The sequence below is a fragment of the Stenotrophomonas sp. a6 genome (assembly GCF_030913325.1).
Classification (GTDB): domain Bacteria; phylum Pseudomonadota; class Gammaproteobacteria; order Xanthomonadales; family Xanthomonadaceae; genus Stenotrophomonas; species Stenotrophomonas maltophilia.
The window spans coordinates 2,724,123-3,175,246 of sequence record NZ_CP133161.1 but is presented as its reverse complement, the minus strand read 5'-3'; the positions used below and the strand labels follow the sequence as shown (position 1 = coordinate 3,175,246).

The window sequence follows — 451,124 nt, the reverse complement described above, 5'->3', positions numbered from 1 at the left end:
TCCAGCACGACTGGCCGCTGATGCGCCAGGTCGACGCCGATATCGCCTTCATCGGCCCCGGCTTCGACATGCATGGGCGCGGGGACCTGGCCGGTGTAGCGGTGCAGAAATTCGAGGCGGGCATCCAGGACTTCGGGCAGCAGCCGCTGTACGTGCGTGCCGATGCGCAGAGCGAGGCCGGCAGACTGCTGGCAATGCTGCGGCAGAGCCCATTGCACAAGGACTATGGCGACACCCTGGACAACCTCACGGCTGCGGGCCCGGCGCATGTGACCTTCGACCTGCTGCAGCCGCTGCACCACGATGAAGGCGGCGGTCACCTGCAGGGCACGGTCGACCTCAATGGTGTGAAGCTGGTGGACAAGCGCTTCCAGCTGGCCTTCGACAACATGCATGGGCAGGCGCGCTACAGCAATGGTGGCTTCGGTGCCGAGGAACTGGCGGTGCGCCACCTCGGTCAGGACGGCCGCTTGAGCCTGCGTGCCGGCGGCTACGTGCACGACAGCAGGCTGGCGTTCGAGTCCCAGCTGACGGCCAACCTCGACGCCGGTGTGCTGATTGACCGCGCCCCGGAAATGGCGTGGCTCAAGCCCTATATCGCGGGTAACTCGCCCTGGACCATCGCGGTCAACCTGCCCAAAGTCGCACCGGGAGCGCCCGCACCGCCCAGCGAACTGCGCCTGAGTTCGGATCTGGTGGGAACCCGCCTGGACTTGCCGGCACCGCTGGACAAGCCGGCCACCGAGCCGCTGGCGACCACGGTGGCCGCGCAGCTGCCGATGGGCGCTGGTCGCATCGATGTGGCCTTTGGCCAGCGTCTGGCCCTGGCCGCGCGCAGCCACAACAACCGCACCGGTGTGCAGGTCACCCTGGGCAGCGACCATGCCGATCGCGAGCCGCCGCCCAGCGGACTGTCCGTCAATGGCCGCAGCCCGACTCTGGATGCGCTGGAGTGGATCAGTCTGGCCCGTGGTGGCAACGACGATGACGGCATGCCGCTGCGTGCAGTGGACGTGCAGGTCGGCAAGCTGATGCTGATCGGCGGCGTCTTCGAGCAGACCCGGTTGCAGCTGCAGCCGGGACCGCAGGCGCTGGACGTGCGCCTGGATGGACCTTCGCTGGCCGGTCGCCTGACCGTACCCAACGCCGAAGGAGGCACCATCAGTGGCCGACTCGACCGTGTGCACTGGCAGTCGCTGCCGCCGGCGCCGGGCGCGGCCGCGCCAGCCCGGGTGCAGGCCGGCGCCAACGACATGGACCCGGCCAAGCTGCCGCCGTTCGCGCTGGACATTGCCGACCTGAAGTTCGGCAAGGTGGTGCTGGGCCAGGCGGTGCTGCGTACGCGGCCGCTGGCCAATGGCCTGAACGTGGACGAGCTGCGCTTCCGCGCGCCCGATCAGGAGATCGACATCAGCGGTCGCTGGCTGGGTCGCACCGGTGGTGCCCGCACCGAGCTGACCGCGCAGGTGCGCAGCGAGGACCTGGGCGCCCTGATGCAGAACCTCGACTACGGCGGCCAGCTGCGTGGCGGCTCTGGCCAGGCGCAGCTGCAGGCCTCCTGGAGCGGGGGGCCGTCGGACTTCCAGCTGGCCAATCTGCAGGGCAGCCTTGATCTGCACGCGCGTAATGGCCAGCTGCTGGAGCTGGAGCCGGGCGCTGGCCGTGTGCTGGGCCTGCTCAGCGTGACCCAGCTGCCGCGGCGCCTGATGTTCGACTTCCGCGACTTCTTCTCCAAGGGCTTCGCGTTCAACCAGGTCGACGGCAGCGTGCAGTTCGGGCAGGGCATGGCCCGCACCGACAAGGTACTGATCGAGGGCCCGGCGGCGAACATCACCATCCGCGGCCAGGCCGACCTGCGCAACCAGCGGTTCGACCAGACCATCGATGTCAACCCGCGCGCCGGCAACCTGCTGACGGTGGTCGGCGCGGTGGCCGGTGGCCCGGTGGGCGCGGCGCTCGGCGCGGCCACCAATGCGGTACTGTCCAAACCGCTCGGCGAGATCGGCGCCCGCACCTACAAGGTGACCGGTCCATGGAAGGAGCCGAAGGTGGAAGTGATCGAACGCAGCCGCGACAAGACCCCGCCAGCGCCCGCGCCGCGCCCGGCCCCGGCCGTTCCGCCGCCCGTTACCGACCTGCCACGCTCACGCTGAGCGTGGACCTCCTGTTCACGGGGCTTGCCTGAGCGCCCCAGCACCCCCAGATCGAGAACCATGACTGATATCGCCCTGACGCTTGCCCAAGATCGCCTGCTGCGCCCCGGCGGGCTGGATACCGCTGGCCTGGAGCGCACCTTCGGCCAGCTGCTCGGCCCCGGTGTGGACTTCGGCGACCTCTATTTCCAGCACGCCCGCCGCGAGAGCTGGAGCGTGGAAGACGGCATCGTCAAGGACGGCGCCCATTCCATCGAGCAAGGCGTGGGCGTACGGGCGATGTCCGGCGAGAAGACCGGATTCGCCTACTCCGACGACATCCATGCCGACGCGCTGCTGGCCGCGGCGCAGTCGGCGCGTGCGATTTCGCGCGAGGGTGGCGCGCAGTCCGGGCGCTCGCTGCTGCGCGGTAATTCACGCGCGCTGTATCCGGCGCTGGATCCCATCGATGGCGTCGGCAACGAGGCAAAGGTCGAGGTGCTGAAGCGCCTGGACGGCTACCTGCGTGCCGCCGACCCGCGCGTGAAGCAGGTGATGGTGAGCCTGTCCGGCGGCGTGGACACGGTGCTCATCGCGCGCAGCGACGGCGTGCTGGGCGCTGACGTGCGCCCGCTGGTGCGCCTGAACGTGCAGGTGATCGTCGAACACAACGGCCGCCGCGAGTCCGGCTATGCCGGTGGCGGTGGCCGCTATGGCTACGGGGAACTGTTCGCTGATGGCCGCCCGGAAGCGTTTGCGCGCGAGGCCCTGCGCCAGGCGCTGGTGAACCTGGACGCCGTGCCGGCGCCGGCCGGCGTGATGCCGGTGGTACTGGGACCTGGCTGGCCCGGCGTGCTGCTGCATGAAGCGGTCGGCCACGGCCTGGAAGGCGACTTCAACCGCAAAGGCACCAGCGTGTACGCCGGCCGCATCGGCGAACGCGTGGCGGCACCGGGCGTGACCATCGTCGACGATGGAACCCTGGACGGGCGTCGCGGTTCGCTCAACATCGACGACGAAGGCCACCCGAGCCAGTGCACCACGCTGATCGAGGACGGCATCCTGGTCGGCTACATGCAGGACAGCCTCAACGCACGCCTGATGGGCATGGCACCGACCGGCAACGGGCGTCGCGAATCGTTCGCGCACCTGACCATGCCGCGCATGACCAATACCTACATGCGCGCCGGCCAGCACGACCCGCAGGAAATGATCCGCTCGGTGAAGAAGGGCCTGTATGCAGTGAACTTCGGCGGCGGCCAGGTCGACATCACCAGCGGCAAGTACGTGTTCTCGGCCACCGAGGCCTACCTGATAGAGGATGGCCGCATCACCGCGCCGGTGAAGGGGGCGACCCTGATCGGCAACGGTCCGGAAACCATGCAGAAGGTGCGGATGGTCGGCAACGACCTGGCCCTGGACGAGGGCGTGGGTATCTGTGGCAAGGACGGGCAGAGCGTGCCGGTGGGTGTCGGCCAGCCGTCGCTGTTGATCGAGGGCATCACCGTCGGCGGTACCCAGGCCTGAGCCGGGCGATGGCCAGCGCCACCGCCCCGGCCGGCGTGGACTCAGTCCTCGTCGGCTTCGTCGCTCTCGACGGGGTCGGCGTCTTCGGCGCTGGCCTTCAGGCCCAGCGCGGCCGGCAGCATCAGGGCACGCAGCACCTGGAAGATCTCGCGGTAGGCGCGCGGCGGCTTGTTCTTGGCCTTCTCGGCCTGCGCATTGCGCACCAGCGTGCGCAGCTGCTGGCGGTCGGCCTGCGGGTAGTCGTCCAGCAGTGCAGCCAGCGCCTTGTCACCCTCGGCCAGCAGACGCTCGCGCCAGTCTTCCACGCGGTGCATCATCGCCACTTCGCGGCGGCCGGTTTCGCTGTTGGCATCCAGCGCATCGCGGATCGCATCCAGCGTGGCTTCTTCTTCGCGGCGCATGTGCTTGGCCAGGAACGCCAGCTGGCGCTTGTGGGCGATGTGCGCGGTGATGCGCTTGCACTCGGCGATGTGCGGCAGCAGGTCTTCCGGGATCGGCAGGCGCGCCAGCTGGGCCGGTGTCAGCGACACCAGTTTTTCGCCCAGGGCCAGGACGTCGAGCGCGTCGCGCCGGTTCTGGCTGCGGCTCTTGTCGTGGAATTCACCGGTTTCTTCGTCGCGTCCGCGCATCGTCCATACCTGATTTCAAAAAAAGTCGCCCGGCGTGATGCCGGGCCCAACCCGTACAGGATAAAGCATTGAACGTGATCGCCCCTGAAGCCGCCGTCGGCGACGACAGCCCGGCCCGGCTGGAACGGCTGGCCGACCTCTCCCAGCAGCTGCTCGACCGCGCCCGCGCGCTGGGCGCCAGCCAGGCTGAAGTCAGCTGCAGCGAAGACCGTGGACTGGAGGTGAATGTCCGCCTCGGCGAGGTCGAAACCGTGCAGTCCACCCGCGACCGCGGCATCGCCGTCACTGTGTATTTCGGCCAACGCAAGGGCAGCGCCAGCACCGGCGACCTGAACGAGGCCAGCCTGGCGGCCACGGTCGAGCAGGCCTGTGCCATCGCCCGGCATACCGAAGATGACGCGGCCGCCGGCCTGGCCGAAGCGGCCCTGATGGCCACCCACTTCCCGGACCTGGACGGCTGGCACCCGTGGGCGCTGCAGGCCGACGAGGCGGTGGACCTGGCCCTGGCTTGCGAAGCCGCAGGCCGTGAGGCCGATGCGCAGATCCGCAATTCCGACGGCGCCTCGGTGTCGAGCATGCAGAGCCTGTCGGTCTATGCCAATTCGCATGGTTTCATCGGCCGTGAGCGCGGCACCCACCATTCGGTCGGTTGTGCGCTGATCGCCGGGCAGGGCGATGGCATGCAGCGTGACGGCTGGTACACCAGTGCGCTGGCTCGCGAGGACCTGGAGGACGTCGGCCTGGTCGGACGTCGTGCCGCCGAGCGCACTGTCGCCCGCCTGCAGCCACGATCGCTGGCCACCGGCAGCATGCCGGTGCTGTTCGCCCCGGAAGTGGCGCGCAGCCTGGTCGGGCACCTGCTGTCGGCGGTGTCCGGCGGTGCTCTGTATCGCCAGGCCAGCTTCCTGCTGGACAGCGTTGGCCAACGCCTGTTCCCGGAATGGATGCAGATCGAGGAGCTGCCGCACCTGCGCCGTGGCCTGCGCTCGGCCGCCTTCGATGGCGACGGCGTGGCCACCCGGGCCTCGGCTCTGGTCCGCGACGGCGTGCTGCAGCGCTATGTGCTGGGCAGCTACTCGGCACGCAAGCTGGGCCTTCAGACCACCGCCAACGCCGGTGGCGTGCACAACCTGCAGTTGGCGGCCAATGCCGGCCCGCTGCAGGACATCGCGCGGCAGATGGGCGATGGCCTGCTGGTGACCGAGCTGATGGGGCAGGGCGTGAACGGCGTGACCGGCGACTATTCGCGTGGCGCGGGTGGCTTCCGGGTCGAGAACGGCGAGATCCAGTACCCGGTGGACGGCATCACCATCGCCGGCAACCTGCGCGAGATGTTCAGCAGCATCGAGGCGGTCGGCAGCGACGTCGATCCCCGCTCGCACATCCGGACCGGTTCGATCCTGTTGGGGCGGATGACCATCGCAGGTAATGATTGATGCCGTCGATGGCGTAAGCTATGCCCGCCTGACGCAATCAGCTGGGTGCTGGTTGGTCAAGACCACCCAATGAAAAGGAGTTTTGTCGTGAGTGAATTCGATAACGTCCCGCCGCCGCCACCGGCCACCGCCGACGTTCCGGCCGACCAGCGCACCATGGCCCTGGCCGCGCACCTGCTGGGCATCTTCACCGGCTTCATCGGCGCGCTGATCATCTGGCTGATCAACAAGGACGATGCTGGCAAGGCCTTCGTGACCGACCAGGCCAAGGAAGCCCTGAACTTCCAGATCACCGTGACCATCGCCATGGTCATCAGCATGATCCTCACCATCGTGATCATCGGCGTGTTCCTGGCCCCGATCGTCGGCATCATCAGCCTGGTGTTCAGCATCATCGCTGCGGTCAAGGCCAACAACGGCGAAGCCTATCGCTACCCGTTCGCGCTGCGCCTGATCAAGTAGGATCGTCCGCACGCGGAACTGAAAACGCCCGGCACTGCCGGGCGTTTTCGTGTGCGGGGAATGCCGGGCCGCGTGCAGCGATCAGTGATCGCGTTCCACCGCCAGCGTCGCCAGCGCGCGCAGCGCGTCGGCTTCCTCGCCATACCCGGCCAGGATCGACTGCATGCGCGCTGCGAGCTCGTGCAGCTGGGCCTTTGCGCCGTCCATGCCAAGCAGGGCGGGGAAGGTGCTCTTGTCCTGCGCCTGGTCCTTGCCGGCAGTCTTGCCCAGCTGTTCGGAACTGGCTTCGACATCGAGGATGTCATCGCGGACCTGGAAGGCCAGGCCGAGTGCATCGGCGAAACTGTCGAGCTGGGCCAGCTGCGGTTCGTGGGCCTGGCCGCACAGCGCGCCCATGCGCACTGCCGCGCGGATCAGCGCGCCGGTCTTCAGCGCGTGCATGCGGGTCAGCGCCGCCAGCGTCTGCTGCTGGCCGGTGGCATCGATGTCCAGCGCCTGGCCGCCACACATGCCAGACGCGCCGGAGGCGTGGGCCAGAGTCTGCAGGCAGGCCACGCGCAACGTGGCCGGCAGCGGCGCATCGGCCAGCAGGCCGAAGGCACGGGTCTGCAGGGCGTCGCCAGCAAGGATCGCGGTGGCTTCGTCGAAGGCGACGTGGGTGGTGGGCTTGCCGCGACGCAGGGCGTCGTCATCCATCGCCGGAAGGTCGTCATGCACCAGCGAATAGGCATGGATCAGCTCGACGGACATGGCCGCCGCATCCAGGCTTTCCGGCTGCGCACCGAACAGGTGACCACTGGCGTAGACCAGCAGGGGCCGCATGCGCTTGCCGCCACCAAGCACCGAATAGCGCATGGCCTGATGCAGGCGCTGCGGCGCCTCGGCAGGCGAGGGCAGGGCGGCATCGAGCTGGCTTTCGATACGGTCGCGCCAGCGCGCGAACAGAACCTCAGCCGTCATGGCTGGGCGGGTCGAAGGGCTCGGAGGCTTCCGGCTGCGCCGGATCACTGAGCAGGCGCACGCGCAGTTCGGCCTGCTCCAGCGCCTGCTGGCACTGGCGGTACAGACCGACACCACGCTCGTAAGCACTGAGCGAAGCTTCCAGGCTCAGCTCGCCGGTTTCCATCTGCTCCACCAGCTGCTCCAGCGATTCGAGCGACTGCTCGAATTGGGCGACGGGGGAGGCGTTTTCGGGGGACTTCTTGGCCATGCGGCAAGTGTGGACGGGCCGCGCGCGGGGGTCAATTCACCAGCCGCCGGGACGCCACCGCAGCTGTGCCTCGTTGGCCTGCAACCAGGCCTGCAAGGGCGCGGCGATGACCACGTCGGCGGCGGCCAGCAACTGCGGGCCATCGAAGATCAACGGCAGCTGCGCGCGTCGCCAGGGGGCGAGGTGCTCGCGCTGCAGGCAGTCCTTCAGCGCGTGCGAATGCTGGCGACCCGGCAGCAGGATGCGCTCGCCGCCCACGCGTGCACGGACCTGCAGTGGCTGTTCGAAAGCGCCGGCGCCCAGCAGGCTCAGCTGGCCACCGTCGGGCAATGGCAGCGGTGCACGGCCATCCCACTCGGCCTGCCAGTCGAGGGGCAGCGAGGGCAGCCGGGCCGGCAGCAGATAGGCGTGGTCGCGCCATTGCTGGATCACGTGCTGCTGCCAGCGCACACGCGCCTGGCGGTCGGTGTCGGCCGGCAACAGCTCCTCCAGCGCCTGCTGCAACACCGAGGCCGGCAACGGTGCCGCATCATGGCCCAGCACCCACGCGCGCAGCACGCGTGCTGCGCGGCGCGGCGACATCTGGCGCAGCAGTTCCAGTGACAGCACGCGCGGTGCCACTTCCAGATGCGCGATCAGCTCGGCGTCTTCCTCGTCCAGCAGTTCGCGGGTCTGCCGGCAATGCGTCGCGCTGCCCGCCAATGCTGCAGCCGCATGCGGCCAGCGCTGGCGCAGCAACGGCAACACCTGCAGGCGCAGGAAGTTGCGATCGGCGTGGTCTTCCGCGTTGCTGGGGTCTTCGATCCAGCGCAGCGCGTGCTGGCGCGCGTAGTCGAGCAGTGCACTGCGTGGTACCGCCAGCAGCGGGCGCCACAAGGGATGTTCGCCAAGGCGGCTGTGCGTGGACATCGCCGCCAGGCCATCGACGCCGGAAGCGCGCAGGGCGCGCAACAGGAAGGTCTCGGCCTGGTCGTCCTGGTGCTGCGCCAGTGCCAGCGTTTCGCCTTCGCGCAGCTCAGCCGCGAACGCGGCACGTCGTGCCTGTCGCGCGGCACCTTCGGTGCCCAGGCCTGTGCCGTTCTCGACCTGCACGCGGTGCACGGCCAGCTCAATGCCCCAGGCGTCGCATTGCTGCTGGCAGTGCAGCACCCAGTCATCCGCATCGGGTTGCAGGCCGTGATGCACGTGCACCGCGCGCAGGGCGGTGCCGGAAGTCTGTGCGCAGCGCCACAGCCAGTGCAGCAGCACGGTGGAGTCGACGCCACCGCTGTAGCCCACCAGCAGCGGCGCATCCAGCGGAACGAGGGCAGGGAAGGCAGTCACGGTGGCAAGTATAGGGTGGGGTTTACTTGGCAGGGCTGCGCCCTGCACCCGCTACGAGCCAGAGCAACAGCAACAGCAACGGCAGAAGCTGGTTTCCTGAAGGTTGGCGGGGTGGGTCCGGTGGTGGGGGACGCCGTAAACCCGTCCCTGGGGGCTTGGCCGCGGCATCCATGCCGCGGACACCCCCGCCACCGGACCCACCCCGCCTTCGACAGTTTCCTGCGAACTGTCGGAATTGCTCTTGGGGTCAGATCCGTTTTCCTGCGGAAAACGGATCTGACCCCGATTTATTTCGATATTTGACAGATTTCATCCACGCAGGGCGTGGATGGTCCAACCGTCATCGGAAATCTGTCGGGGGTGGGGCGGTGTGGGTGGGCAGGACCGTTGGCGCCATGGATGGCGCCATCGAGCCCCCATGGACGGGTTTACGGCGTGTCCTGACCACCCACACCGCCCCGCCCAACTCACAGAAAACCAGAGCCGCTTTTGATCTTGATTTGGCTTCGGCTTCGGCAGGTGCAGGGCGCAGCCCTGCCGAAAACCCTACTTCACCCGACGACCCGAACGGTCGATGCGGAACCACTCTCCGCCTTCCATCGGCGTGTGGCCATCGGCATCCGGCGTACCACGACGGCAACCATTGCAGACCTCGGCCACGCCGTCCTGGAACGGCCATGCGAAATCGAAGGTGCCGGGCACCACCTGGCGGAACGTCAGGTCGAAGTAGCCCACGCGGTTGCCGACGCGGGCGCGCAGCAGGCCTTCCTGCGGCGTTTCCGGGCCGTTGTCCCAGGTCAGCACCGGCAGGCTGCGGCCCTTGCGGTCGACGTAGTGGAAACCCTGGTCGGCGTACACCACTGCCAGGCCGTGGTCGTCGTAATTCAGGTCCTTCAGCGTGTCGGCGCTGATCTTCGGCCGGTGATCGATCACCTCGCAGTTGGGCAGTGGCCACAACCCGTGTTCGTCGGTCAGCAGCTTGCATGCCGGTGCCTGTGCCGCTGCAGTGGCGCTGACCAGCACGCCAAGCAGGGCCAGCGACCGCGCGAAGCGGCCGCTGGCAGCGTCAGGGCCGGCCTGCCGTGCGATCACTTGGCCTCGGCCTTGCGCTCGAACGCGGTCGGTGCCGGCAGCTGCACCGGCACGCCCTTGTCATCGCAGGTGCCGGCCTGGCACAGGCGCTCGCGCAGGGCCGGGGTGGCCTGCACGATCATGTGATAGATCGCGTTCTGTTCCAGCGTGCCGCGGATCGCCTTGCTGCCCGGGCCGCGTGCCCAGATGCCGACGTCCTCGCCACCGTGCGATTCGGACTTCATCGGCACCAGCGCTTCCTGCATGTAGTCCGGATGCTCGGTGTCGACCTCGCGCAGGTTCGGGCGGCCGTTGGCCGGTTCGAAGCTGCTCGGGTTGTGCGGGTAACGCTTCGGGCCGGCCGGCTGCTGGTTGCTGCTGCCGGTATGGCCCGGGCCGTTGGCGTAGCTCAGCGTGGTGTACGGCTGGCCGGTGCCGTCCAGGGCGTAGTCCAGCTTGCCGGCGCCGTCTTCGCCGCCCTTGTCCTTGACCTTGCCCAGGATCGGGTTGCCACGTGCCGGGTAGCCGACGAAATTCAGCGTGTGCGAGTGGTCGGCGGTGACGATGATCAGGGTGTCGTCGGCGGAGGTCAGTTCGTTGGCCACGCGCACTGCGTCGGACAGGGCCACGGTCTCGGTCAGTGCACGGTAGGCATTGCCGCTGTGGTTGGCGTGATCGATGCGCGCGCCTTCGATCATCAGCACGTAGCCTTCCTGGTGCTTCGACAGATTCTTGATCGCTGCGGCAGTCAGTTCGGCCAGGCTCGGCTCGCCGCCCGGATCCTGCGGGCGCTCGTACTCGTAGCGCATGTGGTCCGGCTCGAACAGGCCGAGGATGGCCGGTGCGTTGGCGGCGGCGGCCAGCTGCTTGCTGTTCCACACGTAGGCACCCTGCGGGTGCGCCTGCTGCCATTCCTGCACCAGGCTGCGGCCATCCAGGCGCTGGCCGACCTTGTCGTCGTATTCCGGATCGCGCTCTTCCACGGTGGTGAATTCACCGCGGCCGCCACCGAGGGCGACCAGGGGGCCGCGACCATAGCGTGAGGTCGACAGCAGCTGCTGGGCGATGTCCTTGCAGCCGGCCGCCTTGGCCGCTTCGGTCAGGTCGGTGTCGTTTTCCCAGTTGCGCTCGGGCGAGTGCGCGTAGGTGGCGGCCGGGGTGGCATGGGTCAGGCGCGCGGTGGAGACCACGCCGGTAGCCAGACCGGCGCTGTCGGCCAGCTGCAGCCAGGTCAGCAGGCCCTTGGACAGGCTGTCGGCACAGTCGGTCCGGCTGCCGGCGCTGACGCCGATCGCACCCATGTGGGTCTTCACGCCGGTGGTGATGGCGGTCATGGTGCCGGCCGAATCGGGCGTCTGCGAATCGGTGTTGTAGGTCTTGCTGAATGCCGTGGCCGGGAAGCGCTCCCAGGACAGCAGGTTCTCTTCACCGGAGCCACCTTTGCGCTGGCCCTCGTAGATGCGCGAGGCGGCCACGGTGGTCAGGCTCATGCCGTCGCCGAGGAACAGGATGACGTTCTTGGCCTTGCCGGACATCGCACCGTTGGCGGCGGCCTGGGCGGCGCCACTGCGGTACCACCACTGCGGGGTCTCGCCGGCCGGGTGGGCGACGGGGTCGACGGCGACCTTGAGGCTGGCCGGGGCAGTGGCGGGGGTGGTGCTGGCGCAGGCGCCCAGCAGCAGGGTGGTGGCGCAGGCGGCCAACAGGGAGACGGAACGGCGCATGGACGCTGGGATCTCACAAACTGTAACGGGACGTTCATTATGCCCGCCCTCGCAAGGCACGCCGATGACACACTGATTTGCCGGTCGGGCGGTCGTTCCCCAGCCGTTGATGGGCTATCGTGCCAACATCCCTTCCTTCCCTCTGGATTGCCTATGAAGCTGGTCTCTGCCTGGCTGCGGATTCCATTCTGGCAGCGCGTGGTCGGTGGCTTCGTGCTCGGCGCGCTGGCCGGCTGGGCGCTCGGCCCGGCCGCGGAAACGTGGTTCGGCCCGCTTGGCGAGCTGTACGTCACCCTGATCAAGATGATCGCGGTGCCGCTGGTGTTCTTCGCGGTGATCAATGCGATCTCGTCGCTGCACGGCCAGAAGTCGGTTGCCGCGCTCAGTGGCCGCACCTTCCTGTGGTTCGTGATCACCGCTGCGTTGGCGGTGTGCGTCGGACTGGGCGTGGGCACCGTGCTGCAGCCCGGCGCCGGTGGCCTGCAGCTGACGATGGCCAGCAATTACGTGCCGCGCGAAGTGCCCAGCGTGGTGCAGGTGCTGCTGGACGTGGTACCGGCCAATGTCTTCTATGCGCTGTCTGGTATCGGCACCAAGGTCAACGCGGCCGGCGAAACCGTGCTGGCCGCCGGCCGTGGCTCGATCCTGCCGGTCATCTTCTTCGCTGGCCTGGTCGGCTTCGCCATCGTCAAGCTCGGCGAGAAGGTGACCGAGGCGCGCAAGCTGGTCGGCCAGATGAGCGACATCATGATCCAGGTGACCCGCTTCGTGCTGGAAGTCACCCCGATCGGCACCTTTGGCCTGATCGCCGGCCTGGTCGGCAGCTACGGGTTCGAGAAGCTGCTGCCGCTGGGGCATTTCGTGCTGGCCCTGTACGTGGCCTGCGCCCTGCACATCGTGGTGGTCTACAGCGCACTGTTGTTGGCGCACGGACTGAACCCGCTGAAGTTCTTCCGTGGTGCGGCGCCGGGCATGCAGGTTGCGTTCGTCAGCTCTTCCAGCTTCGCGGCGATGCCGGTGGCACTGCGTTCGATCACCCACAACCTGGGCGTGAACAAGGATTACGGTTCGTTTGCGGTGCCGCTGGGCGCCAGCATCAAGATGGACGGCTGCGGTGCCATCTACCCGGCGCTGTGCGCGGTGTTCATCGCGCAGTACAGCGGTGTGCCGCTGACCCCTGAACAGTACGTGGTGGTGCTGATTGCTTCGGTGCTGGGCAGCTTCGGTACGGCCGGTGTTCCGGGTACCGCGGTGATCATGGCTACGGTGGTGCTGAGCGCGGCCAACCTGCCGTTGGAGACGATCGGCTACCTGTATGCCATCGACCGCATCCTCGACATGATGCGCACGATGACGAACGTGACCGGCCAGATGCTGGTGCCGGTGATCGTGGCCAAGGAAACCGGGCTGCTCGACCAGGCGGTGTATGACAATCCGTCCAGCAATGTGGGTGTGGACGACCCCGATCCGACGCCGCCACGCGGCTGAGGGTGTGTGGAGACGAAAGGCCCGCCCTGAACGGCGGGCTTTTTGTTTGGGAGCTGGCTGGCGCGGTGGCGGTCATGCCGGGTCTGGTAGATCCACGCCATGCGTGGATGGAGGCGGTGCCGACCAACGGTCGGCCCCCACCAAAGGTCAGTACCCACCGAAGGTCAGTACCCACCAAAGGTCAGTACCCACCAAAGGTCAGTACCCACCAAAGGTCAGTACCCACCAGAGGTCAGTACCCACCAGAGGTCAGTACCCACCAGAGGTCGGTACCCACCAGAGGTCGGTAGATCCAAGCCCTGCGTGGATGAAGGCGATGCCGACCAAGATCGGCAGCTACCCACCATTGCGCGGGCCTAACAAAAAAGCCGCTGCAGGGCAGCGGCTTTCTCGTGTCAGGCGGCGTGGTAGCGCCAACCGGCCAGATCAGAGATCGACCCGGCGGGCCTGCATGAACTTGTTGCCCCAGTAGCCGCTGAGCAGGGTGTCCACGCGCACGTCCTTGCCCGAGCTCGGTGCGTGCAGGAAGCGGCCATCACCCACATAGATGCCGACGTGATCGACGCGGCCCTTGCGGCCGAAGAACACCAGGTCACCGGCGGCCAGCGCGGTGCGGTCGTTGATCAGTTCGGCGTTGTCGTCATGTGCCATTTCGCGCGAGACGCGCGGCAGCTCAATGCCCAGGGCCGAGCGGAACACGTAGCCGACCAGACCACTGCAGTCGAAGCCGCTGTCCGGGTTGCTGCCGCCCCAACGGTATGGGGTGCCCAGCAGGGTCATCGCGCGACGCAGCAGCGACTGCACCTTGCCATTGTCGGCCGCGGTGCCGACAACGCTGCCATTGGCAGCGCTGCTGGTGTCGTAGTTGGCGAGGAGGCGGCTGAGGTCACCGGCCACCACGGCCGAGCGGTCCATCAGCGGAATGGTGTCGTTGGCGGCAAGGTGAGGCAGCAGGGCGGCCAGGGTAGCGCTGGCGGCGGCGTCGACGCGGCTGCGTTGCGGAGCGGCAGCCTCGGCCTTGGCGGCCGGTCGGGCGGTGCTCTCGGCCACCGGGCCCGGGGTCACATCGGAACGGTTCGGAGCAGTCTGCGACCAGGCCGGAAGGCTGGTCAGACACAGTGCCAGGCCAAGCAACAGCGGGCGGGCACTACGTGAAGATACGGAAGTCTGGCCTTCGCTTTTCAGGTCGTCAGTCGTCACGCGTCGGTCACAGGAAAAAAACGATGGGGCATCATGCCCTGTAAAAGCGCGGATAAGTTAAAAATTCCGTTAGTAATTCGTTAGTTGCACGGTGATGTTCGTCACAGTTTTGAACATATCGCCTGTTCATTTTAGCGAAGGACGCGTTTCGCCCCTGTGTAGTGGTCCTTCCAGTAGGGACCGCTGAGCGAGTCGAGGCGCACGGTGCCGCCGGTGCTCGGCGCATGCACGAAACGCCCTTCACCGACATAGATACCGACATGGGTGACGCTGCCGCGGCTGCCGAAGAACACCAGGTCGCCGGTGGCCAGGCGCTGCGGATCGATCTTCGGACCCTGTACCGCCGCCAGGTCGCGCGAGGTGCGCGGCAGTTTCAGGTCCAGCATCTCGCGATAGACATAGGCCACCAGGCCGCTGCAGTCGAAGCCGGAATCCGGGGTGTTGCCGCCATAGCGGTAGGGGGTGCCGACCAGGCTGATGGCACGCATCAGCACCGAGTTGGCCGCCTCGGGGTTGTCCGGCACGGTCTTCGGCCAGTTCGCGGTCGGCGGGGGCGGAGCGGGGCGGGTGGCCTTGCCGCCGCCGCAGGCGGTCATCAGCACGGGCAGGGCCAGCAGCAGGGCCGGGGCGAGGAGCCGGCGCAGGCCGGACGAAACTGGCGTGATGTGCATGTTCTCCGGATAATGCGCCACCTTGGGATTGGCCGTCATGATGGCGGCGTCCCCGCCGGGCGACAACCCGCCCCAACCCGCCTGCCTCCGGCAGATCCAGACAGAGTTGCGCATGAAGATCGAAAAAGACCGCGTTGTCCGCTTCCACTACACCGTTTCCGAAGTCGGCCAGGAGCCGATCGAATCGTCCAAGGACCGCGGCGAGCCGCTGGCGATCCTGATCGGCCACGGCAACATCATCCCGGGCCTGGAAAACGCCATGATGGACAAGGAAGCCGGCGCGACCTTCAGCGTTGACGTCAACGCAGCCGATGCCTACGGCGAGCGCCGCGAGGGCCTGTCCCAGCGCGTGCCGAAGAAGCATTTCGGCAACACCAAGCTGGCTCCGGGCCAGCAGGTCGTGCTGCAGACCAACTTCGGCCCGCGTGCGGTGACCGTGCAGAAGGTCGGCATGAGCGTCGTCGACGTCGACCTGAACCATCCGATGGCCGGCAAGGACCTGCACTTCGACGTGGAAATCGTCGATGTGCGCGAAGCCGGCAAGGAAGAGATCGACCACGGCCACGTCCACGGCGACGGCGGTCACCACCACTGATCGCAGCGCGATCATGATGGCAGCAACGGCCCGCTTCGGCGGGCCATTGCGTTTCTGGAACACGGCGCGGCCATCCATGGCACGCGGGCCGGCGGCATAATGGCGGACCTGCCCGACGGACGCCCCGTGAACGCCGCTTCTCCTTCCCTGCAGCCGGTGGCTTCCGGCGAACGCATCGCCGTGCTGGACGTGCTGCGCGGTGCTGCGCTGCTGGGCATCCTGCTGATGAACATCGAGGCCTTCAGCGGACCGCTGGACCTGGCCTTCACCGGCATCGACGTGCATTGGCAGGGTATTGACTACTGGGCCGATGCCTTTGTCTACGTGTTCGTGCAGGGCAAGTTCTTCACCCTGTTCTCGTTGCTGTTCGGCGCCGGCTTCGCGGTGATGGCGCAGCGTGCCGAGGCGGCCGGGCGTGACTTCACCCCGTTCTACCTGCGCCGCAGCGCTGGCCTGCTGCTGATCGGTCTGTGCCACGCGCTGCTGGTCTGGTCCGGCGACATCCTGGTGATGTACGCGTTGGTCTCGTTGCCGTTGCTGGCCTGCCGCGAGGCGCCGCGCAGCTGGCTGCCGTGGATGGGTGTAACGGTCTATCTCGGCGGTGTGGCGATGATGCTGCTGGTCGGCGCGATGGTGTCGATGGCTTCGGCGGAGGACGTGCGGAAGATGCTCACCGACGCGCAGCAGAGCATCGATCTGCAGCGCCTGGTGTACGGGCAGGGCAGCTGGATGCAGGCCAATGCGCAGCGGCTGAGCGAGTTCGGCACGTCGATGGGGGCGATGCTGATCACCGGCCCGGAAGTGCTGGGCATGTTCCTGATCGGCAGCTGGTTTGCCGGCAGCGGCGCGCTGGCCACGCCGGATCGCTTCCCGCGGCTGTATGCGGTGTTGCGTTGGGGGGCGCTGCCCTTCGGCCTGCTGGTCACGCTGCTGGGTGTTGCCTGGAAGCCGTATCTGGCGCCGGGCGCTTACGATCTGCCGGTTACGGCGGCGATGGCGTTGGTGACGATCGGCGGCCTGCCGATGTGCCTGGGTTACCTGGCCTGGATCGTACACTGCCGCGCGCGGCTGGGCTGGCTGGCACCGGTCGGGCGCATGGCGTTGACCCATTACCTCGGCCAGTCGCTGCTGTGCACCTGGCTGTTCTACCACTACGGCCTGGGCGCGTTCGAAACGATGCCACGCAGCGTGCAGTTGATGTTCGCGCTGCTGCTGTTCACCGTGCAGGTGGGCATCTCGCACGTATGGCTGCGCCGCTTCCGCTTTGGGCCGATGGAATGGCTGTGGCGCGCGATGACCTATCGGCAGTGGCCGCCGATGCGGCGCGAGGCCGGCCAGGGCTGATCGATGCAGGGCGCGCGCGAGGATGTGATCGTGGTCGGCGCCGGTGCCATTGGACTGGCTGCCGCACTCGCGCTGCGTGCACAGGGCCGGCAGGTACGCGTGATCGACCGTGGGCGTGTCGGCGGCGCGACTTCGCATGGCAACTGCGGCACCATCACCCCCAGCCACGCGCCACCGCTGGCAGCGCCCGGCGTGCCGTTGCGCGCGCTGCGCTGGATGCTCGATCCGCGTGCGCCGCTGTACGTGCGTACACGCCTGGACCCAGCATTGTGGCGCTGGCTGCTGCAGTTCGGGGCGCGCTGCAACGCACGCGACTGGCTGCACGCCACGCGGGCACGCGGCGCATTGTTGAATGATTCACGGCTGCGCCTGGCGCAGTGGGTGCAGACGCATGCGCTGGACTGCGAGTTCGAGGCGCGCGGTCTGGACTATGTGTTCGGTGACGCCCGCAATTTCGATCACCACGCTGCCGAGTGTGAGGCGCTGAACGCACAGGGCATTGCCTCGGCGCGCATCGATGGCACCGACTACGCGCGCGACAATCCGGCGTTCCATGATCGCCTTGCCGGTGCGATCCACTTCCCCGGCGATGCCCAGCTGCGTCCGGACCGCTACACCGCCGAACTGGCGCGCGTGCTGCGCGCACAGGGCGTGGTGATCGAAGAACAGTCGGACGTGGAGGTTTTCAGCGCCGACGCGCAGGGTGTGCGCGTGCGTGCCGGTGAACGCATGCTGCAGGCGCGCGAGCTGGTGCTGGCGACCGGGCCGTGGTCACCGCGCTGGGCGCGGCAACTGGATCTGCGCGTGCCGATCCAACCCGGCAAGGGCTACTCGCTGACCTGGTCACGACCGGCGCAGGTGCCGCAGCGTCCAGTCGTGCTGAAGGACCATTCCGTGTTCGTGATCGCCTGGCGCGAAGCGCTGCGGCTGGGCGGCACCATGGAATTCGCCGGTGCCGATCCGCAGCTGCGCACGACCCGCCTGCAGGCCTTGCAGCAGGCCGCCGACCACTACCTGCGCGCGCCACGTGGTGCGCGGCTGCAGGAGCAGTGGTGCGGGTGGCGCCCCATGAGCGTGGACGACGTGCCGTTGATCGGCCGCGCGCCCGCGCATCCTCACGTCTGGCTTGCAGCGGGGCATGGCATGCTCGGCATCAGCATGAGCGCCGGCACCGGCCAGCTGATCGCCGATCTCGTCTGCGGCCGCACGCCGGCGATCGATCCTGCCCCTTACCGACCCGAGCGATTCCGATGAGCACTGCACCCTATGATTACGACCTGATCGTCCTTGGCGGTGGTTCCGCCGGCCTGGCTGGCGCGATCCGCGCCGCGCAGCACGGCAAGCGCGTGGCGCTGCTGGAGCCTGGTGAACTGGGCGGGACCTGCGTCAACGTCGGCTGCGTGCCGAAGAAGGCCATGTGGCTGGCGGCCGACCTGCACGAGCGCATCGGCCTGGCCAGTGCGATGGGTTTCGATGTCAAGGCACGCCCGGCATTGTCGTGGAAGGAGCTGGTGATCCATCGCCAGGCCTACATCAGCAACATCCACACCAGCTACCACAAGCGCCTGGACGAAACCGGCGTGGTGCGCGTTCCGGCGCGCGGTCATCTGCTCGATGCGCATACCGTGGCCTGCAGCGATGGCGTGCGTTACAGCGCTGAACATATCCTGATCGCCACCGGCGCGCACCCGCTGCGGCCTGACATCCCCGGTGCCGAACTGGGCCTGGTCTCCGATGATTTCTTCGATCTGCGCGCCGCACCGGCCGAGGTGGCGATCATCGGTGGCGGTTACATCGCGGTGGAGCTGGCCGGCCTGCTGCAGGCACTGGGCAGCAAGGTGAGCCTGCTGGTGCGTGGCCAGCGGCTGCTGGATCGCTTCGATTACGAGCTGACCGATCAGCTGGCCGAGAACCTGAAGCAGCAGGGCGTGCGCATCCATTTCGGCTATCGCCTGCGCGAACTGCAGCGCGATGGCGAACGCGTACGTGCATTCGGCCATGATGGCCCGCTCGACAGCGTGTTCGACGCGGTGTTCTTTGCCACCGGCCGCCGTGGCAACAGCCGCGATCTGGGCCTGGAAGCGCTCGGCATCGGTATCGGCGAACACCAGCAGGTGCAGGTGGACGAATGGCAGACCACGTGTGTGCCGAGCGTGCACGCGGTGGGCGACATCGCTGGCAAGGTCGGCCTGACCCCGGTGGCGGTGGCCGCTTCGCGGCGGCTGATGGACCGCCTGTTCGGTGGCCGCCCGCAGTCGAAGATGGATTACGAGAACGTGGCCAGCGTGGTGTTCTCGCATCCACCGCTGGGCGCGGTGGGCATGAGCGAAGAAGAGGCGCGCGCGCGGTTCGATCAGGTGAGCGTCTACCACAGCCGTTTCCGTCCGATGCTGCAGGGGCTGGCCAATGGCACCCAGCGCAGCCTGTTCAAGATGGTCTGTGCTGGTCCGGAAGAACGGGTGGTGGGCATCCACCTGCTGGGCGAAGCGGCCGACGAGATCCTGCAGGGGTTTGCGGTGGCGGTGAAGATGGGCGCGACCAAGGCCCAGTTCGACGACACCGTGGCGATCCACCCGACCTCGGCCGAGGAAGTGGTGCTGATGCGCTGAGCTGGACGGTTCTAGAGCCGAGCCTATGCTCGGCTCTCCAGGTCACCAGGCGCACCCATGCGACAATGGACGCCCTTGCGCCTTCCCTGGCCGCCCCGTGCGGCCCGCCGTCGTCCTGATGTCCAGCCCCGCTTCCCGTATCGCCACCGCTTCCCCACGCATCGCGCTGGGAGGCATCGGCCTGGCCGCGATCGGCGCCATCGCCGCCTCCGGCAAGGCCATCATCGTCAAGCTCGGCCTGCGTCACGGCGTGGATGCCACCACGCTGCTCGCCCTGCGCATGCTGATGGCGCTACCGCTGTTCGTGCTGATGGCACTGTGGGCCGCGCGCCGGGCCGAGCCGCTGTCCTGGGCCGACCGTGCCCGCGTGTTGTGGCTGGGCTTCACCGGCTACTACCTGTCCAGTCTGCTCGACTTCCAGGGCCTGCAGTACATCAGCGTGACCCTTGAGCGCCTGATTCTTTACTTGAACCCGACCCTGGTGCTGCTGATCAACGTGCTGCTGACGCGCCAGCGGCCGGGTCGGTGGCAGATCGGCGCGCTGGTGCTGAGTTACCTCGGCGTGCTGCTCGCCTTCGGCCACGATCTGCAGCGCGAGGGCGGGCAGATCATCGTCGGCAGCCTGCTGGTACTGGGCAGTGCGCTCAGCTACGCGCTGTACCTGTTCGGCAGTGGGCAGGTGGTCGCACGCATCGGCGCGGTGCGGTTGACCGCCTATGCCAGCTGCGTGGCCAGCGTGCTGGTGCTGCTGCATTTCGCGGTGACCCATCCGCTGCCGTTGCTGTGGCAGGCACCGGCGCCAGTGCAATGGCTGTCGCTGGTCAATGCCACCGCGTGCACGGTGCTGCCGGTGCTGGCGATCATGCTGGCGGTGCAGCGCGTGGGTTCGTCGCTGGCCGCGCAGGTCGGTATGCTGGGCCCTGTTTCCACCATCGTGATGAGCCTATGGCTGCTCGACGAACCGATGGGACCGGCGCAGATCGCCGGCACCGTGCTGGTACTGATCGGCGTACTGCTGGTGACCCGCCTGCGGCGCTGACACCGGAGCAGGCGCGTGCGCGCATCCTGGCGGTGATCCGCGCGATCCCCGTGGGCCAGGTGATGGGCTACGGCCAGGTGGCGATGCGCGCGGGCCTGCCCGGGCGTGCACGCCTGACCGCGCGCATCCTGGGCCAGAACGACGACCCGGACCTGCCCTGGCACCGCGTGCTGCGCTCGGATGGGCGAATTGCCATGGAAGAAGGGTCGGCCGGATGGCGCGAGCAGTCACAGCGGTTGCGCGCGGAGGGCGTAGTGGTGGAGAACGGCCGGGTGCGGATGCCGGCGGCTGATCCGGCAGCGGCACTGGATGCCGCTGTGTGGGGCCCGGGATGAGCACCGCTGGCGACTGAACAGGCCGGACCTGAGGGCCGCCAACAAGACACGGTGCTGCGGCTATGATGGAGGCCGTTCCATGCCGGTACTCCCATGTTCCCGCGACTGCCAACCGTCACCAAGGCCCTGCTGATCGCCAATGCGATCCTGTTCCTGCTGCAGCAGCCGTTCCTGCTCGGCATGCAGACCTTCGAGCCGTTCATGCTGCAACCGCTGCAGCAGGGCTTCGATGCGTTCTCGCCGGGCGGCAACTTCCAGCCGTGGCAGCTGCTGACCTATGGCTTCCTGCATGGCAGCTTCGGCCACCTGTTCTTCAACATGCTGGCGGTCTTCATGTTCGGCGCGCCGCTGGAGCAGACCTGGGGCGAGAAGCGCTTCCTGCTGTATTACCTGGTGTGCGTGGCTGGTGCAGGCGTCTGCCAGCTGCTGGTGGGCACGCTGCTGGAAAACCCGGCGACGGTGCTGGGCGCCTCCGGTGGCGTGTTTGGCCTGCTGCTGGCCTACGGCATGCTGTTCCCCAACCAGCGGGTGATGCTGCTGTTCCCGCCGATCCCGATGAAGGCGCGGACCTTCGTGATCCTGTTCGGCGTGGGCGAACTGGTGCTGGGCATGACCGGCTGGCAGCCGGGCGTGGCCCATTTCGCGCACCTGGGCGGCATGCTGTTCGGCTGGTTGCTGATCCGTTACTGGCGCGGGCAGCCGCCGTTCAACAAGCGCCGCCCGCCCGGCCCACCGAAGCGCCCGAACCATCTGCGCAGCGTCAAATGATCCGAAGGATCATTTGAGGCTGTGGGTGCCGACCGTTGGTCGGCACACCGCTACAGGTCCCGCAGCACCACCTGCGCCGCATTGTGCCCCGGTGCACCGGTAACACCACCGCCGGGATGGGTACCCGACCCACACAGATACAGGCCGGGAAGGGCGCCGCGATAGCCGGCCTGGCCGACCATCGGCCGCGCCGAGAACAACTGGTTGGCGCTCAGTGCGCCGTGGAAGATGTCGCCGCCGACCAGGCCGAAGGTGCGTTCCAGATCGAGCGGGGACAGCACCTGACGACCGAGCACGCTGTCAGCGAAGCCGGGCGCATAGCGTTCAACGGTAGCGATCATCAGGTCGGCTACCGTCTCGCGGTGGTCATCCCAGTGACGCCCATCAGGAAGTACCGGCGCCACATGCTGGCAGAACAGGCTGGCCACATGCTGCCCGGGCGGTGCCAGTGAATCGTCCAGCGTACTGGGTATCAGCATTTCCACGATCGGTTCGCGCGACCAACCGTCGCGGCGCGCATCCAGCCAGGCGCGATCCATGTAGTCCAGGCTGGGTGCCATGATGATGCCGGCACTGAGGTGATCGCCCGGACCGGGCAGGGCGCGGAACTCCGGCAGCCGCGACAGCGCCACGTTCATCCGGAAGGTGCCGGAACCGCAGCGCCAGTTCGTCATGCGTTCGCGTGTGGCAGCCGGTACCTGCGCCGGCTCCAGCAGCTGTTCGTACAGCAGCTTCGGATTGACGTTGGCGACCACCGCGCGTGCACGCAGGGTTTCGCCGTTGGCCAGTTCCACCCCCACGGTGCGGCCCTGTTCGGTCAGTACCCGTCGCACGCCGGCATCCACGCGCAGCTCGGCCCCGGCCTCGCGCGCCGCGCTGGCGATGGCCTGGCTGATCGCGCCCATGCCACCCATCGCATGGCCCCATGCACCCTTCACGCCATTGCACTGGCCGAACACGTGATGCAGCAACACGTAGGCGCTGCCCGGTGTGTATGGACTGGCATAGTTGCCGACGATGCCATCGAAGCCGAACAGCGCCTTGATCGGCTCGCTCTCGAACCAGCGGTCCAGGTATTCCGCCGCCGACAGCGTGAACAGGTCCAGCAGCTCCTGCCGCAGCGGTGCATCCAGCGCCGCCAGTTCGCGGCCGAGCTTCCCCATCTGCCAAAGTGCGGGCAGGCCGCGCCAGCCGCCGGCGACGCCGATGTCCGGTGGCGCGCGGAGAGCCCACGCGCGCAGTACATCGGCGAAGATCTCCAGGCGTGCTTCGTACGCTGGCAGGCGCTGTGCATCCCGAGCGGAGAATCCAGCGACTTCGGCCTGGGTGCGGCCAGGTGCCGACAACAGGTAGCGGTCGTCGGGCAATGGCAGGAAGTTGTTGGCCGGGCGCGTGACAATGCGCAGCCCATGCGCATGCAGTTGCAGGTCTTCGATCACCTTCGGTTGCAACAGCGACACCGTGTACGACGCCACCGAGTTGCGGAAGCCGGGATGGAACTCCTCGGTGACCGCCGCTCCGCCGAGCACGCCGCGCCGTTCAAGGACCAGCACGTTCTTTCCGGCCTTCGCCAGATAGGCCGCACAGACCAGACCGTTGTGGCCACCCCCGATGATGATTGCATCCCAGGACATCAGCACCTCTGAAAAAAGGGACGGAGGGGATTAAGTCGCAATTGGCACGGGACCAGCGGCGATGGGAAGAAACGACTTAATCCCCTCCGTCCCCTTCTTTTATTGCCGCTTCGATGGTGGCGATGTCGATCTTCTTCATCGGCATCATCGCGTTGAAGGCGCGCTTGGCCAGTGCCTTGTCCTTGCTGGTCACCGCTTCGATGAGCATGCGCGGGCTGATCTGCCAGGAGATGCCCCAGCGATCCTTGCACCAGCCGCATTGGCTCTCCTGGCCACCGTTGCCGACGATCGCATTCCACAGGCGGTCGGTCTCGGCCTGGTCCTCGGTCTGGATCTGGAAGGAGAACGCTTCGCTGTGCTTGAACGCGCTGCCGCCGTTGAGGCCGACGCAGGGAATGCCGCAGACGGTGAATTCGACGGTCAGCACGTTGCCTTCCTTGCCATCCGGGTAGTCGCCCGGCGCGTGATGCACGGCGGTGACCGCGCTGTCGGGCAGGAGGCTGGCATAGAAGGTGGCGGCCTCGAGCGCGCCGTTGTCGTACCAGACACAGATGGTGTTCTTGTGTGCCATGTCGGGGCTCCGCGATGGACGAAGCCGCAGCGATAGCACGCCGGGTGTTAAGCCGGGATGGGTATCACGGTGAGCGGAGACTGGGGGGGCGGTAACGGGTGGAGCGGGCTGCAAGCGGCTGATTAATAAACAAAACTTGAACAAAGTTCATGTTTGTATCAAAACTTTTCTTTCAATTTCAATTGGTTATTTTTGTTCAGCTGCCATTGCAAATTAAGAATTGATGAAATTAATATTTGGTTCAGCTACATGGGGCTGTCGCTTCCGTGCAGCAATTCTGCAACTGCAGCCTGATCTTCACCGAATCAAGGAAACTCCATGACCAGCAGCAAGCACGTCGCAAGGTTGAAGCGCACCGCCTTGGCGGTCGTCCTGACTTCTTTCATCGGCGCCGCAGCCGCGCAGAGCACGACCGGTTCGTTGTACGGCAGTGCGCCTGCCGGCACGACCATCGTCGTGCAGAGCGATACGGGCCTGAAACGCTCGGCGACCGTCGACAGCAATGGCCGCTACAACCTCGGCTCGTTGCCGGTGGGCAAGTACACCATCATCCAGCAGCGTGACGGCCGGACCGTCGATCAGCGCGAGAATGTTCTGCTGAAGGTCGGCGTTGGCACCGAGGTATCGTTTGCCGGTGGCAGCAGTGCCGCCACCACGCTGGAGGCCGTGAACGTCGTCGCGGCGAATGTGCCGAAGATCGATGTCACCAATACGGTGTCCAAGTCGGTCATTACGTCCGAGCAACTGGATGTGTTGCCACTGGGGCGCAGCGCCGAAGCCATCGCATTGCTCGCGCCAGGTGTTGTCGCAGGCAGTGGCGCGTTCAGCAATGGCTCGCGTTCGGTGCTGTCTTTCGGTGGTTCCAGTGTTACTGAGAATGCCTACTATCTGAATGGCTTCCTGGCCAACAATCCGCTCAGCAACCTGGGTGGTATCAGCCTGCCCTATGGGTCGATCGACCAGCAGGAAACGTTCATGGGCGGCTACGGAGCGGGATACGGGCGCTCCACCGGTGGTGTGATCAACCAGCTCGGCAAGCGCGGCACCAATGAATGGCATTTCGGCGTGCAGGCCACCTGGGCCCCGGACTCGCTGTCGGCTTCTGCGGCCACTGTCATCTATCCCAATCGCCAGCTGCCAGATGGATACAGCTACACCGATGACTCGTTGCCTGGTTCGCTCTATCGCTATCGCAAGGACGATGTCGCCACGCGTACCACCTACAGTGGCTATGCCAGTGGCCCGCTGATCGAGGATCGTCTGTTCATTCACTTGGCTGCGGAAAAGGACCGCACCGAAGGTGTGTCCACGAACAGCTCTGCAGCAACGCAGCAGGTGCGCAACCACTACACCATTGATGCGCCGAAGTTCTATGGAAAGATCGACTGGAACATCAACGATAGCAACACGCTGGAATACACCCGCGTGCAGAACACCGATCGCAACGGTGGCTACTACCGATCGTTCGACTACGAGGACCTGGCCGAAGGTGATCGCACCGGCACGTTCCCGAACACCACGAAGCTCAAGGACGACTTTGACATCTTCAAGTACACCGGCTACCTGAACGATGACCTGACCCTGAGTGCGGTATGGGGTCGCAGCAAGGAGAGCAATCTGGAGTCGAATCCGCTGGATACGGCCAACCCCTATCTCAGCAGCCCGGGCAATCAGGATCCGTCCATTACCGGTGGCCGCCCCATCCGCAACGACCAGTCGGCGCTCTATACCAAGTCGTCAGATGCGGGCAGCAAGACCCGAGGCCTGCGTGTAGACCTGCAGTACCGCATCGGCAACCACGAGCTGACCGGTGGTATCGATAACATGTACTTCCAGGGGCATAACGAAGGTCAGGCGATGACCGGGCCGGGGTATGCCTGGATCTATGGTCGTGTTGATCCGGCCTCGTCGCCGAATCCGGGCTTTGATATCACCCCGCCGGGCGGCAATGGCTACTTCGTGCAGAAGTACATCTTCTCCACGACCACCAGCATGTCGGTCAAGCAGAAGGCCTACTATCTGGAGGACCGCTGGCAGGTCACGCCGAACTGGTTGGTGACCCTCGGCATCCGCAATGACAAGTTCACCAACTACAACAGTGCGGCCAAGCCTTACGTCGACAGCGGTGACCAGTGGGCGCCGCGCCTGGGCGCGAGCTGGGATGTGTTTGGCGATTCGTCGCTGAAGGTGTTCGCCAACCTGGGCCGCTACTACCTGGCGTTGCCCAACAGCGTTGCCATTCGTGGTGCTTCCGCCTCGACGTTCACCCGCGAGTACTTCACCTATAGCGGAATTGATGCCAACGGCAACCCGACCGGGTTGACCGCTCTGGGCCCGGGCCCGGTGTCAGCCAACAATGAATATGGCCAGACCCCTGATCCGTTGTCGATTGCGCCGACCGACCTGAAGTCGCAGTACCAGGACGAGCTGATCCTTGGCTTCGAGAAGACGCTGGGCGAGCGCTGGAGCTCCGGTGCCAAGTTCACCTATCGTCGCCTGCAGACGGCCATCGACGATACCTGTGACTCCGATCGCATCCACGACAAGCTTGCCGCGATGGGCGTCGACGACAGCAATCTCGATGTCCCGGGCTGTGTGATCTTCAATCCGGGCAAGACCAACACCTTCATGATCCGACACGCGGATGGCTCGGGTTACACGCCGGTGCAGATGAGCTCCGCCGACTGGGGTTACGGCAACAAGAAGGCCAAGCGTGACTACATCGCCGTCGATCTGTTCATCGAGCACCCGCTGAGCGACAAGTGGTACGGACGTCTGGATTACACCTGGTCGCGCAGCTTCGGCAATACCGAAGGCCAGGTGAAGTCGGATATCGGCCAGGATGACGTCTCCAAGACCCAGGACTGGGATGCCGCGGCACTGATGGAATACGCCGGTGGCTATCTGGCGAACGACCGCCGTCACCAGCTGAAGGGCTATGGCGCCTATATGTTCAACGACGAGTGGTCGGCGTCGGCCACCCTGCGGATCATGTCGGGGGCGCCGAAGAGCTGCCTGGGCTACTACGGCACCGATGAGAGTGATCCGCTGGGCTACGACGCGGCCTATCACTATTGCGGTGGCAAGCCGTCGCGTCCGGGTGACGCCGGCCGGCAGCCCTGGACGACCCGCCTGGATCTGGGCGTGATGTATCGCCCTTCGTTTGCCGATCACAAGCTGGCTTTCAGCCTGGATGTTTTCAATGTGCTGAACCAGCGTCGCGCCGTGCAGTCTGACGCGGTCTATGAAGATGGCCCCTACACGGTGTCCAACACCTACGGCATGGGTACCTACTTCAGCGCGCCTCGTTCGGTTCGTGTCAGTGCGTCCTACGACTTCTGATCGCAGCACCTGATCGATCTCTCCAGAAAACGACCTGGACCCCGGCCATGCCGGGGTCCCTTTTTTGGGTCGCCAAGCGAAAAAAGGGCGCCCGAAGGCGCCCTCTGCATTACCAGTTGCAGCAGTTAGCTCAGCGCCAGACCTTGATCTGCTCGGCTTCGCTGCGCTGCATCGGCTGGCCGGCCTTGCAGCTGAAGGTGGCACCGAACGCCGGCAGGTTGGCCAGCGTGCCGTTGCTGCGCCACAGGCCCGGTGCACGGATGTCGGCGGTCAGGCGACGCACGGCCTCGTTCGGCGACAGCTGCTGCGCCCACAGTGCCGACCAGGCGCGGAAGAAGCCCTGTTGCTGTGCCTGCTTGGCCTTCGGCTCCTGCGCGGTGTACGCGGCCCAGGCCAGTTCCAGACCGGCGATGTCGGCCAGGTTCTCTTCCTGGGTGAGCGTGCCGTTGACCTTGGCACCCTTCACGCCCGGGAAATCGTAGGCGCCGTACTGCGCGGCCACGCGGTTGCCGAGCAGGGTCCAGGCGGTCTTGTCGGCCGGCGTCCACCAGCTGCGCAGTTCGCCCTTGGCATCGACCAGTGCGCCCTTGGCATCGATCGCACGGGTCAGCTCGTGGCCGACCAGGCCACCGAAGCTGCCGAACTTGTCGGCAGCGTCGGCCTTGGCGTTGAACACCGGCCCCTGCAGGATCGCAGCGGTGACGATCAGGCGGTTCTGCGCCAGGTCATAGGCCAGCGACGGCTGCTGCGGCAGCACGTCCCAGCGGCGGTCGGCGTTGCCCTTGCCGATGCGCTTCATTTCCTCACGGTGGCGCCAGGTCGACGCGATCAGCATGTTGCCGCCAAACGAACCACGGCCCATCGGCTGCACGCTGTAGTCGAGATCACGCAGCGGGGTACCGATCTCGATCTTCAGCGCGGCCAGCTTGGCCTGCGCTTCGGTCTTGGCTTCGGCACTCATCCAGCTGCTGTTCTTGACCGCTTCGATCTGCACTTCGCGCACCTTGTCGACGATCCATGCGGCCTGGCGACGGTCTTCGGCCGACAGGTAACGGGCGGCGTATTCGCGACCGAGCATCGGGCCGGCGGCCACGTTGATCGCCTCCAGCACGTCTTCCCAGCGCTGCGGCGGCAGGGTTTCGCCACGCAGCACGCGGCCGCGGAATTCGAATTCGGCGTCGCGGTAGGCCTTGGACAGGTAGGGCGCCATCGAGTCGCCCACGCGCCAGCGCAGGTAGGCCTTCCACTGGTCCGGCTTGAGCTTGGTGACCATGCCATCGAGCTGCTTGAACAGGCCCGGGTCGGCCAGCGAGACCAGATCGTCGTCCACGCCCTGGGCCTTCAGGAAGGCATCCAGCTGCAGGTTGCGGTAGCGGCTGTTGAGCTCCTTGGTGGAGATCGGCGCGTAGTTGTTGAACGGGTTGTTGATGCCGGCCAGCGACTGCGCGTTGCGCGCCAGTTCGGTTTCCAGTGCGATCACCGATTGCGACTCGGCATCCAGCTTGGCGGCCGGAGTGCCGGTCAGTGCCAGGATCTGCTTGACGTAATTGCGGTAGCGGCCCATCAGCGCAACGGTGTCGGCGTCGGTGCGGGTATAGAACGCCGGGTCCGGCAGGCCCATGCCGCCCTGCATGAAGTAACCGATGTGGCGGTCCAGCGCCTTCAGGTCCACGTCCGGGCCGAAGTTGAAGGCCACCGGGATGCCGACCTGGTGCAACGCGGCGATCGAGGCCGGCACATCCTTGGCCTTCTTGATGGCGTTGATGCGGGTCAGCAGCGGGGCGATCGGATTGGATCCGTCGGCTTCCACGGCGGCTTCGTCCAGGCCGCTGGCCCAGAAGTCGCCCAGCAGTTTCTGCACGTTGCCCTGCGGCGCCTTCATGGCTGCGTCGAGCAGTTCACGCTGCTGCTGACGGCTGCGGTCGACCAGCTGGCCCAGCGCGGTGGTGGCACCGGTCTGTGGCACCGGGTTGGCCTTCAGCCAGCCTGCGTTGGTGGCGTCATAGAAGTCGCTGCACTGGGCGCTGACGGCCGGGGCGCGCGCGGCCTTCTTCTTGGCGGCGGCGAACGCATCATGGGTCGGGACCAGGGTCGCCAGGCTGATGCCCAGGGCGATGGCAAGCGGACGGAAATTGGGCATGTGGAACGAATCCGTGATGGATTGAGGGCGCGCGCACTATAGCAAGCCGTGCATCGACGCGGCATGCACGCATCACGCTGCTTTCGCCGGCCAGGGTCGGCCGCTAACGGGGAGCGCCGAGATCATTGGATCCACACCATGCGTGGATGAAAAACACCCCGGAAAAACAAAGGCCCGGGAATTCCCGGGCCTCTGCAGGTCTGCCGCGGCGTCAGCCGTGGCTTACCAGATCACCACCTGCTGGTCGCCGCTGCGGGCCATCGGCGAACCGGCCTTGCACTGGAACGCGGCCGCGAAGGTCGGCAGGTTCGACGGCGCACCCATGGCGCGGAACTGCGCCGGGGCGTGCGGGTCGGTCGCCAGGCGGACCTTGGCGTTCTCCGGGGTGTACTTGGTGCGCCACACGGTGGCCCAGTTGAAGAAGAAGCGCTGGTCGCGGGTGAAGCCGTCCACCTTCGGGTCTTCCTTGCCGGCGCTGGCCTTCTGCAGGGCATCGTAGGCGGTAGCCAGGCCGCCCAGGTCGGCGATGTTCTCACCCAGGGTCAGGTGGCCGTTCACCGCCTGGCCGTCGACCTTGTACTGGTCGAACTGCTTGACCAGCTTGCCGGTCAGGCCTTCGAAGTTCTTCTTGTCAGCGGCGGTCCACCAGTCTTCCATGTTGCCGGTCGGCCCGAAACGTGCGCCCTGGTCGTCGTAACCGTGGGTCATTTCGTGGCCGATCACCGCGCCGATGCCGCCGTAGTTCAGTGCGTCGTCGGCCTTCGGATCGAAGAACGGCGGCTGCAGGATGGCGGCCGGGAACACGATCTCGTTCTGCAGCGGGTTGTAGTAGGCGTTGACCGTCTGCGGGGTCATGCCCCACTCGGTCTTGTCCACCGGCTTGCCGATCTTGGACAGGTTGAACTTGTAGTTGAATTCGTTGGCCGCGCGCACGTTGCCCAGGAAGCTGTCGCGCTGGGTCTGCAGGCCCGACCAGTCACGCCACTTGTCCGGGTAGCCGATCTTCGGGGTGAAGGTTTCCCACTTGGCGATGGCCTTGGCCTTGGTTTCATCGCTCATCCAGCTCAGGCCCTGGATGCGGTCCTTCAGCGAGGCGGCCAGGTTCTTCACCAGTTCTTCCATCTTCGCCTTGGCTTCCGGCGAGAAGGCCACCTTCACGTACAGCTGGCCGAACGCTTCACCGGCGTCATTCTCGATGGTGCCCAGCACACGCTTCCAGCGCGGCTTCTGCTCCTTCTGGCCGTTGAGGGTCTTGCCGTAGAACTCGTAGTTCTCCTGCACGAAGGCGTCGGCCAGGTACGGCGAGGCGCTGTCCACGGTGTGGAAGCGCAGGTAGGCACGCCACACCGACGGATCGGTGTCGCCCAGCGCCTTGCTCACTTCCTCATGGAAGGCCGGCATGGCCAGCGAGAACTTCTCCGGTGCGGCCACGCCCTGCGACTTGAAGAACTCGGTCCAGCTGAAGTTCGGGGTCAGCTTGTCCGCGTCGGCCACGGTGACCGGGTTGTAGTACAGCTCGACGTTGCGCGACAGTTCGACGCGCGACTTGGACGCCTTGGCCAGGCGGGTCTCGAACTTGACCACGTCCTCGGCCTGCTTGGCAGCGTCGGCAGCAGCGACGCCGGACAGCTCCAGCACCTTGGCGACGTGCGCCTGGTAGGCCTTCAGTTTGTCGGCGTTCTTGGCATCGGTGTAGTAGGTGCTGTCCGGCAGGCCCAGGCCGCCCTGGCTGGCGTAGGCCATGTTCACGGCCGAGTTCTTGAAGTCGGCTTCGGCGCCGAAGCCGAACAGAACGTTGTCACCCTTGGCGGCGCTGGAGCGCAGGTAATTGGCGATGGCCGCCTTGTCCTGCAGGCCATCGATCGCGGTCAGGTCGGCCTTCAGCGGCTCGATGCCCTGGGCGTTGATCTTGGCCTCGTCCATGCCGGTGGCCCACAGGTCACCGACGATCTTCTCGATGTGGTTCGGGGTCTTCACCTGCGCGACCTGTTCGGCCAGCTGGTGCTGCACGGCCACCGAACGCTCGTCGAGGATGGTGAACGCGCCCCAGCTGGTGCGGTCGCCCGGGATTTCATTGGCGGCCAGCCACTTGCTGTTCACGTAGTCGCCGAAAGCGCCGCAGGCGTCCTTGCTGGTATCGAGGTCGCTGGGCTGGAAGGCGTTGTAGGCCGGCAGCTTGCTCTCGTCCAGGGTGTACTGGGTGGCTTCGGCGGCAGCCGGCGTGGAGGCGATGGCGTCCTTGGCCGGGGTTTCGTTCTTGCCGCAGCCAACCAGCGCGGCCGAAACGGCCAGGGTCAGCAGCACGATCTTGGGAGTACGGGTCACTTTGATGGCCTCCAGGCCGAGTGAGTCAGGGAAGGGCCGCAGGGACGGCCGTGGGCCGAACGATACGCCGCCGGCCTGCCCTGCAAGGGTGTCGAAGGTCATGGCCGGGCGCAAGGGGCCGACGGCGACGCGCCACGAAAGGAAAAAAGAAGGGCCCGTGCGGATCGCACGGGCCCTCCGGGTCAACGATGCTGCCGGATGATCAGAAATCGTATCGGGCAGTGAAGCGGAAGTAGCGCGGGGTCGAGTAGTTCAGGTCACGACCGTACTCCGGGTTGTAGTCCGCTGCGCCGCGGTACGGCGAGGCGGCGTAACGCGAGTACGTGCTGCCAGCCACCTGGCGATTCAGCAGGTTGATCACATCGGCCTGCAGGGTCAGGCCCTTCGCCCAATCCGGCGTGTACGCGACATTCAGCCCCAGGTTGAACTGCCACGGCGCCTTGCCGTGCGAACCGCGCGGCGAGGAACCGTAGTCCGCCGACGGCGGCACGTAACCGGCCGTGCCCGGTGTGGTGCCGCTGCCCGGCAGGCCGCAGTACCAATAGTAGGAGCCATCGTAGAGGCCCTTGTCTGGGGTCGGGTACATGCTGGTGCAGTTGTTCGGACGACCTTCGGCAACGGTCAGGCTGCCACCCACGCGCCACTCGGGGGTCAGCTTCATGTAGCCGAACGCCTTGAGCACATGGCCACGGTGGTTCGGCAGCAGCCCATTGGCGCCCTGCATCAGCTGCGGCAGATCCCAGTCCTGGGTGACCGACACATCTTCCTGGCCACCGGTACCGGTATCCAGGTCGGAGTTCAGCTGGCCTTCGGTATTGCCGTAGTTGCGGCTGAAGGTGTACATGACCTTGCCGTACCAGTTGTCCGTACGCTTCTCCAGGAACAGGTCCAGCGCGTAGTACTTGCGCTTGAGCTTGGGCAGGCCAAGGTCAGCTGCCGAATAGTGCACCTTCTCGTAGCTGCCATCGGCCTGTTCTTCCCAGAAGGTGTTGCCCACGCCGGGGTTGAACAGGAAGCATGCGCCGCCCAGCGCGGGGGTGCAGGTGTCGTCGATCGCGCTCTTCAGTTCGCGGTAGGTGAACTTCGCGCCCCAGACGGTATCAGCCGCAAGCTGCTGCTCCATGCCAATGATGTACTCGTCCTGGTAGTGCGACTTCATGTCCACTGCGGCCAAGGTGCGCGGATTCGGCGCACTGCCGCATTCCAGGTTGCTGGCGACAGCGTTGGTGCCCGGGCACAGGTACCCCTTCGAGGCATCGACCGGAATGGAATTGAGCCCCGTCGGTGCACCGGTGGTCGGATCGACGCCGGTGTAGGTGAAGTACTCGTTGGTGTTGAGCGAGCCGGAGGCTGCACGCACTGCCACGTTGTTCGGCATGGCCAGGTGGTAGCGACCGGCATTGGCGAACAACTTCAGCGACGAGTCGCCATGAACGTCCCAGGCCACGCCCAGACGCGGTGCCAGCTGCGTCTTCTGGCTCGCATACTTCTCGCCCGTGCCGGTGTAGTTGGTGAACTGTTCGTTGCGCAGCCCCAGCGATAGCAAAACGTTGTCCGAAACCTGCCAGCGGTCTTCGATGTACTGCGAGGCCTGCTCGGTCTTCGGCTGTGCCAGCTTGGTGCTGTACAGGCGATAGACGTAGTAGCCCTGTGCGCCCAGGCCGCCACCGGAAGCTGCCGAGCTCACGCCGTGCGATGCATCGATCGGGGTGTTCGGGTTGGTGGAGCGACGATAGATCCAGCCGTAGCCGCCGGGATACTCGGTGCCGGTCAGCGACTCTGCATCCTGGCGGTCGAAGCCGAAGCGGAGTTCATGGTTGCCCAGACGCCAGGTCAGGTCGATACGCCCGCCCTTGGTCTCGTCGAAGGCGCCGTCGGCGTTGACCAGCGAGGTCGTGCTCTGGCAGCCGCTGTAGTTCAGGCCCGGCACGCGTGCAGTGGTTCCGGCACTGATGTACGGGCAGCTTGCGTCGTAGTTGTACAGGCCCTGCGAGTGTTCGATCTTCTGGCGACCGTACAGCGCCGACAGGGTCAGGTTGTCGGTCAGGTAGCCGGTGTACTTGCCGATGTAGAGTTTGGAGTCTTCCTTGGTGCTGATGCCGCCGGTCTGCACGTCGCCATGTGTGAACTTGTTGTAGTCGAACGAGTAGTACTCGGCGTCGTACTTGGTAACGTCAGACACACCTGTCAGCTCGATGACGTGGTTGTCGGTGATGTTCCAGTCGATCTTCGCCGTCCAGCGCGGATATTCATAGGTGTACTCGTTCCAACCGCGGGTCAGGTTGGCCGGGCTGGTGTTGGTCGCGTAGCGGGCGCTGGTGCCGTCAGTCTTGGTGAACTCGCCGTTGACGAAGAAGAACAGCTTGTCCTGGACGATCGGGCCGCCGACATAGGCACCGGTGGTGTTCTGCCAGGAGTTGTTCTTGTTGCGGTACTGATACAGCTTGCCATCGGTCTGGTAAGCCGCGCCGCGCGGATCATTGGCGGTGAAGTGGCCGGTGTTGGCGTAATACATGTTGCGCGGAGATGCGCGCAGCGATTCCGGGCTCCAGATCTCGTACGCACCGGCCTTCCATTCGTTGGTGCCGCGACGGGTCACGATGTTGACCACGCCACCGGTGGAGCGCCCAAAGTCCGCGCCATAGCCGCCGGTGAGGACCTGTTCCTGGGCGATGGCCTCAAAGGGCAGTGTGGTCGAGCCGATGCTGGTCAGCGGGTTGGTTACCGCAAAGCCGTTGATGTAATAGGCATTCTCCGACGCAGCAGAACCGCCGAAGCTGGGTACGCCGCTGTAGCTGTTGCTGGCGATCGCACCGGGTGCCAGCAGGGCAACAGCAGTGATGTCGCGCGGCAGCGGAAGGCTGCGCAGGTCTTCGTAGCTGAAGACGGTCCGGGTATCGACCTGCGAAACGTCGATCGATGCCATCGACGCGGCGCGCACCACGATGCCGTCCAGATCAGTCGCCTTGCCGCCGGCGAAGGAAACCTCGGTGCCGGAGGCGATGTTGACCGCCACGTCATTCTGTGTCGTGACCGTGGCGCCGTCACGGCGCAGTTCCACCGAGTAGCGGCCGTTGGGCAGGTCGGACACGCGGTAACGACCATTGGCATCAACCGGCAGGGTGCGCGTGGCGCCGGTCCCCAGGTTGCGGACAACCACGCTCGAACCCGTGCCGGCCGGCGCCTGGCCGTAGATGTAACCGGTCACGGACTGAGCGTGAGCGATCGAGAAAAGGCAACCAGACAGGGCGGTAGCCAGCGCCGCGCGGCGCCAGAACTTCGTTTGCATCAGGACTCTCTCCGGGGTGTAGTGGGTGCGCCTCGTGGCCAAACAGGAACGCGGTCACAAACGGCGTGCCTCATTTATAAATGCCTCGTGAACAAAAATGCAATGAATCCTGAATGAAATTTTTCAGGTGAAAAGACTTGGAAAAGCCCTGGGTTGGTAAAATTCGCCATACTGGAGCTAAGTTCTGGGAAAATGCATCTAAAATAATTGTCGTGTGATGGGCGACGCGATCGCCGCATGAGGTGGAATTGTCATATTTTTCTGACATTCATGAATCCAGCCGCGAACGATCGGGGATGGTCACCGACGCGCAGCATCCGGAGAGATGCGGTGGAAGACCCACGCAGGCAAAAAAAAGCCCCGCCGGAGCGGGGCTTCTGCTTCCATGTGCGCTTGGCTGCGCTTACTTCCCGCCGAAGTCGTACTGGGCCTGGACGTAGATCGCCCGTCCGTAGGCGTTGTACAGGGAGTTGTTGTACGGCACGTCGATGTTGCCCGCGTAGGAGTGCTGCTGGTTGTCCGGCACCTTGTTGAACAGGTTGTTGACCATCAGCGAGAACGTCAGGTTGTCCATCGCGCGGTAGTTCACGCTCAGGTTGTACGTCGTGTAAGAGCCCCACTTGCCAGCCTTGTAGCCGGACGTCGGATCGACATAGTCATAGCCACGGCCCAGGTAGGACAGGTAGTTCGGCGTGCGGCCGATGTAATTGAAGTACAGCGTGGTGGTGAACTTGTCGATCGCCCAGCCGATCGAGCCGTCAGCCCGGACCTTGGCGTAGGAGTCGTACACCCACATTGCGTACGGGTTGCCCAGCAGATCCAGGAACGGGTCGTTGAGCTGCGGCTGCAGTTCACGCTTGAGCATGTTGGTGTAGTTGCTGGAGAACTGCAGCGAACCGAAGCGACCGATGTCCTGTACGTACTTGAAGCTGGCAGTGACCGCCTCGAGGTTCTGCCGTGCCACGTTCAGCTTCGGCGTGTAGATCTCCTCCAGCGCGCCGGTGGCATCACGGGTGACCCAGTTGGCCACTTCCTCGCAGGTGGCGCCGGCGGTGTTGGTCAGGCCGTTGCGGCAGTAGTACTCGGCCAGCAGCAACTGGTCGGAGCTGAGGGTGTTGACCTCGTTCTTGATCTTCCAGTTGTAGTAGTCCAGGGACACCGACAGGTTGTTGATCGGCGCCCACACCAGGCCCGCGTTCCACACATCGGCGGTAATCGGCTTCAGCTCCGGATTGCCCGACTGGGTGCCGAACACCGACACGCTGCCGTAGCGGCAGTCGACCGTGTTGGACGGATCGAACCCGAGCTGGCCACAGCGGTAGTAATCCTTGGACCCATTGGCGTAGTAGCCGCTCTTGCCCTGGAAGGCATCGGGCAGGGACGGGGCGCGGAACGCCGTGCCGTACTTGCCGCGGACCAGCAGGCTTTCGAAGGGGCGGAACTCGAGGCCGATGCTGTAGGTGGGCTTGTCTACGGTATGGCCGGCGATCTTGAAGTTGTCGTAGCGGCCGGAAGCGGTGACCGTCAGCATGTCATGCAACGGCAGACGCAGTTCGCTGGTGACAGCGTAGTTGCTGCGATGGCCGTTGCCCGCCACCGAGGTGGTACCGAACACCGTGCCGTCGGTCAGGCGCACGTCCGGCGTGTAGTTCCACCCTTCGCTGCCGCCTTCAACCACGGCGGCAAAGCCGGCGTCGCCACCGGGCAGCTTGAACAGCGAGCTGTTGGTGATCTGCGCGCGGGTCTGGGTCTGCCAGGTGCGGCTGCGGCTGGTGGTGAAGCCGGTGAAGCTCTGGAAGGCCCCTTGCGGCAGCTGGGAATAGAAAGCGCCCCAGTTCGGGTTGTAGATGTTGTAGCCGTCGTCGGTCTGGCCCAGCACCGGTCCCAGCACGTTGTCGGCAAACCAGTTGTTGATCGGGTCGTTCCAGCGTGCATAGCCACGCTCGTTGAGCTTGTACTCGCCGCGGGTGACGCTGGCCTCGTAGTCCCAGTTGCTGCCGATCGCGCCGCGTGCACCGAGCGTGACCTGATAGGACTTGCTGCGGTCGGTATTCATGATGTCGCGGTAGCCAATGCCGCCGATGTCTTCGGGTGCGAACACGCGTTGCAGCCCCAGATAGCGACCACTGGACTGATCGAAGAACGGACCCATGCTGATATCCGTGCCCCAGTAGTTGTAGCCGGCACCGGTGTTGTACTTGACGGTTTCGTAGCTGTAGAGGACATCGCCGAACAGCTGCAGGTTGTCATTCACATCGTAGGTCAGCGACGAATAGAACTGGCTGCTTTCCTTGCTGTTCTTGATCGTCTTGTAACCCGCACCGAACGCGGAGCCGCAGGATTGTCCAGCGCGGCGCGTACCGAGGATGGTGGTGCCGCCGAACTGGCCGGAAACGCCGGCGCAGTTGTTCGGATCCATCATCAGGAAATCATTGGTATCCGCGTCGAAGACCAGGAAGTCGTTCGAGGGCAGCTGGCGCGTGTAGCCATGCGGATTGTTCTGCTTGGTGATGTCGCGCTGGTAACCCCAGATCGGGTTGGTCTTTTCATACTGCACATTGACCAAGGCGCGGAAGCGATCGTCCTTGCTGTTGAAGCCATTGGCGCCGCTCACGCGGAAGCTGGCGCCACCGCCATCGGAATAGGCGCCGCCGCGCACGTTCAGCGTGCCGCCGTCCATGCGTTCCTTGAGGATGATGTTGACCACGCCGGCGATCGCGTCCGAACCGTACAGGGATGACTGGCCACCGGGCAGCACCTCGATGCGGTCGACGATGTCGATGGGGATGCCGCTGATGTTGTTGAACGCGTCGCTGCCGTTGTACAGCGCCGGATACGAGAGCATCGGGCGGCCGTTGATCAGGTACTTGGTGTAGCCCGGGTTCAAGCCGAACATGCCAGCCGCTTCAGCACCCTGGGTGAAGGATGCCGAGGTCTGGCCGCCTTGCAGGCCGCCGGTGGTCAACGAGGACTGCTGCAACACTTCGGCAACGCTGGAGAAACCGCGCGCCTGAATCGCCTCGGCGCTGATGGTCAGCACCGGCGTCTGGTTTTCGATCTGCGTCTGCGGGATCAGCGAGCCGGTGACCGTGACCCGGTCGAGGTTGGTCGCGGCCTTGCTGCTGTCCTGGGCGAGTACGGTGGCGCTGCTGCCGGCCAGCAACAAGCCGCAGGCGACGGCGTGGGTGAGCGGGTGGTGCGAGAATGCGAAGCGACGACGAGACATGCGATTACTCCGTGTGATCGTGATGACGCGTGTATCCCTTTCCTGGGATTTCGATTCTGTTCAGCTGCTTTGCCTATGCGGTTTAGCGGCGTAGCGTCAACGTAACACACGCTTAACGTGCCTTGCGCAGTTCTGTAACGGTCGGTGACGGACGGTTGCGCGCTTGGTGAAAAGCCCCTTCTCCACAGGCATTTCTGCCGTTTTCCGGATTATCGGAAAGCAGGGAAAATGAATATTTGATAAATTCAACTGACATTAACAATCGATACGTCGCGGGCTTTCCCCATGCCGCATAGAAGGAAAAAAAAGGCCCCGCCGAAGCGGGGCCTGGTCCAGACACGAAGTCCGGAAAACGACGGGATCAGAAGTTGTACTTGACCTGGGCCGAGATCTGGCGGCCGTAGACGCTGTAGAAGCCGTCATTGAACGGGGTCGATTCGTTGCCCGGGTAGTTGTAGCGCTGGCCTTCCGGCAGCTTGTTGAACACGTTGTTGACCATCAGCGACAGGACCAGATCGTCCTGTGCCTGGTAGTTCATGCTCAGGTTGTACGTGGTGTACGAACCCCACTTGCCGGCCTTGGCGCCGGAAGAGTGGACATAGCCGTAGCTGCGGCCGGTGTAGGCCAGGTAGTTCGGGGTGCTGCCAACGTAGTTGGCGTACACGGTGGTGGTGAACTTGGCGATGTTCCAGGCCACCGACAGATCGCCACGGACCTTGGCGAAGTTGTCGTAGTACCACATGTTGTACGGATCGCTCAGCAGGTCGAGCTTGGCGGCGCCCGGCATCGGCTGCACTTCACGCTTCAGCATGTTCGTGTAGTTGCCGGAGAACATCAGCGAGCCGAAGCGGCCGATATCCTGCTGGTACTTGGCCGCCACCGTCACCGCTTCCAGGTTCTGGCTGGCGACGTTGAGCTTCGGCGTGTACACCCGGGTCAGGTTGCCGCCGGCATCGCGCGACACCCAGTCGGTGACGTTCTGGCAGCTGGCCGAGGTGTTGTTCGGCAGCCCGTTGTGGCACTGGTACTCGGCCAGCAGCAGCTGGTCGGTGCTGAGGGTCTTGACCTCGTTCTTGATCTTCCAGTTGTAGTAGTCGGCCGACAGCGAGAAGTTGCTCACCGGGGCCCACACCACGCCTGCGCTCCACACGTCGGCGGTGATCGGCTTCAGGTCCGGGTTGCCGGACTTTTCGCTGTACACCGAGGTGTTCTTGTAGAACGAGCAGGCCTCGTCACGCAGGCCGTAGCCCAGCTGGCTGCAGCGGTAGTAGTCATTCTGGCCGGACGAGTACGAGCCGCTCATGCCCTGGAAGGCATCGGACAGGGTCGGTGCACGGAAGGCGGTGCCGTACTTGCCGCGCAGCAGCAGGCTCTCGATCGGACGGAATTCCAGGCCGATGCTGTAAGTGGCCTTGTCGACGGTCTTGTCGGCGATCTTGAAAGCGTCATAACGGCCCGAGGCGCTGACGGTCAGCTTCTCCAGCAGCGGCATGCGCAGTTCGCTGGTGACCGCGTAGTTGCTGCGGTGGCCGGCGCCCGCGACGGCGGTGGTGCCCCACACGTTGCCGTCGACGAAGGCCTGGTCCGGCGAGTAGTCCCAACCTTCGCTGCCACCTTCCAGCACGACGGCCAGGCCGGCGTCACCGCCCGGCAGGCTGAACAGCGAGCCGTTGGTCACCTGCACGCGACCCAGGTTCTGCCAGGTCTTGCTGCGGTGGGTGCCGTAGCCGGTGAAGCTGGCGAACTGGTCCGGGGTGATCGGCGAGTAGAAGGCAGCGTAGTTCGGGTTGTAGATGCCGAACGTGGCGGTCGGGTCCTTCGGGTCGGTGTAGGTGCCCAGGCGCGGGCCCAGCACGGTCTGGCCGAAGAAGTCCTCGATCTTGTCCTTCCAGCGCACGAAGCGGTTCTGGTCCAGGCGGTACTCGCCACGGGTGAAGCTGGCGCTGTAATCCCAGTCGCCGACCATGCCCTTGCCGCCCAAGGTGACCTGGTAGGCGCGGCTCTCATCGGAGTTCAGGATGTTGTTGTAGTCGCCCTCGCCGATCTCCTCCGGCGCGAAGGCGCGCTGCAGGTTCACGACCTTGCCTGCGCCCTGGTCGTAGAAGCCACCCATGACCGACTTCGTGCCCCACCACAGGGCGCTGGAGCCGGAGGTGAACTCGGTCTTTTCCTTGCTGTACAGCACGTCGGCGAACAGCTGGAAGTTGTCGTTCACGTCGAAGGTCATCGACGAGTAGAACTGGCCGCTGTTCTTGCCGTTCTTCAGGGTCTTGTAGCCGGCGCTGTACACCGAACCGCAGGACTCGCCCGACGCGCGCTTGCCGACGACGGTGGTGCCGTCGTACAGGCCTGCCACGTTGGCGCAGCGACTCGGGTCCATCATCAGCAGCTTGTTGTCTGCATTGGTGATGACGGCGAAGTCGTTCGACGGCACCTGCGCGGTGTAGCCGACCGGGTTGTTCTGCTTGGTGATGTCACGCTGGTAGCCCCAGATCGGGCTGCCGTTCTCGATCTGCACGTTGACCAGCGCGTGGAAGCGGTCGTCGAACGCGTTGAAGCCCTTGGCTGCGCTGAAGCGGATATTGCTGCCGCCGCCTTCGGTGTAGGTGCCGCCACGGACGGTCATCGTACCGCCGTCCATGCGCTCCTTCAGGATGATGTTGACCACACCGGCGATCGCGTCCGAGCCGTACAGCGAGGACTGGCCACCGGGCAGCACTTCGATGCGCTCGACGATGTCGATCGGAATGCCGCTGATGTTGTTGAAGGTGTCGCTACCGTTGTACAGCGCCGGATACGAGAGCATCGGGCGGCCGTTGATCAGGTACTTGGTGTAACCCGGGTTCAGGCCGAACATGCCGGCTGCTTCAGCGCCCTGGGTGAACGAACCCGAGGTCTGGCCACCCTGCAGGCCGCCGGTGGTCAGCGAGGACTGCTGCAGCACTTCAGCAACGCTGCTGAAGCCGCGGGTCTGGATGTCTTCGGCGGTGATGGACATCACCGGGGTCTGGGTTTCAACCTGGGTCTGCGGGATCAGCGAACCGGTGACGGTGATCTTGTCCAGGTTGGTCGCCTTGTCCTGGGCCATTGCCGGGGCGGCGGCCATCAGGGCGGAAATCAGGGCGACGGCGAGCGTGTTGCGACGTGCGGTGTTGCTTGCGTATTTCATGTAGTTCCAATAGAGAGCAAAAACAAAAATCGGCACTGCGCATGCGCCATCGTGCGCGCTGGAAACCAGCTCCGCAGCCCAAAACAGTGCTTCAGGAACGTAACATGAACTTAACAATCTGTGCACGAATCTGTAGCAATCCTGAATTTCAGTCAGGCTACGTCCAGCTTGTATGATGTTGGGTTATTCCCCCTGATACAGCTGGTGCCCGTTGTGAACAGTTCCCCCCGCCGCCCCCATGCCAGCCAGGTCCAGAAGGGACTGACGCCACATGCCCGCATCCGCAATGTCATCGCGGTCGGCTCCGGCAAGGGCGGCGTGGGCAAGTCGACCACCGCGGTCAATCTGGCCGTGGCGCTGCAGCAGCTGGGCGCACGTGTCGGCGTGCTGGACGCGGACATCTACGGCCCCAGCGTGCCCGCCATGCTGGGCTTGTCCGGGCGGCCGGAAAGTCCCGACAACAAGAGCATCGAGCCCCTGCGCGCGTTCGGCGTGGACACGATGTCGATCGGTTACCTGATCGAAGAGGACACGCCGATGATCTGGCGCGGTCCGATGGCCACCTCGGCAATGACCCAGCTGTTCAACGACACGCTGTGGGATGACCTGGATTTCCTGCTGATCGACCTGCCGCCGGGCACCGGCGACATCCAGCTGACTCTGACCCAGAAGATCCCGCTGGCCGGTGCGGTGATCGTCACCACGCCGCAGGACATCGCCACGCTGGATGCGAAGAAGGCGCTGAAGATGTTCGAGAAGGTCGAGGTGCCGGTGCTGGGCATTGTCGAGAACATGGCCGTGCACACCTGCAGCCACTGCGGGCATGTCGAGCATCTGTTCGGCGAGGGCGGTGGCGAGCGCATGGCCGCGCAGTACGGCGTGCCGCTGCTGGGATCGCTGCCGCTGCAGATCGGCATCCGCGAGCAGGGCGATAGCGGTACCCCGATCACCGTGGCGCAGCCCGATTCGGTGCCGGCGCAGGCCTACCGCCATGCCGCGCAGCGCCTGATCGAGGAAGTGGGCAAGCGCCCGCGGGCGTCGATTCCGATCCTGTCGTCGCTGCTGTAAGCACCTCGGCCGGTGCCGTCGGCGATGCCCGGCCCCCTGCTAGAATCCTCGCGCCCCTCGTATCCCCCAGGACAAAGCATGAGCATCAAGAGTGACCGTTGGATCCGCCGCATGTCCGAGCAGCACGGCATGATCGAGCCGTTCGAGGCCGGGCAGGTCAAGCAGGCCAACGGCGAGCGCATCGTCAGCTACGGCACGTCCAGCTATGGCTACGACGTGCGCTGCTCGCGCGAGTTCAAGGTGTTCACCAACATCAACTCGACCATCGTCGATCCCAAGCATTTCGACTCGGGCAGCTTCGTCGACATTACCGCCGACGAGTGCATCATTCCGCCGAACAGCTTCGCGCTGGCGCGTACCGTCGAGTACTTCCGCATCCCCCGCGACACCCTGGTGGTGTGCCTGGGCAAGAGCACCTATGCGCGCTGCGGCATCATCGTCAACGTGACGCCGCTGGAGCCGGAATGGGAAGGCCACGTCACCCTGGAATTCAGCAACACCACGCCGCTGCCGGCGCGCATCTACGCCAACGAAGGCGTTGCACAGATGCTGTTCTTCCAGGCCGCGGCCGATGACATCTGCGAGACGTCGTACCGCGATCGTGGCGGCAAGTACCAGGGCCAGACCGGTGTGACCCTGCCGCGGACCTGAAGATTGCAGGCGGTTTGTGGAGCCGAGCCATGCTCGGCTTCAAGGCGGGGCAGCCGAGCATGGCTCGGCTCTGCATGAACGAGGGCGGCGCAATGCGCCGCCTTCGTTATTTTCCGCGCCCGAACAGCATCGCGATCCCGACACCCACCAGCGCCACCGGCCACCAGGTCAGCAGCAGCTTGGACAGGTTCAGGTGCGTCCAGCCGAGGTTGCTGGCGAGCATGAACAGGCCGATCAGGATCAGCAGGATGGCGGCAACGAGGTTGAATCGCATCGGGTCGGCGAAGGCTCAGGTGTGGGCCGGATATCCTAGCCGTTCCTTCCAGTAGGCGACATGCTGGTCCAGTGCGGCCGCTTCGTAGCGGTGCGCGGGACCGCTGCCCCAGACCGGGCCCGGCCAGGCCGGATCACCGTCATGGCGGCCGATCACGTGGAAGTGCAGCTGGCGCACGATGTTGCCCAACGCGCCGATGTTGATCTTCTCCACCCCGTCGGCGCCCTTCAGGGCCTTGCAGGCGCGGTTGAGCTCGGTGCGCAGCTTGTCCTGCTGCTCGCCGTCCAGCTCGATCCACTCGGTGACCCCGGCCAGGCGCGGTACCAGTACCAGCCACGGGAATCGTTCGTCGTTCATCAGCCGCACTTGCGACAACGGTCCTTCGGCCACCAGCACGCTATCGGTGGCCAGGCGTGAATCGAGTTCGAATTCGCTCATCCAAGATGCTCCGAGAAGAAGTCCAGGGTGCGTTGCAGCGCCAGGGCGGCGCTGTCTGGATCATACGCATGTCCGACCTCCCGGTTGAAGGCGTGGTCGGCCGGATAGACGAAGGTGGCCATCTGCGGCAGCTTCTCGCGATGGGCCTGGACCGCTTCCGGCGGGATGCTGCGGTCCTGGGCGCCGAAGTGGAAGATCACCGGCGCCTTCGGCGTCTCATCGAGGAACTGGACGTTGCGCGCGCCGTAGTAGCTGACGGAGGGCAGGCCCAGGCGCACTGCGGACAGCATCGCTACCGTACCGCCCCAGCAGTAGCCGACGGTGCCGACCTTGCCGTAGGGGGCAAGCCGGGTGGCTGCCGCGCGGACCACTTCCAGCGCCTTCTCCATGCCCAGCGCGCTGACCCGTTCCAGGCCCTGCTTCACGCCGTCGGCGTCGTAGGGCAGGGCGTCCGGGTCGGCATCGGGGCCATCGACCAGGTCGAAGAACGACGGTGCCAGCACCGCATAGCCCTCGGCGGCGAAGCGCTCGGCCACGCCGCGGATGTGCGGGTTGGCGCCGAAGATTTCCTGCACCACCACCAGCCCGCCTCGCGCGGTGCCCTCGGGGAGTGCCTGCCAGGCCCGGACGGGGCCGTGGTGCGTATCCAGGGTGATCCACTCGGCCATCTTCATCTACTCTCGTTGCAGGGACAGGACTGCATTGTCGGTGCTGCGAGGGTTAGCGCGGTGTCAGCGGCTGTGCGCGATCGGGCGGCTGGCCGTTCAGAGCCCGGCCGCCAACCCCGGTATACTGGCGCCCTTTCAGGCCCCGGCCCCCAGGAACCCCTGCCATGCCGGCAGGGGCCCAGGCCTCCAGAGTCCCGCGATTCCATGTCCCAGCTGAACCCCAAAGTCGGCTTCGTCAGCCTTGGCTGCCCGAAGGCCCTTGTCGATTCCGAGCGCATCCTTACCCAGCTCCGCTCGGAGGGCTACGACATCGTCCCGTCCTACGATTCGGCCGACGTGGTGGTGGTCAACACCTGCGGCTTCATCGATTCGGCGGTGACCGAGTCGCTGGACGCGATTGGCGAGGCGATGAACCAGAACGGCAAGGTCATCGTCACCGGCTGCCTGGGCAAGCGCCCGGAGCAGATCCGCGAGGCCTACCCGAACGTGCTGGCGGTGTCCGGCCCGCAGGACTACCAGAGCGTGATGGAAGCGGTGCATGAAGCACTGCCGCCCAAGCACGATCCGTTCGTGGACCTGGTGCCGGACTACGGCATCAAGCTGACCCCGCGCCACTATGCCTACCTGAAGATTTCCGAAGGCTGCAACCACAAGTGCAGCTTCTGCATCATCCCGTCGATGCGCGGCAAGCTGGTTTCGCGCCCGGTCGACGAGGTGCTGCGTGAGGCCGAGCGCCTGGTGCGTGGTGGCGTGCGCGAGCTGCTGGTGGTGTCGCAGGACACCTCGGCCTATGGCGTGGACGTGAAGTACGCCGAGAAGATGTGGCGCAACAAGGCCTACCAGACCCGCCTGAAGGCACTGTGCGAAGGTCTGTCCGAGCTGGATGCGTGGGTGCGCATGCACTACGTCTACCCGTACCCGCACGTGGACGAGGTGGTGCCACTGATGGCCGAGAACCGCATCCTGCCGTACCTGGACATCCCGTTCCAGCACGCCAGCCCGCGCATCCTGCGCCTGATGAAGCGCCCCGGTGCGGTCGAAAAGACCCTGGAGCGCGTGCAGAACTGGCGCCGCATCGCCCCGGACATCACTGTGCGTTCCACCTTCATCGTTGGCTTCCCGGGCGAGACCGAGGCCGAGTTCGAAGAGTTGCTGTCGTTCCTCGACGAAGCGCAGCTGGACCGCGTGGGCGCGTTCGCCTATTCGCCGGTCGAGGGTGCCACCGCCAACGATCTGCCCGATGCGGTGCCGGAAGAAGTGAAGCAGGAGCGCCTGGCCCGTTTCATGGAGAAGCAGGCGCAGATTTCAGCTGCGCGCCTGGAGGCCAAGATCGGCACCGTGCAGCCGTGCCTGGTCGACGCCATCGAAGGCGATATCGCCGTGGCCCGTTCCAAGGCCGATGCGCCGGAGATCGACGGCCTGGTGCACATCCAGAATGCCGACCAGGTGCCGCTGCGCGTGGGTGAGTTCGTCGACGTGGAAATCACCGAGAGCGACGAGCACGACCTGTACGGCGATGCGCTGCCGGCCGCTACCCGCCCGGCATTCGATCTCAAGATGCTGTGACCGCAGCGACGACCGCCGCCGGTGACGGCAGCGGTGTCCGCCGCTTCGTGCCGCCGCCGCGTGCGGCGGTCGATCCGCAGGTGTTCGCGCACCCGGTGTTTGCCGGGTTGCGCGACGTCCATGACCTGCTGGCCAGCCCCGAGTGGCCGTCCATTGCAGCGCTCGAGGCACGCCTCGCGCTGCCCGGCAAGCATCTGGTCGAGCAGGATGCCGCGCTGCTGGCCGACGGCCTGCACTACGAAGCCCGCATCGCACAGGGGCGCATCGCCACCCGCGTCGACAACTGGCATGACCTGTTCAATGCACTGGTGTGGGCCCGTTACCCGCAGCTCAAGCAGGCGCTCAATGTGCAGCAGTGCAGGCATATCGCATCCATGCCGCCGGGCCAGCGCAATCGCGCGCAGGCCGCGCTGACCCAGTTCGACGAAACCGGTGTGATCGTGCGTGTGCGCGATGAGGACGTGTTGGCCGCATGGGACGTGCATGATTGGCCGGCGTTGTTCGAGCCTGCGCGCTGGCAGAGTGGTGACATCGCTATCGCTGCGATATTCGGGCACGCGCTGATGGAGCACGCGCTGCTACCGGGGCGCCTGCTGGTCGGCAAGTGCGTGGTGGTGCACGGCGAAGTCGATGATGCCTGCGTTGACGCAGTGGCTTCGGCCATCGTCGAGGGCAGGGCAGTGACCGATCCCCTGCAGTTGCGTCCGCTGCCGCTGGCGGGAATCCCGGGCTGGCACCAGGGACAGGATGCCGCCTTCTATGCAGATGCCGCGTACTTCCGCCCGCTGCGTGCCGGCCGCCAGTACCCGCCGCCGTTGCACGGGGCTATGTAGAGTCGGCTGTCAGTCGACTGCTCTTCGTTCCGAGGCCGTGAACGCCCGACAGAAGGCTTCGGCGAGTCATCAACCGCGATGAGGAGCACGGTGCGCTTACCGTCCGGCTGCGGAGGTTTGTGCCGCGCTTCGCGCGGTGGTCGACTGACAGTCGACGCTACAGCGGTTCGTATTCCACGCTGATCACCGCGAAGGTGAACTGGCCGCCGGGCAGTTCCACCGAAAATTCATCATCCAGCCGCTTCTTCAGCAGCGCACGCGCCAGGGGGGAATCGATGCTGATCCAACCCAGCCCAGCATCGGTCTCATCCGGCCCGACAATGCGATAGCGGCTGGTCTCACCGCTGTCCACGTTCTCCAGTTCCACCCATGCGCCGAAGAACACCGCCAGCGGATCGGTCGGCGTGGTATCAACCACGCGTAGCGATTCCAACCGCTTGGTCAGGTAGCGCACACGACGGTCGATCTCGCCCAGCTGCTTCTTGCGATAGGTGTACTCGGCGTTTTCCGAACGGTCGCCTTCCGCAGCGGCCGCGGCCAGTGCCTTCACCACCTCGGGGCGGCGCACACGCCATAGGTCATCCAGCTCGGCCTTCAGCCGGGCATGGCCGGAGGCGGTGATCAGGGCGGTACTCTTTTCTGCAGGGGGACGCCAACGCGACATGTGGTGCGACTTCTTTTCAGGGGAACGATGGGGTCGGATCCTTTCCGCAGGAAAGGGATCCGACCCCAGTAGTGGCGGATCAGCGCTTGCCGCCGAAGATGCCACCCAGGATGCCACGCACGATCTGGTTGCCCAGCTTGGTGCCGACGGTGCGCGTGGTCTGCTTGGCCATGGTTTCGATCATGCCCTGGCGGCGCTTGGTGCCGAAGATCGCGTCCTTGATCGCCTGGCCGAAACCGCCTTCCTGCGCTTCGTCCTGCTCGCGGCTGCGCGCGGCCGGTGCCTGCGCCTGTTCGACGGTCTTCTGCGCACGCTGGGCCAGCAGTTCGGCGGCCGATTCGCGGTTGATCGCGGTGTCGTAGCGGCTGCCGACCGGGCTGCCGGCACGCACCTGGGCACGCTCGGCGTCGGTGATCGGCCCCATCCGGCAGCGCGGCGGCGCGATCATCGTCTGCTGCACCGGCATCGGCACACCCTTGTCCTGCAGCGTGGACACCAGCGCTTCGCCGGTACCGAGCTGGCTGAGCACCTTGGCCACGTCCAGCTTCGGGTTCGGCACGAAGGTCTCGGCAGCAGTCTTCACTGCCTTCTGGTCGCGCGGGGTGAATGCACGCAGCGCATGCTGCACGCGGTTGCCGAGCTGGCCGAGGATGTTGCCCGGCACGTCATCAGGGAACTGCGAGCAGAAGTACACGCCCACGCCCTTGGAGCGGATCAGGCGCACCACCTGCTCGATGCGCTGCACCAGCGACGGCGGTGCATCGTCGAACAGCAGGTGCGCTTCGTCGAAGATGAAGACCAGCTTCGGCTTGTCCAGGTCGCCCACCTCCGGCAGCTGCTCGAACAGCTCCGACAGCAGCCACAACAGGAAGGTGGAATACAGCTTCGGCTTGAGCACCAGCTGGTCGGCGGCAAGGATGCCGATCATGCCGCGGCCGTCGTGATTGACCCGCATGATGTCGGCCAGTTCCAGGGCCGGCTCACCGAAGAAGTTCTCGCCGCCATCCTGCGCCAGGCGCAGCACCGACCGCTGGATCGCAGCGATGGACTGCGCGCTGACCAGGCCGTACTCGGTGGAGATGTCCTTGCGCTCCTCGGCCACCAGGCCGAGCAGCGCGCGCAGGTCATCCATGTCCAGCAGCAGCAGGCCACGGTCGTCGGCCAGCTTGAACACGATGTCGAGCACGCCGGACTGGGTGTCGTTCAACTCGAGGATGCGCGCCAGCAGGGTCGGGCCCATCTCGCTGACCGTGGTGCGCACCGGGTGACCCAGCTTGCCGTACAGGTCCCAGAAAATGGTCGGGCTGGCGGCCGGTGCGTAGTCGGCCACGCCGATCTCGGCGGCGCGCTTGAGCAGGTTCTCGGCGCCGGTGCCGGGCACCGCCAGGCCGGACACATCGCCCTTCACATCGGCCAGGAACACCGGCACGCCCAGCCGCGAGAAGCCCTCGGCCAGGGTCATCAGGGTCACCGTCTTGCCGGTACCGGTGGCGCCGGCCACCAGGCCGTGGCGGTTGCCGAGTTTCGGCAGCAGGGTGACGGCCACATCGTCGGTGATGCCTTTGCCGAGCAGAATCGGATCCATGGTCCAGCCCTTGTGGTGAATAGCCCAATGTTAACCGCCGGCGGTGACGGTCCGAAGGTCGGCTTGCCCGGACCTTGGCGGCGCCGCTACTCTGCCTGCCTGTTTCGCACACAGTGCCATCAATGCCCGTTCCTGTCCTGATTTCCCGCGGTTGGCCGCTGCTGGCCCTGGCCGGCCTGGTTTCCCTGGCGCCCGACGCCCATGCGCAGCGGGTTTCGGCCCGGGACAAGGTGAAGGTGGATGCGCTGCAGCAGCGCATGACCGTCGCCGAGAAGCGTTACAGCGATGCGCTGCTGCTGGTCGCCAATGCCGACCCCAAGGGCAGCAACGAAGCCGACGCCGCGCTGGAGGACATGGAAGATGTCCTCAACGACTGCGTGAAGCAGAAGGGCTGCCAGATGGGCACCCTGCTGGCCAGCTACAAGCGCCTGCTCAAGCACGACGCCGACGCGGCCGCCAGCGATGACGTGGCCGACGAGGGCGGTGATCGCCTGGAAGCCGACCCCGACCACATCGGCCCGCTTACCGCCGACGTACCGGAGGCCGCGCGCGCTGCCGCGCTGCTGAACGACAAGCGGCACGCCTTCGACAGCATGGTCGAATACAACCCGGCGGTGCAGGCCGGCATCCGCCGCTGGCTGACCGACATGCGCCCGGCGTTGCTGACCAGCTACGAGAACTACCAGAACCTGCGTGCGGTGATGTGGCCGGAGTGGGAGAAGCGTGGCCTGCCCGAAGCGCTGCTGTTCGGCATCATGGCCAAGGAATCCAACGGCCGCGTGCATGCCTCCTCGCGCGCCGGCGCGGCGGGCCTGATGCAGTTCATGCCGGCCACCGGCCGCCGCTTCGGCCTCGGCCCGGACGGCACCGGCTTCGACACCCGCTTTGACGCGCGCAGCGCCGCCGAAGCCAGCGCCAGCTACCTCAACGAACGCCTGCGCGAACTGAACAACAACGTGGAAATGTCGGTGGCCGCCTATAATGGTGGCGAAGGCCGCGCCGCGCGCGTGTTCAAGCAGAGCGCCGGGCAGAGCTTCTGGACCGACAGCGTCTACAACCAGTTCCCCGGCGAGACCAAGGACTACGTGCCGATGGTGATCGCCGCGGCCTGGATCTTCCTGCACCCGCAGCAATACGGCGTGGAGTTCCCGAAGATCAGCGCGCAACCGGCCACGCTGCGCCTGGCCAAGTCGACCACCATCTACGAACTGACCATCTGCCTGGGCAGCCACGGCACCCGCGATGGCTACATGCGCGCGCTGCGCAACCTCAACCCGCGCTATGAGGCCGATGGCTGGATCCCGGCCGGCACGCTGATCAATGCCACCACCCGCATCGCCGGCCTGTACCAGCGCAACTGCGTCAGTGGCCCGCGTGCCGACCTGGCCCGGACGCTGATCACCGCCGATCTGAACGCAGCAATCAAGCGCCCGACCGCGACCAGCTACACCGGGAGCGTGGCCGTGGGCGGCGTGGTGCCGGTGGCCGATGCGGCCGCGTCCACCAGCGTGCCGACCACGCCGGTCGCTCCGGTGGCCACGCCGCGCCCGGCGGCGCGCCCGAAGCCGGTGCGCAGCCACAAGGTGGGCCGGGGTGAAACCCTGGGCGCCATCGCGGCCAAGTTCCAGTGCGACGTGCCCACCCTGGCCCGTGCCAACGGCCTGAAGGCCCCGGCCTACAGCCTGCGCCACGGCCAGACGCTGAAGCTGCAGGGCTGCGACAAGTAATCCCCTACCCTGGAATCCGCATGGACCTCGAAGACACCCGCAACCTGTTCGCCAACCTCCGCGAAAACACCGACTGGGACATCACCGGCCCGTTGCTGTGGGGGTACTTCTTCGTGCACTCCACTGCCGAGCCGTTGCAGGCACTGGCGCAGCACCTGCAGGCGCAGGGTTACACCTTCGTGGAATTGTTCGAACAGGATCCGGAAGAGGGCGACGCGCCGTTCCACGTGCTGCATGTGGAGCGCGTCGAGATCCACGACGAAGCCTCGCTTGACCGCCGCAACCAGGAATTCGCAGCGCTGGCCGCGGAGAAGGGCGTGGAAGACTACGACGGCATGGACGTCGGTCCGGCCCCGTCCCTGCAGTAACGCGCGTACCGGTAGTGCCGGCCGCTGGCCGGCAATGCTCGACGCGTTGGATCAGCGGAGATGCCGGCCAGCGGCCGGCACTACCGAAGCCTCAGCGCAGCTTCGCCAGCGCCTGGCCCAGCTGCACCGGGCTTTCAGCGCCCAACTGCGGGGCGAAGTCAGCCACGCCTGGCGGCAGCAGCACGATCACGGTGGAGCCGTAGTTGAAGCGCGCCATCTCGGCAAAGCGCTCCAGCCTGATGCCCTGGCCGCGGTAGTCCTTGCGGGTGATGCGGTCGCCATAGTGCGGAATCTCCTCGCCGCTCCACACGGTTTCCACCCCGGACACCAGCAGCGCACCGACCATCACGCTGACCATCGGGCCGAAGCTGGTGTCGAAGTGGCAGACCAGGCGCTCGTTGCGGGCGAACAGGCGCGGTACGCCGTTCACTGCCGCCGGACCAACGCTGAACAGGCGCCCCGGCACGTGCACGGTCTCACGCAGGGTGCCGGTCCACGGCATGTGCACGCGGTGGTAATCGCGCGGCGACAGGTACACCGTGGCGTAGAGGCCATCGTTGTATGGCTTGGCGTCCTCGTCACTGCCCAGCAGTTCGGCAGCGGTGAATGACTGGCCCTTGGCCTGGAAGATGCGGCCGGCCTCGATCTTCCCCAGCTGGCTGATGCGGCCGTCGGCCGGCATCACCAGGCTGCGCGGATCGGCGTCAGCCACGCGCGCGCCCGGCTTCAGCGCACGGGTGAAGAACTGGTTGAAGGTCGCATAGCTGCGCGGGTCCGGGTTGGCCGCTTCGTCCAGGTTGACGTTGAACTTGCGGGTGACCGTGTCGATCAGCCAGCGCGATACGCGCGGATCGTCCGAGTACGCCAGCGAACGCGCCATCGAGGACAGCAGGCGGTGTGGCAGGGCGTACGTCAGGGCGGTGGTGAGGCTCATGGGGCGGTTTTCTCGGTCAGCTTCTGCAGGTCGCGGGCAATGGCCGGCGCGTTGAACGGGGGGCGTACCAGGCCGGCAAGGCGGCCCTGCGGGTCGAGCACGGCCAGGCTGGCCGAATGCTCGACGGTGTAATCCTCGGGGTTCTCGTCGAAATGCTTGCCCGGTACCTTCTGGAACACGAAGCCCAACGAGGTGGCGAAGCGCTCCAGCGAGGGAACGTCAGCGGTGGCGGCCAGGGTGTCCTTGTGGAAGCCGTGCACGTACTCGCCGAGGCGGGTGGCGCTGTCGCGGTCGGGGTCGACCGAGATGAACAACACGCGTGGGCGCAGGCTGTCGGGCAGGGCTTCCCACTGGTTCTGCGCGCCGGCCAGCTCGGCCAGGGTGGTCGGGCAGACGTCCGGGCAGAAGGTGAAGCCCAGGAATACCAGGGTCCAGTGGCCCTTCAGTTCGCCCGGGATCAGGCGGGTGCCGTCGGACTGGGCCAGGTTGAAGTCGGGCAGTTCGCGCGGCTGCGGGTACAGCGTGATCGCTTCGGTGGCCGGGGCATTGGCCGGCGGCTTCGGCGCGAACAGCTGCTGGGCGGCCAGCAGACCGAGACCCGCCGCCAGGGCGATCAGCAGGATGATGCCGGCGTTGCGATTGAACATGGGGGCTCCCGCGCGAAGTGGGCCCCATCATACCGGCTGTGGCCCGAATCGTTTCCGCCGCAACGGATGCCGCCACGGGCGCCAGCCCCTATAATCGGGGGCCACTTTGCCCGCAGTACCGCCATGACCGCTGAAACGGCCGCCGAACTCCACACGATCATCGATCTGATCCGCTACGGCACCAGCCGTTTCAACGAAGCCGGACTGACCTTCGGGCACAGCTACGACAACGCGCTGGACGAGGCCACCCAGCTGGTGCTGCACAGCCTGCACCTGCCGCATGACCTCGGCCCGGCCTATGGCCAGGCGCGCCTGCTGCAGGCCGAGAAGCTGCGCGTGCTGGAGCTGTTCCAGCGTCGCATCGACGAACGCATCCCGGCCGCCTACCTGACCGGTGAGGCCTGGTTCGCCGGCCTGAGCTTCAAGAGCGACAAGCGCGCCCTGGTGCCGCGCTCGCCGATCGCCGAACTGATCGAATGCGGCTTCGAGCCGTGGCTGGCCGGCCGCGATGTCAGCCGTGCGCTGGACCTGTGCACCGGCTCGGGCTGCATCGCCATTGCGATGGGTCACTACTATCCGAACTGGGAAGTGGACGGCGTCGACCTGAGCGACGATGCACTGTCGCTGGCCGAAGAAAACAAGGAGCGCCTGCAGGCGCACAACGTCACTCTGCTCAAGTCGGACCTGTTCAACGGCCTGACCGGCCGCCACTACGACCTGATCGTCACCAATCCGCCGTACGTCACCAACGACGAAACCGATGCCCTGCCGCAGGAATACTCCTACGAGCCGGAAATGGGCCTGCGTGCCGGCGACGACGGCCTGGACCTGGTGCTGAAGATCCTGCGTGACGCCCCGCTGCACCTGAGCGAGGACGGCCTGCTGATCTGCGAAGTGGGCGAATCCGAGCAGCACCTGATCAAGCTGCTGCCGGAAGTCGACTTCGCCTGGATCGAGTTCAAGGTCGGCCAGATGGGCATCTTCGCGGTCGAGTGCCGCGAGCTGATCGCCCACAGCGCGCGCATCACCGAACTGGCGGCGCAGCGCCCGTGAGCTCCAATTCGTTCGGCAAGCTGTTCACGGTCACCACGTTCGGTGAGTCGCACGGGCCGGCCATCGGCTGCGTGATCGATGGCTGCCCTCCGGGGCTGGCGCTGGACGCGGCCGAATTCGGCCATGACCTGCAGCGTCGCGCGACCGGCAAGAGCCGGCACACCTCGGCCCGCCGCGAGGCCGATGAGGTCGAGATCCTGTCCGGCGTGTACGAGGGCCTGACCACCGGCACGCCGATCGCGCTGCTGATCCGCAACACCGACCAGCGCAGCAAGGATTACGCGAACATCGGCCAGCAGTTCCGGCCGGGTCATGCCGACTACAGCTACTGGCACAAGTACGGCATCCGCGACCCGCGCGGTGGCGGCCGTTCCTCGGCGCGCGAGACCACCATGCGCGTGGCCGCCGGCGTGGTCGCCAAGAAGTGGCTGGCCGAACGCTTCGGCGTGACCGTGCGCGGCTACCTGTCGCAGCTGGGCGACATCACCCCGGCTGGTTTCGACTGGTCGGCGGTGGAAGACAATCCGTTCTTCTGGCCGCATGCCGCACAGGTGCCCGAGCTGGAGGCGTACATGGATGCGCTGCGCAAGTCCGGTGATTCGGTCGGCGCGCGCGTGGACGTGGTCGCCGACAACGTGCCGCCGGGCTGGGGCGAGCCGATCTACGGCAAGCTCGATGGCGAACTGGCCGCCGCGCTGATGAGCATCAACGCGGTGAAGGGCGTTGAGATCGGCGACGGTTTCGCCAGCGCCGCACAGAAGGGCACCGAACACCGTGACCTGCTGACCCCGCAGGGCTTCGCCAGCAATCACGCCGGCGGCATCCTCGGTGGCATCTCCACCGGCCAGCCGGTGGTCGCCTCGATCGCCCTGAAGCCGACCTCCAGCCTGCGCCTGCCGGGCCCGTCGCTGGACACCGCCGGCAACGTGGTCGAGGTGGTCACCACCGGTCGCCACGATCCCTGCGTCGGCATCCGCGCCACCCCGATCGCCGAGGCGATGGTGGCGATGGTGCTGATGGACCAGGCGCTGCGCCATCGCGCGCAGTGCGGCGATGTCGGCACGATCACCCCGCGCATTCCCGGGCAGATCGATGGCTGACACGCGGCCGACCGTGTGGGTGAGCCAGCCGCTGATCGACGCGGCCATCGCGCCGCTGCGCGATCGCGTGCAGCTGCGCAGCACCGATGCGGTCACCGCCTGGTCGCCCGAGCAGGTCGCCGAACAGCTGGACGGCGTCGACGGCGCGATCATCACCCTCAACGAGCGCATCGGTGCGGCCCAGGTGGCCGACGCCGCGCAGCTGCAGGTGATCGCCAATGTCGGCGTCGGCTACAACAACCTGGATGTCGATGCGCTCAGCGCAGCCGGCATCCTCGCCAGCAACACGCCGGACGTCCTGACCGAAACCACCGCCGATCTCGGTTTCGCCCTGTTGATGGCGACCGCGCGCCGGATCACCGAATCCGAGCGCTGGCTGCGCGAAGGCCAGTGGCAGCAATGGTCGTTCCAGACCATGCTTGGCGCAGACATCCATGGCAGCACGCTGGGCATCCTCGGCATGGGCCGCATCGGCCAGGGCATCGCCCGCCGCGGCGCGCATGGTTTCGGCATGAAGGTGCTGTACCACAACCGTTCGCGCCTTCCGGCCGAGACCGAGGCTGCGCTCGGCGCGACCTACGTCGACCTGGACACGCTGCTGGCGCAGTCCGACCACCTGGTCACCGTGCTGCCCTACACGCCGGCCTCGCATCACATCATCGATGCGGCTGCGCTGGCGAAGATGAGGCCCTCAGCCACCCTGGTGAACATCGCCCGCGGCGGCATCGTCGACGAACTGGCGTTGGCCGACGCGCTTGCCCGAGGCCGTCTGGCCGCTGCCGGCCTGGATGTCTACGAGGGTGAGCCGGCGGTGCGCCCCGAACTGCTGGCGCTGCGCAATGTCGTGCTCACGCCGCACATCGGCAGCGCCTCGCTGGCCACGCGCACGGCGATGGTACAGCTGGCCGTGGATAATCTGGTTGCCGGGCTCGGCCTGGACGGCGGCCCGTCGCGCATGCCGAGCGCGATCAACGCTGATGCGGCGATGGCCGCGCGCGTGACGCTGGGCAAAAAAACCGGGAAACGATAGGGAACCTCCGCGCGCCCCGCTTGAGGAGGTTCCCCGAACCCAGCTGTTGTGCGTGTTTCTTCCCCATTCCCGTTTTCGTGAGAGTTCCCCCATGAGCAATGCACAGCGCAGTTTCCACGTCGCCGTCGTCGGTGCCACCGGTGCGGTCGGCGAGACCATGTTGTCGATCCTGGCCGAGCGTGGTTTCCCGGTCGGTACCCTGAGCGTCCTGGCTTCCGAGCGTTCGGCCGGCGGCGAGATCGAATTCAACGGCCAGAAGGTCACGGTCCAGGACCTGGCCACCTTCGATCCGAGCGGCGTCGAGATCGCGCTGTTCTCGGCCGGTGGCAGTGTGTCCAAGGAATACGCACCGAAGTTCGCCGCTGCCGGTGCGGTGGTGATCGACAACTCTTCGGCCTTCCGTTACGACGATGACGTGCCGCTGGTGGTGTCCGAGGTCAATCCGGAACAGGTGGCCAACCGTCCGCGCGGCATCATCGCCAACCCGAACTGCTCGACCATGCAGATGCTGGTGGCGCTGGCGCCACTGCACCGCAAGTACGGCATCGAGCGTATCAACGTCTCCACCTACCAGTCGGTGTCCGGCGGCGGCCGTTCGGCTACCGAGGAACTGGGCAAGCAGACCGGCCAGCTGCTGAGCTTCCAGGAAATCGATCCGCAGCGCTTCCCGGTGCAGATCGCCTTCAACCTGATCCCGCACATCGACGACTTCCAGGACAATGGCTTCACCAAGGAAGAAATGAAGCTGATCTGGGAAACCCGCAAGATCCTCGGCGACGACAGCATCCTGGTGAACCCGACTGCGGTGCGCGTGCCGGTGTTCTACGGCCACTCCGAGTCGGTGGCGATCGAGACCCGCGACAAGGTCACCGTCGCCGAAGCGCGCGCGCTGCTGGAGCAGTCGCCGGGCATCGAAGTGGTGGATCGTCACGAAGCCGGTGGTTACCCAACCCCGGTCACCCACGCCTCGGGCACGGACGCGGTGTACGTCGGCCGCATCCGCGAGGACTTCTCGCACCCGCGCGGCCTGAACCTGTGGATCGTGTCGGACAACGTGCGCAAGGGCGCGGCGTTGAATGCCGTGCAGCTGGCCGAGCTGGTCGCCGCCGAGCAGCGCTGATCACAGCGGTTGCCTCACCGGTAGTGCCGGCCGCTGGCCGGCATTGCCGTGATCCATGTGCCGGAGTGCATGCCGGCCAGCGGCCGGCACTACCTCAAGGGTCTTTCCGGTGGGTGCGGACCCCGGTCCGCACGCTTTATAGTGTCGCCCATGAATAAACGGGCCAGGGGCGCAAAGCGCCCGCTCCTCTATCTTTCCACCGCGCTGCTGGCCCTGGCCAGCAGTTCGGCACTCGCATTGGGCCTGGGAGACATCCGTGTCCTGTCCAAGCCGGGGCAGCCATTGCTGGCCGAAATCCCGGTGGTGTCGGCGGACCCGTCCGAACTGGAAAACCTGCGCGTGGCGCTGGCCTCGCCGGTCACCTTCGAACGCGTCGGCCTGCAACGGCCGACCGGGCTGGTCAGCGAGCTGCAGTTCGAGCTGACCCGCAATGCGCAGGGCAGGGCGGTGGTGCGCGTCACCTCGCAGGCCCCGGTGGAGACGCCATCGCTGAGCTTCCTGATCGAAGCTGACTGGGGCCAGGGCCGCCTGGTGCGCGAGTACTCCGCGCTGGTCGACGCGCCGTCCAGCGCGCTGGCCGTGGCCGAGCCGGAGATCGTCGCGCCGGCAGGCACGCTCTCCAATACCATCGTGCGCGAACCTGCACCGGCTTCGGCAACGGTGCCAGCGGCAGAGGCGCCCACTACGCCGCCACCTGCGGTGGCGCCTGCACCGGCACGCCCGCGTGCGGCCTCCGCGCCGGTCGCTGCACCGGCGGCCGATGGCAGCGTCACCGTACAGCGCGGTCAGACCCTGTCGCAGATCGCCAGCGCGGTGGCGCGTGGCAACCAGGTCAGCCGCGACCGCGCGATGATCGCCCTGCTGCGCGCCAATCCCGAAGCCTTCATCCGTGGCAACGTCAATCTGCTCAAGCAGGGCGCGGTGCTGCGCGTGCCGGGCAGCACCGCGCTTGCCGCTGTCGATGCCGCCGAGGCCACCGCGCTGGTGCGCGAGCACGCCGCGCAATGGCGGCAGGCGCGTACCGTGCCGCAACCGGCGGGTGCGGTCGCGCCGGCCGCCAAGGCGGCAACCGCGAACGCTTCTTCCCCGGCTGCCGCCAACGGGGCACGACTTGAGATCGCTCCGGCGCTGGCGTCCGACGCCGCGCATGCGGGCACAACCACCGGCACCGCTGCCGGCAGCGAGGGTGACATGCTGGGCAATGAACAACTGCGCCAGGCGCGTGAGGACATCGCCACCCGCGATGCCGAGATCGGTGAACTGAAGCAGCGCGTGGCCGATCTGGAGAAGCTGAAGGAGCAGCAGCAGTCGTTGATCGCGATGAAGGACAACGACCTGGCTGCCGCGCAGCAGCGCCTGGCACAGGCGCCGGGTTCCCGTGATGCGGCAACGCCGTGGTACTGGCTGGGGCTGCCGGTGCTGCTGTTGGCGGCGGGCGCGGCCTGGCTGCTGCGTCGTCGCAAGCCGTCGCCGCTGCCGCCGCTGCGTGAGGAAGACGATGCCGCCGGCCTGGCCGCTGCGGTGCCGGCAGGTGCGGCGCTGGATACGCTGGCCGAGCAGTCCTCGTGGTCGTCGGCTGTTGCCGACAATGGTCGCCAGGAACCGGCGATGCCTGCCTGGGCGACCGAAACCGAAGTACACGAAGTGGTGGTCGCCGAACCCGTCGCCGAGCACGCGGTGCGGGCCGAATGGCAGGCCGAGACACTGCGCGACGAGGACGCGGTGGCATTGCCCGAAGCGGTGACCGATCTGCCGCGCTGGGACGATTCCGCAACCACCGGCGACGAGGTTGTCGTCGCCGAGCCGCTGCAGGACGAACGCGTTGTACCGCAGGCGCCGGCCGAAGTGGCGGTGCCGGACTACGCACTGCATGCCGAACAGCAGCCTCAGTTCCGCGGAGTGTTCGATCTGCCGGCTGACGCGCATGAGAACGAGGCTCCGGCGGATACCGTACATCCCGAGGCCATCGACAGCATCGACCACGGCAGCGTCGACGCTTCTCATTCCGACGATATCGCGCCGAGCGCGGCCGCGCCCGCCGGCGACGCGGGCTGGTCGCCGCGTGCCGGCCAGGAGCGCCTGGAACTGGCCATTGCCTACCTCGATCTGGGCGACGCGCAGACTGCGCGCACCCTGTTGCTGGAAGTCGCCGAAGGCGGTGACCTGCACAGCCAGGCCCAGGCCCGCGAACTGCTGGCCCGCCTGCCGTGACCGAACCTGCCGACAAGGGCCCTGCCATGAGCCGCGAGCGTCGCATCGACTACGTTGAATTCGCTTCCAGCGACCCGGCCGCAAGCCGCGCCTTCTTCGAGAAGGTGTTCGGCTGGTCGTTCGTCGATTACGGCAGCGACTACACGGCGTTCGACGATGGCCGCCTGCAGGGCGGCTTCTTCCGCGGCCAGCCGCAGCGGGCCAGCGACAGCGGTGCACCGCTGCTGGTGCTGTATGCCGACGCACTGGCACCGGTCGAGGCCGCCGTGCGCGACGCCGGCGGCGAGATCGTGCGCCCGGTGTTTTCCTTCCCCGGTGGCAGCCGCTTCCAGTTCGTCGAGCCCGGTGGCAACGAACTGGCGGTCTGGTCCGAACGCGATCCGGCCTGAGCGCCGTCCCATACGCAATATCGAGGTAGCACATGCGTTACGCGCTTGGCGTCGAATACGACGGCAGCGATTTCAGGGGCTGGCAGAACCTGGGCGAGGGCGGTCCCAGCGTGCAGGCCAGCCTTGAGCAGGCCCTGTCGTCGGTGGCCGATACGCCGCTGCAGGTGGTCTGCGCCGGCCGCACCGATGCCGGCGTGCATGGCCAGTGCCAGGTCGTCCATTTCGATACCGACGTGGTGCGCGACCCGCGCGCCTGGATGCTAGGCACCACCACCCGCCTGCCGCGCTCGATCGCGGTGCGCTGGTGCGTGCCGGTGGCCGACGATTTCCACGCCCGCTTCTCGGCACGCGCGCGCCGCTACCGTTACCGCCTGCTCAACCGCGAGGTGCGGCCGGCGCTGGACCGGCAGACCCTCAGCTGGGAGCGCCGGGCGCTGGACGAGACGCTGATGCACGCCGCCGGCCAGGCCCTGATCGGCGAAAATGACTTCAGCGCGTTCCGCTCCGTGCAGTGCCAGGCGCTGCATGCGCGGCGTGAGCTGCAATCACTGCAGGTCAGCCGCCAGGGCGAAGTGATTGAAGTGGCCGTGCAGGGCAATGCATTCCTTCATCACATGGTCCGCAATATCGTCGGTTCGTTGATCCTGGTGGGCAGCGGTGAAAAACCGGTGGAATGGATCGCCGAACTGCTGGCCGGGCGCGATCGCACCGTAGCCGGTCCCACCGCACCGCCGCAGGGCCTGGTGTTCCTTGGGCCCCTGTACCCCGACAACTGGCATCTGCCCGCCGAGGTCACGCTATGAGCCGCTCCTACTACCGCACGCGCATCAAGTTCTGTGGCATGACCCGTGCCGGCGATGTCCGCCTGGCCGGTGAGCTGGGCGTGGACGCAGTGGGTTTCATCTTTGCCCGCGAGAGCAGCCGCCGGGTTGCGCCTGCCGAAGCACGCGCGATGCGCCAGGCGATCGCGCCGATGGTCGATGTGGTGGCCCTGTTCCGCAACAACAGCAAGGAAGAGGTGCGCGAGGTGCTGCGCACGGTGCGGCCAACCCTGCTGCAGTTCCACGGCGAGGAAGACGAGAGCTTCTGCCGCAGCTTCAACATGCCCTACCTGAAGGCGATTGCCATGGGGGGCCGGGAAGAGGTCAATGCGCGCACGTTGCAGCTGCGTTACCCGAGCGCGGCGGGGTTCCTGTTCGACAGCCACGCTCCCGGCGGCGGCGGCGGTACCGGCGTGGCCTTCGACTGGGGCCGTATCCCGACCGGCCTGCACCGGCCGTTCCTGCTGGCCGGTGGCCTGAACCCGGAAAACGTCTACGACGCTGTGCTGGCCACGCTTCCCTGGGGCGTGGACGTGTCCAGCGGCATCGAACTGGAGCCGGGCATCAAGGACGGCTACAGGATGCGCACCTTCGTCGAGGAAGTGCGCCGCGCGGACTGCACGGTCCTGGAGTGATCCGCGCCCCCTGAGGGCGCACCCGGAACGTCATCGCCGACGGTGCATTCCGCCGGGTCTGTGTTCTGCCTGTCGCGTGCCGTGCCATGAAGGCGGACGTCTACTGAATGCGGTGAGCATCCCACTTTCGGGTAATTCAGGATCCAGCGCCAGGAAGTCGACACTCCCGAGCATCTGATCGGACACAATGGGCCCGGCCTGACCTGGCTGGGTGCGATGCGGTGTGCGTGTCGCTGGCCGCACCCCTGAGATACGCCTTGGCTTTCGAACGAGGACGCAATGGATATGCGCCATCTCTCTTCCCACCGTATCCGCCTGGCCCGCCTGACGATCATGCCCGGCCTGCTGCTTGCATTGGGCGCGTGTGCGGGCGGTGACTCGTCCGCCCCGACTGCATCGGCACCGGCCGCTGCCACACCGGCAGGCGCAGCCGCCACAGCACCGGCGACGGTTCCGGCGGCAGCACCGGCTGCCGACGGCCTGGCGGCGCTGATCCAGGCCAGTGGCGTGAAATGCAGCAACGCCAATACGGGCAGCGGCTGCACGGCCGGCGATGTGGACAGCGGTGATTTCTACGATGTCGAACTGTCGCCGGACTGTGGTGACCAGGGCTTCTTCGCGGACGTAGCCGACGCCAAGGGCGTGGAGACGTTGAATGCGGTGCGATCCACCGGCAGCAAGGCCAGCGTGACCGCAAAGCTGTCGAAGGGGCAGCTGGTCTGCGTGCAGGGCATCGGGCGTACCGGACAGAATCCGCTGTTCTATTACGTCGTGGCGGTTCCCGCAGCAACGGTCGGCAAGTGCAAGGGCAACACGTTGTGTGACACCTATGGCGACAGGCCGATCACTGGCCTGGCGAACACGGGGGGCGAGGCCTGCCATGTGGCGGCGCCGGGACGTTACGCCGGGAACTGCGCGCAGGGCTGGGTCAGTGCGGACGTGCTCGACGTGTTTTCCAACGGAACGTAATCACGGTATCGATGCGGCCGACAAGCTGCAGAGCATCACGGTGCAGGATGGCAAGGCGTTCGTGATCGGCGCGACGCCGGGCTTCCGCACCGCCGTCGATCTGGCTCAGGCGCCACCGCCGCTGGAGCAGACCAGTGCCAAGCTGCTGGCAGATCCGCCGCATCAGCAGCAGGTGCATGAGGAGCAGCAGCGGGTCGCGATGGGCGGTCGCTGAGGCTTGTGTTGCCGGCTTCGGGAGCGAACGCCACCCGGAGCCTTGTCTCATCGCAGCTGTGCTGCTGCCCAGTCGGCCAGGGCGTCCACCCGTGCATCGGCCGGGCCATCCGGCCGCGCCAGCACCCAGAAGCCGCCGGTGGCGGTAAATCCCCACGGTGCGACCAGCCGGCCTGCGGCCAGGTCTTCGGCCACCAGCGGTTCCGGTGCGATTGCCGGGCCCAGCCCGGCCACCGCGGCTTCCAGCAGGTAGTACAGGTGCTCGAAGGCGGTGCCCAGCTGCAGCTTCGACACGTCCAGATCGTGCGCCTGTGCCCATGCCGGCCATGCCTGCGGCCGTGAGCTGGTGTGCAGCAGCGTCTCCTGCAGCAGCGCCGACGGCGGTGCATGCCGCAGGCGCTGCGCGGCCGGATGCGATGGCGCCACCACCACGCCGACCCGTTCCGGCGCCAGCTCGCGTACCTGCCAGCCTCGTGGCCACGGGCCCTGCGCCAGCAGCAGCACCGCGTCCAGCGCCGCCTGCGCTTCGGTGAAACTGCCATCCAGTGCCGACCACTGCAGGCGCACGCCGGGCAGGGCAGCCTGCAATGCTGGCAGTCGTGGAATCATCCAGCGCGCCAGCACGCTGCCACTGCAGCCCAGTACCAGCGCCGGGGCTGCCGTCGGCCGCCGCAGTTCGCGCACGCAGTCTTCGATGCCGCTGAAGGCCTCGCTGCATGCTGCCTGCAGCCGCGTGCCCGCAGCGGTCAGGCGCAGGCCACGGCCGGCCCGCTGGAACAACGCCAGGCCAAGGTGATCCTCCAGCAGCTTCAACTGCCGGCTGACCGCGCCGTGGGTGACGTGCAGGTCCTGCGCGGCGCGCCCAACGCCGCCAAGGCGGGCCGTCGCTTCGAACGCGCGCAGCGCATTGAGGGGAGGCAGCAGGGAACGGCTCATGTGAGATTTCCTGACGATATGCGCCAGATAATATCCATTTTCCGGTCATGACCCGTGCGCTAGAGTATCCACCTGTCTGAACCACCGGTCGTATCCATGTCTGCCTCCCGCATTGCCGACTATCACGCCTTCCCGGATGCCCAGGGCCACTTCGGCCGCTATGGCGGCAGTTTCGTTGCCGAAACCCTGGTCGGCCCGCTGCAGGAACTGGCCCAGGCCTATGACCAGGCGCGCCAGGATCCCGCATTCCAGCTGGCCTATGACCGCGACCTGGCGCACTACGTGGGCCGGCCGAGCCCGATCTATCACGCCCAGCGCCTGAGCGATCACGTCGGTGGCGCGCAGATCCTGCTCAAGCGCGAGGACCTGAACCACACCGGCGCGCACAAGATCAACAACACCATCGGCCAGGCCTTGCTGGCCGCGCGGATGGGCAAGAAGCGCATCATTGCCGAGACCGGTGCCGGCCAGCATGGCGTGGCCAGTGCCACGGTTGCCGCGCGGCTGGGCCTCGAATGCGTGGTGTACATGGGCGCCACCGACATCGAGCGGCAGAAGATCAATGTTTACCGCATGAAGCTGCTGGGCGCGACGGTGGTGCCGGTCACTTCCGGCTCGGCCACCCTGAAGGACGCACTCAACGAAGCGATGCGCGACTGGGTGACCAACGTGCAGGACACCTTCTACATCATCGGTACGGTCGCCGGTCCGGATCCGTATCCGCGCATGGTCCGTGACTTCAACGCCATCGTTGGCCGCGAAGCGCGTGAGCAGATGCTGGCCGAATACGGCCGCCTGCCGGATGCGATCACCGCCTGCGTGGGCGGCGGCAGCAATGCCATCGGCCTGTTCCATGCCTTCCTCAACGACCGCCAGGTCGAGATCGTCGGCGCCGAAGCCGCCGGTGATGGCATCAGCACCGGCCGTCACGCCGCGTCGATCGCTGCCGGTCGCCCGGGTGTGCTGCACGGCAACCGCACCTATGTGCTGTGCGACGACGACGGCCAGATCATCGAGACCCACTCGGTATCAGCCGGCCTGGATTATCCGGGCGTCGGCCCGGAGCACGCGTTCCTGGCCGATACCGGTCGCGCACGCTATCTGGGCATCACCGACGAGGAAGCGCTGCAGGCCTTCCACCTGCTGGCGCATACCGAGGGCATCCTGCCGGCACTGGAGTCCAGCCATGCGTTGGCACAGGCGATCAAGCTGGCGCGTGAGCGACCGCGTGACCAGATCGTGCTGTGCAATCTATCCGGCCGTGGCGACAAGGACGTGCACACCATCGCTGCGCGCGAAGGGCTGGTCCTGTGAGCGCGCGGCTGCGGAACAGCGGCGTGCTGCTGCTGGCGCTTGGGCTGGCCGCGTGCCAGCCGCCGGAGCCACCGGTACTGGCGCCGGCCGCCAAGGCCACCACGCAGCCGGCCCAGCAGCCGGCCGCCAACGATGACCTCGACCCGATGGCGCGTACGCCGATCGTCGATCCACCGTCTGCGCAAGGCGCGGACAGCGACGACGTGCCTGCAGTGGCCTCGGTGGCGCTGGATCATGCCGGCGAGGTGCTGGTCGGCCAGCACATGAGTGACCTGAAGGCCCTGGGTCCCTGGAAAGCGCAGGGCGCGAAGGAGTTCTTCGAAGGCGACTGCGAGTACTACGATGGCAAGGCGCTGCCGGCCGGCGTGTCGATGATGACCGATGACGAGCGCGTGGTGCGTTTCGATCTGAAGCCGGGTGACGACCCGGAGCTGCCGGTTGAGCAGCCCGGTCCGTTTGGCCTGCGCGTCGGCATGACCCGCGCACAGGCCATGGCGCAGTTTCCGAATCCGCCGGTGTCCAGTCCGCATGCCTATGACGGCGACCAGGGCGAGTACCTCACCTGGCAGGACCCGGGCTCGGACCTGGGCATCCGCCTGGAACTCTATGAAGGGAAGGTCACCCGGATGTACTGGGGGACCAGCGATGCGATTGAACTGATTGAAGGATGTGCCTGAGATGCCCGTATCCCGACTCGATGCCTGTTTCCAGCGCCTGCGCGAGCAGCAGCGCAAGGCACTTATCCCCTTCGTCACCGCCGGTGATCCCTCGCTGGAGGCCACGGTGCCGGTCATGCACGCGCTGGTCGATGCCGGTGCCGATGTGATCGAGCTGGGCGTGCCGTTCTCCGACCCGATGGCCGATGGCCCGACCATCCAGCGCAGCTCCGAGCGCGCGCTGGCACGGGGGGCTGGCAGCCGCTACGTCCTGCAGGCCGTGGCGCAGTTCCGCGAGCGCGACGCGCAGACCCCGGTGGTGCTGATGGGCTACCTCAACCCGGTGGAGATCCATGGCTACGCGGCCTTCGCCAAGGCCGCCGTCGACGCAGGCGTGGACGGCGTACTGCTGGTCGACCTGCCGCCGGAAGAAGCGGGTGAAGCGCAGCAGGCCTTCGATGCAGCCGGCCTGGCACTGGTCCTGCTGGCGTCGCCGACCACCAGCGAAGCGCGGGCCGACAAGCTGCTGGCGCTGGCCCGTGGCTATCTCTACTACGTCAGCTTTGCCGGTGTCACCGGCGCGTCCGAGCGCCTGGACAGCGATGCCGCCAGTGCCCGCCTGCAGGCCCTGCGCGCGCGCGCTTCGGTGCCGGTGGTTGCTGGCTTCGGCATCAAGGACGCCGCCAGTGCGGCGGCGATGGCGCGCCAGGCCGACGGCGTGGTGGTCGGCAGTGCACTGGTGGCGGTGCTGGCCGAAGCGGGCTCGGCTGAAGAGGCCGCGCAGCGCGCTGGAGCTTTCCTGGCCCCGCTGCGGCAGGCGCTGGACGCGTAACGGTCGTGCCGGCCGCTGGCCGGCATCTTCCTGACGGCCACATGCAAGGGCTGCCGGCCAGCGGCCGGCACTACCCATGGGTCTGTACGTAGGGGCTGCCGGCCAGCGGCCGGCACTACCCATGGGTCTGCACGTAAGGGGCTGCCGGGCAGCGGCCGGCACTACCCATGGGTCTGCACGTAGGGGGCTGCCGGCCAGCGGCCGGCATGACCCATGGGTCTGCACGTAGGGGCTGCCGGCCAGCGGCCGGCACTACCCATGGGTCTGCACGTAGGGGGCTGCCGGCCAGCGGCCGGCATGACCCAGCACCTAAACGTACGTCCCAGCATGGTTTTTTCCGGCGGCTCCGTGGCCGGCAAGGGGGTGCACGGGCGGGGAAAGCGGAGCTAGACTGTCCGCCTTTGCGGCCCTCGGGCCGCCCTGAACGGAAGTGTCCTCCCGCATGAGTTGGCTCAGCAAGTTGATGCCGTCCGGCATCCGCACCGACAACACCCCCAGCAAGAAGCGCAGTGTCCCCGAGGGCCTGTGGGAAAAGTGCAGCAACTGCGGCAGCGCGTTGTACCGTCCGGAACTGGAAGAGAACCTGGAGGTCTGCCCGAAGTGCGGCCACCACATGGCGATCCGCGCGCGTGCGCGCCTGGCCGCCCTGTTCGACGCCGACAGCACCACCGAGATCGGTGCGCGCCTGGGGCCGACCGACCTGCTCAAGTTCAAGGACCAGAAGAAGTACAGCGAGCGCATCAAGATCGCGCAGAAGAACACGGGTGAGTACGACGCGCTGATCGCCATGCGCGGTCTGCTCAAGGGCCGTGCACTGGTGGCCTCGTCGTTCGACTTCGCCTTCATGGGCGGCTCGATGGGCTCGGTGGTGGGTGAGCGTTTCGCGCTGGCCGCCGAAACCGCAGTGGAGATCGGTGCCCCCTACGTGTGCTTCTCGCAGAGTGGCGGCGCGCGCATGCAGGAAGGCCTGTTCTCGCTGATGCAGATGGCCAAGACCTCGGCCGCACTGGGCAAGCTGCGTGAAGCGGGCCTGCCGTACATCTCGGTGCTGACCCACCCGACCACCGGTGGCGTGTCGGCCTCGTTCGCGATGCTGGGCGACATCAACATCGCCGAGCCGCAGGCGCTGATCGGCTTCGCGGGTCCGCGCGTGATCGAGCAGACCGTGCGCGAGAAGCTGCCGGAAGGCTTCCAGCGTTCGGAGTTCCTGCTGGAACACGGTGCCATCGACCAGATCTGTGACCGTCGCGAGATGCGCGACCGCCTGTCCGATCTGCTGGCAATGCTGGGCCGTCAGCCGGCGCCGGAGGTGGCTTGATGGGAGGCCGCAAGTACTTCGGTACTGACGGCATCCGTGGGCGGGTCGGCCAAGGCGTGATCTCGGCCGACTTCGTGCTGCGCCTGGGCAACGCCCTGGGCCGTGTCCTGGTCGCCCAGCGCGGCCAGGACGGGCGCCGGCCGATCGTGGTGATCGGCAAGGACACCCGCATTTCCGGCTACATGTTCGAAGCGGCGCTGGAGGCCGGCCTGGTCGCTGCCGGCGCCGACGTACAGCTGCTGGGGCCGATGCCGACCCCGGCGGTGGCGTTCCTGACCCGCACGCTGGGCGTGGACGCCGGCATCGTCATCAGCGCTTCGCACAACCCGCATTACGACAACGGCATCAAGTTCTTCTCCGCCCAGGGCGAGAAGCTCGACGACGCCACCGAACTGGCCCTGGAAGCGGCGCTGGACGTTCCGTTCACCACCGCCGAATCGGAGAAGCTGGGCAAGGCGTCGCGCGCGCGCGAAGCGGTCGGCCGCTACATCGAGTTCTGCAAGGCCAGCGTGCCGCGCGCGTTCGACCTGCGTGGCGTGCGCCTGGTGCTGGATTGCGCGCACGGTGCCACCTACCAGATCGCACCGCTGCTGTTCCGCGAACTGGGCGCCGAGGTGATCGGCATCGGTGCCGAGCCCAATGGCGTCAACATCAACGCAGGCGTGGGTTCCACCCATATCGACAACCTGGCGGCCAAAGTCCGCGAGACCCGTGCCGATCTCGGCATCGCCTTCGATGGTGATGGCGACCGTGTGCTGATGGCCGACGACCAGGGCAACCCGGTCGACGGCGATGACCTGCTGTACATCCTGGCCCGCGCCTGGAAGGACGAAGGCCGCCTGCGCGGCCCGGTGGTCGGCACGCTGATGAGCAACTATGGCGTGGAGAAAGCTTTCGCCGATCTGCAGATCCCGTTCGTGCGCAGCAACGTTGGTGATCGATACGTGCACCAGGCGCTGGTCGAAGGCGGGGGCGTGCTTGGCGGTGAGGCCTCGGGCCACCTGCTGTGCCTGGACCGGGCGACCACCGGCGACGGTATTGTCAGTGCCCTGCAGGTACTGGTGGCACTGCGCAACGGCGGCCAGACCCTGCGCCAGGCGCTGAAGGGTTTGGAGCGGGTGCCGCAGAAAACGGTCAACGTGCGGTTGGGCAATGTCTCGGCCAAGGCCACGGTGCAGGCCGCCAGTGTGCAGGCCGCGCTGGCGGCCGCGCAGCAGTCGGTGGCCGGCCGCGGTCGCGCGTTCCTGCGCCCGTCGGGTACCGAGCCGGTGGTGCGGGTTACCGTCGAAGCCGATGACGCCACGCTGATGCAGGAGACACTCGATCGCTTGTCCGCTGCGGTGCGCGAAGCCGCTGCCTGAGCAGCGTGGCAATACCGCGTGTTGCACCCGACATGGCCGCGTTTGCGGCCATGTTTTTTTCTGGTAGGGGGGGGACTCAACCGTGCGCGACCCGCGATCGCGTTCAGCTGCGGCTGCGCACCTTGTGACGCGTCGTGTACGGGCGTTTCCGACCGCTGGGTCCTGCCCGCATCAGCGCGCGGGCAGGTGCTCTGGCATTGCACCTTGTGCGGTGCGTGACATCGCCCGCTGCCACTTCCAGGTGTCCCGGCACATGTCGGTGAGATCGTGACGCGCCTTCCAGCCCAGCTCGCGCAGCGCCAGCGAGGCATCGGCGAAGCTGACCGCGATGTCGCCATCGCGCCGCGGTACGATGCGGAACGGAACCCGCACGCCGGTGGTGAGTTCGAAGGCCTGGATCAGTTCCAGCACGCTGTGGCCCTGGCCGGTGCCAAGGTTGAGGGTGATGCTGCGCCGCTGGTCGCGAAGGAACTGCAGGGCCAGTACGTGGGCGCTGGCGACGTCCTGCACATGGATGTAGTCGCGCACGCCGGTACCATCATGGGTCGGATAGTCGTCCCCGAAGACCTGGACCTCCGGCAGCAGCCCGGCGGCGACCTGCGCGATGTAGGGCATCAGGTTGCTCGGCGTGCCATGCGGAAGCTCGCCGATCAGCGCGCTGGCGTGGGCGCCGACCGGGTTGAAGTAGCGCAGCGTCGCAATATGCAGGTCCTGGCCCGTTGCCGCCAGGTCGGCAAGCAGCTGCTCGACCACCAGCTTGGTGCGCCCATAGGGCGTCATCGCACAGGTTGAAGCGGTCTCGGCCACCGGGCAGTGGTCCTGGTTGCCGTACACCGTTGCCGAAGAGCTGAAGACCAGCAACTGCACGCCTGCATCCTGCATGGCACCGAGCAGGGCAATCGAACCGCTGATGTTGCTGTCGAAATACTGCAGTGGAATCTTCTGGGATTCGCCCACGGACTTGAGCGCTGCGAAGTGCAGTACGGCATCGATCGCGTGCTCCTGCATCAAGGCGGCCATGCGCGGCCGGTCCCGGATGTCAGCCTGCACGAACACCGGTGCCGTGCCGGTGATCCGTCCGATGCGCTCGACCACGCTGGCGTCGCTGTTGCACAGCGAGTCCACGATGACCACGCCGTGCCCCTGCTGCTGCAGCTCCACGCATGCATGCGAGCCGATGTAGCCAGCACCGCCGGTCACCAGTACGTTCATTGCCTTCACTGTTCCTTTGAGTCCATTCGAAAAACGGGTGCTGCCGCGATCAAGATGAACGTGGCCTCCTAAGGGCCAGGCACCATCTTCTTCTGCCGCGCCTTGAAGCCGTTGAAGATCGGCGCGATCAACGGGTTGTAGCTCCATGCGATGCGCTTGCGCAGCCAGCTGGCCGGCCGGTTGCGGATCGCGAAGCGATAGATCCGCTCCGGATCGCCGCCAATCACGTTGCGGCCGAAGGGATGGGTGGTGTGCAGGTAGCGGAAGCCCTGTTCGCGTGCCACTTCGATGTAGTCATCGTCGAAGTCACCATAGGGCCAGCACAGCGTATCGGAGACTTCGCCGAGCTTCTCCAGCAGCGTCTGCTTCGCCATGGCCAGGTCGCCGCTGATGCCTTCGCGGCGCTGCGCACGGTCCAGGTCATCGCGCTTGAGCCAACGGGTGTGGCTGTGGGTATGGCAGTGGACCTCGAACGTGCCGGCTTCGATTGCCGCACGCGCTTCGCTCCAGCGCATCATCACTTCGTCGCTGCGGCCCTGCTTGTAGATCAGGTCCTCGCAGGCGCGATGTTCCGGCGTGGCCGGCAGCTCGGCGCCTTCGATGCCTGCATGCGGGCGGATCGGACCTTCGTGCATCCAGCCGGTGACCACGAATACCACCGCATGCATGCCGTATTTCTGCAGGATCGGATGGGCGTAGACCCAGTTGTCCAGGTAGCCGTCGTCGAACGTGATCACGATCGATTTGCGCGGCACCGGCTTCCCGGCGAGAAAGCCGGCGTACTGGTCCAGCGTCAGCGAGGTCCAGCCGGTCCGTGCGAGCCAGGCGATCTGGCTCTCGAAGTTCTCCGGGGATACGGTGATCATTCCCGGCGAGTTGCTGACATGGTGGTGCATCAGCACCGGTACGGTTCTGGCGTTAGCCATGACCCAGCTCCTTCAACCATTGGAGGTAGTAGTTTTCAGTGGCCTCTCCGTGGCCGGCCGCGCTGAACTGCTTGGCGCTGCGGATCCAGTCCCAACCGGCGCGGCCCATCTGCCGGCGACGTTCCTGATCATCCACCAGCAGCCGCAACGCACCAGTGAGGGCGGCGTCATCACCCAGCCGGGTGAGGATGGCATTGCTGCCTTCCACCAGCATTTCAGGCACGCCGCCAACGCGATGCGAGACGATCGGCAGTGCCGCCTGCGCCGCCTCGAGGAACACGGTCCCGGAGGCTTCCTTGTGGGTGGCCAGGGCGAAGATGTCGAAACCGGCCATCAGCCGGTGTGCGTCGCTGCGGAAGCCGAGCAGGTGCACCTGGCGCTCCAGCCCGAGTTCGCTGCGCAGGGCCTGCAGGCGGCCCATGACCGGCTCGCCGTCGCCGACCACGGCCAGGTGCAGGTCGGGATTGGTCTTGCATAGTGGCGCCATGGCGCGCAGCAGCTCGGCATGGCCCTTGGGCTCGCGCAGCACGGCCACGCAGCCGACCACGATGTCGCGCTCGGCGAAACCGAGTTCGGCGCGGACCTGTGCGCGGGTGGCCTGCAGGTTCTCCCAGGGATCGCCCTGCTCGGTCATGCCCCAGCGCGGCGGCGTCGCCATGGGGGGCACGATGCCGATGTGCTCGGCGGCAATGCCGCGGTCGACCAGCAGCCGCTTGACGAAATCGCTGACGGTGATGATCCGGTGCGGAAGACCGGTATAGGTCAGCAACGAATTGACCGGACTCATCAGGTGGCGCGAGCGCACCACCAGTGGCGTGCCGCCCAGGCGTGCGCCAGCCGCGGCGATCAGTGCGTCGCGGCGGCTGGTGGTGTTGACCACGTCGTAGCGCTCGCGGCGTACCAGGCGTGACACCGACCAGATGCCGCGCAGCAGCCGTGCCAGGCCGCCCATGCGCAGGGTATGCACGGTGAAGCCATCGTCGCGCGCGAGCTGGGCCAGGCGGGCATCGGGCTGGCACAGCAGGGACACCTGGTGCCCACGCGCACGCATCACCTGCATGTGGCGGAAGATGTAGATCTCCTGGCCGCCCATTCCCCGGGCAGCTTCGGTATGCAGGATCCGCAGCGAGCGTTTCATGGAATCCATCCTCTGTGGTCAGCGGTTGCGGAAGCGGGTCAGCGCTTCCCATGCGGTACGGACGGCGCCGGCATCCGGGGCCTGGCGCGGGAGCGGGCGGTAATGCAGGTCAAGCGCCGTCGCATTGCCGAACTTGTCGAACACGTAGATGCCATTGCCATGGCGGACGGCGCGTTGTGACCAGCTTTCCACCACCAGTGCGCGCTCGCCTGCGGGTTCGGCCAGCAGATCCTGGCCGGTGCTGAAGTCGCTCAGTGCGTTCTCGCAGCCCAGGGCGTGGCGCATCAACGTCGGCACCCAGTCCTCATGTGAACTGGTGCGTGTCTCATGGCCGCTGGCCTGGCCGGGCCAGTGCAGCACGAACGGTACCTGCAGCTGGTAGTCGGAGAAGTTGCCGTTGTGGCCCCAGTAGTTCAGCTTCAGGTCGTTGAACTCCTCGGCGTGGTCGCCGGTGACCAGAACGATGGTGTTCTGATCCAGGCCCTGCGCGCGCAGATCGTCCAGCAGGGTGCCGACGAGGCTGTCGGCGTAATGCACGGCGGTCCGGTAACGGTTCAGTTCCGGGGCCGGGTCGTGGTCCGGACCGAACCTGAGGAAGTCGATTTCCTGCGCCATCGGGGTCGCCAGCGGCGGGTAGCCTGCGGGCATGTGGTAGGGCGCATGGGTGGAATCGAGGAAGACGAAGCCGAACCACGGCGTGTGCGCTGCCTGGCTTGCACGGATGTCCTTCTGAAGCGAGGCTACGATGCTGCTGTCACGGCCTTCCGAACCCAGGCCGGGCGGGCCCTGGTGCAGCTGGTCGCGGACGTCCGCAAATGCAGTGCGGTCGAATTCCGGGCTGTACATCGGCGCGCTGCCGTACAGATGCAGGTCGTACCCCTGCTGGCCCAGCACCTTGAACAGCTGTGAGCCGCGCTGTTCGTCAAGCATGCTTTGCCAGTAGCCGCCCGGCAGGCCGTAGAGCAGGCCGAACAGGCCATAGCGGGTGGCGTTGCCCGTGCTGAAATGGCGGTCGTAGACACGAGCGGAGGCCGCCAGTGCCGAGGTGTTCGGCATGATCTGCGGAGTAAGCGCATCGTGGCGCAGCGATTCCAGCACGACCATCAGTACATTGGGCCGCTGTGGGCTCTGGCAGCGCAGTGGCTGCAGCGGATACAGCAGCTGCGCATGGCGAGGATCGGGCAGGCCGACCTGCTGTTCACTGACCACGCCCAGCCTGCGCATGAAGCTCTTGGCGGTGATCGGCTGGGCCCAGGGCAGGTAGTTCCACTGGGCAATCACGTCACGGTCGCCGCGTGCGTCGTAGTAGGCGGTGGCCACCTGGCCGCTCGCCATCAGCAGGGCGACCACCGCCCAGGCCTGCAGCACCCTGCGCCGGCGGGGCGCGGCCGGCAGCAGCTTCCAGCACGCCCAGGCCAGGATGCCCTCGGCGGTGAAAATGGCCGCCACCAGCAGGCCGACCTGTACCCAGGTCTTCCACGACAACGCAACCTGGTCCTGCAGGGCGCCGCCGAACACCATGTTCAGGACCATGGCATTGAGGTGGAAGCGGTACAGGGTGAACACCTTGGCGTCGACCAGCAGCAGGCACAACCACAAGCCCTGCAGCAGTACCGCACTGATGCTCAGCGTGCGCGCGCTGCGCGGCCACAGGCCCAGCAGCAGTGGCAGCGCGCCGGCCAGCGCGCCGAAGGCGAGCAGGTGCCCGGGCAGGGCAATCGCGAGATAGGCCAGGCCCTGGCGGCCGCCCGGGTTGTCGTACAGCGGCACGTTGCCGAGGGTGATCACCGTCGCCAGCAGCGCATTGCCCAGGACGAACAGGGACCACCACGCAAGCCGGCGCCAGCGAAGGGCAGGGCCCGCAGAGGGAAGGGCGATGGCGGCTGGGGCGTCGGGCATGGTGCGTCGGGTCGGGGAGGCGCGGTCGGGGCTTGCGCTGCCAACGTGATGGATTCGTTAAATTGTGCGCAGGTCGCGCATTGTATCGATTTGTTTCCGAGGATCGAGTAGCGTCCGCCGGGTGATCTGTCACAATGTTCAGGCGGGCCATGAATGCGCAGGCCCCCCAGACCCAATGACAAGCCAGGAATTGCTGTGAGCCAGATCCCCACCCTCGACATCACCCGTTTCGACAGCGACCGCGAGGCCTTCGTGGCCGAGCTGGGCGCGGCCTACCGCCAATGGGGATTCGCGGGCATCCGCAACCATGGCATTCCGCAGGCCGACATCGACGCGGCCTACGATGCCTTCAAGGCCTTCTTCGCCCTGCCGGAAGAGGTCAAGCGCAAGTACCACGTGGCCGGCAGCGGCGGCGCCCGCGGCTATACCCCGTTCGGCGTGGAAACCGCCAAGGGCTCAAAGCACTTCGACCTGAAGGAGTTCTGGCACATCGGTCGTGAAATCGCCGACGACTCCAAGTACCGCGATGTGATGGCACCGAACCTGTGGCCGACCGAGGTCGAGGGCTTCCGTGAGCGCGGCTACGGCCTGTACCAGGCGCTGGACAACCTGGGTTCGCGCGTGCTGTCCGCGCTGGCCCTGCACATCGGCCTGCCGGAAGACTTCTTCGCCGACAAGACCAACTTCGGCAACTCGATCCTGCGCCCGATCCACTACCCGCCGATCACCACCGACGACATCCCGAACGTGCGTGCCGGCGCGCATGGCGACATCAACTTCATCACCCTGCTGGTCGGCGCCAGCGCCGCGGGCCTGGAGGTGCAGTCGCATGAGGGCGAGTGGGTGCCGTTCACCTCGGACGCGGACACCATCGTGGTCAACATCGGCGACATGCTGCAGCGCCTGACCAACCATGTGTACCCGTCGACGATCCATCGCGTGGTCAACCCCCCGGGCGAGCTGGCCCGCCAGCCGCGCTACTCGGTGCCGTTCTTCCTGCACCCGAACCCGGATTTCCTGATCGACGTGCTGCCCTCGTGCATCACCCCGGAGAACCCGAGCCGGTACCCGGAGCCGATCACCGCCCACGGCTTCCTCGAGGAGCGCCTGCGCGAGATCAAGCTGAAGTAAAGAAAAGTGAGGCCGCCGAAAGGCGGCCTTTGTCTTTGCAGGGTTGCACCCTGCACCCGCGGCAGTGCCGGCCGCTGGCCGGCAAGTCCAAAGCCAAAGCGGCTCTGGGTTTCTGCGTGTTGGGCGGGGCGGTGTGGGTTGGCAGGACACGCCGCGAACCCCCAGGCCGGCCCAGCCGCTGGCGGCTGGGCGTTCGGGCGCTTGCGAAGCGGTGCTTCGCAAGCAAAGCGCCCTCACCCCTGGGGGCTCGATGGCGCCATCCATGGCGCCAACGGTCCTGCCAACCCACACCTCCCCGCCTTCGACAGTTTCCCGGTGACGGTTGGTGGGTGTCGACCTTGGTCGACACGGTAGATCCACGCCTTGCGTGGATGAGATCTGTCGGATCGAAGTGGGGTAGGGGTTGGTCCAGCCGGCAGCAACCCGGAATGCAGCTTTTGCCTTTGCTCTTGCTCTTCTTTTTTCTTTCCGTGGCGGGCGGAACCGCCGGACTGTGTCAGAGGCCGGGCGGGTGGGGATGGCGGGGGTGTCCGCGGCATGGATGCCGCGGCCAAGCCCCCAGGGACGGGTTTACGGCGTCCCCCGGCATCCTCACCCGCCCGGCCAATCTCACCAATCCAACCGGTGATACGCGACCAACCCGCCCCCCGCCACGAGGGGCTGCGCCGTTGGCTGAAAATCCATGTAACCGCTTACAAGGAAACGGATTTTTGCCGCAGCGGGTATCATGACCGGCTGACTTCACACAGGAGCCACCCGCTCATGCGCCGCAAGATCGTCGCCGGAAACTGGAAGCTGCATGGCAGCCGTCAATTCGCCAATGAACTGCTGGGGCAGGTGGCTGCCGGGCTGCCGCTGGAGGGGGTGGACGTGGTGATCCTGCCGCCGCTGCCGTACCTGGGCGAGCTGGTCGAGGACTTCGGCGAGACCGGCCTGGCCTTTGGCGCGCAGGACGTGAGCAGCAACGAGAAGGGCGCCTACACCGGCGAGGTCTGCGCGGCCATGCTGGTCGAGGTCGGGGCCCGCTATGGCCTGGTCGGCCATTCCGAGCGCCGCCAGTACCACCACGAGAGCAGCGAGCTGGTCGCGCGCAAGTTCGCCGCCGCCCAGCACGCCGGCCTGGTGCCGGTGCTGTGCGTGGGCGAGACCCTGGAACAGCGCGAGGCCGGGCAGACCGAAGCGGTCATCGCCAGCCAGCTGGCACCGGTGCTGGAGCTGGTTGGCGCGGCCGGTTTCGCCCAGGCTGTGGTCGCCTATGAGCCGGTCTGGGCCATCGGTACCGGCCGTACCGCCACCAAGGAGCAGGCACAGCAGGTGCACGCGTTCATCCGTGGCGAAGTCGCGCGTATCGATGCTAGAATCGCTGATTCACTGCCCATTGTTTACGGCGGTAGCGTGAAGCCCGACAATGCCGGGGAACTGTTCGCGCAGCCGGATGTCGATGGTGGGCTGGTCGGCGGCGCCTCCCTGGTGGCTGCGGACTTCCTGGCCATCGCAAGGGCGGCGGCCGCGAACTAATCCTAGAAGTATTGTCCGAGGGCGGTTTCCAATGCTGATGTTGATCCTCAATGTCGTCTACGTGCTGGTCGCTGTGGCCATGATCGCGCTGATCCTGATGCAGCGTGGCTCGGGTGCGGCGGCGGGTTCGGGCTTTGGTGCCGGCGCCTCGGGTACGGTGTTCGGTGCGCGTGGCGCCTCGAACTTCCTGTCCAAGTCGACCAAGTGGCTGGCCGTCGTGTTCTTCGGCATCAGCCTCTTCATGGCCTGGTATGCCGGTCATGGCAGTCGTCCGGCGGCCGACCAGGATCTGGGCTTGATGTCCGCCCCGGCGGCGGTCGCTCCGGCGGCTCCGGCAGGCGAATTGCCGGCCGTTCCGAAGGCTGATGCGGTCCCGGCCGCCCCGGTTCCGGCCGCGAATGTGCCGGCTCAGGCGGAATCTTCGGTTTCTGGTGAAGAAAAGCCTTCGGAAGGCTCCCAGAAACACTGAAGCCGGTTACAATACGCGGCGCATCGGGAAGATAGTCTGATGTGATCGTTTGCCCAGGTGGCGGAATTGGTAGACGCACTACCTTGAGGTGGTAGCGACTTAGGTCGTAGGGGTTCGAGTCCCCTCTTGGGCACCATTTGTAAGTAAAGCGGGTTCGCCTGGCGCGCAAGGCGCCAGGTAGATTCCCGTCCACTCCCCCATGCCAAAGCGCCTGCAGGCGCAGCGGCAGAGGCAAGAGAGAATCGCTGTGCTGGCCGAATATTTGCCGTCTCTGCTGTTTCTGATCGTTGCCACCGGTATCGGCATTACGCTGATGCTGGTTGGTCGATTCCTCGGTCCCCGCCGCCCCGATCTGGAAAAGCTGTCGCCGTACGAGTGCGGCTTCGAGGCCTTCGAAGACGCGCGCATGAAGTTCGACGTGCGCTACTACCTGATCGCGATCCAGTTCATCGTCTTCGACCTGGAAATCATCTTCATCGTGCCGTGGACCCAGGTCTTCATGGAGCTGGGCGCGCGTTCGCTCGTCACCATGGGCCTGTTCGTCGGCATGCTGTTCCTCGGTTTCATTTACGTCTGGAAGAAGGGAGCGCTGGAATGGGAGTGATTCAGACTCTCGATGGCCTCATGAACAACCCCACGCCGGAAGGCCGGGTTGATGACATCCTGCGGCCGGAAGGCGACAACCCGCTGCTGGAAAAGGGCTTCGTCACCACCAGCGTCGATGCACTGCTGAACTGGGCGCGCACCGGCTCGATGTGGCCGATGACCTTTGGTCTGGCCTGCTGCGCGGTCGAGATGATGCACGCCGGCGCCGCGCGCCTGGACCTTGACCGCTACGGCGTGGTGTTCCGCCCGTCGCCGCGCCAGTCCGACGTGATGATCGTGGCCGGTACCCTGGTCAACAAGATGGCCCCGGCGCTGCGCAAGGTCTACGACCAGATGCCGGACCCGAAGTGGGTCATCTCGATGGGTAGCTGCGCCAATGGTGGCGGCTATTACCACTACTCCTATTCTGTCGTGCGCGGCTGTGATCGCGTGGTGCCGGTGGACGTCTACGTCCCGGGTTGCCCGCCGACCGCCGAGGCGCTGGTGTACGGGATCCTGCAGCTGCAGAAGAAGATCTGGCGTACACAGACCATCGCCCGCTGACCCCTTCACCTGACAAGAGCGCGCCAAGCCCCCATGGCAGAGCAAGCATCCTTCATCGACCGACTCTCCGCACGTTTCGCTGGTGCGAAGGTCATCGTGGTCGAACCCCGCGGCGAAGTGACGCTGGAAGTGCCTGCCGCCGAGTGGCACGCCACCGCCCTGGCGCTGCGTGACGAGTTTGGTTTCGAGCAGGCCGTGGATCTCTGCGGCGTCGATTACCTGGGTTATGGCTCCGACGAATGGGACACCGCCGACGTGTCCTCGCAGGGCTTCAGCCGTGGCGTCGAAGGCAAGGCCCAGGGCCGTTTCGCGTGGGGTGAGTTCCCCACCGAGGAAAACGGTGCCGACGGTGCCCGCCCGCAGCACATGCCGACCCAGCGTTTCGCCGTGGTCGCCCAGCTGCGCTCGTACCAGCACAACCTGATGATGCACCTGCGCTGCTTCGCCCCTGACGAAGCACTGCCGGTGGTGTCCTCGCTGACCGGCATCTGGCCGGGCCTGAACTGGTTCGAGCGCGAAGCGTTCGACCTGTACGGCGTGATCTTCGAAGGCCACCCGGACCTGCGCCGGATCCTGACCGACTACGGTTTCGTCGGCCATCCGTTCCGCAAGGACTTCCCGCTGATCGGCAATGTCGAAGTCCGCTACGACGAAGAAAAGAAGCGCGTGATCTACGAACCGGTCACCTCGGTGGAGCCGCGTGTCGGCGTGCCGCGCGTGATCCGCGACGACGCCCGTCTGCAGACCGCAGAAGGTGAGCGCGCGCAGGAGGCAGTGAAGTGAGCCACGTACACCAGGCCGGCGAAGCATTCGCCAGCAACGCCGCCGAAAGTCGGCAGGAAATCCGCAACTACACCATGAACTTCGGCCCGCAGCATCCGGCCGCTCACGGTGTGCTGCGCCTGATCCTGGAAATGGACGGTGAAACCATCATGCGCGCCGACCCGCACGTGGGTCTGCTGCACCGTGGTACCGAAAAGCTGGCCGAGTCCAAGCCGTTCAACCAGTCGATCGGTTACATGGATCGACTGGATTACGTGTCGATGATGTGCAACGAGCACGCCTACGTGCGCGCGATCGAGACCCTGATGGGCATCGAGGCGCCGGAGCGTGCGCAGTACATCCGCACCATGTACGACGAGATCACCCGCATCCTCAACCACCTGATGTGGCTGGGCTCCAACGCGCTCGACCTGGGTGCGATGGCGGTGATGCTGTACGCCTTCCGCGAGCGCGAAGAGCTGATGGACTGCTATGAAGCAGTCTCCGGCGCACGCATGCACGCGGCGTACTACCGTCCGGGCGGTGTCTACCGCGACCTGCCGGACCACATGCCGAAGTACAAGGAGTCGCGCTGGCACAAGGGCAAGGCGCTGAAGCAGCTCAATGCTTCGCGCGAGGGCTCGCTGCTGGACTTCCTGGAGAACTTCACCGTCGAGTTCCCCAAGCGCATCGACGAATACGAAACCCTGCTGACCGACAACCGTATCTGGAAGCAGCGTACCGTCGGCATCGGCGTGGTGACGCCGGAACTGGCGCACCAGTGGGGCATGACCGGCGTGATGCTGCGTGGCTCGGGCGTGGCCTGGGACCTGCGCAAGAAGCGCCCGTACGCCAAGTACGATGCCGTCGATTTCGACATCCCGCTGGGCAAGGAAGGCGACTGCTACGACCGCTACCTGGTCCGCGTTGCCGAAATGCGCGAGTCCAACCGCATCATCAAGCAGTGCGTGGCGTGGCTGAAGGCCAACCCGGGCCCGGTGATGGTGAAGAACTTCAAGGTCGCTCCGCCCAAGCGCGAGGACATGAAGGACGACATGGAAGCGCTGATCCACCACTTCAAGCTGTTCAGCGAAGGCTACTGCGTGCCGGCCGGCGAGACCTACTCGGCGGTGGAAGCCCCGAAGGGCGAATTCGGCTGCTACCTGGTCTCCGATGGCGCCAACAAGCCGTTCCGCGTGCACCTGCGTGCGCCGGGCTTCGCCCACCTGTCCTCGATCGATTCGATCGTGCGCGGCCACATGCTGGCCGACGTGGTGGCGATGATCGGCACCTACGACCTGGTGTTCGGCGAGGTTGACCGGTAATGCCGTCCGCCACGCCAACGCCCGCTGCAGGCAGCCGGCGCAAGCCGGCGCCGCAGTTTCTGGAATTTCACGTTATGCATTTCGCTGAGGTCGGCCGATGAAGGCGACAGGTAATTTCGAGGCGGCGCGCGACGTCGACCCGATGGTGGTGCTGAGCGACAAGACCCGCGCTCACATCGATCACTGGCTGTCCAAGTTCCCGCCGGACCGCAAGCGCTCTGCCGTGCTGCAGGGCCTGCATGCGGCCCAGGAGCAGAACCAGGGCTGGCTGACCGACGAGCTGATCGCCGGCGTGGCCAAGTACCTTGATCTGCCGCCGGTGTGGGCCTACGAGGTCGCCAGCTTCTACTCGATGTTCGAGACCGAGAAGGTCGGCCGCAACAACGTGGCCATCTGCACCAACATCAGCTGCTGGCTCAATGGCGCCGAGGACATCGTGCGCCATTGCGAGAAGAAGCTGGGCATCAAGCACGGTGAATCGACCCCGGACGGCCGCGTCTACCTCAAGCGCGAGGAAGAGTGCCTGGCTGGCTGCGGTGGCGCGCCGATGATGGTCATCAACGGTCACTACCATGAGCGTCTGACCCTGGAAAAGGTCGACGAGCTGCTGGACGGGCTGGAGTAAGGGCATGGCACATCACCACGAATCCAAGGGTCCGGTCGGCCCCGCGCCGCTGCCGCACCAGGTGGTCTATACCACCCTGCATTACGACACCCCGTGGTCGTACGAAAGCTACCTGAAGACCGGTGGCTACGCCGCCCTGCGCAAGATCCTCGAAGAGAAGATCCCGCCGGAGCAGGTCATCGAGATGGTCAAGGCCTCGGGCCTGCGCGGCCGCGGTGGCGCAGGCTTCCCGACCGGCCTGAAGTGGTCCTTCATGCCCAAGGGCAACATGCAGAAGTACATCCTCTGCAACTCGGACGAATCCGAGCCGGGCACCTGCAAGGACCGCGACATCCTGCGCTACAACCCGCATTCGGTGGTGGAAGGCATGGCGATCGCCTGCTACGCCACCGGTTCGACCGTGGGTTACAACTACCTGCGCGGTGAGTTCCACCACGAGCCGTTCGAGCACTTCGAGCAGGCCCTGGCCGACGCCTATGCGAACGGCTGGCTGGGCAAGAACATCCTCGGCAGCGGCGTGGACATCGACATCTACGGCGCGCTGGGCGCCGGCGCGTACATCTGCGGCGAAGAAACCGCGCTGATGGAATCGCTGGAGGGCAAGAAGGGCCAGCCGCGCTACAAGCCGCCGTTCCCGGCCAATTTCGGCCTGTATGGCAAGCCGTCGACGATCAACAACACCGAAACCTATGGTTCGGTGCCGGCGATCATCCGCAACGGTCCGGAGTGGTTCAAGGGCCTGAGCCTGACCGCCAACGGCGGTCCGAAGTGCTTCTCGGTGTCCGGCTGCGTGCAGAATGGCGGCAACTTCGAAGTGCCGCTCGGCACCAAATTCCACGACCTGCTGGAAATGGCCGGTGGCCTGCGTCCGGGCCGCACGCTGAAGGGCGCGATCCCGGGCGGCGTGTCGATGCCGGTGCTGACCGCGGCCGAGCTGAAGGACCTGCCGATGGACTACGACACCATCCGCGCGCTGGGCTCCGGCCTGGGTTCGGGCGCGATCGTGGTGCTCGACGACAGCGTCTGCTGCGTCAAGTTCGCCTGCCGCATCAGCCAGTTCTTCCACAAGGAATCCTGTGGCCAGTGCACCCCGTGCCGTGAGGGCACCGGCTGGATGCACCGCGTGCTGGAGCGCATCGTCGCCGGCAAGGCCACGATGGAAGACCTGCACCAGCTGAAGGCGGTGGCCGGCCAGATCGAAGGCCACACCATCTGTGCGTTCGGTGAAGCGGCTGCATGGCCCATCCAGGGCTTCCTGCGCCAGTTCTGGGACGAATTCGAGTACTACATCGTCAACGGTCATTCGATGGTTGACGGCAAGAAGGTGGAGGCAGCCGCCGCATGAGCGCGCAACCCGTAAACCCGAACGTGCCACCGGATCACGTGACCATCGAAATCGATGGCAAGTCCCTGGTCGTGCCCAAGGGTTCGATGATCATCCAGGCGGCCGACAAGGCCGGCATTTCGATTCCGCGCTTCTGCTACCACGAGAAGCTGCCGATCGCCGCCAACTGCCGCATGTGCCTGGTGGACGTGGAAAAGTCGCCGAAGCCGGCGCCGGCCTGCGCCACTCCGGTGATGGATGGCATGAAGGTCGCCACCCGCAGCGAGAAGGCACTGAAGTTCCAGCGCTCGGTGATGGAGTTCCTGCTCATCAACCACCCCCTCGACTGCCCGATCTGCGATCAGGGCGGCGAGTGCGAGCTGCAGGACGTGTCGCTGGGCTATGGCCGTTCGGTCAGCCGCTTCAACGAGCGCAAGCGCGTGGTGCCGGATGAGGACATGGGCCCGCTGGTCGCCACCGAGATGACCCGCTGCATCCAGTGCACCCGCTGCGTCCGCTTCACCGCCGACGTCGCCGGTACCTACGAACTGGGTGGCATGTACCGCGGTGAGAACCTGCAGATCGGTACCTTCGACGGCAAGCCGCTGACCACCGAACTGTCCGGCAACGTCGTCGACGTCTGCCCGGTCGGCGCACTGACCAACAAGGTGTTCCAGTTCCGCGCCCGCCCGTGGGAACTGACCGCGCGCGAGTCGCTGGGTTACCACGACGCGATGGGTTCGAACCTGTTCCTGCACGTGCGTCGCGGCGAAGTGCTGCGCACCGTGCCGCGCGACAACGAAGCGGTGAACGAGTGCTGGCTGTCCGACCGTGACCGCTACTCGCACCAGGGCCTGTACAGCGAAGACCGTGCGGTCAAGCCGCTGCGCAAGGTCAATGGCGAGTGGAAGGAAGTGAGCTGGACCGAAGGCCTGGCTGCTGCCGCCGAGATCCTCAAGGCCAACCAGGGCGACAACCTGGGCGTGCTGGTGCACCCGTCCACCTCGAACGAGGAGGGCGCGCTGCTGGCCCGCCTGGCCAAGGGCCTGGGCTCGAGCAACATCGACCACCGCATCAACAACCGCGATTTCTCCGACGCCGCAACCGCCGAAGTGTTCGGCCTGCCGCTGGCCGAGATCGAAGGCGCCGACCGCATCGTCGTTCTGGGCAGCAACATCCGCCACGAACTGCCGCTGCTGCACGCCCGCCTGCGCAAGGCGCAGACCACCAAGGGCGCGAAGATCCACGTCGTCAATCCGGTGGACTTCGACTTCGCTTTCAGCATCGCCGGCAAGCAGATCGTCGCGCCGTCGAAGTTCGTCGACGCGCTGGCCAGCGCCGAGCTGCGTTCGGCCGTGCAGGGCGGCAACAACACCGTGCTGATCGTTGGTGGCATCGCCGAGAACCACCCGCAGGCTGCCGCCATCCGCGCCGCCGCGCGTGACTTCGCCGCCGCCACCGGTGCCAAGCTGTGCCGCATCCCGCAGGGCGCCAACGCCGTGGGCCTGACCCGCGCTGGCGTGCTGCCGGCCGGCAAGGACGTCGCCGCGATGCTGGCGCAGCCGCGCCAGGCCTACGTGGTGTACGGCCTGGAGCCGGGCCTGGATTTCGCCGATGCACCTGCCGCGCGCAAGGCGCTGGCCGGTGCCCAGGTGGTGGCCTTCAGCCAGTTCGCCTGTGCCTCGACCCGCGACGTCGCCGACGTGATCCTGCCGATCGGTGCGCTGCCGGAAATCGACGCCACCCTGACCAACCTCGATGGTCGCGAGCAGTCGGCCCGTGCCGGCGGCAAGCTGCCGGGCGAGGCCCGTGAAGGGTGGCGCGTGCTGCGCGCACTGGGCGGCGACATGGCGCTGGCCGGTTTCGACTTCACCGACCTGGCCGGCCTGCGTGCCAGCCTGGCCCCAGTGTCGGTCACCGTTGCCGCTTCGGCGCAGCCGGTGGTTGCCGGCGAAGGCCTGGAAGTGGCTTCGACCGCCGCGATCTACCGCACCGATGCGGTGGTCCGTCGCGCCCCGGCGCTGCAGTCGCATCCGCTCAACAACGCCCCGCGCATCGTGCTGAACGCTGAAGATGCCGCTCGCCTGCAGCTGCAGGAAGGGCAGATGGCCAAGGTCGGCACCGATGCCGGCAAGGCCACCCTGCCGGTGGTGGTCGACGCCCGCGTCGCTGCGGGTTCGGTCTGGATTGAATCGGGCCACGGCGCGACCGCGCCGCTGGGTGCCGCTCGCGTAACGGTGGTGGCTGCATGAACGAATTGCTGTTGAACGCGGTCGACCCGCTGCACCAGTGGCTGCTGGGCCTCGGTGACATCGGCGCGCTGATCTGGATCATCCTGAAGATCCTGGTGATCACCGTTCCGGTGATCATCTCGGTGGCCTTCTACGTGGTCTGGGAACGCAAGCTGATCGGCTGGATGCACGTCCGCCACGGCCCGATGTACGTGGGCATGGGCATCTTCCAGGCCTTCGCCGACGTCTTCAAGCTGCTGTTCAAGGAAGTGGTCCAGCCGAGCAGCGCCAACAAGGCGATCTACCTGCTGGCACCGCTGATCACCCTGGCCCCGGCCTTCGCGGCCTGGTCGGTGGTCCCCTTCGATTCGCAGATCGTGCTGTCCAATGCCAACGCCGGCCTGCTGTACCTGCTGGCGATGACCTCGCTGGGCATCTACGGCATCATCCTGGCCGGTTGGGCGTCCAACTCGAAGTACGCGTTCCTGGGTGCCATGCGCGCCTCGGCGCAGATGATCAGCTACGAAATCGCCATGGGCTTCGCCCTGGTCGGCGTGATGATCGCCGCTGGCAGCCTGAACCTGAGCAATATCGTGATGGCGCAGGCCGGCAGCTCCGGCTTCTTCGACTGGTTCCTGCTGCCGCTGTTCCCGCTGTTCGTCATCTACTGGGTGTCGGGCGTGGCTGAAACCAACCGCGCGCCGTTCGACGTGGTGGAAGGCGAATCGGAAATCGTCGCCGGCCACATGGTCGAATACTCCGGCGGTGCCTTCGCGCTGTTCTTCCTGGCCGAATACGCGAACATGATCCTGATCAGCTTCCTGATCTCGATCTTCTTCCTCGGCGGCTGGCTGAGCCCGGTCCAGGGCTGGGTCAACTTCGGCGATGTCTCGCCGCTGGTCGACTGGATCTGGAAGGGCGGTGCACCGTGGCTGTTCGTCAAGGTGTTCTTCTTCGCCAGTGCCTACATCTGGTTCCGTGCCAGCTTCCCGCGCTTCCGCTACGACCAGATCATGCGCCTGGGCTGGAAGGTCTTCATCCCGCTGGCCATTCTGTGGATCGCGGTTACCGCCGTCATGGTGTTCTTCGGCGTGATTCAAAAGGGCGTCTAAAGTGATGAACAGGATTACCCATTACTTCAAGAGCCTGCTGCTGCTCGAACTGCTGGCGGGCCTCTGGCTGACGCTGAAGTACAGCTTCAAGCCGAAGTACACGATGATGTACCCGATGGAGAAGTTCCCGCAGTCGCCGCGCTTCCGTGGCCTGCACGCGCTGCGCCGTTACCCCAACGGCGAAGAGCGCTGCATTGCCTGCAAGCTGTGCGAAGCGGTGTGCCCGGCCCTGGCCATCACCATCGACTCGGCCAAGCGCGAGGACGGCACCCGCCGCACCACCCGCTACGACATCGACCTGTTCAAGTGCATCTTCTGCGGCTTCTGCGAAGAAAGCTGCCCGGTGGACTCGATCGTCGAAACCCACATCCTCGAGTACCACTTCGAGAACCGTGGCGAAAACATCGTTACCAAGCCGCAGCTGCTGGCCCTTGGCGATCGTCTCGAAAACGAGATCGCCGAGCGTCGTGCCGCCGATGCCGCTTACCGCTGAGGTCGAGAGATGGATTGGGTAAATATCGCTTTCTGGGTGTTCGCCATCGCGGCAACGGTTTCGGCCGGTGCGGTGATCAGCGTGCGCAACCCGGTGCATGCAGTGCTGTGCCTGGTGCTGACCTTCTTCTCCATTGCCTGCGTGTGGCTGCTGGTGGGCGCCGAGTTCCTCGGCGTGGCGCTGGTGCTGGTCTACGTCGGCGCGGTGATGGTGCTGTTCCTGTTCGTGGTGATGATGCTGGACATCGATCCCACCAAGATGCGTGAGGGCTGGGTGCGCTACCTGCCGGTCGGCCTGATCGTGGCAGTGGCGATGCTGGTGCAGATGCTGATCCTGATCGGCGTGAAGGGCAGGGCGGTCACTCCGTTCCCGGCCGACAACGCCGCTGCGGTCGCTGCCGACAGCTCCAACGTCACCTGGCTGGCGCGCACGCTGTTCACCGAATACCTGCTGCCGTTCGAGTTCGCCGCCGTCATCCTGACAGTGGCCGTGGTCGCCGCCGTGATGCTGACCCTGCGTCGCCGTACCGGCGTGAAGAGCCAGAACCCGGGTGAGCAGACCATGGTCAAGGCCGGCCAGCGCCTGCGCATGGTCAAGATGGGCGCCGAAGTACCGGTCGTGCACAGCAACAGCAAGCCGGCCACCGGCGAGGAGACCCAGCCGTGATTACCCTTGGCCACATGCTTGCGCTTGGCGCGGTGCTGTTCGCCATCAGCCTGGCCGGCATCTTCCTCAACCGGAAGAACGTCATTGTCCTGCTGATGTCGATCGAGCTGATGCTGCTGTCGGTGAACATCAATTTCGTCGGCTTCTCGCGTCAGCTGGGCGATCCGTCCGGCCAGCTGTTCGTGTTCTTCATCCTGACCGTCGCCGCCGCGGAAGCCGCCATCGGCCTGGCGATCCTGGTGACCCTGTTCCGTACCCGCCGCACGATCAATGTCGGCGAAGTCGATTCGTTGAAGGGCTGATCCACAGATGGAAATCACTCTCTCCAAGAGTCTGTTGATCGCAGTGGTGCTTGCACCGCTGTTCGGCAGCATCATCGCCGGCCTGTTCGGTCGCCAGGTCAAGCGCTTCGGCGCGCAGACCATCACCATCCTCGGCGTCGCGGTAGCCTGCGGCCTGTCGATGTACACGTTCTACCAGCTGATGTGGGGCGGCGCGCAGCCGTTCAACCAGAACATCTACACGTTCTTCGAAGTCGGCCAGTATTCGGCGCACGTCGGCTTCATGGTCGACAAGCTGACCGCAATGATGATGGTGGTGGTGACCTTCGTGTCGCTGCTGGTCCACATCTACACGATCGGCTACATGCAGGACGACCCGGGCTACCAGCGGTTCTTCAGCTACATCTCGCTGTTCACCTTCTCGATGCTCACCCTGGTGATGAGCAACAACTTCCTGCAGCTGTTCTTCGGCTGGGAAGCGGTGGGCCTGGTGTCGTACCTGCTGATCGGCTTCTGGTTCAAGCGCCCGACCGCGATCTTCGCCAACATGAAGGCGTTCCTGGTCAACCGCGTCGGTGACTTCGGCTTCCTGCTGGGTATCGCCGGCGTGCTGTGGGTGTTCGGCACCCTGGACTATTCGCAGGTGTTCTCGCAGGCCGGCATGCTGGCTGACCCGCGCGCCCAGCTGCAGATCTGGGACGGCACGCTCCTGGGCATGCAGCTGCTGAACGAGCCGGTGATCTGGTCGATCGCCACCGTCATCTGCGTCTGCCTGTTCATCGGCGCCATGGGCAAGTCGGCCCAGGTCCCGCTGCACGTGTGGCTGCCGGACTCGATGGAAGGCCCGACCCCGATCTCGGCACTGATCCACGCCGCGACGATGGTGACCGCCGGTATCTTCATGGTCACCCGCATGTCGCCGCTGTTCGAGCTGTCGCAGACGGCGCTGAACTTCGTGCTGTTCATCGGTGCCACCACCGCGTTCTTCACCGGCCTGATCGGCATCGTGCAGAACGACATCAAGCGCGTCGTCGCGTACTCCACGCTGTCGCAGCTGGGCTACATGACCGTCGCCCTGGGCGTGTCGGCCTACTCGGCCGCCGTGTTCCACCTGATGACCCACGCCTTCTTCAAGGCCCTGCTGTTCCTGGGCGCCGGCTCGGTCATCATCGCGATGCACCACGAGCAGGACATGCGCAAGATGGGCGGCCTGCGCAAGTACATGCCGATCACCTTCATCACCATGTGGATCGGTACGCTGGCCCTGGTTGGTACGCCGTTCTTCTCCGGCTTCTACTCGAAGGACACCATCATCGAGGCGGCCGAGATCCACGCCCACATGCAGAACAGCTGGGTGGCCACCTATGGCTACTGGGCGGTGCTGGGTGGCGTGCTGGTGACCAGCTTCTACAGCTTCCGCCTGCTGTTCATGACCTTCCACGGCAAGGAGCGTTTCCGCGACGCGCACGACGATCATGGCCACGGCCATGACGATCACCACGCCGCCGATGCCCACCATGGCGATGCCCATGACGACCACGGCCATGGCCACGGTCCGCATGAACCGCATGAAACCCCGTGGGTGGTGACCCTGCCGCTGATCCTGCTGGCCATCCCGTCGATCGCCATCGGTTTCTTCAGCATCGGTCCGATGCTGCACGGCACCGACTGGGCCGGCAACCATGCGCACGAGGCGATCAAGGGCCAGGCGCAGACGTTCTTCACCGGAATCGTCGACTTCTACGATCCGGCCAAGAACACCGTCGCGTTCCTGGGTGAAGAGTTCCATGGCCCGGTCGCGTTCGCGCTGCACGGCATGATGCTGCCGCCGTTCTGGCTGACCCTGGCGGGCTTCCTGCTGGCTGCGCTGTTCTACCTGTGGAAGCCGGACCTCTCGGGCAAGGCACGCAAGACCTTCGCCCCGATCGTTTCGGTGCTGGAAAACAAGTACGGCTTCGACAAGCTGTGGATCGATGGCTTTGCCGGTGGCAGCGTCAAGCTGGGCAAGGTCTCGCGCTGGATCGACAGCAACATCGTCGACGGCGTGGTCAATCTCTCGGCACGTGTTGTGGACGTTGCAGCCGGCGTGCTGCGTCGTACCCAATCCGGTTTCCTCTATCACTACGCCTTCGCGATGATCATCGGCCTGATTGCCCTGCTGGGCGTGCTGATGCATTACCTGCGTTGATGACCTGTACGGAATAAGAAGACGTGTCGAACTGGCCTCTACTCAGTGTCCTCATCTGGCTGCCGATCATCGGTGGCGCCCTGATCCTTGCGATCCGTGATGCACAGACTGCCCGCTGGGCGTCGCTGGGCGTCGCGGTGCTCACCTTCGTTGCAAGCCTCTCGCTGCTGAGCGGCTACAACGCGGGCATCGACGGCCTGCAGTTCGTCGAGACCCATGCCTGGATCCCGGCGTACAAGATCGGCTACAACCTGGGCGTGGACGGCATTGCCGTGGCGCTGATCCTGCTGACCACCCTGGTCAGCGTGCTTGCCCTGATCGGCGCCTGGAGCGCCATCGACAAGCGCGTCAACCAGTACGTGGCGGCCTTCCTGATCCTGGAAGGCGTCACCGTCGGCATCTTCGCCGCGACGGACGCGATGCTGTTCTACGTGTTCTTCGAAGCCATGCTGATCCCGATGTTCCTGATCATCGGTGTCTGGGGTGGCCCGCGCCGCATCTACGCAGCACTGAAGTTCTTCCTGTACACCTTCCTCGGCTCGGTGCTGATGCTGGTGGCGCTGATCTACCTGTACATGAAGGGCGGCAGCTTCCAGCTGGCCGACCTGTACGCGCTGCCGCTGTCGGCCAAGGAACAGACCTGGATCTTCTTCGCCTTCCTGATCGCCTTCGCGGTCAAGGTGCCGATGTTCCCGGTCCACACCTGGCTGCCGGACGCCCACGTGGAAGCGCCGACCGCCGGTTCGGTGATCCTGGCCGCCATCGCCCTGAAGATCGGTGGCTACGGCTTCCTGCGCTTCAACCTGCCGATCGTCCCGGACGCGTCGCAGGAATGGGCCTGGCTGGTGATCGCGCTGTCGCTGATCGCGGTGATCTACGTCGGCCTGGTCGCCCTGGTGCAGGACGACATGAAGAAGCTGATCGCCTATTCGTCGATCGCGCACATGGGCTTCGTCACCCTGGGCACCTTCATCGCCCTGTGGCTGGTGCGTGAAGCCGGCAACGCCGATGCTGCCCGCCTGGGCCTGCAGGGCGCCATGGTGCAGATGATCTCGCACGGCTTCGTGTCCGGTGCGATGTTCTCCTGTGTCGGCGTGCTGTACGACCGCATGCACAGCCGCCGCATCGCCGACTACGGCGGCGTGGTCAACGTGATGCCGTGGTTCGCCACCTTCGCCATGCTGTTCTTCATGGCCAATGCGGGCCTGCCGGGCACCAGCGGTTTCGTCGGCGAGTTCATGGTCATCCTGTCGGCCTTCCAGCGTAATCCGTGGATCGCACTGGGCGCGGCCACCACCCTGATCATCGGCGCCGCCTACACCCTGTGGCTGTACAAGCGCATCTTCTTCGGCGAAGTGGCCAACAGCCACGTGGCCGAACTGAAGGACATCAACGGCCGCGAATGGCTGGTGCTGGGCGTGTTCGCCATCGGCGTGCTGGCCCTGGGCATCTACCCCAAGCCGCTGACCGACCTGATGGAGCCCTCGATCGCGAAGCTGGCGATGCAGATCGCATCCAGCAAGCTGCTGTAATTCCAGGATTTGATGATGACCACCTCGCCGCTGCTGCCATTGACCGCCGCTGACCTGCCACCGCTCGCTCCCGAGCTGGTGCTGATCGGCAGCGCCTTCGCCCTGATGATCCTCGACCTGTTCGTCAGCAACCGGAACAAGATCGTCACCCACCTGTTCTCGCTCGCTGCGCTGGCCGTGGTGCTGTTCATGCTGGCCACCGGCGTGGGCGGGCAGGGCGAGGTCTTCCATGGCATGTTCGTGCGCGATACCGCCGCGGACGTGATGAAGACCGGGATCGTGCTGCTCAGCGGCCTGACCCTGGTCTACGGCTGGCGCTACCTGCGTGACCGCAACCTGTTCCAGGGCGAGATCCCGGTGCTGATCCTGTTCGGCACCGCCGGCATGATGATTCTGGTCTCGGCCGGCAGCCTGCTGATGGTCTACCTGGGCCTGGAACTGCTGGCGCTGTGCTCCTACGCACTGGTTGCCAGCAACCGTGAGAACGGTCTGGCCTCGGAAGCGGCGATGAAGTACATCGTGCTGGGTTCGCTGGCCTCGGGCCTGCTGCTGTACGGCATGTCGCTGATCTACGGCGCCACCGGCGGCCTGCACCTGGACGTCATCCGTGACGCCATCCCGCACTCGGAAGAGCGCGTGCTGCTGATCACCGGTGCGGTGTTCATGATCGCCGGCGTCGCCTTCAAGCTGGGCGCCGCACCGTTCCACATGTGGCTGCCGGACGTGTACCAGGGTGCCCCGGCACCGATCGCACTGTTCATCAGCTCGGCGCCGAAGCTGGCCGCCTTCGGCATGGCCTACCGCCTGCTGGAAATGGGCGTGGGTCCGCTGTCGACTGAACTGCAGCTGCTGATCGCCGGCCTGGCCGCGGTTTCGCTGGTCATCGGCAACCTGATGGCCATCGCGCAGAGCAACCTCAAGCGCATGCTGGCGTTCTCCACCGTCTCGCATATCGGCTTCCTGCTGATGGGCGTCGCCGGTGGTGGCGCGCAGGGCTATGCCGCCGCGCTGTTCTACGCACTGGCCTACGCCATCATGTCCACCGCCGCCTTCGGCGCGATCATCGCGCTGTCGCGTGCCGGTTTCGAAGCCGAGAACATCGAGGACTTCAAGGGCCTCAATGCCCGCAACCCGTGGATGGCCGGCCTGGTGCTGTGCATCATGGCGTCGCTGGCCGGCATTCCGCCGTTCCTGGGCTTCTGGACCAAGCTGGCGGTGCTGGGCGCGGCCGTCAACGGGGGCCTGCTGTGGCTGGCCATCCTCGGCGTGCTGTGTGCCGTGGTCGGCTGCTTCTACTACCTGCGCGTCATCAAGGTCATGTACTTCGATGAGCCGGTGGGCGAGGCCATGCCGCGCAGCAACGACCGCGTGCTGGGCCTGGTGCTGGGCGTGAACGCGCTGGCGCTGCTGGCGCTGGGCCTGGCCTGGAACCCGATCATGGTCTGGTGCCAGCAGGCATTTGCGCATCTTGCATAAAAGTTGACACAAAGCTGCGCGATTCGTGTAATATGCGCAGCCTGAGTTGTTACTGCAGCGGTTCAGCCAGAACATCGTTGCGGTAGCCCTCCTCGAAAGAGAGCAGGGCAGCAGTTCAAACACTTCCGGTGCGGGGTGGAGCAGTCTGGCAGCTCGTCGGGCTCATAACCCGAAGGTCGCAGGTTCAAATCCTGCCCCCGCTACCAACTTCAGATCGGCGCCAACCGGTTTGATGAACGAGGGAAAGCTTGCATTTTTTGGAGCCAACGCTCATAATTCCGCTTCTGATGCGGGGTGGAGCAGTCTGGCAGCTCGTCGGGCTCATAACCCGAAGGTCGCAGGTTCAAATCCTGCCCCCGCTACCAAGTAAAGAGATCGCCTTCGAAGTCCTGCTTCGAAGGCGTTTTTCTTTGGGTGGCTGCGTCGTTTCTGCGTGATCGGGGTCAGATCCCTTTTCCGCGGGAAAGGGATCTGACCCCAGGTCCGCACCTTGCACCAGCGCGGTGCAGCCGCTATCATCAGCGGCCTAGCAGTACCCCTGAAGGCGGCCTCCCGGCGGGAGTGCGGACCCGGAAGGAGGGCCGCAACCGGCAGGCACTGCAGGTTGCAACCGGAATCCAGTCACCGGAGTCTTTCCGGAAAAGGGGCCCAGCGGGCCCTTTGTCGTTTCCGGGGCGTCATGTTTTCACGCCGGCCAAGGCCGGCACCCAACCAAGAGATCAAGGCAGGCTGTGAGCGACAAGGCAACCGACATCGCGAATCTGCTCGCCCCGACCGTTGTGTCGCTGGGCCTGGAGCTGCTGGGCGTTGAGTATCTGCCGGCCCCCGGCGGTGCGACCCTGCGCCTTTACATCGACGTGCCGCTGGCTGAACAGCCCGAGCGCATCATCAATGTCGACGACTGCGAGCGGGTCAGCCGCGAAGTGTCGGCGCAGCTGGACGTCGAGGACCCGATCAGCGGCAATTACACGCTGGAAGTGTCCTCGCCGGGCGTGGATCGCCCGCTGTTCAACCTGGAGCAGTTCGCTCGCCACCAGGGTGAATCGGCCAAGGTCACGCTGAAGCTGCCGCAGGACAATCGCCGTCGCCTGCAGGGCCGTATCGAAGCGACCGACGAGGCCGCAGGCACCATCACCTTCATCGTCGACAAGACCGAAGTGGTGGTGTCGGCCGACAACATCGACAAGGCACGGATCATGCCCGACTGGGTGGCGCTGGGGCTGGCCCCGAGCAAGCCGACCGGTCCGGCGCCGAAGCGTCCGAAGCCGAACACGAATTCTTCTTCCAACGAGCCGGCGGCAAAGAAGCCGCGCGCGGAGTGAGCCAATGAGCAAGGAACTGTTGCTGGTAGTCGACGCGGTCGCCAACGAGAAGGGCGTGCCGCGTGAAGTGATCTTCGATGCCATCGAGGCCGCCCTGGCCTCGGCAGCGAAGAAGCGCTATCCCGACGAGGAAGTGCTGACCCGCGTGGTCATCGACCACAAGGATGGCAGCTACGAAACCTTCCGCCGCTGGGAAGTGGTGGCCGACGACGTGGTCATGGAATCGCCGGACCGCCAGATCCGCCTGATGGACGCCGTCGACGAGGCCGAAGGCGTGGACGTCGGCGACTACATCGAAGAGCAGATCGAGAACCCGGACTTCGGCCGCATCGCCGCCCAGGCCGCCAAGCAGGTCATCGTCCAGCGCGTGCGCGAAGCCGAGCGCCAGCAGGTCGTGGATGCGTGGAAGGATCGCGTCGGCGAACTGATCACCGGTGTGGTCAAGCGCGCCGAGCGCGGCAACATCTATGTCGACCTCGGTGGCAATGCCGAAGGCTTCATTCCGAAGGACAAGGGCATTCCGCGCGACGTGCTGCGCGCCGGTGACCGCGTGCGCGGCTACCTGGCCGAAGTCCGTTCGGAACCCCGTGGCCCGCAGCTGTTCATCAGCCGCGCCGCCCCGGAATTCATGATCGAGCTGTTCAAGCTGGAAGTGCCGGAAGTCGGCCAGGGCCTGGTGGAAATCAAGGCCTGCGCCCGTGATCCGGGCGACCGCGCCAAGATCGCCGTGCTCGCCCACGACCAGCGTACCGATCCGATCGGTGCCTGCATCGGCATGCGCGGTTCGCGCGTGCAGGCCGTGTCCAACGAGCTCAATGGCGAGCGCGTGGACATCGTGCTGTGGAACGACAACCCGGCCAACTTCGTCATCAACGCGATGGCGCCGGCCGAAGTGCAGTCGATCATCGTCGATGAAGACAAGCACTCGATGGACCTGGCCGTTGCCGAAGACCGCCTGGCCCAGGCGATCGGCAAGGGCGGCCAGAACGTGCGCCTGGCCAGCCGCCTGACCGGCTGGCAGCTCAACGTGATGACCCAGGACCAGGTCACCGCCAAGTCGGAGGCCGAGCAGGCTTCGGCCCGCCAGCTGTTCATGGACAAGCTGGAAGTGGACGAGGAAATCGCCGGCATCCTGGTCAGCGAAGGCTTCGGCACCGTCGAGGAAATCGCATATGTCCCGGTCGGCGAACTGCTGGCCGTGGAAGGTTTCGACGAAGACATCGTCGAAGAGCTGCGCGCTCGTGCCCGCGATGCGCTGCTCAATGAGGCCCTGGCAGTCGAAGAAGGCCTTGAAGACGGCCAGCCGGCGCAGGACCTGCTGTCCCTGAAGGGCATGGACGAAGCCACCGCATATGCGCTGGCCGGCCACGGCGTGCGTACCAGCGAGGACCTGTCCGACCTGGCCGCCGACGAGGTCATGGACTTTGGCATCGAAGGACTGGATCAGGCGCGCGCCGCTGCGCTGATCCTGGCCGCCCGTGCCGAAGAGATCGCCCGACTGGAACGCGGCGAATGAGCCGGCAATGAACAGGGCCCTGAGCCGCTCAGGGCGTAGAATCCGCGCCACCTCCAGATGCGGGGGGGCGCCCACAAGATCATAGGATCCGAATGTCGCAGCAAACCACCATCCGCAAGCTTGCCGAACTGGTCAACACGCCGGTCGAAAAACTGCTGGAACAGCTGGCCGGTGCCGGCATGAAGTTCAGCGGTCCCGACCAGGTCGTGACCAGCTCCGAGAAGGTGAAGCTCCTGGGCTTCCTTCGTCGTTCGCACGGCAAGCCCGAGCAGGCCCCGGAAGAGAGCGATCAGTCTGCAAAGAAGATCACGCTCAACCGCCGGAAGCAGCAGGAAGTGACGGTCAATTCCGGTCGCAGCAAGACGACCGTGAATGTCGAGGTGCGCCAGAAGCGCACCTACGTCAAGGATGGTGCGCGCGCCATGACGCCGGACGAAGAGCGCGCCGACATCCTGCGCAAGCTGGAAGAGTCGCGCGCCCGCAACCTCGCCGAACAGCAGGCCCTGGCCGAGAAGGATCGTCTGCGCGACGAAGCCATCGTCCGTGCCCGTGAGGAAGAGATTGCGGCCAAGGAACGCGCAGAGGCCGAGAAGAAGGCTGCCGAGGAAGCTGCGGCCGCCGCCAAGGCTGCCGAGGCACTGGCGGCCGCCAAGCCCAAGCGCGCTCCGATCGATGAAACCGCGCCGCGTCCGCCGCGCACGCCGGCCGCCGCTCCGGCTGCGCCGCGCAGTGCGCCGCCGCCGCCGCGCAACGACGACCGCAACAACCGCAGCGCGCCGCGCAACGAGCGTGGCCCGGGCGACCGTTTCGCCGGCCAGATGCACCTGTCGGCTGCCGACCGTGCGCGTCGTGGCAACAGCAACAACAGCAACACCCGTGGTCGGCCGGGCGGCCGTAACCAGGCCGGTGGCCGTCGCGACATGTCGCGCGGTGGCAACAATGCCGGCCCGCACGCCTTCGAGCGTCCGACCGCACCGGTGGTGCGTGAAGTGGCGATCGGCGACACGATCACCGTGGCCGACCTGGCGCAGAAGCTCGCGCTGAAGGGCGGCGAGGTGGTCAAGGCGCTGTTCAAGATGGGCGTGATGGCCACCATCACCCAGTCCATCGACCACGACACCGCCGCGCTGGTGACCGAAGAACTCGGCCACAAGGCGATCCGTGCCAACGACAACGACGCCGAGGACGCACTGCTGGCCTCGACCGGTGAAAACCAGGGCGAAGCCACCCAGCGTCCGCCGGTGGTCACCATCATGGGCCACGTCGACCACGGCAAGACCTCGCTGCTGGATTACATCCGCCGCACCAAGGTCGCCACCGGCGAAGCCGGCGGCATCACCCAGCACATCGGTGCCTACCACGTGGATACGCCGAAGGGCGTGATCAGCTTCCTGGATACCCCGGGCCATGCTGCCTTCACCTCGATGCGTGCCCGCGGCGCCAAGCTGACCGATATCGTGGTGCTGGTCGTGGCCGCCGATGACGGCGTCATGCCGCAGACCAAGGAAGCGATCCAGCACGCCCGTTCGGCGGGTGTGCCGCTGATCGTGGCGATCAACAAGATCGACAAGTCCGACGCCGACCCGATGCGGGTCAAGAACGAACTGCTGTCCGAGCAGGTCGTGGCCGAAGATTTCGGTGGTGACACCCAGATGGTGGAGATCTCGGCCAAGACCGGCCTGGGCATCGACGACCTGCTGGACGCCATCTCGATCCAGGCCGAACTGCTGGAACTGAAGGCCGTCGACGAAGGCCGCGCCTCGGGCGTGGTGATCGAATCGTCGCTGGACAAGGGCCGCGGCCCGGTCGCTACCGTGCTGGTGCAGCAGGGCCGCCTGAAGAAGGGCGACTACCTGGTGTGCGGCATCCAGTACGGCCGCGTGCGTGCGCTGTTCGACGAAACCGGCAAGCAGCCGGAATTCGCCGGCCCGTCCATCCCGGTGCAGGTCCTGGGCCTGTCCGGCGTGCCGGAAGCCGGTGACGACTTCGTGGTGGTCGAGGACGAGCGCCTGGCCAAGGACGTTGCCCAGCAGCGTGAGACCAAGCGCCGTGAATCGCGCCTGGTCGCCACCGCCGGCAGCCGCATGGAAGACATCATGGCGACCCTGGGCAAGGGCGAGGGCCAGCAGGTCCTCAACCTGGTCATCAAGGCCGACGTGCAGGGTTCGGTGCAGGCCCTCAGCCAGGCGCTGGTGGCACTGTCCAACGAAGACATCCGCATCAACGTGATCCACTCCGGCGTGGGCGGCATCACCGAATCGGACGCCAACTCGGCGGCCGCTTCGAAGGCCACCGTCATCGGCTTCAACGTGCGTGCGGATGCTTCGGCCCGTCGCATCATCGAATCCAACGGCGTGGACCTGCGCTACTTCTCGATCATCTATGACGTGATCGATCAGGTGAAGCAGGTGGCCTCCGGTCTGCTGGGCGTGGAGATCCGCGAAGAGATCATCGGTATCGCCGAGGTCCGCGACGTGTTCCGCAGCTCCAAGCTGGGCGCCGTTGCCGGCTCGATGGTCATCGAGGGCGTGGTCAGGCGCAACAAGCCGATCCGCGTGCTGCGCGACAGCGTGGTGATCTTCGAGGGCGAGCTGGAATCGCTGCGTCGCTTCAAGGAGAACGTCGAGGAAGTCCGCAACGGTACCGAGTGCGGTATCGCGGTGAAGGCCTACAACGACGTCAAGCCGGGTGACCAGATCGAGTGCTTCGAGCGTATCGAAGTGCCGCGCACCCTGTAATGCTGCAAGGTGGCCCGACCAACGGTCGGGCCCCACCATGGACCTGTAGCGCCCGACGGTTGGTCGGGCGACAATCGAATCAAAGGTAGCGCCCGACCGTTGGTCGGGCGACAACTGAACGAAGAGCTCCTCGTGCCCAAGACTTTCCATCGAACCGACCGTGTCTCCGCCCAGCTGCGCCGTGAACTCGGCACCCTGGTGCACAACGCCGTGCGCGAGCACGGGTTGCCCTCGGTGAGCGTGTCCGACGTGGAAATCACCCGCGACATGGCCCATGCCAAGGTGTTCGTCACCGCGCTGATGCCGGAACGTTCGGCCGAAGCCGTGGCCGGCCTGAAGGAGCTGGGCTACCGCCTGCGCATGGACCTGGCACGCGCGATGAAGCTGCGCCACGTGCCGGAGCTGCATTTCCACTACGACGACTCGGTCGACCGTGGTGAGCACATCGACAACATCCTGCGCGACCTGCCCGATACGCTGGCCGCGGAGAAGCGTCGCGAGAGCGACGAAGAATAACCGCGTGGCGCCGGGCATGCCCGGCGTTGTTGCATTCCGGCTGCGCGATGTCTGATGCAGACCGCGCTGCGGCAGTCGAGCATGGCTCGACCCTACAAAATTCTGCCATGACCCGAATTCAGTTCCGCCGCCTGGATGGCATCCTGCTGCTCGACAAGTCGACCGGCATGAGTTCCAACGCCGCCCTGCAGGTAGCCCGCCGCCTGTTCCGCGCCGAGAAAGGGGGGCACACCGGCAGCCTTGACCCGCTGGCCACCGGCCTGCTGCCGCTGTGCTTCGGCGAGGCAACCAAGATCGCCGGCCTGCTGCTCGGCTCGGCCAAGGCCTACGACGCCGAGATCGTGCTGGGCCAGACCACCGATACCGACGATGCCGAAGGCCAGGTGCTGCTGCAGCGCCCGGTGCCGGCCATCAGTGCCGAAGCGCTGCAGGCCGCACTGGCGGCGCTGACCGGCAACATCCGCCAGCGTGCCCCGATCTATTCGGCGCTGAAGCAGGGCGGTGAGCCGCTGTATGTGAAGGCCCGCCGCGGCGATGTCATCGAAGCGCCCGAACGCGAGGTGCAGGTACACGCCATCGAGGTGCTGGAGCAGCAGCCGGAACGGTTGCGGCTGCGCGTGACCTGCGGCTCCGGCACCTACATCCGCAGCCTGGCCCGCGACCTGGGCGAGGCGCTGGGCTGTGGTGCCCACATCAGCGCACTGCGTCGGCTCTGGGTCGAGCCGTTCCGTGAGCCGGTGATGGTCACCCTGGACCAGTTGCGGGCGATGGTCGAGGCGGGTGACGAGGCGGGCATGGACGCGCTGCTGCTGCCGCTGGCGGCCGGCCTGGCCGAGTACCCGCGGGTCGACCTGGATGCCGACCAGGCCCACCGCTTCTGCGTCGGCCAGCGCCAGCGCGATCTGTCCTGGCCGCGTGGCCTGGTGGCGGTGTTTGGTCCGGACGACGCTGTCCAGGGCCTGGGCCAGGTCGACGAAAGCGGCCTGCTGGCCCCGCAGCGTCGTTTCAACCTCTGACCGGGCCCGGGCGGTTCAGCCCCGGTCCTTGTCCCGGAAGCCCCCGACCGTTACAATTTCGCGGCCGTTTTCCGGCAGCCTGCCTGGCGCAGGTTTCATCCTCGTAGTCCACGGCGAGCCTGGCGGTGCGCGAAGCGCGTTCCTGCCGGCCACGCATCACAGAGAAAAAGAAATGTCGATCGACACCCAGAAGGTCATTGAAGACAACAAGCGCAGCTCGGCTGACACCGGCTCCCCGGAAGTCCAGGTTGCGCTGCTGACCGCCCGCATCGAACTGCTGACCGGCCACTTCAAGACCCACAAGAAGGACCACCACAGCCGCCGCGGCCTGCTGCAGATGGTCAACCGCCGTCGCAGCCTGCTCGACTACCTGAAGAAGAAGGACGTCGAGCGCTACAAGGCCCTGATCGAGAAGCTTGGCCTGCGTCGCTAAGCAACGAATCCCCCGCGGCGCAGCGATGCGCCGCGGTTTTGTTTTGTAGTACCGCAATCCCCGATTCAGGCCGGAACGATCCGGCCACCCGCTGGCGGCAAGGGTCGCCGACGGTCCAAATTCGCAGACAGCATCCCCAAGGACACCCTCCGTGGCAAAAATCACCAAAACCTTCCAGTACGGCAAGCACACCGTCACGCTTGAGACCGGCGAAGTCGCCCGTCAGGCCAGCGGCGCCGTCATCGTCAAGATGGACGACACCGTACTGCTGGTCACCGCCGTCGCCGCCAAGAGCGCGCGCGAAGGCCAGGACTTCTTCCCGCTGACCGTCGATTATCAGGAAAAGTTCTACGCCGGCGGCCGTATCCCGGGTGGTTTCTTCAAGCGTGAAGGCCGTGCGACCGAGAAGGAAACCCTGATCTCGCGTCTGATCGACCGTCCGATCCGTCCGCTGTTCCCGGAAGACTACAAGAACGAAGTGCAGATCATCGCCACGGTCATGTCGTTGAACCCGGACGTGGACGGCGACATCCCGGCCCTGATCGGTGCCTCGGCTGCCCTGGCCCTGGCCGGCACCCCGTTCATGGGTCCGATCGGCGCTGCCAAGGTCGGTTACAAGAACGGCGAGTACATCCTGAACCCGACCGTCAGCGAACTGGCTGACTCGCAGCTGGAACTGGTCGTCGCCGGTACCTCCAACGCCGTGCTGATGGTTGAATCCGAAGCCGCGCTGCTGTCCGAAGAAGTGATGCTGGGCGCTGTGACCTTCGGTCACCGCGAAATGCAGAAGGTCATCAACGCGATCAACGAGCTGACCGTCGAAGCCGGCACCAAGCCGTCGACCTGGGAAGCCCCGGCCAAGAACGACGCGCTGATCTCCGCCCTGAAGGAAGCCATCGGCCCGCGCCTGGGCGAAGCCTTCCAGGTGCGTGACAAGCTGCAGCGCCGCGACGCCATCTCGGCAATCAAGAAGGACGTGTTCGAAACCCTGGCTGGCCGCGTGGCCGCCGAAGGCTGGAACCCGGCCGAGCTGTCGAAGGAATTCGGCGAGCTGGAATACCGCACCATGCGTGACTCGGTGCTGGACACCAAGGTCCGTATCGACGGCCGTGCGCTGGACACCGTCCGCCCGATCGCCGTGAAGACCGGCGTGCTGCCGCGTACCCACGGTTCCTCGCTGTTCACCCGTGGCGAAACCCAGGCCATCGTGACCATCACCCTGGGCACCGCCCGTGACGGTCAGGTCATCGACGCCGTTGCCGGTGAGTACAAGGAAAACTTCCTGTTCCACTACAACTTCCCCCCGTTCTCGGTGGGTGAGTGCGGCCGCATGATGGGCCCGAAGCGCCGCGAAATCGGCCACGGTCGCCTGGCCAAGCGCGGCGTGCTGGCTGTCATGCCGTCGCTGGAAGCCTTCCCGTACACCATCCGCGTCGTCTCGGAAATCACCGAGTCGAACGGTTCCTCGTCGATGGCCTCGGTCTGCGGCTCGTCGCTGGCCCTGATGGACGCCGGCGTGCCGGTGAAGGCTCCGGTGGCCGGTATCGCCATGGGCCTGGTCAAGGAAGGCGAGCGCTTCGTCGTCCTGTCCGACATCCTGGGTGACGAAGATCACCTGGGCGACATGGACTTCAAGGTCGCCGGTACCGCTGAGGGCATTTCCGCCCTGCAGATGGACATCAAGATCGAAGGCATCACCGAAGAGATCATGAAGCAGGCCCTGCAGCAGGCGAAGGCTGGCCGTCTGCACATCCTGGGCGAAATGGCCCACGGCCTGACCGCTCCGCGTGAAGAGCTGTCGGACTACGCGCCGCGCCTGCTGACCATCAAGATCCACCCGGACAAGATCCGCGAAGTGATCGGCAAGGGTGGTTCGACCATCCAGGCCATCACCAAGGAAACCGGCACCCAGATCGACATCCAGGACGACGGCACCATCGTCATCGCTTCGGTCAACGCCATCGCTGCGCAGGCCGCCAAGGCCCGCATCGAGCAGATCACCTCGGACGTCGAACCGGGCCGCATCTATGAAGGCAAGGTCGCCAAGATCATGGACTTCGGTGCGTTCGTCACCATCCTGCCGGGCAAGGACGGTCTGGTCCACGTGTCGCAGATCTCCAGCGATCGCGTCGAGAAGGTCGGCGACGTGCTGAAGGAAGGCGATGTGGTCAAGGTCAAGGTGCTGGAAGTCGACAAGCAGGGCCGTATCCGCCTGTCGATGAAGGCCGTGGAAGAAGGCGACGCCGCCAGCGCCGAATAATCGGTATTGCTGATTGTGCGGTGGGTGAGGACCGTTGGTCCTCACGCTTTCGCAAATGAAAAAGCGGGCTTCGGCCCGCTTTTTCTTTGCCTGGAATCCTGTGGATGAGGACCGTTGGTCCTTGCACTTACGCGCCTTCTTCGTCCTCCCCCAGCCACCAGACCTGGCCTGGCTCCGGGGCGCTCATCGGGTGCTCGCGCTGTTCGATGGCCTCCAGCACCCGGCTGGGGGCTGCAGCGCCCCACACCGCCATGAGCTTTTCCACCGCAGCCCGGCCCTGTGCGGCCACGCCGAGGTCACGTTCGCGTCTCCATTGGTCTTCATCTGGCGCCTCATCACCATGCTGGTGCGGCGTGCCGTAGCTGCAGCGGCGGCACAGCCGGCGCACGGTGGCCGTCCAGTCCTCGACCATGCCGATGCCTGGCAGCGTGATGGCCTCCAGGGCAGCGATGTCATCGGCCGAATCACACTGCACGAACACGGTGAAGGTCGTCATGTCCGATGCCTGCAGGCGCTGTATCGCGTTGAACACCGGCACCTGGCGCTCGCCGTAGGTGCGATGGCCGGTTGATGCGCCGTCGTGCAGCACGATGTCGCCGAAGCGGAAGCCGCTTTCGGGCAGCGGTACGTTGTCGATGCGTGCACGCACCGGATCAATGCGGCTCATATACACCACTTCGGCATCGGACCACGGTGCCAAGCGCACACAGGCCACGCCGAAGTTGCCCTCGATCGGACCTTCGCCCTCGGGCAGGGTGATGCCACAGCGGGCCCATTGGCGGCGCGCTTCGGCCCAGTCACCGGCGCCGGTGGCGGCGATACCGGCATTCCACGCGGTGGCTTCATCGAACTCGCCGCGCAGCTGTTCTGATTGCCGGTTGTCCTGCAGCGAGGCAGCCCAGTCGCGCAGGTATTTGTGCGCCAATCCGCGCATGTAATGCAGATACGGCACTTCGGGAGCGAGTGCGATCAGCTCGCCGAACAGAGCCACTGCCTGCTGCAGGTCGCCCTCGCGGAAAACGGCGTAGGCGCGTGCCTCCAGTGCCTGGTGTTCGTCGAGGATTTCGTCGTCCAGCAGGTCGCCGTCGTCAATGTCGTTGTGGTCGGTGCTCATGTCCATGCACGGTTGGAGGTCCGCGGCTACCTTAGCCGATGCATGGGAGACCGGCGTCGGTGTGTGTCCTGCTGCAGTGCATGACGGCAATCGCATGTCTGCCCCGATGTCGTCAAGGGATGCGGCGTGCCTGTCCACTGGACGACATGCCGCGACAACCGTCCCACAGCCCCATCCGTTTGCTAACGTGGCTGCGCCTTCGAACCGGGAGATCCCATGTTCCGCCAGACCGTGGCTGTCCTTGCCGTGCTGATTGCCGGTGCCTTGCCCATTGCCGTGCATGCGGCGCCCGCGCAGCCACCGATCTTCGGTGCCTACTACCCCGGTGGTTCGGCCGAGCGCTACCCGGTGTCGAGCATTCCGGCCGAGCGCCTCACCCATCTGTTCTACGCGTTCTCCACCATCGAGGACGGGCGCTGCACGATCGGTGCCGAAGCGCCGAAGAATTTCGCGGCGCTGGCCGAGCTGAAGAAGGCGCACCCGCATCTGCGCACGCTGATCTCAATTGGCGGATGGGGCGCAGGTGGGTTCTCCGATGCAGCGCTGACCGAGGCCAGCCGCAAGCGCCTGGTCGACTCGTGCATGGCACTGTTCTTCGATCGCCATGCCGGCAGCTTCGATGGCGTGGATATCGACTGGGAATTTCCTGTCAGTGGCGGCCCGAAGGAGCTGGCGCACCGCCCGCAGGATCGCGCCAATCTGACCAGGCTCGCGCAGGCGTTCCGCGTGGCACTCGACGCGCACGGGCGCAAGGAGCGACAGCCGATGCTGCTGACCGCCGCACTGGCCGCCGGTCGCCTGCAGACCGATGGCCCCTACGATCCGGCCGCCAGCTACGACCTGCCGGCGTTGGCCAAGGTGTTCGATTTCATCAACCTGATGAGCTACGACATGGGCACCGGTTTCTCTGCGGTGTCGACCTTCAATGCGCCGCTGCATGAAGTGCCGGCCGATCCGCTGGCCCCGGAGCTGCGGCGCTGGAACAACGTGGCCGGCGCGGTGCAGTACTACCGCGAGCACGGCGTGCCGGCCGAGAAGCTGGTGCTGGGCGTACCGTTCTACGGGCGCGGCTTCAAGGTCACCGGCGATGCAGCGGATGGTCTGTACCAGTCCTACAGTGCGCCGGCCGATGCCGGCGACTGGCGGGTGATCAAGGCGCGCTATCTCGATCAGCCGGGTTGGACGAAACACTGGCAGCCGCAGGCGCAGAGCCCGTGGCTGTACAACGCCGGGCAGAAGATCTTCATCAGCTATGAAGACCCGCGCTCGATCGGCCTGCGTGCGCAGTTCGCCCGCGAGCAGGGCCTGGCCGGGGTGTTCATGTGGGAGCTGACCGGCGACGACGAACAGGCCAGCCTGCTCAACGCCATGCTGGGCCCCTGGCAGAAGGCGCGCATCGGCGATTGAGCTGCATCAGGCGATGCCCGGCGCAATGCCGCAACGCCATCGGCCCAACCCCGCACAGCATGGCCACGCCCGCAGCGTTACGCTGCGGGCATGATCCATCTCGAACGCCTGGACCATCTGGTCCTCACCGTCGCCGACATCGACCGCAGCTGTGATTTCTACCAGCGCGTGCTCGGCATGCAGGTCGTGCGCTTCGGCGCGGGTCGTACCGCGTTGCAGTTCGGCCAGCAGAAGATCAATCTGCATGCGGCCAGTGCCCCGCTGCAGCCGCATGCGCTGCGGCCCACGCCGGGCAGTGCCGACCTGTGCCTGGTCACGCGCATGGCGACAGTCGATGTGCTGTCCCACCTGCAGGCGCAGTCCGTTGCAGTGGAGGAGGGGCCGGTTGCGCGCACCGGTGCGCTGGGGCCGATCGAATCGGTGTATTTCCGCGACCCGGATGGCAACCTGATCGAAGTGAGTCGTTACCCCGGCGAGGCATGATCCTGCTCGGGTAGCGTCGAGCTTGCTCGACGGTGCTTGGCGCGAAATCAACAGCTGTCGAGCAAGCTCGACGCTACAGGGGGCGTTGCGCGCAATGGCAGGTAGCGCCGGGCCATGCCCGGCGAAGGCTCAGTTGGCCCAGACGCTGTTCGGATCGCCGTTGCGGGCGCGGCGTTGACTGGCCACTGCCAGGCGGGCGAAGCCGAAGGCCATGGCCAGCGCGATGGCATCGACCCAGAACAGCGGCCAGTGGCCACGCGCGGCCGCACGCCACAGCCAGTCACCATTGAGTGCGCCGTGCAGCACCGGTACCAGCGCGGTACTGATCGCCGCCGCCCACAGCAACTCGCGTGCGGCCTGCGCCGGGCGTCGCAGCGCGGCCCACAGCGCACAGGCCGCCCAACTGCCGAAGCAGGCCCAGCGGATGCCGCGATCGACCGCCGTCGGCGCCAGCCGCTCCAGCACCAGCGCGGTGACGAACGCGACCGAGATCGCCACGCACAGGCCGATGCACACGCCGACCGTCGCCCGCGCCATGTTCACCCCGGCGCGCGGCTGCTGCGGCTGGCGACGCTTGCGCCGCGACTCGATCCACAGCAGGTTGCCCGAATAGAACAGGAACGCACCGCCAAGGCCGAGCAGGAAGTACAGCCAGACCACCACGCCGTTGCCGAATTCGCCGAAGTGCAGCGCGTAGGCGGCGCTGAGCGTGGCGTGGTTGGCGTCGCGCTGGCCCGGCAGCTGCGAGGCCAGAACGTCGCCGGTGGCCACGTCCAGCGCCACCGCGCCAAGCGGGCCGAGCGTACCGGTGGATTCGCCGGTGATCTCGATGGTGGCGTTGGTGTCGCCCGCGTTGGCCAGCTTCAGGTAGGCCGGCTCGAAGCTGGTCACGCCCTGTGCGCGGGCGACTTCAAGCGCGCGCGCCTGCAGCACGCGCAGGCTGCCCGGCGGCGAGGGGATGCCGGTCGCTTCACGCACCGGTGCGGTGTCCATCGCTGTTGGCACGGCCTGCAGGGCCTTGCCGTCGAAGATCAGGGGGTTGAGCAGGGCCATCTGCACGAACACCAGGCAGAGCAGGGCGCCGGTCACCGCGAACATCAGGTGGAAGGGCAGGCTCAGTACGCCGATCACGTTGTGCGCGTCCTGCCACAGCTGTTTCAGGTTGCGCCCCGGACGCAGCGCGAACAGGTCGCCGAGCAGCTTCGGCAGATGGATCACCAGGCCGCTGAGCAGCGCCATGCCGTACAGCAGGCTGACAATGCCCATCACGTAGATGCCGGCCACGGGCAGGCCCAGGCTGTAGTGCAGCTCGTTGACCAGCTCGGCCAGCCCGGTCTGCGGCGGCGTCGGGCTGCCGCCAATCTGCCCCGGCCAGGCATAACGCCAGCTGCCATCATCGGCCTGCCAGTACGCAAGTGGCTGCGGGTGGTCGGCGCCGGGGAAGGTCATGCCGACGTGGCGGCGGGCTTCCGGGTGTGTCGCCAGTACGTCTTCCAGCAGGTACTGCGCATCGTCCAGCCCGGCTGGCAGTGCGGTGGCCGCGCCCGGGGTCTGCCACAGCGGCAGGTCGTGATGGAACAGGGTCAGCGCACCGGCGTAGAAGGCCACGAACAGGCCGAACCCGGCGACCAGGCCGACCCAGGTGTGCAGGGTGGTGAACGTGCGCAGCGTCTGCGAACTGAACTTCATGGGAGAGGTCTCATTGCACCGCGCCGGTCAGGCGCAGCAGCCCGAGCACGGCGAAGCCGGCGGCGGCGCTGCCGCCCAGCACGAGCCAGGCACGCAGCGCGCTGCGGAAACTGAACGCCCACAGGGCGGCCAGCATCCACAGCGGGATGAAAGCGATCAGGGTCGGCACCAGCGCCCGCTGCCAGGGGCCGGGCGGCAGCCATGCCAGCAGGCCGGTCGCGGCCGCGGCCAGGAAGAAGCCGGCGACGATGCCGGCGAAGGCGCGCGGCCACATCAGGGCGACTCCGTGCCCGGGCGATGCCAGGCGGCCAGTGCCGGCAGCAGCATCGCCGCCAGCATCCAGGTGCACAGCATGGCCACCAGGCCGGCGGCAAAGCCGAGCTCGGCCATCCACAGCCACAGCGCGGCGGCGGCCGCGACCAGGCCGATCTGGCGGCCCAGGCGGCCGGCGCGGCGCAGGCGCGGCCAGCGGCAATGCGGCGAAGCGGCATAGAAGGCCAGCGCGGAGAACATCGCCGCCAGCATGCCCAGGCTGCAGAAGCCCAGGGTGGAAAGGCCGACGGTGATCATTGCGGGCGGCCGCCGTGGCAGCGGGCCAGCGAACGCGGGGCACGGGCGGGGCCGGCGGGAGCCGGTCGGAGCGGGTGGCGCATCACGAGGTCCTGGGGGGAAGCGGGCAGGCTGGCACGGGGCGGGCTGCGCGGACATGGTAATCATTGCGTTTTCACGCCGCCAGCGAGGGCCATTCAGCGTACCGTACGGTAGCCCTTGGGCTTTCCGGTGCGCTGGTTTAAGATCATCACACTCCCTGACTGGAACAAGGTGGCCCGCGCCCAGCGCCGGCCGAGCGTGCGACATGAGCACTACCACCGCCCACTGTTGACCTGCCCCCGAAGGCCCTGTGTCCCTGGCGCCCTCGTGGCGCTTTTTTATTGCCCGGGCGCCGCCCCGGGAGCGCTTTCCAGCCCGCCCAGCGGGCCCCGCACGAAGCCACTCCGATGATCAACATTACCCTCCCCGACGGCAGCCGCCGCGAGTTTGAAAACCCCGTCAGCGTCATGGACGTCGCCCAGTCGATCGGTGCCGGCCTGGCCAAGGCCACCATCGCCGGTGCCGTGGATGGCGTGCTGGTCGATGCCAGCGACGTCATCGACCACGATGCCAGCCTGCGCATCATCACCGCCAAGGACGAGGAGGGCGTGGAGATCATCCGCCACTCCTGCGCCCACCTGGTCGGCCACGCGGTCAAGCAGCTGTACCCGGATGTGAAGATGGTGATCGGTCCGGTGATCGCCGAAGGCTTCTACTACGACATCTACTCCGAGCGCCCGTTCACCCCGGACGACATGGCCGCGATCGAGAAGCGCATGGGCGAGCTGATCGCCCAGGACTACGACGTCATCAAGAAGATGACCCCGCGCGCCGAAGTGATCGAGATCTTCAAGGCCCGTGGTGAGGACTACAAGCTGCGCCTGATCGAGGACATGTCCGACGACATCCAGGCGATGGGCATGTACTACCATCAGGAATACGTGGACATGTGCCGTGGCCCGCACGTGCCGAACACGCGCTTCCTGAAGGCCTTCAAGCTGACCCGCATCTCCGGCGCCTACTGGCGCGGCGACGCGCAGAACGAGCAGCTGCAGCGCATCTACGGCACCGCCTGGGCCGACAAGAAGCAGCTCGAGGCGTACATCAAGCGCATCGAAGAAGCTGAAATGCGCGACCACCGCCGCATCGGCAAGCAGCAGGACCTGTTCCACCTGCAGGAAGAAGCACCGGGCCTGGTGTTCTGGCACCCGAAGGGCTGGGCGCTGTGGCAGGTGGTCGAGCAGTACATGCGCAAGGTCTACCGCAACAGCGGCTATGGCGAAGTGCGCTGCCCGCAGATCCTGGACGTGAGCCTGTGGAAGAAGTCCGGTCACTGGGACAACTACCAGGACAACATGTTCTTCACCGAATCGGAGAAGCGCACGTACGCGGTCAAGCCGATGAACTGCCCGGGCCACATCCAGGTGTTCAACCAGGGCCTGCACAGTTACCGCGACCTGCCGATCCGCTACGGTGAGTTCGGTTCCTGCCACCGCAACGAGCCGTCCGGCGCGCTGCACGGGATCCTGCGCGTGCGTGGCTTCACCCAGGACGACGGCCACGTGTTCTGCACGGAAAACCAGATCGAGTCGGAAGTGACGGCCTTCCACCAGCAGGCGCTGGCGGTCTACCAGCACTTCGGTTTCGACGAGATCCAGATCAAGATCGCGCTGCGCCCGGAATCGCGCCTGGGTGACGACGCCACTTGGGACAAGGCCGAAGGCGCGCTGCGCTCGGCGCTGACCGCCTGTGGCGTGGAATGGCAGGAGCTGCCGGGCGAGGGTGCCTTCTATGGCCCGAAGATCGAGTACCACCTGAAGGACGCCATCGGCCGTACCTGGCAGCTGGGCACCATGCAGGTCGACTTCATGATGCCGGGCCGCCTGGGCGCCGAGTACGTGGACGAGAACAGCCAGAAGAAGCACCCGGTCATGCTGCACCGGGCCATCGTCGGCTCGATGGAGCGCTTCCTGGGCATCCTGATCGAGCACCATGCCGGCCAGTTCCCGGCCTGGCTGGCCCCGACCCAGGTGGTGGTGGCCAACATCACCGACGCCCAGGCCGACTACGTCTCGGGCGTGACCAAAACCCTTGCGGAGCAAGGCTTCCGCGTCAGCTCGGATTTGCGTAACGAGAAGATCGGCTATAAAATCCGCGAGCATACGTTGCAGCGCGTGCCCTACCTGCTGGTCATTGGTGACCGCGAGAAGGAAAATGGGGCTGTGGCGGTGCGTACGCGTTCTGGCGAAGATCTGGGCAGCATGAGCCTGCAGGCCTTCATCGAGCGGCTCCACGCCGAGGGCGCGTAAGCAAAGGTCCGGTCCGGGCGCACAGGCACCCGGACCGGTTCGATACCCTTGGGAGAACGTAATATCAGCACCCCTGACAACAAACAGAACCGCAAGAATCAGGAAATCCGTGTGCCGCGCGTCCGCGTGATCGGCAGTGACGGAGAAATGATCGGCGTGTTGTCGCGCGACGAAGCGCTGTCCATGGCCGAAGATGAAGGCCTGGACCTGGTCGAGATCCAGCCGCAGGCCGATCCGCCGGTCTGCAAGATCATGGACTTCGGCAAGTTCAAGTTCGAAGCGCAGAAGAAGGCCAGCGAGGCCAAGAAGAAGACCAAGCAGGTCGAGATCAAGGAAGTGAAGTTCCGTCCGGTCACGGACGAGGGCGACTACCAGATCAAGCTGCGCAAGATGCGCGGGTTCCTCGAAGATGGTGACAAGATCAAGGTCAACATCCGTTTCCGTGGCCGTGAAATGAGCCACCAGGAACTGGGCCGCGAAATGGCCAACCGGATCGAGACCGATCTGGGCGAGGACATCGTCATTGAATCCCGTCCGCGCCTGGAAGGGCGTCAGATGGTCATGATGATCGCGCCGAAGAAGAAGACCTGAGGCCTGACGGGCCGCCTTCCGGGGCGCCTGGCTGAAGGGTTCAGGGTAAGGGGACGCCGCTGGCGTCCCTTTGCTTTTGCAGGACGCCGGTGAATCGCCGGTAAAGGGTTGCAGGGGCTGGTGGCAGGGCGGTTTTGCCTGTATCATGCCCGGCTCGACCCACCCAGGACGGGTCGTACGCCGATCATGGCAGGACGGAAAGAGCGGCCCAGGCCGCCGCCAGATCAGTCAGAAACCAGGGTCATATCCCATCAAGGACATTGCAATGCCCAAGATCAAGACCAACCGGGCAGCGGCCAAGCGTTTCCGCAAGACCGCCTCGGGCAAGTACAAGTGCGGCCACGCCAACCGTAGCCACATCCTCACGAAGAAAGCGACCAAGCGTAAGCGTAATCTGCGTCAGACGGGCCATGTCCGTGCAGAAGACGCAGGCCGTCTGGACCGCATGCTCCCTTACCTCTGAGGAACTGAAAAATGGCACGAGTTAAGCGTGGCGTACAGGCGCGTCGCCGCCACAAGAAAATCCTGGATCTCGCCAAGGGCTATTACAACGCCCGCCGTAAGGTCTTCCGCGTCGCCAAGCAGGCGGTCATCAAGGCACAGCAGTACGCCTACATCGGCCGTAAGCAGAAGAAGCGCAACTTCCGTTCGCTGTGGATCACCCGTATCAATGCGGCTGCCCGCATCAACGGCCTGAGCTACAGCCGCTTCATGAACGGTCTGCTGAAGGCCGGCATCACCCTGGATCGCAAGGTCCTGGCTGACATCGCCGTGCACGACGCAGCCGGTTTTGCTGCGCTGGCCGAAAAGGCCAAGGGCGCGCTGGCGGCATAAGTCCTTCCCGATGCCGTAACCGTTCACTCGGACGGTGTCAGGTCAAGGCAATGCATGGGGAAGGGCGCAAGTCCTTCCCCATTCTTTTTTGGGTCCCGGCGAGGCCACGACGGCAGCGCGGGGACGGCGGTGGCGACAGGGGTCGGCCCTTCGCGCATCGCGATGGCAGATCGACTGGAGTTCCAGCCCCCCATGAGCGACATCCAATCCCTCACCACTCAGGCGCTGGCCGATGTGGCCGCCGCACAGAGCCCCGACGTGCTGGAGCAGCTGCGCGTGGCCCTGCTTGGCAAGAGCGGCAGCATCACCTCGCAGCTCAAGCAGCTCGGTGCCCTGCCGGCCGACGAGCGCAAGGCCGCCGGTGAAGCGATCAACCAGGCCCGCGACGTGCTGACCCGCGCGCTGGGCGAGCGCAAGGCGCTGCTGGAAGACGCGGCACTGGATGCGCGCCTGGCCGCCGAAGCCATCGACATCACCCTGCCGGGCCGCAATGGCGACCGTGCCGGCCTGCACCCGATCACCCGCACACTGGAGCGCATCACCGGCATCTTCGGCCGGCTGGGCTACGAGCTGTCGGAAGGGCCGGAGATCGAGGACGACTGGCACAACTTCGAGGCGCTGAACTTCCCGCCGCACCACCCGGCGCGCGCCATGCACGACACCTTCTACTTCGGCGACGGCCGCCTCCTGCGTACGCATACCTCCGGTGTGCAGGTGCGCTACATGGGCGACCACGCGCCGCCGCTGCGCATGATCGCCGCCGGCAAGGTGTACCGCAGCGACAGCGACCAGACCCACTCGCCGATGTTCCACCAGGTGGAAGGCCTGCTGGTCGACGAGCATTCGACCTTCGCCGACCTGAAGGGCACGCTGGCCGAGTTCGTGCGTGCGTTCTTCGAGCGCGATTTCGAGATGCGTTTCCGTCCCAGCTACTTCCCGTTCGTTGAACCGGGCGCGGAAGTGGACATCGCCTGGCAGCAGCCCGATGGCAGCACCCGCTGGCTGGAAGTGCTCGGCTGCGGCATGGTGCATCCGAACGTGCTGCGCAATGTCGGCATCGATCCGGAGCGCTACACCGGCTTTGCCTTCGGCATGGGCGTGGAGCGTTTCGCGATGCTGCGCTACGGCGTCAACGACCTGCGCGCGTTCTTCGAGAACGATGTGCGGTTCCTGAAGCAGTTCGCGTAAGCCGCAACCGTGTAGAGCCGAGCCCTGCTCGGCTGCTTTCTGGATGGACGCCTGCTTGCGCATGCGCTGGGCGACCCCAAAAACCGCAACGGGAGGCACGCCTCCCACCAGGGTGACACCATGAAATTCTCCGAAAACTGGCTGCGCAGCCACGTCCCGACCTCCGCCTCGCGCGATGAGCTGAGCGCGGTGCTGACCGCCATCGGCCTGGAAGTGGAAGAAGTAACCGCGCTTGGCGAAGGCCTCGATCACGTGGTCGTGGCACGCATCGTTGAAGCCGTGCGCCATCCGGAAGCCGACCGCCTGCAGGTGTGCAGGGTCGATGCCGGGCAGGGCGAACTGCTGCAGATCGTGTGCGGCGCACCGAACGCACGCCCGGGCCTGGTCGCGCCGCTGGCGATGGTTGGTGCGCAGATCGGCGAGCTGAAGATCAAGCCGGCCAAGCTGCGTGGCGTCGAGTCCAACGGCATGCTGTGCTCGGCCAAGGAGCTGGGCCTGGACAGCGATGCGTCCGGCCTGCTGGAACTGCCGGACGATGCCCCGATCGGCCAGACCCTGGTCGAGTACCTGGGCCTGCCGGACGCCAGCATCGAGATCAAGCTGACTCCGAACCGCGCCGACTGCTTCAGCCTGCGCGGCATCGCCTACGACGTCGCTGCGGCCACCCGCAGTGAAGTGCTGGATTTCGCCGCCGATGCCATCGTGCCGGTTGGCAACCGCGAACTGTCGATCCAGCTCGACGCCGGCGCCGAAGCGCCGCGTTACCTGGGCCGTGTCATCGAAGGTGTCAATGCTGCCGCCAGGACCCCGCTGTGGATGGCCGAGCGCCTGCGCCGCAGCGGCGTGCGTCCGGTCTCGCTGCTGGTCGACATCACCCAGTACGTGATGCTGGAGCTGGGCCAGCCGATGCACGCCTACGACCTGGGCACCCTGCAGGGCAGCATCGCCGTGCGCCGTTCGCGCGCGGGCGAGACGCTGAAGCTGCTGGACGGCCGCGATGCTGCGCTGGACGACAGCTTCCTGGTGGTCACCGATGCTGACCGTGCGGTCGGCCTGGCCGGCCTGATGGGTGGCTTCGACACCCGCGTCACCGACGCGACCACCGCCGTGTTCCTGGAAGCCGCGCACTTCGCGCCGGCCGCGATCATGGGCCGTGGCCGCAAGCTGGGCCTGCACACCGATGCCGGCCATCGCTTCGAGCGCGGCGTCGATCCGGCGCTGCCGCGCACCGCGATCGAGTACGCCACCCGCCTGGTGCTGGACCTGGCCGGCGGTACCCCGGCACCGGTCACCGAGGCCGTGCGTGAAGCCGATCTGCCGCAGCCGGCGACCATCGTGCTGCGCCGCGCCCGCATCACCCGCGTGCTCGGCATCAGCATCGACGATGCCGAAGTCGAGCGCATCCTGCGCGCGCTTGGCATGGACGTGGTTGCCACCGCCAAGGGCTGGCAGGTCACGGCGCCGAGCCGCCGCTTCGACATCGCCATCGAAGAAGACCTGATCGAAGAGCTGGCCCGCATCCACGGTTACGAGCAGATCCCGACCACGCTGCCGGGCGGTGCCTCGCGCGTGGCGATGCCGAGCGAGACGCAGCTGGACGCGCTGAGCGTGCGCCGCCAGCTGATCGCCCGTGACCAGCAGGAAACCGTCAACTTCGCCTTCGTCGACGACGCGCTGCTGACCCAGTGGCAGCTGCGCGACGGTCTGGTGCCGCTGGCCAACCCGCTGTCGGCGGAACTGGCGGTGATGCGTCCGTCGCTGCTGCCGGGCCTGGTCGCCACGCTTGGCCGCAATGCCGCGCGCCAGCTGGGCCGCGTGCGCCTGTTCGAGATCGGCCGTGTGTTTGCCCAGCAGGGCGGAGACGGCCAACCGGCGCCGCTGGAAACCCCGCGCGTGGCCGCTGCGGTCTGCGGTGAGGCGCAGGCGGTGCAGTGGGGCCTGCCGACCCGCAAGGTCGATTTCCATGACCTGAAGGGCGACCTGGAATCGCTGGCGGCTGCCAGTGGCGCGCAGCTGGAGTTCCGTCCGTCGGCCCGCGCTTACGGCCACCCGGCGCGTTCGGCCGAGGTGTTCCGCGATGGCGTGGCCATCGGCTGGATCGGCCAGATCCATCCGCGCCTGGCGCGGGCGATGGAGATCGAGGCCGACGTGTACGCCTTCGAGCTGGACCTGGAGCCGCTGACCGCCCGTCGCCTGCCGCGTGCCGGCGAGCTGTCGCGCTTCCCGGCGGTGCGCCGCGACCTGGCGTTCCTGGTGCCTGAGCAGGTGGCCTGGGCCGACCTGGCGGCGACCGTCCGCCAGGCCGCCGGCCCGCTGCTGCGCGACCTGAACCTGTTCGACCGCTATGTTGGCCAGGGCGTCGAGCCGGGCTTCAAGAGTCTCGCTATGGGCTTGATTTTGCAGGACAAGTCGCGCACTCTGACGGACCGCGACGTGGATGCGGTGGTGGCCGAGGCGGTCACTGCCATCGAGCGTGAACACCACGCCCGGATCCGCGGCTGAGCGGGCAGCACTCGGGGGTAGCAGGCAATGGCATTGACCAAGGCGGAGATGGCGGAAAAGCTGTTCGACGAAGTCGGTCTGAACAAGCGTGAAGCCAAGGAATTCGTCGACGCGTTTTTCGATGTGCTGCGTGAAGCATTGGAACAGGGACGTCAGGTGAAGCTGTCGGGCTTCGGTAATTTCGATCTGCGGCGCAAGAACCAGCGCCCGGGTCGCAACCCCAAGACCGGCGAGGAAATTCCGATTTCCGCCCGTACGGTGGTCACCTTCCGTCCGGGCCAGAAGCTCAAGGAGAGGGTGGAGGCTTATGCTGGATCCGGGCAGTAACCGCGAACTACCGCCGATCCCGGCCAAGCGCTACTTCACCATTGGTGAGGTCAGCGAGCTGTGCGACGTCAAGCCGCACGTCCTGCGCTACTGGGAAACCGAGTTTCCCAGCCTTGAGCCGGCCAAGCGCCGAGGCAACCGCCGCTACTACCAGCGCCATGACGTGCTGATGGTGCGGCAGATCCGCAGCCTGCTGTACGAACAGGGCTACACCATCGGTGGTGCACGCCTGCGTCTGGATGGTCCCGATGCCCGCGAGGAATCGGCGCTGAGCAACCAGATCATCAAGCAGGTGCGCATGGAGCTGGAAGAAGTGCTGCAGTTGTTGCGCCGCTGATCCCATTTCCATCGTAATCCGCTATACTTCACGGCCCGCCGCACTGGCGGGCACATCGCAGCATCAGTCGGGGCGTAGCGCAGCCTGGTAGCGCATCTGCCTGGGGGGCAGAGGGTCGTCGGTTCGAATCCGGCCGTCCCGACCACTGTGATGAATCAAGGAGCCTGCGCAGCAATGCGTGGGCTTTTTTGTGCGTTCTGCAGATGCTGATCAGTCTTCCGCGAAGCGGTAGATGAGTTCCGGATCGCCTTCATCCAGGCCATGCACGATGCCGCTGCCCACGAAGCCCGCGGCAGCGAGCAGGCGTTGCATGCCCGTGTTGGAGGCATTGGTCGAGGTGAACAGCTTGCCGCCACCGCGCCACGTGATCGCGTGCCGCAGCAGGATGGCGCCGATGCCCTGGCTGCGCTGTTCGCGCGCCACCATCAACATTTCAATGAAGGCTTCGCCAAAGAAGTGGTGATGGATGACCAGGTAGCCGACGATCTTGCCGTCCTGCTCGGCGACCTGCACGACGCCGTGCGCCAGCCAGTCGGCAATCTGCATGATCCGCCGTGGATCAGTGGCTGCCACGCTGTCGAGCGCGATCAAGGCATCTGCGTCCTGCGGAATGCCGTCGCGCAGGTGCGGAGAAGAGGACGTCCGGTTCATCGCGGGCGCAGCTTCAGCAACAGGCCGCCACCCGACACAAAGCAGGCGAGCAGGACCGCAATCGACAGCGGCAGGTGGAATTCACTGCGACCGAACAGGGCAAAGGCCAGATGGATCAGTGCCGTGCCAATGCCGAGCCCCCCGCAAGCCAGTGCATAGCTGCGCGCCGTGGATGTGCCCAGCACGATCTGGCGATAACCCCAAAGCACGGCGCCGACTGCGAACAGGTTGAACAGCAGGAAGCCCTGGATGCCACCGGGGACATGGAACATGGCCCATTCCTGCCAGAACGCAGCGTCGATCTGATGCAGGATCAACGCCAGCAGCGTCGCCAGATACCATCGTTCCATGTCGTGCTCCCTGCCGTGCAGGCCATAGTCTATCGACTCCGCCTGGCACGCACGCCTGCTCGATGCAGCCAGCGCGCGGCCGGCAGTCAATACACACGAAACTCGGCACGGCAGCCGTCGCTGACCCACACCCCACGGCGGTCCCAGCCCCAGTTGCGGTCCTCGATGCAGGCTGTCACCGATTTCTGCCTGACCAGCCGTACCTCATGGCGCACGCGAATCCGGCACTCCTTGTCCTTGTTCTCGTAGGACTCGCAGACCAGGCGTTCGCCCTCGTTGTCGCGATCACGGCTGCGGCCACGTCCCGGCCAGCGGCCGTGTTCGTCGGCAACGAACTCGGCGCGGCAGCCGTCGGTCACCCACAGCATGCGCCGGCTCTGGCCCCAGTTCTGGTCTTCCACGCAATGGGTCACCGACAGCTGCCTGGCCAGGCGCATCGGTCCCTCGATGGGGCATTGCTCGGTCTTGTTGAACTGGGATTCGCAGCGCAGCGCTGGAATGTGATCAGTGTCGTAGTCCTGGGCGGCCACGGCGGTGGCGGCCAGCAGCAGGGCAAGGGCGGCGCCGGTGATCGGCAGCAGCGGGCGAAGGGTCATGGGGGAGCCTCGGGCGGGGATTCGGGCGGCAAGAATGACCCAGCACGGGGCCGTCGGAACGCATCGTTCCGGAAGCGGCTCAGGAGGGATTTAGTAGTGCGCACCAGCCCATGCAGAGGCTTACATCCCGTATCATCGCTGCACATCCGATCGCATCGGTTTACACCTTCTTACATGTCTTCCATGCCTGTCGGCGCAGCCTGTGGCTGCCGTCACTGGTGTGCGGGCGGCCTGCGGGGGAGGATGCGCGGACCACGACGACCACAGGGGGTTGCGTTGATCAGCAGTACCGTCATTCATCGCTCGGCCGACGCAGGTGGCGCCGAGGTGCGGGTCCTGGACACTACGTTCAAGGGCAAGCATGTGTTCGTTGCCTGGGGGCTGCGCGGGCCGGAACTGACCCGCAGCGCGGACCCGGCTGCCACTGTGGCTGCGCGCAAGGCATTGCATGCCGTTGCCGGGCATAGTGAAGGGCCGCGCAGCCCGGAAGTGTTCATCGCCAACCAGTCGGCGGTGGCGATCACGGTCTATCGGCTGCTTACCGAAGCACGCTCCGGTGACGCCATCTTCTTCCTGTGCGATTCATCGGCGGTGGTCGAGTGGCTGATCACCGCGCTGGAAGTGCAGGGCGCGGACTGATTCCGCGCTCCGGCGCGCATTGATTCAAGCCAGGGCCGTGTCCACGGCGGCCCGCGCATGCAGGGCGGTGGTATCGAACAGCGGCACTGCACTGTCCTCCGGGCGTACCAGCAGCATGATCTCGGTGCAGCCAAGAATGATTGCTTCGGCACCGCGCGCCACCAGTCGCGCGATCACGCCGGCATAGACCTGCCGTGAGTGCTCGCTGACCACACCAGCGATCAACTCCTGGTAGATGATGTCGTGCACGCTGCGACGATCATCGGCTTCGGGTACCAGCACCTCCAGTCCGAAGCGATCCTGCAGCCGGCCGCGGTAGAAGTCCTGTTCCATGGTGAAGGCGGTGCCGAGCAGGCCCACCTTGCGTGCGCCTGCCTGCACGATGGCCTGGGCGGTGGGGTCGGCGATATGCAGCAGCGGCAGCGTGCAGGCCGCCTCGATGCGATCGGTCAGCTTGTGCATGGTATTGGTGCAGATCAGCAGCAGGTCGGCGCCGCCCGCCTGCAGGCGCCGCACGCCATCGACCATGTGGTCACCCAGGGTGTCCCAGTCGCCTTCGTGCTGCAGCTGCTTGATGCCGGCGAAATCCACCGACCACAGCAGCAGCTGTGCCGAGTGCGCACCGCCGAGCCGCCGCCGTACCTCCTCGTTGATGAGCCGGTAGTACTGGGCCGAGCTTTCCCAGCTCATGCCACCAATCAGGCCAAGGGTCTTCATGCGCCGCTCCGTGCCAGGAGCCCTCATTGCAGCACAGATGGTGCCCGGTTGCCGATGGCGGCGATCTGTAACCACCACATCCATGCTGCGCTGTGTGTGCCGCGGCAGGCCCGGCGCACTCTATGCTGGTTGGATCTTCTGAAGTGGATGTGCGCTATGGCCCTGCATACCTGGTGGTGGTTCCTCGCCACGGTGTTCGTTCTGTGTGGTACGCCGGGGCCGAACATGCTGCATATCCTCGGTCGCAGCGTCGGGCTGGGGTTCCGTGGCAGTGTGCCGGCGATGGCCGGCTGCCTGCTGGCGATGCTGCTGGTGCTGGCGGCCTCCGCAGCAGGCCTGAGTGCGCTGCTGCATTCGTCGCCGATGCTGTTCGAGGTGCTGCGTTATCTGGGCGTGGCCTATCTGGCCTGGCTGGGCCTGAAGGCATGGCGTGACAGTTGCCGGCCGGCGCCGCCGGTGACGGTCGATGCTACGCCGCCGGTTGCGGCCTCGCTGGGCGCGTGGAAGGTGTTCCGTGGTGGCCTTCTGGTGGGCCTGAGCAATCCCAAGCTGCTGCTGTTCGCGGCGGCGTTCCTGCCGCAGTTCGTCGACCCGTCACGCGGCCAGGCGCTGCAGTACAGCGTGCTGGTGGCCACCTTTGCCGCGTGCGAACTGTTCTGGTACGTGATGTATGCGGCCGGTGGCCATGGCCTTCGCCGCTGGTTGGCCAAGCCGTTTGCGCGACGCTGGTTCGAGCGCCTGGTGGGCAGCGTGTTCCTGGCGTTTGCCGTCGCGCTGCTGCGCTTCCGTCCGCGCTGATTCACGCCGCGCACGCGGCCTGTTCACGATTGCCGCATCGGCCACGGCCTAGCCTGATCATCCAGTACGCAGTCCCCGCAGGGAAAGGTTTGACATGATCAAGTGGGCCATCATCTTCGCCGTCATCGGTGTGATCGCAGGCGTGCTCGGGTTCGGTGGCATTGCCGGTGCCGCGGTCGGTATCGCCAAGTTCCTGTTCTGGGCCGGCATCATCATCGCCGTGGTGCTGTTCCTGCTCGGCATGACCGTAGCGAAGAAGGTCAGCTAGCGTTGATCGCGCAGCAGCGTGCTCAGTGCGCGCTGCTGCGCGAGAACAGGTTGATCACCAGTACGCCGGCGCAGATCAGGCCGATGCCGATCAACGCCGGTGCATCCAGGCGCTGCTTGAACACCGCCAGCCCGATCAGTGAGATCAGCACGATGCCGACGCCGGACCAGATTGCGTAGGCGATGCCGGTCGGGATCGACTTCATGGTCATCGACAGCAGGTAGAAGCACAGCCCGTAGCCGACCAGTGCGCCCAGTGTCGGCGCCAGCCGGCTCATGCCGTCGGATGCCTTCAGCAGTGATGTGGCAATCACTTCCAGCACGATGGCAGCGGCAAGGTAGAGGTAGGGATTCATCGAGCGCTCCAGCTCACTGCGGGTCGCACAGTTTCAGGGCCTGTTCGGCCATGGCCAATGCATTGGCACGTTCTTCCTCGTCCAGCGGACGCCCATAGGCCGTGGCCCAGTAGCCATCGGCAGCGCAGCGCGCCGCGTACAGCCGTGGGTCGCCGGCTTCGCCAGGGAACTCGGCCAGCATCGCGCGCTTCCAGTTGCGCCAGTGCGCAAGCAGGCCCGGTTCCATCAGGTTGCCCAAGGTCAGGCCGATGTCGTTGTCCTGCTCCTGCTGCAGCAGATGCTCGAAGTTGGCCTGCACATAGGCGCGGCTGAAACGACCATGGCCTTCGGGGTCTTCCTGCAGCAGGGCGCGCACGCGCGTTTCGAATTCTCCAATCAGCGCTCCGATGGCTTCATCCACCAGCACCTGCTTGCTGCTGAAGTGATGGAACAACGCACCCTTGCTGACACCGGCGGCCTGCGCGACGTCCTGCACGGTCAGCGCGGCCAGGCCGTTACGGCCGATCACTTCAATGGTGGCCTGCAGCAGTGACTGGCGCACGCTGTCGGGCGCCTTGCGGCGCGAACGGGAGGGGGATGCGGACATGGCGGGAAGAAACCGACTGGACGGTACGATTGTAACGCAGGCCCGCCGCGTTACCGCGCGCTGCCGGCCATGGCCGGCAGCGGAACCCTCATGCGTCGACGCGGGCGAAACGCGGTTGCGGTCCGTGCTCGCCGGGCACCTGCTCGACGAACATGGCGTACGGGCGTACCCACAGGCCACCTTCGCCATACAGCGCGCGGTACAGCACCATCGGCTGCAGGGTCTCGCTGCTGCGGACGATGTCGAGCACTTCGTACTCGCCGCCCTTGAAGTGGCGGTAGCGGCCTGGGGCCAGGGTGGGGAGCGGACTCAGCTCAGCCATGGGCGGCGCGACTCACTTGCGCCCCGGGCTGGCCGGCTTCGCGCAGTAGGCATCGATGGCTTCGGCGGTGTTGGCCAGGCCCTGTGCCTGCGCCAGTTCCCACGGACGTTCGCAACGCTGGCTGTGCTCGCACCACTGGTAGCCGGCCGAACCGATGCAACCGTGGGCATCGCGGTCGCCACCGACCTTCGGCGTGGCAGGCGAAGTGGCCGCCGTATCGGCACGCGCAGCGGCCTGATGCTGGTTGGCACAGGCGGACAGCACCAGCAGGGCTGGAATCAGAAGAAGCGCTTTCATCGGGCGGGCTCCGTGCCTAAAGCGACAGTGTCTGTCGCAAATAGCCCTGCAGCAAGCGCTCAGTGCATGGCGGCGCGGATCAGTTCCTCGATCAGCACGAGGTAGCTGGCCACGAAATAGAACTTCAGCAGCGTCCAACGCTGCTGCGAGAAGAAGGTGCGCATGTGGAAGGGGCCCCTGTTGATGACGGTAGTGTGAAGCCCGGCTGACTCCGTGACAAGAATCACGGAATGAACAGGCTAAATGGACTCAGGGATGTGAGGGCAGGCAAAGGGCTGACCGGAGGGCGCGGCATTTTCGTACAAATCTGATGGGCCACCCCTGAGGTGATCGCTAGCCTGAAGGTGTACCGGCACGTGGACCGTCCGCCTGCCGTCGCATCCTTCCATCCGCAGGAGCCCCTCATGGTCATTACCGTTCAACGCAACGCCCGGCACTGGTCCGTGCTGGATCCGCAGGTGCATGACGCAACCCGATATGCGCGGGGCGCCGAGGCTTTCGATGTCGCCGCGGCGCGGGCCCTCGAGCACCACCGTCGCACCGGCCAGCGCAGCACGGTGCGGGTCGAGGCGCTCGGCAGCGCGGTGGATGCCCTGCACGTAGGAGACTGACGCCGGTCGTTGCGGTGCAGTCAGCTACGGTTGCGTTGTTTGAATGGGGAAAAACCGGCGTCACGCGCCCCCCTGTGCGCCGTGCCGCGAATCCCGGATGCTTGCGCCATCGTATTCATCTGGAGATCTCGATGGGCAAGGCACTCACCTGGCGTACCCTGGCCTGCACCCTGCTGCCGATGCTGGCGGCGGCGGGGGGCGCCCAGGCGCAGAGCTATGGCTACGGCTATGACGATGACCGCTACGGTGGCCGCGAAGGCAGCGGCATCGTGCGCTGCGAGTCGATCAAGAACCGTAGCAACGAGTGCCGTCTGGAGGGCCGCGCGCGGATGATCCGCCAGTTGTCCGGCTCGCCGTGCGTGGAAGGTGAGACCTGGGGCCAGTCGCGCTATGGCGTCTGGGTGACCCAGGGCTGCCGCGCCGAGTTCGTCGGCGAGTACCGTCGTGGCGGTGGCTGGGGCAATGGGGGTGGCTGGGGCAACGGCAACGGCAACGGTTGGGGCGGCGGCGAGGTGATCACCTGTCATTCCAATGGGCATCGCCAGGAGTACTGCGACGCCCGCATCCGCCGCGGCGTGCGCCTGGTTCGCCAGGATTCGCGCAGTGCCTGCATCGAGGGCCAGACCTGGGGCTGGGATCGTCGTGGCATCTGGGTCAGCGACGGCTGCCGGGCACAGTTCCAGGTGAACTGAGCGTGCCCCTCTAAAATCAGAAAAATCTGATACAGCTCACATTTTGAATTGCCGTATCTTCTGCGATCAGGGCATCTCTGTGTGTCCCTGATCTGTTGCGACGATGCCTGCCGTGATCGGCAGGAATGTCCCGCTACCGTCGATACGCTGCCTCAAGGAGTGAGCCGCATGTTGATCCGCCTGCAATGCGAACAGCGCCAATGGCGCGTGCTGCATCCGGACCGGCCGGAGCCGATCGATTTCCGCGACGGTGCCCGCGCCTTCGACTTCGCTGAAACCCTGGCGCGCCTGCACTTTGTCGATACCGGGCAGCGCGCTGCCGTGCGCGTGGAAGCCAGCGGCGCCTTCGTGGAAGCGGTCAGCTACGGCTGAGGGCGGGGGTTTCCGGCCAGGTCCTGTTTCCTGGCCCCGCTATCCACGCCATGCGCGGATCCACTGGGTGGCAATCGGTCTCAGCCCGCCGCGCTCAGCGGCGGGGTACCTGTGGCCAGCTGCGGCCAACGCTTGAGCACGGCCGCACGGATGCCCGCGGCGTCGATACCTGCTTCGGCCAGCAGGTCCTCGCGGCTGGCATGGTGCTGGTAGCTGTCGGGCAGGCCCAGGTGCAGGATCGGGCGCAGCACGCCTTCGGCATTGAGCAGCTCGCCGACGCCTGAACCGGCGCCACCGGCCACCACGTTGTCTTCGATCGTCACCAGGCCCTCGTGCTGGGCGGCGACAGCCAGCACCAGCTCGCGGTCCAGCGGCTTGATGAAACGCATGTTGACCACGCTCAGGCCGAGTTCGCGGCCGACCTGCTCGGCGGCGGCCACGGTGCTGCCGAAGGCGAGCAGGGCAATGCGGCTGCCCTGCAGGCGCAGTTCGCCCTTGCCGATCGGCAGGGTGGACAGGTCGGTGCCGGCTGCAACGCCGGTGCCGGTGCCGCGCGGGTAGCGCACGGCGGCCGGGCCCGGGTGCTGCAGGCCGGTGCTGAGCATCTGCCGGCACTCGGCTTCGTTGGACGGTGCCATCACCACCAGGTTGGGCACGCAGCGCAGGAAGCTCAGGTCGAGGTTGCCGGCATGGGTCGCACCGTCCGGGCCGACCACGCCGGCGCGATCGATCGCGAACAGCACGTCCAGGTCCTGGATCGCCACGTCATGTACCAGCTGGTCGTACGCGCGCTGCAGGAAGGTCGAGTAGATCGCCACCACCGGCTTGCCACCCTGGGTGGCCATGCCGGCGGCGAGGGTGACCGCATGCTGTTCGGCAATCGCCACGTCGAAATAGCGCTGCGGGTATTCCTTGCTGAAACGCACCAGGCCGGAGCCTTCGCGCATCGCCGGGGTGATGCCGTACAGGCGGGGCTCGGCGGCGGCGGCATCGCACAGCCAGTCGCTGAACACATCGGTATAGGTCGGCTTCTTGGCACCGGCCTTGGCCACCAGGCCCTTGTCCGGATCGAACGGGCCCACGGCGTGGTAACCGATCTGGTCGCCTTCGGCCGGCTCGTAGCCCTTGCCCTTGGTGGTCATCACGTGCAGCAGCTTCGGGCCCTTGGAGGCGCGCAGCGTCTTCAGCGTGGACAGCAGGGCGGGCATGTCGTGGCCGTCGATCGGGCCGGTGTAGTGGAAGCCCATCTCCTCGAACATCGTGGACGGCACGAACATGCCCTTCCAGTGTTCTTCCCAGCGCTTCACGAAACGCGCCGGGTTGTTCTTCTTGTCACCGAGGATCTTCTTGCCGCCTTCGCGCAGCGCATTGAGCGTGCGGCTGCCGGTGGCACGGCCTAGCATCTTGGTCAGGCCGCCGACCGCCTCGGAGATCGACATGTTGTTGTCGTTGAGGATCACCAGCAGGTTCGGTTCCGGGTCCATGCCGCCGGCGTGCATCAGCGCTTCGAAGGCCATGCCGGCGGTCATCGCACCGTCACCGATCACCGCCACGATCTTGCGGTCGTCGCCTTCGGACTGGCGGGCAATGGCCATGCCGAGTGCCGCCGAGATCGAGGTGGAGGAGTGGCCGACGCCAAAGGTGTCGTATTCGCTCTCCTCGCGCTTCGGGAATGGCGCGACGCCGTCCTTCTGCTTGACGGTGTGGATCTGGTCGCGGCGCCCGGTCAGGATCTTGTGCGGGTAGGTCTGGTGACCGACGTCCCAGACCAGCTGGTCGACCGGAGTCTGGTACAGGTAGTGCAGGGCTACGGTGAGTTCGATCACGCCCAGGCCGGCGGCGAAGTGGCCACCGCTCTTGCCCACCGATTCGATGAGGTAGGCGCGCAGTTCGTCGGCAACCGCCCTCAGTTCGGATTCGTCGAACGTGCGCAGGTCATCCGGCGTCTGGATGCGCGCGAGGCGGGGATAGCGGGCAGAGTCGATCATCATGTTCGCACTTTTTCTGAATGCCCATTTTCGCCCTCAAACGGGGGTGGGGCAAGCAAACGCCGCCGTCCGTGACAGGACGGTGAGGGTTGCATTTTCAGGCGTTCAGGTGCTCAGTTTCGACCGCTTGGGCAATTGCGCCTTCAGGAAGGCCATCTGGTCGGCCAGGATGTTGCGGTTGGACAGGATCAGGTGCTCGATCCAGCTGGGCCGGTAGGGCACGGCCAGCAGCGGCATTCCGGCCTGCTGCGGGGTGCGGTCGCTCTTGCGCGAGTTGCAGTGGAAACAGGCGGTGACCACGTTTTCCCAGCAGTCCAGGCCGCCCTTGGACAGTGGCACGACGTGGTCGCGGGTGAGCGTGGGGCGGTTGAACTGCTGGCCGCAGTACATGCACAGGTGGGCGTCGCGGGCGAACAGGGCCGGGTTGGTCAGGTTCGGCGTGGGGTCGATCGCGCGGGAGCGGGCATGGCCGCGCGCGGCGATGATCGGGTGCAGGTCCATGCCGCTCTGCAGGCCGCTGAAGCGATTGGTGCCGCCGTGGATGTGCAGGCAGGGATCGCCCAGCGTCCAGGCCACCGCTTCGCGGGCGTAGAGGCACGCCGCATCCTGCCAGGTGATCCAGTCCAGTACGCGTCCGTGGGCATCAAGCGAGAGCAGCCGGACCGAACCGGGGCGATGCAGCGTCGTGGCGTTGGGCGATGCTTCGGCGCCCGGAGCAGAAAACGGAGCTCCGGCTTCGATCAGACCCAAGCGTGTAGTGTCTGTCTCCATCGGGAGAACAGCTTATACCTGAATGTTGACGATTTGTGTATCGCCTGTCGGCGATACGCAAATCGCAACGATTCAGGTCCGCGCATTCCTCCTATCCCCCGCACCTGTCGGTGCGCCCCCTTTAGCAACCCAGCCCGCCGTTGGCGCGCTGGGTTGCCCGCGCATTCTTCCTAATCCCCGCGCCTGTCGGCGCGCCCCCTTTAACAAAAAGGGGCTCTTCTCCAGAGGGATTTAGGGGGTTCTCATCCACGCGTGGCGTGGATCTACGCAGATCGCGGGGAACTGTCAGAGGCGGGGCGGTGTGGGTTGGCAGGACCGTTGGCGCCATGGATGGCGCCATCGAGCCCCCAAGGGTGAGGGCGCTTTGCTTGCGAAGCACTGCTTCGCAAGCGCCCGAACGCACAGTCGCCAGCGGCTGGGCCGGACCGCGGAGCGGGGTTTACGGCGTGTCCTGCCAGCCCACACCGCCCCGCCATCCACCGGGATCCAGCTGTTGCTATTGCGGTTGCCGGCCAGCGGCCGGCACTACCGCGGGTGCCGGGCGGCAGCCCGGCTCAGGCGCCGAAGCGCTCGTCGTCCATCGCCATCAGCGGGGCGGCGCCGGCCTGGATCGCGGCGGCGTGGCTGAGGGTGCGCGGCAGCACACGGGCGAAGTAGAAGCGAGCGGTTTCGCGCTTGCCCTTGGCGAAGGCGGCGCCGTGCGCGCTGGCGTCGGCGGCGGCCACGCTGCGGGCCCACCAGTAGGCCAGTACCACGTAGCCCGAATAGAACAGGTAGTCGTAGCTGGCTGCGCCCAGTTCGTCCGGATTGCCGGCCGCGCGCTGCAGCACGTCCAGGGTCAGCTTGCCCCATTCGGCGGACTTGGCGCGCAGCGGGCCGATGAACTCGGCCAGCGCTTCGTTGCCCTCGTGTTCCTTGGCGAAGGCTTCGATCTCGGCCAGCATCAGCTTCAGGCCGGCGCCCTGGCTGGACGCGGTCTTGCGGCCGATCAGGTCCAGCGCCTGGATGCCGGTGGTGCCTTCATACAGGGTGGTGATGCGAGCGTCGCGGGCCAGCTGTTCCATGCCGTGTTCGCGGATGTAGCCGTGGCCACCGAAGCACTGCAGGGCGTTGTAGGTGTTCTCGATGCCCCATTCGGTCTGGCAGGCCTTGGAGATCGGGGTCAGGAAGCTCACCAGGGTGTCGGCGCGCTCGCGCTCGGCGGCATCCTCGGCATGGTGGGCGATGTCGATCAGGGTGGCGGCGTGCAGGGCCAGCAGGCGGCTGCCCTCGACCAGCGACTTCACCGTCAGCAGCATGCGGCGCACATCCGGGTGCACCAGGATCGGGTCGGCCGGCTTGTCCGGGAATTTCGCACCGCTCAGGGCGCGCGACTGCAGGCGTTCACGGCTGTACTTCAGTGCGTTCTGGTAAGCGCGCTCGGACAGGCCGATGCCCTGAAGGCCGACGCCCAGGCGCGCGGTGTTCATCATGGTGAACATGGCCTGCAGGCCCTTGTGCGGCTGGCCGACCAGGTAACCCTGCGCACCGTCGAAGTTCATCACGCAGGTGACCGAACCCTTGATACCCATCTTGTGCTCGATCGAGCCGCAGCGCAGTGCGTTGCGCTCGCCGACATTGCCATCGCGGTCGACCTTGAACTTGGGCGTGACGAACAGCGAGATGCCCTTGGCGCCCGGAGGGGCGTCGGGCAGCTTGGCCAGCACCAGGTGCACGATGTTTTCGGTCAGGTCGTGCTCGCCGGCGGTGATGAAGATCTTGGTGCCGGTGATCGAGTAGCTGCCATCGGCGTTCGGCTCGGCCTTGGTCTTCAGCAGGCCCAGGTCGGTACCGCAGTGCGGCTCGGTCAGGCACATGGTGCCGGTCCAGCGGCCCTCGATCAGCGGCTTGAGGAAGGCCTCGTGCTGCCAGGCCTCGCCGTGCTGCTTCAGCGCTTCGATGGCGCCGTGCGAGAGCAGCGGGAAGTTGCCCCACGCCAGGTTGGCGGCGTTGATCATTTCGTTGAGCGGCACGCCAAGGGTGTGCGGCAGGCCCTGGCCCCCCAGTTCCGGCGAGGCGGTCAGGCCGGTCCAGCCGCCATTGACGAACTGGTCGTAGGCCTGCTTGAAGCCGGGCGGGGTGGTCACTTCACCGGTTGCCTGGTCGAGCACGCAACCGATCTCGTCGCCAACGCTGTTGAGCGGGGCCAGCACGGTTGCGCTGAAGCGGCCAGCTTCTTCCAGCACGGCATCGACCACGTCGGCGGTGGCGTCGGTGAAGCCCAGGCGGGCGAACAGGGGTTCGACCTTGAGCACGTCGTGCAGGGCGAAACGGAGGTCGGAAAGCGGGGCGGTGTAGCTGCTCATCGGTACGTCTCGATTTGATCAGGGCAGGGGAGAGCGGCGCCAGGCGCCGCGACGGAGGTGGAAATCAGCGCAGCACGCCCGGCAGGCCCGGGGCCTGGTTGAGGGTGCTGCGGCTGCTGATATCGAAGCTGCGCTGCTTCTTTTCCTGCGGCGTGGCCGCGACCGTTCCCTTCAGGCCATAGGCCAGGGTGCGGTTGCCGGCCAGTGCATCGGCCACCACCAGGCGTGCGGCCGAACTGGGCACCAGGTCGACATTGATGACATCCGCGGAGGTGCCGCCGATGGAGATACCGGGCTTGGCCTGCAGGGTGCCGGCGTCGCTGTCGCCGACGGTCAGTGCCAGCGAGACGTCATCGAAGGTCATCGGCATGGAGCTGTAGTTCTGCAGGCGCAGGGCCACGGTCCAGTTGCCGTCGGCGCGTACGGTCAGCTGCTGCAGGCTGGCCGCCGGTTCCGAAACACGCTTGACGATGCCGTTGCCGCAGGCGGCAAGGGCGAGGGTGCTCAGGACGATCAAGGCGATACGGAAACGGTGGAGCATGGGCGCAGGTCCTCTGGAGGCGGTGCGTTGGAATAAGCATACTACGGCGTATGGTCGTTTGGATCGCCTGTGGCGAGCCGTCGCAGAGGGTAGCGCGTGAAGATGGCGGCGGGGCGTGCGCGGCGCTGGATCTTCGGGCGCACGGTGCGCGTACGGATTGAACTGCGGCTCAATCGGCGGGCGTATCGCGAAGCGGGGCCATCAGGCGCAGCGGGCGCAGGTCGTAGCCCATGGCTTCGGCTTTTTCCTTCAACTGCTCGAACCGGGCGCGATCCATTTCCGGCAGGCGCGAGAGGATCCACAGGTACTTACGGTCCGGTTCACCGACCAGGGCCCACTGGTAGTCCGGGTCCAGCGCCAACACCCAGTAGTCGGCCCAGACCAGTGGCACCCAGCTCAGCCAGTCCGGCACGAAGCGGACCTGCAGTTGGCCGGGATGGCCGGCAACCGGGCGTGCCACGCCTTCAGCAACCACACGTTCCCCGTCGCCGTTGCGGCAGGCATTGGTGACACTGATGCGGCCATCGCGGCGCAGCCCGTAGTTGGCGGTGATCTCGCCGACGCACTGCTTCTGGAACGACACCGGAAGATGCGCGATCTCGTGCCACTGGCCGGCATAGCGATCGATGTCCAGCGTATCGACTGCACGCACCGGTTCGGCGGCGATCACAGGGGCGGCCAGCAGCAGGCAGGCGAGCAGGGTGGGGCGCAATTGCATCGGCAGGCTCCGGCAGGAATCTGCAGCGTAGGTGCCGCGGCGGGTACCGGTGTAAATGTTTCGTCAACCAGACGGCAGTGGCCCGGCATGGATCGAGGCCATGGAAGGGGCCAGCGCCAGGTAGATCCACGCCATGCGTGGATCGCAGGCCGCACGCAAAAAAAAGACCTGCATTTCTGCAGGTCTCTGAAGATGGTGGCCGAAGACGGAATCGAACCGCCGACACGGGGATTTTCAATCCCCTGCTCTACCAACTGAGCTACTCGGCCAAATTGTGTGGCAACCGTGATCAAACCCGGTTTCCGGAAAAAAAAGACCCGCATTTCTGCAGGCCTTCGAAAGTGGTGGCCGAAGACGGAATCGAACCGCCGACACGGGGATTTTCAATCCCCTGCTCTACCAACTGAGCTACTCGGCCACATGTTTCGTTGCAGCGAGGTCGCTGCCAAGGACGCGTATATTACGGAGGTCGGCTGCCTTCGGCAAGCGTTTTGCCAAGATTTCTTCACATTGCCGTCTGCGGGCTCGCAAGTGCTTGATCCTCCGTTGTGGGACGGGGGCGTGGTCAGTCGATCATCGTCTGCGGTGGAAATCAGCAGATCGCCGCGATCGCCAAAGCTGCAAGGCCAAGGGCTGCGCCGGACCCGCGCCGCGCTGGTCCATGGAACGCTGTTTTCATGGCCGTTGCCGGCGATCGTTGCAGCGTAGTGTCGGCATTCCTTTCCTGATGCTGGCAACAGCAGAGCCGGTCACCATGTCCGATTCCCTCGCTACCTCCCGTATCGTGCTGGCCTCGCGTCCGCAGGGCGCACCAAGCGCGGCCAACTTCCGCCTGGAACAGGCTGCGCTGCCGGCATTGGGGGATGGCGAAGTGCTGCTGCGCAACCGCTACCTGTCGCTGGACCCGTACATGCGTGGACGCATGGACGAGGGCCCGTCGTACGCCGCGCCGGTGGCGGTGGGCGCGGTGATGGAAGGGCAGACCGTGGCCGAGGTGCTGCAGTCGAACGCCGAGGGCGTAACCACAGGTGAGTTGGTGCTGGCGCCGGGTGGCTGGCAGACCCATGCGGTGCTGCCGGCCAAGGCGCTGGGGCGTCGGCTGGATCCGGCCGGCCTGCCGTTGAGTACCGCGCTGGGGGTATATGGCATGCCCGGCTTCACCGCCTATTCCAGCCTGCACGAAATCGCCCGTTTGAAGCCGGGTGAGACGCTGGTGGTGGCTGCCGCGACCGGGCCGGTGGGCGCGACCGTCGCCCAGCTGGCCAAGCTGCAGGGCGCGCGCGTGGTCGCCATCGCCGGTGGCGAAGCCAAGCGTGCCTACCTGCAGACGCTGGGCGTGGACGTGGCGCTGGATCATCGTGCGGCCGACTTTGCCGAACAGCTGCGCGCGGCGGTGCCCGCGGGCATCGACGTGTATTTCGAGAACGTGGGCGGGCACGTGCTGGATGCGGTGCTGCCGCTGCTCAACGACTTCGCCCGCATTCCAGTGTGCGGCACCATCGCCACCTACAACGAGCGGGGCATCGAGCAGCCCGGCCCGGACCGGTTGCCCGCACTGTTCAGCCAGATCCTGCGCCAGCGCCTGACCGTGCGTGGTTTCATCGTGCACGACTTCAACCACCTGTGGCCGGACTTCGAACGCGAGATGCGGCAGTGGCTGCGCGAAGGTCGCATCCAGTACCGCGAGGATGTGGTGGAAGGGCTGGAGAATGCGCCGGAGGCGTTTTTTGGGCTGTTGCAGGGGCGCAACTTCGGCAAGCTGGTGGTGAAGCTGGATTGAGGGCTTGGCGGCGTGCCGACCAAGGTCGGCACCTACCGGAAGCTGAGCGTGCCGATCAAGGTCGGCACCTGCTTCAGGCAGTCGAGGCCTTTTCCCGGCGCAGCAGTTCGCGCTTGCGCGCTACGCCCCACGCATAGCCGGACAGGTCGCCGTCGCGGCGCACCACGCGGTGGCAGGGCACCGCCACCGCCAGCGGGTTGCTCGCGCATGCGCGGGCCACCGCACGGCTCGAGCGCGGGGCGCCGATGCGCGCGGCGACATCCGCATATGAGGCGGTCTGCCCGCGCGGAATCTGCTGCAGTGCCTGCCACACCCGTTGCTGGAACGCGGTGCCGCGGATATCCAGCGGCAGCGTGGCGCCGCGCGAAGGATCCTCGACCAGGCCTACCACCTGTGCCACCAGTTGCTCATAGCCCTGGTCGGCACCGACCAGTTCGGCCTGGCGGAAGCGTTGCTGCAATGACTGCAGCAGTGTCTCCGGATCGTCGCCGAGCAGGATCGCAACCACGCCGGTGGCACTGCTGGCCACCAGCACGCTGCCCAGTGAGCTTTCGGCAAGCGCGAAGTGGATGACTTCGCCGCGACCACCTGCGCGCCATTGCTTGGGCGTCATGCCCAGCAACTTCGGTGCGTTCTCGTAGAAGCGCCCACTGGAACCGAAGCCGGCATCGTGGAAGGCATCGGTGATGCGCTCCTGTTGTTCCAGTCCGGTGCGCAGGCGGTCGGCGCGCAGCGCGGCGGCGTATTGCTTGGGGGTCAGCCCGGTGGCCTGCTTGAACATACGATGCAGGCGCGTCGGGCTGCAGCCGGCGATGTCGGCCAGCTCCTGCAGCGAAGGTTCGTCGAGGCTCGCCTGAAGGTGGCGGCAGACCCGTTCGACGCGGGCATCGAAGGCGGTGGTGGCGGTACTGTCCATGGCCGGATTCTGGCACGTGCCGGTTCTGCGGAAACTCCGTTTCCTGCACCGACGGGCCAGGCCCGGAAACGGAGTGTCGGCAGGGGAGAGGCGCGGCATCGTGGCGGCCACTTCACAACCGGTACTGCCACCATGCGCCTGAACAACAAGATCGCCCTCATCACCGGAGCCAGCGCCGGCATCGGCCGCGCCAGCGCGCTGCGCTTCGCCGCCGAAGGGGCGAAGCTGGTGCTCAACGCACGGCGGCCGGAGCCGCTGCAGGCGCTGGCCGAGCAGATCCGTGCCGCCGGCGGCGAGGTGGTGGTGCATGCCGCCGACGTGGCGGATCCGGCCACGGCCCCGGCACTGGTCGATCTGGCCCGGCAGTCATTTGGTGGCCTGGACATCGCGCTCAACAATGCCGGCATGCTCGGGCCGGGCGTGCCGGCAGCGGAGTTCCCGGTGGACGCCTGGCGCGAGGTGATGGCGACCAATCTGGATGCCGCGTTCCATGCCGCACGTGCGCAGTTGCCGGCACTGCTGGCGCGCGGCGGCGGCTCGCTGGTGTTTGTTGGCACTTTTGTCGGCCACACCGTGGGCTTCCCCGGCATGGCGGCCTATGCGTCGAGCAAGGCCGGGTTGATCGGCCTGAGCCAGGTGATCGCCGCCGAATACGGTGCGCGCGGCGTGCGCAGCAACGTGCTGCTGCCCGGTGGCACCGATACCGAGATGGGCCGGCAGGCGGCACCGACCGGCGATGCGCGCGACTTCGTGCGCTCGCTGCACGCACTGAAGCGCATGGCCGAGCCGGAGGAGATCGCCAACGCGGCGCTGTTCCTGGCCAGCGATGAAAGCAGTTTCGTTACCGGTACCGCGATGCGCGTGGAGGGTGGGGTGTCGATCACGCGGACCTGAGTGCGCGGCTGCACGCGGCGTTGGCGGCAGGTTGACCTGCGGCTTACCCGGCAGTCTCTAGCGTGGAGGCCAGCGCGGGCTTTCCGCCGGCGAGGGAGTGTTCGATGAACGTGCGCAGCAACCGCCAGAACGATCCGAAGCAGGGCGTGCAGGAAAGCCGCCAGGACAGGAAGCAGGACGATGTGGCCAGGCAGCGGCCGGGGCAGCGCGATCAACAGGTGCGCGATACGCATTCGCGCAGCCCGCAGCGCAAGGATGGCGGCCAGGAGCCTGCCTGAGCCAGCACCCGGAAAAGAAAAAACCCGCAGATCGCGAGGATCTGCGGGTTCTTCTGAAAAGTGGTGGAGCCAAGGAGGATCGAACTCCTGACCTCGTCATTGCGAACGACGCGCTCTCCCAGCTGAGCTATGGCCCCACGGCAGGGTTTCAGTGTAGCGCTGCCTGCCGGGCTTGCCAAGCTCCGGGCCGGGACGGTGGTCGCGCCGCGTCGGCTACCGCCCCTGACCGGTTCAGGACAGGGCCCGGCGCAGCAGCGCGCCGGCACAATGTGCCGCCACGTCGGTGCTGGCACTGACCGCGTGCAGGTGGATGCAGGCATGGATCATCCCCGGCAGCCGCTCGAGCGTGCAGTCGACACCTGCCGCCTGCAGCCGCCGTGCGTACTGTTCGGCCTCATCACGCAGCGGGTCGTGCTCGCAGCTGAGTACCGAGGCTGGTGCCAGTCCATGCAGATCCGTTGCATGGGCAGGCGAGGCCAGTGCCGGCGGTGTGGCAGGATCACCGAGATAGGCCTGCCAGCAACGCTGCATCAGTTCGGCGCTGAGGTAGTAGCCACTGGCGTACTCGCGATAGGAGTCGCTGCCCATGCCGGCATCCAGTGCCGGGTACAGCAGCAACTGGTGGCGTGGCTGCGGCAGGCCGAGATCGCGCAGCCGCAGGCAGCAGGCGGCTGCCAGATTGCCGCCGGCACTGTCGCCACCGATTGCCAGCCGTTGCGGGTCCAGTCCGAGGCTGACCGCGTTGGCCAGCAGCCACGACCAGGCATCGGCAACGTCGTGCAGCGGCAGCGGGAACGGATGCTCCGGCGCCAGCCGGTAGCCCACGGCGACAATCACGCAGCCGCTGGCATTGGCCAGCGCGCGGCAGGGGCCGTCATAGACCGCCAGCGAACACTGGAACCATCCGCCGCCATGCGCGAACAACAACGCCGGTGCCGGTCCATCGGGCAGCCCTTCCGGTGTGTAAAGGCGCACTTCCAACGCGTGGCCGTCGCGTGCGATCACCGCATGCTCGATCACATGCGCAACCGGCTGCGGCGCGCCCTGCAGCTGAGGCAGCGCGCTCTCGCTGATCGCACGCAGCTCGCGCAGGTCGTCCGGCAGTGGATGGGCCGCGACGGCATCGACGAACTGCTGCAGCGCGGGTTCAAGCTGCATGGCGCGCCTCCTGCAGGAACGGCAGCAGCTGCGCCAGGAACGCCTGCGGCGCTTCTTCCATGATGAAGTGGCCGCAGCCCGGCACGATGCTGCCGCGCACGTTGTCGGCATGCGGTTGCAGGGTCAGCATCGGCGCATCGGCGGTGGCGTGCTCGGCGCCGATGGCCAGCACCGGCATCGCCAGCCGGCGCTGCGCACGTTCCTTGTTCTGGCGGATGGTTTCCGGAATCGCGCGGTACCAGGCGAAGCCGGCCCGCAGTGCGCCGGGGCGGCTGTAGGCGGCGATGTAGGTATCGGCGGCCACCGCATCGCGGCGGTACGACCAGCGGTCGAACATGAATTCCAGGTAGGCGCGCTCGCGACCGCTGATGAGCGCCTCGGGCAGATCGGCCACCTGGTTGAACATGAAGTGCCAGAGGAAGATGTTGTCGGCCGGTGCGGCGAAGATGCCCGGTTCCGGCGCCAGGCCGGGAATCACCGCTTCGGTGACCGCCAGTTGGCGCACCGCCTGCGGCTGGTCGCTGGCCAGTGCATAGGCGATCCACATGCCGATGTCATGGCCGACCACCTGGTAGCGCTCGTGGCCCAGCGCCCGCATGGTCTGGTGCAGGACGGCGGCGGCACTGCCGGTGTCGTAGCCGTGGGCAGGGCGGTCAGATTCGCCGATGCCCGGCGGATCAACCGCGATGGCTTCGAAACCGGCCTGGGCCAGGGCGTGCAGCACATGGCGCCAGGCATACCAGGTCTGCGGCCAGCCGGGAATCAACAGCACCGGTTCGCCGTGGCCGGCGGAGACGCAATGCACGCGCTGGCCATCGATGCGCAGGTAGTGGTGGCGCAGGGCGTCGTCGCCGGCAGCGCCAGCGGGAAGGGAAGGGGTCATGGGGGAGTGCTCCGTGGGGGCTCAGGCGATGCCGAGCATGTGCTGCATCTGCGCGGTGCTGATCGGAGCACCGGCGAAGTCGTCGAAGATCTTGTCGGTGACCGGAATGATGTGGTCGCGGATGAATGCAGCGCCTTCGCGTGCACCGGCTTCCTGGTCCTTCAGGCAGCACTCCCACTCCAGCGTCGCCCACCCCTGGTAGTCGTACTGGGCCAGCTTGGAGAAGATCGACTTGAAGTCGACCTGGCCATCGCCCAGCGAGCGGAAGCGACCGGCCCGTTCGGTCCAGTCGGCGTAGCCGCCATAGATGCCCTGGCGGCCGCTGGGACGGAACTCCGCATCCTTGACATGGAACATGCGGATCAGCGGGTGATAGATGTCCAGGTACTCCAGGTAGTCCAGCTGCTGCAGCACGAAGTGGCTGGGATCGAACAGGATGCGGCAGCGCTGGTGCTGGCCGACTCGCTCGAAGAATCGCTCGAAGCTGGTGCCGTCATGCAGGTCTTCGCTGGGATGGATCTCGTAACAGAGGTTGATGCCGTTGTCCTCGCAGGTATCGAGGATCGGCCGCCAGCGGCGCGCGAGTTCGTCGAAGGCGGCATCGATCAGGCCCGGCGGGCGCTGCGGGAACGGGAACAGATACGGCCAGGCGAAGGAGCCGGAGAAGGTGCCCATGTCCTGCAGGCCCAGCCGGCGGGAGGCACGGGCGGCCAGGTGCAGTTGCTGCTGCGCCCATTCGCTGCGCGCCTTCGGGTTGCCGCGCAGTGCTTCCGGCGCGAAGCCATCGCAGAGTTCATCGTAGGCCGGATGCACGGCCACCAGCTGGCCGAGGATGTGGGTGGTGAGCTCGCTGACCTGCAGGCCGTGCTCAGCCAGGGTGCCGCGGATGTCGTCGCAGTAGTCCTGGCTGTCGGCAGCGGTGGCCAGGTCGAACAGGCGTGCATCCCAGGCCGGGATCTGCAGTGCCTTGAAACCGTGGCCAGCGGCCCACTCGGCAATGCTGGCAAGTGAGTTGAACGGGGCCTGGTCGCCGGCGAACTGCGCCAGGTGCAGGCTGGGGCCCTTGAGGGTCTGCATGTGTTGCTCCAATTATTTGTCGGTCGACAAAGAATAGGCGCGACCCTCGCGATGGTCAACACCCGCGTTACACTGCGCGCCTCACTGGAGCAGGCAGGCAGATGGCAGGGCGACCGCGCGAATTCGACAGGGACCAGGCGTTGCGCAAGGCGATGCTGCTGTTCTGGCAGCACGGCTACGAAGGCACGTCGATGTCGGCACTGGTCGAAACGCTGGGCATTGCCTCTGCACGCATCTACGCCGCGTTCGGCAGCAAGGAGCAGCTGTTCCGCGAAGCCGTTGCGCTGTACGAAGAGGGCGAGGGTGGTTTCGCGCCGCGCGCGCTGGAGCAGGCCACGCTGCGCGAGGCGATCGGGTCCATGCTGCGCGAGGCGGTGCTGACCTACACCCGCCGTGGGCGTCCGCATGGCTGCCTGGTGGTGTCCTCGGCCAGCAGCGTTTCGCCTGATGGCGAGGGCGTGCGGGACTGGCTGGCCAGCCATCGTCGCCAGCGCACGGCGGCGATCATCGCGCGGCTGCAGCAGGCGCAGGCCGAGGGTGAGCTGGCCGACGACGCGGCGGTGCAGGCGCTGGGTGACCACTTCGCCACGGTGCTGCATGGCATCTCGGTGCAGGCGCGTGACGGCATCAGCCGCGAGCGCCTGCTGGCGATGGTCGATGTCGCGTTGACCCCGTTGCCCTGAGATCCGGGGTCAGATCCGTTCTCCCTTGGGAAACGGATCTGACCCCAGGCGGTGCTGGCTGACTGTGCCGAAACCGCTGGTTTCGCCGGGCTTGGAGGTCGCGCAACGAAATCGTAACAATTTGGGGGATAATGGCGGCTTGCGCAGTTCTCCTCCCTTTTGCCGCCCGGCTCGCGCAGGCCGCACGGACGCCTCCTCAGAGCATTTCATGCCCTCCCATTCCGATTCCCGCCGCCTGTCGGGTATGTCGTCTTCCTTCGTTTCCTTCCGCCGCCATCCGCTGGCCCTGGCCTGTGCCGGCCTGGCTCTGGTCGGCAGCTTCGGTGCCGCCGCGCAGGACAGCGCGCCGACCCCGACCGGGCTGGACACGATCACCGTGACCGCCGAACACCGCGAGCAGAACCTGCAGGAAGTGCCGGTCTCGGTGGGCGTGGTGCAGGGCGAGCGCATGCGCGACTTCACCGCCGGCGGCGATGACACCCTGCTGGCGCTGTCCGGCCGCGTGCCGAGCCTGTATGCGGAAACCACCACCGGCCGCATCTTCCCGCGCTTCTACATCCGTGGCCTGGGCAACATCGACTTCTACCTGGGTGCCTCGCAGCCGGTGTCGATCATCCAGGACGACGTGGTGCTGGAGCACGTGGTGCTGAAGTCCAACCCGGTCTATGACGTCGACCAGGTGGAAGTGCTGCGCGGCCCGCAGGGTTCGCTGTTCGGCCGCAACACCACCGCCGGCATCGTCAAGTTCGACACCCTGAAGCCGACCCAGGATTACACCGGCCGCGTCAGTGCCAGCTATGCGACCTATAACAGCGTGTCGATCGACGGCGGCTTCGGCGGCCCGATCAACGACATCGCCTCGTTCCGCGTGTCGGCCCTGTACCAGCACCGCGACGACTACGTCGACAACACCTACCGCGGCCCGAGCGCCGACGGCACGGTCAGCCCAAAGAAGAACGCCATGGGCGGCTTCGATGACCGCAACGTACGCGCGCAGCTGCTGCTGACCCCGAGCGACCAGTTCTCGATCCTGGCCTCGGCCCACGCCCGTGATTACGAGGGCACCTCGACCCTGTTCCTGCGCGGTGCGCTGACCAAGGGCTCGAACAAGACCGACGTGCCGCGTGACAAGGTCGCCTACGACGAAGCCGACAACAACCCGCAGGCCTACAAGACCTACGGCGGTTCGGTGAAGGCGCGTTATGACTTCGGCGCGATCGACTTCACCTCGATCACCGCCTACGAAACCACCTCCGGCTACAGCCGCGGCGACACCGACGGCGGCGCCGCGGTGAACTTCCCGGTCAACGGCGTGCCGAACGGCTACGGCCAGTCGATGGGCCGCATCCGTGACCTGGACCAGTGGACCCAGGAATTCCGCCTGGCCAGCCATGATGACAGCGCCCTGCAGTGGCAGGCCGGTGCGTTCTACTTCAACGGCAGCGACACCACCGACTTCTACCAGCGCGCGTGGTTCCTGCAGGGCGCGGCCCGCAATCCGAACAACTGGGTGCGCCTGCGCAACAAGAACACCTCGTGGGCCGGTTTCGGCCAGCTGAGCTACGCCTTCACCGACAAGTTCACTGTCACCGCCGGCCTGCGCCAGACCAAGGACGAAAAGCACACCCGCCTGCTGAAGACCGCTGACACTGCCGCTGGCGTGGTCACCTACAAGGGCCGCACCGACGTCAGGATGTCCGACACCACCCCGAGCTGGGATCTGAGCGCGATGTATCAGATCACGCCGGACGTGAGCGTCTACGCCAAGGTCGCGCGTGGCTTCCGCGGCCCGACCATCCAGGGGCGTTCGGCGGTGTTCAACGCCGATTTCACCACCGCCGATTCCGAGACCATCCTGTCCTGGGAAGCGGGTGTGAAGAGCAGCCTGTGGGACAACCGCCTGCGCCTGAACGCTACCGCGTTCACCTACACCGTCAACGACATCCAGCTCAACGGCAACGATTCGGACGGCAATGGCGTGCTGTTCAATGCCGACAAGGCCAAGGCCTACGGTTTCGAAGCGGACATGGAGCTGCGCCCGATCCCGAACCTGACCCTGAGCGCCGGCCTGAGCCTGCTGCACAGCGAGATCAAGGACAAGCGCGTGTATGCGCAGGTCTGCGGCCTCAACGGCCAGGTGGTCTGCACCGTCGGTGACCCGACCATCAAGGTCGGTGCCAACACCTTCGCCCAGATCGACGGCAACCCGCTGCCGAACGCGCCGAAGTACAACGTCAACCTAGCCGCCCGCTACGACTTCCCGGTCAGCGACGCGGGCACCATGTTCGTGTCCACCGACTGGAACAAGCAGGGTTACACCAGCTTCGTGCTGTACGACAGCAAGGAGTTCAACTCCAAGGGTGACTTCGAGGGTGGCCTGAAGATCGGCTACTCGGGCAACTACGGTGCCTACGAAGTGGCGCTGTTCGCGCGCAACATCACCAATGAGAAGAACCTCAAGGGCGTGATCGAGAACTACATGGCCGCGGTCTACAACGAACCGCGTACCGTCGGTGTCTCGCTGAACATGAACTGGTAATGCGCTGTCGCGATGGCGGGGCATCCCGCCATCGCACTGCTGGAATGCAAAGGGCGGCCCGGTGATCCGGGCCGCCCTTTTCGTTGCTTCAGACTGCAGTGAGGTTGCTGTCCTGGCTGCGCTGGCCGAAGGTCAGGGCCCAAGTGGCGCTGTCCACCTGCTGCCGGTCCTGTTCCTGCTGCTTGCGTGCGCGGCTGGCACCGAACCAGCGGCCTTCGCCGTTGATCAGCGGTGCCATGCGTACCACGTCCACATACTCCGGATCGATCTCGCTGGCACGCTGCAGCCAGGTCAGAGCGAGGAATGCATTGGCCGGGACGCCGTTACCGAAGTGGTAGATGTCGGCCAGATAGCCGGCAGCCCACAGCTTGTCGTCGTCGTCGCCGCGCCACCACAGTGGAATCAAGGCGCGTTCGACCGCTTCGCGCTTGTGCGCGTCGTTCCGGCCATCGAATGCCAGGCAGGCCAGGTTGCGGCAGGTTGGGCCCCACACGCGCTCGCCGGCCTCGGCCTCATCCAGGCAGCGCAGGTACAGCTCGCGCGCACGCGCTTCATTCTCCGCGCCGCCTGCGGCGACGAGGCGTACGGCCAGGTTGTAGGTGGCGATCAGGTCGCCGCCTTCCACCGCACGCTCCTGCCAGTAGGCGGCCTTTTCCACATCGGCGAACTGCGGTTGGTCGCGGCCACCGAGGCGGCCCTTGTACAGGTCGCACAGCGCCGACATCGCGCCGGCGTCGCCATCGTCCGCCATGCGCTGCAGCAGCGACAGGCCTGCGGCTTGCGAAACATCACAGAACAGATTGGCGGCGAACGTCACCGCCGAGGTGTCGTCCTGCTGCGCAAGCTTCAACGCGCGCTGCAGCAGGACACTGGCGCGTGTCGGGTCGCTGGCCTGGCCGAGCAGGCCATGCTCGATGGCGGTGGCGGCCCAGAGCAGGCCGATCGCCGAATCGCCTTCGCGCGCGGCATAGTCCACCACCTGTGCGAACAGTGCTTCGGCACCGTCGACATGGGCGAACCAGGTGCAGGCCTCCAGGTTGCTGAGCCCCTCATGCAGGACCACATCGCGGTCCAAGGTCCATGCCTGCTGCAGATCTTCAAGCACCGCCTGCATGTGGTCCGGATCCCACTGCACGACGCCTTCGCTGTCTTCAACGCGGCCAAGCCGGTAGCGCAGCCCGGCGCGCTGGGCCAGCACCTGCGCGCGCAGGTGGCGGTCCAGGTGCCAGTCGAGGATCTGCGTGTAGGCGCGCTCGTGCGCGGCCACGGCCTCAGCATCCTCACGGTGGGGCAGATCGCCCATCCAGTCCTGCTCCTTGTGCCACCGCAGCGCGTTGCTCTGCGCCAGTTCCAGGCCACGGCACCAGCCACCCTCGATGAAGTTCTCCATCGTCTCATGGCTGCCGCCCCAGCGCGGGTACAGGAAGTACAGGGTGTCTTCCAGCGTGGCCAGATCGTCCGGGCGCTGCTCCAGCACCAGGCGCATCCAGTACGCCAGTGGTGCGTCGAAATCGTCCTGGCTGCGCTCGCGCAGCAACGGGGGCAGCGTATCCGGCAGCGTCTGCAACGGCGTGCCGAAGCGCGACAGCAGCTGCAATGCCTTTGGCCAGGCTTGAGGGTAGTGCTCGGCCAGCGTGGCGTCATCGGATGCGGCGGGCTGCCCGGCCTGCAGCGCACGCAGCCAGTTCGGTTCGCGCAGGTAGCTGGTGATGCGCTTGATGCCATCCAGCGCCAACGCAGGTCGTGGCGACAGCGGCATCGCCTGCAGGTAGGCGTGCACGGCATGGTCGCGGGCCAGCTGCGCCGCCAGCCACTGGCTGTCTTCGACCAGTGCGGCAACATCGGCGCTGCGCAGTTCGCCGGCAGCGTCCTGCCAGCAGGCGCCCAGGCAAAGCCAGGCGTAGTAGCTGCCGGGGGCGGCCGAGGCCCACTGCTGGGCCTGTTGCAGGCGGGCTTCCAGCGTCACCGTAGCGTCGTGCAGGTTGCGCAGCCGCCAGCGGATGCCGGGCAGCGCATTCTCTCCCTGCAGCCAGGCCAGCTCATGTGGAGCAAGCAACGCATCCAGTTCGGCATAGCGCCGTTCCTGCAGCGCAGTGCGCGCCTGCACGCGCCAGGCAAGGTCTTCGGGGGAAAGCCCGTCTTTTGCAAATCCGTTTGTCATTGCTGCAATCCGGCGAGTACGAGGCTGGACATTAGAAGCGCGGTCGTTAGAGGCGGCAAGCAGGACATGCGGCTGCCGTGCCGGTGGCATTCAGCAGGAGGCTTGAAGGTGAATCCCGTCACCCGGAACAGGCGTTCGCGTTGGGATCGTCCATGTGCAGCGGAAAGGCAAGCAGCAGCTCGGGCCGGTAGGCGAGTGTGCCCTGGCCCTGTCTCTACGCCTCGATTCCGGGAAATAGCCGTGCATCAGGCGTGCGGATGCAGCCAGGGTTCGAGCTTGTCCTGCTCGCTGGCAGCGGGGGCCTGTTCGATCAGGCGTGCCGAAAGCGCGAGGTAGTGAACCGAACGGGCCAGATCCAGCCCGCCCGTCAATGCCGCGTAGGCGTTGAGCTGGCTGCTGCGATCCATGCAGGGGTGCTGCTGGCCAGCAGCAGCGAGCCGATCATCCATCGTGACATGCAGGAAGAGGGCCATGCAGGCACGCAGCAATGTCCTTGTCGAGCATTGGCAGGGCCGCCCCGTGAGGCGGCCGATGCGGGTTGCTAGTTCCCCGGCAGCAGCGCCTGCAGGCGCGACTCCAGTTCCTGCTGGCGCCAGCCGGCCAGTGCGGCGGGCCACTGGCGACGTTCCAGATAGCTTTCCAGGTGCTTGCGCGAGGCAAGGATGCCATCTGGCAGTCCCAGTTCGCGGCTGCGTTCGGCCACGGCATCCTGCAGTTTCTTCAGCGCCTGCTTGTTGCTGTCGTTGGCCGGCAGCGCCAGCGGCGCGTCGGCTTCGTCGGCCAGCGGCGTGGACAGCGCCTGCCACACGGCGCCGGCCAGTTTGCGCGGTGCCTTTGGGAACTGCTCGAACAGCTTGCCCAGCGCTGCCTCGTCGGCCGGAGGCGTGCGCGCCAGAGTGGCGGCCAGTTCGTTGTCCAGGATCCAGCTTCGCGGGCGGTCGCTGCTGCGTGCCTGCACATCACGCCAGCGCAGCAGGCGCAACAGGCGGTGCTGCGCGGAGGCATCGAGGAACTGTGCCGAGCGCATCGCCAGGTGCGGCCAGCGATCTTCATCGTTGGCGACGCTGGCCAGCAGGCGCTCGCCATCGTCGTGCAACCACTGCTGGCGGCCCAGCGCCTGCAGCCTGGCATCAATGGCGTCGTGCAGTGCGAACAGGTGCTCGACATCGTCGGCGGCGTACTGCAGCTGCGACTCGGACAGCGGGCGGCGCATCCAGTCCGAGCGGGTCTCGCCCTTGGCCAGCGCCACTCCGGTGATCTCCGCCACCAGCTTCTGGTAGCCCATGCCGCCGCCGATGCCGGCCAGCGACGCCCCGATCTGGGTGTCGAACAGCGGTCGCGGCAGCACGCCGCAGGCCCACTTGAAGGCAACCAGGTCTTCGCTGGCGCTGTGCATTACCTTGGTGATGGATTCATCGGCCAGCCAATGCGCAAGCGCCTCGGTCATGCCGGGAATCAGCGGGTCGATGAGCAGGATGTCCTGCCCGACCGCCATCTGCACCAGGGCCAGCTGCGGCCAGAAGGTGCGTTCACGGATGAATTCGGTGTCCAGGCCGATGCGGGTCGGGCGCTGCTGGAAGTACGCATCCAGCTCGGCGGGGGTGGTGATCCAGGTTGCCACGGGTCAGGGCCTACTACTCGGGTTTGCTCAGGCAGGGGAGAATAGCCTAACGTCGGTCCGCGTCTGTGCCGAAGGAGGCTCTGCTTGCGTTTTCCGTTGTCGCCCGTGTTGTGCACCGCCCTGGCCGTGGCCCTGGCCGGCTGCACGCCGTCGCCGTCCGCGCCGGCGGAACGGGCCGCCAGCGAAGAGGCGCGCGCGGCCGAGGGCGCCGACACCGGCGCCAATGCCAGTTCGCAGGCCGGGCAGGGCAGCGTGACCATCGCCGGTGAAGATGCCGCTGAGGACGTACAGCAGTGGACGCCGCCACGGGTGGACCGCCAGGGCCGCAGCCTTGCCCAGTTGCGGCGCGCCGCCGAGCAGGCGTTCGCTGAAGGCCGGCTCTATGAAGATGCGGATGCCGCCATTCCGCTGTGGCTGGCGGTGCAGGAAGAAGACCCGGATGACCGCCAGGCCCGGCTGGGCCTGCAGCGTGCCCGCCAGCGACTGCAGCAGCTGGTCGATGCCCTGCTGGTGCGGCCGCTGAAGCAGCGCGAGGCGCTGGCCGAGGCCAGCCGCCAGGCACTGGTGTTGCTGACCCTGTCGCCGAAGGACGAGCAGGTGCGTGCGCTGCAGGCGCGGGCGGAGCTGGCGCAACGGGTGGTGGCCTACAACCGTGCTGGCGAGGAGGACCTGCGCTCGGACCGTATCGGTGAGGATGGCGACGGTGCCATCGGCAACTTCCGTGAAGCGCTGGCGCTGGATGAAGACAACAGCCGCGCACGGCAGGGCCTGGCCGCAGCCGAGAGCGGGTTGATCCGCCGTGCCGAACAGGCTGCTCGGGCGCGCGATTTTGCCAGTGCGGGTACCTGGCTGGCCGAAGCCAGCAAAGTGCGCGATTCGTCACCGACGATCGCCGATGCCTTCGAACGCATCGAGCAGATCCGCGCCGCCACGCTGCTGCAGCTGCGTGATGACGGACTGCGTGACCTTGCCACGCCACAAGGCCTGAAGCCGGCGCGCGAGAAGCTGGCCGAGGCGCTTCGCATCGCTCTGCCGGGTGATGCAGTGGTGGGACAGCTTCGCGAGCGCATCGACCTGGCCACCCATTACGGGAGCTTCCGGCCGGGACAGGTGTTCAGTGATGCGATGCGCGATGGGGGGCGCGGACCGCAGATGGTGGTGGTGCCCCACGGTGGCTTCCAGATGGGTGCAGGCGATGCCGAGCCGGGCTCGAGTGATGCCGAGCGTCCGTCGCACTACGTGCGCTTCGATCGCGGCTTTGCCATGGCGATCACCGAGATCACCGTCAGCGATTTCGAGCGCTACGTGAAAGCCTCCAATGCGCGCCCGCGCGCGACCCGGCGTGGCCATTCGGTGGTCTACGACGAACGCAGCGGCAATTTCATCCGCCGCAGCGGCGTGGACTGGCGTTCCGACTACGACGGCGGTCGCGCGCTGGGCAACTCGCCGGTGATGCACGTCAGTGTGCGTGATGCCGAGAATTATGCAGCGTGGCTGTCCGAGCAGACTGGCCGCAGCTACCGGCTGCCCAGCGAAGCCGAGTTCGAGTACGCGCTGCGCGCTGGCAGCAGTGGCCGCTATCCGTGGGGCGATGCCGGCGTGCCGCCGCCAGGCAGCGGCAACTTCACCGGCAGCAAGGACGTTTCGCCTTCGGGACGGCACTGGCACAACGCGTTTATCGGGTACGGCGATGGCTGGTGGGGGCCGGCGCCGGTGGCCAGCTTCCAGGCCAATGCCTTCGGTCTGCACGACATGGGCGGCAACCTCAGCGAATGGGTGGCCGACTGCTGGCATGCCAGCTACCGCCGCGCACCGTCCGATGGCGTCGCCTGGTTCAACCCGGGCTGCCGGTCGCGGGTGATCCGCGGTGGCAACTGGGCCAATGCCCCCGAGCAGACCCGCGCGGCCTGGCGGCAATCCCAGGATTCGGATACCACCAACGCCCGCATCGGCTTCCGCCTGGTGCGCGGCATCTGAGCGGCACCCGGCTTCACCCGCTGCGGGCAGCGGCGCACTAAGATTGCGCCGTGCCCGCCAGCCGGCGGGGCCAGCAGGAAGTCCCCCGATGCGCAACGATCCCTTCTCCCGCTCGTCGCAAGGCCCACAGCGGCGTGGCCTGTTCGGCAACATCCGCTGGTGGGTGCTGCTGCTGGCCGCCGGCTATGCGCTGTTCTACTGGTTCTCCAACCGCACGGTCGATCCGTACACCGGCGAGAAGGTGATGATCGACAGCAGCCTGGACGCGCGCCAGGAAACCGCGCTGGGGCTGCAGGCCTACCAGCAGATCCTGTCGCAGGAACGGCCGATGGACCCCAATGCACCGATCGCGCGCGACGTGCGCGATATCGCCCAGCGCCTGATTGCCAAGGTCGATGTGGTGGAGACCGCGCTGGCCCAGGAGCACGGCGTGCAGCCGGCGCATTTCGCGCGGGATTTCCAGTGGGAAGTGAATGTGATTCCGTCCGACCAGGCCAATGCGTTCTGCCTGCCGGGCGGCAAGATGGCGGTCTACACCGGGTTGGTGCCGGTAGCACGCACCCGCGATGCGATGGCGGTGGTGATGGGGCATGAGATCGCCCATGCGCTGCTGCGCCATGGTGCACAGCGCATGGCCCAGCAGAAGCTGACCCAGATCGGGCAGGTGGCCGGCGCCGCCAGCGGCATGGATGCGCATCAGCAACAGATGATGATGTCGGCGATGGGCTATGGGTATCTGCTGCCGTATGCGCGCAGCCACGAGACACAGGCGGATGAAGTGGGGCTGATGCTGGCCGCAGCGGCGTGCTTCGATCCCCGCGAGGCGGTGCCGCTGTGGCAGCGCATGGGCCAGGCCAGCGGCGGCCAGTCGCCACCGGAGTTTGCCTCCACCCACCCGAACCCGGGCACCCGCATCCAGAACCTGCAGGCGCTGATGCCGAAGGCGCTCGAGTACCGGCAGAAATTCTGCGAGCAGGCAAAGTAAGGGGGGCGGCAGGGCTTGCAGCCCTGCACCCGCGGTAGTGCCGGCCGCTGGCCGGCAGCAGCAACAGCAACAGCGTGCATTCCGTGGGATGGCGGGGTGGGTCCGGTTGCGGGAGGCGCCGCAAGTACGTCCGTGTAGGCTTGGCCGCGGCATCCATGCCGCGGACACTCCCGCAACCGGACCCACCCCGCCTTCGACAGATTCTCGCGATCTGTCGGAATGGCGTGGGGTCAGATCCGTTTTCCTACGGAAAACGGATCTGACCCCGAATTGATTCGATATCTGACAGAGATTCATCCACGCATGGCGTGGATCTACCGACCGTCATCGGGAAACTGTCGAGGGTGGGGCGGTGTGGCTGTGCAGGACCGTTGGCGCCATGGATGGCGCCATCGAGCCCCCAGGGATGGGTTTACGGCGTGTCCTGCACAGCCACACCGCCCCGCCAAACCATCAGCAATCCAGAGCCGCTTTGGCTGTTGCTTCGGCCGTTGCTTGAAGCCTCTGCAGGTGCAGGGCGCAGCCCTGCCGCCCCCCCCTTTACTTGACCTGCACGTCGATCACGCCGTCGCCAACGCGGGCCTGCAGCGCGTCACCTGGCTGCACCTGGTCGACCTTTCGTACCAGCGTGCCATCGTCAGTGCGGGTCAGGATGCTGTAGCCACGGGCCACGGTGGCCAACGGGCTGACCGCTTCCAGTGAACGCGCCAGTCCGCGCAGTCGCAGTGCATCGCGCTCCAGCAGACGCTGCATCGCTGCCTGCGGCCGCCCGCGCAGGGCGGCGAGGCGGCGCTGCATCGCGTCGAGCTGGCGTTGCGGATGGTGCCCGCGCAGTACCGCGGCCGCATGGCGCAGGCGTGCGGCACGGCGCTCCTGCTGCTGGTTGAAGACCGCATGCAGGCGCCGGCCCAGATCGAGCTGGCGGCGGCGCAACAGGTCCAGCCGCGCCTGAGGGCTCTGTGCGTTCAGGCGCAGCAGGGCGCGGTCGGCACGCTGCATCGCCTGCTGCATCGCATGCCGTTGCAGCTGCACCATGCGCGCGGCCGTACGGCGCAGGCGCAGCGCCAGTTCGCGCTGGTCCGGGACCAGCAGTTCGGCCGCCACCGATGGCGTCGGTGCGCGCAGGTCGGCGGCGAAGTCGCTGAGGCTGAAGTCGGTTTCATGGCCCACCGCCGATACCACCGGCGTGCGGCTGGCGGCGATCGCACGGGCCAGGGCTTCGTCATTGAACGCCCACAGGTCTTCCAGCGAGCCGCCGCCGCGGGTCAACAGGATCACGTCATAGCGGCCACTGGCGTCGGCAGCCTGCAACAGCCGGGTGATCTGTGCAGCGGCGCTGCTGCCCTGCACCAGGGTCGGCAGCAGGTCGACCTCCAGCAGCGGGAAGCGGCGGCCGAGCACGCTCAGCACGTCGCGCACGGCGGCGCCGGTGGGCGAGGTGATCACCGCCAGGCGCTGCACGTGCGCCGGCAGCGGCCGTTTGCGTGCCGGGTCGAACAGGCCTTCGGCCTCCAGGCGTGCCTTCAGCTCTTCGAACGCGCGGCGCAGCGCGCCTTCGCCGGCTTCCTCCATGTGGTCCAGCACCATCTGGTACTCGCCACGGGCGTCGTACAGGGTCACCTTGCCGCGCACCAGCACGCGCATGCCTTCGCGCGGCACGAACTTCAGGTACTGCGCCTTCATCCGGAACATTGCCGCGCGCAGCTGCGCACGCGCATCCTTCAGGGTGAAATACAGATGCCCGGAGGCGGGACGCGCCACGCTGCCCAGTTCGGCCTCGACCCAGATCGCCGGGAAGCTGCCTTCCAGCAGGTCGCGGGCCAGGGTGTTGAGCTGGCTGGGGGTGAGGATGTCGTTGTTGCGTGGCTGCATGGGAACGGCGTGCTGCGGGCGGAACGGGGGCTCAGGATCGCACGTCAGCGCACCGTGTGCTGGCCCAGCGCCCACTGCACGTGTTCACGCACCAGCGGCGAGGGATCATCGACGCGGGTATGCAACGCGGCCAACGCTTCGGCCGAGGACGGTGCATTGCCCAGTGCCACGGCGATGTTGCGCAGCCAGCGTTCATGGCCGCTGCGCCGGATCGGGCTGCCTTCGGTACGGCGCAGGAATTCAGCTTCGTCCCAGGCAAACAGCTGGTCCAGACGGGCAGTGTCGAGGTTGTTGCGCGCGCGGAAATCGGCTTCGTCGGTACGCTTGGCGAACTTGTTCCAGGGGCAGACCAGCTGGCAGTCGTCACAGCCGTAGATGCGGTTGCCGATCAACGGCCGCATGTCTTCGGGGATGGCACCGTCGTGCTCGATGGTCAGGTAGGAAATACAGCGCCGCGCGTCCAGCCGCTGCGGGCCGGTAATGGCCTGGGTCGGGCAGACATCGATGCAGCGCGTGCAGGTGCCGCAGTGTGCCGTGGCCGGTGCATCGATCGGCAGCGGGATATCGATGTAGATCTCGCCGATGAAGAACCAGGAGCCGCCATGGCGGTCGATCAGGCAGGTGTGCTTGCCGATCCAGCCCAGGCCGGCATTGCGCGCCAGTGCGCGTTCCAGCACGGGCGCCGAATCGACGAACACGCGGTAGCCCAGCGGTGCCACTTCATCGTTGATCTGCGTGGCCAGCTTCTGCAGGCGGTTGCGCATCAGCTTGTGGTAGTCGCGGCCCAAGGCGTAACGGGCCACGTAGGCGCGGCCCGGGTCGGCCAGGGTTGCCCAGGCTTCGGTGTCGTCCTTGTGGCTGTAGTCCATGCCCACCGAGATCACCCGTACGGTGCCGGGCAGCAGCTCGGCCGGGCGCGCACGCAGGGTGCCGTGGCGCGCCATCCAGTCCATCGTGCCGTACAGGCCCTGGCCCAGCCAGTCGGCCAGGTGCGCCTCGTCCTCGCCCAGTTCGATGCCGGCGATGCCGCAGCGCTGGAAACCATGCGCGCGGGCCAGTGCGCGGATGCGCTGCACGGCCTGGGCCGGATCGACGGGGGCGGGGGCGGGGGCGGGGGCGGGGGCGGGGGCGGGGGACATGTGCACCAGTATAAAATCCCTGCATGGCCAACCTTGCCGATCTGTTCGATTCCGCTGCCGCGCGTGCGCTTGATGCGCAGGCCTCGGCGCTGGCCGCCGAGGGCGGTTGGGGCCTGATGGCGCAGGCCGGCCAGGCCGCCTGGCAGTGCCTGCTGCAGCATTGGCCGCAGGCGCAGCGTATCGGCGTGGTGGTCGGAGCAGGCAACAACGGCGGCGACGGCCTGGTGCTGGCCCGCCACGCACGGAAGGCCGGGCGCGCGGTGGCGGTGATCGCCTTGCCGGGCAAGCCACCGGCGACGTCGCTGGCACAGCGTGCAGCATCGGAATTCACGTCCGACGGCGGCACCATCACTGATTTCGACGGCGCGCTGCCCGAGGCCGATATCTGGGTTGATGCCCTGTTCGGTCTGGGCTTCGATCGCGCGCCGGAAGGCGCGGCGCAGGCGCTGATCGCCGCCCTCAACGCGCAGACGGCACCGGTTCTGGCGCTGGACGTCCCCAGTGGCGTCGATGCCGACCAGGGCGCCGTACCGGGCGAGGCGGTGAAGGCTGCTTTGACCCTGCAGTTCATCGTGCCGCATCGCGGGCTGTATACCGGCGATGCGCTGGATCATTGCGGGCGGAAGGCGTTGGCGCCGCTGCAGCTACCCACGGCCGCATGGCAGGGCGTGTCACCCGCCGCAGAGCACTGGACCCAGGCTCGCTTGCCGGCACTGCTGCCGCCGCGTCGTGCTAATACCCACAAGGGCGAATCCGGGCATGTGCTGTGCGTCGGCGGCAACCATGGCAGCGGCGGGGCCATCGCGATGGCGGCCGAAGCGGCACTGCGTGCCGGCGCGGGACTGTTGAGCCTGGCCACCCGGCGCGATCACGTCGGCCCGTTGCTGGCTCGGCTTCCCGAGGCGATGACCCATGCGCTTGAAGATGGCGATGTGCTGCCGGCGTTGCTGGACAAGGCCAGGGTGGTGGCGATCGGCCCCGGCCTGGGCCAGGACGAATGGGCACGCGCAATGTTTGCGCAGGTGCTGGACAGCGACAAACCGCTGGTGGTTGATGCCGATGCACTGAATCTGCTGGCGCAGGATCCGCGCGCGCTGCCGGAGGCGATCCTTACGCCACATCCGGGCGAGGCCGCGCGTCTGCTCGACTGCAGTACCACTGACATCCAGGCCGATCGCTACCGCTGTGCGCAGGCGTTGGCCGAGCGATTCCACGCCGTGGTGGTGCTGAAGGGCGCGGGCAGCGTCGTGACGGCGCCCGGGCAGGTGCCACGGCTGATTGCTGCAGGCAACCCCGGCATGGCCGTGGGGGGCATGGGCGACCTGCTCACCGGCATCATTGCCAGCCTGCGCGCGCAGGGCCTGGCCGCCTTCGACGCTGCCGCCGCTGGCGCACTGCTGCACGCGCTCGCCGGCGACGCTGCGGCCGCCGACGGCGCGCGCGGCATGCTTCCCACTGATCTGCTGGTGCCGCTCCGGCAACTGGCCAACCCGGAACGCTCTTCATGACTGAATTCTTCCTTGCCGACAGCGATGCCACCGAACTGCTCGGGCAATGGCTGGCGGCGACCCGACCGCCGCAGGCGCTGATCGAACTGCGCGGCGACCTGGGCGCCGGCAAATCCACCACCGCACGCGCACTGCTGCGCGCGCTGGGCGTGCAGGGCGCGATCCGCAGCCCCACTTACACCCTGGTCGAGCGCTATCCGCTGGCCAGCGGTGGCGAGGCCTGGCACCTGGACCTGTACCGGATCGGCCAGGCCGGCGAACTCGATTTCCTGGGCCTGGACGAGGGCAGCGCGGTGTTGTGGCTGGTGGAATGGCCGGAACGCGGCGCTGGCGCGCTGCCGCCGACCGACCTGGTGGTGGCGTTGGAGATCGAGGGGCAGGGGCGTCGCGCCCGTCTCACCGGAGCCAGCGACGTCGGACATGAGTGGCTGAAGCGGCTTCCGCAAGGGGGCGACTTGCAGGCCATTTCTGTCGGCTGACGAGAACAAAGACCGGCAGGTTACGGATTATTAAGGAAAAAGGTGTTGCATTCCGTTCAGCGCGGTGATTGAATCCTGAGCCATGCGCCTGGGGAACCGTCTCATCGCTATCTGTGCCGCCGTCGGACTGGGTCTGGCGAGCGTCAGCGCGTGGGCCGGTGAAGTCCGCCAGGTCCTGCTGAATACCGGCGCCACCGGCACCCGTGCCGAGATCTCGCTGGTCGGCAGTGGCGGCTACAAGACGCTTTCTCTGGCCGGTCCGAACCGTCTGGTGGTCGACTTCCCTGACTCCAGCGCCATACGCAACCTGAAGATGCCGGCTGCGCAGGGCGTGGTCACGGCGGTGCGTACCGGACAGCCGGTGCCGGGCACCTTCCGTGTCGTTTTCGACCTCGCTGAATCGGTGGCGCCGTTCCGCCCGCAGATGCAGCGCGAGGGCAATGAATCAAAGCTGGTGATCGAATGGCCGGGCGATGGCCCGGCCGTGGCCGCCAGCCGTCCTGCAGTAACGCCGGCGGTGCAGCCGCAGGCACCGGTGGCCACGCCCGCGCCGACCCCGGCTGAAAGCGCACAGTCGCGTTCCGATGCCGCACGTGCGACCGCGCTGCTGACCGCGCAGGTGCGGCAGCAGGCCAGTGCCACTGCCGCCACACCGGCCACGCCGACCCCGGCGCCGTCCACCGCGCCGGCCCAGGTTGCGGCGGCCGGTACCGTGGCCAGCAGCTCACCTTCTTCCTCGCCGGCCGCGATCCTGGCCGGCCAGCGCACCGCCGCCGTGGTGACCACGCCGCCGGCTACCGTGCCGGCGCCGACGCCGGTGGAACCGCCGCGCCCGGCCATGCCCAGCGATGCCTCGCGCATCCGCATGCAGGCCGGCATGCGTCATCTGGTGGTCGCCATCGATCCCGGCCACGGTGGCCAGGATCCCGGCGCGATCGGCCCGACCGGCAAGCGCGAAAAGGATGTCACCCTGGCGGTGGCGCGTGAGCTGGCCCGCCAGGTCAATGCGACGCCGGGCCTGAAGGCCTATCTGACCCGCGACAGCGACGTGTTCATCCCGCTGCCGATGCGTGCGCAGAAGGCACGTGCAAACAAGGCCGACATCTTCATTTCGATCCATGCCGACGCGGCCGAAAACCGTTCGGCCACTGGTTCGTCGGTATACGTGCTGTCGACCAAGGGCGCCTCTTCGCAGCGCGCCCGCTGGCTGGCGGACAAGGAAAACGCGGCCGACCTGGTGGGTGGCGTGCGCCTGCAGCAGACCGAAGGCACGCTTGCCAACGTGCTGCTGGACCTTGCCCAGAGCGGTTACATGAAGGCGTCTGAAGATGCCGCCGGCCACGTGCTGGGCGGCCTGAAGCGGATCGGCAACAACCACAAGCCGAACATCGAACGTGCGAACTTCGCCGTGCTGCGCACCTCGGACATGCCGGCGATGCTGGTGGAAACCGCGTTCATCTCCAACCCGGACGAAGAGCGCCGCCTGATCGACCCGGCCTACCAGCGCAAGATCGCCGGCGCCGTGCTCGATGGCGTGCACACCTTCTTCAGCCGCCAGCCACCGCCGGGCACGCTGTACGCAGCCCGTGCCCAGGCCGAGATCGACGCTGCCGGGACCATGGCCGGCGGCAGCAAGTAACCCCGCCGAAGGCAGGTTGCTGCTTTCTGTAGCGTCGACTGTCAGTCGACTACGCGCGCAGCGCGGGGTTTTCGCCGCCCGGCGGAGGGCAGTCGACTGACAGTCGACTCTACACGGGGCGGCTCCGCTATCATCAACCCATGAAGTCTGCTGCCCATCCTCTCCCATGAGCGCGCCCGGACCGCGCCCGATCCGGCCGTTGCCGGAAATCCTGATCAACCAGATCGCCGCCGGCGAAGTGGTCGAACGTCCTGCGTCAGTGGTCAAGGAGCTGGTCGAGAACGCGATCGATGCCGGTGCCAGCCGCGTTGATATCGATCTTGAAGAGGGTGGTGTCCGCCTGATCCGCATCCGCGACAATGGCAGTGGCATCGCGCCGGAACAGCTGCCGCTGGCGGTCTCGCGCCACGCCACCAGCAAGATCGCCGATCTGGACGACCTCGAATCGGTGGCCACGCTCGGGTTCCGTGGCGAAGCGCTGCCGTCGATCGCCTCGGTCAGCCGCTTTACCCTGTCCTCGCGTCGCGCGCATGACGAACACGGTTCGGCACTGCAGATCGAAGGCGGCAAGATCGGCGAAGTGACGCCACGTGCGCATGCACCGGGCACCACGGTGGAAGTGCGCGAGCTGTTCTACAACGTACCGGCGCGGCGCAAGTTCCTGCGCGCCGAGCGTACCGAACTGGGCCATATCGAAGAGTGGTTGCGTTCGCTGGCGCTTGCGCGACCGGATGTCGAGCTGCGCGTGTCGCACAACGGCAAGGCCTCGCGCCGCTACAAGCCGGGCGATCTGTATTCCGATGCGCGCCTGGCCGAAACGCTGGGCGAGGATTTCGCCAACCAGGCCGTGCGCGTTGACCACAGTGGTGCCGGCCTGCGCCTGCACGGCTGGATCGCGCAGCCGCATTATTCGCGCGCCAGCGCCGACCAGCAGTACCTGTACGTCAACGGCCGTTCGGTGCGCGACCGCAGCGTCGCCCATGCGGTGAAGATGGCTTACGGCGATGTGCTGTACCACGGCCGCCAGCCAGCCTATGTGCTGTTCCTCGAGCTCGACCCGACCCGCGTTGACGTCAACGTGCACCCGGCCAAGCACGAGGTTCGCTTCCGTGATTCGCGGCTGGTGCACGATTTCGTCTACCGCACGCTGAAGGACGCGCTGGCTGATACCCGCGCCGGCATGTCGGCGCAGGAGATCGGTGCGGGTCCGGTGCATCCGGTGGACGCCGCTGCTGCACCGATGACATCGAGCGCGGGCGCATCGGGTTTCGGGCTGGCGCGTGGACCTGCGCCCGGTGCCGGCTCGGGTGGCGGTGGTGGTGGTTTTTCCGGCTGGCGCCCGCAGCAGCCCCTTGGACTGCAGGTGGCCGATGCACCGGCGGCCTATGCCGCGCTGTATGCCGCGCCGGCCGGTGCCGAACGCGGTGCTGCGCTGCCGCCGATGCCGACCGAGAACGGACTGCCGGTGACCAGTGCCGACGCCGGCGTACCGCCGCTGGGCTACGCGATCGCGCAGCTGCACGGCATCTACATCCTGGCCGAGAACGCAGAAGGCCTGATCGTGGTCGACATGCATGCCGCGCACGAGCGCATCGGCTACGAGCGCCTGAAGAACGCGCACGATGGTATCGGCCTGCAGTCGCAGCCGCTGCTGGTGCCGATCACACTCGCCGTGGGCGAGCGCGAAGCCGACACCGCCGAAAGTGAAGCCGAAACGTTGGCGGCGCTCGGCTTCGAGGTGACCCGTGCCGGTCCCGGATCGCTGCACGTGCGCAGTATTCCAGCGCTGTTGGCGCATGCCGAACCGGAGGGGCTGCTGCGCGATGTGCTGACCGACCTGCGCGAGCACGGCCAGAGCCGCCGCGTGGCCAGCGCACGTGACGAACTGCTGTCGACAATGGCCTGTCACGGTGCGGTGCGTGCCAACCGGCGCCTGACCGTGCCGGAAATGAACGCGCTGCTGCGCGACATGGAAATCACCGAACGGTCTGGCCAGTGCAACCACGGCCGGCCGACCTGGGCCCGTTTTTCGCTGGCGGAGATCGACCGCTGGTTCCTGCGCGGACGTTGAGGGGAGCATCGATGCGTTATCGGGGAATGGGCGGCCTGCTGGCCGCCTTGCTATTGGCCGCGTGCAGTCCGGCAACACCGCCGGCGCCGAAGGTTACCGAAGATCCGGCCTATGCGGCCGCGCAGCAGCAATGGCGGGTGGCCCGCTACCAGGACCTGACCCGGCCCGATGGCTGGACGGCCCTGGTCGGCCTGCACTGGCTGCAGAACAAATCACACTTCGTCGGCAGTGGTGCCACCAACGGCATCCGCCTGACGGTTGGCCCGGACAAGCTGGGCCTGCTGCGTCGCGAGGGCAGCCAGTGGTGGTTCACGCCCGAAGCCGGTGTGGATGTCAGCCATGATGGCCAGCCGGTGCGCGGCCGTATCCGCATCGACACCGACAAGGATCCGCAGCCAACCCTGTTGGCCTTCGACGGTGGCAAGGGCCAGCTCAGCATCATCCGGCGCGGGCCGCGCGATGCGCTGCGGGTCAAGCATGCCGATGCGCCGGCGCGCCGTGATTTCGCCGGGCTGGAGTACTGGCCGGGTGGCCCGGACTGGCAGGTGCAGGCACGCTTCATCCCGCATCCGGCGGGCAAGACCCTGCCCATTGTCGACATCACCGGCCTGACCACCGAGATGCCCAATGCGGGGGCGGTCGAATTCGAACGCGACGGCCGCACATGGCGGCTGGAGGCGATCGGAGCCACCGGGCAGCCGCTGTTCCTGATCTTTGCCGACCGCACCAGTGGCCGCGGCAGTTATCCGGCCGGGCGCTACCTGGATACCGATGCGCCGGCAGCCGACGGCACGCTACGCATCGATTTCAATCATGCCTACAACCCGCCGTGTGCATTCACCGCCTATGCCACGTGCCCGCTGGCGCCGCCGGAAAACAGGCTGGACCTGCGCATGGAAGCGGGCGAGAAGGCCTACCACCTGTCTGAAGGAGAGGGCTGAGATGCCGTTGAAGGGACTGTTCCGTGCAACGCTGCTGATGGCAGCGTTTGCAATCGCACCGCTGGCACCGGCGCGCAATGCACCGGCCACCGACGCCGCGGCCACGGCGGCGGCCAAGCCGCCGGTGCCGCTGCTGTGGAAGGTGACCGGCCCGGGTGATTCACGCGTATACCTGCTTGGATCATTCCACCTGTTGAAACCGCAGGACTACCCGCTGTCGCCCGATGTCGAGCAGGCCTTCGAGGCCTCGCAGCGGGTCGTGTTCGAACTGTCGCCGGAGGACATGCAGTCGCCGCAGCTGGCCAGCCGCATGGTGCAGGCTGCCGTGCGCACCGATGGCAGCGAGCTCAAGCGCGATCTTGACGCGGCCACCTGGCAGAAGCTGCAGGCGTTCGCATCCGAGAACAAGCTTCCGTTGGCACAGATGCAGGGCATGAAGCCCTGGTTCGTCGGCCTGAGCATTTCGGTCGGGCAGATGCAGAAGATGGGCCTGGACCCGGCGCTGGGCCTGGACCGTCATTTCATGGAGCGCGCACAGAAGACCGGCCGCAGGACCGCTGGGTTGGAAGACATCGATACCCAGATCGGCATGCTCGACGGCATGACCGTGCAGGAGCAGCGACAGATGCTGTCCGAGGCGCTGGATCAGGCGGGCAAGGGCGATGAGCAGGCGCGCCAGCTGCATGATGCCTGGCGGCGAGGCGATGAGCGCGTGTTGTGGACGAAGATGGCCGCGGAAATGCGCCAGCAGTATCCGCAGCTTTACCAGCGCATCAACACCGGGCGCAACGATGCGTGGGTACCGAAGCTGCTGCCGTACCTGCAGGCCGGGCAGGGTGGCACGCTGGTGGTGGTCGGTACGCTGCACCTTCTGGGCGGTGACGGCGTGGTCGAGAAGCTGAAGGCGAAGGGCTACAAGGTCGAACGCGTATGCACGGGGTGCAAAGCGAAACGTTGATGCTCCCCCGGGGCACAAAACAAAGCGGCGCGCCATTGGGCGCGCCGTTTTCGTATCCGCCGGTACATCGGCTCAGCGGCGGGTCTTGCCGCCGGTGCCGGTACCGGGTTCGTTGGGCTTGTTGCCGGTGCCGGTACCGGTGCCACCCGGTCGCGGACCACCGAAACCGGTGCCCATGCTGCGCTGGAATTCCTGCCACAGCTCCAGGTTGCGCTCGGTCAGCTGGTTCATCATCGCCCACGGGGTCTGGCCCAGCAGGTTGCCCATCTGCTGGCGGAACTGCTGCTGCTGGTCGAGGAAGACCTGCATGCTGCGCTCCAGGTAGTTGCCCATGAAGCCCTGCAGGGAATCGCCGTAGAAGCGGATCAGCTGGCTCAGCAGCTGGGTGGACAGCATCGGTTCGCCGTCCTGTTCCTGGTCGGCGATGATCTGCAGCAGGACCGAACGGGTGAGGTCGTCGCCGCTCTTGGCGTCACGGACTTCGAAGTCTTCACCGTCCAGGATCAGCTGGCGCACGTCCTCGATGGTGATGTAGCTGGAGATCTCGGTGTCGTAGAGACGGCGGTTCGGATACTTCTTGATGATGCGGGTCGCAGCCATTGAAGCGGTCACTCGTCACAGTAGATGCGAAGCATGGCGCAGTGCAGCAGCCGTTGCAACCGCCTCAGCCCCCGCCAGGCTTGGCTTTCACAGGGGATCATGTTGCGCAACAAGGGTTTGCGTGCTGCGCAGCATGACCATCGGCAGGGGCGGCGGGTGTGCGCCGCCGAGGCCGCCGCGGCCGCCGGCGCGGCTTACCAGCCCATATGGTGGCCGCCATTGATGTCCAGGTTGCTGCCGGTGATCCACGAGGCTTCCTCCGCCACCAGGAAGGACACCCCGTAAGCGATTTCCTCCGGCTTGCCGAGGCGCCCGGTGGGAATGTCGGCGACGATCTTGGCGCGCACTTCTTCCGGCACCGCCATCACCATGTCGGTCGCGACGTAGCCGGGCGAAATGGTGTTGACGGTAATGCCGAAGCCGGCGTTCTCGCGCGCCAGCGAGATGGTGAAGCCGTGCATGCCGGCCTTGGCCGCCGCGTAGTTGGCCTGGCCGTACTGGCCCTTCAGGCCGTTGATCGAGCTGATCTGGATGACCCGGCCCCAGCCGCGGCGGCGCATGCCCTCGATGACCGGGCGGGTGACGTTGAACACCGAATTGAGGTTGGTGTTGATCACATCGTGCCACTGGTCCGCGCGCATGCGATGGAACGTGGTGTCGCGGGTGATGCCCGCGTTGTTGACCAGGATCTCGACCGGGCCCAGCTCGGCCTCGACGGCGCGCACCAGCGCTTCGGCGCTGCCTGGATCGGAGACATCGCCCGGGAAGATCGACACGCTGTAGCCGCGTTCGGTCATTGCCTGCTGCCAGGCGCGGGCCTTGGCCTCGTCGCGGTAGTTGGTGGCGACCCGGTGGCCCTGGTCGGCCAGGCGTTGGCAGATGGCGGTGCCGATGCCGCCGGTTCCGCCGGTGACCAGTGCGACGCGAGATGTCATGGAGTGTTGTCCGGGTGTCGGGTGGGGGAAGGGGGATTCTGCAACATCGGCGCGGAAAGTGCGCCGGCTGGCAACAGGATGTCGGTCCGCGGCAGTCGTGCCGGGTCGAAGGCCTGCCGAGCGGTGGCCAGCAGCGTATCCAGGTCGTGCGCAGGTTCCAGCGCCCCGGGTGCCTGGCCGAGCAGCTTCCAGAGCTGGCGCAGCACGGGCAGCGGGTGCGAACTGTCCACCGGCAGCGCCGCCAGCGACTTGGACAGTTTGTGGCCCGGCGCATCCAGCAGCAGCGGCAGGTGCCAGTAGCGCGGCACCGCCAGCCCCAATGCCTGCTGCAGCAGGATCTGCCGCGCGGTGGAGTCGAGCAGGTCGGCGCCGCGCACCACTTCGGTCACTCCTTGTGCGGCGTCATCGACCACCACGGCCAACTGGTAGGCCCAGCAGCCATCGGCGCGGCGCAGCACGAAGTCGCCGACTTCGGCGTGCACGTCCTGCTGCTGCGGGCCGCGCAGGCCATCGTCGAAGTGCACGATGCTGCCCGGTGGCACGCGGAAGCGGACGGCAGGGTCCGGTCGAGGTTGCCGGGCGACGCAACGATGGTGGATGCCGCCGTTGGCGGCCAGGTCGCTGCGGCTGCAGTGGCAGACAAAGGCCTGGTCGCTGGCCAGCAGCACGTCCAGCGCGGCCTGGTAGGCCTCGCCGCGGGTGCTCTGCCAGAGGATCGGGCCATCGTGGACCAGGCCGAACGCGGCCAGCGCCCGCAGCTGTGACTCGGCGGCGCCGGGCACGGTGCGTGGTGGATCGACGTCTTCGATGCGCAGCCGCCACAAGCCGCCGTTATGTCGCGCGAGCAGCCAGCTGCCGAAGGCGGCGAGCAGGGATCCGGGATGGAGCAGGCCGGTCGGCGAGGGCGCGAAACGACCGCAGGGAATGGGGGAGGTCATGCTGGCTGAATCGTCGGTCAGGTTGGCGCTTGAATTCAAGCTGACCACACCGCAAATTGACCGGTATCGACCCCTTCCGAGCCGGATTTTCCCATGTTTACCCGCATTGCCCTGTTCCTGGCGACCAACTTCGCGGTCCTGATTCTCGCCAGCATCGTGATGTCGTTGCTCGGGGTCAATCCAAGCCAGATGAGCGGCCTGCTGGTCATGGCCGCGATCTTCGGCTTCGGTGGCTCCTTCATCTCGCTGCTGCTCTCCAAGTGGATGGCCAAGCGCTCCACCGGTGCGGTGGTGATCACCGAGCCGCGCAACCAGACCGAGCGCTGGCTGCTGGCCACCGTCGAGCGCCAGGCCAAGGCGGCCGGTATCGGCATGCCCGAAGTAGCGGTGTACGAAGGCCCGGAGATCAACGCCTTCGCCACTGGCGCCAACCGCAACAACGCGCTGGTGGCGGTGTCCACCGGCCTGCTGCACAACATGAGCGAAGACGAGGCCGAAGCGGTGCTGGGCCACGAGATCGCCCACGTCGCCAACGGTGACATGATCACCATGGCGCTGCTGCAGGGCGTGCTGAACACCTTCGTGATCGTGCTGGCCCGCGTGGTCGGCGGCATCATCGACAGCGCGCTGTCGGGTAACCGCGAAGGCGGCGGCCGTGGCTTCGCCTATTACATCATCGTGTTCGTGCTGGAGATGGTGTTCGGCCTGTTCGCCACCATGATCTCGATGTGGTTCTCGCGCCACCGCGAGTTCCGCGCCGACGCCGGCGGTGCCTCGCTGGCCGGCCGCCAGAAGATGATCGCCGCGTTGGAGCGGCTGCAGCTGAACCACGGCCAGAGCACGCTGCCGACCCAGATTGCCGCTTTCGGTATTGCTGGTTCGACGGCGAAGAAGCTGTTCATGAGCCATCCGCCGCTGGAAGAGCGCATCGCCGCGCTGCGGGCGTCGACGGTGGCGTAAGTCTCCGTACTTCTACGGTAGTGCAGGAACGCCTGGCCCCGCGCCGGGCGTTTTTGTTTGCGCGGTGCATTGCTGATGCCGGATCGTGCCCGGCGGATCGTTTCCGCGCCTGCGGGGAGGTGTCACTTTCTTTGCACGAGCAAAGAAAGTGACAAGCACGATCACCGCACAAGCGAAAACGGCACCCTCGCAGGTGCCGTCTCCATGAACCGCTTCAGGCGAAACCTCAGAACTTCGCGTCGAACTCCGCCGCGTAGCCCGTGTTCACCAGCACCTTCTGCAGCGACTCGGCCACCTTCAGGTTGCCGGCAACGATCTGGTGGGTCTCCGGGCCACGGTTGTCCATCCGGCCCAGGGTCGCGCCCTTGAAGTCGCAGACCTTGCCACCCGCCTCGCGGACCAGCAGCAGCCCGGCAGCGATGTCCCACGCCTTCACGCCGGCTTCGAAATAGGCGTCGGCGCGGCCGCAGGCCACGTAGGCCAGGTCCAGCGCGGCCGAACCGGTGCGGCGGATGTCCTCAGCCTGGACCAGCAGGGTGTCGACCGACTTCAGCTGCGCGCTGGCGCGGCTGCGTTCGCGCGGGGCGAAGCCGGTGTGGATCATCGTGCCTTCCAGATCCTTGCGGTCGGCCACGCGGATGCGGCGGTCGTTCAGCACGGCGCCGGCGCCACGGCTGGCGGTGAACAGTTCATTGCGCAGCGGATCGAAGATGACGGCATCGGTCGGCTCGCCGTTCTCGACCAGGGCGATCGACACGCAGTAGTGCGGCACGCCGCGCAGGTAGTTGCTGGTGCCATCCAGCGGGTCGATGACCCACATCTGGCGGCGCTCGCCCTGCACGCCACCTTCTTCACCGAAGATGCCGTAATCCGGGTAGGCGCGCTTGAGTTCCTTGACGATGACCTTTTCCGCGTCCGCATCCACTTCGCTGGCGTAGTCCATCCGGCCCTTCTGCACCACGTTCAGTGCCTCGAGCTTGTTGATGTTGCGCAACAGGACGTTGCCGGCGAGGCGGGCGGCCTTGACCATGACGGTGACGGCGGGTTTCTGCATGGCGTGGGCTCCCGGAAAGGCAGAAGAGATGGACTGGCGGGGGAAAAGAGCGGGTCCGGCGCAGTGGCCGGCCGCACAGTTTACCATTGGTCATCGTCCAGCTCGACCTTTTCCCTGTTCATGTCCCAGTTTCCCGCCGCCACCCGCCTCCGATTCGTCCTGGTCGGTACCCAGCACCCCGGCAACATGGGGGCTGCCGCCCGCGCCCTGAAGACCATGGGCCTGGCCCGCCTGGTGCTGGTCGCCCCCGAAAAGCCGCTGGACGAGGAGGCCTTCCGCCGCTCGGCCGGTGCCGAAGACGTGCTGGGGGACGCTCCGGTGGTGGCTACCCTGGCCGAGGCCGTGGCGGATTGCCGCCTGGTACTGGGTTGCACGGCCCGTGCCCGCCGCGTCCAGCTGGAGGAGTACCTGCCGGCCGATGCCGCTGCCCGTGCGGTGGCCAAGGCGGGCGAAGGTGCCGAGGTCGCACTGGTATTCGGCCGCGAGCGCACCGGCCTGACCAACGAGGAGCTGCAGCTCTGCCACGCCGCAGTGCACATCCCGTCAGACCCGGAGTTCAGCTCGCTCAACCTGGCCGCCGCCGTGCAGGTGCTGGCGTACGAAACGCGCATGCAGCTGCTGGGCGCGCAGCCGGCCGCCGACGCCGAGCCGGGCTTCCGCGAACAGGCCGCCAGCCATGAGCAGATGGAGAGCTTCTTCGCCCAGCTCGGCGACACCCTGGACGAGATCGATTTCCACAAGGGCCGCGCGCCGGAATCGGCGATGCGCAAGCTGCGCCGCCTGTTCCTGCGCAGCGAGCCGAGCGAGCAGGAAGTGCGCCTGTTGCGTGGCATCCTCGCCGACACCCAGCGCATGGCGCGTCTGGCCCAGGCCGGCAGCAAGGACAGCTGACGACGTTCTCATTTTTTCGGGTAGTCTGTCTGGATACCCAGGGGGGGATGACGTCTGTGTCGGGTCTGCGAAAGGCAATGCAGGGGGGACTGCTGAGCCTGGCCATGGTCCTGCTGGCCGGAGCCGTGCATGCAGCACCGGATCCGGTGCTGGTGCTGGGCCGGATCAGCGATGACCCCCAGGCTCACTACGAGCAGCTGCAACCCCTGCTGGACTACGTGGTGGCGCGCATGCATGACGTCGGCATCCAGGAGGGGCGGGTACTGATGGCCCGCGACCCGCAGCAGATGGCCAGCTATCTGCGGCGGGGACGGGTCGACTGGGTCACGGAAACCTCCGGTACGGCGGTGGCACTGGGCCAGCGCAGTGGTGCGCGGCCGCTGCTGTTGACCGAGCGCAACGGGGTGCGCGAATACCAGACGGTGTTCTTCGTGCGCAGCGACAGTCCCATCCAGCGGGTGCAGGATCTGCGCGGCCATCGCCTGGCCCTGCAGAACACGGCATCCACCAGCGCCTACCTGGTGCCGGTGATGACTCTGCTGAACCATGGCCTGTCGCCGCAGATCCTGGCCGGGGTCTGGGACGTGCCCGGGCGTGACAGCGTGGGGTATGTGTTCGCGCGCAGCGAGTTGAACATCGCGACGTACGTGCACAAGGGGATGGCGGATGTGGGGGCGGTGAGCAGCGTGGACTGGAACGACGAGCGGCGGGTGCCGGCTGCATTCCGGCGCGATTTCCGCGAACTGCTGCGCACCGAACCCTACCCGCGTGCGGTGGAGATGGTCCGCGCCGACCTCGATGCCCGGGTGCGCGACCGCCTGCAGGAAGTCCTGCTGCAGGCAGCCAGCGACCCGCAGGCACAGGGCGCGTTGCATCGGTTTTTTGGCACTTCCGGTTTCCACCGTGTCGATGCGCATGCGCAGCAGCGGTTGGATGAATTGAAACAAGGATTGACGCGCGTGCGGATGGAAGTGGAATGAAGTGGCTCGGCTCGGGGATGCAGGCCCGGTTCCTGCTGGCGATGGGCGGAGCGATGGTCGTGGTGGTCGCCATTCTGGCGGTGCTGCTGGGGCGCCAGACGGCGATGCAGAGCGAGGTGCGCACCCTCAGCGGTGGCGTCATCCATGAATTGTTCGACCGCAGCGTGCGCAGCCGCGGCGAGGCGATGGCGCGCGAGTTGTCCGATGCGCTGGCCAACCCGCTGTATTACCGCGACCTGGACCAGGTCGGCGTGCTGGTGCGCAGCACGGCGCGACAGCCGGTGGTGCGCTATGTACTGGTGTTCGACGAGCGCGGCCGGCTGGTGCACGACGGCTCGGTCGAGGTCCCGGGATTCGGCCAGCCGATGGGCGATCCCCTGGCACCCAAGGCTGCGGCGGCGCAGGCCTTGCTGGTGCAGGAATCGCCGAAGGTGCTGGACAACACGATGCCGATCATGGTCGGCAACCAGCGCATCGGCGGCGTCCGCGTCGGCATGGCGCTGGACGAAGTACAGCAACGCGAGCAGGCGGCCAACGCCACCCTTGGCGAGCGCCTGCAACTGGTCGGCAGCCGCCACCTGGGTTGGTTGCTGCTGATGCTGGGGTTGCTGGTGGTGATCGGCGTGGTGGTGATCCTGTACGTGCAGCGCACGCTGGTCGCGCCGATCCGCGATCTGGCCGCGGCCGCGCGCCGCATCGAGGCCGGTGACTACCAGACGCCCCTGGCCGAGAACACCCGTGACGACGAAGTGGGTGAGCTGGTGCGCGGCTTCGCCCGCATGCGCGATGCGATCGCCCGCCATGACCGTGAAGTGCGGCGCATGGCCTATACCGACGCGCTGACCGGGCTGACCAACCGGCTGGCATTCCGCGAAGCGCTGGACCATCGGCTGATGGCCGCGCGTGCCGCCAATCACCGGTTGGGCCTGCTGTTCGCCGACATCGACGATTTCAAGCGGGTCAACGACACGCTTGGCCATGAGGCCGGTGACGAGGCGTTGCTGCAGTTCGCACAGCGCATCGGCCGCGCCGTTGCGGAGGCAGGCGGCGACGAGGCCCTGCTGGCCCGCTTCGGCGGTGACGAGTTCGTGATCCTGGTGGGCGACGGTGATGTGGCCGCCAACGCGCGGCTGCTGGCCGAAGTGCTGGTGCGCGAGCTGGGCAGGCCGCTGGTGGTGCAGGGCAGGGAGCTGTTCCTGGGCACCTCGATCGGCGTGACCCTGTTTCCCGACGATGCGGCCGATGCGACCACCCTGTTGAAAAACGGCGACATCGCCATGTACCAGGCGAAGATGGCCGGCAAGAACTGCTATCGCTACTACAGCCGGGCGATGGACCACGCGGTCGAACGTCGCGTGCATATGGAACAGGAGCTGCGCGGGGCCTGGGAGCGCGGCGAACTGCGCCTGGCCTACCAGCCGATCTTCCGCATGCGCGACCGCCGCATGGTCGGCGTCGAAGTGCTGCTGCGCTGGCAGCATCCGACCCTGGGCACGATTCCGCCATCGGTGTTCATCGAGGTGGCCGAGCAGAGTGGTCTGATCGAGATCATCGGCCCGAAAGTACTGCGTGCGGCCTGCATGGAGGCCTCGCAGTGGCCGCGCGGGGCGGCCGGCGACGACCTGTTCGTGTCGGTGAACGTGTCACCGCGGCAGCTGCGCGGCGGCGAACTGCCGGCGCTGGTCGCGCAATGCCTGCATGAGTCCGGGCTGCCAGCGTCGCGCCTGCATCTGGAGCTGACCGAGACCGCGGTGATCGGTGACGAGATGGTCGCCGCGCAGCTGCTGGACAAGCTGCACCGCACCGGCGTGAAGGTATGGCTGGACGACTTCGGCACCGGCTTCTCCGGGCTCAGTCATCTGCGCCAGGTGCCGGTGGACGGCGTGAAGATCGACAAGAGCTTCGTGGCCGACATGCAGCGTGATCCCGACGACCTCGCATTGACCACGGCGATCATCGCCATGGCCCACGCGCTGGGCATCACGGTGGTGGCCGAGGGCATCGAGCAGCAGGCGCAGTTCGAACTGCTGGCGCAGCGCGGCTGCGATCTGGGGCAGGGCTACTGGCTGAGCCACCCGGTCACCGCCACCGAAGTGGTGCGGATGATCGAATCGGGCGTTTGACCGATTGACGTTGTGCCGTGGGTCATCCCTTTTCCGCAGTAAAAGGGATGACCCACGCTACGGAATTACACCGGGCGCTTGCTCGGGTCGCCGGGCAGTTCGCGCACCAGCTTCGGGACCAGATAGCCGGACAGGCGCGCGGTCAACCCGGCAATCAATGCCTTGGCCCGGGTGTCGTCCACTTCGAAGTGGGCCACGCCCTCGACCCGGTCCAGCTGGTGCAGGTAATAGGGCAGCACGCCGGCGGCGAAGCTGCGCTCGCTCAGGTCCTGCAGGGCCTGCACGCTGTCGTTGACCCCGCGCAGCAGCACCGCCTGGTTCAGCAGCTGGGCGCCGATGCCGCGCAGGCGGGCCATCGCCGCGTCCACGCTGGCGTCGAATTCGTTGGCGTGGTTGGCGTGGACCACGATGGCCAGCGGCCACGGCAGGCCACCCAGCCAGGCCAGCAGTTCCTCGTCCACGCGCTCGGGCAGCACGATCGGCAGCCGGGTATGGATGCGCAGGCGGCGGATATGCGGGATCGCGCGCAGGGCGTCGGTCAGCTCGACCAGCTTGTGCGTGGCCAGCGACAGCGGGTCACCGCCGGACAGGATCACCTCGTCGATGTCCGGGTCGGCGGCGATGGCGGCTACGGCCTCCTGCCAGCCGCCCTTGGCAGCGTTTTCCGCGCCATAGTCGAAGTGGCGGCGGAAGCAGTAGCGGCAGTTGATCGCACAGCTGCCCGTCGCCACCAGCAGGGCGCGGCCACGGTACTTCTGGATGACGCCGGTGGCCTTCTTGGCCGCACCATCACCCACCGCATCGAAGCTGAACCCGGGCGCCGGGCGCATTTCCTCGTCGATCGGCAGCACCTGCCGCAGCAGCGGATCGGCCGGATCGCCCTTGCGCATGCGGGCCACGAACCCCTCCGGCACGCGCAGCGCGAACTGGGCCATGGCCGCTTCGGAGACGCCCAGTGCCGCCGGGTCCAGCTGCAGCCGGGCCAGCAGCGCCTGCGGGTCGCGCAGTGCCTGGCGCCAGAGCTGCTGCCAGCGCGCGGGCGCGCCTGGCGACTGGGGCCGGGGGAAGGCGGAAAGCTGCATGGAGAGGGGGCCTGCGGTTATCATGGGGGCAGAAAAACAGTCGCCCACCGGCATCCGGTGGGCTTTCCATTCTAACGGCTCGCCGCACCCGCGGCGTTTTTGCCACTCAGGAGTTTACGCATGGCCAGCTACGGCATGAACGACGTCAAGAACGGGATGAAGATCCTGGTCAACAACCAACCGGCCGTCATCATCGACACCGAATACGTCAAGCCGGGCAAGGGCCAGGCCTTCACCCGCGTGAAGTACCGCCTGATCAAGGACGGCCGTACCCAGGAAGTGACCATGAAGTCGACCGACTCGCTGGATGCAGCCGACGTCGTCGATACCGACATGAACTTCATGTACAGCGACGGCGAGTACTGGCACTTCATGGACCCGGAATCCTTCGAGCAGGTCCAGGCCACCAAGGCCGGCATGGGCGGCGCCGAGAAGTGGCTGAAGGGCGAGGAGTCCTGCGTGGTCACCCTGTGGAACGGTGAGCCGATCTTCGTGCAGCCGCCGAACTTCGTCGAGCTGAAGATCACCGAAACCGATCCGGGCGTCCGTGGCGACACCTCGGGCGGCGGCGGCAAGCCGGCCACGCTGGAAACCGGCGCCGTGGTCCGCGTGCCGCTGTTCGTGAACCAGGACGAAGTGATCCGCGTCGACACCCGTTCGGGCGAATACTCCGCACGCGTCAAGTAATCCGGCGCAGCCGGATTACGATAGTGCCGGCCGCTGGCCGGATACGCGCCATCGCGTTCGCGCTGGCGCTCCCATGATCTGCTTCGGCAGATCATGGGCCCCGCTTCACGGGTCTCCAGACCCCGCCGCTTCGCGGCAGCCCCTGACTCAGGGGCGTGTCCCCCAGAAGTATCTCGCCGCCCCCCAGCCAGTGAGTCCGCATGAGCGATAGCCCGCACCTCCCCGAAGCCTGCGACCTGCTCATCGAAGCCGGTTACGTCGTTCCGATCGAGCCGCATGCGGTGGTGCTGGAAGACCATGCCGTTGCCGTGCGTGGCAGCGAGATCGTGGCCATCCTGCCGCGTGCCGAGGCGCGCGCGCGCTTCCGTGCCACCCAGGTGGTCAGCCGCCCTGAGGCCGCGCTGATGCCGGGCCTGGTCAACGCGCACACGCACAACCCGATGACCCTGCTGCGCGGCGTCGCCGACGACCTGCCGCTGATGACCTGGCTGCAGCAGCACATCTGGCCGGTGGAAGCGGCGGTGATCGGCCCCGAATTCGTCGCCGACGGCACCACCCTGGCCATCGCCGAGATGCTGCGCGGCGGCACCACCTGCGCCAACGAGAACTACTTCTTCGGCGATGTGCAGGCCGCCGTCTACAAGAAGCATGGTTTCCGCGCGCTGGTCGGCGCGGTCATCATCGATTTCCCCACCGCCTGGGCCAAGACCGACGACGAGTACTTCGCCAAGGCCGGTGAACTGCATGACCAGTGGCGCACCGATCCGCTGATCGGCACCGCGTTCGCGCCGCATGCGCCGTATACGGTCAACGATGCCAACTTCGAGCGGGTGCGGATGCTGTCCGACCAGCTCGACATGCAGGTGCACCTGCACACCCACGAGACCGCGCAGGAGATCAACGATTCGATCAAGCTGCACGGCCAGCGCCCGCTGGCGCGGCTGGATCGCCTCGGCCTGGTCAACGACCGCCTGATCGCGGTGCACATGACCCAGCTGACCGATGCGGAAATCCACCTGTGCGCCGAGCGTGGCGTCAGCGTGGTGCATTGCCCGGAATCGAACCTGAAGCTCGCCTCCGGTTTCTGCCCGGCCTGCGCCCTGCAGCGCGCCGGCGTGAACCTGGCGATCGGCACCGACGGCTGCGCCAGCAACAACGACCTGGACATGTTCAGCGAGAACCGCACCGCGGCGATTCTGGCCAAGGCCGTGGCCGATGACGCCACCGCGCTGGACGCGGCAACCACGCTGCGCGCGTCCACCCTGGGCGGTGCCCGCGCGCTGGGCTTCGGCGAGCGCATCGGTTCGATCGAAGTCGGCAAGCAGGCCGACCTGGTCTGCGTCGACCTGTCCGCACTGGAAACCCAGCCGCTGCACAACGTGCTGTCGCAACTGGTGTACGCCACCGGCCGCCAGCAGGTCAGCGACGTCTGGATCGCCGGCAAGCCGAAGCTGGTGCAGCGCGAGCTGGTCGGCATGGACCTGCCGGGCATCATCGCCAACGCGCGCCAGTGGCGCGAGCGCATCCGTCATATCCGCGCCTGAACCCCGGCGCCGCAAGGACTCCCTCATGACTGCCCCCCACGCTTCCTCCAATTTCGATCAGGCCGAGCTGGACAAGTTCGCCGCGCTGGCCAACCGCTGGTGGGACGCTGACGGCCCGCAGAAGCCGCTGCATGCGCTGAACCCGGTGCGCCTGAAATACGTGGCCGACCGCGTTCCGCTGCGCGGCGCACGCGTACTCGACATCGGTTGCGGTGGCGGCCTGTTGAGCGAAGCGCTGGCCCAGGCCGGCGCCGACGTCACCGCCATCGACCTGGCCCCGGAGCTGGTCAAGGTCGCGCGCCTGCATGCGCTGGAAAGCGGCGCCAAGGTCGATTACCGGGTGCAGGCCGCCGAGGACCTGGCCGCCGAGCAGCCGGGCAGCTTCGATGTGGTGACCTGCATGGAAATGCTGGAGCACGTGCCGGACCCGGGCGCGATCATCGAGGCCTGCAAGCGCCTGCTGAAGCCGGGCGGCCACCTGTTCCTGTCGACCATCAACCGCACCGCTGCCGCCTTCGCAGTGGCGATTGTCGGTGCCGAGTACGTGGCGCGGCTGCTGCCCAAGGGCACGCACCACTACCAGGAATTCATCAAGCCGGCCGAGCTGGCGCGCTGGCTGCGCGAGGCCGACATGCAGCTGGTGGACGTCAGCGGCATGGCCTACGAGCCGTGGCGCAACCACGCCCGCCTGAGCAGCCGCACCGACATCAACTACCTGGCCTACGCGGTCAAGCCGGCATGACCTCCGCCCGCTTCCCGCGTGCGGTGCTGTTCGACCTGGATGGCACGTTGCTGGACAGCGCGCCGGACTTCGTCGCCACCTGCAACGCGATGCTGGCCGAACGTGGTCGTGCACCCATCGATCCGGCCGCACTGCGCCCGGTGGTGTCGAAGGGCTCGCGGGCGATGGTCTCGGCCGCGTTCCCGGACCTGGATGCCGCTGCGCGCGATGCACTGATCCCGGAATTCCTGCAGCGCTATGAAGCGTTGATCGGCCAGCACGCAGTGCTGTTCGACGGCGTGGCCGGCATGCTTGCCGCGCTGGATGAGGCCGGTACGGTGTGGGGCATCGTCACCAACAAACCCGAGTACCTGGCGCGCCTGATCCTGCCGCAGCATGGCTGGCAGCAGCGCTGCGCGGTGCTGGTCGGCGGTGACAGCCTGGCCGAACGCAAGCCGCACCCGCTGCCGCTGCTGTACGCTGCGCAGGCCATTGGCATTGCCGCCGAAGACTGCGTGTACGTGGGTGACGACGAGCGCGACATCATCGCCGCACGCGCTGCCGCCATGCCGTCGGTGGCGGCGCTGTGGGGCTACCGCCTGCACAGCGACGACCCGCTGGCCTGGCAGGCCGACGTGCTGGTCGAGAACGCCGAACTTCTGCAACTGGCCAGTCTCTGGCCGACCCGGCCGGCAGCCCCGGCCCAGCCGTAAGGAATCACGTAGTGAGCAGTACCGCGCTGGACAGTTTCCTCGACAAGTGGCGCAGCCGTTGGCCGGAATGGTCGGTGGCCGCCCCGTTCGTGGCCGAATCACAACGCGAGCTTGCCGTGGCGTGGTTCGCGCTGCTGCAGGAGTTCGACGACATGCTCAATACCGGCGGCGATCCGCTGCCGGCCGATGCCAAGCTGGCATGGTGGGGCGAGGAGCTGCGCAGCTGGGCCGGGCATCGTTCGCGCCATCCACTGGGCCGTCTGCTGGAGCCCGTGCGCGCGCCATGGGCGCAGCTGGCCGAGGCGCTGCCGGATCTGGTTGAAGCGCGCACCGTCGCACTGGATGCGGCCGGTGCCGAGCGTGCGCTGGCCAACTACGCCGAGGCCGTAGCTGCGGTGGAGGCGGCCTTGTTCGCGGACAAGCCGCGCACCGGTGCCGGCCGTGCGGTGCAGCTGCAGACCCTGGCCCAGCGCCTGCAGGATGCCGGCGTGGCCGGTGTGCCGCGCAGCTTGCTGGACGGTGATGCCAGTACGGCTGCACAGCGCTGGGCGCAGCATCTGTTGAAGGGCTGGGGCACGCGCGTGCCCGGCCCGCGCCCGCGCCGTGTGTGGTCCAGCCTGGCGCGCGCCCGCGTTGCCGCGCAGGCCGCAGGCAAGCCGATTGAAGCGACCCCAGTGCGCACCTTGTTGCGCGTGTGGTGGGCCGCGCGCGGTTGATCGATCGGCGCTGTTGACTGCTTCTGGTGGCTGCGGACCTTGGTCCGCACGCTCTGTGAGGTTGTGCCGACCAAGGTTGGCACCCACCAAAGCGCATTGCGCGCCTTACTTGCGTTCCAGCACCAGCAGCGGATCGATACGGGTATCGAACCAGTTCATGCCCCAATGCAGGTGCGGGCCGGTGGCACGGCCGGTGGCGCCGACCGCGGCGATCACCTGGCCTTGTTCCACACGGTCGCCAACTTTTACGTCGATGCGCGACAGGTGCAGGAAGTTGGAGCTGACCCCGAAACCGTGGTCGAGCAGCAGCGTACCGCCGGTCAGGTACAGGTCCGGCCCGGCGAAGGTGACGATGCCGGCGGCCGGTGCCTTCACCGGGGTGCCGGTCGGTACCGCGATGTCCATGCCGGAATGACCGGCACCGGGCTGCCCGTTGTACACGCGCGCATTGCCGAAGCGACCGCTGATGCGGCCCTGCACCGGCCAGATGAAGGTCTGGGTGAAGTCGGTGCGGTCGTCATCGCGAGCACGCGCGGCGGTCACCTGCGCCTGTTCGCGCTTGATCCGCTCGGCAATCGCCGGCGGCGGATTGACCGTCTTCGGCGGCACGCCGTTGACCCGCTCGGTGGGCCAGTCGCGCGGCGTCACCGCAATGGTCGCGGTCTCGCTGCCACCATCGGGGCGCTGCACCTGCACGCGCAATGGTCCCTTCTCGTCGCGGCCGATGCCGAACACCACGCTGCCGTAGCCGCTCACCCGCAGCTGGCGACCGGCGTACTGCACGCGGCTGCCGGCGGGCACCTTGCCGATCACCAGTGCGCCCTGCGACGCACTGGCCGGGAACACCACGCGGCTGTCGATCAGGCTGCCGATGGCATCCTGCGCGTGAGCCGACGGTACGCTGAGCAGGGGTGCCGCCAGCAGCAGCGCCCCGGTAAATAGAGCCGCGCGCATCAGCGGTCGTAGGTCATGCGCTGGCCGGCGGGCTCGCCCACCAGTTTGCTGCCGTCCCACACCAGCTGGCCGTTCACCCAGGTGGAGGCCACGCGCGAACGGAAGGTCGTGCCTTCGAACGGCGACCAGCCGCACTTGGACAGCACGTCCTCGCGCTTGACGGTGAACGGCACGTCTTCCACAAGCACCAGGTCGGCGAAGTAGCCTTCGCGCAGGAAGCCGCGTTCTTCCACGTCGAACAACTGTGCCGGCGCGTGGGCGAATTTCTGCACCACCTGTTCGCGGGTCAGCTTGCCTTCGTGCACGCGCTCCAGCGCGGCCACCAGCGCGTACTGCACCAGCGGCAGGCCCGACGGTGCCTGCGCGTACGGCTTCTGCTTCTCTTCCCAGGTGTGCGGCGCGTGGTCGGTGGCCAGCACGTCCAGCACGTCGTCGGCCAGCGCAGCGGTGATCGCCTCGCGGTCGGACACTTCCTTGATGGCCGGGTTGCACTTGATCAGGTTGCCCTTGGTCGCATAGTCCGGGCGCGCGAAGTGCAGGAAGTGCACGCAGGTCTCGGCGGTGATCTGCTTGCGGCTGCCGTCGGCGCGGATCAGCGGGCCCTTCTCGAACAGCGCCAGCTCGTCGGCGGTGGAGATGTGCAGCACATGCAGGCGGGTGCCGTGCTTGCGCGCCAGCGACATCGCCAGGCGGGTCGACTTGATGCAGGCCTCGCGCGAACGGATGTCCGGATGCATGTCAGGGGTCAGCGCATCGCCGTACTTTTCCTGGAAGGCCTTCAGGTTGGCATCGATCATCGGCGTGTCTTCGCAGTGCGTGATGATCGGGGTCGGGCATTCGCGGAAGATCGCATCCAGCGTTTCCGGGTTGTCCACCAGCATGTTGCCGGTCGAAGCACCCATGAACACCTTCACGCCCGGGGCCTTCTTCGGATCCAGGGCACGGATCGCGTCGAGGTTGTCATTGCTGGCGCCGTGGTAGAAGCCATAGTTGGCCCAGGCGCGGCCGCGCGCGAGCTCGTACTTGGCTTCCAGGATGGTCGAATCCAGCGTCGGCGGGTTGGTGTTGGGCATGTCCATGAAGCTGGTCAGGCCACCGGCCACGGCCGCGGCCGATTCGCTGGCGATGTCGCCCTTGTGGGTCAGGCCCGGTTCGCGGAAGTGCACCTGGTCATCGATCATGCCGGGCAGCAGCCAGCGTCCGGCCGCATCCACCACCTGTTCGCCGTCGCGCGGCGCCAGCCCGCTGCCGATCTGCGCGATGCGGCCGTTCTCGATGCGCAGGTCGCCGTCGAAGGTGCGGCCTTCGTTGACCATCCGGGCGTTGGTGATGAGGGTGGAGGACATGTCAGTGTTTTCCTGTGCAACGGCAAGAGGGGGCGTTGGGAGACTCGGGCACGGGGTCGAAGCCGCCGGGATGGAACGGGTGGCAGCGACCGAGCCGGCGTGCAGCCAGCCAGCTGCCGCGCAGCGGGCCGTGCCGCGAGATGGCTTCCATCGCGTATTCAGAACAGCTCGGCACGAAACGGCAGCGTGGCCCCAGCAAGGGGCTGATGAAGCGCTTGTAGAAGCGCAGCAGGGCAATGAGCAGGCGCGAGATCACCCAGTCATCTTATGCCAGTTGGCATGAAGGCCGCATTTGTGCAGGATGGGCCGTTGGTCGCATGTCGCCGATGGCCTGCGACCGGTACCAGCACCTGCGGGTGCTGGCCAGGTTCCGTACCGCGCAAGGCGGTCCGTGTTCGTCGGACTGCCTCCAAGGGCGCCTTGACTCCAGGACTGAATGGAGCAGGGTGCCGAGGTTGCTGCTGCGGGTCGGGTAGGCTATAAAGGCCCGCTTTCCCGGGCCCCGGGGAATCCAAGGAAGAGCGTTTCGTGGCTGCTAAAAAAACTGCAAAGAAGGCCGCAACGGCCGCCAAGAAAACCGCCAAGCCTGTTGTGAAGAAGTTGGCGGCAAAGCCCGTTGCCAGGAAACCGGCCAGCAAGCCGGCGACCAAGGCAGCGTCCTCGCAACCGGCGGCCAGGAAGGCCACCGCAAAGAAAACGCCGGTCAAGGCAACCAAGCCGGTGGCGAAGAAGGCTGCTGCGCCCGCCAAGGCCAAGCCTGCCGCTGCCAGCAAGAAGGCGCCGGTGGTGAAGAAGGCCGCCAGCAAGGCCGCGCCGGTGAAGAAGGCTGCCGCCAAGCCAGTGGCGAAGAAGGCAGCAACCAAGCCGGCGCCGAAGGCGGTGGTGAAGAAGGCTGCAGCCAAGCCGGTCGCCAAGCCCGCAGTAAAGAAGGTCGCTGCGGCCAAGCCGGTCGCCACGCCTGCCGCTGTAAAGAAGGTTGCCAAGAATGTTGCCGCGCCGGCCGTAAAGCCGACCCCGGCCCCAGTAGTGAAGTCCGCACCGAAGCCTGCTGCCAAGCCGGCTCCGGCCAAGCCTGTCCCGGCCAAGACCGTGGCAGTGGCAGCAGCCCAACCGGCCTCCAAGCCGGCCCCGGCCGCCGCTCCTGCCGCCTCGAAGGCCCCGCAATCCAAGAATCCCGTGCCCGTTTCGAAATCGCCTGCCAAAACCGCCGTGAAATCCGATTCCGCCCCGAAGACCGTGTCGCGCCCTGTCGGCAAGGTTGCCGTGGCCGTCGCCGCCCGCTCGGCGGCACCGGCCCCGCGCAGCAAGTACAAGGTGGTCGAGTACAAGACCGACGAGGCCACCGGCCGCCCGATCCTGCCGGCTGGCTACAAGCCGTCCTCGGAAGAGGAATACATGAGCCCGCTGCAGCAGGAGTACTTCCGCCAGCGCCTGCAGAACTGGCGCGCGGACCTGGTGGAAGAGTCCAAGCAGACCATCGAGAACCTGCGCGAGGAAGTGCGTGACATCGGCGACGAAGCCGAGCGTGCGACCCGCGAGACCGAGAACTCGCTGGAACTGCGTACCCGCGACCGCTATCGCAAGCTGATCGGCAAGATCGACAGCACCCTGAAGCGCCTGGAAGCGGGCGACTACGGTTACTGCGTCGACACCGGCGAGGAAATCGGCCTGGAGCGCCTGGAAGCGCGCCTCACCGCCGAACGCACCATCGACGCCCAAGAGCGTTGGGAGCACCTGCAGAAGCAGCAGGGCGACTGATTCCAGATCGTTGTCTGGTCATGCGAAAAACCCGGCCTTGGCCGGGTTTTTTGTTGGGGGATCGTTGGTAAGCGACCGTGGCTGGCACGGGCAGTTGTGGCCGTTGACTTGGGTCCGCCTTGTAGCGAGCCGAGCACCGCAGGGGAATCGGGGGCGAAGAGGCGCCGCTGTTTGAGCGCAGCGAGTTCGGCGCCGTCCCCTGATTCACCGAGGAGCGCAGGGCACCGGTGCGCAGCACCGGCTCGCGGATGGCGGCGCGTTTCTTTGGTTACTTTCTTTGCGCGCGCAAAGAAAGTGACAAACCCATTCATCGAGGGAAAGTGACGTGGCCAGTCAAACGCCCGGCGCCGCCGAACGCGCTCTCCGCAGGGTCACTGCAGATCACGCAAATTCAGTTTCCGCAGCGTCGGGTTCTTCCACGCGGTGATCCCGGCCACGCTCAGCACCGCAAACCCACCCAGCACCACTGCAGGCACCAGCCCCAGCAGACGGGCCATCGTGCCGGCATAGAACGCGCCCAGCTCGTTGGACGAACTGATGAAGATGCCGTTGATCGACGACACCCGTCCGCGCATTTCTTCCGGCGTGGCCAACTGCAGGATGGTCGAGCGGATCACCACCGAAACGCCATCGAAGGCCCCATAGAACAGCAGGATCAGCGCCGACAGCCAGAAGTGCTGCGACAGGCCGAAGCCGATCACGCACAGGCCGAACCCCGCCACCGCGAACAGCAACACGCGGCCGGCATTGCGGTGCAGCGGGTGGCGGGCCAGCCACAGGCCCACGCACACCGAACCGAGCGCCGGCATCGCGCGCAGGATGCCGAGGCCCTCCGGACCGTGGTGCAGGATTTCGTGCAGGAAGGCCGGCAGCATCGCCACCACGCCGCCCAGCAGCACCGAGAACATGTCCAGCGCCATCGCGCCGACCATGATCCGGTTGCCGACCACGAATCGCGCGCCTTCGGCGATGCTCTTGAAGATCGGCGCGGCCGGACCGGTGTGCACCGGCTCCTCCACTTTCAGCGTGGCCAGGCAGGCCATCGCCACCAGGGCAAAGGCCGTAGCCACCGCGTAGGACAGGCCCTTGCCGCCGAAGCCGACCAGCACTCCGCCCAGCGCCGGGCCGGCCACCATGCCGGCCTGGAACACCACGGCACCCAGTCCGGCGCCACGCGCGAACTGGTCGCGGGCCAGCACGCGGGCGAACAGTGCGTTGTAGATTGGCGACAGGAAGGCGCGGACCATGCCGGTCAGGGCGATGGCCGCATAGATGGGCCACACGCCCTCGAACGGCAGCCAACCCGTCGCAACGCCGGTCAGCACCAGCGCCGTGGCGATCAGCCCGGAACAGGCGACCATGCCCAGCCGGCGGCGCGGCAGGTGGTCGACCAGATAGCCGGCGAACGGTGCCACGCAGAAGAACGGCAGCACCTCGGCCAGGCCGACCAGGCCCAGCGAGAACGGATTGCGGGTGACTTCGTAGATGTGCCAGCCGACGGTGACCGCCACCACCTGGTAGGACAGCATCGCGAAGATGCGGTAGGCCAGCAGCTTGGCGAAACCGGGCCGGGACAGCAGGCCCAGCGCGGTGTCTTCGGCTGTGGCAGGCTCGCTCACGACGGGTCGCGCTGCAGCTGGGCCTGCGCGGTCTCGCGGATGAAGGCCAGCATCGCCGCCACGCCGTTGCTGCGGGTGGGGGAGAGGTGACGGGCCAGGCCGATGTCCTGGATGTAGCTGGGCTCGGTGTCCAGGATTTCCTGTGCCGAGCGCCCGGAGTACACGCGCAGGGCCAGGAAGATCAGGCCGGAAACGATGGCCGAATCACTGATGGCATGGAAGCGCAGCGACTGCGCGTTGCCTTCCGGCACGATCCAGACCATCGACTGGCAGCCGAGCAGGCGGTGCTCTTCGGTCTTCCATTCGTCCGGGAAGGCGGGCAGCTTGCGGCCGAGGTCGATCAGGTACTGGTAGCGCTCGGACCAGTCGCCGAAGAAGCCGAATTCCTCGGCGATGGCGGTCTGGGCCTCGGCGGCGGTAGGTTCAAGCGGGAACGGGGAGTCGGTCACAACAGTCTCTACAGTGGGGGCGTGGCCGGCGGGCCGGCACGGGGCAGGGCAGGTCAGCCGCGCTTGCGCGACCAGCGCACGCCCTGCGGGGTGTCTTCCAGCACGATGCCTTCGGCGGCCAGCTGGTCGCGGATGGCATCGGAACGGGCGAAATCACGCGCTTTCTTGGCCGCTGCACGCTCGTCGATCAGGCCCTGGATGCGGGCATCGTCGCCGTCATCGCCCGCAGCGGTACCAAACCACTGCGCCGGATCGGCCTGCAGCAGGCCCAGCGCCAGGCCGGCGCCGAGCAGCTCGCCCTTCAGCCGTGCCTGTTCGGCCGGGTCGGTGGCGCGGCGTGCATCGGCGGCGATGCGGGCCACTTCGGCCAGCGCCTGCGGGGTGTTCAGGTCGTCATCCAGGGTCGCCTCGACGCTGGCCGGGATCACCGCGCTGGCTTCGATCGACGCCAGCTCGCGCAGCGTGCCGTACAGGCGGTCCAGGGTGCGCACCGACTGCTCGATCAGGCCATCGGACCAGTCCAGCGGCTGCCGGTAATGGGCCGACAGCAGGGCCAGACGCAGCGCTTCCGGCGGATGCTGGCGCACCAGGTCGTGTACGCGCTCGATGTTGCCCAGCGACTTGCTCATCTTGGCGCCGCCGAAGTTGAGCATGCCGTTGTGCAGCCAGTAGCGGGCAAAGATCCTGCCGCCATGCGCGCATTCGCTCTGCGCGATCTCGTTCTCGTGGTGCGGGAACTGCAGGTCGACACCGCCGGCATGGATGTCGATGGTCTCGCCCAGATGGGCGGCCGCCATCGCCGAGCATTCGATGTGCCAGCCCGGGCGGCCGCGGCCCCAGGGCGATTCCCAGCCGGGCAGGTCGTCGCTGGACGGCTTCCACAGCACGAAATCGCCCGGATCACGCTTGTAGGGGGCGACATCGACGCGGGCGCCGGCCAGCATCTCTTCCGGATCGCGTCGCGAGAGCTTGCCGTAGCCGTCGAAGCTGGCCACCGCGAACAGCACATGGCCTTCGGCGGCATAGGCATGACCATTGGCGATCAGCTGCTCGATCATGGTGATGATCTGCGGCATGTGCGCAGTCACTTCCGGCTCGATGTCCGGTGGCACCACGCCCAGCGCGGCCATGTCTTCACGGTAGGCGGCGGCGAACCTGTCGGTGATGGTGCTGATCGGCACCCCCTGCTCGCGCGCAGCGGTGTTGATCTTGTCGTCCACGTCGGTGATGTTGCGCGCGTAGCGCAGGCCACCGAAACGGCGCCGCAGCAGATCGGCCAGCACCCCGAACACCACCGGGCCACGGGCGTTGCCGATGTGCACGTAGTTGTAGACCGTGGGGCCGCACACATACAGGGTCGGACAGGCCGGATCGAGCGGGGTGAACGGTTCGAGCTGGCGAGTCAGGTTGTTGTGCAGGCGCAGGGTCATGGGGCTGTGGCTGGGGGACAAGCCTGTGATTTTAGAACGTGTCGGCCCGCTTTGGGGCGCCGATTGCCACCGGTGGACGCCGGCTCCACCCAAGGTGGGGTGGGCAGGAGCGGCGTGGACGGGTAATGTTCAGCCCCTTGCGCTCGTCACTGCCTACACTATTGCCGTGTCCTTGCTCCCGTCGCCACTGAAATCCACCGCGTTGCTGACCCTGGCCTGCCTGTCGGCGACGGCCGCCGTGGCCCAGGCGCAGGAGGCCGAGCCGCGCAACCGGGTGGTGATCGTCGAGAACGTGAAGTTCGACTATGCGCAGGTGCTGAACGTCGAGCCGGTGTTCCAGACCCTGCGCGCGACCCGCACCGAGGAGCATTGCGAGCCGATCTCGACCCGCACCCTGGCCCCGGTCAACGTTACCGGTGAAGAGCCGGTCGAGGACAAGGGCCGGATCAGCCGCTTCTGGGACTCGGTGCGCTCGATGTTCAAGCGCAGCGATGAAGAGGTCTCCGAGGAGACCGCCGCCGAGACGCCTGCCCCGGCACCGGCCAACAACGGCCCGATGCTGACCCGCGACTGCCGCATCGTGCCGGTCGGGCGTGAATTCCGCCGGCCGATCGCCTATGACGTGGATTACGTCTACAAGGGCACCAAGTACCGGTCGCGCCTGCCGGAAGACCCCGGCAACCGGCTGAAGATCCGGGTTTCGATCACCCCCTGGGTCGGCCCCGAGCAGGGCGCCGCCGGTAATCCCTGATTCTGCGACCCCGGCCCCTTGCGTCGGCCCCGGCCGCATGCAAAGATTGGCGGCCATGAAGCTCACCGACTTCCAGCACGACAGCAGCGCAGCCCGACAGGCGTCGGGCATGACCTCGCGTGCGCGTCGACCGGAACCCCACATCCTCGCTGGGTAACCGGAGCTTTCTGCTGTTCGTCCGAAAAAAACCCAGCCCGCCGGCTGGGTTTTTTCGTTTCCGCGCTTCAAAAATGCATGTGCTGAAAGCTGCAACTGCAACCTTTTCGATCCACCTTTGCTTCCTGCTTTTCCCTTCCACCGCGTCGAACCCGGCGCCGCCACGCAAGGAAAGATGATGTCCCCCAAGCACTTCCTGAACACCCAGGACTGGAGCCGCAGCGATCTTGACGCGCTGCTGACCCAGGCCGCGCTGTTCAAGCGCAACAAGCTCGGCGACCAGCTCAAGGGCAAGTCGATCGCGCTGGTGTTCTTCAACCCCTCCATGCGCACCCGCACCAGCTTCGAACTGGGCGCGTTCCAGCTCGGCGCCCACGCGGTGGTGCTGCAGCCGGGCAAGGATGCGTGGCCGATCGAGTTCAACCTCGGCACGGTGATGGACGGCGATACCGAAGAACACATTGCGGAAGTGGCCAAGGTGCTGGGCCGTTACTGCGACATCATCGCCGTGCGTGCGTTCCCCAAGTTCATCGACTGGGCCTACGACCGCCAGGACATCGTCCTCAACAGCTTCGCCAAGTATTCGCCGGTGCCGGTCATCAACATGGAGACCATCACCCACCCGTGCCAGGAACTGGCCCACGTCATGGCCCTGCAGGAGTACTTCGGCACCCAGGACCTGCGTGGCAAGAAGTACGTGCTGACCTGGACCTACCACCCCAAGCCGCTGAACACCGCCGTGGCCAACTCGGCACTGACCATCGCCACCCGCATGGGCATGGACGTGACCCTGCTGTGCCCGACCGCAGACTACATCCTCGACGATCGCTACATGGGCTGGGCCGAGCAGAACGTGGCCGATAGCGGCGGTTCGCTGAAGATCAGCCATGACATCGACAGCGCCTACGCCGGCGCCGACGTGGTCTACGCCAAGAGCTGGGGCGCGCTGCCGTTCTTCGGCAACTGGGAGCCGGAGAAGCCGATCCGCGACCAGTTCAAGCACTTCATCGTGGACGAGCGGAAGATGGCACTGACCAACAACGGTGTGTTCAGCCACTGCCTGCCGCTGCGCCGGAACGTGAAGGCCACCGACGCGGTGATGGATTCGCCGCAGTGCATCGCCATCAACGAAGCCGAGAACCGCCTGCACGTGCAGAAGGCGATCATGGCGGCGGTTGCCGGGCGCTAGATCGAACAAGGGGTAGAGCCGACCGTTGGTCGGCTGCTCCCGCAGCGGCGCATCCATCATTCCAGCCGACCAACGGTCGGCTCTACCGAATTCCCATCCCCCAAGTGGACCTGACTCCCATGAGCAACAAAGACGTCGTTCTCGCCTTCTCCGGCGGCCTGGATACCAGCTTCTGCGTGCCGTACCTGCAGGAGCGCGGCTACAACGTGCACACCGTGTTCGCCGACACCGGCGGCGTGGATGATGAAGAGCGCGATTTTATCGAAAAGCGCGCCGCCGAACTGGGCGTGACCAGCCACGTCACCGTCAACGGTGGCCCGGCGATCTGGGAAGGCTTCGTCAAGCCGTTCGTGTGGGCCGGCGAAGGCTACCAGGGCCAGTACCCGCTGCTGGTCTCGGACCGCTACCTGATCGTCGATGCCGCGCTGAAGCGTGCCGCCGAACTGGGCACCAACATCATCGCCCACGGCTGCACCGGCATGGGCAACGACCAGGTCCGCTTCGACCTGGCCGTGAAGGCGCTGGGTGACTACCAGATCATCGCGCCGATCCGCGAGATCCAGAAGGAACACACCCAGACCCGCGCCTACGAGCAGAAGTACCTGGAAGAGCGCGGCTTCGGCGTGCGCGCCAAGCAGCAGGCCTACACCATCAACGAGAACCTGCTGGGCCTGACCATGTCCGGCGGCGAGATCGACCGTTGGGAAGCCCCGGGCGAGGGCGCCCGTGGCTGGTGCGCACCGCGCAGCGAGTGGCCGGAACAGGCGCTGACCGTCACCCTGAAGTTCGTTGAAGGCGAAGCCGTTGAACTGAACGGCAAGGCGCTGCCGGGCGACCAGATCCTGGCCCAGCTCAACAAGCTGTTCGCCCCGTATGGTGTCGGTCGCGGCGTGTACACCGGCGACACCGTGATCGGCCTGAAGGGCCGCATCGTGTTCGAGGCCCCGGGCCTGGTTTCGCTGCTGGCCGCACACCGCGCGCTGGAAGATGCGGTGCTGACCAAGCAGCAGAACCGCTTCAAGCCGGACGTGGCGCGCAAGTGGGTGGAGCTGGTGTACGAAGGCTTCTACCACGACCCGCTGAAGACCGACATCGAAGCCTTCCTGAAGTCCTCGCAGGCCAAGGTGAACGGTGAAGTGGTGCTGGAAACCCGCGGTGGCCGCGTCGATGCAGTGGCGGTGAAGTCGCCGCACCTGCTCAACACCAAGGGTGCCACCTACGCGCAGTCGGCCGACTGGGGCGTGGAGGAGGCCGAAGGCTTCATCAAGCTGTTCGGGATGAGCTCCACTGTCTATGCGCAGGTCAATCGTGGTTGACCTGTGACGGGGTGCCGGCCGCTGGCCGGCGCCTCGCAACATCGATGGAGGGTAGTGCCGGCCGCTGGCCGGCTCGTGGCACGGCTGGATCATTGCGGAGCCGGCCAGCGGCCGGCACTACCGATTTCGAACCCTACGGATATTCAGACACATGCTTGAACAGACGCTCGATCACCTGCAGGCCCTGGTGTCTTTCGACACCCGCAACCCGCCGCGTGCGATCACCACCGGTGGCATCTTCGATTACCTGCGCGCGAACCTGCCCGGCTTCAACGTCGAGGTGATCGACCATGGCGCGGGCGCGGTCAGCCTGTACGCCGTGCGTGGTACGCCGAAGTACCTGTTCAACGTGCACCTGGATACGGTGCCGGACTCGCCGCACTGGAGTGCCGACCCGCATGTGATGCGGCGCCTGGACGACCGCGTGGTCGGCCTGGGCGTGTGTGACATCAAGGGCGCGGCCGCTGCACTGGTGGCTGCGGCCAATGCCAGCGATGGTGATGCCGCGTTCCTGTTCTCCAGCGATGAAGAAGCCAACGATCCGCGCTGCATCGCCGCGTTCCTGGCCCGCGGCATTCCGTACGACGCGGTGCTGGTGGCCGAGCCGACCATGAGCGAAGCGGTGCTGGCGCATCGCGGCATCAGCTCGGTGCTGATGCAGTTCGCCGGTCGTGCAGGGCACGCCTCGGGCAAGCAGGATGCGGCTGCCAGCGCGCTGCACCAGGCGATGCGCTGGGGCAACCGCGCGCTGGACCATGTGGAATCGCTGGCTTCGGCGCGCTTCGGTGGGCTGACGGGCCTGCGCTTCAACATCGGCCGCGTCGAAGGCGGGATCAAGGCCAACATGATCGCGCCCGCTGCTGAAGTGCGCTTCGGCTTCCGGCCGCTGCCGTCGATGAACATCGACGCGTTGCTGGCCACCTTCGCCGGTTTCGCCGAGCCGGAAGCGGCGGTATTCACCGAAACCTTCCGTGGCCCCAGCCTGCCGGCCGGCGACATCGCCGAAGCCGAGAACCGCCGCCTGCTGGCACGTGACGTGGCCGATGCGCTGGAACTGCCGATCGGCAACGCGGTGGACTTCTGGACCGAGGCCTCGCTGTTCTCGGCCGGTGGTTACACCACGCTGGTGTTCGGCCCGGGTGACATCGCCCAGGCCCACACCGCCGATGAGTTCGTGACGCTGGAGCAGTTGCAGCGCTACACCGACGCCGTGCACCGCATCATCGCCGCCGGCGCCTGATTCTTCCCTTTCCGACGAAACCGAAATGTCTCCTGCCCTCCAGCCCCATCGCCAGACCCGCCAGACCATCGTGCGCCTGCTTTCCAGCATGGCCAGCGCGAAGGAGATCAGCCAGTACCTCAAGCGCTTCTCGCAGCTGGATGCCAAGCGCTTCGCCGTGGTCAAGGTCGGCGGCGCGGTGCTGCGCGACGACCTCGACGCGCTGACCTCTTCGCTGTCGTTCCTGCAGGAAGTCGGGCTGACCCCGATCGTGCTGCACGGCGCCGGCCCGCAGCTGGATGCCGAACTGTCGGCCGCCGGCATCGAGAAGCAGACCGTGAACGGCCTGCGCGTGACCTCGCCGGAAGCGCTGGCGATCGTGCGCCGGGTGTTCCAGCAGTCCAACCTGCGGCTGGTCGAGGCGCTGCAGCAGAACGGCGCGCGCGCCACCTCGATCACCGGCGGCGTGTTCGAAGCCGAGTACCTGGATGTGGATACCTACGGCCTGGTCGGCGAAGTGAAGAAGGTCAACCTGGCACCGATCGAGGCCAGCCTGCGCGCCGGCTCGATCCCGGTCATCACCAGCCTGGGCGAGACCGCCGGCGGCCAGATCCTCAACGTCAACGCCGACTTCGCCGCCAACGAGCTGGTACAGGAACTGCAGCCGTACAAGATCATCTTCCTGACCGGCACGGGCGGCCTGCTGGACGAGGCGGGCAACGTGATCGATTCGATCAACCTGTCCACCGAGTACGACCACCTGATCGCGCAGCCGTGGATCCACGGCGGCATGAAGGTGAAGATCGAACAGATCAAGGATCTGCTCGACCGCCTGCCGCTCGAATCGTCGGTGTCGATCACGCGCCCGGCCGACCTGGCCAAGGAACTGTTCACCCACAAGGGTTCGGGCACGCTGGTGCGCAAGGGTGAAAAGGTGCTGCGCGCCACCGCCTGGAACGAACTGGACCTGCCGCGCCTGAAGGGCCTGATCGAATCCAGCTTCGGCCGCGCGCTGGTGCCGGACTATTTCGAGAAGACCAAGCTGTTGCGTGCCTACGTCAGCGAGAACTACCGCACCGCGGTCATCCTCACCGACGAGGCAGAGGGCGTGTACCTGGACAAGTTCGCCGTGCTCGACGACGCGCAGGGCGAGGGTCTGGGCCGTGCGGTCTGGAACGTGATGCTGGAGGAGACGCCGCAGCTGTTCTGGCGCTCGCGCCATGGCAACCCGATCAATCACTTCTACTACGCCGAATCCGACGGCTGCTACAAGCAGGACCACTGGAAGGTATTCTGGTTCGGTGCCGATGGCATCGACCGGATCAAGACCTATGTCGATCATTGCGCGCAGCGCACCCCGAGCCTGCAGGGCTGAGCAATGAGCAACCTCGATGCCTGGAACACGGTTCCCACCCTGCGCGGCCAGCACGTAACCCTGCAGCCGCTGCAGATGGAACACGTGCCCGGCCTGCGCGATGCGCTTGAAGGCAGCGGCCTGGACCAGCTCTGGTACACCCAGGTGCCGTCGCCGGAACAGGCCGAGACCTATGTGCGGGCCGCGCTGCAGGCGCAGAGCGAAGGCAAGGTGCTGCCGTTCGTGATCCGTGATGCGGCTGGCGGAATCGTTGGCAGTACCCGTTTCTATGACATGGATGCCGGTGTGCCGAAACTCAGCCTCGGCTACACCTGGTATGCGCCGCGCGTGCAGCGCACCGGTGCCAACACCGAAGCCAAGCTGTTGCTGCTGCAGCACGCCTTCGAAACGCTGGGCTGCATCAGCGTGGTGCTGGAAACCAGCTGGTTCAACGCCACCTCGCGCACTGCCATCGCCCGCCTCGGCGCCAAGCAGGATGGCGTGCTGCGCAACCACAAGCGGCATGCCGACGGCACGCCGCGCGACACCGTCATCTTCTCCATCATCGACGCGGAATGGCAGGGCGTGAAGCGCCACCTGCAGTACCGCCTGGACAGCCACGCATGAACGATTCGACCTTTACCCTTGGCATCGTCGGTGCCCGCGGCCATACCGGCGCCGAGCTGATCAAGCTGGTGGCCGCCCATCCGCGGCTGGAACTGGCTTTCGTCTCCTCGCGCGAGCGCGCCGGGCAGCGCCTGTCCGACCATCACCCGGAATTCCAGGGCGATCTGCAGTACGAGAACCTGGACGCCGACGCGGTGGCGGCCAAGGGTGTGGACGCAGTGATCCTGGCCCTGCCCAATGGCCTGGCCGCACCGTTCGTGGCTGCGCTGGAAGCGGCGAAGCCGGACACCGTCATCGTCGATCTCTCGGCCGACCATCGCTTCGACAACAGCTGGTACTACGGCCTGCCGGAGCTGACCCGCGGCCGCTACAACGGCCAGAAGCACATCAGCAACCCGGGCTGCTATGCCACGGCGATGCAGCTGGCGGTGCATCCGCTGCTGGACCTGCTGGCCGGTCCGCCGCAGTGCTTCGGTGTCTCCGGCTACTCCGGCGCCGGTACCACGCCGTCGGACAAGAACAACGTCGAACTGCTGGCCGACAACCTGATGCCCTACGCGCTGACCAACCACGTGCACGAGCGGGAGGTGTCGGTGCAGCTGGGCGTGGCTGTTGAATTCATGCCACATGTCGCGCCGCATTTCCGGGGCATCACGCTTACCGCCAACTTGTGGCTGAACCGCGTGCAGACCCGCGAACAGATCGTCGAGCGCTTCCAGCAGGCCTATGCCGGCGAACCCCTGATCGACGTGGTGGATGAAGCGCCGTGGGTCAGCCGCATCGCCGGCCGCCACGGTGCCCAGGTCGGTGGCTTCACCCTGGCCCCGGGCGGCAAGCGGGTCGTCGTGGTGGCGACCCTGGACAACCTGCTCAAGGGCGCGGCCACCCAGGCCATGCAGAACCTCAACCTCGCGCTGGGCATCGACGAACTGATGTCCATCCCGCACTGAACACGCCTTCCGGAGCCCCCATGGCAGACCTTCTTTGGCAGAAGCCCGGCGTCGCTGTCGACGCCCAGATCCAGACCTTCCTCGCCGGTGACGACGTGATCCTCGACCGCGAGTTCTTCCTGCATGACATCGCCGCCAGCGCCGCACATGCACAAGGCCTGCAGCACATCGGCATCCTCAGTGCCGACGAGCTGGACGGCCTGCTGCGCGAACTGGAGGTGCTGGCGCAGGACTTCCGCGAAGGCCGCTTCGTGCTCGATACCCAGTATGAGGATGGCCACTCGGCGATCGAAGCCCGCCTGACCGAACGCCTCGGCGATGCCGGCCGCAAGATCCACACCGGCCGCAGCCGCAACGACCAGATCCTGGTCGCCACCCGCCTGTGGCTGAAGGAGAAGCTGCAGCGCGTGGCACAGCTCAGCGCCGAAGTGGCCAAGGTCGCGCTGGACCGCGCACAGGCCGAGAAGGACCTGCCGATTCCCGGCTACACCCACATCCAGCGCGCCGTAGTGTCCTCGGCCGGCATGTGGTGGGCGGGCTGGGCCGAGGCCTTCATCGACAATGCCATCCGCGCGCGTGACACCCATGCGCTGGTCGATGCCAATCCACTGGGCACGGCTGCCGGCTACGGCGTGAACCTGCCGCTGGACCGCGAGCACACCACGGCTGCGCTCGGTTTTGCGCGCATGCAGATCTCGCCGATCTACGCACAGCTGTCGCGCGGCAAGTTCGAGCTGGCCGCGCTGGAAGCGCTCGGTGGTGCCACGCTGGACCTGCGCCGCATCGCCTGGGACCTGTCGCTGTTCACCAGCGCCGAGTTCGGCTTCGTCGCGCTGCCGGCGCAGTACACCACCGGCAGTTCGATCATGCCCAACAAGCGCAACCCGGACGTGATCGAGCTGATGCGTGCGACCCACGCCAGCGTCGCCGCCGCGCGCACCGAGATCGAGCAGCTGCTGTCGCTGCCGTCGGGCTACCACCGCGACCTGCAGTCGTCCAAGGGTGCCATCTTCCACGGCTTCGGCCGTGGCCTGGCCGCGCTGGAGCTGCTGCCGGCGCTGCTGGCCAACCTGGAATGGCGTGACGACAAGCTGCGTGCGGCCATCGATTCGGGCATGTATGCCACCGACGTGGCGGTGGAAGCGGCCGTGGCCGGCGTGCCGTTCCGTGAGGCCTACAAGGCCGCTGCGGCCGGTGCCGACAGTGCAGGGCAGGGGCGTACCCCGGAAGGCAGCCTCGCCGCGCGCGTGTCGCCGGGTTCGGCCGCCGACCTGCGCCTGGACGAACTGCGCGCGCGCTGGCAGGCGCTGTCCTGATGGCGGGCACTGTCTACCTGGTGATGGCGATGCGCCGGCCGGACTTCAACGATGCAGCGGTGCAGCTGCACCGCGATTTCCTCGATGCGTTGCAGGCGCAGGGCAAGCTGCAGCTGACTGGTGGTTTCGCCGACGGCAGTGGTGGCGCTTATGTGCTGTGCAACGTGGACAGCCTGGCGCAGGCGCAGGCCATCGTCGCCACCGATCCGCTGGTGACGATGCAGGCCTCCGAGCTGACCGTGCACGAATGGAACACCCGCTGAGACACTGACCGATGATCCCGCACGCTGCCAACGTCGCCTCGCCGTTCCCCGAACAAGCGCTGCCGCCATGGCGGCGTGCGGTGCTGAAGGTCGGCAGCAGCCTGCTGGCAGCCGATGGCGGCGGCCTGTCACCACGCCACGCGCTGGGCCTGGCGCAGTTCGTCTCGGCCAATGTCCTGGCCGGGCGCGAGGTGGTGATCGTGTCTTCCGGCGCGGTCGCTGCCGGGCGCGCGATCCTGCCGCGGGCCGATGAACCTGGCGCGGCGATGGCGGCGCGGCAGGCGCTGGCTGCGCTCGGCCAGGCCCAGCTGATCGGGCTCTGGCAGCGCTTCTTCGAGCGCCCGGTGGCGCAGGTGCTGCTGACCCATGACGACCTGCGCAACCGCCGCCGCTACCTCAACGCCCGCGCCACGCTCAACGAACTGCTGCGGCTGGGCGCGTTGCCGGTGGTCAACGAGAACGACACCGTGTCGGTGGACGAGCTCAAGCTTGGCGACAACGACAACCTGGCGGCGACGGTGGCGGCGCTGGTCGATGCCGATGCGCTGTTCATCGCCACCGATATCGATGGCCTGTACAGCGCCGACCCGCGCACCGTGGCCGACGCGCGGCCGCTGCACGACGTGCCGGAACTGAGTGACGAGGTGCTGGCGATGGCCGGCGGCGCCGGCTCGCGCGCCGGTACCGGCGGCATGCGGACCAAGCTGGAAGCGGCAGCGAAGGCGGGTCGTCTCGGCATCGAAACCTATCTGTTCAATGGCCGTAGCGGTGACGTGGTACGCGCGCTGGCCCAGGACCGCCTGTTCGGTACCCGTATCCACGCCGCGCGCAGCCGTGAGGCGGCCCGCAAGCACTGGCTGCGGCACGCGCCGCTGGTCGAGGGAGCGATCGTGATCGATGCCGGCGCGGCGCAGGCGATGCGCGAGAAGGGCGCCTCGCTGCTGCCCGGCGGCATCACCGGCGCGGAGGGCATGTTCCGCCGTGGCGACATGGTGCAGGTGTGCTGGAACGCGCCACAGGGCCGCGTCTGCGTGGCGCGCGGCGTCAGCCAGTACGCGGCCGATGATGTGCGCCGGATCGCCGGCCGCCATTCGCGCGACATCGAGGCCGTGCTGGGCTACAACTACGGTGGCAGTGTCGTCCATCGCGACGATCTGGTGCTGCCATGACCGGTTTGAAGGACTCCCCGATGAGCGAAATCGAAGCGCAGGCGCGTGCCTGCCGTGACGCGGCCCAGATCGTTGCCGGCCTCGACAGTGCGGCGCGCCGCACGCTGCTGCTGGCAATGGCCCAGGCACTGGAAGTGAATGCCGGGCTGATCCTGGCCGGTAATGCGCGCGACCTTGCCGCTGCGCGCGAGAAAGGCATTGGCAGTGCCATGCTCGACCGCCTGGCGCTGGACCCGGCACGCCTGTTCGCGATGGCCGAAGCCGTGCGTGAGGTCGCCGCGCTGCCCGATCCCGTCGGCCAGATCACCCGCGACGATGTGCGTCCAAACGGCATCCGCGTGCAGAAGGTGCGCGTGCCGCTGGGCGTGATCGCGATGATCTACGAGGCGCGCCCGAACGTGACCGCCGAAGCGGCTGCGCTGTGCCTGAAGGCCGGCAATGGCGTGATCCTGCGCGGTGGTTCCGAAGCGATCCACTCCAACACCGCCATCGCCCGGGCGCTGGCCGGCGCCCTGCAGGCCAATGGCGTACCGGCGGCGGCAGTGACCGTGCTGACCGACCTGCGCCGCGAAGCAATGCTGGAGCTGCTGCAGCTGCATGAACTGATCGATCTGGCGATTCCGCGCGGCGGCGAAGGCCTGATCCGCTTCGTTGCCGAGCATGCGCGGGTGCCGGTGATCAAGCACTACAAGGGTGTCTGCCACCTGTTCGTGGATGCCAGCGCCGACCTCGGCAAAGCCATCGACCTTCTGGTGGACGGCAAGTGCAGCCGTCCGTCGGCCTGCAACTCGCTGGAAACCCTGCTGGTGCATCGTGATGTGGCCGAAGCCTTCCTGCCGCGCGTGGCGCAGGCGCTAGGTGAGCGTGGCGTGGAGCTGCGCGCCGACACGAACGCGCAGCCGCTGCTGCCGGGCAGCACCGCCGCCAGCGAAGACGACTACGCTGCCGAGTTCCTCGACCTGGTGCTGGCCGTGCGCGTGGTTGATGACCTCGAGGCGGCCATCGCGCACATCCGTGCCTATACCTCCGACCATACCGAAGTGATCGCCACCGAAGACGCCGGCCATGCCGAGCGCTTCGTCAACGCACTGCGCTCGGCGGTGGTGATGGTCAATGCCTCGTCGCGCTTCTCCGACGGTGGACAGCTGGGCCTGGGCAGCGAGATCGGCATTTCCACCACGCGCCTGCATGCGTACGGCCCAATGGGCCTGGAAGCACTCACCGTCGAACGATTCGTCGTGCGCGGTGAAGGGCAGACGCGCAAGTAGATCCACGCGATGCGCGGATGCCCTTCGCGGTAGACCCCGGTGCCGACCAAGGTCGGCGCCCACCAGGCCCAAGCGCCGACCAGGGTCGGCAGCTACCCAAGCAAGCGCCGACCCGGGTCGGCGACTACCGGGGCGTCACACCACCTCGCGGCGGATACCGATCGGCCGCGCGTGATCGTCCATGTGCAGCGTGGCGGCCTTGCAGCCCAGCAGGCGCTCGGCAAGGCCGGTGCTGGCACCCAGATCGGCCGCGACTTCATTGAGGCTGGCCAGCGGTCGCGGCAGGCGTCGCTCGTGGCCACGGAAGCGCGCGCGGTTGTACTCGGCCCAGCCGATCAGCAGCACGCTGGCACACAGCAGCATCAGCGGCAGTGCCACCAGCACATAGGGGTCGAACTGGCTTTGCCGTTCGTACAGCTGCTGCCAGGCCAGCTGGCCGCCGATCAGCCACGAGAACAGGGTCACCAACGGTGCCCACAGGTAGAAGTAGAACCCCCAGAACGCGAGGGTGACGAAGCCCCAGGCGGTGCGCTGGAAGCGTGGTTGGCGATGCGGCTTGCGGATCATCCGCGAGTCGAAGCGGTTGGACGGGCGTTGTGCGTTCATCGGATCCCCCGATCGGGACTGGTCCAGGTGGCGCGCTTGCTGCGACGGCGCAGCAGGGTCTTCGGCAACGCCACCAGGGTGGTGGAAAGACTGATCAGCCAGTACGCCATCGGGTACCAGATGACCCAGAAGTAGTTGCGTCCAATCTGTGTTTCGTAACGACGGTCGATGATCAGGCTGCTGGCGAACTGCATCAGGCAGACCAGGGCCAGGATCACGCCATGCCATTGCGGCAGCAGGCTGGCGATGTACAGCTGCGGCGGCAGGTCGATGAGCTTGCCCAGCACCCACAGCACCACGATGAACAACATGGTGTAGGCCCAGATCACGCTCAGCACGTACTCCAGCAGTACGCCCCACATGCGCCGTTCCTTCCAGTGCAGCAGTGAACGCGCATGCCGCAGCATCACTTCCACGCCACCCTGCGCCCAGCGGAGCCGTTGCCGCCACAGGCCCTTCAGCGTTTCCGGCATCAGGATGAAGCACAGCGCGTTGGGTTCGTAGCGGATGTCCCAATGCGCACGCTGCAGGCGCCAGCTGATGTCGATGTCCTCGGTCACCATGTCGTCCGACCACCAGCCGACCTGGTGCAGGGCGGTGCGGCGAAAGCCGGCGATCACTCCGGAGATGGTGAAGATGCGCCCGTACACGCGCTGCGCGCGCTTGATCATGCCGATGATCGAGGAGAATTCGGCCACCTGCAGGCGTCCAAGCAGGGTGGAACGGTTGCGGATGCGCGGGTTGCCGGTGACCGCACCGACGCGGTTGCCGCTGACCAGGTGCCAGACCATCCAGTGCAGGGCGTGTTCCTCCAGCATGGCATCGCCATCGATGCACACCAGGTACTCCGAGCGGGCCGCCAGCGCACCCATGCGCAGCGCGTTGGCCTTGCCGAGGTTGCGGTCCAGGTGCAGCACGCGCAGCCGCGGATGCTTCGCCGCCAGCACGTCGAGCCGGGCGCCGGTGTCATCACTGCTGCCATCGTCGATGGCGATCACCTCGTAGTCGGCCGGATAGCGCTGTGCCAGCGCCGCGCCGAGTGTGTCGTCGAGGTTCGCGGACTCGTTGTGGCAGGGAATCAACAGGCTCGCGAACGGTGGATCGACCATCAGCGGCGGGTCGTTGCGTGGGCGCGAATGGCGTTCGCGCCGGAAGTAGTAATACAGGCCGCCCGACATCCAGAAGAACGCCATCACCATCGGGTAGTAGAAGGCGAACTGGAACAGGACCTGCAGCAGCGGGTGCATGTCCATGTCACTTCTCCGGGTACGGGAAGTTGCCGGCGGACATCGCCGCGCGGGCATCATGGGTGGAAGGCTGGCCGGCGATGAAGTCGTCCGGGTACCAGGCGAAGTGGTGCACGCCCTGCGCCTGCAGCTGGCGGATCTGCGAGCGCAGGCGCTCGGCGGGAATCGGTTGCCCGCTGCGCCAATCGACGGTCTGCAGTTCGAACAGGGTGTGCTGCAACTGGGGATCGTGCGCACGCACCGCGGCCAGCAGCTGGTCAAGCCAGCGTTCCGGATGCCTGCTGCCTTCCATCCACGGCATCGCCATCAGTGCGGTCTGGTCGTAGGCCTTGTTGAACAGGTCCAGGCGCTGCGCGAACCAGGCTTCGCTCTGCGGACGCAGCACCGGCTCCGCGTACAGGTTGCGCACCGTGGCCAGCTTCGGCCGCCAACGCTGCGCACTGTCGCGCAGGGCCAGGGTGAAGTCGATCAGCGCCCGGGTGCGAGCGCTGCCATCGTCGCCGGCCGCCAGCGTCGGCAGTTCTGTGTCGCGCAGGTAGCCATCATCATGGAAGAGCAGGCCTTCGAAGTACGAGTTGACGGCCAGATCCTCGTAGATGTCGAGCATGATCTGGCGTGCCTTCGGATTGGTGAAGTCCAGCCGGTACATGCCGTCGGCATCGCCGTTGTGGATCGCCAGTGCCTTGCGCTGCACGGGGTCGGGCAGCTCGAAGCCGAGCACCGGCAGCCATGCGTAGACCTTCACCCCCGCGCGCGACTTCAGCTGCCAGGCGACCCGGCTGAACAGGTCCGCGCGCATCGGCATGTGCCGGTTGGGGAAGTACAGTGCTTCGGCGGTGTTGTTGCCGTCCGGATCGGCGAACGCCTGCAGGTAGACGTGGGTGGGCGAGATGCGTTTGACCCGCTCGATCAGCGCATCGAGGTTGCGCCCCTGCTGCGCCGGGTCCGGGTCGTACACATCATCCAGGTCGACCTGCAACGCGCGGATGCCGTCGAGCGCAACGTCGCGCCGCAGCTCGTAGGCCAGGCCCTCCACGGTCGGGTTGTCGCTGACCAGGAAGCGCGCCAGCCCATGCAGGTCGCTGGCCACTGGTGTGCTGCGGCCTTCCAGATCGAAGGACACCGGCATGCCCAGCTGTTCGGCGATGTCGTTGCTCAACTGGTTGTAGGCCGCGTACGGCCAGACGATGGCGCGCGGGCGCACGCCCAGATGCTGCTGGATGCGCTGCACGCTGCGGCCGAGATCGGCGCGCAGGCGCTGCTCGTACTGCGCCTCGCTCTCGTAGCTGCGCGTGGCCGGCCGGTAGATGCGGGTGACCACCGCTGGCGTCGAATTGCCCTGCGGATTGGCAAGCACTCCGTGGTGCAGGTCGTCTGTATGGCTGGCCACTTCGATCAGGCCGCTGTCGTGCATCTGCTTCAGCTGCGCCCAGGTAACGAAGTCATCGTGGCCGAACGGCCGGTAGCCATAGTCGATCGTGCGCCCGGGCGCCATGTCCACGTAATCGGTGATCACTGCCACCAGCGCCGGGTAGCGGTACGCCTGCAGCAGCGGGAACGCCTTGTCGTAGACGCTGCGCAGGCCATCATCGAAGGTCAGCAGTACCGGTTTCGGTGGCAGCGTGGCGCGTCCCTGGGAGGCGTCGATCACCTGCGACAGCGACACCGGGTGGTAGCCGTGTGCCCCCAGCCAATCCAGGTGCGCGGCGAAGTTCTGCGTGCTCACCGCGTAGGTATCGGCGTCGCCCTTGGCCGCGACCCGGTCGCGGATGTCGTGGTAGCTGAGGATCAGCAGGCCGTTGTCAGTGGCATCGAGATGCAGGGCCTGCTGCGCGAACGCCGGCGGCGTGGCGGCCAGCAGCAGGAGCACGATCAGTCGCAGGATGCGGGCCATGTCACTCTCCCCAGCGCAGTGCGGCTTCGAAGCCGATATGACGCTCGCGGTGGCCGTCGTAGACCGGCCGCGACCAGCGCACGCCGTACTCGAACACGCGGCCCTGGCCCAGCTGCCATTCGTGCATGTAGGACACCGAAGGGACCAGAGCGCTGCCGAAGCCGTCCTGCCAGTAGTCACCGAGCGAGACCGTCAGGCGGTGCCGGAAGTGGCGCTCGTAGTGCCGCCACAGCTGCTGGTCGATGCGCAGCCCGATCTCGACCATGCGGTCGCGCTTCGGGCTGAAGTAGGGCGCGTCGTCGCGGCTGCCCCGGCTGGTGTAGGCACTGGCCAGGCCGTCGATCAACCAGCGCGGGCGGGTCAGCAGGCGCTGTTCGAGGCTGGTGCTGAACAGCTCGCGGTGGTTGCCGTCGTCGTAGCGGAAGCGGCTGGCGCCGAACATCCAGTGGGTCAGCTCGCTGCGCCGGTAGTCGACCTGCGCGCTCACGCTGTCAGCGCTGATGCCCGCCACGCGCGCCTGCATCGAGGCTTCCGGGTCATTGCGTGCGGCCACCAGCCCGGCATGCCAGTAATCGTTGAACTGCCAACCCACGCCGATGCGCAGGCCGGTATCGCCAATGTGGTCGTTGGCGCGCAGTACCGCCGCTTCCGCATCCAGCTGGCCAAAGCGGTAGCGTACGCCCGCGCCCAGCCACAGCGGGTCGATGCGCTGGTCCTGGAAGTCGACCGAGCGCCTGTCGGCGAAGGCGAACAACCGCCAGCGGTCGTCGAGCACCGGTGTCTGCACTTCCATGCCGTAGTGACGGTCGTTGTTGCCCAGCGGCGAGGTGCCGCCACCGCCGGAGCTGCGACCAATGTCGGTCCATGCCTTCAGCTGCCAACCGCGATGCGCGCGCCAGGCCTGGTCCATGCGTTCGACGGCGGGTTGGGTCGGGTAGCGTGCGACAAGATCGTCGTGCAGTGGCCTTGCCAGGTCATCGCGCTGCAGGGCGACGTAGGCCTCCTCCATGCCCAGCCGCGGCTCGATGTCGCGAGGGTCCAGCGCATGTGCCATCTGCTGGCGCTGCAGTGCCATGCGTGGCCATCCGCGCATCATGTACACGCTGCCCAGCGCGCTCTGCAGGCCGCCGTTGCCCGGTGCGATGTCGACCATCGATTCCAGGTCGTGCTGTGCGGTGCGCAGGTCGCCGCTATAGGCGCGTACCATCGCCAGATTCAGGTCGGCCTCGTAACGTGACCAGTTCGCGTACGGTGACTTGCCGTTGCTCCAGCGCCACGCCGGCTCCTTGTCACGCCAGGCCTGCAGCAGGTCGATCGCCTTTTCCTGCTGCTCGCTCTCCAGGTAGGCATAGGCCAGTTCCGAATGCGAGGCATCGCGTGTCGGGTCGCCGGCCACTGCCGCCTGCAGCACCGGTATGGCTTCTTCCGGATGCAGGGTGCCCATCAGCGAATCGCCGACCGCAGGCAGCACATAGTCGGGCAGGGCATGGCCTTCGGCCTGCAGTGCGCGGGCTTCCTCGCGCACCTGCGCATGGCGGCCCAGCCGGTTGAGCAGGATCAGCCGGTCCATGCGGACGCGAAGCGGCGCCTGCGCGGGCGGGGTGCCTTCGCTGCCCAGGTAGCGCTGCATGCGCGCCAGGGTCGATTCGGCTTCTTCCAGGCGGCTGTCTTCGCTGCTGCTGTAGGCCAGGCTCCAGACCACCAGCTTGGCCAGGTAGTCGCCTTCGATGCGTTGCTTCTGTGCAGCGTCGAACAGCTGCGGGCGCTGCTGGTACAGCTCCCAGGCGCGCCAGGCGTTGCCGATGTCGCCCAGGGTCAGTACGCGCAGCTTGAACAGCAGGTCGTCGTTGGGTTGCTCTTGGCTGGCGCGCTCGATCGCGCCGAGGGCATCCAGCCAGCGGGCCTGGTCGCGGTAGCGGCCGATCTCGGCCAGGGCCGCCTCGCGGTCAGGCGAGGCAGCGCTGCTGGCCCAGGCCAGGGCGGTACAGGCAAGGCCGACGCAGAGCGCCAGCCGGCGGTGGACAACCATTGGGGACCCCCTTGGCTTCCGAACCAGACAACCTGAGAAATGTGACGCACATCACATGCCAGCTTTTGGCGTGGCCGTGGCCCGCGTCACTCCCTTCGTGCATTCCCGTCCAGCAAGGACGGATACAAACCCGGACAGCGACCTGCAATGTCTTGTCTGAAACGAGAGTCCCCCGCACACCGAATGGCGGCCTGGGCGGCGCTGCCGCCCCCATGCCCGATGCCGGCACGCGGCAAGGATGGGCATTCGTGGGCACTATCCGCCCGGAATTGTCAGCCCGGTGTCAAAATGCGCAGACGGGCTGACGAGCGGTAGGTAGGGCCGGTTGCGAGGCCCTGCGCGGCTTACCAGAGGTCTTCCAGCTTGCGCGGCTTGCAGGCCACCCAGGAGGCGCACAGCATCAGGGTGGCGCAGCCGAACAGGAAGCTGAACGGGAGCGTCCAGCCGTTGCTGACCGTATGCAGCCAGCCGACCAGGAACGGCCCCAGACAGCTGAAGCTGTAACCCACGCCCTGCATGAAGCCGGACAGTGCCGCCGAGCCGGTGGGGGTGCGCGTGCGCAGGTTGATCAGGGTCAGCGCCAGCGGGAAGGTGGATGGACCGACGCCGAGCAGGCACGCCCATAGCAGGGGGGCCGTCATCGGTGCCAGCAGCAGGCCGGTGAAGGCGATCACGAACGAGAAGAAGCCGATCAGCACCAGCGGGAACGGGTTCTGCATGCGAACTGCCATGGATGGAATGACCAGCGACGGCAGCAGCCCCAGCGCCGAGAACACCGCCACCATCACGCCACCGAAGGCCGGTGTGCCGCCGGCCTCGACCACGATGCGTGGCAGCCAGGTGAACATCGAATAGGTCATCAGCGAAGTCATGCCGAACATCAGCGTCATGCTCCAGCCCAGTGAGGTGCGCCAGACTTTCCCATGCGGCTGTGCGGCCGGGTCGGTGGCATCTGCCTGCGGCTTCGGTGCGCGCCTGGCCAGAACCAGCCACGGCAATGCTGCGGCCAGTGCCAGCAGTGCCCACATGCCCAGCGACACGCGCCAGCCAGCGGCGTTGGCCATCGGCACCGCGAACAATGCGGGCAGCATGGTGCCCAGCTGCAGCACGCTGATGTAGAGCGTGCTCATGGTGCCGACCTTGTTGGCGAAGTAGCGCTTCACCAGCGGCGGCACCACCACGTTGCCGATGCCCATGCCGGCCAGTGCCAGCACCGAACCGAGCAGCAGCGTGCCGACGTTGCCGGCACTGGAGCGCAGCAGCAGGCCGGCCATCGCCATCACCATCGCCAGCAGCGTGGTGCGCTCCAGCCCGAGGCGCCGCGCCAGCGCCGGCGTGGCCACGCCGAACAGCGCGAACGAGGCGGTCGGCAGCATGCCCAGCACGCCGGTCATGGTGGTACCGAAACCGAACTGCTGGCCGAGCACGTCCAGCAGCGGGGTGATCGAGGTGACCGCGGTGCGCAGGTTGACCGCTGCCAGCAGGATCGCGGCGAATGCGAGGACGCGACCGTGCAGCAGCGACGGCGAATCGGAAGTGGAGGAACTCATCGGTGGTCCTTGCAGGTGTCGCACGTCGGGGCAATGGCATGCAGCGCCGGCATCGGTCTACGCCGAAGCGGCAGGTGGGGGAGGGGCTGCTGGCGGGCCGGCAGCGCGGCCATTGTACGTGCGGGCTCCGGCAAGGTCCCGTCATGCGGGAGGCCAGGTGCCTGATACAAAAAAAACCCGGAGGACAGTGATGTCTTCCAGGCTTCTTGGTGACCACCGAAGTGGTCGGGGAGACAGGATTCGAACCTGCGACCTCTACGTCCCGAACGTAGCGCTCTACCAGACTGAGCTACACCCCGAAGGGAGCCGCCTATTCTAGCGATTCACCCCGATGGCGGCAAGGGGTGAATGCTGTTTTCTTCACACTGCCGAAGCAGTGCCACTTCAGGGAACAAAAAAGCCTGGACGACTTCACCAGGCTTCAATGCGACCACCGAAGTGGTCGGGGAGACAGGATTCGAACCTGCGACCTCTACGTCCCGAACGTAGCGCTCTACCAGACTGAGCTACACCCCGAAGGAGCCGCCTAAGATACCGTGTGAAGGCCAAGGCGGCAAGGCTTTTTTACAGCTCAGCGACGATTTTCCTTCTCGATGCGGTTCTGCTCGCGGGCTTCGAACCACATGCCGTTGAGGATGGCCACCGTCGAGGCGAGGCCGGCACCGAGAATCCAGGCGAAATACCACATGATCAGTCTCCTTCATTCCGGGTAGGTGCCGACCGTTGGTCGGCACACGTGCAAGCAATCAATACGCGTTCGGGTTGTTGCCCATCTCTTCGGTGGTGGTCTTGCCCTTCAGCACGCGGTACACCCAGGTGGTGTAGGCGAGGATGATCGGCAGGAACACCGCCGTGGCCAGCAGCATGATCCACAGGGTCAGGTGGCTGGACGAGGCGTCCCACACGGTCAGGCTGGAGGTGGGCTGGCTCGAGGACGGCAGCAGGAACGGGAAGATCGCAAAGCCGACGGTCAGGATGATGCCGGCGATGGCGGCCCCCGAGGCGATGAAGGCCAGGCCGCCGCGACGGGCCCGCAGCAGTACCGCACTGGCCAGCAGTCCGGCCAGGCCCAGCAGCGGCGCCAGGATCGTGGCCGGCATGGCGCTGTAGTTGCGCATCCAGCCACCGGCGGCGCCGAGTTCGGCGGTCTTCAGCAGCGGATTGGTGGCGCCGTCGGTGACCACCTGCGAGGTGATCTGGTAACCCGGCAGGCCGAAGGCCACCCAGGCACCGCCCACCGCGAACAGCACGAAGGCGATGATCGCGGCGATGCTGCCGAAACGGGCCGCACGTTCGGCCACCGGGCCGTCGGTCTTCAGCACCAGCATGGCGGCACCGTGGGCGACCAGCATCGACACGCTGAGCAGGCCGGCCAGCAGCGCGAAGGGCATCAGCAGGCCGAAGAACGAGCCGGTGTAGAAGATGCGCATGCTGTCATCGAAGTGGAACGGCACGCCCAGCACCACGTTGCCCACCGCCACGCCCATGATCAGCGCCGGGATGAAGCCACCGATGAACAGCGCCCAGTCCCAGGTGTTGCGCCAGCGCTCGCTGGGCATCTTGCTGCGGAACTTGAAGCCGACCGGTCGCAGGATCAGCGCGAACAGGATCACGAACATCGCCAGGTAGAACCCGGAGAAGCTGACCGCGTAGAGCGGCGGCCATGCGGCGAAGATCGCGCCGCCGCCCAGGATCAGCCACACCTGGTTGCCTTCCCATACCGGACCGATGGTATTGATCACCAGCCGGCGCTCAGCGTCGTTGCGGGCGACGAAGGGCAGCAGGGTGCCCACGCCCAGGTCGAAACCATCCATCACGGCGAAACCGATCAGCAGGATGCCGAGTAGCAGCCACCAGATCACGCGCAGCGTGGTGTAGTCCAGAAGAATGAAATCCATCTTGGTTCTCCTGCCTCAGGCCTGGCCGGCGGCCGGCGCCGAGGCATTGTGGGAAGCATGCGGCTGGGGCGACTGCAGTGACGGCAGCACCTCGTCCGGACCCTTGCGGATCGCCTTGAGCATCAGCTTGATCTCGACCACGATCAGCGCGGTGTAGATGGCAGTGAAGCCGGCCAGGGTCAGCACGATTTCATGCAGGGCCAGCCCCGATGCTGCATAGAAGGTCGGCAGCACGCCATCGACCGCCCACGGCTGGCGACCATACTCGGCCACGAACCAGCCGCACTCGATCGCGATCCACGGTGCCGGCAGCGTCCACAGGGCCAGCTTGAGGAACCAGCGCTTGTCCTGGAAATTGTTGCGGCAGGAGTAGTAGAAGGCCAGGGCGAAGAAAGCGATGAGGTAGAAGCCGAGGCCGGCCATCACGCGGAAGGTCCAGAACAACGGCATCACGCGCGGCACCGTGTCCATCGCCGCCTGCGAGATTTCCTGCGGGGTGGCGTTGAGGATGTCATCACGATAGCGCTTGAGCAGCAGGCCGTGGCCCAGGTCCTGCCAGTGACGGTCGAACATCTCGCGCGCTTCAACGTCGTTCTTGTTGGCGCGCAGGCGTTCCAATGCACCGTAGGCCAGCTGGCCGCCACGCACGCGGTGTTCGGCGCGCTCGACCAGTTCCAGGATGCCGGGAATCGGCTGGTTCAACGAGCGGGTGGCGATCAGGCCCATCAGGTAGGGGATCTTCACCGCGTAGTCGTTCTGGTGGGTCGCCTGGTTGGGGATGCCGAAGGCGGTGAAGTCGGCCGGCGCACGCTCGGTCTCCCACATCGCTTCGATCGCGGCCAGCTTCATCTTCTGGTGTTCGCTGGCGGCGTAACCGCTCTCGTCACCCAGCACGACCACCGACAGCGATGACAGCAGGCCGAACGCCGCGGCCACCGCAAACGAACGACGGGCCAGGTCCTTGTGCTTGTTGCGCAGCAGGAACAGCGCGCTGATCGCCATCACGAACACCGCACCGGTCACGTAGCCAGCGCTGACGGTGTGCACGAACTTGGCCTGCGCCACCGGGTTGAACACCACCGCCATGAAGTCGACCACTTCCATGCGCATGGTTTCCGGGTTGAACACCGCACCGGTCGGGTTCTGCATCCAGCCATTGGCCACCAGGATCCAGATCGCCGACAGGTTGGTCCCCAGCGCCATCAGCCAGGTCACCATCAGGTGCTTGACCTTGCTCAGGCGGTTCCAGCCGAAGAAGAACAGGCCGACGAAGGTCGCTTCCAGGAAGAACGCCATCAGGCCTTCGATGGCCAGTGGCGCACCGAAGATGTCACCCACGTAGTGGCTGTAGTAGGACCAGTTCATGCCGAACTGGAATTCCATGACGATGCCGGTGGCAACGCCCATGGCGAAGTTGATGCCGAACAGGACGCCCCAGAACAGGGTCATCCTGCGCCAGATCTCCTTGCCGGTCATCACATACACGCTCTCCATGATGGCCACCATGAAGGACAGGCCGAGGGTGAGCGGTACGAATAGGAAGTGGTACATCGCGGTCAGCGCGAATTGCAGCCGCGACAGTTCTACGACTGTCTGATCAATCATGGCCTGGCTACCTCGTTGGATAGTGCCGTTGCAGGTGGCGGGAAGGGTGGTCTACGACGTGAATGATGTGACCGACTACTTCAAACAGCCTTGATCCAGATCAATGTATGAACAGGTGCCCCGGTTGATCGTATGCCAACCTGATGAAGACTGCGACCGCCGGCCGCAGGGGCGGGCTATTGCCTGCGCCTACAATGCCGTGTCTCCCCCGTTGCCCGTGAAGACCTCTTGAGCGCTGCCGAAACGACCCCTGACGGCCTGTCCCCGGAAGCTGAAACCGCCCGCCAGCGGCGTGTGCGCACGGCCTGGCTGGCCGACCTGGCACGCTCCGCCCGGGGCCGCCAGCGCCTGGCCGCGCTTTGCATCAGCCTGTCCGGCGCACTGTTGATCGGCCAGGCTGCCGCCATCGCCTGGCTGGTGCAGCAGGTGCTGGTGGAGCGCGTGCCGCTGGCCTCTGGCCTGCCGGTGCTGGCGGGATTGGCGGTGATCCTGGTGCTGCGCACCCTGCTGGGCAGCGCCACCCAGGCCGCCGCCGGTGACGTGGCCGACGCCGCACGCCTGGCATTGCGCGAACGCGTGTTCGCACGCCTGCTGGGCCACGGCCCACTGTGGCTGCGGCAGCGCCGCACCGGCGAACTGGGCGAACTGATGCTGCATCACGGTGATGCGATCGAGAGCTATTACAGCGGCTTCCTGCCGGTGCGCACTGAAGTGGTGGTGGTGCCGCTGCTGATCCTGGCCGCTGTCGCCTGGGTCGACTGGGTGGTGGCGCTGATCCTGCTGTTCACTGCGCCGCTGGTGCCATTTTTCATGATGCTGGTGGGCTGGGGCGCCGAAGCGGCCGGCCGTGCGCAGCTGGGTGAGCTGGCACGCATGAGCGGCCATTTCGCCGACCGGATCAAGGGCCTGGGCCTGCTACGCCTGTATGGCCGCAGTGACGCCGAGCTGGAGGGTATCGAGGCCGCCGCGGAAGGCGTGCGCGTGCGCACGCTGAAGGTGCTGCGGATTGCCTTCCTGTCGTCCACGGTGCTGGAATTCTTCGCCTCGGTGAGCGTGGCGATGGTGGCGCTGTACCTGGGCCTGAGCTATCTGGGCATGATGTCGCTGCATGCAGCGGTGCCGACGCTGGGTGCGGGGCTGTTCTGCCTGCTGCTGGCACCGGAATTCTATGCGCCGCTGCGACGGCTGGCCGCGCACTACCATGATCGCGCCAATGCACTGGCCGCCGCCGCCGAAGTGGAGCGCCTGCTGCAGTCGCTGCCCGATGAGCAGGGCCTGATCGAGAACGAGGTTGCACCGCTGGCGGTGGAGCCGGCCGAGGCCGCGTTGCCGCCGCTGCAGGCACAAGGGCTGGTGCTGCGTCCGCTGGGCGCGCCGCAGGATGTGCTGCAGGATCTGGACCTGCGGCTGGAGCCGGGCCAGCGCCTGGCCCTGGTTGGTCCCAGCGGCTCCGGTAAAAGCACCCTGCTGGAAGCGCTGGCCGGCTGGCTGCCGCCGCGCGCCGGCAAGCTGCAGCTGCGGCCTGGCGTGCAGGTGGCTTATGCCAGCCAGCGTCCGTACCTGTTCCACGGCAGCATCGCCGACAACCTGCGCCTGGCTGATCCCGGTGCCAGCGATGCGCGGCTACGCGCGGTGGCCGAGGCCGCGCAGGTGCTGCAGTTCGCACAGCGCCTGCCACTGGGCCTGGACACGGTGATCGGCGAACGTGGCTTCGGCCTCTCCGGCGGCGAAGCCCGTCGTATCGGCCTTGCCCGGTTGTTGCTGCGCGACCCGCAGGTCCTGTTGCTGGACGAACCCACTGCGTTTCTCGACGCCGATACCGAGGCCGCACTGCTGCGCAGCCTGGCTGCCTATGCGCGGGGTCGCAGTGTGGTGGTCGCCACCCACAGCCCGGCGGTGATCGCCTGGGCCGACCGCTGCCTGCTGCTGCCGGAAGGGCGCCTGGTCGAACCGGCACAGGCGGTGCGCGCATGAGCCGTTCGCCTGATTCGCTGCGCGCGGTGTTCCTGCGCCATCGGCCGCGCCTGCTGCTGACCGTGCTGCTGCTGTGGACCACCATGCTGGCCGGCACCGCATTGCTCGGCCTGTCCGGTGGCTTCCTCACCGCCGCCGCGTTGGCTGGTGCGGCCGGCCTCGGCCAAGGCTTCAACTTCTTCTCACCGTCCGCGGGCATACGCGGGCTGACGATGGCGCGCATCGTGTCGCGCTATTTCGAGAAGCTGGTCGGCCACGACGCCACGCTGCGCATCGCCCGCGACCTGCGCGTGTGGTTCTTCCGCCGCGCGTTGCCGCTGGCACCCGCACGGTTGGGGGCTACGCGCACCGGCGACCTTCTGGCGCGCCTGCTCGGCGACATCGGTGAAGTGGACGGCCTGCTGGTGCGTGCGATCGGGCCGCTGGTGGCGTTGGGCGGATTGTCGCTGGTCGCGATCGTTTCGGCGGCACTGATCCTGCCGTCGGCTGCGGTGCTGCTGGCGGTGCTGGCGCTGCTGATCGCCTTCGGCGTGCCGTGGCTGGGCGTGCGTGGCCACGATGATGAAGAGGCCGACCGCGCGGCGCATCGCGCCGCATTGCGCACCGCGGCCTTTGAAGGGTTGGAAGGTGCGGGTGACCTGGCCGCGCTGCATGCCGATGCAGCGTGGCAGCTGAAGGTACGCGTAGCTGCCAAGCAGCTGGCCTCGCGGGATCGTCGTCGGCGCTGGCGCCTGATCGCGGCCTCGACCCTGCATGGCCTGGTGGCCGGGCTGGGCCTGGTGGCGATGCTGGCGTTGGCCCTGCACGCGGCCGAGCAGCGGCGCATCGCACCGGAAATGGCCGCAGGTTTGGTGTTCCTCACCGTGGCGTTGATCGAGCTGTGGGCCGGCATGGGCCTGGCCTGGCAGTCGCTGCAGTCCGGGCGCATTGCCGCCGATCGCCTGCAGGCGATCGTCGAGCAACCGCCGACAGTGGACGATCCGCAGGCGCCACAGGTGGTGCCGCCGGCTGCGCGCGTGCATTGGGATGACGTGCATTTCCAGTGGCCAAGCGGCGCGCGGCCGGTGTTGTCCGGCCTGCAGCTGACCCTGGCGCCAGGCGAACGCATCGCCATCCGTGGAGACAGCGGCAGCGGCAAGACCACGCTGTCGAGCCTGCTGCTGCGGTTGTGGGATCCGCAGCAGGGACGGCTGACCTACGGTGGCCGCGACCTGCGTGATTTCGCCCAGACCGACTGGCACCGGCAACTGGCGTGGCTGCCGCAGAACGCGCCGGTGTTTGCCGGCAGCGTGGCCGAGAACCTGCGGTTGGGTGATCCCGATGCCAGCGACGCCGCCTTGTGGGCGGTGCTGCGCCGCGTGCGCCTGGGCGAATGGGCCGAGCGCAACGGCGGCCTGCAGGCCTGGGTGGGCGAGAACGGCGCGACGATGTCGGCCGGCCAGGCGCGGCGGTTGGCACTGGCGCGTGCGCTGCTGCGCAATGCGCCGATCCTGCTGCTGGACGAACCGACCGAAGGCCTGGACGTGGATACCGCACGTGCGCTGTTGCAGGACCTTTCCGGATTGCTGGACGGGCGCAGCCTGCTGATGATCACCCACGACGACCTGCCCGAAGGCGTGGTCGATGCGCAGTACCGGTTGCGCGACGGGACTCTGGTCCGCGAAGCGTAAACCGGTAGTGCCGGCCGCTGGCCGGCAACCTCATGGCGCCTGATACGGACACGGAATTGCCGGCCAGCGGCCGGCACCACCGATTGCGAGGGTTACCGCGAGAACTCGCGCAGCATCACCGCGATCGAGGCCACGTTGGCCAGCACGCACAGCCAGAACACCCACTGGAATGCGGCCTTGCGGTGCTTGTGGCGGAACAGCGCCTGGCCCAGCAGCGCGCCGGGCCAGCCTCCGGCGAAGGCCAGCAGCTGCAGGGTGCGCTCGGGAATGCGCCATCGCTTTCGCTGCGCCGCGCGCTTGTCATGGCCATAGAGGCCGAACGACACCGCACTGGCCAGCAGGCACCAGCCACCCAGCCACAGCGGCAGCACACCGCTGATCATCAAGGCGGTCAGCGCGCCGAAGGCGGCCAGCGCGAGGTTACGCCGCCACGCCACTTACAGCGCGTCGAGGAAGCCGCGCACGGCCGGGCCGAAACGCTCGAAATCGACGAGGAAGGCATCATGGCCCTGTGGCGATTCCAGGCCGATGAAGCGCGCATCGGCACCGCCGGCACGCAGGCCATCGGCGACCTGTTGCTGCTGCTGCACCGGGAACAGGATGTCGGTGTTGGCGCCGATGGCCAGCGCCTTCTCCACCCGGATCTTCGCCAGCCCGGCCAGCACATCGCCATCGGCATACTCGGCCAGGTCGAACCAGTCCATCGAGCGGCTCAGGTACAGATAGCAGTTGGGGTCGAAGAAACGCACGAAGCGCCGTGCGTGGCCTTCCAGGTAACTTTCCACCTGGAATTCGAGGCCGAACGGATCGTCGTCGGTCTGGTCCGAATCCAGCCGCACGCGGCCGAAGCGGCCATCCCATTCCAGTGCCGAGCGGTAGGTGATCACGCCCAGCTTGCGCGCCATGCGCATGCCGGACTCGGGATACGCGTCGTCGTCGTAGTGGCCACCATTCCAGCGTGGATCAAGGCGGATCGATTCGCGCTGCAGCGAGCGGATCGCGATGGAGAACGGCAGTGCCTGCGCGCTGCCGGAAATGTTGACGTGGCTGCGCGCAATGCCCGGGTGCAGCATCAGCACGGCCAGCGCGGTCATGCCGCCCATCGAATTGCCGACCACGCAGGCCAGCTGTTCGATGCCCAGCGCGCGCACGACTTCGATCGCGGCGCGCGCGCCGTCTTCGATCGACAGCTCGGGGAAGTCGAGACGATACGGTTGGCCGGTGGCCGGGTTGAGCGAGGCCGGACCGGTTGAGCCCTTGCAGCTGCCCAGCGAGTTCACGCAGACCACGAACCAGCGGTCGGTATCGATCGCCTTGCCGGGTCCGACCATGCCTTCCCACCAGCCCGCTGCCGGGTTGGCGTCGTTGGCTGCCGCGTGTGCATCCGGCGAGAGGCCGGTCACGATCAGGATCGCGTTGCTGGCGTCGGCCGCCAGTGTTCCCCAGGTCTCATAGGCCACGCGCGCGCCGTGCAGGGCGCCGCCGCGCTTGAACGGGAAGGGCGAGGGCAGGGCGTGGAAGCGGGTGCCGGGCGGGATGAATTCGGTCATGCAGGCATTCTAGCGGGGCCGCATGTGGAGCTGGCGACACGCTGGTTTCCATCGGCGATGCAGGTAGTGCCGGCCGCTGGCCGGCAACCTCATGAATCGTGATGCGGCTGTGGGGTTGCCGGCCAGCGGCCGGCACTACCGCGGCGCGTTACGGGAAGCGCAGCTCCAGAACACCGTCGTGGGGCAGGCTCACCTTCACCGGCACGCTCTGCAGGTCATCCTCGCTGCGGTTGGCGCTGCCGGTGCGCGAGATGCGTGCCAGCACTTCCACTTCGCGATGGGCCGACAGCGGTGCGGTTGGCATCGGGCTGTCAGCGTCACCCAGCCCGACCGTGGCCGGGAATCCGGCCAAGGGCAGCTTGCGTGCGGCCACCGGCATCGGCGGTCCACCCACGGCGCGGGCCAGCACGAATACCTGGGTGCTGGCCGGCCACTCGGTGCCCTTCAACGCGGGCAACTGCACGCGCACCTGCAACAGCGCCGGTGGCGCCGCAACGGCTGCATCGGACGGCTGACCGGCGGCTTCACGGGCGATGGCGATCTGCGCCTGCAGCGCCTGCGCGGCGCCGGGCTCAAGCCGTGGCAGCAGGCCGCTCCACACATCTGCGGCCTCGGCATTCTTTCCGCGCTGGCGCAGGGCGATACCCAGCAGCCAGCTGGCACGCTCGGCATCGGGCGCCAGCGCACGCGCCTGCTGCAACCAGGCCATCGCGGTGTCATCGAACTGCTTGCCGGCATCGGCCTGCGCACGTGCCTGCGCCGCTTCCACCAGCACGCCGGGGTCTTCGGGGGCGAGAGCGGCGGCACGTGCGAAGGCGTCCGCCGCGGCCGCGGCGTTGCCCAGTTCGGCTTGCGACCGGCCCAGCAGCGCCCAGCCATCGGCCCGCTGTGGGTCACGCTTCAGTGCATCCTGCAGGGCCTGCACGCCATCGCGCAGGGTGGCTACCGAAGGCGTCGGTTGCATCTGTGCGGCACGTGGATCACCGACCAGCAGGTACAGGCAGGCACCGGCCACGCCCAGTGCGAATACGCCGACCATGAAACCGCGGCGGCCAGAGTGGCGCAGCGGCCACAGCACCAGCGCTGCCATCAACGCAGCAACCAGACCGGCCAGCATCGGCAGCCAATGGCTCACCATCCGTCTCCTTCATCGGCCTTGCCGGCCGCTGCGGCGCCAACCGTACGGCCACGGCGGCGGACGATGCCCAGCACCACCAGAGCACCCGCACCGAGCATCAGCAGGGGACCGCCCCACAGCAGCCAGGTGCCCGGCTGCAACGGTGGCTGATAGAGCACGAACTCACCGTAGCGCGCGACCAGGAACTGCTTGATCTGCGCGTCGTCGTGGCCCTGCTGCATCAGCTGCAGCACCTCGCGGCGCAGGTCCTGCGCGATCTGCGCGTTGGAATCGGCCAGCGACTGGTTCTGGCACTGCACGCAGCGCAGCTGCGCGGCCAGGTCGTGGAAGCGGCGTTCTTCGGCGCCATCGCGGAACTGCAGCGGCTGCGGATCATGCAGCGGCTGCTGTGCCAGCGCGGCCAGCGGCAGCATCAGGAGCAGCAGCGCCAGCAGCCAGCGCATGGGCTCAGGGCGCCGTGTGCAACGTGCTGCCGGCATTGCCCTGGGCCTTCTCGATCTTCTCCAGCGCCGGGATCAGCTTCTCGTCGACCACGCGCTGGGTCATCGCACCGCTGTACTTCCAGCGCACGATGCCGCTGCCGTCGACAAGGAAGGTTTCCGGTGCGGCGGTCACGCCCCAGTCGATCGCGGTGCGGCCTTCCACGTCGCTGAGCACGACCATGAACGGGTTGCCCAGCTGTTCCAGCCAATGCAGGGCATCGGTCGGTTCATCCTTCCAGTTGTAGCCGATCACGCGCACGCGCTTGCTCTCGGCGAAACGGGTCAGCACCGGGTGTTCCTCGCGGCAGGCCGCGCACCAGCTGCCCCACACGTTCAACAGGTACGGCGCGCCACGCAGTTCGTCGCTGTGCACGATCATTTCCGGGTCGTGCAGCACCGGCAGCGCGAACGCTGGCGCCGGCTTGTCGATCAGCGCCGATGGCAGCACGTCGCGCTGCGGATCACCCGATTTCATAACCCCGTAGATCATCAGCCCGAGCAGGCCGAAGAAAAACAGCACGCCGATCACGATGGCTACCGGCGGCAGCGGGCGGGAGGGGCGCGGGGCGGGGGACTCGGACATGGAAACTCCTACGGACGACGGAAACGGCGGTCGGCGGCGGCGATGAATCCGCCCAGGGCCATCAGCAGCGCGCCCAGCCAGATCCAGCGCACGAACGGCTTGATGTGCACCCGTACCGCCCATGCATTGTTGCCCAGCGGCTCGCCCAATGCCACGTAGACATCGCCGTCGAAGCGTGCATCGATGCCGGCCTCGGTCATCACCTGGCCGCCGCTGGCGTACTGGCGCTTCTCCGGGTGCAGCAGGGCCAGTTCGCGGCCGTCGCGGAACACCCGCAGGTGACCGCGGTCGGCGATGAAATTGGGGCCTTCGCGATGGTCCACGCCCTCGAAGCGCACTTCGTAGCGACCGACCACCAGCTGCTGACCCGGGGCCAGCGCCACTTCGCGCTGCACGTTCAAGGCTTCCACCAGCAGCGCGCCGGCCAGGAACACGGCGATGCCGGCGTGGGCAACGATCATGCCGAGCATTTCGGCGGTGAAGCGGCCGTTGCCGCGCAGTCGCTGCCAGACGAAGCGTGCGGTACCGAGTGCGACCCAGGCCGCAGCGGCCACGCCGATGCCGGCCTTCCAGCCGTTCTGCGGCGCCTGCCACCAGGCCATCGCGCCCAGCAGCAGCGCCAGGCCCAGCCACGGTGCCAGCAGCGCGAAGGCGCGCGAGGGCTGGTCATGCTGCCATTTCACCAGTGGGCCGAACGGCAGCAGCAGGATCATTGGCGCCATCAGCAGCAGGAACAGGCTGCCGAAGTAGGGCGGGCCGACCGAGATCTTGCCCAGCGACAGCGCATCGGCCAGCAACGGATACAGCGTGCCGAGCAGCACCATCGCGCAGGCCGTGGCCAGCAGCAGGTTGTTGGCCAGCAGCAGGGTCTCGCGCGAGGTGGCGGTGAAACCACGGCGCGGGTCGTCGGCATCCACGCTCAGCTGGCTGGCGCGCAGCGCGTACAGCAGCAGGCTGCCGCCGACCAGCACCGACAGGAACACCAGGATGAACAGGCCGCGCGAGGGATCGGCAGCGAACGAATGCACGCTGGTCAGCACACCGGAGCGCACCAGGAAGGTGCCCAGCAGCGACAGCGCGAAGGCGGCGATCGCCAGCAGCAGGGTCCAGCTGCCGAAGGTGCCGCGCTTCTCAGTGACCGCCTGCGAATGGATCAGTGCCGCGCCGACCAGCCAGGGCATGAAGCTGGCATTTTCCACCGGGTCCCAGAACCACCAGCCACCCCAGCCCAGCTCGTAGTAGGCCCACCAGCTGCCCAGCGCGATGCCCAGGGTCAGGAAGCCCCACGCGACGTTCGTCCACGGCCGCGTCCAGCGCAGCCAGCGCGCATCCACGCGACCTTCCAGCAGCGCCGCCACCGCGAATGCGAACGGAACGGCGAAACCCACGTAACCGATGTACAGCATCGGTGGATGGATGATCAGCCCCGGGTCCTGCAGCAGTGGGTTGAGATCGCGTCCTTCCAGCGGCGCCGGGTTCAGGCGCAGGAACGGGTTGGAAGTGAAGATCAGGAAGGCGAGGAAGCCGACGCTGACGACGCCCATCACCGCCAGTACACGCGCCTGCACCGGTGCCGGCAGGTGCCGGGAGAACAGCGCCACCGCGCCGGTCCACAATGCCAGCACCAGCGCCCACATCAGCAGTGAGCCTTCATGCGCGCCCCAGACCGCCGAATAGCGGTAGATCATCGGCAGCAGCGAATTGGAGTTCTCGGCCACGTAGCGCACTGAGAAATCCTGCTGCACGAACGCGGCGGTCAGCACCGCGAACGCGCCGGCGAGCAGCAGCAGCTGCGCGAGCGCGGCTGGCCGTGCGACCGCCATCCATGCCGTGTTGTTGCGATGTGCGCCGAGCAGCGGCAGGCCGGCCTGCAGCAGCGAGGCCAGCAATGCGCACATCAGCAGGATCTGACCCAGTTCGGGCAGCACTCAGCGCACCTCGGGGGCCGTCACCGGCACATCGTGCTTGCGGTGGGCATCGCCCATCTTGTCGGCCACTTCCTTCGGCACGTACTTCTCATCGTGCTTGGCCAGCACTTCGTCGGCGACGAAGGTGCCGTCCTGCAGGCGGCCGCTGGCGACCACCGCCGTGCCTTCGGCGAACATGTCCGGCAGGATCCGCGAGGTGGTCACTGCCAGCTGCGCGTCGCCGTCGGTCACTTCGAAACGTGCTTCCAGCGAGCCGACCGGCCGATTGAAAGAGCCCTTCACCACCATGCCGCCCAAGCGGAAGCGCGACTGCGCATCGACATCACCGCGCAGCACTTCCGAAGGCGTGTACAGGTAGGCAATGTTGCGCTCCAGTGCCATCGCCACCAGCGCAGTGGCCAGGCCGGAGGCGAGCAGGGCCAGCAGCACCCATGCCAAGCGGCGACGCTGTACCGGGGTCATCGTTCCAGCTCCGTCGACAGCGGCACAGCTGCGTCCTGCCTGCCGGCGCGGGTCTGCTGACGCTGCTGGCGGGCCAGTGCCAGCCGGCGTGCCACGCGCAGGCGCAGCCACGAACCGATGGCGTCGGCGCCGAGCACCAGCACGAACACGGCGTAGGCGCCGATCACATAGGGAAGGTGGGTCATGGCTGGGCCTCCCGGACCGGGCGTTCGGCACCGACGCGTCCACCGACCCAGGCCTTGCCGGCCTCGCGGTCGAGATTGTCGGCGCGCGCCTTGGCCAGCACCGAACCGGCGAACCAGAACTTGGTGCCGATCACCATCCACCACAGCGGCGCGATCATCGCGCTGCTGATCGCCGATTCACCGAACACGTTGATCGACTGGCGCTGATGCAGGCCGCCCCACCAGTCCACCGAATAGCGGATCACCGGCAGCAGGCTGACGCCGACGATGGCCAGCAGTCCCGCCGCACGTGCGGCGCTGCGGCGGTCCTCGATGGCGTGGTAGAGGCCGATCACGCCCAGGTACAGGAACAGCAGCACCAGCTCGCTGGTCATGCGCGGGTCCCAGTCCCACCAGGTGCCCCAGGTGCCCTTGCCCCAGATGCTGCCGGTCAGCAGGGTGATCAGGGTGAAACCGGCGCCCATCGGCGCGCAGGCCATGGCCAGGATCTCGCAGACCTTGATCCGCCAGATCAGCGCGATGGCGGCATACAGCGCCATCAGCGCGAATACGAACAGGCTCATCCAGGCACTGGGCACGTGGATGTAAAGGATGCGGAAGCTGTCCAGCTGCTTGGCTTCCGGCGGCACCACCAGCAGCGCCTGCCACATGCCGACCAGCAGTACCGGCACCGCCGCGAGGTAGAACACCCGCGACCAGCGGGCAGCGAAACGGTCGAACGTGGGAGGCGAACCGAGTTGGTGGAACCAGCGGACAATCGGATTCATGCGTGGCGGCTATCCAGCAGGGGTGGATTGGCTCTCAGCTCGGTCAACTCAGAGAAATACGTATTGCAGCGGCAGTGGCCAGCGGAGCCAGCACCAGCGCGAGCAGCAGGCCAGCGCCCAGCATCAGCAGCGCACCGACCGGATCCTGCCCGCGTCCGGCTGCCGCCAGGCTGCCGGCGCCGAACACAAGCACCGGCACGTACAGCGGCAGCGACAGCAGCGCCACGAGAATACCAGAGCGTCGGATGCCAACGGTCAGTGCGGCGACCACGCCACCGATCAGGCTCAGCAACGGCGTTCCCAGCAGCAACGATGCCAGCAACATCGGCAGCTGGTCATGCGGCAGATGCAGCATTTCGGCCAACAGCGGGCTGACCACGATCAGCGGCAGCGCAGTGGTCGCCCAGTGCAGCAGCACGCGCACCAGCACCAGCCAGGCCAGCGGCACCGGCGCCAGCAGCCACTGTTCCAGCGAGCCATCTTCGGCGTCGGAACGGAACAGTGAATCCAGCGACAGCTGTCCCGCCAGCAGCACGGCCAGCCACAGCACCGCGCCCGCGGTGGCGGCCAGCAGCTGTGGTTCGCGGCCTTGGGCCAGCGCGAACAGCACCACTACCAGCACCGCGAACAGCAGGGGTTGCAGCGCATCGCCGCGGCGGCGCCAGAGCAGGCGCAGGTCGCGCTTGAGCAGGGCGCCTGCGGTCTGCCACAGGCCTGGCTCGGTACCCGGCGCGATCATGCGGCACCGCCGAGGTCGAGCTGGCGGGTACGCACCGGCGGTGCGGCATAGGCGCCATGGGTGGTGACCAGCGCAGCGCCGCCGGCACGCAGGTGCGCCGAGATCATCCGGTTGACCAGGGTGATGCCCTCCAGGTCGAGGTTGGCATAGGGCTCGTCCAGCAGCCACAGCGGCGCCGGCGACAGCCAGATGCGTGCCAGTGCCAGCCGCCGCTTCTGCCCGGCGGACAGATGCCGAACGAGGGTGTCCTCATAACCGGCCAGGCCCACGATGGCCAGCGCGTTGCCGGGCATCTGCCGCGCACGCCGTCCATGCAGGCCGCACAGGAAGTGCAGGTTCTCCAGCGTGTCCAGGTCTGGCTTCAGGGCCGGCAGATGGCTGAGGTAGGCCACGTAGCGTGCACGTTCGGCATTGCTCGCCGGCTTGCCGTCGATCCGCACCTGGCCGGCGCCGGGCCGGGCCAGGCCGGCCAGCACGCGCAGCAGGGTGGTCTTGCCGGCGCCATTGCCGCCCTGCACCAGCAGGGCTTCGCCGGCGTCCACATGGAAGTCCAGCGGGCCGAACACCGGCTCGTCATTGCGGGAGAAGCTCAGGCCGCTGGCGGCCAGCAATGCAGGGGTGTTCAAGGGGCAGGGGTCTTCATGCCGGAGTGCGATGGCAATTGTAGCGGTGAATGCCGATGGTAGTGCCGGCCGCTGGCCGGCAGATGCGACCCGGCGCCGCAGATCGTCCCAGGAGTGCCGGCCAGCGGCCGGCACTACCGACGCGCGGATTGCGTAAACTCGCAGGCCTGTTCCCCCACAGCCCAGGCCGATGCAACCGAACACCAAGCTGCCCAAGGTCGGTACCACGATCTTCACCGTGATGTCCCAGCTCGCCGCCGAACACGGCGCAGTCAACCTGGGCCAGGGTTTCCCGGACTTTTCGGCGCCGCAGCGCCTGATCGACGAGACCGCCAGGGCGATGGCCGCCGGGCTGAACCAGTACCCGCCGATGACCGGCGTGGCGCCGCTGCGCCAGGCCATCGCGCAGAAGGCACTGGACTGCTACGGCGCGCAGGTCGATGCGGACAGCGAGATCACCGTCACCAGTGGCGGTACCGAGGCCATCTTCAACGCCATCCACGCCGTGGTGCGTGCCGGCGAGGAAGTGATCGTGCTCGACCCGGCGTATGACTGCTATGAACCGGCGATCGACCTGGCCGGTGCCAAGGCCGTGCATGTGTCGCTGGATCCGCAGACCTTCGCGGTCGACTGGGACCGCGTGCGTGCGGCGATCACCCCGCGCACCCGCATGCTGATCGTCAACACCCCGCACAACCCGTCCGGCGCGATGCTGTCGGCGCAGGACATGCAGGCACTGGCCGAGCTGCTGCGTGGCACGCAGATCTACCTGATCTCCGATGAGGTGTACGAACACATCATCTACGACGGCCGCCGCCATGAATCGGCGCTGCGCTACCCGGAACTGCGCGAGCGCGCGTTCGTCATCTCCAGCTTCGGCAAGGCCTATCACTGCACCGGCTGGAAGATCGGCTATGCGATCGCACCGCCGGCACTGACCGCCGAGTTCCGCAAGGTGCACCAGTACAACACCTTCACCAGCTTCGGCCCGGCGCAGTACGGCTTCGCCGCGATGATCCGCGACGAACCCGAACACCACCTGGAGCTGGGCGCGTTCTACCAGGCCAAGCGCGACCGTTTCCGCGAGCAGCTGGCCGGCACCCGCCTGAAGGCGCTGCCGGTCCCCGGCGGCTACTTCCAGCTGGTCGACTACTCGGCCATCAGCGACCTGCCGGACCATGAGTTCGTGAAGTGGCTGACCATCGAGAAGGGCGTGACCGCGATCCCGCTGTCGCCGTTCTACGAAAACCCGCCGGCCGGCCAGCGCCTGGTGCGCCTGTGCTTTGCCAAGAATGAAGCAACGATGGACGCGGCGATCGAACGCCTGCGCCTGCTCTGAGCGAGGCTTGAACATGCAGGACCTGCGCATTTCCCTCGTCCAGGGCGACACCCGCTGGCACGATCCGGCCGGCAACCGCGCCTACTACGGCGCGCTGCTCGCACCGCTGGCCGGCACCACTGACCTGGTGATCCTGCCGGAGACCTTCACCAGTGGTTTCTCCAACGACGCCATTGCCCAGGCCGAAGGCATGGACGGCCCGACCGTGGCCTGGGTGCGCGAACAGGCCAGGACCTTGAACGCGGCGGTGATCGGCAGCGTGCAGCTGCGCGACGGCGAGGGCGTCTACAACCGCCTGCTGTTCGCCACGCCCGATGGCGACCTGCAGTACTACGACAAGCGCCACCTGTTCCGTTACGGCGGCGAGCACGAGCGCTATGCCGCCGGTCGCGACCGCCTGAGCGTGGAATGGAAGGGCTGGCGGATCAATCCGCAGGTCTGCTACGACCTGCGTTTCCCGGTGTTCTGCCGCAACCGCTACAACGTGGAGCGTCCGCAGCAGCTGGATTTCGACCTGCAGATCTTCGTCGCCAACTGGCCGTCGGCACGCGCCTATGCGTGGAAGACGCTGCTGCGTGCGCGGGCGATCGAGAACCTGTGCTTCGTGGCAGCGGTGAACCGCGTCGGTGTCGATGGCAACGGGCTGCACTACGCAGGCGACAGCGCGGTGCTGGATTTCCTCGGCCAGCCGCAGGTGGAGATCCGCGAGCGCGAACAGGTGGTCACCACCACCATCTCGGCCGAGGCGCTGGCCGCACACCGCGCGCGTTTCCCGGCGATGCTCGATGCCGATGCCTTCCACCTGGACGAACAGGCCTGAGCACCGGCCTGAACACTGCTGCACCAGCGCGTGCGCCTGCATCCAGCGTGCACGCGCGCGCTGCTAGATTCGCCGGCAGTCCGACCGAACTGGAAGTCCTGCCATGAACAAGCCCTTCGCCCTGCTGCTTGCCCTGTCTGCCGCATCGCTGGCCCCGGCCGCGCACGCCGCTGGCAACCTCGACTGTGAGCTGCGCTACAACCTCTCTGGCTGGTCGCTGATCTACAAGACTGCATCCGGCAATGGCACGGTCACCTGCAGCAATGGCGCCAGCATGCCGGTGCGCATCCAGATGAAGGGCGGCGGCCTGACCGTGGGCAAGTCGAAGATCACCAACGGACGTGGCAGCTTCACCGGCGCAGTCAGCGTCAACGAGCTGCTGGGTACTTACGCCTCGGTGGGCGCGCATGCCGGTGCGGTGAAGTCCAGCAACGCGCAGGTGATGACCAAGGGCGACATCTCGCTGGCCCTGTCCGGTACCGGCAAGGGCTGGGATCTGGGCGTGGACGGCACCGCGTTCACCCTCAGCCGGCGCTGAGGCGCGACGGCGCGGCAGTTCCCCAGCTGATGCGGATGTAGTGCTGTTCGGAATCGCTCAACAACCGTTCGACACCGAAACCATTCTTCAGCAGCTGTGCGACCACGTCTTCGACGAGCTGCTCGCTGGCCATCACCTGGCTGAAGCCGAACACGATGTAGCGGCGGCCATTTTCCGAGCCGATCTGGATGGCGTTGTCGAGATCGCGGTAGAACAGTTCGATCGGGCGCTTGGCGGCATCGACGTTGGCGCGGGCCTGTTCGGCGGTGATGGTGATCATGGGCATCTGCCTTGTGTGGGAGCGCGCGCACGATAGCCGGGGAATCAAAGCCGTTCCCGGAAGGCCAGCACAGTGCGCTGCTTTTGCAGCAATTCCTAGGCTGCAGCGGGACGCCGCCGTTGCAGCCACAAGGCCAGCAGGCCACACGCGATAACGGTCGGTGCCAGCATCTGCACTGCACCGACCAGCGCCATTGCCGCACCGATCAACAGGTAGTAGAGCAGGCCGAACAGCGCGCCTGCGCTGCCGAGACAGTGTGGATAGCCGCGCAGGGCCTGGCCGAGCACATTGGGAATGGCAAGGCCGAAGCCCGTCACCACCGGCACCATCGCCGCGATCAGGGCAGGGTGATCATGCAGCAGCGCGGCCAGCAGGCCTCCCGTCAGAACCAGTACTGCGGCGATGCGGATACGCGTGGTTGCGGCAACGCCTGCACGCAGCAGGCGGCCATTGCCCCACGCGCCCAGTGCCGAGCCCAGTGCCAGCACCGCGCCGCTGGCGCCGAACCAGGTGGCTGGCCAGTGCAGGCGCGCAAACACGAAGGGGCCGAGCACATACCAGCTGTACATCGCCACGTTGAAGGCCATCACCAGCAACGCGTGTGACCAGATCCAGCGATCGCGCAGCAGTTCCCGCAGCAGCGGCAGCATGGGCGCGTGCGGGATCTGTGCAGGGCGGCTTTCGCGCAGGCCCGCCAGGCATGCGACTGCCAGCAGGGCAGCGATCAGCAGCAGGCCGGACTGTACGCCGACATAGCCATGGGCGGCGACCAGCAGCGTGCCCAGTGCAAGGCCGATGGCCGGGCTCAGGGCCAGGGCCATGCCGATCCAGGAGAATGCCTGCGCCAACGCGGGTCCCTGCAGGTGGTCGCGTAGTACGGTCTGGGTTACCACCGAGGCCGCCGCCGCACCCAGCGCGGCCAGTGCCTGTGCCAGCAGGACCTGGCCGAAGGTGCTGGCCAGCAGGCCGCCGCAGGCGGCCAGTGCGAACACGGCCAGGCCGCATAGCAGGGCAGGGCGACGACCGATACGATCGGCCAGGCGCCCCCACAGCAGCACGCCTGCAGCGAAGCCGAACAGGTACAGGCTCATGGCCTGGCTGGCGGCACTCGGCGGCAGGGCGAAGCGTTCGGCCAGATCGGCCAGGGCCGGGCTGTACAGGGTCTGTGCCAACTGCGGGAACATCAGCAGTGCAATGGTGAGCAACAACAGGCGGCGCGACATGCGGGCGCTCCAGGAACAGGGCCCCGCATTGTGGTCGCGTCCGCAATGGCGCACTCTGTCTATCTTGTCATCGAATGTATGAAATCAGACATGGCCTGGTTGCAGCCGCACGCGCACTTCGACGCCGATGCCTGGAGCGCTCCGGTGCTGGGGATTGCAGCCTCACTGGCGGATCACGACTCGGGTTGGCACCAGCATGCACGCGCGCAGCTGCTGTACACCCGGCAGGGCTGCACGCGCCTGACCTACGGTGATCGCATCAGCCTGCTGCCGCCCGCGCGCGCCGCGTGGATTCCGGGTGGGCTGCGCCATCGCGCGCAGATGCGCCAGGCGGTCGACTACCGTTCGTTGTACTTCGACGCCACGCTGTCGGCCCAACTGCCCCGGCAGCCGGCGATCATCGGCGTGGGGCCGCTGCTGCAGGCCTTGCTGGAGCCGATCGCGCAGGCGCCGTTCGACCATGACTGGCAGTCGCCGCGCGCACGCCATCAACTGGCGTTGTGCGTGCTGGAGATCGCTGCTGCACCGGTGGCACCGATGGACCTGCCTCTGCCTCGTGATCCGCGGATCGCACGGTGCCTCCCGGTGGCCGAGCAGCTGCCGCCCGAACTGGGGGAGCTGGCCGCGCGCACGGGCCTGAGCGCGCGTACCGTCGGCCGGTTGATGCAGCGTGATACCGGCATGAGCTACCAGGCCTGGCGCCAGCAATGGCGACTGATGCGGGCCATGGAGTTGCTGCTGCTTGGCCAACGCGTGGCGCACGTGGCGCAGGACACCGGCTTCTCCGCCGAGAGCCCGTTCATCGCCTTCTTCCGCGGCATGACCGGCACCACACCCGCCGCGTTCCAGCGCCACGCAAAAGGGGACGGAGGGGATTAAGTCGCTTTCGCCCCTTTGATACAGGCCGTGGCAAAAACGACTTAATCCCCTCCGTCCCCTTTTCAACGAAAAACCCCGGCCTGCGCCGGGGTTTTTCATTTCAGGCGTGCCGGTGATCAGCCGCCGCGCGGGCCGCTGCGGCGCGGGCCGCCCGGACCGCGGTTGCCGCCGGGGCCACCCGGGCCACGGTTGCCACCCGGACCGCCGGGGCCGCGATTGCCGCCCGGACCACGGTTGCCACCACCCGGCCCGCGACCGCCCGGACGGGCGCCCTGCGCCGGCTTCGGGCTGCCATACGGGTTGAAGCCCGGCGTGGCGTGGTCGGACGGGAAGCTCGGGGCATTGCCCGGATGACCATACGGGTGCTTGTTGCCCTGGCCCTGCGAGCGGTTGCCGGCACCGGCCGGACGACCCTGGCCGCCTGCGCCGCCACGGCCTTCACCGCCGAAACCGCCACGGCCCTGTCCGCCACCGGCGCCCGGACCCTTCGGCTTGCCGTACGGACGGCCCTGGCCGCCTGCGCCCGGACCACGGGCACCCGGGCCGCGCGCGCCCGGACCGGCATTGCGATGGCCGCTCGGGCCCGTGCTCACGCCATCCGGCACGTACCAGGTGCGGAACGCGGCCGGGTTGCCTTCCGGCAGCGAACGGTCATTCTTCTGGGTGCGCTGCTTGAACGGCTTCTGCGACTGCTTGGCTGCTGCTTCACCGCTGACCGTCAGGCCACCCTTGAAACCGCCGCCCTTGCCGCCGCGGCCACGGCCGCGGTCTTCGCGGACGTTGTCGAAGCGACGCAGCTCGCGGCCTTCGTCTGCGGTGTTATGGCCGTTGACGTAGGCATTGCCACGGCCACCTTCGCGCACGCGCACGGTGGTCTTGGCGGCGCGGCGCTGGCCGATCACCGGCTGCAGGGTCAGAGCCGACGGCGCGCCTTCTTCCAGCTTCAGCTGCGCACGCAGGGCTTCAACCTGGGCGGTGCCCAGTTCCACCGAATGGCCACGGGCCAGTTCGCGCGGCAGGCTCACCTTGCCGTAGCGGGTGCGCTTCAGGCGGCTGACCTGGCAGCCCTGCGACTCCCACAGGCGGCGCACTTCGCGGTTGCGGCCTTCCTTCACCACGACGCGGAACCAGTCGTGCGAGTCGGTGCCGCCGATGCGTTCGATCTCGTCGAACTTGGCCGGGCCGTCTTCCAGTGCCACGCCGCGTGCGAGGCGGTCGACGATGGCGTCGGAGACCTTCTCCTCGCCTTCCGGGGCGCGCACGCGCACCACGTACTCGCGCTCGACCTCGAACGACGGGTGCATCATGGCGTTGGCCAGTTCACCGTCGGTGGTGGCCAGCAGCAGGCCGGTGGTGTTGATGTCCAGGCGGCCGATGGCGATCCAGCGCGCGCCCTTCAGCGGCGGCAGCGATTCGAACACGGTCGGGCGGCCTTCGGGGTCTTCGCGGGTGGTCACTTCGCCTTCCGGCTTGTTGTAGACCAGCACGCGCGACGGTTCGGCCAGGGCGGTGGCGACGAAGCCGCGGCCATCCAGCTCGATCTTGTCGCCGCTCTTGACCGACATGCCGGTCTGCGCGACTTCACCGTTGACCTTGACCAGGCCTTCGGCGATGCGCTGTTCCAGCGCGCGGCGCGAACCCAGGCCGGCCTGGGCCAGCACCTTGTGCAGGCGCTCTTCCAGCTTGAACTGTTCGGAGGTGGCTTCGCGCTTGAGCGAGAGCTTGTTACGGGGGGTGTCACTCATCAGTTTTGCTCCGGCCGACGGTTTCGGGGTCGGCCTCTGGTTCGGAATCGGCTTGGTCAACAGCCACGGTCGTCATCGCGACGGCGTTGTCTTCGCGTTCGTTCAGGGGCACCGCGCGCTCGCCCGGCGCGGAATCGGGGTGCCCATCATCAAGGGGCGAAGGTGCTTGCTCATCGGAAGCCGACGCAGACGCTGCGTCGGCGGAATCGGGGGTGTCGCTGCCGGCCAGGCCGGCGTCATCGTTGGCAGCAGCGCCATCGGCGCCAGCTGAAATGTCCGGACCCTCGGCACTGGCGGCGGCCGGTGCGTCGCGGTCCAGGGCCAGCTGGGGTTCCAGCTCGCCCAGGTCCTTCAGTTCCGACAGCGGCGGCAACTCGTCCAGGCGCTTCAGGCCGAAGTAGTCCAGGAAGCCCTTGGTGGTGCCGAACAGGGCAGGCTTGCCGGGCACGTCGCGGTGGCCGACCACGCGGATCCACTCGCGTTCCTCCAGCGCCTGGATGATGTTGCTGCTGACCGCCACGCCGCGCACCTGCTCGATCTCGCCACGGGTGATCGGCTGCCGGTAGGCGATCAGCGCCAGGGTTTCCAGGGTGGCACGGGTATAGCGGGTCTTGCGTTCGGTCCACAGCCGGCTGATCCAGCCATGCACTTCGCCGGTCACCTGGTAGCGGAAGCCGGAGGCGACCTCGACCAGTTCCACGCCACGGCCTTCGCAGGCTTCGCGCAGGCGCTCAAGCGCACGTTCGATGCTGCCCGGCGGTGCCGGCTCCTCTTCCGGGAACAGGTCTTTCAGCTGGGCCAGGGTGAGCGGCTGGCTGGAGGCCAGCAGGGCACCCTCGACAATGCGGTTGATCAGCGTTTGGTCCATCGGCAGTCAGCGCTCACTCGTTCTCGTTGGCGGCGTCGTTGTCGTCGAACTCGCTGCTGAACTGCAGCGGGGCATTGGTGTTGCCGGCGGCCAGGGACTTCACGTAGATCGGCGCCAGCGGCTCTTCCTGGACGATGTCCAGCAGCTGTTCCTTGGCCAGTTCCAGCACCGCCAGGAACGTGACCAGCACGCCCAGCTTGCCTTCTTCTGCAGTGAACAGCCCTTCAAAACGGTAGAACTTGCCATCTTCAAGCCGGCCCAGCACTTCGCCCATGCGTTGCCGCACGCTCAGCGCCTCGCGCTTGATGGCGTGGCCACTGAACAGCTCGGCGCGCTTGAGCACGTCGTGCAGGGCCAGCAGCATTTCCTTCAGGTCCACCGGCGGCGGCAGCTTCACCGCAGCACGTTCGGGCATGAAGGCGTGTGCCACCGTGGTGTCGCGGTCCTGGCGGGGCAGGGCGTCGATGTCCTCGGCGGCCTGCTTGAAGCGTTCGTACTCCTGCAGGCGGCGCACCAGTTCGGCGCGCGGGTCGGCCTCATCGCCTTCCTCGCTGACCGGGCGCGGCAGCAGCATGCGCGACTTCACCTCGGCCAGGATCGCGGCCATGACCAGGTACTCGGCGGCCAGCTCGAAGCGCAGCTCGCGCATCACGGTGATGTATTCCACGTACTGCCGGGTGATCTCGGCCACGGGAATGTCCAGTACGTCCAGGTTCTGGCGGCGGATCAGGTACAACAGCAGGTCCAGCGGGCCTTCGAAGGCATCCAGGATGACTTCCAGCGCGTCCGGCGGGATGTACAGGTCCTGCGGAATCTGCAGGACCGGTTGCCCATGCACCACGGCCAGCGGCATTTCCTGCTGCTGGGGGGCGGGCGGCCGGGTTGGCGGGTTCGCGTCGAGCGCGAGTTCGGAAGTCATCTAATGGACATCAGGATTGCATCGGACCAGTCGCGGCAGCGGGTTCACCGGGCCAACGCCACGGCGCCCCACGGCACCAGACACGCCGGGATCGGCGCGATTCCACACATATCAAACAGCAGGACGCGCCGCAGTAAACGGCAGCGACGGAACTACGGGGAGGTCGTCTACGTGGCCCGGCCAGGTGGTCCGGTTCGAAGCAGCGGGACGGTCGTCGGGGGCTGCGTTGGCCGCAGAAACCGACGGGCTGCTGCATCCAGCCACGTGCAATGGTGTCTAGGGTAAGCCTTTGTCGCGCCAGTGTCCAGCCGGGCTGGGGCCAGGGCGGCATTGGCTAGAATCTGCGTACCCGACAACGCAAGCGAGGAAATGCCGTGTGGTATGTGATTGAAGGCTATGACGGCCAGGACGTGCTGGCACAGCGACTGCAGGCACGTCCGGAACACCTGGCGCGCCTGCACGCGCTGCGCGACGAAGGCCGCCTGCTGCTGGCCGGACCGTGCCCGGCAGTAGACAGCGAGGACCCGGGCCCGGCCGGCTTCAGTGGTTCGGTGGTGATCGCGCAGTTCGAGTCGCTCGTGCAGGCCAAGGCCTGGGCTGATGCCGACCCTTACGTAGCCGCGGGCGTCTACACCCATGTACAGGTGCGTCCGTTCCGCAAGGTCCTGCCGTGAACGCGGAGCGGATCGAGCGGATGCGTGACGCACTGCAGCAGGCGCTGGCCCCGAGCGTGCTGGAAATCGAAGACGACAGTCATCGTCATGCCGGCCACGCCGGTGCGCGCGATGGTCGCGGCCATTTCAACGTGCATGTGGTCAGTGAACGCTTCGCCGGACTGGGTCCACTGGCCCGGCATCGCGCGGTCTATGCCGCGCTGGGCGCGATGATGGAGACCGACATCCACGCGCTGTCCATTCGCGCATTGACCCCGTCAGAACAGGGCTGAGCCCTTGTCCCACACTGTCCTGGCGGGTCCGTCAGCGGGCTCGCCACAGACAGATTTCCATGTCCATTTCAGGACATTCGCCTAACGGACTGTTTACAAGCCCAGATGGAAACGCTTACATTCCGCGCCAATGCTGGTAGGTCCAAGCCGTGGAGGGCGGCTTCGTGAACAAGGCAGCTATCACAATCAAAGACGTCGCTCGCGAAGCCCGGGTCTCCGTGGCCACGGTTTCCCGCGCGCTCAACGGGCATGAAAATGTCGCCGAACCGGTCCGCCAGCTTGTGCTGGAGGTGGCCGCACGGCTGCGTTACACCCCGCACGCCGCCGCCCGCAGCCTCAGCAGCCGTCGCACCAATACGGTGGGCGTGGTACTGCCTGACCTGTACGGCGAATTCTTCTCCGAGCTGATGCGCGGCATCGACAACGTCGCCCGCAACCGCCGCCAGCACCTGCTGGTGTCCAGTTACCACGGTGACCAGGAGCAGCAGGGCGCGGCCCTGCGCGCCATGCGCGGCCGCGTCGACGGCCTGCTGGTGCTTTCGCCCTATGCGGAGAGCCCGGGATTCCTGACCGACAACCTGCCGCAGTCATTGCCAACGGTGTTGATCAACACCTATCTGCCCGGGCAGGACCACCCGGTGCTGAGCATCGATGACCATGCCGGTGCGATGGCGATGACCCGCCATCTGCTTGACGCGGGTCACCGCCGTATCGCTTTCATTTCTGGCCCGGACCTCAACTTCGACGCGCGCGAGCGCCTGCGTGGCTTCCGTGACGCGTTGGCGGCTTTCGGCAGTGACGCCGAAGGCATCGAGCTGCCCGGTGATTTCGACGAAGCTTCCGGCCATCGCGCCGGTCAGGAGTTGTTGGCAGCCGGAGCGCTGCCTGATGCCGTGTTCGCCGCCAACGACATGATGGCGCTGGGTTGCCTGTATGCGTTCACGCAGGCAGGTGTCCACGTTCCGTCCGACGTCGCCCTGGCCGGTTTCGATGACATTCCACTGGCGCGTTTCGTCCACCCGTCGCTGACCACCATGCAGGTCAGCATCGCCGAACTCGGCGATCGGGCCATGACGCGCCTGATGCAGTTGATGGACGGCACCTCCACGGATGGGACAGGGGACAAGCAGACCCTGGTTCCCCGCTTGATAGTTCGCGATTCCACCACTCCGCCATCCGGCCGTTGAAGCCGGAGGCGTTCCTTCTTTTTTGATTGATCGCAGGGACCGCGCAAGCGGTTACCGCCACCCGGAGATTGAGTTGATGATGCACACCACCTTCCGCACGCCGGCGCGCCGGCTGCTGAGCACCGCACTGGTCAGCTGCCTGATGCTGGCTGCTGCTCCGAACGTCATGGCGCAGTCGGCCAATGCCAGCCTGCGCGGCCAGGTTTCCGGCGCGCAGGCCGGCGCCGAGGTGACCGCCACCAACGTGGCCACCGGCACCGTCCGTCGCGGTACCGTCCGTGCCGATGGAAGCTACTCGCTGATGGGCCTGGACCCGGGCACCTATGACGTGGTCGCCAACGGCCAGTCGCAGAAGGTCACCGTCACCGTGGCCTCGACCGCTACCCTGAACTTTGCCGGCGCTGCCAGCAGCACCCCGGGTACGACCGCAGCCACCAACCTGGACACTGTCAACGTCGTCGCGCCGACCCTGCTGCAGGAAGTGCGCACGTCCGAAGTCGGCAAGACCGTCAGCCTGCAGCAGATCCAGACCACCCCGCAGGTCTCGCGCAACTTCCTGGAGTTCGCCGACGCGGTGCCGGGCATGATCTTCACCCGCGACGCCAAGGGCAACACCTCGCTGCGCGGCGGTGCCACCAACTCCGACGGTACCAACGTCTACATCGACGGTGTGGGCCAGAAGAGCTACGTCAAGGGCGGCGGCGTGGCCGGTCAGTCCGGCAGTGCCGGTAACCCGTTCCCGCAGCTGGCCATCGGCGAGTACAAGGTCATCACCGGCAACTACAAGGCCGAGTACGGCCAGGTGTCCAGTGCAGCGGTCACGGCCGCGACCAAGTCGGGTACCAACGAGTTCAAGGGTGAAACCTTCTACCGTTATACCAACGACAGCATGCGCGCGATGACCCCGGCCGAGCGTCAGCCGGGCAAGGGCAAGGAGGATTCGGCCGAGAAGGAATACGGCTTCGCCCTGGGCGGCCCGATCGTCAAGGACAAGGCCCACTTCTTCGTGACCTATGAAGCGAAGCGCTTCGATCTGCCGGTGACCATCGCACCGCATGGTTCGGTGACCAACAAGGCCAACCGCGTCCCGGCTGATGCCCAGGCCGGCCTGGGCCCGGCCAGCCAGCCGTTCCAGCAGGACCTGATCTTCGCCAAGGTCGACTTCGAGCCGACCGACAACGATCGCCTGGAACTGACCTTCCAGGACCGTGATGAAACCCAGCAGCAGTTCTCGGACCAGACCGCGCCGATGCACGGCAAGGAAACCAAGAACACTGACCGCCGTTACGCGCTGCGCTGGAACCACAGCGGTGAGCGTTACTACAACGAGCTGATGGTTACCCACGAGGATTCGTTCAACAATCCCAAGCCGCTGAGCATGGGCAACGGTTTCAACTACACCGCGCCGGACGGCAAGAGCGAGGAGCGCGCCATCGTCTCGATCGGTGGTTCCTCGGCAATGTCGTCGCAGGTGAAGGGCCAGAAGGGCTGGTCGATCGAAGACAACCTGACCCTGGATGGCATCCAGTGGGCGGGCGACCACACCATCAAGATGGGTGCCAAGTACAAGCAGATCGACCTGTACGCCTCCGATGCGGCGCAGATCAATCCGCAGTTCTACTACACCATCGACAACCCGACCTTCCCGGACAGCATCCCGTACAAGGCCCAGTTCGTGAAGCCGGTCACCGGCGTGTCCGGCGTGTCCGGCGAAGTGCGCTCGAAGGTGAAGCAGATCGGTCTGTTCATCCAGGATGACTGGCAGGTCAACGACCACCTGCAGCTGAACCTCGGCCTGCGCTGGGACTACGAGAAGAACCCGTCCTATCTGGACTTCGTGACCCCGCCGGAAGTGGTCAATGCGCTGTTCGCGCAGGATCCGCGTGCCGCCGCTGGCCAGAGCTACGCCGACACGCTGGCGCTGAGCGGCCTGAACATCAACGATTACATCAGCAACGGCCACAACCGCAAGGCATTCAAGAATGCCTGGCAGCCGCGTCTGGGTTTCTCGTATGACATCAATGCCGACGAGCAGCACGTGATCCACGGTGGTGCCGGTCGTTCCTACGACCGCGACCTGTTCGACTACCTGCAGCTGGAAACCACCAAGCTGGCCCTGCCGCAGCCGACGATCTACTTCCGCAATCCGGCAACCGGTCAGTGCTTCCAGGGCAACGCCGCGTGCTATGACTGGAACCCGAACCTGCTCAACGGTATCGGCAACCTCCAGAGCCTGGTCGGTTCGACCAGCAATGCCGGCCTGGAAGTCGACCTGCTGAACAACAATCTGAAGGTGCCCTACGCTGACCAGTTCAGCCTGGGCATGAGCAACCAGATCGGCGACTGGCTGACCGACGCCACCATCTCGCGCACGCTCACCTATGACGGCTTCGCCTTCACCCTGGGCAATCGCTACCCGACCGGCAACTTCTTCGACGATCCGCGTCTGTGCGGTGGCACCGAAGCCGGTCTGGGCCAGGCGTGGAGCTGCAACGTACCGGGCTTCGGCAGCCTGATCATCGGCCAGCAGGGCATCAAGACCCGTGCTACCCAGATCCTGTTGTCGGCGCAGAAGCCGTTCACCCAGGAAAGCGGTTGGGGCACCTCCATCGCCTATACCTGGACCACCGCCCGCCACAACCGTGACATCAACGAGCACTACGCGTTCGACCGTGGCGTGATCGGTGACTACCCGACCATCCGCTCCAACGGCGCGCCGCGTCACCGCCTGGTGGTGACCGGTTCGTATGCGGGCTTCTGGGGCATCACCTTCGGTGGCAAGATCACCCTGGCCACCCCGACCGCGATCAACGACTGGTACGGCGTGCCGCAGGCCAATGGCTTCGACCTGCCGACCCCGATGGCGGCGGTTCCGGGTGGCAACGGCAAGTTCCTGCTGGGTGGCAAGATCTTCGGTTATCGCTCGGTCGACCTGCAGGCGACGAAGACGTTCAAGATGCCGGGCGATACCGAGCTGTATGCGCGTATCGACATCATCAACGTGTTCAACTTCGACAATTTCTCGAACTACAACTACTACAAGAATGGCAAGTTGACCGCGAGCTACAACGAGACCGGCGACATCGTCGGTACGCCGCGCCAGGTCAAGGCCGAAGTGGGCTTCCGCTTCTAAGCCCGGATGGATGCATGACCCCGATGCCGCCGCTCCGCCGGCGGCATCGGGCGCGTGAAAACAGCAATGGCCGGCCCTGTGCCGGTCCATTGCCCATGCCGCTGCCGGTCAGGGGGCATCGGCATGGGCAATGATCGCGGTGTCAAACCACGTTTTTCGTGGTTTTTTAAGAACGCACCTTGTAAACGATTTCAGATCATTGGACGGTATGCTTTCCCATCGATCAGACCACCGGAGAAATCGCGCCATGCAGGCACGTCATCTGTTGTCCGCCGCAGCGTTGAGCCTGGCCGTGGCCGCCTGCCAGCCGGCCCAGCAGGAGCCTGCCAAGCCGCGCCCGCCGGTGATCCTGATCGAGGCCGATGCACCGCCGCGGCCGATGAAACCTGAGCTGCCGCCGCTGTTCGATGACATCGAGCGCCGCACCTTCCAGTTCTTCTGGGATACCACCAACGAGATCAATGGCCTGACCCCGGACCGCTATCCGTCGCGGCCGTTCGCCAGCATCGCCTCGGTCGGCTTCGCACTGACCGCGTATCCGATCGGCATCGAGAACGGCTGGGTCAGCCGCAACCAGGCGATCGACCGCACCCTGACTACCCTGAAATTCTTCCGCGATGTGCCGATGGGCCCGCAGCGTACCGGCAAGGCGGGTTACAAGGGCTTCTATTACCACTTCCTGGACATGCAGGAAGGCCGTCGCTACGACAGCTGGGTCGAACTGTCCTCGGTGGATACCGCGCTGCTGATGATGGGGGTGCTGTTCGCGCAGTCGTACTACGACGGTGACGATCCGCGTGAGAAGGAAATCCGCCAGATCGCCGACACGTTGTACAAGAAGGTCGACTGGCCCTGGCTGCAGCAGCGTGCGCCGCTGATCTCGATGGGCTGGTTCCCCGAGAGCGGTTTCATCGACCACGACTGGATGGGCTACAACGAGGCCATGATGGTCTACATCCTTGCCCTGGGTTCGCCGACGCACCCGGTCAGCCCGGATGCGTGGACGGTGTGGACGCGCACCTATGACAACGACTGGGGGGTCTACCAGGGCCAGGAATACCTGTCCTTCGGCCCGCTGTTCGGCCACCAGTACAGCCACGTCTGGATCGACTTCCGCGACATCCAGGACGCCTACATGCGCGAGCGCGGCAGTACCTACTTCCTCAACAGCCGCTCGGCTGCACTTGCCCAGCGTGAGTACGCCATCGCCAACCCGATGCAGTGGAAGGATTACGGCGAGAACGTCTGGGGCCTGACCGCCAGCGATGGCCCGCAGAACACCACGCAGGAATACCGTGGCGAGCAGCGCCAGTTCCGCCATTACTCTTCGCGCGGCGCTGGCCTGCGCGAGAACTTCGATGACGGCACCATCGCTCCGACCGCCGCGATCGCGTCGGTGGTGTTCGCGCCGGAACAGGTGATCCCGGCCACGCTGGAAATGCACAAGCGCTACGGCGATTACATCTATTCCAGCTACGGCTTCCTGGATTCGTTCAATCCCAGCTTCAACTACGACATCCCGATCAAGACCGGCCGCGTGGTGCCGGATCGTGGCTGGGTCGCCAGCGACTACATCGCCATCGACCAGGGGCCGATCCTGACCATGATCGCCAACTATCGCAATGATTTCGTCTGGGAAGTGATGAAGAAGAACCCGTACATCCGCAAGGGCCTGGAGCGGGCGGGGTTCAGTGGTGGCTGGCTGGCGCCGGAAGGTTCGTTCCAGCCGCTGGAACTGCAGAAAGACGAAAAGGCCGCGGCGGCACGCGCGGTGGGTATCGCCGAATCACGCGCGGCTGCCGCGCAGGAACAGAAGAACAATGCCAACCGCAACACAGGCCAGGGCAAGTAACCCGATGCCGAACTGGATCGACCGTCTGCGCCGCTGGACACTGCCAGCCCTGGCCGCACTGGCCGCACTGGCCGTGGCCGGCTGCGCCCGCACCGAACCGGACACGACCACTGTGCGCTTCTGGGCAATGGGCCGGGAAGCCGAGGTGGTCAGCGAACTGATCCATGAGTTCGAAGCCGAGAACCCGGGCATCAAGGTGGACGTGCAGAACATCCCGTGGACCGCTGCGCACGAAAAGCTGCTGACCGCGTTCGCCGCCGACGGCCTGCCGGACGTGTGCCAGCTCGGCAACACCTGGGTGCCGGAGTTCGCCGAGCTCGATGCGCTGACCCCGTTGCAGCCGTTCGTCGATCGCTCTGCCGTGGTCGATGAGAAGGATTATTTCCAGGGCATCTGGGACACCAACGTGATCCACGGCAAGCTGGTCGGCGTGCCGTGGTATGTCGATACGCGCCTGATCTACTACCGCAAGGACCTGCTGGCCAAGGCCGGCTACGACCACCCGCCGCGCACGTGGCAGGAGTGGGATGAGCAGATGGCAGCGATCAAGCGCATGCAGGGCCCGAACCGCTATGCGGTGCTGATGCCGATCAACGAGTTCGAGCAGCAGCTGTCGCTGGCACTGCAGCAGCCCGATCCGCTGCTGCGCGATGATGACACCCGCGGCAACTTCAGCAGCCCCGGCTTCCGCCGCACGCTGGCGTTCTACGCCAACATGTTCGAGCAGGGCTGGGCGCCGAAGATGTCCGAGACGCAGATCTCAAACGTCTGGGATGAGTTCTTCCGCGGCTTCAACGTCTTCTACATTTCCGGCCCATGGAACATCCGCGAGTTCAAGAAGCTGCAGCCGAAGGAACTGGAAGGGCAGTGGGGCACCGCAGCGCTGCCGGGGCCGGAAGGTCCGGGCGCGGGCATCGCCGGTGGCACCAGCCTGGTGATCTTCCGCAAGTCGCAGCAGAAGGAGGCGTCGTGGAAGCTGATCGAGTTCCTGTCGCGCCCGCAGATCCAGGCACGTTTCCATTCGATCATCGGCGACCTGCCGCCACGCCGCAGCACGTGGAGTGCGCCGTCGCTGGCCAACGATCCGCTGGCCGCAGCGTTCCGTGACCAGCTGGAGCGGGTCAAGCCGACGCCGAAGGTGCTCGAATGGGAGCGCATCGTGCAGGAAATGCGCATCGTCACCGAGAAGGTGGTGCGCGGTGGCCTGCCGCAGGACAAGGCCGTCGAAGAACTCGACCAGCGCGTGGACAAGGTGCTGGCAAAGCGCCGCTGGATGCATGAACAACAACGCCTGCAGCAGCGCGTTCCGTCGCCGCAATCGAGCAGTGCCGTGGCCGCCGGGAGCGCGCAATGAAACGTACTTCGCTTGCCGGCTGGATTTTCGCCGGTCCCTCGCTGATCGTGCTGGGCGTGTTCTTCGGCCTGCCGGTGGCTTCGGCGCTGGCGCTGAGCGTGACCGACTTCGACCTGTATGCCCTGGCTGACAGCAGCAACCTGCGCTTTGTCGGCCTCGGCAACTACATCGATCTGCTGCAGACACCGATGTTCTGGAAGTCGCTGTGGAATACCACTTACTTCGTGTTGATCGGCGTGCCCTTGTCGATCGGCGTATCGCTGGGCGCGGCAATGCTGCTGAATGCGCCGGCTGCGCGCTTCAAGGCGCTGTTCCGCACTGCGTTGTTCGCGCCGGTGGTGACCACGCTGGTGGCGGTGGCGGTGATCTGGCGCTACCTGTTCCATACCAGCTACGGCCTGGTGAACTACGGCCTGGGCCATCTGGGCATCAGCCCGATCGACTGGCTGGGCGATCCCAACTGGGCGATGCCGACCATCATGCTGTTCGCGGTGTGGAAGAACTTCGGCTACAACATGGTGATCTTCCTGGCCGGCCTGCAGGCGATCCCGCATGACCTGTACGAGGCCGCGCGCATCGACGGTGCCTCGCGCTGGAAGCAGTTCCTGCACATCACCCTGCCGATGCTCGGCCCGGTGCTGCTGGTGGTCGGCGTGATTACCGTGTCCGGCTACTTCCAGCTGTTCGCCGAACCCTACGTGATGACCCGCGGCGACCCACTGCAGAGCACCGTCAGCGTGCTGTATTTCATGTTCGAGGAAGGCTTCAAGTGGTGGAACCTGGGACGCGCCTCCGCCGTGGCGTTCCTGCTGTTCCTGATCATCCTGGCGGTGACCACCGTGATGCTGCGTTTCGGCCGCAAGAGGCAGTTGGTATGAGTCGTGAAATCGGCCAGTCGCGCTGGTACCCGTGGTTGATCAATGGTGCGTTGCTGGTGCTGGCCCTGGTCAGCCTGGCACCGCTGTTGTGGATGCTCTCGGTCTCGTTCATGCCGCAGGGCGAGGCCAGCCATTTCCCGCCGCCGCTGCTGCCTTCCAGCATCACCACGCACAACTACCATGAGCTGTTCGCGCGCACTGGCATGGGCGGCAACTTCGCCAACAGCCTGCTGGTGTCGCTTGGCATCACGGTCGGTTCGCTGCTGCTCAACACCATGGCCGGCTACGCCTTCGCCAAGCTCAACTTCGTCGGCCGCGAGCGCCTGTTCCAGGTACTGATGGCGGCGCTGGTGATTCCGGCGCAGGTGGCGATGCTGCCGCTGTTCCTGCTGATGAAGCAGCTGGGCCTGGTCAACAGCTTCGGTGGCGTGATCGTGCCAGCGCTGGCCAGTGTGTTCGGCATCTTCCTGGTACGCCAGTACGCGCGTTCCATCCCGGACGAACTGCTGGAAGCGGCGCGCATCGACGGGGCAGGGGAGCTGCGCATCTTCTTCCAGATTGTGCTGCCGATGCTCAAGCCGGTGCTGGTGACCCTGGCGATCTTCACCTTCATGGGCGCATGGAACGATTTCATGTGGCCATTGATCGTGCTGACCGACCAGGAGCACTACACTTTGCCGGTGGCACTGGCCACCCTCTCGCGCGAGCACATCATGGACGTGGAAATGATGATGGCTGGCGCGGTGGTCACCGTGGTCCCGGTGCTGGCGCTGTTCCTGGTGCTGCAGCGGTACTACATCCAAGGTCTGTTGCTGGGGAGCGTCAAGGGATGAAGCGAGCGATCGCCGTTGGACTGGGCCTGTTGTGGACTTCCCTGGCGATCGCCGCACCTCCGGCGCTGCCGGCACCGAAGGTGCTGGACGACTTCGACGACATCGCAGCCTGGACGCTGGTGCTGTCCGACCAGGTCAGCGGTTCGCTGCGCCCGGTCAGTGGTGCCGGTGGTGGCCGCGCGCTGTGCCTGGACTATGACTTCCACGATGTCTCCGGCTACGTCGGCATCCGCCGCGCGCTGAACATCGAATACCCGGTCAATTACCGCTTCGGATTCCAGCTGCGTGGCGAATCGCCGGGCAACGACCTGCAGTTCAAGTTGATCGATGCCAGCGGCGACAACGTCTGGTGGGTCAACCGGCCCGGCTACAGCTTCCCCAAGGCGTGGACGCCGGTCGAGTACCGCCGCCGCCAGATCGACAAGGCGTGGGGTCCCTCGCCCGAGAAGGAGATGGCACGAAGCGCCGCCGTCGAGTTCACGATCTACAGCAAGGTCGGTGGCCGCGGCACGGTGTGCTTCGACAAGCTGACCCTGCAGGGCCTGCCGCCGCAGGATGATTCGGCGTTGGTGCCATCGGTGATTGCCGATACGGCCACCGCGCTGCAGGACCGCATGATCGACGGCAAGAGCGACACGTTCTGGATCAGCGGTGGCGTCAAGCAGCAGACCATCAGCCTGGACCTGCACAAGAGTCGCGAGATCGGCGGTGTAGTGATCGATTGGCTGCCGAACCTGGAAGCCAATCGCTACACCGTGCGGACGTCCGAGGATGGCCGGGACTGGCGCACTGTGCGCGAGGTGACCGGCGGTGCGGGGGGACGCGATTGGCTGGCGCTGCCGGATACCGACGCGCGCTACGTGCGTTTCGATCTGCGCGATGGCCCGAACTGGCGCTACGGCATCCGTGACATCGCGCTCAAGCCGCTGGCGTTCGCCGCAACGCCCAATGCCTTCCTGTCCTCGGTGGCCGCCGATCTGCCGCGTGGCTCGTTGCCGCGTGCCTATGTGGGCGAACAGCCGTACTGGACCCTGCTCGGCCTTGATGGTGGCCAGGAGCAGGCGCTGATCAGCGAAGATGGCGCGCTGGAGCCGGCCAAGGGCAGCTTCAGCATCGAGCCGTTCATCCGCCTGGATGGCAAGCTGCTGGACTGGTCGAAGGTCGCCATCACCCAGTCGCTGCAGGATCACTACCTGCCGATCGCCACCGTCGACTGGGTGCATGAGAAGGCCGGGCTTTCGGTGACCAGTTTCGTGCAGGGCACGCCCGAGCGCGCGCAGCTGATCGGCCGCTACCGGCTGAGCAATCCGGACAAGGTCGCCCACGAGTACACCCTGGCGTTGGCAATCCGTCCGTGGCAGGTCAACCCGCCCACCCAGTTCCTCAACACCGTCGGTGGCTTCAGCCGCATCGATGCACTGGATGTGGGCGAACAGCTGGTTCGGGTCAACGGTGAGCCGCGCATCTATCCGCTGCAGGTGCCGGATGCGCGCTTTGCCAGTACGTTCGATGGCAAGCTCGATGCGATGCATCTGGAAAGCGGCAAGTACCCGGCCACGACCGCAGTGAAGGACAGCACCGGCATGGCGTCGGGTGCGCTGATGTACACGATCAAGCTCGAGCCCGGGCAGAGCCGCGAAGTGGCGGTGGTGCTGCCGCAGACCGGTGGCTGGGCGCCGCAGGCGCTGGACGTGGCCAAGGCGCAGGCGCAGGTGGCCGATCAATGGCGGCAGAAGCTGGGCGTGGTCTCGCTGCAGGTGCCGGCTGCGGGCCAGGCACTGGTCGATACCCTGCGCACGGCCGTCGCGCACATGCTGATCTCGCGGGTTGGCCCACGCCTGCAGCCGGGCACGCGCTCGTACGCGCGCAGCTGGATCCGCGATGGCGCGATGATTTCCGAGGGCCTGCTGCGCATGGGGCGCAGCGATGCCGTGCGTGACTACATCAACTGGTATGCGCCGTACCAGTTCGAGAACGGCAAGGTGCCGTGCTGCGTCGACGCGCGCGGCAGCGACCCGGTACCGGAGAACGACAGCCATGGCGAACTGATCTACAGCATTGCCGAGTATGGACGCTACACCGGCGACAGCACGTTCACCGAGCTGATGTGGCCGCACGTGCAGGGCGCCTACAACTACATGGAGCAGCTGCGCGCCAGCGAGCGCACCGAGGAGAACCGCGCACGCAATCCGGCCTTCTACGGGATGATGCCGGCCTCGATCAGCCACGAAGGCTATTCGGCCAAGCCGATGCATTCGTACTGGGATAATTTCTGGGCGTTGCGCGGCTACAAGGACGCGGCATCGCTGGCGGCCCAGCTGGGCAAGGTCGAGGCGATGCAGATCGCCGGATCGCGTGACCAGTTCCGTGATGACCTGCAGGCCTCGCTGCTGTCGGCGATGCAGCAGCACGACATCGACTACCTGCCGGGCTCGGCCGAGCTGGGCGATTTCGATGCGACCTCGACCACCATCGCGCTGGCGCCGGGCGGCGAGCAGGGCCGACTGCCGCAGCAGGCACTGGAGGCGACCTTCGAGCGCTATTGGAAGGAGTTCGTGGCCCGCCGCGACGGCAAGCGTGAGTGGAAGGACTACACCCCGTACGAGTGGCGCAACGTGGCGGCGTTCGTACGCCTGGGCTGGCGTGACCGCGCCTGGCAGGCCACCGAGTTCTTTTTCAAGGACCGTGCGCCGCAGGCCTGGAACCAGTGGGCCGAGGTGGTCTCGCGCACGCCGCGCAAGCCGTTCTTCGTCGGTGACCTGCCGCACGCCTGGGTAGCCTCGGACTTCGTGCGCTCGGCCTTGGACATGTTCGCGTACAGTCGTGACATGGACGATGCGCTGGTGCTGGCCGCCGGCATTCCGAGCGCCTGGCTGCAGGGCGAGGGCATCGCCGTGCAGGGCCTGCGCACGCCGCAGGGCCAGCTCAACTACCGCCTGCAGCGCAGCGACAAGCAGCTGGTGCTGGAGGTGCAGCCGGGCCTGGTGCCACCGGTCGGTGGCGTGGTGTTGCCATGGCCGTACGCCGGTGATCCGGGTGAGGCGACCATCAACGGCGAAGCGGCCGAATGGGTCAACAAGGAACTGCACGTGCACCAGCTGCCGGCGCGGGTCGAGATCGATGTACCGAGCGCGGTGCGCCGCGCCGAGCGCAAGGGGCAGTAACGATGAAGCAGCAGGGGGCAAGAGTGCGCACGATCGTGCGCGCCCTGGGGCTGGCCATTGCATTGGCACTGCCGGGCGCCGCGATGGCGGCCGATCCAGCCGCCGGGGCAGCGGCTGATGTCGCCACCGCGCCAGGCATGAGCATGGTCACCTTCAATCTGCATCATGACCGCGAGGACTGGCCACGCCGGCGCCGCACCATCCTGGCCGAACTCAAGCGCCTGCAGCCGGATGCGGTTGCCCTGCAGGAGGTGATCCAACGCCGCAACGTGCGAAACCAGGCGCAATGGCTGGCCAGCCAACTTGGTTACAAGTACGTGTTCGTGTCCACCGATGCGGTCGGCGCGCCCAAGCGCTACGGCAATGCGCTTCTGACCCGGCGGCCGATCCTTGCCCAGGGGGATCATCTGCTGCAGCCCTTGGACGACTACCGCACCGTGGCCCACCTGCGCATCGACGTCGATGGCACGCCGGTAAACGTCTACGCCACGCATCTGAACGAGCGCAGTGATGAGAGCGGACAACGCATCCGTCGCAGTCAGGTCGAGGACCTGCTGCGCTTCATCAGCGCGACGTCGGCGGGCGCGCCGGTGGTGATCGCAGGTGACTTCAATGCACTGGTGGATGCCGGCGATCTGAGCGAGCTGCGCAGCCACTACGGCGACAGTTACGGCAGCGTGCACGTCAACACCGATCTGTCCGGGGTCAGTACGCTCAACCGCCACTATTACCAGGCGCCGTCGCGGATCGACCACATCTTCTTCCAGCAGGACGAGATGGTCGCGCGCGAGGCGAAGATCCTGTTCGACCAGCCCGACGACAGCGGTCGCTGGGCCTCGGACCACTACGGCGTGTGGGCCCGCCTGCAGTTCGCGCCGAAACCCTGACGGGACACGCTTAGGTAGGTGCCAACCTTGGTTGGCACGGGCGTGTCCGCGTGCACTCAATCAACGGCGCCAACCAAGGTTGGCCTCTACCAAAGCGGTGACCGTGCGCGGGTTGTGCCCTGGTGGGTGCCAACCTTGGTTGGCACGGTTCGGCCCGAAGCACAAACAAAAACGGCGGGGATCATTGATCCCCGCCGGTTCGTTTTCACGCTATCAAGGAGCGATCAGTTCGCCGGCGGCGTGCGCTTGGCGGCCTCTTCGTCTTCTTCATCAGCCTTGGCTTCTGCAGCCTGGGCTGCAGCGTCGGCATGGCCATCGGCGACCGGATCGATCGACGGCGTCACCACCGCATCAGCGCTCGGGGCGGCGGCTTCGATCGGTGCGGCTTCGACCGCCACCGGAGCGACCGGCTGTTCCACGATCGGCGCAGTCTCGACGACCGGCGTGGCTTCAACGGCCGGGGCGGCCTCCACCACCGGGGCACTCTCACTGGCCACCGGCTTGGTTTCAACCACCGGGGTTGCTTCAACCACCTGCGGCTTCGATTCCACGACCGGCGCGGCCTCGACTGCGACCGGCTTCGCTTCGATCACCGGAGCGGCTTCAACCACCGCGGCCGTTTCAGCCACAACCGGCTTTGCTTCGATGGCCGGCGCAGCAGCGTCCACCACCGGAGTGGCGTTGGCGACCGGTGCGGCAGCGGCGACCGGCTGGACCGGGGTCGCGGCGTCGATGGCATCGAGCATGCTGGTCTGCACCGGCGAGGACACCGCTTCGGTCTTCGCAGCTTCGACCGGTGCCTGCACTTCAGCCACGACCGGGGTGGCGGCTTCGACCACAGCGCTGCTCACCACGGCAACCGGCGCGGCGACAACAGCGGCTGCAGCACGGGCTGGCTTCTCGGCTTCGACAGCGACCGGCTCGGCTTCGTCATCGAAGTCGAACTCCGGCTGCGAACGCGTGGGCTGCACAGCCGCGACCGGCGCAGTGCCGGCAGTGCTGTCGATGTTCGGCTCGGCGCCGTCGGCGTCATCACCGTCATCACCCTCGTCCTGGTCATCACCCAGGGCGTCGCTGCCGGCGGCGTTTTCGGCGCCACCGCGGCGACGACGACGGCCACCACGACGGCCACGGCGACGGCGGGTTGCGCCTTCGCCAGCCTGCTCGCCATTGGCGTCGGTTGCAGCCTCTTCACCGGCAACTGCAACCACGTCGGTCGCACTGGCCGCATTGGCAGCGGTGTCGACCGGTGCGGCCGCTTCCACCGGGGCGACTGGGGCGACAGGCGCGGTGGCTTCCTGCGCGTTCACCCCATTGGCGGCGACGGCCGTAGCGGCTACGGCTGCAGCTGCGGTCACGGCTTCGGCAGGTGCTTCGGCGGCATTGCGCTGCGGCTTCTCGGCCGGCTTGTCACCGTCCTGCTGCTGCGGGCGCGGCTGCTTGGGCTGCTTCAGCTTCGGTTGCTGGTTCTGGTTCTGGCCCTGCTGCTCGTTGCGCGGCTTGTTCTGCTGCTGCGGCGGCTGCTGGCCATCCTTGTGCTGCGGCTCCTTCTGCTTGCCCTGCTGCGGCTGCTGCTGCTGCGCATTGCCGTTATTGCCGTTGCGGCCGTCCTTGCGCTGCTCGCCGCGGTCCTTGCGGTTGCCGCCATCCTTCTGCTGCTGCGCGTTGCCATTGCCACGATTGTCGTCGCGACGGTCCTTGCGGTCCTTGTTGCGATCCTTGTTGCGGTCCTTGCGACCGCCGTCCTGCTGCTGGCGTGCAGCCGGGGCGGCCGGTGCCGGCGCGGGCGCCGGTTCGCCACCGAACACGCGCTTGAGCCAACCGATCACGCCGCCCGCCGGGGCCGGCGCAACAGGGGCTGCAGCGACCGGGGCCGGAGCGGCCGCGGCCGGCTCCACTTCCTCGCGCACCGGGGCCGGGGAGGTGTGCTTGACCTGGGTCACCGCCGGCGGCGGGATGTTCAGCTGGCCCTTGGTCAGCGCGTGCACCGGCAGCTTGCGCGGGGTGCCGCGCTGGTAGCTGGGCTTGCTGCTTTCTTCACCCAGCTCGTTCTCGCGCAGGCGGGTCACGGTGTAGTGCGGGGTGTGCAGCTGCTCGTCGGCGACGATCACGATCGGCGCCTCGTGGCGCTGTTCGATCTCGCGCAGGGCGCTGCGCTTCTCGTTCAGCAGGTAATTGGCGATCTCCACCGGGGCCTGCACCAGCACCTGCCCGGTGTTCTCCTTCATCGCATGCTCTTCAGCCACGCGGATGATCGACAGCGACAGCGACTCGACGCTGCGCATGCGGCCGTGGCCGTCACAACGCGGGCAGACGATCTGGCTGGACTCGCCCAGGCTCGGGCGCAGGCGCTGGCGGCTCATTTCCAGCAGGCCGAAGCGCGAGATGCGGCCGACCTGCACGCGCGCGCGGTCGTACTTCAGCGCGTTGGCGAGGCGGTTCTCGACTTCGCGCTGGTGCTTGTTGGACGCCATGTCGATGAAGTCGATCACCACCAGGCCGCCCAGGTCACGCAGGCGCAGCTGGCGGGCCACTTCCTCGGCCGCTTCCAGGTTGGTCTGGAACGCGGTGTCCTCGATGTCGCTGCCCTTGGTGGCGCGCGAGGAGTTGACGTCGACGGCGGTCAGCGCTTCAGTCTGGTCGACCACGATCGAGCCGCCCGACGGCAGGCGCACGTTGCGCTCGTAGGCGCCTTCGATCTGCGATTCGATCTGGAAGCGGTTGAACAGCGGGATGTCGTCCTTGTAGTGCTTGAGCTTGCGCAGGGTCTGCGGCATCACCTGCTGCATGAATTCGCGGGCGTGCTCGTACATTTCCTCGGTGTCCACCAGGATCTCGCCGATGTCGGCGCGCAGGTAGTCACGCAGGGCGCGCACGATCAGGCGCGATTCCTGGTAGATCAGGAACGGGGCGGGCTTGCTCAGTGCCGCTTCGGCAATGGCGCGCCAGACATTGAGCAGGTAGTCCAGATCCCACTGCAGTTCTTCCGCATCGCGGCCGACGCCGGCGGTACGGATGATCACGCCCATGTCGTCGGGGATGTTCAGCTTGTCCAGGGCGTCCTTCAGTGCGGCCCGGTCTTCGCCCTCGATGCGGCGCGACACGCCGCCGGCGCTGGGTGAGTTCGGCATCAGCACCATGTAGCGGCCGGCCAGCGAAATGAACGTGGTCAGGGCGGCGCCCTTGTTGCCACGCTCTTCCTTGTCGACCTGGACGACTATCTCCTGGCCTTCTTTCAGCAGCTCGCGGATGCCGGCCTTGTTGTGGTCGACACCGGCCTGGAAGTAGTCGCGGGAGATTTCCTTCAGCGGCAGGAAGCCATGGCGGCCACCGCCGTACTCGACGAAGGCCGCTTCCAGCGAGGGCTCGATGCGGAAGATCCGGCCCTTGTAGATGTTGGACTTCTTCTGTTCCTTCGACGGCTGTTCGATGTCGATGTCATACAACGACTGGCCATCCACGATGGCAACACGCAGCTCTTCAGCCTGCGTGGCGTTGATCAGCATTCGCTTCATTGTTGCGTTCCTCGCAAGCGGCTACCGCGCGGAACGCCATGGGGTTTCGCCTCTGGACACGGCTCGCCGCCCATTCGCGCAAGCGCGGGGAGGGCGGCTTGGGTTTCCAGCGCTACGACACCACGGCAGGCCGCGGGAGCGCTTCACTCTTATGGTTTTTGGGTGTTGCAGGGCCGCAGGCAGCTGTCAGCCAGGCTGGAGCGCCACGCGGGACATGTTCAGCACGGTTGCGTGTCAGGCATCCGGCGATGGCCGGGAAGGCCGGTGAGCCGCTAACATGGCCGCCCCGCGGGCGGTGGTCGCGCACTGTGCCGGATTCGTCGGAAGCTGGGCTTCTGGCCCTGAGTAACTTCCAACGAAATCAATCCCTTATCTCGCCCCCCGAGTGTAACAGAATAAACAGCCTGATGACCGCCCAAGACCCCACCAAGCCCGCTGGCGACAAGCCTTCCGTGCGCATGATCACCGTTCCCGCCGACCGCGCCGGCCAGCGCCTGGACAACTTCCTGCTCGGCCAGCTGAAGGGCGCCCCGCGCAGCCTGGTCTACAAGCTGGTGCGCAGTGGCCAGGTACGGGTGAACGGCGGCCGCGCCAAGGCCGAGCGCAAGCTGGAGGCGGGCGACGAAGTGCGCGTGCCGCCGGTTCGTCTCACCGAAGAGGGAGACAAGGTGGGTCCCCCGGAGGCATTCATGCGCCGGCTGGAGCAGGCCATCGTCTTCGAGGACGCGCGCCTGCTGGCCCTGAACAAGCCCACCGGCGTGGCCAGCCACGGCGGCAGCGGCATCAGCTTCGGCGCCATCGAGACCCTGCGCGCGCTGCGCCCGGGGCAGACCCTGGAGCTGGTCCACCGGCTGGATCGCGACACCTCGGGCCTGCTGATCGTGGCCAAGAAGCGCTCGGCGCTGAGCGAACTGCAGGCGCTGCTGCGTGAAGACCACGGCGCCGGCATCCGCAAGCGCTACCTGACCCTGCTGTCCGGGCGCATGCCCGACGGGGTGATGACGGTCGATGCGCCGCTGCATGTCGGCCTGCGCCAGGGCGGCGAGCGCCATGTGCAGGTCAACGCGATCGGCAAGGAATCGATCAGCCACTTCCGGGTGCTGGAGCGCCGCGGCGGCCATTCCTATTGCGAGGTGCGCATCGAGACCGGCCGTACCCACCAGATCCGCGTGCATGCCCAGCACCTGGGGCATCCGGTGGCCGGCGACGACAAATACGGCGATCCGGCGGTCAACAAGCGGCTTCGTGAGCAGATCGGGCTGAAGCGTCTGTTCCTGCACGCGGCCTCGCTGGAGTTCGCGCTGGACGACGGCAAGAGCCCGTATGTGCTGAACGCGCCGCTGGCCGATGAGCTGGTCGAGGCGTTGGACCGCCTGCGCTGACGGCAGTTCGGCGGCGCCGGGCGCTTGGTCGGCGCCATTCGCAGCGCTCAGACACCCGCGCCTCTTCGCCCTCGCCGGACCTGCGGTGCTCGGCTCGCTACAAGGCGGACCCGGACATCCGCAGCGTAGGCCCATACCCGCACGCAGCCTTTGTAGACTCGAGTCGTACTCGACTCACGCGCGCAGCGCGCGCTTCGCTCTTCAATCTTTTCATCGCGCGGCTGGCGTGCACGGAAGAATGACGGGGCACGGGCGGGGCCGGCTTGCAGGGGTGTCTGCGGCATGGATGCCGCGGACAAGCCCCCATGGACGGGTTCACGGCGTCCCCTGCAAGCCGACCCCGCCCGTGACCTCTCGATACTGCGGAACGTGCCAGCCGCGAGGGGGCTCAGCCCGTTGGCCGGGAACCCCTCACCACTTGAACAGCACCAGGCTGATCGCCAGGGTGCCCATGCCGGCCACCAGGCCATATACCGTCTCGTGGCCCTTGGCATAGCGCTTGGCTGCCGGCAGCAGCTCGTCCAGCGCCAGGAATACCATCACGCCAGCGATCAGTCCGAACACCCAGCCGAAGGTGGCGTGCGACAGTGATCCGGACAGCAGCCAGTAGCCAAGTGCCGCGCCGACCGGTTCGGCCAGTCCCGACAGCAGGCTGGCGCTGAACGCATAGAACTTGTTCTGGGTGGCGAAGTACACCGGCACCGCGATCGCGATGCCCTCGGGAATGTTGTGGATGGCGATGGCGAAGGCCAGCGGCATGCCCACCGACGGGCTTTCCAGCGTAGCGAAGAAGGTCGCCAGGCCTTCCGGGAAATTGTGCGCGGTGATCGCCACCGAGGTCAGCAGCGCGACCCGCTTCAGGTACTCGCGACTGTTTTCGCGGAACGCAGGGTCCTGTTTGTCCAGGCTGTCATGCGGGTTGGGAATGAAGTGGTCGATCAGCACGATCACGATCACGCCGGCCAGGAAGGCCAAGGTGCCGTAGGTGAAGCCGGTGCGCTCGCCATAGGCCAGGGCGAACGATGCGATGGACTTGTTGAGGATCTCCGATAGCGACACGTAGACCATCGCGCCGCCGGCGAAGGCCAGGCCGAACGCCAGCAGGCGCGGATTGGGGCGGCGCGAGAACAGCACCAGCAGGCTGCCGATGGCAGTGGCCAGACCGGCCGCGAGGGTGACCGCCAGTGCGATCCAGACATTTTCGGGGGGAATCTGCAGCATGTACCGACGCGGTCCTGGTCAACAGACAGCCGCCCCGGATGAGCCCGGGGCGGGGAGGGCGAGGCGGGCGTCGGCTGGCCTCGTCGGGGCGCGCGCGATCAGCCGCCGCGGCGCAGGCGTTCTTCGATGGCGAAGCACTGATCGGGCTTCGGCTGCGGCGGGTTGAAGCTGACCGGCACCTGGATGGTGGCCGGCACGGCAGCGCCATTGCGGGTGGCGGCCTTGAACTGCCAGCCCTGAACGGCCGTTTTGGCCAGTTCGTCCAGCTGCGGGTTGCCGGCGCCGGTCAGCAGGGCGACCTCGCTTGGCTTGCCGTCGGTGCCGATGGTCACCTTGAAGGTGCTGGTGCCGCCTACGCCCATGCAGGCCAGTTCAAGCGGGTACTGCGGTGGCGGCGTCTTCACCGCGGCCACTTCGGTCGGCGGCGGCGGCGGTGGTGCCGGCGGTTCCGACGGGCCACAACCGGCCAGGCCGGTCGCAGCAATCAGGGACAGGCTCAGCAAGCGTACGTTCATGGCAGTTGCTCCGTCAGGGCCGAAGTCTTCGCAGCGCAGATGAAGTCGTTCTCGCTCAGGCCGCCCACGTCGTGGGTGGAAAAGCGCACCACGGCGCGGTCGTAGTGCACGCCCAGGTCCGGATGGTGGTCCTCGCGGTGGGCAATCCAGGCCAGCGCGTTCACGAAGGCCATGGTGGCGTAGTAATCCTTGAAGCGGAAGGTGCGCGTCAGGGCCTGTCCGCCCTCGCTCAGCTCCCAGCCGGGAATCTGCGGCAGCAGTTCGGCCAGGCGGGCTTCGCCGAGCTTGTGGTCGCTGCCTTTGCGCGGCACGCAACGGGCCTGGGCCAGTGGAATCAGGTCGGCCATGGGAATCTCCACCTCGTGTTGACTGAACAATGCGCCGGACGGTGTATAAATCGAATGAGCGGCTGACGCTTACTTGGCTAGAATAGCCTGATGATCCAGATCTCCGACACTGCCCAGACCCATTTCCGCAAGCTGATCGAACGCGAGGGCGTGCCCGGCATGGGTGTGCGCTTGAGCGCGGTCGATCCCGGCACCCCGCGCGCCGACGCCCGGCTGGAGTTCGCCGAACCGACCGACCTGCTCGGCGACGAGTGGGCGGTGGACTGCGATGGTTTCACGCTTTACGTTGATGCCGGCAGCGTCGGTTGGCTCGATGGCGCCGAGATCGACATCGTCGCCGGCAGTGCCGGTACCCAGCAGCTGACCATCAAGGCGCCGCGCATCAAGGGCGAAGCGCCCGGCGATGCCGCTTCGCTGGTCGAGCGCGTGCACTGGGTGGTGGAAAACGAAATCAATCCGCAGCTGGCCTCGCATGGCGGCAAGGTGGCCGTGCAGGAAGTTTCGGCCGAAGGCGTGGTGCTGCTGCGCTTCGGTGGCGGTTGCCAGGGCTGCGGCATGGCCGACGTGACCCTCAAGCAGGGCATTGAAAAGACCCTGATGGGCCGCGTGCCGGGCGTGACCGCCGTGCGCGACGCGACCGACCACGACAGTGGCCACGCGCCGTATATCCCTCGCGGCAACGCCGCCTGATCGCTGACGCGTGCCTCTGACCCGGGCCGAGCAGTTCATCGACCTGCTGCTGGCCCGCCAGCAGCCCAGGGCCGTCCTCGAGAAAACCACGCGCCTGCCGTATGGCTGGGCGCTGTGGCTGCGCTCGCTCGGTCCGTTGCCGCGGCCGCTGCACGCCAGCGAGTTGATCTCGGTGCTGCTGCCGCGTCCGCTGCCAGGGCCACCCGGGCAGTTGCCCCGGTTGTCACCCTGGCAAGCGATGCGCCGTCTGTTCTGGCAGGACTGGGATGCTGCGCCGCGCGACCAGCGCTGGATGCGTTGGGTCTCGGCCTTGGCCAGTGCGCTGCTGCATCTGCTGTTCTTCATGCTGCTGCTATGGGTGGCAGTGATCCGCACCTCGGCACCGGAAGAACAAGGCGCCGAGGGCGAGCGCGTGCAGGTGGAGTTCGTCGGTCGCGCTACCCGGGAGGGCGGCGGCGATCAGCCAGGTGCGGAAGCGGCGGCCGCTGCACCGCCGGGCCAGGTTGCAGCTGGCCAGAACGCAGGGGCCGCAACGGCACCTGAGCCGCGTCCGGCGTCCGCGTCGGCAGCTGCGTCCGCACCCGCTCCGGCTGCAGTGGCCAGCGTGCCGCCGCCGCCCGCCGAATCCGAGCCGGCGCCGGTCGCGGCACCGCCGCCGTCTCCGGTGCAGGCCACCGAAGTAGCCGAGGCCAGTACGGATTTCGTGGTGCCACCTGTCAGCGTGCCGCGCACGGAGATCAGCATCGTGCCGCGCGACACGGTACCGACGGTGCGCGAGCGCAGCGTGCAGCCGGTGCAGGCGCCGCCGGCCCCGGCCGCACTGCGTGCGCCGGAGATCGCGGTGCGGACGCCGCAGCTGCGTGACATCCCGGTGCAGGAGCGTGAAATCAGTACGGTCGATGCACCGGCGATATCGCAGCCGCTGCGCACAGCCGATGTACAGGTCCGTGTGCCGCAGCGCGATGTGCAGGTGCGCGAGCGCGAAGTGCAGGCCGTGGTCGATCCGCAGGTACGGATGGCTGCTGTGGCCGGGCGCGAGCCGACCGTGCGTGCGCCGGCAGGCCGTGACCTGCAGGTGCGCGAGCGCGAAGTTGCGTCGGCACCCGCGGCGGCGCCTTCAACGTCCAGTGGCAGCGCGCCAGCGGCAACGCCCGCGCCTGCGGCCAGGAGCACTGCAACCCAGGCCAACAGCAGCACGCCACGGCCATCCGCCTCCAGCACGACACCGGCCCAGGCCGGCGCGCGTCCGGCTCCCAACCCGGGCAACTGGGCTACGCCTGCCAAGGGCGACGACTGGGGCGCGTCGAGCCGCAACCACGACGGCGCCAGCAGGGGCGCAAGCCAGGCCAGTGCCGCCGGCAAGGGCAATGGCCTGTTCAATGCCGACGGCAGCGTGCGCGTGCCGGGGCAGGAAGGCGGCGGTCACGCCGAACGTGGTGCCCCAGGTGGCGCCAACGATGGCTGGAGCAAGGAGCGCATCGCGCAGTCTGGCACCTGGTTGAAGCGACCGCCGTACGATTACACGCCGACTTCGTTCGACAAGTATTGGGTGCCGCAGGAATCACTGCTGGCCGAATGGGTGCGCAAGGGCATCAAGTCGATGGAGATTCCGTTGCCGGGCACCGGTACGAAGATCTCCTGCGTGATCTCGATCCTGCAGGCGGGTGGCGGCTGCGGCCTCACCAATCCGAACATGCAGGACCAGCCGGCGGTGGCACGGCCGCCGCCGGACATTCCGTTCAAGAAAGAGCTGCAGGAAGATAACGGGAGCCGCTAGGCAAGGCGCGCGCGCCACACGCTGGCCGGCTCGCGCTTGGGTAGGTGCCAACCTTGGTTGGCACAGGAACGCCGACCAAGGTCGGCCTCTACCAGGGCATTGCCCTACGCGCTCTGCGACAGGAACACCCAGAACGGCACGTCGCGGCCGACCCAGTCGCGGCTGGCTTCGTCCATCACGTCCAGCAACGTGTCGAAATCCTTCTGTGTGGAGGCGCGCAACGTATCCACGTCGGCCAGGAACAGCGCGTAACCGTCGGCCGGCAGCCATTGCAGATCACGAAGGTTGTCCGACAGTGCATCCCAGTTGCCGCCGAAGCCAGCCGGGAAATCCAGCTGCGCCGCCAGCCGGGCGAGCAGGGTGCGTTTGTCGGCGACGCCTTCCAGGTCGATGCGGATCACCTTCAGGCCGGCATCGCGCATCGCTGCGGCCAGTGCGCCGATGTCGTCGCTGTCGATGGCGTAGACGCCGGCATTGTTGATGTCATGCAGGCCGAGGCCGAAATCATCGTGGCTCATCACTGCGCTCCCTGGGCCGGTACGGTGAAGCTGCGGAACGATTCGTAGTGGTCGTCGGTGTAGTACCACGCCTCCGGCGGATCGCCGCCGGTGACGATGCGGCGCGTGCCACGGGTGCGCGCGCCGGGGGTGTCCACGGTGTATTCGCGGTAGTAACCGCGCGGACGCTGCGGCAGCTGCTGTTCGCGGTTACCGAAGGTGCTGCCATCCTGGCGGTGCGGGAACGGCCCGCCGCGCTGGATCAGCGCGATCGTCTGCAGGGCTTCGGCGGGCAGGAAGGCGGGCAGACCGTTGCCCTTGCCGGGCGTGGCCGTGGCCGGTGCGCGCGCGGCAGTCGCACCCTGCAGGTCCGGCGCGAACTGCGGCGCCGGCGGGCGCTGCATGAAATGGTTGACGACCAGGCCGAGCAGCAGCAGGGCGATGGCGGTGATCAGCAGCCGGGGGTTGCGCATGGGCAAGGAAGCGGGCGAGGGTGGTGCTCGCACTGTAGCGCCTGCGCGCTGCACGGTGCATGAGGACGGCGCCGCGTCACCGCTGCGTAACAATTGCCGTCGTGCTCACCGGCAGGACGCAATTTCCTTTACATCCCCCTTGGTAATCTGGCGGTCTGTCCCCATCATTCACCGCGCAACGCCCGACACCGTCGGGTGCCCTCGCAATCAGGAGATGCATCATGGCCTATACCCTGCCCAAGCTGTCCTACGCCTACGACGCGCTGGAACCGCATATCGATGCGGCGACGATGGAAATCCATCACACCAAGCATCACCAGACCTACATCAACAACGTCAACGCGGCGCTGGAAGGCACCGAGTACGCTGACCTGCCGGTCGAAGAACTGGTGAAGAAGCTCAAGTCGCTGCCGGAGAACCTGCAGGGTCCGGTGCGCAACAACGGTGGCGGCCATGCCAACCACTCGCTGTTCTGGACCGTGATGGCACCGAACGCGGGCGGTAACCCGGTGGGCGACGTGGCCAAGGCCATCGACAAGGACCTGGGCGGCTTCGACAAGTTCAAGGACGCCTTCACCAAGGCAGCGCTGACCCGTTTCGGCAGCGGCTGGGCCTGGCTGAGCGTGACTCCGGACAAGAAGGTGGTGGTCGAGAGCACCGGCAACCAGGACAGCCCGCTGATGGAAGGCAACACCCCCATCCTCGGCCTGGACGTGTGGGAACACGCGTACTACCTGAAGTACCAGAACCGCCGCCCGGAATACATCGGCGCGTTCTTCAACGTCATCGACTGGAACGAAGTCGAGCGCCGTTACCAGGAAGCGATTGCCTGATCGTGGTAACAGGATGAACAGAAAAGGCCGGGGGAAACCCCGGCCTTTTTGTTTTCCGCATTGGTAGTGCCGGCCGCTGGCCGGCAGCCCTGGAATGCCGGCCAGCGGCCGGCACTACCTATTCGGCCGTGGCCGCATCGCCCTGCAGGCGCAGGGTGGCCATTACGCCCAGACGCAGGCCCGGCAGGTCGCCGTCGGCCGGCAGCAGGATCGGCTGCTGGCGGATGCCGCCGAAGTGCTTGACCTGGAACAGCACGTCCAGGCCATGACCACTGGCGCCACCGCCGCTGGCCGCCGGCGGCTCGGGGCGGCCACCCGGATTGCGCCGGGCCGGCTGGAACCCCGGGGTACTGCGCACGAGCTCGACGGTGGTTGCCGAGAAATCACCGGCGATCAGGCTGGGCATGCCCTCGGCGGTGGCGCCGATCCAGGTCATCAGGTCGCTGGTCTGGTGCTGGCGGGCAGTGGCCTCGTCCGGGTCCGGGCGCAGCCGTGCCACATAGATGTTTACCAGCGCCTGGCCCAGCTTCAGCCGCATCATGCCGGCGGCGCTGAAGGTGCCGGGTGGGTGCAGCAGGGTCACGCCATCCTCGCTGACCGGCAGCCGGGTCAGCATCGCGTTGCCGTGCCGCAACGGCTGGCTGGGCGGATCGGCGGTAACGAAGTCGCAGCTGTAGCGCAGCCGGCTGGCCAGCCAGCAGGCCGGATTGCGGCCCTGCTGCTGCAGCACCTGCTGTACGGAGATCACGTCCGGCTGCAGCTCGGTGAGCAGGTGCGCCACCTGTTCGCGGCGCTGCTTCCACTGCGCATCATCGCGGCTGGGCAATTCCAGCGCGGCCACGGTCAGCTGCCGGGGCTCGGCCTCACCGCTGGCGGCGGCCGGTGCCTGCGGCCGCGCCTGTGCCTGCAACGCCAGCAGCAGCACGAGACAGCTGAGCAGGAGACGGGCGTGGGCGAGGGGGCGCATAACGATAAGTTTACGCTTTTGTCGTGCAGGTGCCGTGACTTCCGGCATGTAGTGACGTTGCCTGCCACGGATTGGCACCGTTGTCATGCAGCCCTGCAGCGTGCTTCGCAAGCCCCGCTTCCGGTAACCTTGCGCCTTTCGCTTTGCAGGATTGCCTTACAGGATGAGCCACGACGCAGTTGCCCCCATCGCCGGCCAGGGAAAGATGCCGCGCCAGATCCCGTACATCATCGGCAATGAGGCCTGCGAGCGGTTCAGTTTCTACGGGATGCGCAACATCCTGGTGCAGTTCCTGATCACCTCGCTGCTGCTGCAGGAAATCACTGCGGAAGGCCGTGCCGGTGAAGCCAAGGACATCATGCACAGCTTCATGATCGGCGTGTATTTCTTCCCGCTGCTCGGAGGCTGGCTGGCCGACAGGTTCTTCGGCAAGTACCACACCATTCTCTGGTTCAGCCTGGTCTACTGTGCCGGCCATCTGTGCCTGGCGCTATTCGAGAACAGCCGCGAGGGCTTCTTCCTCGGCCTGGGCCTGATCGCGCTGGGTGCCGGTGGCATCAAGCCGCTGGTGGCCTCGTTCATGGGCGACCAGTTCGACCAGAGCAACAAGCACCTGGCCAAGATCGTTTTCGACGCCTTCTACTGGATCATCAACTTCGGCTCGCTGTTCGCCTCGCTGCTGATCCCGCTGGTGCTGAAGAACTGGGGCCCGCAGTGGGCGTTCGGCATCCCGGGCATCCTGATGTTCATCGCGACCTTCGTGTTCTGGCTGGGCCGCAAGCGCTACGTGCTGGTGCCGCTGCCGCCGAAGGACCCGCATTCGTTCGCCAACGTGGTGCGTACCGCGCTGACCACGCGCGTGGCCGGCCAGGGCCGTCCGGGCCTGGTGATCGCCGTACTCGGCCTGGTGCTGGCAGTGGCCTCGTTCGGCCTGGTTGGGTCGCTGGGCATCGTCATCTGCCTGTGCCTGGCGCTGGTGTCGATCCTGGCCGGTATTGGCGGTGGCACCTGGCTGCAGCTCGATCGCGCCCGTGGCCTGCACCCGACCGAAGCCGTGGAAGGTGTGCGCTCCGTGCTGCGCGTGCTGGTGATCTTCGCGCTGACCACGCCGTTCTTCTCGCTGTTCGACCAGAAGGCCTCGACCTGGGTCCTGCAGGGCCAGCAGATGCAGATGCCGAGCTGGTTCACCGCCTCGCAGATGCAGGCGCTGAACCCGCTGCTGGTGATGATCCTGATTCCGTTCAACAACCTGGTGCTGTACCCGGCCCTGCGCCGCTTCGGCTTCGAGCCGACCGCGCTGCGCCGCATGACCGCCGGCATCGCCTTCAGCGGCCTGGCCTGGATCGTGGTCGGCGGCATCCAGGTGGTGATGGACGGTGGCAATGCCATGTCGATCTTCTGGCAGATGCTGCCGTATGCGCTGCTGACCTTCGGTGAGGTGCTGGTCTCGGCCACCGGCCTGGAGTTCGCCTACAGCCAGGCGCCGCAGGCGATGAAGGGCGTGGTGATGAGCTTCTGGAACCTGACCACCACCATCGGCAACCTGTGGGTGCTGCTGTCCAACGCTGCTGTGCGCAACGATGCGGTGACCCACAAGATCGCCAGTACGGGCCTGAGCGAGGCGGCATTCCTGATGTTCTTCTTCGCCGGTTTCGCCTTCGTCGCGGCGTTGGCCTTCGGTTGGTACGCGAAACGCTATCGTATGGTCGACAACTACCGTAGCGCCTGAGCCTGACATGACCCCCGTCAATCTGCTGTTGATCGCCATCACCGCCCTCCTGTCGTGGATGGCGTTCAACAACCGCAAGCTGGCCGACCGCCTGATCCTGTGGCCGCCGGCCATCGACCGTCACCGCCAGTACGACCGGCTGGTGACCTATGGCTTCATCCACGCCGACTGGTCGCACCTGATCTTCAACATGATCACCCTGTTCTTCTTCGGGGGATTCATCGAGAGCGTGATGGTGCAGCTGACCGGCAGCTACCTGACCTACCCGGCGTTCTACATCGGTGCGCTGCTGGTCTCGATCCTGCCCAGCTACCTGAAGAACCAGAAGAACCCGAACTACCTCAGCCTGGGCGCGTCCGGAGCGGTGTCGGCGGTGTTGTTCGCCTTCATCCTGATCAAGCCGTGGTCGATCATCCTGGTGTTCTTCATCCCGGCACCGGCCATTGTCTATGCCGCGTTCTACGTGGGCTACAGCATCTGGATGGACAAGCGCGGTGGTGATCGCATCAACCACAGCGCCCACCTGGCGGGCGCGGCGTTCGGTGTGATCTTCATGCTGGCCATGCAGCCGAGCATCTTCACCCACTTCCTGCGCGAGCTTTCCAACCCGACCTTCCGTCTCGGCGGCGGTTGAGGGGCTGGGGTCGGATCCACTGGATCCGACCCCGGGGGCAGGGACCCGCTCCTGGTCAGGCGCGGGTCTGCTGGCCGTAGGTGTCCAGCAGGCGGGCGAATACCTCTTCGCCGATGCGCTGGAAATCCTGATCTTCGGTCTGCCCTTCCACCGCCAGCTGCAGCAGGCCCTCCAGCAGGGCGCGGTCGGTGTCGGAATGGGAATCGCTGGGGTGCATCGGAGCCTCCGCGGTGGTGCGCATGATCAACGGTCGCAAGGGCCGTGCCAGCATGGCCGTACCCCTCCACAGGCGATAGCGGCCGTCCTCGCTCCAGCTTGAGGGTCGAAAACTGACGTGAATGGATTGGACTTGCCCCTGTTCAGGCTTCACGCGATCATGGCGCCCGGCTGCGCACCATCCACGCAGTCGCCGCAGGAGACAGTTCCATGGCTTCGGTCACGCCCCCCGGTCTGGCCTACGAGGTCGAACACGACCTGGCCAACCATCGCTTCACCGCCCGTGTGCGCGGACAGCTGGCGGTGCTCGATTACCAGATCAAACGCAGGCGCATGGTCATCACCCACACCGAGGTACCCGAGCCGATTGCCGGCCGTGGCATCGCAGGTGAGCTGACACGCGTGGCACTGCGCTTTGCCCGCGAGCAGAAGTACAAGGTGGTGCCGGCATGTTCCTACGCCGAAGCCTTCCTGCAGCGGCACGAGGAGTACCACGACCTGCTCGCTGGCTGAATGCCAGCGGGCCACGCTTCAGCCATGGCAGGCGATGATGTACAAACATGAACAGGGGATCCCGATGAAGATTGGAAACAACCGGCCATTGCACGGCAGCGTGCTGGCCGGCGTGGTGGGCGTGCTGTTGCTGGCCGGTTGCCAGCGTGAAAGCGAGCCGGCACCGGCGACCGACGCGGCCCCCGCCGCCGAGGCCACTGCCGCAGGTGAAACGCCGGCCACGGAAGCGCCGCTGGACCTGCGCGACGTGATCGAGAACAACGAGCGCGAAGTGGTGGGCATCAGCTACCCGGCCGGCATCGATCGCTACCCGGGCCTGGCGCGCGCGCTGCAGAACTACGCAACCAGCGCACGCAGCGACCTGCAGCAGGCACTGGACGGGCTCGGCAATGACAAGCCGACCATGCCCTACGAACTGTCGCTGAGCTTCGAGAAGCTGCTGGAAACGCCGCAGCTGGTGGTGGTCAGTGCCGATGGCAGCCGCTATACCGGTGGCGCCCACGGCGAGCCGCTGGTGGCGCGTTTCGTGTGGCTGCCGGCGCAGCAGCAGATGCTCAGTGCCGACAAGCTGGTGGCCGATGCCAAGGGCTGGAAGGCGATCAGTGATTTCGTCGCCGACCAGCTGCGCGAACGCGTGGCCACCCGCCTCAGTGGCGAGGACATGGACCCGGCCCAGCTGCAGGAATCGCTGCGTAACGCATCGCGCATGATCGCCGACGGTACCGGCCCCCAGGCCGACAATTTCAGCCAGTTCCAGCCGCTGACCAACGACAAGGGGCAGATCACCGCGCTGCGCTTTGTTTTCCCGCCGTACCAGGTGGGTCCATACTCGGACGGCACCCAGACCGCCGACGTACCGGCGGCGGTGCTGTTGCCGCACGTGGCCAAGGACTACGTGGAGCTGTTCGCACGCGGTTGACCGCAGTCGAGGAGGTGGCGTGGATACAGGGTTGCAGGAGCGGGTCGCCGGCCTGCTGCAGGAAGCCGGGGTCCGCATCGGCGGCACCCAGCCACAGGACATCCAGGTGCATGACCCGCGCTTTTTCGCGCGGGTCATGGCGCACGGCTCGCTTGGCCTCGGCGAGAGCTACATGGACGGTTGGTGGGATGCCAACGTCCTCGATGAATTCCTCGTCCACCTGATGCAGGCACACCTGGATGAACGGGTGCACGGTTGGCGCGAAGTGGCCGATGCGCTGAAGGCGCGCCTGTTCAACCTGCAGGTCGGGCAGGGCAGCTACGAAGTGGGCCGCCGCCACTACGATCTTGGCAACGACCTCTACCAGGCCATGCTCGGCCAACGCCTGGTGTACAGCTGCGGCTACTGGCGCAATGCCGGTGATCTCGATGCCGCGCAGGAGGCCAAGCTGGACCTGGTCTGCCGCAAGCTGGGGCTGCGCCCCGGGCAGCGTGTGCTGGACATCGGCTGTGGCTGGGGTGAAGCCCTGAAGTTCGCAGCAGAGCGCTACGGCGTCACCGGCGTCGGCGTGACCATTTCGCAGGAACAGGCCGGGTTCGCACGCGAACTGTGCGCCGGCCTGCCGATCGAGATCCGCCTGCAGGACTATCGCGAACTGGATGAGCCGTTCGATGCGATCTTCTCGATCGGCATGTTCGAGCATGTCGGCGACAAGAACTACGCCAGTTTCTTCGAGGTGGCCAGGCGCTGCCTGTCTTCGCGCGGGTTGCTGCTGCTGCACACCATCGGCACCAACATCTCGCGGCATCGCACCGATCCGTGGATCGCGCGCTACATCTTCCCCAATTCAATGCTGCCGTCGGCGGTGCAGATCAGCAAGGCGTTCGAAGGGCGCTTCGTGCTGGAGGACTGGCACAACTTCGGCACCGACTACGACCTCACCCTGCAGGCTTGGCGACGCAACGTGGAAGCGGCGTGGCCGCAGCTGGACGCGCGCTACGACGAGCATTTCCGCCGCATGTGGCGGTTCTACCTGGCCGGATCGATGGCCACCTTCCGCTGCCGGCACGCGCAGCTGTGGCAGCTGGTGCTGTCGCCGGAAGGCGTACCGGGTGGGTACGTGGCGCCACGCTGAGGGTGCGCAGGGGTAGATCAGGCCGGATGCGATACTTACTGACGCCAAATCCGTGTGTTGCACGGTCAGCTCCGCGCGTGGGCGTCGTCGACGCTACGCTGTTGGGTCGGCGGGGTTACCGCATTCCTGAAGGCGTTGCAGCATGGGTTGGGACATCACCTACCATCCAGTCGCGGATTCGGAGATCCGTGACATCTATTTCCGTGCTCTGGAGGACGTGACGCTGGTCGAGGCGCTGCAACAGCGGTTCCGGATCGAGCCGTTCTACATGGAGCAGTTGCAGGAACGCATCGACGAGGCTCGCTCGATCAGCGCCGACGTGCCTTTCGAGAAGGGGCACGCTTTGTACCTGGCGATCGTGGCCGGCCACCTTCGGCGGTATCACTATCTCCGCGGGAGCGCCCTTTCGTTTTTCATCGACGATCCGGTGGTCGCCCGGTATTTCGCGGACTGGCGGCAACTGGTGCCGTTGCAGTGGGCGGATGCTGCCGCCGGCAACCATCTACGTGAAAACTATGGTGGTGGCGTGTTCATCACGCATGCCCGGCTGAAGCAATTACGCGCTGATTATGCAGTGGACAGCGCACTTGCTGCGCGCCTGGAGGAGCTGTTCTCCGATGGACGCCTGGTCGTTTTCTGGCGTGTTGTCGATGAAGCGATCGCCAGCGGATGCGGATTGCTGGAGGCCAGCGAGGTGGTCGAGCCGAACCCGATGGATCTCAATGCATCGACCAGCTTGAGCAATCTGCTGAACTGCGCGCCGGATGGCGCGATCCTTTATGCGGAAGCCGCGGCGGCCCAGCTGGCGGAGTTCGTGGCAGCGCACCCGGATATCGCATCGACTGCCGCTGCCGCGCCCGGTGCGCCGAAACGACGGTGGTGGGAGCGACTGTTTCGGCGCTGATCTGGAAGCGCATCCACGCATGGCGCGGATCTACTGGAGTGCGTCATGTGTGGATCGATGATGCCGGGGTTCGTGGCGCGAATGGATCGTGCCGACCAACGGTCGGCACCCACCAGTAGATCCACGCCATGCGTGGATGTCCCAACAAAAAAACCGCCCGGTTTCCCGGGCGGTTTTTCGTTTCAGGCTACTGCGCGGGCGATCAGTTGCCGGCGCCGGTCAGGCCACGCTTTTCCAGCAGCGGTTCGATCTGCGGCTCGTGGCCGGCGAAATCGCGGAACAGCTGCATCGCGTCGACGCTGCCGCCCTTGGACAGCAGGGTGGCGCGGAAGTGGTCGCCGTTCTTGCGGCTCAGGCCGCCGTTGTCCTTGAACCACTTCTGGGTGTTGGCGTCGAGCACTTCCGACCAGATGTAGGCGTAGTAACCGGCCGAATAGCCGCCCATGATGTGGCTGAAGTACGGGGTCTTGTAGCGCGGCGGCACCGGCGCGTAGTAGATGCCGTCCTTCTCCAGCGCGGCGCGCTCGAAGGCCATCACGTCCTTGGCGGCCGGCACCTGGTCGGCGCCGATCTGGTGCCAGCGCTGGTCCAGCATGGCCGCACCCAGGTACTCGGTGGTAGCGAAGCCCTGGTTGAACTTGGCTGCCGCCAGCACCTTGTCCAGCAGTGCCTGCGGCATCGCCGAACCATTCTGGTAGTGCTTGGCGTAGTTCTTCAGGATGACCGGGTTGTCGGCCCACATCTCGTTGACCTGCGAGGGGAACTCGACGAAGTCACGCGGCACCGAGGTGCCCGAGAAGTACGGGTACTTCACGTTGGAGAACATGCCGTGCAGGGCGTGGCCGAACTCGTGGAACGTGGTGTTCACCTCGTCCCAGGTCAGCAGGGTCGGCTGGCCGGCCGGCGGCTTCGGAATGTTCAGGTGATTGGCGACCACCGGCTTGAAGCCGGTCAGCTTGGACTGCGAGACGTAGGAGTTCATCCACGCGCCACCGCGCTTGGAGGCGCGTGCATACGGGTCGAAGATGAAGATCGCCAGCTGGCTGCCGTCGGCGTCGAACACGTCGTAGACGGTGACGTCATCGTGGTAGACCGGCAGGTCGGTGCGCTGCTTGAAGGTCAGGCCGAATTCCTGGCCCGCGGCGTAGAACACGCCGTTCTCCAGCACGTTCTTCATTTCGAAGTACGGCTTCAGCTGCGACTCGTCGAAGTTGTACTTGGCCTGGCGCACCTTCTCGCTGTAGAAGGCCCAGTCCCACGGTTCCAGCTTGAACGTCGGCTTGCCAGCGGCCTTCTGTTCCTGGTCGATCATCGCCTGCAGGTCGGCGGCTTCACGCTTGGCGTTGGCCACCGCGGCCGGGGCCAGCTTGCCCAGCATCGCGTTGACCGCTTCGGGGGTCTTGGCGGTCTGGTTGGTCAGGTTGTAGGCGGCGAAGTTCGGGAAGCCCATCAGCTTGGCCTTGTCGGCGCGCAGCTGCATGATGCGCGAGACCAGAGCGGTGTTGTCGAACTCACCGCCGCGGCTGCCGCGGCTCACCGATGCTTCGTAGATCTTCTGGCGCAGGGCGCGGTTGGCCAGGTTGGTCAGCGGCGGCTGGCCGGTGGTGTTGAGCAGGGTGATCACGTACTTGCCGTCCTGGCCGCGGGCCTTGGCGGCTTCGGCGGCGGCGGCGATCTGCTCCTTGGACAGGCCGTCCAGTTCCTTGACGTCGTCGACGGTGATCGCCGAAGCGTTCACCTCCGACTGCACGTTCTGGCTGAACTTGGTACCCAGGTTGGCCAGCTCGGCGTTCATCTCCTTCAGCTTGGCCTTGTCGGCGTCGGACAGCTTGGCGCCTGCGCGCACGTAGTTGTCGTAGTACTTCTCGACCAGGCGCACGCCTTCGGCGTCCAGGCCCAGCTGGCTGCGGGTGTCATACAGCGCCTGGATGCGGGCGAACAGCTTGCCGTTCAGCGCGATCGCATCGCTGTGCGCGGCGAACTTCGCCGAGTAGTCGGCCTGCAGCTTCTTGCGGGTGTCGTTGGTGTCGGCACCGACCAGGCTGAAGAACACGGTGGTCGCGCGGTCGAGGATGTCACCGCTCTTTTCCAGGGCGATGATGGTGTTGTCGAAGGTCGGCTTGGCCTTGTTGTTGGCGATGGCCTCCACTTCCTTCAGCTGCTGCGCCATGCCGGCGTCGAAGGCCGGGGCGAAGTCGCTGTCCTTGATCTTGTCGAACTGCGGGAAGTGCAGCGGCAGCGGGCTTTCGGCGAAGAACGGATTGGCCTGCTGGGCGGTGCTGCTGGCGGCCGGGGTGGCGGCGCCGGCCGAGAAGGCGGGCAGGGCAAGGCCGAGGGACATGGCCACGGCAAGGGCAAGGCGGGTGGTCAAGGCAGGAACTCCGGTAAGGCAAACAAGGGCCCGAGGGTAACCCGGCCGGCGGCGCCCGCACTTGTGTCAAAAGGCATGTTGCCGCGGCCGGGCGCGGGTACCATGCATTCACCGCCCACGGTTCACCGCCATGACGACTGCCTACGATTTCAGCTTCCGCGACCTCGACGGCCAGCCACAGGCCCTCGCCGGGTACCGGGGTCACCCGCTGTTGCTGGTCAATGTCGCCAGCCGCTGTGGCTTCACCCCGCAGTACACCGGGCTGGAACAGCTGTGGCAGGAGTATCGCGAGCGTGGCCTGGTGGTGATCGGCTTCCCATGCAACCAGTTCGGCGCGCAGGAGCCGGGGGACGCCGCGCAGATCCGCCAGTTCTGTTCGCTGGATTATCCGGTCAGCTTCCCGCTTTCGGAGAAGATCGAGGTCAACGGCGAGGGGGCTGATCCGTTGTGGGCATGGCTGTCACGCGAGAAGCGCGGCCTGCTGGGTAGCGCCCGCATCAAGTGGAATTTCAGCAAGTTCCTGGTCGATCGCCAGGGGCGGGTGGCTGCGCGCTTTGCGCCAACCACCAGGCCGGAACAGCTGCGCAGCGCGATCGAAGCGCTGCTGTGAGGTAGTGCCGGTCGCTGGCCGGAAACCCCGTGGTGCCAGGAAGAGCCGGCCAGCGGCCGGCACTACCGTTACAGCATCATTTCTCGACGAACGCGCGCTCGAACACGTAGTGACCCGGCTGGCCGATGCGCGGCGAGACCTGGAAGCCGCGGGCATCGAGCACGCTGCGCAGATCAGCCAGCATCTGCGGGCTGCCGCAGATCATCGCGCGGTCGTTTTCCGGGCTCAGCTCCGGCAGGCCGAGGGTGCGCTGCATCTGGCCGCTTTCCATCAGCTGGGTCAGGCGGCCCTGGTTGGCGAACGGCTCGCGGGTGACGGCCGGGTAGTACAGCAGCTTGTCGCCGATCATCTCGCCCAGGAACTCGTGCTCACGCAGTTCCTTCTCGAAGTAATCGCGGTAGGCCAGATCCTTCTCGTAGCGCACGCCGTGGCAGAGGATCACCTTCTCGAAGCGCTCGTAGGTCTCCGGGTCCTTGATGACCGACAGCCACGGCGCCATGCCGGTGCCCGTGCCCAGCAGGTACAGGTTCCTGCCCGGGTGCAGGTCGCTGATCAGCAGGGTGCCGGTGGGCTTCTTGCCGACCAGCACCTTGTCGCCCGGCTTGATGTGCTGCAGGCGCGAGGTCAGCGGGCCGTCCTGCACCTTGATGCTGAAGAACTCCAGGTGCTCTTCCCAGTTGGCGCTGGCGATGGAATAGGCGCGCAGCAGCGGCCGTGCCTCGGTTTCCAGGCCGATCATCACGAACTGGCCGTTCTCGAAGCGGAAGCCGCTGTCGCGGGTAGTGGTGAAACTGAAGTAGGCATCGGTCCAGTGACGGACCTCAAGCACCGTTTCGGCGCCGAAAGCGGAGGACATGGGCGTATCTATCGAAAGTCGTCGGGGTTGATTCTATCTCAAATGAGATGGGTTCTCATTGGGCGGAACGAGAGGCGTTCTCAGCGGTAACCCGCCGCCTGCAGCTCGAACAGCTCGGCGTACCGTCCTCCCTGGGCCATCAGCTGCGCATGGGTGCCGCTGGCCTCGATGCGGCCATCGGCCAGCACCAGGATGCGATCGGCCATGCGTACCGAAGAGAAACGGTGGGAAATCAGCACTGCCGTACGATTATCCGCCAGCTCCCTGAACCGCTGGAACACTTCGAACTCACTGCGCGCGTCCAGCGCTGCCGTTGGCTCATCCAGGATCATCACCTGCGCATTGCGCATCCACGCGCGGGCAATGGCGATCTTCTGCCACTGGCCACCGGACAGGTCCACGCCCTGCTTGAAGCGGCGCCCGATCAGCTGGTCGTAGCCGCCGGGCAGGTCGTCGATTACTTCCTCGGCCATGCCTCGCCGCGCGGCATCGGCGATGCGTGCCTGGTCGTCCATCGCCTCGACCTGGCCGACGCCGATGTTCTCGCCGGCGCTGAGGTTGTAGCGCACGAAGTCCTGGAAGATCACCCCGAGGTTGGCGCGCAGGTCGTCCAGGTCGTAGTCGCGCAGGTCGCGGCCGTCGAGCAGGATGCGGCCTTCGTCCGGCTCGTACAGCCGTGCCAGCAGTTTCACCAGCGTGGTCTTGCCCGCGCCGTTCTCGCCGACCAGGGCCAGCACTTCGCCGGCCTGCAGCTGGAAATCGAGGTGGCGCACCGCCCACTGTTCGGCATCGGGATAGCGGAAACCGACGTTCTCGAACACGAAACCCTGCTGGATCGGCTGCGGCACGCGCACCGCACCTTCGCGCGAATGGATTTCCGGCTCGATCTGGAAGAACGAGAACAGGTCGTCCAGGTACAGCGCCTGGCTGGCCACCTGCGAGAAGCCGATCAGCAGGCCTTCCAGCAGCTGGCGCAGGCGCAGGAAGCTGCCGGCAAGGAAGGTCAGGTCGCCGATCGAAAAGTCGCCGCGCACCGTGCGCCAGGCAATGTAGGCGTAGGCGGTGTAATACCCCAGCGTGCCCAGCGCAGCCAGCAGCGTGCCCCAGAACGCGCGGCGCCGGGCCAGTGCACGGTTGGCCTGGAACAGCGCCACCGACAGCCGCCGGTAGCGTTCCACCAGGAAGCGGTGCAGGTTGTAGATCTTCACTTCCTTGGCCGTTTCCACGCTGGCACCGAGCTGGCGCAGGTAGTCGAGCTGGCGGCGCTCGGGCGTCCACTGGAAGTTGAGGCTGTAACCGGCCGCATTGAAGTGCGATTCACCGATGAAGGCCGGCACCAGTGCCAGCACCAGCAGCAGGATCAGCCACGGTGCGTAGACCAGCAGGCCAACGGCGAGGCTGGCCACGGTGATCGCGTCCTGGACCTGGCCGAACAGCTGGCTCATCAGGTTCATCCGGCCCATGGTCTGGCGCCGCGCACGGTCCAGCTTGTCCTGCAGGTCCGGGTCCTCGAAGTCCTCCAGATCCAGCGTCGCCGCGTGTTCCATCAGCCGGATGCTGGTGACGTTGGCGAACAGCTCGGAGAGCAGGGCATCGGCGTAGCTGACCAGCCGGCCGAGCAGGTCCGAGGCGATGGCCAGGCCGAATTCCAGCGCCAGCAGGCCCAGCAGCGGATTCAGCACGCCGCTGGACAGCGCTTCGCCCAGCGGCGGGAAGCCCGCGTCGTGCTGGCTCAGGTGCAGGGCGCTGTCGATGATCAGCTTGCCGACGTACAGCATCGCCACCGGCAGCAGCGCGCGGATCAGGCGCAGCCCGAGGCTGGCCAGGGTGAGCGCGGGACTGGTCTTCCAGACCATGCGCAGGAACGGCGGCAGGTTGCGCATCGCCCTGAAGCGCTGGCGCAGGCTGGGTTTCTTCGCGGCGGCAGCGCCAGCGGTGGGGGTAGCAGGCATGCGCGTATTGTGCGCGCCTGATACGTGCAGAGGGGGTCAGTGCAGGCGTGTGGCCGGCACCGGGGTCAGATCCCTTTGCGCGGCAAAGGGCTCTGACCCCAGCGACCCACAGCGGGTCAGGGCCCTTCGCGAAGCGAAGGGATCCGACTCTCCCGCATCCACGCATGGCGTGGATCTACCGTGTCGACCAAGGTCGACACCTACCAGCAGCACCGATGAACTGTCGAAGGCGGGGTGGGTCAGGCCGGCAGCGGCGGCAGCAACCCCGCACCGAGGCGGTTCCAGGCATTGATCACCGCGATGCCCATGCTCAGGTCACTGATGCCCTTCTCATCGAAGTGCGGCGCCAATGCATCGAACGCCGCCTGCGACGGCGCGCCGTCGGTCAGCCGGGTCAGTGCCTCGGCCCAGCCCAGCGCCGCGCGCTCGCGTTCGTCGAAGAAGCGGCTCTCGTGCCATGCCGGCAGTGTGTCCAGCTTGCGCGGCTCGATGCCGCCCTTGCGCAGCGCCGTGCCGTGCATGTCCATGCAGTAGCCGCAGCCGTTGAGCTGCGACACGCGCAGGAACACCAGTTCCATCAGGGTCGGATCGATCGAGCTGTCATGCACCGCCTGGCTGGTGGCCAGCAGGCCCTTGAAGGCCTCGGCGGCCAGGCGGGTGTAGGGGACGCGGGGAGAAGTGTGATTGGACATCGGGGGCTCCACGGCGGCCACGATGGCCGCCTTTCACTACCAGGACGCCGCAGCGTCGCCGCGCGTGACAACCTTCGGCAACTTTTCCGGATTCAACACGCTGTACACGTTGGCGATGCGGCCATCGACCACCTCGATGGTGGTGACCGAGTGCAAGCGATCACCCACAAAGCGCAGGATCGCCGGCTCGCCGTTGACGTAGCCCAACTGCGCCGGATGCACCGCGCCGCGGCGGGCAATGGCCCAGAACAGGCGACCGATGCGCTCGGCGCCCAGCAGCGGGCGCACCGCTGCGGTGACCACGCCGCCGCCGTCGGACACCAGCAACGCGTTGGTGTGCAGCAGGGCCTGGATCGCCTCGCTGTCGCCGCGCTGCGAGGCATCCATGAAGCGCGCCAGCAGCTGCCGGTGCTGGCTGGCATCGGCGTTGAAGCGCGGCCGTCCGGCCTGCAGGCGCTGCCGGGCACGGTGCACCAGCTGCCGGCAGTTGGCCTCGCTGTGGCCGATCAGCTCGGCGATCTCGCGGTAGTCGTGGTCGAAGGCCTCCTTCAGCAGGAAAGCGGCGCGTTCCTCGGGGCCGAGCTGTTCAAGCAGGGTCAGGAAGGCGACCGAAACGTCGTCGGCCAGGGCATGCAGCTGGGCCGGGCCGGGCGCCGGGTCGGGCTCCAGGGTGACCGCCAGCGGCTCGGCCAGCCATGGGCCGACGTAGTGCACGCGCTCGCGCTTGGCCGCGCGCAGCCGGTCCAGGCCGAGCCGGGTGGTGGTGGTGACCAGCCAGGCTTCGGGGTCGCGGATGGCCGCCGGGTCGGCGCCGGACCAGCGCAGCCAGGCATCCTGGACCACGTCTTCGGCGTCGGCGCGGCTGCCAAGCAGGCGGTAGGCCAGGGCCATCAGGCGCGGGCGGTGGGTCTGGAAAGCGTTTTCGGCGTTCATGTGGGCAAGGACGCCGCAGTGGCGCGTGGCGTGACAGAGCGTCGGGGGAATCTTGCCGGCCAGCGGCCGGCACTACCACCCCGGGGCCGGGGGAGGGGGTAAAATGGGCGGATTACCCCCGCCAGCCTCGAGCAAGCGAGCAAGACGTGACATCGATCAAGCAGGAAGACCTCATCCAGTCCATCGCCGACGCGCTGCAGTACATCTCGTACTACCACCCGGTCGACTACATCAAGAACCTCGCCGCCGCTTACGAGCGCGAGGAGTCGCCGGCCGCGAAGGAAGCGATGGCCCAGATCCTGATCAATTCGCGGATGTGCGCCGAAGGCCACCGTCCGATCTGCCAGGACACCGGCATCGTCACCGTGTTCCTGGAAATCGGCATGGACGTGCGCTGGGACGACGCCACCATGGGCGTGGAAGACATGGCCAATGAAGGCGTGCGCCGTGCCTACATGCACCCGGACAACAAGCTGCGCGCTTCGGTGCTGGCTGATCCGGCCGGCAAGCGCATCAACACCAAGGACAACACCCCGGGCGTGGTCAACGTCAAGGTGGTGCCGGGCAACAAGGTCGACGTGATCGTCGCCGCCAAGGGCGGTGGTTCGGAAGCGAAGACCAAGTTCGCCATGCTCAACCCGTCCGACTCGATCGTCGACTGGGTGCTGAAGACCGTGCCGACCATGGGCGCCGGCTGGTGCCCGCCGGGCATGCTCGGCATCGGCATCGGTGGCACCGCCGAGAAGGCGATGCTGCTGGCCAAGGAAGCGCTGATGGAGCCGATCGACATCACCGAGCTGCAGGCCCGTGGTGCGTCCAACCGCATCGAAGAGCTGCGCCTGGAGCTGTACGAGAAGGTCAACGCGCTGGGCATCGGTGCGCAGGGCCTGGGTGGCCTGACCACCGTGCTCGACATCAAGATCAACGACTACCCGACCCACGCGGCCAACCTGCCGGTGGCGATGATCCCGAACTGCGCGGCCACCCGCCATGCGCACTTCACCCTCGATGGCAGCGGCCCGGTGATGCTGGACCCGCCGTCGCTGGAAGACTGGCCGAAGCTGACCTACGACGCGTCCAAGGGCACCCGCGTGGACCTGGACACGATCACGCCGGAAGACGTGGCCAGCTGGAAGCCGGGCCAGACCCTGCTGCTCAACGGCAAGTTGCTGACCGGCCGCGATGCCGCGCACAAGCGCATGGTCGACATGCTCAACAAGGGCGAGCAACTGCCGGTCGATCTGAAGGGCCGCTTCATCTACTACGTCGGCCCGGTCGATCCGGTGCGCGACGAAGTGGTGGGCCCGGCCGGCCCGACCACCGCCACCCGCATGGACAAGTTCACCGAGCAGGTGCTGGCACAGACCGGCCTGCTGGGCATGGTCGGCAAGGCCGAGCGCGGCCCGGCCGCGATCGAGGCGATCAAGAAGCACAAGTCGGCCTACCTGATGGCCGTCGGTGGCTCGGCCTACCTGGTGTCCAAGGCGATCAAGGCCGCCAAGGTGGTTGGTTTCGCTGACCTGGGCATGGAGGCGATCTACGAGTTCACCGTGCAGGACATGCCGGTGACCGTGGCAGTCGACTCCACCGGTGAATCGGTGCACAAGACCGGCCCGCGCGAATGGCAGGCCCGCATCGGCAAGATTCCGGTGGTGGTGGAGTAACTCCCCGCACGCTTCGGTCCAGACAACGGCGCCCGTGTGGCGCCGTTGTTGTATCCGGGGGGGGGATTAACGCGCCTGTAGCCCTTGCTCTGCTACGGTCGGCACACCCTCGCACAGGACGTGTCCATGGCCCTGCATCGATTCATCGTGGTAGGCATGCTGCTGGCGCTGGCCGGCTGCAACACCCCAGCGTCGTACGAAGGCGCGGATTTCCCTGCATCGGCGCAGTGCCGCGTGCAGTGCCAGGCCGGCTATCGCAGCTGCATGGCGCAGAATGACTCTCTCGGCAGCCGCCAGAGCAATTGCGAGCAGCGGATGGTGCCGGCGCCGGACAAGCGCTGCAAGGACGTGGACAACCCGGACCTGCGCCATGCCTGCGAACTGAAGACGCATGACTGTACGATGCGCGCGCCGATGATGTCCTGTGGCGAACGCCGGGATTCCTGCATGAGCAGCTGCGGCTGAGCAACGATCGTGCGCGCGGGCGCATAATCGGCTGATCCACCTGTACAGGATCTTCTGCATGAGCACCACGCTGTATGGTTCGACCAGTACCGCCGCGCTGGTGGTGCACTGGCTGCTGATCGAGCTGGGCATCGAGCATGAACTGGTGCTGCTGGATTTCGACGCGCGCGAGCACAAGTCGGCGCAGTACCTGGCGCTGAATCCGGCCGGTGTGGTGCCGACACTGCTGATCGATGGCCTGGTACTGACCGAAGCGGCGGCCATTGCGTTGTACCTGGCTGATCGCCATCCGGACGCCAACCTGCTGCCCGCGCTGGGCACGCCGCAGCGCGCCGATGCCTACCGCTGGATGTTCTGGTGTGCCAATACGCTGCAGCCGGCCTATCGAGCCTGGTTCTATCCACACGAAATGGCGGGCGAGGCGAATATCGAGGCCAGCCGCGGGATGGCACGGCAGCGCCTGGAAGCGGCCTGGCAGCATGTGGCCGCGCACCTGCATGCACATGGCCCCTACCTGCTGGGTGCCACGCCCTGCGTGGTCGACTACATGCTGGTGATGCTGATGCGCTGGTCGCGCAACATGCCCAGGCCCACCGACACCTGGCCGGTGCTGAAGGCGCACGCCACGTTGATGAAGGCGCGCCCGGCGTTCGCCGAGGTGTACCGCCGCGAAGGCATCACCGACTGGCTGTAAGCCAGCCGGGGAGGAGGGCGTCCGGGTAGAAGAGGGCGCTGGGGTAGAGTCGACTGTCAGTCGACTATCGCACGCAGTGCGGGCTTTTCCGCGGATGCATATGAAGGGTGAGGAGGAAGTCGACTGACAGTCGACTCTACCAACAGACTTCGCCGCCCCGTGTCCAAGGCGAGGCGGGTTACAGGATCTCCAGCACTGTTTCCGGTGGACGGCACAGGCGTGTGCCCTTGTCCGTGCGCACCACGGGGCGGTTGATCAGTCGCGGGTGTTCGGCCATCGCGGCCAGCAGCGTGGCCTCGTCCGCACCTTCCAGGCCCAGTTCGGCGAACTGCGCTTCCTTGCTGCGCACCAGATCACGTGCGCTCAATCCTGATTCGGCCAGCACCTGGCGCAGTGTAGCCACATCGGGTGGATTGCCGAGATACTCGATCACCGCTGGATCAAAGCCGGCATCACGTATCAGCTTCAATGCGCCGCGCGAGTTGCTGCAGGCCGGGTTGTGCCAGATCGTCACGGGCATCAGAACCACTCCAGCAGCGACACGCCCACGCCCACGTAGGTGGCCTTGTGGTTGTAGTCGATCAGGCTTTCGCCGTAACCGTCGAACACCTGCACATGCCCGCGCAGCAGATTGCTGATCGGGAAGCCGTAATCCAGCTGCAGGGCACCGTGCGAGCGGCTGCCGGTGCGCAGCGAATGGCGCGCCATCAGCGAGACTTCGTGGCCGTTGCGGTTCCAGGTCAGGGTCGCATCACCGCGGCCCATGTAATCCTCGATGTCCGGATTGTTGTCGTCGCTGCGGGTCTCGGGAATGCGGTACCAGGGGCGCAGCACCAGCGCCCAGTTCTCGCGGTCAAGGCCGATGTTGAGCATCACCCGGTTCCAGCTGCGCGAAAGCGGGTCGGCGCGGCCGTTGGATTGGTGGTTCAGCGCGATGCCGGTCATGCGCCCGCGCCAGCCACCGATCGAGTAGCCGTTGCGGAACACCATCATCACTTCCGGCTCGTAATTGGTTTCGCGGAACGGGCGTGAATCCTCGCCGTTGTAGGCCTGCCAGCGCGAGCTCTGGGTGTAGCCGGCCCAGATGTCGCCGTTGTCGCCGAACAGGTTCTCGGCGATCTTGGTCTTGAAACTGATCTGGAACTTCAGCTCGGCGCTGTCCAGCACCTGCCGCGTGGTGACTGTGTTGGCCGGGTTCGGCGAATGCGGCGTGGTGTTGCGATCGCTGGTCCAGAACGCCGGCAGCAGGTACACCGGCTTGTAGGCGCGCAGCTGGAACGGGCCCAGCTTGGAGTCCTCGGCCAGTTCCCAGCGGCTGTCCAGCAACGAACCGCGGCCAGCATTGGCCAGTGCGCTGTCAGGGGCTGCTGGACGGAACAGATCGCTGACCCGCTCGCGCAGCTTCTCTTCGCCCTGGCTCACGCGTGCAGTCTGGCGTTCTTCGCGACGGGCCTGCGCGGCCGCCTCGGCCGCAGCGTCGGCCTCGGCAGTGGCCTGCGGGGTACGGCCGAACTGGCGGTCATAACAGGCCAGGCGGGCAGCATCGGTGGTAATCGCCGCGCACGCGGCCGGCGAGGCTTCGGCGCTGGGCGCGAACTCCTGCGCGGCCAGCGGCGCACTGGCCAGGGCCAGCGCCAGCGGCGCGAGACGGGGAAGCAGCGGAGACAGGGTCATTGCAGCAGGCCCTTAGGTGAATACGGGAATCGCACAGTGTGGCGGCTGCACCGGTTCACGGCCAGCCCCCCACGGTTTATGCACGGGCACCGCGTGCGCGCGGCGTGAAGGCAGTGCGGGTTACAGGAACCAGGCGAAGGCGAACAGGCCGAGCATCGCGATCACCACGGCCAGTTTCAGCGCCAGGCCGAGCAGGATACCGAGCCAGGTGGCCAGGCCTACCTTGGTCGAGCGCCCCAGTTCGCGGGTGTGCCAGTACTCGCCGGCCAGGGCGCCGATCAGGGGGCCTGCAAAGAGGCCGATCGGCATGAAGAACAGGCCGACGATGCTGCCGACGAACGTACCCCACAGTGCCTTGCGGCTGGCACCGACCCGCTGCGCACCCACCACCGTGGCCAGCACGTCCACCAGCAGCGAGAGGACGGTCAGTACGCCCAGCGCGACCAGGGTCGGCCAGCCGACGTGGGTGAAGCCGTCCGCCCAGGCCGCCAGCAGCAGTCCGATGAACACCAGCGGGATGCCGGGCAGGGCCGGCAGGATGATTCCGGCGATGCCGACAAGGACAAAAATGACCGCTAGCAGATATAAGATGAATGAGAGTCCCATGCTGTCCCGTATGGTCGCCGTTTTGGGGTTGACAGTGAAAGATTTTGCCAGTTGCTTTTTCGTTTTGGGCGGGTTAAGTTGCAGTCGCTGAGCTTGGCAAGGTCACCGTGGATCGTGGCCTGATGAAGCAAGATCTTCCCGATCCGCTGCATCGATGCACCTCGCTTCCCCCTTGCTTGTCAGCCGCCCACCAGGCGTTTCCAACAACAAGAGAGAGTCACCAGGGAGTTAGTGAGATGTCTGATCGCGAGACCGGTACCGTCAAGTGGTTCAACGATGCAAAGGGCTTCGGCTTCATCAGCCGTGAAAACGGCGAAGACGTGTTCGTGCACTTCCGTGCCATCCAGACCCAGGGCTTCAAGAGCCTGAAGGAAGGCCAGAAGGTCACCTTCACCGTCGTGCAGGGCCAGAAGGGCCTGCAGGCCGACGCCGTGCAGCCGACCTGATCGCGCTGCAAGCCGTCACATGAAAAAGGCCCGCGCAAGCGGGCCTTTTTCTTTGCCGCCGGCCCGGCGCAGGTCAGCGCAGGATGACCTTGCCGTTGACCACGCGCACGTAGGTGTTTTCGCGGATGCCGCCGAGGTCGCGCTGGTTGACCACGATGGTGCGGCCATCGTCCATGCGTACGCTGATGTCGTAGGTATCACTGGTCACGTTCTTCTGGATCTGGTTGCCGGCCAGCGCGCCACCGACCGCGCCTGCGGCCGCAGCGATGTTCTTGTTGCCACGGCTGCCACCGGTGTGATCGGAGATCTCATGGCCGGCCACGGCACCGACGATGCCGCCGAGGATGGCGCCGGTCGCGCTGGGCGCGGTGCGGCCCGACGGCACGGTGTTGATGCGGGTGACGATGCCACAGTCAGCGCAACGGCCCTGGTTGTAACCGCCGTTGTTGCCGTAGCCACCATTGTTGTAGCCGTTGTTGTAACCACCGCCACCGTAGCCGGGCGAGGTGGCACAGCCAGCCAGGGCGAGGGTAGCGATGGCGCTGGCGGCAATGAGCTGGATCTTCATGGAGCGTCTCCTGGCCGTGAAGGCGGGTGTTGGGTGGTACTGCGTCATGCAGCAGGGTGGACGAATCCTCTCCTTTCGAACGTGAACAAGGTGCCAACCAGGCGTGCCTTGCCCGGCTACAGGATGAATGCGCGTCAGCGGAAGTCCTGGTGGCAGGCGCGGCAGTCGGCCTGCACGGTTTCCACGACCTTGGCCAGGGCGGTGCAGTCACTGGGCGGAGCCGCCAATGCGGCGTTGAGGTTGCCGCGCAGCTGGCTGGCGTGCTGCTGGAACCGGCCGTTGTCCTTCAGCCCGGGAAAGGCCAGGTCGAGGTCGTTGGACAGAAGGCGCAGGGCCTGCAGCCGCGGCACGCTGTCGGCCAGGCTGCAGCGGTTCTGCTGCTGGGCCTGCTGCAGCAGCTGCGCTTGCCGCTGCATCACCTGCATCAGGCTGTCCGGGAACGGGTCGCGGCGGGCCTGCAGGGCGCGGCCGACCATGACCGTGGCGACCAGGCCGATCAGCAGGCCCAGGCACAGCACGAACAGGTACCGCTGGGCAGTGGACGGGCGGCGGGGCGGGCTGGCGTTCATGGCGGGCTCTCCTGGCGTGCAACGGTGGGTTCGATGCCGGCGCGCTGTAGGCGCTGGCGCCTGCACGTTAAAATAGCCGCATGAACGAACAGGTCAAACAACGCTTCGCCGGCATCGAACGGCTGTATGGCGTAGGTGCGCTCGAGCGCCTGCAGGGCAGCCGCGTGGCGGTGGTGGGCATGGGCGGGGTCGGCTCGTGGGTGGTGGAAGCGCTGGCGCGTTCGGCGGTCGGCCACCTGACCCTGATCGACGCCGATGACATCTGCGTGTCCAACACCAACCGGCAGCTGCCGGCGATGGAAGGCAACTACGGCCGCAACAAGGCCGAGGCGATGGGCGAGCGTTGCCGTGCGATCAACCCGGACATCGAGGTCGATGCCGTGCAGGCATTCCTGACCGTGTCGAACATGGCCGAGTTGCTGGACCATGGCTTCGACCTGGTGATCGATGCCTGCGACAGCTTCCGGGTGAAGGTCGAGACGATCGCCTGGTGCCGCCGCCGCAAGCTGCCGCTGCTGACCGTGGGGGCTGCCGGTGGTCGCACCGATCCGACCCTGGTGCGCATCCGCGATGTCTCGCGCACCGAGCACGACGCCATGCTGGCGCTGATCCGCAAGAAGCTGCGCAGCGAGTTCAATTTCCCGAAGAATGCCAAGCGCTATTTTGGCGTACCGGCGGTGTACTCGCTGGAAAACGTGAAGTATCCGCAGGCCGATGGCAGCGTCTGCGGCATCCGCCCGAACCTCGGTGCGGATGCTGCATTGAAACTGGACTGTGGCGCAGGCCTCGGTGCGGCAACCCACATCACCGGTGCCTTCGCCTTCGCGGCGGTCGGCAAGGCGCTTGAAATGCTGCTGGAGCCGAAGAAGGTGAAGGCCGAAGTGGTCGAGTCCAGCGAGGTGTGATGGATCGTGCCGGCCAGCGGCCGGCACCTGCCCGTTACATTGCCGGCAGCGCGAACAGGCGCCGCGCATTCTCCGTCGTGGCCCGGGCCACCGCGTCCAGCTCCATCCCGCGCAGTGCAGCCACGTGGCGGGCGATGACTGCCAGTCGCGCTGGTTCGTTGCGCTGGCCGCGGATGCCGGCGTCAGGCTGGTCGGGCGCGTCGGTCTCCAGCAGCAGCTGTTCCAGCGGCATCCCGCGCACCAGGCGCTGCAGCCGTTGCGCGCGACCGTAGGTCAGCGGACCACCGAGACCGAGCAGGAAGCCTTGCCGGTGCAGTTGCGCGGCCTGTTCCGGGCTGCCGGAAAAGCTGTGCACCACGCCGCGCAGGCCGCCGACGCGACGGATCGCGGCAATGACCGCATCCACCGCGCGTCGCGCATGCACGATCACCGGCAGCTCGAACTCGCGGGCCAGTTGCAGCTGGCCGATGAAGTACGCCTGTTGCGCCTCTGCATCCAGTCCCTCGACGAAGAAGTCCAGCCCGCATTCGCCGATCGCGCACGGGCGTTCGCGAACGATCCATTCGCGCAGCAGCGGCAGATGGTCGGGCCGGTGCTCGGCCAGGAACATCGGATGCAGGCCGTAGGCCGGGTACAGCCCCGGTGCCTGCCGGCAGACCTCGCGCAGCTTCGGCCAGCTGGCGGCCGTGACGGCCGGTACCACCTGCTCGCGCACGCCCGCAGCGCCCGCGCGCTCGATCACCGCCGTGCGGTCAGCATCGAATTCACTGGCATCCAGATGGCAGTGGCTGTCGACCAGCGGGATCAACGCTGTTCCAGCGGCGGCGGGGCCGGGACCGTATTGCGGCTCTTCCAGTTGGCCAGCAGCAGGGTGCCGAAGCCCAGTACCAGCTCGTCGACGAACGGAATCGGGTCGGGAATGAACAGGGTCAGCACGAACAGGCCGGCGGTCAGCTTGAACAGGGTGGGGTAGCGCAGCCGGCGGGCCCATTGCAGTACCGGCAGCAGCATCGGGTTGGCCATGGCGTGGATCCTCGTGGGGAATATGCAAACGCTACCACGGGCCCAGCATTTCCCGATGCTGAATGGGTTACAGGAATGAGCAGGAAATGTGGAGATTCCGTTCAGGCAGTGCATGCTGCAATCTGGGCCGAGAACGTTGCGGATGGTCCGCAAGGAGCAGGTCATGAAAAGCACAACTACAACTGTCCTGGTCGCAGCGGGCGCGCTGCTGGTCGGTGGCATCGCCACCGCCGCCTTCATGAAGAGTGGCGACAAGTCGCCTGATTCCATCAGCGCCGGAACCCCCAACGGTGAATCGCGGCTGGTTGACGGCAATGCCGTTGACGATGGCGCGCGTGGTGACAAGCTCGACCCGTCTGCACCGCGCGGGCTGGAATACGCCGACGTGCTGAAGGTCGACCCGATCACCGAGAAGCAGAAGGCCTACGCCACCGTGATCGGCACCGATCCCGTGCGCGAGACCTCCACCACCCAGACCCCGCACGAGGTCTGCCAGGACGTGACCGTGCAGGAGCGCCTGCCGGAGCGTGACGGCAACGTCGGCGGCACCGTGGTCGGCGCGGTGGTCGGCGGCCTGCTCGGCAACCAGGTCGGCGGTGGCAACGGCAAGAAGGCCGCGACCGCAGCCGGTGCCGTGGCCGGTGGCTTCATCGGCAACCAGATCGACAAGCGCCATGTGGGTGGCCGCGTGGTCAACCGCACCGAGCGCCAGTGCCACACCGAGACCGCCACCTCCGAGTCGAGCCGTGTTACCGGCTACAACGTGACCTACCGCAACGAGGACGGCACCACCGGCACCATGCGCATGGCCAGCAAGCCGGGCAACCGCATCGCCATGGGCACCAATGACGTGGTGAAGGGCTACAACGTGACCTACCGCTACGACGGCGCCGAGAAGACCGTGCGCATGGACAACAAGCCGGCCAGCGATCGCCTGCCGGTGGTCGATGGCCAGCTGGTCACGCAGACCGCTGCTGCCGGCGCCACTGCGGCCACGCGCCAGTAATCCAGAATACGTGCTGTACCCGACGGGCCGGCGCATGCCGGCCCGTTTCGTTGTGAGCGCGGGCATTCATCCGTGTGGAGGCGGAATCCACCATCATGGTGGCCCCTTCGACATGGAGTCGGCATGAGCATCTTCGACCTGCGCCTGGAAACCGAGCGCCTGATCCTGCGTCCGCTGCTGCGCGAGGACTACGAACCCTATCTGGCGTTCTGCGCCGACGAGGAAACGATGCGCACGCTCGGTGGCGTGCAGCCGCCTTCGGTAGCCTGGCGCGGCTTCTGCAGCCTGGCTGGCGCCTGGCAGCTGTTCGGCTTTTCGATGTTCAGCGTGATCGAAAAATCCAGCGGGGACTGGATCGGGCGGATGGGCCCCTGGCAACCGCAGGACTGGCCGGGTACCGAGGTCGGCTGGGGCATCCGCCGCGCCAGCTGGGGCCGGGGCTATGCGCCGGAAGCGGCGGTCGCGGCGATCGACTGGGCCTTCGACACGCTGGGTTGGCACGAGGTGATCCATACCATCGCCGAGAACAACGACAACTCGCGGGCGGTCGCGCGCAAGCTGGGCAGCACGTTGCTGCGGATGGGCGAACTGCCGCCGCCGTACAACGACAAACCGATGCAGATCTGGGGCCAGTCGCGCGAACAGTGGCGGCAGCGTGCACGCTGAACGTGGCCCGGTAGTGCCGGCCGCTGGCCGGCAACCTCGTTGCAGCAGGATTCGTGCGATTGCCGGCCAGCGGCCGGCACTACCGGGGTGCCATGCTGCATCCGCGCTTGGCATTCCCTGGCGCACTTGCCAGACTGCACGCAGCCGGCCGCCGGCCGGATCCGATGGAGCAGGCAATGGTGGAAGAGCGCGTCCCGCTGACGGTGCATGGCATGTCGGTCTCGGGCAATTGCCACAAGGTCCGGCTGCTGCTTGAGCAGCTCGGCAGCCGTTACCGCTGGGTGGAAGTGGACAGTGCCCATGGCCAGACCCACACGCCCGAATTCCTGGCGCTCAACCCGAATGCCAAGGTGCCGCTGATCGTCCGCGACGACGGCCGCGTGCTGACCGAGTCCAACGCGATCCTGTTCTGGCTGGCCGAAGGCACGCCCTACCTGCCCAGCGATGGATGGGAGCGTGCGCAGGCGTTGAGCTGGATGTTCTTCGAGCAGTACACGCACGAGCCGTGCGTGGCGGTAGCGCGCTTCATCCGGGGCTGGACGGCGCCCGACTCGCCACGCCGTGCCGAACTGCCACGCCTGCACGAGCGTGCCGCCACCGCGTTGGCGGTGATGGAGCAGCACCTGCGCGAAGCGCAGTGGTTCACCGGCAGCGGATACGGCATTGCCGATATCGCCCTGTTTGCCTACACCGATGTGGCGGGCGAGGGCGGCATCAGCCTGGAGCCGTTCCCGGAAGTTCGCGCCTGGCTGCAGCGCGTGCGTGCGCAGCCGCGCTTCCTGCCGATGCCGGCGGTGACCGCCGAGGTGCGCTCGCGTTTCGAGGCGGCCTGATGCCCACAGGGTAGCGCCCGGTATTGCCGGGCGGAATGCAACAACGACACGGAGGGTGTTCGATGTTCGCTGTGGTTCCGGATCCGATTCCCGCGCGCATGCGGGGGCTCAACCGCGCCGAGGTGTGCGACGTCAATTTCCTTGAGGCGGTGCGCGGGTGGCGCGGGACGCCGCGCCCGCGACCCGCGGCAGATGCTCCGATCCTGCCGGGCAGTACGCTCACCGCTGCCGCCTTCGATGAACTGTTCGACTCGCAGCTGGCCAGTCGCCAGCTGGACCTGATGGCGCGCGTGCTGCGCGTGCAGAACAAGGTCTTCTACACCATCGGTTCGTCCGGCCATGAAGGCAACGCGCTGCTGGCGCGGGCCTGCCGGCACACCGATCCTGCCTTCCTGCACTATCGTTCCGGCGCCTTCATGGCCGAGCGTTCGCGGCAGGTGCCGGGCATCGACCCGCTGCGCGATGCGGCACTGTCCTTCGCCGCCAGCGCGGATGATCCGGCCAGCGGTGGCCGCCACAAGGTGTGGGGCAGCAAGCCATTGTGGGTGCTGCCGCAGACCTCGACGATTGCGTCGCACCTGCCCAAGGCGCTGGGTACCGCGCTGGCCATCGAGAGTGGCAAGCGGCTGGGGCAGGCGCTGCCCATTCCCACCGACAGCATCGTGCTGTGCTCGTTCGGCGATGCGTCGGCCAACCACGCCACCGCGCAGACCGCCTTCAATACCGCGATGTGGTCGGCCTACCAGAAACTACCGGCGCCGATCCTGTTCGTCTGCGAGGACAACGGCCTGGGCATCTCGGTGAAGACCCCCGATGGCTGGATCGCCGAGCGCTTCAGCCACCAGCCGGGGCTGGATTATTTCTTTGCCGATGGCCTCGACCTGGCCACCGGGCACGCCCAGGTGCAGGCGGCGGTGGAACACTGCCGGCGCACGCGGCGGCCGACCTTCCTGCATCTGCGCACCACGCGCCTGATGGGCCATGCCGGCACCGACTTTGAAGTGGAATGGCGCGCGCTGCCGGAACTGTGCGCGGCCGAGGCGCAGGATCCGCTGCTGCGCTCGGCGCAGATCGCGCTGGAATCAGGCTGGATGGATGCGGCCGCCATCGAAGTGGCCTACGAAACGATGCGCGCGCGTTGCATGGCCGCTGCCGCCGATGCCGAAGGCAGTGCGAAGCTGCAGTCGCTGCGGGAGGTGATGGCGCCGCTGGCACCGTACACCCCTGCAGCGGTGCAGGCCGAAGCGCAGCGCGAGGTCGCTGCCGAAGCACGCGAGGCACTCTATGGCGGTGCCGAGGCATTGCCGGAACGACAGGCGCCGCGGCATCTCGCAATCCAGATCAATCATGGTCTGCAGGAGCTGCTGGCCAAGTATCCGCAGAGCCTGCTGTTCGGCGAGGACGTGGCGCAGAAGGGCGGTGTCTACACCGTCACCAAGGATCTGCTGCGCCGCTTCGGGCCGCGCCGGGTCTTCAACACCCTGCTGGACGAGACCATGATCCTGGGCATGGCGCAGGGCCTGGCCAACATGGGCATGCTGCCGATCCCGGAGATCCAGTACCTGGCCTATCTGCACAACGCCATCGACCAGCTGCGTGGCGAAGCCTGTTCGCTGCAGTTCTTCTCCAACGACCAGTACCGCAACCCGATGCTGGTGCGGGTGGCCGGGCTGGGCTACCAGAAGGGTTTCGGCGGCCATTTCCACAACGACAACTCGGTCACCGCCCTGCGCGACATCCCCGGGCTGGTGGTCGGCTGCCCATCGCGCGGCGACGACGCGGTGATGATGCTGCGCACGCTGGCGGCGCTGGCCCGGGTGGATGGGCGCGTGGCGGTGTTCCTGGAGCCGATCGCGCTGTACATGAGCAAGGACCTGCATGAGCCGGGCGATGGCCAGTGGCTGTTCGACTACCCGGCCCAGGGCCGGGCACTGGTGCCGGGCGAAGGCCGTGTTTACGGGCCGGAGGCTGGCGACCTGGTGGTCTACACCTACGGCAATGGCGTGCCGATGGCGCTGCGCGCAGCGCGGGCCATCGAACAGCAACTGGGCTGGCAGGTACGGGTGGTCGACCTGCGCTGGCTGGTGCCGCTGGATGCCGGCTTCATCGCCAGCCAGGCCGCCAGCGCACGGCGCGTGCTGGTGCTGGACGAGGGCCGCCACAGTGGAGGGGTGGGCGAGGGTGTGGTCACCGCACTGGTCGAGGCCGGTTTCGGCCACCTGCCGCTGCGCCGGGTCTGCGGCGCCGATACCTATACCCCGCTGGCAGGGGCAGCAATGTTCGGGCTTCCAAGCGACAATGCGGTGATTGGCGCCGCCCTTGAACTGGCGCAGGAACCTTGATGCATGTGTGGATTGGCGGGAATGTTGTTGCCGGCGCCGGTGGCGTCGGCCGAGGTGCTGCAGGCGCAGGTCCTGGCCATGGGCGAGGCGCTGCACCACCGCGGGCCGGATGATGGCGGCAGCTGGGTCGATGCCGGGGCAGGCATCGCGCTGGCGCACCGTCGGCTGAGCATTCTCGATCTGTCGCCGCTGGGCCACCAGCCGATGGCCTCGTCCGATGGCCGCTACGTGATGGCCTACAACGGCGAGGTCTACAACTTCGCCGCCCTGCGTGCCGAACTGGAGCCGCTGGGGCATGCTTTCCGTGGCCATTCCGACACCGAAGTGCTGCTCGCGGCGATCCTGCAGTGGGGCATGGAAGAAACCCTGCAGCGTTGCAACGGCATGTTCGCCATCGCGCTGTGGGACCGCCAGGCGCAGTGCCTGTGGCTGGCACGCGACCGCGTTGGCAAGAAGCCGCTGTACTACGGCTGGGCCGGTGACACCCTGGTGTTCGGTTCCGAACTGAAAGCGCTGTGGCAGCACCCGGCGTTCGACAACGACATCGACCGCGACGCGCTGACCCTGTTGCTGCGGTTGGATTACATTCCGGCCCCGCACAGCATCCACCAGCGCTGCTACAAGCTGATGCCCGGCCGCATGCTGCGCCTGGACGCCGAAGCCGTAGCGGCGGGTGCATCGGCGCATCGCCCGGAGCAGGCGCAGCGCCCGTACTGGGATGCGCGTGCACGCATGCAGGCGGCACTGGCTGCGCCGTTCCAGGGCCGCATCGAGGAAGCAGAGGAGCAGCTGGACGGGCTGCTGCGCGACGCGGTGGCGCTGCGCATGGTGGCCGACGTGCCGGTGGGCGTGTTCCTGTCCGGCGGTACCGATTCGTCGCTGGTGGCGGCGCTGATGCAGGCGCAGAGCGGGCAGCCGGTGCACAGCTTCAGCATCGGCTTCACCGATTCGGGCCACGACGAGGCACCGCTGGCCAGGGAACTGGCCACGCATCTGGGCTGCGACCACACCGAGCTCTACGTCAGCGGCGCGGATGCACTGGCAGTCGTGCCGCAGCTGCCGGCAATGTTCGACGAACCCTTTGCCGATGCCTCGCAGGTGCCGACCGCGCTGGTCGCCCGGCTGGCGCGGCAGGGCGTGACCGTGGCGTTGTCTGGCGACGGCGGTGATGAGCTGTTCTTCGGCTATACCCGCTACGTGCGCGCGCTGCGCAACTGGCAGATGCTGGGCCGCGTGCCGGGCCCGCTGCGACGCTGGATGGGCGCGCGCGCGCAGCACCAGGGCGAGGCCTCGCGGACCGGCGGACTGGCCGCGCTGTTGGCCGAGTCCGGCGCGCGTGGCATTGGCGACGTGTACCGCAACCGCATCTCGCGCTGGCGCGACCCCGCCGCGGCAGTGCCCGGCGCACAGGCCGCCGGCAGCTTCTACGACCTGGCCGATCCGCTGCACGGTGCCGGCACGCCGGCCGACGCGATGATGCTGGCCGATTACGTGACCTACCTGCCGGATGACCTGCTCTGCAAGGTCGACCGCACCTCGATGGCGGTCAGCCTGGAGGCACGCGCGCCGCTGCTGGACTGGCGCGTGGCCGAGTTCGCCTGGTCGCTGCCGCTGGGCTTCAAGCGCAGCGAAACCACCAGCAAGGTGCTGCTCAAGCGCGTGCTTGGCCGCTACGTGCCGCAGTCGATGGTGCACCGGCCCAAGCGCGGGTTCGGCGCGCCGGTCAGCGACTGGCTGAAGGGCGACCTGCGGCCGTGGGCCGAGGATCTGTTGCAGCCGGCGCGCCTGGAGCGCGAAGGCGTGCTGTCGGCGGCGGCGGTGCAGCCGCTGTGGCAGCAGTTCCTGGGCGGCCAGCGCAAGTGGCATACCCACCTGTGGAACGTGCTGATGTTCCAGGCCTGGCAGGCGCATTGGCGGCAGGTGCGGGCCCGCGTGACCGGGGGCTGATCTTCACCGGACGGCACGGGCCCGGCGTCTAGGCTGGGCCTCCCGCACCGTGAGGAGTATGTCCCTATGTCCGTCCCCACCATCGCTGTGTTCGTCGGCAGCCTGCGCAAGGATTCCTGCAACCGCAAGCTGGCCCATGCGCTGGAGAAGATCGCTGGCGACCGCGCGCGCTTCCAGTACGTGCAGATTGGTGATCTACCGCTGTACGACCAGGATTTCGATGGCCAGTACCCGCCTCAGGGCACCCGGCTGAAGGATCAGGTGCGCGCCGCCGACGCGGTGCTGTTCGTGACCCCCGAATACAACCGGTCGGTGCCGGGCGTGCTGAAGAACGCCATCGACGTCGGCTCGCGCCCCTACGGTGACAGTGCGTTTGCCGGCAAGCCGGCGGCGGTGATCGGCGCCTCCATCGGCCAGATCGGCACCGCCGTGGCCCAGCAGCACCTGCGCAACAGCCTGGCCTTCCTGGACATGCACGTGCTCGGCCAGCCCGAGGCGTTCATCCATTTCAAGGACGGCCTGATCGACGCCGACGGCACGATCCACAACGAGGGCACGCAGAAATTCCTGCAGGGGTACGTGGACCGGTTCCTGGCACTGATCGCGGTGCACGTGAAGGGCGACTGAGACCGATGGGGTAGCAGCAGCCAGGCCGCGGGTCGGATCCCGGCGCGCAGCGGCGGGCCCTGGCCCTACGTTCCGCTGAGCACCGGAGTCCGTGCGCTGCACGGAATCCGACCCTGGCCGCCTGATCTGCGATAATGACCCACCCGGGCGCCGCAACGGCGCCCGTCGCAGGCACTGCGACGCCCCCGCGCCAGAGTGGCCAGGCACTGGCGGATATCCCCCGTTTCTCCACGGCTTATCCACAGGCTTGTCCATGGCTGCCGGGGTCGGCGCATGCCTACACTCGTCCGGCCCACTTTTGCAGGAAACACCGCAGCATGTCCGCTCGTTCCGGCTTCCGTTCCAACCGCAGAGAGCGCGGTGATGGCTTTGATCGTGATCGCGATGAATCGCGTATCGACCAGTTGCGCGTTCCGCCGCATTCGGTGGAAGCCGAGCAGGCGGTGCTGGGTGGCCTGATGCTGGCGCCGGAGGCCTACGACCGGGTCAACGACCAGCTGACCGAGGGCGATTTCTACCGCCGCGATCACCAGATGATCTACCGCGCGATCCGTGAGCTGTCCGAGCGCGAGCGGCCGTTCGACGCGGTGACCCTGGGCGAGTGGTTCGAATCACAGGGCAAGCTGGAACTGGTGGGCGATGGTGCCTACCTGATCGAGCTGGCGAGCACCACGCCGTCGGCGGCCAACATCGTGGCCTATGCCGAGATCGTGCGTGACAAGGCCGTGCTGCGGCAGCTGATCCAGGTCGGCACCGACATCGTCAACGATGGCTTCCAGCCTGAGGGCCGTGACAGCAGTGAGCTGCTGGCCTCTGCGGAGAAGAGCGTGTTCGCCATCGCTGAACAGGGTGCACGCGGCCGTACCGACTTCGTGGCGATGCCTGGCGCGCTGAAGGATGCCTTCGAGGAACTGCGCAACCGCTTCGAGAACGGCGGCAACATCACCGGCCTGCCGACCGGCTACAACGACTTCGATGCGATGACCGCCGGCCTGCAGCCGACCGACCTGATCATCCTCGCCGCGCGCCCGGCCATGGGCAAGACGACTTTTGCACTGAACATCGCCGAGTACGCGGCGATCAAGTCGAAGAAGGGCGTGGCGGTGTTCTCGATGGAAATGTCGGCCTCGCAGCTGGCGATGCGCCTGATCTCCTCCAACGGCCGCATCAACGCGCAGCGCCTGCGTACCGGCCAGCTGGAAGATGAAGACTGGAGCCGCGTCACCAGCGCAATCAAGATGCTGAAGGAAACCAAGATCTTCATCGACGATACGCCGGGCGTGTCGCCGGAAGTGCTGCGTTCCAAGTGCCGCCGCCTCAAGCGCGAGCACGACCTGGGCCTGGTGGTGATCGACTACCTGCAGCTGATGAGCGTGCCGGGCAACAGCGAAAACCGCGCCACCGAAATCTCGGAGATCTCGCGTTCGCTGAAGGGCCTGGCCAAGGAACTGCACGTGCCGGTGATCGCGCTGTCGCAGCTCAACCGCTCGCTGGAAACACGTACCGACAAGCGCCCGGTGATGGCCGACCTTCGCGAATCGGGCGCAATCGAGCAGGACGCGGACATGATCGTGTTCATCTACCGCGACGATTACTACAACAAGGAAAATTCGCCGGACAAGGGCCTGGCCGAGATCATCATCGGCAAGCACCGTGGTGGCCCGACCGGATCGTGCAAGCTGAAGTTCTTCGGTGAGTACACCCGCTTCGACAACCTGGCCCACGACTCGGTCGGCTCATTCGAATAACCGTAGTGCCGGCCGCTGGCCGGCAACCACCCCACGGCTTGCAAACCATTCAGAACGCCAATCTTCCGTACGTGGCGTGTAAATGACATGTAACGCGAGGCTTCTACGATTCCGCCGCTGCTGCTCTTCGACGCCGCCCTTCGGCGTCCAGCGTGCCCAAGGAATCCGCCTCCATGCCGTCCCACGCTCCGCTTCGCCGCAATCTGCTGGCCCTGCTGGTCTGTGCTTCGCTGCCGTCGCTGGCTGTCGCTGAAACCGCCCCGGCGACCGACGCGCAGTCGGCCACGACTCTCGATTCGATCTCGGTGATCGGCCGCGGCGAAGCCCGCCAGGTGCAGCGCGTGACCGCCGAGGACATGAAGGTCCTGCCGCCCGGTGCCAACCCGCTGAAGCTGCTGGCGGCCAAGCCGGGCGTGCATTTCGAATCGGCCGATGCCACCGGCGCCTACGAATGGTCCACCAGCATCAGCCTGCGTGGCTTCAACCAGAATCGCCTGGGCTACACCCTCGATGGCATCCCGCTGGGCAACATGGCCTACGGCAACAGCAACGGCCTGCACATCAGCCGCGCGGTGATCAGCGAGAACCTGGGCGGTGCGGAGGTCTCCACCGGCATTGGTGCGCTGGGTACGCCGTCCACCAGCAACCTCGGCGGCGTGTTCCAGTTCTACTCGATCGATCCGTCCACCGAATATGGGGTCGTGCTGGCACAGAGCTTCGGCAGCGACAATGCGCGCCGCAGCTATGCGCGCCTCGATACCGGCGACCACCAGGGCTTTGCCGCTTACCTGTCCGGCGTGTATTCCGAAGGCGACAAGTGGAAGGGCAAGGGCTCGCAGGAACTGAAGCAGTTCAACGGCAAGGCCACCTACAACTTCGGCACGGACAGCAGGATCACCGCGCTGTTCAACGCTTCGCGCCGTGTCGAGGCCGACTACCAGGACCTGTCGCTGGAGATGATCGATCGCCTCGGCTGGGACTGGGACAACTACGCGCCGGACTGGGATCGCGCGGTGGCTGCTGCACGCGGAAAGTACAGTGGTGGCGTCAACAGCCCGTGGGACGCCTATTACTCCGGCCACGGCCTGCGCAATGACGATGTGTCCAGCATTGCCGGTGATTTCGGCCTGAACGAGTCGATGCGCCTGAAGGTCAACGTCTACAACCACAGCAACCGTGGCCAGGGCCACTGGTTCAGCCCGTCCAATCCGTCCAACCCGGGCACCAGCCGCGAGATCCCGATCTCGATCCGCACCACCGAGTATGCGATCGACCGCACCGGCGTAACCTCGGCGTTCACCTGGAACGTGGCGGGCCACGAACTGGAGGCGGGCCTGTGGTACGAAGACAACGGCCACAGCGTGCAGCGCAACTTCTACTACATCGACGGCCCGATCACTGACGACTTCTTCCTGCGCAATCCGGACCAGCGCGTGTGGCACCAGCGCTACACCACCATCACCCGCCAGTTCTACGTGCAGGACCGCTTCCGCCTGTTCGATGACCGCCTGACCATCGACATCGGCGCGAAGTCGCCGCACACCCGCACCCGCGTGCGCACGCCGCTGGGCAGCTATGCCAACAACAGCAGCCTGACCTCGAAGAAGGGCCTGCTCCCGCAGGCGGGCTTCAACTTCAAGCTCAACGAGGGCAACGAGATCTTCGGCTCGTTCGCCAAGAACGTGGCCGCCTACGCGCTGGGCGTGGGCAGCCCGTTCAACGTGCCGCAGGCCGCCTTCGATGCCAGCGCGAAGAACCTGAAACCGGAACAGTCGCGCACCATCGAGCTGGGCTGGCGCGGCTACGGCCAGGGCTATGAAGCCTCGGTAGCGGTGTACGACGTCAAGTTCGACAACCGTCTGCTGGCCATCGCGCAGTGCGTGGGCATCCTCGGTTGCCCGGCGCTGTTCTCCAACGTCGGTTCGGTAACCAGCCGCGGCGCCGAGGCGACCCTGCAGCTGAAGCCGATGCAGGACCTGACCTGGTCCAACGCGCTGTCGTGGAATGACAGCACCTACGACAACGACTACGTCAACAACGGCGTGGTGCCCACCCGCGGCAAGAAGACCGTCGACACCCCGGAATGGATGTTCGCCAGCACCCTGGCTTGGACCCCGGGCCCGTGGGACCTGCGCCTGGCCGCCAACCATGTCGGCAAGCGTTACGTGACCTATACCAACGACGTGTCGGTGCCCAGCTACTGGCTGGTCAACGCTTCGGTGGCCTATGACTTCGGCAAGCTCGGCCCGGCGCAGAACCTGACCGTGGCGCTGAACCTGACCAACCTGACCGACAAGCGCTACCTGTCCTCGATCAACACCAACGGCACCTACGCCGCCGACCCGACCCGCAGCCTGGCGACCATGCAGGTTGGCGCGCCGCGGCAGGTGATGGCCACCGCCACCGTGCACTTCTGATGCGCGGCCCCGTCGATCCGGAAAGCCGTCGTCGCCTGTTGCGCATGGCGTGGCAGGGCACGGGGGCGGCGATCGCACTGGCGGCGATGCCGGGGCTGGCCACGGCCGGCCCACGCCCGCGGTTGGGGCGTGATCCGTTCACCCTGGGCGTCGCCGCCGGCGATCCGGATCCGCAGGGAGCCGTACTGTGGACGCGTCTGGCGCCGGACCCGCTCAACGGCGGCGGCATGCCATCGCGGGCGGTGCCGGTGCGCTGGTTCGTGGCCGAAGACCCGGGCATGCGCCGGCTGGTGCAGCGTGGCGTCGCCGCGGCAGTGCCCGAGCTGGCCCATTCGGTGCACGTGGAGGTCAATGGCCTGCGCCCAGGCCGCGACTACTACTACCGTTTTGCCTGCGACGGTGACGAGGAAAGCGCGGTCGGCCACTTCCGCACCGCGCCGCTGCCCGACACGCAGCTGCAGCAGCTGCGGCTGGCCCTGTGCACCTGCCAGGCCTGGAACAGTGGCTACTACCCGGTGCTGCGCGATATCGCGAAGAATGATGTCGACCTGGTGCTGCATGCCGGTGACTACCTGTACGAGTACAGCCCACTGCAGAACGCGCGTGGTCTCACGCTGGATGCGGAACGCTTCAGTGGCGAGACCGTCGGCCTGGAGCGCTACCGCGACCAGTACGCGCTGTACAAGCTCGATCCCGATCTGCAGGCCGCGCACGCCGCCCACGCGTTCGCGGTGATCTGGGACGACCACGAAGTGCAGAACGATTACTCCGGCATCCATCCGGAGAAGCCCGGCGTCTCGACGGAGGACTTCATCGTTCGCCGCGCGGCGGCCTACCGCGCGTTCTACGAACACCTGCCGATGCGTAGTACGCCTGCGGGCAACGGTGGCCTGCGCGTGCATCGGCGCCTGCGTTACGGCGATCTGGCACAGCTTGCGCTGCTCGACTGCCGCCAGTTCCGTCCGGCCAATCCCTGCGGGGTGGGCGAGTCGCCGCGCTGCGACGCTGCGCTGGATCCACGCATTAGCATGCTGGGCGTGGGCCAGGAAGCCTGGTTCGCGCAGTCGATGGCGGCCGCACGGGGCACGCGCTGGAACGTGGTGGTGCAGCAGCTGCTGATGGCGCAGCTGCGGCTGGACGGCGGCACGGCGCGAGAGCGCTTCTGGAACGATGCCTGGGACGGCTATCCCGCCGCACGCAAGCGGTTGCTGCAGGCGATGCAGGCAGGCGGGCAGGGCAATGCCATCGTGCTCGGTGGTGACTGGCATTCCACCTTCGTCAACGACCTGAAGCTGGATTTCGACGCGGCCAGCGCGCCGGTCGTCGCCACCGAATTCATCGCTCCGGCGATCAGCAGCGGCGGCGACGATACGCCTTATGGCCCGTACTACGGTTCGTCGATTCCGCAGAACCCGCATATCCGCTATTTCGACGGTGACCGCCGTGGTTGGTGGAAGCTGCAGCTGAACCGGCAGACCGTGGATGCGGAGCTGCGCTTCGCCGACAGCGTGCTGCACGCGGATGCGCCGGTGCGCACTGCGGCGCGCTTCCAGGTCACCCACGGCCGCCCGGGCGCAGTGCCGGTGTGAATCCGTTCGGTCGTGCCGGCCGCTGGCCGGCAACCTGATCAATCTTCGGTTTCCCCACCACCGGATTCATCGCCCCGAGCCGGGTTTCGTCGCAAACCGTTTGCGGGCGGCCAGAGCGGGGCGCCAAGGTGTCCGCAGGCGGCAAGGTGCCGCCACAAGGAGACCGTGATGAAGACCCTGTTCGCGCTCGGTGTGTGGTGCCTGCTGTTCGTGCTGTGCTGGCCGCTGGCGATCCTCGCCCTGATCGCCTGGCCGTTCGTGTGGCTGCTGAGCCTGCCGTTCCGCATGGTCGGCATCACCTTCTCGGCGCTGTTTGCGTTCCTGCGCGCGCTGTTCATGCTGCCCGCGCGCCTGCTCGGCGGCGGCCCGGTGGCGGCATGAGGGCTGTGTTGCTGGTCGCGCTGGCATTGCTCGCGGGGCCGGCACTGGCCACACCGGTCCCGCCGTCCGCATGGCTGGAACGCCAGCAGGCCGCCGCTGCCGATGAGGCGGATGCGGCAGCGGCCAAGGCGGTCAAACCCAAGGAGCGCTGCCGGGTGGTGAAGGAGTGGAAGGCCGGTGAAACCGTGGCCCAGCACCGCATCTGTGACGATCCGCCGAAGAAGCCGGCTGGAAAGGTGTAGAACCGAGCCCACGCTCGGCTTCACCCTCCGCGGCTGCCGACCGGAGAGCCGAGCATGGGCTTGGCTCTGCAGGAAAACGGGCAACAAAAAACCCCGCCAAGGCGGGGTTTTTCGTCTGCAGGTGAGTGCCGACCAACGGTCGGCACCGACCATGATCCCGATCAGTTCGCCTTGTGGATGGCGCGCTTGCTGACCGCCATCGCCGCGTCGTGGATCACTTCCGACAGCGACGGGTGGGCGTGGCAGATGCGGGCCAGGTCATCGGCCGAGCCACTGAACTCCATGGTCAGCACGCCTTCGTGCACCAGCTCGGAGACGTTGGCGCCGACCAGGTGCATGCCGAGGATGCGATCGGTTTCGGCATGGGCCAGGATCTTCACGAAGCCCGCCGGCTCGATCATCGCCACGGCACGGCCGTTGGCGGCGAACGGGAAGCTGCCGGCCTTGTAAGGGATGCCTTCGGCCTTCAGCTGGGCTTCGGTCTTGCCGACCCACGCCAGTTCCGGCTCGGTGTAGATGACCCACGGGATGGTGTCGAAGTTGACGTGGCCCGGCAGGCCGGCGATCAGCTCAGCCACCGCGATGCCTTCCTCGAAGCCCTTGTGCGCCAGCATCGGGCCGCGCACGCAGTCGCCGACCGCCCACACGCCGTTGACGCCGGTGTGGCAGTGCGCGTCGACTTCGATCTGGCCGCGCTCGTTGATCTTGACGCCGGTGCCTTCGGCCAGCAGGCCCTTGGTGGCGGCGCGACGGCCAACGGCCACCAGCAGCTTGTCCACGGTCAGGGTCTTTTCGCCTTCAGCGTCGGTGTAGGTGACGATGACTTCCTTCTTCTTGCCCTTGCCGGTGATCTCGGTCTTGGAAACCTTGGCATTGAGCTTGATGTCCAGGCCCTGCTTCTTGAATTCCTTGGCAGCGGTCTTGGCCACTTCGGCGTCGGCAGCCGCCAGGAACTCCGGCATGGCTTCGAGGATGGTGACTTCCGCGCCCAGGCGCTTCCACACGCTGCCCAGTTCCAGGCCGATGACGCCGGCGCCGATCACCGCCAGGCGGTTCGGCACTTCGGTGAAGTCCAGGCCGCCGACGTTGTCGACGATGGTCTCGCCGTCGAACTTGGCGAACGGCAGTTCGATCGAATCCGAACCGGCCGCGATGATGACGTTGGTGCCCTTCAGCTCGACGATGGAACCGTCATGCTGGGTGACCTTGACCACGTTGCCCGGCTGCAGTTCGCCAAAACCATAATAGGCAGCGACCTTGTTGGCCTTGAACAGCATGCCGATGCCGCCGGTGAACTGCTTGACGATCTTGTCCTTGCGGCCAACCATCGCCTCGACGTCGATCTTGGCATCCTTGAAGCTGATGCCGTGGTCGCCAAAGATGTGGCCCATGTTCCAGAACTGGCGCGAGGAATCCAGCAGCGCCTTGGACGGGATGCAGCCCACGCGCAGGCAGGTGCCGCCGAGGGCCGGCTTGCCGTCCTTGCCCAGCGCCGCGTCGATGCAGGCGGTCTTCAGGCCCAGCTGGGCCGCGCGGATGGCAGCGTGGTAACCGGCCGGGCCGGCACCGATGACGACGACGTCGAATTGTTCAGCCATTGAATTATTCCTTGATGCATTACCAGAACCCCTCCGCGCAGGCGCGGAGGGGCGGGAGGTGTCTTACAGGCCGAACAGCATGCGGCCCGGGTTTTCCAGCTGGTTCTTGATGTCCACCAGGAACTGCACCGAATCCTTGCCGTCGATGATGCGGTGGTCGTACGACAGCGCCAGGTACATCATCGGCGCGATCACGACCTGGCCGTTCTGGGCGATCGGACGCTCCTTGATGGCGTGCATGCCCAGGATGGCGCTCTGCGGCGGGTTGATGATCGGGGTCGACAGCAGCGAACCGAAGGTGCCGCCGTTGGTCACGGTGAAGGTGCCGCCCTGCAGTTCATCCAGGCCCAGCTTGCCGTCACGCGCCTTCTTGGCGTAGTCGGCGATGGTCTTCTCGATGTCGGCGAACGACATGCGCTCGACATTGCGCAGGACCGGGGTGACCAGGCCCTTTTCGGTCGAGACGGCGATCGAGATGTCCGAGTAGCCGTGGTAGATGATGTCGTCGCCGTCGATCGAGGCGTTGACCAGCGGGAAGCGCTGCAGCGCGTTGGCGGCGGCCTTCACGAAGAAGCTCATGAAGCCCAGCTTGATGCCGTGGGCCTTGACGAACTCGTCCTGCAGTTCCTTGCGCGCCGCCGACACCTTGGACAGGTCGACTTCGTTGAAGGTGGTCAGCATCGCGGTGGAGTTCTTCGACTCCATCAGGCGCTCGGCAATGCGCTTGCGGATGCGGGTCATCGGCACGCGCTCTTCCGGACGTGCACCACCGGCCTTGCCGGCGCCGCCGTTGCGGGCGAAGTTGACGATGTCTTCCTTGGTCACCGCGCCGCGACGGCCGGTGCCGTCGACGTCGGCCGGGTTCACGCCTTCGGTGATGGCGGTGAAGCGGGCGCCCGGCGGCAGCGCATCGGCGGCCGACTTGGCGGCCGGGGCCGGGGCGGCGGCCGGAGCAGCAGCGGCCGGGGCAGCGGCTGCAGCCGGAGCGGCTTCGGCAGCCGGAGCCGGGGCAGCAGCCACGGCGCCTTCCTCGATGATCGCCACGACCTGGCTGGAGGTCACGGTCGAGCCTTCGGCGAACTTGATTTCCTTCAGCACGCCGTCGACCGGCGACGGCACTTCCAGGACGACCTTGTCGGTTTCCAGGTCAAGCAGGTTTTCGTCGCGCTTGACGGCGTCGCCCACCTTCTTGTGCCAGGTGGCGATGGTGCCGTCGGCGACGGATTCGGGCAGTACCGGGGCTTTGACTTCGGTGGCCATTGCGGGAGCTTCCTGGTTTGTCTTCTAAATAGGGGGAGGATTATTCAGCGAACGTGTCGTTGAACGGGTTGACCAGCGCGTCGGCGATCAGCTGCTGCTGTTCGCGGACGTGGTCAGCCATGTGACCGGCAGCCGGCGACGCCGAACGTGCGCGACCGGCGTAGTGCAGGTTCTGGCCGTCGGCCAGGCAGAACTGCAGGTGGTGGCGGATCTGGTACCACGCACCCTGGTTCTGCGGTTCTTCCTGCGTCCACACCACGTCGGTGGCCTTGCCGTACTTCTTCAGCTCGGCAGCCAGCAGCGCACGCGGGAACGGATACAGCTGCTCCACGCGGATGATCGCCACGTCGTCCTGGCCACGCTTGGTCTGGTCTTCCAGCAGGTCGTAGTAGACCTTGCCCGAGCACAGCACCACGCGCTTGACCTTCTTGGCGTCCGCACTGGCGTCGCCGATCAGGTGCTGGAACTCGCCGTTGGCCAGTTCGTCCAGGGTCGACACGGCCAGCTTGTGGCGCAGCAGCGACTTCGGCGACATCACCACCAGCGGCTTGCGGGTGGTCAGGTGCAGCTGGCGGCGCAGCATGTGGAAGGCCTGTGCCGGGGTGGACGGAACCACCACCAGCATGTTCTCCAGTGCACACAGCTGCAGGAAGCGCTCCAGGCGCGCCGAGCTGTGCTCCGGGCCTTGCCCTTCATAGCCATGCGGCAGCAGCAGGGTCAGGCCGGAAATGCGGCCCCACTTGGCTTCACCGGCGGCGATGAACTGGTCGATCACCACCTGGGCGCCGTTGGCGAAGTCGCCGAACTGGCCCTCCCAGATGCACAGCGTGTTCGGATCGGTGGTGGAGAAGCCGTACTCGTAGGCCATCACCGCTTCTTCGCTCAGCAGCGAATCGATGACGGTGGCCTTCTCCGGCGAATCCACCAGCTGCCGCAGCGGCATGTAGTAGTTGTCGGTCTTCTGGTCGTGCAGGATCGCGTGGCGGTGGGTGAACGTACCGCGACCGACGTCCTGGCCGACCAGGCGCAGTGCGTGGCCTTCGTCGAGCAGGGTGGCGTAGGCCAGGTTCTCGGCAAAGCCCCAGTCGCCCGGGATCTCGCCGGCGGCCATCTTGCGGCGGTCGTCATAGACCTTGGCCACGCGCGAGTGCAGCTGCACGTCTTCGGGAATGGTGTTGATCAGCTTGGCCAGTTCGACCAGCTTGTTCTTCTCGACCTTGGTCGAGACCGGGTCGGACAGCTTGCCTTCCAGCAGCTTCGGCCAATCGACGAACAGCGGGCTGGTCGGCGGGGTCTTCTCGACCTTGGCCAGCTCGGTGGTCACTTCACCGGCATCGAGCTTCTCGCGGTAGGCATCGACCATCGCCTTGCCGGCACCGGCAGCGATCACGCCTGACTTTTCCAGCTGCTCGGCGTACATCTCGCGGGTGGTCGGGTGCTTGCGGATCACCTGGTACATCAGCGGCTGGGTGATCGCCGGCTCGTCGGCCTCGTTGTGGCCCCAACGGCGGTAGCACATCAGGTCGATGACCACGTCCTTGGCGAACTTCTGGCGGAACTCGAAGGCCAGCTGCGCGGCGAACACCACCGCTTCCGGATCATCGCCGTTCACGTGCAGCACCGGGGCGGCGATCATCTTCGCCACGTCGGTGGCGTAGCGCGTGGAGCGCGTGTCCAGCGGGTTGGAGGTGGTGAAGCCGACCTGGTTGTTGACCACGATGTGCACGGTGCCGCCGACGGCGAAGCCGCGGGCCTGCGACATCTGGAACAGCTCCATGACCACGCCCTGGCCCGAGAAGGCCGCATCGCCGTGGATCAGGATCGGCATGACCTGCTTGCGTGCGGTGTCCTTGCGGCGCTCCTGGCGCGAACGCACGGAACCGGCCACGACCGGGTCGGCGATTTCCAGGTGCGACGGGTTGAACGCCAGCGCCAGGTGCACCGGGCCGCCGTCGGTAGCCACGTCGGCCGAGAAGCCCATGTGGTACTTCACGTCGCCGGCAGAAGCGTGCTCGTCGTGCTCGAACTTGCCTTCGAACTCGTCGAACAGCTTGCGCGGGTTCTTGCCGAGGGTGTTGACCAGCACGTTCAGGCGGCCGCGGTGGGCCATGCCGATCACCACGTCCTTGACGCCATCCTTGCCGGCGCTGCGGATGATGGTGTCCATCATCGGGATCAGCGAGTCGCCGCCTTCCAGCGAGAAGCGCTTCTGGCCGACGTACTTGGTGTGCAGGTAGCGCTCCAGGCCTTCGGCCGCGGTCAGGCGCTCCAGGGTGCGGCGCTGGGTGTCAGCGTCCAGCTGGTAGTTGCCACCGGCTGCTTCCAGCTTCTTGTAGATCCACTGGCGCTGCTCGACCTCGGAGATGTGCATGAACTCCGCACCGATCGAGCCGGTGTAGGTCGCCTTCAGGCGTGCCAGCAGGTCGCGCAGCTTCATGCGCGGCTGGCCACCGACGCCGCCGGTGCTGAACTCGCTGTTGAGGTCGGCATCGGACAGGCTGTGGAACGGCAGGCCCAGGTCCGGGGTGTTGACCGGCGCGGCCAGGCCCAGCGGATCGAGGCGGGCGTCCAGGTGGCCGCGCGAGCGGTAGGCGGTGATCAGACGACCGACATTGCGTTCACGCTCGTCGCCCGCACCGTTGCCGGTGCCGGCCTTCAGCGCTTCCTTGGCCGCGTCCGCAATGTGGGAGATGACGGCCGAGTGCGGAATGTCGCCTGCTTCGCGGCCCTTGAAGCCGTCGAAGTAGGTCTTCCATTTGGGATCGACACTGTCCGGGGAGACCAGGTACTGCTCGTACAGGTCCTCGACATAGGAGGCGTTGCCGCCGGCGAGCTGCGAAGATTGCGCAAACTGCTTCAGTTGATTGTCCACGATGGAGGGTGTTGATTCGCTTTGTGGGGTATGGCTTCAGAAGGACCCGGCAGGAAGATGAATAGCCCTGCGCGGGCGCGTTCAAACAGCCAAATTGTACCCCCATCCGGACAGGAAGGGGCACCAGAACGGGCATCCCGGGTCCCCCGGTGCCGCTTCCAGACAGGTTGAGTGGGCGGTACCCACTCAGATGCCGAGCGCACGCAGTTCGCTGCAATCGCGCGAACGGTCCCAGACCCGCTGCAATTGCTGCTCGAACGGCTGCGAACGTGCAGGCAGCGCGACGCCTGCCTCGCCGTCGAGGCGATGACCGATCAGACGAAAGTAGAAGTCGCCGGCGTCGTTGAGCAGGCAGGCCGAAGCCAACGCACGGTCGATCGGGTCGGTGACCTCGCGGAACTGGATCACGCTGGGCAGGCGCTGGGCCAAGGCCAGCAGCGGTGCCCCGGCAGACGCGATGGCGGCGGCGTCGTGCACGATCACCCGCAGCTGCTTGTCGTGGCGGGCGGTGACGAAGCGGCGCAGGGCGGCCTGTACCGGCGGCGCGTCGAGCAGTCCCGGGTCCAGCTGACGGCTGTGCAGCCACACTTGGCGGCGGGCGCGGTGGACGATGGCCGTGGTGATGGCCACCGCCTGCTCGCGGCTGTCGATGGCACTGGCCGCGCCCAACCGGCGTCGCATCTGCTGGTGGCCGATGCCGGCCTCCTCGAATACCTCGCCTTCCGGCAGGAAGCCCTGGCGGGCATAGAAATCGCGGGCGGGCAGCTGGGCGTGCAGGTGCAGCTCGGCCAGGCCGAGCCTGCGCCCGGCCTCGACCAGTGCCTCCAGCAGGGCCTCACCGACCCCGTGGCTGCGATGGCTGGCCAGCACCGCCATGCGGCCGATGCGGCCGTCCGGGGCCAGCCGACCGGTGCCGACCGGCTGGTTGTCACTGTCCAGCGCCAGCACATGGGCGCTGAGCGGGTCCAGCGCATCGCGTTCCAGCTCGGCGGCGATGCCCTGTTCCTGCACGAACACGCGTTGGCGCACGTCGTGGATGGCGACGTGGGCGTCGGCGTGGCTGACCTGCTGGACCCGGACCATGGCAGGGCTCAGGCGCGACCGTCGTCGCTGTCGTCTTCGTCGTGATCCTCGAAGTTGACGATGACCTCGATGCCGTCGTCGTGCACGGTCACGGTGTGGACGTCGTCGGACACCGCGTCGGCGTCGATCGCGTCGACACGGTCACGGCCTTCGACCACTTCGCCGAGCACCACGGCGTCTTCGCCGTCATCCTCATCTTCAGCGTCATACACCTCGTTCGGATCGATCAGCTGGAACACGCCACCGACCAACAGCTGCTGGACCACCGCGCGGCCCTTGTCGGACAGGCCGCGATAGGCGGCGGCATCGAGCTGCTCGGCGCCGGCCAGGCGCTGCGCGTCCTTCACCGGCAGCGCGAAGTCCTGGCCGCTGACGTACAGGCTGGCGCCGCGCTTGGCCCGGCGCCAGGCCAGGCGTGCCCACGGATGACGCTGCAGCAGCAGGCCCGAGGCCAGGGCCTGGACCACTTCCTCCGGTGCCGGTGCGGCCTGGTGAGCCATCACTTCGCCAGCGGCGCGGTAGGTGGTGATGAAACGGCCGAACCAGTCACCCAGCTTGTCTGGATCGTTCATGCGGATGGCATTGAGCGCGGTGATCACCCGCGCCATCGCCACCGTGTCGATCTCGTTCGGGTCGGCCGGCACCTTCAGGTCGGCATCCTGGTAGCGGATGTTCTCGTCGGCATCGGCGATCAGGGTGTCCAGGTAGTCGCTGATCAGTTCGGCCGACGATGGCGCGCGCATGCCGAAGGAGAAGGTCAGGCAGGGGTCTTCGGCGACGCCGTGGTGCGGCACGTTCGGCGGCAGGTAGAGCATGTCGCCCGGCGCCAGCACCCAGTCGTGGGTGGGCTTGAACACCTTCAGCAGCTTCAGCTCCACGTCGGGGCGGAAGCCCAGCGGCGGCTGCCTGCCCTTGATCGATTCGCTGGCATCGATCTGCCAGCGGCGGTGGCCGTGGGCCTGCAGCAGGAATACGTCGTACTGGTCGACGTGGGCGCCGACCGAGCCGCCGGTGGCGGCGAAGCTGATCATCACGTCATCCATGCGCCAGCGCGGCAGGAAGCTGAAGTGCTCGATCAGGGCGCGCACGTCCGGGTCCCACTTGTCCACGTCCTGTACCAGCAGGGTCCAGTCATGGTCGGGCAGGGCGGGGAACACGTCTTCCTGGAACGGGCCGGTACGCACGCGCCAGCCGTCCTGGGTCTTGTCGTGCTCGATCAGGCGCGCCAGCACGCCTTCTTCGCAGGCCAGCCCGGCCAGGTCTTCCGGCTGCACCGGGGTCTGGAAGTCGGGGAAGGCGTTGCGGATCAGCAGCGGGCGCTTCTGCCAGAAGTCGCGCAGGAAGGTGGCCGGCGCCATGCCCAGCGGTTGGCCGGGGCGGGCGGTGACTTCGATGAGGGGGGCGGAGGACTTGCGGGCGGCCATGGGGGAATCCTTGCAGCGGAAAGCGGGAGGGGCGGCGCAGCGGGCCGCCAAGGGTTCCATTGTCCGCCGTTCGTGGGGATTGCGCACGTGCGCGGGTTTGTCGCGGGGTGTCCGGCCAACGGCGGAGCCCCTCGTGGCGGGGTGGTTGGTCGCGCAAAGCGCTGGCTTCATGGGCTGGGCCGGGCGGGGTGGGTTCGCGGGACACGCCGTGAACCCGTCCCTGGGGGCTCGATGGCGCCATCCATGGCGCCAACGGTCCCGCGAACCCACCCCGCCCGGCCCCTGACAGTTTCCTGCGCGGCCCGCCACGGAATGGAAGAAGAAAATCAAAGGCAACAGCGGGTCGCACGCTGCGCTTGCTCATCCCAAAACAAAAGAGGGACGCGGCGAAGCCGCGTCCCTCTTTCAAATTCCGTTTCGACAACCTCCACGCTCTTCGATCCGTCACCGGAAATCTGTCAGAGGTGGGGCGGGAGGGGCCAGCGGGACCGTTGGCGCCATGGATGGCGCCATCGAGCCCCCATGGATGGGTTCACGGCGTGTCCCGCTGGCCCCTCCCGCCCCGCCCAGCCCGCAGCAACCCAGAGCCTGGATCGCTGTTGCTGTTGCCGTTGCTGTTGCAGTTGCCTGCCGCAGGCAGCGCTCGCGGCCGCCGCCGCAAAGGAACCCCTTAGATCTTCTTCGCCAGGGCCTCGGCCAGACCCGTGTAGCTGCCCGGGGTCATCTCCAGCAGGCGCTGCTTCGCATCCGCCGGCAGCTCCAGCCCCTGCACGAACGCACGCATCGACTCGGCGGTGATGCCCTGGCCACGGGTCAGCGCCTTCAGCTGCTCGTACGGGTTCGGCAGGCCATGGCGACGCATCACCGTCTGCACGGCCTCGGCCAGCACTTCCCAGGCCGCGTCCAGATCGGCGTCCAGGCGCTGTGGGTTCACCTCCAGCTTGCCCAGGCCCTTGGCCAGCGAATCCAGCGCCACCTGGCTGTGGCCGAACGCGGTGCCCAGTGCGCGCAGCACGGTGGAATCGGTCAGGTCACGCTGCCAGCGGCTGATCGGCAGCTTCGCGCTGAAGTGCTCGAACAGCGCGTTGGCGATACCGAAGTTGCCTTCCGCATTCTCGAAATCGATCGGATTGACCTTGTGCGGCATCGTCGACGAGCCGACTTCGCCTTCCTTCAGCCGCTGCTTGAAGTAGCCCAGCGAGATGTAGCCCCAGATGTCGCGGGCCAGGTCGATCAGGATGATGTTGGCGCGGCGCGCGGCATCGCCGATCTCGGCAACATTGTCGTGCGGCTCGATCTGCGTGGTGTACGGGTTGAACACCAGGCCCAGGCCGGTCACGAAGCGCTCGGCGAAGGCCGGCCAGTCCACGTCCGGGTAGCTGGCCACGTGGGCGTTGTAGTTGCCGACCGCGCCGTTGATCTTGCCGGTCAGCTCGACCGCGGCGATCTGCCTGCGCTGGCGCTCCAGGCGCGCGACCACGTTGGCCAGCTCCTTGCCCAGCGTGGTCGGCGAGGCAGTCTGGCCATGGGTGCGCGACAGCATCGGCTGGCCGGCCTGGGCGTGGGCGAGGTTGCGCAGCGTGGTGGCGATGCCGTCCAGGGTCGGCAGCAGCACCTCGCGGCGGGCCTGTTCCAGCATCAGGCCGTAGCTGAGGTTGTTGATGTCTTCGCTGGTGCAGGCGAAATGCACGAATTCCAGCGCCGGAGCCAGCTCGGCGTCGTCCTTCAGCTGTTCCTTGATGAAGTACTCCACCGCCTTGACGTCATGGTTGGTGGTGCGCTCGATCTCCTTCACGCGCGCGGCCTGGGCCGGGCTGAAGCGGGCCGCCAGCTCGCGCAGGCGGGCGACGGCGGCGTCGGAGAACGGCGCCAGTTCGACGATGCCCGGTTCGGCGGCCAGCGCCAGCAGCCATTCCACCTCGACCACGATGCGGGCCTTGATCAGGCCGTATTCGGAGAAGATCGGGCGCAGGGCGTCGACCTTGCCGGCGTAGCGGCCATCGAGCGGGGACAGGGCGAGCAGGGCGGAATCGGACATGTCGGCAGGGCTGGGACGAGCGGCGGGGGCCATATTCTACGACGTGCCGGTCAGCTAGTGCCGGCCGCTGGCCGGCAAGCCATGGCGGCGTAGGCCGGGCGTGGTTGCCGGCCAGCGGCCGGCACTACCCTTGCGCGCGCAGAACGGCCGTGCAGGTGGAACGATCTGGCCCGCCCTCGTCATCCCATGCTGCGGGCAAGGGAGTATTGTGGCCGCAGCCGCCAGCCCGGGAAGCGACACCCTGCCAGCCGCCGCTTCCCTTTCCCCAACTGAAGTAGTGCGGAGTTGATGCAATGAGCAAAGCTGCAAGCAAGGGTTTCAGAATCGAACACGACAGCATGGGCGAGCTGCAGGTGCCTGCGGATGCCCTGTGGGGCGCGCAGACCCAGCGCGCCGTGCAGAATTTCCCGGTGTCGGGCCAGCGCATGCCGCGCGGTTTCATCCGCGCCCTGGGCCTGGTCAAGGGCGCAGCCGCCGGCGTCAACGCCGAGCTGGGCCACCTGCCGAAGAATGTGGCCAAGGCCATCCAGACCGCTGCTGCCGAAGTGGCCGCCGGCAACTGGGACGCGCAGTTCCCGATCGACGTCTACCAGACGGGTTCGGGCACGTCGTCGAACATGAATGCCAATGAGGTCATCGCCACCCTGGCCAACCGTGCCGGCAAGGCGGGCAAGACCACCGTGCATCCCAATGACCACGTCAACCAGGGGCAGAGCTCCAATGACGTGATTCCGACTGCGCTGCGGGTGTCGGCGGTGCTGGCGACGCACGAGCAGCTGCTGCCGGCGCTGGTGCACCTGCGCAAGACCCTGGACAAGAAGGGCCGCAGCCTGCGCAAGGTGGTCAAGACCGGCCGTACCCACCTGATGGACGCGATGCCGCTCACCTTCGAGCAGGAATTCGGTGCGTGGTCGGCGCAGCTGGCCTCGGCGCAGGAGCGCATCGAAGACAGCCTCAAGCGCGTGCGCCGGTTGCCGCTGGGCGGCACCGCCATCGGTACCGGCATCAACGCCGACCCGCGCTTCGGCGCGCAGGTGGCCAAGGCGCTGAAGCAGCAGACCGGCTTCAAGTTCGACAGCGCCGAGAACAAGTTCGAAGGCCTGGCCGCGCAGGACGATGCGGTGGAACTGTCGGGCCAGCTCAATGCGCTGGCCGTGGCACTGATCAAGATCGCCAATGACCTGCGCTGGATGAACGCCGGTCCGCTGGCCGGGCTGGGCGAGATCGAACTGCCGGCACTGCAGCCGGGCAGCTCGATCATGCCGGGCAAGGTCAACCCGGTCATTCCGGAAGCCACGGTGATGGCCTGCGCGCAGGTGATCGGCCACCACACCGCGATCACCGTGGCCGGGCAGACCGGCAACTTCCAGCTCAACGTCACCCTGCCGTTGATCGCGGTGAACCTGCTCGATGGCATCGGCCTGCTGGCCAATGTGTCCAGGCTGCTGGCCGACAGCGCGATCGCAGGGCTGAAGGTGCGCGAGGACCGCGTGGCCGAGGCGCTGGCGCGCAACCCGATCCTGGTCACCGCGCTGAACCCGATCATCGGCTACGAGAAGGCAGCGGCGATTGCCAAGCGTGCCTACAAGGAACAGCGCCCGGTGCTGGACGTGGCGCTGGAAGACAGCGGGCTTGACGAGGCCGAGCTGCGTCGCCTGCTGGACCCGACTGCGCTGACTGCTGGTGGCATCCAGGCTGGCGGTGGTGGCGCCGGGGGGTGATCTGCCGGTTGCAGAGTCGAGCCACGCTCGACGGTTGTTCCGGAGTCGGGCATGGCTCGACTCTACGGAAACGAAGAACGCCGCCCTCGGGCGGCGTTTTTCTTCAGCGACGGTCGGCGACGATGTTGCCGAAGGTGTCGGTGTAATCCTTGAACTCGGGGATGCGCTGGATCAGGTCGGCCGGGATCACCTCCATGCCCTCCGGCGGCTGGATCTTCACCGGCTGCATGTTCGGATCGGCCGGTGCGGCCACCAGCGTGTTCTGGCGCAGCACCTGCAGCTTGCCGAACATCGTCTGCAGCATCTGCTTCTGCCCGTCGTCCAGCGGAATCTGGATCTCGTCCACCTTCATCGTGCCGTCGCCGAGGATGATGATGTTCGGTGCCGGCGGGCGGCGCACGGTCACCATGCCTTCGCTGACGGAAATCTTGGGCTTGCCGCGCTCGGCGCGGTGATTGCGGTAATCCTTGTCGCAGCCGACCAGACCCAGGCAGAGCAGGGTGGCCAGCAGCAGGAACAACTTCTTCATGGCGTTCGGTTCGGGGGCATCCGGGGCCCCCATTGTAAGCCCGCCGACAGTGCCCGACCGGCAACGGAAGGCCGCAGCCGGTCGGGTGCGTCGATTTGTCTCAGTTGGAGAACGTGACCGAGTTGTCCTTGCCGCAGTCGTCCACGTCGCTCTGGTCCATCGTCGCGTAGGGCTTGAACGCCGGCAGCTCGCGCGCCAGTGCCTGCTGGCTGGCCAGCATCGCCGGCAGGCGATCGCAGATGCGCTTGGCCTGGGCCTCGATCTTGGCGGCTTCGGCGTTGATGCGCTTCTCCACCCCTTCGCTGTCGCCGCTGAAGATGCCCTTCAGCGCTTCACCGGCGGCGTTGGCGCCGAGCTTGGCGCCGGCCAGCCCGACATCCATGCCCGCCATCGCAACGGCGACCACGTGACCGCGGTACTCCTGCAGGTGGCGGCGCTGGACGTCGTTGGCGGCGACCTCCTTGCCGGCGATCAGCAGGCGGCCATCCGGCGTGATCTCCGCACGCGGCTGCTTGTCGGCCGAGATCTTGATGTTGCCCTGGGCGATGTCCTTGCGGGCATCGTCCATGGCTTCCTTGACGGTCTGGCCGACGCCGCTGGTGGCTTCGGCGACGCTCTTGCCGACGCTCTTGTCGGGGGCGGAGGACGTGCCACCACAGGCGATCAGCGGCAGGCACAGCAGGGTGGCGGGCAGCAGGCGCAACAGGTTCATGATGTTCCCCTGGACGTGTGTGGAAGAGGATTACTTGCTGCGCGGCAGGGTGACCCGGCCGCTGACGTTGCGGTGTTCGATATCGCCGCTGCCGCTGTGATCGATGGTCAGGCTGCCGCGTACGCCGTCCACCTGGATGTCGCCCGAGCCGTGGCTGCGCACATGCACGTTGCCGCCGATATCGGCCAGATCGATGCCACCGGAGCCGACCACGCCGACTTCGACGCTGCCCTGCACGCGCTTGAACTCGATGTCGCCGGAGCCGACCGTATCCAGGCGTGTGTTGCCACGCACATCGGTGATCTTCAGGTCACCCGAACCGACAGTGCCGGTGATGGCATCGCCGCCGATGTTGCGGGCATTGACGTCGCCCGAACCCAGCGACAGCAGATTCAGCGAACTGCCGCCATCGATGTTGAGGTCGCCGGAACCCACTGCAGCGTGGATGCTGCCACGGGTACCGCGGGCCACCGCGTCACCGGAGCCGACGTCCACGCTGAGCGACTGTGCGTTTTCCACGCTGGCGTCACCCGAGCCGACCTTGAACTGCAGCGGCAGGTTGTCCGGCACGCTGCCACGGATATCCAGCCAGGCGTAGCTGTTGCCCAGGCTGATGCCGCTTTGGCGGCCTTCGCGGCGCAGGCTCACCACCAGCTTGTCGCCCACCTTGCGCTGGTCCAGTACCAGTTGGTCCAGCCATTCCTGGCTGGACGCGCAGGCGCGGCCGTCCAGCTGGCCGCCGCCAGCGCTGGCGACCACCTTCAGGTCATGCTGGTTGACCTCGAACACCACCGTCTTGGCACCGGCCACGTCCAGCTTCAGCGCGCGGGCGGCAGTGAACTTGCAGTTCGGAGCATCGGCGGCCAGCGCCGACAACGGCAACAGCAACAACGCAGAACAGGCGAGCAAAGAACGCATGGGTGGTGCCTCCGGGTGGATGGAATCAGATCTCGCCGGCGCGCTTGCGCAGGCGGATGGCGAGGAAGATGAACAGTGCCCCGACGGCCGCACCGATCCACAGCTCCGGCATCGCCAGCGACTTCAGCTGAGAGGCGGGGGACATCAGGCTGACCACCGAATCCAGGTCGCGGCGCGAACCTTCACCTGCGCCGAGGCGGTACAGCAGGTCCATGCCGGGCACGCCGCCCAGCAGCAGGCGGCCGACGATGTTCTGCCAGAACCAGCCGGTGGTCAGGCCGAACAGCGGCATGATCTTGGTGGTGCTGACGATGACGCCGGCAAACAGTGGCAGCATCACCGCCCACAGGAACGGCTTGCTCTTGGCCCAGGCCGAGCACAGCAGCAGCCACCCTGCAGTGGGCAGGGCCCAAAGCGCGTAGACCGGAATCCAGCTCAGGTGGCCAGCGGCCAGGGTCAACGGGCTGGCGGGCCCCCAGATCAGCGCCATCGGGCTGCCACCGTGCATCAGCGCGACGATGCTGATGATCAGCATGAAGCCGAACATGGTGATGATGCCGGCAATCACCGCGATCAGCGGTGCCACGATCAGTGCGCTGATGACCTTGGACAGCACGGTCTGGGTATCGGACAGCGGCAACGACTTCCAGAACAGGATGCTGCGGTCGCGGCGGTCGTCGTACAGGGCGCCGAGGCAATAGAAGAACACCACGAAGGCCAGCACCAGGAACGGCCATGCCGAGCTGAGCACCAGAGTCAGGTCAAGGCCGTTACCGAGGTCGGCAAGGTCCTTGCCGTCGATGTTGCGGGTGAGCAGCGCCAGGTCCAGGCCATTGACGTTCACGCTCTCGCCATCGACATGCAGCGCACCGTTGCGCGCCGCGCGGTTCAGCGCGAACAGGCCGAAGGCGATGCCGACGGTGCTCATCACCAGCGAGATCAGGCCGGCGATCAGCGGGGCATACAGGAAACCGCCGCGGTTTTCCCAGTACTCGCGCTTGAGCAGCCAGCGCAGCGTGCCGAGGGGGCTGACGGGATGGTTGACGGCATTCATGCGTAGGTCCCCTTCATGACGGCGACGAACAGGTCGGCCAGGCCCGGGCTGCGGGTCTCGCCAAGGGTGGAAAGCTGGGCGCGCGGTACGCCGTCGAACAGCATCACGGTCTTGCCGAACGCCAGGCTGCGTTCGTCGATCGGCTTCAGGGCGCGCGCGGTCTCCAGCTGGTCGGCGTTGACCAGCAGTTCGGTGTAACGCTGGCCGACCTCGTCCATTTCCGCATCGAGCACGATGCGGCCATCACGGATGAACATGACGTCGCTGAGGATGTGCTCGATCTCTTCCACCTGGTGGGTGGTGACGATGATGGTCTTCTGCTCGTCGAAATAGTCTTCCAGCAGGCGCTGGTAGAACTCCTTGCGGTACAGGATGTCCAGGCCCAGGGTGGGCTCGTCCAGTACCAGGATGCGGGCATCGATGGCCATCACCAGTGCCAGGTGCAGCTGCACGATCATGCCCTTGGACAGCTCGCGCACGCGCTGCTTCGGCTGCAGCTTGGTGTTGGCCAGGAAGCGCTCGCAGCGGGCGCGGTCGAAGCGCGGATGCACGCCGGCGACGAAATCGATGGCTTCGCGCACCTTCAGCCAGCGCGGCAGCACGGCGACGTCGGCGATGAAGCAGATGTCGTTCATCAGTTCGTCGCGGTGCAGCCGCGGGTCGCGCCCGAGCACGCTCAACTCACCTTCCACCGAGGTGAGGCCAAGAATGGCCTTCAGCGCGGTGGTCTTGCCGGCGCCATTGGGACCGATCAGGCCGACGATGCGCCCGCTCGGAATGCTGAAGCTGGCACTGTCGAGGGCAACGGTGGACTTGTAGGCCTTGCGCAGGCCGCGGGCGGTGATGACCGGTTCGCTTGCGGTGCTATTCATCAGACTTTCCCCTGGGGCAGCAATTCGTCGAGGCTCAGGCCCAGGCGCTGGATGCGCTCCAGCACGGCCGGCCATTCTTCATTGAGGAAGCGCTCGCGCTCGCTGCTGCGCAGCTGCGTGGCGGCCTGCTCGGTCATGAACATGCCCAGCCCGCGGCGCTTTTCGACCAGACCTTCGTCGGCCAGTTCCTGGTAAGCGCGCGAAACGGTGATGGGGTTCAGTTGGTAATCGGCGGCCACCTGGCGCACCGAAGGCAGGGCATCGCCCGGCTTGAGGATTCCGTCGAGCATCATGGCGATCACGCGCTCCTTCAACTGACGGTAGATGGGAGCGCCGTCGCTCCACTGGATGTCGCTCATATTCAGCTCCGTGGGGTCAGCGGCTGGGCGAACGAGAAATACGGCATGGACAGGGAGCTGTGCAGCCGACGCGGGGGAGGGGGGGAGGAATCGGCGTTCCCGGCCGGTGTAGCGATTGCATCCTGCGCACTGTCGGACGAGGCGGGGGCGGTGGGCGTGGCCAGCCAGGCCAGCACGATCAGGGTCGAAACAGCAGCGGCCGCGGGTGCGGTGAGGTTGCGACGGATCCGGGCGTTCATGGCTTCCCCCTGTCTCAGGTGACTGGTGTTGTATGCAACTATAACACCGGCACGCCTACGTGCAACCCCTTGCCGTCCCCAACTGATGGCAGGGGTGGTCAAATCGCTGAAATATCCGTTTATCCGATTGATTCGGAAGGGAAATCCGGTTCTGGCGCGGGCCGACCCAGGCCCGCCTTCCATTCAGCGTTGTCCATGCTATGTCATTACTGCGCCGTTGCTGGCGGGTCGTGCAGGAAAGCGCCACGCCGCGCAAAGCCACAGGCGCCCCTTGCAGCAAGGGGGAAGGGGGCCCGGTGCTATAGTTCGGCCGACTCCGGCCGCTACCGGCCGGCCCTGTGAATGGCCACCGCGGACTGCTCTCGATGCCTTTGCCGACCGTTATGCCGCGCCGCCTGCGCGGCCTGTCCCTGCTGACCCTGCTGGTAGCCGGCCTGGCCGGTTCCACCCACGTGCTGGCGGCCGATCTTCTCGACCTCGACTACCGCCCGCTGGCCAGCAAGCAGCAGGTCAACCTGCAGCAGCGCTACCACGGACAGGTGCTGCTGGTGGTCAATACCGCAAGCAAGTGCGGCTATACCCCTCAGTACGAAGGCCTGGAGGCGCTGCAGAAGCGCTATGCCGGCCGAGGTTTTGCCGTGCTCGGCTTCCCGTCCAACGATTTCAAGGGCCAGGAGCCCGGTGACGAGAAGCAGATCCAGGATTTCTGCACGCTCACCTACGGGGTCAAGTTCCCGATGTTCGAGAAGGTGCACGTGGTCGGTGCGGAGGCGACGCCGCTCTATCAACGGTTGACCGCGGCCACCGGCGTGGCCCCGGGCTGGAATTTCCACAAGTACCTGGTCGGCCGCGATGGCAAGGTCATCGCCCAGTTCGCCAGCAAGGTGACGCCGGATGATCCGCAGCTGACTGCGGCCATCGACAAGGCGCTGGCCACAGCGGCCGCACATTGATATCCGGCACGGATGCCTCGACATCGACGGCATGCGTGCGACAATGCTTCTTTTCGCGCCGACGTCGGCGCCCAGACACTTCCAGGAATGCAGCGAATGAAGATGGGAATGCGCGGCGCCGCGGCGTCGGTTCTGATTCTGGCGATGGGCACTTCAGGTGTCGCTCTGTCGCAACAATCGGCTGCCCCCGCAGCCGCCAAGGAGACCGCAACCTTGAATTCCCCCAAGCAGAAGCTCGGCTACGCCATCGGCCTGGACGTGGCCAAGTCGTTCACCCCGATCGCCGATGAGATCGACGTGGCCGCGCTGCGCACCGCCGTGGAGCGTTCGTTCGAAGGCCTGCAGCCGCAGATCACCCAGGAACAGGCCAAGGCCACCGACGCGGCCCTGCGCCAGGTCGTGATGGCCCGCAGCGGCCAGCAGGTGCCGGGCATGGCGCCGGGTTCGCAGCCGCCGAAGGTCGACCGCGTCAAGGTGTCGCAGATGATCGGTTCCTACTCTGTGGGCCCGTCGCTGGCGCAGCTGAAGGACGACATCGATGTTGCCTCGCTGTTTGACGCGATCAGCACCGGCCTGACCAAGGGCCAGCCGAAGATGACGGAAGCTGACGCGACCGCCACCATCCAGGCCTTCATGGGCAGCAAGCAGGCTGAAATGCAGGCCAAGGCTGCCGCTGCTGCGCAGACCAACCGCGAAGAAGGCAATGCCTTCCTGGCCAGGAACAAGACCCAGCCGGGTGTCGTGACGACGGCCTCGGGCCTGCAGTACCAGGTCATCCGCCCGGGTAGCGGCGAGCGCCCGCTGCCGAGCAGCAAGGTGCGCGTGAACTATGAAGGCAAGCTGCTCAACGGCACCGTGTTCGACAGCTCCTATGGTCGTCAGCCGGCCGAGTTCGGCCTGGACCAGGTGATCAAGGGCTGGACCGAGGGCGTTGCGCTGATGCCGGTCGGTTCGAAGTACCGCTTCTGGATCCCGGGCAATCTGGCTTATGGCGAGAACGGTACGCCGGGTGGCCCGATCGGCCCGAACGCGACTCTGACGTTCGACGTCGAGCTGCTGGGCGTCCTGCCGTAAGCCACCACGGAGCCTGCACGGACATGCGCGTTGCGATTTTCGGTACCGGTTATGTAGGTCTGGTGACCGGTACCTGCCTGGCCGATGTCGGTCATCAGGTGGTCTGCGTCGATATCGACCAGGCCAAGGTGGATGGCCTCAACCAGGGCATCATCCCGATCTATGAGCCCGGCCTGGAGCCGATGGTGAAGGCCAACCACGCCGCGTCGCGGCTGGCATTCACCACCGATGCCGCGTCCGCGATCGCGCATGGCCAGGTGGTGTTCATCGCCGTCGGTACCCCGCCGGACGAGGACGGCAGCGCTGACCTGCAGTACGTACTGGCCGTGGCCCGTACCATTGGCCGGCACATGAGTGTGCCGACCGTGGTGGTCAACAAGTCGACGGTGCCGGTGGGCACCGCCGACAAGGTGCGTGCGGCCATTGCTGAAGAACTTGCCGCGCGTGGCGCGGACATCACCTTTGACGTGGTGTCCAACCCGGAATTCCTGAAGGAAGGCGACGCGGTCGCCGACTGCATGCGCCCGGACCGCATCATCATTGGTGCGACCAGCGAGGAATCTGTCGCGGTGATGCGTCGTCTGTATGCGCCGTTCAACCGCAACCACGACCGCGTGGTGGAAATGGACGTGCGCTCGGCCGAGCTGACCAAGTACGCGGCGAACGCGATGCTGGCGACCAAGATTTCGTTCATGAACGAAATCGCAAACATCGCCGAGCGCGTCGGTGCCGACGTCGAGCAGGTCCGCCAGGGTATCGGCTCGGACCCGCGCATCGGCTGGCACTTCATCTACCCGGGCGCCGGCTACGGTGGCTCCTGCTTCCCCAAGGACGTGCAGGCGCTGGCCCGCACCGCCCAGCAACATGGTCTTGAGCCGAAGCTGCTGAACGCGGTGGAAGCGGTCAACGATGCGCAGAAGGGCCACCTGTTCGCCCTCATCCAGCGTCATTACGACAAGGGCGAGGACGAAGGCGTGCGCGGCAGGACCTTTGCCGTGTGGGGCCTGGCCTTCAAGCCGAACACCGACGACATGCGTGAAGCCTCCAGCCGTCGCCTGCTGGCGCAGCTGTGGGAGGGCGGTGCCACGGTGCGTGCCTACGACCCGGAAGCGATGCATGAATCGCAGCGCATCTTCGGCGAGCGCGATGACCTGGTGTTCTGCAGCAGTGCTGATGAGGCCCTCGAAGGGGCCGACGCGCTGGTGGTGGTCACCGAGTGGAAGCAGTTCCGTAGCCCCGACTTCCAGAAGCTGCGCGAGCAGCTGAAGGACGCGGCGGTGTTCGATGGACGCAATCTGTACGATCCTGCCGAAGTGGAAGCTGCCGGCCTGGCGTACTACGGCATTGGCCGGGGGCGTTCGCTGCATGTCTGACCTGCTGCCGACCGAACGCGAGCAGGCGCTGGAAGCGCGCCTGGTCGAACTGGAAATGCGCGTGTCCTTCCAGGAACAGGCGCTTGCCGAATTGAGCGATGCGCTGGCCGATGCCCGCATGCAGGGCATGCGCAACGCCGACGTGCTGCGTGTGCTGCTGGAGGACCTGGGCAAGGTCCGCAACGCACTGAATTCTTCCGATCCGGCGAGCGAACCACCGCCGCCGCACTACTGATCCGAATCCTATGAGCGATACCCTCCGCGACCAGCTGATGGGCCTGGGCTTCAAGCCCGCGCCCAAGCCCGAGCGCAAGAATGATGGCCCCCGCCGTGATGGCCGCCCGCAGGGCAAGGGTGGCAACGGCAATGGAAAGCCGCAGGGCGCTGGCAAGGGCGAGCACAAGCCCGGTGAGCGTCGCGGGCATGGCCACGGTGGCCCGGGCAGGCCCGGCCAGTCGCGTGGCCCGGGCCAGCAGGGCCCGCGCAAGCCGCGCAGCGCCGAAGAGATGGATCTGGCCAAGGCCTATGCCATCCGTGCGCAGCGTGAGAAGGAGGAGCGCATCGAGACCGAGCGCCTGAAGCAGGAAGAAGCACGCGTGCGCCGCGAGGCGAAGGCCAAGCTGGAAGAACTGCTGAAGGACAAGGGCCTGAACTCCGAGGCGGCTGATATCGCTCGCCACTTCCCGTATGGCGGCAAGATCAAGCGCATCTACGTGACCGCCGAACAGCTGACCGCGCTCAATGCCGGTGAGCTGGGCGTGGTCCAGCTCAATGGCCGTTACCTGCTGGTGACCGCCGAAGTGCTGGCACAGTCCGAAGCGGTGTTTGCCGCATCGGTGGCACTGAAGGTCGATCCGAACGCGCCGGCCGAGGAAGATCCCTACGCGGACCCGCAGTACCAGGTACCGGACGACCTGGTCTGGTAACTGCACCTGCTGCACGATGAGAACGCCGGGCATTGCCCGGCGTTTTCGTTACCGGACGCGCGCAGTGCTGTGGCGTGCACGGATCAACGGCAGGCTCAGCGCGAAGAAGCACAGCAGTGCGCCGACCAGAGCGAATCCGCTACCTGCGAGGAAGGCCGTGCGTCCCTCGTCGATCTTCCACAGTTGGCCGGCGATGAGCGCGCCCAGCACGCCGCCGACACCGGACGAGAAACCGTACAGCAGGCCCTGGCCATGGCCATTGAGGCGTCCGGGGAAGTAGATCGCCAGCATCTGCATCGCCGCGGCGAAGAACGCGGCAAAGCCCAGCGCGTGCGCGGTCTGCGCCAGCAGCATCACCGGCAGGTTTTCCGGGAACAGTGCGGTCACGGCCCAGCGCAGGCAGGAACTGACCAGCGCGATCAGCAGCATCCAGCTGGCGTCATAGCGGCGGAAGAAGCGGCCGATGGTGAAGAACACGCCCACTTCGAACACCACGCCGATGGTCCAGAGCAGGCCGAGCGTGGATGTGCGATAGCCGTGGTGGTCCATGTAGACCGAGAAGAAGGTGTAGTACGGGCCGAACGAGAGCTGCTCCATGAAAGCGGCCAGGAAGAACGCCAGCACCGGCGGGCGGCGCACGATCTGCCAGAAGCCGCTGGCATCGCCGCCGGTCCTGCCGATGTCGCGTGCGTAGTGGTTGCTGAAGGCCGAGGCGACCAGCAGGACGAACAGCGGCAGCATCATCCAGGGCAGCAGCCCGGCGCGGCCGGCGGTGCCGTCACCTTCGATCAGCCAGCCGAACAGGGTGACGATGGCGATGAACCCAAGCGAACCCCAGACCCGGATCAGGCCGTAGCGATGGCTGTCGCTGCCGAGATGGGTGAGGGTGATCGACTCGAACTGCGGCATCACCGCGTTGTAGAAGAAGCAGAACACGATCATCGCCGGATACATCCATGGCTGCGGCAGAGGCAGCAGGAATGCGGCGAAGCTGATCAGGGTCAGCACGCAGCCGATGCGCAACAGTCGGATCGGCCGCGGTGAGGTGGCTGCCAGCGAGGTCCAGGCACTGGGTGCAACCACGCGCGTGGCATACCACAGCCCCATCATCACGCTGATGGCGGTCACGCTCATCCCGCGTGCAGTGAGGAACAGGCTCCAGTACGGAGTGAACGCGCCGAGTGCCGCGTAGTAGAACAGATAGAAGCTGGAGAGGCGGGCAGCAGGAACATTCATCGCGGCATGATGAAGCAAAAAGGGGGCGGAGGGGATCAAGTCATTTGTGCCACAAGCGACTTGATCCCCTCCGTCCCCATTCTGTGTCATTCGGGATCGTAGTCGAGGTTGGAGGCCAGCCAGCGCTCGGCCTGGGCGCGCTCCACGCCCTTGCGCCGGGCGTAGTCGGTGACCTGCTCGCGGCTGAGGCGCCCGACCACGAAGTACTGGCTTTGCGGATGACTGAAGTAGTAGCCCGATACCGCGGCGGTCGGAAGCATCGCAAAGCTCTCGGTCAGTTCCATGCCGGCGTTGGCCTCGGCCCGCAGCAGATCGAACAGGCGCCGCTTCTCGCTGTGCTCGGGGCACGCCGGATAGCCGGGAGCGGGGCGGATGCCACGGTACTGCTCATCGATCAGGGCGTCGTTGTCCAGCGTCTCGGCCTGGTCATAACCCCAGAATTCCGTGCGTACACGCTGATGCAGGCGCTCGGCCAGGGCTTCGGCGAAGCGATCGGCCAGGGCCTTCAGTAGGATCGCGTTGTAGTCGTCATGCTCGGCTTCGAAGCGCGCCACGTGGGCATCGATGCCGATGCCGGCAGTGACCGCGAACGCGCCGATCCAGTCCTGCCTGCCGCTGTCGGTCGGCGCGATGAAATCGGCCAGGCAGAAATCCGGACGCTCGGCCGGCTTGTCCACCTGCTGGCGCAGGAAGTGCAGGGTGGTCTCGCCCTGTGGGTGCTGCACGCGCACGTCGTCGCCGACGCTGTTGGCCGGCCACAGGCCGAACACGGCCTTGGCGGTCAGCCACTTCTCGCCGACGATGCGGTCGAGCATCGCGCGGGCATCGCGGTACAGCTCGCTGGCCTGGCTGCCGACGATCTCGTCGGTGAGGATCGCCGGGAACTTGCCGGCAAGCTCCCAGGCCTGGAAGAACGGCGTCCAGTCGATGTACTCGACCAGCTCGGCCAGCGGATAGTCATCGAAGACGTGCAGGCCTGGCTGCTTCGGTGCGGGCGGCGTGTAGTTCCCCCAGTCGCCCTGGAACTTCTGCCCGCGTGCATGTTCCAGCGACACCAGGCGCTTGGCATCGCCACGATTGCGGTGCCGTGCCCGGATCTCGGCATAGTCGGCCTCGTTGGCGGCAACGAAGGCTTCGCGCAGGTCGCGCGAGATCAGCGACTGGGCCACGCCGACCGCGCGCGAGGCGTCCTTCACCCACACCGTAGGCGCTTTGTAGTGCGGGTCGATCTTCAACGCGGTGTGCGCGCGCGAGGTGGTGGCGCCGCCGATCAGCAGCGGCAGATTGAAACCCTGGCGCTCCATCTCGCGGGCGACGTGGCTCATCTCCTCCAGCGAGGGAGTGATCAGACCGGACAGGCCGATCAGGTCGGCATTGTGCTCGCGCGCGGCATCGAGGATCTTCTGCGCCGGCACCATCACGCCAAGGTCGACCACCTCGAAGTTGTTGCAGGCCAGGACCACGCCGACGATGTTCTTGCCGATGTCATGCACATCGCCCTTCACCGTGGCCATGATGATCTTGCCGTTGCTCTTGGCAGTGTCGCCGCTGCGCGCCTTCTCCGCCTCGATGTACGGCAGCAGGTAGGCCACGGCCTTCTTCATCACACGCGCGGATTTCACCACCTGCGGCAGGAACATCTTGCCGGCGCCGAACAGGTCACCGACGATGTTCATGCCGTCCATCAGCGGGCCTTCGATCACGTCCAGCGGGCGGCTGGAGGCCTGCCGGGCCAGCTCGGTGTCTTCCTCGACAAAGGCATCCAAGCCGTGCACCAGTGCATGCGCCAGGCGCTGCGCCACCGGCTTGTCGCGCCAGGCCAGGTCTTCGGTCTTCGCCGCACCCTTCCTGCCCTTGTAGCGCTCGGCGATCTCCAGCAGGCGTTCGGTGGCATCGCTGCGGCGGTTGAGGATCACATCCTCCACGCGCTCACGCAGCTCCGGCTCCAGCTCATCGTAGATCGGCATGGCACCGGCATTGACGATGCCCATGTCCATGCCGGCGGCGATGGCGTGGTACAGGAACACCGAATGGATGGCCTGGCGCACCGTTTCGTTGCCGCGGAACGAGAACGAGACGTTGGAGACACCACCGGAGACGTGGCAGTGCGGCAGCGTCTGCTTGATGATGCGGGTGGCTTCGATGAAGTCCACCGCATAGTTGTCATGTTCTTCGATGCCAGTGGCGACGGCGAAGATGTTCGGGTCGAAGATGATGTCCTGCGGCGGGAAGCCGATCTCGTCGACCAGGATGCGGTAGGCGCGGGTACAGATCTCGACCTTGCGCGCACACGTATCGGCCTGCCCGCTTTCATCGAAGGCCATGACCACCGCGGCGGCGCCATAGCGCAGGACCTTGCGCGCGTGTTCGCGGAAAAGCGCCTCGCCTTCCTTCAGCGAGATCGAGTTGACCACGCTCTTGCCCTGCAGGCACTTCAGGCCGGCCTCGATCACGCTCCACTTGGAGGAGTCGACCATCACCGGGATGCGGGCGATGTCCGGCTCGGACATGATCAGGTTGAGGTAGCGGGTCATCGCCGCTTCCGAATCGATCAGGCCCTCGTCCATGTTGACGTCGAGGATCTGCGCGCCGCTTGCCACCTGCTGGCGGGCCACGTCCACCGCTTCTTCGTAGCGGCCTTCCTTGATCAGCTTGCGGAACTGCGCGCTGCCGGTCACGTTGGTGCGTTCGCCGACGTTGATGAACAGCAGGTCCGGGGTGATGACCAGGGGTTCCAGGCCGGACAGGCGGGTAGGGCGGACAGGCGTCATGGCAGGCGTCGGCTCAGCAGCAATAGGGCGGGAAGTGCGGAACGGTGGCGGCGACATTCATGCGGCCTGCTCCCGGGTGCCGGGCAGTGCGCGCGGCGGCAGCCCGGCCACAGCCGCGGCAATGGCGCGGATATGGTCGGGCGTGGAGCCGCAGCAGCCGCCGACCAGGTTCAGCAGGCCATCTTCGGCGAAGCCTCGCAGGGTGCTGGCCATGTCCTCCGGCGTCTCGTCATACTCGCCGAAGGCATTGGGCAGGCCGGCATTGGGGTGTGCGCTGACGTAGCAGTCGGCGACCTGCGCAAGGGTTTCCACGTGCGGTCGCATCGCATCGGCGCCCAGCGCGCAGTTCAGCCCGATCGACAGCGGCCGAGCATGCGCCAGCGAGGCATGGAAGGCTTCCGCAGTCTGCCCGGACAGGGTGCGACCGGAAGCGTCGGTGATGGTGCCGGAGATCATCACCGGCAACCGCGCGCCGCGCGCATCGAACGCTTCCTCCAGCGCATACAGCGCGGCCTTGGCGTTGAGCGTGTCGAAGATGGTCTCGACCATGATGGTGTCGGCGCCGCCGTCGATCAGGCCCTCGATGGCTTCGCGGTAGGTGTCGCGCAGTTCGTCGAAGCTGGTGTTGCGGAAGCCCGGATCGTTCACGTCCGGGCTGATCGAGGCGGTGCGGCTGGTCGGGCCGACCACCCCGATCACGAAGCGCGGCTTCCCCGGGGTGGTTGCGGCCACGGCGTCACAACAGGCGCGCGCGACCGCAGCGCCGGCCTTGTTCAACTCGTACACCAGGTGTTCGAGGTGGTAGTCGGCCTGGCTGACCGAAGTGGCGTTGAAGGTGTTGGTCTCGACCAGGTCCGCGCCCGCTTCCAGGTAGGCGGTGTGGATGTCTGCGACGATCTGCGGCCGGGTCAGCAGCAGCAGATCATTGTTGCCCTTCAGGTCATGGCCCTCCGGTGCCGCGTGGTCGCAGCCCGGGCCATGTGCATGGTCGTAACCGCCGGCGAAGCGTTCGCCACGGTAATCGTCTTCCTGCAGGCCGTGGCGCTGGATCATCGTGCCCATCGCACCGTCGATGATCAGGATCCGCTCGCGCAGGGCGTCGAGCAGGGCGTTGGCACGCTCAGGATGCAACCAGGGCAGGGCAGGCATGGCGTTCTCGGGCTCAGGGTTTGTGGGCGATCAGCGAAATCACTTCGAAGTGCGGCGGACGCTTCTCGCGGGTGACCGTCTCCAGGCTGGATACCTGCAGGCCGGCCTTGTCGACGAACCTGCGCAGCTCCTTGTCGCTGAAGCCGAGGTTGACGTGGCCGTAGGCCTCCACCGCGGCCTTGTGTTCATGGCGGGCCAGGCTGCACAGCAGCAGGCGCCCGCCCGGGCGCAGCACGCGCGCGCCTTCGGTCACCGCCTGCGCCGGCTTGCTGGCGTAGGTCAGCGCGTGCATCAGCACTACCAGATCGAAACTGTTGTCCTTGAAGGGCAGCGCATGCATGTCGCCCTCGCGCACTTCCACGTTGGGCAGACGGCGCAGGCGCTCGCTGGCGGCGGCGACCACGCGCGCGCTGGTGTCGATGCAGATGTAGCGCTTGGCATGCGGGGCCACCAGTTCGGCCAGCACGCCGTCACCAGAGGCGATGTCCAGCACGTCGCCGGTCTCCAGCAGCGGCAGCGCGGTGCGGGCGAGGGCTTCCCAGGTGCGCCCCGGGGAGTAGTGGCGTTCCATGTCGCCGGCCACGCTGTCGGCCCAGTTCTGGTCGGAGGCGCGGTGGGCCAGCACGGCAGCGACGCGTTCAGCGTCCTGGCGCAGCAGCGGGTCATCGCTTCCGTTGCTCAAGGCATGCCACAATGCACGCTGCGCCGGGTCCAGCTGGGCCTCGTCGAAGCGGTAATAGGCCGATACGCCCGCACGGCGGTCGCGGACCAGGCCGGCTTCCTTCAGGCGCGCCAGGTGGGTGGACACGCGTGGCTGTGCCAGCCGGGTGATCGCCGACAGTTCGGCCACGGTCAGTTCCTCCTGCTCCAGCAGCGCCAGCAGGCGCACGCGGGTCGCATCGGCGAACACCTTCAGGCGGGTCGACCAGTCTTCAAGATCCATAAATATCTACCTATCGCGATATAGAGATATATTCGCTGAAAGGGCCCGTCGCGGTCAAGTCGCCAGCGTACGGAAACAGCCGGGCCCCGGTACAATCGGGGCACCTGGGCGCGCCGTATGTAGCCCATAACTTCATGTACCCGGGAGGGTGTTGTGGATTTCAGCTTTACCGAAGAGCAGTTGATGCTGCAGGACGTTGCGCGGCGCATCGCGCAGGAGAAGATCGCCCCTAGCGCGGAGCACCATGACCGTACCGGCGAGTTCCCGCTCGACAACATCCGCCTGCTGGGCGAGAACGGCCTGATGGGCATCGAAGTGCCGACCGAATACGGTGGCGCGGGCATGGACCCGGTTGCGTACGTGCTGGCGATGGTGGAGGTCGCCGCCGCCGACGCAGCCCATTCGACCATCATGTCGGTCAACAACTCGCTGTTCTGCAACGGCATCCTCACCCACGGTACCGAGCAGCAGAAGCAGACCTACGTGCGTGCCATCGCCGAGGGCGAGGCCATCGGCGCGTTCGCGCTGACCGAGCCGCAGTCCGGCTCCGATGCCACCGCCATGCGCTGCCGCGCGGTGAAGCGGGCCGACGGCACCTTCGTCATCAACGGCAAGAAGAGCTGGATCACCTCCGGCCCGGTGGCCAGGTACATCGTGCTGTTCGCGATGAGCGAGCCGGACAAGGGCGCGCGCGGCATCACCGCCTTCCTCATCGATACCGACAAGGCGGGCTTCGGTCGCGGCAAGACCGAGCCGAAGCTGGGCATCCGCGCTTCGGCCACCTGCGAGATCGAGTTCAACGATTACGTGGCGAAGGCCGAAGACGTGCTGGGCCAGGAAGGCGAGGGCTTCAAGATCGCCATGAGCGTGCTCGATGCTGGCCGCATCGGCATCGCCTCGCAGGCCATCGGCATCGCCCGAGCCGCCTATGAGGCGACCCTGGAATACGTGAAGGAGCGCAAGGCCTTCGGCGCGGCCATCGGCACCTTCCAGATGACCCAGGCCAAGATCGCCGACATGAAGTGCAAGCTGGACGCAGCGCTGCTGCTGACCCTGCGTGCCGCGTGGGTGAAGGGTCAGGGCAAGCGTTTCAGCACCGAAGCAGCGGTGGCCAAACTGACCGCTTCGGAAGCAGCGATGTGGATCACGCACCAGGCGGTGCAGATCCACGGCGGCATGGGGTACTCGAAGGAGATGCCGCTGGAGCGTTACTTCCGTGATGCCAAGATCACCGAGATCTACGAGGGCACCTCGGAGATCCAGCGCCTGGTGATCGCGCGCAACGAGACCGGGTTGCGCTGATGGACGCGACGGGGCGGCGATTGCCGCCCCGTTTCCTTTGTGCGATCAACGTGGCAATCGGCAAACGATATCCGTTCCGTTCCATTCACAGACGATCTGCAGCGACTCAGGTGGAGCACCGGGGAACATGTTCACCCCATAGAGGCGACCGGAGTCGATCCATCGATCCAGATCGTCCCGGCTGTTGAAGTTGTAGGTGCCGGCGAAGTGTTGGGCCAGGCCGGGGCTGGTTGCCGCGCCGTCGGGAATCATGTTGCCATTGGCGTCCTTGCTCTGGCCTTGCACGTATCTGGCGGTGTCCACTGACGAAGAGACGATGGCCAGCGTAGTCTTCGAGCCATCGCGCCAGGTGATCCTGTAGATTGCACCGTCGATTCCGAGGGCCTTGCTGACGAAGCTCAGGCCGATCGAGGACAGGAATGTCGCCATGCTGTTCCAGGCCCTCGACGATGTCGTGGCGCCTGTGAATGCCTTGCCCATGGCGCTCTCCAGCCTGAATCGCTCGGTTGCCATCTGCACGACATCGTAGGCGTTGAGGTTCTTGTGCTCTTCCGGGAAGCCTATGCCGTTGGCGTACTGCGGGTCATCAGGATGAACCTCGTACTGGACTCCTCTTCCGGCCCACTGCCGCGGCGCGAACTGTACGGTTGGCACGTTGTTGTCGAGCATCCCCATGATCCGATTGAAGGATGCGTTGATTGGCTCGGGAATCTGCGCCCTGGTGGCGCGATACCGACGCAGCTCGCGATCGTATTCCACATCGAAGCCATGGAGCCGGCGCTGCTGGAAGTCGACGACGATGGTGGGCCCCGTGCCCGAGTAAAGCGCCAGTGCGCGTGGATCGCGACAGTTGTCGCAGACGAGGACGCCTGCCGCATGTGCGTCCTGGACGCTGCTGGCCGCGAAGAGCGCGCCAAGCAGAAGGGCGGGGCGGCTGAAGCGTCGTAGTGGTGCTCTTTCCATGAACTGTCTCCTGGGCGGCATCGGATCGATTGCCGTGGAGGCATCTGGATAGCAACGATCCGGGCGTGCCGCACTTCTGCGCGCCCAGGAATCCAAAGCGGGGGCCTTATGCGAAACCGGTAGACGCCTTGAGCGCCTCGTTGTCGGCGCAGCAGTGGAAGGGACTTTTCAGTACAGGCCGTATGCGACCGGTCTCCGGGCAGGCGACATGCCAACGGTCCATTGGCATTCCCGCTCCTTGGTCGCAGAATGCTCCACCGTTCATGGACGCCACCACATGCTCATCTATCGAGGCGCAGGGCTGCTGACCCTGCTCACACCGATCGCTGCCGTGCTGCTCATCCTCATCCTGTTCCCGGATCCAGCGGTAGGTCGCGGCAATACTTCACTCAGTCAGGTCCTGCTGGCGTTCGGCCTTGGCTCGGCAATCAACACGGTGCTGGGTTTCGTGCTCAATCGAAAGCCGCGTGCACCTGGGCAGCATGCTCCGCATCACTTCTTCTTCCTGCCGATGCAATGGCCTGCACTGGCGATTGTGGCGGCATGCGTGGTGATCGCAGTGTTGCGCTGAGACGCTGCCCGGACAGCGCCCACCAAGGTTGGCGACTACCGGGTATGCGTCGCTCCGGTAGATGCCGACCTGGGGCGGCATGGGTCCAGAAGCGGCAACAAAAAAGGCCCCGGATCGCACCGGGGCCTTTCTCGTTTCAGTTCACCGCTGGATCAACGATCCGGACGGTGTGCTGCATCCGCGTCGCGCTGGCGTTCCATGAACTCCTTGGACGGTTCATCCAGCTTGTCGCCCAGCATGCGGCGCACGACCACGAAGAACACCGGGATCATCAACAGGCCGAGCAGGGTGGCGAACAGCATGCCGCCGATCACGCCGGTACCGATGGCATGGCGGGAGTTGGCGCCCGCGCCGGTGGAGATCGCCATCGGGATCACGCCCATGATGAACGCGAACGAGGTCATCAGGATCGGGCGGAAACGCAGGCGGGCCGCTTCGATGGTGGCATCGCGCAGGTTCTTGCCGGCGGCGCGCTGCTCCACCGCGAACTCCACGATCAGGATCGCGTTCTTCGCCGCCAGGCCGATCACGGTGATCAGGCCGATCTTGAAGAACAGATCGTTTGGCAGGCCGCGCAGCATCGACAGGCCGAGGGCACCGAGCACGCCCAGCGGCACCACCAGCAGCACCGCCACCGGGATCGACCAGCTTTCATACAGCGCGGCCAGGCACAGGAACACCACCACGATCGACAGCACCAGCAGCAGGGTCGCGGCGTTGCCGGCCAGGATTTCCTGGTAGGACATGCCGGACCAGTCGTAGCCGAAGCCGGCCGGCAGATCGTCGTTGACGATGCTCTCCATGGTCTGCATCGCCTCGCCCGAGCTGGTACCCGGGGCCTGCGAGCCGACGATGTTGATCGCCGAGTAGCCGTTGTAGCGGCTCAGCGACGGCGGTGCCGACACCCATTCGGACTTGACCACCGTGTTCAGCGGGATCATCGAATTGGTGCCATCGGCGTTCTTGGTCAGGCTGGAGGGGCTGTAGAAGCTCTTCAGCGACTCCTGGCCGGTGCGGTACGGACCATCGGCCTGCATGGTCACGCGCTTGATGCGGCCTTCGTAGAAGAAGTCGTTGACGTACACCGGGGCCAGCATCAGCTGGATGGTGCTGTACACGTCCGACACCGACATGCCCATCGACTGCGCCTGCACGCGGTCCACATGCAGCTGCAGCTGCGGCGCGTTTTCCAGGCCGTTCGGGCGCACGCCGACCAGGTGGTCCGGCTTCTGCGCGGCCTGGCCGAGCAGGATGTTGCGGGCCTGCGTCAGCTGCTCGTAACCGGCACCACTGCGGTCCTGCAGCCACATGTCGAAGCCGCCGAACTGGCCAAGGCCCTGCACGGTGGGCAGGTTGACCACGAAGATCTGCGCTTCCTTGATGCCGTAGAACGCGCCGTTCATGTTCTGGATGAACTCGGGTGCGGTGAACTTGCGTTCTTCCCACTGCTTCAGGCGGATGAAGCCCATGCCCACGTTCTCGCCGGAGCCGACGAAGCTGAAGCCGGCCACCTGCAGCATGCCTTCATAGCCATCCTGCTTTTCCAGGATGCCACGCATCTGCGCGAACACTTCGTTGGTCTGGCCCTTGGTCGAGCCCGGCGGCAGCTGCACGATCGCCAGCGCATAGCCCTGGTCTTCTTCCGGCAGGAAGCTGCCCGGCATGCGGGTGAACAGGAAGCCGCACAGTGCGGTGAGCACCACGAACAGGATCATCCAGCGCGGCGCATGGCGCACCGCCGAGGTGATGTGGCCGACATAGGTGTGGCTGATCTTGTCGTAGTACTTGTTGAAGGTGCGGTAGACGATGTTCGGGTTGTCGTTGTGCGTCGGCTTCAGGAAGGTCGCGCACAGCGCCGGGGTGAAGCCCAGCGCCAGGAACGCCGAGAACGCCATCGAAATGGCGATGGTCAGGGCGAACTGCTTGTAGATCTCACCGGCGGCGCCGCCCTGCAGGGCGGACGGGATGAACACCGCAGCCAGCACGACGGTGATCGCCACCACCGCGCCGGTGATCTGGGTCATCGCCTTCTGCGTGGCCGGCTTCGGCGCCAGGCCTTCCTCGGTCATGATGCGTTCGACGTTCTCGATCACCACGATCGCGTCATCGACCACGATGCCGATCGCCAGCACCATCGCGAACAGGGTCAGCTGGTTGATCGTGAAGCCGATCATCCACATGCCCAGGAAGGTACCGAGCAGCGCCACCGGGATGACCAGGGTCGGGATCAGCGTGGCGCGGAAGTTCTGCAGGAAGATCAGCATCACCAGGAACACCAGGAACACTGCTTCAAACAGCGTCTTGACCACTTCCTGGATCGAGATCTTGACGAAGGTGGTGCTGTCGTACGGCGAGAACCAGGTCACGCCGGCCGGGAAGCTGGGTTGCAGCTCGTCCATCTTGGCGCGCACCGCCTCGGCCACGTTCAGGGCGTTGGCGCCCGGCAGCAGCTGGATGGCGAAGGCACCGGTCGGCTTGCCGTTGTACTGGGTGTCGAAACCGTAGTTGTTGGCACCGAAGGCAACGCGGGCGATGTCCTTCAACAGCACCCGCGAGCCGTCAGCGTTGGCGCGCAGGATGATGTTCTCGAACTCCTGCGGCGAACTGAAGCGGCCTTCGGCCGAGACCGTGGCGGTGAAGTGCTGGCCTTCCGGCGACGGATCCGAGCCAAGCGCACCGGCGGCGAACTGCACGTTCTGCGCGCGCACCGCAGCCAGCACCTGGCTGGCCGACAGGCCATAACCCTGCATCTTTTCCGGGTTCAGCCAGATGTTCATGGCGTACTCGGAACCGAACTGCTGGGTGCTGCCGACGCCGGGGATACGCGAGACCTGGTCGAGCACGCGCGAACCAACGATGTCGTTCAGCGCATCACGGTTGATGGTCGGGGTATCGGACTGCAGCGCCACCACCATCAGGAAGCCGGCGTTGGCCTTGGCCACCACCACGCCCTGCTGGGTCACTTCCGAAGGCAGTCGTGGCGTGGCCAGCGAGACCTTGTTCTGCACCTGCACCTGGGCGATGTCCGGATCGGTACCCGTCTCGAAGGTCAGGGTGATCTGCGCACGGCCGTTGGACGACGAGGAAGAGCTGAAGTACAGCAGGTGATCGATACCGGTCAGCTGCTGCTCGATCACCTGGGTGACCGATTTTTCCGTGGTGTCGGCACTGGCGCCCGGGTAGGTGGCCGAGACGGTGACCTGCGGTGGGGCGATGTTGGGATAGGACTCCACGCCCAGGTTGAGGATCGCGATCACGCCGCTGAGCGAGATCAGGATCGCCACCACCCAGGCGAAGACTGGATGTTCGATGAAAAATTTAGGCATGACGGAAGGTTCCCGTTACTGCTTGTTCGAATCGGTGGCGGCCGGCTTGGCCGCATCGGCCTGCTCGGGCTTGGCCGCGTCGGCCGGTGCCTTGCCAGCAGCCGGTGCGGTGCCCGCCGGTGCGGTGCCCGCCGGAGCGGCGCCGCCTGCGGCCGGCTTGCCGTTGGCGTCCTGCCCCGGGCTCCACGGCTTGGCCACCGCCGGTGCACCTTCCTTGACCTTCTGCACGCCGGCCACGATCACCTTGTCGCCGGCGGCCAGGCCGTCGCTGACCAGCCAGTTGCCGTTCTGCGCGCCATCGGTCTTCACGTTCTTGCGCGCGACCTTGCCGTCGGCGCCGACCACCATCACGTAGCCGCCGGTGGTGTCGCGCAGCAGGGCCTGCTGCGGTACCAGGAAGGCATTGTTGCGTTCGCCCAGGTTGGCCTGGAAGCTGACGAAGGCGCCCGGCAGCAGGATCTGCTGTGGGTTCGGCAGCAACGCGCGCAACGACACCGCACCGGTGGCCGGGTCGACCGTGGTCGAGGAGAAGTCCAGGGTGCCCGGCTCGCTGTAGGTGCTGCCATCGGCCAGCTTGACGTTCACCGTGGCCTTGCCGTCGCCCGACAGCGCCAGCGCGCCCTTGGCCTGTTGCGCGCGCAGCTGGGTCAGCTCGTCCACGCTCAGCGAGAAGTTCACGTACAGCGGGTCGAGCTGGTCGACGGTGGTCAGCAGGGTCACATCGCCCTGGCCGACCAGCGCGCCTTCGGTGACCTGCTGCTTGTTGGCCACGCCGCTGATCGGTGCGGTTACTTCGGTGTAGCCCAGGCTGATGCGCGAGGAAGTCACCGCTGCTTCGGCCTGCTTGACCGCCGCCAGCGCGGTACGCTCGGCCGATTCAGCGTTGTCCAGGTCGGACTTGGAGACGAACTGCTGCGGCGCCAGCGAACGTGCACGGTCGGCGGCCACCTTGGCGTTGGCGTAGGTCGCGCGGGCCGAGGCCAGCTGTGCTTCGGAGGCGTTGAGCGAGGCACGCAGCGGCGCCGGGTCGATCAGGAACAGGGGCTGGCCCTGCTTGACCTGCGAGCCTTCCTGGTAGACGCGCTTGAGCAGCACGCCCGGCACGCGCGCACGCACGTCGGCGCTGCGGAACGGCGACAGGCGACCGACCAGCTCGCGCTGCAGCGGCAGGGTCTGCGGCTTGGCGTCGATCACGCCCACCTCCGGCGGCGGGGGCGTCTGCTGTTCCGGCTTCTTGCAGGCAGCCAGCGCGACAGCAACGGCGCACGTCAAGGCAAGGGTGCGGAGTGGGGCGGTCATCAGGAGGAACTCCGGGGTTGGTTTGAAGACGGGGCCGGCGACGGCTGAGGCGCGAAGGCGCGCAGGAAGCTGTCGACGGAGAACTCTGCCCAGCGCCGACGCAGCCGCGCGTCATCACGATGGGGGGTATGGAAACGCTGTTTGTCGAAATCCTGACCGGCAATCATGCTCAGCAGCAGTTCGGCCATGAAGTGCGGGTCGTCATGCCGGAGCTGGCCACGCATGCAAACGGTTTCAATCCATTCAGCAAGATGAAGCGTCAGTGCGCCGGCTCCGTGCCGGTACAGCGTACGCGCCTCTTCGGGAAACTGGGCCGCGTCGGCGGCGATCAGCCGGCAGGCCTGGCCCACGTGCGGTTGGTTGAAGTGCTCCAGGAAGTCGGTGGCGAACTGGAGCAGGCTGGCACGCAGGTCGTCAGTGCGGAGTGCACGAACCATGGCGCCGGTAGCGTGGCCGACGTGGCGCTGCATCACCCGGCGCAGCAGTTCCTGCTTGCTGCCGTAGCGCGAGTACAGGGTCTGCTTGGAGCAACCGGCGTGCTGGGCCACCGCCTCCATGCTCATCTGCATGCCCTGCTGGGCCAGCAGTTCGCGTACGGCGTCGAACACACGCTCATCGCGTGCATCGAGGGCAACGGGGAGGTAGGCCGGGTTCACGCGGTGGACTATACCGTCCAGTTCAGGATTGTGGAATCGCATCGGCGTCGCCGCGTGTGTCTTCCGGTAACACGTTTTGCCGATCCTGTCGGCAGTGCTGAAACAGGCGCCAGCACCATACCGGTGCGAACTGAATAGGCGTTTGAACCGCAGCAAACCCGAATCTGCTTATTCCGTCCTGCAGCAAGGCCTTTTCGCGCGGTAGGGCTACAATTTCATTTTCCCAACTGAGCAAGCGCATCGCTCTGCCATGAAACCGCAAAAAACCGCAGCCAAGACCGTGAAGAACAAGACGAAACCAGCAGAGTCGGAGGTCGCAGTGACCGCTGGTTTCTCCCTGGAGCCGGTGTACACGGCCTTGCGCAAGCGCTACCCCGCGGCCGCACAGGCCGAAGCAGTGGCCTTTGCCACTGACTTCTACAAGCGCATGGAGTCGGACGAGTTCCCGCACCACAGCGCTGAAGAGTGGGCCGCTCTCGCGGCTGAGACGCTGGAATTCGCGCGTGCCCGCAAGGCCGGCAAGGCCAACGTCCGCGTGTTCAATCCGACCGCGAAGGCCAACGGTTGGGAATCGCCGCACACCGTGCTGCAGATCGTCAACGATGACATGCCGTTCCTCGTCGATACGGTCACCATGTCGCTGGCCGAGCAGGGCGTGGGCGTCCACGTGCTGGGCCACCCGGTTCTGCGCTTCACCCGCGACAAGGCCGGCAAGCTGGTCAAGGTCGGCGAGGGTGATGCCGAGTCGGTGATGCTGCTGGAGATCGACCGCCAGCCGGCCGAAGCGATGGCCGCCATCGAACAGGCCATCAACAAGGCGCTGGACGAAGTGCGCGCGATCGTGCGCGACTGGCAGCCGATGAAGGACAAGGCGTTGGCGCTGGCCGACGACCTGGGCAAGCGCCAGCTGCCGGTCGACGATGCATCGCGCAAGGAAGCACAGGAGTTCCTGCGCTGGGCCGCCGACAACCACTTCACCTTCTTTGGCTACCGCGAGTACCGCGTCGAGAAGCAGGGCAAGGAAGACGTACTGGCGCCGCTGAACGACACCGGCCTGGGCCTGATGCGCGGCAAGGACAAGTCCGCTGCCCGCCCGGTCAAGACCCTGGCCGCGCAGGGCCTGAACGCCACGTCCGGCCTGAAGGACGCGCTGATCCTGACCAAGACCAATGCCCGTTCGCGCGTGCACCGCGCCGGCTACATGGACTACATCGGCGTGCTGGAATTCGACGCCAAGGGCAAGATCATCGGCGAGCAGCGCTTCCTTGGCCTGTTCACCTCCAGCGCCTACAACCGTCGCCCGTGGGAGATCCCGCTGGTGCGCCAGCGCCACGAGCACGTGATGAAGCAGTCCGGCCTGGCCCCGGCCAGCCACAGTGGCAAGGCCCTGCGCCACATCCTGGAAACCCTGCCGCGCGAAGAACTGTTCCAGTCCAGCGAGGACGAACTGTTCCGCACCGCGATGGGCGTGCTGGGCCTGCAGGAACGCGTGCGCAGCCGCCTGTTCCTGCGCCGCGACAAGTACAGCCGTTTCATCTCCGCGCTGGTCTACCTGCCGCGCGAGCGCTTCAACACCGACGTGCGCCTGCGCATCGAAGCGATGCTGAAGGACGCGCTGCACGGCGAGTACGTCGACAGCTCGGTGGTGCTGGGCGAATCGCCGCTGGCCCAGGTGCACCTGATCGTGCGCCCGAAGCCGGGTGAAATGCTCGACGTTGATACCGCCGAACTGGAGCAGAAGCTGGCCCAGGTCCTGCGCAACTGGCAGGACGACCTGCGCGAAGCGCTGGTGGCCCGCCACGGCGAGACCGAAGGCCTGCGCATCGCCGCCCGCATCGGCAAGGCGCTGCCGGCCGGTTACATCGAAGACAACAGCACGGCTGTTGCGGCCAACGATGTCAGCCAGCTTGATGCCCTGACCGGCCCGGACGACCTGCGCCTGAGCCTGCAGGCCGTGCCGCGCGAAAGCGGTGATGGCCTGCGCCTGAAGCTGTATCGCCAGCTGGACGACATCCCGCTGTCGGACGCGCTGCCGATGATGGAAAACATGGGCCTGCGCGTGATCGCCGAGCGTCCGTACCGCCTGTCGGTCGACAACGCCCCGGTGTACGTGCAGGACTTCGAGGTCGAATCGACCGCCGGCGCGATCGATGCCGCCAGCGTCGATGAAGCCTTCGGCGAGACCTTTGCCCGCGTCTGGCACGGCGATGCCGAGAACGACGGCTTCAACCGCCTGGTGCTGGCTGCCGGCCTGCACTGGCGCCAGGTCGCCATGCTGCGTGGCTACTGCAAGTACCTGCTGCAGACCGGCGTGCCGTTCTCGCAGGCCTACGTGGAAGGCACCTTCGCGCGCTACCCGCTGCTGGCCCGACTGCTGGTCGAGCTGTTCGAAGCGCGCTTCGATCCGGCTACCGGCCACGAGAGCAAGGACGACATCGCCGCCGGCCAGGCCCAGCTGAAGGCCCACTTCGATGTGCTGGCTGCTGGCGACGACGCCACCCTTAAGGTGCTCAAGACCGTGGTCGACGCCCGCAAGGGTGACCGCGACGCGCAGATGCAGGCCGCGCGCGATGCGCTGCTGAAGCTGATGGACCGTGTGTCCAGCCTGGACGAGGACCGCATCCTGCGCTCGTTCATGGGCGTGATCGACGCGACCCTGCGCACCAGCTACTACCAGACCGATGCCAACGGCCAGCACGGCCATGTCATCAGCTTCAAGTTTGATTCGGCGCTGGTGCCGGACCTGCCGAAGCCGCGCCCGTACCGCGAGATCTTCGTCTACGGCCCGCGCGTGGAAGGTACCCACCTGCGCTTCGGCGCGGTCGCCCGTGGTGGCCTGCGCTGGTCGGATCGTCGCGAAGACTTCCGTACCGAAGTGCTGGGCCTGGTCAAGGCTCAGATGGTCAAGAACACTGTAATCGTGCCGGTCGGCGCGAAGGGCGGCTTCTTCGCCAAGACTCCGCCGGTGAACGGCGACCGCGACGCGATCTTCGCCAACGGCGTGGCCTGCTACAAGCTGTTCATCCAGGGCCTGCTGGACATCACCGACAACATCGTCAACAACAAGATCGTGCCGCCGGTGGATGTCGTGCGCCACGACATGGACGATCCGTACCTGGTGGTGGCCGCCGACAAGGGCACCGCGACCTTCTCCGACATCGCCAACGGCCTGGCCATCGCGCACGGCTTCTGGATGGGCGATGCGTTCGCCTCCGGTGGTTCGGTTGGCTATGACCACAAGGGCATGGGCATCACCGCACGCGGTGCGTGGGAATCGGTCAAGCGCCACTTCCGTGCGCTGGGCCGTGACAGCCAGACCCAGGACTTCACTGCGGTCGGCGTCGGCGACATGTCCGGCGACGTGTTCGGCAACGGCATGCTGCTGTCGCGCCACATCCGCCTGGTCGCTGCCTTCGACCACCGCCACATCTTCCTGGACCCGAACCCGGATGCGGCCACCACGTTCGTCGAACGTGAGCGCCTGTTCACCGTGCCGCGTTCGAGCTGGGCGGACTACGACGCCAAGCTGATCAGCAAGGGCGGCGGCGTGTACCCGCGCAGCCTGAAGTCGATCGAGATCACCCCGCAGGTGCGTGAAGCGCTGGGCCTGGATGACAACGTCAAGGCGCTGTCGCCGAACGATCTGATGAGCGCGATCCTGAAGGCGCCGGTCGACCTGCTGTGGAACGGCGGCATCGGTACCTACGTGAAGGCTGCCAGCGAGCAGCACAGCGATGTCGGCGACCGCGCCAACAACGCCCTGCGCGTGAACGGTGGCGAGCTGCGCTGCAAGGTGGTGGGCGAGGGCGGCAACCTGGGCATGACCCAGCTGGGCCGCATCGAAGCCGCCCAGGCCGGCGTGCTGCTCAACACCGACTTCATCGACAACTCGGCCGGTGTGGACACCTCCGACCACGAAGTCAACATCAAGATCCTGCTCAACGATGTGGTGCGGGCCAAGAAGCTGACCGTCGAGCAGCGCAACAAGCTGCTGGCCTCGATGACCGATGAAGTCGCCGAGCTGGTGCTCAATGACAACTACCGCCAGAACCAGGCGCTGAGCCTGATGGAGCGGATGGCGGTCAAGCGCCTGGGTTCCAAGCAGCACTTCATCCGTACCCTGGAACAGCAGGGCCTGCTGGATCGCCAGATCGAGTTCCTGCCGTCCGACGCCGAGCTGTCCCAGCGCAAGGCACGCGGCCAGGGCCTGACCCGCCCGGAACTGTCGGTGCTGCTGTCCTACTCGAAGCTGGTGGCGTTCGCCCAGCTGCTGGAATCGGACATCCCGGAAGATCCGTACCTGTCCAAGGAACTGCAGCGTTACTTCCCGACCCCGCTGCAGAAGAAGTACGCCGACGCGATGGAGCGTCACCGCCTGAAGCGCGAAATCATCGCCACGGCCGTGACCAACCAGACCATCAACCGCATGGGCGCCACCTTCCTGATGCGCATGCAGGAAGACACCGGCCGTTCCATCGCCGAGGTCGCCAAGGCCTACACCATCAGCCGCGAAACGCTGGATGCGCGCGCGCTGTGGGCGCAGATCGATGCACTCGACGGCAAGGTGCCGGAGTCGGTGCAGATCGACGCACTGGAAGTGATCTGGAAGCTGCAGCGTTCGTTCGTGCGTTGGCTGCTGTCGCGCCCGGGCGCGATGCCGGGCATCACCGAAGCGGTCAACCGCTACCAGGGTCCGTTCAACGACATCCGCGTTGCCTCGGGTGTGCTGCCGGATTCGCAGCGTCCGACCTACGAAGCCCTGGTGGCCGAGTGGAAGGAAAAGGGCCTGCCGTCCGCGCTGGCGCAGCAGCTGGCCGAACTGCACTTCCTGGAGCCGGCTTTCGACATCATCGAACTGGCCCGCACCCGCAAGCTGAAGCCGGTGGACGTGTCCAAGGTCCACTTCCGCCTGGGCGATGCCCTGCAGCTGCCGTGGCTGTTCGAGCAGGTCGATGCGCTGGAGGTCAACGGTCGTTGGCACGCCGTGGCACGTGGCGTGCTGCGTGACGAGCTGGCCGCCAACCACCGCAACTTGGCCGGCCAGGTGCTGGGCACCAAGGGCAGCAGCGCGGAGGCCAAGGTCGCAGCCTGGATGGGCCGTGACGACAACAGCCTGCGCTTCACCCTGGCGATGCTGGCCGAACTGGCCGAGCAGAAGACCCTGGACTACCCGACCGTTTCGGTCGCGGTGCAGCGCCTGGGCCAGCTGGCGGCACACGGCGCGTAAGTGAAGTAGTGCCAGGCCATGCCTGGCATGCGTGAACCGGAACGGCCCCGCGAAAGCGGGGCCGTTCTGCATTGCACGGTAGTGCCGGCCGCTGGCCGGCAGCCGCATGAACCGCAACCGGGTGCAGCTGCCGGCCAGCGGCCGGCACTACCGGGTATGCTCTTGCAGGCACACCCACCCGGATCCACCGATGAGCGACACCCCCCGCATCGCTTTCCTGGCCAGCACCACCGAGCCCGCGCAGATGGCGCGCGCGGCCATGGTGTCGCGCTATGGCGACTACACGCCCGAGCAGGCCGACGTGCTGTGCCCGCTGGGGGGCGACGGCTTCATGCTGCAGACCCTGCATCGGCATGGGCACCTGGGCAAGCCGGTGTTCGGCATGAAGCTGGGCACGGTCGGCTTCCTGATGAACCAGTACCGTGGAGACGACGACGTGCAGGCCCGCATCGCACGCGCAGAACCGGCCAACCTGCGCCCGCTGGAAATGGTGGCGCTGACCGAGTCCGGCACCAGTACCGGCTCGCTGGCCTACAACGACGTTTCGCTGCTGCGCCAGACCCGGCAGGCCGCGCATATCGGCATCGACCTCAACGGCCAGGAGCGCGTGGCCGAACTGATCGGCGACGGCGTGCTGGTGGCCACCCCGGCCGGCAGTACCGCCTACAACTATTCCGCGCATGGTCCGGTGCTGCCGCTGGGCTCGCACACCATCGCGCTGACGCCGTTGGCCCCGTACCGGCCGCGGCGCTGGCGCGGCGCGATCCTGAAGGCCGATACCGAAGTGCGCTTCCGCGTGCTCGATCCGTACAAGCGCCCGGTCAGCGTGACTGCCGATTCGCACGAGACCCGCGACGTGGTCGAGGTGACCATCCGTGAGTCGAAGGACCGCCGCGTGACCCTGCTGTTCGACCCGGAGCACAACCTGGAAGACCGGATCCTGAGCGAACAGTTCGTTTTTTGAGGACAATGGGCAGCCGGCCGTGCCGACCGCTTGAAGGACCCCCACCGATGGGCGACAACTCCCCCCGTTTGCTGACCGTCGCGGTGACCTCGCGCGCGCTGTTCGACCTCGAGGAAAGCCACGCGCTGTTCGAGAGCGATGGCGTGGCGGCCTATGCCGAATTCCAGCGCCAGCACGAGGACGATATCCTCGGCCCCGGCGTGGCGTTTCCGGTGGTACGCAAGCTGCTGGCTTTGAACCAGGGCGCCAGCCCGGAGAATCCTCGCGTCGAGGTGATCCTGCTGTCGCGCAACTCGGCCGATACCGGCCTGCGCATCTTCAATTCGATCCAGCACTACGGCCTGGGCATCATCCGCGCAACGTTCACCGCCGGCGAGCCGACCTGGCCGTACGTGAAGCCGTTCGGCACCGACCTGTTCCTGTCGGCCAACCCGGAATCGGTGCGCAGCGCGCTGCGCCACGGCATCGCCGCGGCGACCATCCTGCCCAAGCCGCCTGGCGAAACCGCCGCCGCGGCGGCCGACCAGATCGATACCGGTCGCCCGGCCGGCCAGTTGCGCATCGCCTTCGACGGTGACGCAGTGATCTTCGGTGACGAGAGCGAGCGCATCTCGCGCGAGCAGGGCGTGGAGGCGTTTGGCCGGCACGAGCGTGAACGGGCCCGCGAACCCCTCAGCGGCGGCCCATTCCGCGGTTTCCTGTCGGCCCTGCATACGCTGCAGGAAGTGTTCCCGGCGGGCGAGAGCGCGCCGATCCGCACTGCGCTGGTGACCGCACGCTCGGCACCGGCGCATGAGCGCGTAATCCGCACCCTGCGCGAGTGGGGAGTGCGCCTCGACGAAGCGCTGTTCCTCGGCGGCCGCCACAAGGGGCCGTTCCTGCAGGCGTTCGGTGCCGACATCTTCTTCGATGATTCGCAGCACAACATCGACAGTGCGCGCGAACACGTGGCCGCCGGCCACGTACCGCACGGTGTCGCCAACGAGGGGTGAGACCATGCCGGGTGGGTGCCAGCCGTTGGTTGGCACTGCCATGCATCGACGCCCACCAAGGTGGGCATCTACCAGAGCGGTGTACCGCGGTAGTCGCCAACCTTGGTTGGCGCCGTCCTGGATCCATGCCCACCAAGGTGGGCATCTACCGAAAGCAGCACCGTCGAAGGGCATGACCCGTCACGGGGTGGCCGACATCCCCAACTGCAGATCCACCACCTTCCAGCGCAGGCCCTGCGGTTCCAGCACCACTTTCATCGGCGGCTGGTCGGGGCCGCGATCGACGTCGATCACGAAGCGGTCCAGCGCTTCGAAGTGATGCTCGGCGTTCTTCAATGGCCGTGCCGGCTCGGTCGCGCCGAAGGCATCACCGCCCTGCAGTTCATTGCGGCCGCGCTTCCACAGCACGTGGCCCTGCAGCATTGCGCCGATCCCGGTCGGGGTCACCATGGTTTCCACCGCTGCACCGCCGAGCTGGTCGCCGAGGCCGTAGAGCAGGGCGCCGAACGGGCTGGCCGCTACATCCGGGCCGGCCTGGCGTACCAGATAGTCGTTGAGCTGGGCGCGCAGGCTGCTGCGCACGCGAGGGAAATCGACATAGCGTTCCAGTCGCGCCGTGTCGCGTTCTTCGATGGCCTTGGACAGGCCACGCACGGCCATGTACGGGCCGCCGAACCACCACGCAGCCAAGGACAGGACCAGCAGCACGGCCAGTGCAGTGAGCTTCTTCATGCTGTCCAGACTGCCGCAAGTGAGGCAGCCAGTGGTGAACGGCAGGTGATGCGGCTCAGAACTCCAGGTCCAGCGCCGCGCACAGGTAGTCAACGAACGGGCCGAGCCCAGCCAGGTCCTTGCCCAGCGTGGACAGCAGGTGCGGGCCGGTCATGGTGGCATCGTCCAGCGAGCGCCACATCACCCAGTTGCGGTGCTTGAGGTCGTCGATGAACTCGAAGTCGGCCGGGAAGCCACGCGGGGGCCGCACCAGCTTTTCGCTCTCCTCGAAATCGAAGCGTTTGCGCAGGGCCGGTGCATGCGCGGCGGCCTTCCAGCTGCCCGGATTGTCGAGGATGAAGTGGCGTACGCGGCGCTGGGTTTCCGGTTCCGGATGCCACAGGCCAGCGCCGACGAAACTCTCGCCCGGCTGCAGGTGCACGTAGAACGAGGGCGCGGCCACTTCGCGGCGGCGCTCATGGAACAGGCGAGCACCCTGCCAGGTCTTGTACGGCGACTTGTCGTTGGAAAAACGCGCGTCACGATGGATGCGGAACAGCGAGCCACCGACGCCACGGGTATCGGCGCGGAAGTGCTCGCTGACCTCGGCCAGCGCCGGCTGCAGGTCGCCCAGCAGGCGCAGGAACGGCTGCCGCACGTGGTCTTCGTACTGCTGGCGGTGATCGTTGAACCAGGCCTTGTCGTTGTGCCGCGCAAGGCTGCGCAGGAACTTGAAGCTGGCGTCCGAGAAGTAAGTGCTCACAGCGTCTCCTGCAGGTGCTGGCCCCAGTCGCGCAGCGATTGCAGCAAGGCCTGGCGCCGGGTGTCATCGGGCGCTTCGGCGGCCAGTGCGTCCAGCTGCTGCTGGTACTGGGGCAGGTTGAGTTCGCCCAGGCCGCCGTCTCCGAGCAGGCGCTGGCGGCGGTAATCCTGCCAGCGCTGGCGTTCAGGCGGCGCGAGGCTGTCGGGATGATTGCGCGCGCGGTAGCGGAACAGCAGCTCCGGCAGGCGCGGGTCGCGGAAGCGACCTTCCAGCGCGGCCAGCTGCTCGGGCGCAGTGGTGCGTGCAAGCGCAAGCAGCGGCTTGTCACCGTTGCCGAGGAAGCCGTCGTACAGCGAGGCATCGACGTCGGCCACGGTGGCGGCGCGGGGTTGGTTGTAGACCTGCCGGGCTTTTTCGGCCAGCTGCGGGGCGAACGCGCGCAGGCGTTCCACCTTGGCTTCGATCGCAGCCACATCCAGGCCGAGGCGCGCGTGGTCATCGGCGCGCAGGTGGTTCCAGGCGATCAGCGCCGGCACCTTGTTCAGATGCACTTCTTTCAGAGGTACCCGTGCCGCGCCTTCGGGCAGCTCGCTGGCGCGCATGTACAGGCGCTGTGCGATCACCTCGGCCGGCAGTTCCAGCAGGTCGTCGATCTCGCCTTCCAGGTCGAACACGATCACCCGGTTGTTGATGGTCGGGTGCACGGCCAACGGCAGCACCGGTGCCGCGCACAGGCGGCTGGCCGGGTAGCGCATGGAAATGTGCAGCACCGGCTTCATCGCGGCCACGTCCAGCAGGCCGCCGACGAAGCGCTTGTCGCGCAGCTTCAGGGCGTAGTCCCACAGGCGTGGTTGCGACTGCTTGAACAGCCGCGCCATGCCGATGGTGGCGCGCACGTCGGACAGTGCTTCGTGTGCATCGCCTTCGCGCACGTGGTTGGCTTCGGCCAGATGTTCGAGCTTGAACGAGGTGGCGCCATCCTCGCGCAGCGGCCACTGTATGCCGTCCGGGCGCATCGCGCGCATCAGCCGCAGCATGTCCAGCAGGTCCCAGCGCGAATTACCGTTGCGCCACTCGCGTTCGTACGGATCGTGGAAGTTGCGGAACAGCCCGTAGCGGACGAACTCATCGTCGAAGCGCAGCGTGTTGTAGCCCAGCGCGCAGGTGCCGGGGCGCGACAGCTGCTCGTTGATGCGGTCGAAGGCCTCGGCCTCGCTGATGCCCTCGGCCAGTGCCTGCTGAGGGGTGATGCCGGTAACCAGGGTGGCCATCGGCGAGGGCAGCAGGTCATCGGCCGGGCGCACGAAGAAGCTGACCGGGGTGTCGATTTCGTTGAGATCGGCGTCGGTGCGGATGGCGGCGAACTGCGAGATGCGCGTGCGCCGCGGGTCCTGGCCGAAGGTTTCCAGATCGTAGAACAGGAAGCTGTCAGCCATCAGTGCGCGCCCTCCAGGACCGGCAGCTGCGCATGGATCTGCGCTTCCAGCGCGGCCCAGTCGATGTTGTCCAGTGAATCATGGCCGGTGGTGGCGGCCACCAGCATGTCGCGTTGCAGTTCGGTGCGGCGTAGCGCCTCGGCGTACGGCGTGTGCAGGAAGGTGACCATGGTGTAGTGCGGCACGAAGCGGGTCGGCCAGCGCCGCTGCAGTTCCTGTTCCAGTTCGCGCTGCAGCAGGAATGCAGGGTCGGCGACGCGATCGCGCATTTCCAGGTAGTTCTCCAGCGCCATCTGCTGGATGGCACGTGCATTCGGCTTGCGCTCGGCTTCGAACGCGGCGAACGCACCTTCCAGATCATCGGCCTCCATCAGGTGGCGGGCCAGCGCAACGCAGTCCTCGAACGCGCAGTTCATGCCCTGGCCGTGGAACGGCACCATCGCATGCGCGGCGTCGCCGATCAGCACGGCACGGCCCTGCTGGTGCCAGCGATCGAGCGTCAGCGTGCCAAGCAGGCCCGGCGGGTGCTGTTCCCAGTCTGCGCGCAGGTTCGGGATCAGCGGCAGGGTGTCGGCGAACTCGCGCGCGAACAGCGCCTCGGCCTGCGCGCCGGTATTGATCGTGGCGAAGCTGGGATCGCCCTGGTTGGGCAGGAACAAAGTGACGGTGAAGGTGCCTTCGTGATTGGGCAGGGCGATGCACATGTAATGGCCGCGCGGCCAGATATGCAGCGCGTTGCGCTCGATGCGGAAGCTGCCATCGTCGGCCGGCGGAATTTCCAGCTCCTTGTAGGAGTGATCGAGGAACGCGATGTCCTCGCCCAGCGGCGCCCGCCGGTTCATCGCCGCGCGCAGGGCCGAGCCTGCACCATCGGCACCGATCAGGGTGTCGAAGCGGATGTCATGCGGGCTGTCGTCGCGGTCGTCGATGAAGCGTGCGTAGCCGGCGTCGAAATCGACGGTATGCAGGCGGCGATGGAAGTGCACGGTGGCGCCGGCCTGTTCGGCCAGCTCCAGCAGCGTGGTGTTGAGGTCGCTGCGATGGATCGACCAGATCACTTCGCTGTCGTCGCGGCCATAGCGCTGCAGCTGCGGTTCGCCTTCGCGCGGATGCACCATGCGTCCGCGCATCATCACCGCGCGCGCCATGACCTCGTCTTCCACACCGGCCTGGCGCAGCGCATTGCGCCCACGCTCGGCCAGCGCCAGGTTGATCGAGCGGCCGCTCTCATAGTCGGCCACGCGTGGATCGCCACGGCGTTCGTACAGGGTGATGCGCCAGCCCTGGCGTGACAGCAGGATGGCCAGCAGCGACCCGGCGAGGCCGGCACCGATAATGCTCAACGAGCGGGAAGCATGTGCGATCAACGAACTGTCCAGCAGTAGGGGAGGGACCGGCTCAGAGGCCGGCCCAGGCTTCCACTTCCTCGACGAAGTGGTGCACGTCCAGGTAGCGGTTGTAGAGCGGGGTGGGCGAGATGCGGATCACGTCCGGCTCGCGCCAGTCGCCGAGCACGCCGATGCCGCGCAGGTGCTCGAACAGCGCACGGCCGCGCTCGCGCCCACCGATCACGCGCAATGACAGCTGGCAGCCGCGGCGCTGCGGCTCGGCCGGGGTGATGATGTCGAGCACGCCGGACAGGCGTGCACGTACAAGCGCTTCGAGCATGCCGGTCAACGCCAGCGACTTGCTGCGCAGTGCCTCCATGCCGGCGCGCTCGAACAGGTCCAGCGACGCGCGCAGCGGCGCCAGGCCGAGGATCGGCGGATTGCTGAGCTGCCAGCCTTCGGCACCGATGGCGGGGGTGAACTGCGGTGCCATCTGGAAGCGGGTGGCTTCCTCATGGCCCCACCAGCCGGCAAAGCGCGGCAGCGTGGTGTCGCGGTGATGGCGCTCGTGCACGAACGCGCCGGCCACCGCACCCGGGCCGCTGTTGAGGTATTTGTAGTGGCACCACACGGCGAAATCGGGTGCGACGTCATGCAGGCGCAGCGGCAGGTTGCCGACCGAGTGCGCCAGGTCGAAGCCGATGCGCGCGCCCTGCAGGCGGGCAGCACGGGTGATTGCATCGAGGTCGAAGGCCTGGCCGGTGCGGTACTGCACGCCGGGCCACAGCACCAGTGCAAGGCGCGGACCGTGTTCGGCGATGGCGCGCTCGATCGCGGTAAGCGAGATCGTTCCGTTGGCTTCGTCCGGTTGCACTTCCACCAGGCACTCGGCCGGGTCGAACCCGTGGAAACGGATCTGCGCTTCGACCGCGTGTCGGTCGGTCGGGAACGCACCGGCTTCCATCAGGATCACCGGGCGCTGCGCGGTCGGTCGGTAGAAGCTGACCATCATCAGGTGCAGGTTCACGCTCAGCGTGTTCATCGCCACCACTTCGCTGGGCAGTGCACCGACCACGCGGGCCAGCTGCGCGCTCACCAGGCGGTGGTAGGACAGCCACTGCGTCGGGCCGGTGAAGTGGCCTTCCACCGCCAGCTCGCCCCATTGCTTCATCACTTCCTGCACCGCGGCTTGGGCGCCACGCGGCTGCAGGCCCAGCGAGTTGCCGACGAAGTAGGTCTGCTCGCCACCGCCATGGCGCGGAATCAGGAATTCGTTACGCAGCGGGCGCAGCGGATCGGCGGCGTCCAGGGCAATGGCGTGGGTGCGGCTGAGCAGGTCGGACATGGTCGGGCAACAGGCTGCAACGGGACCGCCAGTGTAGCGCCTGGGGCATGGCCCGGTAGACGCGGCCACGCTTCGAGCGCCGCGTTTTCTGGTAGTGGCCCACCTTGGTTGGCGCGCGTGGATCCATGCGCCCATCAGGGTGGGCGCCTACCGGTGTGGGCGTCAGCCCGCCGCCGGCACCGGCAGCGGATCCACGTGCCCGCACTGGCTGCAGGTACGCAGCTCCAGGCTGGCGTGATAGCGCGCAAACACCTTGGGCAGGTCGGTCTCGATGTTCTGCAGCGGGAAGAACTCTTCGTGCAGCTTGTGGTTGCAGCGTTCGCAGTGCCAGATCACGCCGTCCTTCTCGTGCGGCAGGCGCTTGCGCTCGACCACCAGGCCGATGCCGCCGGGCGGGCGCCGCGGCGAGTGCGGCACCCTGGCCGGCAGCAGGAAGATCTCGCCGGCGCGGATCGGGATGTCGCGCACCGCGCCGTCCTCCTGCACCTTCAGCACCATCTCGCCCTCGAGCTGGTAGAACCACTCCGGGCCTTCGTCGTAGTGATAGTCGGTGCGCGAGTTCGGCCCGCCCACGACCATCACGATGAAGTCGCCGTTGTCGATCATCTTGTTGCCCACCGGCGGCTTCAGCAGGTGGCGGTTTTCTTCGATCCAGGCGTGCAGGTTGATCGGCGAGGCGAGCATGGTCGTGGTCCGTAGTGAGGTCAGTCGCGCCGGCCCTGGCGGGGCACGTAGGACAGTGCCTTTTCATAGGCTGGCTTCAGCTCTTCCGGTCCACCGACATCGATGCCCATTTCGCTGACCCGGCCGTTCTTCAGGCTGTAGACCCAGCCGTGCACCATCAGCTTCTGCCCGCGCGCCCAGGCGTCCTCGACGATGGTCGAACGGCACAGGTTGGCGACCTGCTCGATCACGTTCAGTTCGCACAGGCGCGCGTGCTTCAGCTCGTCATCCTCGATCGCATCGAGGATGCCCTGGTGCTTCTGCACCACGTCGCCGACATGGCGCAGCCAGTTGTCGGCCAGGCCGACGCGGGTATTGTGCAGGCAGGCGTGCACGCCGCCGCAGCCGTAGTGGCCGACAATCAGGATGTGCTTCACCTTCAACTGGTCCACCGCGTACTGCACCACGCTCAGGCAGTTCAGGTCGGTGTGCGCGACCACGTTGGCGACGTTGCGGTGCACGAACACTTCACCCGGGGCCATGCCGATGATCTGGTTGGCCGGCACCCGCGAGTCGGAGCAGCCGATCCACAGGTATTCCGGATGCTGCTGCTTGGACAGCTGCTGGAAGAACTCAGGGTCTTCCTTGGCGATGCGGTCGGCCCAGTCGCGGTTGTTCTGCAGCAGGCGGTGGATGTCTTTCATGTGCGGTATCCCTGGCGTCGGGTGGGGGCAAGGCGCGGCCGTTCTGGTCGCGCCGTCGCGGGAAGCTGGGGTGATCAGCCGCTGGAGGCGGACTGTTCACGGTGCCAGCGCATCCACTGCGCCAGCTCATGGGAGGACGGGGAGGCGAGCGCTTCCAGTGCGGCGATCACGGCCTGCTGGTTGGCGTCGGGATGGTTCTGGCTGAGTTTCAGCTTCAGCTGCACGTGTTCCACCAGGAAGCGGAAGCCGACGATGGCGCGCAGCTCCGGGCCGTGTTCGGCGCGCGCGGCATCGAACTGCCAGGCCTGGCCGACACTGGCTTCGAAGCGGTCGCTGATCGCGCCGACCAGTTCGGCCAGGGCATCAGCCTCGTCGAAGGTCTGCAGCTGGCCACGCAGCTCGGCAGCGGCGTAGTTCCAAGTGGGTACCCGCGCGGCGGGCTCCTTGTCCGGATACCAGCTGGCCGAGACGTAGCCGTGTGGGCCATCGACCAGTACCTTGGCCGCGCCGCTGTGGCGCGACTGCGGGTTGGCGCGGGCCCAGTGGCCGCGCAGTTCGATCTGGTCGCCGTCACGCCGGTACAGCACCGGCATCCGGGTCAGCTCCGGCAGGCCATCGCTGCCGGGGGTGAGCACGGTGACGAACGGGTCGCGCGCCAGCAGGCGGTCCAGCCAGAGCAGGTCGGTCTCGGCGAAGGCGCGCGGGGTGAACATGCAGGGGTCAGGCGCGCCCGCCCAGCGACTGGACCATGCGGCCACGCAGACCCTCGTCGCTGTCGGCCTGCGGCGGCTGCACTTCGTGCAGGCTGAAGCCGCGCACCAGTGCGTCCTCCTCGTCCAGGCCGTCGTACTCGACGAACTCGGCGTCGAACAACTGCGAACGGGCGGTGTCTTCGCTGTCGTAGCTCAGCGTGTTGCCATCGCTGTCGAGCACTTCGGCGGTGCCGGCCGGGCGAACGCGCAGGCGCGCCCAGATCAGGGTGTTGCCGAGGCTGGCCAGCCACCAGCTGTCGCGCGAGGCGGTGATGTCATTCATGGGTGTGTTACCAGAGCGAGGCCAGCCAGAGCAGGGCGGCCATGCCCAGTCCGGCCAGCAGGGTCAGCAGCGATACCCAGGCCGGTGTCGCCAGCCCGGACAGCGAGCGGTCCGGTTGCTGCCGATAGTCGCGGCGCAGCAGCCAGGCCAGGGCATCGGGCTTGAGGAAGGCGCCGCTGCCGAAGCGCGCGGCGAGCGCCGGATGGCGGTCGCGCACGTGCACCAGGGTCAGCGGCCAGAAGATCACGAAGGCACTGAACCCGGCCACTGCAACGCCGACGAAACAGAGGGCGAAGAACAGGGTCATGGGGGCAGTACCTCCGTGGTCGTATGGGGCTTAGAAGTCCGCGCTGCCCGGGGCGCGCGGGTAGGGGATCGCATCGCGGATGTTGGACAGCCCGCAGACGTAAACCACCAGGCGCTCGAAGCCCAGGCCGAAGCCGGCGTGCGGCACCGAGCCATAGCGGCGGAAATCGCGGTACCAGCTGTAGTGTTCGCGATCCAGGCCGAACTGGGCCATGCGCGCGTCCAGCACGTCCAGGCGCTCTTCGCGCTGGCTGCCGCCGATGATCTCGCCGATGCCCGGGGCCAGCACGTCCATCGCGGCAACGGTCTTGCCGTCGTCGTTCAGGCGCATGTAGAAGGCCTTGATGTGCTCCGGATAGTTGGTCACCACCACCGGGCGGCCGACGTGTTCCTCGGTCAGCCAGCGCTCGTGCTCGGTCTGCAGGTCCAGGCCCCATTCGACCGGGAAGTCGAACTTCCTGCCGGACTTCTGCAGCAGGCTGACCGCGTCGGTGTAGTCGATGCGCTCGAACGGTGCGTTGATGAAGTCTTCCAGCTTGGTGATCGCGTTCTTGTCCACGCGCTCGGCGATGAAGGCCAGGTCGTCGCTGCGCTCGTTCAGCACCGCACGGAACAGGTACTTCAGGAACTCTTCGGCCAGGCGTGCGTCTTCGGCCAGGTCGGCGAAGGCGATTTCCGGCTCGATCATCCAGAACTCCGCCAGGTGGCGGGTGGTGTGGCTGTTCTCGGCGCGGAAGGTCGGGCCGAAGGTGTAGACCTTGCTCAGCGCCAGGCAGTAGGCCTCGACGTTCAGCTGGCCGGACACGGTCAGGAAGGTTTCCTTGCCGAAGAAGTCGCGGCTGAAATCGATCGCGCCCTTCTCATCGCGCGGCAGGTTCACCATGTCCAGGGTGGACACGCGGAACATCTGGCCGGCGCCTTCGGCGTCGGAGGTGGTGATGATCGGGGTGCTGATCCAGTTGAAGCCGTTCTCGTGGAAGAAACGGTGCACGGCCTGGGCCAGGCAGTTGCGGATGCGGGTGACCGCGCCGAACAGGTTGGTGCGCGGGCGCAGGTGCGCCACTTCGCGCAGGAACTCCGGCGACATCGGCTTGGGCTGGATCGGGTAGGTGAGCGGGTCTTCGACCCAGCCGACCACTTCCACTGCACTGGCCTGGATCTCGAACGACTGGCCCTTGCCCTGCGACTTCACCAGGGTGCCGGTGGCGATGACCGAGCAGCCGCTGGTCAGGCGCTTGATCTCGTCGAAGTTGGCCAGGCTGTCGCCGGCCACGACCTGGATCGGGGCGAAGCAGGAGCCGTCGCTCACATTCACGAAGGCCAGATTCGCTGAACCGCGCACCGTGCGCACCCATCCGCGTACCGTGACTTCGCCGCCTTCCGGGATCTTCCCGGCAAGCGCATGTTCAACGCTGACCACCGTCATGACTTGAATCCTCTGCTGATCGACTCGATCTGTGAACACGGGAGTTTACCGGTTGCAGCGTTCTGCTTGCGAGGCATTTTTCGCGGCAACGGCTCCTTATAATGTCCCCGTACCTCTGGAGTAGCCCCATGGCCGTCAGCCTGACCCCCATTGCCTTCGAGCGCGTGCAGCGCTTTGTCGCCCAGACCCCCGGTGCGCTGGGCCTGCGTTTCGGCGTGACCAGGACCGGTTGCTCCGGCTGGGGCCACATCACCGACCTGGCACGCGACGAGCGCGAGGGCGATACCGTGTTCGAGCAGGACGGCGTGAAGATCTATGTCGACGCCAAGAGCCTGGCGCTGGTGGACGGCACCGTGATCGACTTCGGCAAGCACGGCCTGAGCGAGACCTTCACGTTCAGCAACCCCAATGCCACCGCCGAGTGTGGCTGCGGCGAGAGCTTCACCACCGACGCCGACAAGGCCTGACGGCCCGGCGCGTCCCGGTAGCTGCCGACCTTGGTCGGCACGCGGGGCTCGGCAGGGACCCCACGGATGGAACGACCGGCTTTTACCTATCACCCCAACGCCTACGCCCTCTCCTTCGAAGAGGTCGACGGAATCTGTGACTGCTGCGGCCAGCCGCGCACACTGCGCTACCGCGGGCCGTTCTACACCCGTCTGCGTCCGGATTACCTTTGCCCCTGGTGTATCGCCGACGGCAGGGCGGCGGCCAGCTACGAGGGTGAATTCACCGGCTGGAGTGATATCGAAGGGGGCTCGCCAGACCCGGCCGACCCGCCACCGAGCATCGCCCGTGAGCTGCTGCTGGAGATCTGCGAGCGCACCCCGGGCTACCCGTCATGGCAGCAATCGGTCTGGCTGAGCCATTGTGAACGGCCCTGCGCCTTCCTCGGTTTCGCCGGCAGCGACGATCTGCTGCCCATCCTCGACCAGGTCCGGCCCGATGTGGCGGAGGTCAATCCGCGCGACGCCGACTGGGTGCTGGCGCACCTGAGCCGGGACGGGATGATGGTCGGCTGCCTGTTCCAGTGCCTGGAATGCGGCCAGCATCGCCTTCACGTCGACCTGGGGTGAATCCAGGCGGATTCTTGGGCTGTGCGGGGCTCCGGTAGCGGCCAGCCTGGGTCGGCATGGGGGCTGCGCCCCCGGTTCAGGTTGCCCTGTGACCCGCCGGTTGCCCGGCACCCCCATCTGCGCCATAATGCGCGGCTTCCTGCCTCCCGGCGGGAATCCTTGCCCCACCGCGGTCTCAACGGCGGGGGGCTGTCCGGCCGCAAGGCCACATCCGAAAGGTAGAAAAAAACATGAGTCGTCATTACGAAATCGTGTTCATGGTCCACCCGGACCAGAGCGAGCAGGTCCCGGCCATGATCGAGCGCTACAAGTCGCTGGTCGAGAACGGCAACGGCACCATCCACCGTCTGGAAGACTGGGGCCGCCGCCAGCTGGCGTACCCGATCCAGAACCTGGTGAAGGCCCACTACGTGCTGATGAACATCGAAGCCGACCAGGCCGTTCTGAACGAACTGACCGAGAGCTTCCGCTTCAACGACGCCGTGCTGCGCAACCTGGTCATCAAGCGTGACGAGGCTGACACCGAGCAGTCGCTGATCATGAAGAGCAAGGACGAGAAGGGTGACAAGCCGGAGCGCGGTGAGCGCCGTCGTCGTGACGACGAAGAAGGCGAGTCCAACAACACCGCTGACAACGAAGCCGGCGACGACGCCGCTTCCGCCGCCTAAGGAGCCTTCCCATGTCCAAGTTCTTCCGTCGCCGCAAGTTCTGCAAGTTCACTGCTGAAGGTGTGAAGGAGATCGACTACAAGGATCTCAACACCCTGCGCCAGTACCTGACCGAGAACGGCAAGATCGTGCCGAGCCGCGTCACCGGTACCAAGTCGAAGTACCAGCGCCAGCTGGCGACCGCCGTCAAGCGCGCTCGCTTCCTGGCCCTGATCCCGTACACCGACAACCACGACGTCTGATGCCAGCGGGGCGGCCCGGCGCCGCCCCCGCTGTGCCAGCTATTCGGACAGCCTTTGTTGCGGGGCATCGCCTCGCTAACGAATAACTTATCTGGAGCAATACCATGCAGCTGATCCTCCTGCAGAAAGTCACCAACCTCGGCAACCTGGGCGACCTGGTCGACGTGAAGCCGGGCTACGGCCGTAACTTCCTCGTGCCGCAGGGCAAGGCCGTGCCGGCCACCGAGAGCAACAAGGCCGAGTTCGAAGCCAAGCGCGCCGAATACGAAGCCAAGGCCCAGGCCATCCACGCCGACGCTGAAGGCCGCAAGGCCAAGCTGGAAGGCGCGAGCGTGACCATCGCCGCCAACGCTTCGACCGAAGGCAAGCTGTACGGCTCGGTTGGCCCGCGCGACATCGCCGAGGCCTTCACCGCCGCCGGCCTGCCGCTGGAAAAGAGCGAAGTCATCCTGGGCGAAGGCGCCTTCCGCAACATCGGCGAATACGACGTGCTGGTCCACCTGCACGCCGACGTCGAGACCACCGTCAAGGTCGTCGTCGTCGCCGAAGCCTGATCCCACGCCGCAAGGCTTGGCATCACCGCAGAACGGGCGCCCGCAAGGGTGCCCGTTTTGTTTTTGGCGCCGTTCCGCGGTGTCGGGCCAGGTCCGTCCGACGGGGTGGGGGTGGACAATGTTCCACGCCCATTCGTAGAACACGTCCACATCGGTATACTCAGGGCGTCACACCCGTTCCACGGGCATCGATCCCAACAGGATCAATGGCTTGGAGGGTAAACGCAGGCCGCTTGCCGGCCCCAGTCCGGAACCCCTATGCGTCTTTCCACGATCAAGCTCTCCGGCTTCAAGTCGTTCGTCGATCCGACCACCCTGCACCTGCCGACCAACATGACCGGCGTGGTGGGGCCCAATGGCTGCGGCAAGTCGAACATCATCGACGCCGTGCGCTGGGTCATGGGCGAGAGTTCGGCCAGCCGCCTGCGTGGCGACTCGCTGACCGACGTGATCTTCTCCGGGTCCAATGCCCGCAAGCCGGTGTCGCAGGCCACGGTCGAGCTGATCTTCGACAACTCCGACCACACGATTTCCGGCGAGTACGCCTCGTTCAACGAGATCTCGGTCAAGCGCACGGTCAGCCGCGACGGCACCAGCAACTATTACCTCAACGGCACCAAGTGCCGTCGCCGCGACATCACCGATCTGTTCCTCGGCACCGGCCTGGGCCCGCGCAGCTACTCGATCATCGAGCAGGGCATGATCAGCCAGATCATCGAGGCGCGCCCGGAAGACCTGCGCGTGTACCTGGAAGAGGCAGCCGGCATCTCCAAGTACAAGGAGCGCCGCAAGGAGACCGAGACCCGCATCCGCCACACCCGTGAGAACCTGGACCGGCTGGGTGACCTGCGCGACGAGATCAGCAAGCAGCTCGAACACCTCAAGCGCCAGGCCAAGCAGGCCGAGCAGTACCAGGCCCTGCAGGAAGAGCGCCGGATCAAGGATGCCGAGTGGAAGGCGCTGGAATTCCGTGGCCTCGATGGGCGCCTGTCGAAGCTGCGCGAAGGCCTGTCGCAGGAAGAGACCAAGCTGCAGCAGCTGATCGCCGATCAGCGCGACGCAGAGGCCCGAATCGAAACCTCGCGAGTGCGTCGCGAAGAGGCCGCCGATGCGCTCAACACCGCGCAGGCGGCGGTCTATCAGGTCGGCAGCACGCTGGCCCGCCTGGAGCAGCAGATCCAGCACCAGCGCGAGCTGTCGCAGCGCCTGCACAAGGCGCGCGACGAAACCCAGCAGGCCCTGGCCGAACTGGGGCAGCACATCAGTGGCGACGAGGCCAAGCTGAGGGTGCTGCGGGAGGCGGTAGAGGCCGCCACCCCGCAGCTGGAAGAACTGCAGGAAGAAAACGAGATAAAGCAGGAAAGCCTGCGCGAGGCTGAAGACCGGCTGGCCAGCTGGCAGCAGCGCTGGGAACAGCACACCTCGCAGAGTTCGGAAGCCTCGCGCGCCGGCGACGTCGAGCGCACGCGCGTGGACTACCTGGACAAGCAGATCCTCGATGCCGACCGGCGTCGTGAAGCCTTGTCCGCCGAGCGCGCCGGGCTGGACGTGGATGCGCTGGAAGAAGCCTTCGAGCAGCTGCACCTGCAGCACGACACGCAGAAGACCGCGCTGGATGAACTGAGCGAAGACGTCGAGCTGCGCAAGCAGGGCGTGGCGGCGGTGCAGGAACAGCAGCGCAATGGCCAGAACGAACTGGCCGAACTGCGCAAGCAGGCCAATGGCCTGCGCGGTCGCCTGGCTTCGCTGGAAACCCTGCAGCAGGCTGCGCTGGGCCAGGAGCAGGGCGCCGCCGTGGCCTGGCTGAAGGCGCGTGGGCTGGACTCGGCGGCGCGTGTCGGCGAACGCCTGGATGTCGATGCCGGTTGGGAAAACGCGGTGGAAAGCGCGCTCGGCCAGTTGATCGAAGGCGTGCTGGTCGATGACCCGGCCAGCCTGGTCGACGCGCTGGGCGAACTGGGCGAGGGCCACATTGCGCTGGTCGCCAATGATGGCGCGGACCTGAAGGTTGCGCCGACCTCGCTGGCTGCACGCGTGCGTGGCCCGGCAGCGATCCGGCGCCTGCTGGCGCACCTGCACGGTGCCAGGGATCTGTCCGAGGCCAAGGTGCTGCAGGCCAGCCTTCCGGAAGGCGATTCGATCATCACCCAGAGTGGCGAGCGCCTGGGCCAGGGCTGGCTGCGTGTATCGCGCTCCGGTGCCGCCGAGCAGGGCGCGCTGCTGCGCGAACGTGAGATCCAGGAGCTGCGTGAGCAGATCGAGCAGCTGCAGGACCGCGAGGCCGAACTGGAAGAACAGCTGGCCGGCTTCCGAGAGCAGCTGCAGGCTGCCGAACAGCAGCGCGAAGACGCGCAGCGTGCGCTGTACCAGGCCCATCGTGCGGTGTCCGAACTGGCCGGCCAGCTGCAGGGCCAGCAGGGCAAGGTGGAGGCCGCGCGCACGCGCATCGATCGCATCGAAGGCGAGCTGAAGCAGCTGCAGGAAACCATTGAAGCCAACAACGAACAAGCGCGTGAAGCGCGCTCGCGGTTGGAGAACGCGGTCAGCAGCATGGGCGACCTGGAATCGACCCGGCAGCGGCTGGAGGGCGAGCGCCGCCAGTTGACCGAGGCGCGCGACCTGGCTCGCGACGCCGCCCGTGCGGTACGCGAGCGCGCGCACTCGCTGGCCCTTACCCTGGAATCGCAGCGTGCGCAGCTGGCCTCGTTGAGCCAGGCGCTGGAGCGCATGGGCACCCAGCGCGGGCAGCTGGATTCGCGCCTGGGCGAGCTGCATTCGCAGCTGGACGAAGGTGATTCGCCGGTCGAAGCGCTGCAGGCCGAGCACCAGAATGCGCTGGAAGAGCGCGTTCGGGCCGATCGCGTGCTGACCGAAGCGCGAACGCTGCTGGACGGCATCGACGCCGAGCTGCGCAACTACGAGCAGACCCGCCACCAGCGCGACGAACAGGCATTGGCCCAGCGTGAGCGTATTTCGCAGCGCAAGCTTGACCAGCAGGCGCTGGTGCTCAGCGCGGATACCCTGCAGGCGGCGGTCGAAAAGGCCGGTTTCGTGCTGCAGGACGTGCTCAATGCACTGCCCGAGGACGCCCGCCTGGGCGACTGGGAGCAGGCCGTGCACCAGATCGATGCCCGCATGCGCCGGCTGGAGCCGGTCAATCTGGCCGCGATCCACGAGTACGGCGAGGCCTCGCAGCGCTCGGACTACCTGGATTCGCAGCACGCCGACCTCACCACAGCGCTGGAAACCCTGGAAGATGCCATCCGGAAGATCGACCGCGAGACCCGCGGCCGCTTCAAGGACACTTTCGACCGTGTCAACGCCGGCGTGCAGGCGCTGTACCCGCGCCTGTTCGGTGGCGGCCACGCCTACCTGGAATTGACCGGTGAAGACCTGCTCGACACCGGCGTGACCATCATGGCGCGCCCGCCGGGCAAGCGCGTGTCCAGCATCTCGCTGCTGTCCGGCGGCGAAAAGGCGATGACCGCAGTAGCGCTGGTGTTCGCCATCTTCCAGTTGAATCCGGCACCGTTCTGCCTGCTGGACGAGGTGGACGCACCGCTGGATGAAGCCAACGTCGGTCGCCTGGCCAACATGGTCAAGGAAATGAGCGAGAAGGTGCAGTTCCTGTTCGTCAGCCACAACAAGGCGACGATGGAGGCTGCGCACCAGCTGTCGGGCGTGACCATGCGCGAACCGGGCGTCAGCCGCCTGGTCAGCGTGGACCTGGAAGAAGCCGCACGATTGGCGGGCGCGGCCTGACGTGCCATCCTAATTACCTGAATGAACTAGCCGGAGAACCTATCGAATGTCCGACACGGCACTGTTGCGCATCGGCATCCTGGCCGCCGGCCTGCTGTTGATCGCTGCGATCTTCCTGTTTGGCCGTCCGAAGAAGAAGCCCCAGGGGCGTCGCGTGGAAAGCGCGGAACCGACCGGCGGCGAGCGTCGCGAGCCGGTGCTGGGCGATGATGGCGTCACTGTGGCCGATGGCCGCGTAGAGCCGGGCATGGGCTCGGAAGGCGAGCAGGCCGAGCTTGGCCTGGCCGACACCGACGCCGGCGCGGCCAGCGACCTTGGCAAGCGCGCCACCCAGGACTTCGACAAGATCGTGTCGCTGTTCGTGGCCGCTCGCGCCGGCGAACAGCTGCGTGGCGAAGACATCGTGGTGGCGGCGGAGAAGACCGGCCTGGTGTTCGGCCACATGAACGTGTTCCACCGCCTGGTGGAAGGCCACCCCGAGCGCGGCCCGATCTTCTCGATGGCCAGCATCATGAAGCCGGGCAGCTTCGACATGGCCAACATCCGCGCCATGGAGACCCCGGCCATCGCCTTCTTCCTGACCCTGCCGGCGCCGCTGACCGCGCTGGATGCCTGGGAGAAGATGCTGCCCACCGTGCAGCGCATGGCCGAGCTGCTCGACGGCGTGGTGCTGGACGACAGCCGCAACGCTCTCGGCCGGCAGCGCATCGCGCACATCCGTGACGAACTGCGTGCCTATGATCGCCAGCACCAGGCGCCGCCGCTGACCAAGACCCCGCGCTGGTGAGCGCCCTGGTGTGCCGACCAGCGGTCGGCACCCACAACAGTAGATCCACGCCATGCGTGGATGGGGCGAACCAAGGTTCGCCCCCACCAACAGGGTCAGGCCGGTACGCCGGCGACCTTGGCAAATGCCTTGCGGAACGTGGCCATCTCGTCCTCGGTGCCGACGCTCACGCGCACGCGCTGCGGCCAGATCGGCCAGCTGCGGCCGATGATCACGCCGTTGTCTGCCATCGCCTTGGCAAAGGCGGCACCGTCGCGCTGCACATCCACCACGAAGCAGTTCGCTTCCGACGGCACGCAGCTGAAACCACGCTTGCCCAGCCACGCGATGGTGGCCTGCCGCACCTTGGCATTCTGCAGGCGCCGCTGCGCGATCAACTGAGGATCCTGCAGGCTGGCCAGTGCCGCGGCCAGTGCTGGCACGGGTAGCGGGTTGTCGCCCAGGCTGGCCAGTTCGCGCAGGCGGTCGGGATGCGCGGCCGCCACGCCCAGGCGCAGGCCGGCCATGCCATAAAGCTTGGAGAACGTGCGCAACACGATCAGGTCATCGCGCTGCGCCACCTGCGCGATCAGGCTCGGCTGCTCGCTGTACTGCAGGTAGGCCTCGTCGACCAGTACGCGGGTGGACGCAGGCTTGTGGGCCAGCAGCCAGGCGAGCTCATCCGGCGGGCTGATCGAGCCGGTCGGGTTGTTCGGGTTGCACACATACAGCAGGCCGGTCGAGCGCGCGTGTGCGGCGGCCACCATCGCGCGCAGGTCATGTGCGCCGTCGTCGTGCAATGGCACTTTCTGCACGTGCGCACCGTGTGCGGCCGCGACCTCGCCCAGCGTCTCGAAGGTCGGATCGGCGACTACCAGTCCCGCCTGCGGGCCGGTCCACAGCACGGCGGCACGGTTCAGCGGTTCGCTGGAACCCGGATAGAGCCGCACGTGATCGGCCGGAATGCGCGCCTGTTCGATGAAGGCGTCGCGCACCTGACCGGCCAGTGCGAAACGGTAGCGGCCGCAACCGGCGATGCTGTCGCGTGCCGCCTGCTGGGCTGCGGGCGAGGGGCCGTAGGGGCATTCGTTGAAATTCAGCAGCACCGCACCTTCGGCGGGGCCCGGGGCGACGGCTGTCGCGGGTTGGGCATGGCCGGGCCGCGGCAGCCCGCTGCCGGCGACGGCGAGGCCGGCTCCGGCCAGTTGCAGGAAGCGTCGACGGGAAGCGGGCAGGGTCACGGGCAGGATTCCGAAGGGCAGACCGTCGCACGCTAGCGCCGGCGAGGGTGGGCGGCAAGCTGCTTTTTGTGGCGTCGCGCCATGCAGATGTGCCAACCAAGGTTGGCACCTGCCGGAACGAGGGAGAAGGTTGGCACCTGCCGGAGCGGGGAGTGCCCGTCGAGCACGCTCGACGCTGCAAAGGCGGAGGCGTTACAGGGCCTGACGGCTGGGCGCGGTAGAATCCCCGGCCATCCCAGAACCACCGGATCCCGATGAGCCCCAGCCCCGCTGAACGCGCCGAAGACCTTCGCCGGCAGATCGCCCAGGCCAACCGCGCCTACCACGAGCTGGACGCGCCGGAGATCCCTGACGTCGACTACGACCGGATGGTGCGCGAGCTGGAAGCGCTGGAGCGCGAACACCCGGAACTGGCCCGTGCCGACAGCCCGACCCAGCAGGTCGGTGCGCGCCCCTCCGGCCGCTTCCCGGAGGTGCGCCACGCGGTACCGATGTTGTCGCTGTCCAATGCCTTCAGCGATGAAGAAGTGGCCGATTTCGTGCGCCGCATCGATGAGCGCCTGGGCCGTCGCAGCCTTCAGTTTTCGGCCGAGCCGAAGATGGACGGCCTGGCGATCAGCCTGCGCTATGAGGATGGTCATTTCGTGCTCGGCGCGACCCGTGGCGATGGCAGTACCGGGGAGGACGTGACCGCCAACCTGCGCGAGATCGCTGACATTCCCAAGCGTCTGCACGGCAAGGACTGGCCGGATGTGCTGGAGGTGCGCGGCGAGGTCTACATGGCCCGTGCCGACTTCGAGGCCTACAACGAACGTGCGCGCCTGCAGGGCGGCAAGGTGCTGGCCAATCCGCGCAATGCGGCGGCCGGTTCGCTGCGCCAGCTCGACCCGAAGATCAGTGCGCAGCGCAGGCTGAGTTTCTTCGCCTACGGCACTGGCGAAGTGCAGGGCGGCGAGCTGCCGGACACCCATTCGGGCACCCTGGCCCAGCTCGGTGCCTGGGGCTTCCCGGTCAGTGAACTGTGCAAGGTGGTGGAAGGCACCGACGGCCTGCTGGGTTACTACCGCGATATCGGTGAGCGCCGCAATGGCCTGCCGTTCGATATCGATGGCGTGGTCTACAAGCTCGATGACCGCGCGGGCCAGCAGGCGATGGGCTTCGTCTCGCGTGCGCCGCGCTGGGCCATCGCGCACAAGTTCCCGGCGCAGGAACAGAGCACCACGGTGGAGGCCATCGAGATCCAGATCGGCCGCACCGGTGCCGCCACGCCGGTCGCGCGACTGGCGCCGGTGGCTGTGGCCGGCGTGATCGTGTCCAATGCCACCCTGCACAACGCCGATCAGATCGCACGCCTGGATGTGCGGGTGGGCGACAGCGTGATCGTGCGCCGCGCCGGCGATGTGATTCCGGAAGTGGTCAGCGTCATCCTCGATCGCCGCCCGCAGGGCACCTTGCCGTGGCAGATGCCGACGCGTTGCCCGGTGTGCGGCTCGGAAATCGTGCGTGAGGAGGGGGCGGCGGCGTGGCGTTGTTCGGGCGAACTGTCCTGCCCGGCGCAGCGCAAGGAAGCCATTGCCCATTTCGCCTCGCGCCGCGCCATGGACATCGACGGTCTCGGCGACAAGTACATCGAAACCCTGGTGGACGCGGGCATCGTCAAGAGCGTGGCCGACCTGTACCGGCTCAGCCGCGATACGCTGCTGCACCTGAAGCTGGTGCTCGACGCCGAGGAGCCGTCGGCGCTGGCAGCGGCGCTGAAGCTGCACCTTCCCGCCGAGGGCAGTGGTGCGGTGCTCAATGCGGTGCTCAAGCTGGACGGCAACGATCCGGGCTGGCGCGCGCAGGCGCTGGCGCAGCCGGCCAGCTTCGAATGGAACACGAAGAAGATCGCCACCAAGTGGGCCGACAACCTGATCGCAGCGATCGACGCCAGCCGTGCGGCCACGCTGGAGCGCGTGCTGTTCGCGCTTGGCATCGAGCACGTGGGCGAGAGCACGGCCAAGGCGCTGGCGCAGTGGTTCGGTGACTTGGAGCTGATCCGCCACCTGCCGTGGCCGTTGTTCAAGCGTGTGCCGGACATCGGTGGCGAAGTGGCGCGTTCGCTTGGCCACTTCTTCGAGCAGCAGGGCAACCAGCAGGCCATCGATGACCTGCTGCAGGTCGGCCAGGTGCGCATCGCCGATGTGCATGCGCCCAGTGCCAAGCTGCGCGACGGGCTGGATCTGGCGCAGTTGCTGGTCGAGTCGGAGATCCCCGGCATCACCCGTCTGCGCGCCGAAAAGCTGGTGGCTGCGCTTCCCGGCGCACAGGCGGTGCTCGATGCCGAGCATGGCCAGTTCGTCAACGCCGGCCTGCCCGATGACACCGCGCGCGGTCTGGCCGAATGGCTGGACGCTGATGGCCACGGTGCGATGCTGTTGGCCGCCGAGAACGCGATGCGGGAGATCCTGGCCAAGGCGCCGGCGCTGGCCGAGATCGTGGCGGGTCCGCTGGATGGGCAGACCGTGGTGCTGACCGGCACCCTGGCCCAGCTCACCCGCGATGCCGCCAAGGAACGCCTGGAAGCGCTGGGTGCCAAGGTCTCCGGCAGTGTGTCGAAGAAGACCAGCTTCGTGGTGGCCGGTACCGAGGCCGGCTCCAAGCTGGACAAGGCACAGTCGCTGGGCGTGCCGGTGTGGGATGAGGACCGCCTGCTGGCCTATCTTGCCGAACACGAATGATGACGCCGCCGGGTGCCCGGCACCCGGCATGAAGCACAAAGGGACACCGATGCAGACTGCCCCACTGGATTTCCGCCTGGCCACCCGTGCCGACGAAGAACTGTTGATCGCGTTGATGCGCGAGTTCTATGCCGAAGACAGGATCGACTTCGACGACGCGCGCGTGCGTCGCGGCGTGGATGCGCTGCTGGCCGACCCACGCAACGGCGAAGTGCTGCTGTGGCTGGACGAGGCGGCCGAGGTGGTCGGTTACGCAGTGATCGCGATGGGCTTCAGCCTGGAGCAGGGCGGCCACTTCATGCTGCTGGACGAGCTGTACCTGAGCCATCGTGCGCGTGGTCGCGGCCGCGGCAAGCAGGCGCTGGCCATCTGCGAACAGCGGGCGCGGGGCCGCGGCGTAAGCCGCCTGCGCCTGGAAGTGAACCATCACAACGAGCTGGCCCGTCGCCTCTATCTGGCGAGCGGTTACATCGATGACACCCGCGATCTGCTGACCCTGCCGCTGGACCACCCGCGCCCGGAGGGCATCCTGTGAGCGAGGCCCTGCTGCGCGCGCTGCAGCAGCGCGCCGCGCTCAATGCGCTGGTCCGCCGCTTCTTCGCCGAACGCGATGTGCTGGAAGTGGAAACGCCGATCCTGTCGGTGGCCGGCAACACCGAGCCGAACATCGACAGCTTCCATACCGATTTCACCGGCCATGTCGATGCCGGCGGACGCCGCCGCTGGCTGCGCACCTCGCCGGAGTATCCGCTCAAGCGCCTGTTGGCGGCGGGCGTGGGTGACTGTTACGAACTGGGCCGGGTGTTCCGCAATGGCGAGGCGGGCGGCCGCCACAACCCGGAATTCACCATGCTGGAGTGGTACCGGGTTGGCTGGGATCATCATCGCCTGGTGCAGGAGACCGCCGAGCTGGTCGGCCAGGCGCTGGCGCTGGTCGGGCGCAGTGCGACCCTGCGCGTGCTGAGCTACCGCGAGCTGTTCCAGCAGCATGTGGGCGTTGACCCGTTCAAGGCCGATGAGGCTGCATTGCGGGCCGCGATGGGTGATGTGCACATCGATCCGGTCGGTTTGACCCGCGACGACTGGCTGGACCTGTTGATGACCCATCGCATCCAGCCGCAGTTTGATGACACAGTGATGACCGTGGTCCATGATTGGCCGGCCAGCCAGGCGGCGCTTGCGCGCATCCGTGCCGGTACACCACCCCTGGCCGAGCGTTTCGAGTTGTACCTGGGCGCGGTGGAGCTGGCCAACGGCTATCACGAACTGAACGACGCCCACGAGCAGCGCGCGCGCTTCCAGCGTGACCTGCAGCGACGCCATGAACGTGGCCAGGTGCAGCCGGCGCTGGACGAGGCGCTGCTGGCCGCGCTGCCATCGATGCCGGCGTGCGCGGGCGTGGCGGTGGGGGTCGATCGCCTCCTGATGGCGATGAACCGCACGCCGCGCATCGCCGACGTGCTGGCCTACGACTTTGCCCACGCATGAGCGACCTGCGTTCCTGAACGTCAAAGACTGAACGGAATTCCGCGATTCCGCGCTTGCTTCGGTAAGCAGGATGATGCTCTTATCACGGCAGATGCCGGACACTGGCACGCAGTTCATCCATTCCTGCTGGGGAAGGCTTTGGTCAAGTGGTTTGCGGTTGTCGCTGCACCGGTTTACTCCATCGCGCTCTGGGGTGCCTGGCTGCCGTCATCGGCATCTGCCCAGCAGGCCGGCTACGACGGTGAAGTGGTGACCTGCGAATCACGCGACATGGGCTGGGTGCATTGCGATATCGATGTCAGCAACGGCGTCGACCTGGTGCGCCAGCTTTCCAACAGCAGCTGTATCCGTGGCAGCGAATGGGGCACCGACCGCAGTGGCGTGTGGGTCACGCTGGGCTGCCGCGCCGAGTTCCGCGCACGCCGCGCTGCGGGTGGCGCGCCGGTAGCCAGCGAGGGCAAGCGCTTGGTCCGTCGCGTGGTGCGTTGTGAATCCAATGGTCGCCCGCAGAGCTGCCCGGTGCGCCTGGATGGCGCGCCAGTACGCCTGCTGCGCCAGCTGTCGGCGCTGCCATGCCGCGAAGGACAGGGCTGGGGCTACAAGCGCAATGAAGTCTGGACCAGCCGCGGTTGCCAGGGGGATTTCGAAGTGGCTGACGAGGACGGCCGATTCGTTGACGTACCACGCCGGCTGACCTGTGAATCGAAGTCGAAGAAGCGCCGCTTCTGCGGCGCCAGCATCTCGGTCGGTGCCGCCGTCTCCGAGCAGCTGTCCAGCACCCCGTGCGAGGAAGGCAACACCTGGGGCTGGAACCGCAACGGCATCTGGGTGGACGGTGGCTGCCGCGCCGAGTTCTCGGTGAATTGAGCCCGGGCGGGCTCCAACCCCGGGGGGCGTGGCCCTACAATGGGCCCATGAACACTGCCTCCGACATCGACTACGCCCGTTACGACCATATCCGCCCGATCCTGTGGACCGGCGATGCCCTGCAACTGCTGGACCAGCGCAAGCTGCCGTTCGTGGTCGAGCATGTGGTCTGCCATGACAGTGACGAAGTGGCTGCGGCCATCCACGCGTTGACCGTGCGCGGTGCGCCGGCCATCGGCATCGCCGCCGCCTGGGGCGTGGTGCTGGCCGCACGTGACGTGCAGGCCGCAGACGGTGCGCACGCGCTGCAGCAGCTGGAACCGGCGCTGCAGCGTCTGAACGCTTCGCGTCCGACCGCCGTCAACCTGGCCTGGGCGCTGGCGCGCATGCGCCGTTGCCTGAATGCCGCCGGTGCTGACTGGAAGGCGAAGCTGGAGGCGGAAGCGCAGGCCATCGCCGAGGAAGACCTGGCCGCCAATCGCCACATGGGCGCGCTGGGCGCAGGCCTGATCGAAGCCGGCAGCGGCGTGCTGACCCACTGCAACACCGGCTCGCTGGCCACCGCCGGCTTCGGCACCGCGCTGGGTGTGATCCGCGCCGGCATGGCCCAACACCGCATTGCCCGCGTGTTCGCTGGCGAGACCCGTCCGTGGCTGCAGGGCGCGCGGCTGACCGTGTGGGAGCTGCAGCAGGATGGCATTGACGCCACGCTGATCGCCGATTCGGCCGCCTCGCACCTGATGAAGACCGGCGCTGTGCAGTGGGTGATCGTCGGTGCCGACCGCATCTGCGCCAACGGCGATACCGCCAACAAGATCGGGACCTACCAGCTGGCCATCGCCGCCCGCCATCACGGCGTGAAGTTCATGGTCGTGGCGCCGTCCTCGACGGTGGACATGGAGACCGTGGACGGCAGCCAGATCGAGATCGAGCAGCGCGATCCGGGCGAGCTGTACGGCGTGGGCGGCACCCGCACGGTGGCAGAGGGCATCGCTGCCTGGAACCCGGTGTTCGACGTCACCCCGAGCGAGCTGATCGACGCCATCGTGACCGAGCGCGGCGTGATCCTGAACCCGACCCCGGAGAACATGCGCGCCGCCTTCGGCGGCTGACGCGCGGGGGAGGGGCCGCGTGACCTCCGCCCCCCGGTGGTGCCGGCCGCGGGCCGGCAACCCCCTAAGTTCCTGATTTGTGCAGGTAAAATACCCGTAAAGGGAGGCGGAAAACGGCCTGTTGTGGTAATATCCGCAGGTTGAATCGAGGTTCCGGCACGACCCCCTCCCGGAGGGGGCTGCGCCGGACTGGACCGCTACCAGACAACGGAACCCGAATGGCAGAAACCGCCAAGGAAATCATCCAGGTCAACCTGGAAGACGAGATGCGCAAGAGCTACCTCGATTACGCCATGAGCGTGATCGTGGGCCGCGCGCTCCCGGATGCGCGCGACGGCCTCAAGCCGGTGCATCGCCGCGTGCTGTTCGCGATGAATGAACTCAACGCGCACAGCAACAAGCCCTACTTCAAGTCGGCGCGTATCGTCGGTGACGTCATCGGTAAGTACCACCCGCATGGCGATCAGTCGGTGTACGACACGCTGGTGCGCCTGGCACAGCCGTTCTCGCTGCGTTACATGCTGGTTGATGGCCAGGGTAACTTCGGCTCCATCGATGGCGACTCCGCCGCGGCAATGCGATACACCGAAGCGCGCATGTCGCGCCTGGCGCATGAGCTGATGGCGGACATCGACAAGGAAACCGTCGATTTCCAGCCCAACTACGACGAAAAGGAACTGGAGCCGACGGTCATGCCGACCCGGTTCCCGAACCTGCTGGTCAACGGTTCGGCCGGTATCGCGGTGGGCATGGCGACCAACATCCCGCCGCACAACCTGAGCGAATCGATCAACGCCTGCATCGCGCTGATCGACAACCCGGAAATCGACGTCGACGGCCTGATGGAGTACATCCCGGGCCCGGATTTCCCGACCGCCGGCATCATCAACGGCACCGCCGGCATCGTCGCCGGCTACCGCACCGGCCGTGGCCGCGTGCGCATCCGTGCCAAGGCCGATATCGAAGTGGCCGACAACGGCCGTGAGTCGATCATCGTCACCGAAATTCCTTACCAGGTGAACAAGGCGCGTCTGATCGAGAAGATCGCCGAGCTGGTCAAGGAAAAGAAGATCGAAGGCATCAGCGAGCTGCGCGATGAGTCCGACAAGGACGGCATGCGCATCTACATCGAGATCAAGCGCGGTGAATCTGCCGAGGTTGTGCTGAACAACCTGTACCAGCAGACGCAGATGGAATCGGTGTTCGGCATCAACATGGTGGCGCTGGTCGATGGCCGCCCGCAGTTGATGAACCTCAAGCAGATGCTGGAGGCGTTCGTCCGCCACCGTCGCGAAGTGGTCACCCGCCGTACCGTGTTCGAGCTGCGCAAGGCGCGCGCCCGTGCCCACGTGCTGGAAGGCCTGACCGTCGCGCTGGCCAACATCGACGAGATGATCGAACTGATCAAGACCTCGCCGAACCCGAACGAAGCACGCGAGCGCATGCTGGCCCGCGTGTGGGAGCCGGGCCTGGTCGGTGCGATGCTGGGTGCCGCCGGCGCCGAAGCCTCGCGCCCGGAAGACCTGCCCAAGGGCGTGGGCCTGATCGAGGGCGGCTACCAGCTGACCGAGATCCAGGCTACCCAGATCCTGGAAATGCGCCTGCACCGCCTGACCGGGCTGGAGCAGGACCGCCTGACCGATGAGTACAAGCAGCTGCTGGAAGTGATCGCCGGGCTGATCCACATCCTGGAAGATCCCGACCGCCTGCTGCAGGTGATCCGCGAAGAGCTGGTCAGTGTCAAGGCCGAATTCGGCGACGAGCGTCGTACCGAGATCCGCCACAGCGAAGAAGACCTGGACATCCTCGACCTGATCGCGCCGGAAGACGTGGTGGTCACCGTGTCGCATGCCGGTTACGTGAAGCGCCAGCCGGTGAGCGTGTACCGCGCGCAGCGCCGTGGTGGTCGTGGCCGTAGTGCGGCCGCGACCAAGGAAGAGGATTTCATCGAACAGCTGTGGCTGGTCAACACGCATGACACGCTGCTGACCTTCACCAGTTCGGGCAAGGTGTTCTGGCTGCCGGTCTACCAGCTGCCGGAAGCGGGCTCCAACGCCCGCGGCCGTCCGATCATCAACTGGATCCCGCTGGAACCGGGTGAACGCGTGCAGGCCGTACTGCCGGTGCGCGATTACGCCGATGGCCAGTTCGTGTTCTTCGCCACCAAGAACGGTACGGTCAAGAAGACCCCGCTGGGTGAGTTCGCCTTCCGTCTGGCGCGCGGCAAGATCGCGATCAACCTCGATGAGGGCGACGCGCTGGTCGGCGTCGGCCTGACCGACGGCCAGCGCGACATCCTGCTGTTCGCCTCCAACGGCAAGACCGTGCGCTTCGGCGAGGACAAGGTCCGCTCGATGGGCCGTACCGCCACCGGCGTGCGGGGCATCAAGATGCCGGCCGGCGAGGAAGTGGTCAGCCTGATCGTGGCCGAAAGTGCCGGTGGCATCGAGGACGAGAACGAGGACGACAACGGTGTCGAGGAAGCCGCCGCCAATGGCGATGCGGTGATCGACGGCGCCGACGACGCCAGCGTTCAGTACATCCTGACCGCCACCGAGAACGGTTACGGCAAGCGCACCCCGCTGCCGGACTATCCGCGCAAGGGCCGTGGCACCCAGGGCGTGATCGGCATCCAGACCACCGAGCGCAATGGCAAGCTGGTCGCCGCGGTGCTGATGGGCTCCAGCGACGAAGTCCTGCTGATCTCCGATGGTGGCACCCTGGTGCGTACGCGTGGCTCGGAAATCAGCCGCGTCGGCCGCAACACCCAGGGCGTGACCCTGATCCGCCTCTCCAAGGACGAGAAGCTGCAGGCGGTGGAGCGCATGGATGCCTCGATCGACGAGGACGAGGACGAGGTGGCTGCCGCCGCCCCGGCCACGACCGACGGCGCACCGGCTGCTGCCAGCAGCGAGGACGCCGCGCAGGAGTGATCCTGCCGCGAGCCTGAGGTACCGACGACGCCGGCCCTGCGCCGGCGTCGTCGTATCCGGGTGCCACGCATACGCGCGCGCTTCACGCAGGCGGTGGGATAAGGGCGCATGCTGCCCCCGGAGATCGACGATGTCCGCCACGCCGCAGTCCGCTCCTGCTCCCGTCCGCGCCTCCCGGCATCCCCTCGTCACCGTGCTGTCACTGCTGCTGGTCGTGCTCGGCCTGGTCATCGGTGGCCTCGGTGGGTGGCTGCTCAGCCTGGGTGGCTCGGCGTACTACGCCATCGCCGGGCTCGGCCTGCTGGCCAGCGGAACCCTGTTGTTCGGCAACCGCCGCAGCGGCGCGCTGCTGTATGCGCTGGTGTTCATCGGCACGCTGCTGTGGACCTGGTGGGAATCGGGCAGCGACTACTGGCGCTGGGTACCGCGGCTCGGGCTGGTGACTGCGCTCGGCATCGTGCTGGCGCTGCTGGCGCCGACACTGCGCGAGCCGGTTTCAAAACCCCTGTCGCGCAGCGTGGCGGGCGTGCTGATGCTGGTGTTCGTGGCCGCCTTCGGCCTGGCTTTCGCGCCGCATGGTGAAGTGGATGGGCATCAGCCGTTCCCGGAAGGCGCGGTCAGCGCCGGACTGGAACCTACGCGCGATACCACGGGCCTGCAGCCGGCTGACCAGCCCGCCGAGGGCGACTGGCCGGCGTGGGGCCGCAGCAATGCGGGTACCCGCTATTCGCCACTGCAGCAGATCACCCCGGCCAATGTGGCCACGCTGCAGCCGGCCTGGCAGTTCCGTACCGGGGATATGCCGAAGAAGCGCTGGGGTGCCGAAACCACGCCGCTGAAGATCGGCGACCGCCTGTACCTGTGCACCGCACGCAACCGCCTGATCGCGCTTGATGCTGCCAGCGGCAAGGAACTGTGGCGGTTCGATCCAAAGGTGAAGGATGCTTCGATTCCCTATACCGCTGCCTGTCGTGGTGTGAGCTATTACGAGCAGCCCAGCACGCCGACCCTTGCTGACGCGGCATTGGCCGATGTCGCTGCCGATCTGGCCCTGCCGGAGCCGCCGCCCAGCGTCACCCGCAGCGCTGCACCGGGCAGTCGTCCGGCGTGCTGGGCGCGCATCATTGAAGGCACGCTGGACGGTCGCATCATCGCGGTGGACGCGGACAGCGGCCGCCCCTGCGCCAACTTCGGCAACAACGGCCAGGTCGACATCACCCTGGGCATGGGCGAGGTGCCACAGGGTTACGTGTCGATCAACTCGCCGCCGGCCATCGTGCGCGGCGTGATCGTGACCGGCCACCAGGTGCTGGATGGGCAGCGCCGCGATGCGCCGTCGGGCGTGATCCAGGCGTACGACGCCATCACCGGCAAGCTGCGCTGGGCGTGGGACATGGACCAGCCCGAGCGCAACGGCCTGCCGCCGCGCGAGCAGACCTACACGCGCGGCACGCCCAACATGTGGACCACCGCCACCGGTGATGAAGCGCTGGGCCTGGTCTACCTGCCGCTGGGCAATGCCGCGGGCGACTACTGGAGCGGCTCGCGCACGGAAAACCAGAACCGCTATTCCACCTCGCTGGTGGCGATCGACGTGGCCACCGGCAAGCCGGCCTGGCATTTCCAGGCGGTGCGCAAGGATGTGTGGGACTACGACCTGGGGTCGCAGGCCAGCCTGATCGACTACCCGACGGCGGCGGGCAAGGTGCCGGCGATCCTGCTGCCGACCAAGCAGGGCGACCTCTATATCCTCGATCGCCGCAACGGCCAGCTGCTGACCGCGGCCGAAGAGCGCAAGGTACCGGTTGGCGGCGTCGAACCCGAGCAGCGTTCTCCCACCCAGCTGTTTTCGCTGTACCACACGCTGCGCCGCGAACATGACCTGACCGAGCGTGACATGTGGGGCATCACCCCGATTGACCAGCTGGTCTGCCGCATCCAGTTCCGCAAGGCGTACTACGAAGGGTTCTACACGCCGCCGAGCAGCGAGCGACATTCCATCGAGTACCCCGGCTACAACGGCGGCTCGGACTGGGGCAGCGTGTCCATCGATACGCGCCGCGGCGTGATCGTGGCCAACTACAACGACATGCCCAACTACAACCGGCTGGTGCCACGCGCGGAGGCCGACCGGCTGGGCTGGCTGCCACGCGAGAAGGTCCGGTTCGACAAGGGCGGTGCCGAAGGCGCGGGCGACCCGCAGGTGGGTACGCCCTACGCCATCCAGGTCAATGCCGGCTGGCGGCTGCCGTTCACCGGCCTGCCGTGCAAGCAGCCGCCCTATGGCGGTATCCGTGCCATCGACCTGCGCACCGGCAAGCTGCTGTGGGACCGACCGTTTGGCAGTGCGCGCGGCAACGGACCGTTCGGCATCCGTTCCGGCCTGCCGATCGAGATCGGCACGCCGAACAACGGCGGTTCGGTAGTGACCGCCAGCGGCCTGATCTTCATCGCCGCCGCCACCGATGACCTGCTGCGCGCTATCGACCTGAAGACCGGCAAGGAACTGTGGCATGCCAAGCTGCCGGCGGGCGGCCAGGCCAACCCGATGGTGTACGAGCAGGGCGGGCGCCAGTACGTGGTGATCATGGCCGGCGGCCACCATTTCATGGAAACCCCGAAGGGTGATTACGTGATGGCGTTTGCGCTGCCCAGATAGGGCCGACAGGGTATAACCGGCTGGGTAGAGCCGACCGGGTAGAGTCGACTGTTAGTTGTGTAAACCCACCACGTTGTTCAGCGGGATTCTGGAAATAGGCGGTTGGCTGCCGATCCCCATGTGGGGTCGGTGCCAGTTGTAGTGGTGCAGCCATTCAGGCAGCACGGCGTCGCGCTGCTCTGACGAAGCGTACTCGCAGGCGTAGGCCCATTCGCGCAAGCTGGTCTGGATGAAGCGCTCGGCCTTACCGTTGGTTCGCGGGGTGTAGGGCTTGGTCCGATAGTGCTTCATGCCCAACGAGGCGACGAGTCGAGCGAAGACGCCGGAGCGATAGCAGGCGCCGTTGTCAGTCAGGACACGCTGGAAGGTGACTCCCAGCGTCCTGTAGTACGCCACGGCGGCCAGCAGCGCTTGGCAGGCCGTTGAGCCCTTCTCATCGGTGTGAACGCTACTGAAAGCGACTCGGGAGTGGTCATCAATGGCCACATGGACATAGCCCCAGCCACCGCCGCCAGCGTTGCCACGCCGATTCGGATCGACCCGGTGCCCGGGCCGGCGGAAGTTGCCGAGTTTCTTGATATCCAAGTGCAGCAAGCCGCCCGGGCTGTCGTACTCATACCGGACCGCCTTCTTCGGTGGGTCCAGAAGGCACAGGCGATTGAGTCCTCTTCGACGCATCAGTCGTGAAATGGTGCTGTGAGCCACGCCCAGTGCCTTGGAAATGGTCAGGTAGGTTTGCCGTTGACGTCGACGCTGGACGATCTGCTCAACGAGCGCCTCGGGGGTGCTATGGGGGCTGCGGCTGGGCCGAGAGCTGCGGTTCTGCAGCCCACTCAGGCCCTCGGCTCGATACCGGGCCAGCCACTTGTAAGCCGTGCGCACACTCACCCCGCAAGCCTGGGCGGCCTCTTCTGGCCGAAGGCCTTGCTCAGTGATGCGGCGGACAAGAAGTTCTCGACTAAACGGCGTCAAACGGGCATTTTTATGGTGGTTCATCCGGGCTCTTTGGGGACTGGACAGGTGTGGTAACCACCATTTTCCAAAGATGCCCCGGATGAACAACCTACCGAGAGATCACAGTTAGTCGACTATCGCGCGAAGCGCGGGCTCTTCGTTCCTTCCGCAAACGGCAGTCGACTAACAGTCGACTCTACCCAGTCGACGCCACCCAGTCGACATCACCCAGTTGACATCACCCAGTCGACATCACCCAATCGACTCCACCCAATCGACGCCACCCAGTCGACGTCACCCAGTCGACGTCACCCAGTCGGTGCCGGTACCCGCACCATCTTCGTCATCAGGTGCTCCACCACACCCGCCGGATTGGCGGTTCGGCCCACATGCGTGCTCGACATCTGCACGATCGAGCTGCGCTTGGCAGTGAGGAAGTGGAAGCGCGCACGCGCGGGCAGCTGTGCGATCGGCCCGGCGCTGGCGTCGCCGCGGCAGATCGCCACGATCGCATCCAGCCACGGCCGTAGCGCCTCCTGGTCCAGCGCCGGCGCGAAGGCCTGCAGGCGCGCAGGATCGATCTCGATGGCCGCCTCCAGATGACGCGCGCCAGGACAGGAGACGATCACCCCGACGTTGATGAATTCCTCGCGTTCCACCCGCGGTACCACGCGGATGACCGCATAGTCATACGTGTGCAGCGTGGGCACGGATGGCCTCCTGCACGAACACCGCACGCACTTTCAGGCGGTGCTTGAGATAGTCGATGTAGCCTTGGCGATAGGCCTGCGGACTGTCGAATGCCGGCTCGTTGACCAGCCAGCTGTCCGGCACCAGGCCGACGATGCGCTCGATCTCGGCATCGCTCAGGCGCGCGGCCAGTTCGGTATCCACCTCGGCGATGCGGCTGGCGAACGACAGCAGCACATGGTCGCGGATCAGCACGAACGGCTTTTCGCAGGCATCGCCGGCGTTGGCCCAGTCGTGATGGAAATACATGGCGGCACCGTGATCGATCAGGTACAGCTTTCGATGCCACACCATCAGGTTGGGATTGCGCGTGGTGCGATCGACATTGCTGGTGAACGCATCGAACCAGACGATGCGGGAGGCCAGGTCGGCGTCCACCGGCATCGCCGCAGGGTCGTAGTTGATCGCACCGGGCAGGTAGTCCAGGCCCAGGTTCAGGCCTTCGCTGGCACGGATCAGTTCCTGGATCTCCGGATCCGGCTCGGTGCGGGCGAACTCGCGGTCCAGTTCGACGAACAGGATTTCCGGAATCGGCAGGCCGAGCGTACGCGCCATTTCGCCTGCGATCAGCTCGGCGATCAGCGCCTTCGGGCCCTGGCCGGCGCCACGGAACTTGAGTACGGCCATGCCGTCGTCGTCGGTCTCGACCACGGCGGGCAGGGAGCCACCTTCCCGCAAGGGGGTGATGTAGCGGAGGGCTTGGACGGTGCGCATGGACGCATTCTAGCGTGCTGCCGGCACAGGAGAGCGCCGGGGCATGCAGCCACGGCGCCCCCATCCGTTCCTCAGTGCGACAGTGCGCCGCGCAACTGCTCCTGCACCTGCTCACGCTGGTGGGTCTGTTCCTGCGATGCGTATTCGGCCTGCCGCTGGTTGATCATGGCAAGCGTATCCAGGCTGTCCCGTACGGGGCGTTGCACAGCCTCGACGGTGGGTGATGACGCGCGCAGCGAGGCAGGATCATCCAGTGGCCCCTTCACAACGAAGATGTTCTGCGCGGCGGCGGCATCGCCGGTCTGCCGGCTCAGTACCACATGGTCAACCCGGTCCAGCCCGTTCTCGCGGGCCAGCACCAGCAGACTGGCGCTCAGTCGTTCGCTGGAGGCATCGAAACTGCGTCCATTGGCGGTATCCAGCTCGGCCACCTTGCCGCGGATCTGCTCATGCAGGGAGCGATCAGGCCCTTCCGCAAGCGGCGCCGGTGCAGCATCACCCATCGCTGCGTGCCGGGCGGTGATGGGCACATGGCGATGGGTACCTTCGGTGTGATCGAAGTAGTGCAGCGTCGACGGCGAAGTGCTGGTATCGAAGTACGGCTGGCGCGGGGGCGAACCCTCGCCGAGGTACAGCCCGTTCTGCTCCAGCAGGCTTTCGTGCAGGCCCAGCTTCTTCATGTTGACTTCCATCCGGCTGATGCCATCGGGTGCCGGGTTGACCGCTTCGTACTCGCAGGCACGGCTGATGGCATAGGCACCGTAGTAGTTCTGGTAGTCCGAATTGCCGTTATGGCCCAGCTGTGAGCTCACGCCCTCGTCGTAGTAGTGCCTGCCCATGCCCTCGATGTTGGCCGCGGTGGCCGTCATGCTCAGATCGTCGTTGAGCGCCAGGTCCGGATGCACCGCATAGGTGATCGGCGGGCCTGGCTGCAGGCGCACGAACTGTTTCGCACGCGGGGTGGCGTCGTAGAGATCCTGCAGCGTCGCCTCCGGCTTGGCGGTGCGGACCTGGCTGACCAGTGCGTTCCAGCCTTCGATATTGGCCGAGGCCTCGTCGCGCCGGTTGGCAGCCAGCAGGGTGCCGATCGCATCGGTGTAGTCGCGGCCAGTAGTGCGGCCTGCAACGTCCAGCAGATCGGCTTCGAACTGCTCCTCTGCGCGTTGGGTCGCGGCGTGGTTGAAGCCATGCTGGATCTCGTGACCCAACACGAAGGTCACATCCTCCGAGTCCAGCCTGGCTGGCGCTGCGGGGGTGGAAAGCGACGAAGCAGGAAGTGCGATCGATTTCGTATCGCCAAGATATGTACCGCCGGCGCTGGTGGTAGCCGGCTGCAGTTCGAAGTGCTTCAGGTGGCCCGCCGCGATGGCTGCGTCCACCTGCTTTGCCAGCACAGGCGAGCTCGCGATGATAGTGCGCAGGTTGCCGACCTGGTCGGTGGTGACGCCCGGCGTGTCCGCGAACTCGCCCAGCAGGCGTTCCGTCTCTGCTGAAAGGGTAGTCATCGCCCCCCCCTTTACTGCACGGTCACGAGGCGCACGCAGGCATGCGTTGCGCCGCCGGTGGCGTCGGGGTTCTCGGGCATGGTGTCGACCTTGATGCTCAGTCGCGGTCGATTGAAGCGGTCGTAGATCACCCGGCCATGCTCGCCACGCACCGTCTCGCGCTTGAAGCCTGCTGCATCCAGCGCTGAAGCGAAGTGGTTGAAGTCGACCTGGCAGATCGCCGCGGCAGAGGCCCTGCGATCGCTGCTGGTGTCGATGAAGTTCAGGTCCAGCCGTGCATCGGCGGCGCCGGCCCGTTTCAGTTCCAGGCCATAGCCCCATTCCGGCGTCAGCGTGCCGCCATAGCCGAAGTGTCCGGGGCCGAAGGCCTGTGCCGGTGCCTGCATTGCGGCAGACAGGCGTTCGGCGGTCAACTCACGCGTGGACGTCGTGGATTTGATCAGGTCCAGCAGCCGAAGAAGCAACTGCTCAGCAGTGAGCGGGGAAGGTGGGGAGGTCTCGGGTACGGATGGGGCCATGGTGTCGGTTCCTTGAAAAATCGGCGTGCGGTCGGCGGCCTGGGCGCAGGCGCAGAGCGTGGCCACGGACAGAGCGATGGACCACGATCGTATGAATGCGTGCCGGGACATGAGCGTTCCTTGCAGATGAAGGCTGACCCTATGGGGCCCTGGGTGAAGCGAAGGTTAAGCGCAATCGAGTCTCCCCAATACGATACAAAAGGTGAACAGGTGCGCATTCTTCACTTGACCCTTCCGCGCGCGATGTCAGCATCAGGTCCGTGGAGCTTCAACTTCGCGTGTGACCTTCCACAGGAGGCCGTCATGCAACAACTGCGCAGCTGTCACGCTTTATCCCGCATGCAATGCAACGCGTGGTGTTGATCCTGGTCTGATACGGCCACTCTGCCGGCACGGATGGCCGCCACCCACAGTACCTGCCAACGTTCACCCGATGCGGATCCGGCATTCTCGTGCCGGCCCTGCAACACACACATATGCCCGCCAGATTGCTCCCTGCGTCGCCGATGGTCGTCGCAGCGCTGAAGCTGGCGTGTCCATGATGATCCTGCAGGCTTTGGAGGTGCACCGATGAGCGACCAATACGAAAGAATGCTGCCGGCCCTGGACGACGCCAAGGTCGAAGAAATGATCGGCAAGCTGGTGCTTGTCGGGGTAACCCGCTACGGCGGCGACGGCCAGGTGCAGGGGCTGGAGCAGTACGCAGGAACGGTACTGCGCATCAGCGCCGATGAAGGCGTGGTGCTGGCCGATGAGAACGATGGCCATGAGCGCTATCTGCCGCCGATGCTGGACCAGTACCTGCCAGCCCAGCCGGGCGAGTACCGGATGAGCAACAGTGGCATGATCGTGATCGACCCGGATTACCTCACCGCCTGGGACCTGCACGCCCAGCAGTAGCGCCATGCCATGCCCAGCAGGTGCTGCCTCACCAGCGGCACCTCTTGGCGCGGCACACTTTGCCCCATCCGGCCACTAGCCCTTCCGGCCCATTCACGACAACCCCTGCGGTGCTAGATTCGGGCCCCTTGCCCGTCCTCGGGCGCCCATTCACACCCCAGGGGATAAGGATGCTGATCCGTCGAACCTCTCTGGCGGCGGCGGTTGCCGTTGCCACCGTCGGCCTGCTGGCCGCTGGCCCGGCCTTCGCTGACTACGCGAAGCCGCCGGAACACCTGCTCAAGGTGCTGAAGGCACCGCCGCCGCCGGCACCGAACGTGGCCCCGGGCGGCCAGCGCCTGCTGCTGACCACCGCGCAGACCTACCCGTCAATCAGCCGCGTCGCCCAGCCCTATCTGAAGCTGGCCGGCGTGCGCCTGGAGCCGAAGAACCGCAGCCGCCATGACACGCCAGGTGGCTACGGCATTCCGGCCTGCGTGGCCGACTTCACCCTGGTCGACATCGGCAGCGGCAAGGAGACCAAGGTCAACCTGCCGCAGGGCTGTGCCACCGGCGCGCTCTGGTCGGCCGATGGCAGCCACTTCGCCTTCCAGAATGCGGTCGATACCAGCGTGCAGCTGTGGGTGGGCGATGCGGCCACCGGGCAGGTGAAGCAGATTCCGAACGTGCAGTTGAATCCGATCTTCGGCAACACCGTGCAGTGGCTGGGCGGCAGCCAGAACCTGCTGGTGAAGCTGGTGCCGGCCAACCAGGGCCCGGCACCGTCCAACGGCGGCGTACCGACCGGCCCGGATGCACAGGAGTCGCTGGGCAGCAGTGGCGAGAGCAGCACCTACGAAGCCCGCGACACGCTGACCAGCGTGCATGACGAGAAGCTGTTCGCTTATTACGGTGCCTCGCAGCTGGCCGTGGTCGATACCGCCGCCAACAGCGTGCGCCCGGTCGGGCAGCCGGCGCTGTTCAACGACGTCAGCGCCGCGCCCGATGGCGTGCATGTGCTGACCGAGTCGATCAAGGCACCGTACTCGCATGCGGTGACCTACCAGCGCTTCGCCAATGACGTGGCCGTGCTGGATATCGGCAGCGGCAAGTCCACGCCGATCGCCAGCCTGCCGCTGGCCGACCGTGTGCCGGTGCATGGTGTACCGGAAGGCCCGCGTGGCTTCGACTGGCGTGCCACCGATCCGGCCACCCTGGTCTATGCCGAGGCACTGGACAAGGGCGACTGGAAGGTCAACGTGCCGCACCGCGACCGCGTGCTGATGCTGAAGGCCCCGTTCAACGGCAAGCCGACCGAAATCACCCGTACCGCGCAGCGATTTGAGGGCTTCGCGTGGACCGCCGATCCGGCCGTGGCGTTCCAGTACGAGAACGACGAGAACCGCCACTGGATGCAGACCCGCATCGTCGATGTGGACCAGCCGAAGAAGGAAGGCCGCCTGCTGTGGGACATGTCCAGCGACGAGCTGTACGCCAACCCCGGCAACCTGGTCTTTGCCCGCTTGCCGAATGGCGCGCAGGTGGTGCGCCGTGAGGGCAACCATGTGTTCCTCAGCGGCCGTGGCGCGTCGCCGCAGGGCGACCGTCCGTTCCTGGACCGCCTGGACCTGGGCACCCTGAAGAGCGAGCGCCTGTTCCGCAGCAGTGCCGACGCCTACGAACAGTTCCTCGGTTTCAGCAGCACGCCGGGGCGCTACCTGACCTGGCACCAGTCGGTGATCGATCCGCCGAATGCCTTCATCCGCCAGCAGGGTGAGGCAGTGGCTGATGCGAAGGCCGGCGAGGCGCAGTTCGCGTCCACCGCGACCGCGCTGACCAAGCTGGTCGACCCGACCCCGGAGGTGCGCCAGATCAAGAAGCAGCTGGTGACCTACAAGCGTGCCGATGGCGTGGACCTGTCGTTCACCCTGTACACGCCGCCGGGCTACAAGGAAGGCCAGCGCGTGCCGGCGATCCTGTATGCGTACCCGGCCGACTTCGCCAATGCCGCGCAGGCCGGCCAGGTGTCCGGTTCGCAGCAGACCTTCACCCGTCTGCAGCCGTACCGCCTGATGCTGCTGGCCGGCTACGCGATCATCGACAACGCCTCGTTCCCTATCGTCGGGGACCCGAAGAACGCGTACGACACTTATCTGGAGCAGTTGGAAGCCGATGCCAAGGCGGCGGTGGACAAGGCCGTGGACATGGGCGTGGTCGACCGCAACCGCATCGGCGTGACCGGTCACAGCCACGGTGGCCTGATGACCGCCAACCTGATCGCCCACACCAACCTGTTCAAGGCCGGCGTGGCGACCAGTGGTTCGTACAACAAGACCTTCACCCCGTTCGGCTTCCAGAACGAGCGTCGCTCGGTGTGGCAGGCGCAGGACGTGTACCTGAAGGCCTCGCCGTTCTTCTATGCCGACAAGATCAAGCTGCCGCTGCTGCTGGTCCACGGCGAGGACGACGCCAACCCGGGCACCGAGCCGTTCCAGTCGCGCAAGCTGTACCAGGCGATCCGCGGCAACGGCGGTACCACCCGCTTGGTGATGCTGCCGAACGAGCCGCACTGGTACACCGCGCTGGAGTCGAACGAGCAGCTGGTATCGGAAATGCTGAACTGGTTCGACACCTACGTGAAGAACGCCAAGTGAAGGAACAGGAAGGCCACCTCCGGGTGGCCTTCCTGCATCCTGCTGTAGCGCCAAGCCCACGCTCGGCTGTAACCAGCCGCACGTGCTCTGCAATCAACTGTGGAGACTCGGTAACGACGTGTTACCGGCACATTCGCATGCCACGCAGATGGGCTAGGCTGACCCTGTGAGTTCGTCCCGGGTCGGTGCAATGAAAGCCATCGTTCTTGCTGCAACGTTGTCGTTGGTCCTGGTTTCAAACGCCCATGCCCAGTCGCTACCCACCGAGCTGGCGCAGCTGGGGATCATCGCCGGCATGCCCTACGCCAAGGCCAAGCGCCTGCTGGATGCTGCGGGATGGCAGGTGAAGCCGGCGCAGGGCGCGCCGGAATCGCTGGAGGGCTTTCCGGAAGTGGGGTGCCAGAAGGGCGGGAAGCAGTGCGCGACGACCTTCGAGAAGGGTGAACAGCAGATTGCGGTGCGGCTGGGCACTACCCTGGCAGGGCAGCCGTTCGTGCAGAGCGCTGATTGAGCACCCGAGCTCACGCCAACGGCAGGCGGTCCTGCGCATGCGCCAACCGGTCATGCAGTTCGCGCACGTGCTCGGCCTTGGCATGGATGCGCGTGGTATCACCGAAACTGCGCAGGTAGGCGCACGCGGCGAAGCCGGCACTCTTCTTTTCGTACTCGGCAATCCAGGCCAGGCGATCCGGGTTGTTGGCCTGCTCGGCTGACCACGCGGCCACCGGCGGACGGATGCGGTACCTCAGGTCAACGCGCCACGGCTTTGGTGTCAGGCGCGCACGGAAGCAGTGCTGCAGCCGGCACATGCGCGCGTACAGGGTGTCGGCGCCCAGCGTTCTGAAGAACGCCTGAAGCTGCTCGTCTTCGGGCAGGAACGTGGCGTGCATGGCCAGCACGCGCAATCCAGCCGGCGTGCGGTACGTACGCAGATGCCAGTCCGGATGCTGTTCGCTGAAGGCCGCGACCCGCTGCAGGGCTACGCCTTCGGCGCCACCGGCCGCGGCCAGGCGCCGCTTGCGCTGCATCAGCATCGCCGTGTTGACCAGCAGCACCGCTGCCACCCCCAGCACCAGTCCCACCAGCCAGTGCCAGAGCAGAGTGCCGATGACGGCGCCAGCGAACAGCAGCACTGCGGCGATGATTGCAGGCATCACGCAACCGGCAGGTGGCTGCGCATGATCGATGTCGGCGAACAGCACGTCCGGGGTGTTCAGGCACAGCGCACCGTAGCTGTTGCGTGTAATGATGACGTCGCCGTCGCGCTGCACGATCTGCTCGCGGATCGGCACGCCCTCCACGCCGTAGTTGCTGCGCACTTCGCGTCGCGGAAGCGCCTGCCCGGCGAGGATGGCATTGAGGGCTTCGTTGGCGCGGCGATCGGCGTGCACCTGCGCCTCGGCAGGGCCTTCGTCGGACCAGCCGAAGCGGCGCACGACCACCGGCCGGCCACGGAAACGGGCCTGCAGGCGGGCTTCGGCCCAGTACGCGGGAACGATCATCATCGTGCGGTGCTCCATCTTCCATGGCAGGTGCCGAAGCGAGTCTGGCACAGCGCCGGTGCGCCCGCATCCGCCTGCTGCAGTGGGCCGGGCGGAGTGATAGATTGCGCGCTTCGCATGCACTCCACCAAGGACGGAGCGATGTTCATGATCCTGCGCGGCCTGTTGGCCCTGGCCTGTGCCGGGGCGGTAGGCGTGGCCACCGCAGCGGTACCGGCAGGGCCGCAGATCCTCACCGAGGATGTCAGCCGTTTCTATGCACTTTATGACAGCGCTGGCGGCAAGCCCAGCGTTGCGCAGCTGCGTGGATACCTGGCCGAGGGTTCGGCCGGCCTGGCCGAACTGGCCAAGGCGCGCCGGGTCACTCCTGAACGCATTGCCGAGTCCATCGCCAGCCAGCCCGAGCTGTATGCACAGGGACGAAACTGCCTGGCCGAACTGCCCGCGGTGAAGCAACGCCTGACGCAGGTGTTTTCCAACCTGCAGGCGATCTACCCGCAGACCCGGTTCCCGCCGGTGACCATCGCGGTGGGCCGCGGCCGGCCGGTCGGGCTGACCTCGAAAAGCGGCGTGATCATTGGTCTGGAAGCGCTGTGCGCGGCCGACTTCATGAATGCCAATGTGCAGGATCGCTTCGTGCATGTGATCGCACACGAATACGTGCACATCCAGCAGACCGGCCTGATCGACTTCGAGCCGGGTGACCCGCGCGCGACAGTGCTGCGCGTGTCGCTGGGCGAGGGCATCGCCGAGTTCATCGCCGAGCTGATTTCCGGCAACGTCGGCAATGGGCGTCACGCGGCCTGGACCCGTGGCCGGGAAGTGCATATCGAAAGCGCGTTCGCGCTGGATCTGGACAGCACCGATCTGTCGCCGTGGCTGTACAACTACAAGCCTGGCTCGCAGGAACCCTACGACCTGGGGTACTGGGTGGGTTACCGCATCGCCAAGGCCTATTACCTGCAGGCCAAGGACAAGCGTGATGCGGTGCGTGCGCTGATCCAGCAGGACAACCCGAAAACGATCCTGGCCGCCAGCGGCTGGACGCCGGGCATGTGGATGCCGGCGAAAGTCACGGGTGTAGCGGCGCGTACGGCTGCACGCTGAGCACAGGGCAGGGCGTTAGACTGCGCAGGATGATTTCAGGAGTACCCGCATGCGTGGACCTGTTGAGCTTGCCGCTGCAACCGTCGTGACGTTGGGCCTCGCGTTGGCTTCTCCGCTGGGTGCCGCCGAAGCCGTCGCAGTCAATCCGATGCTGCAGACGCCCATCGACCAGTTGCGCCCCGACGAGGTTCGTTTCATGCAGCAGCGCCTGGCCGATTTTCCGGAGTTGCAGCGCTATCGTGATGCCAACGCGCGACTGCCTGCGGCCGTGCCGGGCCAGCCGCGCGTGGTGTTCTTCGGCGACTCGATCACCGAAGGCTGGGGTGCGGAAGGCAGCGCCGGATTCTTCCCCGGCAAGGGCTGGCTCAACCGCGGCATCAGCGGCCAGACCACGGCGCAGATGCTGGTGCGCTTCCCGCAGGACGTGCTGGCACTGAAGCCACAGGTGGTGGTGATCCTGGCCGGCACCAACGACATTGCCGGCAACACCGGCCCGTCCACGCAGGCGATGATTGAAGACAACCTGCATGCGATGGTGGACCTGGCCCGTGCACATGGCATCGCCGTGGTGCTGGCATCGGTGCTGCCGGTCAGCGATTACCCGTGGCTGCCGGGAACAGCGCCAGCGCCGAAGGTGCGTGCATTGAACACGGCATTGAAGCGCTATGCCGATGCGCAGCAGCTGGTCTATCTGGACTACTACACGCCGATGACCAATGCCGCCGGAGGACTCGATCCGCAGCTGGCCGAGGATGGCGTGCATCCCACGGCGAAGGGCTATGCGGTGATGGCGCCGTTGGCCGAGGCGGCGGTCAAGCGCGCGCTGCAGCAGAAGTAGCTTCTGCGGGCAGACTCGCCAGCAACCACTCACAGAAACTGATCACCAGCGGATCGGCCGCGCTGTCCTCATGCACCAGCCAGCTCCAGCGCGGGCCGCGCACGCGTGCCTCATCCAGCGGCTGCAGCAGCCCCTGATCGCAGGCGCGGGCCGCCAGCAGCTCGCTGACCAGGGCGATACCCAGCCCTTGGCAGGCAGCATCCAGCAGCTGCCCGGGTTCGGAGAAGTTCATGCCTTCGCGGCGCTGGCCGACATCGGCGCCGCCCTGTACCTGCCACTGGCTCCAGTCCATTTCGCGCTCGCCATGCAGGGTGAGGCGTTCGTGCACCGGCGTGGCGAGCAGGGCCGGATGGCAGGCCGGAAAGAGGCGATCCTGCAGCAGCACGCGATGCTGGCACTGCGCCTGTGAGTCGAGGTCATCGCGTACCGCCACGTCCAGCGTCTGCGTGGTCATATCCGGTGCCTCCTCGCTGGTCAGCAGCCACAGGTCGGCGTCGGGATGCAGGCGGTGGAAGCTGGCCAGGCGCGGCACCAGCCAATGCCGGGCAAAGGCTGGACTGGTGTTGACGATCAGTTGATTCGGCTTGCGGTACTGATCGAGCCGGCGGATGCCGCTGGCCAGCTGCCGCAGCAGGGACTGGGTGGTTTCCAGCAGGTCGATGCCGGCGTCGGTGAGGGTGACGCTGCGGCCCTGCCGGAAGAACAACGGCTGCTGCAGCGAGGCTTCCAGACCCCGGATCTGCTGGCTGATGGCCGACTGGGTCAGGTGCAGTTCCTCGGCCGCCCTGTGGAAACTACCCAGGCGGGCGGCGGCCTCGAAACCACGCAGCGCGTTCAGCGGTGGCCAATGCTTCAGCATTTCAGATAAGTAAAACTGTTCAATTGGTGGCTGAATCTATCGTTTGTGCTTATCGATACGCAAGCGCAGCATAGGTCCATCCCACACCGGCCCTGAAGCCCGTCATGAGCAGCCGTCGTCACTTCCTCACCCAGCTGGCGGGCGCCGCTGGCCTTGGCGGCCTGGCCGCCCTCGGCCTGACAGGGCTGCCGACGCGCGTATCCGCAGCGGGGCCGGGTGCGGGTATCTGGCGCATGCCGGACGAGCACGGGCCGCAGGAACGCGTTTTCCTGGCCTTCGCCGCGCAACCGCGGGTGTGGGGCGCGCAGGCCGATGCGGTGAACACCGCCGTGGCACGCCTGGCCCGCACCATCGCCCGCCACCAGCCCGTTAGTGTGCTGTGCCGCCCGGCGCAGCGGAAGCTGGCGCAGGATCGCTGCGGCCGCGACAACATCGAGTTCCTCGAGGTGCCGCTGGATGACATCTGGGTGCGCGACTACGGCGGATGTTTCGTCACCGATGGCAAGGGCGGGCTGGGCCTGGTTGATTTCAACTTCAACGGCTGGGGCGGCAAGCAGAGCGCACGGAACGATGGTGCGGTGGCGCCGTGGCTGGCGCAGGTGACCGGTGCCACGCTGCTGGAAAGCGATCTGGTGGGCGAGGGTGGCGGCATCGAAGTCGATGGCCATGGCACGGCCATCCTCACCGAAAGCTGCTGGGTGAACCGCAATCGCAATCCCGGCTGGTCGCGCGCGGATATCGAGGCCGAGCTGATGCACCACCTCGGCCTGCGCAAGGTGATCTGGCTGCCCGGCATCGCCGGCGAGGACATCACTGACGCACACGTGGATTTCTATGCGCGCTTCGTGCGTCCGGGCGTGGTGATCGCCAATCTGGACGACGATCCGGAGTCCTACGACTACGATCTGACCCGCGAGCACCTGGAGATTCTGCGCGGCGCCACCGATGCCGATGGCCGTCGTCTGCAGGTGCACACGCTGCCGCCGCCGCTGGACGGGCGCGACAACGTGCATACCCGCGACAACGATGATCTGGCGATGGGCTACATCAACTACCTGCCGATCAACGGCGCGGTGGTCGCGCCGCAGTTCGGTGACGACGCAGCCGATGGCTACTGCCGTGAACTACTGGAAGACATGTATCCCGGTCGTGTGATCGAACAGGTGGACATCGATGCGATCGCCGGTGGCGGTGGCGGCATCCATTGCGTGACCAAGAACATGCCGAAGGTAGGCTGAGGTGCCTCAGGCGTCGTCCTGCTTCAACGCCGCATCGGCCGCCAGCAGCGCCTCGGCGGCTGCACTGAGCGGCGGCGACGGCGGGGCAACCACACCGATCGCTTCCATCATCTTCGGCATGCCCAGGAACTGGCGCGCGCGACGGTCGTAGATGCCGGTGACCAGCAGCGCACGGGTGGCGATCTTCTGCTCGGGCCCGATCAGCACGCGCTGCTCCATGATGCCGCGCGAGCCGACCCAGCCGACCAGGCGCGTTTCCAGGGTGAAGCGCTGGAACGGCTTCAGCTCGCGGCGGAACTGGATGGTGCCGGCGCCGACGATTGGTGCCCACTTCTCGCGCAGTGCCACCCGGCCCAGGCCCATGCGCAGGATCAGGTCCAGCCGGCCCAGGTCGAAGATGTTCCAGTAGCGGCCGTTGGTCATATGCAGGTTGCTGTCCAGATCGTTGGGCAGCACCCGGAACTGCAGCCGCGAGACCCCGAACGGCGCCTCCAGCTTCGGCCGGAACAGGCTGCACAGCAGCAGGTGGAGCAGGCGGAACCAGAGATTCATGGTTATGACGACTGTTATAGTATCGCCGATACGCTAATGTATGACGACTGTCCTGGCAAGGAGCCTGCCGTGAGCCCGCGCCCCTCTGATGCGCCACAACGCGTGATTGATGCTGCGGCACAGATGCTGGCGCGCGTGGGTCTCAATGCCACCAGCATCCGTGAGGTGACCAAGCTGGCCGAGGCGCCGCTGGGCTCCACCTATCACCACTTTCCCGGCGGCAAGCAGGAGCTGCTGGCGCGCGCCACCCACATGGCTGGTGACAAGGTGGAGGCGCTCCTCGTTGAGTTGTTGAAGGGCGGGGCCGTGCAGGGCCTGCAGCAGTTCCTGGCGATGTGGCGCGAGCGCCTGCTGCGCTCCGGGTTCCGCGCGGGTTGTCCGGTGCTGGCCGCTGCCGTCGAAGAGCCGGTCGAGGCGGTTACCAGCCAACCGCGCGTGGCCGCCGCAGAGGTGTTCGTGCGCTGGCAGGGGCATCTGGCCGCAGCCTTCATTGCCGACGGCCACGAACCTGCGGCGGCGAATGGACTGGCCAGCCTGGTGATCGCCAGCGTGGAAGGCGCCGTGGCGATGTGCCGCGCACTGCAGGACATCGCCCCGTTCGACCAGGTGGCCGCGCAGTTGCTGAAGGCCGCCGCGCCTCCTTGATCCGGCTATACGTGTGCGGAGGACGTGCAGCAGGTCATCGGAAGATCATCAGGTAGCCCCAGCCGAGCACGATGGGCAGGAAGGCAGCGATGGCCGACGCGCCAAGCCAACGCAGGTAGCCGCGGGAGGCGGGGGATCCCTGCCGCTTGAGGGCCCAGGCATGCGTCGGGAGCACCAGCAACGTCTGCACCGCAAAGGTGGCCACGGCGGCAAGCCATGCCACCAGGACGCCGAGGCAGCCATCGCTGAAGCAGCGGCTACCAAACCACGAACCCCAACCGGCGAGGCCAATCATTGGAACGAACATCACGAGCGCGGTGGCGCGGGTGAACTGGGAGGCGTGCATGCCGTGGCGCATAGCTCTTCTGGTGGAAAATCATAATCCAGCCGTCGGCGCGCGGGTACAAGGCCGGCGCCAGTGCGGCCTGTGGGTGATGGACCTACGGCCCCATCGCGCTAGAATCCGTCCACCACCGCCTACGCGTGCCCGGCAAGGATGTCCGCATGCAGTATCAGGTTTCTGAGGTCCCTGGCCGCAATGCCACGCGCCCGCTGGCGGCGGCATGAAGAACTCGCGCCATTTTTCCATCAGTGCATTGAAGTTGCCCAGGAGCCGCGGCAGTGAAGTCGTGCGTGCGGCTGGCCGCGCACGCGGTGGCCATGATCGTCGCGTTGACCGGCGCCACCGTTTTCCATGCCTCGGGTCTGCAGTGGGCGGCCGCTGTCGATGCAATGCCGCTGCGCTACCCGATGGCGGTAGTGCTGGCCGGGTAGTGCTGCAATTCCGGGCGATTTCCTCTGTGCTTCACTTTTTCCAGGATCTTCATGCGACAGCGCATTGCAAGGAAACGCGTCCTGGCCACAACGGTCGTTCTATCGATGGTTGCAGTCGTAGCGCTGCTGGCCAGCGTGCGCCCGCAGTGGCGGCGGGAAGTCGGCCCGCCTCCGATCAGTCTGGGAACGGCACGGATGCAGGCCGAAGTGATGGCAGAGCTCATCGACCTGCGACCGACACCGCCAGGAAAGCCGCCGGTTCCACCGATTCCAATGAGAGGAGTCTCCTCCCCGATGCTGGCCGGTAACAGTGGGTTCGCGACCGCAGAGGTGCGGCTGGAAGACGTCGCGCCAGCACACTTCGAGCCGCGCGGCTGGGAGCCCGACATTCCATTCGCTGTGATGGAATGGACTGCGCCTTCCTGCGGTGAAGGATATCCCGCCCCGGTCTGCCAGGTTCGTCACAGCGTCGTCGAGTGGCGCGATGATGACAGTGCGGCGTCCTTTCAACTGCAGCAGCATCTGGAGTCGATGCTGCAGGTTGCGAACCGCCGGGCTTCACGGGTACCCGGTCTCGCGTTCGAGCTTGCACACGTGCGGGCGCAACGGATGACGTGGGACGAGCTTCAGCAACGGCGCGCGCGCGGTATCGAGGGATGCACGGGTGGCCCGGGCAGTCCGGATCTGGGCGTTGTCTATCTGCAGCGTCCTGTGTTCAGCCTGGATGGGAACTGGGCAATGGCATCGATCGCCTCGGATCTGTGCAGTGGAGGAACGGCGATGCGTGTCCTCTACCTTCTGCATCGCAGGAAGGGCGGCTGGGAGCGTGTTCGAGTGGAGCCTGTCCGCTATACGAGCTTTGGACAGGGCCTGTGGCCCGCGTTGCCGGAGTCGTGATGACAGATACCTCGTTCAAGCCAGACCGTGACTGCCAACAACGGATCGCCTGGCGACGCATTGCATCGCTGGCGGCTGCGCTGTCGGCCTTGGCGCTCATGGCCGGAATCTGCAGCCTGCGCCCGAGGTGGCAGCAGGCGATCGGTCCGCCACCGGTCAACCTGGGAACGGCGCAGATGCAGGCGGAGGCGATGGCGCTGGCGATCCGGCAGAGTCCTCCATTCCGTCTTCCAGCCCCGCCAGTGCCGCAGCCAACGCCAGTTCTGCCATCGTCGCTGAGCAAGGTGCCCACCGCACCGCAGACGCCGTCCACGCGCGTCGATCGATGGCGCCTGCAGGAGCAGCCGCAGTTGACCGACCCGGTGGGGGAGGACATCTACGTGATGGAGCAGACCTTGCCCTATTGCTGGGCGGGCAGCAGTGCCTCGACCTGCCAGGAGGTGGACGATCTGGTCCTGCCGCTGGACGACCGGTGGCCGCCGGACATCCATGCGCTGCGATTGCAGCTGCAGGCGGACCTGGTTCCCACCAATCGCCGTCCCACGCCAGTACCTGCGGGCGCATTGGCCGGTGCGCAGCGGATGGACGGCGCGGGGCTTCGAGCGCTGCGGGAGCAGGGGTGCAGGGCAACGGTGCATGGGCCGATTCGGACATACGACCACGTCGCCTATCTGACCCGGCCCGTTTTCAGTGTCGATGGGCAGTGGGCTATGATCGCGGTCGCCTGGGATTCGTGTTCCGGCGATTTCGTCTACCGGGAGCTTGTCGTGCTGCATCGGGAACAAGGACGCTGGATGGCCGAACCCCCGGAACGGGGTCTGGGCGGCGTATGGGACGGCCGCATACTGCGGCCTTGGACGTACAACCACTGACGAGGAAGAGCGCATGGATGTCGCTGCACGCAGGAACAGGACGTTGTTTCGTTGGATCATGGTGACGCTGCTGGCAGTATTGATGCCGTTTGCGGCACTGGCGCAGCCCGCAGCCGGGCAGGCCGAAGCCGCCACTGCCGCGGAAGAGGCGCGATGCCGCGCCTGCAGCTATGAGCGTATCGGGCACAAGGTCGATATCGGGCTGGTTGCACTGGTGTCGCTGCTGGTGGTGGGCCTGCTGGTAGCGGCGTCCCGCGAGTGGGGCACCACCTCGCAGCGCTGGACCTGCCGCACGCTGGCTCTGTTGCTGGTGGGTGTCGGTGTGGCATTGCTGTGGTGGGCTGGCAGCGTCGTCTACCTGGGCTACAACCCGTGGCAGGAAATGGCCGCCCCTGTCGATGGTTCGCTTACCTCGACACTGCTCAACACCTCACCGAAGTGGCTGGCGGCGCTGGCGTTGATTGGTTTCGCACCTTCCATCTGGAAGCGCAGCGAGCGCCTGCCGGCCTGGCGTATCGGCTGATCCTGGAACGACGGCGCCGGATCACACCCGGCGCCGCCTGCGGTCATCAGTCAAACCGCAAACGCACACCAGCGTAGATGCCACGGCCTTCGCCCGGCGTCGAGCGGGCAATATCCCTGCCTGCGTCGTCGTAGCCCGGCGTGACCGTGGCGGCGTAGTGGCGGTTGCCGAGGTTGCGCATCTCCGCCCAGGCCTGCCAGCGGCCACCGGGTGCGTCGTAGCCGATGCGGCTGCCGAAGATCACGTGGCTGTCGGCCCAGTAGCTGTTGGCGTAGTCGACGGCGATGCGCGAGGCGTATTCGGTATTGAGCGCGGCGTACAGGCCGGATGCATGACCGAAGCGCAGCTCGGCCTGGTAGGCGTGGCGCGGCAGGCCGGGCAGGCGGTTGCTGCCGAAACGCGCGTCGTGGCGATAGCGGAAATCGCTGAAGGTATACGCCTGGCGCAGCGACAGGCGGCCCGGTGCAGCCTGCCACAGCGTGCTGTCCAATCCGGCCTCGATGCCGCGGTGAACGGTGGGGCTGGCGTTGTTCTCGGCGATGAACAGGTTCGGCACCGGTTGCAGTTCGACGCTCAGCAGTTCGTGGTTCACGTGTGCGTAGTAGCCGGTCAGTTCCCAGCGGCCCAGCGCCGCGTCACCGCGCGCGCCCAGTTCCAGCGTGGTGGCGGTCTGGTTCTGCATCGGCACCGGCGCGCGCTGGCGGCCGCTGGACGGGCCATTGCCTGGCCCGAAGTACTGGTTCGAGCCCCAGATCATCGACCAGGGGTGCGGCGCCTCCACCGAGCGGCTGAGGTTGCCGAACCACTGGGTCTGGGCGCTGTGCTGCCAGGTGAAGCCCAGTCGCGGCGTATAGTCCCAGTTGTGGTCGCGCAGGCGGCCGCCGCTGCTCGGCCAGGTCACCTGCACATCGCGACGGGTGTTGATCAGTGCCAGCCCGGTCTGCATGCGCAGGCGGTCATTGAAGGTGAGGGTATTGCCGACGTGCAGCGTGCTGTCGGTGCCGTGGTGCCGGAAGTCACGCGTGCGCGTACCGGCGGCATAGCCGTTGCTGGCAAAGCGCAGCGACTCGCGCACATCGGCGTCCAGATCGTGGGTGACGCGCAGGCCGACCGTGGTTTCGCTGTCCAGGCCGAACAGCCGGTGGCGGCGGCGGTAGTCCAGCGTGGCGTTGAGGTTGGCGTAGTCCAGCTGCTGCCGGTACAGGCTCTCGTTCAAGTCCATCGGGTACTTGTGATAGACCAGTCCGGCCTGCAACGAGGAGTCTTCATCGATCTGCAGCGTGGTGACGTTGCCCACCCAGGTGCTGCCCGGCTGCGGGCGACGCGCATCGATGGCCAGATTGGCCGCGTTCGCGGCGCGCGGATCGTTGCGGATCTGATCGCGGGTCAGGCGCCCAGGTGTTTCGTGGTTGGTTTCGCGATAGCGCACGAAGAAGCGCGTCTGCAGGTCGGGCGTGATCTGCCAGCCGATGTTGGCCATCGCACCCTTGCCGTCGCCGCGCGCATGACGCTGGTAACCGTCGAATTCGGTATCGGTGTAGGCCAGGAAGTAGTCGACATCACCACTGACGCCGCCCCAGCTGATGCCGCGCTTCTGGTAGCCACGGCTGCCGGCTTCGTAGTGCAGCTGCACGCCCGCCGAATCACGACCGCTGCGGCTGACGTAGTCGATGGCACCGCCCAGCGCCAGCGCCCCGCGCTCGAAGCCGTTGGCGCCGCGCAGGACTTCGACGCGCGACAGCCACAGCGGTTCCAGCAGCTCGTAGGGCGTGCCGCCCGGGCCGGTCAGTGGCAGACCGTCGATCGACACCGCAATACCCGAGGCGTGCGCGCCCGGACCCCGGTTGATGCCCGAGCCACGGATCGAGATCTTGGTGCCCTCATTACCCGGCGACTGCGCGCTGATACCCGGCTGGTAGGCCAGCACATCGGCGCTGGTGGACAGTCGGCTGTCGGCCTTGGCCATGTCGATCAGGTTGCTGGCGCCGGGCACGCGCTTCAGCGCCTCGCGCGCCTGCGCGCTGGCATCGGCGGCAGCGGTGACCTGCACGGCATCCAGCGTGGTGGCCTGTGGGGCGGCAGCGGCGGTGGAAGAGAGGCCGAGGGAAACGGCCAGGAACAGCAGCGAGGGGGTGGGGCGGTACGACGAGAGCGACATGCGGGAATGCTGTAAACCACCAAAGTGGCGCGCAAGTTAACAGGTCGGCGGCGTCACGTCACCCATCGCTCGCGTATGGCCGCCCGCAACATCCATGTAGAGCCGAGTCCATGCTCGGCTATCGCGCGCAGCGCGGGTCTCCTGAGATCGCAACGAAGAGCAGCCGAGCATGGGCTCGGCTCTGCAGCAGGGTTTAGGGCGAGGGCTTCGCCAGCGCCTTGGCCTTCGCGTACAGCGCCTTGGCAATCTCTGCATCGCCCAATGCCGCATGGAACTCGGCCAGGCTGTCCCACGCGTTGGCCGAATCCGGATACAGCTCGGCGTTGAGCGCGAACACTTTCAGTGCCTTGCTGGCACCCAGACTCTCGCGGATGGCATAGCCATCGGCATTGATCGCACGTTCCAGTTCATCGGTGGGAACGCCATTGCTGACGCGCAGCCAGCTACGCATTCGCGGTTTCGCATCGGTGCTGTCATCCACCGCATAGGCGATCAGCCGCTCGGACAGCACAGCGTGCGGAAACTCCCCGGGCGCAACCACCGCCATCGTGCTCTCCACCAGCGTGCTGGACCAGACATTGCGGGCGCTGCCGTTGGTCAGGTACACGAACACCCAGTAGCCGTTGGCCAGCGTGCCCTTGTAGGCCAATCGCGCACGTACACGGGTGCCACCATCGTGACCTACCTGGGTGTAGCCGTCGCTTCGGGTGGTGTCCCAACCGGTGGAGAAGAAATTGCTGCCGCCACCGACCAGCTTCTGCGGCTGCCAGAGCTTTTCCAGGGTCGCCGTGCGCACCAGCTTGCCGCTCGCCAGCGCCTGCAGGAAACGGTTCATATCGCCCACGGTGGTCTGCAGGTCGGCATGGCCCCAGCCGTAGTCCGGCCAGGGATCTTCATTGGCCGGCTGCAGTTGGCCATCCTTGCCGATGTACGGCACCGCCGCGCGCCGGGCCGGCACGCTGGCACCGCCCCACGAGGTGCTGGCCATCTTCAATGGCTGCAGGATGCGTTCGCGAGCGATGGCCGGGTAGGGCTTGCGGTAGTGCGCTTGCAGCAACGCCGTCAGCACCAGGTAGTTGGCCTGGGTGTACTGCACGCGGCTGCCGGTGGCGAACTGCATCGGTGTCGCGCCGGCTACCTTCAGTGCAGCGCCAAGGACAGGGGCTACACCAGGGTAGCCCTTGCTGACCCAACGGTTGTCGACACGATCGTAGTACTCGCCGATACCCGAGCTGTGGTTGAGGAAATCGCGCACGTGGATTGCCTGCCATGCTGCAGGCAGGTCCGGCACATAGCGGCTGGCCGGTGCATCCAGATCCACCTTGCCCTGGTCGACCAATTGCATCACCAGCGTGCTGGTCAGCAGCTTGGCCATCGACTGGGCGGCGAAGATCGTATCGACAGTGGCAGGCGCATGGGCAGCGGGATCACGTTCACCGCTGGCGCCCTGGTACAGCACCTGGCCGTTGTGGGCGACCAGTACCGCCTGGCCGGCGATGCCGTAGCGCTCGCGGTTGGTCTGCAGCTGGGTGCTGAGCTGCTTGGAAAGATCGCCGGCAGTTTCAAGCGCCGAAACGGGTGGGATCGCAAACAGCGTGCAGAGCAATGCAACGGCCAGGGTGCGGTACATCGCGGTGATCCATCAGCGGTGATGGCGCATGTTGGTCACGTCGGAAGAGCGGGTCAAGGGCACCGATTCCCGCATCAGGGAGAGCCGGCCAGCGGCCGGCACTACCATACGTTTCCGGTAGTGCCGGCCGCGGGCCGGCACCCCTGCGATCAGCCGAGAATTCCCGGCAGATCCAGTCCCTTTTCCTTCGCGCAGTTGATCGCGATGTCATACCCCGCATCAGCATGGCGCATCACGCCGGTGGCCGGGTCGTTCCACAGCACGCGGCCAATCCGCTTGGCCGCGGCCTCGGTGCCGTCGCAGACGATCACCATGCCGGCGTGCTGCGAGAAGCCCATGCCGACGCCACCGCCGTGGTGCAGCGACACCCAGGTCGCGCCGCTGGCGGTGTTGAGCAGGGCGTTCAGCAGCGGCCAGTCGGATACCGCATCGGAGCCGTCGGCCATCGCTTCGGTTTCGCGGTTCGGCGAGGCGACGCTGCCACTGTCCAGGTGGTCGCGACCGATCACCACCGGCGCCTTCAGTTCGCCGTTGGCGACCATCTCGTTGAACGCCAGGCCAAGTCGATCACGATCACCCAGGCCGACCCAGCAGATGCGCGCCGGCAGGCCCTGGAACTTGATCTTCTCGGCGGCCATGTCCAGCCAGCGGTGCAGGTGCGGGTTGTCCGGAATCAGTTCCTTCACCTTGGCATCGGTCTTGGCGATGTCTTCCGGGTCGCCACTCAGTGCCGCCCAACGGAACGGGCCGATGCCGCGGCAGAACAACGGGCGGATGTAGGCCGGCACGAAACCCGGGAAATCGAACGCATTGGCCACGCCTTCTTCCAGCGCCATCTGCCGCAGGTTGTTGCCGTAGTCCACGGTCGGTACGCCCAGCGCATGGAAGCCGAGCATGGCGCGGATGTGGTTGGCCATCGATGCACGCGCGGCCTTCTCCACTTCCTTGGGGGCGGAAGCGCGCTTCTCATCCCACTGTTCGACCGTCCAGCCCTGCGGCAGGTAGCCGTTCACCGGGTCGTGCGCGGAGGTCTGGTCGGTCAGCAGGTCCGGCTTCACGCCGCGCTTGAGCAGTTCGGCCAGCACATCGGCAACGTTGCCGAGCAGGCCCACCGACTTCGGCGTACCGGCCTTGCACGATTCATCGATCAGGCGCAGCGCTTCGTCCAGATTGTCGGTCCAGGTGTCGAGGTAGCCGGTGCGCAGGCGCATGTCGATGCTGCTCTTGCGGCACTCGACGGCCAGGCAGGAGGCACCGGCCATCACGGCAGCCAGCGGCTGTGCACCACCCATGCCGCCGAGGCCACCGGTGAACAGCCACTTCCCGGTCAGGTCGCCGCCGAAATGCTGGCGCCCCATTTCCACGAAGGTCTCGTAGGTGCCCTGCACGATGCCCTGCGCACCGATGTAGATCCAGCTGCCGGCGGTCATCTGGCCGTACATGGCCAGGCCCTTCCTATCCAGCTCGTTGAAGTGGTCCCAGTTGGCCCAGCGCGGCACCAGGTTGGAATTGGCGATCAGCACGCGCGGTGCATCGGCGTGGGTGCGGAACACGCCCACCGGCTTGCCCGATTGCACCAGCAGGGTCTGGTCATCGTCCAGGCGCTTGAGCGTTTCGACGATGGCGTCGAAGCTTTCCCAGTCGCGTGCGGCGCGGCCGATGCCGCCATACACCACCAGTTCCTGCGGGCGCTCGGCCACGTCCGGGTGCAGGTTGTTCATCAGCATGCGCAGCGGTGCTTCGGTCAGCCAGCTCTTGGCATTGAGCGTGGTGCCGGTCGGCGCGGCGATGGTGCGGGACGGGTCGTTGCGGGTCATGCGGCGCTCCGGTTCGTAGCGAATTCAAGGCAGGCGTTGAGCACCTGCGCCAGGGTGTGGCGCAGCGGTGCGGCGTGGTCGGGGTCGAGCGGGGTGGGCCAGCTGTGCTCGTCCACCTGGTCCGGCAGGGGTTCGTGCATGTAGCCGCGGCAGGCCAGTTCCATCTGCAGGCTGTGCACGCCGCCGGCGACATTGCTGTAGTGGCGGGTGATCCAGCCGCCCTTGAAGCGGCCGTTGCGCACCTGGCTCATGCCACTGATCTTCAGCAGGTTTTCCACCACGTCGCTCAGGGCGTTGTCGCAGGAGGTGTCCGGTGCGCCGGACGGACCGGCAGTCCCCAGGTTGAACTGCGGCAGTTCGCCCTCGAACAGGTGCGGGATATGCGAGCGGATCGAGTGTGCGTCGTACACCACCACGGTGCCGTGGCGTGCACGCAGGCGCGTGATCTGCGAAGCCAGCACATCGTGGTAAGGCAGGAAATACGTGTCGCGACGACGGGCGATTTCCGCGTCATCCGGTTCGCGCCCGGCGTGGTACAGCGGCTGGTTGTCGAAGGTCGTCAGCGGACACAGGCCGGTGGTGTTCTGGCCCGGGTACAGCGACACGCCGCTGGGATCGCGGTTGAGGTCGATCACCGAACGCGAGATCGCCGAGCGCACCGTGGTCGCGCCCATGCCGCGCACGAAGTCGTACAGCTCGTGCACCCACCAGTCGGCATCGCGGCGGGCCAGCCACGGCGAGTGGTAGTCGCCGATCAGGTCGTGCGGCAGCTCGCTGCCGGTATGCGGGAAGCTGACGATGAGGGGGGCATCGCCCTCGTGCACCGTCAACCATTCAGGAAGGGTCGTCATGCCTGCGGTTCCACAGTCGGCAACAGATCGCCCAGGCCCTGCGCCAGCACGCCACTGCGCACAAGATTCGTGGCGGTCACCATGTCGGGGTGGAAATAGCGGTCTTCTTCCAGCGTCGGCACCTGCGCACGCAGGGTGGCGCGCACCGTTTCCAGCGCGGCGCTGGAGCGCAGCGGCGCGTGGAAGTCGCATCCCTGCGCGGCGGCCAGCAGCTCGATGCCGATCACGTTGGCGGCGTTCTCGGCCATCTGCATCAGCCGGCGTGCGCCATGCGCGGCCATCGACACATGGTCTTCCTGGTTGGCCGAGGTCGGAATCGAATCAACGCTGGCCGGGTAGGCGCGCTGCTTGTTTTCCGAGACCAGTGCAGCGGCGGTCACCTGCGGGATCATGAAGCCGGAATTCAGGCCCGGGCGCGGGGTCAGGAACGCCGGCAGACCGGACAGGGCCGGGTCCACCAGCATCGCCAGGCGGCGCTCGCTGATCGAACCGATCTCGCACACCGCCATCGCCAGCATGTCGGCGGCAAAGGCGACTGGCTCGGCGTGGAAGTTGCCACCGGACAGCGCTTCGCCGGTGTCGGTGAACACCAGCGGATTGTCGGACACGCCGTTGGCTTCGATTTCCAGCGTGGTCGCGGCCTGGCGCAGGATGTCCAGCGCCGCGCCCATCACCTGCGGCTGGCAGCGCAGGCAGTACGGGTCCTGCACGCGCACATCGTTGTCGCGATGCGACTCGCGGATGTCCGAGCCCTGCATCAGCGCGCGCAGGGTGGCGGCGGCGGCGATCTGCCCGCGCTGGCCGCGGATCGCGTGGATGCGCGGGTCGAAGGGCGTGTCGGAACCCTTGGCTGCTTCCACCGACAGTGCGCCGGTCACCAGTGCGGCCTGGAACACGGTCTCGATCTCGAACAGGCCCGCCAGCGCATAGGCGGTGGAGAACTGGGTGCCGTTGAGCAGCGCCAGGCCTTCCTTCGCGCCCAGTTCGATCGGCTGCAGGCCGGCACGTGCCAGTGCGTCGGCTGCCGGTAGGCGCTCGCCGCCGATGAAGGCTTCGCCTACGCCCAGCATCACGCTGGCCAGGTGCGAGAGCGGCGCCAGGTCACCCGAGGCACCCACCGAACCCTGTGCGGGCACCACCGGCAGCACGCCCTTGACCAGCATCGCTTCCAGCAGCAGCAGGGTCTCCTCGCGAATGCCTGACGCACCCTGCGCCAGGCTGACCAGCTTAAGCGCCATCATCAGGCGCACCACGCTGGCCGGCATCGGCTCGCCCACGCCGGCGGCATGCGAGAGCACGATGTTCCGCTGCAGGGTGGCCAGATCTTCGCGCTCGATGCGCACGCTGGCCAGCTTGCCGAAGCCGGTATTGATGCCATACACCGGCGCGCCCTTGGCGACGATGGCGGCCACGGTCGCGGCACTGGCACGCACCACCGGCAGCGCAGCCGGGTCCAGTGCAAGCGGCGCACCGCGATAGACCTGCCGCCACTGGGCGAGAGTGACATGGCCGGGGCGAAGAACCAGGGTGTTGCTCATGTGTTGCTCCAGGAGGCAGGCAGGTCGGGCTGTCCGCGCACCACGCGCGCGTGCAGCGGGTTGAATCCAATGCGATAGACCAGGTCGGCGGGGGCATCGATGTCCCAGATCGCCAGGTCGCAGTCCAGGCCCACGGCGAGGCGGCCGATGCGGTCGCTGCGTCCGAGCGCGCGCGCCGCTTCACGGGTGAAGCCGGCGATGCACTCATCCACGGTCAGGCGGAACAGGGTGGCGCCCATGTTCATCGCCAGCAGCGGGCTGGTCAGCGGCGAAGTGCCCGGATTGCTGTCGGTGGCCAGCGCCAGCGGCACGGCGGCCGCACGCAGCGCAGCGATCGGCGGCAGGGTGGTATCGCGGGTGAAATAGAAGGCGCCAGGCAACAGCACGGCGACGGTGCCGGCGGCGGCCATCGCGGCGATGCCGGCATCGTCCAGATGTTCGATATGGTCGGCCGAGAGGGCACCGAAGCTGGCGGCCAGTTCGGCGCCATGCTGGTTGCTCAGCTGCTCGGCATGAATCTTCACCGCCAGCCCGTTGGCGCGCGCCGCTTCGAAGACCTGCCGCGCCTGCGCCGGCGAGAAGGCGATGTTCTCGCAGAATACGTCCACCGCTTCGGCCAGGCCTTCGGCGGCGATGGCCGGAATCATCACGTTGCACACCTCGTCGGTGTATTCCTGCGCCTCGCGGCCTGGCGGAATCGCGTGTGCGCCGAGGAATGTGGTCACCACGTTGACCCGGCACTCCTCGCCCAGCGCACGCGCTACCTGCAGCTGCTTGCGTTCGTCGGGCAGGGTCAGGCCGTAGCCGGACTTGATCTCGATCGTGGTCACGCCTTCGGCACGCATCGCCAGCAGGCGCGGCCGGCTTTCGCTGGCCAGCTGTTCCGGGGTGGCAGCACGGGTGGCGCGCACGGTGGAGACGATGCCGCCGCCGGCACGGGCGATCTCGGCATAACTGACGCCCTGCAGGCGCTGCTCGAATTCGTTGGCGCGGTTGCCGGCGTAGACCAGGTGGGTGTGGCAGTCGATCAGGCCGGGCGAGATCCAGCGGCCTTCGCCATCGATGCGGGTGGTCGGCTGCAGGTGGGCGTCGCTGCCGGCCGGGCCAACATGGACGATGCGGCCGTCGGCGCAGGCCATCACGCCATCGCGGATGACACCCAGCCCCTCGCCATCGAGGGTCATCAGGTGGACGTTGGACCAGAGGGTATCGACGTGCATGGCATCCACAACGCGGCTGTGCTTATATGTCTATACAATATAGGCGTCCATTTCGGGTTGTCCAGCCATGTCCGATTCGCGTTCCCCACACTGTTTCCATGCCGCCCACGCCCTGCTGGCCGATGGCTGGGCCCGCGATGTCCGCCTGCAGGTGCAGGACGGCCGCATCACGGCGATCCACATGGGGCAGGGCGCCCAGCACGGCGACACCTGCGTCGGCATCCTGGTGCCGGGCCTGCCCAACCTGCACAGCCACGCATTCCAGCGCGGCATGGCCGGGCTGACCGAGATCGGCGGCGGTGACGGTGACAGCTTCTGGAGCTGGCGTGAGCTGATGTACCGCTTCCTGGCCCATCTGCGCCCGGACGCAGTGCAGGCCATCGCCGCCCAGGCCTACATGGAAATGCTGGAAAGCGGCTTCACCCGCGTCGGCGAATTCCATTACCTGCACCACGACGCCGATGGTCGCGCCTATGCCAACCGCGCCGAGATGAGTGCACGGATTGCTGCCGCCGCCGATCAGACCGGTATCGGCCTGACCCTGCTGCCGGTGTTCTATGCGCATGCCGATTTCGGCGGGGCGGCGCCGAATCCAGCGCAGCGGCGCCTGATCCACGACGTGAACGGTTTCGCGCAGCTGCTGGACGCCGCCAAGCCGGCACTGGCCGCGCTGCCGGATGCGGTGCTCGGCATCGCGCCGCACAGCCTGCGTGCAGTCACCGGCGAGGAATTGAGTGCGTTGCTGCCGCTGACCGACGGCCCGGTGCACATCCATATCGCCGAGCAGGTGCGTGAAGTCGAGGCCTGCCTGGCCTGGAGCGGCCAGCGTCCGGTGCAGTGGCTGTACGACCATGCACCGGTGGATGCGCGCTGGTGCCTGGTGCACGCCACCCACATCACCGACGATGAGCGCGCCGCCATCGTGGCCAGCCAGGCCGTGGCCGGCCTGTGCCCGATCACCGAAGCCAATCTGGGCGACGGCCTGTTCCCGATGCAGGCGTTCGCGCGCGAGGGTGGGCGCTTCGGTGTCGGCTCCGATTCCAATGTGCTGATCGATGCGGCCGAAGAACTGCGCCTGCTCGAATACGGCCAGCGCCTGACCCTGCGTGGGCGCAACGTACTGGCCCCGGATGCCACCCGCAGCACCGGCCGCTTCCTGTTCGAAGGCGCACTGCACGGTGGTGCACAGGCGCTGGGCGTGGCCGCTGGCCTGCAGGTCGGCGCCAGTGCCGACCTGGTCGAACTGGATGCCGGGCACCCGGCGCTGCAGGCGCGACAGGATGACGCATGGCTTGACAGCTGGGTGTTCGCCGCACGTAATGACGCGCTGCGATCGGTCTGGCGCCATGGCCGCCAATGCGTGGCCGAGGGCCGCCACCTGCAGCGCGAGGCGATCACCACCGCCTTTACCGCCGCCCTGCGTGGCGTGCTGGGCTGATCGCCTCCCGCCACCGAGACCCCATTACGTGAAGGCCAGCAAGTCCGCCACGCTCAACCAGCGTATCCGCAGCGATCTGGAAAGCCGCATCCTCAGTGGAGAGTGGGCGCCGGGCTTTCGGATTCCGTACGAACACGAGCTGATGGAGCAGTACGGCTGCTCGCGGATGACGGTGAACAAGGTGCTGACCGCGCTGGCCGAGAGCGGCATGATCGAACGCCGTCGCCGTGCCGGTTCGTTCGTCGCGCGGCAGCCCCCGCACCTGGAGCAGGTGGCGCTGGAGATTCCCGATATCGCGATGGAGGTTGGCTCGCGCGGCCACCAGTACGCCTATCGCCTGCTGCAGCGCGACCTGCGCCTTGCCGATGCCGGCAATGCCGGTGAAGTCGAGCTGGCCGGACAGGAAAACCTGCTGGCGATGCGCTGCCTGCACCTGGCCGATGGTCGCCCGCTGGCGCTGGAGCATCGCCTGATCAGCCCGGTGGGCGTGCCTGAGGTACTGGAGGTCGACTTCAACACTACCGCGCCGGGCAGCTGGCTGCTGCAGAACGTGTCGTGGACCCGTGCCCAGCACCGCATCAGTGCCTGGGGGGCAGATACCGCCACCGCCAAGCTGCTGGACGTGAAGCCCGGTACCGCCTGCCTGGTGATCGAACGCCTGACCTGGCGTGGCGAACAGCCGATCACCCGCGTGCGCCAGGTGTTCCTGGGGGATGCCTGGGACCTGGTGGCGCGCTTCGCGCCGGGCGCGCGATAGGGATTCCATCCACGCATGGCGTGGATCTACTGGGCCGGAACGACTGTCGCCTTGAACTCTGTCAGGGCGTGTGTGCGATGTGTATCGTCCCTGCATGAAGAGCAGGGACCTCATCCGGGATCTGGAAGCGGCAGGTTGGATCTGTCGCCGGATCCGCGGATCCCATCATGTATTCGTGCACCCGCAGCACCCTCACATCATCACCCTTCCTCACCCAAAGGAAGGATCTGGGGAAAGGGCTGGTGCAGGCGTTGCGGAAGCTCGCAGGACTGACGTAGGAGGGCCCATGCGATATCCAGTCCTGATCGAGGCAGGCGATGAGCGCACCGCGTGGGGTGTGGTCGTTCCAGATCTGCCGGGGTGCTTCTCGGCGGCCGATACGCTTGATGATGCGCTCAGCGCTGCCGAGGAAGCTGCACTCGCCTGGATTGATGCGGCCCTGGATGAGGGGCGTTCGATTCCGACACCGTCCGCGCCGCAGAAGATCGCCGCCGAGGCATCCAAGGACATCCGTTGGATTCTTGCGTACATCTGCATTGATCCGGCTCTGCTGGACGATACCATCGAGCGGGTCAATATCAGCCTGCCACGCCGGATCCTGGCGAGGCTGGATGCGCAGGCCAGAGCGGCGGGTGAATCGCGCTCCAGTTACATCGCCCATCTCGCGGCATTGGGCTGAGCTGGCGCCATGTGGAGCCGAGCCGATGCTCGGCTGCTGTTCGCGCGTGGCTCAACTCTGCAAAGGCATCCACGCGTGGCGTGGATCTACCAAGGGGTCGCGCATCGGGGTTCAGTAGATCCACGCCACGCGTGGATGCGGCCCCATCAGTACGTGGCGCATTGGCGCCAGCGCACCGGCTCATCCACGCCGGGGCGGGCGTTGAGCTGGATGCGCACGTTGCGCAGGGCGGGGTAGTGCAGCACTTCCTCGCAGACCTGCGGCCAGACCGCGTCCAGCTCGCCCGTGCGGTTGATCGCCAGCGTCTGCCGGGTCAGCCAGACCCCGCTGGCGATACCGGGCTTGCCGGCCAAGGCGCGGGACAGATCGGCCTGGAAGCGCTCCAGCGTGGCGGCATCCGGGTTGGGGTTGCTGCGCGCGTCGGCTGAGGGCGCGGCCGGTGCAGGCGCAGCGGCCGGCGGCGTGGTGGCGGGGGCCGGTGCCGGTTCGGGCGCCGCTCCAACCGCAGGCGCAACCGGCGCGGGGGTGTCCGCCACCTCGGCAACAGGCGCGGTGTCCTGCACATGCAAGCCTTGCAGGCTCAATCCCACCAGCAGGCCCAGCGTGACCGCGCCGAGCGCGGCAATGGCGATCCGGCGCAGGGCTTCATGGCGGGCGCTGGCGCGCACACGGGTTTCGATTTCCGCCGGCAGGTAGGGCTGCAGCAGCGGCCACAGGCGTGGACCGTCCAGCACCTCGACCGCCTGCTTCTCGGCAGCGCTGCGCCCGTCGCGTTCCATCCGGCCTTCGGTCAGCAGCACGCCGCCCTTGGCGCCGGCCAGGCGCGCAGCAGCCCCCAGCTCGTTCACTGCGGCGGTGCCGATACGGTAGGCAAGGCCATGCTTGCAGGACACCAGCCACTGGTTGGGGCCGTCGCTGAGCAGGAAGTCGCTGCTTGGCTCGCGGGACTCCTCCGCCGGGTCATTCAGTTCACGCAGGCCGCGCTGTTCGCGCAGCATGCGCTTGACCAGTACCGAGAACTCGCGCCAGTGCATGCCGGCCAGCGCTTGCAGGCCGAGTTGCATCTCCTTCTGCCGCCGCTTGATCCACCACAGATAGACAACAGCCAGGGAACAGGTAAGCAGGGCCGACAGCAGGGCCAGGATCCAAGGGAGCATGCAGGAGGTGCGCGGAAGGGGCGAATGCGGAAGACGACAGTGTAAAGGTCGCACTATCCGGCTGGGTCAGGACGTTCCTGACAGGAAGCGTGATGGAACGCTCAGATCGGCATACGGCGAGCACGAAAAACCCGCCAATCCTGAAGCCGTGAGGGGAGGGAACAAACGGCAGCCGAAGCGATTGGCGGGTTGCTCGCGATTGTCAATCAAAATTTATTGCATTGCAACAATGGCCGGTCAGGGCACGCTGCCTGGCGACTGATGGCTGCCCGGTGCGGGTGCATCGGTGCCTGAGGCCGCACGGTTTTCCAGCTTGGCCAGCCGCGCGTGCAGGGCGTCGATACGGGCTTCCAGCGCGGTCACCTCGTCCGCAGTGGGGACATGCAGGCGCTTGAGCACGCCCTGCACCTGGTCATCGAAGGCCTTTTCGACCTTGTTCCAGGTGCCAGAGGCCTTCTCGCGGGCCTCATCCAGTGACGATTCCACGTTGTCGCGCCAGCCCGGGCCCTGTTCGCCGTGGCGTTCACGGCGGCGGGCCTCCCAGGCTTCGCCTTCCTTCACCAGGCCGTCGAAGAAGCGGCTGCCTTCGGCCTGTGCACGGCCAAGAGCGCCCAGGCCGGCCAGCCAGACCTGCTGCGCCGAGTCACTCAGCTTGCGCGAGAAGCGCTCGGCCTGGTCACCGAACGAGGCGTCGTCGTTGCGGCGGTCATCGTTTTCGTACTGGTTCATCGCACTTCCCGTGGGAGTTGGGCCTGCCCCGAGAGTAGCGCGCGATGGCGTTGCACGGCCGTGACGGCCGTCGCCGGGATTCAGCCCAGCTTTTCCTTCAGCACGCGCTGGATCTCGCCCTCGACCATGCCCTTCATCGCCGACAGCAGGAAGCCCAGCTTGGCGGTGACGCGCACGGCGCCCGGCTGCAGTTCGATCGCACCGTCCACGCCGCTGCCAGAGAAGTTGAGCACGTCGGCGGTCCAGGACGACTTCAGGCCGAAGCGCTCGGACAGCTTGGCGGCGACCTGTTCGATCGCGGCGCGTGCCTGCGCGTCGGGCAGGGCGTGGGCGTGACGGACATCGATGGTGGACATGCAGGCTCCTGGCGCCGGGCGGGGATGATCAATGAGGGCGAGCATTGTGCGCATCGAGGGCCGTCGCGCCAAGCACTCATCGCAGGTTCTTCTTCGTTGGCGGCCAACCTGCTAGGCTGCGCCGCGTGCAGAACCTGCTTGTTCACTTCAGTCAACAACAACAGCCCGACCAGCCGCTGCGGCCCGGGGTGCAACGCATCGTGCGCCAGGCCAACGGCAGCGTGCGGCTCGGCGACGCCGGCCACGGCGCCCTGCTGCTGGCGCAGTTCTGCATGGACGATCGCGGCCTGTGGCTGCAGGTCGGCAACGGTATCCGTGGCATCCACGTGAATGGTCGGCCGGTGCGCCGCATGGCGCTGCTGCGTGCAGGCGATGCGGTCTATGTGGACGGCGTGGAGATGGTGCTGCAGGGCGAGGTCGAGAGCCTGCTGCAGGCACCCGCGCCGAAGAACGACGATGGCACCGATGAGCAGCAGCGCCTGCTGCGCGGTGTCGGCGGCCTGCATCATGGCCGCAGCTATACGCTGTCGCGGGCACGGTTGATCGGCCGCGGCAGCGACGCCGACATCGCCATCGACGATCCGGCCTTCGCCGAACAGCACGCCCGCGTGGAAGTGCACGGTGATCGTGTGCTGCTGCGCGACCTCGGCAGTGCCGACGGCACCCGGGTCAACGGCGTAGCCGTGCGCCACTGCTGGCTGCAGGCCGGCGACCAGGTGGTGTTCGATGGCCAGCATCGTTTCGTGCTGGAAGTGCCGCATGATCCACGTCGGCGGCCGTTGCCGACCGCGGACGAGTCCGGCGAAGACGCGGAACAGGCGCCGGTGCTGCCGGTGACGCCGCGCAGGGTCCGGCGCTGGCCGTGGCTGCTGGCCAGCGCCTTGTTGCTGGCGGCAATGCTCAGCCTGCTGCTCTGGTTCGGCGCGCGGTGACGGTCGCGCGGTGACGGTAGTGCCGGCCGCTGGCCGGCAACCGCCGCCCCGAATCCATGAGGTTGCCGGCCAGCGGCCGGCACTACCCGGTCGCGTCGCCAATGGATTCCAATGAAACCAAATTTCCCTTGCGCCACAAGGCCGCAAGGCTGGTGCACTGCGGCATACTAGGGGTCTTGCCCCACAGGTGTGACATGACGCGCGCGTTCAACTTCAGTGCCGGCCCTGCGACCTTGCCGGAATCGGTCCTGCGCCAGGCGCAGGCGGAAATGCTGGACTGGCACGGGTCCGGCGCTTCGATCGTGGAAATGAGCCATCGCGGCGCGGAATTCATGTCCGTGGCTGCCGAAGCCGAGGCCGACCTGCGTCGCCTGCTCGACATCCCCGACGACTATGCGGTGCTGTTTCTGTCCGGTGGCGCCACCACCCAGCAGGCGCTGATCCCGCTCAACTTCGCCGCCCCGGGCCAGCGTGCCGATTACGTGGTCAGTGGCCACTGGGGCAAGACCGCGGTCAAGCAGGCCGGTGTCTACGTCGACGTCAACATCGCCGCCAGCAGCGAGGCCCACGGCTACCGCGAACTGCCAGCGCGTGCCGACTGGCAGCTGTCGCGCGATGCCGCCTACGTGCACATCACCGTCAACGAGACCATCCACGGCGTCGAGTTCCGTGATGTGCCCGACACCGGCAACGTTCCGCTGATCGCTGACTTCAGCTCGTCCATCGCCAGCGAGCCGCTGGACGTGCGCCGCTACGGTGTGATCTACGCCGGCGCGCAGAAGAACCTCGGGCCCGTCGGCATCGCGGTGATGATCATCCGCCGCGACCTGCTCGAGCGCAGTGGCCAGCCGCGCGCGGACATCTTCGATTACCGCTCGCACGTCGCCCGCGATTCGATGCTCAACACCCCGCCGACCTGGAACTGGTATCTGGCCGGCTTGGTGTTCAAGTGGATGCTGGCCGAGGGCGGCGTGACCGAATTCGCCAAGCGCAACGCCGCCAAGGCCGCGCTGGTGTACGGTGCCATCGACGGCTCCGGCGGCTTCTACCGCAATGAAGTCGCACATGCGGCCCGTTCGCGCATGAACATTCCGTTCTTCCTGCCCGATGCCGAGCTTGACGCCCGCTTCGTCGCCGAAGCCAGGGCCGCTGGCCTGCTGGCGCTGAAGGGCCACAAGGTGGTCGGCGGCATCCGGGCTTCGCTGTACAACGCCATGCCGCTGGCCGGGGCCGAGGCGCTGGTCGCCTTCATGGCCGATTTCCAGCAGCGTCACGGCTGAGCAATGAACGGCGCGCACCGTCGGGTGCGTGCCCCGCAACAGGGAATTCCGATGGCAAGCAGCAAATCCAGCAAGAAGGTGCCGAAGAAGGCCGAACCGGCCAAGGGCAGCGCCTCCACCAAGGCCAAGGGCAAGAGCACGTCCAAGGCTTCGTCGAACCCGGCGCCCACCCTGGCGCCGCTGGCGCTGGCCGATGTGCGCTCGAAGATCGACCAGATCGACCGCGACATCCAGAGCCTGATCGCCGAGCGCGCACGTTTCGCCCACCAGGTCGGCAAGGCCAAGGGCAAGCTGGCCGCTGCCGTCGACTACTACCGCCCCGAGCGCGAAGCGCAGGTGCTGCGGATGGTGGTGGATCGCAACGAAGGCCCGCTCAGCGATGAGCTGCTGGTGCACGTCTACCGCGAGATCATGTCGGCCTGCCTGGCCCAGCAGGAGCCGCTGAAGATCGGCTACCTCGGCCCGGAAGGCACCTTCAGCCAGCAGGCGGTGCTCAAGCACTTCGGCCGCTCCGCGCTGGGCCTGCCGATGGCCAGCATCGAGGAAGTGTTCCAGGAAGTGGAAGCGGGCAACGCCGATTTCGGCGTGGTGCCGGTGGAGAATTCGGGGCAGGGCACCATCCAGATCACTCTGGACATGTTCCTGACCTCCAACCTGAAGATCTGTGGCGAAGTGGAACTGCGCGTGCAGCAGTACCTGATGTCGCGCAGCGGCCGCATCGAGGACATCGAGCGCATCTACGCACACCCGCAGTCGTTCATGCAGACCTCGGCGTGGCTGCGCGCCAACCTGCCGAAGGCCGAGAAGATTCCGGTATCCAGCAACGCCGAAGGTGCGCGCCGTGCGCGCAACGCCGACGACGCGGCGGCCATCGGCGGCGAGAGTGCCGGCCACGTGTACGGCCTGAAGAAGGTGGTCACCAAGCCGATCCAGAACGATGCCGACAACACCACCCGCTTCCTGGTGGTGGGCCGCAACATCTTCCCGACCTCCGGCCACGACCGCACCTCGGTGCTGGTGTTCATCCATGACAAGCCCGGTGCGCTGTTCGACGTGCTCAGCCCGTTCGCCCGCCACGGCATCAGCATGAACCGCATCGAGTCGCGGCCGTCGCACCACGGCAAGTGGGAGTACGGCTTCTTCATCGACCTGGCCGGCCACATCGACGACGCGCCGATGCAGGCCGCACTGGCCGAACTGGAAGCGCACTCGGCACAGATCAAGGTGCTGGGCTCCTACCCGGTGGCCGTGCCCTGAGTGCTGCTGCGGCGGCCCTGGCCGCCGCTCCCTGATGCATCGCCGGCGCTGCCGGCGTTTACGGAATGATCGAACGATGAGCAACGCGCAACACTGGATCGCCCGCAAGGGCCAGCCGCTGCAGGGCAGCCTGACCATTCCCGGCGACAAGTCGGTCTCGCACCGCTCGGTGATGTTCGCCGCGCTGGCCGATGGCACCTCGCATATCGAAGGTTTCCTGGAAGGCGAAGATACCCGCGCTACCGCGCGCATCTTCAGCCAGCTGGGCGTGCGCATCGAAACCCCCAGCCCGTCGCAGCGCATCGTGCACGGCGTCGGCATCGACGGTCTGCAGGCACCCAGCGCACCGCTGGACTGCGGCAATGCCGGTACCGGCATGCGCCTGCTGGCCGGGTTGCTGGCGGGCCAGGCGTTCGACTGCACGCTGATCGGCGACGAGTCGCTGTCGGGCCGACCGATGCGCCGCGTCACCGGCCCGCTGTCGCAGATGGGCGCGAAGATCGACACCCAGGATGACGGCACGCCGCCGCTGCACGTGCATGGCGGCCAGACGCTGCATGGCATCGACTTCGCCTCGCCGGTGGCCAGCGCGCAGATCAAGTCGGCGGTGTTGCTGGCAGGCCTGTACGCACAGGGCGAAACCAGCGTTGTCGAGCCGCACCCGACCCGCGACTACACCGAACGCATGCTGTCCGCGTTCGGCGTGGACATCGAATTCTCGCCGGGCAAGGCGCGCCTGCGCGGCGGCCAACGCCTTCGTGCCACGGATATCGTGGTGCCGGCCGACTTCTCGTCTGCGGCGTTCTATCTGGTGGCTGCCAGCATCATTCCGGGCTCCGAGCTGCGCCTGAAACAGGTCGGCCTGAACCCGCGCCGCACCGGTCTGTTGCATGCGCTGCGCCTGATGGGCGCGGATATCACCGAAGAGAACCCGGCCGAGCAGGGCGGTGAACCGGTGGCGGACCTGGTGGTGCGCTACGCCCCGCTGAAGGGTGCACGCATTCCGGAAGCACTGGTGCCGGACATGATCGACGAGTTCCCCGCGCTGTTCGTGGCCGCCGCCGCCGCCGAAGGCCAGACCGTGGTGAGCGGTGCCGCCGAGCTGCGGGTGAAGGAATCCGATCGTCTCGCAGCGATGGCCACCGGCCTGCGCGCGCTCGGCATGCAGGTGGACGAAACCGAAGATGGCGCCACCCTGCATGGTGGCGTGCGCCTGGGCAGCGGCACCATCGAAAGCCACGGCGACCACCGCATCGCCATGGCGTTCGCCATTGCCGGCCAGATCAGTGACGGCGAAGTGCGCATCAACGATATCGCCAACGTCGCCACGTCCTTCCCGGACTTCGACGGCCTGGCCCGCAGCGCCGGATTCAACCTGGCCTGATCGTCACTGCATCCGCCGGGTCATGCCCGGCGGATCGCAATGCCCGGCAGGTGCCAACCTTGGTTGGCATGCTCACATCTCCCGGTAGGTGCCAACCTTGGTTGGCACGCACACATCTCCCGGTAGGTGCCAACCTTGGTTGGCACGCACACATCTCCCGGTAGGTGCCAACCTTGGTTGGCACGCTTTCCCGCATAAAAGGACGGAGGCCGGAGCCTCCGTCTAAACATCACGAACCCCTCGTCCGCGATCAACGCTGCTCGGTACGGAAATCCACCGGGACCCGCACTACGCTTGCTACTGCGCGGCCGTCATGCACCGCCGGCTGGAACTTCCAGTTCTGCACGGTATTGAGCACCGCACGATCCAGATCGCGACTGCGCTCGCCGCTGCGCGAGACGATCGCAGCGCTGGCAACATTGCCGCGGGTATCGACATTCAGGCTGGCGATCACGCTGCCCTGCACGCCGCTACGCAGCGCGGCGGCGGGGTAGGTGGGCATGCGGTTGCTGGCCAGCGGGCGGGCTTCACGATTGCGCACTGCCGGCGCGGCCTTCCGCGAAGCAGTAGCCGGGGTTGCCTGGCGCGCGGCAGGGGCCGCTGCATCCGTCACCGCGGGCTGCTCAGGGGCCGGCAGCATGCGCTCACCGACCGGCGCCGGTGCCACGTCTTCCTGGTTCGAATGACGCAGCCAGAGCAGGGCGCCGGCAAACATCGCCACGATCAGCGCGATCCACATCCAGGGCGACGTGGGCCTGTGCTGCGCGCTTGAATCGTGCGGCAGCTGCGGCGAATGAAGGTCTTCGTGGGTGGTGGCGGTCATCGCAAACTCCTTCCGTCAATGGACGACGTGGGCAGTGTTGCCCGAGCCACGGACGGGAAGTGTCAGCGTTGCGTCAACGCCACCGGCAGGGTTCAGTTTGCCTGCCGGGAAGTGTTCAGTTACTGCGTCTTGAAGTCGAACGGCACTTCAATGCTGCCGGGTACGGCCTGGCCGTTGCTTTGCGCCGGAGTGAAGCGCCAGCGGCGCACAGCGTCGGTGGCGGCACGGTCGAGCTCGCGTGAACCGCTGCGCTGGATCACCGTGGCGTTGTTCGGATAGCCGGTGGCGTCCACGTCCACGCGTACCACCACCGTACCGGTTTCACCGGCGCGCAGGGCGGCGGCGGGATAGGACGGTGGCGGCGACTGTCCGGCAATCGGCATCGGCTGGCTGTTGCCGGTGGCCGCCGGCGCAGGGCCCGGTGCAGCCGGGGCCGCTTCAGCCATGGGCGCGGGCGGCGGCGGGGCCGTTTCCACCAGCTTCGGCGCTTCTTCCTCCACCGGTGCCGGCTTGGCATCGGGCATGTCGCTGGAACCGGCGGCAGCGGCCAGCGGTTCCGGCAGGGGCTCGATCTGGGCGGTTTCCTGCGGGGTCTGGGCAGCCGGATCGGCGCGGAAGAACTCCTTGTCGCGGCCGGTCAGCCAGACCAGCACGAACAGCAGTACGCCCACGCCGAAGGCGATGCCGGCGATCTTCAGGGCGTTGCGCGGGATATGCACAGTGAACGACTTGGCGGACGACGAGCGGGGTGCAGACATGGACCGGACCAGTACGGAATGGCTCGATTCTGCCACGGCGGGAATGAACCGGGCGGCAGAAATCCGTATAACAAGCGATAATCCCATCCCTGATACCCACCACGACACCTGCCATGCTTGATCCAGCCCTGCTCCGCCACCAGCCCGCCGACCTCGCCGAACGCCTGCGCACCAGCCGCGGCTTCGAGCTCGACGTGTCTGCCCTGGAGTCCCTGGAGGCTGATCGCAAGCGCATCCAGGTGCGGACCCAGGAGTTGCAGAGCCTGCGCAACAGCCGTTCCAAGGCCATCGGCCAGGCCAAGGCCAAGGGCGAGGACGTCTCGGCCATCATGGCCGAGGTCGCAGCCTTCGCCGACGAGCTGAAGGCCTCGGAAGTGGCGCTGGACGAGCTGCGCGAGAAGATCGAAGCGATCTCGATGGGCATCCCGAACCTGCCGGCCGATGACGTGCCGGCCGGTGCCGACGAGAACGACAACGTCGAGCAGTCGCGCTGGGGAACCCCGCGCCAGTTCGATTTCAAGGTGCTCGACCACGTCGAACTGGGCGCCCGCAACGGCTGGCTGGACGGCGAGACCGCGGCCAAGCTGTCCGGCTCGCGCTTCACCGTGCTGCGCGGCCCGATCGCGCGCCTGCACCGTGCGCTGGCCCAGTTCATGGTCGACCTGCACACTGGCGAGCACGGCTATGAGGAAACCAACGTGCCGCTGCTGGTCAACGCCGATTCGCTGCGCGGCACCAGCCAGCTGCCGAAGTTCGAGGACGACCTGTTCAAGACGGCCGTGGGCGATTCCACGCGCTACCTGATCCCGACCTCGGAAGTGCCGCTGACCAACATCGTGCGCGACGAGATCGTCGACGCCGAACGCCTGCCGTTGCGCATGACCGCCCACTCGATGTGCTTCCGTGCCGAGGCCGGCAGCGGTGGTCGCGACGTGCGCGGCATGATCCGCCAGCACCAGTTCGAGAAGGTCGAGCTGGTCTCGATCAGCCGCCCGGAAGACAGCGATGCCGAACACCAGCGCATGACCCGCTGCGCCGAAGTGGTGCTGGAAAAGCTGGGCCTGCCGTACCGCAAGGTGCTGCTGTGCACCGGCGACATGGGCTTCTCTGCGGTGAAGACCTACGACCTGGAAGTCTGGCTGCCGTCGCAGGAGACCTACCGCGAGATCTCCTCGTGCTCGAACTGTGGTGATTTCCAGGCCCGCCGCATGCAGGCGCGCTGGCGCAACCCGGCCACCGGCAAGCCGGAACTGGCGCATACCCTGAACGGCTCGGGCGTGGCCGTCGGCCGCGCGATGATCGCGGTGATGGAGAACTACCAGAACGCCGACGGCAGCATCACCGTGCCGGAAGCCCTGCGGCCGTACATGGGCGGACTGGAAACCATCGCCTGATTCCCTGATCGGGCGGTGCTGCGGCTCCGGTGGGTGCCATGCTTGCATGGCACCGAATCCACGCATGGCGTGGATCTACTGGAGGATGTTGCAGGCGCTCGGCATGATTTCACCGATGCCCCAGCAGATCCACGCCGTGCGTGGATGAACCGCCGTGATCACTCCACAGCGCGCAACTTCTCCAACGGCACCCATCCCGGGTCGCCGGCCTCCGGCACGCACCACGCCCAGCCATTGAGCGTGCGCTGCCCACGCAGCAGCTGCCCGGGATCCACATCCAGTTCCCGCGCGCAGTAGTCCTCCGTGGCAAACGCGCCACCCTGCGCGTCGCGACCGATCACCGGCGCCGGCACGAAACCGGGGTGCTGCCCCTCGGCCTCGCACAGGAACCAGTCATCCCAGCCCTCCGGGCCTTCATGGCGTTCGCCCACTACCAGCGCCTGGCCGCGGCGCAGGGTGATCGGGTGCGGAAATTCGCTGCGGTGCGCAGTGGTCACGATGTAGTTCATGGCCCCAGCCTAACGTGCTGGTGAGCGCCGCGCATGGCACCGATCCACGCATGGCGTGGATCTACTGATGCAAAAAAAACGGCCCCGCAAAGCGGGGCCGCCAGGGTGGGCCGGGATGGGGGAGGGGATCCACGGCCCGCGTTCAGCGCCTCGACGAGGAGAGAGCGGCGCCGAACGCTGGAACGCTTATGCAGCGACGGCTTCGACCACTTCGTGCGACGGCAGGGCTGCCAGTGCACCGGCAATCGCGTCTTCGCGGTGCTGCGGCGAGTAGGCGATGCCCTCGGCGCGCACGAACTCGACCTCGTTGACGCCCATGAAGGCGAACACCTGGCGCAGGAACGGCTCCTGGAAGTCGGCCGGCGAGTCGGTGTAGATGCCGCCGCGGCTGCTGGCGATGATCACCCGCTTGCCACCGGCCAGGCCCACCGGGCCGTTCTCGGTGTACTTGAAGGTGCGGCCGGCCACGGCCACGCGGTCGATCCAGGCCTTCAGCGTGGAAGGAATGCTGAAGTTGTACATCGGCGCGCCGATCACCACGATGTCAGCCTCCAGGAACTGCTGCATCACCTGTTCAGCATCGGTCGCCTCGGCGGCATCGGTCTTGGCCAGCGAGCTGCTGCGCAGATGCGGTACCGGATTGGCGTCAAGATCGCGATAATCGACCTGCAGGCCATCGATCTGGCCCGTGAAGCGGGCGACCACGGCGGCCGACAGCTGGCGCGAGACGGAATTGTCGCCAAGCACGCTGGCGTCGAGATGCAGAAGCTTCATGGCAGTCACCTATGTTCTGGAGGGAAGGGGCGGGGTGGCCCCGCCGACGGAGAGAACGATAGGTTGTTGCAAAGGCGGGATAAAGGTGATTGAATGCCACGTATTGTTCTAGATATGGAACTCGGGCATGCATGACCTGAATGATCTGTACTACTTCGCGATGGTGGTCGACCACGGCGGATTCGCCGCCGCCGAGCGCGCCTTGGGTATCCCCAAGTCGCGACTGAGCCGCCGCATCAGCCAGCTGGAAACCGACCTGGGCGTGCGCCTGCTGCAGCGCTCCACGCGCCGTTTCGCGGTCACCGATGTCGGCACCAGCGTGCACCGCCATGCGCAGACGATGCTGGCCGAGGCCCAGGCCGCGCGCGAAGTGGTGGACCGGCTCAGCGCGGAACCGCGCGGCGTGGTCCGCGCCAGCGTGCCGGTGTCGCTGGCGCAGATGCAGCTGCCCAAGCTGCTGCCCAAGTTCCTTGAGCAGTACCCGAAGGTGCGCCTGCAGCTGAACATCAGCAACCGCCGCGTGGACATCATCAATGAAGGCTACGACGTGGCCCTGCGCGTGCGTTCGCGCTTGGACGATGACGGCAGCCTGGTGATGCGCAGCTTCGGCCAGGTGCAGGAATTGCTGGTGGCCAGCCCGAAGTACCTGGACCGCGCCGGTCGCCCCAAGGACCCGGAAGAGCTGACCCAGCACGTCACCCTCAGCATCAGCGAAGACGAAGCCCGCCAACGCTGGGAGCTGCACGGGCCGGAAGGCGAAGTGCGCCGGGTCGACCTGCAGCCGCGCGTGGCCGGCTTCGACTTCCCGTTGCTGCAGAGCATGGTGAAGGACGGTTTCGGCATCACCATGCTGCCGGAAACCGTGTGCGCCGACGCCGTGCGCAACGGCGAGCTGGAAGTAGTGCTGCCGGACTGGTCGCTGCCGCAGGGCGTATGCCACGCCGTGTTCGCCTCGCGCCGCGGCCTGCTGCCGGCGGTACGCGTGTTCATCGACTTCCTGGCCGAGCACCTGCCGCCGCAGCTGGAAGCCTCGCGCCTGGATTGCGGTGGCGCCTGTGAAAAGGCCAAGGAGCGGATCAAGGCCAGTGCGCTGGGCGCGTTGGCGGTGGACGCGGGCTGAGGGCTGCTGCACCGCTTCCGTGAAGAAAAGCCCCGGCGACGTTCCGGGGCTTTTTGCTTCAATGCGACGGTGTCATCCGCACGCCCAGTCGATCTTCATCTGCTGCAGATCCAACTGTGCGTTGCCGCCACCGAAATTGAAGCCGCCAAAACCCTCCTCGAATTCGAGGTAGTAGGGGCCGAACTCAGGGTAGCCCTGCTGGGGCTGCATCGTTCCGCCGAGGTGAGCAATGGAATCCCAGCGACTCAGGTTCAGTTCCTCACCGCGCTCGCTGAATGCTTCGATGTATCCACTGATGGCGCATTCGCTTTCCCGCTCCCGCGGTGACCTCCCAACGTTGGGATCGTCAGCGCGGATGCCTGTGCTGACCGGCAATGCAACGGCCTCGCTGGAGACGCCTCCGATTCCTGCGCCCGGGATGACGGCATTTCCGTTCCTGGTGTACAGCCATCGCTCGTAGAAATAGCTCGCGTAGTCCTGCCCGATCCAGCTCGGAGGGGCATCCAGCAGGGCTGAATTCAGCTTGGGCGGCAGGCTCAGCTCGCCATCAAACTCCTGCTGGGTAAGCCAGATGGCGCAGAATTGCGTTCCAAGGATGTCTTCCATGCTGTGGCTGTGCGCATGCTTGGCCTGGCGATGCTGCCAGAAGGGAAGCAGGTCGCTACCCTCTGGCGGGGTTGTGGAAAGGGGAGAGGCGAAGTACTTCGCGATTTCCTCGACGGTGCAGAGCTCCTCCTGCTGATCGTCGACGAACAGGGAGAGAGCAACCAGCTCATTTCCCTTGGTTCGGTACTCCGAGGGCAGGTGCAGCGTAAAGGCGTGCCGCAGCGGGTGCCCGTTGCTGGAACTCAAAGGCCATTGTTCAGCGGTGATGCCTGGAGGAAGGCCCAGCGTCCAGCCTCCGGCCCATTCGCTGCCCCGGCCTGCTTTGGGGAGCACGCGCTGGGGGCCAAGCGCTATGTCAAAGGCCTTGGTCAACGTCGGATCGAATATGGGCGATGCAGGCTCACAGTAGGTGGCGTTCGGGTTCTCTAGACGAATGCTCTTTACCGTGTTGTCCCGCGTGTTCACGTTCGCGGCCACCTGCAATCCGTCATCCGTGATGAAGCCGTAGGTCGCCCATCCCTCGCATGCGTCCTCTGGCTCTTCCGGCAGTACAGCGAGACGAGGAGTGTTGGCGAGAGCGTCGCCGATGGCCATGCCCGTACGCAGGCCCTCGACCAGCACCGTCTTGGGCATTGAACAGGCGAAAATGACGTATCCAATGACTCGATCGCTATCCAGTCGAACGAAGACGTCCTTGCTCAGGCAAGTCAGATGACCTTGTTCATCCGGCTCCTTCCATCGGGCGCCCAGAAGTTGGGCCAAGGCGCCTGAAGGCATGCCCGGGCGTATGTTCAGGAGGCTGGAGTTGTCCATGCGGGTGGAACTAGAGGGAATTGGTCACTCTAGCCAGCCGGGGCGTGGGAAGGCTATCGGATTAGTTGCAGATGGACGTGGCGTAGGGGTCTTGGGCAAATCGCCCGGCCGTGCGAGAATGCGTGCCCGGCCAGCAGGCTGGGCCGATGCGGAGAGATGGCCGAGCGGTTTAAGGCACCGGTCTTGAAAACCGGCGAAGGGTTAAACCTTCCGTGGGTTCGAATCCCACTCTCTCCGCCATAACGCGAACGCCCCGGAAGGGGCGTTTTGCATTTCGGACAAGGTCCACTTGAACGCCCGCACAGCGGGTTGCAAGAGATTCCACGGGCCCATTCCTAACGCCCAACCTTCGGCTTGTTTTGGCACAACGGGTAACTGGAGCACGACCGGAACGCCCCATGCGGCCCATTGCGGTCCACGAACACGCCGACCTTGCACACCGGACAGCGCTCTTCGTGGATGGCCGCGCCTGAAATCGCGGTCACTTCCACTGCGCCGTCCTTCACCAGCTCGTCCAGGAACGGCGAACGCTTCCCCTGTAGGGTGAACATGGCCACCGAGCGTCGCGCACGCGTCAGCGCCACATAGAACAACCGCCGCTCTTCGCTCAGCGGGTAGGTATCACCCTCCGGCATTGCCAGGGAAAGGACCGGGTCATCGGCGCGCAGGCTCGGGAAGCTGCGGTTGACCATGCCTGGCAGGATCACATAGTCCGCCTCGCGTCCCTTTGACCGGTGGGCCGTGAGGAACTCCACGTCCATCGTGCTGCCGAAGACTGTCTTCCAATCCGAAGGCATCGCGCTGCGGTCCGCGCGGTAGCGGCCCAGGATGAAGACCGTCACGCGTCCCTTGCGCCCTTGCGGCACCGCCCCGGACAGCAACTGCTGATGCAGCTTCGCAAGGTACTGGCGAACGCCATCCTGCAGCTCCTCGCGACGATTCATCTGGAACGCTTGCAGCACTGGCCCCATTGCCGGTGCGGCAGAACGAACCGCCTTGGCAATCTGCGCTGGATTCCGGCTGATGAAGCGGCTGGACGCATCGCAGAGCGCCTGCGGGCAGCGGAATGTCTGCTCCAGTTTCAGCACCTGGCCATGCCCCATCCATTCGCGGAATCCGGTCATCACCGAAACGTCGGCGCCGGCGAAACGATTGATCGATTGCCAGTCATCGCCCACCGCAAACAGATAGCGGCCGGGGCGGCTGACCAGGGCACGGCAGAGCCGGGCGCGGGCGCGCGAGGCATCCTGGAATTCGTCGGCCATCACCAGTTCGTAGGGCGATTCATAGCGGCCCTGTTCCAGCAGTCCGGCCGCCATGTTGAGCATGTCTTCGAAATCGATGCCGTGCTCGTCAGCCAGTGCGTTGTCCCAGGCCTGGAAAACAGGGCTGGCGATTTCCAGGAAGCGCCGATGCCGTTCCTTGAACTGGTCTTCGGGCATCTGTCGCAGGCGCTCCGCCATATCGTCCAGCGTCAGGCAGTTGCTCTTGGCATGGGCAATGAAGGTGCGCATCAGCCCGATCAGGCCCGCGTCCGGCATGGGCTTTGCGCCCTGCTCGGGCAGCTCGCGGTCGGGGTTGGGGTCGAGTTCGACACCGGACTCGCCAAGCCTCTCGGCCATATCCCGCAGGGCGTATCCACTGCGCAGACCAAACGAGGTGGTTTCAACAAGGGCGGTGCCTCGTGCCGCATGCTGTTGACGCTTCCAATGCATACCTTCGGCGTAGTCGGGAAGCTGCTCTGGCGCCTGGCCATCCGCATCCAGCGAGAAGTGCTCGTGATACAGCCCGGCGTGCGGGTAATAGAAGTTGGGGCGATACTGGCAGTGGGTGTCCGTCGCAGTATCGAACTCGTAGCGTCGCTCGTAGTCGTACGTCACGCCGTTGTAGAACAGCCAGTCGGCGATCACGCATTCTTCCAGGCTCTTCACCCGCTCACCCTGCAGGGTGCGGATGTAGGGCGTGCCATCGCGTTCGTAGCCATCGGCCTCCATTTCCGCGCCGAATGCCGGCAGGTCGCGCCCGAACACCAGGCGGAACATGTCCCACTGGGTGCGGAAGTGGATCGAGCGATCCTTCAGGTCGTCCACCAGTTCGGCCAGCTTGTTGAAGCCCAGCGTGGCGTCAATGGCCCATTCGGGGATGTCGGGCTTGCGGCCGGTGGCCTTGGCGATGATGGCCAGGCCCAGGGCGTGGAAGGTCCGGGCCTCAACCACGGTGTTGCCCATGCCGAGTCGATCGAAGGTTCGCTGCGCACGCTCCTCCAGTTCCTTGGCAGCATCCTTGTTGAAGGCGAGCATCACGATGCGTTCGGGCTCGACAAAGCCGCGGTCAATGGCATAAGCGGCCTTGGCGACCATCGTGGAGGTCTTGCCGGAGCCGGCCGCGGCCACGACCTGCACCCGATTGTCGAAGCAGATGACGGCGCGGGCCTGTTCCTCGGTCAGCGGCTTGCTCTCGACACGGCCCAGGAAGCCCTTGGCCAACACCAGCTCGCGCAGGGTCATGGCCTCATTGGCTTCGGCCCAGGCAGCGGGCCAATCCAGGTTCCAGTCGCGCAGGGCGTCCAGCGCTGCGCGATGGCTGTCCGCATGCAGATCTTCATGCACGTCATCATCGCGGAACAGCTGCTCCAGCTCAGGCGGCTGCAGGGGCAGGTCTGAGCGCTTCGCCAGCAGCGCCTGCTGCTGCTCATGGGTGATCCAGCGGCGGCCGGCACTGCCACGATCGATGAGGGCATCCGCGTCGCTCAACCAGGACTGGATCTGCTCCAGAATCGTGTCGAACAGGGCCTTGCGTCCACGCGTGGTTCGCGCAAAGAGCAGGTGCTGCAGGGCCCCCGCAAGCCGGGACGCTGGTCCGTTGGGGAGCCCGTCCACGCACAGCCCGGCAGCATCGCCGGTCTGCAGTTCGACCCGTGACCAGAAGACCCCTCGATGGACTTGCACCTGCTGATCATCATCCACGCGCAGCCGGTACTGCTGGCCGGAGACACTGAGTTCAACGTACTCGCCATCAAGCCGCAGCGACCAATGGGGCGAACGGGTCAAGCGTCGGCCCCAGCCCGAAGGGCGCCATTCCATAGACATCCAGATACTGCCTTGCAAGCGTCAATAGGGCTTATTGAGCCCCTAAGCCCACATGATAAGGGGCTTGGAAGCCGCCTGTGGTCGTCAGCTCGCGGATTGACCTCGGTACGGGCTTCGCGTGCGCAGGAAGTGGTCGGTGGAGTCGCGGGGTGTCGCGTTTATCGCGTGCGTCCCGGATGCGGGCTCCGTACGTGCCACTATGCACCTGTGCAATGGTGTGCCACGATCCGGCGGCTCACTGCATGTTAAGTGGAAGCAGTGCTTGGAGAATGGCTTGGGAGGGAATGCCCCGATGAATGCAGTGGATCCGGAATTAAAGAGGTTGCTGGCAAGGTTCGATGAGTGCCACACCTTCGAAGGCTGCGAGTTGACCAGTCCGGAAAGCCATGGGATCGACGACGATACGCCGCTGCATATAGCGGCGTTCAATAACGACGTGGATCTACTCAAAGAGTTGATGCCGTTCGTCACCAATATCGACGTACTCGGGGATATTGGATTGACCCCGATGGCGAACGCCGTGATTAGTGAAAGCCTCGAGGCCGTTGTCTACCTTCTCTCCTGTGGTGCGGACCCCATGATCCTGGATGAAGTGGGCGATTCGGTGCTGGATATCATGAAGATGAGACCCGTCTTCAATCAGTTGGTTGAGCAGATCGAGAGCGAGCTGCCGGGGGCGGTTTGAGGTGGGCGAGGTGTGGGTGCTGAGGCGCGCTCGTGGCTCCGCAACCTGGGGCAGGCCGAGAAGATCACGGCGCTAGGATCGCGTACCATCACTCGTAGGCGCGCTCCTGCTTCGTCGGCGGTACTTCCACCACATCACCGCGTCGGATCAGCTCGTCCAGATCCACCGCCGAAGCGGCCAGGGCATCCTGCGCATCGAAATCCCACTTGTCCTTGTACTCGCGTGCCAGCAGGTCGCAGACCGCTTTGGCACGCGGATAGGCATCGTCCTTGCCCTCGTTCTGCTTCAGCGCATCGCGATGGATCTGGCACAGCATGAGCTGGTGCGCATCCTCGGCGCGCTCGCGCTCCCAGGTGATGTCGGGCAGGCCCGAAAGCGCAGCGGCAAGTGCGAACGCGGTCATTGGCATGTCGGGTGTCCAGGCAGCGATGGGAACCCGAGCGTATGCGAGCGGCAGTGGCTTGGGGACACCACCGCCCGCGTCGTTTCACTGCATGTTCACCATTCGCCGCAGCATGGAAGCTGCATCAGATGCAGTTGATCCAGACTATCTCCTCACGCATTCACATTCACCACAATCCGCCCACGCACCTTGCCCGGGATGATCTGGTCGTAGACGTCCAGCACCTCGGCAAGCCCGATCAACTGCACGGTACTTTCGAGCTTCTGCGGATCCAGGTCGGTGGCAAGCCGGTCCCACGCGCGCTGTCGGATGTCCTGCGGCGCATTCACCGAATCCACACCGGCAAGCGTCACGTTGCGGAGAATGAAGGGCAGCACCGAGCCATGCAGCTCATCACTCTGCGCCAGCCCGCAGGCGGCCACGGCGCCTCGGTATTTCGTCTCGGCAATGGCGTTGACGAGGGTAGGGCCACCGGCCACATCCACCACCCCGGCCCAGCGTTCGGCGCTCACCGGCCGCTCGCGCGGTTCTGAAAGCCGCGCGCGGTCGATGATCTCGGCGGCACCCAGGCTGTGCAGATACTCGGCGTGTTCAGGTCGCCCAGTGGCAGCCACCACGCGATAGCCCAGCTTTGAGAGGATCGCCACCGCGATCGAACCGACGCCACCGTTGGCGCCGGTCACCAGCACATCGCCCTTTTCGGGCGTCAGCCCCGCATGTTCGAGGGCCAGTACGCACAGCATGGCGGTATAGCCTGCGGTACCGATGGCCATGGCGTCGCGGGTGCTGAAGTTGCCGGGAATCCGGTTGAGCCATTCGCCCCGCACGCGCGCGCGCTGGGCCAGCCCGCCGTGATGTCCCATGCTCAGGTCCCAGCCATTGAGCACAACGCGGTCGCCTGGCTGGAAGTCGGCTCTACTGGATTCCAGCACCACACCTGCCAGATCGATGCCGGGAATGAGCGGGAACGTCCGGATGACCGGACTCTTGCCGGTCAGGGCGAGCGCATCCTTGTAGTTCAGCGTGGAGTACTCGACGTCCACCAGAACGTCGCCGTCCATCAGATCGGCTTCATCAAAATCGACCAGCTCGGTCGAAACCTGGTTGTTCGTCTTGCGGGTGAGCAGTGCTTTGAACGTCATGCTGGGCCTCACATTCAAGGAATGGGGCCATGCTAGGCTCGCACCGTTATCGCAACAAGAACGATGAATTTCCGTAGGTACTATGGTTTTCCGGAGTATGCATGCGTAGCAGGCGTTGGGATGGCAAGAGCGGTTGCGCGGTGGAAGTCACGCTGTCGGTGATGGGCGGCGTGTGGAAGCCGATCATTCTGTTTCACCTGATGACAGGCAAGCGACGTTTCATGGAGCTGACCCGGCGTGTGCCCAACGCCACCCAGTCCATGCTGACCAGCCAGCTGCGGGAACTGGAGGCTGACGGGGTGGTGATCCGCCACGTGTACCCGGAAGTGCCGCCGAAGGTGGAGTACGAGCTTTCCGAATTCGGTCGCACGTTGGTGCCGGTGCTGCTTGCCATGCGCGAGTGGGGTGAAACCTATCGCGGCCATAAAGGCACGGACAGCAACGGCTGATACCTGGAGTGGAGTGCCGAAGCAGTATCCGCAGTACTGCAGGCAGCGTATGTGGCGCGCAGCCTGGTTTCATGAAGGGCTGCGATGCGGTTCCTGTTCCGTGGACGCCCGGTTGCCTATAGTGGCGCTGGAACCCTGCAATGGAATGCCCATGCACGTGATGCCCCCCAGCCGGTGTCTGACGCTTGCACTTGCCGTTGCAGTGAGTGCCGGCGCCTGTGCGCGGCCACCGTCCAACGAACACGAAAGGAATCCCGCCATGTCCGGCGCAACCCAGACCGGCCGCACGATCAACGGCCACACCTATACCGATGCACCCGTGGACGTGAAGCTCGGGCCGAATACCTTCCGCATTCCAGCCAACTACCTGGACAGCCAGATCGCACCGTGGCCGGGCGAGGGCGTGACGCTGGTCATCGAGTGGCCGGACATGAAGCCGACGGCGCCGGGTGCGCGGGCGAATCCGCGTACGAATGATTTCCGGAAGGAGATTGCTGTGGCGATCGATTACATCGATCGCGCGCCAATCGAAACATCATTGGAGCGATTGTCCTCTAACCAGGCATCCACCGAGGAAGGATCGGTGGAGCGAGGGGATCCTCGGGATCGGCTCGATCTGCGCATTGCGCGGCCCGACGTCATGGGTCTGACGCCTTACGCCATCGATGAAACGAGGATGGGGGTTTTCTCGAAGGAATACGAAGCACGCTATGGAAAACCGCCCACGCGCAATCCTGCCTTTGAAGATGACTGGTACATCGCGCGCGCTCCCAACGGCGGCCTGGCCACATTCATCAAATGCGAAAGCACGGCGTTCCGGGGGGATGGCGTTCGCCTGCAGGGCGATCAGGTCATCAGTGAGCAAGGACAAGCCGCCGCGGGGTGCTTCCACTATTTCTCGGATGTGGAGAACAAGCTTTCCATCTCGCTGAACTACAAGCGGGCCTTCCTGGCGGACTGGAAGCGGATGGAAGATGCGGTGCGGGATGTTCTCGCGCGCTCCCGCGTCCGGTAGTGAATGCACTCAGGAGCAGGCTATGAGTGGATTGACGCAAGAGAATCTCAAGATTCTGGCCAGCTATGCCAAGGCCGGAAACCGCGAGTTGTACTGGAACTATCTGTCGCAGCTGCCAGATGCGGATGGCTATGGCACGCTTGCGCTGGGTGTTGTTCGCAACGACAGCCTGCCAGGCCGCGTTGCAAACAGCTACGCGCAGGATTACGCCCGTGATCAGGAGGGCAAGGGCTCCGGCTTTCCCGATGCGCAGCTGAGCGAGCGCCAATGGGAGATGTTTGGGCAGACGCTTCTGCGCCAGGACCTGGAGCGACGCCTGTACTGGATGGAGCAGGGCCGCCCAGACCTGGCACTGAATCTTCCCGGCAAGGATGTAATGCTGGCTCACGACCGTGCATTTGAACGGCATGAACTCGATCCCAACTGCTGGACGCCGCGCGTGTTGCTGCAGGCGGCTGAGCAGAAGAGCGGCCCCGCGAAGCTGGAACAGATCTGGACCAACATGCTCAACAATGACTACGCCGGAGGCCCGCGTGTAGGCAACACCAGCGTCGATGCCATCAGCCAGATGGGATGGACGAAAGGCGGCCAGTACCTCACCCGGTTGAGCGTGCTGGAAGCCACCCAGGCCCTGGAAGGGCGCTCGGCGGTCGATCCGAACGTCATCGGTGGCAACAGCTACTACGCGATGTACTTCGAGGCGGACAGGAAATGGGCCAGCATCAGTGCGGGCGGCGGTCACATGTCGCTGCGCGAGATCACCGATCCCTCACGTATCGCCGAACTCAACGACGCGCGCGAGGTTCGTCTGGAGCGCCTGGAGAAGCGAACCCAGTTCCACCCGGACGACCCATATCGGACCATTACCCGCAGCCCGCTTACCGCAGCCGTGGACGACGTGGCGGATCCCTCACAGGCGCCGACCCGTCTGGCCGACATTGGTCCTGGCCACCGTGAGTACACATTGCTGCAGCAGGTGCGCGAAGGCGTGGCCGCGATCGATGCCAGCGCGGGACGTACCCACGATGAGAACAGCGAGCGTCTTGTGGCGAGCGTGATGGCCTTGGCCCGCCGCAACCAGCTTGAACGCGCCGATCACGTGCTGCTGAGCGCCCAGACGGCCGACGCTCCCGCAGGGCGGAACGTGTTCGTGGTGCAGGGCGAGATGACCGACCCCGCCCACCTGCGCGCTTCAATGCCCACGGATATAGCAGTACAGACGCCGGTTGCGCAGTCGTTGCAGCAGATGAAAGCGGTCGACCTGGATCGCCAGCAGACTGCCGCGCAACGCCAGCAGGAAATTGATGTGCAGGCGCGCGAGAACCATGCGATGCGGATGGGATGAAATCACACCGCCAGTCGCGTATGGAACCTTTTCAGTAGTAAGGCGCAGCGCCTGCCAGCCAATGCCAGCCCCCGAAATGGGGGCCGGCACGCATCACGGCAGTGCGTGGCTTACGGGATGGTGCAGCCGCTGTTCCGCAGGCAACGAGCAAACGCCGGGTAACAGACTTTCTCGCCATTACCCGCCGCCAAGCACGCGTCATACGCGGTGTAGCAAGGGGTACAGCGGGACTGCGCGGAGGCACTGCCGATTCCCAAGGTCAGTGCAGCAGCCGCAATAGCAACAGACAGCTTGAATCCAATCTTCATGCTTCACTCCGTTGATAGCCCTCCTTGGGCAACGGCAACGCTACAGGCGGAGGAGATCGTGCACAAGTGACTGGAAGTGCCGACGGTTTCGGACACGCGTGGATCAGTGCCAGGCAACGATCTGCTTGCCGGCAGTGGATCAGCGCTACACGTGCTTCCGGTCAGAAGCTGTAGGCCGCCTGCACATACACCCGCCGTGGATCGCCGGGGAAATGCCCGTTGCGTTCAATGAAGCCACTGGCCGCATACACTTTGTCGAACAGGTTCTTGACGTTGGCCTGGAACTGCCACTGCCTCCACGTGGTCTTCCAGCTCATGTCGAACACGGTGTAGGCCTTGACGGTCTGCCCATCCAGGCTGACGCGTTCGCCGACGTGATCCGCGCCAAAACCGATGGCGGAGTTGATCGCCGGCAGGTCATAACGCGTCCACAACCCCAGCTTGTTGCGCGGCGCATTGGCGAATCGGTCGCCTGAGGCGTTGGTGATGCCATTCGGGCCGGCGTCCTTCACCCGCGCATCGTTGTATGCGTACGTCAGATTCAGCACCCAGCGCTCGCTGAGGTCGGCCAGCAGGTCAAGCTCCATGCCGGTGCTGCGTACCAGGCCCAGCGCGGCCAACTGGTTCACGCCACCGATCACCTCGCCGGTGGCCTGCACGATGTTGCTGCGGTCGATCCGGTAGGCCGCCATGTTCAAGGCCACACGGTCGGCCAGCAGCGACTTCATGCCTACTTCCCACTGCTTGCTGCGCTCGGCATCGAACGGTCCGCCAGCGGCCGGGTTCTGGTTGGCGGCACTCTGCGGCACGAAACCACTGGCGACGTTGGCGTAGACGTTCAGGCCCTCGCGCACGGTGAACGTGCTGCCCAGCCGCCAGCTGAGATCGTTGCCATCCACACTGTTGCCAGTGATGCGATCCTCATCCTTGAAGCCATCCCAGCGCACCCCGGCCAGCAAATGCCAGCGCGGGCCCAGTACCAGTTCGTCCTGCAGGTAGCCGCCATGGCGCTTGCTGCGGGTGGATGTGCTGCGCCAGGGCAGGGCCGCCAGGTTGTAGTCGTGCCAGGTACTGGCGCCGTACACGGGATTGAACAGGTCGATGCCGCGCACCGGCCCGGCGCCACGCGCAAGGTCAGCGCTGTTCGCGGTCTGTGCGGTGAAATCCGCATCCAGCTGGTACACATCGGCGCCGAACAGCACCTTGTGCTCAACCGTGCCGGTGGCCACCCGCCAGACGGCATTGCCGTTGGCAGTGAATGCTTCGTTGTCGCGTATCTGGTTGCGCAGCTGGCGGGTCATCCACTCGGCCACGCCATCGCGGTCACGATCGATCAGGCCCATCGGCTCGTGGTACATCTGGTGTTCGTTGTTGCTGAACCAGCGGGCGGCGAAGTCCAGGTCCAGAGTGTCGCTCGGCGCGAAACGGTACTGCGCCAGCGCCACTTTGGCGCGCATGTCGAGGAAGTCGCTGGCCTCGTTGTGGTTCCAGCGGCGGTCGGTCAGGAACGTGCCTGCATCGTTGACCGGCACGCCACGCAGGCGGTTGCCGCCAAGGTTCTGGGTGATGTCGGTGAACTGCAGCACCAGCTCGCCGGTCTGGCCAACGTCGAAGGCCAGCGAGGCGTCGCCGATCACGCTCTCGCTGTCGGTGTTCCAGCGCACGCCCTGTTCACTGTCGGCATAGAGCCCGGCGCGATAGCGTACGCTGCCGGCGGCATTCAACGGCCCGGTACCCTCGATCGATCCGGCACGGAAGTCCTTGTCGCCGAGCTGGACCTCGATGCGGCGTTCGTCGCTGGCTTTCGGCTTGCGGGTCACGTAGTTGATGACACCGCCCGCATCACCCCCGCCATACAGTGCGCCTGCCGGCCCCTTCAGCACTTCCACGCGCTCGATGTTGAACAGCTGCGGCACCGAAAATCCTGCGTACGGGTCGCCGCGCAGGCCGTCATACAGCACGTTCTCCTGGCGGAAGCCGCGCAGGGTCACCCCGGCATAGCTGAAATAGCTGATGCCGCTGATGCTGCGATAGAGGTCGGTCACCTGGCGCGCGGCCTGGTCGTCGATCAGTTCACGCGGGATGACCTGGATCGACTGTGGGACCAGCTCCAGGGGTGTATCCGTGCGGGTACCGACCGCAGCATCGTCTACCCGATACAGCGTCTGTGCACGTCCGCGAACCTCGACCTTGTCCAGGTCCTTGGGCGTGGTCGTCGAGGGCTCGGCAGCATGGGCAAGGGCGGCCAGGGGCAGGGTCAGTGCCAGGCAGAGGCTGCGCTGCAGGGGCGTGGAAAGGGGCATTGGGGGAGGGTCATGTGTCTGCAAATGAGAAAGATTAGCATTTGCAACACTTCGAAGCCCATCCCCCGAATGCGCTATGGACGCGCGCCGGGATCCGTATACGGGGTACCCGCCAGGGCCACCAGCACCCCGGTGGCACCGCGCACGATCAGCTGCAGCATGGCCTCGCGCGGGTCCTCGTGCTGAAGCTGGCTTGCCAGTCCTTTCTCATAGGCCGCCACCATCGACGCCAGCAGCATGGCCGCGCCCAATCGCGCTTCGGCGTCATGTGCTGGCCGGCCGACAGCGTCGGCCATCAATCGCGCCAGATCGTCAGTTAACTGCGCCTGCAGGCGTCGCGCGTGCGCGACCAGTACCGGGCTCTCGGCCACGGTGCCCCAGAAGGCGGCAGCGCCGGTATTGATGCGCAGCAGCGGATGGCCGGCCTCCAGCAACTCACGCACGAGTGACTGGAAGGCCGCGAGCGGGGTCATGGCGCTGCGCGCCATCATGCCCTCGCGCAGCAGCATGCGCGCCTCCTCATCGCGATCGAACACCAGGTCTTCCTTGCTGGCGAAGTAGTTGAAGACCGTCTTGCGTGAGACGCCCGCGGCTTCGGCGATCTCGGACATGGAGACGGCCTCGAAGCCGCGCCGGATGATCAGCTCGGTGGCGACGTCCGAAATCGCTTGTCGGGTCTCGGCCTTGCGTTGTTCGCGACGACCAGGGGGCGAGGTCATGGGCGGTTCACTTGTTAAAACGTACACCGAGTGTAACATTTGGGCCGCCAGAGCGCCGACCCGGCGCTCACAAGGAATCTCCATGCTGTACGACGTTGTCATTGCCGGTGCTGGCCCGGTTGGCTTGTTCCTGTCCTGCGAACTGGCCCAGGCCGGGTGTTCGGTGCTGGTTCTGGAACAGGCCGGGTCCGCTGATTCGCCGTTGAAGCGCCTGCCATCCGGGCTGCGCGGCCTCAACGCCCCCACGCTGGAGGCACTGGATCGGCGCGGCCTGTTGGACGCGGTCGCCGCGACACAGGTCCTCAAGCCCGACAAGGGCGCACCGCCGCCCGGCACCGCTCATTGGCTGGCGCAGCCGCGTGCGCTGGGTGGGCACTTCGCGGGTATTCCATTTGCACTGGACGATGTGGACCAGGCGCGCTGGAGCTGGCGCCTGCCGACACCGGCGGGCACCCAGATGGCGGTGGAGTTGCAGGCCCTGGAAGCGGTGTTTGCCGAACGTGCGGCTGCGCTGGGCGTGCGCATCGAACGCGGGCGTGCGGTACAGGCGGTGGATGCGCACGAGGCGCAGGTTGCCGTGCACACCGGCTCCGGCAGGGTCCACGGCCGCTGGCTGGTCGGTTGTGATGGGGCCCGCAGCACGGTACGCAAGCAATCGGGCTTCCTCTTTGCTGGAACCGGGCCAGAGTTCACCGGGTACACGCTGCTGGTCGAACTGGCAGATGGGTGTGTACTCACACCAGGCCGACAGTTCACCGATCACGGGATGTGCAATTTCAACCCGCCAGGCATGCTGGCGCTGGCCGATTTCGATGGTGGCGCCGGCCATCGCACGCCACTGGACCGGCACACCGCGCAAGCGTTGCTGCGGCGGGTGTCTGGCTGCGAGGCAACGATCACTGCATTGCACCTGGCCACGACATGGACCGATGCTGCGCGCCAGGCGACGGCCTATCGCAGCGGACGTGTGATGTTGGCAGGTGATGCCGCGCACATGCATTCGCCGTTGGGCGGCCAGGGACTGAACCTCGGCATCGGCGATGCGATGAACCTCGGTTGGAAGCTGGCCGCCGTGGCGCGGGGCAAGGCCGATGAGGCGCTGCTGGACAGCTATCAGGCTGAGCGCCATCCGGTGGGCGCCAAGGTGCTGGACTGGTCGCGCGCGCAGGTTGCGCTGATGCGACCCGGGGCCGGTTCGCGCGCACTGGCAGCGATCATGGCCGACCTGGCCGGCACCCGCGATGGGGCCACGTATCTGGCCGAGCGGATCTGGGGTGTTTCGCAGCAGCTGGATCTTGACGGGGACCACCCGCTGGTCGGCAGGAGCGCGCCGGACTTCCGGTTGGTCGATGGCCGCCGCCTGGGCGAACTGCTGAGAGCGGGGCAGGGGGCGCTGCTTGTTTTCGACCCGGCGTCTTCGCCGCCGCAGCATGGCCAACGCTGGCAGCCTTCCATCGCCTGCGCCGCAGATACCGGGGATGTGGCGTCGGGCCTGGGGGCGGTGCTGGTGCGCCCGGATGGCATCGTTGCCTGGGCCTGTGGCACACGGGGGGATATGTCCGGCCTCGATTCAGCGCTTGCTTCCTGGACCGGTCCGACCCGGTGATCTGCCCGCTAATGCGCAGTCACCATCGTCTGCGAGCGACAGCTGGCCTCGGTCATCACCAAGGCCAGCTGCTTCAGTGAGTAGGGCTTGCGCAGCAGCGTGAAACCGTGGCCTGGATCGCGGGCCAGCAGTTCGCTGTAGCCACTGGTGAGGATGATCGGAAGATCGGGCAGGCGGCTGCGGATGGTGCGGGCCAGATCCAGCCCATTGGTCCCGGGCATGACCACGTCGCTGAACACCACGTGGAAACGCGCAGCGTCGCGCTCGAGCTCCGCCAGTGCTTCGTCGGCATTGCGCGCGAGTACGACGTTGTACTCAAGCTCGCGCAGCGCACCGACTGCAAATTCGGCCACATCCACATTGTCTTCCACCACCAGCACGCACAATCCGTGACCATGCAGCAATCCCGGTTGCGCGGTCGGCAGCTCGATGGAGGCGTTTGCCTGCGCCAGCGGCAGATACAGCGTGAAGCGCGTACCGACACCGGCCTGGCTCTGTACGTCCACTTCGCCCTCGGACTGCTTGACGAAGCCGAAAACCTGGCTGAGGCCAAGCCCGGTGCCCGCGCCCACTCCCTTGGTGGTGAAGAATGGCTCGAAGATCCGGTCCACCACGGACGGATCGATACCGGCACCGGTGTCGCTGACGCTGATCGCAGCGAAGTTGCCTTTCATCGGCGCCGCGAACCGTACGGAAGGCACCGATGTCAGCTGTTCCACATCGATCGTCACCTTGCCGTGGCCGTCAATGGCGTCGCGCGCGTTCACCGCGATGTTGATCAGTGCGGTGTCGAGCTGGGTCCGGTCCAGCAGCACCGGCAACGGGGCGTCGGGCAGGTTCACCGACACGGAGATGCGTGCACCCAGCACTGTGGTGATGATGTCTGAAAGCGCGCGTACGCTCTCGCAAAGGTCGAATACCTGCGGCGACAGGCTCTGCCTGCGCGAGAACGCCAGAAGCTGGGCGGTCAGGCGAGTGGCGCGGTCAGCGGCGGTTTCGATCGCCTGTACATAGCGCAGGCGCGCATCTTCGGCCGGCCAGGTATGCAGCAGCATGTCCACGGAACCGGTGATGACCTGCAGCAGATTGTTGAAGTCGTGGGCAACGCCGCCGGTCAGCTGGCCGATGGCCTCCAGCTTCTGCGACTGCCGCAGCTGTTCGCGGGCGCGTACCAGTTCAAGATGGGCCTCGCGTGCCTGCTCGGTGATGGCCGCTACCTGGCGGGTGTGCCGGTCGCGTTCGATCACCCGCTCGGTCTGCTCGCTGACCATGCAGATGATGCCGGCCACGCCTCCGCAACCGGCACGCAGCGGCGAGTAGGAGAACGTCCAGAATGTCTCGCGCAACGTGCCATCACGGTCCATCATCAACGGCATGTTCTTGAAACTGCGGCTTGTACCGCCGAAGGCGTCGTTGACAGCATCGACGACGTCGGCCCAGACGTCCGCCCAGACGTCTTCCAATCGGCTGCCCATGGCGCCGTGCAGCTTGCCGCCCAGCATCGGCAGGTAGGCATCGTTGAAGAAGAACGCCTTGTTGTCGTGGCCCCATGCGATCCACAGAGGCTCCGGAGAATCCAGGATCATCGCCAGCAGAGCGCGAAGTTCGGGAGGAGCGTTGATCGCGTCGGTGGAACGGGCCCAGTCGCTGTCCTGCAGCAGTCGGTAGGCGAGTTGATCGGGTGCCGAGACAGGAAGGGGGAAGGGATGCATGGCCGTGCGCGAAGAAAGGTGCCGCAGCTTAGCCGAGGTGATGTCATTGCGCCCTGCACAGCTCCTTTGCCCTGGCTGTCATCGGCCCTGCGCGGCGCACGAGGTGACTCACGGGGCGCCCTCTGACTGCACCATCATCCCTGCGCCAACAGCCTGCGTCGTGGCACCGTCGTATTGCAGCCTCAGACACCCAGAAGCGAATTCACCTGCCAATCGGCAACCCGCGCATGGCTCACCGCCTGATGACTGCCGCATCCGTCGCAGCGGAACAAGGCGCCGCCCGGCAGCTGGACCAGATTGTCTTCGCTGGCCGAGCGGGTTTCAGAGCAATGCCGGCAGATGACAGTGAGCGCCGTAATGCGCTCCACCCCGCCAGACAGGTCGAACACAGCTTCAAAGGCATGGATGACAGGGTGACCAGTGGCCGGCATCGGGAAAGTCGTCGTGATGGGGAGGCCTTATCCTGCCCCCCCGATCGTGACGGGCTGGTCATCCGCATGCATTGGAACGATCAAGATGCCCGGCGGCTCAGAGATCCTTCTTCTTGCCGCTCAGGTCGATCGGCCTGTCACTGCCCTTGCGCTCGCTCGACCACACTTCCATGCTCTTGTTGCAGCGGCTCTCGCGGGCAGCCACTTCGGGTGGCAGGTCCTTCAGATGCGGCGACTCCTGGCAGGCCTGGTGCATGTTGCTGTCGTCATACGTGGCACAGGCGCTGAGCGTGGCCAGGGCAATGGCGGTGAGGGAGGCGCGAAGCAGGGGCTGCAGGGTCATGGGGGGTCTCGGGTGGTGCCGGGCTGGCCATGGAATTCAAATACGTGACCCCGGGCACGAGCAATCCGTCCAATTGCACTTGTTATTCTGTAACAGATGCGCGATGGTCCGGCGCCTGCTGCTGTCAGGCGACGCAGATCATCAGGATCATGCTCAGCGCCAGCATCAGCACGAATACGCGCCGGCTCAGCGCAAGGCAGGCCAGGCAGGCGGCCAGTGCCCAGGCAGCCAGCAGCGCGCAGGCCAGCAGCCACAGCCCGATCACGATCAAGGATCCGGTCGCCAGCGCCGACAACGCGATGGCCTTGTACAGAGCCACGCCCAACACGCTGCCGAGCACGCCCGCCTGCAGGGCGATGGCATCGTGATGTGCGGGGGCAGGCGCGTGGAGCATGGTGGCTGGATGGTTGCAAGCGTGAGCGGCGCGCGTACTGTGCCCGAATACACATCCACGCCATGTGTACTTCGCCGACGGCGTGATCAGTGACGGCGGCGCGACAGCAATAGCCCAATGCCCACCACGGGCACGATCCCAAGGATCGGTGCTCTGTACAACGGCCAGCCATGCAGTACGCCCGTGATCACCAGTGCCGCCGTCGCCAGCAACAGGCCCGCACCCCAAACGCGTGCGGGCCAGGCACCGAAGAAGTGGCGACGTTGCGGAGCCGCGGCAGCGTTGGCGGGCCGATCTGCGAGCGCCTCTGCCAGTGCGTCCCGGAAGGTTGGGAAATCATGCATCGATGCCCGCGTGCGCTGCAGCAGCACGCTCGGTCCATCGATCAGGATCAGATCGACATGATCGTCCAGGTTGTAGGACCGGATCTGCTTGAACGGGAGAGGAGGACGGTGCTGGAATACCAGACGATCCTGTTCCAGTACCACCCGGTCCCGTTGTGGGGAATAGACAACGAAGCCGAGAATCAGCGGCGACAGCGTGAAAATCGCTGCGGCGCCCAGTGCCGGAAGCGGCCCAAGTTCGGGTGCGACGGCAAACAGGAGTATTGCCAGTGGTCCGGCTCCGGCGGCAACGATGGCGTACTGGTGATAGCGCCTGAAGATGCGTACTTCGCTGCCGATTTTCCGCGGCCGGGCGGGGAGACGGGAGCGGGCGGTGGGTGACTTCATGGACTGCGTTCGATCACGGCATTCTGGCAAGAAAGCGTGGCGTCGCGTTGCAATGAAGTCCATACAACTATTTCGAATCCACCCTTGCTGGACCCCTGTGTGAGTCCTCGTGCGCCTTCGCCCATGCATCTGCTCAGTCGAACTCGCCCTCGGCCGATTCCAACCGCTGCCGGTACGCCGCCCGATGCTGGTACAGGCGCTGGCACTCGGTGGACCGGTGGATCCGGCTGGCCGGTTCGTTGGCCACGGCGTCGCACATCCTTGCGATGTGGTTGTTGGACGCCAGTTCGGTCACGAAGAACACGGCGGTGATGCCGGTACCCAGCAGCACGACATAGAGCAGGCGGCTGAGCCAGCGCGTGCGCTTGCGCTCGAAGTGCTGCTGGAGGGTCAGGTCGAAGCGGATGATGCTGAGCACGATCCAGATGATCGCGACGAGGAAGCAGATGGTAGGCAGCAGGCCTCGCCAGAGTCCTGCTTCGTACACCGACTCGCTGTAGTGAACTGCTGCCCCGGCACCTGCGATGGCGATCGCCAGCGCCCAGTTACGGCCCAGCGAGAGCAGGTCATCGAGCAGCTTCTCGCGGTTCCTGGTCGATCCTGCTGCCACGTGGGCTCCATCTCCATGCTGCGACCGGCGGCGGAACTGCCGCCGATCCTGCAGATGGTGGAGCATCGCTGCGGCGATGAGAAGACCGCGCGGCTCAGTGTGCGATGGCGCGGGCGCCGATCCAGCGCCGGTAGCGGCGGGTCCGACACTTTGCGGCCGCCTGTGCCAGCAGCAGGGCCCATACTGGTGAAACGGTGGGTGCGGTGGGGCGGCGCCGGCTCAGCCGGCCCAGCTGATACTTCACTGCGGCCATGTGCGCACTGGCCGCCAGCGGCTTGCTGCGCCAGTTGATGTCGCGCAGTGTCGGCACCGGATCGCGGCCCTGCTGCCAGTGCTGCGGCAGATCCGGCTCGATCGCCAGCGCGGTGGCGATGCCGACCATGGCCACGCCGCTGGCCAGCACCTGCTCTGCCACTTCGCGGCGGCGGATGCCGCCGGTGACCATCAGCGGCATCGTTGCCACCTTGGCGATCTCGCGCGCGAATTCGAGGAAGTACGCTTCGCGGGCCACGCTGCGTTCGTCGCGTGCGGCGCCGGTCATGGCCGGTGCTTCATAGCTGCCGCCGGACAGTTCGACCAGATCCACGCCGAGGGGCGCCAGCATCTCGACCACTTCGCGCGCGTCCTCGGGCGAGAAGCCGCCGCGCTGGAAATCGGCGGAGTTGAGCTTCACCGCCACTGCGAAGGCGGGCGCCACCGCCGCGCGCACACCCTGCACGATCTCCAGCAGCAGGCGCGCACGGTTCTGCAGGCTGCCACCCCAGCGGTCATCGCGGCGGTTCGACAGCGGCGACAGGAACTGGCTGAGCAGGTAGCCGTGCGCGGCATGGATCTCCACTCCGCTGAAACCGGCGCGCTCGGCCAGCTCGGCACTGCGGATGAAGCGGGCGATCACGTCTTCAATATCCGCCTCGGTCATCGCCCGCGGCGGCGCGAACTGTTTGGACAGTGCGCCCATGTCCAAGGGGACCGCCGAAGGCGCCAATGCCGGCTGGCCGAGCGCGGCCGGCATCTGCCGCCCGGGGTGGTTGATCTGCATCCACATCTGCACCCCGCGCGAGCGCGCGGCGTCGGCCCAGGCGATGAAACGCTCCAGGTGGCGATCGTCCTCCAGCACCACGCCGCCGGGGCCGGTCATGGCGCGGCCATCAACCATCACGTTGCCGGTGATGATCAGTCCGGCGCCGCCGTCGGCCCAGCGCTGGTACAACTGCAGCAGCGCTTCGGAGGGGGCGTGGTCGGCGTCGGCCATGTTCTCCTCCATCGCCGCCTTGGCGATGCGGTTGCGGATGAGGGCGCCGGAAGGCAGCGCCAGGGGCGAGAACAGCGACATGGGACAGCTCCAGGACAGGGGAATGGCGCTACGCTAACCTTCAAGTTTTATTGAAGGTCAATGGGTTCCGATGTCGAGGATTCAGGCAGATGAAGATCGGTGAGCTGGCCCGCCGCACGGGCCTGGCGGCGTCACGCATCCGCTTCTATGAGGAGGCAGGGTTGCTGGTCGTCCAGCGGCAGGCCAACGGCTACCGCGACTACCCGGAGCAGGCGGTGCTGCTGCTGGAGCTGATTACCGGTGCGCAGCGCGCCGGCTTCAGCCTGGAGGAGATACGCGCCTTGCTGCCACCGGACATGGGCCAGTGGCAGCACGACGCATTGATCTCAATGCTGCAGCAGAAGGTGGCCGACATCGAGGCGCTGCAGTTGCGGCTGGCAGAGAGCCGGGCGCACCTGCTGGCCCTGATCGAGGACATCCAGGCGCGGCCGGAGGGCATCGACTGCGCGGCCAACTCGCGGCGGGTGCTGGAGCGCGTCAAGCGCGGTGAGCTGGCGCGCCCGACACTTGCGGCCGGCGATACGGCGTTGCTGCGGCCGGATCGCCGCCGCCGCGCGGGCAGCAGCTGACAATCCGGCGCGAAGGTCAGTGGCTGCCCACGCCGGCTGTCTTGCGCTTCCTGTCCAGCATCACCGCCACGCACCACAGCAGCAGGCCGCCGATGGCGGTGGCGGCACCGACATAGCCGGTGCTGGCCGGGCTGAAGCCGGCACTGATCGCCATGCCGCCCAGCCACGGCCCCAGCGCATTGGCGGTATTGAAGGCGGCATGGTTGGAGGCGGCGGCCAGGGTCTGTGCTTCGCCGGCCACGTCCATCAGGCGCGTCTGCAGCACCGCCGCCAGCGCGCCCATGGTGCCGACGGTGATGATCATCGGACCGATCGTCCACACCGACTGCGCGGCCAGCGGATACAGCAGCAGCATCACGATCGACCACAGCAGCACCACCGCGGCGGCCTTGAAGTGGAACTTGTCCACCAGCCAGCCACCGGCGATGTTGCCGATGATCGCGCCGATGCCGAACACGCCCACCGCCAGCGGCATCCACGATTCGGCCACGCCGGTGACCTGCACCAGGGTCGGTGCCAGGTAGGTGAACACGCAGAACATACCAGCGAAGCCAACGGCGCCGATCGCCAGCGCCAGCCACACCTGGGTGGTGTTGAAGGCGCGCAGTTCGCGCATCGGCGAGGTACGGACCTCGTCCGGGTCCGGCAGCAGGAAGCGCGCGATCATCGCCACGGTGGCGATGGCCAGCACGCTGACCAGGGCAAAGGCGGTGCGCCAGCTCAGCTGCTGGCCCAGCCAGGTGGTCAGCGGATTGCCGACCAGGATCGCGATCGACAGGCCCAGCAACACGCGCGACATCGCCTGGCCGCGCTGGCCGGCCGGGCTGATCGCGGCGGCAACCAGCATCGCCACGCCGAAGTAGGCGCCATGCGGCAGGCCGGCGACGAAACGCGCAATGAGCATCGTGCCGTAGTTCGGCGCCAGTGCGCTGGCCAGGTTGCCGACGGCATAGAAGCCCATCAGTGCCAGCAGCAGCTTGCGGCGAGGGAAGCTGGCGCCGACGAAGGCGAGGATCGGGGCGCCGACGACCACGCCGATGGCGTAGGCGCTGATCAGGTGGCCGACCTGGGTTTCGGAAATCGACAGGCCGCGGCTGATCTCCAGCATCAGGCCCATGCTGGCGAATTCACTGGTGCCGATGGCGAAGCCGCCCAGCGACAAGGCAAGGATGATCAGGGTGCGCTGACGGGGCGTCAGCCGCGCAGCCAGGGAAGAGTTGGGGCTCATGCGGGGCGCGATGGGGGCGGGGAGCCGGTCATTGTACTGCTGCACCGCAACAAGGGCAGCAGCACTCAGGGTAAATCAGCGTTTGATCGGTGACACGTTCGCCCACCCGCCATCGCGCGGCGCGATCAGATGCCCAGCGCTGCCCGGGCGTGCGCATACTTGCCGCGCAGGCGCCCGGCCGTCGCCGCGTCGAGCATCGCCAAGCGCTGCGGATCGGCGTTGTCATCCAGATCGGCCTGCTTCACCTTCAGTGCCAGCGGGTGGGCGGCAATGCGCGCGTAGTAGCTGTCCGCGTCGGGGGCCGCGTCGCGGTTGAGCAGGTGGACCGCCTCGCGCAGCGGGGCGGGAAAGACCTCGATCCGTGCGGCAAACGCCGGGCAGTCTTCGGCTACGTCATGCAGCCAGGCCACCACTTCGGCGTCATCGTCGCCGCGCACCGCGGCCGCCACCCGCGCCACATGGCAGATGTAAGGCTGGCCGGCCTTGTCCGTCTGGCCCGCGTGGGCCTCGGTGGCCAGCGTGCGTGCAAGTGCTACCCAGTCCATTGCAGTCTCCTTGGATATCCGCAGACAGTTTCGCGCAGAAACCGTAGCGCTTGTGCATACGCCGATGACACTGCGATGGGCATCATGGCGGGGCAGGGGACGCAGTGTTGCCCCGACAAGGAGGAATGCGATGCAGGAATTCAGGCATGTGCTGGAAACCCGTGGCCGCTATCAGCTGGTAGCAGTGTCCTACGAGCCGGTGTACGCTCCGGGCGATGTGGTCGGCCATGCGGTCGTCGCCGACGATGGGGATCGTCTGACCGACCTGGTATCACTGGCCGAAGCGCGCCAACTGCTGTTGCAGCGGGTGCGTGAAGAGGGCGAAGAGCCCGGGCTGGAGAACGAAAACAACCTGCGGAAGAAGGCGTCGCGCTGGCGCCGCCGCTAGGCCGTCGCGCCCTCGTGCGCATCATGGAGGATTCGGGTGTTGCCCAGTAAGAAGTATCTGCTCATCGCCATCGTCACGCTGGCGACCCTGCTGCTTGGTTTCGTGTTTTCCGGCTACCTGACCCTGTTGTTCCTGGGGTTGGACACCAAGCTGTTCACCTGGAACACGTACTACCAGTACTACCACGCCATCGGCCAACCGCAGGTTGCGCCGTTCGTGGGCAAGATCAAGTGGGCCGGCTACGTGGGCTTCGGCTTGCCGCTGCTGGTCCTGCTGGTGACCGGTCTGGTGCTGCTGCTGAAGAAGGACAAGCGCTCGCTGCATGGCGACGCGCGTTTCGCCACCGGCGCCGACCTGTCCAGGCATGGCATGTTCAAGAAGACCGGCCAGAGCATCGTGGTCGGCAGCCATGGCGGCAAACTGGTGCGGCTGGATGGCCAGCAGTTCGTGATTCTTGCGGCACCCACCCGTTCAGGCAAGGGCGTGGGCGTGGTCATCCCGAACCTGCTGGAATACGGCGAATCGCTGGTGGTGCTGGACATCAAGCAGGAGAACTTCGACCTGACCAGCGGCTGGCGCGCCAGCCAGGGCCAGGAGATCTACCTGTTCAATCCCTTCGCCGAGGATCGGCGCACGCACCGCTGGAACCCGCTCAGCTATGTCTCCGATGATCCGGCATTCCGGGTGTCGGACCTGATGAGCATCGCCGCGATGCTGTATCCGGACGGCGCCGAGGACCAGAAGTTCTGGGTCAGCCAGGCGCGCAACGCGTTCATGGCCTTCACCCTGTATCTGTTCGAAAACTGGGACGACGAGCGCAGCAGCGGCTTCCCGGGCGGCTCGGGCACGCCGACGCTGGGTTCTGTCTACCGGTTGTCATCCGGCGATGGCACCGATCTGAAGAAGTACCTCAAGGCCTTGTCGGAGCGTTCATTCCTCAGTGGCAACGCGCGATCGGCGTTCGCCAACATGCTGTCCCAGGCCGACGAGACCTTCGCCTCGATCCTGGGCACCTTCAAGGAACCGCTCAATCCCTGGATCAACCCGGTGCTGGACAAGGCCACCAGCAGCAACGACTTCCTGCTGACCGACGTGCGCAAGAAGAAGATGACCATCTACATCGGCATCCAGCCGAACAAGCTGGCCGAGAGCCGGCTGATCATCAACCTGTTCTTCAGCCAGCTGATCAACCTCAACACCAAGGAACTGCCCAAGTCCAACCCGGACCTGAAGTACCAGTGCCTGCTGCTGATGGACGAATTCACCTCGATCGGCAAGGTCGAGATCATCGCCTCGGCGGTGTCCTACATGGCCGGTTACAACATCCGCCTGCTGCCGATCATCCAGAGCATGTCCCAGCTCGACGCCACCTACGGCCGGGAAGTCTCGCGCACGATCATCACCAACCACGCGCTGCAGATCCTGTACGCGCCGCGCGAGCAGCAGGACGCCAACGACTATTCGGACATGCTGGGCTACACCACCATCCGCAAGAAGAACGTCACGCACGCCCGCGAGAAGACCCACAGCTTCACCGAGGAGCGGCGGGCACTGATGCTGCCGCAGGAGCTGAAGGCGATGGGGCCGGACAAGGAAGTGTTCCTGTACGAGGGCATACCGCATCCGGTGAAGTGCGACAAGATCCGCTACTACAAGGATCGCTACTTCACCTCGCGGCTGCTGCCGAAAGTCGACGTTCCAATGCTTAACGTCTAATTCACGTCGTTAAATTTGTGACGTAGATTCATATTCATTGACGTGAAAACGTGAGTTGAGTCAAGAATTCGGCATTTGTTCATAGATTTTCAGACTTGTCTGACATGGAATTGACGCGTGGTTGTGCGACCCTGTGCATGCCGTTCAGAAATGTGTGATGGATGGCAGATGTTGTAGAGCAGGGTGGCCAGGAGTTTGTGCCATGAAACATGGATGGTTTCGACGTTGGTGAGGTATGCGGGTGTGTCGCCGGGAGTGTCTGGCGGCCCCGCGACTTGGTTGGCAGCCGTTGGCTGCAGGGGAGCCGGAGTGGGTGTGCTGCCAGTCAGTGCGTCGCTCCGATTCCGGCGTGCGCGACGCAGCGCCGGACGACCAGGGGACCAATGCTCGGGACTGCTTTTTCGTACGTCAAAGTGAAGCCCGTATGAATCAGGCGTTTATCGCGAAAATGTCCATCGCCGCAGTGGCGGCGTTGATGGTGGCCGGTTGCGCCACCAAGTCCGCTCCCGATTTCGGAGGCCGCTGGAAGCCGGTGAACCGCTTTGCTGCGGCAACCACCGAGATCCCGCTGTACTCCAGCTACGTCTACCAGGCCTCGCCGATGGATGGCACGCTCAAAGCCATGCTCGAGCGCTGGGCCAAGGATTCCGGACGCACGCTGGATTACCGCCTGAGCTCGGACTTCACCCTGTACGGCGCGGTTTCCAACATCGACACCACCAACGCTCAGCAGGCCGTGATCGATCTGACGGCGGCCTATGCAGCGCAGGGCATCTCCGTCTCCATCGTTGGCAACCAGATCGTTGTGCAGAGCGCTGGTTCGACGCCGACCGCGTCGGCACAGGGCGCTGATTCCAACAGCGGCACCTGAGTCCACCTCGAAATCATCGAACGTGCCGCTCCCCGCGCCTGTCGCAGGGGTGCCACGCCCATTGATGTTTCAGCAGTACGGAAGAATCCATGTTCCGCAAGAAGGATCCCGGCAATAGTCCCAAGGTCGAGCAGTCGGTCGCCAAGGCGGTCAGCTACGAGATCACCGTGGCCGACATGGCGCGTCGCAGTGAGCGCCGTGCCTGGTGGGTCGCCACCGGCTCATTGCTGATGTCGCTGGCACTGGCTGGCGGCTACTACTACATGCTGCCGCTGAAGGAGAAGGTGCCGTTCCTGGTGATGGCCGATGCCTACACGGGTACCGCTACGGTGGCGCGCCTGAGGGGCACGTTCCAGGGCGAGACGATCACCACCAATGAAGCGGTCAACCGCAGCAATGTCGCCCAGTACGTGCTGGCGCGCGAGTCGTACGACTCCGCGGTGATGGGGTTGCGCGACTGGGAGCTGGTGTTCGTCATGTCCAGTGATGCCGTGGCCGCAAGCATGAAGCAGCGCTATGCCAGCAACAATCCGCAGAATCCGTTCGTGATGTACGGCCGGGGCAAGGCGATCAGGGTCAAGATCCTCAGCATCACCCCGCTGGGCGTGCAGGCGAACGGCAGCTTCCGTGGCGCGTCCGTGCGCATCCAGCGCAGCCTGCTTGACAAGCGCAGCGGTGCATCGACCTATCTGGACAACCAGCTGGTCACCATGCGCTTCCAGTACAACCAGAATCTGGCGCTCTCCGAACAGGACCGCGTGCTCAACCCATTGGCGTTCCAGGTCACGGAGTACCGTGTCGACAACGACTATGCGCGCGGCGTGCCCGTGCCGGATGACGGTGCCATGCAGCAGCAGGCCCAGGATGCCGCGCAACAGGCACAGCTCGCCGCACAGCAGGCGCAGGGCATGTACGTTCCGAACAATCCGGCCGCTGCCACCATGATCGATCCCGCCACCGGTCAGCCTGTCGCAGTGCCGGCCAATGGGCAGATGCAGCCGATGCAGGGTGCGCCCATGCAGGGGCAGCCGGTCCAGGGGCAGCCGATGCCGGGGCAGGGCGCGCCGGGACAGCCGGCAATGATGCCGGCACCGAACCATTCCACCGGAAATGCTGATGGAGCAAGCAACCGATGAGTAGTCGAAAAATCAGGGGAAGCGCGTGGGCGCTGCTGTCGTTGCTGTCGCTGGTGTTTTCCAGCGCGGCGATGGCACAGGCAGTTGACCACTACGAGTATGAGAAGGACCGCATCTACCCGGTTCGCACCGGCCTGGGCCTCACCACCCAGATCGAGCTGAGCCCGAACGAGAAGATCCTCGACTACAGCACCGGCTTCAGCAGCGGCTGGGAACTCACCCGTCGCGAGAACGTGTTCTATCTCAAGCCGAAGAACGTCGACGTCGACACCAACATGATGGTGCGTACCGAGACCCATTCGTACATTTTCGAGCTGAAGGTCGTTGCCACCGACTGGCGCCAGCTTGAGCAGGCCCGTCGCGCCGGCGTGCAGTACAAGATCGCATTCGTCTATCCGAATGACACTGTGTTCGGCCCTGCCCAGTCGGCGGTCGAGGAGGAGGCGCAGCCGCTGCTCAGTACCGAGCTGGCCAAGGATCGCCAATACAACTTCAACTACTCCTATTCGACCAGCAAGGCCAAGAAGATGGGATGGCTGGTCCCGGTCAACGCCTACGATGATGGCCGTTTCACCTATCTGAAACTGCCCAACTCGCCCGAGTACAAGACCGGTATCTTCCCGGCCGTATTCGGTCGCGAGAAGGAGTATGGCGAGGATTTCGTGGTCAACACCACGGTTGAGGGCAATACGCTGATCGTGCACGGGACGTACCCGTACCTGGTCATCCGCCACGGCGACTTCGTCGTCGGCCTGCGAAGGAACGTGAAGAAATGAGCCAGCAGAACACTCCCGAAAACGATCCGAATCCGTCTCCGTACGGACAGGGGCCTGCGGCTCAGGAGCCATCGGCGAACCCCTACTACGGGCACGCGCAGGCAGAGGCGGCGCCGGATCTGGATGCCAGTGCCCCACAGCTTCGCTCTGCGGAAGAGCAGCGCTTGAACCGCAAGGCGCTGTTGTTCCTCGGCGGCATCCTGGTGTTGTTGCTGGCCATGGGCTTCCTGCTGCTGCGCAAGGGCAAGGAAGACGCTGAAGAAGCCAAGGCGCCGCCGCAGGTTGCACGTTCGAGCACCCCCGACCTGCCGATCATTGCACCCTCCGCGATTCGCGAGGCCGCCCGGGAAGCCGCCGAGCCCATTCCGATGCTGCCGCCACCGCCGCAGGAAACGATGGGCCCGACGTTCATTCCTCGTGCCGAACCCGAACGCGAGGTCGAGCGTGGCCCGAGTCTGCTGGATCGCCGCATTGCCGGTAGTGGTGGCGCAGGCGTGGGCACGGGCGACGCTGGCGGCCAGGCCGCAGCAGGGGACAACGACGATCCCTACATGCAGGCCACGTTGGCTGCGCTGCAGGCGCAGAACGGCAATGCTCCGCCGGCCAAGGTGCGCCGCGGGCCTGATGTGGAGGATGTGTCCAATGCTTCCTACATCCGGAGCCCCGACGCGCTGCTGGTGCGTGGCACCTATCTGCGTTGTGTACTCGAGACCCGCATCATCACCGATCTTGCAGGTTATACGTCGTGCCTGTTGACCGAGCCGGTCTACTCGATCAACGGCCGCAGCCTGCTGCTGCCCAAGGGGTCCAAGATCTATGGTGCGTACGGTGGCGGTCCCAAGGGCAAGCGCGTGGAAGTGATCTGGGATCGCATCACCACGCCCAATGGCATCGACGTGGCCATGTCCAGCCCGGGCGTGGATCAGCTGGGTGGTGCTGGTCATCCTGGCCAGTACAGCGCGCACTGGGGTAGTCGCATTGCGTCGGCGTTGATGATCAGCCTGATCGCCGACGCCTTCAAGTACGCCGCAGCCGAGCATGGTCCAGAGTCGACGACGGTTTCCAGCAATGGTTTCGCCGTTCGTTCGCCCTATGAAAGCGCCACTGCGCGCACGATGGAGCGTCTCGCCAACGAAGCCCTCACCAGTTCGAATCGCCCGCCGACTGTCACCATCAACCAGGGCACCATCGTGAACGTCTACGTCGCAAAGGACGTTGACTTCACCAACGTGCTCAACCCGCGCCGGTAACCCGAAGAACAACCATGGACGCCGAAGTGTCACCCCTCGCCCTCGTTTCCAGCGATTTCCTGCGCTATCAGTACGAAGTGCTGGGCATCGCCGAGTACATGACATCCCCGGAAGTGACGGAAATCTGCATCAACCGTCCCGGTGAGCTGTACCTGGAAACCCGGGCCGGGTGGCAGCGGGTGGAGGTGCCGGGCCTGACCTTCGAGCGGGCCCGGCAGTTCTGCACGGCAGTGGTGAACGAGAGCAACACCGGCCAGCGCATCACCGATGCCGATCCGGTGGTGTCGCTCACGTTCCCCACCGGCCAGCGTGCGCAGTTCGTGATTCCACCTGCCTGTGATGCCGGCAAGGTTTCGATCACGATCCGCCTGCCGTCCAAGCACACCAAGTCGCTCACCCAGTACCACGAGGATGGTTTCTTCAACCAGATCCTGGAACAGGATGGCAGTCTGAGCGAGCAGGACCGCGAGCTGCTGGAACTGCGCCAGCAGCGCGAGTACGCAGAGTTCTTCCGTCGTGCGGTGATGTACCGCAAGAACATCGTGGTCTCCGGTGCGACCGGTAGCGGCAAGACCACCTTCATGAAAGCGCTGGTCAATCATATCCCGGACAACGAGCGCCTGGTCACGATCGAGGACGCACGCGAGCTGTTTCTGACCCAACCCAATGTGGTGCACCTGCTGTACTCCAAGGGCGGGCAGAGCACCAGCAATGTCAGCGCAAAGAGTTGCATGGAAGCCTGCCTGCGCATGAAGCCAGAACGCATCATCCTGGCCGAGCTGCGCGGTGACGAGGCGTTCTACTTCATCCGCAACTGCGCATCGGGCCACCCGGGCTCGATCACCAGTTGCCATGCCGGCAGCCCGGAGCAGACCTGGGATCAGCTGGCGCTGATGGTGAAGGCCTCGGCCGAGGGTTCGGGCCTGGAGTTCAACGTGATCAAGCGACTGTTGATGATGACCATCGACATCGTCGTGCATATCAAGGCGCATGCCGGCTCGCGCTACATCACCGGCATCGACTTCAATCCTGGGCGTGCCCAGGGGCAGGAGGGCTGACCAATGCTGCCAGGACTGGAAATGATGGCGTGCCCGGAAATGGCCGTCTCGATGGACGTGATGCAGCACGTCATCAACGTGGAATCGTCGCGCAACCCCTATGCCATCGGCGTGGTCGGCGGCGCCCTGGTGCGCCAGCCCAAGGCCCTCGACGAGGCGCTGGCCACCGTTCGCATGCTGGAGGAGAAGGGCTACAACTTCTCCATTGGCCTGGCTCAGGTCAACCGCTACAACCTGGGCAAGTACGGGCTGGATTCCTACGAGAAGGCCTTCCAGCAGTGCCCGAACCTGCAGGCTGGTTCGCGCATCCTCGCCGACTGCTACAAGCGCTCCGGTGGTGACTGGGGCAAGTCGTTCAGCTGCTACTACTCGGGCAACTTCGAGACCGGCTTCCGTCACGGGTACGTGCAGAAGATCTACGACTCGATCCGCCGCGGTCAGCAGGTCGCAAGCAACGGCGTCGCGCCGATTGACGTGGTCAGCCGCGGCGAGCGTCGGGTGGTCAGGGTCGAACATCATCCGCAGACGGCCTCGCCGGCCCAGGCACGCATCGTCGCCCAGGCCAGTGCGCCGGTGTACGTGCCGTCCAATGACCCGGCCCGGGCCTACACCGTTTACCCATCCACCGGTGCGATGGCCCGCGGCAGCCTGCTGAATATCGCCGACCAGGCGGTATCGCGCGTGGTGCTGGGCTCGGTCGATCGAATGATGCAGCCACAGGCACAGCGTGGAAACGACATGCCGCAGCAGGCTCCGCAGCCGTATCAGCAGCCTGGTGCGGCGCAGGGCGGGGCAGCCATGCCGCAACAGCTTCCCGGGATGGCTGCCGGCGCGAACGCGCCGGTGATGCTGCGCCCGTGGAATGAGCGTAACGCGCCGGCAGCGGACACCCAGAATTTCTACAACGCACCGGCGCCCCGTGCGCCGGTGCAGCAGATTCCCGCAGGGGATGCGGCCTTCGTGTTCTGACGAAGTCGTGGTGCGACCGGTCCCCCGGCTGGTCGATTCAGTTGTGTTAGTCCATCAACAAGGAAATCAATCCATGAAGCGATTCAATCTCGACCTCGTCCAGGCCCAGCGCACGCTGAAGACCATGCTGATGGCCGTCGCATTCGCCGGTGCTGTGTTCGCTCCGCAGGCCCTGGCCGGCACTGACTTCGGTGGTACCGATGGCAAGGTCTGCGGCTTCTTCTCCAACATCAACGGTCTGCTGAACATGGCCTCGATCGCCGTGGTCACGATCGCCGTGATCTTCGCCGGTTACCAGATTGCGTTTGCCCACAAGCGCATCGGTGACGTGGCCCCGATCCTCATCGGCGGTGTGCTGATCGGCGCGGCAGGCCAGATCGCGCGCATGCTGCTCGGCAAGGAGGCTGGCAGCTGCGAAAAGGTCGGTGGTGGCGACGGCGCTGGCATGGCGTTTGAAATGATCAAGCACGCCGTCCAGTACTACAGTGCATAAGAACGTCCTGTTCCGGGGATGCACGCGCCCAGCGATGTTCCTGGGCGTTCCCTACCTGCCATTTTTCATGGTGGCGGGTGGGTTGTTGCTGCTGAGCATGTACACGAACTTCTGGTTTCTGCTGACCATCCCGGTGGCCATTTTCATCATGCGGCAGATGGCCAAGCGTGACGAGATGATCTTCCGCCTGCTGGGCCTGCGCCTGATGTTCAAGCTCAAGGTGCGCAACGTGCAGGAGCATGATGGCATGTGGGTGTTCAACCCGAATCACTACCGCAACAAGCCAGCCCCCAGGGATTGAGGGCTGGATCCGGCCAGGCGGGCGTTGAGCGCCCGCCTGGCCAACTCCGCATCTTTGTCGGCAGTACCTTTTGGAAGCAGTCGTATGTTCAACCCAGATACCTCCATCAGCGAATTCATCCCCTTGTCGTCGCACGTGGCTCCGAATGTGGTGAAGACCACGGGCGGCGACTACCTGTTGACGTGGCACCTGGAAGGGCTGCCGTTCGTGGGGCGCGAAGAATGGGAGCTTGAGCATCGGCACAACACCTTCAACCGGTTGCTGCAGACGCTGCGCGCACCGGATTTCGTCAACGTTGCCTTCTGGGTGCATGACATCCGGCGCCGTCGCACCCTGAAGGGAAAGAGCTACTACAAGCAGCGCTTCAACCAGGATGTGTCCGACCAGTACATGGGCATGCTGTCCTCCCAGCGCATCATGCAGAACGAGCTGTACCTGACGATGATCTATCGCCCGGTGGTGGCGGGAAAGCGCTTCGTGGAGAAGTCCGCGAACGTGGACAAGCTGCGCGCCGAGCAGGAGCAGGCCGTCGAGAAGCTGATGGAGCTCGCCGGCAACGTCGAGGCTGTGATCCGCGACTACGCGCCTTACCGGCTCGGTATGTACGAAGCCAGGAACGGCGTGGTGTTTTCCGAAACGCTTGAGCTGTTCGGCTACCTGATCAACCGCATCGATGAGCCGGTACCGGTGCTGTCGGCGCCTGTGAAAGACTATCTTCCGGTCAGCCGTCATATGTTCTCGGCCAAGACCGGCGATTTCGTGATCAATACGCCCAATGGCGTTAACCATTTCGGCGCGATCCTGAATATCAAGGAATATGCCGAGGGGACCTATCCGGGCATCCTCAATGGTCTGAAGTATCTGGACTACGAGTACGTCATCACCCATTCGTTCAGCCCGATGGGGCGCCAGGACGCATTGAAGGTGCTGGACCGGACCAAGGGCATGATGATCTCGTCGGGCGACAAGGCGGTCAGTCAGATCGTCGAACTCGACCAGGCGATGGATCATCTGTCGTCAGGCAACTTCGTGCTGGGCGAATACCACTTCATCATCGCGGTTTATGGCGACAGCCAGGCGAAGCTGTCGCAGAACGTGGCCTCGACCCGTGCCGAGCTGTCCAACGCCGGTTTCGTGTCGACCAAGGAGGATCTGGCAGTCACCTCGTCGTTCTATTCGCAGCTGCCGGCCAACTGGCGCTTCCGCACGCGGCTGGCCAACGTCAGCTCACTGAATTTCCTCGGCCTGTCGCCGCTGCACAACTTCGCCACGGGCAAGCAGCACAACAACCCGTGGGGCGACTGCGTGACCACGCTGCAGACCACCAACGGCCAGCCGTACTACTTCAATTTCCATGCCACCCATCCATCCGAGAATTCGCTGGGTGAGAAGGCGATCGCCAACACCATGGTGATCGGCAAGTCCGGTACCGGCAAGACCGCGCTGATCAACTTCCTGCTCAGCCAGGTTCAGAAGTATGAGCCGTCACCGACCATCTTCTTCTTCGACAAGGACCGTGGTGCGGAGATCTTCGTGCGTGCCTGCGGTGGCAATTATCTGGCCCTGGAGAACGGTGCGCCGACTGGCTTCAACCCGTTCCAGTGCGAGAACAACGAAGCGAACGTGCAGTTCCTGGCCGACCTGATCAAGGTGCTGGCCGGCAAGCGCGAGTACAGCGCCCGCGAGGAAGAGGACATCTACCGTGCGGTGGAGAGCATGCTCGATACGCCGATGCATCTGCGCAGCATGACCAACTTCCAGAAGAGCCTGCCCAACATGGGCGACGACGGCCTCTATGCGCGCATGCGCCGTTGGACTTCGGGCAATTCGCTGGGTTGGGTCTTCGACAATCCGATCGATACGGTGGATCTGAGCAAGGCCAACATCATCGGCTTCGACTACACCGACATCATCGACAATCCCGAAGTGCGCGTGCCGGTCATCAATTACCTGCTGCACCGCCTGGAATCGCTGATCGACGGTCGACCGCTGATCTATGTGATGGACGAATTCTGGAAGATCCTGGACGGCGAGGGTGGCCTGAAGGAGTTCGCGAAGAACAAGCAGAAGACCATCCGTAAGCAGAACGGCCTGGGCATCTTCGCCACGCAGAGCCCGGAAGACGCGCTGAAGAGTGATATCTCCGCTGCCCTGATCGAGCAGACCGCCACGCTCATCCTGCTGCCGAACCCGAACGCCAGCAAGAGCGACTACATGGATGGCCTGAAGTTGACCGAGGCGGAGTTCAAGGTGGTCACGGCACTGGACGAGCGCTCGCGCTGCTTCCTGGTCAAGCAGGGCCATGCTTCCAGTGTCTGCCAGCTCAACCTGCGTGGCATGGACGACATCCTGTCGGTGATCTCGGCCTCGACCGACAACATCGACATCATGCATCGGGTGCTGCAGACGGCTGCAGTCCGCAATCGGATCACCGTGGACGAACTCACGCCGGAACAGTGGCTGGAGGACTTCTACAAGAACCGAAAGGGCTCTGGTAAAGCCAAGGCCTCTGCCGAAACCGATGCGGCTTGAAAGCCCTGGATCAGACAGCGCCGAATGAAATCCATTCCCCTGGAGAAGAACATGAGCATGACATCCCGAAATCACAAGCGCCACCGCGGTCTGCGTCAGAAGCGCCTGGCAGCCATCCTGCTGGGGAGCATGGTCATGTTCTCCACCACGTCGGTTTCGGCCGGTGGTTACCCTGTCTTCGACCTCAGTAATCTCATGCAGGCACTGAAGGACTTTGCCCAAGGGAAGGCGCAAATGAAGGCTGACGGGCTGGAGTACGCGGCTCAGGTAACTCGGTGGAGAAGGACGTTCCAGGAGTACCAAAATGCGCTTGTCCAGATCCAGGGCATGATCAACAACTTCGGCTTGCCGCCAGGCGCCACATTGGAGCGGGTTCCAGACGACTATATGGTCGCCGACCTCTGCCGTACGTCGGCGGGCTTCAGCGCTGGCAGCCTGCTGAAGAAGTTTGTGCTGGATACCTCCGGTGATCTCTACGCGCAGCAGCAGCAGCTGTGCGTCAACATCCAGATGATGGAAAACCGGAAGCGCAACGAGACGGTGGATTTCATCGAGAAGACCATTCCCAGCATCAACGCGTCGTTGTCTGAGATCATGGGCTGGCGAGGCGGCGCCGATGGCAATCTTGCGGGAACTCTTTCGGCCGTGAACAGTGACTCCCTGCGTACGGCAAACGATATTTCCAAGCTGCAGCAGGAGTGGGAGGCGCGCATGCGGTCCTACGACGCCTATCAGGAGTCAATGATGGCCAATCAGCGCGTGCTGGCGCGCGTGGCATTGAAGGGCAAGCCGGGCGTCATCTCGCAGCTGGTCAAGACGGCCGCATTGGAACGCGCTTTGCACGTCGACTGACGCCGCTTGGGGCAGGTGCATAGGCACCCGCTCCACGAGGTTGTCCGGTAGGGATACATCAAGGGATTGCGGAAATGATCAGGTCGATTGCCAATTTTGATTTCAATGGCGGATTCCAGGATTTGATGGGGCACGTTGCACGTGTCCAATCGATCGGGGATTTCGTGTTCTTCAAGTTCATCTTCGACTTCCTGCGAAGCAAGATAAACAAGTTCGGCATCGACATGATGGGGGAAATGATGCAGTGGGTCGGCGGCATCGCCCTCACGCTCATGACCCTGTGGGTGCTGGTGCAGGGCTTCCGCATCGTGACCGGCCGCAGCCGGGACTCAATGATGGTGCTGGTGACCAATATGGCGCGTGCGGCGTTGATCGTCAGCGCGGCCACCACGATGGGCGCTTTCGGCACCAACCTTCAGAGCTTCCTCACCCACGACGTCAAGGCAGAAATCACGAAGGTCGTGACAGGCTCGAACGAGTCACCCGAAGCTCAGATCGACAAGAGCCTGGCATGGATGCAGGTGGCGCTTTCCAGTATCGACGCCATCCAGATCATGAATGACGGGGAGCTGCTGGAGGACAAGAAGCGGGCACTGTTCTTCATCGGCATGGGCACCGCAGGTCCAGCCATCACCGCTGGTGCGATGCTGATGCTGTATGAAATCGCCATGGCGCTGTTCATCGGCTTTGGCCCCCTGTTCATCCTCTGCCTGTTGTTCGACCAGACCAAGCAGTTGTTCCAACGTTGGCTGTTCTACGGCATTGGCACGATGTTCTCCATGGCCGTACTTGCAGCGATGGTTTCCATCGCACTGGACATGGTGGTACGTGTGGCGGCCACTTTCTGGACCACAGCGCTGGTGCAGGAATTCATCCTCAAGGAAAGCATGTCCGACGGCATGACCAGCCAGGCAATGCAGCAGGGAGGCATGGGCCTGATCCTCACCGCGTTGATCCTGACTACACCCCCAATGGCAGCGATGTTCTTCCAGGGTACCCTGGGCACCTTCATGGCATATTCGCAGATAGGCGGTGGTGCAAGTGCCTCGCCGAGTGCCGATGGTCGTCCGCCGGGCATGTCGGCTCCGCCGCCGGCGGCTCCGGAGTCGTCTTCTGGCTCAAACTCCCATGGTCAGCAGTCGGCGATGGGGAAGATGTTTGATGGAACCGGAGGCCCGGGTTCAGCGGTTCCCGGTCAGCGTGGTGCGGCAAATCCGAGTCATGGAAACTAGAGATTCAGTTGATGAACGTAAGCGCCTCTCTAAAGCATCTGTGCTTGTCCCTGATCCTACTGGGCTCTGTGCACGTCAGTTCGGCGTTCGCTGAAGGGCGCTGCCCTCCGGGTCAGTACCCGATTGGCGACCAAGGCGTTGGTGGCTGCGCACCCATACCCGGCGCGGCTCAGAGCGCCCCGCAGGAGAATCCCGGGTATTGGGTCAAGACATGGGGTGCTGTCGCCAGCTCGCCTGGAGGAGATGCAGGTTCGGCCACTGGGCATCAGGCCAAGGCTTCGGCAGAGCGCCAAGCGGTCGAGCGATGCCGGCAGGGCGGAGCTACCGACTGCACAGTCGTTTTTACCTACTACAACCAGTGCTATGCGGTTGTCCGGGCTGCACGACCGGACAATGGCATGAGATTCAACACCGGGGCGACGAAAGAACAGGCGCAGGAGCGGGCAATCAAGGACTGCAAGGATTTGGGAAGTCAGGCTTGCTCCGTTTTCCATTCTGACTGTACCAAGCCGTTCTTCCAGCAAGACTGATCGGTTGTGACATCACACGGAGATTCAAGGCAATGGCCGACTTCAAATCTCTGCGTGGTGATTCAGCTTTCGTGATTTCTGCTCTGCTGTTCGCTGCATTACTTGTTGCCAGCAACGCCAGTGCCGAGGGCCGATGCCCGTCCGGCCAGTACCCCATCGGCGATCAAGGGGTTGGTGGGTGCGCCCCGATTCCTGGGGCAGGGGTAACTGCCCGCGAACCCGGGCCCGCGGGTCAGTGGCATAAGACGTGGGGGGCAATTGCGTCGTCCGACGCGACCGCAGATGCCGGTGTTGCGACGGACCGGCCGAGCAAGGAGAACGCGGAGCAGTTTGCTCTGGCAGACTACGGTAGGCGCGGTGCTTCCGATTGCCGAGTCATCTACACGTATAGAAACCAGTGCGTTGCATGGTAGGTTCCCAATAGCCAGGGCGGTGCTTCCCGCGCCGGTTTTGCCAGCGCCAAGGACTCCGCCGAAGCGCGGAAGTTTGCCCAGCAGTCGTGCGTCGACACCGATGGAAAGGCGTGTCAGGTTGCATACGAGGACTGTACGAAGCCGGTCTATGAGTCATTCTGACCCGTTGATCGGATTGTCGGACTGGTAGTCAGCGCAACTCGCGATGGCGGCGGAAAGCTTCATGTGTTTGGGCGCAGCTCCGTTTGTTCTCTTGGCTCCAGCATCGACAGTGGGCAACGATCGTCCGCTCAGGTCATCCCACCCCTCACAATGGGCAGCAAAGGAATGGGTCTCCCCATGAAACGAATCCACCTCGCTTTTCTCCCGTGCCTGCTGATTGCAGGCCTGCTGCCGTTCACCGCGCTTGCCGAAGGCAATTGCCCGCAGGGCATGTATCCCATCGGTGGCCAGGGTGTACAGGGCTGTGCGCCCATTCCGGTGAGCAGCTCAGGCTCCCCGTACAACAATCGCCCCAACTGGGCGCAGACCGTGCGTGGCGTGGCGATGGATGCCCGCGGCGACACCTTCATCAGCAACTCGATGCGCTCGCGGGGCAAGGCCAAGCGTGCATCCATGAAGGAGTGCAAGGAGTTCGGGAAAGGCGAATGTACGTTGGCGACCCTGTTCCAGGCGCAATGCGTGGCGGTCGCCCACGCGGGCCTGGGCACTGAAACCACCAGCGTCGCCACCGCCATGTCCGAACAGGGAGCGGTCATTGTCGCGATGCAGCAATGCAACGCGAAGGCGGCATGGAAGCAGCTGCCGCAGGGACAATGCGGGATCGCCAGAACGGCCTGCACGGCGGATCTGTTCATTAGGTAAGGCGCCATTCACGCTAAGCCCCGTTTTCTGTGATCAATTCCGCTTTTCGATTTCCTCGCACTTCGACGCGGCAGAACGCCTCGCGGTAAGCTCCCCACGCGTCATGAAAATGACGCGCCAGTGCCGCCGAATGCAGGGGTTCTTCCGTCCAATGAGGACGCTGTCAGCCCCTGCGTCGGGTGACGCTCGCCATCATCGCGGTCTTGCCGTACGCAAGGCTATGATTCCTGTCCGCGCAGGCGCGGATAAGCCGGAACGCGTTCCGGCTGGGCAGGGAGGCGGGTATCGGCATGACCACATTGAAGGAGTGGGAGGGGATGGAAGACAGGGTTGGCGCACACATGGACGATGCCCTGGCATTTGTTCCGTCCGGTGCGAACCTGCTGGAAGCCGTAAGGGGCGAACTCAACGGCGATGGCATCGAGTATCAGCTGCTGGTCATCGACCAGCCGACGCCGGAAGGGCTGGTGCCCGGCCAGCACGGGCCAAACCGGGTGCTGCTGTTGCTGCGCGGTGATGGGCGCGGGCGCTGGCAGCTGGCCGCGCGCAACGACAAGCTGGTGCCGTGTTCCACCCGAGGTGGCCTGGCCGGCGACCCTTTTGCGTATGCAATGGTCGAGAAGGGCACCTTCAGCGTGATCACCAACGGCGGTAGCCGCGAGCGCTGGAGCAGCACCTACCGGTTCCGCTATGCGCCCGCGGACAAGGCCTGCTGGGTTGACGGGGTGAGACGCAAGGTCGTGGATATCGAGACCGAAGCGACCAACATCCGGGATTACTCGGCGGCGGAGCTGGGCAGGGTGAGGTTCGAGGACTTCGACCCATCCAGTGTTGCCGAGGTGTCGCTTCCATGAGCCAAGCTCCAACCGGCGGAAGGGAATCCGCGCTGATGAAGATTCAGGAGTTGCACTGTGTCGACCGATAGAGAGTCGCAGCTGTTGCGACAGGCGACCAAAGCCGGCATCGACTCCCCGCTTGAACTGGCCAATTTCATGGCCCAGGCAGGGCACGAGTCGCGCGGCTTGAGCCGGCTCAACGAGAGCTTCAACTTCACCCGGGGAATCTCGCAGATCCCGGTGGAGGCTGCGTGGCGCAATGGCAACGCCGCGTTGGAGAGCGCCCGCCAGGAAGCGCTGCGTGGTCGCCCGGAAAACCTGGCTGAGTTGATGTACGGCGGGCGCATGGGCAACGACGCGCCTGGTGACGCGCTGAAGTACCACGGCCGCGGCTATCTGCCATTGGTCGGCAAGGAGAATTACGAGCGTGCCGGCAAGGCGCTGGATCTGGACCTGGTGAATCACCCGGAGCTGGCAGCGCAGCCCGAGCACGCAGGTCGTATTGCCGTATGGCAGTGGCAGACACGGGTGCCGGAGGGGGCGCGCCATGATGTGCGCGAAGCAACTTATGCGCTCAACGGCGCGCTCAATGGCATCGAGGCGCGCCGGCAACGATTTGAGGTCTGGCAGCAGAAGTTGACGCCGGACGTGATGGCGCGACTGGATCGCGGCGAAGTCGGTGCGCCGGCGCAGACCGTTGCACGCGACATGTCGCATGCCGGTGAGCCCGGCAACGCATTGTTCGAGGATGCGCGCCAGCACCTGCGGCAGATGGGGCCGCAAAGTGGACTGCGCAGTGCACAGGAGCTCGACAATACCGCTGGCGCATTGGCGCTGGGGGCGCAGAAGGCCGGCCTGTCGCGCATCGATCATCTGCTGGCGGGCAACGACGGCCGTACGCTGTTTGCAGTGCAGGGCGCGCTGGGTGATCCGGCCATGCTGCGTGCGTCTGTTGACCGGGAGCAGGCCTCCCAGCAGTCACTGGCGCAGAGCAGCCAGCAGTTGGCGGCCAGCGTTGCGCAGCAGGATCCGACGGCCGCGCTCGCCCGCGAGCAGGAGCAGCGTTCTCGATCCCTGTAGCACTTGGTGCCGGCGGGCAGGGTGCCCGCCGTTGTTTTGCGTACGACGCGTGGCGCCCTGTGGCGCCGACATGGAAACCCACCCGTAAGGACACCACATGCGAATCGTTCCCTTGAATGCCCTGCAGGCCGCTGCCCGCTGCAATGCATCCGCGCGCCGCCTGCCGCCGCTCTGGCTGCTGTCACTTGGACTTGCCGCAGCCTCGGCACAGGCTCAGGAGACAGCGCCGCCCGTCGCGGAAACGCACGCCACGGCACAGGCGATCGCTGATGCGCCTGCAGGGACGGCACCGCCTGCCACCGTCGAGCGAACCGTTCCGGCGGCAGCACCCGCACCGCCCGCATTGGCCATCGTGCCATTGCCGCCCGAGCGGGCGACCGAGCGGGCGCTCGGTGCGCGCTGCCCGGTGGATCTGGCCGGGCGACTGGCGACCCAGGGCGACCTGCTGACCGGCGCCTGTCAGGGCACCATGCCGGCGCATCTGGCCGCTCTGCTGGTCGCGCTGCCCGAGCAGGACATCCACCTGCCGCGCAACTGGCGCGAGCGAGAGGTACAGCAGAAGGCCTGGTTCAAGGCGGTGCCTGGGTACGGCCAGCGACCGGACTTCATCGTGCGGATGGGCGACGTCTGGGTGCGCTCGCTGGAAGGGCGCGACGCCGACAGCACGTTCTACCTGGTGTCCGCGCCGTTCACCTGCAGTGACCAGGTCGCCAACCGCGATGAGTTCAGCGCGGAGCCGGTACGTGTGCCAGCGGGTAGCTGCCGCGAGGCCTATGTGGGCCAGCGTGTGTACCAGGTGCGTGGCGATGCGCCGCCGAGGGATGTTACCGCCGAGGCGATGCCGGTCATGCCACAGGTGACCGAGGCGGATCGCGCACGCCAGCTGGCGCGTGGGGGCAGGATCACGCTGGATCACAGCAAGCTGCAGTTCGGGCCGGCCATGCGTTGGTTCGTGCAGTATCCGGAGACGGTGCCGAAGGGTGGGGCGCGTGCGTTCAGTGACTGGAACCGCGAGCATCTTGCCTTCGTGGTCTGGACCGGCGATCGCTTCGAGTTGCGCGACAAGGTCCCGCGCAGCCAGTGGCCGTGTGATCCGGTCGCGCCGGGCGATCGCGCCTGCGGCGGCTTCCCGGATTCCGGGCCGGATCTGTTCGTGACCGCCAGTGCATCTGCGCCGGTCGCGGCCACCAGCCCCTGAGTCACGGTGCTGAGGCGGGAGCCGGAATGACCGGCTCCCGCGCTGTCCATCAGGCCTGCAGGCTGCGGGTCTGATGCTGCTGCTGTTCCAGCTGTTGGTCGCGCTCCAGCGCAAGGCGCTGGCCTGCAGCCTGCTGGTCGATGCGCTGGCTGCTCTGTTCCAGCGGCGTGTTCATCGCCACTGCCGTATCCACCGACACGCGAAGGTGGGCGGGGTCACCGCCCTGGCCCTGCACGGCGAAGCTGCGCGAGGCATCGGCGTTCATCACCACTTCGTCGATGCGCTTGCCGCCTGCAGCGTGCATCTCCGCCGCCAGGCTGCCCGCCAGCTGCGTACTCATCACGTCCGGCACGCGGCCAACGCGCACGTCATGTGCGTGCACGCCGCGGATCGCGTCGTTGAACAGCGGGTTACCCAGGTGGTTGGCATCGTCCATGCGCAGCATGCTGGTGTGATGGCCATTCTTCTCCGCTTCGCGGCGTGCCGGTTCACCGGGCTGCAGCGGGCCGCGGATGTGGTCGTACAGATCGATGGCGCCGCCCGGGATGCCGCGTGCAGCGCGGGTGACGCCGCGACGCAGTGACTCGACGTCGTCGCGATACTCCTCGATCATCTTGGCGTTGTCTTTCGCCAGCTTCTGCGTTTCCGGGTGCTTCAGCACCGAGCCTTCGTTGAGGAAGTTGCCCAGCTTGTGCGCACCGAACGAGCTGGTGGCCGCGATGATCGGGCGGTCCGGAATCAGATCACGCAGGGCGTGATTGCTGAAGCCGTTTGCCGCGAGCGTCTTGATCTCGTCGGGCTTGGCATAGATGCGTACCTGGCCGAAATGCGGTGACGCGGCGCTGACCGGATCGGAGGCCATGACGTGGTTGATCATGGTGTTGCCGCCTTCCGGAATGCGATAGCTTAGGCTGACCGCGCCGTAGGCATTGAAGGTCTCGCCCTTGACGTTGAAGTGGTGCGAGGTGATCTGGGCAAGAGCGCCGCCGAGGGAGTGACCGGTGACGGTGACCTGGGGCGCGGGCACACCGTTCAAGCGGGATTGAAGCGCAGCGCCTTCGAGCGTCCTCTGTGTCAAAGCAATCGCGTCAGGCGCCTGCACGTTGGTGCGCGCAACCACCATGCCGCCGTCGGTCAGAATCGCATCGCGAGCGATCTGCTCGGTGCCACGATGCGCAATGACGATCTCTTTGGTGTCTACGCGCTGATAGACGGTGCCCTGATAGCCGTTGAGACGATTGTTGACATGCTCAAGTATCTTGTACTCATGGCCGTTTAACGTGACTTTTTCTTCTTGGCCGGGTTCACGTCGGCCGACGGCCCGATCCTTGTAGGCGTCATTGGATAACGCGGCGTAGTCCTGAGAGGTGATGGTCACGGCGCGACCTCACTTGCGGAGAGGGTGATCGTAAACAGCTTGTCCTGCAGATCAGCGGCGTAGTTGCTGCGATCGGGCTCGCCACTGGCTGGGAAGTTGGGAACGCGATCTGCCTTCGGATAGACCAGATCCGGATAGTAGAGCGTATGGGCGCCACCTTCGGTCAGCGGCTTGGCGTCGACGAAGGTGAGGAAGCGGGTCTCTTCTTCGGCACCCGTCGCCTTCAGCATTGCCCCGGCACCGGTGAACTCCCACTTGCAGACGCCACGACCGTAGTAGTCCTCATCCAGCATGCGGTCCACATATAGCGTGCCGCGGTACTCGCCCTCAGCGACCTTGCGCAGCTCCACCGGTTCCTGGCTGGTGATACGTGCAGCTGTGCCGGTGGCCGGCTCGATGTGGCCGCACTGATCCTCGTTGGTGACGTCGTACTGCGCTACGCCCTTGACCAGTGCGAAATCGCCGGGGGCATCCTTCAGGCGCAGCACCAGCTCATAGGCCTTGCGCGGGGTGGGGTTGAGCTTGGCGAGGCCGCGCCCGCCCTGGGCGACATCGGCTTCAGCAGCGGCACGTTCCTGGTTCATGGCGGTCTCCGGGTTGCAGGCGGTCAAAAGAAGCAGAGCAAGGCACGGAATCATCTTGTGGCGCAATGTCGGCCTCCTTGGGGGTAGGGGTTGTTGAACTGGCAGCTCATGGCACGAGCTTCTGCACAGTGGTGGTGGTTGAGAACAGCGCGTCGCGCAGATCTTCGCTGTACCCCGACGGATCTTCCTCGCCACTGGTGCCAAAGTTGGCGACAGTGTCGGCGCGCGGATAGATAAGGTTTGGGTAATAAACCGTAAGAGGTGAGTCGCTCTCCATGCGCTCCTTGTCGACGAACGTAAGGAATCGCGTATCCGCCTCGCCGGTCGTAGCGCGCAACATCGCACCGACACCCGTCAACGTCCAATGGCAGACGCCACGCCCGTAGTAATCCTCGTCCTGCATGCGGTCGAGGTAGAACGTACCGCGGTATTCGTTCTCGTCGACCTTGTGTAGTTCCACCAACTCCTGGCTGGTGATACGGCTGGCGGTACCGGTCGCCCACAGGACCCGGCCGCAGTCCCTGTGGTTGCTGACGTCGTACTGGGCAACGCCCTCGACCACCGCGAAGGGACCGGGGGCATCCTTCAGGGTCAGTACCAGCTCGTAGCCCTGCTGCGGTGACGGGTTGAGCTTGGCCAGGCCGCGTCCACCTGCGGCAACGTCACGCTCTGCGTCCGCGTAAGGCGAGCAGGCCGTCAGCGCCAGCAAGAGGCCCATCGGTACCAGATGGCATCCCTTGCGTGTCGGCATGGCTACATCCATGGCGGCATCCTGCATCGTGCGTCCGTGTCCATATATCCTTCCCTGGTGACAGGTTTATCGATTATGGAGTGTTCTGGAAACCTGGCGCCAGCTGCGGCAAGGCGTGGGTGACGGAATTTTGACGCATTCAGCGTTCGGCAGCGTCGCCGAATCGATTGCGGCACAGGCGATTCGGGGTTGGCCAGGCGATTGCGCTTCGCGTTCGACATTTCACCACCAATTTGTGACAACGGTCGCCAATTCACGCGACTCTCACGCAAGCGAGCATTACGCCATGAACTACACCATCCGTGCCGAAGCCATTGATGATCACGCCACCCTCCATGCGCTCACCGAGGCCGCATTCCGGAACGCTGCGCACAGCAGCCATACCGAGCAGTTCATCGTCGACGCCCTACGCGCGCGCGGGGAGCTGAGCGTTTCGCTGGTGGCCGAGTTGGACGGGAAGGTGATCGGCCATGTGGCGGTGTCGCCGGTGACGATCAGCGATGGCAGCACGGGCTGGTTTGGCCTGGGGCCGATTTCGGTATTGCCTGCCTGGCAGGGGCAGGGCATCGGTGCGGCCCTGATGCATGCCGCACTTGAAGCACTGCGTCAGCAGGGCGCACATGGCTGTGTATTGCTGGGCGAGCCGGCCTATTACGGCCGCTTCGGCTTCTGTGCCGAGCCGGGCCTGGTGCTGCCGGGTGTGCCGCCGGAGTACTTCCAGGCACTTTGCCTGCAGCCTCCGTTGGCACAGGGCGAAGTGCAGTACTCACCGGCCTTCGAGGCGACGGCCTGATCCGGGCCTGGCACGTTTCTGCTCAGGGCGCGCGCCAGGCGGTCGGTTCGGGTTGCGGCTTCGGAATGCGGTAACCGCCGATGTGTTCAAGCAGTTCATTGGTACGGCGCTGCTCGACCAGTACTTCACGCAGCAGGTTGCGCACGGCGAAGATGGCGAACGGCACCAGGATCCAGACCAGGCTGATGCCCAGCGCAAACAGGGTCAACAGGGCTTTTGCACCATCCATGCGGCATTCCTTGGTCGAAAGCAGCCACGCTAGCACGTGGCTGCTGCCGACGGATGTCAGCCGTTGTGCCGAAGGTGGATCAGCGGATACGGACGGCCTTGCGAATCCAGCGGTGAACGTCCGGTTTCGACGAAGCCCATGCGCAGGTAGAAGCCGACGGCCTGTGCGTTCTGTTCGTTGACGTCAGTACTCAGCTGCGGATGCTGGGCCAGTGCGTGCTGCAGCAGTTGCCGGCCGATGCCGGTGCCACGTACGTCCGGATCGATGAACAGCGCTTCCATGTGCGTGCCATCGATCAGCATGAAGCCCAGCGGCCGATCCTGCGCATCGACAGCAACGGTCATCGGCGCCTGCGGCAGGAAACCGGCGACTTCGGCATCGATGGCCTGGCGGTCTTCTGCACTGAGGAAGTCGTGGGTGGCGTCGACGGCGCGGCGCCAGAGGTCGACAAGAGCGGCGCCGTCGTCGGCGCGGGAGGGGCGGAGGGTGGTCATGGGTTCGCCAAGGTGCTTGCAAAGAGTGCGTAGTATGGCGCGTCCCGATCCAGCGCGCAGATGTGGATTCATCCGGCGTTGCGATGGCGGATGAAGGGGCTGTAGGTAGTGGCCTCCGCGCGCAGCACAACGCCGTCCTCGAAATCGCTGCTGTCGTTGAAGGGCACGGTGGGCCACTGCGGCCATTGCGCCAGGCGTTCGCGGTAGTGGTGGGTTGCTGCAGCCAGTGCCTCGTCGTGGGCCTGCATGCGCTCCGCTGCCAGCCCGGAACGCACGCCGTGCACCACGTGCGGTTCCATCACGTCGAAGCCGACGTAGCGCAGGCTGTACATCAAGGGCCACAGCAGCAACCGGGTATCTCCCTCGCGGCCGTCGACTGCGCAGGCCCGTGCCGATGAGCCGGTGGTGACGCTCAGCAACGCACGCTTGCCGCGCATCGCTCCGTGCTCGTGACGCAGGCGGCTGTTGTACATCGGCCCGTACACCAGTACGCGATCCAGCCAGCCCTTCAGGATGGCCGGCGCCGCGAACCACCACAGCGGGAACTGCAGGATCAGCAGGTCTGCGGCCCGCAGCAGTTTCAGGTGACGTTGCACATCGACGGGCAGCTGGCCCTGCTCGGCGCTGTGCCGCTGCTCGCGTTGGGCGTCGAAGTGGCCGGGATGCAGGCGATGCGGATGGTGGTCAGCCGCTTCCAGCGGATCGAAGCCCTCCGCATACAGGTCGACCACGTCCACCTGCAGCGCGTCATGCCGCAGTTGCTCGGCGGCCTGAGCGGCCAGATGTGCATTGAAGGAGCGGGGCTCGGGGTGGGCAAGCAGGATCAGGGCGCGCATGGGGCGAGGTGTTCGAGGAGTGTGCGACCATCCTCGCGGTGCCGGCACGCGCCGGCAATTACGCACCTTGAGGTAACCATGGCCTTTCCCGGGGATGTCTATGCCGCCAACTGTTCGGCACGCGATGCGCTGGCGCTGATTTCAGGCAAGTGGGTGATGCTGCTGCTGCCGGCATTGGCGCAGGGCCCGCTTCGCAACGGCGCGTTGCTGCGGAAGATCGAAGGCATCTCGCAGAAGGTGCTGACCCAGACCCTGCGCCAGCTGGAGCGCAATGGGCTGGTCGAGCGGTGTGACCGGGGCAGCAAACCACTGCATGTGGAGTACCGCCTGACCGAGGTCGCGCGCGGCCTGGTCGAGACGCTGTCCGCCCTGGATCGCTGGGCCGAGCACAACTTCCCGGCGCTCGATGCGGCCCGCGAGCGCTTCGACGCGCGCTAGCGGCGCCTGCACGGCCCCGGGCGTACAATGCGCCCCCGGCGGCCATCCTGGCCCAGTTGAAAAGCGAGAACCGCCATGACCGATGTCCTGGGTGTACCGGTGCACGACGCCGATGAACACTGGATGCGCCATGCACTGGCCCTGGCCGAGCGCGCGCAGCGTGAGTTCGACGAGATTCCGGTCGGGGCGGTGCTGGTGGGCGCCGACGGCCAGCTGCTGGGCGAGGGCTGGAACCTCAACATCGCCTCGCACGACCCCAGTGCGCATGCCGAGATCGTGGCCATGCGGGCCGGTGGAAAGCTGCTGGCCAACCATCGCCTGCTTGGCAGCACGCTGTACGTGACCTTGGAGCCGTGCGCGATGTGCGCGATGGCGATCGTGCATGCGCGCGTTTCGCGCCTGGTCTACGGCGCCAGCGACCCCAAGACCGGTGCGTGCGGCAGCGTGTTCGACCTGCTCGGCGATGCCCGCCACAACCACCGGGTCGAGATCCACGGCGGGGTGCTGGCCAAGGAAGCCAGTACGCGCCTGACCAATTATTTCCGCGCCAAGCGTGGCAAGCCGCCGCTGCTGCTGGAAGACCACGTCGGCGAGGGCTGAAGGGCGAACGGGTATGATGGGCGCCTCTTTCCTTCACCGGTAGGCCGCGCGCCTGCCCAGCAACGAGGCGACACAATGGCGGACACCGGCGCGGCCAACGAACGACTGATCTGGATCGACCTGGAAATGACCGGGTTGGACACCGACAACGATTCGATCATCGAGATCGCCACCGTGGTCACCGACGCCCAGCTGAACGTACTGGCCGAAGGACCGGAATTCGCCATCCATCATCCGCTGGAAACGCTGGAGGCGATGGACGAGTGGAACCGCAACCAGCATCGTCGTTCGGGCCTGTGGCAGCGCGTGGTGGGCAGCACCACCACCCTCGGCCAGGCCGAGGCGCAGACGGTAAACTTCCTGGCGCAGTGGATCCCGGCCGGCCTTTCGCCGATGTGCGGCAACTCGATCTGCCAGGATCGCCGCTTCCTGCACCGCCAGATGCCGCGCCTGGAGAAGTACTTCCATTACCGCAACCTGGACGTGTCCACGGTGAAGGAACTGGCCAAGCGCTGGGCGCCGAGCGTGGCCGCCGGCGTCGGCAAGAACAGCAACCACACCGCGCTGAGCGACGTGCACGACTCGATCGCAGAGCTGCGCCATTACCGCCAGTTCATGGGCGCGCTGTCGGGCTTGCCCACGGCCTGAACAACAACGCCGGGCAAGGCCCGGCGCTACCGGGTGACACGCGAACTGGTAGTGCCGGCCGCTGGCCGGCAAGGCGTCGGGGCCGAACCCCTTCCCGCGGCAAGGGCTCTGACCCCTCTGTCGTGCCTCGCGACGAACCGTTCAACTCCCCGGCGCTAAGATCGGCGCCATGAACGAGCCCATCCTGCTTCCCCGCGACATTGCCCACGACGCCCGCGACTGGTCCGACCTGCAGCGGGCGGTGGCCCTGCTGGAAGCGCCGACCCTCACCGCGCGCATGGCCAATCTGGTCGGCACGCCGCTGGAGTTCGCGGTGAAGGCGCTGCCCAAGGCGGTCTCCGGCCGCATACACGGTGCGGTGCAGGCGGCGCTGTCCAAGTCCGCACAGGCGGCGCTGTGGAGCATGGACAACTCGCCCGGCAAGGGAGCGTCGACCCGTTGGCACAAGCTGGCGGCAGCCACCTCGGGCGCGGTCGGCGGGGCCTTTGGTTTCGCGGCCTTGTTCATCGAACTGCCGGTGTCGACCACCATCATGATGCGCGCCGTGGCCGACGTGGCCCGCAGCGAGGGCTTCGACCTGTCCGAGTTCAGCACCCGGCAGGCGTGCCTGGAGGTGTTCGCGCTCGGTGGCAACTCGCCGCGCGACGACGCCAGCGAGACCGGCTACTACCTGGCCCGAGGCTTCACCACCGACGTGATGCGGCATCTTTCGGCCGAACTGGCTGGGCGTGTGGTGACCGGCCGCGACCTGACCCTGGGCGTGGCACCGAAGGAAGCTGGAAAGCTGCTGGCGAAGATGGTGGAAAAGGTGGCGGCGCGCTTCGGCGTGGTGGTCACCGAGAAATTCGCCGCACAGGCGGTGCCGATCGTCGGTGCTGCCGCCGGTGCAACACTCAATACCATGTTCACCGACTACTACCAGGACATGGCGCGCGGCCACTTCATCGTGCGCCGGCTGGAGCGCAAGTACGGTGAGGATGTGGTGCGCGCCTGCTATGACCGCGTGGCGCATGGTGCGGTAAGGATCGAGCCAAGGCTGGAGTAGAGCCACGCCATGCGTGGATGAGCCCTCGTGGCGGGTGATCCTTGCCTCGAGGGAACAATTGTTTTGCCAGTGCATGCCTGTTGCCTGGCAGCCGGCATCCCCATCCTTTGCGGCACTCCCCCCGCAAGAGATTGCCGCCATGATGTTCACCCCCCACCGCCTGGGCGCGTTGACGCTGCCCAACCGCATCGTGATGCCGCCGATGACCCGCTCGCGCGCCGCCGATGGCAACGTCGCCACCGCGGAAATGGCCGCCTACTATGCGCAACGCGCCAGCGCCGGCCTGATCGTCAGCGAAGGTACCCAGATCAGCCAGCAGGGCCAGGGCTATGCCTGGACCCCGGGCATCCACAGTGCCGAGCAGGTGCAGGGCTGGCGGCAGGTGACCGATGCGGTGCACGCCGCCGGTGGCCGCATCTACGCCCAGCTGTGGCACGTCGGCCGTGTCTCGCATGTGGCCCTGCAGCCCGATGGCGCGGCGCCGGTGTCTTCCTCGGCATTGCTCGCCGAAGGCGTGAAAGTGTTCGTCGACCCGACTGGGGCGGGTCCCGAAGCCGGTGTGGGCGAGATGATCCAGCACTCGATGCCGCGCGCGCTGCGCGAGGACGAGATTCCGGGCATCGTCGCCGATTACGCGCAGGCTGCGCGCAATGCGCTGGCCGCGGGATTTGATGGTGTGGAACTGCACGGCGCCAACGGCTACCTGATCAACCAGTTCATCGATTCGCAGGCCAACCAGCGCACCGATGCCTACGGCGGCTCACTGCAGAATCGCCTGCGTTTCCTGCGCGAGGTGGTGCAGGCGGTGGTCGAGGTTGCCGGTGGCGAGCGTGTGGGCGTGCGCCTGGCGCCGCTGACTACGCTGCAGGGGGCGGTGGACGATACGCCGCAGGCGACCTATCTGGCTGCCGCACACCTGCTCGGTGAGATGGGGGTGGGCTACCTGCACATTGCCGAGGCCGACTGGGACGATGCACCGCCGATGCCGGTGGCGTTCAAGCAGGCGCTGCGCATGGTCTACCCGGGTACGCTGATCTACGCCGGCAAGTACACCGCCGAGCGCGCCGAGCAGGCACTGGCCGAAGGCTGGGCTGACCTGATCGGCTTCGGCCGGCCGTTCATCGCCAACCCGGATCTGCCCGAGCGCCTGCGTACGGGTGCGACGCTGAATCCGCCGGATCGCGCCACGTTCTTTGGCGGTGGTGCGGAGGGTTTCACTGATTACCCGGCGCTGGAAGAGAGCGTCGCTGCCTGATTCTGGAGGCTGCCGGCCAGCGGCCGGCACTACCAGTGGGCGAGGGTAGTGCCGGCCGCTGGCCGGCATTTCAGTCAGGCGGCGAGGGGGGTAGTGCCGGCCGCTGGCCGGCATTTCAGTCAGGCGGCGAGGGGGGTAGTGCCGGCCGCTGGCCGGCATTTCAGTCAGGCGGCGAGGGGTAGTGCCGGCCGCTGGCCGGCATTCCACTGCCGGATCACGGCTTGTCGCGCACCAGCGCATCGGCCTCGACCACACCGCCATCCTTTCCATGCAGGTACAGGTGCATGTCCTGCTGCGGGTACGGGATGTTGATGCCGGCCTTGTCATAGCCCAGCTTCAGCTGTTCCAGCAGCGTGACCTTGGTGCCGAACCAGTCGGCCGACTTCACGTAGCAGCGGATGCCGAGGTTGATGGCGTGTGCGCCCAGTTCGTAGACCACCACGTCCGGTGCGGGGGTCTGCAGCACACGCGGATCGGCCTTCATCAGCGCCAGCGCGGTGTCGCGTGCCAGCTGGATGTTGTCTTCGTAGCCGATGCCGATCACCAGCTCGACGCGGCGCGTCGGCTCGGCGGTGAGGTTGATGATCGGCGCGGCGGTGATCAGCGTGTTCGGAATGGTGGTGTGCTGGTTGTCAGCGCCGGTTAGCACGGTCTGGAAGATGCGCACTTCGCGCACGGTGCCGGTCTGGCCGGCCACCGTGACCACATCGCCCACGCGGAACGGTCGCAGCGTCACCAGCATCACGCCCGAGGCGATGTTGGACAGCGAATCCTTCAATGCCAGACCGACCGCCAGGCCAGCGGTGCCGAGCACGGCCAGCAGCGGGGTGATCTGCACGCCCAGAGTCCCAATGGCCAGCACCACCACGATCACCAGTGAGGCGGCATACACCACGTTGCGCAGGAAGCTGCCCAGCATCGGGTCCACACCCATGCGCGCAGTGGCGCGCGGCATTGCATTGGACAAGCGACGTGCCACCCACAGGCCCACCAGCAGCACCACGATCGCGGCCAGCAACGGCACGCCGTAGGTTTCCAGCAGGCGTTCCCAGTCGAGCGAGTGGAACCAGGGCGTTGCGGCGGGGGCGGCGGGTGCTGCTGCGGCGATCATGCGGAAGTCCTTTGCTGAGAAACGGTGTCTGCGTGGGGCAGGGCGTGCGTGCACGCCAGAAACACGAAGCCCCGCAGAGGCGGGGCTTGCGTGCAGCAGCAGTATCGGCCGACGCCGATGAACACGACGTCAGCCTATGGCCATCACGGCATCAGCCGTTGGCCTTCAGCTTGGCCAGGCGCAGCCAGGTATCGACCACGGTGTCCGGGTTCAGCGACACCGACTCGATGCCTTCCTGCATCAGCCATTCGGCAAGATCCGGGTGATCGGACGGACCCTGGCCGCAGATGCCAACGTACTTGCCCTTGGCACGTGCTGCCTTGATCGCCATCGACAGCAGCTTCTTCACTGCCGGGTTCCGCTCGTCGAACAGGTGCGCAACGATCGAAGAGTCGCGGTCCAGGCCCAGGCTCAGCTGGGTCAGGTCGTTGGAGCCGATCGAGAAGCCGTCGAAGATCTCCAGGAACTCATCGGCGAGCAGTGCGTTGGACGGCACTTCGCACATCATGATGATCTTCAGGCCGTTCTCGCCCTGCTTCAGGCCGTTCTGTTCCAGCACCTCGACGACCTTGCGGCCTTCTTCCAGGGTGCGCACGAACGGAATCATGACCCACAGGTTGTCCAGGCCCATTTCGTTGCGCACGCGCAGCACGGCCTTGCACTCCAGCGCGAAGGCGGCCGAGAAGCTCGGGTCGACGTAACGGCTGGCGCCGCGGAAGCCGATCATCGGGTTCTCTTCGTGCGGCTCGTAGTTGCTGCCGCCGATCAGGTTGGCGTACTCGTTGGACTTGAAGTCCGACAGGCGCACGATCACCGGGTTCGGTGCAACCGAGGCGGTGAGGGTGGCGATGCCTTCGGCCAGGCGGTCGACGTAGAAGCTGACCGGATCACCGTAGCCGGCGATCTTCTCATCGATCTTCTTCTTGGTCGCCGCGTCCTGGCGGTCGTATTCCAGCAGTGCGTTCGGGTGGATGCCGATGTGGCTGGCGATGATCATTTCCAGGCGGGCCAGGCCGATGCCGGCGTTCGGCAGCTGGCCGAAGTCGAAGGCACGTTCCGGGTTGGCCACGTTCATCATGATCTTCAGCGGGGCCGGCGGCATGTTGCCCAGATCGGTGGTGGTGCGCTCGAAGCCGAGCTTGCCTTCGTAGATGAAGCCGGTATCGCCTTCAGCGCAGCTGACGGTGACCAGCTGGCCATCTTCAATGACCTTGGTGGCGTTGCCCGAACCGACCACGGCGGGCACGCCCAGCTCGCGCGCGATGATCGCGGCGTGGCAGGTGCGGCCACCACGGTTGGTGACGATGGCCGAAGCGCGCTTCATCACCGGTTCCCAGTCCGGGTCGGTCATGTCGGCGATCAGCACGTCGCCCGGCTGCACGCGATTCATGTCGTCCAGCGTCTTGACCACGCGGGCCACGCCCGAACCGATCTTGGCGCCCACAGCGCGGCCTTCGGCCAGCACGTTGCCGCCCTTTTCGGTCAGCGCGAAGCGCTCGATCTGGGTGGCGTGGCTGCGCGACTTCACCGTTTCCGGGCGCGCCTGCACGATGAACAGCTTGCCGCTGACACCGTCCTTGGCCCACTCGATGTCCATCGGGCGGCCGTAGTGCTTTTCGATGACCAGCGCCTGCTTGGATAGTTCCTGCACGTCCTCGTCGCTGATCGAGAAGGTGTTGCGCAGTTCGACCGGAGTGTCCTCGATCCTGACGCGCTCACCCGGGACATCCGAATACACCATGCGGATCGCCTTGCTGCCGAGCGAGCGGCGCAGGATCGCCGGCTTGCCGGCCTGCAGGGTGGGCTTGTAGACGTAGTACTCGTCCGGATTGACCGCACCCTGCACGACCATTTCGCCCAGGCCGAACGAAGAGGTGACGAACACCACGTCGCGGAAGCCGGACTCGGTGTCCAGGGTGAACAGCACGCCGGAGGAACCGACGCCCGAACGCACCATCAGCTGCACGCCGGCGGACAGGAACACGTCCTCATGCTTGAAGCCGTGGTGGACGCGGTAGGCGATCGCACGGTCGTTGTACAGCGAGGCGAACACTTCCTTGACCTTGTGCACGACATCGTCGGCACCGGTGACGTTGAGGAAGGTCTCCTGCTGGCCGGCGAAGGAGGCATCCGGCAGATCCTCGG

410 protein-coding genes, 10 tRNA genes and 2 pseudogenes (2 of these 422 cut by a window edge) are annotated in these 451,124 nt (G+C 66.3%); 231 read left to right on the top strand and 191 right to left on the bottom strand.

Going from position 1 to position 451,124, the window contains the following annotated elements; genetic code table 11:
* Positions 1-2,153 carry the 3' portion of a YhdP family protein gene (locus Q9Q79_RS14700; RefSeq protein ID WP_180872604.1) on the top strand. The gene continues 1,702 nt to the left of window position 1, outside the view, so 2,153 of the gene's 3,855 nt are visible here — the last part of the coding sequence; the start codon falls outside the window, past its left edge; the stop codon is at positions 2,151-2,153.
* A gap of 60 nt (positions 2,154-2,213) precedes the next feature.
* Positions 2,214-3,659 carry a metalloprotease TldD gene (tldD, locus tag Q9Q79_RS14695; protein ID WP_012480923.1) on the top strand — a complete coding sequence of 482 codons (1,446 nt, stop codon included), beginning with the start codon at positions 2,214-2,216 and terminating at the stop codon, positions 3,657-3,659.
* 41 nt (positions 3,660-3,700) lie between these two features.
* Here tldD and yjgA read toward each other — a convergent pair whose 3' ends face one another.
* A complete protein-coding gene (gene yjgA / locus Q9Q79_RS14690; RefSeq protein WP_012480922.1) occupies positions 3,701-4,288 on the bottom strand; it encodes a ribosome biogenesis factor YjgA in 588 nt (195 codons plus the stop codon).
* Between the two features lie 68 nt (positions 4,289-4,356).
* On the opposite strand from yjgA, the gene pmbA reads away from it, so the two are divergent.
* On the top strand, positions 4,357-5,724 hold the full coding sequence (pmbA, locus tag Q9Q79_RS14685; RefSeq protein WP_005414120.1) for a metalloprotease PmbA: 1,368 nt from the start codon (positions 4,357-4,359) through the stop codon (positions 5,722-5,724).
* An 87-nt stretch (positions 5,725-5,811) separates the two neighbouring features.
* A complete protein-coding gene (locus tag Q9Q79_RS14680) occupies positions 5,812-6,186 on the top strand; it encodes a DUF4870 domain-containing protein (protein ID WP_005410524.1) in 375 nt (124 codons plus the stop codon).
* 81 nt (positions 6,187-6,267) lie between these two features.
* Here Q9Q79_RS14680 and Q9Q79_RS14675 read toward each other — a convergent pair whose 3' ends face one another.
* The 5 genes from Q9Q79_RS14675 to Q9Q79_RS14655 all read right to left on the bottom strand — a co-directional run bounded on the left by Q9Q79_RS14675 (position 6,268) and on the right by Q9Q79_RS14655 (position 11,514).
* On the bottom strand, positions 6,268-7,146 hold the full coding sequence (locus Q9Q79_RS14675) for a farnesyl diphosphate synthase (protein WP_033835318.1): 879 nt from the start codon (positions 7,144-7,146) through the stop codon (positions 6,268-6,270).
* Positions 7,136-7,396 (bottom strand): exodeoxyribonuclease VII small subunit, encoded by a 261-nt coding sequence (locus Q9Q79_RS14670; protein WP_005410522.1) that lies wholly within the window; start codon positions 7,394-7,396, stop codon positions 7,136-7,138. The genes Q9Q79_RS14675 and Q9Q79_RS14670 overlap by 11 nt, the downstream gene beginning before the upstream one ends.
* 36 nt (positions 7,397-7,432) lie before the next feature.
* Complete coding sequence (tilS, locus tag Q9Q79_RS14665; RefSeq protein WP_201864079.1) at positions 7,433-8,719, bottom strand: tRNA lysidine(34) synthetase TilS; 1,287 nt, start codon at positions 8,717-8,719, stop codon at positions 7,433-7,435.
* 546 nt (positions 8,720-9,265) lie between these two features.
* Entirely contained in the window at positions 9,266-9,811 is a 546-nt protein-coding gene (locus Q9Q79_RS14660; RefSeq protein WP_201861804.1) for a WG repeat-containing protein, read from the bottom strand.
* Positions 9,808-11,514 carry an alkaline phosphatase gene (locus Q9Q79_RS14655; RefSeq protein WP_201861802.1) on the bottom strand — a complete coding sequence of 569 codons (1,707 nt, stop codon included), beginning with the start codon at positions 11,512-11,514 and terminating at the stop codon, positions 9,808-9,810. Before Q9Q79_RS14655 ends, Q9Q79_RS14660 begins: the two co-directional genes overlap by 4 nt.
* Before the next feature lie 153 nt (positions 11,515-11,667).
* Between Q9Q79_RS14655 and Q9Q79_RS14650 the strand changes: the two genes are divergently transcribed.
* The gene (locus Q9Q79_RS14650) at positions 11,668-13,002 is read left to right on the top strand and encodes a dicarboxylate/amino acid:cation symporter (protein ID WP_005410518.1); all 1,335 of its coding nucleotides are present in this window, start codon (positions 11,668-11,670) and stop codon (positions 13,000-13,002) included.
* Positions 13,003-13,428: 426 nt separating this feature from the next.
* Here the strand turns inward: Q9Q79_RS14650 and Q9Q79_RS14645 are convergent, their stop codons facing one another.
* Together Q9Q79_RS14645 and Q9Q79_RS14640 are read right to left on the bottom strand one after the other, a co-directional pair.
* Entirely contained in the window at positions 13,429-14,202 is a 774-nt protein-coding gene (locus tag Q9Q79_RS14645) for a C40 family peptidase (RefSeq protein ID WP_024958892.1), read from the bottom strand.
* Positions 14,203-14,333: 131 nt separating this feature from the next.
* Entirely contained in the window at positions 14,334-14,912 is a 579-nt protein-coding gene (locus Q9Q79_RS14640) for a C40 family peptidase (protein WP_005410516.1), read from the bottom strand.
* 73 nt (positions 14,913-14,985) lie between these two features.
* Between Q9Q79_RS14640 and Q9Q79_RS14635 the strand changes: the two genes are divergently transcribed.
* The 7 genes from Q9Q79_RS14635 to Q9Q79_RS14605 all read left to right on the top strand — a co-directional run bounded on the left by Q9Q79_RS14635 (position 14,986) and on the right by Q9Q79_RS14605 (position 21,563).
* Positions 14,986-15,468: a peptidylprolyl isomerase gene (locus Q9Q79_RS14635; protein ID WP_012480915.1), complete on the top strand. Its 483-nt coding sequence runs from the start codon at positions 14,986-14,988 to the stop codon at positions 15,466-15,468.
* A 99-nt stretch (positions 15,469-15,567) separates the two neighbouring features.
* Entirely contained in the window at positions 15,568-16,812 is a 1,245-nt protein-coding gene (locus tag Q9Q79_RS14630; RefSeq protein ID WP_024956344.1) for a DUF418 domain-containing protein, read from the top strand.
* Between the two features lie 3 nt (positions 16,813-16,815).
* A complete protein-coding gene (locus Q9Q79_RS14625) occupies positions 16,816-18,066 on the top strand; it encodes an FAD-dependent oxidoreductase (RefSeq protein ID WP_012480913.1) in 1,251 nt (416 codons plus the stop codon).
* Positions 18,063-19,421: a glutathione-disulfide reductase gene (gene gorA / locus Q9Q79_RS14620; protein WP_201861800.1), complete on the top strand. Its 1,359-nt coding sequence runs from the start codon at positions 18,063-18,065 to the stop codon at positions 19,419-19,421. The genes Q9Q79_RS14625 and gorA overlap by 4 nt, the downstream gene beginning before the upstream one ends.
* A 118-nt stretch (positions 19,422-19,539) precedes the next feature.
* Positions 19,540-20,460 carry a DMT family transporter gene (locus Q9Q79_RS14615; RefSeq protein ID WP_024956342.1) on the top strand — a complete coding sequence of 307 codons (921 nt, stop codon included), beginning with the start codon at positions 19,540-19,542 and terminating at the stop codon, positions 20,458-20,460.
* Positions 20,457-20,795: an MGMT family protein gene (locus Q9Q79_RS14610; protein ID WP_224119427.1), complete on the top strand. Its 339-nt coding sequence runs from the start codon at positions 20,457-20,459 to the stop codon at positions 20,793-20,795. The genes Q9Q79_RS14615 and Q9Q79_RS14610 overlap by 4 nt, the downstream gene beginning before the upstream one ends.
* Positions 20,796-20,888: 93 nt before the next feature.
* A complete protein-coding gene (locus Q9Q79_RS14605; protein WP_005410509.1) occupies positions 20,889-21,563 on the top strand; it encodes a rhomboid family intramembrane serine protease in 675 nt (224 codons plus the stop codon).
* A gap of 50 nt (positions 21,564-21,613) precedes the next feature.
* Here Q9Q79_RS14605 and Q9Q79_RS14600 read toward each other — a convergent pair whose 3' ends face one another.
* Positions 21,614-23,197, bottom strand: coding sequence for an NAD(P)/FAD-dependent oxidoreductase (locus Q9Q79_RS14600; protein WP_201861799.1), 1,584 nt, complete (start codon positions 23,195-23,197; stop codon positions 21,614-21,616).
* A gap of 76 nt (positions 23,198-23,273) precedes the next feature.
* Positions 23,274-23,768, bottom strand: coding sequence for a VOC family protein (locus tag Q9Q79_RS14595; protein WP_049459374.1), 495 nt, complete (start codon positions 23,766-23,768; stop codon positions 23,274-23,276).
* Positions 23,769-24,086: 318 nt separating this feature from the next.
* Between Q9Q79_RS14595 and Q9Q79_RS14590 the strand changes: the two genes are divergently transcribed.
* Positions 24,087-27,110, top strand: a complete 3,024-nt coding sequence (locus Q9Q79_RS14590) for a TonB-dependent receptor (protein WP_049459373.1) — start codon at positions 24,087-24,089, stop codon at positions 27,108-27,110.
* A 130-nt stretch (positions 27,111-27,240) separates the two neighbouring features.
* On the opposite strand, the gene Q9Q79_RS14585 is transcribed toward Q9Q79_RS14590, so the two are convergent.
* The 5 genes from Q9Q79_RS14585 to Q9Q79_RS14565 all read right to left on the bottom strand — a co-directional run bounded on the left by Q9Q79_RS14585 (position 27,241) and on the right by Q9Q79_RS14565 (position 41,259).
* On the bottom strand, positions 27,241-29,250 hold the full coding sequence (locus tag Q9Q79_RS14585) for a M13 family metallopeptidase (protein WP_005414105.1): 2,010 nt from the start codon (positions 29,248-29,250) through the stop codon (positions 27,241-27,243).
* Between the two features lie 222 nt (positions 29,251-29,472).
* A complete protein-coding gene (locus tag Q9Q79_RS14580; RefSeq protein ID WP_138969941.1) occupies positions 29,473-31,575 on the bottom strand; it encodes a M13-type metalloendopeptidase in 2,103 nt (700 codons plus the stop codon).
* A 202-nt stretch (positions 31,576-31,777) separates the two neighbouring features.
* Complete coding sequence (locus tag Q9Q79_RS14575) at positions 31,778-34,783, bottom strand: carboxypeptidase regulatory-like domain-containing protein (protein ID WP_258390965.1); 3,006 nt, start codon at positions 34,781-34,783, stop codon at positions 31,778-31,780.
* Between the two features lie 484 nt (positions 34,784-35,267).
* Positions 35,268-38,090, bottom strand: a complete 2,823-nt coding sequence (locus Q9Q79_RS14570; RefSeq protein ID WP_201861798.1) for a TonB-dependent receptor — start codon at positions 38,088-38,090, stop codon at positions 35,268-35,270.
* Positions 38,091-38,451: 361 nt separating this feature from the next.
* Positions 38,452-41,259 (bottom strand): TonB-dependent receptor, encoded by a 2,808-nt coding sequence (locus Q9Q79_RS14565; RefSeq protein ID WP_012480903.1) that lies wholly within the window; start codon positions 41,257-41,259, stop codon positions 38,452-38,454.
* Between the two features lie 213 nt (positions 41,260-41,472).
* Between Q9Q79_RS14565 and apbC the strand changes: the two genes are divergently transcribed.
* Complete coding sequence (apbC, locus tag Q9Q79_RS14560; protein ID WP_024956337.1) at positions 41,473-42,327, top strand: iron-sulfur cluster carrier protein ApbC; 855 nt, start codon at positions 41,473-41,475, stop codon at positions 42,325-42,327.
* Between the two features lie 78 nt (positions 42,328-42,405).
* Positions 42,406-42,978: a dCTP deaminase gene (gene dcd, locus Q9Q79_RS14555; RefSeq protein WP_005410499.1), complete on the top strand. Its 573-nt coding sequence runs from the start codon at positions 42,406-42,408 to the stop codon at positions 42,976-42,978.
* A gap of 106 nt (positions 42,979-43,084) precedes the next feature.
* Here the strand turns inward: dcd and Q9Q79_RS14550 are convergent, their stop codons facing one another.
* From Q9Q79_RS14550 to Q9Q79_RS14540, 3 genes are read right to left on the bottom strand one after another with little or no spacing between them, the layout of a single operon-like run.
* Entirely contained in the window at positions 43,085-43,252 is a 168-nt protein-coding gene (locus Q9Q79_RS14550) for a DUF5668 domain-containing protein (RefSeq protein WP_005410498.1), read from the bottom strand.
* Positions 43,253-43,267: 15 nt separating this feature from the next.
* Complete coding sequence (locus Q9Q79_RS14545) at positions 43,268-43,690, bottom strand: HIT family protein (protein ID WP_005410497.1); 423 nt, start codon at positions 43,688-43,690, stop codon at positions 43,268-43,270.
* Positions 43,687-44,358 carry a dienelactone hydrolase family protein gene (locus Q9Q79_RS14540; RefSeq protein ID WP_012480901.1) on the bottom strand — a complete coding sequence of 224 codons (672 nt, stop codon included), beginning with the start codon at positions 44,356-44,358 and terminating at the stop codon, positions 43,687-43,689. The genes Q9Q79_RS14545 and Q9Q79_RS14540 overlap by 4 nt, the downstream gene beginning before the upstream one ends.
* A 204-nt stretch (positions 44,359-44,562) precedes the next feature.
* Between Q9Q79_RS14540 and rimO the strand changes: the two genes are divergently transcribed.
* Together rimO and Q9Q79_RS14530 are read left to right on the top strand one after the other, a co-directional pair.
* Positions 44,563-45,924, top strand: coding sequence for a 30S ribosomal protein S12 methylthiotransferase RimO (gene rimO, locus Q9Q79_RS14535; protein WP_201861796.1), 1,362 nt, complete (start codon positions 44,563-44,565; stop codon positions 45,922-45,924).
* Complete coding sequence (locus Q9Q79_RS14530; protein ID WP_012480899.1) at positions 45,921-46,757, top strand: DUF3025 domain-containing protein; 837 nt, start codon at positions 45,921-45,923, stop codon at positions 46,755-46,757. Before rimO ends, Q9Q79_RS14530 begins: the two co-directional genes overlap by 4 nt.
* A 157-nt stretch (positions 46,758-46,914) precedes the next feature.
* Here the strand turns inward: Q9Q79_RS14530 and greB are convergent, their stop codons facing one another.
* On the bottom strand, positions 46,915-47,421 hold the full coding sequence (gene greB / locus Q9Q79_RS14525) for a transcription elongation factor GreB (protein WP_012480898.1): 507 nt from the start codon (positions 47,419-47,421) through the stop codon (positions 46,915-46,917).
* Positions 47,422-47,500: 79 nt separating this feature from the next.
* On the bottom strand, positions 47,501-49,006 hold the full coding sequence (locus tag Q9Q79_RS14520; RefSeq protein ID WP_012480897.1) for a helicase HerA-like domain-containing protein: 1,506 nt from the start codon (positions 49,004-49,006) through the stop codon (positions 47,501-47,503).
* Positions 49,007-49,128: 122 nt separating this feature from the next.
* Here Q9Q79_RS14520 and Q9Q79_RS14515 point away from each other — a divergent pair, with 122 nt between their 5' ends.
* Positions 49,129-50,733 carry a transglycosylase SLT domain-containing protein gene (locus Q9Q79_RS14515; RefSeq protein WP_044570661.1) on the top strand — a complete coding sequence of 535 codons (1,605 nt, stop codon included), beginning with the start codon at positions 49,129-49,131 and terminating at the stop codon, positions 50,731-50,733.
* Positions 50,734-50,753: 20 nt separating this feature from the next.
* Positions 50,754-51,101 (top strand): ribonuclease E inhibitor RraB, encoded by a 348-nt coding sequence (locus Q9Q79_RS14510; RefSeq protein ID WP_005410490.1) that lies wholly within the window; start codon positions 50,754-50,756, stop codon positions 51,099-51,101.
* Between the two features lie 91 nt (positions 51,102-51,192).
* Here the strand turns inward: Q9Q79_RS14510 and asd are convergent, their stop codons facing one another.
* Both asd and Q9Q79_RS14500 read right to left on the bottom strand, forming a co-directional pair.
* On the bottom strand, positions 51,193-52,035 hold the full coding sequence (asd, locus tag Q9Q79_RS14505; protein ID WP_005410489.1) for an archaetidylserine decarboxylase: 843 nt from the start codon (positions 52,033-52,035) through the stop codon (positions 51,193-51,195).
* A complete protein-coding gene (locus Q9Q79_RS14500) occupies positions 52,032-52,682 on the bottom strand; it encodes an SCO family protein (protein WP_005410488.1) in 651 nt (216 codons plus the stop codon). Before Q9Q79_RS14500 ends, asd begins: the two co-directional genes overlap by 4 nt.
* Positions 52,683-52,805: 123 nt before the next feature.
* On the opposite strand from Q9Q79_RS14500, the gene prmB reads away from it, so the two are divergent.
* The 10 genes and pseudogenes from prmB to Q9Q79_RS14450 all read left to right on the top strand — a co-directional run.
* The gene (prmB, locus tag Q9Q79_RS14495; RefSeq protein ID WP_005410487.1) at positions 52,806-53,735 is read left to right on the top strand and encodes a 50S ribosomal protein L3 N(5)-glutamine methyltransferase; all 930 of its coding nucleotides are present in this window, start codon (positions 52,806-52,808) and stop codon (positions 53,733-53,735) included.
* Positions 53,732-54,835 (top strand): chorismate synthase, encoded by a 1,104-nt coding sequence (aroC, locus tag Q9Q79_RS14490; protein WP_049397023.1) that lies wholly within the window; start codon positions 53,732-53,734, stop codon positions 54,833-54,835. Before prmB ends, aroC begins: the two co-directional genes overlap by 4 nt.
* Entirely contained in the window at positions 54,828-55,865 is a 1,038-nt protein-coding gene (locus tag Q9Q79_RS14485) for a D-glycerate dehydrogenase (RefSeq protein ID WP_043034819.1), read from the top strand. The genes aroC and Q9Q79_RS14485 overlap by 8 nt, the downstream gene beginning before the upstream one ends.
* A 91-nt stretch (positions 55,866-55,956) precedes the next feature.
* Entirely contained in the window at positions 55,957-56,985 is a 1,029-nt protein-coding gene (locus Q9Q79_RS14480) for an aspartate-semialdehyde dehydrogenase (protein ID WP_062606177.1), read from the top strand.
* Between the two features lie 150 nt (positions 56,986-57,135).
* Positions 57,136-59,196: a FimV/HubP family polar landmark protein gene (locus tag Q9Q79_RS14475; protein ID WP_185695143.1), complete on the top strand. Its 2,061-nt coding sequence runs from the start codon at positions 57,136-57,138 to the stop codon at positions 59,194-59,196.
* A 26-nt stretch (positions 59,197-59,222) separates the two neighbouring features.
* Positions 59,223-59,585, top strand: a complete 363-nt coding sequence (locus tag Q9Q79_RS14470; protein WP_005410482.1) for a VOC family protein — start codon at positions 59,223-59,225, stop codon at positions 59,583-59,585.
* 32 nt (positions 59,586-59,617) lie between these two features.
* Entirely contained in the window at positions 59,618-60,388 is a 771-nt protein-coding gene (truA, locus tag Q9Q79_RS14465) for a tRNA pseudouridine(38-40) synthase TruA (protein ID WP_012480891.1), read from the top strand.
* The gene (locus Q9Q79_RS14460) at positions 60,385-61,041 is read left to right on the top strand and encodes a phosphoribosylanthranilate isomerase (RefSeq protein WP_005410480.1); all 657 of its coding nucleotides are present in this window, start codon (positions 60,385-60,387) and stop codon (positions 61,039-61,041) included. Before truA ends, Q9Q79_RS14460 begins: the two co-directional genes overlap by 4 nt.
* Before the next feature lie 279 nt (positions 61,042-61,320).
* Positions 61,321-62,010, top strand: a complete 690-nt coding sequence (locus Q9Q79_RS14455; protein ID WP_201861791.1) for a hypothetical protein — start codon at positions 61,321-61,323, stop codon at positions 62,008-62,010.
* A pseudogene (locus tag Q9Q79_RS14450) lies at positions 62,006-62,224 on the top strand (peptidoglycan-binding protein); the annotation flags it as partial. The gene Q9Q79_RS14455 and the pseudogene Q9Q79_RS14450, both read left to right, overlap by 5 nt.
* Positions 62,225-62,271: 47 nt before the next feature.
* Here Q9Q79_RS14450 and Q9Q79_RS14445 read toward each other — a convergent pair.
* The gene (locus Q9Q79_RS14445) at positions 62,272-63,159 is read right to left on the bottom strand and encodes a LysR family transcriptional regulator (protein ID WP_024958314.1); all 888 of its coding nucleotides are present in this window, start codon (positions 63,157-63,159) and stop codon (positions 62,272-62,274) included.
* Between the two features lie 96 nt (positions 63,160-63,255).
* On the opposite strand from Q9Q79_RS14445, the gene trpB reads away from it, so the two are divergent.
* The 5 genes from trpB (at position 63,256) to glmM (ending at position 68,640) form a co-directional block, all read left to right on the top strand.
* Positions 63,256-64,473, top strand: coding sequence for a tryptophan synthase subunit beta (trpB, locus tag Q9Q79_RS14440; RefSeq protein WP_201861790.1), 1,218 nt, complete (start codon positions 63,256-63,258; stop codon positions 64,471-64,473).
* Positions 64,470-65,150 carry a hypothetical protein gene (locus tag Q9Q79_RS14435; RefSeq protein ID WP_024958315.1) on the top strand — a complete coding sequence of 227 codons (681 nt, stop codon included), beginning with the start codon at positions 64,470-64,472 and terminating at the stop codon, positions 65,148-65,150. Before trpB ends, Q9Q79_RS14435 begins: the two co-directional genes overlap by 4 nt.
* Before the next feature lies 1 nt (position 65,151).
* Complete coding sequence (gene trpA / locus Q9Q79_RS14430; protein WP_024958316.1) at positions 65,152-65,961, top strand: tryptophan synthase subunit alpha; 810 nt, start codon at positions 65,152-65,154, stop codon at positions 65,959-65,961.
* A 442-nt stretch (positions 65,962-66,403) separates the two neighbouring features.
* A complete protein-coding gene (gene accD, locus Q9Q79_RS14425) occupies positions 66,404-67,279 on the top strand; it encodes an acetyl-CoA carboxylase, carboxyltransferase subunit beta (RefSeq protein ID WP_005410473.1) in 876 nt (291 codons plus the stop codon).
* Positions 67,279-68,640, top strand: coding sequence for a phosphoglucosamine mutase (gene glmM / locus Q9Q79_RS14420; protein WP_049397008.1), 1,362 nt, complete (start codon positions 67,279-67,281; stop codon positions 68,638-68,640). Before accD ends, glmM begins: the two co-directional genes overlap by 1 nt.
* 171 nt (positions 68,641-68,811) lie before the next feature.
* On the opposite strand, the gene galE is transcribed toward glmM, so the two are convergent.
* The 4 genes from galE to Q9Q79_RS14400 all read right to left on the bottom strand — a co-directional run bounded on the left by galE (position 68,812) and on the right by Q9Q79_RS14400 (position 73,815).
* On the bottom strand, positions 68,812-69,852 hold the full coding sequence (gene galE, locus Q9Q79_RS14415; protein WP_024958318.1) for a UDP-glucose 4-epimerase GalE: 1,041 nt from the start codon (positions 69,850-69,852) through the stop codon (positions 68,812-68,814).
* A 68-nt stretch (positions 69,853-69,920) separates the two neighbouring features.
* Positions 69,921-70,778 (bottom strand): polysaccharide deacetylase family protein, encoded by an 858-nt coding sequence (locus Q9Q79_RS14410; protein ID WP_005410470.1) that lies wholly within the window; start codon positions 70,776-70,778, stop codon positions 69,921-69,923.
* Positions 70,771-71,916 carry a glycosyltransferase family 4 protein gene (locus tag Q9Q79_RS14405; RefSeq protein WP_005410469.1) on the bottom strand — a complete coding sequence of 382 codons (1,146 nt, stop codon included), beginning with the start codon at positions 71,914-71,916 and terminating at the stop codon, positions 70,771-70,773. Before Q9Q79_RS14405 ends, Q9Q79_RS14410 begins: the two co-directional genes overlap by 8 nt.
* An 18-nt stretch (positions 71,917-71,934) precedes the next feature.
* Positions 71,935-73,815, bottom strand: a complete 1,881-nt coding sequence (locus Q9Q79_RS14400; protein ID WP_043035583.1) for a DUF3413 domain-containing protein — start codon at positions 73,813-73,815, stop codon at positions 71,935-71,937.
* A gap of 153 nt (positions 73,816-73,968) precedes the next feature.
* Between Q9Q79_RS14400 and Q9Q79_RS14395 the strand changes: the two genes are divergently transcribed.
* From Q9Q79_RS14395 to pnp, 27 genes are all read left to right on the top strand, one after another.
* A complete protein-coding gene (locus Q9Q79_RS14395) occupies positions 73,969-74,946 on the top strand; it encodes a 2-oxoglutarate and iron-dependent oxygenase domain-containing protein (protein ID WP_005410467.1) in 978 nt (325 codons plus the stop codon).
* Positions 74,947-75,708: 762 nt separating this feature from the next.
* Positions 75,709-76,464 (top strand): triose-phosphate isomerase, encoded by a 756-nt coding sequence (gene tpiA, locus Q9Q79_RS14390; RefSeq protein WP_005410466.1) that lies wholly within the window; start codon positions 75,709-75,711, stop codon positions 76,462-76,464.
* 31 nt (positions 76,465-76,495) lie between these two features.
* Positions 76,496-76,933 (top strand): preprotein translocase subunit SecG, encoded by a 438-nt coding sequence (gene secG / locus Q9Q79_RS14385; protein WP_005410465.1) that lies wholly within the window; start codon positions 76,496-76,498, stop codon positions 76,931-76,933.
* Positions 76,934-76,984: 51 nt separating this feature from the next.
* Positions 76,985-77,069, top strand: a tRNA-Leu gene (locus tag Q9Q79_RS14380).
* A gap of 111 nt (positions 77,070-77,180) precedes the next feature.
* Positions 77,181-77,537 (top strand): NADH-quinone oxidoreductase subunit A, encoded by a 357-nt coding sequence (locus Q9Q79_RS14375; protein ID WP_005414075.1) that lies wholly within the window; start codon positions 77,181-77,183, stop codon positions 77,535-77,537.
* Positions 77,528-78,082: an NADH-quinone oxidoreductase subunit B gene (locus tag Q9Q79_RS14370; RefSeq protein WP_005410463.1), complete on the top strand. Its 555-nt coding sequence runs from the start codon at positions 77,528-77,530 to the stop codon at positions 78,080-78,082. The genes Q9Q79_RS14375 and Q9Q79_RS14370 overlap by 10 nt, the downstream gene beginning before the upstream one ends.
* A 33-nt stretch (positions 78,083-78,115) precedes the next feature.
* A complete protein-coding gene (locus Q9Q79_RS14365; protein ID WP_005410462.1) occupies positions 78,116-78,865 on the top strand; it encodes an NADH-quinone oxidoreductase subunit C in 750 nt (249 codons plus the stop codon).
* Positions 78,862-80,169 carry an NADH-quinone oxidoreductase subunit D gene (locus Q9Q79_RS14360; protein ID WP_014037950.1) on the top strand — a complete coding sequence of 436 codons (1,308 nt, stop codon included), beginning with the start codon at positions 78,862-78,864 and terminating at the stop codon, positions 80,167-80,169. The genes Q9Q79_RS14365 and Q9Q79_RS14360 overlap by 4 nt, the downstream gene beginning before the upstream one ends.
* Before the next feature lie 97 nt (positions 80,170-80,266).
* A complete protein-coding gene (gene nuoE / locus Q9Q79_RS14355) occupies positions 80,267-80,794 on the top strand; it encodes an NADH-quinone oxidoreductase subunit NuoE (protein ID WP_005410460.1) in 528 nt (175 codons plus the stop codon).
* A gap of 4 nt (positions 80,795-80,798) precedes the next feature.
* A complete protein-coding gene (nuoF, locus tag Q9Q79_RS14350; protein WP_010486436.1) occupies positions 80,799-82,139 on the top strand; it encodes an NADH-quinone oxidoreductase subunit NuoF in 1,341 nt (446 codons plus the stop codon).
* Positions 82,136-84,370, top strand: coding sequence for an NADH-quinone oxidoreductase subunit NuoG (gene nuoG / locus Q9Q79_RS14345; protein WP_043035584.1), 2,235 nt, complete (start codon positions 82,136-82,138; stop codon positions 84,368-84,370). The genes nuoF and nuoG overlap by 4 nt, the downstream gene beginning before the upstream one ends.
* The gene (gene nuoH, locus Q9Q79_RS14340) at positions 84,367-85,461 is read left to right on the top strand and encodes an NADH-quinone oxidoreductase subunit NuoH (protein ID WP_005410457.1); all 1,095 of its coding nucleotides are present in this window, start codon (positions 84,367-84,369) and stop codon (positions 85,459-85,461) included. Before nuoG ends, nuoH begins: the two co-directional genes overlap by 4 nt.
* Before the next feature lie 4 nt (positions 85,462-85,465).
* Positions 85,466-85,954 (top strand): NADH-quinone oxidoreductase subunit NuoI, encoded by a 489-nt coding sequence (gene nuoI / locus Q9Q79_RS14335; RefSeq protein ID WP_005410456.1) that lies wholly within the window; start codon positions 85,466-85,468, stop codon positions 85,952-85,954.
* A gap of 9 nt (positions 85,955-85,963) precedes the next feature.
* Entirely contained in the window at positions 85,964-86,620 is a 657-nt protein-coding gene (locus Q9Q79_RS14330) for an NADH-quinone oxidoreductase subunit J (protein ID WP_088429422.1), read from the top strand.
* Entirely contained in the window at positions 86,617-86,922 is a 306-nt protein-coding gene (gene nuoK / locus Q9Q79_RS14325) for an NADH-quinone oxidoreductase subunit NuoK (RefSeq protein WP_005410454.1), read from the top strand. Before Q9Q79_RS14330 ends, nuoK begins: the two co-directional genes overlap by 4 nt.
* Before the next feature lie 7 nt (positions 86,923-86,929).
* A complete protein-coding gene (gene nuoL / locus Q9Q79_RS14320) occupies positions 86,930-89,089 on the top strand; it encodes an NADH-quinone oxidoreductase subunit L (RefSeq protein ID WP_201861786.1) in 2,160 nt (719 codons plus the stop codon).
* 23 nt (positions 89,090-89,112) lie between these two features.
* Positions 89,113-90,621 (top strand): NADH-quinone oxidoreductase subunit M, encoded by a 1,509-nt coding sequence (locus tag Q9Q79_RS14315; protein WP_005410452.1) that lies wholly within the window; start codon positions 89,113-89,115, stop codon positions 90,619-90,621.
* A 15-nt stretch (positions 90,622-90,636) separates the two neighbouring features.
* Positions 90,637-92,097, top strand: a complete 1,461-nt coding sequence (gene nuoN, locus Q9Q79_RS14310) for an NADH-quinone oxidoreductase subunit NuoN (RefSeq protein WP_201861780.1) — start codon at positions 90,637-90,639, stop codon at positions 92,095-92,097.
* 129 nt (positions 92,098-92,226) lie between these two features.
* Positions 92,227-92,303 (top strand) — tRNA-Met (locus Q9Q79_RS14305).
* Positions 92,304-92,385: 82 nt separating this feature from the next.
* Positions 92,386-92,462: transfer RNA gene (locus Q9Q79_RS14300), tRNA-Met, on the top strand.
* A gap of 366 nt (positions 92,463-92,828) precedes the next feature.
* Positions 92,829-93,419, top strand: a complete 591-nt coding sequence (rimP, locus tag Q9Q79_RS14295) for a ribosome maturation factor RimP (protein WP_005410450.1) — start codon at positions 92,829-92,831, stop codon at positions 93,417-93,419.
* Positions 93,420-93,423: 4 nt separating this feature from the next.
* Positions 93,424-94,935 carry a transcription termination factor NusA gene (gene nusA / locus Q9Q79_RS14290; protein ID WP_005410449.1) on the top strand — a complete coding sequence of 504 codons (1,512 nt, stop codon included), beginning with the start codon at positions 93,424-93,426 and terminating at the stop codon, positions 94,933-94,935.
* Positions 94,936-95,027: 92 nt separating this feature from the next.
* Positions 95,028-97,673: a translation initiation factor IF-2 gene (infB, locus tag Q9Q79_RS14285; RefSeq protein ID WP_012480878.1), complete on the top strand. Its 2,646-nt coding sequence runs from the start codon at positions 95,028-95,030 to the stop codon at positions 97,671-97,673.
* A 132-nt stretch (positions 97,674-97,805) separates the two neighbouring features.
* A complete protein-coding gene (gene rbfA / locus Q9Q79_RS14280; RefSeq protein ID WP_005410447.1) occupies positions 97,806-98,189 on the top strand; it encodes a 30S ribosome-binding factor RbfA in 384 nt (127 codons plus the stop codon).
* A 107-nt stretch (positions 98,190-98,296) separates the two neighbouring features.
* Positions 98,297-99,205, top strand: coding sequence for a tRNA pseudouridine(55) synthase TruB (gene truB, locus Q9Q79_RS14275; protein WP_005410446.1), 909 nt, complete (start codon positions 98,297-98,299; stop codon positions 99,203-99,205).
* Between the two features lie 172 nt (positions 99,206-99,377).
* The gene (gene rpsO, locus Q9Q79_RS14270) at positions 99,378-99,638 is read left to right on the top strand and encodes a 30S ribosomal protein S15 (protein WP_005410445.1); all 261 of its coding nucleotides are present in this window, start codon (positions 99,378-99,380) and stop codon (positions 99,636-99,638) included.
* 151 nt (positions 99,639-99,789) lie between these two features.
* Positions 99,790-101,898: a polyribonucleotide nucleotidyltransferase gene (gene pnp / locus Q9Q79_RS14265; protein WP_005410444.1), complete on the top strand. Its 2,109-nt coding sequence runs from the start codon at positions 99,790-99,792 to the stop codon at positions 101,896-101,898.
* A 127-nt stretch (positions 101,899-102,025) separates the two neighbouring features.
* Here the strand turns inward: pnp and Q9Q79_RS14260 are convergent, their stop codons facing one another.
* Entirely contained in the window at positions 102,026-103,012 is a 987-nt protein-coding gene (locus tag Q9Q79_RS14260; RefSeq protein ID WP_223846433.1) for a hypothetical protein, read from the bottom strand.
* A 216-nt stretch (positions 103,013-103,228) separates the two neighbouring features.
* Between Q9Q79_RS14260 and Q9Q79_RS14255 the strand changes: the two genes are divergently transcribed.
* Together Q9Q79_RS14255 and Q9Q79_RS14250 are read left to right on the top strand one after the other, a co-directional pair.
* Complete coding sequence (locus Q9Q79_RS14255; protein ID WP_012480874.1) at positions 103,229-104,419, top strand: glycoside hydrolase family 18 protein; 1,191 nt, start codon at positions 103,229-103,231, stop codon at positions 104,417-104,419.
* Between the two features lie 90 nt (positions 104,420-104,509).
* Positions 104,510-104,902 carry a VOC family protein gene (locus tag Q9Q79_RS14250; RefSeq protein WP_005410442.1) on the top strand — a complete coding sequence of 131 codons (393 nt, stop codon included), beginning with the start codon at positions 104,510-104,512 and terminating at the stop codon, positions 104,900-104,902.
* A 129-nt stretch (positions 104,903-105,031) separates the two neighbouring features.
* Here the strand turns inward: Q9Q79_RS14250 and Q9Q79_RS14245 are convergent, their stop codons facing one another.
* From Q9Q79_RS14245 to Q9Q79_RS14235, 3 genes are read right to left on the bottom strand one after another with little or no spacing between them, the layout of a single operon-like run.
* Positions 105,032-106,591, bottom strand: a complete 1,560-nt coding sequence (locus tag Q9Q79_RS14245; RefSeq protein ID WP_201864044.1) for a PepSY-associated TM helix domain-containing protein — start codon at positions 106,589-106,591, stop codon at positions 105,032-105,034.
* Positions 106,592-106,601: 10 nt separating this feature from the next.
* Positions 106,602-106,865: a hypothetical protein gene (locus Q9Q79_RS14240; protein WP_043401932.1), complete on the bottom strand. Its 264-nt coding sequence runs from the start codon at positions 106,863-106,865 to the stop codon at positions 106,602-106,604.
* Positions 106,865-107,161: a hypothetical protein gene (locus tag Q9Q79_RS14235; protein ID WP_005410439.1), complete on the bottom strand. Its 297-nt coding sequence runs from the start codon at positions 107,159-107,161 to the stop codon at positions 106,865-106,867. Before Q9Q79_RS14235 ends, Q9Q79_RS14240 begins: the two co-directional genes overlap by 1 nt.
* Before the next feature lie 428 nt (positions 107,162-107,589).
* Between Q9Q79_RS14235 and thrS the strand changes: the two genes are divergently transcribed.
* The 9 genes from thrS (at position 107,590) to Q9Q79_RS14190 (ending at position 115,415) form a co-directional block, all read left to right on the top strand.
* Positions 107,590-109,491, top strand: coding sequence for a threonine--tRNA ligase (thrS, locus tag Q9Q79_RS14230; protein WP_201864042.1), 1,902 nt, complete (start codon positions 107,590-107,592; stop codon positions 109,489-109,491).
* Positions 109,492-109,554: 63 nt separating this feature from the next.
* On the top strand, positions 109,555-110,082 hold the full coding sequence (gene infC / locus Q9Q79_RS14225; protein WP_074725076.1) for a translation initiation factor IF-3: 528 nt from the start codon (positions 109,555-109,557) through the stop codon (positions 110,080-110,082).
* A gap of 265 nt (positions 110,083-110,347) precedes the next feature.
* The gene (rpmI, locus tag Q9Q79_RS14220; RefSeq protein WP_005410436.1) at positions 110,348-110,545 is read left to right on the top strand and encodes a 50S ribosomal protein L35; all 198 of its coding nucleotides are present in this window, start codon (positions 110,348-110,350) and stop codon (positions 110,543-110,545) included.
* Positions 110,546-110,556: 11 nt separating this feature from the next.
* On the top strand, positions 110,557-110,916 hold the full coding sequence (gene rplT, locus Q9Q79_RS14215) for a 50S ribosomal protein L20 (RefSeq protein ID WP_005410435.1): 360 nt from the start codon (positions 110,557-110,559) through the stop codon (positions 110,914-110,916).
* A gap of 192 nt (positions 110,917-111,108) precedes the next feature.
* Positions 111,109-112,104 carry a phenylalanine--tRNA ligase subunit alpha gene (locus Q9Q79_RS14210; RefSeq protein WP_005410434.1) on the top strand — a complete coding sequence of 332 codons (996 nt, stop codon included), beginning with the start codon at positions 111,109-111,111 and terminating at the stop codon, positions 112,102-112,104.
* Positions 112,105-112,224: 120 nt separating this feature from the next.
* The gene (pheT, locus tag Q9Q79_RS14205) at positions 112,225-114,606 is read left to right on the top strand and encodes a phenylalanine--tRNA ligase subunit beta (RefSeq protein ID WP_201864041.1); all 2,382 of its coding nucleotides are present in this window, start codon (positions 112,225-112,227) and stop codon (positions 114,604-114,606) included.
* Between the two features lie 27 nt (positions 114,607-114,633).
* Complete coding sequence (locus Q9Q79_RS14200; RefSeq protein ID WP_005410432.1) at positions 114,634-114,933, top strand: integration host factor subunit alpha; 300 nt, start codon at positions 114,634-114,636, stop codon at positions 114,931-114,933.
* A complete protein-coding gene (locus Q9Q79_RS14195; protein ID WP_005410431.1) occupies positions 114,914-115,270 on the top strand; it encodes a MerR family transcriptional regulator in 357 nt (118 codons plus the stop codon). The genes Q9Q79_RS14200 and Q9Q79_RS14195 overlap by 20 nt, the downstream gene beginning before the upstream one ends.
* 68 nt (positions 115,271-115,338) lie before the next feature.
* Positions 115,339-115,415 (top strand) — tRNA-Pro (locus Q9Q79_RS14190).
* A 65-nt stretch (positions 115,416-115,480) separates the two neighbouring features.
* Here the strand turns inward: Q9Q79_RS14190 and Q9Q79_RS14185 are convergent.
* From Q9Q79_RS14185 to Q9Q79_RS14175, 3 genes are read right to left on the bottom strand one after another with little or no spacing between them, the layout of a single operon-like run.
* Entirely contained in the window at positions 115,481-115,921 is a 441-nt protein-coding gene (locus Q9Q79_RS14185) for a GNAT family N-acetyltransferase (protein ID WP_005414059.1), read from the bottom strand.
* Positions 115,918-116,361: a DUF6713 family protein gene (locus Q9Q79_RS14180; protein WP_233489904.1), complete on the bottom strand. Its 444-nt coding sequence runs from the start codon at positions 116,359-116,361 to the stop codon at positions 115,918-115,920. Before Q9Q79_RS14180 ends, Q9Q79_RS14185 begins: the two co-directional genes overlap by 4 nt.
* Positions 116,358-116,867, bottom strand: a complete 510-nt coding sequence (locus Q9Q79_RS14175) for a DUF3011 domain-containing protein (protein ID WP_201864039.1) — start codon at positions 116,865-116,867, stop codon at positions 116,358-116,360. The genes Q9Q79_RS14180 and Q9Q79_RS14175 overlap by 4 nt, the downstream gene beginning before the upstream one ends.
* Positions 116,868-117,110: 243 nt before the next feature.
* Here Q9Q79_RS14175 and Q9Q79_RS14170 point away from each other — a divergent pair, with 243 nt between their 5' ends.
* Positions 117,111-117,506, top strand: coding sequence for a hypothetical protein (locus tag Q9Q79_RS14170; protein WP_032964285.1), 396 nt, complete (start codon positions 117,111-117,113; stop codon positions 117,504-117,506).
* Between the two features lie 24 nt (positions 117,507-117,530).
* Here the strand turns inward: Q9Q79_RS14170 and Q9Q79_RS14165 are convergent, their stop codons facing one another.
* Positions 117,531-118,223 carry an aspartate/glutamate racemase family protein gene (locus tag Q9Q79_RS14165; RefSeq protein WP_201864037.1) on the bottom strand — a complete coding sequence of 231 codons (693 nt, stop codon included), beginning with the start codon at positions 118,221-118,223 and terminating at the stop codon, positions 117,531-117,533.
* A gap of 156 nt (positions 118,224-118,379) precedes the next feature.
* Here Q9Q79_RS14165 and Q9Q79_RS14160 point away from each other — a divergent pair, with 156 nt between their 5' ends.
* Both Q9Q79_RS14160 and Q9Q79_RS14155 read left to right on the top strand, forming a co-directional pair.
* Positions 118,380-119,021: a LysE family translocator gene (locus Q9Q79_RS14160; protein ID WP_005410425.1), complete on the top strand. Its 642-nt coding sequence runs from the start codon at positions 118,380-118,382 to the stop codon at positions 119,019-119,021.
* A gap of 94 nt (positions 119,022-119,115) precedes the next feature.
* On the top strand, positions 119,116-119,289 hold the full coding sequence (locus tag Q9Q79_RS14155; RefSeq protein ID WP_005410424.1) for a DUF1328 domain-containing protein: 174 nt from the start codon (positions 119,116-119,118) through the stop codon (positions 119,287-119,289).
* Positions 119,290-119,311: 22 nt separating this feature from the next.
* On the opposite strand, the gene Q9Q79_RS14150 is transcribed toward Q9Q79_RS14155, so the two are convergent.
* From Q9Q79_RS14150 to Q9Q79_RS14135, 4 genes are all read right to left on the bottom strand, one after another.
* A complete protein-coding gene (locus tag Q9Q79_RS14150; RefSeq protein WP_043401898.1) occupies positions 119,312-119,644 on the bottom strand; it encodes an SMR family transporter in 333 nt (110 codons plus the stop codon).
* 13 nt (positions 119,645-119,657) lie between these two features.
* The gene (locus Q9Q79_RS14145; protein WP_099527108.1) at positions 119,658-120,230 is read right to left on the bottom strand and encodes a TetR/AcrR family transcriptional regulator; all 573 of its coding nucleotides are present in this window, start codon (positions 120,228-120,230) and stop codon (positions 119,658-119,660) included.
* Between the two features lie 88 nt (positions 120,231-120,318).
* Positions 120,319-120,552 (bottom strand): DUF1653 domain-containing protein, encoded by a 234-nt coding sequence (locus Q9Q79_RS14140; protein ID WP_005410421.1) that lies wholly within the window; start codon positions 120,550-120,552, stop codon positions 120,319-120,321.
* Positions 120,553-120,564: 12 nt separating this feature from the next.
* Complete coding sequence (locus tag Q9Q79_RS14135) at positions 120,565-120,849, bottom strand: hypothetical protein (RefSeq protein WP_201864035.1); 285 nt, start codon at positions 120,847-120,849, stop codon at positions 120,565-120,567.
* A 404-nt stretch (positions 120,850-121,253) separates the two neighbouring features.
* Between Q9Q79_RS14135 and Q9Q79_RS14130 the strand changes: the two genes are divergently transcribed.
* From Q9Q79_RS14130 to Q9Q79_RS14120, 3 genes are all read left to right on the top strand, one after another.
* A complete protein-coding gene (locus tag Q9Q79_RS14130; RefSeq protein WP_005410418.1) occupies positions 121,254-121,460 on the top strand; it encodes a hypothetical protein in 207 nt (68 codons plus the stop codon).
* 131 nt (positions 121,461-121,591) lie between these two features.
* Complete coding sequence (locus Q9Q79_RS14125) at positions 121,592-122,152, top strand: DUF3011 domain-containing protein (RefSeq protein WP_005410417.1); 561 nt, start codon at positions 121,592-121,594, stop codon at positions 122,150-122,152.
* 168 nt (positions 122,153-122,320) lie between these two features.
* A complete protein-coding gene (locus tag Q9Q79_RS14120) occupies positions 122,321-122,524 on the top strand; it encodes a hypothetical protein (RefSeq protein WP_005410416.1) in 204 nt (67 codons plus the stop codon).
* An 80-nt stretch (positions 122,525-122,604) separates the two neighbouring features.
* On the opposite strand, the gene dxs is transcribed toward Q9Q79_RS14120, so the two are convergent.
* From dxs to Q9Q79_RS14085, 7 genes are all read right to left on the bottom strand, one after another.
* Positions 122,605-124,512, bottom strand: coding sequence for a 1-deoxy-D-xylulose-5-phosphate synthase (gene dxs, locus Q9Q79_RS14115; RefSeq protein WP_032964317.1), 1,908 nt, complete (start codon positions 124,510-124,512; stop codon positions 122,605-122,607).
* A gap of 105 nt (positions 124,513-124,617) precedes the next feature.
* Positions 124,618-125,283: an HNH endonuclease gene (locus tag Q9Q79_RS14110; RefSeq protein ID WP_005410414.1), complete on the bottom strand. Its 666-nt coding sequence runs from the start codon at positions 125,281-125,283 to the stop codon at positions 124,618-124,620.
* Between the two features lie 554 nt (positions 125,284-125,837).
* Complete coding sequence (locus tag Q9Q79_RS14105) at positions 125,838-127,628, bottom strand: acyl-CoA dehydrogenase C-terminal domain-containing protein (RefSeq protein ID WP_099527709.1); 1,791 nt, start codon at positions 127,626-127,628, stop codon at positions 125,838-125,840.
* Positions 127,629-127,692: 64 nt separating this feature from the next.
* The gene (locus Q9Q79_RS14100) at positions 127,693-128,169 is read right to left on the bottom strand and encodes an LEA type 2 family protein (RefSeq protein ID WP_049395301.1); all 477 of its coding nucleotides are present in this window, start codon (positions 128,167-128,169) and stop codon (positions 127,693-127,695) included.
* Between the two features lie 169 nt (positions 128,170-128,338).
* Complete coding sequence (locus Q9Q79_RS14095; RefSeq protein WP_012480863.1) at positions 128,339-128,887, bottom strand: lipocalin family protein; 549 nt, start codon at positions 128,885-128,887, stop codon at positions 128,339-128,341.
* A gap of 193 nt (positions 128,888-129,080) precedes the next feature.
* Positions 129,081-129,156 (bottom strand) — tRNA-Phe (locus tag Q9Q79_RS14090).
* Positions 129,157-129,229: 73 nt separating this feature from the next.
* Positions 129,230-129,305 (bottom strand) — tRNA-Phe (locus tag Q9Q79_RS14085).
* Between the two features lie 336 nt (positions 129,306-129,641).
* Here Q9Q79_RS14085 and Q9Q79_RS14080 point away from each other — a divergent pair.
* Positions 129,642-130,667 carry an NADP-dependent oxidoreductase gene (locus tag Q9Q79_RS14080; protein WP_012480862.1) on the top strand — a complete coding sequence of 342 codons (1,026 nt, stop codon included), beginning with the start codon at positions 129,642-129,644 and terminating at the stop codon, positions 130,665-130,667.
* 73 nt (positions 130,668-130,740) lie between these two features.
* On the opposite strand, the gene Q9Q79_RS14075 is transcribed toward Q9Q79_RS14080, so the two are convergent.
* Positions 130,741-131,583, bottom strand: a complete 843-nt coding sequence (locus tag Q9Q79_RS14075; RefSeq protein ID WP_049395564.1) for a methylated-DNA--[protein]-cysteine S-methyltransferase — start codon at positions 131,581-131,583, stop codon at positions 130,741-130,743.
* A gap of 132 nt (positions 131,584-131,715) precedes the next feature.
* Between Q9Q79_RS14075 and Q9Q79_RS14070 the strand changes: the two genes are divergently transcribed.
* Both Q9Q79_RS14070 and Q9Q79_RS14065 read left to right on the top strand, forming a co-directional pair.
* Positions 131,716-132,477, top strand: coding sequence for an SDR family oxidoreductase (locus Q9Q79_RS14070; protein ID WP_049395563.1), 762 nt, complete (start codon positions 131,716-131,718; stop codon positions 132,475-132,477).
* A 104-nt stretch (positions 132,478-132,581) separates the two neighbouring features.
* On the top strand, positions 132,582-132,755 hold the full coding sequence (locus Q9Q79_RS14065) for a hypothetical protein (RefSeq protein ID WP_181501403.1): 174 nt from the start codon (positions 132,582-132,584) through the stop codon (positions 132,753-132,755).
* Positions 132,756-132,816: 61 nt separating this feature from the next.
* Here the strand turns inward: Q9Q79_RS14065 and Q9Q79_RS14060 are convergent.
* The 4 genes from Q9Q79_RS14060 to Q9Q79_RS14045 form a co-directional block, all read right to left on the bottom strand.
* A tRNA-Ala gene (locus tag Q9Q79_RS14060) sits at positions 132,817-132,892 on the bottom strand.
* Positions 132,893-132,986: 94 nt separating this feature from the next.
* Positions 132,987-133,913 (bottom strand): alpha/beta hydrolase, encoded by a 927-nt coding sequence (locus Q9Q79_RS14055; protein WP_099490304.1) that lies wholly within the window; start codon positions 133,911-133,913, stop codon positions 132,987-132,989.
* Positions 133,903-134,796 carry an alpha/beta hydrolase gene (locus tag Q9Q79_RS14050; protein WP_099490305.1) on the bottom strand — a complete coding sequence of 298 codons (894 nt, stop codon included), beginning with the start codon at positions 134,794-134,796 and terminating at the stop codon, positions 133,903-133,905. Before Q9Q79_RS14050 ends, Q9Q79_RS14055 begins: the two co-directional genes overlap by 11 nt.
* 21 nt (positions 134,797-134,817) lie before the next feature.
* Positions 134,818-135,873: a sugar phosphate isomerase/epimerase family protein gene (locus Q9Q79_RS14045; RefSeq protein ID WP_049429325.1), complete on the bottom strand. Its 1,056-nt coding sequence runs from the start codon at positions 135,871-135,873 to the stop codon at positions 134,818-134,820.
* A gap of 101 nt (positions 135,874-135,974) precedes the next feature.
* Between Q9Q79_RS14045 and Q9Q79_RS14040 the strand changes: the two genes are divergently transcribed.
* Both Q9Q79_RS14040 and Q9Q79_RS14035 read left to right on the top strand, forming a co-directional pair.
* Positions 135,975-136,556: a TetR/AcrR family transcriptional regulator gene (locus Q9Q79_RS14040; RefSeq protein ID WP_049437387.1), complete on the top strand. Its 582-nt coding sequence runs from the start codon at positions 135,975-135,977 to the stop codon at positions 136,554-136,556.
* 208 nt (positions 136,557-136,764) lie between these two features.
* A complete protein-coding gene (locus tag Q9Q79_RS14035; RefSeq protein WP_049395557.1) occupies positions 136,765-139,095 on the top strand; it encodes a TonB-dependent receptor in 2,331 nt (776 codons plus the stop codon).
* A gap of 88 nt (positions 139,096-139,183) precedes the next feature.
* Here the strand turns inward: Q9Q79_RS14035 and Q9Q79_RS14030 are convergent, their stop codons facing one another.
* The 3 genes from Q9Q79_RS14030 to rnd form a co-directional block, all read right to left on the bottom strand.
* Positions 139,184-141,256, bottom strand: coding sequence for a DUF4034 domain-containing protein (locus Q9Q79_RS14030; protein WP_201864027.1), 2,073 nt, complete (start codon positions 141,254-141,256; stop codon positions 139,184-139,186).
* 245 nt (positions 141,257-141,501) lie between these two features.
* A complete protein-coding gene (locus Q9Q79_RS14025; RefSeq protein WP_232092418.1) occupies positions 141,502-141,729 on the bottom strand; it encodes a hypothetical protein in 228 nt (75 codons plus the stop codon).
* Positions 141,730-141,797: 68 nt separating this feature from the next.
* Positions 141,798-142,877: a ribonuclease D gene (gene rnd, locus Q9Q79_RS14020; protein ID WP_059034936.1), complete on the bottom strand. Its 1,080-nt coding sequence runs from the start codon at positions 142,875-142,877 to the stop codon at positions 141,798-141,800.
* 84 nt (positions 142,878-142,961) lie between these two features.
* On the opposite strand from rnd, the gene Q9Q79_RS14015 reads away from it, so the two are divergent.
* The gene (locus Q9Q79_RS14015; protein WP_201864029.1) at positions 142,962-144,854 is read left to right on the top strand and encodes a formylglycine-generating enzyme family protein; all 1,893 of its coding nucleotides are present in this window, start codon (positions 142,962-142,964) and stop codon (positions 144,852-144,854) included.
* An 88-nt stretch (positions 144,855-144,942) separates the two neighbouring features.
* Positions 144,943-145,839, top strand: coding sequence for a M48 family metallopeptidase (locus tag Q9Q79_RS14010; RefSeq protein ID WP_201864031.1), 897 nt, complete (start codon positions 144,943-144,945; stop codon positions 145,837-145,839).
* Between the two features lie 540 nt (positions 145,840-146,379).
* Here the strand turns inward: Q9Q79_RS14010 and xseA are convergent.
* Together xseA and queG are read right to left on the bottom strand one after the other, a co-directional pair.
* Entirely contained in the window at positions 146,380-147,711 is a 1,332-nt protein-coding gene (gene xseA, locus Q9Q79_RS14005) for an exodeoxyribonuclease VII large subunit (RefSeq protein WP_005410399.1), read from the bottom strand.
* A gap of 44 nt (positions 147,712-147,755) precedes the next feature.
* Positions 147,756-148,850 (bottom strand): tRNA epoxyqueuosine(34) reductase QueG, encoded by a 1,095-nt coding sequence (gene queG / locus Q9Q79_RS14000; RefSeq protein ID WP_286243822.1) that lies wholly within the window; start codon positions 148,848-148,850, stop codon positions 147,756-147,758.
* Between the two features lie 23 nt (positions 148,851-148,873).
* Between queG and Q9Q79_RS13995 the strand changes: the two genes are divergently transcribed.
* The 6 genes from Q9Q79_RS13995 to Q9Q79_RS13970 all read left to right on the top strand — a co-directional run bounded on the left by Q9Q79_RS13995 (position 148,874) and on the right by Q9Q79_RS13970 (position 156,446).
* Complete coding sequence (locus tag Q9Q79_RS13995; protein WP_049397335.1) at positions 148,874-150,358, top strand: NAD(P)H-hydrate dehydratase; 1,485 nt, start codon at positions 148,874-148,876, stop codon at positions 150,356-150,358.
* Positions 150,355-150,837 carry a tRNA (adenosine(37)-N6)-threonylcarbamoyltransferase complex ATPase subunit type 1 TsaE gene (gene tsaE, locus Q9Q79_RS13990; protein ID WP_005410396.1) on the top strand — a complete coding sequence of 161 codons (483 nt, stop codon included), beginning with the start codon at positions 150,355-150,357 and terminating at the stop codon, positions 150,835-150,837. The genes Q9Q79_RS13995 and tsaE overlap by 4 nt, the downstream gene beginning before the upstream one ends.
* A gap of 82 nt (positions 150,838-150,919) precedes the next feature.
* Positions 150,920-152,476 carry an N-acetylmuramoyl-L-alanine amidase gene (locus Q9Q79_RS13985; RefSeq protein WP_049397337.1) on the top strand — a complete coding sequence of 519 codons (1,557 nt, stop codon included), beginning with the start codon at positions 150,920-150,922 and terminating at the stop codon, positions 152,474-152,476.
* A 166-nt stretch (positions 152,477-152,642) separates the two neighbouring features.
* On the top strand, positions 152,643-154,547 hold the full coding sequence (gene mutL, locus Q9Q79_RS13980) for a DNA mismatch repair endonuclease MutL (protein WP_005410394.1): 1,905 nt from the start codon (positions 152,643-152,645) through the stop codon (positions 154,545-154,547).
* An 11-nt stretch (positions 154,548-154,558) separates the two neighbouring features.
* Positions 154,559-155,488: a DUF1684 domain-containing protein gene (locus tag Q9Q79_RS13975; protein WP_005410393.1), complete on the top strand. Its 930-nt coding sequence runs from the start codon at positions 154,559-154,561 to the stop codon at positions 155,486-155,488.
* Position 155,489: 1 nt separating this feature from the next.
* Positions 155,490-156,446 (top strand): TraB/GumN family protein, encoded by a 957-nt coding sequence (locus tag Q9Q79_RS13970; RefSeq protein ID WP_024958298.1) that lies wholly within the window; start codon positions 155,490-155,492, stop codon positions 156,444-156,446.
* A gap of 72 nt (positions 156,447-156,518) precedes the next feature.
* Here the strand turns inward: Q9Q79_RS13970 and phaR are convergent, their stop codons facing one another.
* From phaR to gluQRS, 3 genes are all read right to left on the bottom strand, one after another.
* Complete coding sequence (gene phaR, locus Q9Q79_RS13965; protein WP_005410391.1) at positions 156,519-157,046, bottom strand: polyhydroxyalkanoate synthesis repressor PhaR; 528 nt, start codon at positions 157,044-157,046, stop codon at positions 156,519-156,521.
* A 194-nt stretch (positions 157,047-157,240) separates the two neighbouring features.
* A complete protein-coding gene (phbB, locus tag Q9Q79_RS13960; protein WP_005410389.1) occupies positions 157,241-157,981 on the bottom strand; it encodes an acetoacetyl-CoA reductase in 741 nt (246 codons plus the stop codon).
* Positions 157,978-158,919: a tRNA glutamyl-Q(34) synthetase GluQRS gene (gene gluQRS / locus Q9Q79_RS13955; protein WP_012480843.1), complete on the bottom strand. Its 942-nt coding sequence runs from the start codon at positions 158,917-158,919 to the stop codon at positions 157,978-157,980. Before gluQRS ends, phbB begins: the two co-directional genes overlap by 4 nt.
* Positions 158,920-159,012: 93 nt before the next feature.
* On the opposite strand from gluQRS, the gene htpX reads away from it, so the two are divergent.
* A complete protein-coding gene (gene htpX / locus Q9Q79_RS13950; RefSeq protein ID WP_005410387.1) occupies positions 159,013-159,879 on the top strand; it encodes a protease HtpX in 867 nt (288 codons plus the stop codon).
* Between the two features lie 226 nt (positions 159,880-160,105).
* On the opposite strand, the gene Q9Q79_RS13945 is transcribed toward htpX, so the two are convergent.
* Positions 160,106-160,933 (bottom strand): inositol monophosphatase family protein, encoded by an 828-nt coding sequence (locus Q9Q79_RS13945; RefSeq protein ID WP_005410386.1) that lies wholly within the window; start codon positions 160,931-160,933, stop codon positions 160,106-160,108.
* Positions 160,934-161,053: 120 nt separating this feature from the next.
* Here Q9Q79_RS13945 and Q9Q79_RS13940 point away from each other — a divergent pair, with 120 nt between their 5' ends.
* From Q9Q79_RS13940 to Q9Q79_RS13930, 3 genes are read left to right on the top strand one after another with little or no spacing between them, the layout of a single operon-like run.
* Positions 161,054-161,824, top strand: coding sequence for an RNA methyltransferase (locus Q9Q79_RS13940; protein WP_005414025.1), 771 nt, complete (start codon positions 161,054-161,056; stop codon positions 161,822-161,824).
* 47 nt (positions 161,825-161,871) lie between these two features.
* On the top strand, positions 161,872-162,804 hold the full coding sequence (locus Q9Q79_RS13935; protein ID WP_049404638.1) for a phosphate/phosphite/phosphonate ABC transporter substrate-binding protein: 933 nt from the start codon (positions 161,872-161,874) through the stop codon (positions 162,802-162,804).
* Positions 162,801-164,927, top strand: a complete 2,127-nt coding sequence (locus tag Q9Q79_RS13930) for a GGDEF domain-containing protein (RefSeq protein WP_062607456.1) — start codon at positions 162,801-162,803, stop codon at positions 164,925-164,927. The genes Q9Q79_RS13935 and Q9Q79_RS13930 overlap by 4 nt, the downstream gene beginning before the upstream one ends.
* 65 nt (positions 164,928-164,992) lie before the next feature.
* On the opposite strand, the gene epmB is transcribed toward Q9Q79_RS13930, so the two are convergent.
* Positions 164,993-166,033, bottom strand: a complete 1,041-nt coding sequence (gene epmB / locus Q9Q79_RS13925; protein ID WP_099470238.1) for an EF-P beta-lysylation protein EpmB — start codon at positions 166,031-166,033, stop codon at positions 164,993-164,995.
* Positions 166,034-166,129: 96 nt separating this feature from the next.
* Here epmB and efp point away from each other — a divergent pair, with 96 nt between their 5' ends.
* The 5 genes from efp (at position 166,130) to Q9Q79_RS13900 (ending at position 170,390) form a co-directional block, all read left to right on the top strand.
* Positions 166,130-166,696 (top strand): elongation factor P, encoded by a 567-nt coding sequence (efp, locus tag Q9Q79_RS13920; protein WP_005410381.1) that lies wholly within the window; start codon positions 166,130-166,132, stop codon positions 166,694-166,696.
* 200 nt (positions 166,697-166,896) lie between these two features.
* Complete coding sequence (locus Q9Q79_RS13915) at positions 166,897-168,240, top strand: TRZ/ATZ family hydrolase (RefSeq protein ID WP_005410380.1); 1,344 nt, start codon at positions 166,897-166,899, stop codon at positions 168,238-168,240.
* A 25-nt stretch (positions 168,241-168,265) separates the two neighbouring features.
* Positions 168,266-168,982, top strand: a complete 717-nt coding sequence (gene ubiG, locus Q9Q79_RS13910) for a bifunctional 2-polyprenyl-6-hydroxyphenol methylase/3-demethylubiquinol 3-O-methyltransferase UbiG (protein ID WP_005410379.1) — start codon at positions 168,266-168,268, stop codon at positions 168,980-168,982.
* Positions 168,979-169,674 (top strand): phosphoglycolate phosphatase, encoded by a 696-nt coding sequence (locus Q9Q79_RS13905; protein ID WP_005414020.1) that lies wholly within the window; start codon positions 168,979-168,981, stop codon positions 169,672-169,674. Before ubiG ends, Q9Q79_RS13905 begins: the two co-directional genes overlap by 4 nt.
* Positions 169,675-169,685: 11 nt before the next feature.
* Positions 169,686-170,390, top strand: coding sequence for a squalene/phytoene synthase family protein (locus Q9Q79_RS13900; RefSeq protein ID WP_099484821.1), 705 nt, complete (start codon positions 169,686-169,688; stop codon positions 170,388-170,390).
* Between the two features lie 105 nt (positions 170,391-170,495).
* Here the strand turns inward: Q9Q79_RS13900 and Q9Q79_RS13895 are convergent, their stop codons facing one another.
* From Q9Q79_RS13895 to yidD, 3 genes are read right to left on the bottom strand one after another with little or no spacing between them, the layout of a single operon-like run.
* A complete protein-coding gene (locus tag Q9Q79_RS13895; protein ID WP_005414018.1) occupies positions 170,496-171,344 on the bottom strand; it encodes a M23 family metallopeptidase in 849 nt (282 codons plus the stop codon).
* On the bottom strand, positions 171,344-172,690 hold the full coding sequence (locus tag Q9Q79_RS13890) for a dihydroorotase (protein WP_012480835.1): 1,347 nt from the start codon (positions 172,688-172,690) through the stop codon (positions 171,344-171,346). The genes Q9Q79_RS13895 and Q9Q79_RS13890 overlap by 1 nt, the downstream gene beginning before the upstream one ends.
* A gap of 1 nt (position 172,691) precedes the next feature.
* Positions 172,692-172,946 (bottom strand): membrane protein insertion efficiency factor YidD, encoded by a 255-nt coding sequence (gene yidD, locus Q9Q79_RS13885; protein ID WP_005414016.1) that lies wholly within the window; start codon positions 172,944-172,946, stop codon positions 172,692-172,694.
* A 272-nt stretch (positions 172,947-173,218) separates the two neighbouring features.
* On the opposite strand from yidD, the gene dksA reads away from it, so the two are divergent.
* The gene (gene dksA, locus Q9Q79_RS13880; protein ID WP_060380332.1) at positions 173,219-174,448 is read left to right on the top strand and encodes an RNA polymerase-binding protein DksA; all 1,230 of its coding nucleotides are present in this window, start codon (positions 173,219-173,221) and stop codon (positions 174,446-174,448) included.
* Positions 174,449-174,819: 371 nt separating this feature from the next.
* Here dksA and Q9Q79_RS13875 read toward each other — a convergent pair whose 3' ends face one another.
* From Q9Q79_RS13875 to cysS, 3 genes are read right to left on the bottom strand one after another with little or no spacing between them, the layout of a single operon-like run.
* On the bottom strand, positions 174,820-176,067 hold the full coding sequence (locus Q9Q79_RS13875) for an MFS transporter (RefSeq protein ID WP_005414014.1): 1,248 nt from the start codon (positions 176,065-176,067) through the stop codon (positions 174,820-174,822).
* On the bottom strand, positions 176,064-176,516 hold the full coding sequence (locus Q9Q79_RS13870; RefSeq protein ID WP_005410372.1) for a SufE family protein: 453 nt from the start codon (positions 176,514-176,516) through the stop codon (positions 176,064-176,066). Before Q9Q79_RS13870 ends, Q9Q79_RS13875 begins: the two co-directional genes overlap by 4 nt.
* A gap of 53 nt (positions 176,517-176,569) precedes the next feature.
* Positions 176,570-177,946: a cysteine--tRNA ligase gene (gene cysS / locus Q9Q79_RS13865; RefSeq protein ID WP_005410371.1), complete on the bottom strand. Its 1,377-nt coding sequence runs from the start codon at positions 177,944-177,946 to the stop codon at positions 176,570-176,572.
* Positions 177,947-178,133: 187 nt separating this feature from the next.
* On the opposite strand from cysS, the gene Q9Q79_RS13860 reads away from it, so the two are divergent.
* From Q9Q79_RS13860 to Q9Q79_RS13810, 11 genes are all read left to right on the top strand, one after another.
* Positions 178,134-178,697, top strand: a complete 564-nt coding sequence (locus tag Q9Q79_RS13860) for a hypothetical protein (RefSeq protein WP_024958440.1) — start codon at positions 178,134-178,136, stop codon at positions 178,695-178,697.
* Positions 178,698-179,031: 334 nt separating this feature from the next.
* Positions 179,032-180,042 carry an N-acetylornithine carbamoyltransferase gene (locus Q9Q79_RS13855; protein ID WP_201863921.1) on the top strand — a complete coding sequence of 337 codons (1,011 nt, stop codon included), beginning with the start codon at positions 179,032-179,034 and terminating at the stop codon, positions 180,040-180,042.
* 119 nt (positions 180,043-180,161) lie between these two features.
* A complete protein-coding gene (locus Q9Q79_RS13850; RefSeq protein WP_005410368.1) occupies positions 180,162-181,358 on the top strand; it encodes an argininosuccinate synthase in 1,197 nt (398 codons plus the stop codon).
* A 151-nt stretch (positions 181,359-181,509) separates the two neighbouring features.
* Positions 181,510-182,598 carry an acetylornithine deacetylase gene (locus tag Q9Q79_RS13845; RefSeq protein ID WP_201863923.1) on the top strand — a complete coding sequence of 363 codons (1,089 nt, stop codon included), beginning with the start codon at positions 181,510-181,512 and terminating at the stop codon, positions 182,596-182,598.
* A 25-nt stretch (positions 182,599-182,623) separates the two neighbouring features.
* Complete coding sequence (locus tag Q9Q79_RS13840; RefSeq protein ID WP_005410366.1) at positions 182,624-183,952, top strand: acetylglutamate kinase; 1,329 nt, start codon at positions 182,624-182,626, stop codon at positions 183,950-183,952.
* 3 nt (positions 183,953-183,955) lie between these two features.
* Entirely contained in the window at positions 183,956-184,558 is a 603-nt protein-coding gene (locus tag Q9Q79_RS13835; RefSeq protein WP_049418141.1) for a GNAT family protein, read from the top strand.
* On the top strand, positions 184,555-185,508 hold the full coding sequence (gene argC / locus Q9Q79_RS13830) for an N-acetyl-gamma-glutamyl-phosphate reductase (RefSeq protein ID WP_088430021.1): 954 nt from the start codon (positions 184,555-184,557) through the stop codon (positions 185,506-185,508). Before Q9Q79_RS13835 ends, argC begins: the two co-directional genes overlap by 4 nt.
* Before the next feature lie 20 nt (positions 185,509-185,528).
* Positions 185,529-186,824, top strand: coding sequence for an argininosuccinate lyase (gene argH, locus Q9Q79_RS13825; RefSeq protein WP_005414004.1), 1,296 nt, complete (start codon positions 185,529-185,531; stop codon positions 186,822-186,824).
* Positions 186,824-187,087 carry a YciI family protein gene (locus Q9Q79_RS13820; RefSeq protein WP_005410362.1) on the top strand — a complete coding sequence of 88 codons (264 nt, stop codon included), beginning with the start codon at positions 186,824-186,826 and terminating at the stop codon, positions 187,085-187,087. The genes argH and Q9Q79_RS13820 overlap by 1 nt, the downstream gene beginning before the upstream one ends.
* A gap of 11 nt (positions 187,088-187,098) precedes the next feature.
* On the top strand, positions 187,099-188,256 hold the full coding sequence (gene proB / locus Q9Q79_RS13815) for a glutamate 5-kinase (RefSeq protein WP_043035348.1): 1,158 nt from the start codon (positions 187,099-187,101) through the stop codon (positions 188,254-188,256).
* Complete coding sequence (locus Q9Q79_RS13810; protein WP_059034825.1) at positions 188,253-189,524, top strand: glutamate-5-semialdehyde dehydrogenase; 1,272 nt, start codon at positions 188,253-188,255, stop codon at positions 189,522-189,524. The genes proB and Q9Q79_RS13810 overlap by 4 nt, the downstream gene beginning before the upstream one ends.
* 135 nt (positions 189,525-189,659) lie before the next feature.
* Here the strand turns inward: Q9Q79_RS13810 and pgaD are convergent, their stop codons facing one another.
* The 10 genes from pgaD to Q9Q79_RS13760 all read right to left on the bottom strand — a co-directional run bounded on the left by pgaD (position 189,660) and on the right by Q9Q79_RS13760 (position 200,353).
* Positions 189,660-190,130: a poly-beta-1,6-N-acetyl-D-glucosamine biosynthesis protein PgaD gene (gene pgaD / locus Q9Q79_RS13805; RefSeq protein WP_005410359.1), complete on the bottom strand. Its 471-nt coding sequence runs from the start codon at positions 190,128-190,130 to the stop codon at positions 189,660-189,662.
* On the bottom strand, positions 190,127-191,383 hold the full coding sequence (gene pgaC / locus Q9Q79_RS13800; protein ID WP_049460532.1) for a poly-beta-1,6-N-acetyl-D-glucosamine synthase: 1,257 nt from the start codon (positions 191,381-191,383) through the stop codon (positions 190,127-190,129). Before pgaC ends, pgaD begins: the two co-directional genes overlap by 4 nt.
* Position 191,384: 1 nt before the next feature.
* Positions 191,385-193,271 (bottom strand): poly-beta-1,6-N-acetyl-D-glucosamine N-deacetylase PgaB, encoded by a 1,887-nt coding sequence (gene pgaB / locus Q9Q79_RS13795; protein ID WP_201863925.1) that lies wholly within the window; start codon positions 193,269-193,271, stop codon positions 191,385-191,387.
* Position 193,272: 1 nt separating this feature from the next.
* Complete coding sequence (pgaA, locus tag Q9Q79_RS13790; protein ID WP_201863927.1) at positions 193,273-195,300, bottom strand: poly-beta-1,6 N-acetyl-D-glucosamine export porin PgaA; 2,028 nt, start codon at positions 195,298-195,300, stop codon at positions 193,273-193,275.
* Between the two features lie 344 nt (positions 195,301-195,644).
* On the bottom strand, positions 195,645-196,850 hold the full coding sequence (locus tag Q9Q79_RS13785) for an MFS transporter (RefSeq protein ID WP_005410355.1): 1,206 nt from the start codon (positions 196,848-196,850) through the stop codon (positions 195,645-195,647).
* A 222-nt stretch (positions 196,851-197,072) separates the two neighbouring features.
* Positions 197,073-197,149, bottom strand: a tRNA-Pro gene (locus Q9Q79_RS13780).
* 140 nt (positions 197,150-197,289) lie between these two features.
* A tRNA-Pro gene (locus tag Q9Q79_RS13775) sits at positions 197,290-197,366 on the bottom strand.
* A 55-nt stretch (positions 197,367-197,421) separates the two neighbouring features.
* A complete protein-coding gene (cydX, locus tag Q9Q79_RS13770; RefSeq protein WP_005410354.1) occupies positions 197,422-197,538 on the bottom strand; it encodes a cytochrome bd-I oxidase subunit CydX in 117 nt (38 codons plus the stop codon).
* A gap of 58 nt (positions 197,539-197,596) precedes the next feature.
* Positions 197,597-198,748 (bottom strand): cytochrome d ubiquinol oxidase subunit II, encoded by a 1,152-nt coding sequence (cydB, locus tag Q9Q79_RS13765; protein WP_005410353.1) that lies wholly within the window; start codon positions 198,746-198,748, stop codon positions 197,597-197,599.
* A gap of 15 nt (positions 198,749-198,763) precedes the next feature.
* Positions 198,764-200,353: a cytochrome ubiquinol oxidase subunit I gene (locus tag Q9Q79_RS13760; RefSeq protein ID WP_201863929.1), complete on the bottom strand. Its 1,590-nt coding sequence runs from the start codon at positions 200,351-200,353 to the stop codon at positions 198,764-198,766.
* A gap of 228 nt (positions 200,354-200,581) precedes the next feature.
* Here Q9Q79_RS13760 and cydD point away from each other — a divergent pair, with 228 nt between their 5' ends.
* Both cydD and cydC read left to right on the top strand, forming a co-directional pair.
* Entirely contained in the window at positions 200,582-202,327 is a 1,746-nt protein-coding gene (gene cydD, locus Q9Q79_RS13755) for a thiol reductant ABC exporter subunit CydD (protein ID WP_201863931.1), read from the top strand.
* Positions 202,324-203,997 (top strand): thiol reductant ABC exporter subunit CydC, encoded by a 1,674-nt coding sequence (gene cydC / locus Q9Q79_RS13750; RefSeq protein ID WP_201863932.1) that lies wholly within the window; start codon positions 202,324-202,326, stop codon positions 203,995-203,997. The genes cydD and cydC overlap by 4 nt, the downstream gene beginning before the upstream one ends.
* A gap of 92 nt (positions 203,998-204,089) precedes the next feature.
* On the opposite strand, the gene Q9Q79_RS13745 is transcribed toward cydC, so the two are convergent.
* The 11 genes from Q9Q79_RS13745 to ccmA all read right to left on the bottom strand — a co-directional run bounded on the left by Q9Q79_RS13745 (position 204,090) and on the right by ccmA (position 212,457).
* The gene (locus Q9Q79_RS13745; RefSeq protein WP_053495341.1) at positions 204,090-204,434 is read right to left on the bottom strand and encodes a DUF1294 domain-containing protein; all 345 of its coding nucleotides are present in this window, start codon (positions 204,432-204,434) and stop codon (positions 204,090-204,092) included.
* Positions 204,435-205,547, bottom strand: a complete 1,113-nt coding sequence (locus Q9Q79_RS13740; RefSeq protein WP_201863934.1) for a homoserine O-acetyltransferase — start codon at positions 205,545-205,547, stop codon at positions 204,435-204,437.
* Positions 205,548-205,695: 148 nt separating this feature from the next.
* Positions 205,696-206,685 carry a cytochrome C biogenesis protein gene (locus Q9Q79_RS13735; protein WP_201863936.1) on the bottom strand — a complete coding sequence of 330 codons (990 nt, stop codon included), beginning with the start codon at positions 206,683-206,685 and terminating at the stop codon, positions 205,696-205,698.
* Positions 206,679-207,128 (bottom strand): cytochrome c-type biogenesis protein, encoded by a 450-nt coding sequence (locus tag Q9Q79_RS13730; RefSeq protein WP_005413991.1) that lies wholly within the window; start codon positions 207,126-207,128, stop codon positions 206,679-206,681. Before Q9Q79_RS13730 ends, Q9Q79_RS13735 begins: the two co-directional genes overlap by 7 nt.
* Positions 207,129-207,132: 4 nt before the next feature.
* The gene (locus Q9Q79_RS13725; protein ID WP_005410345.1) at positions 207,133-207,750 is read right to left on the bottom strand and encodes a DsbE family thiol:disulfide interchange protein; all 618 of its coding nucleotides are present in this window, start codon (positions 207,748-207,750) and stop codon (positions 207,133-207,135) included.
* Between the two features lie 8 nt (positions 207,751-207,758).
* Positions 207,759-209,678 carry a heme lyase CcmF/NrfE family subunit gene (locus Q9Q79_RS13720; RefSeq protein ID WP_012480815.1) on the bottom strand — a complete coding sequence of 640 codons (1,920 nt, stop codon included), beginning with the start codon at positions 209,676-209,678 and terminating at the stop codon, positions 207,759-207,761.
* Positions 209,679-210,140 carry a cytochrome c maturation protein CcmE gene (ccmE, locus tag Q9Q79_RS13715; protein WP_005410343.1) on the bottom strand — a complete coding sequence of 154 codons (462 nt, stop codon included), beginning with the start codon at positions 210,138-210,140 and terminating at the stop codon, positions 209,679-209,681. It lies immediately after the preceding gene.
* On the bottom strand, positions 210,137-210,325 hold the full coding sequence (ccmD, locus tag Q9Q79_RS13710; RefSeq protein WP_005413988.1) for a heme exporter protein CcmD: 189 nt from the start codon (positions 210,323-210,325) through the stop codon (positions 210,137-210,139). The genes ccmE and ccmD overlap by 4 nt, the downstream gene beginning before the upstream one ends.
* On the bottom strand, positions 210,322-211,092 hold the full coding sequence (gene ccmC / locus Q9Q79_RS13705) for a heme ABC transporter permease CcmC (RefSeq protein WP_005410341.1): 771 nt from the start codon (positions 211,090-211,092) through the stop codon (positions 210,322-210,324). The genes ccmD and ccmC overlap by 4 nt, the downstream gene beginning before the upstream one ends.
* 43 nt (positions 211,093-211,135) lie before the next feature.
* Positions 211,136-211,831 (bottom strand): heme exporter protein CcmB, encoded by a 696-nt coding sequence (ccmB, locus tag Q9Q79_RS13700; protein ID WP_005410340.1) that lies wholly within the window; start codon positions 211,829-211,831, stop codon positions 211,136-211,138.
* Complete coding sequence (ccmA, locus tag Q9Q79_RS13695; protein ID WP_005413987.1) at positions 211,828-212,457, bottom strand: heme ABC exporter ATP-binding protein CcmA; 630 nt, start codon at positions 212,455-212,457, stop codon at positions 211,828-211,830. Before ccmA ends, ccmB begins: the two co-directional genes overlap by 4 nt.
* A gap of 187 nt (positions 212,458-212,644) precedes the next feature.
* On the opposite strand from ccmA, the gene Q9Q79_RS13690 reads away from it, so the two are divergent.
* From Q9Q79_RS13690 to Q9Q79_RS13680, 3 genes are all read left to right on the top strand, one after another.
* On the top strand, positions 212,645-213,793 hold the full coding sequence (locus Q9Q79_RS13690; RefSeq protein WP_201863938.1) for a pyridoxal phosphate-dependent aminotransferase: 1,149 nt from the start codon (positions 212,645-212,647) through the stop codon (positions 213,791-213,793).
* Positions 213,794-213,806: 13 nt separating this feature from the next.
* On the top strand, positions 213,807-214,613 hold the full coding sequence (locus Q9Q79_RS13685) for an amidohydrolase (protein ID WP_012480813.1): 807 nt from the start codon (positions 213,807-213,809) through the stop codon (positions 214,611-214,613).
* A 103-nt stretch (positions 214,614-214,716) separates the two neighbouring features.
* A complete protein-coding gene (locus Q9Q79_RS13680; RefSeq protein ID WP_005410336.1) occupies positions 214,717-215,151 on the top strand; it encodes a hypothetical protein in 435 nt (144 codons plus the stop codon).
* Here the strand turns inward: Q9Q79_RS13680 and Q9Q79_RS13675 are convergent.
* Positions 215,138-215,431, bottom strand: a complete 294-nt coding sequence (locus Q9Q79_RS13675; protein ID WP_005413984.1) for a hypothetical protein — start codon at positions 215,429-215,431, stop codon at positions 215,138-215,140. The two genes, Q9Q79_RS13680 and Q9Q79_RS13675, sit on opposite strands and share 14 nt — an antisense overlap.
* 95 nt (positions 215,432-215,526) lie before the next feature.
* Positions 215,527-216,654: an MFS transporter gene (locus Q9Q79_RS13670; protein WP_062607427.1), complete on the bottom strand. Its 1,128-nt coding sequence runs from the start codon at positions 216,652-216,654 to the stop codon at positions 215,527-215,529.
* Between the two features lie 90 nt (positions 216,655-216,744).
* Here Q9Q79_RS13670 and Q9Q79_RS13665 point away from each other — a divergent pair, with 90 nt between their 5' ends.
* Positions 216,745-217,533 (top strand): helix-turn-helix transcriptional regulator, encoded by a 789-nt coding sequence (locus Q9Q79_RS13665; protein WP_012480810.1) that lies wholly within the window; start codon positions 216,745-216,747, stop codon positions 217,531-217,533.
* Between the two features lie 116 nt (positions 217,534-217,649).
* On the opposite strand, the gene Q9Q79_RS13660 is transcribed toward Q9Q79_RS13665, so the two are convergent.
* The 3 genes from Q9Q79_RS13660 to Q9Q79_RS13650 are packed head-to-tail and all read right to left on the bottom strand — an operon-like array spanning position 217,650 to position 221,065.
* A complete protein-coding gene (locus Q9Q79_RS13660) occupies positions 217,650-219,278 on the bottom strand; it encodes a pseudouridine synthase (RefSeq protein WP_005413982.1) in 1,629 nt (542 codons plus the stop codon).
* On the bottom strand, positions 219,271-220,146 hold the full coding sequence (gene scpB, locus Q9Q79_RS13655; RefSeq protein ID WP_005410331.1) for an SMC-Scp complex subunit ScpB: 876 nt from the start codon (positions 220,144-220,146) through the stop codon (positions 219,271-219,273). Before scpB ends, Q9Q79_RS13660 begins: the two co-directional genes overlap by 8 nt.
* 13 nt (positions 220,147-220,159) lie before the next feature.
* Entirely contained in the window at positions 220,160-221,065 is a 906-nt protein-coding gene (locus tag Q9Q79_RS13650; protein ID WP_005410330.1) for a ScpA family protein, read from the bottom strand.
* A gap of 374 nt (positions 221,066-221,439) precedes the next feature.
* Here Q9Q79_RS13650 and Q9Q79_RS13645 point away from each other — a divergent pair, with 374 nt between their 5' ends.
* From Q9Q79_RS13645 to Q9Q79_RS13600, 10 genes are all read left to right on the top strand, one after another.
* Positions 221,440-221,739 carry a YciI family protein gene (locus tag Q9Q79_RS13645; RefSeq protein WP_201863940.1) on the top strand — a complete coding sequence of 100 codons (300 nt, stop codon included), beginning with the start codon at positions 221,440-221,442 and terminating at the stop codon, positions 221,737-221,739.
* A gap of 20 nt (positions 221,740-221,759) precedes the next feature.
* Positions 221,760-222,011 (top strand): BolA family protein, encoded by a 252-nt coding sequence (locus tag Q9Q79_RS13640; protein ID WP_032963317.1) that lies wholly within the window; start codon positions 221,760-221,762, stop codon positions 222,009-222,011.
* A 149-nt stretch (positions 222,012-222,160) separates the two neighbouring features.
* Positions 222,161-223,198: a LacI family DNA-binding transcriptional regulator gene (locus Q9Q79_RS13635; RefSeq protein ID WP_012480808.1), complete on the top strand. Its 1,038-nt coding sequence runs from the start codon at positions 222,161-222,163 to the stop codon at positions 223,196-223,198.
* Between the two features lie 76 nt (positions 223,199-223,274).
* Positions 223,275-226,331 carry a TonB-dependent receptor gene (locus Q9Q79_RS13630; RefSeq protein WP_033832936.1) on the top strand — a complete coding sequence of 1,019 codons (3,057 nt, stop codon included), beginning with the start codon at positions 223,275-223,277 and terminating at the stop codon, positions 226,329-226,331.
* A gap of 247 nt (positions 226,332-226,578) precedes the next feature.
* Positions 226,579-228,183: a glucoamylase family protein gene (locus tag Q9Q79_RS13625; protein WP_024956629.1), complete on the top strand. Its 1,605-nt coding sequence runs from the start codon at positions 226,579-226,581 to the stop codon at positions 228,181-228,183.
* A 4-nt stretch (positions 228,184-228,187) separates the two neighbouring features.
* Positions 228,188-229,537 carry a sugar ABC transporter substrate-binding protein gene (locus Q9Q79_RS13620; RefSeq protein ID WP_133050899.1) on the top strand — a complete coding sequence of 450 codons (1,350 nt, stop codon included), beginning with the start codon at positions 228,188-228,190 and terminating at the stop codon, positions 229,535-229,537.
* Positions 229,534-230,415: a sugar ABC transporter permease gene (locus Q9Q79_RS13615; RefSeq protein WP_005410323.1), complete on the top strand. Its 882-nt coding sequence runs from the start codon at positions 229,534-229,536 to the stop codon at positions 230,413-230,415. The genes Q9Q79_RS13620 and Q9Q79_RS13615 overlap by 4 nt, the downstream gene beginning before the upstream one ends.
* A complete protein-coding gene (locus Q9Q79_RS13610; RefSeq protein WP_005410322.1) occupies positions 230,412-231,248 on the top strand; it encodes a carbohydrate ABC transporter permease in 837 nt (278 codons plus the stop codon). The genes Q9Q79_RS13615 and Q9Q79_RS13610 overlap by 4 nt, the downstream gene beginning before the upstream one ends.
* On the top strand, positions 231,245-234,412 hold the full coding sequence (locus tag Q9Q79_RS13605; RefSeq protein ID WP_114618912.1) for a discoidin domain-containing protein: 3,168 nt from the start codon (positions 231,245-231,247) through the stop codon (positions 234,410-234,412). The genes Q9Q79_RS13610 and Q9Q79_RS13605 overlap by 4 nt, the downstream gene beginning before the upstream one ends.
* A gap of 2 nt (positions 234,413-234,414) precedes the next feature.
* Positions 234,415-235,299, top strand: a complete 885-nt coding sequence (locus Q9Q79_RS13600; protein ID WP_201863942.1) for an endonuclease/exonuclease/phosphatase family protein — start codon at positions 234,415-234,417, stop codon at positions 235,297-235,299.
* A 224-nt stretch (positions 235,300-235,523) separates the two neighbouring features.
* On the opposite strand, the gene Q9Q79_RS13595 is transcribed toward Q9Q79_RS13600, so the two are convergent.
* Complete coding sequence (locus Q9Q79_RS13595; RefSeq protein WP_201863944.1) at positions 235,524-238,814, bottom strand: Rne/Rng family ribonuclease; 3,291 nt, start codon at positions 238,812-238,814, stop codon at positions 235,524-235,526.
* A 407-nt stretch (positions 238,815-239,221) separates the two neighbouring features.
* On the opposite strand from Q9Q79_RS13595, the gene Q9Q79_RS13590 reads away from it, so the two are divergent.
* Positions 239,222-240,196 carry an RluA family pseudouridine synthase gene (locus tag Q9Q79_RS13590; RefSeq protein WP_111118353.1) on the top strand — a complete coding sequence of 325 codons (975 nt, stop codon included), beginning with the start codon at positions 239,222-239,224 and terminating at the stop codon, positions 240,194-240,196.
* 411 nt (positions 240,197-240,607) lie between these two features.
* Here the strand turns inward: Q9Q79_RS13590 and zupT are convergent, their stop codons facing one another.
* The 3 genes from zupT to Q9Q79_RS13575 all read right to left on the bottom strand — a co-directional run bounded on the left by zupT (position 240,608) and on the right by Q9Q79_RS13575 (position 242,279).
* Positions 240,608-241,417 (bottom strand): zinc transporter ZupT, encoded by an 810-nt coding sequence (zupT, locus tag Q9Q79_RS13585; RefSeq protein WP_012480802.1) that lies wholly within the window; start codon positions 241,415-241,417, stop codon positions 240,608-240,610.
* A gap of 98 nt (positions 241,418-241,515) precedes the next feature.
* Complete coding sequence (locus tag Q9Q79_RS13580; RefSeq protein ID WP_005410316.1) at positions 241,516-241,932, bottom strand: energy transducer TonB; 417 nt, start codon at positions 241,930-241,932, stop codon at positions 241,516-241,518.
* A complete protein-coding gene (locus tag Q9Q79_RS13575) occupies positions 241,929-242,279 on the bottom strand; it encodes a 4a-hydroxytetrahydrobiopterin dehydratase (protein ID WP_005410315.1) in 351 nt (116 codons plus the stop codon). Before Q9Q79_RS13575 ends, Q9Q79_RS13580 begins: the two co-directional genes overlap by 4 nt.
* Before the next feature lie 90 nt (positions 242,280-242,369).
* Here Q9Q79_RS13575 and Q9Q79_RS13570 point away from each other — a divergent pair, with 90 nt between their 5' ends.
* Positions 242,370-242,969 carry an NfuA family Fe-S biogenesis protein gene (locus tag Q9Q79_RS13570; RefSeq protein WP_005410314.1) on the top strand — a complete coding sequence of 200 codons (600 nt, stop codon included), beginning with the start codon at positions 242,370-242,372 and terminating at the stop codon, positions 242,967-242,969.
* Between the two features lie 10 nt (positions 242,970-242,979).
* Positions 242,980-244,746 (top strand): hypothetical protein, encoded by a 1,767-nt coding sequence (locus Q9Q79_RS13565; protein ID WP_076739319.1) that lies wholly within the window; start codon positions 242,980-242,982, stop codon positions 244,744-244,746.
* Positions 244,747-244,850: 104 nt separating this feature from the next.
* Here the strand turns inward: Q9Q79_RS13565 and Q9Q79_RS13560 are convergent, their stop codons facing one another.
* Complete coding sequence (locus tag Q9Q79_RS13560) at positions 244,851-245,264, bottom strand: barstar family protein (RefSeq protein ID WP_005410312.1); 414 nt, start codon at positions 245,262-245,264, stop codon at positions 244,851-244,853.
* Positions 245,264-245,716, bottom strand: a complete 453-nt coding sequence (locus Q9Q79_RS13555) for a ribonuclease domain-containing protein (RefSeq protein WP_005410311.1) — start codon at positions 245,714-245,716, stop codon at positions 245,264-245,266. The genes Q9Q79_RS13560 and Q9Q79_RS13555 overlap by 1 nt, the downstream gene beginning before the upstream one ends.
* 221 nt (positions 245,717-245,937) lie before the next feature.
* Here Q9Q79_RS13555 and Q9Q79_RS13550 point away from each other — a divergent pair, with 221 nt between their 5' ends.
* Positions 245,938-246,549, top strand: a complete 612-nt coding sequence (locus Q9Q79_RS13550; protein ID WP_005410310.1) for a superoxide dismutase — start codon at positions 245,938-245,940, stop codon at positions 246,547-246,549.
* A gap of 118 nt (positions 246,550-246,667) precedes the next feature.
* On the opposite strand, the gene Q9Q79_RS13545 is transcribed toward Q9Q79_RS13550, so the two are convergent.
* Positions 246,668-247,516: an endonuclease/exonuclease/phosphatase family protein gene (locus Q9Q79_RS13545; RefSeq protein WP_043034725.1), complete on the bottom strand. Its 849-nt coding sequence runs from the start codon at positions 247,514-247,516 to the stop codon at positions 246,668-246,670.
* 163 nt (positions 247,517-247,679) lie between these two features.
* Between Q9Q79_RS13545 and Q9Q79_RS13540 the strand changes: the two genes are divergently transcribed.
* Both Q9Q79_RS13540 and Q9Q79_RS13535 read left to right on the top strand, forming a co-directional pair.
* Positions 247,680-249,245: an oligopeptide:H+ symporter gene (locus Q9Q79_RS13540; protein ID WP_024956638.1), complete on the top strand. Its 1,566-nt coding sequence runs from the start codon at positions 247,680-247,682 to the stop codon at positions 249,243-249,245.
* 7 nt (positions 249,246-249,252) lie between these two features.
* The gene (locus Q9Q79_RS13535) at positions 249,253-249,879 is read left to right on the top strand and encodes a rhomboid family intramembrane serine protease (RefSeq protein ID WP_005410307.1); all 627 of its coding nucleotides are present in this window, start codon (positions 249,253-249,255) and stop codon (positions 249,877-249,879) included.
* Positions 249,880-249,934: 55 nt separating this feature from the next.
* Here Q9Q79_RS13535 and Q9Q79_RS13530 read toward each other — a convergent pair whose 3' ends face one another.
* The gene (locus tag Q9Q79_RS13530) at positions 249,935-250,096 is read right to left on the bottom strand and encodes a hypothetical protein (RefSeq protein WP_005413966.1); all 162 of its coding nucleotides are present in this window, start codon (positions 250,094-250,096) and stop codon (positions 249,935-249,937) included.
* 209 nt (positions 250,097-250,305) lie between these two features.
* On the opposite strand from Q9Q79_RS13530, the gene Q9Q79_RS13525 reads away from it, so the two are divergent.
* The 4 genes from Q9Q79_RS13525 to Q9Q79_RS13510 all read left to right on the top strand — a co-directional run bounded on the left by Q9Q79_RS13525 (position 250,306) and on the right by Q9Q79_RS13510 (position 253,566).
* On the top strand, positions 250,306-250,608 hold the full coding sequence (locus Q9Q79_RS13525) for a GNAT family N-acetyltransferase (protein WP_005410305.1): 303 nt from the start codon (positions 250,306-250,308) through the stop codon (positions 250,606-250,608).
* A gap of 37 nt (positions 250,609-250,645) precedes the next feature.
* Positions 250,646-251,527, top strand: a complete 882-nt coding sequence (locus Q9Q79_RS13520; RefSeq protein ID WP_005410304.1) for a DUF3298 and DUF4163 domain-containing protein — start codon at positions 250,646-250,648, stop codon at positions 251,525-251,527.
* A gap of 19 nt (positions 251,528-251,546) precedes the next feature.
* Entirely contained in the window at positions 251,547-252,662 is a 1,116-nt protein-coding gene (gene cfa / locus Q9Q79_RS13515) for a cyclopropane fatty acyl phospholipid synthase (protein WP_012480799.1), read from the top strand.
* 142 nt (positions 252,663-252,804) lie between these two features.
* The gene (locus Q9Q79_RS13510; protein ID WP_012480798.1) at positions 252,805-253,566 is read left to right on the top strand and encodes a hypothetical protein; all 762 of its coding nucleotides are present in this window, start codon (positions 252,805-252,807) and stop codon (positions 253,564-253,566) included.
* Positions 253,567-253,768: 202 nt separating this feature from the next.
* Here Q9Q79_RS13510 and Q9Q79_RS13505 read toward each other — a convergent pair whose 3' ends face one another.
* Complete coding sequence (locus Q9Q79_RS13505; protein WP_005413963.1) at positions 253,769-255,937, bottom strand: M3 family metallopeptidase; 2,169 nt, start codon at positions 255,935-255,937, stop codon at positions 253,769-253,771.
* A 130-nt stretch (positions 255,938-256,067) separates the two neighbouring features.
* Here Q9Q79_RS13505 and Q9Q79_RS13500 point away from each other — a divergent pair, with 130 nt between their 5' ends.
* Entirely contained in the window at positions 256,068-256,547 is a 480-nt protein-coding gene (locus Q9Q79_RS13500; RefSeq protein ID WP_005413962.1) for a glutathione peroxidase, read from the top strand.
* Positions 256,548-256,623: 76 nt separating this feature from the next.
* Here Q9Q79_RS13500 and Q9Q79_RS13495 read toward each other — a convergent pair whose 3' ends face one another.
* The 4 genes from Q9Q79_RS13495 to Q9Q79_RS13480 form a co-directional block, all read right to left on the bottom strand.
* Entirely contained in the window at positions 256,624-257,403 is a 780-nt protein-coding gene (locus tag Q9Q79_RS13495) for a ferredoxin--NADP reductase (protein WP_005410300.1), read from the bottom strand.
* Positions 257,404-257,483: 80 nt separating this feature from the next.
* Positions 257,484-259,355, bottom strand: a complete 1,872-nt coding sequence (locus tag Q9Q79_RS13490; protein WP_099596842.1) for an ABC transporter ATP-binding protein — start codon at positions 259,353-259,355, stop codon at positions 257,484-257,486.
* Positions 259,356-259,594: 239 nt separating this feature from the next.
* On the bottom strand, positions 259,595-260,047 hold the full coding sequence (locus Q9Q79_RS13485) for a carboxymuconolactone decarboxylase family protein (protein ID WP_005413960.1): 453 nt from the start codon (positions 260,045-260,047) through the stop codon (positions 259,595-259,597).
* A gap of 36 nt (positions 260,048-260,083) precedes the next feature.
* Positions 260,084-260,980 carry an RNA polymerase sigma-70 factor gene (locus Q9Q79_RS13480; protein WP_012480795.1) on the bottom strand — a complete coding sequence of 299 codons (897 nt, stop codon included), beginning with the start codon at positions 260,978-260,980 and terminating at the stop codon, positions 260,084-260,086.
* Positions 260,981-261,126: 146 nt separating this feature from the next.
* On the opposite strand from Q9Q79_RS13480, the gene Q9Q79_RS13475 reads away from it, so the two are divergent.
* From Q9Q79_RS13475 to Q9Q79_RS13465, 3 genes are all read left to right on the top strand, one after another.
* A complete protein-coding gene (locus tag Q9Q79_RS13475) occupies positions 261,127-262,644 on the top strand; it encodes a fumarate hydratase (protein WP_005410296.1) in 1,518 nt (505 codons plus the stop codon).
* A 126-nt stretch (positions 262,645-262,770) separates the two neighbouring features.
* Complete coding sequence (locus Q9Q79_RS13470) at positions 262,771-263,109, top strand: hypothetical protein (RefSeq protein WP_005410295.1); 339 nt, start codon at positions 262,771-262,773, stop codon at positions 263,107-263,109.
* Between the two features lie 58 nt (positions 263,110-263,167).
* Entirely contained in the window at positions 263,168-263,803 is a 636-nt protein-coding gene (locus Q9Q79_RS13465; RefSeq protein ID WP_049451482.1) for a glutathione S-transferase family protein, read from the top strand.
* Between the two features lie 178 nt (positions 263,804-263,981).
* On the opposite strand, the gene arsC is transcribed toward Q9Q79_RS13465, so the two are convergent.
* From arsC to Q9Q79_RS13450, 3 genes are all read right to left on the bottom strand, one after another.
* Positions 263,982-264,323 carry an arsenate reductase (glutaredoxin) gene (gene arsC / locus Q9Q79_RS13460; protein WP_062607409.1) on the bottom strand — a complete coding sequence of 114 codons (342 nt, stop codon included), beginning with the start codon at positions 264,321-264,323 and terminating at the stop codon, positions 263,982-263,984.
* Entirely contained in the window at positions 264,323-265,477 is a 1,155-nt protein-coding gene (locus tag Q9Q79_RS13455) for a phospholipase A (protein WP_201863948.1), read from the bottom strand. Before Q9Q79_RS13455 ends, arsC begins: the two co-directional genes overlap by 1 nt.
* Positions 265,478-265,597: 120 nt before the next feature.
* On the bottom strand, positions 265,598-266,083 hold the full coding sequence (locus Q9Q79_RS13450; RefSeq protein ID WP_033835435.1) for a DUF456 domain-containing protein: 486 nt from the start codon (positions 266,081-266,083) through the stop codon (positions 265,598-265,600).
* 236 nt (positions 266,084-266,319) lie between these two features.
* Here Q9Q79_RS13450 and Q9Q79_RS13445 point away from each other — a divergent pair, with 236 nt between their 5' ends.
* A complete protein-coding gene (locus tag Q9Q79_RS13445; protein WP_005410290.1) occupies positions 266,320-266,529 on the top strand; it encodes a cold-shock protein in 210 nt (69 codons plus the stop codon).
* Positions 266,530-266,602: 73 nt separating this feature from the next.
* On the opposite strand, the gene Q9Q79_RS13440 is transcribed toward Q9Q79_RS13445, so the two are convergent.
* Complete coding sequence (locus Q9Q79_RS13440; RefSeq protein WP_005410289.1) at positions 266,603-267,097, bottom strand: glycine zipper 2TM domain-containing protein; 495 nt, start codon at positions 267,095-267,097, stop codon at positions 266,603-266,605.
* 134 nt (positions 267,098-267,231) lie between these two features.
* The gene (locus Q9Q79_RS13435; protein WP_012480790.1) at positions 267,232-267,666 is read right to left on the bottom strand and encodes a hypothetical protein; all 435 of its coding nucleotides are present in this window, start codon (positions 267,664-267,666) and stop codon (positions 267,232-267,234) included.
* Between the two features lie 80 nt (positions 267,667-267,746).
* On the opposite strand from Q9Q79_RS13435, the gene Q9Q79_RS13430 reads away from it, so the two are divergent.
* Positions 267,747-268,571 (top strand): tRNA threonylcarbamoyladenosine dehydratase, encoded by an 825-nt coding sequence (locus Q9Q79_RS13430; protein WP_088431281.1) that lies wholly within the window; start codon positions 267,747-267,749, stop codon positions 268,569-268,571.
* 34 nt (positions 268,572-268,605) lie between these two features.
* On the opposite strand, the gene Q9Q79_RS13425 is transcribed toward Q9Q79_RS13430, so the two are convergent.
* Both Q9Q79_RS13425 and Q9Q79_RS13420 read right to left on the bottom strand, forming a co-directional pair.
* On the bottom strand, positions 268,606-269,379 hold the full coding sequence (locus Q9Q79_RS13425; RefSeq protein WP_005410286.1) for a TatD family hydrolase: 774 nt from the start codon (positions 269,377-269,379) through the stop codon (positions 268,606-268,608).
* On the bottom strand, positions 269,376-269,594 hold the full coding sequence (locus Q9Q79_RS13420) for a DUF6116 family protein (RefSeq protein ID WP_005410285.1): 219 nt from the start codon (positions 269,592-269,594) through the stop codon (positions 269,376-269,378). The genes Q9Q79_RS13425 and Q9Q79_RS13420 overlap by 4 nt, the downstream gene beginning before the upstream one ends.
* A 163-nt stretch (positions 269,595-269,757) precedes the next feature.
* Between Q9Q79_RS13420 and Q9Q79_RS13415 the strand changes: the two genes are divergently transcribed.
* The 11 genes from Q9Q79_RS13415 to Q9Q79_RS13365 all read left to right on the top strand — a co-directional run bounded on the left by Q9Q79_RS13415 (position 269,758) and on the right by Q9Q79_RS13365 (position 283,392).
* The gene (locus Q9Q79_RS13415; RefSeq protein WP_005410284.1) at positions 269,758-270,600 is read left to right on the top strand and encodes a glycine zipper 2TM domain-containing protein; all 843 of its coding nucleotides are present in this window, start codon (positions 269,758-269,760) and stop codon (positions 270,598-270,600) included.
* Positions 270,601-270,723: 123 nt separating this feature from the next.
* A complete protein-coding gene (locus Q9Q79_RS13410; RefSeq protein WP_005410283.1) occupies positions 270,724-271,266 on the top strand; it encodes a GNAT family N-acetyltransferase in 543 nt (180 codons plus the stop codon).
* A gap of 176 nt (positions 271,267-271,442) precedes the next feature.
* Positions 271,443-272,099, top strand: coding sequence for a glutathione S-transferase family protein (locus tag Q9Q79_RS13405; protein ID WP_005410282.1), 657 nt, complete (start codon positions 271,443-271,445; stop codon positions 272,097-272,099).
* A gap of 62 nt (positions 272,100-272,161) precedes the next feature.
* A complete protein-coding gene (locus Q9Q79_RS13400) occupies positions 272,162-274,441 on the top strand; it encodes a transketolase C-terminal domain-containing protein (protein ID WP_012480788.1) in 2,280 nt (759 codons plus the stop codon).
* A gap of 3 nt (positions 274,442-274,444) precedes the next feature.
* On the top strand, positions 274,445-276,388 hold the full coding sequence (gene asnB, locus Q9Q79_RS13395) for an asparagine synthase (glutamine-hydrolyzing) (RefSeq protein ID WP_024956651.1): 1,944 nt from the start codon (positions 274,445-274,447) through the stop codon (positions 276,386-276,388).
* A 66-nt stretch (positions 276,389-276,454) separates the two neighbouring features.
* Positions 276,455-277,015 (top strand): NAD(P)H-dependent oxidoreductase, encoded by a 561-nt coding sequence (locus Q9Q79_RS13390; protein WP_024956652.1) that lies wholly within the window; start codon positions 276,455-276,457, stop codon positions 277,013-277,015.
* Positions 277,016-277,332: 317 nt separating this feature from the next.
* A complete protein-coding gene (locus Q9Q79_RS13385) occupies positions 277,333-278,763 on the top strand; it encodes a replicative DNA helicase (protein ID WP_005410278.1) in 1,431 nt (476 codons plus the stop codon).
* A gap of 173 nt (positions 278,764-278,936) precedes the next feature.
* The gene (locus Q9Q79_RS13380; protein ID WP_033835432.1) at positions 278,937-281,180 is read left to right on the top strand and encodes a TonB-dependent receptor; all 2,244 of its coding nucleotides are present in this window, start codon (positions 278,937-278,939) and stop codon (positions 281,178-281,180) included.
* The gene (locus Q9Q79_RS13375) at positions 281,180-282,769 is read left to right on the top strand and encodes an alkaline phosphatase D family protein (protein ID WP_012480785.1); all 1,590 of its coding nucleotides are present in this window, start codon (positions 281,180-281,182) and stop codon (positions 282,767-282,769) included. The genes Q9Q79_RS13380 and Q9Q79_RS13375 overlap by 1 nt, the downstream gene beginning before the upstream one ends.
* Before the next feature lie 168 nt (positions 282,770-282,937).
* Positions 282,938-283,150 carry a hypothetical protein gene (locus tag Q9Q79_RS13370; protein WP_049397919.1) on the top strand — a complete coding sequence of 71 codons (213 nt, stop codon included), beginning with the start codon at positions 282,938-282,940 and terminating at the stop codon, positions 283,148-283,150.
* Positions 283,147-283,392, top strand: coding sequence for a hypothetical protein (locus tag Q9Q79_RS13365; protein WP_005410274.1), 246 nt, complete (start codon positions 283,147-283,149; stop codon positions 283,390-283,392). The genes Q9Q79_RS13370 and Q9Q79_RS13365 overlap by 4 nt, the downstream gene beginning before the upstream one ends.
* A 161-nt stretch (positions 283,393-283,553) precedes the next feature.
* On the opposite strand, the gene lpdA is transcribed toward Q9Q79_RS13365, so the two are convergent.
* The 6 genes from lpdA to purB form a co-directional block, all read right to left on the bottom strand.
* The gene (gene lpdA / locus Q9Q79_RS13360) at positions 283,554-284,990 is read right to left on the bottom strand and encodes a dihydrolipoyl dehydrogenase (RefSeq protein WP_005410273.1); all 1,437 of its coding nucleotides are present in this window, start codon (positions 284,988-284,990) and stop codon (positions 283,554-283,556) included.
* Positions 284,991-285,053: 63 nt separating this feature from the next.
* The gene (gene sucB, locus Q9Q79_RS13355) at positions 285,054-286,250 is read right to left on the bottom strand and encodes a dihydrolipoyllysine-residue succinyltransferase (RefSeq protein ID WP_049472821.1); all 1,197 of its coding nucleotides are present in this window, start codon (positions 286,248-286,250) and stop codon (positions 285,054-285,056) included.
* Between the two features lie 40 nt (positions 286,251-286,290).
* On the bottom strand, positions 286,291-289,122 hold the full coding sequence (locus Q9Q79_RS13350) for a 2-oxoglutarate dehydrogenase E1 component (RefSeq protein WP_076739332.1): 2,832 nt from the start codon (positions 289,120-289,122) through the stop codon (positions 286,291-286,293).
* Between the two features lie 186 nt (positions 289,123-289,308).
* The gene (locus tag Q9Q79_RS13345) at positions 289,309-290,205 is read right to left on the bottom strand and encodes a GNAT family N-acetyltransferase (RefSeq protein WP_024956655.1); all 897 of its coding nucleotides are present in this window, start codon (positions 290,203-290,205) and stop codon (positions 289,309-289,311) included.
* Positions 290,206-290,213: 8 nt separating this feature from the next.
* On the bottom strand, positions 290,214-291,629 hold the full coding sequence (locus tag Q9Q79_RS13340) for a cupin domain-containing protein (RefSeq protein WP_038645462.1): 1,416 nt from the start codon (positions 291,627-291,629) through the stop codon (positions 290,214-290,216).
* 670 nt (positions 291,630-292,299) lie between these two features.
* On the bottom strand, positions 292,300-293,667 hold the full coding sequence (purB, locus tag Q9Q79_RS13335) for an adenylosuccinate lyase (RefSeq protein WP_012480782.1): 1,368 nt from the start codon (positions 293,665-293,667) through the stop codon (positions 292,300-292,302).
* Between the two features lie 293 nt (positions 293,668-293,960).
* On the opposite strand from purB, the gene Q9Q79_RS13330 reads away from it, so the two are divergent.
* Entirely contained in the window at positions 293,961-295,388 is a 1,428-nt protein-coding gene (locus Q9Q79_RS13330) for a class II fumarate hydratase (protein WP_012480781.1), read from the top strand.
* 103 nt (positions 295,389-295,491) lie between these two features.
* On the opposite strand, the gene Q9Q79_RS13325 is transcribed toward Q9Q79_RS13330, so the two are convergent.
* From Q9Q79_RS13325 to Q9Q79_RS13295, 7 genes are all read right to left on the bottom strand, one after another.
* A complete protein-coding gene (locus Q9Q79_RS13325) occupies positions 295,492-295,917 on the bottom strand; it encodes a hypothetical protein (protein ID WP_005413932.1) in 426 nt (141 codons plus the stop codon).
* A 100-nt stretch (positions 295,918-296,017) separates the two neighbouring features.
* On the bottom strand, positions 296,018-296,629 hold the full coding sequence (locus tag Q9Q79_RS13320) for a hypothetical protein (RefSeq protein WP_005413931.1): 612 nt from the start codon (positions 296,627-296,629) through the stop codon (positions 296,018-296,020).
* Positions 296,630-296,659: 30 nt separating this feature from the next.
* Complete coding sequence (locus tag Q9Q79_RS13315; RefSeq protein ID WP_062607396.1) at positions 296,660-297,547, bottom strand: DUF4097 family beta strand repeat-containing protein; 888 nt, start codon at positions 297,545-297,547, stop codon at positions 296,660-296,662.
* A 25-nt stretch (positions 297,548-297,572) separates the two neighbouring features.
* The gene (locus Q9Q79_RS13310) at positions 297,573-298,601 is read right to left on the bottom strand and encodes an ABC-2 transporter permease (protein ID WP_049459368.1); all 1,029 of its coding nucleotides are present in this window, start codon (positions 298,599-298,601) and stop codon (positions 297,573-297,575) included.
* Positions 298,598-299,473 (bottom strand): ABC transporter ATP-binding protein, encoded by an 876-nt coding sequence (locus Q9Q79_RS13305; protein ID WP_005410262.1) that lies wholly within the window; start codon positions 299,471-299,473, stop codon positions 298,598-298,600. Before Q9Q79_RS13305 ends, Q9Q79_RS13310 begins: the two co-directional genes overlap by 4 nt.
* Positions 299,473-299,832 carry a GntR family transcriptional regulator gene (locus tag Q9Q79_RS13300; RefSeq protein WP_005410261.1) on the bottom strand — a complete coding sequence of 120 codons (360 nt, stop codon included), beginning with the start codon at positions 299,830-299,832 and terminating at the stop codon, positions 299,473-299,475. The genes Q9Q79_RS13305 and Q9Q79_RS13300 overlap by 1 nt, the downstream gene beginning before the upstream one ends.
* A 2-nt stretch (positions 299,833-299,834) precedes the next feature.
* Positions 299,835-300,071 (bottom strand): hypothetical protein, encoded by a 237-nt coding sequence (locus Q9Q79_RS13295; protein WP_062607391.1) that lies wholly within the window; start codon positions 300,069-300,071, stop codon positions 299,835-299,837.
* 365 nt (positions 300,072-300,436) lie between these two features.
* Between Q9Q79_RS13295 and Q9Q79_RS13290 the strand changes: the two genes are divergently transcribed.
* From Q9Q79_RS13290 to Q9Q79_RS13270, 5 genes are all read left to right on the top strand, one after another.
* A complete protein-coding gene (locus Q9Q79_RS13290) occupies positions 300,437-301,024 on the top strand; it encodes a glutathione peroxidase (protein WP_062607389.1) in 588 nt (195 codons plus the stop codon).
* A gap of 96 nt (positions 301,025-301,120) precedes the next feature.
* Positions 301,121-302,098, top strand: a complete 978-nt coding sequence (locus tag Q9Q79_RS13285) for an FKBP-type peptidyl-prolyl cis-trans isomerase (RefSeq protein ID WP_005410258.1) — start codon at positions 301,121-301,123, stop codon at positions 302,096-302,098.
* Positions 302,099-302,121: 23 nt separating this feature from the next.
* Positions 302,122-303,471 carry a UDP-glucose/GDP-mannose dehydrogenase family protein gene (locus Q9Q79_RS13280; protein ID WP_005410257.1) on the top strand — a complete coding sequence of 450 codons (1,350 nt, stop codon included), beginning with the start codon at positions 302,122-302,124 and terminating at the stop codon, positions 303,469-303,471.
* Entirely contained in the window at positions 303,464-303,706 is a 243-nt protein-coding gene (locus Q9Q79_RS13275) for a SlyX family protein (protein WP_005410256.1), read from the top strand. Before Q9Q79_RS13280 ends, Q9Q79_RS13275 begins: the two co-directional genes overlap by 8 nt.
* Before the next feature lie 10 nt (positions 303,707-303,716).
* A complete protein-coding gene (locus Q9Q79_RS13270; RefSeq protein ID WP_005410255.1) occupies positions 303,717-304,397 on the top strand; it encodes a DUF2058 family protein in 681 nt (226 codons plus the stop codon).
* A 48-nt stretch (positions 304,398-304,445) separates the two neighbouring features.
* On the opposite strand, the gene Q9Q79_RS13265 is transcribed toward Q9Q79_RS13270, so the two are convergent.
* From Q9Q79_RS13265 to Q9Q79_RS13250, 4 genes are all read right to left on the bottom strand, one after another.
* Positions 304,446-305,633 carry an MFS transporter gene (locus tag Q9Q79_RS13265; protein ID WP_111117868.1) on the bottom strand — a complete coding sequence of 396 codons (1,188 nt, stop codon included), beginning with the start codon at positions 305,631-305,633 and terminating at the stop codon, positions 304,446-304,448.
* 86 nt (positions 305,634-305,719) lie between these two features.
* Complete coding sequence (gene metH / locus Q9Q79_RS13260) at positions 305,720-308,404, bottom strand: methionine synthase (RefSeq protein WP_049448980.1); 2,685 nt, start codon at positions 308,402-308,404, stop codon at positions 305,720-305,722.
* 57 nt (positions 308,405-308,461) lie between these two features.
* On the bottom strand, positions 308,462-309,553 hold the full coding sequence (locus Q9Q79_RS13255; protein WP_024957244.1) for a homocysteine S-methyltransferase family protein: 1,092 nt from the start codon (positions 309,551-309,553) through the stop codon (positions 308,462-308,464).
* 13 nt (positions 309,554-309,566) lie between these two features.
* Positions 309,567-310,496 carry a metalloregulator ArsR/SmtB family transcription factor gene (locus Q9Q79_RS13250; protein WP_005410251.1) on the bottom strand — a complete coding sequence of 310 codons (930 nt, stop codon included), beginning with the start codon at positions 310,494-310,496 and terminating at the stop codon, positions 309,567-309,569.
* A gap of 153 nt (positions 310,497-310,649) precedes the next feature.
* On the opposite strand from Q9Q79_RS13250, the gene Q9Q79_RS13245 reads away from it, so the two are divergent.
* Entirely contained in the window at positions 310,650-311,798 is a 1,149-nt protein-coding gene (locus tag Q9Q79_RS13245) for an acyl-CoA dehydrogenase family protein (RefSeq protein ID WP_109337278.1), read from the top strand.
* A gap of 45 nt (positions 311,799-311,843) precedes the next feature.
* Here the strand turns inward: Q9Q79_RS13245 and Q9Q79_RS13240 are convergent, their stop codons facing one another.
* Entirely contained in the window at positions 311,844-312,761 is a 918-nt protein-coding gene (locus Q9Q79_RS13240) for a hypothetical protein (RefSeq protein ID WP_005413923.1), read from the bottom strand.
* A gap of 277 nt (positions 312,762-313,038) precedes the next feature.
* On the opposite strand from Q9Q79_RS13240, the gene Q9Q79_RS13235 reads away from it, so the two are divergent.
* Positions 313,039-313,332, top strand: coding sequence for a hypothetical protein (locus Q9Q79_RS13235; RefSeq protein ID WP_033833585.1), 294 nt, complete (start codon positions 313,039-313,041; stop codon positions 313,330-313,332).
* A gap of 152 nt (positions 313,333-313,484) precedes the next feature.
* Here Q9Q79_RS13235 and Q9Q79_RS13230 read toward each other — a convergent pair whose 3' ends face one another.
* Genes Q9Q79_RS13230 through Q9Q79_RS13220 form a run of 3 tightly spaced genes read right to left on the bottom strand, consistent with a single transcriptional unit; the run spans position 313,485 to position 318,613 of the window.
* A complete protein-coding gene (locus Q9Q79_RS13230; RefSeq protein WP_012480771.1) occupies positions 313,485-316,658 on the bottom strand; it encodes a multidrug efflux RND transporter permease subunit in 3,174 nt (1,057 codons plus the stop codon).
* A gap of 15 nt (positions 316,659-316,673) precedes the next feature.
* Complete coding sequence (locus tag Q9Q79_RS13225) at positions 316,674-317,957, bottom strand: efflux RND transporter periplasmic adaptor subunit (RefSeq protein ID WP_201862523.1); 1,284 nt, start codon at positions 317,955-317,957, stop codon at positions 316,674-316,676.
* Positions 317,957-318,613 carry a TetR/AcrR family transcriptional regulator gene (locus tag Q9Q79_RS13220; protein WP_005410245.1) on the bottom strand — a complete coding sequence of 219 codons (657 nt, stop codon included), beginning with the start codon at positions 318,611-318,613 and terminating at the stop codon, positions 317,957-317,959. Before Q9Q79_RS13220 ends, Q9Q79_RS13225 begins: the two co-directional genes overlap by 1 nt.
* A 250-nt stretch (positions 318,614-318,863) precedes the next feature.
* On the opposite strand from Q9Q79_RS13220, the gene Q9Q79_RS13215 reads away from it, so the two are divergent.
* From Q9Q79_RS13215 to Q9Q79_RS13205, 3 genes are all read left to right on the top strand, one after another.
* Entirely contained in the window at positions 318,864-323,840 is a 4,977-nt protein-coding gene (locus Q9Q79_RS13215) for an NAD-glutamate dehydrogenase domain-containing protein (RefSeq protein WP_044570577.1), read from the top strand.
* Between the two features lie 190 nt (positions 323,841-324,030).
* Positions 324,031-324,804 (top strand): NAD kinase, encoded by a 774-nt coding sequence (locus Q9Q79_RS13210; protein WP_049443314.1) that lies wholly within the window; start codon positions 324,031-324,033, stop codon positions 324,802-324,804.
* Positions 324,805-324,851: 47 nt separating this feature from the next.
* On the top strand, positions 324,852-325,796 hold the full coding sequence (locus tag Q9Q79_RS13205) for a 5'-nucleotidase (protein WP_005410242.1): 945 nt from the start codon (positions 324,852-324,854) through the stop codon (positions 325,794-325,796).
* A 180-nt stretch (positions 325,797-325,976) separates the two neighbouring features.
* On the opposite strand, the gene Q9Q79_RS13200 is transcribed toward Q9Q79_RS13205, so the two are convergent.
* From Q9Q79_RS13200 to asnS, 11 genes are all read right to left on the bottom strand, one after another.
* Positions 325,977-326,528: a DUF2939 domain-containing protein gene (locus Q9Q79_RS13200; RefSeq protein WP_111117870.1), complete on the bottom strand. Its 552-nt coding sequence runs from the start codon at positions 326,526-326,528 to the stop codon at positions 325,977-325,979.
* Between the two features lie 55 nt (positions 326,529-326,583).
* Positions 326,584-327,270, bottom strand: a complete 687-nt coding sequence (locus Q9Q79_RS13195; RefSeq protein WP_201862244.1) for a DUF2461 domain-containing protein — start codon at positions 327,268-327,270, stop codon at positions 326,584-326,586.
* A complete protein-coding gene (sbcB, locus tag Q9Q79_RS13190) occupies positions 327,267-328,706 on the bottom strand; it encodes an exodeoxyribonuclease I (protein WP_049403118.1) in 1,440 nt (479 codons plus the stop codon). The genes Q9Q79_RS13195 and sbcB overlap by 4 nt, the downstream gene beginning before the upstream one ends.
* Positions 328,706-330,073 (bottom strand): NAD(P)/FAD-dependent oxidoreductase, encoded by a 1,368-nt coding sequence (locus tag Q9Q79_RS13185; protein ID WP_012480765.1) that lies wholly within the window; start codon positions 330,071-330,073, stop codon positions 328,706-328,708. The genes sbcB and Q9Q79_RS13185 overlap by 1 nt, the downstream gene beginning before the upstream one ends.
* A gap of 31 nt (positions 330,074-330,104) precedes the next feature.
* Positions 330,105-331,379, bottom strand: a complete 1,275-nt coding sequence (gene kynU, locus Q9Q79_RS13180; protein WP_012480764.1) for a kynureninase — start codon at positions 331,377-331,379, stop codon at positions 330,105-330,107.
* Between the two features lie 162 nt (positions 331,380-331,541).
* The gene (locus Q9Q79_RS13175) at positions 331,542-332,063 is read right to left on the bottom strand and encodes a 3-hydroxyanthranilate 3,4-dioxygenase (protein ID WP_005413911.1); all 522 of its coding nucleotides are present in this window, start codon (positions 332,061-332,063) and stop codon (positions 331,542-331,544) included.
* A 20-nt stretch (positions 332,064-332,083) separates the two neighbouring features.
* The gene (can, locus tag Q9Q79_RS13170) at positions 332,084-332,746 is read right to left on the bottom strand and encodes a carbonate dehydratase (RefSeq protein WP_005413910.1); all 663 of its coding nucleotides are present in this window, start codon (positions 332,744-332,746) and stop codon (positions 332,084-332,086) included.
* Positions 332,747-332,820: 74 nt separating this feature from the next.
* On the bottom strand, positions 332,821-333,459 hold the full coding sequence (locus tag Q9Q79_RS13165; protein WP_201862246.1) for an FMN-binding negative transcriptional regulator: 639 nt from the start codon (positions 333,457-333,459) through the stop codon (positions 332,821-332,823).
* Between the two features lie 7 nt (positions 333,460-333,466).
* Positions 333,467-333,781 (bottom strand): hypothetical protein, encoded by a 315-nt coding sequence (locus Q9Q79_RS13160; RefSeq protein WP_005410233.1) that lies wholly within the window; start codon positions 333,779-333,781, stop codon positions 333,467-333,469.
* A gap of 7 nt (positions 333,782-333,788) precedes the next feature.
* Positions 333,789-334,088 carry a hypothetical protein gene (locus Q9Q79_RS13155; protein ID WP_005410232.1) on the bottom strand — a complete coding sequence of 100 codons (300 nt, stop codon included), beginning with the start codon at positions 334,086-334,088 and terminating at the stop codon, positions 333,789-333,791.
* A 30-nt stretch (positions 334,089-334,118) separates the two neighbouring features.
* Positions 334,119-335,513, bottom strand: a complete 1,395-nt coding sequence (asnS, locus tag Q9Q79_RS13150; RefSeq protein WP_005410231.1) for an asparagine--tRNA ligase — start codon at positions 335,511-335,513, stop codon at positions 334,119-334,121.
* Positions 335,514-335,641: 128 nt separating this feature from the next.
* On the opposite strand from asnS, the gene Q9Q79_RS13145 reads away from it, so the two are divergent.
* The 7 genes from Q9Q79_RS13145 (at position 335,642) to zipA (ending at position 342,602) form a co-directional block, all read left to right on the top strand.
* Positions 335,642-335,980, top strand: a complete 339-nt coding sequence (locus Q9Q79_RS13145) for an iron-sulfur cluster assembly accessory protein (protein ID WP_134968195.1) — start codon at positions 335,642-335,644, stop codon at positions 335,978-335,980.
* A 66-nt stretch (positions 335,981-336,046) separates the two neighbouring features.
* Entirely contained in the window at positions 336,047-336,589 is a 543-nt protein-coding gene (locus Q9Q79_RS13140; protein ID WP_062607372.1) for a CbrC family protein, read from the top strand.
* 230 nt (positions 336,590-336,819) lie between these two features.
* The gene (gene rpsF / locus Q9Q79_RS13135; protein WP_005410228.1) at positions 336,820-337,257 is read left to right on the top strand and encodes a 30S ribosomal protein S6; all 438 of its coding nucleotides are present in this window, start codon (positions 336,820-336,822) and stop codon (positions 337,255-337,257) included.
* Positions 337,258-337,268: 11 nt separating this feature from the next.
* Positions 337,269-337,499: a 30S ribosomal protein S18 gene (gene rpsR, locus Q9Q79_RS13130; RefSeq protein WP_002804494.1), complete on the top strand. Its 231-nt coding sequence runs from the start codon at positions 337,269-337,271 to the stop codon at positions 337,497-337,499.
* Between the two features lie 104 nt (positions 337,500-337,603).
* Positions 337,604-338,053 (top strand): 50S ribosomal protein L9, encoded by a 450-nt coding sequence (rplI, locus tag Q9Q79_RS13125; RefSeq protein WP_005410227.1) that lies wholly within the window; start codon positions 337,604-337,606, stop codon positions 338,051-338,053.
* A gap of 258 nt (positions 338,054-338,311) precedes the next feature.
* A complete protein-coding gene (gene smc, locus Q9Q79_RS13120) occupies positions 338,312-341,815 on the top strand; it encodes a chromosome segregation protein SMC (RefSeq protein WP_099473771.1) in 3,504 nt (1,167 codons plus the stop codon).
* Between the two features lie 46 nt (positions 341,816-341,861).
* Positions 341,862-342,602 carry a cell division protein ZipA gene (gene zipA, locus Q9Q79_RS13115; RefSeq protein WP_005410225.1) on the top strand — a complete coding sequence of 247 codons (741 nt, stop codon included), beginning with the start codon at positions 341,862-341,864 and terminating at the stop codon, positions 342,600-342,602.
* A 95-nt stretch (positions 342,603-342,697) separates the two neighbouring features.
* Here the strand turns inward: zipA and Q9Q79_RS13110 are convergent, their stop codons facing one another.
* Complete coding sequence (locus tag Q9Q79_RS13110) at positions 342,698-343,822, bottom strand: pyridoxal phosphate-dependent aminotransferase (RefSeq protein WP_043034697.1); 1,125 nt, start codon at positions 343,820-343,822, stop codon at positions 342,698-342,700.
* Between the two features lie 248 nt (positions 343,823-344,070).
* Here Q9Q79_RS13110 and ligA point away from each other — a divergent pair, with 248 nt between their 5' ends.
* The 7 genes from ligA to Q9Q79_RS13075 all read left to right on the top strand — a co-directional run bounded on the left by ligA (position 344,071) and on the right by Q9Q79_RS13075 (position 355,601).
* Positions 344,071-346,542, top strand: a complete 2,472-nt coding sequence (gene ligA, locus Q9Q79_RS13105; protein WP_201862293.1) for an NAD-dependent DNA ligase LigA — start codon at positions 344,071-344,073, stop codon at positions 346,540-346,542.
* A 49-nt stretch (positions 346,543-346,591) separates the two neighbouring features.
* Entirely contained in the window at positions 346,592-347,077 is a 486-nt protein-coding gene (locus Q9Q79_RS13100) for a GNAT family N-acetyltransferase (RefSeq protein ID WP_005413904.1), read from the top strand.
* A complete protein-coding gene (gene epmA, locus Q9Q79_RS13095) occupies positions 347,074-348,030 on the top strand; it encodes an EF-P lysine aminoacylase EpmA (RefSeq protein WP_005410221.1) in 957 nt (318 codons plus the stop codon). The genes Q9Q79_RS13100 and epmA overlap by 4 nt, the downstream gene beginning before the upstream one ends.
* A 138-nt stretch (positions 348,031-348,168) precedes the next feature.
* A complete protein-coding gene (locus Q9Q79_RS13090; protein ID WP_065183944.1) occupies positions 348,169-348,897 on the top strand; it encodes a DUF3011 domain-containing protein in 729 nt (242 codons plus the stop codon).
* 47 nt (positions 348,898-348,944) lie between these two features.
* On the top strand, positions 348,945-350,009 hold the full coding sequence (gene mtnA, locus Q9Q79_RS13085) for an S-methyl-5-thioribose-1-phosphate isomerase (RefSeq protein WP_201862248.1): 1,065 nt from the start codon (positions 348,945-348,947) through the stop codon (positions 350,007-350,009).
* Positions 350,010-350,227: 218 nt separating this feature from the next.
* On the top strand, positions 350,228-352,942 hold the full coding sequence (gene gyrA / locus Q9Q79_RS13080) for a DNA gyrase subunit A (RefSeq protein ID WP_111197195.1): 2,715 nt from the start codon (positions 350,228-350,230) through the stop codon (positions 352,940-352,942).
* A 130-nt stretch (positions 352,943-353,072) separates the two neighbouring features.
* The gene (locus Q9Q79_RS13075; protein WP_201862250.1) at positions 353,073-355,601 is read left to right on the top strand and encodes a membrane-bound PQQ-dependent dehydrogenase, glucose/quinate/shikimate family; all 2,529 of its coding nucleotides are present in this window, start codon (positions 353,073-353,075) and stop codon (positions 355,599-355,601) included.
* 51 nt (positions 355,602-355,652) lie between these two features.
* On the opposite strand, the gene Q9Q79_RS13070 is transcribed toward Q9Q79_RS13075, so the two are convergent.
* The 5 genes from Q9Q79_RS13070 to Q9Q79_RS13050 form a co-directional block, all read right to left on the bottom strand.
* Positions 355,653-356,597, bottom strand: a complete 945-nt coding sequence (locus Q9Q79_RS13070; RefSeq protein WP_201862251.1) for an IS481-like element ISStma12 family transposase — start codon at positions 356,595-356,597, stop codon at positions 355,653-355,655.
* A 266-nt stretch (positions 356,598-356,863) separates the two neighbouring features.
* On the bottom strand, positions 356,864-357,265 hold the full coding sequence (locus tag Q9Q79_RS13065; protein WP_201862253.1) for a DUF3037 domain-containing protein: 402 nt from the start codon (positions 357,263-357,265) through the stop codon (positions 356,864-356,866).
* Positions 357,243-358,019: a HipA family kinase gene (locus Q9Q79_RS13060; RefSeq protein WP_201862254.1), complete on the bottom strand. Its 777-nt coding sequence runs from the start codon at positions 358,017-358,019 to the stop codon at positions 357,243-357,245. The genes Q9Q79_RS13065 and Q9Q79_RS13060 overlap by 23 nt, the downstream gene beginning before the upstream one ends.
* Before the next feature lie 71 nt (positions 358,020-358,090).
* Positions 358,091-359,524, bottom strand: a complete 1,434-nt coding sequence (locus Q9Q79_RS13055) for an XVIPCD domain-containing protein (RefSeq protein ID WP_201862255.1) — start codon at positions 359,522-359,524, stop codon at positions 358,091-358,093.
* 11 nt (positions 359,525-359,535) lie between these two features.
* Positions 359,536-360,042 carry a hypothetical protein gene (locus Q9Q79_RS13050; protein ID WP_236672438.1) on the bottom strand — a complete coding sequence of 169 codons (507 nt, stop codon included), beginning with the start codon at positions 360,040-360,042 and terminating at the stop codon, positions 359,536-359,538.
* Between the two features lie 570 nt (positions 360,043-360,612).
* Here Q9Q79_RS13050 and Q9Q79_RS13045 point away from each other — a divergent pair.
* From Q9Q79_RS13045 to Q9Q79_RS13035, 3 genes are all read left to right on the top strand, one after another.
* Complete coding sequence (locus Q9Q79_RS13045) at positions 360,613-360,942, top strand: hypothetical protein (protein WP_154352903.1); 330 nt, start codon at positions 360,613-360,615, stop codon at positions 360,940-360,942.
* Positions 360,943-361,112: 170 nt separating this feature from the next.
* A complete protein-coding gene (locus Q9Q79_RS13040) occupies positions 361,113-363,575 on the top strand; it encodes a prolyl oligopeptidase family serine peptidase (RefSeq protein WP_201862260.1) in 2,463 nt (820 codons plus the stop codon).
* A 190-nt stretch (positions 363,576-363,765) separates the two neighbouring features.
* Positions 363,766-364,086, top strand: coding sequence for a hypothetical protein (locus Q9Q79_RS13035; RefSeq protein WP_005410210.1), 321 nt, complete (start codon positions 363,766-363,768; stop codon positions 364,084-364,086).
* A gap of 10 nt (positions 364,087-364,096) precedes the next feature.
* On the opposite strand, the gene Q9Q79_RS13030 is transcribed toward Q9Q79_RS13035, so the two are convergent.
* A complete protein-coding gene (locus tag Q9Q79_RS13030; RefSeq protein WP_201862262.1) occupies positions 364,097-365,080 on the bottom strand; it encodes a hypothetical protein in 984 nt (327 codons plus the stop codon).
* Between the two features lie 138 nt (positions 365,081-365,218).
* Here Q9Q79_RS13030 and Q9Q79_RS13025 point away from each other — a divergent pair, with 138 nt between their 5' ends.
* Both Q9Q79_RS13025 and Q9Q79_RS13020 read left to right on the top strand, forming a co-directional pair.
* Complete coding sequence (locus Q9Q79_RS13025) at positions 365,219-366,184, top strand: DUF2268 domain-containing putative Zn-dependent protease (RefSeq protein WP_032966912.1); 966 nt, start codon at positions 365,219-365,221, stop codon at positions 366,182-366,184.
* Positions 366,185-366,233: 49 nt separating this feature from the next.
* Positions 366,234-367,022: an SGNH/GDSL hydrolase family protein gene (locus Q9Q79_RS13020; protein ID WP_201862264.1), complete on the top strand. Its 789-nt coding sequence runs from the start codon at positions 366,234-366,236 to the stop codon at positions 367,020-367,022.
* Here the strand turns inward: Q9Q79_RS13020 and Q9Q79_RS13015 are convergent.
* Positions 366,997-367,881, bottom strand: a complete 885-nt coding sequence (locus Q9Q79_RS13015) for a LysR family transcriptional regulator (protein WP_005413886.1) — start codon at positions 367,879-367,881, stop codon at positions 366,997-366,999. The two genes, Q9Q79_RS13020 and Q9Q79_RS13015, sit on opposite strands and share 26 nt — an antisense overlap.
* Before the next feature lie 104 nt (positions 367,882-367,985).
* Here Q9Q79_RS13015 and Q9Q79_RS13010 point away from each other — a divergent pair, with 104 nt between their 5' ends.
* Entirely contained in the window at positions 367,986-369,119 is a 1,134-nt protein-coding gene (locus tag Q9Q79_RS13010) for an agmatine deiminase family protein (protein WP_005413885.1), read from the top strand.
* A 6-nt stretch (positions 369,120-369,125) separates the two neighbouring features.
* Here Q9Q79_RS13010 and Q9Q79_RS13005 read toward each other — a convergent pair whose 3' ends face one another.
* Complete coding sequence (locus tag Q9Q79_RS13005; protein WP_049397600.1) at positions 369,126-369,671, bottom strand: thioesterase family protein; 546 nt, start codon at positions 369,669-369,671, stop codon at positions 369,126-369,128.
* A gap of 69 nt (positions 369,672-369,740) precedes the next feature.
* Here Q9Q79_RS13005 and Q9Q79_RS13000 point away from each other — a divergent pair, with 69 nt between their 5' ends.
* Positions 369,741-370,316 carry a TetR/AcrR family transcriptional regulator gene (locus Q9Q79_RS13000; RefSeq protein WP_049397601.1) on the top strand — a complete coding sequence of 192 codons (576 nt, stop codon included), beginning with the start codon at positions 369,741-369,743 and terminating at the stop codon, positions 370,314-370,316.
* 34 nt (positions 370,317-370,350) lie between these two features.
* Here Q9Q79_RS13000 and Q9Q79_RS12995 read toward each other — a convergent pair whose 3' ends face one another.
* Positions 370,351-370,674 (bottom strand): hypothetical protein, encoded by a 324-nt coding sequence (locus Q9Q79_RS12995; protein WP_049397602.1) that lies wholly within the window; start codon positions 370,672-370,674, stop codon positions 370,351-370,353.
* 263 nt (positions 370,675-370,937) lie between these two features.
* Here Q9Q79_RS12995 and Q9Q79_RS12990 point away from each other — a divergent pair, with 263 nt between their 5' ends.
* Genes Q9Q79_RS12990 through Q9Q79_RS12975 form a run of 4 tightly spaced genes read left to right on the top strand, consistent with a single transcriptional unit; the run spans position 370,938 to position 373,382 of the window.
* Positions 370,938-371,090: a hypothetical protein gene (locus Q9Q79_RS12990; protein ID WP_005410201.1), complete on the top strand. Its 153-nt coding sequence runs from the start codon at positions 370,938-370,940 to the stop codon at positions 371,088-371,090.
* Between the two features lie 51 nt (positions 371,091-371,141).
* Positions 371,142-371,987: a hypothetical protein gene (locus tag Q9Q79_RS12985; RefSeq protein ID WP_049397603.1), complete on the top strand. Its 846-nt coding sequence runs from the start codon at positions 371,142-371,144 to the stop codon at positions 371,985-371,987.
* Entirely contained in the window at positions 371,987-372,859 is an 873-nt protein-coding gene (locus Q9Q79_RS12980; protein ID WP_049397604.1) for a hypothetical protein, read from the top strand. Before Q9Q79_RS12985 ends, Q9Q79_RS12980 begins: the two co-directional genes overlap by 1 nt.
* 13 nt (positions 372,860-372,872) lie before the next feature.
* The gene (locus Q9Q79_RS12975) at positions 372,873-373,382 is read left to right on the top strand and encodes a hypothetical protein (protein WP_049397605.1); all 510 of its coding nucleotides are present in this window, start codon (positions 372,873-372,875) and stop codon (positions 373,380-373,382) included.
* A 46-nt stretch (positions 373,383-373,428) separates the two neighbouring features.
* On the opposite strand, the gene Q9Q79_RS12970 is transcribed toward Q9Q79_RS12975, so the two are convergent.
* The 6 genes from Q9Q79_RS12970 to hutI all read right to left on the bottom strand — a co-directional run bounded on the left by Q9Q79_RS12970 (position 373,429) and on the right by hutI (position 382,596).
* Positions 373,429-375,540, bottom strand: a complete 2,112-nt coding sequence (locus tag Q9Q79_RS12970; RefSeq protein WP_201862272.1) for a TonB-dependent receptor — start codon at positions 375,538-375,540, stop codon at positions 373,429-373,431.
* A gap of 193 nt (positions 375,541-375,733) precedes the next feature.
* Positions 375,734-377,170 carry a serine hydrolase domain-containing protein gene (locus Q9Q79_RS12965; protein ID WP_049397607.1) on the bottom strand — a complete coding sequence of 479 codons (1,437 nt, stop codon included), beginning with the start codon at positions 377,168-377,170 and terminating at the stop codon, positions 375,734-375,736.
* 149 nt (positions 377,171-377,319) lie between these two features.
* Positions 377,320-378,987: a urocanate hydratase gene (gene hutU / locus Q9Q79_RS12960; protein ID WP_201862274.1), complete on the bottom strand. Its 1,668-nt coding sequence runs from the start codon at positions 378,985-378,987 to the stop codon at positions 377,320-377,322.
* Positions 378,984-379,838 carry an N-formylglutamate deformylase gene (gene hutG, locus Q9Q79_RS12955; protein ID WP_088430873.1) on the bottom strand — a complete coding sequence of 285 codons (855 nt, stop codon included), beginning with the start codon at positions 379,836-379,838 and terminating at the stop codon, positions 378,984-378,986. The genes hutU and hutG overlap by 4 nt, the downstream gene beginning before the upstream one ends.
* Positions 379,835-381,376: a histidine ammonia-lyase gene (hutH, locus tag Q9Q79_RS12950; protein WP_201862275.1), complete on the bottom strand. Its 1,542-nt coding sequence runs from the start codon at positions 381,374-381,376 to the stop codon at positions 379,835-379,837. Before hutH ends, hutG begins: the two co-directional genes overlap by 4 nt.
* Positions 381,373-382,596, bottom strand: a complete 1,224-nt coding sequence (hutI, locus tag Q9Q79_RS12945; RefSeq protein ID WP_111197200.1) for an imidazolonepropionase — start codon at positions 382,594-382,596, stop codon at positions 381,373-381,375. Before hutI ends, hutH begins: the two co-directional genes overlap by 4 nt.
* 67 nt (positions 382,597-382,663) lie before the next feature.
* Here hutI and Q9Q79_RS12940 point away from each other — a divergent pair, with 67 nt between their 5' ends.
* The 4 genes and pseudogenes from Q9Q79_RS12940 (at position 382,664) to Q9Q79_RS12925 (ending at position 385,470) form a co-directional block, all read left to right on the top strand.
* Positions 382,664-384,034 (top strand): formimidoylglutamate deiminase, encoded by a 1,371-nt coding sequence (locus Q9Q79_RS12940; RefSeq protein WP_111197180.1) that lies wholly within the window; start codon positions 382,664-382,666, stop codon positions 384,032-384,034.
* A 28-nt stretch (positions 384,035-384,062) separates the two neighbouring features.
* Positions 384,063-384,791: a histidine utilization repressor gene (gene hutC, locus Q9Q79_RS12935; protein ID WP_049431534.1), complete on the top strand. Its 729-nt coding sequence runs from the start codon at positions 384,063-384,065 to the stop codon at positions 384,789-384,791.
* A 94-nt stretch (positions 384,792-384,885) separates the two neighbouring features.
* Positions 384,886-384,954 (top strand): annotated as a pseudogene (locus tag Q9Q79_RS12930) (addiction module toxin, HicA family); the annotation flags it as partial.
* A 123-nt stretch (positions 384,955-385,077) separates the two neighbouring features.
* Positions 385,078-385,470 (top strand): type II toxin-antitoxin system HicB family antitoxin, encoded by a 393-nt coding sequence (locus Q9Q79_RS12925; RefSeq protein WP_005410188.1) that lies wholly within the window; start codon positions 385,078-385,080, stop codon positions 385,468-385,470.
* A gap of 146 nt (positions 385,471-385,616) precedes the next feature.
* Here the strand turns inward: Q9Q79_RS12925 and Q9Q79_RS12920 are convergent, their stop codons facing one another.
* The 3 genes from Q9Q79_RS12920 to Q9Q79_RS12910 all read right to left on the bottom strand — a co-directional run bounded on the left by Q9Q79_RS12920 (position 385,617) and on the right by Q9Q79_RS12910 (position 387,712).
* Positions 385,617-386,627, bottom strand: coding sequence for a restriction endonuclease (locus Q9Q79_RS12920; protein ID WP_005410187.1), 1,011 nt, complete (start codon positions 386,625-386,627; stop codon positions 385,617-385,619).
* 237 nt (positions 386,628-386,864) lie between these two features.
* Entirely contained in the window at positions 386,865-387,356 is a 492-nt protein-coding gene (locus tag Q9Q79_RS12915) for a phasin family protein (RefSeq protein WP_012480721.1), read from the bottom strand.
* A gap of 80 nt (positions 387,357-387,436) precedes the next feature.
* Positions 387,437-387,712 carry a polyhydroxyalkanoic acid system family protein gene (locus Q9Q79_RS12910; protein WP_005417302.1) on the bottom strand — a complete coding sequence of 92 codons (276 nt, stop codon included), beginning with the start codon at positions 387,710-387,712 and terminating at the stop codon, positions 387,437-387,439.
* 125 nt (positions 387,713-387,837) lie between these two features.
* Here Q9Q79_RS12910 and Q9Q79_RS12905 point away from each other — a divergent pair, with 125 nt between their 5' ends.
* The 4 genes from Q9Q79_RS12905 to aroA all read left to right on the top strand — a co-directional run bounded on the left by Q9Q79_RS12905 (position 387,838) and on the right by aroA (position 392,565).
* On the top strand, positions 387,838-388,644 hold the full coding sequence (locus Q9Q79_RS12905) for an FHA domain-containing protein (RefSeq protein WP_099527309.1): 807 nt from the start codon (positions 387,838-387,840) through the stop codon (positions 388,642-388,644).
* 194 nt (positions 388,645-388,838) lie between these two features.
* The gene (gene serC / locus Q9Q79_RS12900; protein WP_201862278.1) at positions 388,839-389,924 is read left to right on the top strand and encodes a 3-phosphoserine/phosphohydroxythreonine transaminase; all 1,086 of its coding nucleotides are present in this window, start codon (positions 388,839-388,841) and stop codon (positions 389,922-389,924) included.
* A gap of 51 nt (positions 389,925-389,975) precedes the next feature.
* Positions 389,976-391,181, top strand: coding sequence for a prephenate dehydratase (gene pheA / locus Q9Q79_RS12895; protein ID WP_099527311.1), 1,206 nt, complete (start codon positions 389,976-389,978; stop codon positions 391,179-391,181).
* A gap of 76 nt (positions 391,182-391,257) precedes the next feature.
* Positions 391,258-392,565 carry a 3-phosphoshikimate 1-carboxyvinyltransferase gene (gene aroA, locus Q9Q79_RS12890; RefSeq protein WP_012480718.1) on the top strand — a complete coding sequence of 436 codons (1,308 nt, stop codon included), beginning with the start codon at positions 391,258-391,260 and terminating at the stop codon, positions 392,563-392,565.
* A 250-nt stretch (positions 392,566-392,815) separates the two neighbouring features.
* Here aroA and Q9Q79_RS12885 read toward each other — a convergent pair whose 3' ends face one another.
* Together Q9Q79_RS12885 and Q9Q79_RS12880 are read right to left on the bottom strand one after the other, a co-directional pair.
* On the bottom strand, positions 392,816-393,388 hold the full coding sequence (locus Q9Q79_RS12885; RefSeq protein ID WP_012480716.1) for an energy transducer TonB: 573 nt from the start codon (positions 393,386-393,388) through the stop codon (positions 392,816-392,818).
* A 119-nt stretch (positions 393,389-393,507) separates the two neighbouring features.
* Positions 393,508-394,146, bottom strand: coding sequence for an energy transducer TonB (locus Q9Q79_RS12880; RefSeq protein ID WP_033835298.1), 639 nt, complete (start codon positions 394,144-394,146; stop codon positions 393,508-393,510).
* 113 nt (positions 394,147-394,259) lie between these two features.
* Between Q9Q79_RS12880 and serS the strand changes: the two genes are divergently transcribed.
* Positions 394,260-395,540 (top strand): serine--tRNA ligase, encoded by a 1,281-nt coding sequence (serS, locus tag Q9Q79_RS12875; RefSeq protein ID WP_005410178.1) that lies wholly within the window; start codon positions 394,260-394,262, stop codon positions 395,538-395,540.
* A 158-nt stretch (positions 395,541-395,698) separates the two neighbouring features.
* Here serS and Q9Q79_RS12870 read toward each other — a convergent pair whose 3' ends face one another.
* Positions 395,699-396,049, bottom strand: coding sequence for a ligand-binding protein SH3 (locus Q9Q79_RS12870; RefSeq protein ID WP_099527313.1), 351 nt, complete (start codon positions 396,047-396,049; stop codon positions 395,699-395,701).
* A gap of 186 nt (positions 396,050-396,235) precedes the next feature.
* Complete coding sequence (locus Q9Q79_RS12865; RefSeq protein WP_024956390.1) at positions 396,236-396,823, bottom strand: NAD(P)H-dependent oxidoreductase; 588 nt, start codon at positions 396,821-396,823, stop codon at positions 396,236-396,238.
* 127 nt (positions 396,824-396,950) lie between these two features.
* On the opposite strand from Q9Q79_RS12865, the gene Q9Q79_RS12860 reads away from it, so the two are divergent.
* Positions 396,951-397,943 carry a LysR family transcriptional regulator gene (locus tag Q9Q79_RS12860; protein WP_005410175.1) on the top strand — a complete coding sequence of 331 codons (993 nt, stop codon included), beginning with the start codon at positions 396,951-396,953 and terminating at the stop codon, positions 397,941-397,943.
* Positions 397,944-398,015: 72 nt separating this feature from the next.
* Here Q9Q79_RS12860 and Q9Q79_RS12855 read toward each other — a convergent pair whose 3' ends face one another.
* Positions 398,016-399,362, bottom strand: coding sequence for a hypothetical protein (locus tag Q9Q79_RS12855; protein WP_099527314.1), 1,347 nt, complete (start codon positions 399,360-399,362; stop codon positions 398,016-398,018).
* Positions 399,363-399,512: 150 nt separating this feature from the next.
* Here Q9Q79_RS12855 and Q9Q79_RS12850 point away from each other — a divergent pair.
* Positions 399,513-399,602 (top strand) — tRNA-Ser (locus tag Q9Q79_RS12850).
* A gap of 95 nt (positions 399,603-399,697) precedes the next feature.
* Here Q9Q79_RS12850 and Q9Q79_RS12845 read toward each other — a convergent pair.
* Complete coding sequence (locus tag Q9Q79_RS12845; RefSeq protein WP_201862295.1) at positions 399,698-402,445, bottom strand: UvrD-helicase domain-containing protein; 2,748 nt, start codon at positions 402,443-402,445, stop codon at positions 399,698-399,700.
* Between the two features lie 298 nt (positions 402,446-402,743).
* Here Q9Q79_RS12845 and Q9Q79_RS12840 point away from each other — a divergent pair, with 298 nt between their 5' ends.
* Positions 402,744-403,136 carry an ankyrin repeat domain-containing protein gene (locus tag Q9Q79_RS12840; RefSeq protein WP_032967218.1) on the top strand — a complete coding sequence of 131 codons (393 nt, stop codon included), beginning with the start codon at positions 402,744-402,746 and terminating at the stop codon, positions 403,134-403,136.
* 88 nt (positions 403,137-403,224) lie between these two features.
* Here Q9Q79_RS12840 and Q9Q79_RS12835 read toward each other — a convergent pair whose 3' ends face one another.
* Positions 403,225-403,545 (bottom strand): hypothetical protein, encoded by a 321-nt coding sequence (locus Q9Q79_RS12835; RefSeq protein ID WP_049449063.1) that lies wholly within the window; start codon positions 403,543-403,545, stop codon positions 403,225-403,227.
* A 146-nt stretch (positions 403,546-403,691) separates the two neighbouring features.
* A complete protein-coding gene (locus Q9Q79_RS12830) occupies positions 403,692-404,681 on the bottom strand; it encodes an MDR family oxidoreductase (protein ID WP_024956405.1) in 990 nt (329 codons plus the stop codon).
* A gap of 101 nt (positions 404,682-404,782) precedes the next feature.
* Between Q9Q79_RS12830 and Q9Q79_RS12825 the strand changes: the two genes are divergently transcribed.
* From Q9Q79_RS12825 to Q9Q79_RS12815, 3 genes are all read left to right on the top strand, one after another.
* Complete coding sequence (locus Q9Q79_RS12825; RefSeq protein WP_005410145.1) at positions 404,783-405,130, top strand: helix-turn-helix domain-containing protein; 348 nt, start codon at positions 404,783-404,785, stop codon at positions 405,128-405,130.
* A gap of 151 nt (positions 405,131-405,281) precedes the next feature.
* Complete coding sequence (locus tag Q9Q79_RS12820) at positions 405,282-406,145, top strand: hypothetical protein (protein ID WP_201862279.1); 864 nt, start codon at positions 405,282-405,284, stop codon at positions 406,143-406,145.
* Positions 406,146-406,167: 22 nt separating this feature from the next.
* The gene (locus Q9Q79_RS12815; RefSeq protein WP_049407067.1) at positions 406,168-407,490 is read left to right on the top strand and encodes an XVIPCD domain-containing protein; all 1,323 of its coding nucleotides are present in this window, start codon (positions 406,168-406,170) and stop codon (positions 407,488-407,490) included.
* A 469-nt stretch (positions 407,491-407,959) separates the two neighbouring features.
* Here the strand turns inward: Q9Q79_RS12815 and Q9Q79_RS12810 are convergent, their stop codons facing one another.
* Both Q9Q79_RS12810 and Q9Q79_RS12805 read right to left on the bottom strand, forming a co-directional pair.
* Positions 407,960-410,101: a TonB-dependent receptor gene (locus Q9Q79_RS12810; RefSeq protein WP_049460727.1), complete on the bottom strand. Its 2,142-nt coding sequence runs from the start codon at positions 410,099-410,101 to the stop codon at positions 407,960-407,962.
* A gap of 74 nt (positions 410,102-410,175) precedes the next feature.
* Positions 410,176-410,820: a TetR/AcrR family transcriptional regulator gene (locus tag Q9Q79_RS12805; RefSeq protein WP_049396603.1), complete on the bottom strand. Its 645-nt coding sequence runs from the start codon at positions 410,818-410,820 to the stop codon at positions 410,176-410,178.
* Positions 410,821-410,902: 82 nt separating this feature from the next.
* Between Q9Q79_RS12805 and Q9Q79_RS12800 the strand changes: the two genes are divergently transcribed.
* The gene (locus tag Q9Q79_RS12800; RefSeq protein WP_201862281.1) at positions 410,903-412,426 is read left to right on the top strand and encodes an FAD-dependent monooxygenase; all 1,524 of its coding nucleotides are present in this window, start codon (positions 410,903-410,905) and stop codon (positions 412,424-412,426) included.
* Between the two features lie 8 nt (positions 412,427-412,434).
* Here Q9Q79_RS12800 and Q9Q79_RS12795 read toward each other — a convergent pair whose 3' ends face one another.
* From Q9Q79_RS12795 to Q9Q79_RS12765, 7 genes are all read right to left on the bottom strand, one after another.
* Entirely contained in the window at positions 412,435-414,138 is a 1,704-nt protein-coding gene (locus Q9Q79_RS12795) for a PAS domain-containing sensor histidine kinase (protein ID WP_049396605.1), read from the bottom strand.
* Between the two features lie 182 nt (positions 414,139-414,320).
* On the bottom strand, positions 414,321-414,569 hold the full coding sequence (locus Q9Q79_RS12790; RefSeq protein WP_005410137.1) for a hypothetical protein: 249 nt from the start codon (positions 414,567-414,569) through the stop codon (positions 414,321-414,323).
* Positions 414,570-414,666: 97 nt separating this feature from the next.
* Positions 414,667-414,912, bottom strand: a complete 246-nt coding sequence (locus tag Q9Q79_RS12785) for a hypothetical protein (protein ID WP_044570470.1) — start codon at positions 414,910-414,912, stop codon at positions 414,667-414,669.
* Between the two features lie 124 nt (positions 414,913-415,036).
* Positions 415,037-415,306 (bottom strand): hypothetical protein, encoded by a 270-nt coding sequence (locus Q9Q79_RS12780; protein ID WP_005410135.1) that lies wholly within the window; start codon positions 415,304-415,306, stop codon positions 415,037-415,039.
* Between the two features lie 86 nt (positions 415,307-415,392).
* Positions 415,393-416,037, bottom strand: a complete 645-nt coding sequence (locus Q9Q79_RS12775; RefSeq protein WP_111197164.1) for a hypothetical protein — start codon at positions 416,035-416,037, stop codon at positions 415,393-415,395.
* Positions 416,038-416,170: 133 nt separating this feature from the next.
* On the bottom strand, positions 416,171-416,647 hold the full coding sequence (locus tag Q9Q79_RS12770; RefSeq protein WP_060380631.1) for a hypothetical protein: 477 nt from the start codon (positions 416,645-416,647) through the stop codon (positions 416,171-416,173).
* 94 nt (positions 416,648-416,741) lie between these two features.
* Entirely contained in the window at positions 416,742-417,980 is a 1,239-nt protein-coding gene (locus Q9Q79_RS12765) for an NADH:flavin oxidoreductase/NADH oxidase family protein (RefSeq protein ID WP_049396610.1), read from the bottom strand.
* Positions 417,981-418,069: 89 nt separating this feature from the next.
* Here Q9Q79_RS12765 and Q9Q79_RS12760 point away from each other — a divergent pair, with 89 nt between their 5' ends.
* Positions 418,070-418,549 carry a MerR family transcriptional regulator gene (locus Q9Q79_RS12760; protein WP_005410131.1) on the top strand — a complete coding sequence of 160 codons (480 nt, stop codon included), beginning with the start codon at positions 418,070-418,072 and terminating at the stop codon, positions 418,547-418,549.
* A 16-nt stretch (positions 418,550-418,565) separates the two neighbouring features.
* Here the strand turns inward: Q9Q79_RS12760 and Q9Q79_RS12755 are convergent, their stop codons facing one another.
* Positions 418,566-419,777 (bottom strand): MFS transporter, encoded by a 1,212-nt coding sequence (locus Q9Q79_RS12755; RefSeq protein WP_005410130.1) that lies wholly within the window; start codon positions 419,775-419,777, stop codon positions 418,566-418,568.
* A gap of 125 nt (positions 419,778-419,902) precedes the next feature.
* Positions 419,903-420,322 carry an HD domain-containing protein gene (locus Q9Q79_RS12750; RefSeq protein ID WP_005410129.1) on the bottom strand — a complete coding sequence of 140 codons (420 nt, stop codon included), beginning with the start codon at positions 420,320-420,322 and terminating at the stop codon, positions 419,903-419,905.
* 130 nt (positions 420,323-420,452) lie between these two features.
* Here Q9Q79_RS12750 and Q9Q79_RS12745 point away from each other — a divergent pair, with 130 nt between their 5' ends.
* From Q9Q79_RS12745 to Q9Q79_RS12665, 17 genes are all read left to right on the top strand, one after another.
* The gene (locus Q9Q79_RS12745) at positions 420,453-420,710 is read left to right on the top strand and encodes a hypothetical protein (RefSeq protein ID WP_005410128.1); all 258 of its coding nucleotides are present in this window, start codon (positions 420,453-420,455) and stop codon (positions 420,708-420,710) included.
* Between the two features lie 36 nt (positions 420,711-420,746).
* A complete protein-coding gene (locus tag Q9Q79_RS12740) occupies positions 420,747-422,426 on the top strand; it encodes a type IV secretory system conjugative DNA transfer family protein (RefSeq protein WP_005410127.1) in 1,680 nt (559 codons plus the stop codon).
* 424 nt (positions 422,427-422,850) lie between these two features.
* On the top strand, positions 422,851-423,297 hold the full coding sequence (locus tag Q9Q79_RS12735; RefSeq protein ID WP_012480646.1) for a hypothetical protein: 447 nt from the start codon (positions 422,851-422,853) through the stop codon (positions 423,295-423,297).
* Positions 423,298-423,386: 89 nt separating this feature from the next.
* Positions 423,387-424,433 carry a type IV secretion system protein gene (locus tag Q9Q79_RS12730; protein ID WP_043034645.1) on the top strand — a complete coding sequence of 349 codons (1,047 nt, stop codon included), beginning with the start codon at positions 423,387-423,389 and terminating at the stop codon, positions 424,431-424,433.
* Positions 424,430-425,209, top strand: a complete 780-nt coding sequence (locus Q9Q79_RS12725) for a TrbG/VirB9 family P-type conjugative transfer protein (RefSeq protein ID WP_012480644.1) — start codon at positions 424,430-424,432, stop codon at positions 425,207-425,209. The genes Q9Q79_RS12730 and Q9Q79_RS12725 overlap by 4 nt, the downstream gene beginning before the upstream one ends.
* Positions 425,206-426,459, top strand: coding sequence for a TrbI/VirB10 family protein (locus tag Q9Q79_RS12720; protein ID WP_012480643.1), 1,254 nt, complete (start codon positions 425,206-425,208; stop codon positions 426,457-426,459). Before Q9Q79_RS12725 ends, Q9Q79_RS12720 begins: the two co-directional genes overlap by 4 nt.
* Positions 426,460-426,473: 14 nt before the next feature.
* Entirely contained in the window at positions 426,474-427,517 is a 1,044-nt protein-coding gene (gene virB11, locus Q9Q79_RS12715; protein ID WP_033833165.1) for a P-type DNA transfer ATPase VirB11, read from the top strand.
* A gap of 3 nt (positions 427,518-427,520) precedes the next feature.
* Positions 427,521-428,486, top strand: a complete 966-nt coding sequence (locus Q9Q79_RS12710) for a lytic transglycosylase domain-containing protein (protein WP_012480641.1) — start codon at positions 427,521-427,523, stop codon at positions 428,484-428,486.
* Positions 428,487-428,559: 73 nt separating this feature from the next.
* On the top strand, positions 428,560-428,979 hold the full coding sequence (locus Q9Q79_RS12705) for a TrbC/VirB2 family protein (protein WP_012480640.1): 420 nt from the start codon (positions 428,560-428,562) through the stop codon (positions 428,977-428,979).
* Positions 428,972-429,280, top strand: a complete 309-nt coding sequence (locus tag Q9Q79_RS12700; RefSeq protein ID WP_012480639.1) for a VirB3 family type IV secretion system protein — start codon at positions 428,972-428,974, stop codon at positions 429,278-429,280. Before Q9Q79_RS12705 ends, Q9Q79_RS12700 begins: the two co-directional genes overlap by 8 nt.
* A gap of 84 nt (positions 429,281-429,364) precedes the next feature.
* Complete coding sequence (locus Q9Q79_RS12695) at positions 429,365-431,812, top strand: VirB4 family type IV secretion/conjugal transfer ATPase (RefSeq protein ID WP_012480638.1); 2,448 nt, start codon at positions 429,365-429,367, stop codon at positions 431,810-431,812.
* A gap of 51 nt (positions 431,813-431,863) precedes the next feature.
* Positions 431,864-432,664 (top strand): hypothetical protein, encoded by an 801-nt coding sequence (locus Q9Q79_RS12690; protein WP_123958716.1) that lies wholly within the window; start codon positions 431,864-431,866, stop codon positions 432,662-432,664.
* Positions 432,665-432,738: 74 nt separating this feature from the next.
* Positions 432,739-433,896 (top strand): type IV secretion system protein, encoded by a 1,158-nt coding sequence (locus tag Q9Q79_RS12685; protein WP_012480636.1) that lies wholly within the window; start codon positions 432,739-432,741, stop codon positions 433,894-433,896.
* 1,255 nt (positions 433,897-435,151) lie between these two features.
* Positions 435,152-435,703, top strand: coding sequence for a DUF4189 domain-containing protein (locus Q9Q79_RS12680; protein WP_012480633.1), 552 nt, complete (start codon positions 435,152-435,154; stop codon positions 435,701-435,703).
* A 317-nt stretch (positions 435,704-436,020) separates the two neighbouring features.
* Positions 436,021-436,557: a hypothetical protein gene (locus tag Q9Q79_RS12675; protein WP_005410114.1), complete on the top strand. Its 537-nt coding sequence runs from the start codon at positions 436,021-436,023 to the stop codon at positions 436,555-436,557.
* A 57-nt stretch (positions 436,558-436,614) separates the two neighbouring features.
* Positions 436,615-437,619, top strand: coding sequence for an XVIPCD domain-containing protein (locus Q9Q79_RS12670; protein WP_049396617.1), 1,005 nt, complete (start codon positions 436,615-436,617; stop codon positions 437,617-437,619).
* Between the two features lie 97 nt (positions 437,620-437,716).
* Complete coding sequence (locus Q9Q79_RS12665; protein WP_201862285.1) at positions 437,717-438,817, top strand: hypothetical protein; 1,101 nt, start codon at positions 437,717-437,719, stop codon at positions 438,815-438,817.
* A 49-nt stretch (positions 438,818-438,866) separates the two neighbouring features.
* Here the strand turns inward: Q9Q79_RS12665 and Q9Q79_RS12660 are convergent, their stop codons facing one another.
* Genes Q9Q79_RS12660 through Q9Q79_RS12650 form a run of 3 tightly spaced genes read right to left on the bottom strand, consistent with a single transcriptional unit; the run spans position 438,867 to position 441,557 of the window.
* Entirely contained in the window at positions 438,867-440,195 is a 1,329-nt protein-coding gene (locus Q9Q79_RS12660) for an XVIPCD domain-containing protein (RefSeq protein ID WP_005410111.1), read from the bottom strand.
* Entirely contained in the window at positions 440,192-440,845 is a 654-nt protein-coding gene (locus Q9Q79_RS12655) for a hypothetical protein (RefSeq protein ID WP_012480629.1), read from the bottom strand. Before Q9Q79_RS12655 ends, Q9Q79_RS12660 begins: the two co-directional genes overlap by 4 nt.
* A gap of 40 nt (positions 440,846-440,885) precedes the next feature.
* Positions 440,886-441,557 carry a hypothetical protein gene (locus tag Q9Q79_RS12650; protein WP_201862287.1) on the bottom strand — a complete coding sequence of 224 codons (672 nt, stop codon included), beginning with the start codon at positions 441,555-441,557 and terminating at the stop codon, positions 440,886-440,888.
* A gap of 259 nt (positions 441,558-441,816) precedes the next feature.
* On the opposite strand from Q9Q79_RS12650, the gene Q9Q79_RS12645 reads away from it, so the two are divergent.
* Complete coding sequence (locus Q9Q79_RS12645) at positions 441,817-442,323, top strand: N-acetyltransferase (RefSeq protein WP_111173730.1); 507 nt, start codon at positions 441,817-441,819, stop codon at positions 442,321-442,323.
* 22 nt (positions 442,324-442,345) lie between these two features.
* On the opposite strand, the gene Q9Q79_RS12640 is transcribed toward Q9Q79_RS12645, so the two are convergent.
* From Q9Q79_RS12640 to Q9Q79_RS12630, 3 genes are all read right to left on the bottom strand, one after another.
* A complete protein-coding gene (locus Q9Q79_RS12640) occupies positions 442,346-442,552 on the bottom strand; it encodes a hypothetical protein (RefSeq protein WP_088429380.1) in 207 nt (68 codons plus the stop codon).
* A gap of 56 nt (positions 442,553-442,608) precedes the next feature.
* Positions 442,609-443,046: an acetyltransferase gene (locus tag Q9Q79_RS12635; RefSeq protein ID WP_005410106.1), complete on the bottom strand. Its 438-nt coding sequence runs from the start codon at positions 443,044-443,046 to the stop codon at positions 442,609-442,611.
* A gap of 68 nt (positions 443,047-443,114) precedes the next feature.
* Positions 443,115-443,882: an NAD(P)H-dependent oxidoreductase gene (locus tag Q9Q79_RS12630; protein ID WP_201862289.1), complete on the bottom strand. Its 768-nt coding sequence runs from the start codon at positions 443,880-443,882 to the stop codon at positions 443,115-443,117.
* Positions 443,883-443,960: 78 nt separating this feature from the next.
* Between Q9Q79_RS12630 and Q9Q79_RS12625 the strand changes: the two genes are divergently transcribed.
* The 5 genes from Q9Q79_RS12625 to Q9Q79_RS12605 all read left to right on the top strand — a co-directional run bounded on the left by Q9Q79_RS12625 (position 443,961) and on the right by Q9Q79_RS12605 (position 447,868).
* The gene (locus tag Q9Q79_RS12625; RefSeq protein ID WP_201862291.1) at positions 443,961-444,320 is read left to right on the top strand and encodes a helix-turn-helix domain-containing protein; all 360 of its coding nucleotides are present in this window, start codon (positions 443,961-443,963) and stop codon (positions 444,318-444,320) included.
* Positions 444,321-444,395: 75 nt separating this feature from the next.
* Complete coding sequence (gene tadA / locus Q9Q79_RS12620; RefSeq protein ID WP_005410103.1) at positions 444,396-444,920, top strand: tRNA adenosine(34) deaminase TadA; 525 nt, start codon at positions 444,396-444,398, stop codon at positions 444,918-444,920.
* A gap of 75 nt (positions 444,921-444,995) precedes the next feature.
* Positions 444,996-445,568, top strand: a complete 573-nt coding sequence (gene orn, locus Q9Q79_RS12615; RefSeq protein ID WP_012480624.1) for an oligoribonuclease — start codon at positions 444,996-444,998, stop codon at positions 445,566-445,568.
* 169 nt (positions 445,569-445,737) lie between these two features.
* Positions 445,738-446,613, top strand: coding sequence for an EcsC family protein (locus tag Q9Q79_RS12610; protein ID WP_005413826.1), 876 nt, complete (start codon positions 445,738-445,740; stop codon positions 446,611-446,613).
* Positions 446,614-446,752: 139 nt separating this feature from the next.
* On the top strand, positions 446,753-447,868 hold the full coding sequence (locus Q9Q79_RS12605; RefSeq protein WP_012480623.1) for an alkene reductase: 1,116 nt from the start codon (positions 446,753-446,755) through the stop codon (positions 447,866-447,868).
* A 214-nt stretch (positions 447,869-448,082) separates the two neighbouring features.
* On the opposite strand, the gene Q9Q79_RS12600 is transcribed toward Q9Q79_RS12605, so the two are convergent.
* A complete protein-coding gene (locus Q9Q79_RS12600; RefSeq protein ID WP_005410099.1) occupies positions 448,083-448,979 on the bottom strand; it encodes a mechanosensitive ion channel domain-containing protein in 897 nt (298 codons plus the stop codon).
* 151 nt (positions 448,980-449,130) lie between these two features.
* Positions 449,131-451,124 carry the 3' portion of a phosphoenolpyruvate synthase gene (gene ppsA, locus Q9Q79_RS12595; protein ID WP_005410098.1) on the bottom strand. It continues 385 nt past the right edge of the window, so 1,994 of the gene's 2,379 nt are visible here — the last part of the coding sequence; its start codon lies off the right edge, out of view; its stop codon occupies positions 449,131-449,133.

What these genes read in the sequence shown, in the direction of transcription:
- Q9Q79_RS13630 (WP_033832936.1), top strand. Translation starts at nt 223,275, where the DNA reads ATGATGCACACCACCTTCCGCACGCCGGCGCGCCGGCTGCTGAGCACC.
- Q9Q79_RS13650 (WP_005410330.1), bottom strand. Translation starts at nt 221,065, where the DNA reads ATGACTTCCGAACTCGCGCTCGACGCGAACCCGCCAACCCGGCCGCCC.
- Q9Q79_RS13510 (WP_012480798.1), top strand. Translation starts at nt 252,805, where the DNA reads ATGGGTTGGGACATCACCTACCATCCAGTCGCGGATTCGGAGATCCGT.
- tsaE (WP_005410396.1), top strand. Translation starts at nt 150,355, where the DNA reads ATGACTGAATTCTTCCTTGCCGACAGCGATGCCACCGAACTGCTCGGG.
- Q9Q79_RS13050 (WP_236672438.1), bottom strand. Translation starts at nt 360,042, where the DNA reads ATGGCCCCATCCGTACCCGAGACCTCCCCACCTTCCCCGCTCACTGCT.
- Q9Q79_RS14185 (WP_005414059.1), bottom strand. Translation starts at nt 115,921, where the DNA reads ATGAACCGGACGTCCTCTTCTCCGCACCTGCGCGACGGCATTCCGCAG.
- nuoF (WP_010486436.1), top strand. Translation starts at nt 80,799, where the DNA reads ATGGCACATCACCACGAATCCAAGGGTCCGGTCGGCCCCGCGCCGCTG.
- Q9Q79_RS12865 (WP_024956390.1), bottom strand. Translation starts at nt 396,823, where the DNA reads ATGAAGCTTCTGCATCTCGACGCCAGCGTGCTTGGCGACAATTCCGTC.
- Q9Q79_RS14600 (WP_201861799.1), bottom strand. Translation starts at nt 23,197, where the DNA reads ATGTCCTGGGATGCAATCATCATCGGGGGTGGCCACAACGGTCTGGTC.
- Q9Q79_RS13660 (WP_005413982.1), bottom strand. Translation starts at nt 219,278, where the DNA reads ATGAGTGACACCCCCCGTAACAAGCTCTCGCTCAAGCGCGAAGCCACC.
- Q9Q79_RS12965 (WP_049397607.1), bottom strand. Translation starts at nt 377,170, where the DNA reads ATGTACCGCACCCTGGCCGTTGCATTGCTCTGCACGCTGTTTGCGATC.
- Q9Q79_RS14640 (WP_005410516.1), bottom strand. Translation starts at nt 14,912, where the DNA reads ATGACGGCCAATCCCAAGGTGGCGCATTATCCGGAGAACATGCACATC.
- Q9Q79_RS14540 (WP_012480901.1), bottom strand. Translation starts at nt 44,358, where the DNA reads ATGGCCGAGTGGATCACCCTGGATACGCACCACGGCCCCGTCCGGGCC.
- scpB (WP_005410331.1), bottom strand. Translation starts at nt 220,146, where the DNA reads ATGGACCAAACGCTGATCAACCGCATTGTCGAGGGTGCCCTGCTGGCC.
- Q9Q79_RS14515 (WP_044570661.1), top strand. Translation starts at nt 49,129, where the DNA reads ATGCCCGTTCCTGTCCTGATTTCCCGCGGTTGGCCGCTGCTGGCCCTG.
- efp (WP_005410381.1), top strand. Translation starts at nt 166,130, where the DNA reads ATGGCCAGCTACGGCATGAACGACGTCAAGAACGGGATGAAGATCCTG.
- Q9Q79_RS13985 (WP_049397337.1), top strand. Translation starts at nt 150,920, where the DNA reads ATGCGCCTGGGGAACCGTCTCATCGCTATCTGTGCCGCCGTCGGACTG.
- Q9Q79_RS14615 (WP_024956342.1), top strand. Translation starts at nt 19,540, where the DNA reads ATGTCCAGCCCCGCTTCCCGTATCGCCACCGCTTCCCCACGCATCGCG.
- ccmC (WP_005410341.1), bottom strand. Translation starts at nt 211,092, where the DNA reads ATGAATCCGATTGTCCGCTGGTTCCACCAACTCGGTTCGCCTCCCACG.
- Q9Q79_RS13545 (WP_043034725.1), bottom strand. Translation starts at nt 247,516, where the DNA reads ATGCGCCCCCTCGCCCACGCCCGTCTCCTGCTCAGCTGTCTCGTGCTG.
- arsC (WP_062607409.1), bottom strand. Translation starts at nt 264,323, where the DNA reads ATGCCCGTGACGATCTGGCACAACCCGGCCTGCAGCAACTCGCGCGGC.
- Q9Q79_RS14330 (WP_088429422.1), top strand. Translation starts at nt 85,964, where the DNA reads ATGGATTGGGTAAATATCGCTTTCTGGGTGTTCGCCATCGCGGCAACG.
- Q9Q79_RS14455 (WP_201861791.1), top strand. Translation starts at nt 61,321, where the DNA reads ATGGATATGCGCCATCTCTCTTCCCACCGTATCCGCCTGGCCCGCCTG.
- Q9Q79_RS12825 (WP_005410145.1), top strand. Translation starts at nt 404,783, where the DNA reads ATGCGTAGCAGGCGTTGGGATGGCAAGAGCGGTTGCGCGGTGGAAGTC.
- smc (WP_099473771.1), top strand. Translation starts at nt 338,312, where the DNA reads ATGCGTCTTTCCACGATCAAGCTCTCCGGCTTCAAGTCGTTCGTCGAT.
- Q9Q79_RS14055 (WP_099490304.1), bottom strand. Translation starts at nt 133,913, where the DNA reads ATGCAGCTTGAACCCGCGCTGCAGCAGTTCGTCGATGCCGTCGCGGCC.
- Q9Q79_RS12760 (WP_005410131.1), top strand. Translation starts at nt 418,070, where the DNA reads ATGAAGATCGGTGAGCTGGCCCGCCGCACGGGCCTGGCGGCGTCACGC.
- galE (WP_024958318.1), bottom strand. Translation starts at nt 69,852, where the DNA reads ATGAACGTACTGGTGACCGGCGGTGCTGGCTACATCGGCTCGCATGCA.
- infB (WP_012480878.1), top strand. Translation starts at nt 95,028, where the DNA reads ATGTCGCAGCAAACCACCATCCGCAAGCTTGCCGAACTGGTCAACACG.
- Q9Q79_RS14175 (WP_201864039.1), bottom strand. Translation starts at nt 116,867, where the DNA reads ATGACCCTTCGCCCGCTGCTGCCGATCACCGGCGCCGCCCTTGCCCTG.
- Q9Q79_RS14500 (WP_005410488.1), bottom strand. Translation starts at nt 52,682, where the DNA reads ATGTTCAATCGCAACGCCGGCATCATCCTGCTGATCGCCCTGGCGGCG.
- Q9Q79_RS13035 (WP_005410210.1), top strand. Translation starts at nt 363,766, where the DNA reads ATGAAAGCCATCGTTCTTGCTGCAACGTTGTCGTTGGTCCTGGTTTCA.
- argH (WP_005414004.1), top strand. Translation starts at nt 185,529, where the DNA reads ATGGCAGACCTTCTTTGGCAGAAGCCCGGCGTCGCTGTCGACGCCCAG.
- Q9Q79_RS14445 (WP_024958314.1), bottom strand. Translation starts at nt 63,159, where the DNA reads ATGAGCCGTTCCCTGCTGCCTCCCCTCAATGCGCTGCGCGCGTTCGAA.
- Q9Q79_RS14195 (WP_005410431.1), top strand. Translation starts at nt 114,914, where the DNA reads ATGCTGGATCCGGGCAGTAACCGCGAACTACCGCCGATCCCGGCCAAG.
- Q9Q79_RS14605 (WP_005410509.1), top strand. Translation starts at nt 20,889, where the DNA reads ATGTTCCCGCGACTGCCAACCGTCACCAAGGCCCTGCTGATCGCCAAT.
- rpsF (WP_005410228.1), top strand. Translation starts at nt 336,820, where the DNA reads ATGAGTCGTCATTACGAAATCGTGTTCATGGTCCACCCGGACCAGAGC.
- Q9Q79_RS14040 (WP_049437387.1), top strand. Translation starts at nt 135,975, where the DNA reads ATGGCAGGGCGACCGCGCGAATTCGACAGGGACCAGGCGTTGCGCAAG.
- Q9Q79_RS12880 (WP_033835298.1), bottom strand. Translation starts at nt 394,146, where the DNA reads ATGTCTGCACCCCGCTCGTCGTCCGCCAAGTCGTTCACTGTGCATATC.
- Q9Q79_RS13270 (WP_005410255.1), top strand. Translation starts at nt 303,717, where the DNA reads ATGAGCGATACCCTCCGCGACCAGCTGATGGGCCTGGGCTTCAAGCCC.
- Q9Q79_RS13275 (WP_005410256.1), top strand. Translation starts at nt 303,464, where the DNA reads ATGTCTGACCTGCTGCCGACCGAACGCGAGCAGGCGCTGGAAGCGCGC.
- metH (WP_049448980.1), bottom strand. Translation starts at nt 308,404, where the DNA reads ATGACGCCTGTCCGCCCTACCCGCCTGTCCGGCCTGGAACCCCTGGTC.
- Q9Q79_RS12815 (WP_049407067.1), top strand. Translation starts at nt 406,168, where the DNA reads ATGAGTGGATTGACGCAAGAGAATCTCAAGATTCTGGCCAGCTATGCC.
- mtnA (WP_201862248.1), top strand. Translation starts at nt 348,945, where the DNA reads ATGAACACTGCCTCCGACATCGACTACGCCCGTTACGACCATATCCGC.
- Q9Q79_RS13625 (WP_024956629.1), top strand. Translation starts at nt 226,579, where the DNA reads ATGCAGGCACGTCATCTGTTGTCCGCCGCAGCGTTGAGCCTGGCCGTG.
- Q9Q79_RS12795 (WP_049396605.1), bottom strand. Translation starts at nt 414,138, where the DNA reads ATGCATCCCTTCCCCCTTCCTGTCTCGGCACCCGATCAACTCGCCTAC.
- glmM (WP_049397008.1), top strand. Translation starts at nt 67,279, where the DNA reads ATGGGAGGCCGCAAGTACTTCGGTACTGACGGCATCCGTGGGCGGGTC.
- Q9Q79_RS13455 (WP_201863948.1), bottom strand. Translation starts at nt 265,477, where the DNA reads ATGACCCTGTCTCCGCTGCTTCCCCGTCTCGCGCCGCTGGCGCTGGCC.
- Q9Q79_RS14165 (WP_201864037.1), bottom strand. Translation starts at nt 118,223, where the DNA reads ATGAAGACCCTTGGCCTGATTGGTGGCATGAGCTGGGAAAGCTCGGCC.
- Q9Q79_RS14520 (WP_012480897.1), bottom strand. Translation starts at nt 49,006, where the DNA reads ATGGATCCGATTCTGCTCGGCAAAGGCATCACCGACGATGTGGCCGTC.
- Q9Q79_RS14095 (WP_012480863.1), bottom strand. Translation starts at nt 128,887, where the DNA reads ATGCAATTGCGCCCCACCCTGCTCGCCTGCCTGCTGCTGGCCGCCCCT.
- Q9Q79_RS14010 (WP_201864031.1), top strand. Translation starts at nt 144,943, where the DNA reads ATGCGCAACGATCCCTTCTCCCGCTCGTCGCAAGGCCCACAGCGGCGT.
- Q9Q79_RS14120 (WP_005410416.1), top strand. Translation starts at nt 122,321, where the DNA reads ATGTTGATCCGCCTGCAATGCGAACAGCGCCAATGGCGCGTGCTGCAT.
- Q9Q79_RS14570 (WP_201861798.1), bottom strand. Translation starts at nt 38,090, where the DNA reads ATGTCTCGTCGTCGCTTCGCATTCTCGCACCACCCGCTCACCCACGCC.
- pgaA (WP_201863927.1), bottom strand. Translation starts at nt 195,300, where the DNA reads ATGGTTGTCCACCGCCGGCTGGCGCTCTGCGTCGGCCTTGCCTGTACC.
- Q9Q79_RS13440 (WP_005410289.1), bottom strand. Translation starts at nt 267,097, where the DNA reads ATGAAGATCCAGCTCATTGCCGCCAGCGCCATCGCTACCCTCGCCCTG.
- Q9Q79_RS13785 (WP_005410355.1), bottom strand. Translation starts at nt 196,850, where the DNA reads ATGAGTTCCTCCACTTCCGATTCGCCGTCGCTGCTGCACGGTCGCGTC.
- Q9Q79_RS13265 (WP_111117868.1), bottom strand. Translation starts at nt 305,633, where the DNA reads ATGAATGTTCCTGCTGCCCGCCTCTCCAGCTTCTATCTGTTCTACTAC.
- cydB (WP_005410353.1), bottom strand. Translation starts at nt 198,748, where the DNA reads ATGGATTTCATTCTTCTGGACTACACCACGCTGCGCGTGATCTGGTGG.
- Q9Q79_RS12610 (WP_005413826.1), top strand. Translation starts at nt 445,738, where the DNA reads ATGAACGAGCCCATCCTGCTTCCCCGCGACATTGCCCACGACGCCCGC.
- Q9Q79_RS12630 (WP_201862289.1), bottom strand. Translation starts at nt 443,882, where the DNA reads ATGCGCGCCCTGATCCTGCTTGCCCACCCCGAGCCCCGCTCCTTCAAT.
- Q9Q79_RS13405 (WP_005410282.1), top strand. Translation starts at nt 271,443, where the DNA reads ATGGTGGAAGAGCGCGTCCCGCTGACGGTGCATGGCATGTCGGTCTCG.
- Q9Q79_RS13345 (WP_024956655.1), bottom strand. Translation starts at nt 290,205, where the DNA reads ATGGTCCGGGTCCAGCAGGTCAGCCACGCCGACGCCCACGTCGCCATC.
- Q9Q79_RS14565 (WP_012480903.1), bottom strand. Translation starts at nt 41,259, where the DNA reads ATGAAATACGCAAGCAACACCGCACGTCGCAACACGCTCGCCGTCGCC.
- Q9Q79_RS13240 (WP_005413923.1), bottom strand. Translation starts at nt 312,761, where the DNA reads ATGGAAAGAGCACCACTACGACGCTTCAGCCGCCCCGCCCTTCTGCTT.
- sucB (WP_049472821.1), bottom strand. Translation starts at nt 286,250, where the DNA reads ATGGCCACCGAAGTCAAAGCCCCGGTACTGCCCGAATCCGTCGCCGAC.
- Q9Q79_RS13320 (WP_005413931.1), bottom strand. Translation starts at nt 296,629, where the DNA reads ATGAACCTGTTGCGCCTGCTGCCCGCCACCCTGCTGTGCCTGCCGCTG.
- Q9Q79_RS13680 (WP_005410336.1), top strand. Translation starts at nt 214,717, where the DNA reads ATGAACAAGCCCTTCGCCCTGCTGCTTGCCCTGTCTGCCGCATCGCTG.
- Q9Q79_RS12970 (WP_201862272.1), bottom strand. Translation starts at nt 375,540, where the DNA reads ATGTCGCTCTCGTCGTACCGCCCCACCCCCTCGCTGCTGTTCCTGGCC.
- Q9Q79_RS13575 (WP_005410315.1), bottom strand. Translation starts at nt 242,279, where the DNA reads ATGGCCGACCTGATTCCACTGGCCCAGGCCCGTTGCGTGCCGCGCAAA.
- Q9Q79_RS13615 (WP_005410323.1), top strand. Translation starts at nt 229,534, where the DNA reads ATGAAACGTACTTCGCTTGCCGGCTGGATTTTCGCCGGTCCCTCGCTG.
- rpsO (WP_005410445.1), top strand. Translation starts at nt 99,378, where the DNA reads ATGTCGATCGACACCCAGAAGGTCATTGAAGACAACAAGCGCAGCTCG.
- Q9Q79_RS13500 (WP_005413962.1), top strand. Translation starts at nt 256,068, where the DNA reads ATGACGACTGCCTACGATTTCAGCTTCCGCGACCTCGACGGCCAGCCA.
- Q9Q79_RS12785 (WP_044570470.1), bottom strand. Translation starts at nt 414,912, where the DNA reads ATGACCCTGCAGCCCCTGCTTCGCGCCTCCCTCACCGCCATTGCCCTG.
- Q9Q79_RS13490 (WP_099596842.1), bottom strand. Translation starts at nt 259,355, where the DNA reads ATGCCTGCTACCCCCACCGCTGGCGCTGCCGCCGCGAAGAAACCCAGC.
- asnB (WP_024956651.1), top strand. Translation starts at nt 274,445, where the DNA reads ATGTGTGGATTGGCGGGAATGTTGTTGCCGGCGCCGGTGGCGTCGGCC.
- Q9Q79_RS14045 (WP_049429325.1), bottom strand. Translation starts at nt 135,873, where the DNA reads ATGCAGACCCTCAAGGGCCCCAGCCTGCACCTGGCGCAGTTCGCCGGC.
- Q9Q79_RS14025 (WP_232092418.1), bottom strand. Translation starts at nt 141,729, where the DNA reads ATGGCCCTCTTCCTGCATGTCACGATGGATGATCGGCTCGCTGCTGCT.
- phbB (WP_005410389.1), bottom strand. Translation starts at nt 157,981, where the DNA reads ATGACATCTCGCGTCGCACTGGTCACCGGCGGAACCGGCGGCATCGGC.
- Q9Q79_RS14460 (WP_005410480.1), top strand. Translation starts at nt 60,385, where the DNA reads ATGAGCCGCTCCTACTACCGCACGCGCATCAAGTTCTGTGGCATGACC.
- hutG (WP_088430873.1), bottom strand. Translation starts at nt 379,838, where the DNA reads ATGACGACCCTTCCTGAATGGTTGACGGTGCACGAGGGCGATGCCCCC.
- Q9Q79_RS14250 (WP_005410442.1), top strand. Translation starts at nt 104,510, where the DNA reads ATGATCCATCTCGAACGCCTGGACCATCTGGTCCTCACCGTCGCCGAC.
- rplT (WP_005410435.1), top strand. Translation starts at nt 110,557, where the DNA reads ATGGCACGAGTTAAGCGTGGCGTACAGGCGCGTCGCCGCCACAAGAAA.
- Q9Q79_RS14405 (WP_005410469.1), bottom strand. Translation starts at nt 71,916, where the DNA reads ATGAAACGCTCGCTGCGGATCCTGCATACCGAAGCTGCCCGGGGAATG.
- Q9Q79_RS14160 (WP_005410425.1), top strand. Translation starts at nt 118,380, where the DNA reads ATGGCCCTGCATACCTGGTGGTGGTTCCTCGCCACGGTGTTCGTTCTG.
- Q9Q79_RS14395 (WP_005410467.1), top strand. Translation starts at nt 73,969, where the DNA reads ATGCGCAGGCCCCCCAGACCCAATGACAAGCCAGGAATTGCTGTGAGC.
- Q9Q79_RS14470 (WP_005410482.1), top strand. Translation starts at nt 59,223, where the DNA reads ATGAGCCGCGAGCGTCGCATCGACTACGTTGAATTCGCTTCCAGCGAC.
- Q9Q79_RS12685 (WP_012480636.1), top strand. Translation starts at nt 432,739, where the DNA reads ATGATCAGGTCGATTGCCAATTTTGATTTCAATGGCGGATTCCAGGAT.
- Q9Q79_RS12745 (WP_005410128.1), top strand. Translation starts at nt 420,453, where the DNA reads ATGCAGGAATTCAGGCATGTGCTGGAAACCCGTGGCCGCTATCAGCTG.
- Q9Q79_RS13175 (WP_005413911.1), bottom strand. Translation starts at nt 332,063, where the DNA reads ATGCTCGCCTCGCCGATCAACCTGCACGCCTGGATCGAAGAAAACCGC.
- Q9Q79_RS12790 (WP_005410137.1), bottom strand. Translation starts at nt 414,569, where the DNA reads ATGCCGGCCACTGGTCACCCTGTCATCCATGCCTTTGAAGCTGTGTTC.
- pgaD (WP_005410359.1), bottom strand. Translation starts at nt 190,130, where the DNA reads ATGAACGCACAACGCCCGTCCAACCGCTTCGACTCGCGGATGATCCGC.
- Q9Q79_RS14030 (WP_201864027.1), bottom strand. Translation starts at nt 141,256, where the DNA reads ATGACAAACGGATTTGCAAAAGACGGGCTTTCCCCCGAAGACCTTGCC.
- Q9Q79_RS13325 (WP_005413932.1), bottom strand. Translation starts at nt 295,917, where the DNA reads ATGAAGAAGTTGTTCCTGCTGCTGGCCACCCTGCTCTGCCTGGGTCTG.
- Q9Q79_RS13285 (WP_005410258.1), top strand. Translation starts at nt 301,121, where the DNA reads ATGAAGATGGGAATGCGCGGCGCCGCGGCGTCGGTTCTGATTCTGGCG.
- nuoG (WP_043035584.1), top strand. Translation starts at nt 82,136, where the DNA reads ATGAGCGCGCAACCCGTAAACCCGAACGTGCCACCGGATCACGTGACC.
- Q9Q79_RS13850 (WP_005410368.1), top strand. Translation starts at nt 180,162, where the DNA reads ATGAGCAACAAAGACGTCGTTCTCGCCTTCTCCGGCGGCCTGGATACC.
- Q9Q79_RS12855 (WP_099527314.1), bottom strand. Translation starts at nt 399,362, where the DNA reads ATGGACAACTCCAGCCTCCTGAACATACGCCCGGGCATGCCTTCAGGC.
- Q9Q79_RS13070 (WP_201862251.1), bottom strand. Translation starts at nt 356,597, where the DNA reads ATGAACCACCATAAAAATGCCCGTTTGACGCCGTTTAGTCGAGAACTT.
- prmB (WP_005410487.1), top strand. Translation starts at nt 52,806, where the DNA reads ATGACCGCTGAAACGGCCGCCGAACTCCACACGATCATCGATCTGATC.
- Q9Q79_RS14550 (WP_005410498.1), bottom strand. Translation starts at nt 43,252, where the DNA reads ATGCGATTCAACCTCGTTGCCGCCATCCTGCTGATCCTGATCGGCCTG.
- serC (WP_201862278.1), top strand. Translation starts at nt 388,839, where the DNA reads ATGACGCGCGCGTTCAACTTCAGTGCCGGCCCTGCGACCTTGCCGGAA.
- Q9Q79_RS12810 (WP_049460727.1), bottom strand. Translation starts at nt 410,101, where the DNA reads ATGCCCCTTTCCACGCCCCTGCAGCGCAGCCTCTGCCTGGCACTGACC.
- Q9Q79_RS13690 (WP_201863938.1), top strand. Translation starts at nt 212,645, where the DNA reads ATGCAACCGAACACCAAGCTGCCCAAGGTCGGTACCACGATCTTCACC.
- Q9Q79_RS13370 (WP_049397919.1), top strand. Translation starts at nt 282,938, where the DNA reads ATGAAGACCCTGTTCGCGCTCGGTGTGTGGTGCCTGCTGTTCGTGCTG.
- Q9Q79_RS13810 (WP_059034825.1), top strand. Translation starts at nt 188,253, where the DNA reads ATGACCGGTTTGAAGGACTCCCCGATGAGCGAAATCGAAGCGCAGGCG.
- Q9Q79_RS12925 (WP_005410188.1), top strand. Translation starts at nt 385,078, where the DNA reads ATGCGATATCCAGTCCTGATCGAGGCAGGCGATGAGCGCACCGCGTGG.
- Q9Q79_RS14370 (WP_005410463.1), top strand. Translation starts at nt 77,528, where the DNA reads ATGGGAGTGATTCAGACTCTCGATGGCCTCATGAACAACCCCACGCCG.
- Q9Q79_RS13100 (WP_005413904.1), top strand. Translation starts at nt 346,592, where the DNA reads ATGCAGACTGCCCCACTGGATTTCCGCCTGGCCACCCGTGCCGACGAA.
- Q9Q79_RS14365 (WP_005410462.1), top strand. Translation starts at nt 78,116, where the DNA reads ATGGCAGAGCAAGCATCCTTCATCGACCGACTCTCCGCACGTTTCGCT.
- Q9Q79_RS12680 (WP_012480633.1), top strand. Translation starts at nt 435,152, where the DNA reads ATGGGCAGCAAAGGAATGGGTCTCCCCATGAAACGAATCCACCTCGCT.
- Q9Q79_RS13020 (WP_201862264.1), top strand. Translation starts at nt 366,234, where the DNA reads ATGCGTGGACCTGTTGAGCTTGCCGCTGCAACCGTCGTGACGTTGGGC.
- Q9Q79_RS13250 (WP_005410251.1), bottom strand. Translation starts at nt 310,496, where the DNA reads ATGGATCTTGAAGACTGGTCGACCCGCCTGAAGGTGTTCGCCGATGCG.
- Q9Q79_RS14650 (WP_005410518.1), top strand. Translation starts at nt 11,668, where the DNA reads ATGAAGCTGGTCTCTGCCTGGCTGCGGATTCCATTCTGGCAGCGCGTG.
- Q9Q79_RS12730 (WP_043034645.1), top strand. Translation starts at nt 423,387, where the DNA reads ATGTTCCGCAAGAAGGATCCCGGCAATAGTCCCAAGGTCGAGCAGTCG.
- tadA (WP_005410103.1), top strand. Translation starts at nt 444,396, where the DNA reads ATGACCGATGTCCTGGGTGTACCGGTGCACGACGCCGATGAACACTGG.
- cydX (WP_005410354.1), bottom strand. Translation starts at nt 197,538, where the DNA reads ATGTGGTATTTCGCCTGGATTCTCGGTGCCGGCCTCGCCTCGACGGTG.
- Q9Q79_RS13670 (WP_062607427.1), bottom strand. Translation starts at nt 216,654, where the DNA reads ATGTCGCGCCGCCTGTTGTTGCTCACCATTGCACTGCTGATGTTCCCG.
- Q9Q79_RS13300 (WP_005410261.1), bottom strand. Translation starts at nt 299,832, where the DNA reads ATGAGCGACATCCAGTGGAGCGACGGCGCTCCCATCTACCGTCAGTTG.
- greB (WP_012480898.1), bottom strand. Translation starts at nt 47,421, where the DNA reads ATGTCGCGTTGGCGTCCCCCTGCAGAAAAGAGTACCGCCCTGATCACC.
- Q9Q79_RS12710 (WP_012480641.1), top strand. Translation starts at nt 427,521, where the DNA reads ATGCTGCCAGGACTGGAAATGATGGCGTGCCCGGAAATGGCCGTCTCG.
- Q9Q79_RS13620 (WP_133050899.1), top strand. Translation starts at nt 228,188, where the DNA reads ATGCCGAACTGGATCGACCGTCTGCGCCGCTGGACACTGCCAGCCCTG.
- Q9Q79_RS14125 (WP_005410417.1), top strand. Translation starts at nt 121,592, where the DNA reads ATGGGCAAGGCACTCACCTGGCGTACCCTGGCCTGCACCCTGCTGCCG.
- Q9Q79_RS13740 (WP_201863934.1), bottom strand. Translation starts at nt 205,547, where the DNA reads ATGACCGAATTCATCCCGCCCGGCACCCGCTTCCACGCCCTGCCCTCG.
- trpB (WP_201861790.1), top strand. Translation starts at nt 63,256, where the DNA reads ATGTCTGCCTCCCGCATTGCCGACTATCACGCCTTCCCGGATGCCCAG.
- Q9Q79_RS14485 (WP_043034819.1), top strand. Translation starts at nt 54,828, where the DNA reads ATGGCTGACACGCGGCCGACCGTGTGGGTGAGCCAGCCGCTGATCGAC.
- Q9Q79_RS14475 (WP_185695143.1), top strand. Translation starts at nt 57,136, where the DNA reads ATGAATAAACGGGCCAGGGGCGCAAAGCGCCCGCTCCTCTATCTTTCC.
- nusA (WP_005410449.1), top strand. Translation starts at nt 93,424, where the DNA reads ATGAGCAAGGAACTGTTGCTGGTAGTCGACGCGGTCGCCAACGAGAAG.
- Q9Q79_RS12805 (WP_049396603.1), bottom strand. Translation starts at nt 410,820, where the DNA reads ATGACCTCGCCCCCTGGTCGTCGCGAACAACGCAAGGCCGAGACCCGA.
- can (WP_005413910.1), bottom strand. Translation starts at nt 332,746, where the DNA reads ATGAAAGACATCCACCGCCTGCTGCAGAACAACCGCGACTGGGCCGAC.
- Q9Q79_RS14260 (WP_223846433.1), bottom strand. Translation starts at nt 103,012, where the DNA reads ATGAGCACCGACCACAACGACATTGACGACGGCGACCTGCTGGACGAC.
- xseA (WP_005410399.1), bottom strand. Translation starts at nt 147,711, where the DNA reads ATGCAGCCACGCAACAACGACATCCTCACCCCCAGCCAGCTCAACACC.
- Q9Q79_RS14100 (WP_049395301.1), bottom strand. Translation starts at nt 128,169, where the DNA reads ATGCTCCACCGTTTCCGTATCGCCTTGATCGTCCTGAGCACCCTCGCC.
- Q9Q79_RS12690 (WP_123958716.1), top strand. Translation starts at nt 431,864, where the DNA reads ATGAGCATGACATCCCGAAATCACAAGCGCCACCGCGGTCTGCGTCAG.
- dxs (WP_032964317.1), bottom strand. Translation starts at nt 124,512, where the DNA reads ATGATCGACTCTGCCCGCTATCCCCGCCTCGCGCGCATCCAGACGCCG.
- pgaC (WP_049460532.1), bottom strand. Translation starts at nt 191,383, where the DNA reads ATGGACATGCACCCGCTGCTGCAGGTCCTGTTCCAGTTCGCCTTCTAC.
- Q9Q79_RS14510 (WP_005410490.1), top strand. Translation starts at nt 50,754, where the DNA reads ATGGACCTCGAAGACACCCGCAACCTGTTCGCCAACCTCCGCGAAAAC.
- Q9Q79_RS13600 (WP_201863942.1), top strand. Translation starts at nt 234,415, where the DNA reads ATGAAGCAGCAGGGGGCAAGAGTGCGCACGATCGTGCGCGCCCTGGGG.
- Q9Q79_RS13530 (WP_005413966.1), bottom strand. Translation starts at nt 250,096, where the DNA reads ATGCACCCCAGCGATTCCCATTCCGACACCGACCGCGCCCTGCTGGAG.
- Q9Q79_RS13890 (WP_012480835.1), bottom strand. Translation starts at nt 172,690, where the DNA reads ATGTCCTCCACCCTCATCACCAACGCCCGGATGGTCAACGAAGGCCGC.
- Q9Q79_RS14585 (WP_005414105.1), bottom strand. Translation starts at nt 29,250, where the DNA reads ATGCCCAATTTCCGTCCGCTTGCCATCGCCCTGGGCATCAGCCTGGCG.
- truB (WP_005410446.1), top strand. Translation starts at nt 98,297, where the DNA reads ATGACCCGAATTCAGTTCCGCCGCCTGGATGGCATCCTGCTGCTCGAC.
- Q9Q79_RS13905 (WP_005414020.1), top strand. Translation starts at nt 168,979, where the DNA reads ATGACCTCCGCCCGCTTCCCGCGTGCGGTGCTGTTCGACCTGGATGGC.
- Q9Q79_RS12775 (WP_111197164.1), bottom strand. Translation starts at nt 416,037, where the DNA reads ATGAAGTCACCCACCGCCCGCTCCCGTCTCCCCGCCCGGCCGCGGAAA.
- Q9Q79_RS14235 (WP_005410439.1), bottom strand. Translation starts at nt 107,161, where the DNA reads ATGATCACCGTCGGCCTTTCCACCCTGGGCTTCTGCAGCCTGGGCATG.
- Q9Q79_RS13315 (WP_062607396.1), bottom strand. Translation starts at nt 297,547, where the DNA reads ATGCGTTCTTTGCTCGCCTGTTCTGCGTTGTTGCTGTTGCCGTTGTCG.
- Q9Q79_RS12840 (WP_032967218.1), top strand. Translation starts at nt 402,744, where the DNA reads ATGAATGCAGTGGATCCGGAATTAAAGAGGTTGCTGGCAAGGTTCGAT.
- rpmI (WP_005410436.1), top strand. Translation starts at nt 110,348, where the DNA reads ATGCCCAAGATCAAGACCAACCGGGCAGCGGCCAAGCGTTTCCGCAAG.
- Q9Q79_RS13940 (WP_005414025.1), top strand. Translation starts at nt 161,054, where the DNA reads ATGTCCCAGTTTCCCGCCGCCACCCGCCTCCGATTCGTCCTGGTCGGT.
- Q9Q79_RS13840 (WP_005410366.1), top strand. Translation starts at nt 182,624, where the DNA reads ATGTCTCCTGCCCTCCAGCCCCATCGCCAGACCCGCCAGACCATCGTG.
- Q9Q79_RS14210 (WP_005410434.1), top strand. Translation starts at nt 111,109, where the DNA reads ATGAGCGACATCCAATCCCTCACCACTCAGGCGCTGGCCGATGTGGCC.
- hutU (WP_201862274.1), bottom strand. Translation starts at nt 378,987, where the DNA reads ATGACCCGCAACGACCCGTCCCGCACCATCGCCGCGCCGACCGGCACC.
- rimO (WP_201861796.1), top strand. Translation starts at nt 44,563, where the DNA reads ATGTCCCAGCTGAACCCCAAAGTCGGCTTCGTCAGCCTTGGCTGCCCG.
- argC (WP_088430021.1), top strand. Translation starts at nt 184,555, where the DNA reads ATGAACGATTCGACCTTTACCCTTGGCATCGTCGGTGCCCGCGGCCAT.
- zipA (WP_005410225.1), top strand. Translation starts at nt 341,862, where the DNA reads ATGTCCGACACGGCACTGTTGCGCATCGGCATCCTGGCCGCCGGCCTG.
- nuoH (WP_005410457.1), top strand. Translation starts at nt 84,367, where the DNA reads ATGAACGAATTGCTGTTGAACGCGGTCGACCCGCTGCACCAGTGGCTG.
- htpX (WP_005410387.1), top strand. Translation starts at nt 159,013, where the DNA reads ATGTTTACCCGCATTGCCCTGTTCCTGGCGACCAACTTCGCGGTCCTG.
- Q9Q79_RS14110 (WP_005410414.1), bottom strand. Translation starts at nt 125,283, where the DNA reads ATGGAGACAGACACTACACGCTTGGGTCTGATCGAAGCCGGAGCTCCG.
- rplI (WP_005410227.1), top strand. Translation starts at nt 337,604, where the DNA reads ATGCAGCTGATCCTCCTGCAGAAAGTCACCAACCTCGGCAACCTGGGC.
- Q9Q79_RS13465 (WP_049451482.1), top strand. Translation starts at nt 263,168, where the DNA reads ATGAGCACCACGCTGTATGGTTCGACCAGTACCGCCGCGCTGGTGGTG.
- yjgA (WP_012480922.1), bottom strand. Translation starts at nt 4,288, where the DNA reads ATGCGCGGACGCGACGAAGAAACCGGTGAATTCCACGACAAGAGCCGC.
- Q9Q79_RS13160 (WP_005410233.1), bottom strand. Translation starts at nt 333,781, where the DNA reads ATGAATGACATCACCGCCTCGCGCGACAGCTGGTGGCTGGCCAGCCTC.
- Q9Q79_RS13075 (WP_201862250.1), top strand. Translation starts at nt 353,073, where the DNA reads ATGTCCGCCACGCCGCAGTCCGCTCCTGCTCCCGTCCGCGCCTCCCGG.
- Q9Q79_RS14135 (WP_201864035.1), bottom strand. Translation starts at nt 120,849, where the DNA reads ATGAAAGCGCTTCTTCTGATTCCAGCCCTGCTGGTGCTGTCCGCCTGT.
- proB (WP_043035348.1), top strand. Translation starts at nt 187,099, where the DNA reads ATGATCCCGCACGCTGCCAACGTCGCCTCGCCGTTCCCCGAACAAGCG.
- ccmD (WP_005413988.1), bottom strand. Translation starts at nt 210,325, where the DNA reads ATGACCCACCTTCCCTATGTGATCGGCGCCTACGCCGTGTTCGTGCTG.
- virB11 (WP_033833165.1), top strand. Translation starts at nt 426,474, where the DNA reads ATGGACGCCGAAGTGTCACCCCTCGCCCTCGTTTCCAGCGATTTCCTG.
- gyrA (WP_111197195.1), top strand. Translation starts at nt 350,228, where the DNA reads ATGGCAGAAACCGCCAAGGAAATCATCCAGGTCAACCTGGAAGACGAG.
- Q9Q79_RS14170 (WP_032964285.1), top strand. Translation starts at nt 117,111, where the DNA reads ATGCGCGGACCACGACGACCACAGGGGGTTGCGTTGATCAGCAGTACC.
- Q9Q79_RS13340 (WP_038645462.1), bottom strand. Translation starts at nt 291,629, where the DNA reads ATGGCCGCCCGCAAGTCCTCCGCCCCCCTCATCGAAGTCACCGCCCGC.
- thrS (WP_201864042.1), top strand. Translation starts at nt 107,590, where the DNA reads ATGATCAACATTACCCTCCCCGACGGCAGCCGCCGCGAGTTTGAAAAC.
- Q9Q79_RS13140 (WP_062607372.1), top strand. Translation starts at nt 336,047, where the DNA reads ATGGAACGACCGGCTTTTACCTATCACCCCAACGCCTACGCCCTCTCC.
- tpiA (WP_005410466.1), top strand. Translation starts at nt 75,709, where the DNA reads ATGCGCCGCAAGATCGTCGCCGGAAACTGGAAGCTGCATGGCAGCCGT.
- Q9Q79_RS13760 (WP_201863929.1), bottom strand. Translation starts at nt 200,353, where the DNA reads ATGATTGATCAGACAGTCGTAGAACTGTCGCGGCTGCAATTCGCGCTG.
- Q9Q79_RS14105 (WP_099527709.1), bottom strand. Translation starts at nt 127,628, where the DNA reads ATGAGCAGCTACACCGCCCCGCTTTCCGACCTCCGTTTCGCCCTGCAC.
- Q9Q79_RS13215 (WP_044570577.1), top strand. Translation starts at nt 318,864, where the DNA reads ATGAAACCGCAAAAAACCGCAGCCAAGACCGTGAAGAACAAGACGAAA.
- Q9Q79_RS13305 (WP_005410262.1), bottom strand. Translation starts at nt 299,473, where the DNA reads ATGAATAGCACCGCAAGCGAACCGGTCATCACCGCCCGCGGCCTGCGC.
- accD (WP_005410473.1), top strand. Translation starts at nt 66,404, where the DNA reads ATGAGTTGGCTCAGCAAGTTGATGCCGTCCGGCATCCGCACCGACAAC.
- Q9Q79_RS13210 (WP_049443314.1), top strand. Translation starts at nt 324,031, where the DNA reads ATGAGCGACACCCCCCGCATCGCTTTCCTGGCCAGCACCACCGAGCCC.
- Q9Q79_RS13230 (WP_012480771.1), bottom strand. Translation starts at nt 316,658, where the DNA reads ATGCCTAAATTTTTCATCGAACATCCAGTCTTCGCCTGGGTGGTGGCG.
- Q9Q79_RS13845 (WP_201863923.1), top strand. Translation starts at nt 181,510, where the DNA reads ATGCTTGAACAGACGCTCGATCACCTGCAGGCCCTGGTGTCTTTCGAC.
- Q9Q79_RS14140 (WP_005410421.1), bottom strand. Translation starts at nt 120,552, where the DNA reads ATGGCTGAGCTGAGTCCGCTCCCCACCCTGGCCCCAGGCCGCTACCGC.
- pgaB (WP_201863925.1), bottom strand. Translation starts at nt 193,271, where the DNA reads ATGGCCCGCATCCTGCGACTGATCGTGCTCCTGCTGCTGGCCGCCACG.
- Q9Q79_RS13590 (WP_111118353.1), top strand. Translation starts at nt 239,222, where the DNA reads ATGACCGCCCAAGACCCCACCAAGCCCGCTGGCGACAAGCCTTCCGTG.
- Q9Q79_RS12845 (WP_201862295.1), bottom strand. Translation starts at nt 402,445, where the DNA reads ATGGAATGGCGCCCTTCGGGCTGGGGCCGACGCTTGACCCGTTCGCCC.
- Q9Q79_RS12695 (WP_012480638.1), top strand. Translation starts at nt 429,365, where the DNA reads ATGTTCAACCCAGATACCTCCATCAGCGAATTCATCCCCTTGTCGTCG.
- Q9Q79_RS14670 (WP_005410522.1), bottom strand. Translation starts at nt 7,396, where the DNA reads ATGGCCAAGAAGTCCCCCGAAAACGCCTCCCCCGTCGCCCAATTCGAG.
- Q9Q79_RS12725 (WP_012480644.1), top strand. Translation starts at nt 424,430, where the DNA reads ATGAGTAGTCGAAAAATCAGGGGAAGCGCGTGGGCGCTGCTGTCGTTG.
- Q9Q79_RS12860 (WP_005410175.1), top strand. Translation starts at nt 396,951, where the DNA reads ATGCATGACCTGAATGATCTGTACTACTTCGCGATGGTGGTCGACCAC.
- serS (WP_005410178.1), top strand. Translation starts at nt 394,260, where the DNA reads ATGCTTGATCCAGCCCTGCTCCGCCACCAGCCCGCCGACCTCGCCGAA.
- Q9Q79_RS13310 (WP_049459368.1), bottom strand. Translation starts at nt 298,601, where the DNA reads ATGAATGCCGTCAACCATCCCGTCAGCCCCCTCGGCACGCTGCGCTGG.
- Q9Q79_RS13520 (WP_005410304.1), top strand. Translation starts at nt 250,646, where the DNA reads ATGTACAAACATGAACAGGGGATCCCGATGAAGATTGGAAACAACCGG.
- aroA (WP_012480718.1), top strand. Translation starts at nt 391,258, where the DNA reads ATGAGCAACGCGCAACACTGGATCGCCCGCAAGGGCCAGCCGCTGCAG.
- Q9Q79_RS14145 (WP_099527108.1), bottom strand. Translation starts at nt 120,230, where the DNA reads ATGTCCGCATCCCCCTCCCGTTCGCGCCGCAAGGCGCCCGACAGCGTG.
- ubiG (WP_005410379.1), top strand. Translation starts at nt 168,266, where the DNA reads ATGACTGCCCCCCACGCTTCCTCCAATTTCGATCAGGCCGAGCTGGAC.
- hutI (WP_111197200.1), bottom strand. Translation starts at nt 382,596, where the DNA reads ATGCACGTCGATACCCTCTGGTCCAACGTCCACCTGATGACCCTCGAT.
- Q9Q79_RS13400 (WP_012480788.1), top strand. Translation starts at nt 272,162, where the DNA reads ATGTTCGCTGTGGTTCCGGATCCGATTCCCGCGCGCATGCGGGGGCTC.
- Q9Q79_RS13295 (WP_062607391.1), bottom strand. Translation starts at nt 300,071, where the DNA reads ATGAACGCCCGGATCCGTCGCAACCTCACCGCACCCGCGGCCGCTGCT.
- Q9Q79_RS13605 (WP_114618912.1), top strand. Translation starts at nt 231,245, where the DNA reads ATGAAGCGAGCGATCGCCGTTGGACTGGGCCTGTTGTGGACTTCCCTG.
- Q9Q79_RS13390 (WP_024956652.1), top strand. Translation starts at nt 276,455, where the DNA reads ATGTCCGTCCCCACCATCGCTGTGTTCGTCGGCAGCCTGCGCAAGGAT.
- Q9Q79_RS13165 (WP_201862246.1), bottom strand. Translation starts at nt 333,459, where the DNA reads ATGTTCACCCCGCGCGCCTTCGCCGAGACCGACCTGCTCTGGCTGGAC.
- tldD (WP_012480923.1), top strand. Translation starts at nt 2,214, where the DNA reads ATGACTGATATCGCCCTGACGCTTGCCCAAGATCGCCTGCTGCGCCCC.
- Q9Q79_RS13495 (WP_005410300.1), bottom strand. Translation starts at nt 257,403, where the DNA reads ATGTCCTCCGCTTTCGGCGCCGAAACGGTGCTTGAGGTCCGTCACTGG.
- Q9Q79_RS12600 (WP_005410099.1), bottom strand. Translation starts at nt 448,979, where the DNA reads ATGATCGCCGCAGCAGCACCCGCCGCCCCCGCCGCAACGCCCTGGTTC.
- Q9Q79_RS12755 (WP_005410130.1), bottom strand. Translation starts at nt 419,777, where the DNA reads ATGAGCCCCAACTCTTCCCTGGCTGCGCGGCTGACGCCCCGTCAGCGC.
- Q9Q79_RS14590 (WP_049459373.1), top strand. Translation starts at nt 24,087, where the DNA reads ATGACCAGCAGCAAGCACGTCGCAAGGTTGAAGCGCACCGCCTTGGCG.
- Q9Q79_RS12820 (WP_201862279.1), top strand. Translation starts at nt 405,282, where the DNA reads ATGCACGTGATGCCCCCCAGCCGGTGTCTGACGCTTGCACTTGCCGTT.
- purB (WP_012480782.1), bottom strand. Translation starts at nt 293,667, where the DNA reads ATGTCCGATTCCGCCCTGCTCGCCCTGTCCCCGCTCGATGGCCGCTAC.
- Q9Q79_RS13835 (WP_049418141.1), top strand. Translation starts at nt 183,956, where the DNA reads ATGAGCAACCTCGATGCCTGGAACACGGTTCCCACCCTGCGCGGCCAG.
- hutH (WP_201862275.1), bottom strand. Translation starts at nt 381,376, where the DNA reads ATGAGCAACACCCTGGTTCTTCGCCCCGGCCATGTCACTCTCGCCCAG.
- Q9Q79_RS13895 (WP_005414018.1), bottom strand. Translation starts at nt 171,344, where the DNA reads ATGCGCGCGGCTCTATTTACCGGGGCGCTGCTGCTGGCGGCACCCCTG.
- Q9Q79_RS14050 (WP_099490305.1), bottom strand. Translation starts at nt 134,796, where the DNA reads ATGACCCCTTCCCTTCCCGCTGGCGCTGCCGGCGACGACGCCCTGCGC.
- ccmB (WP_005410340.1), bottom strand. Translation starts at nt 211,831, where the DNA reads ATGATCGCGCCGGGTACCGAGCCAGGCCTGTGGCAGACCGCAGGCGCC.
- phaR (WP_005410391.1), bottom strand. Translation starts at nt 157,046, where the DNA reads ATGGCTGCGACCCGCATCATCAAGAAGTATCCGAACCGCCGTCTCTAC.
- Q9Q79_RS12735 (WP_012480646.1), top strand. Translation starts at nt 422,851, where the DNA reads ATGAATCAGGCGTTTATCGCGAAAATGTCCATCGCCGCAGTGGCGGCG.
- Q9Q79_RS13725 (WP_005410345.1), bottom strand. Translation starts at nt 207,750, where the DNA reads ATGTCCGAGTCCCCCGCCCCGCGCCCCTCCCGCCCGCTGCCGCCGGTA.
- Q9Q79_RS14240 (WP_043401932.1), bottom strand. Translation starts at nt 106,865, where the DNA reads ATGTGGCCGCGCGCCTTCGCCGGCATCGTCGCCGGCTTCTTCCTGGCC.
- Q9Q79_RS14545 (WP_005410497.1), bottom strand. Translation starts at nt 43,690, where the DNA reads ATGAGCGAATTCGAACTCGATTCACGCCTGGCCACCGATAGCGTGCTG.
- Q9Q79_RS13935 (WP_049404638.1), top strand. Translation starts at nt 161,872, where the DNA reads ATGACGTCTGTGTCGGGTCTGCGAAAGGCAATGCAGGGGGGACTGCTG.
- cydC (WP_201863932.1), top strand. Translation starts at nt 202,324, where the DNA reads ATGAGCCGTTCGCCTGATTCGCTGCGCGCGGTGTTCCTGCGCCATCGG.
- Q9Q79_RS12650 (WP_201862287.1), bottom strand. Translation starts at nt 441,557, where the DNA reads ATGCAGGATGCCGCCATGGATGTAGCCATGCCGACACGCAAGGGATGC.
- pheT (WP_201864041.1), top strand. Translation starts at nt 112,225, where the DNA reads ATGAAATTCTCCGAAAACTGGCTGCGCAGCCACGTCCCGACCTCCGCC.
- Q9Q79_RS13280 (WP_005410257.1), top strand. Translation starts at nt 302,122, where the DNA reads ATGCGCGTTGCGATTTTCGGTACCGGTTATGTAGGTCTGGTGACCGGT.
- Q9Q79_RS14655 (WP_201861802.1), bottom strand. Translation starts at nt 11,514, where the DNA reads ATGCGCCGTTCCGTCTCCCTGTTGGCCGCCTGCGCCACCACCCTGCTG.
- Q9Q79_RS12720 (WP_012480643.1), top strand. Translation starts at nt 425,206, where the DNA reads ATGAGCCAGCAGAACACTCCCGAAAACGATCCGAATCCGTCTCCGTAC.
- Q9Q79_RS13060 (WP_201862254.1), bottom strand. Translation starts at nt 358,019, where the DNA reads ATGCGCACCGTCCAAGCCCTCCGCTACATCACCCCCTTGCGGGAAGGT.
- Q9Q79_RS13290 (WP_062607389.1), top strand. Translation starts at nt 300,437, where the DNA reads ATGCCTTTGCCGACCGTTATGCCGCGCCGCCTGCGCGGCCTGTCCCTG.
- nuoE (WP_005410460.1), top strand. Translation starts at nt 80,267, where the DNA reads ATGAAGGCGACAGGTAATTTCGAGGCGGCGCGCGACGTCGACCCGATG.
- Q9Q79_RS13385 (WP_005410278.1), top strand. Translation starts at nt 277,333, where the DNA reads ATGTCCGCTCGTTCCGGCTTCCGTTCCAACCGCAGAGAGCGCGGTGAT.
- Q9Q79_RS13255 (WP_024957244.1), bottom strand. Translation starts at nt 309,553, where the DNA reads ATGCCTGCCCTGCCCTGGTTGCATCCTGAGCGTGCCAACGCCCTGCTC.
- Q9Q79_RS13525 (WP_005410305.1), top strand. Translation starts at nt 250,306, where the DNA reads ATGGCTTCGGTCACGCCCCCCGGTCTGGCCTACGAGGTCGAACACGAC.
- Q9Q79_RS13015 (WP_005413886.1), bottom strand. Translation starts at nt 367,881, where the DNA reads ATGCTGAAGCATTGGCCACCGCTGAACGCGCTGCGTGGTTTCGAGGCC.
- secG (WP_005410465.1), top strand. Translation starts at nt 76,496, where the DNA reads ATGCTGATGTTGATCCTCAATGTCGTCTACGTGCTGGTCGCTGTGGCC.
- sbcB (WP_049403118.1), bottom strand. Translation starts at nt 328,706, where the DNA reads ATGGCTGACAGCTTCCTGTTCTACGATCTGGAAACCTTCGGCCAGGAC.
- Q9Q79_RS12780 (WP_005410135.1), bottom strand. Translation starts at nt 415,306, where the DNA reads ATGCTCCACGCGCCTGCCCCCGCACATCACGATGCCATCGCCCTGCAG.
- Q9Q79_RS12995 (WP_049397602.1), bottom strand. Translation starts at nt 370,674, where the DNA reads ATGCGCCACGGCATGCACGCCTCCCAGTTCACCCGCGCCACCGCGCTC.
- nuoL (WP_201861786.1), top strand. Translation starts at nt 86,930, where the DNA reads ATGGAAATCACTCTCTCCAAGAGTCTGTTGATCGCAGTGGTGCTTGCA.
- Q9Q79_RS13995 (WP_049397335.1), top strand. Translation starts at nt 148,874, where the DNA reads ATGGCCAACCTTGCCGATCTGTTCGATTCCGCTGCCGCGCGTGCGCTT.
- Q9Q79_RS13540 (WP_024956638.1), top strand. Translation starts at nt 247,680, where the DNA reads ATGAGCCACGACGCAGTTGCCCCCATCGCCGGCCAGGGAAAGATGCCG.
- Q9Q79_RS13735 (WP_201863936.1), bottom strand. Translation starts at nt 206,685, where the DNA reads ATGGTGAGCCATTGGCTGCCGATGCTGGCCGGTCTGGTTGCTGCGTTG.
- Q9Q79_RS13595 (WP_201863944.1), bottom strand. Translation starts at nt 238,814, where the DNA reads ATGAAGCGAATGCTGATCAACGCCACGCAGGCTGAAGAGCTGCGTGTT.
- Q9Q79_RS12800 (WP_201862281.1), top strand. Translation starts at nt 410,903, where the DNA reads ATGCTGTACGACGTTGTCATTGCCGGTGCTGGCCCGGTTGGCTTGTTC.
- Q9Q79_RS12645 (WP_111173730.1), top strand. Translation starts at nt 441,817, where the DNA reads ATGAACTACACCATCCGTGCCGAAGCCATTGATGATCACGCCACCCTC.
- Q9Q79_RS13915 (WP_005410380.1), top strand. Translation starts at nt 166,897, where the DNA reads ATGAGCGATAGCCCGCACCTCCCCGAAGCCTGCGACCTGCTCATCGAA.
- Q9Q79_RS13945 (WP_005410386.1), bottom strand. Translation starts at nt 160,933, where the DNA reads ATGCAGAAACCCGCCGTCACCGTCATGGTCAAGGCCGCCCGCCTCGCC.
- Q9Q79_RS13855 (WP_201863921.1), top strand. Translation starts at nt 179,032, where the DNA reads ATGTCCCCCAAGCACTTCCTGAACACCCAGGACTGGAGCCGCAGCGAT.
- Q9Q79_RS12705 (WP_012480640.1), top strand. Translation starts at nt 428,560, where the DNA reads ATGAAGCGATTCAATCTCGACCTCGTCCAGGCCCAGCGCACGCTGAAG.
- Q9Q79_RS13235 (WP_033833585.1), top strand. Translation starts at nt 313,039, where the DNA reads ATGCTCATCTATCGAGGCGCAGGGCTGCTGACCCTGCTCACACCGATC.
- Q9Q79_RS12920 (WP_005410187.1), bottom strand. Translation starts at nt 386,627, where the DNA reads ATGCTCCCTTGGATCCTGGCCCTGCTGTCGGCCCTGCTTACCTGTTCC.
- Q9Q79_RS13030 (WP_201862262.1), bottom strand. Translation starts at nt 365,080, where the DNA reads ATGATGATCGTTCCCGCGTACTGGGCCGAAGCCCGCCTGCAGGCCCGT.
- Q9Q79_RS13555 (WP_005410311.1), bottom strand. Translation starts at nt 245,716, where the DNA reads ATGCGCAACCCCCGGCTGCTGATCACCGCCATCGCCCTGCTGCTGCTC.
- Q9Q79_RS12625 (WP_201862291.1), top strand. Translation starts at nt 443,961, where the DNA reads ATGGCCTTTCCCGGGGATGTCTATGCCGCCAACTGTTCGGCACGCGAT.
- Q9Q79_RS13570 (WP_005410314.1), top strand. Translation starts at nt 242,370, where the DNA reads ATGATCCAGATCTCCGACACTGCCCAGACCCATTTCCGCAAGCTGATC.
- Q9Q79_RS13975 (WP_005410393.1), top strand. Translation starts at nt 154,559, where the DNA reads ATGCGTTATCGGGGAATGGGCGGCCTGCTGGCCGCCTTGCTATTGGCC.
- Q9Q79_RS13550 (WP_005410310.1), top strand. Translation starts at nt 245,938, where the DNA reads ATGGCCTATACCCTGCCCAAGCTGTCCTACGCCTACGACGCGCTGGAA.
- Q9Q79_RS12870 (WP_099527313.1), bottom strand. Translation starts at nt 396,049, where the DNA reads ATGAACTACATCGTGACCACTGCGCACCGCAGCGAATTTCCGCACCCG.
- Q9Q79_RS14625 (WP_012480913.1), top strand. Translation starts at nt 16,816, where the DNA reads ATGCAGGGCGCGCGCGAGGATGTGATCGTGGTCGGCGCCGGTGCCATT.
- kynU (WP_012480764.1), bottom strand. Translation starts at nt 331,379, where the DNA reads ATGTCCGACCTGCTCAGCCGCACCCACGCCATTGCCCTGGACGCCGCC.
- trpA (WP_024958316.1), top strand. Translation starts at nt 65,152, where the DNA reads ATGCCCGTATCCCGACTCGATGCCTGTTTCCAGCGCCTGCGCGAGCAG.
- Q9Q79_RS13435 (WP_012480790.1), bottom strand. Translation starts at nt 267,666, where the DNA reads ATGAACGCCAGCCCGCCCCGCCGCCCGTCCACTGCCCAGCGGTACCTG.
- nuoN (WP_201861780.1), top strand. Translation starts at nt 90,637, where the DNA reads ATGACCACCTCGCCGCTGCTGCCATTGACCGCCGCTGACCTGCCACCG.
- Q9Q79_RS13045 (WP_154352903.1), top strand. Translation starts at nt 360,613, where the DNA reads ATGAGCGACCAATACGAAAGAATGCTGCCGGCCCTGGACGACGCCAAG.
- Q9Q79_RS14400 (WP_043035583.1), bottom strand. Translation starts at nt 73,815, where the DNA reads ATGCCCGACGCCCCAGCCGCCATCGCCCTTCCCTCTGCGGGCCCTGCC.
- Q9Q79_RS14155 (WP_005410424.1), top strand. Translation starts at nt 119,116, where the DNA reads ATGATCAAGTGGGCCATCATCTTCGCCGTCATCGGTGTGATCGCAGGC.
- Q9Q79_RS12985 (WP_049397603.1), top strand. Translation starts at nt 371,142, where the DNA reads ATGCGACAGCGCATTGCAAGGAAACGCGTCCTGGCCACAACGGTCGTT.
- lpdA (WP_005410273.1), bottom strand. Translation starts at nt 284,990, where the DNA reads ATGGCTGAACAATTCGACGTCGTCGTCATCGGTGCCGGCCCGGCCGGT.
- Q9Q79_RS13535 (WP_005410307.1), top strand. Translation starts at nt 249,253, where the DNA reads ATGACCCCCGTCAATCTGCTGTTGATCGCCATCACCGCCCTCCTGTCG.
- Q9Q79_RS13930 (WP_062607456.1), top strand. Translation starts at nt 162,801, where the DNA reads ATGAAGTGGCTCGGCTCGGGGATGCAGGCCCGGTTCCTGCTGGCGATG.
- Q9Q79_RS13040 (WP_201862260.1), top strand. Translation starts at nt 361,113, where the DNA reads ATGCTGATCCGTCGAACCTCTCTGGCGGCGGCGGTTGCCGTTGCCACC.
- pheA (WP_099527311.1), top strand. Translation starts at nt 389,976, where the DNA reads ATGGCAAGCAGCAAATCCAGCAAGAAGGTGCCGAAGAAGGCCGAACCG.
- Q9Q79_RS13470 (WP_005410295.1), top strand. Translation starts at nt 262,771, where the DNA reads ATGGCCCTGCATCGATTCATCGTGGTAGGCATGCTGCTGGCGCTGGCC.
- Q9Q79_RS13430 (WP_088431281.1), top strand. Translation starts at nt 267,747, where the DNA reads ATGAACGAACAGGTCAAACAACGCTTCGCCGGCATCGAACGGCTGTAT.
- ccmE (WP_005410343.1), bottom strand. Translation starts at nt 210,140, where the DNA reads ATGACCCCGGTACAGCGTCGCCGCTTGGCATGGGTGCTGCTGGCCCTG.
- Q9Q79_RS13675 (WP_005413984.1), bottom strand. Translation starts at nt 215,431, where the DNA reads ATGATCACCATCACCGCCGAACAGGCCCGCGCCAACGTCGATGCCGCC.
- Q9Q79_RS13560 (WP_005410312.1), bottom strand. Translation starts at nt 245,264, where the DNA reads ATGAGCCACGATGATTTCGGCCTCGGCCTGCATGACATCAACAATGCC.
- Q9Q79_RS13055 (WP_201862255.1), bottom strand. Translation starts at nt 359,524, where the DNA reads ATGACTACCCTTTCAGCAGAGACGGAACGCCTGCTGGGCGAGTTCGCG.
- queG (WP_286243822.1), bottom strand. Translation starts at nt 148,850, where the DNA reads ATGTCCCCCGCCCCCGCCCCCGCCCCCGCCCCCGCCCCCGCCCCCGTC.
- Q9Q79_RS13010 (WP_005413885.1), top strand. Translation starts at nt 367,986, where the DNA reads ATGAGCAGCCGTCGTCACTTCCTCACCCAGCTGGCGGGCGCCGCTGGC.
- Q9Q79_RS13375 (WP_012480785.1), top strand. Translation starts at nt 281,180, where the DNA reads ATGCGCGGCCCCGTCGATCCGGAAAGCCGTCGTCGCCTGTTGCGCATG.
- Q9Q79_RS12635 (WP_005410106.1), bottom strand. Translation starts at nt 443,046, where the DNA reads ATGACCACCCTCCGCCCCTCCCGCGCCGACGACGGCGCCGCTCTTGTC.
- Q9Q79_RS14150 (WP_043401898.1), bottom strand. Translation starts at nt 119,644, where the DNA reads ATGAATCCCTACCTCTACCTTGCCGCTGCCATCGTGCTGGAAGTGATT.
- Q9Q79_RS12830 (WP_024956405.1), bottom strand. Translation starts at nt 404,681, where the DNA reads ATGACGTTCAAAGCACTGCTCACCCGCAAGACGAACAACCAGGTTTCG.
- zupT (WP_012480802.1), bottom strand. Translation starts at nt 241,417, where the DNA reads ATGCTGCAGATTCCCCCCGAAAATGTCTGGATCGCACTGGCGGTCACC.
- Q9Q79_RS12975 (WP_049397605.1), top strand. Translation starts at nt 372,873, where the DNA reads ATGGATGTCGCTGCACGCAGGAACAGGACGTTGTTTCGTTGGATCATG.
- nuoI (WP_005410456.1), top strand. Translation starts at nt 85,466, where the DNA reads ATGAACAGGATTACCCATTACTTCAAGAGCCTGCTGCTGCTCGAACTG.
- Q9Q79_RS12750 (WP_005410129.1), bottom strand. Translation starts at nt 420,322, where the DNA reads ATGGACTGGGTAGCACTTGCACGCACGCTGGCCACCGAGGCCCACGCG.
- Q9Q79_RS12885 (WP_012480716.1), bottom strand. Translation starts at nt 393,388, where the DNA reads ATGACCGCCACCACCCACGAAGACCTTCATTCGCCGCAGCTGCCGCAC.
- Q9Q79_RS14255 (WP_012480874.1), top strand. Translation starts at nt 103,229, where the DNA reads ATGTTCCGCCAGACCGTGGCTGTCCTTGCCGTGCTGATTGCCGGTGCC.
- Q9Q79_RS13225 (WP_201862523.1), bottom strand. Translation starts at nt 317,957, where the DNA reads ATGACCGCCCCACTCCGCACCCTTGCCTTGACGTGCGCCGTTGCTGTC.
- Q9Q79_RS14070 (WP_049395563.1), top strand. Translation starts at nt 131,716, where the DNA reads ATGCGCCTGAACAACAAGATCGCCCTCATCACCGGAGCCAGCGCCGGC.
- Q9Q79_RS12835 (WP_049449063.1), bottom strand. Translation starts at nt 403,545, where the DNA reads ATGCCAATGACCGCGTTCGCACTTGCCGCTGCGCTTTCGGGCCTGCCC.
- Q9Q79_RS12640 (WP_088429380.1), bottom strand. Translation starts at nt 442,552, where the DNA reads ATGGATGGTGCAAAAGCCCTGTTGACCCTGTTTGCGCTGGGCATCAGC.
- Q9Q79_RS13820 (WP_005410362.1), top strand. Translation starts at nt 186,824, where the DNA reads ATGGCGGGCACTGTCTACCTGGTGATGGCGATGCGCCGGCCGGACTTC.
- gluQRS (WP_012480843.1), bottom strand. Translation starts at nt 158,919, where the DNA reads ATGACCTCCCCCATTCCCTGCGGTCGTTTCGCGCCCTCGCCGACCGGC.
- Q9Q79_RS13420 (WP_005410285.1), bottom strand. Translation starts at nt 269,594, where the DNA reads ATGGCCAACCCGATGCTGCTGCCGGTACTGCAATGGGCCCGCCGGCTG.
- Q9Q79_RS13580 (WP_005410316.1), bottom strand. Translation starts at nt 241,932, where the DNA reads ATGAACGTACGCTTGCTGAGCCTGTCCCTGATTGCTGCGACCGGCCTG.
- Q9Q79_RS14065 (WP_181501403.1), top strand. Translation starts at nt 132,582, where the DNA reads ATGAACGTGCGCAGCAACCGCCAGAACGATCCGAAGCAGGGCGTGCAG.
- asd (WP_005410489.1), bottom strand. Translation starts at nt 52,035, where the DNA reads ATGAGCCTCACCACCGCCCTGACGTACGCCCTGCCACACCGCCTGCTG.
- Q9Q79_RS13480 (WP_012480795.1), bottom strand. Translation starts at nt 260,980, where the DNA reads ATGAACGCCGAAAACGCTTTCCAGACCCACCGCCCGCGCCTGATGGCC.
- Q9Q79_RS13200 (WP_111117870.1), bottom strand. Translation starts at nt 326,528, where the DNA reads ATGAAGAAGCTCACTGCACTGGCCGTGCTGCTGGTCCTGTCCTTGGCT.
- Q9Q79_RS14595 (WP_049459374.1), bottom strand. Translation starts at nt 23,768, where the DNA reads ATGGCACACAAGAACACCATCTGTGTCTGGTACGACAACGGCGCGCTC.
- Q9Q79_RS14130 (WP_005410418.1), top strand. Translation starts at nt 121,254, where the DNA reads ATGGTCATTACCGTTCAACGCAACGCCCGGCACTGGTCCGTGCTGGAT.
- Q9Q79_RS13610 (WP_005410322.1), top strand. Translation starts at nt 230,412, where the DNA reads ATGAGTCGTGAAATCGGCCAGTCGCGCTGGTACCCGTGGTTGATCAAT.
- Q9Q79_RS13685 (WP_012480813.1), top strand. Translation starts at nt 213,807, where the DNA reads ATGCAGGACCTGCGCATTTCCCTCGTCCAGGGCGACACCCGCTGGCAC.
- rpsR (WP_002804494.1), top strand. Translation starts at nt 337,269, where the DNA reads ATGTCCAAGTTCTTCCGTCGCCGCAAGTTCTGCAAGTTCACTGCTGAA.
- Q9Q79_RS13155 (WP_005410232.1), bottom strand. Translation starts at nt 334,088, where the DNA reads ATGACCCTGTTCTTCGCCCTCTGTTTCGTCGGCGTTGCAGTGGCCGGG.
- Q9Q79_RS12915 (WP_012480721.1), bottom strand. Translation starts at nt 387,356, where the DNA reads ATGAACCAGTACGAAAACGATGACCGCCGCAACGACGACGCCTCGTTC.
- Q9Q79_RS14200 (WP_005410432.1), top strand. Translation starts at nt 114,634, where the DNA reads ATGGCATTGACCAAGGCGGAGATGGCGGAAAAGCTGTTCGACGAAGTC.
- Q9Q79_RS14035 (WP_049395557.1), top strand. Translation starts at nt 136,765, where the DNA reads ATGCCCTCCCATTCCGATTCCCGCCGCCTGTCGGGTATGTCGTCTTCC.
- Q9Q79_RS14635 (WP_012480915.1), top strand. Translation starts at nt 14,986, where the DNA reads ATGAAGATCGAAAAAGACCGCGTTGTCCGCTTCCACTACACCGTTTCC.
- epmB (WP_099470238.1), bottom strand. Translation starts at nt 166,033, where the DNA reads ATGATAACCGCAGGCCCCCTCTCCATGCAGCTTTCCGCCTTCCCCCGG.
- Q9Q79_RS13025 (WP_032966912.1), top strand. Translation starts at nt 365,219, where the DNA reads ATGTTCATGATCCTGCGCGGCCTGTTGGCCCTGGCCTGTGCCGGGGCG.
- cysS (WP_005410371.1), bottom strand. Translation starts at nt 177,946, where the DNA reads ATGACCCTGCGCCTGCACAACAACCTGACTCGCCAGCTCGAACCGTTC.
- Q9Q79_RS13665 (WP_012480810.1), top strand. Translation starts at nt 216,745, where the DNA reads ATGGCCTGGTTGCAGCCGCACGCGCACTTCGACGCCGATGCCTGGAGC.
- Q9Q79_RS13330 (WP_012480781.1), top strand. Translation starts at nt 293,961, where the DNA reads ATGAGCAAAGCTGCAAGCAAGGGTTTCAGAATCGAACACGACAGCATG.
- Q9Q79_RS13205 (WP_005410242.1), top strand. Translation starts at nt 324,852, where the DNA reads ATGGGCGACAACTCCCCCCGTTTGCTGACCGTCGCGGTGACCTCGCGC.
- Q9Q79_RS13730 (WP_005413991.1), bottom strand. Translation starts at nt 207,128, where the DNA reads ATGCGCTGGCTGCTGGCGCTGCTGCTCCTGATGCTGCCGCTGGCCGCG.
- Q9Q79_RS13445 (WP_005410290.1), top strand. Translation starts at nt 266,320, where the DNA reads ATGTCTGATCGCGAGACCGGTACCGTCAAGTGGTTCAACGATGCAAAG.
- Q9Q79_RS13485 (WP_005413960.1), bottom strand. Translation starts at nt 260,047, where the DNA reads ATGTCCAATCACACTTCTCCCCGCGTCCCCTACACCCGCCTGGCCGCC.
- Q9Q79_RS13415 (WP_005410284.1), top strand. Translation starts at nt 269,758, where the DNA reads ATGAAAAGCACAACTACAACTGTCCTGGTCGCAGCGGGCGCGCTGCTG.
- Q9Q79_RS12980 (WP_049397604.1), top strand. Translation starts at nt 371,987, where the DNA reads ATGACAGATACCTCGTTCAAGCCAGACCGTGACTGCCAACAACGGATC.
- Q9Q79_RS12910 (WP_005417302.1), bottom strand. Translation starts at nt 387,712, where the DNA reads ATGTCCACCATCGATGTCCGTCACGCCCACGCCCTGCCCGACGCGCAG.
- Q9Q79_RS13145 (WP_134968195.1), top strand. Translation starts at nt 335,642, where the DNA reads ATGGCCGTCAGCCTGACCCCCATTGCCTTCGAGCGCGTGCAGCGCTTT.
- Q9Q79_RS13970 (WP_024958298.1), top strand. Translation starts at nt 155,490, where the DNA reads ATGCCGTTGAAGGGACTGTTCCGTGCAACGCTGCTGATGGCAGCGTTT.
- Q9Q79_RS13640 (WP_032963317.1), top strand. Translation starts at nt 221,760, where the DNA reads ATGCGTGACGCACTGCAGCAGGCGCTGGCCCCGAGCGTGCTGGAAATC.
- Q9Q79_RS12675 (WP_005410114.1), top strand. Translation starts at nt 436,021, where the DNA reads ATGGAAGACAGGGTTGGCGCACACATGGACGATGCCCTGGCATTTGTT.
- truA (WP_012480891.1), top strand. Translation starts at nt 59,618, where the DNA reads ATGCGTTACGCGCTTGGCGTCGAATACGACGGCAGCGATTTCAGGGGC.
- Q9Q79_RS13380 (WP_033835432.1), top strand. Translation starts at nt 278,937, where the DNA reads ATGCCGTCCCACGCTCCGCTTCGCCGCAATCTGCTGGCCCTGCTGGTC.
- dcd (WP_005410499.1), top strand. Translation starts at nt 42,406, where the DNA reads ATGAGCATCAAGAGTGACCGTTGGATCCGCCGCATGTCCGAGCAGCAC.
- Q9Q79_RS12765 (WP_049396610.1), bottom strand. Translation starts at nt 417,980, where the DNA reads ATGTCGCTGTTCTCGCCCCTGGCGCTGCCTTCCGGCGCCCTCATCCGC.
- Q9Q79_RS14630 (WP_024956344.1), top strand. Translation starts at nt 15,568, where the DNA reads ATGGCGGACCTGCCCGACGGACGCCCCGTGAACGCCGCTTCTCCTTCC.
- Q9Q79_RS13005 (WP_049397600.1), bottom strand. Translation starts at nt 369,671, where the DNA reads ATGAATCTCTGGTTCCGCCTGCTCCACCTGCTGCTGTGCAGCCTGTTC.
- gorA (WP_201861800.1), top strand. Translation starts at nt 18,063, where the DNA reads ATGAGCACTGCACCCTATGATTACGACCTGATCGTCCTTGGCGGTGGT.
- mutL (WP_005410394.1), top strand. Translation starts at nt 152,643, where the DNA reads ATGAGCGCGCCCGGACCGCGCCCGATCCGGCCGTTGCCGGAAATCCTG.
- Q9Q79_RS12605 (WP_012480623.1), top strand. Translation starts at nt 446,753, where the DNA reads ATGATGTTCACCCCCCACCGCCTGGGCGCGTTGACGCTGCCCAACCGC.
- asnS (WP_005410231.1), bottom strand. Translation starts at nt 335,513, where the DNA reads ATGACGGTGGTCAGCGTTGAACATGCGCTTGCCGGGAAGATCCCGGAA.
- Q9Q79_RS14245 (WP_201864044.1), bottom strand. Translation starts at nt 106,591, where the DNA reads ATGAAGTTCAGTTCGCAGACGCTGCGCACGTTCACCACCCTGCACACC.
- Q9Q79_RS12665 (WP_201862285.1), top strand. Translation starts at nt 437,717, where the DNA reads ATGCGAATCGTTCCCTTGAATGCCCTGCAGGCCGCTGCCCGCTGCAAT.
- Q9Q79_RS14080 (WP_012480862.1), top strand. Translation starts at nt 129,642, where the DNA reads ATGTCCGATTCCCTCGCTACCTCCCGTATCGTGCTGGCCTCGCGTCCG.
- Q9Q79_RS14480 (WP_062606177.1), top strand. Translation starts at nt 55,957, where the DNA reads ATGAGCAATGCACAGCGCAGTTTCCACGTCGCCGTCGTCGGTGCCACC.
- Q9Q79_RS14675 (WP_033835318.1), bottom strand. Translation starts at nt 7,146, where the DNA reads ATGACGGCTGAGGTTCTGTTCGCGCGCTGGCGCGACCGTATCGAAAGC.
- Q9Q79_RS13365 (WP_005410274.1), top strand. Translation starts at nt 283,147, where the DNA reads ATGAGGGCTGTGTTGCTGGTCGCGCTGGCATTGCTCGCGGGGCCGGCA.
- Q9Q79_RS12940 (WP_111197180.1), top strand. Translation starts at nt 382,664, where the DNA reads ATGTCCGATTCGCGTTCCCCACACTGTTTCCATGCCGCCCACGCCCTG.
- Q9Q79_RS14075 (WP_049395564.1), bottom strand. Translation starts at nt 131,583, where the DNA reads ATGGACAGTACCGCCACCACCGCCTTCGATGCCCGCGTCGAACGGGTC.
- Q9Q79_RS13410 (WP_005410283.1), top strand. Translation starts at nt 270,724, where the DNA reads ATGAGCATCTTCGACCTGCGCCTGGAAACCGAGCGCCTGATCCTGCGT.
- orn (WP_012480624.1), top strand. Translation starts at nt 444,996, where the DNA reads ATGGCGGACACCGGCGCGGCCAACGAACGACTGATCTGGATCGACCTG.
- Q9Q79_RS14410 (WP_005410470.1), bottom strand. Translation starts at nt 70,778, where the DNA reads ATGGCTAACGCCAGAACCGTACCGGTGCTGATGCACCACCATGTCAGC.
- Q9Q79_RS13450 (WP_033835435.1), bottom strand. Translation starts at nt 266,083, where the DNA reads ATGGGACTCTCATTCATCTTATATCTGCTAGCGGTCATTTTTGTCCTT.